A 461,373-nucleotide genomic window follows, 5' to 3' on the forward strand; every position below is an offset into this window, starting at 1 on the left:
CATCATACCGCAATGCAGCTTTCAAAGCCGCGCCGAAGCTGCGGACGGTTCAGATTGCGTCCGATGAACACCAGACGGGAGTCCCGGCTCTCACCCTCACGGAACGGGCCGATAAAGTCTCCGTCCGCCATCATGTGCACGGCCTGAAACGCGAAACGGTTCTGCTCGCCCTTGAAGTGCAGAATGCCCTTGGCCCGCAGAATGTCCGCCCCCTGCTCCTGAAGGATCGCGCCGATCCACGCCTGAAAGCGGGGCTGGTCGATCGGCTCCTTGATGCTCAGGGAAATGCTGGTGATGCCTTCCTCGTGGGAATGATGATCGTTTTCCAGAAAGTCCGGCATCGTCTTGAGGGCGCGTGCCAGATCAAAGCCACCCCGGTCCAGAATGTCCGTCAGCTTCACGCCACCATGCTGCGCCTCATGGATCTGCGCCACGGCGTTGATCTTCCGCAGACGCGCCACGATGTCCTTGCGGCGTTCTTCATCCGCGAGATCAGTTTTGTTCAACACGATCACATCTGCAAACGCGATCTGGTTGACGGCTTCGGGGCTTTCATCCAGCGTTTCCATGACGTTGAACGCGTCCACAACCGTCACAACCGCATCCAGACGCGCCTTCTCGCGAAGGTTCTCGTCCACGAAAAACGTCTGCGCAACCGGGGCCGGATCGGCCAGTCCGGTCGTCTCGACGATGATGCCGTCAAACCGGTTCCGACGCCGCAGCAGGCTGCCCAGAATGCGGATCAGATCTCCGCGCACCGTGCAGCAGATGCAGCCATTGTTCATTTCGAACACTTCCTCGTCAGCATCCACCACGAGGTCATTGTCGATCCCAAGCTCACCGAACTCGTTCACGACAACCGCATATTTACGGCCATGCTCGGCCGTCAGGATGTGATTGAGAAGCGTGGTCTTGCCGGCGCCGAGAAAGCCGGTCAGGACCGTCACAGGAACAGTGCCGCTTCGGTCAGACGCAGCAGTCTCGCGAGTAGTATCAGGGGTGCTGGACATAAGGCCTCCGTAATCTGCCTTACGATATAGGCCGGACCCCGCCCGCTTGAAACCCGTTCCGTATCGGCAAGGCCCGATAGGCGAGAGCCAGTCCCAGAAGCAGAAAACCCCAGCCACTCAGCGGCAGGTTCAGGAAATCCGAAGATGATGCGATCGGCCACTCCTGAATCAGCACTGCCGCAAACAGACCGATCGCAATTGCGTGCCCGTTCCGCCCCGGCCAGATCGCCTTCAACCATGTCGCGATCATCAAGACGAACAGGATCAGCCCCGGCACTCCGGCATTAACCAGAGCCTGAAGATAATGGTTGTGCGGATGCTGGACACACAGGTCCAGCCACCCTCTCTGGGGCACGGCCTCCGACAGCCCTGACAGGCCATGAAAGGTGGACGGGTCCGAGCAGAAATGCCGGTAGGCATCATAGCCCTGCCCGATCCAGGGATGCGCCTGCGCCATCACGACCGCGTGGGTATAGATTTCCCCATAAGGCGACTGGCCGAAATGCGTGAGTTGCTGTCGCGCCAGCGTCACGAGATGGAAGAAGCTGCCGGGCGAAAACACCCGCGCCACCAGCACGAGAACCGGCAGCATCGCCGCTGCCGCCAACGCGGCCGGACGCATTGGCCGATACAGCAACGCACATATCCCGATCCCCAGAAGCGAAAGCACAAGCGGCATCCGCTGCCCCGCCAGAACCATGATCCCGACGGCCAGAACCGTAGCCGCACACAGCCCGAATGTCCGCATCAGCCGACTTCGCGCCTTTTCCGCCACCGCACAGCCCACCATCAGTAATGGCAGGATCAGCCGGGATAATGGTGCAGCAGCGCGTGGGTGCTCGTAAGGTCCCGTCAATGTGCCATCATGAAAACGCGGGATTCCGAACAGATTGCGCCCGAACACAGCCTGAATCAGCATTTGAGCGGCAATATAAACTCCGCACGCACAGGTCAGCCACAGCACACGCCTGCGCCAGACCGCATCCCGGAGCAGCCAGCAGCCCAGCGCGGCGGCCGCGAGTGGAAAGCGGATCGCCAGCAGCGCCTGCACCAGCGCGCCATGCCCCGGCGATACCCACAGCGTGCATAGAACCTGCCAGCCCCACCAGCAGAATGTGGCGATGACCCAAGGCTCCCGGAACCAGTCCCATCCGCCCTGCCGTCGTCCGACAAGCAACGAATGGAGCAGCAGCAGAACAGCCAGAAGATCAAGATCGGCCTCACCTGCCACGCGCACATGCGTCAGGGCCAGAGGCAGGACCAGGGCGGCCCATCGGCCGATCCGGGTCACAGTGGAAGGAGAGAAGCGCATGAACCGTGGATGGAAGGTTTCCGCCCGGCATGCAACCACTTACAGTCCGAAGCGCTTTTTCGTTACTGTCTATTTCGAGTGGAGACAATCATGGCATCCGACACCATCCTCATCCCCGGCATCGACACACCCCTCTCCCGCGTTGCGCTTGGCACATGGGCCATCGGTGGCTGGATGTGGGGCGGACCCGACGATGACAATGGCGTCCGCACCATTCACGCCGCCCTCGACGAAGGGATCAACCTGATCGACACCGCCCCGGTCTATGGCTTTGGCCATTCCGAAGAAATCGTCGGGCGCGCACTGGCCGAAAAACCGAACAAGGCCCATATCGCCACCAAACTCGGTCTGCACTGGGCCGGCGAAGACGAAAAGAACATGAAGGTCTTCCGGGACTCCCGCCCGGCGCGCATCCGCAAGGAAGTCGAGGACTCGCTGCGCCGTCTGCGTGTGGAAACGATCGACCTCGAACAGATCCACTGGCCTGACGACAAAACCCCGATCGACGAAAGCGCCCGCGAACTCCAGAAGCTCCATCAGGAAGGCAAGATCCGCGCCCTCGGCGTCAGCAATTTCTCGCCCGAACAGATGGATATTTTCCGCGAAGTCGCCCCGATCGCCACGATCCAGCCGCCGCTAAACCTTTTCGAACGGACGATCGAAAAGGACATCCTGCCTTACGCCGAAAAGCACAACGCCGTCATTCTGGCTTACGGCGCCCTGTGTCGCGGCCTGCTGACCGGCAAGATGAGCCGGGACACGACTTTCCCCAAGGACGATCTGCGCTCGAACGATCCGAAATTTCAGAAGCCGAACTTCGAGAACTATCTCGCAGCCGTGGAAGAATTCGGAAAGCTTGCCGAAAAACGCGGTAAATCCACCATGGCCTTCGCCGTCCGCTGGGTTCTCGATCAGGGACCGGTCATCGCCCTGTGGGGAGCCCGCAAGCCAGAACAGGTCTCAGGTGTAAAGGATGTGTTCGGCTGGTCTCTGACGGACGAAGAGAAAAAAGCCGTGGACGACATTCTGGCCCGTCACGTGCCGAACGCTATCGACCCGACCTTCATGGCCCCGCCTCAGCGGGACTGAACTTTTCAGGACTGCGGCATATGTTTGACAAACGCAATCGCTGCCTGCCGCAGTTCCTGCACACGGATGCGGGCTATACCGACATCAAACCGGACAGCCCGTTCACGCCCCTGTGCACCCAGCTTTTCCCTCAGACCGTCATCTTTCATCAAGCGGCTCAGAGCCTGTTCCAGCGCTCCGGGCTCATCTGGTGCTGCCAGCAGCGCGGCATCTCCAACCAGATTAGACAACGCCCCCTCCGGGGACGCCACGACCGCCGCACCACATCCCATGGCTTCCAGAGCGGTCATACCAAAAGGCTCCTGCCAGCGGCTCGGCACCACAACGATTGCGGCTTCCGCCATCGCATCCAGAACCGCGTCATGAGGCCGATACCCCGTCATCATGACACCGGCAGCAGCAGCAAGAGGCCGAAGCTGTTTCAGATAAGGCGTTTCCGGGGAATCCGGTCCAAACCGATCTGCCCCCATGATAACGGCCCTCCACCCCGGATGAGATGCGCGGATGTTGCTCCAGGCCCGCACAAACGCATCCACTCCTTTATCCGCCACAACCCGTCCGGCGAACAGGACAGTCTTCTTCCTTTTGCGCGGAACCGGCAATGCGGACAGATCGAGGCAGTTGGGCTGAATTTCGGTGCGGATCGGGCCGCAGCCTTCCCGAAAACGCTGGATCACCCAGTCCGAGACGCCACACACCAGCACATGTCGCGCCAGATCCTCACGCTGCCGAACGGACCGAGCGCCACGCATGGTGCAGGGATCATTATGCAGAACCAGACGGACCGGCCCAAACCGTGCCAGAAAACGCGCCAGATCCGGCCGGTTGTGAACTTCCGTCAAAGCGGGTCGAAACGACCGCATCATTGCCACGCAGGACAGACGAAAACGCCAGCCATACGACAGGGGAATTCGTGGTATGGTTAACGCTCGATACCGCCCACCAGGCAACGCTACACCAACAGCTCCGCTTCCTGCCACAATATCCCTCGCATCGGCGAGCCGGTCTACAAGCAGGGAGATCGCCCCAGCATGACCCGCTTCGTAACGCTCACGCGGCGGAAGAATGGTCAGAATCCGAGCATGAATCGTATCATATTCGTTCTGAGAAACATTTTGTTGCAGTTTGAACGACCCCCGATTGTTCGACATTTCCAGTTTCTTAACAGAAGCCGAGTCATCTTATCTTAAGACAGAGGGACAGAAATGACTGTGCGTATTTCCCAGAGAACCGGCAAGGAAGGAGACCGCTCCTGCGCGGAAACACACCTTCCGAAGACTGCGCCCGGGGAAAACATTACAGCTTTCTTTCCCATTCACCATCTTGCCGATGCAGCCAGCGAAGGCCTGGCCATTCTGTATCAGGGCCGGATCATCGAAGCCAACAGCCCTCTTCTTTCCTGCATAGGAACTGATCTCCAGAATTTCCCCTCTCTCGAAAATATCCTTCCCGAAGCCCTGAAGGTTCTGCCGGACAATCACTATCATTCCGGTATTCTCGTAACACTCCAAGAGCGTGCTCTTCCGGTACAGTTCCGACTGACCCCTCTTCGCCAGAATGATAAAGACTGTATCGCTCTGGCTATCACATTCCCTACTACAACTTCTGTCACAACAAACCTGCCAAGCCGGGACGACGTTACGGATCTGTGCAGTAAAGAAGAATTCGAACAACATCTGGAAGAGTTCTTCGCCAACGGGACAGGCCAACATTCGGCGGGAATTCTTTTATACGTCAACATCAACCGCTTCCGCGCCATCAACGAACGTTACGGCACCAGAATTGCCAATGGCGTTCTGAGTGCAATCGGACAACGGATTCGAACATTCCTGACCAAAGAGTGCGTTGTCGCAAGACTTGGCGGCGACGAATTCGGCATTTTCTGTCCTTTCCCATACGAACATCCCACACAGGCGACACGCTGGGCACAGATTACACGGGATATTTTCCATACCTCATTCCCCGTGAACGGGCACAGAATACACATAACAGCCAGTATCGGCTGTTGCCTCATTCCGTTTGATACCTATCGCTTTGAAACAGCATGCCATTATGCCGAACTCGCGCTGAACGAAGCACGCCGCCTTCAGTCTTCGGACTGGATCAGCTTCAATCCTGTTATGCAGGCAGATATCCAGCATCGCTGCGAAATGGAGCATGATTTACGGCGAGCGCTTGAGACAGATCAGTTCTTTCTCGAATTCCAACCCCTGATCTGCCTCAAAACAAACCGGGTGGAATGTGTCGAAGCCCTGCTGCGCTGGCAACACCCTGTCAGGGGCGTAATCGCCCCAAACGAATTTATCCCGGTCGCGGAAGACTGCAATCTCATTGTACCGATCGGTCGCTGGGTTCTGCTGGAAGCCTGTACTCAAGCAAGCAGACTGCCGCCTCATATCAGGGTAGCCATTAATATTTCCGCAGTTCAGTTCGCACATGACGACATGTACGCCGCCGTTATCCAGACACTCTTCCAAACAGGATTGGCCGCAGAAAGGCTCGAACTCGAACTGACAGAGAGCATATTTCTGGATGCCGTACAGCGCAATCTGGAGACTATGGGTAAAATCCGCTCTCTGGGTATCAAGATTGTTATGGATGATTTCGGGATTGGGTTTTCAAGCCTTAACTACTTACGCAGTTTTCCTTTTGACCGGATCAAGATCGACCGTTCTTTCATCCGTGACATGTTGAACGATCAACGGGCTCAGAGCATCGTCAGCGCCATCATGACACTGGGGCATGCCATGTCGATGGAAGTTATCGCCGAAGGCGTAGAAACAACAGCGCAGCTCGATATGTTACGCCACACATCGTGTACCACTGCGCAGGGTTTTCTGATGGGCCGACCTGCCGCTCTCGCGGATTTGTCAGCCTACCCCGGAATGACTGACACTGCGATTGCCGCTTCAAAGAGCATCAAAATCTCCAGAGATCATCTTTCTTGATGCGCTTCTGATTTCCGCTCATCAGCAAGACGTTCTCGCCTGACGGCGCGGCGTGTTTCACGCAACAGCCGATATTTCTCAACTGCGCTCAGAGTTGTCTTTTCGGTAAGGTCACAGCAGTCAGACTCCTGCGTCTTCGAAGAAATGTGAAACAGAGGCGTCTCCGTGTCCCTGCAAGATGCCATCATCTTTCCATTCAGACCATTTGATACGAACTGTAACTACCGTCCCATACCGTGTCGAGATCTTTCGAAGATCTCGTTTTCACATAACGAAATATTCAATTTCGGAACAAACCAGACAAACTCTCTGGACCAATCATGATTCCTTGTACTCCTGCTGCTCTCGCTGCCTGCATATCTGTAGGCTGATCACCAAATAGGACGCAGCACATGGGATCCAGTTCCCACCGTTGTAACAGATCAAGAATCATTCCTGGTTCCGGTTTGCGGTTCACACTATGCCCACGATATTGCTCGATTGCGGATTCAGGATGCATCGGACAATATCTCCAATCATCTATAGTTCCACCATATTCACGGATACTGTTCACGACCCAATCCATAAGCGTCATGAGATCATTTTCGGAATAAAATCCACGTGCGATCCCTGACTGATTGGTCACGATAAAAACGTGGTGACCGCTATCGCAAAACCGGGCGATGGCCTCACGTGCACCTGGCTCCCACTCAAAGCGCTCCCGCGTTCCAACCCATCCGAAATCCCGGTTAATAACACCATCCCGATCCAGGAAAACGGCAGGACGACGCAGTCTTACCGACATCTCTCCCAAAACCTTTTCCAATGTGCTGGCATTTTCCGCCGAGTAAAAATCCCCTGTCAGAGAAAACTTCTGGAGATTTTGGTTTTCCACCAGTTTGGGAAGCACATCCGCTTCCAAAGAGCAGATTTCCGTCAGAACTTCGCAGATCTGCGCGTCAAAAAGGTACAATCCGGCATTGATCAGTTGTTGAACAGTCGGTTCAATATCATTGTAAAGTGATACGGAACCCCCGGTTGCACAACGCGTTTTCACCTGCACATCTCCGGGATGAGCATGCGGATCAGCCGGACGCAGCAGCATCCAATGACCCTTCCGGGCAGCCGTTAGAAAACGCGCCAGATTACATGAAAACAGCGTGTTTGCAGAACACAGGAAAAACCTCTTTTGCAGATAGGGTTGAGCATGACGAAGCGCTCCTCCGGTCCCCACCTCATATGGTGCAACACTTATGCTAATCTTTGCGGCTCTGGGGAGGAAACCTCTGACATTTTCAATAGCAGTCGCAATATCCTGTGAAATCCGGCTGGTCAGGAATACAAACTCCTCGACACCGAAACGCTGCATTTCTCGCATCAGCCACGCAAGAAATGGTTTGTCCCCACGAAGGGTGAGCGAAAGAGGCAAGGCGCGCGTAGCAGTATCTTCAAGTAAAATAACGCACTGACGAACCGTAACGCTGTGCACAACACCACTCCCCCTGACTCATTGTATCATGCGGGGCAAAGACCCAACCTTTTCCCAATGCCCCTTGCCCATCCCTCGGGGCTTACCTAAAACTTTAACATTAATATCGTTTGACAGACCGGCGTCTTTGTCGGCCGCCACAAATCTAGCTCGGACATATGAACACAGATTATACCATCTGGATCGACGTCGAAGACATTTTCCAGTATTTCGAAAACAATTCGCGCCCCAGCGGAATTCAGCGGCTTGTTTACGAAATCCTCCATGTCATCCGCAAACAGGCTGCAACCAAACCGGGTATGGGCAACATTGCCCCGATCCGGCGCGGACAGGACGAAACGCAGCTTTTCTCTACGGTTTCCTTCGACGATCTGGAAAATCTTTTCGCCGTCCGTGCCGATGAAAAAGTCGCACATGACAGCCGTCCGACACCGCAATCGCGCAGAACACCCAGTGCTTTCGTGCGGAATCTGCGCCACACCGTCATCAGACGCATTGAAAACCTGCCGCCAGAACTGGCACGCCCTCTGCTGACAATGGCTGTGAACCAGTTGCGCGTCCTGCGCCTGTTACGCCGTTTCGTACAAAAGCAGTTGAAGCGCACTTCAGGAACAGGAGCCGCTCGGACACCGGCTGTAGTGCCGTCTTCGGCAGCAGCATCCACGGCCAATCAACCAAAGCCCGGCGATATTTTCCTGATCCTCGGCGCGGCATGGTCGGAGCCCGGTTTCGGCGACCGTCTGGCCCGGATGCGCAAGGCCTACGGCATCCAACCTGTCCTGCTGCTGTCCGATCTCATTCCCGCCATCCGGCCGGAATGGTGTGCCTTGTCCCTGATCCGGGATTTCCGGCACTGGCTGGATACGACCCTCCCGCAGTGCGGGCGCCTGCTGGCCATCAGCCACGCTACGGCGAAAACCATTGATGACTATACCCGCAAGCACCGCCTGAAGCTGCTGGCCCCCGTGCAGACCGTGCCCATTGGCAGCGGCTTCGGGCCGCCCCGCAAAGTGACAGGCGAACGTCCGAAAGGACTGCCTGCGCCAGAAACCTATGTCCTGTTCGTCTCCACCATCGAAGCGCGCAAGAACCATATTCTGGCGTTCCGCGTCTGGCGTCGTCTGGTCGCTGATCTGCCTCCCGAACAGGTGCCGACACTTGTTTTCGCAGGACGGGTCGGCTGGCTCGTCTCCGACCTCATGCAGCAGCTTGAAAATACCGACTGGCTGCGTGGCAAGATCCGTCTTCTGCGCGACCCGTCGGATGACGAACTGGCGCATCTGTATGACGGCTGCATGTTCACGCTTTTCCCATCCCTGTTTGAAGGCTGGGGCCTGCCGGTGACGGAAAGCCTGATCCATGGCCGTCCCTGCGTGGCCTCGAATGCGACTTCCGTCCCCGAAGCCGGCGGCCCGCTGTCGCGCTATTTCGATCCGGAAAACACCGACGACGCCTATCGTGTCGTCCGTGAGACGATCGAAGACCGCGAAGGCCTGACGAAATGGCAGGAACAGGTCCGGACACAGTTCAAACCCACCCCGTGGGAGCATACTGCTGACGCCATTCTGGACGCCTGTCACGCCGCGTATGTGGACGGGAGAACGTCATGACCCTTTGGATCGACGTCGACGACCTGCTGTTCCATCTCGTCCATCATGGCCGTCCGAGCGGCATTCAGCGTGTGGTGTTCGAGCTCTGCGCAGCCCTGCGCACCCTGCATGGTCATAACGTCCAGTTCGTACGCCGCGGGGCGAACAAGCACGATCCGCGCGATTTCCGTACTATTGACTGGGCTGTGGTCGACACCCTGCTGCGGCAGGTGATGAAAGACAGTGGCGCAAAAGCCGCAAAAGCCTCGGCTCCGCTGTTCTCTGCCATGCATCTCGCCGACAGCGAAACACCCCGGCAGACATTGACTAGCATCCTGCAAACGGAAGGGCAGGTTCTGGGCGGACTGGCGAGCCTGTGGACCGGGCTGGGACGACTGGTGGTCAGCGAAGGCCGGACGTTTCTTCGCAAACGCCGTCAGCAGTCGAGCACCGACGCCGCACAGCACGCTGAAGGAACCGCATTGGCAGAAGCCGTCGAAGCTGGAGATGTTTTCCTGACGCTCGGATCTCCATGGCATCACGAGAATTATGTTCAGACAGTCCGGTGGCTGCGCGATGAACTGCGGGTCTCCTTCGGGCTGCTGATGCATGATCTGGCTCCCATCCGCTGCCCCGAATGGTGCCATATCGGCGTGATTACGACCTTCCGGGCATGGCATCATGCCGTGCTGCCTCTGGCGGACGTCATCTTCGCCAACAGCCGCGCCACAGCGCAGGACGTCCAGTCCTATCTCGCGGAAGAGGGTATTGGTACGGACATCACAGTCCGGCACGTTCCCATGGGAACAGAGTTCGGACTAGCGGAAACCACCATGCCGATCGAACGTCTAGTGAGCCAGCCTTATGTGCTGTTCGTCTCCACGATCGAGGCCCGCAAGAACCATATGCTGCTTTTCCGGATCTGGCGGCAGATGCTGGAAGACATGCCCGTCGATCAGGTGCCAACACTGGTGTTCGCGGGGCGTCCGGGCTGGCTCGTTTCCGATCTCATGCAGCAGCTTGAGAATACAAAATGGCTGGATGGCAAAATCCGCTTCATCCAGAACCCGTCCGATGCCGAACTGCGACGCCTCTATTCCGATTGCAGCTTCTCGGTCTTCCCGTCCTTCTTCGAAGGCTGGGGCCTTCCGGTGACGGAAGGTCTGGCCATGGGGCGTCCCTGCATCGCCTCCAATACAACCTCCATCCCCGAGGCAGGCGGACCGCTCGGGCGTTACTTCAACCCCCGCAACCTCAATGAAGCCTATGCCCTGATCCGTCAGGTCATTGACGATCCGGAAGATCTGGCCACGTGGACCCAGAAGGTGCGAAGCGAGTTCAAACCCGTTCCGTGGACCACTGGCGCAAAGGTCATCCTCGACGCCGTCCAGCGTTGAAAATCCTGCGCCTGTAAACGTGTCGGCCCCTGTGCATGAAACTTTCATGTACAGGGGCTTGAGTCAGGTCCGCAGATCACGCACATGCAGAACCCAGCAGTTCAGTCAGCATGGGGTCGTTCGCGCTCCCGTTGCAGCCCCGTCTTTCCGGCATTCCGAGGAGCGTTCCCTTGAAAATCAACGGCATTTCCTATCGCAGCCTCTGGCGCCCGTCCGACGATGCCAACAGCATCCGGATTTTTGACCAGACCCGCTTCCCTTGGGCTGTGGAGCTTCTGGAACTCCGAGACGTTGATGGCGTAGCCGAGGCCATTACGTCCATGCAAGTGCGCGGCGCCCCGCTGATCGGGGCCGTCGCGGCTTACGGACTGGTATTCGCCCTTCAGGACGACGCTTCCGACGATGCTCTGGACAAGGCCGCCACCTTCCTCGTCGCCACGCGCCCGACCGCCATCAACCTGCGCTGGGCCATTGAGCGCATGGTCAAACACCTCAAAGCTGTGCCGGAAGCCGGGCGTGTCGCCGCGGGCTATGCCGAAGCTGACGCCATCTGCGATGAGGACGTTCAGGTCAATGAATCCATCGGCCGCCACGGTCTGGAACTGATCCGCGAAATCTGGGAGCGCAAGGGCCGTCAGGGACAGGTGAATCTTCTGACGCACTGCAATGCCGGATGGATCGCCACCGTTGACTGGGGTACGGCACTCGCCCCGATCTATATGGCGCATGACGAAGGCATTCCCGTGCATGTGTGGGTGGATGAGACGCGCCCCCGCAATCAGGGCAGCCTCCTGACCGCATGGGAACTTGGTAGCCACGGCGTGCCGCACACCGTCATCGCCGATAACGCCGGAGGCCACTACATGCAGGCCGGACGTGTAGATATGGTCATCGTCGGCACGGACCGCGTCACGGCACAGGGCGATGTGGCCAACAAGATCGGCACCTATCTCAAGGCCTTGGCCGCACATGACAACAACGTGCCGTTCTGGGTGGCTCTGCCATCCTCGACGATCGACTGGCGCGTGCGTGATGGCGTGAAAGAAATCCCGATCGAAGAACGCAGCGCCGACGAAGTGCTGTTCATGACAGGCCTCGACAGCCAGGGAGACGCCAGCCGCGTCCGCATCGCGCCTCTCGGCAGCCCGGCCGCAAACCCGGCCTTCGACGTCACGCCAGCCCGCCTCGTGACGGGCCTCATCACGGAGCGCGGCCGTTGCGACGCCAGTGAAGCTGGACTGCGGTCACTGTTTCCTGACACTCCATGAATTCTGAACAAAACTGCAAGGCATACGTTCCGCCGCTATGGTTTCGGATCATCCGGGCGTTCCTTGCAGGAAACGCATTTCTGGGACTGACCTCGAGCGTCTTTCTCCCCGCACTCTGCATCGGGTTCGGTATGGCCATAGACAACCCGGAAAGCGAGTCCCTCTACATCAAATGTATGCTGATCTATCTTGGCCTCTTGCCGATTGTCTGTATCGTCACGCTGACGTTTCTGTTCAGAACAAGACAAACGTCACTGATGCAGACAATATTCTGTGCCGGAATATCCACGGCTCTGCTGGGCTTCTGGTTCCCTCCCCTGGGCCTGCCTGTCATTCAGAAAACCTGCACAAAAATCAAGGCATGGCAGGCCGTGAACCTTCCACCAGCCAGCACCCGTCCTTGACGCTCTGTGTCACATGCCGTTCAAGATGAAGTCATGATGGGTACATGAGGATAACAGTGCCAGATTCGCATCTTTTCAGGCGAGCAGCTGCTACGGCCGCCCTGCTCGCACTGGCTGCATGTTCCAGCCAGCAGAGTGTCAGCCCGTATCCGGCCCGTACGCCGAACGCCCAGTATGCGAACGGAACCACTGGCCCGGTAGGCTATAATCCCCACGTCCCGGATTTCGCCACCCGCAACTTCGAGCCATTCAACCGACAGGACGTCGCGGCCATCGCCCTGCGCGAATGGCGGATGTTCGGCTCCCCCGTTTCGGACGACAACCCCGAAGACCGTCCCGAACCCACGGACGCATCGCTGAAGCCCGAGCGCCTCCCAGGCCTGTGGCAGCGGATCGGCGAGTACTGGTGGATCGGACAGGACCCGTATGAAACGGAAGTCGGCTGGACGGGCAAAACGGATTCTCAGGGCACCCGTTTCGAGATCGAGCATGACGGCCATTACGCCTGGTCGGCCGCATTTATTTCGTATGTGATGCGCATCGCGGGCGCCAATGGGCGCTTCCCGTACTCTCCCAATCATTCGACCTACATCAACGCCGCCGCCAGCGGACAGTCCAGCGGCGTGACAGCCCATGATCCCGGAACCTATGCCCCCAAGATCGGCGATCTGATCTGCGTCGGGCGCGGCAAGAGCAAGACCGTGACCTTCTCGATGCTGCCGACCAGCTACGGCTTTCCAGCGCATTGCGGCATCGTCTCCGCCACCAACCAGAATGCCCAGCCTTTCGGACATGAACTGAGCATTGTCGGCGGCAACGTGGATGATGCCGTGGCCGTCACTCATGTTCCCACGGACGCCAATGGCATGATCGCCGACAGTTCAGGGCACAGCTACGATAGTCGCTATCCGTGGTGCGCCGTGCTGGAAGTGCATTACGACGCGGATCAGGAACCCGACAGCGGCATGTAAGCCGACGGCAGGCCGCTGGAGCGCCAGCCCTTGCCGGGGCCGTGCTGATCTTCGAATCCGTCCACGATATTGCTGACGTCCGCATAACCGGCGTTTTCCGCCAGAAGCGCGGCATGATGTGACCGCACGCCCGATCGGCACAGGAATAGCAGCGGAGTCTGCTGATCGGGAACAGCTTCGAGCAGGGTTTCAAGGAACTCGCGCTGAAGGTCCGGCTGCCAGGTCACGCACAGAAGCGGCGCAGTCATCGCATCCGCGTCGGGTAATCCCACATGCATCCATTCCGGCGGAGTGCGCACGTCCACCAGAACAGGCTGCGCATCGTTTGCAGAGGCCGTTTCATGCTTTTTTTCAAGCATGTCCCACGCCTGCCTTGCTGTCAGAACCTTCATGCTCTTTCTCATCCTTCCAAAACGCGTTCTATAATTCACCCAGCACGGGCCAGCACAGGAGTTACCGTATGACCGACCTCTCTCCGAACCGCCAGGATGCCACGATCGGATGGCAGTCCGTCTCTCCGGGTATGACCGCAGCGATCGGGGGCACGCCCCTGATTCGCCTTGAACGCGCGTCCGAGGAAACCGGCTGCAATATCTACGGCAAAGCCGAGTTCATGAACCCCGGAGGCTCCGTAAAGGACCGCGCGGCTCTTGCGATCATCAATGATGCCCTGAAAAGCGGTGCTCTGAAACCCGGCGGCACGGTCGTGGAGGGCACGGCCGGCAATACGGGAATCGGCCTGACGCTGGTCGCCCATGCCGTCGGCTGCAAAGCCGTGATCGTCGTGCCGGAAACGCAGAGCCGTGAGAAACTGGACTTCCTGCGGATGATCGGCGCGGATCTGCGCCTCGTACCCGCCAAGCCCTATCGTGATCCGGGCAATTACGTCCATGTCTCGCGTCGTCTGGCGGAAGAAATCGGCGGATTCTGGGCCAACCAGTTCGACAACACTGCCAACCGCGAAGGCCACCGTGCCACCACAGCACGTGAAATCTGGGAGCAGACAGAGGGAAAAATCGACGCCTTCACCTGCGCCTGCGGCACCGGCGGCACGCTGGCCGGAATCGCACTGGGCCTCCGCGATCAGGCCGCAGCGGCCGGAAAGACCGCGCCGCGAGTCGTCCTCGCCGATCCGGAAGGCTCCGCCCTTTACGGCTGGGTAAAGTCCAACGACCTCACCATCACCGGGGGTTCAATTACCGAAGGAATCGGTCAGGGCCGCGTGACCGCCAATCTGGAAGGCTCGGCACCTGATGACGCCGAACGTATTCCTGACGCCGAGGCGCTGGAGCAGATTTTTTCCCTGACCTCGAACGAAGGTCTTTCGGTCGGTGGCTCGTCCGGCATCAATGTCGCTGCGGCAATCCGCACCGCACGCCGTCTTGGGCCCGGACATACGATTGTTACAATTCTGTGCGACGGTGGCGCCCGATATCAGTCCAAGCTGTTCAACCCGGAGTTCCTGCGTGCGAAAAACCTGCCTGTCCCGCCCTGGCTGGCCTGACATCGCCGCAGTGCCGTCCCTTATCAGGGGCGGCACAGGCAGTCCGAACGGGGTCACAGCATTCCTGAAAGGCCTCTGGTCATGAGCACGGAAACACTGCCCCATCTTCTGGTCGTGGACGATGACCGCGAAATCCGCGAACTGCTGAGCCAGTTCCTTGAGCGCAACCATTTCCGCGTCACCTCGGCTCGCGATGCCCGCGAAGCACGCAAGGCCTGGGCGAACGGGCATTATCAGCTCGTGGTGCTGGATCTGATGCTGCCCGGCGAAAGCGGTCTGGAAGTCGCGCGCTGGCTGCGCTCACAGGACAATGTCCCCATCATCATGCTCACCGCCATGAGCGACGAGACCGACCGGATCATCGGCCTCGAATTCGGCGCGGACGATTACGTCGCCAAGCCCTTCAACCCGCGCGAACTGCTGGCCCGTATCCGCGCGGTCCTGCGCCGGACAATCGATGTTGAAGACAAGCGGCAGGTTGCTGATACCCGCAAAATCCACTTCGCGGGCTGGTGCCTCGATCCCGTCCGCCGTCGCCTGCTGAACCCGGACGGTGCGGAAGTTTCCCTCACGGGCGGCGAGTACGACCTGCTGATGGCGCTGCTCGAACGCGCAAACCGCGTGCTGACGCGCGACATGCTGCTGGAACTCCTGCGGGGCCGTCAGGCCGGACCGTTCGACCGCGCCATTGACGTCGCGGTCAGCCGCCTGCGTCGCAAGCTCGAAGACGACGGCCGCAATGCTCAGGTCATCAAGACGGTTCGCGGCGGAGGCTATGTCCTCGCAGCGGAAGTCGAGCGTCTCTGACCGGAATGCACATCCTTCCACGATCTCTCGTCACCCGCACCAGCCTTCTGCTGATCGTGGGGCTTGCCATCGTGGAAGCCGCCGGGCTGGTCATCCACGCGCTGGATCGTTTCGATCTTGCAGAGCGCAGTCAGATCCATGAGGAACAGGTTCAGGTCTTCTCGATCTACCGCACGGTCGCGGAAGCCAGCCCCGCCGACCGTCGCGACGCAATCGAAGACCTGCACATTCCCTCCAACGTCACGGTCCTGCTTCTCAAACAGCCAGACCCGTTGATCGAGGGGCATGAAATCCCCCTCCCCCCGAGAGTGTCTTCCCCTTTCCTGCATCATCCGCGCGATGGCTTTCCCCAGCCCGGCATGATGGACGAAAACGGACCCCATCCGGGCGCGGACATGCCCCAACATATGGGTCCACCCGGTTTTCCAGAACCCGGCATGAACGGTCCGGATTTCCACATGCCCCCCGGCCCTTCCGGTACGCCCTTGGGTGGCCCTATGCCGGGTCCAATGGGGAACCCGATGGACGGCCATATGCCTCCCCCGATGGAAGGAAACCCCCGCTTCCCGGGAAGCCTGCACCGTCACGACATGCCGCCCTTCGTACGATGGGCGCTCCTGCCGTCGTCGCTCTATCCGCGCAAGGTCCTGATCGGCCAGAAGCTGCGAACCCACTCCACCTCGATCCTCCTACCGGACCGGGACTGCTGGATCGTGGTCCGGTTCGTCACACCACTGCCCAATCCGTTCGGGTCACCGACTTTCCTGATTGCGTTCCTCGTCATGTCCATCGCCGGAAGTGCAATGATCGTCTGGGCCACGCGGCGGCTGATCGCCCCCGTCACGACGCTTGCCAACGCCGCCGAAGCACTGGGCCGGGACGTCAACACCGCAGCCCTACCCGAAAACGGTCCCTCCGAAATCCGGCGCGCGGCCATTGCCTTCAATACGATGGCCACGCGCATCCGCCGTTTCGTGACGGACCGCACGCTCATGTTGACCGCCATTGGTCATGATCTGCGCACCCCCATCACGCGCCTGAAGCTGCGGGCCGAATTCATCGACGATGACGCGCTGCGCAACAAGGTACTGGCCGATCTGGACGAGATGGAAGCCATGGTCTCCGCCACGCTGGCCTTCGGACGCGATAGTGCCTCTGCCGAACCCATCGTCACGCTGGACCTGCGCGCCCTGCTCCAGACCATTATGGATGAAGCCGCCGAGAGTCTGCCGGACAAGGCAGACGACCTGTTTTACGAACCGCCCAACGTGCCCGTCCGCATCAAGGCGCGCTCGGTCGCGCTGAAACGTGCCCTGAACAACCTGATCCTCAATGCCCTGAAATATGGCGGGGACGCCCATGTTACCCTCATTCCGGCCACCCGACCGGGCGAGAAAGGCAATACGGTCCGTATCCTGATCGAGGACAATGGTCCCGGCCTGCCTGAAAACGAGCTGGACCGCGTGTTCGAACCTTTCGTCCGCATCGAGAGCAGCCGCAACCGCGAAACCGGTGGAACCGGCCTTGGTCTGGCCATTGCCCGCACCATTCTGCATGGTCAGGGCGGGGATGTCCGCCTTGAAAACCGGACCGGCGGGGGCTTGCGCGTCATCGTCACGCTGGCCCCATAAGCAGAGCATGAACAGAGCCGCGCCTTGATCAATGGCCCGGCTCTGTCCATGCTAAGGGCTTCCCCATCTTTCTGATCAGGTCTTTTCCATGAAACAGCGTGAACTTGGCCGCACCGGCATTGCCGTCAGCGAAATCTGCCTCGGCACCATGACCTTCGGTCAGCAGAACACCGAAACCGAGGGCCACGCCCAGCTCGACATGGCGCTGGACCACGGCATCAATTTCATCGATACCGCCGAACTCTATTCCATCCCGCCCCGCGCCGAGACGCAGGGCTCAACCGAAACCATCATCGGAAGCTGGCTGAAAGCGCGCGGCGGCCGTGATCGCCTCGTCATCGCCAGCAAGGTCGTCGGGCGGACGGCCATGCCATGGTTCCGCCCCGATGGCGAGGAAGCACGCCTCACCCCACGCCAGATCCGCTACGCGCTCGAAGGCTCACTGCGCCGCCTCGGCACCGATTACATCGACCTTTATCAGCTCCACTGGCCCGACCGGAAAGTCGGCCTGTTCGGCGAAGGCGGCACGACCTTCCGCGACCTGCCCGAAGACTCCGCCGTTCCGCTCGAAGAGACGCTCGGCGTGCTCGGCGATCTCGTAAACGAAGGCAAAATCCGCCATGTCGGCCTCTCCAACGAGACGGCCTGGGGCGTCTCAAAATTTCTGGAAGCCTCCCGCACGGGCCTGCCGCGCGTCGCCTCCATCCAGAACGCCTATAATCTGATCAACCGGACTTTCGAGATCGGTCTTGCCGAAATGGCACTACACGAGAAGGTCGGACTGCTGGCGTATTCCCCGCTCGCGCAGGGCTACCTGACCGGAAAATATCTGAACGGCGCCCGTCCCGCTGGAGCCCGCACCACACTGTTCGATCGTGGCCAGCGCTACCAGAAGCCCGGCGTTGACGATGCCATCACGGCCTATCACGCCCTCGCCCGCGAGAAAGGGATCGACCCTACCCAACTCGCGATCGCGTTCGTCACCTCACGCCCGTTCGTGACGTCCAACATCATTGGCGCCACCAGCGTCGAGCAGCTCCGCACCATTCTCGGCGCGACAGATGTCGTCATCACGCCCGAGCTGGAAGAGAAGATCAACGCCATCCATCAGGTGCACTCCAACCCCGCGCCCTGAAGACAGCACATCCGGCATCGGGGGCACTCCCGATGCCGACCGGCCTCAGACCTTGATCAGGCGCGCGGCAAAGAAGCCGTCCATGCCGCCAAGTTCGCTCCACAGGCCCGGATGGGTGCGGAACATCCCGTCCCATGTCCGGGCAATGGCCATATCGGCCAGTTCCGCTTCCGAGAACGGATCGAACTTCCAGCCACCGCGCGCAATCGCTGCCTTGATCCGCTCCGGACCTTCCTCGTCCTGAAGCGAGCAGACAGCATAAAGCAGCACGCCACCCGGCTTGAGCATCTCATATGCTGCGTCGATCAACACATCCTGACCTTCCGCCAGAGCCGTCACGTCACGTGGGCGCTTGATCCACAAGACGTCCGGATGACGACGCAGGGTGCCCGTTGCGGAACATGGCGCATCGAGCAGAACCATGTCCACCGGCGTCTCAGGGCGCCATGTTGCGGCATCCGCCACAACCGTCTTCGCCGACAGCTTCAGGCGCGCGATATTGTCTTCAAGCCGTTGCGCGCGCGTTTCCTCACGTTCGACCGCCACGACATGCGCCCCAGCCGTTGCAAGCTGGGCCGTCTTGCCACCCGGCGCCGCACAGAGATCCACGACGGTTTTGCCCGACACATCGCCCATCAGCTTCACCGGCATCGTGGCCGCCACGTCCTGCGCCCAGAACGCGCCGTCCTCGAAGCCTTCCAGCGTCGTGATGCGCGTCCCGGCCGGATAGCGGACGGACCCTGTCGGCAGCACCTCGCCACCTTCCGGCGCGACCGCACCCGGACGTAGCGTCAGATCCAGCGGCGCTTCACGATGCAAGCCGCGCGAAATCGCCCGCGCCCGCTTACCCCACGCGCTCCACAACCACGGCGGAACATCCAGCCGGTCCACGTCCAGACCATCCAGAAGCTCCTGCCCCTCACGTGAAACACGCCGCAACACGGCATTGGCCAGCCCCGCGAACGGCGCCAGACCGCGACGGCGCAACAGATCCACGATTGTCCCGACCGCCGCATGGGGCGGCGTTTCGAGATGCAGCAACTGCGCCACGCCCATCAGCAGCGCACAACGCACCGGCTCGGGCGGCTCGCGACGCAGCAGCGGCTGAAGCAGTTCGGTCATGCTACCCAGATGACGCAGCGTCGTCGCCGCCAGGCGATGGGCCGAGGCCCGATCCCGCGGATCCAGTCCCTGCCCGGCACGATCCAGCGTCGTCTCCAGCATCCGGCGATGCTCGACCACGCCACAGACAATATCGAACGCAAGGTCGCGCGTCGGGTCCGGGGCGGGGCGGCGTTCGGGCGTCCGGCCCCCATGTGAACGACGGGGGCCGCCATTCCGGGTTCCGGAGGCCGTATTACGGGGAGGCTTGTTGGATGGGGTCTGGGTCATGACAGGCTATCGATCTCTCGCATCCTGCCGAAATCGCATCTTGCGGCCACGGACGCAATGGCGTCTTCTCCCGACATGTCCGATCTTATTGCCCAAAACCTCGCCGCCATCCGTCATCGTATCGCTCAGGCCTGCGAAAAAGCCGGGCGCGCAGAGGCGGACGTGTCTCTCGTGGCCGTCAGCAAGTTCCACCCGATCGAGAGCGTCGAAGCCGCTTTAAAAGCGGGTCAGCGTCTGTTTGGCGAAAACCGCGTGCAGGAAGCCGCCTCCAAATTTCCGCAGCTTCGCGAATATTTCCCGGACCTGCGCCTGCACATCATCGGCGGCCTTCAGACCAACAAAGCCCTCGAAGCCTGCCAGATCGCGGACGTGATCGAGAGCCTCGACCGTCCGTCTCTGTCAGACGCGATCGAGAAAGCCGCACAGAAAGCCGGGCGTCTCCCCGACCTTCTCGTTCAGGTCAATACGGGCAACGAACCGCAGAAATCCGGCATTCCGCGCAACGAAGCCGATGCGTTCATCGAAACCTCCCTTGAAAAATTCGGCCCGAAAATCCGGGGTCTGATGTGCATCCCCCCCGAGGATGAAGACCCTGCGCCCCATTTCCACTTCCTGCGCAGAACAGCCGAACGGCACGGACTGCCGGTGCTCTCGATGGGCATGTCCGCGGATTTTGAAACCGCCATTGCCGAAAACGCAACGCTCGTCCGGGTGGGAACCGCCATTTTCGGAAGCCGTCCTGCGCCACAATCCTGATGCACGGCTTGCGTCCGTCGCAGAAATCTTGTCATGAGGGGAAGTTGCCGTGATGTGGAGCGCGCTTGACGAGTGCTGCGACAGGAGATGACGGCACTCTACTGACGCCCGTAAATGGAACCAGCAATGCCTGAACATGACGGTGACCGCGCCTCCAACTCTCCTCATGGCGTAGGGATTCCCAACGACTCCGGCGACGTCGTCCAGACGATCGAGCAGGCCCGTTCGGAAGGCCATACCCACGAGATCGGCGGCGAAGATGACGGTTCCAGCCACAAGCGCCCCGCCGGCATGGGCGCGCTGCTTACGGTTCTGGGCGTGGTTTACGGCGATATCGGCACAAGCCCACTCTATGCGCTGCAATCCTCCGTCAGCATTGTCAGTTCGCCCAAGATGCCTGCCCAGCCTTGGGAAATCATGGGGCTTGCGAGCCTGACGTTCTGGGCGCTGATGCTCATCGTCACCATCAAGTACGTCATTCTCATCATGCGGGCCGACCATGACGGCGAAGGCGGCATCATCGCCCTCATGTCCCTCGCCCAGCGCGTCTGCAAGTCACAGCATTTCCGATGGCTGTTCGGCCTTGTGGGCATTGCTGGCACCTGCCTGTTCTTCGGCGACAGTATCATCACCCCGGCTATTTCAGTGCTTTCGGCCGTGGAAGGCATCGAAACCTCCGTGCCCTCGGCGAGTCACATCATCATTCCGCTGGCCATCATCGTGCTGATCGGACTGTTCTCGGTTCAGGTTCTGGGAACGGGCAAAATCGGCAAAGCTTTCGGCCCGATCATGGTGATCTGGTTTGCGGTTCTCGCCATTCTCGGCATCAAGGGGATCTTTCTCTACCCCCATATTCTGCTCGCCCTGTCGCCGACCTTCGCGCTCGAATTCATCATTATGCACGGCTATCTGTCGTTCATCGCCCTCGGTTCGGTCGTGCTGTCCGTCACGGGTGCAGAGGCGCTGTACGCCGATATGGGCCATTTCGGACGCGCCCCGATCCGCAAGGCGTGGCTGTTCTTCGTCCTGCCATCGCTGACACTGAACTATTTCGGACAGGCCGCCCTGCTGATCCATAATCCGCATGCCCTGTCCAACCCGTTCTATCTTCTGGTGCCGCACTGGGCGCAGATCCCGATGCTGATCCTTGCGACCTTCGCAACCGTGATCGCCTCGCAGGCCGGTATCTCGGGCAGCTTCTCGCTGTGCCGCCAGCTCATTCAGCTCGGCTACCTGCCCCGCACCCGCATCATGCACACCAACGCATCGGAAGAAGCGCAGATCTATCTGCCGTCGCTGAACTGGATTCTGGCCTTTGGCGCGCTGGTTCTGGTGCTGTCGTTCCGCACGTCCTCGGCCCTGGCCGCAGCCTACGGCATCGCTGTCACGGGGACGTTCCTGTGCACCTGCGTGTTGGCAATGGTGGTGTTCCGCCGCGTCTTTAAATGGAAGACCGCCACGGTCGCGATCGTCTTTGGCTTCTTCTTCATCGTGGACAGCATTTTCTTCTCCGCAAACGTGCTCAAGATCCCCGATGGCGGCTGGGTCCCGCTCGCGATCGGCATCATCAGCACCATCATCATGACCACCTGGAAGCGCGGCCGCAGCCTCATCGCCGCCCGTCAGCAGGCGGATTCCATGCCGATGGGCTCCTTCCTCGCGCGCCTGCCGCAGTCCCGCACGATCCGCGTTCCCGGTCTGGCCGTCTTCCTGACCGCCAACCCCGATATCGTGCCAAATTCGCTGCTGCATAATCTCAAGCACAACAAGGTCCTGCACGATCACATCCTGTTCGTGACGGTCCAGAACCTCGACCAGCCGGAAGCCGAGCGCGGCCACCGCGCCATTGTTCAGGAACTGGCGCCCAACATTCACCGCGTCATCGTCCGCTACGGCTTCATGGAGATGCCCAACCTGCCTCGCGCCCTGCTGGAACTGAACGCGCTCGGCGTGGCGTTCGACGCCATTCAGGCGTCCTATTTCACATCGCATGAGCTTGTCGTGCGCTCCCGCGTGCCGAAGATGCAGCTCTGGCGCATGTGGATCTTTCTCCTGCTCCAACGCAATGCGGCCTCCACGACCGAGTTCCTGCGTATCCCGCCTGACCGGGTAGTGGAATTCGGCGTCCGGATCGCCATTTGACGCCTGTGTCACAACCCGAGCCACTTTCCCTTTACATCCACTGGCCGTTCTGTCTGGCGAAGTGCCCCTACTGCGATTTCAACTCCCATGTCCGGGAGGTGATCCCGCAGCAGCGCTTCGCCGCAGCCCTGCGCCGTGAACTGGCCCATGACGCCGCGCGCCTGACCCGCGATGGCGTCAAACGCCCCCTGCGTTCGATCTTTTTCGGCGGGGGCACGCCGTCGCTCATGGCGCCCGAAACCGTTGCGGCCCTGATCGAAGACGCACACCGCCTGTTCGATGCCGAAAACGATCTGGAAATCACGCTCGAAGCCAACCCGACCAGCGTCGAGGCCGGAAAATTCGCGGCGTTCCGTCAGGCTGGCGTCAACCGCGTCTCGCTCGGCGTACAGAGCCTGCGGGACGATGCGCTGCACAAGCTTGGCCGCGAACACTCCGCCACACAGGCCATCCGCGCGCTCGAAACCGCCCGTACCCTGTTCCCGCGCATTTCCTTCGACCTGATCTACGCCCGCCCCGGCCAGAGCGCCGCTGACTGGACGGATGAGCTCACCACAGCGCTCGATCTCGTGGCCGATCACCTGTCGTTGTATCAGCTCACCATCGAACCGGGCACGAAGTTCGAAGCCATGCACCGGCGCGGCGAACTCACCCTGCCCGACGAAGACACCGCCGCACGCCTCTATGACCTGACCGGCGACATTGCAGCCCGTCATGGCCTGCTGCCCTATGAAGTCTCGAACTATGCCCGCCCCGGCGCCGAAAGCCGACACAACCTCACTTATTGGCGCTATGCGGACTATATCGGCATCGGCCCCGGCGCTCATGGACGCCTAACACTGGACGGCGAACTTTACGCCACCCGCCGTCACCGTGCGCCCGAACCCTGGGCCGACCGGGTTGAAAAGACCGGCTCCGGCAGCACAGAAGAAACCCTTCTCACGCCGGAAGAAAAAGGCCGCGAAGCCCTGTTGATGGGCCTGCGCCTGTCCGAAGGCATCAATGAAGCCCAGTTCGCCGCCCGCACGGGCCGTGCGCTTCTGGACTGTGTGGACCCTGCTCTGCTCGACGCCTGCATTGAGGAAAACTACCTTGAGCGGGACAACGGTATCCTGCGCGCGACGGGTGAAGGACGGCTTCGTCTTGAAGCGATACTGGCGCGCCTCGTCACTTGAGGGCATGATCCGGTCTTAATCCATCTGGAAGAGACCATGCGCCGATCCATTCTCTCTGCCCTTCTGGCTGCCTGCACCATACTCGCCCCGCTTTCTGCTGCGACGGCCGCTCCCGTTCCGAATTACGTCGTGCTCGACAACGACTTCCTCGGGCCGGGCGGCTCCAACATCCAGTCCATCATTCCCCTGCTCAACCGCCCCGGCGTGACGCTGCTCGGCCTGACGTCCGTCGTCGGCGATGACTGGGAAAACGCAGGGACGGCACATGCCCTGCGCTTTCTGGAAATCGCAGGGCAGACGCAGATCCCCGTCGCTGATGGCGCCACCACGCCGCTGGTCAACACGGTGGCGGAGACGAAACTGCGCGAACAGCAGTTCGGCATCATTCCCTGGAAGGGCGCATGGGGTGGCCTCGGCTCTATCGAACACGTCCCGGCCACACAGCCTCCCGTCGGTAAACTGCCGGAAGGCGCGCTGCATACTACAGCCGACGCGCTGCCGGCTGCTATGTTCCTGATCCGTGAAGTCCATGCCCATCCGCATCAGGTCACGATCATCGCCGCAGGTCCGCTGACGAACCTCGCCCTCGCCATCCGGATCGACCCGACTTTCGCCGAAACTGCCAAACAGCTCGTCTTCATGGGTGGCCTGCTCGATGCGAGCATGATGTCCGTCACCGGCAACGCCGATTTCGCATCCGACTTCAACCTGATCATGGACCCCGAAGCCGCCCAGATCGCTCTGACGGCGCCATGGCCCGCCATCACCTGCATCGGCAACGTCTCGAACGACATCATGATGACGCCCGAACTGGCAAACCGCATCGACGCAAAGCACAACGCCGTCACGGATTATCTGCAAAAGTATCAGGCTCCCCTGCCGCTCTGGGATGAACTGACCTCCGCCATCGCCGTTGATCCGACACTGATCACAAAATCCGTCACGGCCATCATGAACGTCAACATCGACCACGGCATGGATTACGGACACGCCCATATCTGGCCGGATTCGACGGCGCCGAAGGGCATGGGCCTGCGGAAGGTGAAGATCGTGCAGTCCATCGACAAGACGCGTTTCATCAACGAGTTCGTTTCGCAGTCCCAGAATGCCGTGGGCACGCACTAAGAGCTTGAAGGAGGGCATCCGATACCTATGCTGAACATCATCAAACTGGCCGTCGGCTGCCCGAGCATCGAAGTCCTGCGCGAACGGCTGAACCACTACCGCATCAACGGCCACGCCACCGTCCAGACCCGCACCATGCCGAAACGGGCCGAGGAGGTTCTGGACGGCGGTTCCCTGTATCGCGTGATGGACGGCATGGTCCTGTGCCGCCAGCCCATCATCGGTCTGGAAAGCGCCAAGCGCCCGGATGGCAGCACAGGCACGCTGATCGTCGTGTCTGACGAAATCATCCCGGTGCAGCCACGGCCAATGCGCCCCTTTCAGGGCTGGCGCTATCTGGAGCCCAAGGACGCCCCTCCCGATCTGGGCAGCAGCCTTGATCATGACGGCATTGCCGATCTCCCACCACAGCTCCGCAAGGAACTGGCCGAACTCGCCCTGATCTGACCTTCAACGCCGCGCCACATTTTTGCTGCATTCCGGGAACGGAATGGGACATGAAACGTCATGCCCTCATTGCGGGGAGCCACAGGATGTTTTCCTCCGACCTGCCGGTCGTCCCAAAGGCGCTCCGTGTAGATCCGAACAGAAGGAGTGCCGCCTTTGCCGCCCTTTTCCCGTCCTTCCCGAGCAGGCACGGTCGCTGTCACGTTGTCAGCAGCTCTTACTCTTGGCTTCGGCCTGACAGCCTGCGCTCCAAATGCTTATGCGCAAACGGCCAACACCGCTGAAACGCCAGCCGCACTCTCAAAGACGTTGCCCGGCAAGATCGTCTATATGCAGCTCACAACGCCCGATCTGGCCAAAGCCAAGGCCTTTTACGGTGCGCTGCTGGGCTGGAATTTTCAGGACCGCCCCGTCTCACGCGGTCATTATGCCGAAGCACTGGTCAACGGTCATGTCGTAGCCGGGCTGGTCGAACGTCCCCTGCCCGATACGGAAAACCCGCCCCAGCCGCTCTGGCTTCCGTTCATTTCGGCACTCGACGTCCCGACCGTGGCCAAGGAATCGCTCCAGTGGGGCAGCAAAATCCTGTACCGTCCGACAATCGTTCCGGGTCGCGGCGAACAGGCGATCATCGCCGACCCACAGGGCGGACTTTTTGCCGCTTTGCACGCCCCTCACGGCGACCGTGACGATACGGACGACACGGCTCAGGGCGACTGGATCTGGCATGCGATCCTGACTCCGGCTCCCGCAGCCAGCGCAGGGTTCTACCAGAAACTCTTTGGTTATCAGGTTGAAGACGCGCCTCCGCCCGACACGCATCAGCGCTATATTCTGGACTCGCAGTCCATCGCCCGTGCAACCGTCAACCCCCTACCGGCGCGCCTGCCTGCAGATGCGAGCGCGCGCTGGATCGGCTTCGTTCAGGTGGACAGCGTCGGGAGTGCCGCCGAAAAAGCCGTGCAGCTTGGAGGACGTGTTCTCGTGCAACCCCATCCTGATCATCAGAACTGCATGATCGCCGTCCTCGCCGACCCGAGCGGCGCCGCCTTCGGCGTCATGGAATGGCATGATCCCAGCGCGGCAGGAGATGCGAAATGACCCGTTGGACAACGAAAACCTTCCTCCGCCTTGGCGGAGCGCTCTGCCTTCTGGGAATTCTGTCGGGCTGCAGTGATTATGAATACGGCGGCCCCGGCCAATACGGCACCTACTATGGCGGCGGGGGCTATTACAGCAGCACCTATAATCGCGGCTGGGGCAGCACCTGGGGACCTGGATGGGGCTGGGGACCGGGTTATAACGTCGGCCCCTATCCCGGACGCGGTCCGGGGCGGCGCCCTCCCGGTTTTCGCCCCGGACCCAGGCCTGGAGGCCCCGGCCATGGTCCCGATGGACAAGGCAGACCCGGCGGCAGGCCGGGAGGTGGCTTCGGACATGGACCTGGCGGCGGAAGACCGGGAGGCGGAGGAATGGGCGGCGGCAATCATGGCGGTGGCCCGGGCGGTCGTGGACCCGGTGGACGCCGCTGAACGTTTCCATTTTATCTGTCCATGAAGACCGGAGGCGGTTATGCGCCTCCGGGATCAGTCAGCCTTGCGGCCCGCACGCTCCAGAGCGGCGATCTCGGCCATGACATCTCCATTTTCGATCTTCTGGGCGATCTCGGTGAAGGGAGCACCTGCCTCAAGAGCCGCCGCCGTAGCGCTCCACCGCTCCCCGGCCTGCGCATCGCCTTCGCATAATCCGGCGGAAATATCGAACCGCAATAGCGTCGCCTCCCCGCTCAGACGGCGCAGCGCCCGCAGCAAAGCATGAGCCTGCGTCGCACGCTCTCCTACCGCTGAAACACCGCCCAGAACAGGCAGCGAGCCGCGTGCAAACTCTGCCCGCGTGGTATCGATCCCGGCCTGACGCTGGACACGGTCTGTCGTCACGGGATCTTCCCGCTTCAACACAGCCGAAACATATCGCAGATTGCCGATCATTGCCGTCTGCAACAGGTCGTCCATGTCCTGTCCCCGCCTCTGGGGGCAGACCGTAAACGCACAGAGCAATCCGATGACGCTGCCAAGCGTGTTATCGAGCACTCGCATCCACGCCACGCCCTGAGACGGCATGAGCATTTCCGTCACGACAATAAACTGCGCGCTGATGAAGACGACCAGCATGGTATAATTGACCGCACGCATTGCGATCGCGCCAATCACGAAAAGCGCTACCGCCGCCAGCATCTGGGCAGAACCCGGCAGGAATGGTGTCAGCAACAGCGCAAGTACGCCTCCACCCAGCGTCCCCAGAACACGCTCCAACGCGCGCACCAGCGTTGTCTGACCGGAAGGCTGGATTACCAGAAGCACTGCGACCAGCGCCCAGAAACCATAGTCCAGATTCAGCCACCAGCTCGTCAGATAGGTCGCCAGCAGACCCACCACGAGACGCAGCGCATGTTGCCAGATCGTCGGGGTCAGCCGCGCCGCATGGCGTGGCAACTCCCCGTCGAACGGTAGTCGCGCCTTCTGCGCCAGTCCCTCGGCCAGTGTTCCCAGCGTCCGCGCACTGGTCGCCACAAGCTCGCCAACCGGTCCCGCCGTGGCAGGAATACTCCCCGCCAGCGTTAGCCCTTCAGAAGCCAGATGTTCAAGATCAGGAACAGGTTCCAGGGCCGCATCGCTCGCGTGCTGACACAGCGCGGAGAAAGCCGCCAGCGTGCCCCGCGCCTCGAAATCAAGCCCACGGGTTTCGACAAGATGCTCGACTGCCAGCATGGCAGTAAACAGACGTTCAGCCCCGGCCAGCGAGGCCATCAGCCGCCCGCGCATGCCGTAACTCGCGTGTCCGGCATCGATCTGAAGCGCCAGCCCCCGGGCCCGTTCGATGGCCGTACGCACATTCTGCCGATGCACGGTTTCCTGAAGGCGCCCTGCCGCGATCTCACCCGCCATAACCGAAAGCAGCCGGTAACAGGCTCCTACGGCCCGACGCGCAGGGGCATAAGGATGCTGCGGCCAGACGACCAGACACAGAAACGCCGCCCAGAGACCGCCGCCCCCAAACGCCAGAGCGATGACGAGAGCATCCTGAAATCTATGAGCCGGAAACCCCGTGCCGGCCAGCATGACACAGCCCAGCAGCGCACAAAGCAGCGCGATGGACGGTGCCAGCGCCCTGGCCAGCCCCACCATCAGACCTGTCACCACGAGCCAGGGCAGCACACCCCAGAGCGGGTAAACTGCAATCAGCGAGGTCACGCCCCCAAGGATCGTGCCACATGCTGTAAAAAGTCCGAGAATACGAAATTGCTCGCGTGCCGTCCCACCCGGCTCGATCAGACAGCTCCAGAAAGCAGCAAAGCCTGCCCAGGCCAGCACGGCCTGATGTTCATAAAGCGCAGGCAGCAGCGCCACGACCGTCGCCACCGCTGCCCGGGTTCCTTCTGCGGGAGCAATCTGCTCCGGACTGACGGGAACCGAATGACGCGTCAGAAACTGCTTCAGAAAATCAAGCGGTCTCTCCCGCCCCTGTGAGGCGCGGGATGCAGGCGTCTGGCGGGGAAGCGGCGGGTCAGAGACCATCAGCGACCGGTCAGAATACGCTCCACGAGCTGGCTAACCGTCGGAACAAAACCATTCGCATAGAACGGATCTGTTCCGAAACGCCACGCATTCGTGCCGCCAAACATGAGGTTGTGGTCCACCACATCGTCCGCATCCGCGCCGGGCGGAATATGGGAAATGGTCTGGAGCGTCTTCTGGATGCAGAAGGAGCGCGGATCTGCCTTCTGACCATTGGTATAAGGCTCACGCTGCATCCAGTTGGAGAACCGGCACTGCGAGAGGCACCCCATGCAGGCCGTCTGGTCCGCAAGGATTTCGCGCGCGCTTTCCGGTGTCACGAAGACCAGCGTATCATCTGGCGTCCGCAGGGCCTCGGTAAAGCCTGCGGCTTCCCACTCCGCAATCCGGGGACGGTCGGCAGCCGGCACGAAGACCTCGCGCTTGCGGGCACCAACGCCATAGGACGCCTCATAACCGTCACCGGATTCCTGACTGTATGGCACCTGACGCTCAGACCGCCCGCACAGATCCTGCATGAAGCTGTTACGAACTGCCGAAGAATAGAACCCGGTCGGGGAGAAGCGGTTAAGATACACATCCCCCTCCTTCAACGTCAGCAGACGGCGCTTCCACGCGTCCGGGATCGGGCTTTCCTGGGTCAGCAGCGGGCGGGTTCCGAACTGGAACACAATCGGTCCGAGTTCCGGGTTTCCGATCCAGTCCTGCCAGTCCTCAAGATGCCAGACACCACCGGCCATGATGATCGGCGTCTCGCCCAGACCATAGTTCCGCATAACCCGACGCAGTTCGAGAACGCGCGGATACGGATCTTCAGGCGAAAACGGATTTTCTGTGTTGGACAGACCGTTATGGCCACCCGCACGCCACGGATCTTCATAAACCACGCCGCCCAGCAGTTCCGGCGCCTTGCTGTACGCACGCCGCCACAGGGCGTTGAACGCCCGTCCCGAAGACACGATCGGATAATAGGGAATGCCGAAGCGGACCGCGATTTCGGACAGGCGGTACGGCATCCCCGCACCACAGGTCACGCCATGCACCAGCCCCGGAGCGCCTTCGAGAATCCCGATGATGACCTCTTCGGCCCCACCCATTTCCCAAAGGATATTGACGTTGATCCGGCCTCTGCCGCCCGAAATCTCATGAGCGATCTTCGCCTGCGCGATACCGCCATCAATCGCGTAACGGATCAGTTCCTGCTGGCGCTCACGGCGCGTACGACCATGATAGACCTGCGGAACCGGATGACCGTCCTGATCGTAGCTGTCCGCATTGACAGCCGAAATGGTCCCAATCCCGCCCGCAGCGGCCCAGTGTCCGGCCGAGACGCCCGTAGAGACGGAGACACCTTTGCCCCCTTCGATCAGAGGCAGCACGTCCTGACCACCAAAACGGAGGGTATCAATAGATTTCATGGGGACTGGCTGTCTCCGAAACTCAGAAAAAAAAGGGCGGGGCCTTGTGAGCCCCGCCCCAACACTCACTCGGCGTCGCGACGGGGCGGTCGGGCCGGTCGGGCCCCCACGCTTTCCGTAATATCGGCGCCCGTGGCCTGATCGACAACCCTCATGGAGAGCTTGACCTTGCCGCGATCATCGAACCCGATGACCTTGACCTTAACCTCGTCGCCCTGCTTGACGACGTCGGACGTCTTCGCAACGCGGCCTTCAGCCAGTTCGGAAATGTGAACCAGACCGTCACGCGGGCCAAGGAAGTTCACGAACGCACCGAAATCGGCAGCCTTGACGACCTTGCCGTCATAGATACGGCCGATTTCCGGCTCGGCGACAATGCCTTCGATCCGGGAGATAGCCTTCTGGGCCTGCTCGTCGTTCGCAGCGGCAATCGTCACGGTACCATCTTCGCCGATATCGACCTTCGCACCCGAATACTCAACGATCTCGCGGATTACCTTACCGCCGGAACCGATCACGTCGCGGATCTTTTCCTTCGGCACGGAAATCGTCGTGATCTTCGGAGCATTGCCCGAAACATCCGAACGGCCTTCCGTCAGAGCCTTGGACATTTCGCCAAGGATGTGGATGCGGCCTTCGCGAGCCTGTTCCAGCGCGATCTTCATGATTTCCGGCGTGATGGACGTGATCTTGATGTCCATCTGAAGAGCGGTCACGCCGTCAGCCGTACCGGCCACCTTGAAGTCCATGTCGCCCAGGTGATCTTCATCACCCAGAATGTCAGACAGGACAGCGTAGCCACGGTCTTCCTTGATCAGGCCCATGGCAATGCCGGCCACCGGACGCGGCAGCGGAACGCCCGCATCCATCAGCGCGAGCGAGGAGCCGCAGACGGTCGCCATGGAGGACGAGCCATTGCTTTCCGTAATCTCGGAGACAACGCGCATCGTGTACGGGAAGACTTCCTTGGTCGGCAGCAGCGGACGGATTGCGCGCCATGCCAGCTTGCCATGTCCGATCTCACGACGGCCAGGAGAGCCCATGCGACCACACTCGCCGACCGAATACGGAGGGAAGTTGTAGTGCAGCAGGAAGTTGGAACGGTATTCCCCTTCCAGCGCGTCGATGATCTGTTCGTCCTGACCCGTGCCAAGCGTCGCAACCACAAGGGCCTGCGTCTCGCCACGCGTGAACAGGGACGACCCATGAGCACGCGGCAGAATGCCAACTTCAGCGAGGATCGGGCGGACCGTTTTCAGATCACGGCCATCAATACGGATACCGGTCTTGAGAATGGAGCCACGAACGACCTGCGCCTCAAGCTCCTTGAGCATTGGCTTGGCGAGTTCCAGGTCCAGACCTTCCTCGGCCAGAATCTCGTTGATTCGGTCCTTGGCTTCGCCGACCTTCTTGTAACGGGCCTGCTTCTGACGCTCCTTGTAAGCGTCCGCCATCAGCTTGTTGCCGACCTTCTCGACGCGCTTGCGAAGGGCGATTTCTTCCTTCGTCAGCGACGGCAGATCCCACGGTGCCTTCGCAGCGTGCTCGGCCAGCGCGATGATGGCGTCGATAACCGGCTGGAAGGACGTGTGCCCCAGCGTGACGGCTTCAAGCATCGTCTCTTCTGAAAGCTCGCTGGCTTCGGATTCGACCATCAGTACGCCTTCGGCCGTACCGGCGACCATCAGGTCGAGCGTGCTGTTCTTGAGTTCGTCATGAACCGGGTTCACGACCAGCTTGCCATCGATGCGGCCGATACGGGCGCAGGCGACGGGGCCAAAGAACGGAATACCGGAGAGCGTCAGGGCAGCAGAGCAGCCGATCAGCGACACGAGAGCCGGATCGTTCTCGTTGTCGTAGCTCAGAACCGTTGCGGTGATCTGGACTTCGTTGCGGAAGTTTTCCGGGAACAGCGGACGGATCGGACGATCGATCAGACGGGCGTTCAAAACTTCGGCTTCGGACGGACGGCCTTCACGCTTGAAGAATCCACCCGGGATCTTGCCAGCGGCGTAAGCCTTTTCCTGATAGTTGACCGTCAGCGGAAAGAAGTCCTGTCCCGGCTTGACGCTCTTGGCACCAACGGCGGTGCAGAGCACAACCGTGTCGCCATAGGTGATCATGACGGCGCCGTCTGCTTGGCGTGCGACCTTGCCGGTCTCCAGGATCAGGGGGCGCCCGGCCCATTCGATTTCCTTGCGGAAATAATCAAACATGCATGTTTTCCCAAATTAAGGGTGAAACCATCTCCGGGTGTCCGGCAGGTGGCGGAGCAGCGTTTCGGACGGCATGGCGGTGATGGCGGGACATCCCCGGCATGACACCATGTGGCCTGAAACGCCGGTCGCGCACCCGCACCGCCGGACAGGCGATGGCGAGGGTGTCCGGGAGCAGGCTCCCGGACAGATCAGCTCAGCGACGCAGGCCGAGACGCTCGATCAGGCTCTGGTAACGGGCCTGGTCCTTGCGCTTCAGATAGTCCAGCAGGCTACGACGCTGACCGACCATCATCAGAAGACCACGACGGGAGTGGAAGTCCTTCTTGTGGGTCTTGAGGTGCTCGGTCAGGTTGACGATACGCTCGGACAGGATGGCAACCTGTACTTCCGGCGAACCTGTATCCGTCTCGCTCTGCTTGTACTCAGAAATCAGTGCCGTGCGGCGTTCTGCGGTAATCGACATCGTGTTCTCCAAAAAACTCGTGGTTTTCCAGCATCCGCGCTGCCCTGAGCCGCCCATGACGGACATGACACAGACCCAGCACGTGCTCTCCGATCATCGCGCGCCACAGATGGTCATCCCCCTGTGACGATGCCGGCAGAGGATGCATAAGGTCCGCGGGGTCTATCGACTGCCCCCAGACAAGCATCCTTCCCTCCGCATCGGTGACGGCCAGCGCCGGGATGTCGACCAGCGCGGTCGCCGCATCCAGCAGAGGAGCCGGAAGAGCATCGGCGTTGTCCACAGTTTGAGTCGATTTGTCCAGTGATATCTGATCGATCGTCAGGACATGGCTCAGATCAAACGGTCCGCACTTCGTCCGCCGCAGAACCGAAATATGTCCAACAGTTCCACAAGCCAATGCGATGTCCCGCGCGAGCGAGCGCATATAAACACCCTTGCCGGATTGCACATCAAAAACAGCCGTATCCGCATCCGGACGATCCACAAGCGTTATCGAATCGATCCGTGCCGGACGTGGCGGAAGCTCGGGCGGACGGCCGGCACGCGCCATGTCATAAGCTCGCTCTCCTCCCACCCGAAGCGCCGAAAACACAGGAGGGACCTGCATGACATTACCTGTCAGCGCCGGTAGGACAGCCAGAATCTGCTCATTTGTCGGACGGTTCGGCGATGTCGCCAGAACCTCGCCCTCAAGATCATCTGTCGTCCGGCTTTCACCGAATGTCAGGGTGAAGCGATAACGTTTTGTCGCATCCATGATGTAAGGAATGGTCCGCGTCGCCTTACCGAACGCAATCGGCAGTACACCGGAGGCCAGCGGATCGAGCGTCCCGCCATGCCCGGCTTTCTTCGCGTCAAACGCCCAACGGAGCTTATTGACCATATCCGTGGAGGTCGGACCCAGCGGCTTGTCCAGAATCAGCCACCCGTCGATATCGCGCCCACGTTTCCTGCCCATACATCCCGTCCTTGCTTATGAAGGCCGCTGATAAACCAGCAAAGGGGCAGAATGCAAAAAATGCTCCCCACCGGAAGTGAGGAGCATTTTTTAAAAATTATTCCGGATCTTTTTCCAGATCCCGCCGGACTTCCGGAGACCGCATGATCTCGTCGAGTTCCATGGCGTTATCCAGCGCCGTATCCGGCTGGAAATGGATTTCCGGAACCGTCCGGAGATTGAGAGCCTTGGATAACCCAGTTCTCAGGAACGGCGCCACCCGCTTCAAAGCAGGCAACAGAACCTCCACATCACTCCGTCCCAGACGCGTCACAAAGGCTGTGGCGTGCCTGAAATCTGGAGAGATACGGACTTCCGTTACCGTGATCCGCACATCCAGCAGTTCCGGGTCACGGAACTCCGTCCGGGCGAACAGTTCCGCCAAAACACGGCGGACTTCTTCGGCCACCCGGAGCTGGCGGGTACTAGGGCCTTGAGCAACAACGCCGGCAGGGCCCTTCAGGTCATGTCTCGAACGCGAACTCAAGCCGGGATCACTTCCATTTCGTAGCACTCGACTACGTCGCCTTCACGCAGATCGTTGTAGCCCGCGAAGGACAGACCACATTCGTAACCACGAGCCACTTCCTTGACGTCGTCCTTGAAGCGCTTGAGCTGGCTCAACTCGCCTTCATGAATGACCACGTTGTCACGCAGCAGACGCACACCACAGCCACGCTTGACGAGGCCTTCGGTGACGTAGCAACCCGCGACCTTGCCGGTCTTGGTAATGTTGAAGACCTGACGGATCTCGGCGTAGCCCAGGAACTTCTCGCGATGCTTCGGCGCGACCTTGCCCTTGACCAGCTGCTCTACGTCATCTGCCACCTGGTAGATGATCGAGTAGTAACGGATATCCACGCCCTCGCGCTGGGCCAGTTCACGGGCCTGCGTGGTGGCACGGACATTGAACGCCACGATAATGGCATTCGAAGCCTTGGCAAGCTGGATGTCACTTTCCGTGATCTGGCCGACACTGGCATTCAGAACGCGAACCGCAACTTCTTCATGAGCCAGCTTCTGCACCGTCGTGGAAATTGCTTCCGCAGACCCCTGCACATCAGCCTTGACGAGAAGTGCAACTTCTTTCTGAACACCAGCCTGAATTCGAGCCAGCATCTGATCGAGAGTGCCGCGAGCTGCAACCTGCGAGGCAGCTTCCTTGTCCTTGATCTTACGCTGACGGAATTCGCTGATCTCACGGGCACGGGCGTCGGTTTCAACAACAACGAACGGCTCGCCTGCACCCGGCACGCCTGTCAGACCGAGAACCTCGACCGGCATGGACGGACCGGCGTCCTTGAGCTGACGACCACGGTCATCGAGTACCGCGCGGACACGACCCCATTCGGAACCGGCCACGAGGATGTCACCGCGACGCAGCGTGCCCTTCTGGACGAGAACGGAAGCCACAGGGCCACGTCCACGATCAAGACGACTTTCGATCACTACACCTTCAGCAACGCGGTCCGGATTGGCGCGCAGATCCAGCATTTCGGACTGAAGCAGGATGCATTCTTCCAGCTTGTCCAGCCCGGTCCGCTTGAGGGCAGAAACCTCGACGTCCTGTGTGTCACCACCCATTTCCTCGACCACGATCTCATGGCTCAGAAGTTCCTGACGAACACGGGCAGGATTGGCGCCCGGCTTGTCGATCTTGTTGATCGCCACGATGATCGGAGCATTGGCCGCCTTGGCGTGCTTGATGGCTTCGATCGTCTGCGGCATCACGCCGTCATCGGCTGCCACAACCAGCACCACAATATCGGTGACGGACGCACCACGAGCACGCATTGAGGTGAAGGCCTCATGACCCGGCGTGTCGATGAAGGTGATTTTCTTCCCCGACGGCGCCGTGATCTGATACGCGCCAATGTGCTGCGTGATGCCACCGGCTTCGCTCGCCGCCACGTCAGTGGTGCGCAGCGCGTCGAGCAGGGAGGTCTTGCCGTGATCGACATGCCCCATGACCGTCACGACCGGAGCACGCGGCAGCAGCTCGTCGGCGTTGTCTTCCACGCCTTCAATGCCGATCTCAACGTCGCTTTCGGAAACACGCTTGATGCGATGGCCGAATTCCTCCACCACCAGCTCGGCGGTGTCGCCATCAATGCTCTGTGCAGCCGTTGCCATGACACCCATCTTCATGAGGGCCTTGATGACTTCACCCTGACGGGATGCCATACGGTTGGCCAGTTCGGCCACCGTGATGGTTTCCGGCACGATAACGTCACGCACGACGCGAACCTGGTCGGAGCGCAGACGCTCCAGTTCGGCCTGACGGCGCTCGCGGTCACGCTGGCGACGGACAGAAGCCAGCGAACGGGTCTTGTCGTCATCGCCTTCGATCGCAGCGCGAACGTCGATGCGTCCTGAACGGCGGTCGCTACCACCAGCCTTGCGGGATGGTGCAGACGGACGGCGCGGCGGTGCCGGAGGCGCGCCCGGACCCGTACGACGGGGAGCAGGACGACGCTCTTCTTCACCACCAGCGGCGGCTGCGCCGGAACGCAGATGAAGGGTTTCGTTGTTGCGAGCGGGAGCGGCTGTCGCAGCAGGACGCGACGGCTGAACCGGACGCGGCGGCATGATGGCACGCTCGGCCAGCGGACGCAGACGCTGCACCGGAGCGGCAAGCTGAACACCACCGGTCGAATGCGTACGCGGGTCCAGCGGAGCTGAACGTTTGGCTTCCTCAGCTTCGCGGGCCGCTGCTTCAGCCGCAGCGTGCTCTGCAGCGCGTGCGGCAGCTTCGGCAGCAGCCTGCTCCCGTGCGGCCTGCTGTTCACTTTCCTTCAAGGCAGCAATTTCAGCCGCCTTCTGCTCGGCGATCAGACGCTCTTCCTCAGCAGCGCGACGCGCAGCCTCGGCGGCAGACATGATCTGGATCTTCTCTTCTTCACGCCGCGCAGCTTCATCGGCCGCAGCCTGACGCTGCCCTTCAAGCGCACGCTGGCGTGTTGCCAGCTCGGCTGCCGTCAGTGCACGGCCACCTGCGCGGCCACCACGGGCTGCCGCACCGGCACCCGGACCGGTCGCATTGCGCTTGGGTTTGCGTACTTCAACCTGCACGACCTTGGAGCGGCCATGACTGAAGCTTTGACGCACGGAGCCAGCGTCCACCGTACGCCCGACCTCCGGCCGTCCAGCGGGGCGAAGCGACAGACGGCTGCTTCTGGTCTGTTCGCCGCCCTGCGATGGGGTGTTGTTTCCGTCCTGGTTGCGCTCGTTGCCGTCGCTCATAGTTCCGCCTGTTCCTTACTGACCCCTTCGGGGTCTGGGAGCGGACGTCCTGCCACTCCCGAAAATCTCTCATGTTCGGCGATCAGGCGCTGTGCCAGCGCACCAGGCGCCATCACCGCATAGACCGCCCGGTCCCGGCTGAACGCCGATTCCAGGACCCGATCGGGAACTGTCACCACCGGCAGAGAACGCCGGCCCGACACCAGTCTGGAAAATTCGTCCGGACTTGCACTTTCCGAACGGATCACCACCCCTACCCTGCCGGAAGTAAGCCACTCCCGGCACTTCTGAAAACCGCAGACCGTCTGACCGGCTCTCCGGGCCAGACTGACTGCATCCAGCATCCGCTGTACCAGAGCACCACCAACGAGGTCGGCAAGGTTTTCCGGTACGCTCACCTGGGCCTTTGCCGCTCTGGCGAAAGCCTGTCGTGTTCGGGCGCTATCTAACACATCCCGGCTGGCACTCAACCACATTCCCCGCCCCGGAAGTTTTCCGGCAAGGTCAGGGACAACCCGGTTATCCGGACTGACGACGAAGCGGATCATGCCTTCGGGCGGCTTCTGCTCTCGCGTTACGAGACATCGCCGCTCCGAGCCGCGACGCCCTAAAGCGCCACGAACAGGACCATTATCAGTATCAGAAAGATCAGACGTCGGTCGACTCCTCGTCACCGTTCTCGGGTTTTACCGAGTCGGCATCTTCACCTTCGAACCAGTGCGCACGGGCACCCATGATGATCTCGTTGGCGGCATCTTCGTCGATAGCCTCCTCACCGAGAATCTCCACAAGCTCATCTCCCGCGAGATCTGCCAGATCGTCGAGCGTCTTCACGCCCTTCTCGCCCAGCGTCACCAGCATCTGGTTCGTAAAGGCACCCAGTTCGGCCACGTCGTCCGTAACGCCCAGCGCCTTGCGCTGGTCATCCAGAGCCTGTTCCTTGCTGGCCAGATAATCATTGGCGCGATGCATAAGCTCTTCAGCCACGCTTTCGTCAAAGCCGTCGATATCGTTCAGCTCACCCGGATCCGTGTAGGCCAGTTCCTCAATGGAGTGGAAGCCTTCCGTCACCAGCAGACCGGCGATCACGTCATCAACGTCCAGCGCGTCCACGAACTGCGAGGAGCGCTTGCGGAACTCTTCCTGACGACGTTCCGATTCCTCGGCCTCCGTCAGAATGTCGATGTCCCAGCGGGTCAGCTGGCTGGCAAGACGCACGTTCTGTCCACGGCGACCAATGGCAAGCGAAAGCTGCTCATCCGGCACCACAACTTCAACGCGGCCTGCTTCTTCATCCATCACCACCTTGCTGACTTCAGCAGGAGCCAGTGCATTGACGACGAATGTTGCAGCCTGCGGGCTCCAGGGAATGATGTCGATCTTTTCGCCCTGCAGTTCGGCCACAACAGCCTGAACGCGGGAGCCACGCATACCAACGCAGGCACCGACCGGATCAATCGCAGCATCGCGCGAAATCACGGCCATCTTGGCGCGCGATCCCGGATCACGGGACACGGCCTTGATTTCGATGATCCCGTCATAGATTTCCGGAACTTCCTGCGCAAACAGCTTGGCGAGGAAGGCGGGATGCGTCCGGGACAGGAAAATCTGCGGGCCACGCGGTTCGTCACGCACGTCATAGATATAGGCGCGGATGCGATCGGAATTACGGAATGATTCGCGTGGGATCAGTTCGTCACGACGCAGCAGGGCCTCGGTATGACCGATCTCGACCATGAGATTGCCATACTCGGTCCGCTTGACAGTCCCGTTGACGATCTCGCCCACACGGTCCTTGAACTCGTTATACTGGCGCTTACGCTCATACTCGCGCACCCGCTGCACGATGACCTGCTTGGCAGTCTGCGCGGCGATACGTCCGAAATCGATCGGCGGCAGCGGATCAACCAGATGCTCACCGGCCTGAATTTCCGGCTGGAACTTCCGGGCGATATGCAGCGGGATCTGAGTATCCTCGTTTTCGACCTGATCGACCACTTCGGTCCATCGGCTCAGACGAACTTCGCCGCTCCTGCGATCAATCGTCGCACGGATGTCCTTTTCATGTCCGTACTTTGCGCGGCCAGCCTTCTGGATGGCCTGCTCCATTGCTTCAAGCACTTCCTCACGGTCGATATTCTTCTCACGGGAGACTGCATCGGCAACCAGCAGCAGTTCGGGACGTGTAACAGACGTGTCCATCAGATCGGACCTCCAGCCAGCATGAGACGGGTCATCACTTCTTTCCCGGCTTCTTCGGATTCAGTTTGGGCGCCTGGCGCGCTTCGCCGCCATCTTCCCCTTCAGGATCAAGCCCTGCCAAAGCAGCGCTCGCCTCAATCAGCGCATCGGTCAGGACCAGACGGGCCTTGCGGATGTCCACCAGCGGCAGAACGGCTTCGGTTCCGTCATCCAGGCGGATAAGGGCATTGCCGTCCCGCGCACCCATGACAGTTCCCGAAAAACGACGGCGGCCATTGAGCGGAACATCCAGCTCGGCCTTCGCCAGATGTCCTGCGAATCGTTCCCAGTCTTTGGCACGCGTCAGCGGACGATCAATTCCGGAAGACGACACCTCCAGCATCCATGCACCGGGGATGGGATCATCAACATCCAGAATGGCTCCGGCAGCATGACTGATCTGTTCACAGTCTTCCACCGAAATCAGAGAGCCGTTCGCACGGTCTGCCATGATCTGGATTGTCGGCGTATCGCGCCCCAGAACCGAAAGACGCACAAGCTCGTAGCCCAGATCGGCCAAGGTCGGCGCGATCCGTTCCGCGATGCGGGCTTCCAGCCCCGTGAGGTGGGGCAGTTCGATATCGGAAGAGGCGTTCTGCTGAGACAAGACAAAAAAGGCGGCCCGTCAGGGCCACCCCCCAAATGAGCGGAAGATGAATGGAATATGCCTTATGTAAGTCACCTCCCTTCAAGACGCAAGAGGAACGCAAATCCCTTTCATTCCCGAACATCCCGTTACCCAAAGCGAGTCGAAAGATTTGTTTACATTTCGATGCCTGGAAAACCCTTGTCTTCAGGCACGGTCGGGAGTCAGATGGTTCCGAAATGACTTTCCCATCCGAGCCCCGTCCGGAACTGCGCCCGGAACCGCGTCTACAGCCCCTGCCTGCCGATCCTGCTTCCCGGAACCGGGTTCTGTGGGGTGGCGGCGGCCTGATTGCGGCCCTGACGGTCGGGGCAGGCGCTTTTTTCTACACGCACAACACGACGACACTACCAACACCTCCAATGGCGCCACTTTCCCAGAATAGCCCGGCTGTGCCCGTCGCCCAGACCGCGGCTGTCCAGCTCTCGATGCTTCCCACTGCCAAAGCGCCGGCCGCACTTGCCAAGAGCGGTTTCAGTCCGGACGATCAGGCCCGCATTCTCGCGGCCGTAAAAGATGGCAAGATGCGCCTCGTGGAAATGCCGGTGTTGGATGCTTCGGGCGCAGTCGGCCAGATTATCGATCTCACAGTCTCTGGACTGACACAGCGCGTTGTCCTTAACGGCAGATTCCAGCATCTTGTTATTCCAATCGCTGAAGCCGGACAGATCCTTATTGCCCCGGTGAGCATGCCACATGCACCCGCTCTGATCGTTGGTGCCCTCACAGCTTTCGGTCCAGAAGCCCTGCCTGCCCTGACGACGCTGGACCAGCGCGTCCTGCTCAACGTGATCGTCCAGTAAGGAATCGCCCGGTGTTCAAGTCTCTCGTGCCCATGCTCAACCGGGCCATGCCGCTGATGATGGCTGCCTTCCTTATTCTGGCAGTAGTTCAGGTTTCGATCATGCTACACCTGTCGCTGAACGGGCTATGGGCCGCCATCGAATGGGGACGGCGTTTCTATCTTCCGCTGGCAGGGATCAGCGCCCTTCTGGCAGTCACTGGGCTGGCATATGAAACATCAGCCGAAAAACTGGCGCGGCGTGGACTGCGCCGCAGGAAAGGTCTCATCATGGATGTTCTCAGCCGTCTGACGAACCGCGGAGCCCTTGAAGAGCTCATGGCCCGCGAACACCGCGAAACCGTCCTCGACGCCGATGAACTGGCCGCTTCGCTGCGCGCGCGCGTGATCGGACAGGATCAGGTCTGCGAGGATATTGCCCAGCAGATGCGCCGTCGTCTGGCGCTTCAGGTTCGCGGCAAGCCCGTGGGTATTTTCCTGCTGGCAGGTCCCCCAGGGACGGGCAAGACCTATCTCGCCAAACAGATGGCGAAACAGATGGAACGTCCCCTGCTGCATTTCGACATGACGCAAATGTCCAGTCCGCATGCGGAATCTCTCCTTTTTGGCTCGCCCAAGGGCTATATGGGTTCCGATACGTTCGGGACTCTGACTGGCGGCCTAAAAGAACATCCAGATGCCGTGGTCCTGCTCGACGAGATCGAGAAGGCCCATCCGGATGTCTTCAAAAAATTCCTTACTGCCTGGAATGACGGTCATGTCACGGAAGCGTCCGTCGGCGAGCAGGTCTCGACCACGCGGGCAATCTTCATGCTCACTTCCAACGTCGCCACTGAAGCATTGACCGAAATTGCCGATCGTCTTGCAAACGAGCCGGAGAAAATGCGCGGCGAGTCGGTCGAGGCCCTGCGCAAATCCGGATTCGCTCCCGAAGTTCTCAACCGGCTGGATCGAATTTTCGTTTTCCGCTCCCTGCGCGGGCTGGATCTCGCCCGCGTCGCTGCGCTGGAAATCGAAGCCATGATTGAAGGCTACGGCCTGCATGTCGAAACCGGAGGCATCGACGCCGGCGTTCTGTTCCAGGTCATGATGAAGCAAAAGAACCTCGGCTCTGGCGCCAGTGCACGCGATCTCGTTCGCTCCATTGAAGAGATGGTCAGCGAAAGTCTGATCGTCGCGCGCCAACAGGGCGCCAAACGCGTCCGCCTCGTCACACAGGACAACGGGACGGTCATCACGGAAATCGCCAACGATTCCGAAGCACAGCTTGGCCGGGTGAGTCGCTGATCCATGACGGCATTTGGACGGCTCTGGGGACGCGCACCACTATGGCGCACCAGCGTGATCGTAACACTGGGCGCGCTGGGCATGGCTGCCTTTTACCCTACCCCGGCGCTCAAAAAAGCCATGCCCTGGCTTCCTGGGAGTGCGCCAGGAGCAGCACGGAATAACTCGGGTTTCGGCGCATCACAGTCGGACGGGCAGGAGATGCAGCCCGGCGACGCGTCCAATCTTGGCGACCAGGTTGCTGTTCCCGATCCGGGGATCGTCGAGCATGGCAGCATCGCCATTGCCGGACGCATCCTCCCGCTTCCGGCCGGAGACTGGCACCCGATCCTGACCTCCCGGAGTGGCGCCCATGGCGAAATCTCCCAGCAGGTTCTGGCCCGGACCGATCGCGGAGTCGTCTCGGGCGTCATCGTCGTACGCTCCACGCAGCAGCCTGTCCCGGCAGATCTGGCCGAACAGCTCGAAACGCCCTGCCATGACGATCGCAACTACGCGGCCCATATTTTGGATAAACCAGACGTCTCGCAGGAATGCAGCTACACCGGCAATGCCGTCCTTGAAAACCAGAGCGTCAGCAGCGACCCATTCATCACGGCGGCATTTAACCGAATGCATACGCTGGGCTTTCCAATCCCGAACCTGATGATCAATATGGGTTGGTATTATGCTGCAGCGGCCGGCAATGGCATGGCTCACATCGAAACGGTCGAGACGCTGGTCGCCCCCATTGAACGCGGATCACGCCAGCTTCTGGCGCCCCAACAATACTGGAGCAAGGCTTCGGTACATAAAAATCCCGAAGCTTCCCAGTTTATCGACGCGCTGGACCGGTGGATGATCGGCTGGTCGCGGGTACTGCGTCAGGGATTTGACGGAACGCTGGATACGGCAACGCTCGTGCCCCCGCTCATCAACGATCCGTCCGCACCTCAGCCATCCTGAACGGGACCGGACATCACACTCTCAGTGGTGCCCGGCTCCAGAAAAACCACGCCCCAGCCGCCGCTCCGCCATCCGCGCCAGCCGCACGAACGGCAGGCCGAGCAGCAGATACGCCATGCCGACCATGATCCCCGTTCCGAAATAATCGTAATAGGTCGAGGACAGCCGCACATAGGTCTGGCTCAGCTCCGTCAACGTAATGACGGAAACGAGCGAACTGTCCTTGAGCAGCGAAATGAAATCGTTGGTCATGACTGGCACGACCGTCCGGAACGCCTGCGGCACGATCACCAGCCGCAACGCTTGCCAGTGCGTCATGTTGAGTGCAATCGCCGCTTCCATCTGCCCGCGCTGAACGGAAAGAAGCCCGGCACGGTAGTTTTCCGCCTCATAGGCCGCATAATTCAGACCCAGCGAAATCACACCCGCCACGAAAGGCGACAAGCGGATTCCGAAGGCGGGCAGCCCATAGAAAATGAACAGCACCTGAATCAGAAGCGGCGTCCCGCGCACGACCTCGACATAGATCCCCGCGACAAAGCGCAGCGGAGCAGGCCCATAATGCCGGGCCAGCGCAAGCAGAAGCCCCAGCGCCACAGCCAGAACCATGGCCAGCGCCGAAACCGCAAGGGTCATCAACGCCGCCTGCCCGATCAACGGCAGGAAACTCACATAACGCCGCATCAGAACACGCCAACCACTGCCGGTCGTGTTCGCCATGGCCTCCTGATACCGGTTCCATTCCGTCGGCGCGATATCCGGATGGCTGTTGTCGCCCGTATAGTTCGCCATCAGCGGCGTCCACAGGTTCCAGCGCGCCAGAATGCGATGCAGCGTTCCGTCCTTGATGACCTCGCCGAGCGCCGCATCCACCTGGTCGCGCAGTTCCCGGTTTTCCGGCGAGAACGCGATCCCATATTCCATGCTGCCGATCGGCTCGCCCACGAGCTTCATGTCCGGCGAGATACTGCCATAATAAAGTGCAATCGGCGCATCCAGCAGGATCGCATCCAGCCGCCCGTTCCGCAGATCCGAGAACGCATTCGTCTCTTCTTCATAGGACCGGACGTTCGAACCACCCTGCCGACGCAGCATCCGCTCGGCCGTGGTGTCCTTGATTGTCCCGACGGTATGACCCTTGAGGGCTTCCATCGTATCCAGCCCGGTCTGATCATGCCGGACGATGATCCGCTCGCTCGTGACATAATAAGGACGTGAGAACAGAACGGCCGCCTTGTGCTCCGGCGTCATTTCGATGCCGTCCAGCACCATGCCATACAGCCCGCGGGACAGACCGGGAATCAGACCATCCCAGTCATTTTGGATAAACTTCGCCTTACGGTGCATCCGCTCCGCGATCGCATCGGCCAGATCGTATTCAAAGCCGGTCATTCGCGATTCATGAGCGGGATCATGAAAAACGTAAGGCACGTTCGCCTCACCATCCGAAGCCCAGAGTAACTCCTGCGGTGCAGCAACCGGAGGCGTATCCGCCAGCGCAAACGATACGGGACTGACCGCAAGAGCCAGCACCAGCGCAAAAAATTTCTTCATCACAGCAAGGTCCGCAGGAACTGGCGTGTCCGTCCCTCCCGGGGGTTGGCGAACATCAGGTCCGGATCACCGCTTTCAACAATTTCTCCGCCCTCCACAAAGAGAACGCGGTCAGAGGCGGCGCGTGCAAAGCGCATGTCATGCGTCACCACAAGCTGCGTCATGCCATCATCGTCCAGCGCTCGCATCACGGACAGGACTTCCTCGGAAAGCTCGGGGTCGAGCGCGGAAGTCGGCTCGTCATACAGCATGACGGACGGCTTCATCGCGAGCGCGCGCGCAATGGCCGCGCGCTGTTTCTGCCCGCCCGAAAGACTGTCCGGATAGCGATCCTTGGTCGCGGCAAGACCGACCTTTTCCAGAAGCTCGCAGGCAATGGACTGCGCCTCGTCACGGGACATCTTCTTGACTTGGATCGGGGCCATCATGACATTGTCGAGCACCGTACGATGGGGAAACAGGTTGAAGGCCTGAAACACCATCCCGACATGCGCGCGCAGCTTATGGGCCTCGGCCTCATTGGCGCGGCTCCAGTGCTTCCCCGCGCGCGCGACCGTCACATCCTCGATCCGGACAGAACCCGCATCCGGATGTTCCAGAAAATTGAGGCAGCGCAGGAACGTGGATTTTCCACATCCCGAAGGTCCGATCATCGAGATCAGCTCCCCACGCTCCACATCGAGCGACAGGCCCTTCAGAACCTCGTTCCCACCAAAAGACTTGGCGATACCACTCGCCTGTAGCACCAGATCAGCCAGTTCCGGAAACCCTTGAAAAAAGACACACGATCACACGACCGTGCAGCCCTCTTAACGGACCTGAGCACGGGTATCGAGACCTTAATGCAGCTCATGGCACAATTCATACGATCATCACATTCCGCCTTGCCCACGCGCAGACGCCACACCAACCCTTGCGAAGGACGCCCGCAGGGTCTCTAAAACAAAAAGACACACACACCGGGACAGAACCGAACCCCGCGCATGAGACCCTCGATGACCACCCCGTCTGATTTTCCGTCCCCTCCCACGCCCGACCGTCTGCTTGATGTCGAGGACGTCACGGTGTTCCGTGGAGACCGTCTGGTGCTCGACGGGGTCTCCCTGACGCTGGACGCCGGGGATGCCATGATCCTGACGGGGCCGAACGGAGCTGGGAAATCCACCCTTCTGCGTATGATCTCCGGCCTGCGCCGTCCCGATTCAGGGGACGTCATCCGTTATGGCGCCCTCGCCTGGCTCGGCCATCAGGATGCCCTCAAACCGGGTCTGACACTGGCGCAGAACCTTGCTCTGGCCGAGAAACTCGGAACAACCAGCCTCTCCGACGCGCTCGACGCGCTCGACCTCACACATCTGACCGATCTTCCGGCCCGGCTCCTGTCCTCGGGGCAAAAACGCCGCGCGGCCTTTGCCCGCGTCATGCTGTCTGGCGCCCCGCTCTGGCTTCTCGACGAACCGACGGTCGGACTGGATGTCGCCAGTATCGAGCGCCTCGGTGCCCTCATGGCCGCCCATCGCGCAAAGGGCGGTGCGATGATCGTCACGACGCATGTGCCGCTTCCCCTCGACAACACCCGCTCGCACGAACTGCCCTCGCTCGCGCATGCGGACTCCTTCTGGCTGTCATGACCGCTTTTATTGCCCTGATCGACCGTGACCTCCGTCTGGCTTTCCGCTTCGGCGCCGACACGCTGGCCTCGCTGCTTTTCTTTATATTATGTGGCAGCCTGTTCCCGCTCGCCCTTGGCCCTTCGCCCGACCTGCTACGTCATATGGGACCGGGCATCATCTGGGTCTGCGCACTGCTAGCCTGTCTTCTGCCGCTGGACCGCCTGTTCGGAGCCGAACTTGAAGACGGTTCCCTCGATCTGCTGATGCTGACCGGCCCGGCCCCTGCCGCCGTGGCTTTCGCCAAGATGGCTGCCCACTGGCTGACGACCGGCCTGCCTTTGCTGATTGCAAGCATCCCGCTCGGCATCATGCTGGGCATCAAAGGTTCTGAACTGCCTCTCCTGCTGGCCGGTCTTGCGATGGGCACGATGTCCCTTTCGCTTCTGGGCGGCATGGCAGCCTCAATCGTGCTTGGCGCGCGGCGTGGTGGCGTTCTGCTCCCGCTGCTCGTTCTGCCACTGGCAACGCCCATCCTGATATTTGGTGCGGCCTCGTCCTACGCCGGGCAACTCGCCACATCCCCCGCCGCCAGTCTGGATCTGCTGGGAGCGTGCCTTTTCGCCTGCCTGCCGCTGTGCCCCCTCGCCGCCGGGCAAGGCCTCAAGGCCGCCGTGGGATAAGAGAAATGTTATATCTTAACAGGATGTCATCGGAGGGCCTTTGACGCGATGACACCTTTATGAAACGACTGGGACATAATCGTTTCATATCGGGATCATCATCATGCCCCAACGCCCCTCTCTCAGAAGCTCCCTCCTGTCCTGCGCAGCCCTGATGGGGCTGGGTCTCGGTGTCGCGCAGGCCGAGCCGGGCTATCTGCGCGAACCTTCCATCTCCGGCCAGACCGTCCTGTTCAACGCCGAACAGTCCGTCTGGAGCGTTCCCCTCGCAGGCGGCCAGGCCCAGCGCCTGACGACCGTGCCGCAGGGCGCCAACGCCATCGACCCGCACCCCGTCATTTCCCCCGACGGCACCCAGATCGCCTTCGCCGCCAATTTCGACGGCCCGACCGAAATCTACGTCATGCCCCGCAATGGTGGCACGCCGCGCCGTCTGACATTCGAGAACGTCGCCCGCCTGAAGATCATCGGTTGGGACGCACATGCCGGAGTGCTCTATGCCAGCCCTGCCGCAACCGGCCCCTATTACAGCCAAACCGTTTCGGCCATAGATCCGAAAACCGGCGCAACACGCATCTTCCCGCTTTCCGGCGCGAACGATGCCGCTCTCAGCCCGGACGGACACTGGCTTTACGCCGTCCGCTTTGGCCTCGCCACGACCGGCGATCATATGCGCGCCTATCGCGGGGGCGCCCTATCCCAGCTCTGGCGCTTCGATCTTCAGAACGGCAAGGAAGCCGAGCGCATCGGCACACATGACGCTAACCTGATCCGCCCGATGCCCTGGCGTGACCGCCTGATCGTCATTTCCGACGAGAACGGGCGCTACAACCTGTGGAGCCTCGCCACCGACGGCTCGGACGCGAAGCAGCTCACCCATTTCACGGATTACAGCGTCCTCGAAGCCGCCATTTCCGGCGATCACATCGTCTTCCGTAAAGGCGCCGACCTGTTCGATTTCAATCTGGCCAGCGGTGAAACCACGCCCGTCAAGGTGGACCTGACCTCCGACAACCTGCCCCGCAGCCCGTACTGGCTGGAAAAGCCGACCCGCTTCCTGACGTCTTCGACCATTTCGCCACAGGGGGACGCCGCCGCCTTCACCATGCGCGGTCATGTCGTGGTCGCCGGGGCCTCGCCCCGCCGCGTCGTCGTCCTCGCCACACCCGATAATGTGCGCCTGCGTCTGGCCCAGATCACGCCGGACGGCAAATCCGTCATCGCCTTTAGCGATGTGGGCGGCGATTCCGCCCTATGGCGCTTTGCTGCCGACGGCAGCGGCAAGGGCGAGGCCATCACCCAGCCCTCATCCACCGAACCTGTGTCCCTATCCCTCTCGCCGGATGGCAAATACGCCACCCATACCGACCTTCTGGGCCGCCTCTGGCTGACGGACCTATCCACCAAGGCCGACAAGCTGGTCGACAATGCCACCGTGGACGGCACTAATGTCTTTGACTCCGTCTCATGGTCCCCGGATGGACATGTCCTGGCCTATGTCCGCACACGCGGCACGAACCTGCGTCGCCAGATCGCCCTTTACGTCCCCGCCACCGGCCAGTCGAACTGGGTGACGGACGGGCGCTATGAATCCTATACGCCCAGCTTCTCCCCGGACGGAAAATGGCTGTGGTTCCTGTCAGACCGCACGTTCTCGCTCGCCAACGGCTCGCCTTGGGGAGACCGTAATATCGGACCGGCCTTCCCGAAGCGGACCGGACTTTATGCCCTCGCCCTTCAGTCCGGCGAACGCTTCCCGTTCCAGCCCGCAACTGAACTGGACCCGACGGACAAGAAGCCCGACGCCGATAAAAAGGACGACAAGAAGAAAGACGGCGACAAGAAAAAATCCCTTCCCGCCATCGAATGGGCTGGGATCACCACACGTCTCTATCAGGCGCCCGTCCCGGCTGGAGACTATGAAGGCCTCGGCGTCTCTGACGACTATCTTTTCACGATCGACAATTCCGGCTCAGGCGACGGTCCGGGCGATCTGAAGTCGATCCATATCGACAATAACGAGCATAAAATCGAAACCTACGCCGCCAAGATTTCGGATTTCGACATCACCCCGGACGGCAAGACCCTGCTGACCCTCAGCCGTCGCGGTAAGAACGCGCCGGAACTGCTCCTGACGCCCACTGGCGAGAAGCAGCCCAAGGAACTGGACGGCAAAAAGATCGAGCTTGATCATCTGCGTCTGCGGATCGACCCCGGACAGGAATGGTCGGACGAATTCGTGGACGCCTGGCGCCTGCACCGCGACCACTATTATGACCGTGACCTGCACGGCGTGGACTGGAAAGCCGTACGCGCCCATTTCGCCCCGTTCGTGGACCGTCTTGGAGACCGTGCAGATCTCGACGATCTGCTCGGCCAGATGGTTGCGGAAATCGGCGCGATGCACTCGCAGCTCCATGCGCCCACGACATTCGACCAGCCCGCTTCCAGCCTCATTGCAGGCCTCGGCGCGCATCTGACGCATGAGGACAAAGGCTTTCGGATAGACCACATCTATCAGGGCGACCGCGACCTCCCCGATCAGCAGTCCCCGCTGGCCGCTCCCGGCGTGGACGCCCGGAACGGCGATCTCATCACCGCAATCAACGGCCAGCCGACCGCAGGACAGCCTGACCTCGGCTCCCTTCTTGCCGATCAGGCCGGAAAGCAGGTTCTTCTGACGCTCTCGCGCGGCGGGAAAGACCACAAGATCATCGTGACGCCCGTCTCTTATATGAAGGAGCGTGATTTGCGCGCGCGGGATTGGGAGGTCAGCCGCGCGGATATCGTCGATCGCGCCAGCCACGGCCGCGTCGGTTATCTGCATCTGCAATCCATGGTCGGTGACGACATGGAAGCATTTGCCCGCGAGTTCTATGCCAATATCGACAAGGACGGCCTGATCGTGGACGTCCGCGGCAACACGGGCGGCAATATTGACAGCTGGGTCCTCACTCAACTCATGCGTCGCCCGTGGATGTTCTGGGGTCGCTACGGCAACGCGCCGTCGGTGGACATGCAGCAATCTTTTCAGGGGCGTCTGATCGTTCTGTCCGATGAAATGACCTACTCGGACGGGGAGACCTTCTCGCAAGGCATTAAATCCCTGCATATCGCTCCACTTCTCGGAGAGCGTACCGCAGGCGCGGGCGTCTGGCTCTCGGACGGAGACCGCCTGATCGACAACGGTAATGCCCGCACGGCCGAAAATCCGTATTTTGACCTGAACGGACAGTGGCTGGTCGAGAACAAAGGTGTCTCTCCGGACATCGAGGTTGAGAACATGCCGGTCGCCACCTTCAACGGACAAGACCAGCAGCTCGACGCCGCCCTCACATGGCTGCGCAAGGATATGGCCGACCATCCGCGCCCAACCCTGAAACCCGCTCCCTTCCCGGCCCAGCAGCCCGCCGCGCCACGTTGATTCAGAGAGCCCCTGACGGACTGGCAAACAGCTGGTCCGTCAGGATGCGGAAAAATGCCGGAGCCTTACGACCGTCAGATCTGTCGATAACGCAACAGAAGGCACACCCAAGATAATGATGAAATTTTCGCTGTGGGTTTTAGTAGTAACTACTATTCTTATTTTCGCATATATATTATATAATTATAGAACCATATTTTTAAATAAAAATAAAATTAGCGGATTTATTTTGTCTTTAATTGTTATTTCATTATTTTTAATTATGTTTTATATTTTCTATGTTATTTTCTTTATTATATTCACGCTCTAACGAGCATACCGTACAGAGATCATCCTCAGAGCATCCGATCCATGACTGTATCCTTACGGCTATAGCGATGCAGCAGTGCTGCGATCACGTGTCCAGCAATCAAGATACCTAAAATCCATGCCGAGAACTGGTGCAGCACATTCACCAGCGGCACGAAAACGGGTGCCTTATGCGCCAGCGGCGGCAGATCGACGATCCACAGCATCGGGATCGGCAGGCCATGAACAGAACTCCGCACCCAACCCGTCAGCGGTACAACAAGCATCATCGCATAGAGGCCAAAATGCCCGACCTGCACCGCCAGATGCTCTTCTTCGGGAATATCCGATGACATTGCAGGCGGCCGGTGCGTCGCCCGCCAGACAAGCCGCAGAACCGTCAGGATGATGATGAACGGTCCAATTTCCTTGTGGATCAGCAGCAGGAGTGCCTTCTGGGGCGTTGCTGCATGCGGCATGATCCGCCCCACATAAAACCCCAGCAGCCACAGCGGAATGATGATCGCCGCCATACCCCAGTGGAACAGTCTGGCCACAAGAAAATAACGCTGAAACGGCGCAGGGGTGTTGTTCATGAAACGGCAATACTCCGAAAGAACGGTTCCATGTCCTATAGCCGTTCGTTTACCGAAACACATGTTGCACAGAGTTACGGATTTGCAAGCTCCCGCAGGCCGGGTAGGACAGTACGCACGTTCTTACAGGAATATCAGACCACCATGCTGACACTGCTCTACACTCGCATCACTGAACTGGCCGCCTCTCCGCGTGCCGTCTGGTGGCTGATCGTTGTCGCCGTGGCGGAATCTTCCGTGTTTCCACTCCCCGTGGATCTGATGCTCGTGCCTATGCTGCTCGCCAATCGTGAGCGGGCATGGTTTCTGGCTTTTGTCTGCACGACCGCCAGCGTCGTAGGCGGTCTGATCGGCTGGCTCCTCGGGGCCTTCCTGATGAAGCATATCGGCATGCCGATCGCGCATTTCTATCACGCCGACCAGCGCATCCTGAACCTGGAAGCCATGTTCCGCCGCTATGGCGTCTGGATCATCCTCGCCAAAGGCCTGACCCCGCTTCCCTACAAATTCGTCACGCTCGCGGCAGGGGCAGCGCATTTCCCGCTGCTTCCGTTCATTGCCGCAAGCGTCGTCACCCGGGGCGCACGCTTCTTTCTCGAAGCCGCTCTGCTTCGCGCTTTCGGAGAGCCCATCCGCGATTTCATCGAAAAGCGTCTAGCGCTCGTCTTGTTCGGCGCCCTGATCCTGATCGCAGGCGGCATCGCCCTGATCGAATTTCTTTAAGAAGTCAGCACATAAAAAAGCCCGGCACTCGCGCCGGACTTTTTTATGTGAAGGTCGAGCCCCTCAGTTCAGGGCCATACGCTCATGCGCCATGGCCTGCTCTTCACCAAAAGACGGCCATTCCGAGCGCGTCAGCGCCTTCAGGGACGGAGACGGCAGACCCATGCGGTGCGCATACAGCCACGTATAGGTCAGGGCGCGATGGACATAATCGCGCGTCTCATTATTCGGCAGCGTTTCCATGAAGAACAGCGGATCATGCATGTCCGCCTTCTGCGCGCCTTCCCAGCGCGCAATCGCCCCCGGCCCAGCGTTATAGGACGCTAGAACCCGAACCAGATCGCCACCTTCGGGAGGTGTTACCGTCGCAATACGGCTCGACTGGTTCGCCAGATACAGCACATAAAGCTGCCCGATTTCCAGATTGGAAGACGGATTATGCAGACGGCTGACCATATCGGGCGCCACTGGAATCACCGCCACGCCATGCGAATCATACGTCATGTGCGACGTGGTGACGAAGCTCGCCGTCACCGGACGGATCTGCATCAGGCCATGCGCACCAGCCCCTGAAGTCGCCGACGGATCGAAATTGGATTCCACCCGCGTTAGCGCATAGACCAGCGCCGGATTCATCCGAAAACCATGACTGGGCTTCAGGGCAGGTAAAGGTAGTGGCGTCGGCGGCGTCACCTGTGATTCCCGATGCATGACCAGAGAGGCAAGCTGCTCGGACAAATCTTCATAACCTGCCGCCTGAGCCACAAGCTGAAGGGACCGAGAGCGCGCACTGTCCGCCGCCACATCCACCCACATGCGCCGGATCAGGTTTTCGGCCCGCATCCGTTCGCCGATCTGAAGCAGTGCAAAAAGCTGACGACCCTGCGGCAGAGCGCCCACAGCCTCGACGTCAATTTCCGCAAGCACAGGCACTGGATCATGCAGCGTGACCTCAATCCGTCCACCGGGCAGACGCGCATGGCCATGACGTCCAAGTTCCAGCGTCTGGGACGCCAGCATGCCATAGAAGGTTTCGTGATGCGTGGCAGCGCGATGCAGCCACTTCACATAGCCCGCCATATCATGACGACGCCCCTCGGCCCGTGCTGCCCAGAACGCGGCAGCTGCACGGATTTCCAGCGCCGTGACAGGCGCATTGGCCGCAGACTGGAATAGGTCATAGGCCGCCTCGACATGCCCTTCGCGCCAGGCGGCAAGCCCGGCAACATAGGCTGGCAACCCGACCTGCTGGTCTCCACGACCAAATCCCGCACTCGCATTCCGCAAAGCCGCAAGGGTTTCCCCCTGTGACAGCAAACCGAGCGCAATCTCGCCGTAAAGCTGCGCCGCGTAAGGAGCAGTCATCCCCGGTGTGATGTCCACCAAGTGCAAAGCGCTTTCCGCGCCCCGCACACCCGTCAGAGCCCGTTCCTGAACCGTGCGGTCCAGCAGCGGATTGCGGGAAAATGCATGCATCAGCGGGTCAACGGGAACGGCAGTCCCCTTCGCATTGTCAGCCCGCGCATCAGCCGCAAGCGGACGAACGAAAGACTGCGCCTGCACCGTTCCCGGCAGCGCGATTTTCAGCAGGAGTGCCTGAATGTTCGACGCATCAGGCTGGGAAGCATAGTCATGTAGCCATTCCCGAAGCTGTTCGACCGCAGGATGCGCGCCCGGCGCCAGATAGCGTTCGGCCAGTACATCGGGCAGTAGGACGTGATCCGTCAGCAGACGCATCTGCTCCTGAATAATCCGGGAATTGCCTTCGCGCTGGGCCTGAAAGATCAGCCGGTAACGACTGGCCATCGCCGCCGTCAGAGGATGGGGCAGCGACACAACGCCGTCCCCGCCCAAAGACGGCCGGGCTTCGGCAAACGCAGTCTCATCCCCGACCGGTTCCGGCTGGGGAGGAAGGTTGCGTGTGCTGTCAGCACGCGCCGGAGACAGTGAGCCGCCGGCCAGAATCAGTACACTAACGAGCAAAGCCCGGGCGCTACTGCCTGAAATGAAAGGGGGGGTCCTTCGCATAGCAGCGGGTTGCTACCCGCTTTGCAGGGCCTTGGCAAGGAATTGTTAAGTTCTACGCATCCTTGGACTGGGCAATGATATAACCCAACCCTAAAACAATCCAGTGGCAAACACCTGTCATCGCGCGTTTTTTTACGTTTTTCCGAAGTTTTTTAACGATAGAATTTGAACCCGTTTAGTCCTCATTCTTCCGGAGACAGTTTCTCCATCAGAATCAGCAGATCCTGCCAGGCATTCCGCCGCGCAGCCGCACTTGCCCGCAGTTGCAGGGGGTGGCGCATCGGCAGAAGCGGCAACGGAGTCGCAAGCCCCGGCACCGACACGTTTGTCCACCGGCCCCGCATCCGTCCGACAGCGGCATCCGGACCCACCAGCATCTTCAGCGGCGTCACCCCCATCGTCACCAGAAATCCCGGTCGACACAGGGCGATTGTCCGTAACAGAAGCGGAAGACAGGCCTGCATTTCCGCATCGCTCGGCGTTCTTCCGCCGGGCGGACGCCATGGCAGGGCGGGCGCCATCGAAATCCCTCCACGCTCCAGTCCCGCAGACCGCAGCATTTTCTCCAGCAATGCCCCGCCCTCGCCCGCAAACAGTGTGCCGGAACGGTCCTCATCCGCATCAGGCGCCTCACCGATCAGCATAAACGGCGCCCCCTCCACGAAAACCGGCTCCAGCCGATGCGTGGCAGTCCGGGCCAGAAACAGGTCACCCGGTGCTTCAGTCAGGCGCATCAGCGTCGGCAGATCCGGCGCCTCTTCCACCGCCCGCGCAGACAGCCCGCCCACCGACGCACTACCCGCCTTCGCAGGAATCCGACGCACCCCGTCGCCTCCCGAAAAAGCCTCAGGCAAACGTTGCGCAAAGTCCTGCCGCTCCGCGCTGACACGCGGCGGCAGTTGCGGTGTCGCCTCGGCCAGACGATCCACCGGCATTTCACACAGGGCCTCGTCCACACCCCAGTCATACTGGAGCTGAAGCGCGGCCAGCAGATCGGCCCGGCTGAGAACTGCCGACACACTACTGACTGGGGGCGTCATGGTTGATCCGTCCTGATGGCCTCCTGCTCCATCACCACACAGCCCCCGCAGGGATGCCGGTTGGCGTGGAGCCTCAAGAGGGCTAGAGTTTCCTCCATTATGCAGATCACACGCGGCTGGCCCAGATCATTCGAGGAATTTTCCCGCCCGCTCCGTCTGGTGCTCCCCGCCCTTGCGCTGGGCGGTAGCCTGACAGGGAGCGCGCTGGCCGCCTTGCCTCCGGCGGTAAAGCCCACAGTCAACCCGGAAAACTCCCTGACTGGCTGGATGCTGGCCGCCACGGTCATGATGGAACGTGGAGACGTCCCCGCCGCCAATATGGCCCTCTCCCACGCTCTGCCGCTCGCACCACATAACCTTCAGTTACAGCACGACTCCCTGCGCTATGCAGCCATGGCCGGTCATCAGGCCGAAGCCCTCAAGCTCGCCAACGCCCTCCCCGATCAGGGCTCGGGCAGCGATATTGGCACGCTCATTCTCGCGCAGGACGCCTTTGCCCGCCAGGACTGGGCCGCGATGCGCCGCATCCTCACACGCAGCTCCCATCACGGTCCACTCGTCACGATCGCCGCACCTGTTCTGATGGGCTGGAGCCTTGCAGCGGAAGGCCATCCCGACAAGGCCCTGAACCTGCTGGCAGAAGCCGCAGGTCAGCCTGCCACGCGCAGGCTCTATCTTCTGCATGCAGCCATGGTCGCGGAACACCTACCGACACCCCTGCTCGCAGGCCAACTCTATCACCGCACGGGAAGCGCATCCGGAGATCCACTGACTCTCCAGATCCTCTATGCGCAGCTCTATGGCGGCTGGCTGGAACGCCATGGTCATCACAAAGAGGCCAGCGACGCCGTCGCCGCTCTGGGCGTAACCTCTCCGCTGGCCGCACTCGTCATCGGCCCGATCCAGCAGGATCTTCAAAACCTTAAAAAGCCGACGCCAGCGCTTGGCGGGGCCATCCTCAACCTTCAGATGGCCCTTATGATCACGGACGCCATCCAGCAGGATGGTATTCCGCGCGACCCGGCCATCATCGCCCTGCAACAGGCCATTTTCCTGGATCCCGACCTGACAATCGCACGCATTTTTCTGGCTGACACCTTCCGCGAAGCCAACCAGATCACCAGCGGCTTGGCCGAGTTGAACAACATTTCGCCCTCCGATCCCCTCGCGGCCCTGGCCGCACAGGAGCGCATCAACCTTGCCCTGCGCTCAGGAGACCTCGCGCAGGAAGCCGATGCCCTGCACCGCGCGCTCGCCCTGCGTCCCGAAAACCCGGAATTCCTGATCCAGCTTGCCGAAGTCGAAGACCAGCGCGGTCATCATACAGACGCCATCGCACTCTATACCCGCGCCCTCAAAGCCTCCCCGCCCCGCAAGGAAATTCTCTGGCCTATTTTGCTGGGCCGCGCGATGGCCGCTCAGGAAAGCGGCAACTGGCCGATGGTGCAGGACGACATGAAACATGCGCTTGAACTTGCCCCGGACCAGCCCGAAGTCCTGAACTTCGTCGGCTATGCCAATATCGAGCATAACGCCGATCAGGCACAGTCTCTCGCCATGCTGAAAAAAGCCGTCGACCTTCAGCCCACAGACGCCTCCATTCAGGACAGCTACGCTTGGGCCCTTCTCAAATATCGGGCTGACCTCAAAACCGCACTCCCCATGCTGATACAAGCTGCCGAGCACGCACCCGGCGACGCCGAAATCGGCTACCATCTTGGCGTGGCCTATTGGTATCTCGGACGACACACCGAGGCACAGGATCAGTGGAACCAGTCCCTCGACGACAACCCGCAGCCGCAGGATCGCGCCCTTCTCCTTCAGGCGCTCCAGAACGGCGGCCCCCATCTCGCAGCTTTCGAACAGAAACCATGACCTTTTCAGACACACCCCAGGCTACAGCACACGCCAAGATCAACCTGTTCCTGCACATCACGGGCCGACGCGACGACGGATACCACCTGCTCGACAGCCTCGCGGTTTTCGCAGGCGCCGCAGACCGCATCACGCTTGAAGGCCCTGCCGATACGATGTCACTGACGATCAACGGCCCATTTGGCCGAGGACTGGAAGCGGACAGCCAGAATCTGGTCCTGCGCGCCGCCCGCGCGCTCCAAGCCAAAGCTGGCACAGCGTTCAACGGTCTAACCGAATCCTTTCGTCTGAAACTGGAGAAGAACCTGCCCGTGTCTTCAGGCATCGGCGGCGGTTCCACCGATGCGGCAGCAACGCTGCGTCTGCTGGCCTGTGAATGGGACGCGGATCAGAGCATGCTCTTTCCGATCGCCGAGAAACTGGGTGCGGACGTCCCAGTTTGCATCGCGCAGCGTCCGGCCCGGATGCAGGGGATCGGAGAAATCCTCGCTCCTGCTCCGACCCTGCCCGATGCGGGCCTTCTACTCGTCAATCCGGGCGTCGGCGTCTCGACACCGGAAGTTTTCCGGGCCTTTGCCGCAAGTGGGGGCATTACGGAACGGCCCGAAGCCTTCCTGCCCACCCGCTGGAACAGCGCACAGGACATGGTCGCCGACCTGAACACCACAACCAACGACCTTCAGGCCTCGGCCCTGTCGCAATGTCCGGTGATTGGCACGGTTCTGGCATCCATCGGCAGCCTTCCCGATTGCCTTCTCGCGCGCATGAGTGGTTCAGGAGCCACCTGCTTCGGCATTTTCCCCGATCCTGACAGCGCCATAACCGCTGCCCGTATCCTGAACGAACAAAGCGCACGTCTGGGTTGGTGGACATGGGCAGGCGGCTTCCACCACACTGGATCTTCAACCTGATCACACCACAACCGGGCAGGGAGCCGAACATCATGACAGCCCCACGCATGCAGGTCACACGTTCAGAAGACGGCGCAGCGGCCGTCCTGTCTTTTCTTGAAGGCAGCGGCGTTTCGGGCAGTCTTTCCCTCGACGAGGCCCAATTGTCCCAACTGATCACAAGTCTGGGCCTGGCCCATGCGGCCTTGATCGAAAAACGGCCGCCCGCACCGATTGCAGGGGCGCGATTTACGCCCGTTTACACTACGAACTGGGCCCTTCAGATCGATGCCCTGACAGAGGGCTCAATGTTGGCCTTCCAGCATCCGGCTTATGGTCCGGTCGGTGTCGTTTTCGGCCCGCAGGACGTCGAACAGATCATTCGCGGCCTGCAAAAACAGCGCACCATGATCCGATCCAACCCTCAGGATGCCAGCCAACCAAGCTGATCCTTCAGAAAAACTCAACATCTCCTGAACCGACTGACGTATGGGATTCTTCCGCTAACAGGCGCTGGCGGATCTCTCCCAGCGTCAAACGATCCACGACACATCGTTGGACCTGCACAGCCTGCACTCCAGACTCACGGCTCAGCCCTTCACAGCAGGTCGCCAACTGATCCAGAACCTGGGCGATCCTGTCAAAGTCTTGCAACTCAAGTGAATTTTCTCCCAGGAGAGCCTGCAGACAGACTGCCTCCAGTCTTCGTAGTTCCTGAAGACTAACGGTAAGCTGCGCTCCAAGCCCCTCGAGAACCTGCGGCAAGGGGAGTCCCGCTGCCAAGTCACGCACCACTGATCGGCCCGAATACGGCCTCAATGCGGGATTTGAGAGAACTGGCCGTAAAAGGTTTGGCCAGAAAATTGTTCACCCCTTCCGCAACGGCCTGCTGCACCAATTCCTTGCTGGCCTGCCCCGTCAGCATGATGAAACCCGTTTTCGCGGTCCGGGCATTGCTCCTGACGGCCTTCAGCAGCTCAAGCCCGTCCATATCGGGCATATTGAAATCCGAAATAATCAGATGAACCGAATTGCTCTTCAGATGCTCCAGAGCTTCCAACCCGTTCCGGACACCGGCAATCTGCACAAAACCGATCTGGGCAAGCGTATTGCGCAGAATCGAACGAATGGAAGTCTGGTCGTCCACAAGGAGCACGGACATGGAAGAGGCGGAAATCATGGATACGTCTCCAAAGAACGGCGTTCACAAAGATTGAGAATAGCGGGGCCAATGGCGGACAGCGGAAGCTGCGTGTCCACTGCACCCAGTTCGTAGGCAGCGCGCGGCATGCCATAGATGACAGAACTTGCCCGATCCTGACCGATCGTACAGGCGCCGGCATGACGCATGGCCAGCAGTCCCTGCGCGCCATCGCACTCCATGCCGGTCAGGATGACGCCCACGGCGTTTTTTCCCACTGTGGCGGCAAGAGAATAAAACAGTTCGTCCACTGACGGCCGGTGCCCATTAACTGGAGGCGCCGTCACCAACTGGCAGACATACTCACCGGGCCGAGCGCTGCACCTGACCCGCAGGTGGCGCTCACCGCCGGACGCGACATAAACCACACCCGGTTTCAGTACATCGCCCTCTTCTGCCAACCTGACGTCAGGTTTCACGATCCTGTCCAGACGGCGCGCAAAGCTCTCGGAAAACTGCTTTGGCATGTGCTGAACAATGACTGTCGCGGGGCAATCTGTTGGAAAATGCTCAAGCACATCTGTCAGAGCTTCCACACCGCCCGTCGACGCCCCGATGCCCACGACAGTTCCGGTTCTCGTGGCAGCCATCACTCTGGCCCCCGGACTTTCACCTATCGACACAGAGGGATGGTTTTTTGTTGTTGCAGCTCGAACGATCGCGTCTCCCAGACCCGCAAAGGGTTCTTCTCCGCTCCCGAGTCCCATTTTCGAATACCACTCTGCAGCCCCCATACGGAGGGCCTGCTCAACCAACCCCTGATGACTGGAAAGACGCCCCGATACCATCACCACGGGCATCGGACGCAACCTCATGATCTTTTCAAGGAACTGCAATCCATTCATGGACGGCATTTCGTAATCCAGGGTCAGAACATCGGGATTCAGGCGCACGATCAAATCGCGAGCCTCGAAAGGCGTTCCAGCCGTCCCAACGACCTTGACGCGAGGATCACGTTTGAGAGCGGCCGCAATCAGCGCCCGCGTTGTCAGGGAATCATCGACGACAACGACCGTCAAAGGTTTTGAACAGCTCATGGAGACATCTCTCCAGACGAGACCTTACGGTAGGTGTTATACCCTATGCTCTCCATTCCGAAGCGCTCGGGATGAGCAATACGTTCCGAATGTCCCAGGTAAAGCTCCCCGCCTGGGAAAATGCGTGCCGCAAGATTACCCCAGAGTTTGTCCTGAGTTTCCCGGTCGAAGTAAATTGCGACATTCCGGCAGAAAATGGCATGAAACCGAGAGGAGAACGGCCACGGCTCAACCAGATTCAAGCGACGAAATCGTATCATATCCCGAATTTTTTCAGACATGACGACCCGGTTCCCTTCAAGTCGACAGAAGGACAAAACGCCCGATTCAAAAAGCGCTTCAGCTTCTACAGAGTTGTAACTGCCCCGTTTGGCCTGATTGAGAATGTCGGAATCAATGTCCGTCGCCAGGATTTTCACCTTCAGACTTGGAACTGCGGATAGACATTTCATGACAGTCATGGCGATCGAATATGCTTCTTCGCCACTCGAACACGCAGCAGTCCATATCCTAAGCTCTTCGCCACGTTCGAGACGTGAATATAATTTCTGGCGCAACAACTGCTCCAGATACGCAAAATGATGTTTTTCGCGATAAAAACTGGTGACGTTTGTCGTCAGGGCGGAAACGAGATGGTGTCTCTCATCCACGCCAGCGCCACTAACCAGAAAAGCACAATAGTCATCGAATGATCCAAAGCCTTCCTGCCGAACACGACGGGAAATTCGCGAATAGACGAGGCTTTTTTTCTTTTCCGACAAAGAAATCCCAGCAGATTTTTTAGCGATATCTGCAATAATCTGAAAATTGTCGTCTGATATTTCTTGCAAATCCTGCAATTCCATCACGGTCATTGCAGACTTCCGTCAAACAACGAAGACACATTTACAGAAAAAACCAAGCGCCCGCCTAAAGACAAAATCCCATTTGAATAATATTTAAGATTATCGCTGGAGAGTTCTGGAAGAGGTTTAAAATCGTCTTCATCGATATCCGAAATATCAGTGACATTAGAAACTGAAAAACCAATAATTTTTTTCTCGTTCTTCAGGAAAATAATGGCTTTTTTTTCGTCATTATCATCAGAAACTCCCATCATCTGAGCCATATTCACAAGCGGGATCACTGAGCCACGAACATTGACCACCCCTTCCACAAAAGCCGGAGCAGCCGGAAAAGGCGTCGCCTTCGCCCATTCTTTGATTTCCTTCACAGCAGAAATCTGAACAGAAAACTCCTGGTTCCCCAGAGAAAAGACCAGAGCTTTTTCCATGATCATACCCTTTCCTCCAACGAACCTTCTCTTTTCTTCAGAACCTCACCAAAGAGGAATTCAACGTCCAGAATAAACGCTACGTTTCCATCACCAAGAATAGTAGCCGTCGAAAAACAGGCGATTTTTCTATAATTATCCTCAAGATTTTTTACCACAAACCTTGAGTGATCAATGATTTTATCAACAATAAATGCTAGTTTTTCTTCGTTTTCATTTTCAATGACGAAGCATATTTTTTGGTTTATTCCACCAGAAGACTTCCCGATAATATCGGAAGCATAAATCACAGATAAATAACCATCCCGATAAGGATATCCGTATTTACCTTCCCCCACATGAAAAGCTTTTTTTGCGTCGAAGATGATTGTCTCAAGAACATTATTGACCGGAATTATAAAATCCTGTCCTTCAGCCTTGAAAATAATTCCCTCAATAACTGATAGTGTAAACGGCAATGAAATTGAAAAAGTCGTTCCTTTCCCTTTCGCAGAGTTAATAAAAATTCTTCCGTTGATCTGCTGAAGGCTTTGCTTGACCACGTCCATTCCCACGCCACGCCCAGAAACATCAGTGACTTCCGCAACTGTGGAAAAACCCGGCTCGAAAATCAGAGAATAAATTTCTTCTCGATCCAGTTTTTGACCTCTTTCGATAATCTTTTTTTCAACCGCTTTTTCGTAAATTCTGTCAGGGTCCAGACCGGCGCCATCATCCTGAATTTCCACAATGATCCGCCCAGAACGCTGAAAAGCCCGAAGTCTGAGCAGTCCTTCCGGCTCCTTTCCAGCGTGAGACCTGATTTGTGGGCTTTCGATGCCATGATCAATCGCATTACGGACCATATGCGTCAGGGGGTCGGACAGTTTTTCGAGAATGGACCGGTCCACCTCTGTGTCTTCTCCTTCCAGCACAAGCCGGACCTGCTTTCCCGTTAGCCTTGCGGTCTCGCGTACGACCCGACCCAGCTTTTGAAAAACGGTTTTGATCGGATAGGCGCGCATGGTGATGACGTTTTCCTGAAGCTCGTGAATAAGCTGTTCCTGCGCCGTCACGACATTCCCCAGAACCGAATCTCCATGAACCTTGTTACGCCGCATCTGTGATTGGATGGCGCCCTGATTGATAACCAGTTCTCCGATCAGATCGACGAGCTTGTCGATGCGCTGGATATCGACCCGAACAGTCGCGGAATCCTTGCGTTCAGAGGACTTCTTGATCTGAATATCTGTTTTTTCTTCAACCACCACAGGTAGAGAGGCGGGAACGTCTTCAATATTTTCAGCTACGAGCGTGACCGTCGCCTGAAGATCCTCTCCGGACCATTCGAAAATTTCCTCTACATCACCACGCGACTTCTGCGTTTTCAACACAAGCTTCCACGTCAGATAACTCCGCTCAGGTGAAACATCCCCAATCAGCGGAACGACGTCTGTATCCACCTCGACCTGAAGCGTCCCCAATTCCTTCAACGCGAGCAGAATATTCCGGACATCATCGCCGCGTTCGTAAAACTCAGTCGTTACTCTTAGGGAAATCGAAAACTGCTGATCGATCGGCGCTTCAATCTCAATTTTGACAGGCGCGAATGCCATCCCGAAGATGTCATCCATCTCGATATTTTCAATTAGCGGCTCCGGCTCCCCCTTCCCTGAGTGAAGATATCGCTCCAGTTCAACAACCGTCTCGGGGGCGACCTCACAAGCGGCCCCCTCATTTTTAAAGGCTGCAACGATGTCGAACAGAGCATCCTTGCACTTTAAAAACGTAGCGATGCTCTCAGTGGTGACTGGCAGTGCTCCTGACCGGAACAGGTCGAGCACGCTCTCAAAAAGATGGGAGAATTTTACAAGCTCTTCCATTCCAAAGGCTGCCGCTCCGCCTTTGATGGAATGAACGCATCGAAAGATCGTATTGATCTTTTCTCCGTCTTCCGACTCCTCCCCAAGTATCGTCAGTTCTTCTTCAAGAAGCGCGAGCTGTTCGTCGCACTCATCAAAGAAAATCTGCCGGATGGCATCCATGTCATCCGTAAACTCTGCCTTACTCATGAGCTGACGCGCCTGACGGCTGCAAGCAGTTTGGGACCTTCAAACGGCTTGACGATCCATCCTGTCGCCCCGGCCTCGCGTGCAGCGCGTCGAAGCTCGTCACCGGATTCTGTCGTCAGAAAAATGATGGGAACAAACTTCGTCTCATCTTGGACACGCAGGACCTGGGTCAGTTCCAAACCGTTCATACGCGGCATGTTCAGATCCGTTATGATAACGGCAGGTGAAAATCCTTTGATTTTTTCCAGCGCATCCACGCCGTCTTCAGCCGTTTCGACATCATATCCGCCATTGCGAAGCTCCCGGCCGACAAGATCCCGCATGGTTCTGGAATCATCAACAACCAGAATGTTCATGCCTCACCTGCCATGTTCAGAAGAAAATTTCCGCCCAGAAGCGCAAGGTTTTCTTTCATTTCATCAGAAATATTTCTGATTTCAAAAGATGTGCCCAGCGCCTGTGCAGTCGCAAAAGCTGAGACCAGCAATTGAAAGCAGAGTCCCCCGACACGGCGCACGCTCTCTCCATCCAGAAGAAAACCGCCTTCCTGTTTTTTCAGGAGCTCTGAAAACGGAACCGCATATCTGGTGTCCAGAAATTCTGGGAGAATGAGAACTTCCATCACCGAAACTCCTCCCAGCCTTCGTCCGACGTTTGAAAAGAACTTTCCCCCCATTGCGGACTTAAGGGCGCCAAAATGGAATCCTCTTTTACAGAACCGAACTCGTCATCTCCGTGTTCCTGAAGATGAAACCGCTGAAGACTTCCTACGAGTTCCCTGGCTTCAGCACTCAGATTATGACTGGCGGCCGTTGCTTCTTCGACCATGGCAGCATTTTGTTGGGTATTCTGATCCATCTGACTGACAGCCACACTGATTTCTGACAGATCATTCGCCTGGCTCCGCGCCGCCGTCGCAATTTCGCCGATCAGGACACTGATCTCACTGACGTTCTCCACGATGGATTTCATCGCGACCCCAGTCTCTTCAACCAGAGAGCTACCTCGACTGACCTGTTGTGTGCTCGAGGTAATCAGGCCCTTGATTTCCTTGGCCGCATCCGCCGATCGCTGAGCCAGCGCGCGGACCTCAGCAGCAACAACAGCAAATCCTTTGCCTGCGTCACCTGCCCGGGCAGCCTCAACACCGGCGTTCAGGGCCAGCAGATTGGTCTGGAAGGCAATGTCGTCAATTAGTCCGAGGATCTGCGCAATGTGGATCGAAGATTTCTGAATGTCCTGCATGGCCGCCGTGGCAGCCATCATCACTTCTCCCGATCTTTCAGCACGATCACGCGTCTGAGTAGCAACTTCACTTGCATGAACGGATGCCGCAGCCGTCTTGCGAACAGTTTCCGTGACATTTCCAACAGAAATCGTCGTCTCTTCAAGGCGGGCGACCTGAAGCTCCGTACGACGGGCCAAATCGTCTGCCGCTGATGCAATTTCAGCTGACCCTGATGAAATGGTCGAAATACTATCGTTCAGCGAGACCATTATTTTTTGAAGGGTCGACGCCGTTTCGTTAAAATCCTGTCGCAGCCGGTCATAGCGGGCAGGTAATGCCTCCTCGAGACGAAATCCCAGCTCACCATCGCGCAGACTCGCCATGGCATTACCCAGAACATCAATGACCCGCTCATGCTCTGCGGCTTCCTGCTTGGCCGATTGGCGCGCATCTTCTGCTTCGATCCGGGCAGCCGCAAGAGCAGACTGCGCCTGCGATGCCAGGACTTCGCTTTTCTCAGAGCCCGTGCGAGCCTCTCCCAGCATGACCTGCAACCGGACCAGACCAGCCTCGCGAGCGTCCTTCGGCAGGGTTCCTTGCGCAGCGAGTTGCCTGACTGCGCCCGTCAGAGCATCCCCGCGGCCCGCCACTTGAACAAATGCAAAAATTCCAGAGACCACAAACGCTCCAAGGAGCGCGATCCCGGGGATAAGCAACTGCCTGACAGATACGGCAGAAATGCCGACCATCCGCAATTCCCAAACCAACCCACAAACCCCGACGGCCAGAGGAATGACAAATGCCAGAAGCAACCGCCGGCGAAGCAGGAAAGTCCCTTGCATGGGAACAGAGCGTATGTCGGACATGCCAAGCCGTCTCCAGAAACACAGATCACACCACGCCGGCCACAGGCAGCCAGCCAGATGCTCTCCTTCCTAGAGAACAGTTGATTGAAACTCCGTTAATGCGCCTTCAGACAATCTCAGTGGGGGGAGGCTGGAATATCGATATCGTGCTGCACGAACATCCTGTTGCCATAACGGGGAATCCAGATCCGGTAATGCTTCAGAACATCCGCGCCCAGTAGAGCCTCCGTATCGGGCAGCCCTTCCCCAACCTTCAGAGAGATATCCCGGAAAATGATATCGCCCACCTGAAGAGTATCAAAATGATGAAGATAATTTTTCACAGGATCCCGTGTCAGCCCATATCCAATCGAAACAGGATCTTTTTCCAGCATGGCACGCGTCACACCCGCCGCCCGAGCTGCATCCAGACTGATGAAGGTCGTTGCCGCTCCCGTATCCAGTGTCGCATCAACTGGATGACCGTTCAGGCTTATCTCCAGAGTGGTCTTATGCCCCTCATTATAGATGTGGCTGATTGGAACGCTGTGGATATGCCCTTCCCAGCCCGGCGTGGGGGTATCACAGTCCTGAGTTTCGACCAGTCGCACCTGATGTGAAGGCATATCTACGATCGTGTCGTAACGCCCAAGGAAATCACGTCCGAACAGTCCTACAACTGGAAGTCCCGCAACCTTTCCAACAAACTTGCCCGCACCAGCAACAGCGATGTTGGTGGCTTTGGAACTCCCCATGTCCAACGTATTAATCGTCGCGACACGTCCATAGTCCTGACCTCCGACGCCATGGATCAGCACGGTAGTTCCCATATCATTCAATCCAAGGGGCTCGACAAAGCTCTGTCCAACAACTGTGGAAAAAGCTCCGGTATCCACGATCAGCGCGACAGGATGCCCGTTGATCGCCGCGCGTACGACAGGGCTGCCCCAGTCGTTCAGAACCAACATATTTCCGCTTGTGATCAGCTTGCACTGACGCGGTCCTGTCTCACAACCAGCCAGAGCTATCCCCAGCAACAACAATGCACCCAGTCGTCCCAACGCCATGAGGCCCTCCCGCCTGTATCGTTCCGTTGCACAGGACACGCCCTCTCCATGCGCGGCAAGGCAGTTTTTTGATCCAAAAGGCTTTTTTTTCACAAAACCCTCTTGCCACCCCACAGGCAGGCTGATACATCACCGCCACCGACTAAGAGGAAGCCAAACAGCTTCCGAACGGAAGGTCCCAAGATACTGAAAAGTGTCTCTGCGGGTGTAGCTCAGTTGGTTAGAGCGCCGGCCTGTCACGCCGGAGGTCGCGGGTTCGAGCCCCGTCACTCGCGCCACTCCTCTTATGGAGTTGGCCACATTTTCCAGAAAAAAAATCTGAAGAAGCCACTGCCCGTTTTTAGGGAAGACTATGCTGTTCTTCATTCTGAAATGCCTGATTTCAGGGCTACTGATCGCTGCCGCCTCAGGCGTTGCGCGACGTTTTCCCGGCTTCGGGGCGCTGATTGCATCCCTACCGCTTGTATCGGTTCTGGGCATGATCTGGCTCTGGCTGGAAAAGCCGGACCGCGTCGTCATGAGCCGTCATGCGGAAGCGACATTCTGGTATGTGCTTCCGTCACTGCCCATGTTTCTGCTGATCCCGCGACTTCTCCGGGCAGGATTGCCATTTTGGCTTGCCCTGTCAGCAGGATGCGCACTTACGATTGTTCTGTATCTCTGCACGACATGGGCGCTCACCCGTTTCGGCACAGGCGGCTGAAACTGACCTTCAGCCAGCCTCTTCCAGATAGACATCCAGAACCTCATCTGGCGTGCCGTCCATCCGGATACGTCCGTTCTCAAGCCAGATGACGCGCGTGCACCACTGACGCATAATCTTGGGCTGATGCGTGGACAACACGAGGATTTCCGCCTGCTGGACGAGTTCTTCAAGGCGCACCTTGGCCTTGTTCATGAACACCCCGTCCCCTGCGAGAAACCATTCATCCATCAACAGGATTTCGGGAGCAGACGCCGTCGCCAGACCGAACGCAAGCCGGACACTCATGCCCGCACTATAAGCTTTGACCGGCATGTCCATATACGGCCCAAGCTCTGCGAAATCCTGCACATCCTGCTCGATCCGGTCGATCTGCTGGCGTGAGAGTCCCTCATACCGTCCCTTGAGGCGAATATTTTCGCGCCCTGTCAGTTCAGGATTCATGCCCAAACTGCTGTCCAGTAGCGTCCGCATCGTTCCATCAAGCCGCACGCAACCGGAAACGGGCTCATAAATCCCTGCAAGTGCACGCAAAAGGGTGGTTTTTCCAGCACCGTTGCTGCCGATCAGACCCAGCCGCTCGCCAGAATTCAGCGTAAAACTGATCTCCCGCAGCACGCTCACGATCGTGCGCTCCCGCATATCACGCATCAGATGAGCCGAAGGCGAGGACGGCGCAAACCGGGCCAGCGTCTTGCCAACCTGCTTTTTCAGGGAGCGGCTCTGCCCATGATACAGCGGAAAATCGATACAGAGGCGGTCAACAACAATCCCGGGCATCAAATCAGATCCAGTAAGGAATGCGCGACCGCATCCGGCAGAACAAGATGGCCGCCAAAAGCCACAGAAGCACACTATGCCCAAGGGCTGCTTCCCAGACGACGGGCGCTACCGTCTGTCCCAACAGCGGTGCACGCACGATTTCAAGCAGCGGATAAAACGGATCAAGCAGCAGATACTGCCGTCCGGTCGTGATCAGTTCCGGCTTCCAGATAACCGGTGTCACGAAAAAGAAAATCTGCATCAGCGACGCCACGATGGGCGCAATGTCCCGGAACCGCGCCCCCAGCATTCCGATCAGCAGAATGATGCAGAAACTGTTCACAATCCAGATGGGTAGGCTGAACAGCAGGCTCCAGATCTGCTGCGGCCAGACGTGAAAGACCGCAAACACGACGACAACGACAACCATGTTATGCAGCAGGATCAGCAGATTCCTGACAATCACCTGCATCACAGGAAGACTGGCCGGAATCCGCATCGCATGAAACAGGGACGTACTCTGCGTAAAGACCGTTCCCGCATCATTGATGACGGTCCCGCCATATCCCCACAACACAATCGAGAGTGATAGGAACGGCAGATAGGCTTTCAGATCCATATGGAAGAGATAGCCATACACCACCCCCATCGCACCGATCATGACAGCCGTAGACAGCGTCAGCCACAGCGGCCCCAGAATGGAGCCGCGATACCGCATCTTGATATCCAGCCAGCCGAGCGTTGCAGCAAGCGGCAGCAAGCGCAAACCCGCCCGCAAGTCGCTCCAGGCGGCGCGGACAAGCCCCCATCCCCGCAGGGGCTCAAGGGTCAGAACAGGAGAACGGGCATTCATGTCTTCCATGCGCCTTCCCTACCATGAAAGCAGGCGCTGCCCATCCCCCTCGCCCGCGAAACATCCCACTTCGCAGAACACCTTCAGTCCGACATGCTGATTTCCCTTGCATCCTGCGCCAACCTCGCCGACATGCTGCGGTCATGTCTTATGCTGTGAAGGAAATGTTCGTGACCCTCCAGGGCGAGGGTGCACAGACAGGCCGTGCCTCGGTGTTCTGCCGGTTCGCGGGCTGCAACCTGTGGTCGGGGCGTGAACAGGATCGCGCCACGGCCGCCTGTACGTTCTGCGACACCGATTTCATCGGTACGGACGGTGAAGGCGGCGGCCGCTTCGACACCGCCGAGGCTCTTGCCGCCACCATCGCGGCCTGCTGGACCGGCACCGCCGATGACAGCGGTCGCCGCTATGTGGTCTTCACCGGCGGCGAACCTCTGCTCCAGCTTGATGATGCCCTGATCGCCGCCGTAAAGGCGCAGGGCTTTGAGATCGCCGTAGAAACCAACGGCACGATCGCGGCCCCTGCGGGAATCGACTGGGTCTGCGTCAGCCCCAAACCCAACAGCACGCTCGTCCAGACCGAAGGCGCAGAACTCAAGCTGATCTACCCCCAGCCGGAGTTGCCGCCTGAATTGTTCGAGACACTGCCCTTCCAGCATTTCTGGCTTCAGCCGATGGACGGCCCCGACCGCATTGCCAACACGCAGGCCGCCGTCGCCTACTGCCTGCGCCATCCGCGCTGGCGCCTGTCGCTTCAGACACACAAGCTGATCGGAATCCCCTGACCATGAGCACGAACACGGCCATCAGCAGCAACACCGCGCTCGTCCTGTTCTCTGGCGGTCAGGATTCCGCAACCTGCCTCGCCTGGGCTCTCTCCCGCTTCGACCGCGTCGAGACGGTCGGCTATGCCTACGGACAGCGCCACGCCATCGAACTCGAATGCCGCGACACCCTGCGCGAACAGATGGCCGCGTTTTCGCCGGAATGGAAAGCACGCCTCGGCGACGATCACACGATCGATCTCGCCTCCCTCGGTGCGCTGTCCGAAACGGCCCTGACCCGCGAAGCCGAGATCGGGCTGAGCGAGAATGGTCTGCCCAACACGTTCGTGCCGGGGCGCAACATCATCTTCCTGACCTTCGCCGCAGCCCTCGCCGTTCGCCGCAATGCGCGCCACATCGTCACCGGCGTCTGCGAAACCGACTATTCCGGCTACCCGGACTGCCGCGACGACACGATCAAAGCTCTTCAGGTCGCCCTGAATCTCGGTATGGACCAGCGTTTCGTCCTGCACACGCCGCTGATGTGGATCGACAAGGCCCAGACATGGGACCTGACCGAAGAACTCGGCGGCCAGAAGCTCGTGGACGTCATCAACCGTGACAGCCATTCGTGCTACATGGGTGATCGTACGCATCAGCATGACTGGGGCTATGGCTGCGGCACCTGCCCGGCCTGCAATCTGCGGGCCGACGGATGGCGCCGCTACCAGCAGAGCCGCCACGGAGGCACCGTATGACCGCCGAACTCGTCTTCACCCGGCGTTTCTGCATGGGGCACCGGCTCATTACCGGATCAAGCGAACGCTGCGCCATCCCGCATGGCCATAACGAATATGTCCGCGTTACGCTCCGTCCGGCCAGACAGACCCGGCTGGACGGCCACGCGAACATGATCCTGCCCTTCGCAGAGGCCAAAACGCGCTGGCATCATTTCGTGGACAACAGCCTCGATCACGCGCTCCAGCTTTCGGAAACAGACCCGTTGCTCGCATGGTTCCGCGCCAATGAACCCGAGCGCGCCAGCCGGATCGTCGTCACGCCCGGCGACCCGACAACGGAACTGATGGCGGCCCTCATGCTCGCCAAACTGACCGCCATTCTTGCGGATCAGGGCGACATCCTGCGCGTTCATGAAATCGAACTGGAAGAAACGCCCACCAACACCGTGCGCCTCGGCGGCAATCCGCAGCATTACCTGCCTGCCGTCTCAAAGCCTCCGGAACATTGCTGGTGGAATAAAGCGGACGCCAGCATTTCCTGACGTCCGCACAGGCTTCAGGCCTTATGGACCGAAGCGTCGTAAATTTCCCCGATCACCTCTCCCAACGCGGCATCGAACTGCGCATCATCCATCTGATGCCGTAGATCACCGATCAGCGCGCGGGAGAAGCTCGCAATCATCCGGTGATTATGTCGCAGCTTCTCGCAGGCCTGATCCAGCGGATAGCCCCCTGACAGCGCCACAACCCGCACCATCCGCGGATCACGCGCAATATCGTCATAAAGGTCGGCGACTTCCGGGATCGTGACCTTCAGCATGATCCGGGCGTCCTCGGGCAGTTTTTGCAGTTCTTCGAGGACGTAATCATGCAAAAGCTGCTCACACGCCGCCTTGTCCGGGCTCTTGATGAGCACTTCCGGCTCCAGAATGGGCACCAGCCCATGTTTGCGAACCTGTTCAGCCACCGCGAACTGCTGGCGAACAATGGCCCGGATGCCGCTTTCGGATGGCAGGCGGATCGTTGAACGCTCTTTAGTTCCATAAACGCCCAGCTTTGCCGCGCGCGCCAGCAGGGCATCCAGATCGGGCATCGGCTTCATAAGCTGAACGCCGTCCGCTTCCGCCTCCAGCCCCTTGTCGATCTTCACAAACGGCACAACGCCCCGTTCGCGCCACAGATAGGCCGGAACGGGCTCACCGTTCACGTCGCCGTCCATCGTGCGCTCGAACAGAATGGCTCCGATCACCTTGTCGCCGGTGAAAGAAGGCGCCGTGATGATCCGAACCCGCATGTCGTGCATGAGCGCGAACATCTGGCTTTCGTCCGAATATTCGCTCTCGGCAATGCCATACTGCTTCAGCGCGCCCGGCGTGGAACCGCCACTCTGGTCCAGAGCGGCAATAAACCCGCCTTTATCCGCCATCTGTGACATCATTTTATCTGCGGTGCTCATCAAGATCCCCTTCGATACAGGAAAACAGTCACCGCTCCCGAAGGACCCCACGGATCACCCCGCCTCGCAGTACGTTTCCCGACACAGTCCAATCGCGCCGACGCCCGGAATGGTTCCTGCCCGACAGCTTCGGGAAATCATAGCGCAGGCCCTGCACCTGATGAAGCGGCTCCCCGCTCACCAAATCAGGATCAGCCGCCTTTAGAACCGTTCTGGCCATTTTCATAAAGTGCCAGAAACGCCTCGATATCGTCGCTCATCAGTGCTCCGCAGCGCTCTTTCACCAGAGTTTCCGGCCATTCCCACCAGGCCAGCGCCAGCAACCGCGCAATCACGCTTTCCGAAAACCGGTAGCGGATCACTTTTGCCGGATTACCCCCCACAATCGCATAAGGCGGCACCGATTTCGTCACGAGCGCCTGCGCGGCAATGACGGCCCCGTCACCAATCGTCACGCCAGACATCACCGTAGCCTGCGCCCCGATCCATACGTCATTGCCGATCACGACCTCTCCCTTGCTGGAATGATCATATTGCCCCTCCTCGGCAGCAGGCCAGAAATGCGAGAGCGTTTTGAATGGATAGGTGCTGACCAGATCGGCCCGGTGATTTCCCAGAATGATCGTGACGCCGGGGCCGATCGAGCAGTAGTCGCCAATCCGCAGCCCGGCTTCTCCGCCTTCCAGAACAGTGGGGACGCCATAAGTATGCGGGCCGATCTCCCAGCCCCATTCGTCCTGCTGATAGGCCAGCGCATAACGCGTGAGGGCCTGAAAGGCACGGTTTCCAAACGACATGGGCTCATTCCTTCATGCTGATGCCTGCGGGAAAAGCCGAGGCAAAAACACAGGGAGCCACGACTACAACAACCGCAAACGCCTCAGATTGGGAAAGGGCGGCATGAAGCGCCCCTTATGTCACCGAACGCAGATCAACCATGGCCTGCATGTCCTCGTCCCACAACACATTCAGCCGCGCTTCACGAACACCGTCACGCCAGTTTAGAATTTTCACACCCTGAAAGACAGGATGAGCATCGTGGCACGCCAGCAACCGGTAGTTCGGGATACCGGGTGCCATATGATGGATATGATGCGTTCCGATATCGCCGGTGAACCACCGCATGATCCGAGAAAAACGCAGGAAAGAGCACCCCGTCACCGCCGCATCATAGCTGTTCCATTGTGGGTGCTCGGCCCACTGCACGCCTTCAAACTTGTGCTGGACAAGAAAGAGCCACACGCCTGTCACCGCAGCCGGATAGATCACCATGAAGCTGACAAGCATCACGAGTTTCACCCCGACCAACCACGACAGGGCAAACCCTCCCGCCAGCAGGCAGAGATTCGTGCCATAAACGCCCGCCCGTTCGCGGATCCAGTGCCGCGGCGTATCGAAAGCAAATCGATAGACAATAAAGAAGATGACCGGCGGCATCAGAAAGACTGTCAGAACCGGATTTTTGCTCATGCGGTAAAGAAATTTCTTCAGGCGCGTCATTTTCCGGTATTCAGCAACAGTCATACAGTCCGAATACAGGTCAGACAGCCGCCCGCGCGTGTCCATGTTGTTCCAGGACCCGTGATGAAGCGCGTGATGCTTCTTCCAGTGATCATAGGGTGTCAGGGTCAGCAACGAACATAGCCAGCCCGTGACGTCGTTGGCCCAGCGGTTGCGGAACAGGGAACCATGCCCACAGTCATGCTGAAGAACAAACGTCCGGATCGACAGACCGGACGCAAGCGGCGTGAGCACCAGCGACCACCACCATCCCCGCATCAGCCCTGCATAAATCAGAACGTAACAGAAAAGAAGCAGACTGACGGTGGAAACGACCTGAAACAGACTGGTCCAGAAATGGGAGCCCTGATATTTCCGAACCGACTTTGCGGTTTCATCCGGATATATCGAACCCTTCAACTGGTCTTCCACAAAAATTACCATGGTATTCCACAAAATATTTTGGGAATTTCCACTAATCCATAAACCAGATCTCATCAATTTATTATAAGTTTAAGATTTGTGACACGTAATAATTTTTCATTATTACATGACGTTACATAACCGGATTTTTATCCCATCGATGCCTTAGGTCATCAAACGCCAAGCCATGGTATCCTGCCAAATTCAAGGCCGAGAACCGCTCTCGCTTTGCGATTACAGGCCCCGCTCAGGCTGTTCTGGTAATAGACGCTCTCCTCTCCACCCCGCCTGACAGCCTCGTCCTCATCCACATGCGCCGGAGCATCTGCCCCAACCCACTCCGCATAGGCCGGCAACCATCGGCCCAGCGTCGTCGGCTGGTCATCGACCACGTTATAGACCCCTGAAGGTGCTTCCAGCGCCGCAACTGTCGCCTGTGCCGCATCCTCCACATGAATGAATGAAAACGTACCCCGTCCTGCTCCAATCACGGGTACCTCACCCTTGCGGACATGCAGGCTGAACGCACCATCAGGCCAGTACCAAGTGCGCGGACCGTAGAAAAACCCGTATCTGAGCGCCACACCCTCCATGACATCATCGCCCAGAACGCGCTTTTCCAGCGTCTCATACATCCGCGCACTCTCCCCGATCCCCCCAGGAGCATCTGTCCTCAACGGTGACTCTTCGGTCGCAAGTGCTCCGCCCCCATTCAAATAAAATCCGCAGGACTGCTGCACATAACGCTGTACCCCCACAAACCGTGCAGCATCATGAAGGTTCCCCCCACCCTCCAGACGCAGCACCCGATCCGCAGGCAACCGTTGCGCCAGATCGAACGGGCTGGACGGCAGGGACGTCAACTGGTCGATCACGGCATCCGGCCGTACCCGCTCCAAAAGAGCAAACATCTCCGCCCACTCCAGCGCATTCGCCACCACAGGCATTGCGCCAAGCTCCTGAAGGACAGGAGCATTTTCAGCCCGACGCACCATCCCCCAGACCTCATGCCCCGCTTTCACCAGACGCACGATCAAAGGGCGCCCCACAGCCCCGCTTGCACCGGCCAGAAGAATTTTCATGGTCCGTCTCCTTCAGACATCACTTCGCGGGAAAGACGAACGGCGCAGCCTCGTCCTTGACGAAAAACGCAAGGAACCGGGCAGGCTCGGTCTGGCTGGCATTGCGTCCCACGAGATGCACATCATCCGGCCCTTCAAAGAACGTCTGCCCCGGATGCAGGGTCACAGGCTTCCCGCCTCGGACCTGCATGACAACACTGCCCTGCAACACATAAACGAACACCGAAGCGCCATGCCGGTGGATCGGGTCCGACTTGCCGGGCGGATAATCAACGGTCAGCATGGCCCCTTCTTTTCCCGGTATGCCCGGCAGATCATGGACCAGAAGCGGCGTGACTTTCGTCTCAGCATGAAGGGAGGACGTGCAGACGCACAAAGCCAAGGCGCCAAGCGCAATAAAACGACGCATCATTCTGTATCCCGATGTTGGATGTGAAAAAATCAGTCCGTATCCGCAGACCGCCGCTGCCGGACTTTACTGGTCCGGCGTGTCTGGGAGCGGTTCTCAAGCCATCCCTGCGCTTCTCCCAGAAACGCAGGGGGAGCCTTGTTCCGCATGGAGTCTGCAAGATCGGCCAGAGACGTCCGCGCCAGTTCCTCGCGCATGGTCTGCTCAGCCCGCAGCATGGCCGCATGAATGCTGCACACACCCTTCGTGGCCCAATGCGGAGGCGTGTCGTCGAACAGGACGCAGCGCCCGCGAATTTCCTGACAGTTAAAAAGGCTCTTCCGCCCCTCAGCCGCGTCCACAACGTCCAGTACACTGATCTGCGCCACAGGGCGGGCCAGCCTGTAGCCGCCCCTCAGCCCTTCGGAGGCCGCAAGAATCCCGGCCTTCTCCAGCTTCGGAAGCTGCTTGGCGATAAATGCCGCCGGAATGTCCTGAAGCTCCGCCAGATCCAGACTGCTGACTGGTTCGGGATGCTCCACGAGCCACAACAGGCTGTGCAGGACGTATTCGGTGCTTGCGCCATAAAGTGCCATACACGGACCATATAAGTCCGCGTTTTGATTCGCAAGTCATCCACGCCTAGAAGCGCAGGCCTAAAAAGCCTTAAACAATCATCCGTTTTTCAGATTGCCCCCGGAACGCCCGGCGCGGATTACCCGCGCAGAAGGGACATGATCTCCATCCGGGCCGCAGTGTCGTGCTGCCAGCTTCCCCGTGCGATGGACGTCACGGTCGTGGAACCGGACGAGCGCACGCCGCGCATGCTCATGCACATGTGCTCGGCCTCAATCACGACCAGAACGGCTTCCGGCGCCAGAACATCTTCCATGCCCTGTGCGATCTGGTCCGTCAGACGCTCCTGAAGCTGCGGCCGACGTGCAAAGCCTTCCACCAGCCGCGCAATCTTGCTCAGCCCCGTCAGACGTCCGCCCGCCGGCAGATAGGCCACATGCGCCTTGCCATAGACCGGCAGAAGATGATGCTCGCACATCGAATGGAACCGGATATCCTTGACGATCACCGCACCATGATGTCGGTCTGCGGAAAACTGCGTCTTCAGATGATCCCGCGGATCCTGATGCAGCCCGCTGAACACTTCCAGATACATCTTCGCAACGCGCTGCGGCGTATCCAGTAGCCCCTCGCGCTCCGGGTTTTCACCCAGCGCCTCAAGAATTTCCCGCACAGCCCCCGCAATCCGCACATCCGCGTCCGCAGGCAGCGGCAAGGCTCCCATCGGGCGACGCTCCTCGGACGAGAGGCTCTCCTGATTGTCCAACTGATAGGCCGATGCGGTGGCTACGGTCGTGGCGTTCAGGTTGGTCATGCGGGTTCAGGCTCCTCTATGCCCCAACGGCCCGTGCCGTCAGGAACGCGCCGGGTCACATCCCCCGGGCTCCGCGGCAGGACTGCTAGCGCGTCCCGCACGCGACGTCCACCAATGACATGATCTGGATCAATTTCCGCTAGAGGCTCCAGCACAAAAGCCCGCTCGAACAGACAGACATGCGGCAGCGTCAGAACCCGGTCCCGAACCTCCCGCGTGCCATAATAAAGAACATCAATATCCACGGCCCGCGCGCCCCAGCGGATGCCCGGCGTACGTCCCAGTTCCGCCTCGATCGCCTTGCACACAAGCAGAAGCGCATGAGGCGCCAACGTGGTCCGCGCGGTCGCACAAATATTGACGAATGTCGGCTGCTCCACGCCGCCCCAGGGCGCACTGTCATACAGCGACGACACCTTCACGATCTCCACCCCATCCACAAGCGACAGCCGATCCACCGCCGCCGCCAGAACAGCCTCCCTCTCTCCAAGATTGCTGCCCAGAGAGAGCGCAACCTCATGAATCCGGACCTGTTCCACAACAACCGCCGTTCCCGACACCACATACGGCACCGGCGCGGACGGTTTGCGGACTTCAACCCGAACCCACTCCACACGCTCCAGCCTTGAAAGCACAGCCTCCGCAATACGACCCGCCACCGTCTCGATAAGCTGAAGCGGCGGCCCCGTCACGATATCCGACGCGATATCGCACAGCGTCCCGTAACAGACGGCCTGTTCGTAATCATCGCCCGCAATCGCACCCGACAGATCCGCCCGGATCTCGATATCCACCACGAAACGCTGCCCGATCCGCGTCTCTTCAGGCAGCACACCATGATAGCCAAACAAACACAGATCCCGCACGAAAACGGAGGTCAGGGCAGGCACAATCATCGGACATCCTTCAAAATCTGGCGCATTTTCAACGCATCCACATGCTCGCGCACGTCATGCACCCTCAGGATCGCAGCGCCCTGCTCCACCCCATACAAATGGGTCGCCAGCGTTCCCGCCAGCCGCTCGGACGCCGCACGCCCCAGAAAATGCCCGAACATGGATTTGCGCGACACCCCCAGCAGAACCGGCAATCCATAGTCTGCCCGCAAATCCCCCAGCCGCGCCACGGCTTCCACATTCTGCGCCTGCGTCTTGCCGAACCCCACTCCCGGGTCCAGCACGATCCGATCGCGCATAATCCCGGCCTTTTCCGCCAGTTCCAGCGACCGATCGAAGAAACGCCGCCAGTCCGCGCGCAGATCCAGCGCCTCGTCCACATCATGACGGTTATGCATCACAACCACCGTCGCGTCCGAATCCGCCACCACGGAGGCCATGTCCGGGTCCGCCTGCAATCCCCAGACATCGTTGATGACCGCAACACCCACTTCGAGCGCCCGCTTCGCAACGAACGCCTTGGTCGTATCCACCGAAACGACCACCCCCTCCTCAACCAGCCGCTCCACGACCGGCGCAAGACGCGCCCATTCTTCTTCCGCCGCAACCGGCACAAAGCCCGGCCGCGTGGACTCGGCCCCCACATCCAACAGATCTGCCCCATGCGCCACGAGCGCCCGACCATGCGCCAGAGCTGCTTCAGGCCGGAAAAAGCGTCCTCCGTCGGAGAAGGAATCCGGCGTGACGTTCACAATCCCCATGACCGCCACTTGCCCGTTTTCAAACCGGTTCATGCTGCTGCCCCCATCCACATTTCTCCGTTTTTTCAGGACAGATCCGTCACCCGCCGCCCCCAGAAGAGCGGCACGTCCTCCTCCGGAACCGGACGCCCCAGATAGAACCCCTGCACTTCCGTACAGCCCTGCTCCTGCAAATGACGGCAATGCTCCGGCGACGATACGCCCTCCGCCGTTACCGCAACGCCAAGATCCCGTCCCAGCGCAATCACATTCCGCACCACCGCCGCACTGCGCGCATCCTGCAACATGTCCTGAATAAAGGCCGCATCCAGCTTGATCTTGGAAAACGGAAACTGCCGCAGATACATCAGCGTCGAAAATCCTTTACCAAAATCATCCAGCGCAATTCGCACCCCTCTGAATTCCAGTTCGCGAAAGGCGTGATGTACAAGCGGCCCGACCTCAAGCGCCTGCGTCTCCGTCACTTCAACCTGCAACCGGTGCGGCGCCAGACCCACCTGATCCAGAACCCGTAAAATACGCTCCGCGATATCGGGGAGGGAGAAATGCGTCGCTGTCATGTTGACCGAAACCCACAAGGGCGCAGGCCAGCGCCGCGCCACCCGACATGCGCTCTCCAGAACCCAAAAATCGAACTCCAGACCGCTCCCTGTCTCGGCAATCGTGTCGATGACCTTTTCGATCGACAGATGTTTATGTGCCGCCCCTTTCCACCGGGACAGCGCCTCGAACCCGATCACAAGCCCGGTCTGGGCATTCACGATCGGCTGATACACCAACGCGAACGCTTTTTGCCTTAAAGCCTGACGCACATCGCGAAACAGAGTCTGCTGTCGGGTTCCTGCCATTTCCTCACATGGATCAAAAATGCTGTAGCGCCCGACACGTTCGGCCCTTGCATCCCGCAACGCCCTCTCAACGGCCTCGACCAGAACCTCACCGTCTCCAGTTGTTGATATCGCCATGCCGATTGCAGGCTCCACGTCGAGCCTGTCTTCGACCACATCTTCAGGCACGGTCACAGGCCCACTCAACGCTGACAGAATCTCCAGAGCCAGAGTCTCCATGAAATGGCGCTTCTGTTCGACCGGAATTCCCGTCACAACCGCCAGATCCATCGCGCCATACCGGGCCACAAAACAGCCATCCGCACCGTTCAGATCTTTGGGCACATTCTGGGCAAGACAGGCATCCAGACGCGACAGGCTCATCTGAAATACTGCCGCTGCCTCGTCCGGCGTCATGACGCGTCGCCTTCCCAGACTGGAAACGTCCAGCGAGATAAGAATCACCACGAACGTCTGCGCGAGCCGCATCGCCTCCAGCAGACTTTTCTGAAGATATTCCTGACAGGCCAACCGGTTCGGCAAACCCGTCAGGGCATCATGCCTTACGCGATGAAAATGCCCGTCCCGCACACGCTGAAGGGCCGTCACATCCGCACCGACCCCCAGATATCCCCGAAACACCCCGTCGCGGAAGACCGGCTCTCCCGTCAGCATCCACCATCTTGCATCCGGCGCGGCCATAGCCCGAACAACCAGTTCCCGAAACGCCAGTCGGTGCGTCAGGCAATGCGCCAGATGCCGTTCCGGAGAGATCGGACCCGACTGATCGATACCTGACACCGGAATTTCCAGAAGACTTCCCAGTGTCCTTCCCGCAATCTGCGTTTCATCGCGCCCTAGAACCCGGCAAAGCCCTGCAGAAGGATTGCGCAGAACACCTGCCTCGTCCGTTTCCCAGAGCCAGCGCCCGGTCGGCGCCGCAGACTGTCGCGTAAGCAGCGACAGGATATCCGCCTGCTCCCGCTGCTTCAGGCGCGCCATCTGCATCCGCCACAGCAGAACACTCACCAGCCGGCTGATCCCCAACACGAAAAGCCCGCAAACCGTGGCCATGAGAAAAAACGAGGCCGTAAACAGGAGGGAGCGATCAAAACAGCCCTCCAACAATGCACCGTAAGCTCCCGCAATGACCGGCACGACCATGACATCGACCGCTCCGCTTACCGGAGCACAGAGCAGAAGTGGCGCCATGAACCCAAAACACACACCGAGCGTCAGAAGGTGAATATCTTCACAATGCAGTCTGAAGACCAGAATGATGAACGCGAACCAGACCGCCCCGAGAGTTCCGTTCAGTACCCGGAGCGCCCAGCGGAGCGACACGTAATCCGCAAAGCTCCTCATGTTTCGAATGTTTGGCTGAATCCGGAAAAACCAGAGCAGCAAAGCGCCTTCGACCCCTGCAAGCAGCAGGAGAGCCAGCCATCGGCTCGATGACCACACCCCAAGAGCCACCACAGGGGCACTGATGGCCTGCGCCAGAAGATGATGCGGAAGCAGCAATCTCAGCGTCCGCAACTGGCCCCGGTTGAACGCCGTCTGAAAATACGCCGGAACCTGCGTCGCCTGAAAAAACAGGTCTTTCCTCAAACCGGAGGAGCGGATGCGATTGAAAATACGAAAGACAGCCCATCGCACGAACAGCGATCGCCGGAACCACCCTTTCAGGCGCGCTGCTCCGAAACCCTGCCGGTCAGGTTCTTCAGCACAGGCTCCATCCTGACACTCAGACGTGCCAGATGCCCCGGATCCCCGTTCCCCGCCGACGCTGCTCCTCGCGCCGGACCGTCTGTCGTCTGTCATACACCGTCATACCAGTGGAGCACGTCAAAAGTCCGAAACGACTTCTCTAGGATCAGGAGAACGCCGTTTCACGAAAACCGGAAAACCATAACGGTAAACACGCGCGTGCCAACCCCCGGAAAACCGGTTCTGCGCGAGTTCCTTTAACGTTCACGAAGTCTCCCTCCGCGAACCCCGACGGCACCAGCCGTTTTTAACCTTTTGGAAGGGTCTCTAACGCCCGCACCATCAGGCTTTGCGGGCACGTTCCAGAAAAGCATCCATCTGATCTGCCTCAAGCGCTCCAGGCGCCACAGCCGCCGTGCCGAAAATGAAAGTCGGCGTCCCATCCAGACCGACTGCGCGCCCCTGATCCAGATTGGTCGTAATCAGCGCCACAGTCTGGGGCGAACTCATATCCGCGGTCAGCTTTTTGGCATCCAGACCATTGGCCTGCGCCAGTGCGACGATCCGTTCCATGCTCGGCTTGCTGGTATCTTCCATCAGCGCCTTGCGCATGACGTCATACTTGCCCTGCGCACTGGCCGCGAAAATGGCGCGCGTGTCCAGAACGCTATTGCTCCCTAGAACCGGCACGACCTTTTCGACAAGTCGCACATCCGGATGACGGGTCAGGAAACGATCCACCTCGCCCATCATGGACCGGCAGTACGAACAGCGCGGATCGTAGAATTCCACAACCGTGATCTTCCCATGCGGATTGCCCCGGATGGCAAAGTCAGGTGCGCTCTGAAGCTCGGACTGATGCGCTTTTACGGCAGCCAGTGTCGAATCCTGCTTCTGCTCCTCGGCTTTTTCACGGATCGAGCGAATGGCATCCGTCAGGATGCTCGGATCGTTCTGCAACGCATCGCGCATGATACCAACAATCTCGGCGCGCTGGGCTGGCGTGAAGGACGTTGCCGGAGCCGCCAGAGCCTGCCCGCCTACGAGAAAGGTCATTCCGGCAACAACAGCAGACGCCGTGGCAAGCAGATGGTGTCTCAATGGAAAGCTCCGGATCAGCTGAAAGAAAGACAGGACGTCTGATCCATACGCCATAAAGAACGTCCTCCGCAAAGAGAAGACATCAACTCGCCCCTCCCACAAAGAGCAGATTACCGTTATGAGAGAACAAGAGCCGGAACCGGACCCACGGCGCAGACCCGTCTGCCCGCGCCCGCCCTCCGCAAAGGCCACGAGGCCGGACAGTCGTGACCAGACATTGGAGAAACGCCAGGTGGCGCATCGTCAACACCAGATTTCCACCCCGGACGCCACACAGACCCGTCGCATCGCGTCCCGTCTCCCGGCCTCACTGATGGCCTCGGTTGCCTCGGGCCTCCTTCTGGGCGCTTGCTCGTGGATACCGGGCTCTCACCTCGTGGGTATCAGCGAAACGGCCGCCCCCGCAGGCGGCAGCATCGGCACGGTCGTCGCAGACGAGCCTCAGGCCGCGCTGGTCGGCCATGACGTTCTGGCCCGCGGCGGCAACGCTGCCGATGCCGCAACCGCAACGGCTCTCGCCCTCGGCGTTACCCTACCCTCCCGCGCCTCCTACGGCGGCGGCGGAGCGTGTCTGATCAGCCGACCCGGCGAAGCAGCGCAGTCCATTTCCTTCCTGCCCCACCCCGGCACCAGCAAGGGCGCCGACAGGCCGGCTGGTACGCCTGCCAGCTTTCGTGGCCTGTACCTGATGCAGCTCCATTACGGCACGGTCGAGTTCAACGATCTGATCGCCCCAGCCCTGAACCTCGCCAGCACCGGCATCACTGTCAGCCGCGCCCTTGCGACCGACCTGGCAGCCGTCCGCACGGCCCTTCTGGCGGATGAAAGTGCGCGCACCATTTTCGGACGTGGCGAAGCCAACACGCTCGCCGCTGGTGACAGTCTGGCCCAGCCCCGCCTCGCTGGCTTCCTCGAACGCATCCGCGTCGCAGGCGTCGGCGACCTCTATAACGGCGCTCTCGCCGATGTTTACGTCACCGCCGCCCAAAAAGCGGGCGGCGGTCTGAACGACGACAACATGCGGCAGACCCTGCCGGTCCAGACGGATGCTCTGACGACCCATCAGGGTGGCATGAACGCCTCATTCCTCGCTCCGCCCGCTGATGGTGGCCTCGGCGCGGCCATCCGATATACGACGGGCTCCTCCGCACAGGGCGCTGTCGCCGCATGGCGCGCCTCGGGCAACACGACCTTGGCCGCCGCTCAGGCAGCCCTCGACAGCGGCCGTTCCGGCAGCGGCAGCCTGCCGTCCCTTCCGGCTTCGACGTCCTTTGTGGTGACTGATCATTCCGGCATGGCCGTGGCCTGCGCCCTGAGCGAAAACAACCTGTTCGGAACAGGCCGCATCGCCGGCAGCACCGGCGTTGTCCTCAGCGCCTCCCCGGCCCGCACGCCGCAGCCGCTGCTTTCCGCTGCAATCCTGCGTGACCAGCGCAGCCTGCGCGCCGTCATTGCGGCTTCAGGCCAGAACGAAGCCGCGGACGCCGTCGGAGACGCGGCCCGCGCCGCCGCGCATGACGCCCCGATCCCCCATGAAGGCGCCGGTCGCATCAACGCGATTGTCTGCCACAGCGACGATTCGTGCCGCGGCGTCACCGACCCCCGCGCTGCAGGCCTCGCAGCAGGGACCACAAACGACAACTCCCACTAACAAAAAAAGCCCCGCCGATTGTTGAAACGGCGGGGCTTTTTCGTGTTCGGACCCTATCCGGTAAAACTTCTCACCAGACTTCCCGCCACCAGTGACCATCCGTCAACGACCACGAAAAAGATCAGCTTGAACGGAAGCGACACGGTACTCGGCGGCAGCATCATCATGCCTAGGCTCATCAACACGCTGGACACCACCAGATCGATGACCAGAAATGGCAGATAGAGCAGAAATCCCATCTCGAAACCGCGCCGCAGTTCCCCGATCATGAATGCAGGCACCAGTACGCGCCAAGGCGTATCACCAATCTTCGCGGGGGGCTTCTCATGCGCGATATTGAGAAACGTCGCCACATCCGCAGGACGTGCCGTTGCCGCCATGAAGTCGTGAAACGGCTGGGCTGCTGCCGTCAGCCCTTCCATTTCCCCGACACGTCCGGCCATCATCGGCTCGATTCCCGCATCCCACGACTTCTGAAGCGTCGGTTGCATCACGAACAGGGTCAGAAACAGCGACAACCCGATCAGAACCGTATTGGGCGGCGTCCCCTGCGCGCCAAGCGCACTGCGCAACAGCGACAAAACAATCACGATGCGCGTAAACGCCGTAATCATCACCAACAGGCTCGGCGCCAGCGACAGAACCGTAATCAGCGCCGTAAGCTGCACCAGACGACTGGTCGTCCCGGCCCCTCCGTTCGCTCCACTCTGCCCCAAATCAATGCTCACAGCCTGAGCATGCGCCAGATGCGGCACGCACAGACACGCCAGCAGCAGCACGAAGGGCAAAGCCGCCCCAAGCCGCATCAGAACCTTCCTCACGCCACGTCCTCCGCAGCGGATTCATCCAGTGCCGAAGTAAAAGTCTCCCGCTCCGTCCAGTCCATCAGGATGTCCTGATTACCCCCTGTAAGAACCAGAACTTCCCGCGTGCCATACCGCACGACCGAGAGACGCCGCGTCCGATCAAGCGCCATTTGCCCCACAAGCGACAGCCCCGCCTGCCCGCCCCTCGCACCGCTCTTTTTTTGCTCCAGAAGCCTCAACAGAGGCCGGGTACAGAAAATCAGCACGACAATGAAAATCAGCGCGGCAATCGCGTTCACGCACTCATGCAGGGTCATAGGTCAGTCATCCTCATTCCCCGGCATGATGCCCAAGATCGGTTAATGACCGCTTAATTGACGACGACTTTTACGCAGAAGGCTGACGACAACCTCAGAGACGTGCGGGGCATATCGGTCGGTCGCCCCCGAATCTGCGACTTAGGCAACCATTTATTAAATATTTCGCGCCATCATACTCCACGCCGGCATTTTCCCGGTTCCTGCATGACGGAGACTGTCGCGATGCGTAACATCGACTCAACCAGCGCAGGCGGCACCGACCTCTTTTCTCTGGGTCGTGACCGTATGAACTGGCTTCAGGCCCGCCAGCAGGTACTGGCCGGTAACATCGCCAATTCCGACACGCCGGACTATCAGGCCAGAGACGTCTCCCCGTTCGAAGCAGCCCTGGGCGAGTTCGACATCACCCCGACCGTCACGCAGCCCAACCATATCGGATACACGGCCTCCGGCGCGCACGTCATCGAAACATCGTCGGAGCAATCCCTGGACGGAAACCAGATCTCACTGGACCGACAGATGGAACAGGTCGCGGATGTGAACGACCAGCAGCACCTCGCTGTGAACGTCTATTCCAAATATCTGAGCATGTTCCAGACCGCGCTCGGCAAATAAAGGACGCTGACGGATGGACCTGTCCACCACCATCGGTATTTCCGCAAGCGGCATGGACGCACAGGCCCAGCGCCTGCGTGTTGTTGCGGAAAACCTCGCCAATCAGGATACGACCGGCTCCCAGCCCGGCGCGGATCCCTATCGCCGCAAGACCATCACTTTCGCCGAACAGGTAGATAACGAAAGCGGTGCCTCGACCGTCGGTGTCCAGAACATCGGTCAGGACATGTCGGATTTCAACACCCGTTATGACCCATCCCATCCCGCCGCAGACACGCGCGGCTACGTGAAGGTTTCCAACGTGGATTCCATGACCGAAATGATGGACATGCGTGAAGCCGAGCGCTCCTACGAAGCCAACCTGAACGCCATGCAGAGCAGCCGGACCATGCTGTCCCGCACGCTCGATCTGCTGAAGTAATCCAGATGCTCAACTCCATTTCCCACGCCCATAACGCCTATGCTGCCCAGAGCCTCCAGAGTCGCCTTGAGGGTGTAACGGACGATATTGCGGACGGTCTTCGGACTTCATCTGCAACAGGTAGCAGCACTTCCGGAACAGATTTCGGCTCCGTCCTCTCCCAGTCCGTCAGCAGCGTCATCGACAGCGGCCACGATGCCGAAGCCAAGGCAGCTCAGGGCCTCAAGGGCGGTGGCGACATGACCCAGATCGTCACCGCCATTTCAAACACACAGCTTGCCCTTCAGACCACGACCGTGATCCGCGACCGCATGGTGCAGGCGTATCAGGACGTGATGAAGATGACGATCTGACCATGCAGGCCATCGATCTAGGCGCCATTCTGGAGCAGACGTTCATTGTTGCTCTCAAACTGAGCGCTCCTGCCCTGCTTACCGCACTTGGTGTCGGCCTTCTGGTCTCCCTCATACAGGCCGTGACCCAACTCAACGAAGCCACATTGTCCTTTGTTCCGAAGGTTCTGGCCATTGGCGCCGTCATGGTGATGGCAGGCTCTTTCATGACCGCAACGCTCATCGGTTTTGCCCGACAACTCTTCGATCAGCTCATTCTCGTCGGCACGACCTGAACCTGCCGCCTTTCAGATCCGGATCGTACCGACATGCCCGCGCTCAAAGAAACCGTTTTATGAACATGGGTCTCGTCGATACGGCAGCCCCCACAGCACTTCAGGGCCTTGATCTCAGCGGTCCGGTTTTGAGCATCTGGGCCCTTGCCTTCGTTCTGGTTCTCTCTCGTACTGGCGGGGTCGTCATGCTCATGCCAGGCATTGGCGAACAGTCCATGCCCATGATCGTCCGTGCCGGATGCGCCATCACACTGACGATCCTGCTCCTTCCGCTCGTCGCCCCCCTTCTGATGCAGACGCATCTGGACACCCTCGCTCCTGTCGGCTTGTGCGGCATGATTGCCGTTGAGCTTTTCGCAGGGGTGCTGATCGGCTGGATGGCCCGACTGATCTGCATGGCCCTGCCAATCGCCGGTCAGATCATCGCGGTGTGCATGGGAATTTCCAGCGTCCTTCAGCCTGATCCGGATCTGGGTTCCGGCAGTTCCGCGCCCGCCCGTTTCCTCAACCTGCTGGCTCCGCTCGTACTGCTCGTGACGGGTGCCTATATCCTGCCCATCCACGCAATCCTCGGCAGCTACACCATCATTCCTCCCGGCGGCACGCTCCTCCTTGCCAACACACATGCACACTGGAACCTGCTGGGCGACTCCGCACAGGGCATCATTCAGCTCACGGAGCACAGCTTCGCTCTGGGGCTGGAACTCAGCGCGCCTTTCCTGATCCTGTCTCTTGTCTGGCAGGGCATACTAGGCATCATGACACGCCTGCTGCCAACGCTGCAGATCTATAATGCTGCCAGCCCCCTGCAACTTCTGGGCGGCATCGCCCTTCTCGGTCTCACCCTCCGCACCATGATCGCTATCTGGCAGGGACAGGCTTTCGACGTCCTCCGGGCTCTTCCAGGGCTCTAAGCAATGTCCGATTCCGACAACAAAACAGAAGCCCCCTCGGCCCAACGCCTGCAGAAAGCGCGCGAGGACGGCCAGATCGTCATGTCCCGAGAGGCCATGAGCTTTATGGCTCTGCTAGGCGGATTTGCGGGAATCTTCATGATTCTGCCCTATCTCATGGCGGATTTCGTTCACAGCATGAAGACGCTCATGGCCAATGCCGGAACCGTACCAATGGCGCAAGGAGGCCTGCTGAGCAGTACGGATCATGCCATTGAAGCAGGTATTTCCCTAGCCGTCCCAATGGCCGCTACCGTTGCCGTCTTTTGCCTCGGAGCCGGTTTCCTGCAAACGGGTTTCCTGATCCATCCCGGCTCATTACTACCAAAATTCGAACGGGTTTCCCCTCTCGCTGGCTTCAAGCGCATCGCGGGAGGCGGAACCCTGCCGGATACGTTCAAAGCTCTCGCAAAATTTGCCATTTTCGCCGCAGTCCTCTGGCACATTACTAAAAACGCCATTCCAACTGCATCGCGAATGGTCGGACTGGAGCCCGGCCCGCTTTTGAAAATGATGACGGATCTCGGATTCAGTGCCGCCGCGGCCATGATCGGCGCGCAACTGGTGATCGCGGGCTTAGATATTTTCTGGATGCGCTTTCGCCATCTTTCCAAACTAAAAATGAGTCGGGAAGACCTCAAGGACGAGTATCGAAATGCAGAGGGCGATCCTCATGTCAAAGGCCGCCAGAAAGCCCTGCGCGCCAAAGCGGCCAGACAACGCATGATGTCAGCCGTCAAAACAGCCACCGTCGTCGTCACCAACCCAACGCATTATGCAGTCGCTCTCGTTTACGAAAAAGGTACAGGCGGCGCACCGAAAATCGTCGCCAAAGGCATGGATGACGTGGCCGCCAAAATCAGGGAAATCGCACGGAACAACCGCGTTCCGATTGTGCCCAACCCGCCTCTGGCCCGTGCCCTCTTCACCCTGCCACTGGAAAGCGAGATCCCGGCCGAGCATTTCAAGGTTGTCGCGACCATTATCGCCTATGTGTGGAAACTCAAACGTCCCGGCGGTCTTTCACTTCCTCCGGAATAAACCTGACCGCCTGGTCTGGAAAAAATCTTCCTCCAAGGCCCATCTTCCCCTTGGCTTTTCAGGGGCCAAACATGATATGCCTTTCATAAGAACGTTTTGAGAACACGAGCAGGCGATAATCGTGTCTGATACGGCACTTTGCGAGAATGACTGCCCGGTCTATCGTATCCTGCAAACGCCAGCCCGAACCTATTGCGAGGATTGAATGGACAAGACCAAGGCGCTTGAAGGCGCACTCAGCCAGATTGAGCGTGCTTTCGGCAAGGGCTCGATCATGCGCATGGGCCAGCGGCCAAAAGTGGAAGCCAATGTGATTTCCACCGGCTCGATCGGGCTGGACATTGCTCTGGGGATCGGCGGCATGCCCCGGGGCCGTATTGTTGAGATCTATGGCCCGGAAAGCTCGGGCAAGACTACGCTCGCCCTGCATGTTCTGGCCGAAGCCCAGAAGAAGGGCGGCACCGTCGCCTTCATCGACGCCGAACACGCGTTGGACCCCGGCTACGCCCGCAAACTCGGCGTGAATATTGACGATCTTCTCCTGAGCCAGCCGGACGCCGGCGAACAGGCTCTGGAAATCGCCGATACGCTGGTTCGCTCCGGCGCCGTGGACGTTCTGGTCGTAGATTCCGTGGCGGCCCTCGTCCCACGCGCAGAGCTTGAAGGCGATATGGGCGATAGCCATGTCGGTCTGCATGCCCGTCTCATGAGCCAAGCGCTGCGCAAGCTGACGGGAACAGTCTCGCGCTCCAACACGCTCGTGATCTTCCTCAACCAGATCCGCATGAAAATCGGCGTGATGTTTGGCAATCCGGAAACGACGACAGGCGGCAACGCTCTGAAGTTCTACTCCTCCATCCGCCTCGACATCCGCCGCATCGGGTCCATCAAGGACAAGGACGAGGTTGTTGGCAACCAGACCCGCGTCAAGGTTGTCAAGAACAAGATGGCCCCGCCTTTCCGTCAGGTTGAGTTCGACATCATGTATGGCGAAGGCATCAGCAAGATGGGCGAACTGCTCGATCTGGGCGTGAAGGGCAACATCGTCGAGAAATCGGGGGCATGGTTCTCCTTCGACAGCCAGCGGATTGGTCAGGGACGTGAAAACGCCAAGCAGTTCCTGCGCGACCATTCGGAAATGGCATCCGAAATCGAACGGCGCATCCGTGCCGAAGCCGGTGTCCTCGCCGACGCCCTGATGACGGACCCAGAACCCGACGCAGACGGCACTTCGGAAGACTGAAACGAAAAAGGGCTCCCGTACCGGAGCCCTTTTTTATTGCCTGCGTTTCTTGCGAAAAAGACCGTTCAGGCGACAGCCCGATTGCGAACGCGGTCCCAGAGCTTCGCACCCTTGATAATGACGCGTGCAATCGCCGGGGTCGTCGTGGGCCGCAGCAGCCGCGGATCATAGCCTGCAAACCGACGGTCATTCTCATCCAGACAGAGCTGCATGAGGTCAGGAACCTTAACGTCCATGGCCGTCATGTCCTTGGCACCCGTGACGGTGAAGTTGTTGTCCTGAGTGTGCTCTTCGCCATTGTCGTCAATCGAACGGGCCAGCCCCATGCGCTCATAGGCGAGGAACAGCCACACTCCGATTACACGCATCTCGAACCAGGGCCGCTTCCACACCGGCATGGTCGCCCGATGCCAAGCCAGCCAGTTCGCGAACAGCAGGATATGACGGCATTCTTCCTGCATTACCGGCTCGAACGTCTCGATCAGTTCCTGCGGAAACAGACCGGCCCGTTCGGCAAGAGCAAACAGTCCGAATGCAAAGAAGCTGTCCACACATTCCGAAAAACCCGTGACCAGATAAGCCCATTCCGTATCTTTCGGCGTGATGTACGGAGGCTCCGGCGCCATCGGAATCTTGTAGGCCTCGACCAGCTTGGACAGGACTTCCTTGTGCCGGTTCTCTTCCCATGCATTCCGAGAAAGAGCGTCCTTCATGTCCGGATCGCTGATCATGTCCGCATAGGCAGCCATGCGCAGACGCGCCTTACCCTCGGTCTGGACCGCAATATCCCAAATCGGCAGGGACGTGATGCGATGCAGCGTCTCCGGGTCCAGTTCAGGCCAGTCGATTACGGAGGGTTTGTACGGATTGAACGTATCGCGGAACATCGCAGCGACAGCCCGCTTGTGCTCCTCCGTACCGGGCTTGAGCGGACCCTGGATCGGGCTGCTCCAGTGGCGCGCTTCGTAATCAACGCGCTCTAGCGTCTTCTCCGATGGTGCGTCGGGAAGATGGGAATAAATTTCGGCTAGACTTTTCATGATGGTCTTCGCGGCGTGTCCGAAGACACGCCGTGCCCCTTGGAGCTTGTCGTTTTACTTCAGATCGGTCGCAGAGTGGATGATACGGTTCACAAGACCGTATTCGATCGCTTCCTGCGCCGACATCCAGTAGTTGCGATCTGTATCCTTGGCGATCTTCTCGTAGGTCTGTCCGGTTTCTCTAGCGAAAAGACGGTTCAGACGCTCGCGCATCTTGATGATCTCGCGGGCTTCGATGTCGATATCCGTAGCCGGACCCCGCACACCGCCCATCGGCTGATGCAGCAGAAAGCGCGTGTTCGGCAGGCAGACACGCCGTTCCGGACGACCAGCCGCATAGATCAGCGCCCCGGCGGAAGCGACCCAGCCGGTCCCGATCATGTTGATCGGCGCAATCGAATCCACAAAGCGGATCATGTCATGGATTGTGTCACCACTCTCCACATGACCACCCGGCGAGTTCACATAGACGTCGATCGGCTTGTCGGACGTTCCGGCCAGCGCCAGCAGACGCCCCGTGACATCACGCGCGATCTTGTCGTTGATACCGCCGAAAATCAGAACTTTCCGCTGATCGAACAGACGGCCTTCAAGCTCGCTGATCGGGCTGTTCAGCGTCTTGTTGTCTTCCTCGCGGGTTTCGCGCTCCGGAGCATCCGGCTCGTCATCCAGGCGGGTCGGGTTCATTCTGGTGATATCCATATCGTTTCCAGATCCAGCATGCATCTTCATACCCCCTATCCTGCGCTTCGTTTTCGTCGGTGCCAAGTCCTCCTTCCGTCTCAGGCGAATAGGAACACTCGCCATCCCCGTTCCGAACCGCTAGTGTCCGCCATATTTCGACATTCCAAAGACGGCAGGAACGGCACAGTGGCCCCAGGGAACAGCAGGCAGCCCATGACAGCGGCAACACGCAGAACTGCGGGGAAAATCCCGTTTCTTCTGCTGATGACCGCGCCACTGCTCTCAGCCTGCCAACATCGGGACATGACCGATACCGTTACTGGCTGGTGGCATGGTTTTCAGGGCGGCGAAATCGCAAAGCTGCGCGCGCCGCCGCCAGGCGAAAATCTGGCCTACCCCCATGTCGGCCGCACCCCCACACAGGCACCGAACCTCCCAACCCCGGAAGCCCGACTGTCACTAACGACCCGCCTTGAGGCGCAGCGCAACCTCGCCCATCGCGAAAGTGCCGCTCAAGGCGCCCTCCCGGTCATCCCGCCTCCGCCCAAAACCACCCCGGCAGCCGTGACGACCGCCAACGCAGAACAGAGCGGCATGACCATGACAACTGTTGGCCAGCCGGAGCCTCCTGCCCCGTCTGCCATCAACCCGGCGCCAGACCTCCCGGCAGTAGCGTCTGCACCGCCCCCGGCCCCCGCAAAAAAGCCTCCCGTTCAGGCTCAGCCACCCGCCCCGGAAGCCGAACTTCCTCCCGTGGTTGCCAAATCCATCCCCCCCACCCCTCCCGGCCAGTTTCCGAAAATCGGGGACCTTCCCCCGCCGCCACCGCAGTTTCCGGGGTTCGACCTTCCGCGTGACGCTCTGCTGAGCGATCCCATCCGCCCGGATATCGACACCTCAACCCCCGAAGGCACCCTGATCCGCTTTCAACCCGCCACCGATCATGTCATGGGCAGTCCACAGGGCGACTACCAGCATATCGTCTCACAGCGCGGAAACCGCTCTCTGACAATCCGGGGCTTCGGAGCCTTCATGAGTTCTGATGCTGCCCTCGCCCCTGCGGATCAAAACCGCGAAATCGCCCTCGGCCTGCTCCGCGCCCGCGTGGTTGCCCGTGCCCTGGTCGAGCGCGGCGTTCCGGCTTCGGCCATTATTCTCAAGGCCGAAGCCATCGGCGACGGAGTACGCGTCACGATCGGGGGCTGACAGGAGGCTTATGACAAGGGGCTGACCGAGAGACGAAAAGACACATTGTGAGATCTGTCACAGTCAGACTGTTCCACTCCTGGAAAAACCTGTCTATCGTCCCCTCTCCCTTTCACCCTCTGCTCCAGAGCTGGTCATGACCGAAGAGTTCCACCGCATCCGCCGCCTGCCGCCCTACGTGTTCGCTGAAGTGAACAAGGCCAAGGCCGCCGCGCGAGCCGCCGGTGACGACATCATTGATCTGGGCATGGGCAACCCCGACAGTGCGCCTCCGGCTCACGTCGTGCAGAAACTGATCGAAACGGTCGGCGATCCCCGCGCGCACGGCTATTCCGTCAGCCGCGGCATTCCGGGCCTGCGCAAGGCCATGGCGAATTATTACGAGCGCCGCTTCAACGTCTCGCTGGACCCGGAAACCGAAGTCATTGCAACGCTCGGCTCCAAGGAAGGACTGGCGAACCTGTCCGCCGCCATCACGAGCCCCGGCGACACGATCCTCGTCCCGAACCCGTCCTACCCGATCCACCAGTTTGGCTTCATCATTGCCGGAGCCTCCGTCCGCTCGATCCCGGCCACGCCGGATGAGGACATGCTCCGCGCATTGGAGCGCGCCGTCCGTCATTCCGTACCCAAGCCGACAGCACTGATCGTCAACTTCCCGTCCAACCCGACGGCCTTCGTCGCAAATCTCGATTTCTACAAGGAACTCGTGGCCTTCGCGCGCCGGGAAAACATCTGGATCCTGTCCGATCTGGCCTACGCGGAAATCTATTTCAACGAGAACGAACCGCCCCCGTCCCTTCTCGCCGTTCCGGGTGCCAAGGACGTGGCCGTCGAGTTCACGTCCATGTCCAAGACCTACTCCATGGCGGGCTGGCGCATGGGCTTTGCCGTCGGTAATCCGAGACTGATTCAGGCCCTCACGCGCATCAAATCCTATCTGGATTACGGCGCCTTCACGCCCATTCAGGTCGCCTCCGTTGCCGCGCTGAATGGCCCGCAGGACTACGTGTCCGAAATCCGCGCCATGTACAAAGACCGCCGCGACGTCCTGCTGCGCGGCCTTCAGAGCGCCGGATGGGACGTGCCCGTTCCCGCAGGCTCGATGTTTGCCTGGGCCCCCATTCCCCCCGCCTTCGCCGAGATGGGCAGCGTCGCCTTCTCCAAGCTCCTGCTCAAGGAAGCCGGGGTTGCGGTTGCACCCGGCCTCGGATTCGGGGAATACGGCGAGGGCTTTGTCCGGATCGGACTTGTCGAAAACACCCAGCGGCTGCGTCAGGCGACGCGGGCCATCAAGAGCTTCATGACCCGGCACGGCGCCGGGGCCGGAACCGCTGACCTTCTTGGAGCTGCATCATCGTGAAACCACTGCGGATCGGACTGGCTGGACTCGGAACTGTCGGAATCGGTGTCATTCGTCTCCTGCGTGAGAACGCCGACCTGATTACCGCCCGGGCCGGCCAGCCGATCGAAGTCGTGGCCGTCACAGCCCGGGACCGCACGCGCGACCGCGGCGCCGACCTGTCCACCATGCGCTGGCACGACAGTGCCACCGCCGTGGCGCAGGACCCGGAAATCGACGTCGCCGTCGAACTCATCGGCGGTTCCGAAGGTCCGGCGCATGACATGGTCCGCACCGCGCTCGAACGCGGCCTGCCGGTCGTGACCGCCAACAAGGCGCTCGTGGCCCTGCATGGCGACAGCCTCAGCCGCCTGTCTTCGGAAAAGAACGCCCCCCTCCTGTTCGAGGCGGCCGTGGCGGGTGGCATCCCCGCCATCAAGCTCGTGCGGGAAGGTCTAGCCGCAGACCGCCTTCTCAGCGTGGGCGGCATCCTGAACGGGACCTGCAACTACATCCTGACCGAAATGCGCGCTACGGGTCGGGATTTCACGGACGTCCTGACCGAAGCACAGGCCAAGGGCTATGCCGAAGCAGAACCCTCCACGGACGTGGATGGCTGGGATACGGCCCACAAGCTCGCCATTCTGGCCGGTCTGGCCTTCCGCCCCATCGCGTTCAATACGCTCTCCGTTCAGGGCATCCGCGACATCACCGCGACCGATCTGAAATTCGCCGACGAACTCGGATACCGCATCAAGCTCCTCGGCATGGCCCGGCAGGCTGACAACGGCAGTGTCGCAGCATGGGTCCGCCCCTGCCTCGTTCCCGCCAAAGCTCCCATCGCTGCCGTCGAAGGCGTGTTCAACGCCGTCTCCACACAGGGCGTCTTCAGCGGTCCGATGACCATCTCCGGCCGTGGTGCAGGCGAAGGCCCGACCGCAAGCGCCGTCGTCGCCGATCTGATCGATCTGGCGCGGGGAACCGCCATTCCGGTTTGGGGCACGACCACCGTTTTACCTGCCGCTGACTGTGCCAGTCTCGCTGATTTGAACAGCGCTTTCTATTTACGTCTGAACGTTCAGGACCGTCCGGGCGTAATGGCAGAGCTGACATCGGTTCTCCGGGACCACGATGTCTCCGTTCACTTTGTTTCCCAGCATGACGCTGCAACCGGATGTGCCGACCTGACAATCATCACCCATCAGGTTCCTGAAAAAGCCATTCATGCAGCCGCAACAGCACTCGCCGTCCTTCCTGTCGTGACCGGAAAGCCGCTTGTGCTCAAAATCGAGGATCCCCTTGCGTGATTGACCCTCAGAACATCCCCCCCTATCGCGTCACTGACCGCAACCTTGCCCTTGAGCTCGTCCGCGTGACGGAAGCGGCCGCAATCGCTTCCGCGCACTGGACCGGTCGCGGCCAGAAGAACGAGGCAGACGGCGCAGCCGTACAGGCCATGCGCGCTGCCTTCGATACCGTAGCCATCGACGGCGTCGTCACCATCGGCGAAGGCGAGATGGACGAAGCCCCGATGCTCTATATCGGCGAGAAAGTCGGCTCTGGTGGCCCTGCGATGGACATCGCGGTCGATCCACTCGAAGGCACGAATCTGTGCGCCAAGAGCCTGCCCAACGCCCTGACGGTCGTGGCGCTGGCCGAACGCGGCAAGTTCCTCCACGCCCCTGACATCTACATGGAAAAAATCGTCGTCGGCCCGGACCTTCCCGAAGGCGTGGTCGATCTGGACGCCTCGATCGGCAACAATCTGCGTTCGCTGGCCAAGGCCAAAAAGCGTAACGTGTCGGACATGGTCCTGTGCGCACTTGACCGTGAAAGACATGAAGAGCTGATTGCCTACGCCCGCGAAGCCGGCGCCCGCGTGATGCTTCTCAGCGACGGCGATGTTGCGGCTGCCATCGCAACCTGCGTAGACGGCGGCGGTGTGGATCTGTACGCCGGTTCTGGCGGTGCGCCTGAGGGCGTTCTCGCCGCCGCAGCCATCCGCTGCATGGAAGGACAGATGCAGGGCCGTCTTCTGTTCGAAGACGACAGCCAGCGCCAGCGCGCCCGGGAAATGGCGAATGGCCTCGACCCGGCCCGCAAGCTCTACCTGCACGACATGGCCGCCGGCAACGTCCTGTTCTCCGCAACAGGCGTCACATCCGGCCCGCTCCTGAAGGGCGTGGAACGTCCGAGCGCAACCCGTGCCCGCACGCATTCCATCGTGATGCGTTCAAAATCCCGCACGGTGCGCTATATAGAGAGCCATCACAGCTTCACACCACAGGCAGAACCCGCGTCCTGAACGGAGAACCATGCTCGCAGACGATACGGGCGCCGTCCTCGGCGTAACCCGAAGTGCAGGAAACCGCCGCTGGATCTGGCGCGATCCCAGACTGGCGGAAGCAGACAACCGACTGGCTCTCGCTCTCGCCCAGCAGGCCAATATTCCTGAGCTTCTGGCCCGTATCCTCTCGGCACGAGGCGTCGCACCCCACGACGCCTCTTCGTTTCTCAATCCCCGCCTGCGCGACGCCATGCCCGACCCGTCCTGCCTGCAGGACATGGACCGCGCCGCCAAACGCCTCGCACAGGCCGTCCGCAACCACGAACATGTCGGCCTGTTTGGCGACTACGACGTGGACGGCGCCTGCGGCACTGCCCTAGTCTGCGACACGCTGCGCGAACTCGGCTGTACCGTCAGCACCCATATCCCCGACCGCCTGACCGAAGGCTACGGCCCCAACACCGCAGCCCTCGAAAATCTGCTGTCGAAAGGTACGACCCTACTTGTCTGCATCGACTGCGGCACCGCAGCGATCGACATCCTCAACGGCCTGACAGACCGTGCCGACATCATCGTTCTCGATCACCACAAACCCGACGGAGCAGCCCTGCCGAAAGGCATCGTGGTCAACCCGAACAGGCTGGACTGTGCGTCGGGCCTGAACAACATCTGCGCCACCGCCGTCGCATTCCTCACCATGGTCGCCACGATCCGCCTCCTGCGCCACACCAACTGGTTCGACGACGGACAAGCCATTCCCGACCTGCTCCAGCGCCTCGACCTCACGGCCCTCGCCACCATCTGTGACGTCATGCCGTTGACCGGCCTAAACCGCGCTCTTGTCATGCAGGGCCTGCGTGTCATGTCGCGCGGGGAACGCCTCGGACTGGCCACACTTTCCTCCGTCGCAGGCGTGAAGGAAGAAGCCAGCGCAATGGCCTGCGGCTTTGCCCTCGGTCCTCGCATCAATGCCGGAGGCCGCATCGCACAGGCGGATCTGGGCCTGAAACTCCTGCTGTCCGAGGATGTCGTGGAAGCCCGTGCCCTTGCCGAACAGCTCGACCGCGTCAACCGCCAGCGCCAGACCGTCGAATCCACAATCCTCGATTCCGCCATGGAGCAAGCCCAGCAGCAACTCGACGCAGGCCACGCCGTCATCTTCCTGCATGGTGAAAACTGGCACCCCGGTGTCGTCGGCATCGTCGCAGGACGCCTGAAAGAACGCTACAACCGCCCCGCTCTGGTTGCCGCTCTGACTGATGGCATCATCAAGGGCTCAGCCCGCTCGGTTCCCGGACTGGACCTTGGAACCGCCATCATCGCCGCCCGCCAGAACGGCCTCCTCCTCACAGGCGGCGGACACGCCATGGCCGCCGGGTTCTCCCTTGCCGCAGATCGCGCCGAAGAGTTTCACGCCGCCCTGAACACCCAACTCTCCACCGCGCTGGCGTTGCCCAAACAGGACGCGCTGAAACTCGATGGCATCATGACACTGGCCGGAGCCTCCATCGCCGTCGCCGATCAGCTTGCCCGACTGGAGCCTTTCGGCCCCGGCAATGAAGAACCGGTCCTCGCCATCAGCAATGTCCGCTGCGTCAAAAGCGAACGCATCGGCAAGGACGGCAACACGCTCCGCGTCATCCTGCAGGGCGAGGACGGAAACACCCGCCTGCGGGGTCTGGTCTTCCGTGCAGGCGACAAACCCTTCGCTCCCCTGCTGGAAGACCGCGCCATGCCACTGCTCCACATCGCGGGCACATTACGCGCCGAAACATGGCAGGAGCGAAAAAATCTATCTTTTTTCATTTCCGACGCAACAGCCGCTTGACGCCCTCCTAAACCCCTTCTATACACCCGCTCACGCCTCCAGTCCCGTTCGTCTAGAGGCCTAGGACACTGCCCTTTCACGGCGGCAACACGGGTTCGAATCCCGTACGGGACACCAATTTATTTGGTAATAGCGTCAGCAATTCAGAGCTGAACTAGGCGCCAAAGCTGAAAATCAAGTGACGATTCTGGATCAACGATAGCTCCGTTCTTTTTCGGAGTTTGTCTTGTGGACCACCCCAAATCCGTCGCGAATGCTAACGATCTCGCCGCAGGCACCCTCTACCCATATGGTGTGAGCGGTAGAGGCCCGAAGCACTACAGGCACGCAAGCCAGTCAACGGTTTGTGGATCGTCAGAACATTCAATACAACCCGTTTTACCCATACTTGGCCTGAAGAAACTGCAATCAAAGTGCGCGGTCTCGATCCAATAGGTCTTTTATGATGCAATGCAGAAATCCTACATAAAATCTTTGATCGTCCTCGCCTTATCAATAGCTATGAAAAGACCGTCTATTTTGTTTTGGTGAGTTCTCTTCATCGCTATATTGAAAGAGTAGAGGGAAGAAAAAGCTGCGGTAGGCGCTATTCTCAATGACACACTGTAAACATGTACCTGCATGGAGATTAGCAATGTCGAGAATTATCGTCATCGGTGGCACGGGTCATATCGGGACATATCTTGTGCCGGCGCTTATCGATCAAAGTCATGAGGTGGTCAGTGTTAGCCGTGGGCTAGCCAGAAGCTACACCCATAACGCCGCATGGGACCGCGTCGAGCAGGTCACCGCCGATCGTCAGGCGGAAGAAAAGGCCGGTACTTTTGCCGATCGTATCGTTGAATTGAAGCCGGACATCGTCATCGACCTGATTTCATTCAATCTGGCCAGCACCCGACCATTGGTCGAGGCACTCCGGAGCAAGATCGAACACTTCCTGCATTGCAGCACGCTCTGGGTTTACGGACACACCACCGCAGTCCCAGCAGGCGAGGACGAGCCGCTTAATCCGTTCGGCAAATACGGTATAGACAAGGCCGAAATTGAAAAATGGCTTATGCACGAAGCGCGCATCACCGGGTTCCCCGCGACAATCTTTCGCCCCGGTCAAATTGTCGGCGAAGGATGGACACCAATCACGCCCCTCGGCAACGACAAAGCAGCCGTCTTCTCAAAAATAGCACGTGATGAAGAGATCATTCTCCCCAATCTCGGACTGGAAACAGTCAATCACGTTCACGCAGCCGATATCTCGCAACTGATCCAGCGCGCACTCACAAATCGCAGTATTGCGGTTGGCGAGACGTTCAATGCGGTTTCAGATACAGCACTGAATCTGAGGGGCTACGCAGAAACGATCTTTGCGTGGTTTGGTCTCGAACCAAAGATCTCTTACGTTCCTTATGAGGAATGGATGAAGCTGCAACCCACACCAGAAGAAGCACATCACTCCTGGGAGCATTTTGCGCGAAGTTCGTGCCTGTCGATTGAAAAAGCACGCCGCAAACTCGGCTATGAACCGACTTACAGCAGCATTGCGGGCGTCAAGGAATCCATTGCATGGCTTGTCGAGAACGGCAAGGTTGAGAAACCCAAGGCTTGGAACTGACCGTTTCCCTGATCGCTCCGGTCCTTCGCGCTATGAATGTTGACGTTGTTCATAAAGTTTCGTGGCTTGATTGCCCATGTGACTCATATCGCAGCGTTTGAAGACAAGACGATTGTGATGCGTACCGGCAAGAGAAACTGGAGCCCGAGTATGTCCGTAACACGCTCGCAACTCACCGATTTTTCGTATTTTTTAGCCATCGCCAGACATCGTAATTTTCGATTGGCAGGTCTGGAAATGGGGTTGAGCCCGTCAGCAATGAGCCATGCACTGAAGGGGCTGGAAGCAAAACTTGGCGTGCGTCTCGTCAACAGAACGAACCGTAGCGTGACTTTGACTGCAGCGGGTGAGGAATTTCGGAACTCGATTGAATTGCCGCTTCAAGACATCAATCAGGCCGTGGAACGTCTGAACAAACATCGTGACTCTCCGCGCGGGCGTATCCGAATTAATGTGCAGGTGGACGCAGCACACACGATTTTACCTCCCGTTCTGGCGCTTTATGCAGAGCGCTATCCCGAAATTGAAATCGAGATGGAGGCCACTGATCGTTTGGTAGATATCACCCATGAAGGATTCGACGCCGGTATCCGTGTCAGTGGAACTGTGCCGGAAGACATGGTGGCACAGCGTATCTCAGGCGATTTACGGTGGATTGTCGTTGGAGCACCCGCATATCTTGAGCGGTTTGGTACCCCACAGACACCCGCCGATCTTGAAAACCACCGCTGCATCAACGGACGATTAGGTGATGGACGTATCTATCAGTGGGAATTCGAAGGACCTGACGGTGAATTTTCGATACCAGTCCCGACCCAGTTTGTCATGAATGACCGTCCCACGATGCTGGCCATGACATTGGCAGGCACCGGCCTTATGTATTGCGTCGAGCCGGTATTTGCACCCTACCTAAAAAGTGGCGAACTTCAGATTGTACTCGAAGAATGGGCCGCCCGGGGCGAAGGATATCAAATTTACTATTCCAGCCGGAGACAGGTCCCGCTCGGTTTGCGCCTGTTGATTGATCTGATACGAGAAGTTCGTCCGTTAGGTTTGTAATTTATCTGGAGATTCATATTTTTCTATTCCACCAGGCAGCGCCTGGAGGAGAATCCATCCAGTTATCATTTTCAGAACCAGGAAACCAAAACATTCCTTTCTACTCTCTCAGCAAGTCTGCTTCAGTGCGCGAGAGAAGAGAGATGCATCTCCATCATGTCAGGACGCGGTTCTTCGTTGTTTCATGGTTTTTCAAAATCTCACGAACATGCTGATACATCATTTCAATTTCATCAGGAACGTCGACATGTGGAATGAAGCCTCGTCCACATGGGCCGTAACCATTCTCATCGTCTCGCAACCGGGGGATTTCTCCCATGATCAGAGACAGAAATCGTTCTGGACTCCACAACCCGGAAGGTAGCTCTGAAGCATACGTCGTGATCCCGTCTTGTATTTGAAGACGAGGCACAAAGGTCGGACAGCTATAAAAAACCGCTTCGCAGGACGCTTCCTTCCAAGCCTTCTGGAAAGTCACAAAAGTCCGTAACTGCATGGCGGGATCTTGAAAGAGAATAATCGTTCGGGCTTTCTGCCCCAGTTCTGAAAGAAGTACCTTCGTAAAGATCGCGTTCTCACCACAGTTGGTAGAGCGTGTTTCCAAAATCAGTTTTTCTTTTGGAAAGCCCCAGACCTGAGAAGCCAAAGCCCCAAAAATCTCAGCTTCTGACCTGTTTTCCAGACTTTCTTCTGGCAACAGGTTTTCTGCTCTGACGCTCTCCACAAGGAGAGTAGTCGAGTGTCCAATTCCACCGGAAAAAACCAAAGGACAGTTTGCTTCCAGTGCTGCCTTGCAAGCGGCATGAGCTGTTTCAAGAATGGCATTCCCAGCATGAATCACCAGATCCACTGGCGCACTGCCAGGCTGCGGCATGTCATCGAGAGCCAGAAATGCTGATATTGTATTGACGGCATCAACATCGCTCTGCGTTTTCAAGCAGGTATTGAATTCAGACATCTGGGGCTCTTTTCTCGTCGAAGGCTGCACTAAACAGGACATAACGTCTCAACCGCAATACGCGCGATTCCAGAAAATGCTTCAAAAAGCTGCGTTTCATCAGGTTGTCCACCGCGTGTATAAACGCAGACAATGAGTGGTGTTCCCTGTCTTGACCACGCGACGGCGATATCTCCGACGGCATCCCGCCCGTTGTTGCCAGTTTTGTCACCGACAACCCAGGTAGAGCGAAAACCTGCGCGCAATCTTTTACTGCCAGTGTGACAGTCTTTAAGCCATCCTGTCAGCAAAGAGCAGGACTCTGCTGACAGAACATGACCCAGCACCAGATGTTGCAGTATGGCCGCCATAGCCGCAGGAGTTGTTGTATTGCGCAAACCACCTGGGGGCGTTCTGTTCAGGACGGGTTCCCAATCATCCAGGCGCGTTTCATGCTCCCCGAGCGAGCGCCAGAACCGTGTCAGTGCAGCAGGACCGCCCACCCGTGCCAAAAGCATGTTGGCGCAGGCATTATCACTCCATTCCACAGCAGCCTGACACATGGCTTTGACGGAGAGACCACCTGCTTTGACGTTGGTTTTGGCCACCGGGGCATAGGCGTCTCCCAAATCTGACGCTGTATAGGGCACGAATGTTTCAAGGTTTTCTTTACCCTGATCCGCTCGGAATAAGGTCAAAGCCGCGAGCGACGCCTTGAATGTGCTACACATGACGAACCGCTCGTTTTCTCGCCATGCCAGGCACTGTTTGGTTTTCAGATTCCGGGCATAAACCCCGATATGACCACCCGTTGCCTTTTCGTATTGCGACGTGATGGATGCCATTCGCGTGGCGGCACATGCTGGCATTGCCAGGAGGACAGAGCTTCCGACCAAGAATTTTCGCCTGAACATCACTGGAATTTTATGCCCCTCATGTTGGCAGCCCGGCCGATCAGTGCGGACAATTGCTGGCTGTTCCCAACTGAAGGTCCATTCTTCACCGCTTTATCTAAAGAGGTGAAAACGGTTTTACTGAGGCGAAGGCGTGAAGGATGGATAAAGCCTGCGGACAACCCGCTCCATGGTCAGTCCCTGCACGACGATGGTAAACACCACCACGCCGTAGCAGACTGGTAACAGTAGGTCCCGTAAGTCTCCGGGCGGCAATCCAAGCGCCAGAGAGACGGAGATCCCGCCACGCAGTCCGCCCCAGGTCAGGACACCGAGAACGCGGCCACGTTCCCAGTTCCGAAAATGAACAGGGAGCGTTGAAAACAGCACGCTCAATGCCCGCACGACAATGGACAGCGGGATTATGGCAAGCGTCGCCAGCATCGCAAACAGATGCGGCGAAATCTCAAGAATTTCGAAACCGATCAGCATGAACAGAAACACGTTCAGCATTTCGTCGATAAGGGTCCATGCCACGTCAAGCTCCTTGCGGGACGCTGCATCGAAAACGGAATGACTATAGCTTGTTCCAAAGCATAACCCCGCTACGACGACAGCAATCGCACCTGACATACCGAGGTGATTGGCGATGCTGAAGGTTCCGGTCGCCAAAGCCAGCGAGGTCAGCAGATCGATATGCGGATCCCGCTGCCTCTTGAGCACATACAGCGCAATCCACCCGGTCAGTGCGCCTAGCAGACCGCCACCGATTGCCTCCCGACAGAAGCATAGAACAATCTCCGAGACACCCACTCCCTGACTGTCTCCGGTCGCCAGTCCGATCGTGACGCCGAAAATGACAACGCCCACGCCGTCATTGAACAGACTTTCACCCGCGAAAACGGCTTGAAGTGGTCCCGGCAGGCCCAAGCGTTTCAACATTCCCACGACCGAAACCGGGTCCGTAGGTGCGAGAATGGCACCGAGTACAACGCACCATGTAAAGGGAACGGCGTGACCCAGCAGGGGAAAAACGGACCACGCTGCAACCGCCAGAAAGGCCACGGCCAGAACAGTCCCCAGAACCGAGAGCGCAGCCACGGAGGCAAGTTTGGCCCTCAGATGCCCGACATTGACCTGCATGGCTCCGGCAAACAGGAGGAGCGACAATGCCCCATTCAGAAGTGCCACAGGGAGATTGATAGCTCCCAGTACAGATCGTGGAAGAGCCTGAAGATCATAAGCCGGGATCAACGGGTTCAGAACCATGATCAGCAGGGAGGCCAGCAATGAAAAGACCAGCACGCCAATTGTCACAGGGACGCGAAGCGTGTGGTGATTGAGAATGCTGAAAGCAGCTGAAAGACTCAGAAGCAGGGCGAGGAGGCTGATGGTGTCCATGCCTCACCGCTGGCGTCTTCCGCTTCCTGCGTCAAGAAAAACTGGAGACGCTCTGCTATTGGAAATAGCCTGACAGTGCCTAGAAGACAGACGGAGTTTTCATCGTATTTCCGCCAAAAGATGGATCATTCGGACGGTGTTTCGCGTTCAAAGCCTCTTTTGGTTATGCAACCACACCGCATACCAGACGACCCGACTGACCTATTCTTTATTGCGGTGCAAGATCCGAGCGGCGGCCTCATCCAGAATGACTGTCACATCGTCATGAAGCCGAATGGCCGTGGCACTGACAGCCTCGCTGATCGGACCGTTCAGCGCCTCGTCAACGATCGCCGCCTTGCCGTCGCCAACAGCCACCAGCAGAAGACGGCGCGCTTCAAGGATCGTCCCCACCCCCATCGTCAGGGCGCGTTCGGGCACCCGTTCCGGGTCATCACCGAACATGCCGCTGTTCTGCCGCCGCGTCACGTCATCCAGATGCACAACCCGGGTCCGGCTTTCGAACGCGGAAGGCGGTTCATTGAAACCGATATGCCCTGTCTCGCCAATGCCCAGCAGCTGCAACCCGAGGCCACCGGCCGCGCAAATGGCGGCCTCATAGCGCGCGCATTCCGCCTCCAGATCCACGGCCGAGCCGTCCGGCACATGTCCCTGACCGGCAGACATGTTCACATGCGAAAACAGATGCTCCTGCATGTAGTGGCTGTAAGAGTTCGGGTCTGTCGGCGGCAGACCAACATATTCGTCCAGATTGAACGATGTCGTGCCGGAAAAATCCAGCGTTCCCGCTTCATGCTGCTGCACCAGAAGCTGGTAAATATTCTCCATCGTGCGGCCCGTCGCCAGCCCCAGAACAGGCGCCTGAGATCCGCGGATTTCCTCCGCGATCATGTCCGCCGCGCGCTGAAACGCCTGATCGGGCGTGTCCGTGACGATAATTTTCATACCCTGCGCTCTCCATTGACCCAGACTTCGCTGACCTGAAACCTGTCATCAAGAACCGTGAAATCTGCCAGAAGATCCGGCGCAATGGCCCCCCGGTCCTGCAACCCGAGATAGGCCGCAGCATTCGTACTGACCAGACGCGCCGCCTTCGGAAGCGACATTCCGGCATCAAGAGCATTCCGCAACGCCTGATCCAACGTGAGAATACTCCCCGCAAGCGTGCCATCCGGCAGCCGAACCACGCCATTACGGATCATCACATCCTGCCCGCCAAGCTGGCTCGGACCATCGGCCTCACCGGTACCCCGCATGGCATCCGTCACGAACAGCAGCCGCTGCCCCATCATCTGCTCCGCCAGCCGGAAACTGGCGGGATGAACATGGTGCGTATCGAAGATCATTTCCCCATACGCCACATCACTGCACATCAGCGCCGTCACCGGACCGGGACGCCGCCCCTCAATCGCCGACATGGCATTGAACAGATGCGTCCCTCCGACGGTTCCCCCGGCCGCACAAACCAGACAGATCGCCCGTTCGGCACCCTCAAAATCCGTGGTGGTATGCCCCAGACTGACCCGGACACCCGCCTGCGCAAAGGCCTTCATGGCCGTCGGCGCGTGGTCCAGCTCCGGCGCGATCGTCACAACACGCACACACCCCGTCGCAACGGCTTCCGCCACCCGCTCGGCGGTCGGCTCGATAGTGAACGGCGGCTGGGCCCCCAGCTTGTGCGGACTGACGAACGGCCCTTCCAGATGCGCGCCATGAATGCGCGGCCCACCCTCTACACCCCGATCACAGACTTCCGCCACCGCCCGCAACGCGTCCATAACCTCCGCCCAGGGCGCGGTGATCGTCGTCGGCAGGATCGTCGTGGTTCCGTGACCCAGATGAAAGCGCGAGAGCGTCTCAATGGCCGCAACCCCGTCCATCGTATCGGCCCCGCCGCCGCCATGGACATGACCATCAATAAAGCCCGGCAGGATATAGCGCTCCGGCACTCCGGATTGAGGCACGATCTCGCGGATATGGCTGTCAAACTCCACGCGCCCAGAAACAATACGATCGCGCAGGACGATCCTGCCCTCAAGATGCGCCATCATGGCTCCTGATCCAGTGGTAAAAGCCCCGTCCGACCATAACGCCGGGCATACAGCAACAACGCCAGATAAGACGGCAGAACCAGCAGCGCAAACATGCCCTGAAAGCCCACGTACGGCTTGAGAATGACGTAAATCTGCGGAATGATCGCCCCGCCACTATACGCCATGACTAACAGGGCGGATGCGAGCGGCGTCCACGCCCCGGCCCCCCGAATGGCGATCGGGAAAATCGAGGGCATCAGCATGGCATTGGCCGCCCCCAGCAACGCCACACACAGAACCGAAACATAGCCCTGCGTCAGAAACGCCGCGACCGTCAGCCCCGCGCCCAGAAAACAGGCCAGTTCCATGAGCCGCTCCTGCGTCACGATCCGCGGCACAACCAGAAACCCGAGGATATATCCCCCCAGCATTCCGGCCAGCGTCAGAGACGTGAAAAAGCGCGTCTGGCTGAGCGGCAGACCAAAACCCTGCCCATAGGTTCCAATAGCGTCCCCAGCCATGACTTCCACACCGACATACAGGAACATCACCATAATCCCGAACACCAGATGCGGCCGGAAAATACGCCGGCTCCCCTCCAGAGGTCCCGGCAGCGCTGGCGCCTGCAAATCCGGCAGCGGGCAGAGCGCCACGCCGATAGCCGTCAGCAGCAGAACAACAGCCATCGTCATGTAAGGCGCGTAAATCGCCTGCACGAACCCCGACAGAAGCGCATTGCGCGCCACAGGGTCCGTCGTCTCCTGCGCCCGCTGGGACAGCGTCCCAATATCGCCCATCACCACAGTCGCCAGAACAATCGGGGCCAGAATCCCCGCGCATTTGTTGCACACGCCCATAATGGCAATGCGCTGCGACGCCCGTTCGGACGGCCCCAGCAGACTGACCAGCGGGTTGATCACCACCTGCATCAGAGACAGCCCGGCCCCCATCACCAGCAACCCGGTCAGGGCACCGCCATAAAGACGCATGGCAATGAACTGCCCAAACAACGCCATGCCCGCCGCGCACAATACGAGCGAAACCGCCAGCCCTCTGCGCAGACCCAGCTTCCGCGCCAGAAAAGACGCAGGCAGAGAGAACAGGAAATACGAAAAATAGAACACCATCGGCACGAGAAAGGCGCTCGTGTCGCTCAGATTAAATGCCACGCGCACGAACGAAATCAGCGGACCATTCATCCAGGTCACAAAACCCATGATGAAGAAAATGGCCGCCGCCACACCCAGCGGCGCTAGTCCATAGTCCCCGGTTAGCCCCCTGCCGGACTGGACAGGCGCCGTCACGACGTCAGCCCCGCATCACGAAGTGCAACGGACACGCGCTCAATCCACGCATCATCCACGTCCCACCCGGCCAGACGCGCGGCATTGAGTAGTCCACCTCCGACTGGCGGAAGACGCGGCGGCACAGGCGCACCATGCCGAACAGCAACGTTTTCCCGAAGAAACCGGCTCTGGAACGTTCCTCCGGCATAACTCCACGGCAGCGATGTTTCGGGAAAATGGCGCTGGGCCGCCTCGATATGGGCGCAAAGATGATCCGCCGCCTCACGCATCAGCCGCCGGGCCGGTTCCAGCCCGCCCTCGGCCAGATCCGAAACGATCCGCGCCAGAGCTGCAACACTGGCCCTCGGATGGCGGAGCGTCCCATACCACTCCAGAAGCGCCGTCCCACATGCATCTTTTTCAATCGGAAGCCCCATTGCGGTTGCAAACGGCGCGAAAAACACATGATCCGCCTGATTGCGTCCATCCAGAAGCGCCGTCAGCAGCCCCAGCGCCTGACGCCCGATCCAGAACCCACTGCCCTCGTCCCCGAATAGGCCACCCCATCCACCAATCTTGACCTGACCGCCCCGGCCATCCGTAGCCCATGCCACCGACCCCGTACCCGACAGGACCAGAGCCCCGGCCTCCCCCGCGAAAGCCCCGGTACACGCCATCTCCACATCGCTGCAGATGCTGAAAGGCCCCGCAAAGGCGTTCCCCACAACATCGCTCTGTTCACGCCCCAGAACCCGCGTCTCTTCATACCCCGCAAGCCCCAGAGACAGCGCTTCCGTCGCGGCGGGAAGCTGCCCTATCAAGGACTGCAGCACGTCCTGCCAGTCAGTCTTGTCAAACGGATTGGACCCTTCCCCCCGAAGCACAGGCCCCAGAGATCCGTCCCTGTTCACGACAGCCAGAAGCGTCTTGGTCCCCCCGCCATCAATGGCGGCAATGCAGGGAAGCATAGAAGAAAACGCCCCGTCAGCGAACTGGTGACGGGACTGTAGGGTCGGGGGAGAGACTGTCATGTTTTAACGTTTCGCTTGAGAAAACAAAGGCAGAGAAAAAAGACCCGTCACCATGGCGGAGGAATGGCCCCATATCCAGCGTCCCAATGTTTTTTACCGCTTTTCAGATCACCCTGACAGAGGGCTTTCAGCACCAGCCTCTTCTGATTTTCCGATCATTCCTCCCGCAACAGACCTTATGCTGATTGATATAGCATATTGCATATCATAACGCTGATGCTTTAAGTCTGACACCGCCCCCTGATTCCGGGTGGCTGAACCCCACGCCTCAGGCCGCCCGCATGTACCCCAGCAGATATAGCAAATACTATACCATGATCAGTTTACTATCGTGCCGGAAATGCTTCCGGACCTGCGGTTTGATGGCCGTCAGCCTGACCCTCATCGGCACAGGTTTCGCCAACGACACCCCCTCCAAACACAAATCCCGGACCGTCAAAAAAGCCGATCCCGCCAAGAAAACCGCCCCTTCCGAACACATCAGCGTCGTCGGGCATCTCAACAGCGAACGCGCCCGCATTTTCCCCGGCCTCGGCGCCGTGGACTACACTATCGACCAGCGCCAGATCGCAACCACACCCGGCGGCCAGAACGCGGCCTTCAGCCAGATCCTCCTCCGCGTCCCTGGCGTTGTTCTCGACAGCTATGGCGAGGTCCATGTTCGCGGCGAGCATGGCGGCCTGACCTATCGCGTCAACGGCGTGCTGCTGCCAGAAGGGCTGAACGGCTTCGGACAGGAACTCGACACCCGCATCATCCAGTCCGTGGACCTGCTGACGGGCACGCTGCCCGCCCAGTTCGGCTTCCGCACCGCAGGCGTGGTGGACGTCACGACCAAGACTGGTGATAGCCTCAAGCACAATCAAGTCTCGCTGTATGGCGGCAGCTACAACACGTTCGTCCCGTCCGTGCAGTTTGGCGGCCAGCATGGAAAACTGGACTATTTCACCACTCTCTCCTTCACCCGCAACAATATCGGCATCGAAAACCCGAGCGACACGTTCCGCGCCATCCATGACGTGACCGAACAGGAAAAAGCCTTCGCGTATCTGTCCTACCATCTTGACGATGCGAGCCGGATCACGCTGCTGACGAGCGCCTCCTACGCGGATTTCCAAATCCCCAACTCGTTCAAGACATTCGACACAACCAGCCCGGACTACACGACCCTGTACAACGTCGCGGGCGTCAATCCGCATGACCCGTCCATGAACTGGGCCAACCTGAACGACAGCCAGACCGAACAGAACTATTACGCCGTGCTGTCCTATCAGCGCACGACCGAAAAACTGAACCTTCAGGTCTCACCCTATTTCCGCTATGGCCGGATCGACTACACACCGGACCTGGACCGGGACCTGATCTATCAGGGCGTCTCGGAACACGAAGTCAACGACTTCACGACCGGCGGTATGCAGGCCGACCTGTCTTACGAGATCGCCCCCCATCACACCCTGCGGGCCGGTCTGCTGGGGCAGTACACGTCCGAACGTCTGGATACCAATACGCTGGCCTTCCCCGTGGACGCCGCCGGAAACCAGACATCCGACATTGCGAAACGCATGATCGACAATACCGGAAACTGGTCCGTCGAAGCGGGTGCCTATATTCAGGACGAGTACAAAATTACCCGCACCCTGACCTTCAATTATGGCATCCGTTACGACCGTTTCGCCTCTTCCTTCGACAATGAAGGACAATTAAGCCCGCGCGCGAACATGGTCTGGAAACCCACCCGCACCACAACGCTGCATCTCGGCTATTCGCGCTATTTCGCCCCGCCTTCCCCGCAATATGTCTATCCGTCCACACTCGCGCGCTTTGCGGGCACCACCAACGCGGCTGCGAACACGATCAACAACGCCACCAAAGTCGAGAAATCGAATTACGTCGATGGCGGCATCCTCCAGCGCATCACACCTGAATTCCAGATCACGCTCGACGCCTACGCCAAATGGGCGCATGACCTTACCGATCTCGGACAGTTCGGCCGCGCCGTCATCCTCGCCCCCTTCAGCTACAAACGCGGCCGCGTCTATGGCGCGGAATTCGGCAGCTCCTGGCGCCACGGCCCTTGGTCGATGTACGGCAACTTTTCCTACGTCAAAACCTCGGCCCGCGACATCAATTCGGCAGAGTACCAGTTCGATCTGGTCGAACTCGCCTATATCCGCAACCACGCAATCCAGCTCGACCATCAGGGCGAATTCACCGCCACCGCAGGCGCATCCTGGACCACGAAACACGACATGGCCTATGTCGATTTCGTCTATGGCTACGGCCTGCGCAGCGGCTTCGCCAATCTGGAAAAGCAACCGCAATACGACGTCTTCAACATCGGCTACCAGCACACCTTCACAAAGGTTCCGTTCGGACATGACCTCAAGATCCGCGCGGACGTCATGAACCTGTTCGACAAACGCTACCAGCTCCGCAACGGCAGCGGCGTCGGCATCTATCAGGCCCAGTACGGCCAGCGGCGCGGCACGTTTTTCTCAGTCGTTTCGGAGTTCTGAACGGATGTAAGAACCCGGCCTCACACCGGAACAACCAGCCCCCGTGCAGGTTCCACAGCCGTGCCCGGAAAGACCGTCCCCACCGCATGCTGCGGCAGATGCAGATGATCGCACAGCACCCCCGCCACGACCGACCGCAGATCGGTCGTCGGCGCAAGGTCCCGGTTCTCGAACAACTGCCCGGATCGCAGACCGGGCCAGGTCCCCCCAACCTTCCCGCCTGCAACCGCACCGCCTGCCAGAAATGCGACCGTCCCCGTCCCGTGATCCGTCCCCCCCGTGCCATTGATCCGCACGGTCCGCCCGAATTCCGTCAAAGCCAGAACCACGGTGCGGCTCCAGCTCTCGCCCAGCCCCTGACGCAGCACCCCGATACCCCGGTCAAGCTGCGCCAGCGGCCCGCCCAGCCGCCCGAGCTGCCCGGCATGGGTGTCCCACCCCCCGATTTCCAGCGCCGCCACACGCGGACCATGCGCCGTCGCCAGCATCTCCCCCGCTGCTGTGGAAAGCTGCGTAAACGCATCGATTTTCCGCGGCTTGCCCGCAGCATCCACACCCGGCGCAGCCGTCATGCCCCCTTGCGTCATGGCGGCATCCGAAAATCCCCGCGCTTTCAGAGCATTCCGTAACGCCGGCCCCGTCACCGGGTCGGACGCATTCAGCGCCAGAATCTGACCATACAGATCGGCATCTGGATGTTGGCTTCCCGCAGGCGCATAACTTCCAACCCGCGCCGAACCGCGCAGCAGAAGCGGTACCGTCAGCCCCATCGCCAGCCCATATCCATCCGGCCGGTTCGCCTTGCCCTGAAGCACGGAAACAGCCCGGTTCAGCCATCCGCTCCCCAGACGCTCATCCGCCCCGCTCTCCAGATAATCCTGCGCCTCGAAATGCGACCGGCTGCGGTAATGCCCCGCAACGGCATGGATCGGCAGCATCTGCCCCTGACCATAAAGCCCATGCAGCGTCACGAGAGACGGATGCAGCCCGTAAAACCCACCCAGATCGAGCAGCCCGCCCTCCTGCCCCGGCTCGGGCAGAACCAGCGCCCGGCGATACGACGCCAGATCCGGATCTCCATACGGCGTCACGGCTGACAGGCCGTCGAGCGCGCCCCGTAGCAGGATCACCACAAACCGCGGATCATCCGGCCCACCGGAAGAGCCCGCAAAAGCAAGAGAAGACCGCCCGAGCGTCCAGGCAGACGTCAGACCCAGCAGAGCGGTACGACGGGATATCATCATGGCTCAGCGCCTCTGGAATTCAGGGGAGGAAAACAGCAGGGCCAGCGCATCCTGACGCGACCCGGCATGATGCATGGCCGTGCGGGTCTGCGGTCGCAGGGCCGGACCAAGGGCAATATCGGCAATATCCATCGGATCGCCGGTCCGGACATGCGCCGCCACACGCCAGGCCCAGTCCGTCCGCGCCAGCATGTCCGCAGGCGCGGACCAGTCCGCCGCATCGTCGCTCCAGCCATTGGGCAGCGGCGCGGTCCAGAGCGGCTGCCCGAGCGACGCAAAACCCGAAACAAGCTGATGCGCCGGAGAATGCGGATCACCCGGCTGGCTGGGCGCGCCCCCCACGGACAACGCCCTCAGAACCGCCGTGGCATAATCCATGGGGGAGCGGAACTTGCCCCCACCCAAAGCCGGTTCCGGCAATGCTCCCAGCGCCAGAGACGCCGCCCGCAGATCCCCGCCACTGGCCTGCAAAACACCCTCGACATGCCGCACGGACGCAGGATCTGGCGTATCCGAAACGAAATGCCGAACCATCTGCGTGGCGATATGCCGGTAGGTCGCCGGATGCGTGCCCAGAAACTGCAACGCCTGCACGCCGCCGTCCTCGCCTTCGGGGAAAGCCTGTCCCATGAGCGTTTTCACACCCGGCTCATGGGCCTTTTCGCGGAACACAAAACCCGGTTCGTCGGCTTTCAGATCCACGCCCCATCCCGTCAGGATCGCGGCAAAGGACGTCACATCCGCCTGACTGTATCCGGACGCAGGCGAGACGGTATGCAACTCCAGACATTCGCGGGCCAGGTTTTCGTTCAGCCCGCGATGGCTCCTGCGCCCCGCCGCGCTGTCCGGCCCGATGGAGGACGCATTGTCCAGATACATCAGCATCGCCGGATGCCGCATGACCGCCAGCAGCATGTCCGAAAAGCGCCCCGTCACATGCGGGCGGATCGCCTCGCGCATATAGGCGCCTACAACGGCGCGCGTACTGCCCTGCCGCAGACTGACCGTGAAATGATTGAACCAGAACCAGACGAGCCGCTCCCGGAACGGCTGCTCCGTCAGCAGCAGATTGTCCATCTGTGTTGCGACTTCAGCCTGAAAGATCGGCTTGACCAGCGGATCGCCCTGCATCTTGGCCTTCCGCTGTTCCCGCAGCGCCACCAACCCGTCCGCACACGACCCCACATCCGCAAACACGGCCCTGTCCGGCCCGGTCAACTGAACCATAAGCCAGTCCTGAACGGATAGACCAGAACTAGAGCCATCCCGCTGGCCCCACCCAAACCTGTTGATTGCGCTGACTGATCGCATGGCATCCTCGCGAAACGGGGCGATAACGGGAGTCGGCACCCTACAGAACGCTGGGCCGTCCATGTGGCAAAAGATGGGCCGTCAGATGTGAAATTTTTTAGACTTCCTCCACGACTGTTGTCGGAGGTTTCCCTCCGATAGAAAGCGGAAAAGATACCTTAGCGGTCAATCAGGATTGGTGCTGCAAAGCGGCGGTTTTCCAGAACCGGAAGTACGCGCCGCGCATGCGCAATCCGCTCGCGATCCAGCGTAGCGAAACCCAGAGCGGGCGCTTCACCCAGCGCGAGTGTAATCACACCCAGGGGATCGACCACCATGCTGGCACCGCAGTTGCGCGCACCGCACTCCCCAACCGCCACAACATAACAGGTGTTCTCCAGAGCCCGCGCCACGGCCATGATTTCCCAATGTCGTTCCTTCATCGGACCTCTGACCCAGGCCGCGGGCAACAGTATAGCCTCGGCCCCGGCCAGAGCGAGATGACGTGCCAACTCCGGGAAGCGCACATCATAGCAGGTCATCAGACCGACCTTCATGTCCCCGATCTGCACGACGGGTGGCAGTTCCTGCCCCGGTGATGTCCGCTGGGATTCCTTCATGCTGAACGCATCGTAGAGATGCAGCTTGCGATACTGCGCGATGAAAGCCCCGTCGCGCAAAACAAACTGCGTATTGTAGAACCGTCCGTGCCCGTCCGGCACATTCACACATCCCGCCACGGCAATGCCTTGGCTGGCGGCGCGCAGTCCTTCCATGAACGGGCCGTCCAGCGGCTGTGCCGTCTGTGGCAGAAGCTCCGGATTGTTGATGTCCTGTGCCAGAATACCTTCGGGCAGAACCAGCAGTTCAGCCCCACCCGCCTTCGCCTGTGCGATCAGATCCAGACATTGCCGCTGGTTGGTTTCCCAGTCCGGCGCCACAGCAAACTGTCCCAGAGCAACTTTCATCATCGCATTCCATTTTCCATAAGAGCGGACACTCGCCCACATCCAGTCTTCGTAGCATGGCCGCCCCAGAAAACATGGTGAAGATGCTGAAGGGTAATACTTTACTATTATGGGAGAAAATTCCCCAGAGAAAGAATCATTCAAGAAAAATTTTAACATGAATTAAGAACGAATTTACAAATACAGTATATTAACAATATTTAGTAAAATTAATAAAACAAACATCAAATAATTTTATCAAAATTTACTGTAATTTTCTTTTCCATTACCCCCTAAACAGCATCTTTATTCTTAAAAAAGACTTCACGATTCCGTTATAATGCTCATGAGGCATACCACAATATTGTCATTTTCCCGCGCATCTCTGCGGCTTTCGGGCTTCTGACATTCTTCTGAAAATATTTTTAAAAGCTATCAAGCCCGAGTTCATGCACATGTTCGTGACATCTTTTGACATGGGGGATTACTTGATTCTGCTCACCTTCCGTATGCTGCGGTCCCTGCGTTATTCGGGACGTGCATCCCTGTTTCTTGGAACAGCTCTGGGCGCTCTTTCACTTAGCACGCAGGCCCGGGCCGACGACGATATTGTTTCAAGGATGGAACAGGAAATGAGCCGTCTTCAGGCTGCTCAGGCTCATGTTCAGGAAGAGCAGCGTGCCATCAATCACGACATGGCCATTCTGAAAGCAGAAATCGCCCGACATCACGCTTCTGGCCCATCAACAGCCCGCGCAGACTCTCCCCATGCCGAACAGATCGCTTCGCAGGAAAGCCATTCCGGCCATATCGCCACTGCTTCTATGCGCCGTCACGGCATCAAAACGGTCGAGCCCACAGAAATCGCCGGCTCCGGGCATGACATGACGGCTACGTCCGGTTCGGCGTCAATACATGGTGCTCACACACGACGCGACAGGGTGTCCCTCTCACCAAGCGGACGCGACCTGATAGACACCGGCAAAGGCTCGGAACTTGCCGTCGTGGGCCATCGCGCCGAAGACGTTCTGGTTCATTTCGCAGAGAACGGCGTCGGCCCTCATCCGCGTGAAACTGTTGGCGCGCAGTCTGCGGGTGCGATTGGCGATCATGGTGTCTTCCATCTCGGTCCCGTAACACTCATGCTGGGTGGATTCGTTGATACTGCCGCCGTGCTTGAAAACCGCCATATCGCCTCGGACACATTCAATTACTGGCAGGATATGCCGTATCCGAACGAGCCGCGCTATCACACCAACAATTTCACGGGCGGCGCACGCTATAGCCGCCTGTCCCTTCTGGCGCGTGGGAATATTGATTCGGAATCGACGATTTCCGGTTTCTTTGAATCCGATTTCGGCGCAGGTGCGGTCACGACCGATCCCTACGAAAGCAACAGCTATTCCTTCCGTCTGCGTCAGGCCTATCTCGCCTATGACGATAACAAGGAAGGTTGGCATTTCCTCGGCGGTCAGGCCTGGAGCCTGCTGACGCCGGGCCGTGCGGGTATCGTCGCGCGGCAGGAAAGTCTTCCGGAAACGATCGAGGCTTCCATGCTCGCAGGCCAGACATGGTCGCGGCAATGGCAGGTCCGCATCGTGAAGGATTTCTTCCACCATCGCCTGTGGACAGGCCTTTCCATCGAAAATCCGGCCACGCTGTATGATACGACCGGCTTTTCTGCGAGCAATGGCGCTGTCTCCATGCCCAATGGCTCGACCGTCACGATCGGCGAGAACGGCGTTGGCCTGACGAACGACACGTCGATGTTCTCCAACGAAATCGCACCCGATGTCATCGGCAAAGTCGCCTACGACCCCATCTGGGGCCATTACGAAATGGAAGGTATCCTGCACTTCCCGCATGACCGCGTGACTATGGGCCATACCGGACATAACAACACCGCTGTGGGCGGGGGCGCGGGTGGCTCCATGATCCTGCCGCTGATTCCTGGCAAGGTCGAGCTGCGCATGGCCGGTCTCGCGGGCTGGGGCATCAACCGCTACGGGTCCGTGCTGTTGCCCGACGCTACAATCAAGGCCAGTGGCAGCCCCGATCCACTCTTTGGTATTCAGGCGCAGGCAGGCATTATCGCGCATCCCAATCCGCGGATTGATGTGTACGGCTATTTCGGCACACAGCGCGTCGGCCATTCCTATTTCAACGAAAATGGCGGAGCCTACGGCTACGGCAATCCGACTTATTCCAATGCAGGCTGCCTTCAGGAACTGTCTGCCCTGTCCTGCACCGCCAACACGCGCGGCGTGTCCGAAGTCACGATCGGCGGCTGGTGGCGCTTTTTCAAAGGCAAGTTCGGCACTGTCGAAGCAGGTACGCAGCTTGCTTATGCCCGGCGTCAGATCTGGTCCGGCATCGGTGGCGATCCGCATACCAGCATGAGCCAGATTTTCTTCGACTTCCGCTACCTGCCCTTCCAGTAAGAGCTCTTCGCACCGGACAGACTTAGCTCTGTTCCGGTGCACCGCGGTCGTCGCGGCCAAAGAAGCGGGCATAAAGCGTCGGCAGGACAAACAGCGTCAGCAGCGTGGAGGAAATCAGCCCTCCGATCACGACAGACGCCAGAGGCCGCTCCACTTCCGCGCCTGATCCGCCTGAAAACGCCATCGGAAAAAAGCCCAGACTGGCTACGGATGCCGTCGCCAGAACGGGCCGCAACCGGCTCCGGGCAGCCTGAAACGCGGCATCCGCTGCTGCCAGTCCCTCTTCCCGGAACACGCGGATCTGGCTGACCAGCACCACACCGTTCAGGATCGCCACGCCAAACAGGGCGATGAACCCGATCCCCGCCGCAATGCTGAACGGCAACCCACGCAGGGCCAGCATGAAAATGCCGCCCGTCGCCGCCATCGGCAGATTGGCAAACACAAGCGACGCCGCACCGAAAGATCCCAGAGCCGCCACCAGCAGCAGGAAAATCAGCGTCAGCGCAATCGGCACGACAATGAACAGACGGTGCAACGCTGATTGCAGGTTGCGGAACTGCCCGGCCCAGACCATCCGGTAGCCCTGCGGCAGTTTCACATTCTGCGCCACCGCTTTCCGCGCGGCCGCAACGAACGAGCTGACGTCCCGCCCGCGGATATTGGCCTGAACGATCACCCGGCGATGGATGTTGTCCCGGTCGATGCGCGGCACACCATCCGACAGCACAATGTCCGCGACCTGTGACAGCAGAACCCAGCCCTTTCCATCCGCCCGGCGCACCTGCAGATGCCCGATTTTGTCCGGCGAACTGACCGCATCCGCCCGCAGACGCACCTGTGTGGGAATGATCGCCCCCTGTACCGTCACGGGCTTGCCGACATGCCCGCCCACGGCCTCGACCACCGCCAGAATGTCCGGCACCGCGACCCCGAGCCGGGCTGCCGCATCGCGGTTCACATCGATATGCAGGAACGGCACCGTCCCGCTTCCCTGCAACGCCACATCCGCCGCGCCCTGCACGGTTTGCAGCGTCGTGACAACCTGTCCGGCAATCCGGTTCAACTCCGCCAGGTCATCGCCGTAGATCGAAATCGCAAGCTGTGTCCGCACCCCGGCGAGCAGATCGTCCATTCGCATCTGAATCGGCTGCGACCACGAATAAGCTGCATCTGGCAGCGTTTTCTGCAGGGCGTCATTGATTTTCGTGACCAGTTCCGTCTGGGTGGATGCCGTTTTCCACTCGTCGTGGGGTCTCAGGAAAACGAACGTATCGGTCTCGTTCGTTCCCATCGGATCGGTAGGGATTGCCGCCGTCCCCGTACTGCTCACAACCGTCCGGACTTCGGGGAAAGAGCGCAGGATCTTTTCTTCCGCCGTCACGCTGGCCAGCACCGTCTCCAGCGAGGCTCCGGGGAGGCGCGTCGAGGTCACGACCAGCGAGCCCTCTTCAAGCTGCGGTACGAACTCGCCCCCCAGCCGCCCACCGATCAGCACCGCCGTGATAAATGCGACACCCGTCACAATCAGTAGCCGCCCACTATGGTGCTCGGTCCAGCGCAAAGCGGGCTCGTAATACCGGCGCACGGTCCGGACGAACGCGGTTTCCCGATCCGCCTGAACCTTGCGCATCAGCATTGCCGCAAGAACCGGCACACAGACGAAGCAGTAAATCAACGACGCCAGCAGGGCCATAATGACCGTCTGGGCCATCGGCCGAAACATCTTGCCCTCGATGCCCTGAAGCGTGAGCACCGGCAGATAGACCATGATGATAACGAAAATCGCAAAGCTGACCGGCCGTATCACAGCGCGCGCCGCGTCCGCTGTCAGCGCGGCAAAAGGTTTCCCCTCCCGGTTCTCGCCGCGCTCGACCATGATGTGTTCCACCACGACCAGCGAACTGTCCACGATCATCCCGAAATCGATCGCACCCAGACTCAGCAGATTGGCCGACACGCCAAACAACCGCATCCCCGCCATCGCCGCAACCAGCGACGCCGGAATGACGGACACGATCACCAGCGCCGCCCGCCAGTCACCCAGAACGACCACCAGCACGAACAGCACCAGAGCAGCGCCAATCAGCAGGTTTTCCTTGACCGTATGGATGGTCTGACCCGTCAGATCCGCCCGGCTGTAGAAAGGCTCCAGTGTGACACCCGGCGGCAGGGACTGGCGGATGGTCGGCAGGGCACGCCGGATCGCATCCAGCGTCGCATTCGAACTCGCGCCGGTCCGCATCATCACAACGCCAATGACCGCCTCGCCCTTCCCGTCCCGCGTTACTGCCCCGAGCCGTGTGCGCGGTCCTGCGGACACAACACCCATGTCCCGCAGCCGGATCACATGACCATTCGCGCCAAGCTTCACGGGGATGGCGCCAAAATCCGCGAGACTGCCCACCAATGCGCGCCCGACCACAACATTCTGCTCGGCATGATGCGCAATCCAGCCACCACCCGACGAGGCGTTGTTCGTGTCCACGGCCTGAACGATATCGCCGATCGAAACCCCAAACGCCCGCATCCGCGCCGGATCGACGGAGACCTGATATGTCTCGACCGATCCACCATTGACGTTGACATCCACCACGCCCGGCACCAGCCGGAGCTGCGGCACAACCGTCCAGGTCATGAGCCGGTTCAACTCCATCAGCGACAGGCCATCACCCCGGATCTGGAGCTGCATGATCTCGCCCATGCCCGTCGCAAGTGGTCCCATCGACACACTCACACCCGGTAGCGTGATGCTGTCCCGTGCCGCCTGCAAACGCTCCGAAACCCGCGTCCGGTCCAGATCAATATCCGTCGCATCATCGAACTGGAGATAGACCGCTGACACCCCCGTCCGCGACACGGACCGCAGATCCGTCACGCCCGGGATTCCGGTCAGGCTGGCCTCGACGGGAAAGGTGATGAGCTTTTCGACTTCTTCCGTCGCCAACCCCGGCGCAGTGACGGAGACCATGACCTGTTTAGGCGAAATATCCGGCACCGGCTCGACCGGCAGACCCGGCACGGTCATGATCCCGCCGATCATCAGCGCGACGAGCAGGCCCAGCAGGACAAAACGATTGGACTGAAAGAAACGCAGCATGAAACCCGCTCAGTCCGTATCCAGCCCGCTGACGAGCGACATGGATTTCAGGGCGAAACTGCCTTCCGTCACCACAGCGTCTCCCACCTTCAGATTACCCTGTACGACGGCGCTCTCATCGGTAGCGAGCCGGACCCGGACCTCACGCGGCGCATACCGGCCTTCCGATGTCTGGACATAGACAAGGTCATGTCCTTCGATCGTCTGCACTGCCTCGGCCGGGACGATCATGCCCTCGACAGCCTCGCTGGTTTCAAGGGCCGCATCCAGCATGACGCCCGGTCTCAGGAACGCCACAGGCCGATCCACGACACAGACGACCTTGACCAGCCCCGTCGCCGGGTCTGCAACGCCATCAATCGTCGTGATCTTCGCACGGAACGGCTCGGCCCGCGCATTGCCTGAAGGCCGGACCGTCACGACACTCCCTAATCCCAGCCGGGACACCTCATCGGGCCGCAAATCCGCAACGATCCAGACGCCCGACAGATCCACAACCGTCGCCACGGCCTGTCCCGGCGTCACATCCGACGCTACGGAGGTCTGGATGGACTGGACCACACCCCGCACCGGCGAAATGAGCGTAGAAGCCTCGTCCTGCACGATCTTTTCCGTCACGGAAGTGAATTCTTCCGTCAGCCGGTGTTCGATCAGCCCGATATCCGCTTCCCGCGCCACGACCGTGCTGCGGGCCTGCTGCAGCGCCGCCTGACGACGCCGTACTTCCCCGACCGACACCGTACTGCCCACAAGCGCCTGCCCCCGGCGGTAGGCCAATTCGGCCTCTCCGAGCGTTGCCTTTGCCGAGGCCAGAGCTGCCTGATCCTGCTCCATCTGAAGATGCAGCACATGCAGCGAATGATCGGTGTAATCAATGAGTGCCTGCCCTGGCTCCACGGTCTGCCCCGGTGTCACCCGGACCGCCGTGACCTTGCCGTCTCCGCTCGAACGGATCACGACCGTCCGTGACAGATCTGCGCTCACCTGAGCCAGAGCCGACACCGTGTCATGCAGCGTGCCCTGTCGGACGGCCGCGGTCCGCAGATGCTCCGCATCCCGCGCCTGCGCTCCAAGTGTCAGAGGCTGCATCCAACCCGGCGTTTCAGCCGCATGCGCACAATGCAAAGCACATGCAGCCACCCCGACGATCAGAAAACGTGAAAAGCGGCTCATGGAATGGTCCCTGTCGCAATGCCCATCCGGATGACGGCCGCATGCCAGGCAATCTCCGCACGATTCAGATCCAGAAGCGCGCGATACGCATCTGTCCGGGCCCGCAGTGCTTCAATAAGCGGCGTCTCGCCCACCCGCCAAGACCGCTCCATCCCGTCCGCCCGATGCAACATGGAACTGGCTTCAATGCGGGCATTGGAGCGCGCGCCGGTCGCTGCCACCAGCCGCGCCCGGACCTGCGCCATTTCGTTGCGTACAGCCCGGCGCGCCTCGACCTCCTGTCGTGTCGCAGCAGCCATGCGGTCCCGGGCGGCGGATTCCTGCGGCGTATTCGTCACTGCACTCGGCAGCGGCACCCGCAGATTAACACCCACCTGCGTGTCCCACGGACTGCCATACTGCCCCTGATCAATCGCATCGACACCCACTTCGGGGTTGGGCATGAAGCTCCTGCGGACCAGCTTCATCTGGTTCTGCGCGGCAATCACGGCCTGATGCGTCGCCCGTACGCGGGGATCAATATCCTCGACCCAGCGCCCGTCATTGGCTCGGTTCAGCGCCAGCCAGTGGTCATCCGCCTGCGTGATATCCGGCACCCCCGGCAAACCCGTCAGGGTTCGCAACTGGCTCGCGGTGGTTTCGATTTCCTCGGCGGCCATGTCGGCTTCGGTTCGGGCCTGAGCGAGCTGGGCCTCTACGGCCTGCTGGTCCGACATCGCCGTCTCGCCCGCATGCCCGGCCCGTTGCACATCCGCTTCGATCCGATGCAATGCGGACACCGTGGCCAGTGCGGCCGTCTGCCGACGCATCGCCATGATCGCGGCCCCAGTTGCATCCACAACCCGCACTGCAACAGACATGCGCTCCACATCCAGGCGAACGGTCGCGGTTTTGGCTTCGGCCTTCGCAACATTCTCGGTCGCCGTGCCCTGACCGGGCAGCCAGAGCGGCACCGAAACACCTCCCTGCCAGGTGATGTACCCGTGATTGTCCCCACTGATACGGTCATCATAGTATTGGCCGTTCAGCGTCGGGCCGCCCGCAAACCAGGATTGCGCCGCCTTCGCCCGCGCGTCCGCGGACTCCTGATTGGTCTCAAGTTCAATCCGGATGGGGTCGTTTTTCCAGGCTGCGGCAATCGCATCATGCATTGAAAGCGGTGCCGTCATACTCCCTTCGGCACGGCCATTTTCTGCGCCCGAAACGCAGATTACAGCCACAAGTGCCACGCTGGCCAGCAGCCAGCGCGACCCTCCTGCACACCGCGCAACGCAAAGGGAATGAAATGCCATTCCCGTCTCATCCCTCGACCGGCGAAGCGTGTCAACGGACGGAAATGCGACTCTTTTCTCCCGTCCCGGATGCGCCCCGCGGCTCCTCTGCCAATTGCTCCCTTTCTTAAAGAGCCTTATGTCTCAACGACTAAGAGTCATTCTCATTTAATAACTGTCCTTAATTCCATAAGGCCCAATACCCATGCTGATCCATATTCCGAACGTCCTTTCTCCCGAACAGGTCAGTCATTTCCGCGGCAGGCTGGAAGCGGCCGAATGGACGGATGGCCGCATCACTGCCGGAGAACAGTCCGCAAGAGCCAAGTTGAACCTCCAGATCCCGCAGGATTCTGCAGAATGCCGGGAACTCGGAGAAATTATCCTGCGCGCTCTGGGCCGAAACCCGACGTTTAACAGCGCAGCCCTGCCGTTGCGCGTCTATCCGCCGCTCTTCAACCGCTACGATACCGGCATGCATTTCGACGCCCATGTGGACAACGCCATCCGCCCCATTCCGGGGACCGGAATGCGCATCCGCACCGACGTCTCTTCCACGTTGTTTCTCACAGACCCAGAGGAATATGAAGGCGGAGAACTCGTCATTCAGGATACCTACGGCACCCAGAGCGTGAAACTTCCAGCCGGCGACATGGTGCTTTACCCCTCGACCAGCCTGCACAGCGTCAACCGCATCACCCACGGCAGCCGCTGGGCCTCCTTCTTCTGGTCCCAGTCCATGGTGCGTGATGACACAAAGCGCAGACTTCTCTACGACTTCGACTGCTCCATTATCGAAACCCGCAAAGCTCTACCGGACAGCCACCCCGCCGTTCTGGGCCTGACATCGACCTATCACAACCTTCTGCGACAATGGGCAGAACTCTGAACCCACAGAAAATTTTCATGAGAAGATACACTCCGACAGAGGTGTTTTTTAACCAAAACAAGCACCTCTCCGGACACATATAAAAATAGAAAAGCGGGTTCTCAATCATGTGTCAGAGGCACTATGAAAGATCAGATTCCCTCACAGAAATGATGAAAAACATTCTCTCCAGAATAGGTTAAATAAAAACTGACATTATCTCCAAAAACATCCCCAAACATGTTCGGAGAAGATTGATACAAAAGACCCGGACAGCCTTTTAACGAACGTTTAATTATTGTAGGATACTAATCAGTTCTCCTATCGAGAGAGTCAATCCAGGTGATGGAAAAGCAAAAGGATGATTTCAGGAAAAGTCTGAATTCTGTCCAAAATTGGCCTCAAGGAGCCCGGGATGACTTTGTCCTTCACGCTCTGGACTGCTCCGCCATTGTTGCCATTACCGATACACGTGGTCGCATTCTTTCCGTTAACAGCCGCTTCGAGGAAATCAGCGGCTACACTCGTGAAGAGCTGATCGGAAACGACCACCGCATGCTGCGGTCGAAGCAGCATGACAAGAAATTCTTCCGCCAGATGTATCGCACAATTGCCTCAGGCAATGTCTGGCACGGCGAAATCTGTAACCGTCGCCAGGATGGTAGTCTTTACTGGGTCGATACCACAATTGTGCCCCACGTTTCAGACAATGGGAAAGTCACGAGCTACGTAGCCATTCGCTTTGACATAACAGATCGAAAACAAGCAGAAAATCATCTGAAATCAAGTCGTAAAAAATTACAGAAAGTCGTCAATACCGACTTTCTGACCAAGATTTCAAACCGGCTGCATTTCTCACATATTCTACGCAAAACCCTCCGCGCGAGCACCGCAAGCCATATCTGCCTGGCCCTGCTCGACGTGGACACCTTCAAGACAATCAATGATACTTCAGGGCATGATTCCGGCGATCGTCTGCTTCGTAAGGTTGCCGAGAAACTTCAGGCATTCGAAAACGACAACTGCTTTATCGCCCGCATTGGAGGAGACGAATTTGCGGTTCTCATGACAGGTGAAACCCCAAGCCTGTTTGAAACGGTTCTTCTGGACATCCTGAAGCAGATGCGGTTCAGCCTTCGCAACAGAACCGTGACGCATGCCTGTACAGTCAGTATCGGTTATGTTTGCGTCCCTCTCTCCGGTGCGCGGGAAAAAACCCTTTTGAAATGCGCCGATCTGGCCCTTTATGCGGCCAAAACCGGCGGTCGGAACCGTGTCCGGGAATATCATCCCGCCATGGAAGAAAAGCTGGACCTCGCGGCGCGTCTGCGTCGTCGTGTCCAGACCGGATTACGCGACCAGAGCATCACGGTGTTCTATCAACCCATTTTTTCCCTGAGCGTCCCCGGACGTATTTCATTCGAAGCTCTCCTCCACTGGGACCATCCACAGCACAAAGTGCTTTCTCCGCAGTATTTCCCGGAGGTTTTTGAAGATCACAGTCTGACCATGACCCTGAATACTTTCGTGACGCACAGGGTCATGGAAGATATGAGCAGACTGCGTGAACAGAACGTCCGTTTTGAACGCATCGCCATCAACATCACATCCTGCGATTTCGAGAACACCGACTTTTTCCGAAAACTCGACAGCCTCGCGGACGGCATGAATGTTCCGCTCAATTCTCTGGCGCTCGAAATTACCGAAAACATCTTCTCCCGGCCGCACCATCAGCAGGTAGAACGCGAACTCGATACCTTGCATCGCAAGGGAGTCCAGATTTCACTGGACGATTTCGGCACGGGATTTGCGTCCCTGACCCACCTCAAAACCATCACGTTCGATTACGTCAAGATCAACCGTGCGTTTGTGTCCGGACTGGAACGTCACGGTACTGATGCGGCAATTATCAGGGGCGTGATCGACATCGTCCACAGCCTTGGCCGCAAGGTTGTCGCCGAAGGCATCAGAAGCGCCTCGCAGGTTCGTGCGCTGCTGGAGATGGAATGTGATTTCGTGCAGGGAGATTTTCTGTGCGAAGCGGTGCCGGTCATGGACATCCCGGCCGCGCTGGAAAAAATCCGCTACAAGGCGCTTCTTTAAAGGCCTTGTACCGGGAAAGTCTGACGGACCTCTAGCCCGTCAGGTCCTGTTATTCAGAAACGCTGGTCAATGCCGGTCAGGATCGTGCGACGCAGACCATATTGCGGTGCGCCCACCCCGATGCCACTGCCATCACGCAGCAGATAGGTCCGGTCAAACAGATTGGTCACATCCAGACGAAGCTGGGTCCGTTTGAGGAAAGGAACGTGGAACAGATCCTTGAAGGACTGGACCAGCGACAGGTTGAATGTCGCGTACTGCGGAACCGAAGCGCCGTTGGGCGTCGCGCCATCAGCTCGCAGACCGCTGCCATAAACCATTGTTGCAGACAGGCGCAGCGGATGACCGGTTCTGTGGAAGAAGGAATAGCTTCCCCCTGCCGAAGCGGTCCAGCGCTGATCGTGATCCAGATGGATCCAGCGCTTACTGGTATAGGCCAGATCGTCCGGGCTGAAGTTCCACTGGGCGGTCGTGATGTCCTTGCCGATCGCGCGGGACCAGGAGAAGTTGCCATAAACGCTGAATGCGCCGCGGGTATAGTCCGTCGCAAATTCATAACCATGAACCTGCCCGCGACGATAATTGAATGCCGACAGGATCACCGGGGAGCCGAACTGCCCTTCGTCAATCATGTTCTTGGCGAGCTTCACATAGGCATCAAAAGAAGCATGCCAGCCCGGCAGAATTGTCTGTGAGAAACCCGCATCAAAATAATGGTCGCGCTCGGCTTTAACGTTGCTGTTCAGAAACGTTCCTGGAGCTGCAGATGTATTAGCGAACTTGTTGAGCGATGTACCACCCACCAGCTCGAACGGCGGCGGCGTGAAGTAACGGGAGTATCCTGCATGGAACGTGCCACCGTGCCAAGGCTTGTAAACGATGTTCAGGCGTGGGCTGACCTGCTTGGCATGCGTGTATTCGTCCACGCCATCAAAACGCAGACCGTAATTAACTGTCAGATTCTTGAGCGGACGCCATTCATCCTGTGCATAGAGCCCATACATCCACCCGGTGCGACCCGTGCCATCATGAATGGTGAGCGGATTGTCGGAATAAATTGCGCCTCCATCGGTGTCTTCGCCACTCTGGGGATAAACGGTTGAATCCGATTTTGAAACGTTACGTTCCACATAGATCTGATAACCGAAGCGGACAGTGTGGTCCTTCGCGGCCTGCCATGTGGCATCGGACTGCGTTCCCGTCGAGAAGACAGAACGGGCCGCACGCTGTGCAATTCCATTATAAACCAGATCGCCCAGCGGATCAGGCGAATAGCGCAGGGAGCTGTAACGCATCACGGCGGAGGTCTGGAAGCTGAGCTTGCCCATATCCTTTTGCAGGGACAGGATGCCGAAATCCGTGATTTCCTTCTGATGCTCGGTCAGGCTTGAGCTGTCGCCATTCCCGTAAAGCTTCTGGGACAGGTCGCTGCCGGCAAAAGACGGGTTGGCAAACTGGCGCTGCAATCCCGGATTGTTGGGAAGCTGATATTCCGCATTGGACACACCGGCCGTGAAGCTGATCCGGGTGTTTTCATCAACCGTGTAACGACCGTGACCGAGGAAATGATACTGGTTCGTCAGATCGTGCAAAGCGTTAAAGCTCGGCGTCGTGTTTTCGATACCGACACGGTTATGCACGAAATCACCCGTCGCAAACCAGTCCCACTTCCCGTGATGACCGCCAAACTGCACGGACGGAAAGAAGTAATCGCGCGCGCCGCCGTAAATCGAAACGTCACCGCCAGCATCCGAATAGCCGTTCTTGGTGGTGATATCGATCACGCCAGCCTGAAGAAACCCGTACTCGCTGGGAAGCGCACCGGTCGTCAGTGACATGGAGTGTGCAAAGCGCGTCATGAGCGTCTGTCCGAACACGCTCATCCCTTCCGGAAGCGCTACGCCATCAAGACGGAACTGCACTTCATTATGATCGCCGCGGATATGGATCTGTCCATAGCTGTCCTGCGCCACGCCCGGCGCCTGAAGCAGCAGGGCGTTCAGTGGCGCATTGTCGCCGCCCGGATTGGTCTCAATCGCCTGACGCGAGAAATTATAGACCGTGGCGCCTGTTGACGGCTGAAGTGCAGCGCGGGCGCGTTCGAGATGGGCATTGACGGTCACGTCATCCGAGCCTGCACGACTGATTTCCGTCGTGGTCGTTCCATGCTGGTCGTCGGCATGGCCGAAGCTGGAACGGGCGGCGGAAGCCTCATCGTCCGTCTGGGCATCGGCGGGGGCCGCAGTTGTCTGGGAAGACGTTGCAGACGGCGTTACCGACTGGGCAAACGCGGAATCGGCAAGGGCGGTGGTGCAGCCCAGCAGCAACAGAAATGAACGGGCAGACACGAAAGACGGCATGAAACCTCCGGACAGGGATGCAGGCAGAGACGAAGGATTGTCGGAGCGGCCCTCTTATTATGTTATATCATAACGATTCAAGCGAAATCTGTCCCGCTGACCCACCACATGGCGTTGCGCGTTGGCGCTGTTGCACAAGTACAATATAAGCACCGTGAATTGCCGGGTTTGCTTGCGCTCTCAGGCAGGCTGCCCCACGACTGACGCTGTCCTTTTCAGGAGCTCCGACCTTTCCATGACGCTTCGCAAGGCTCTTCTCCTGAGCGCCAGCCTCCTCGGTCCGTCCCTCGCTCTCGCAGCCCCCACAGAGAAAGCGAAGCCGCTGCACGGAAAAACCGGAGCGCCCCATCACACGAGCGCCCATCCGGCAGTTGCCCAACCAGCACCGCTTAAAGCGGCCCTACAGTCCGTTCAGGCTCACGGTACCGAAACGATCGCCGTCACCGCACAACGCACGGATTTCGCCTTCGTCGCAGCACAGCACCTCCCCGATGCCGACACCCGCCTGAGTGCAGAACGCCTGATCCAGCGCGGCGTCGTCACCCTGCGCGGTCTGGAGCGTGTGGCACCCAACCTGACGATCCAGTCGATCAATGGCACGGCCTCCACCAATTTCTATCTGCGCGGCGTCGGCTTCAACGACTTCACCCAGAACAACATTCCCACCGTCATGACCTATTTCGATGACGTTCCGTTCGCGTTCTCGACTCTGTCGAGCGGGCTGATGTTCGATCTCGCGGACGTCACAGTCGCTCCAGGTCCGGTCGGGACCACACATGGCCAGTCTGATACCGGTGGTGAAATCCGCTTCCGCACCGCCGACCCGACCAGCACATGGCATTACGGCGCCAGTCAGGACATCGCGTCCTATGCGCGCAGCCGGAGCGAGGCCTATATTTCAGGCCCAATCGCCAAAGGGCTCGACTTCCGTCTGGCCGGACAGATCCGACAGGGTGGCGGCTGGCAGACCGATCCGCAGAATGGCGCGCATCTGGGCGATGCGGACTCCTACGCCCTGCGCGGCAAACTGCGCTGGCATTCGGACGACAACCGCACCACGATCCTGCTGTCTGGACATTTCGTACAGGACAACAGCCAGGTCGTGACAAGTCAGGCCGTCCATCGCCTGATCGGTAAAACCGGGCTGCCCCATCTTGGTCAACGTGAAGCCGAGTGGTCCATGCGTCCTCAATTTGCAGAACTGGTCGGACGCTCACCCGGCCTTAAACCCAGCGAACACAACCAGTTCTGGGGCTGGGATTTGCATATGGACCATGATTTCGGATTGGCGAAACTCACATCCGTCACCGCCTTCGAAACCGGACGACAGGGCGAATACACAGATCAGGACGGCACATCACGAGCCGAAGCCGACACATACCGCACCATCAGCGCCAATGCTTTCACGCAGGAACTGCGTCTGGGCTCCAGCAATCCTGACAGCCGCCTGCAATGGGTCGTGGGAGCGTTCTATCAGCGCAGCCGGATGAAACAGCGTTTCTTCTTCGATTATACCGACTATGCGGCGCGCGGTTACATGATGGCGACGTCCTTTTCCATGAATCAGGAAAGCACGTCCGAATTCGGCCATGTCAGCTACCGGCTGCCTCATAATGTCACGCTGTTTGCGGGCTTGCTGCACGAAATCGACGACCGCAGCCTGCCGGGCCTGACATCTGAAATCTTCGGCGGCAAAACAACGGCTTTCCACGGCGAAAGCACGGCCGCGGCACAGTTTGCGGGGCAAGTCGGCGTCTCATGGCAGGCGACAAAAACCACGCTCGTCTATTACAAGATGAGCAAGGGCTTCAAACCCGGGGGGTTCAGCGCCAACAACACCCAGATCCAGGCCCAGCTTGACCCGTTCGGTCCCGAGACGGTTCTGACCTACGAATTCGGCTTCAAAAGCGATCCGATCCCCAATGTCCTGCGTCTGAATGGTGCAGCGTTCTATAACGACTTCCACGGCCAGCAGGTTGTCGGCACGGTCCTGATCCCGAATTACGGCCCGCTCAGCGAAATCACGAACGTCCCGAAATCTGAAAGCTGGGGCTTTGAAGGCACGGTCGAATTCCACCCCATACGCCATGTTTTCGTAACGCAGAACATTGGCTGGCAGCGTGGCAATTATCAGGACTTCCTGAACGTCAACCGCGCTGCCACAAATGCAGCCTACGCCAAAACGGGCGTCTGGCGGGCCGTGAACAGCAACTTTTCAGGCGTGGATAACGGCCAACCCAAGCTAACCCTGAACGGCCAGGCGGAATGGCGACAGCCTCTGACATCGGCGCTCGGGCTCGATGTCGGGCCGGACTGGTCCTATCGCGGCAGTCAGGCCATCGCGGTCGGTGGCACGGGCTTCTATCGCCTGCCGCCCTATTTCCTGCTCGGCGCCCATGCGACCCTGCGCCCCTCATCCGGAAAGTGGGAAGCCACCATCTACGCGTCCAATCTGCTCAACCGCAGCTTTTTCGAAAGCGGCGGCATGGCGACGACGACCTATTTCTATATCCCCGGGCCGCCGCGCTTTATCGGCGGCCGGATCTCATACGGTTTCTGAAAGGCGCCTGCCCCTTCAGCAGGAAATCAGGCACCGGGCGAGCGACTGGATTTCCCGCAGATTGCTCTGCGCGTCCATGGGTTCACGCCCCAGCATGTTCATGGCGCGGAAATGGATCGTGCTGAGAAGCATGTCCAGAACCGTATCGGCATGCTGGCAGAAAACTTTCTCGCCACGCTGGCTTGCGCGCTCAAGAAACAGCGCCATCTGCGCGCGCGCCGGCACCACACTGACTTCCCACAGAACCTGACCGAATTCCGGATCATGTACGGCCTCACCCAGCAGAGTTCCGTACGTCCGGCCAACAGGCGTGGCAAGGAAGCGGATACGTGCTGCAATCAGTTCGTCCACGTCTCCGGCAAAACTTCCCGTATCAATTTGCGGCGTCAGATCATCGCGCCACAGACGGATCGCATCAAAGAACATCGCCTGTTTCGTTGGCCAGCGCCGATAGACCGTAGCGGTTGAAACGCCTGCGGCCTTCGCTACGCGGCTGATGGTGAGGCCCTGATAACCTTCCTCCGCCAGAACCTGAGCAATTGCCGCGAGGATATTGTCTTTCAGGCTGAGATTAATAGGCCGTCCCGGAGCACGGATCAGCGTACGGTCCCGGACGGGAACATGAACAGGCTTTAGCGGTAAAGTATGTGTCACTACGGTCTGCGACATGAATGTTTCCCTTCCTGACCATTTTATCGGTCGACATCATCTCTTGAGATAACGCAGCTAGTCAGAGATGGACGCTTCGTTACAACACGCAATTGCGTTTATTTGATATCAAAAGATGTCCATTTTCCATCAGGGAATAACGTGACTCGCCTGAAGCGCCGTTCTTTTAGCCTGCACTGCCGCTGCATCCATCGAAACCGATCGGACGGATGCGACCTCCTGAGCGGAAATCCCGGACGACGATCCGCCCCCCAGCGTCGCGGCATAACTCAACACGACAGCAATATCGTCATCGGACAGCGTCTTAAACGACGGCATGAATCCCTTGTAGGACTGCCCTTCCACAAGGATCGGGCCATGCAGCCCGTTCACCAGAACCGCTGCAAGATACGCTTTACCTTCGGGTGAGGACGCGATTGCGCCAACCCGCCCCGCAAGTGCTGGAAAAGTGCCCGGTCGCCCTGCACCCGCAGGGCCATGACACATCGCACACTTCCCCGCGTATAACGCCGCACCATCCGCCGCCATCGCCGCAAATGTCACAAACGGTCCCATGCCGAGAAGCCCCGCCAGCATGATCCTGAACCCATGTCTCATCGTCATGGCCCGAAGCCCTCCGGAATATGCGTTGCCGTAGCAGTCTGAAACACACTACCCCCCGCTACGACTGAAAGCTACTACCTCCCCATGACGGGCCATGCCTTTCTCGAAACAGCAAATCCGCCTATCCTGCCGTCATCTTTCCTGCCGGAACTCCGGCACAGTCGGCAGAGGTTCCGCATGACCCAGAGTGAGACGCCCCCTCCCAAGGGCGGCACGAAACGGCGCGATCTGCTGACGACCGCAACCGTAACGCTGGGCTGCGCAGGGGCCTGCGCCCTTGCCGTTCCCTTTCTCAACAGCCTGAAAAACCCGGCGGCCACGACTTTGTCCGACAAGACGATCGAGGTCGATCTGTCCTCTCTCGCCCCCGGACAGGACATGACCGTGCAATGGCAGGACTGGCCCATTTTCATCCAGCGCCGCACACCCCAGATGCTGGCCGCACTCCAGACCCCCGCACACATCGCCACCCTGCGCGACGCGGACTCAAAAATGCTTCAGCAGCCGAAAGACGCCAAGAACTGGCACCGTTCGGTGCGTCCCGATTATGGGGTTCTGGTCGGGATCTGCACCCATCTGGGCTGCGTCCCGTCTTTCGAGAAACCCGGTTCCGCGCCCGAAGCGGCGGGAGGATATTTCTGCCCCTGTCACGGCTCAAATTTCGATGCTGCAGGTCGTGTCGCAGAACGCGCACCCGCGCCATATAATCTGCCCGTCCCGCCTGTGACGTTCCTTTCCGGCACGAAAATCCGCATCGGCCACAGCGCGGGCGATCCAGGGTTCAGCATGTCCGACATCCAGCAAATCTGAGGACTGGACCCCATGCCCGCACCTGAAAAAACTCCCGGCTGGCTTGAACGCCGCCTGCCTGTCATGAGCGTGCTGCGGCGCGAATACATCGCGTTTCCGATGCCCCGGAATCTCAACGCCCTGTGGAGCTTCGGCGCCTTCCTGATGGTCACGATGGCCATCATGGTCGCCAGTGGCCTGTTCCTCGCCATCAACTACACTCCCGACATCACACAGGCCTTCGCCAGCGTCGAAGCCATAGACCGGCAAATCCCCTCAGGCTGGTTTCTGCGCAGCCTGCACATGGGCGGCGTAACGATGCTGTTCGCCTGCCTCTACATCCATATCGCGCGCAGTCTGTGGTACGGCTCCTATAAGGCCCCGCGCGAGCTGCTCTGGCTGACAGGGCTGGGCCTGATGCTGATGGTGATGGTCACGGCGTTCGCCGGTTACGTCCTGCCATGGGGACAGATGTCCTACTGGGGAGCCACGGTGGTCCTGAATGCCGCCCACACCATCCCCCTGATCGGCAAGCCGGTTTCCGAACTGCTTCTGGGTGGCGAAACGCTGGGGAATACGGCCCTGCACCGCCTGTTCGTGCTGCATTTCACGATGGCCTTTGCGATCCTCGCCGTCATTGCTTTGCATGTCACGGCACTGCACGTAGTCAAGCCGAACAATCCTTCCGGCATCGATCCTGTCAGCCCGAAGCAGACACTGCCTTTCCATCCGTACTACACCAGCCGGGACGGCTTCGCGCTTTGCCTGTTCCTGACGGTCTATGCCGGGCTGGTCTTTTTCCTGCCCGATCTACTGACGCTCGCGGATAATTATGTTCAGGCCAATCCTCTCGTGACGCCGCGTGACATCCGGCCGGAATGGTATTTCGCACCGTTCTACGCGATCCTCCGCGCGGTACCGTCCCGGCTTGGCGGCCTGCTTCTTGCTGTCGGTAGTTTGGCCGTTCTGTTCGCCCTGCCCTCCCTGGACCGGTCGCCCACTCGTCCTGCGACACGCCGCCCACTGGTGCGCCTGTCCCTGCCACTGGCTTTTCTGTCGTTCATTCTGCTGGGCGTCGCAGGGATGCATCCCCTGACCGAAACATGGCTGATCGTCAGCCGCATGGCGATGGCATGGTGGTTCATCCATTTTCTGGTGGTCATGCCGCTCATTTCGGAACGGGAGATCACATCATGAGCCGCCTGATCCGAAACTTCGTGCTTGCCGCCAGCCTCACCGCCCTTCCCGCCGCCGCCAGTACACCCGCCCAGCGTGGCCTGATCGTCTTCCAGCAGGTCTGCGCCGCCTGCCACGGCATGGAACACGTCGATTACGGCGATATGGCCGCCTTCGGACTCTCACCGGACGCCATTCACAATTGGGCTGCCGATCAGCAGCTTCCGAACGGCACGGACGACAATGGCGATCCAAAAACCCGTCCCGCTACGCCCGCCGATCCCATTCTCTCGCCCTATCCCAACGAGGCCGTAGGACGGCTGGCCAATCACGGATTGCTCCCGCCGGATCTTTCCCGTCTGGCCATGACATTACCGGGAGGTGCAGAACAGATCCGGCACATCCTCCTGTCTTATGCGCCCACACCTGCGGGCGTAAAACTTGATGAGGGCCGCTATTACAACACCGCGCTGAAATGGAAGCATATCGGCATGCCCCCGCCCCTTCAGGATGGAATGCTGACCTATCCGGATGGCACAAAAGCCACCACCCAACAGATGGCGACCGACGTTTCGGCCTTCCTTAACGACGTCGCACATCCGCACGCAGCGGAACGCAGACGGATTGGCGTCTATGTTCTTGCATATCTCGTCCTGGTGGCGGTCCTGACTTTCGTACTCCAACGCCGGATCTGGAAATCGCGCCCCTGATGACTGGCGCGAAACTTACAGACGCGAGGCGCGATCCATACGATGCGCCTCACGGTAGGTCAGCGGCATGACCGTCAGACCCTGAACCGTTTCGATCACGTCCAGCTCCGCATTCCCCAGCAAGCGCACCAGCGCATCCCGAGGTGTATAGACCCCCCTGACGGGTACACTGCTCCCATCCTGCAAAAGCACATCATCCATCAATACCGGACATTGCGTTTTGCGCTCCAGTTCCGCGACGGCCACTCCAAGCGCCTTCGTGTCGATCTGTAAGACTGCTTTGCGAACCGGACAGATTTCGGGCGTCCGCGTCACGGTTTTGCCCCAGACCGACATCCCTAGAATGCACACGCACACCAGCACGCGCAGCCCCATCCGCACAGATCCGGATGCCAGACGATGCCATTTGAAACGTTCAGGATACGGACGATCTCGCATGCCCGTGACTCTCCTCTAGGCACACCCATCTCATACGTCTGACAGGACCCCCAGACGATAGAACGCCACAGCCGGAAGGATGCCTTACTACCTCCCGTTCTTTTGAAGAGCAGAACGAAAGACCTAAAATGTCGGCGGCGTACAGGCGCTGATGATCTCGCATCCTTCAGAACTCAGGCATCGGAACCGGTGCGGCTGGCTGCTGTTGAAATGATACGCATCTCCGGGCTCAAGGATTTCCTGCTGTTCCCCGACCGTGATCTCCACGCGCCCCTGCAAGACGAAACCACCTTCTTCGCCCTCATGAGCATAAACCGCAGCCCCGGTATCGGCACCAAACGCATAGTTTTCCCGCAAAATCTGGAGCGTCCGCCTACAGGATGGCGCACCCACCTGCCGGAACACCACACCGTCCTGCTCAAACGTCAGCAGTTCATCCGCCCGATAGAAGATTTTCTCATCCCCCTCCGGCACAAGGCTGAAAAACTCGCCAAGCGTTACGGGGATGCCATCCAGAACCCGCTTGAGCGTCCCGACCGAAGGATTCATGTCCCCGGATTCGATCAGGGAAATTGTGGAATTGGTGACGCCGGTCCGCTTGGCCAGTTCACGCTGGGACAGATTTCTGGCCGTCCGGACAAACCGCAGGCGCGCTCCCAGATCCATCCTGCCCCATGCCCCCTATCCTGTTTCGTGTCATGAGTATGTCATATCGAAACAGAAAGGAAACCTCGAAAATCATTATACCTGTAGGTGGTATTTGTTTTTTATATCTCTGCTCCGACAAAGGGATGATGGTCTGGAACATATGGCTCGGAACGCCGTTCTGGAGTAGACAAACAACCAGAATGGCGTGTGCGGACTTCCGGCTGATCCAGTCAAGGCTCCGCGACTTTAGGCAGAGACAGAATGGGCAACTGATGCTGTATGCTTCGACGGGATGTTTCACTCTTACGGTGATCATGGGCGTGTGGCTCGCTATTTTCGCGGCCCGCTACAAGCGCCCTTTCAGCTTCCTCACACCCGTCCATGTCGGATCGGCGATTATAGGTGCCGTCTTTCTCGTCATCGCAATCAGCAATGGTGACAGGCGGCTCATGCTGAACGTGGCGCTCGCCGTCGCCATTGCGGCGTTCGGCGTTCTGATGGCTTTTTTCCGCAGGCGCGGGGCCATGATCGCACCGCTTTATATGTGCCATATCCTGTTGGCGGTGATGTTCTATTTCTCGATAGTCTGCTTCACGATTTTTCCGAATTTCGGTCTCGACTGACGCTCCTTACCCTTAAAGCGCGGCGAGACTTTTCCAGATCATGTAAGCCGCAACCGTGAAAATGACACAGGCAAAAAACGTCGTCAGCGCGGGACCTGAACCCGAAAGACGTTTCGCAGCCCGGGTACCAAGAAAGCTGCCTACCACACCCCCCGCAACGAAAAGCAGACCCATCATCCAGTCCACATAGCCCGACAGCATGTAACTCAGCGCCGTACTCGCGCCCAGCGCCGCCACCGCGACCAGCGAAGTCCCGACCGCATTGAGAATGGGCATCCGTGTGCAAGCAATCAGCGCCGGGACGATCAAAAAACCGCCGCCAATTCCGAAAAACCCGGACAACACTCCCGTCCCGGCCCCGGCCATCATGACGCGCGGCATGTTCTGACGGTTACACGCCGCCCCGGCCTCGCCCTTGTTGCGCCGTCCCCTCAGCATCAGCACACCGACCACGACCATCAGCAACGCAAAACACAGCAGTAGCTTTTCGCCATTAACCGCCTTGCCAAACGCTGCCCCGATGAACGCACCGGCCACCCCACAGGGCGCGAAAATGCCTGCGCATTTCCATTTAACCGTCCCCGCGCGGGCATGGCTGACCAGTCCGGCCAGAGCGTTGACCGCCACCGCCATGGCGCTCGTTCCGATGGCGACATGGGCGTTTTTCACGCCAACGACATAGACCATCAGGGGAACGGCCAGAATGGACCCGCCGCCCCCGATCAGTCCCAGCGTAAACCCGATCAGAACACCGCAGGCCAATTCAAGGGCAATATGCACGATCTGCTCAGCCGCCCTTTTTCGCATTCAGGGGCTTGGGCGCGACCATAAGTTCACGCCCCTTGAGCATCCCGTCCCAGTACATCAGCGGCATGATGTATTTCTTGAGCCACCAGGCCAGACGCGTCGGCTTTTGCCCGTTAAGCAGCCATTTCGGCAGCGTCGGCGCCAGTTTGCCGCCATAGCTGAACTCGGCCAGCACGATCCGTCCGTTTTCCACCGTCAGCGGACAGGCACCATAGCCCTCATATTCCGAAACCGGCCCCTGATGCTTCAGAAACGCCAGCACATTGGTCGCCACCACAGGCGCCTGCACACGAACTGCCGCTGCTGTCTTGGCGCAAGACGTTCCAATCACATCTCCAAGGGCAAACACATCCGGGAAACGCACATGCTGCAACGTTGCAGGATTGACCTCGACGAACCCGTCCGATCCCGAGAGCGCGCTCTCGCGGATCACCTGAGGCGCGCTCTGCGGCGGCACGACATGCAACATGTCGAACGTCCGCTCAACCCGCTCCACATTATCTCCAACCTTGCGTTCGAAAACGGCCTTGCGGTTCGGACCATCCACTTCCACGAGCTTTGACCCGGTGTGCAACCCGACGTGGTAGCGCTTGATGTACTCCATCAGCGGCGGCACGAAGTCTTTCACACCGAACAGTCCCGGCGTAGCGGTATCAAATTCGACAGAAATGCTATCCAGAACGCCACGACGTTTCCACGCATCACAGGACAGATACACGGCCTTCTGCGGCGCGCCCGCACATTTGATCGGCATGGGAGGCTGCGTGAAAATCGCCGTACCATTCTTGAGCTGCTGCACAAGCTGCCAGGTATAGGGCGCCAGATCGAAACGGTAGTTCGACGTCACGCCGTTCTTGCCCAGTGTCTCCGCCAGACCCGGAATAGCATCCCAGTTCAGCGTAATCCCCGTCGCCACGACCAGCGCGTCATAGGACACGACCGTGCCGTCCGTCAGCACCACTTCGCGCACATCCGGCCGAAACAGCTTTGCTGCCTGCTTTATCCAGACAACGTCCTTTGGCATGACATCCGCTTCCTTGCGGCGCGTTTGTGCGGCCTGAAAGACACCGCCACCCACAAGCGTCCAGCCCGGCTGGTAGAAATGCTCGTTCGACGGTTCCACAACACCAATCGACAGACTCCGGTTGCGCTTAAGCAGGCTTCCCGCAGTCGACAGACCACCCGCACCACCGCCGATGATCAGAACCTGAAAATGGGCTGCATCCTTGCGCGGGGCCGCCGCAGGAGCGGCAACCTGTTCGATCCGTGTCCGCAGACGGCTGATATCCACACCAGCCCGCTCCGTTGCCGCAAAGATTTCCGCGGCGGGGCGTTTGCCAGCCTCGGCCAGGGCCCAGATCTGCCCTGCCCGCGTGCCGGAGCGGCAATAGCCCACGACCGGCGCGGGCAGCGTTGCCAGAATCTGTCGCGTTTCGGCGATCTGGGCGTCGCTCGGCACAGTCCCGGATTTCACCGGAATTGCGGCGAACGCCAGCCCTGCTTCCTTCGCGGCAGCCTCGATTACTTTCATTTCCGGCTGGTCCGGCGCTTCCCCATCAGGACGGAAGCAGAGGATTGTGTGAAATCCCTCAGCCTTCAGATCGGCAATATCCTGCACGGCAATCTGGGGGGAAATGGCATAGTTGTCGGTCAGATGACGGGTTGGCATGGAAATTCACTCCAGAAACAATAAAGACGGCACAACCGTGCCGGATTGTTGGAATTCAAACGCGATTGACGGGGATCTTGATGTAGCTCACGCCGTCCGCTTCAGGTTCGGGGAGGTGCCCACCGCGCATATTGACCTGCACGGAGGGCATCAGCAGACGGGGCATTGCAAGCGTGGCATCGCGCGCCGTACGCATCTGCACAAACTCCTCTTCGCTCACACCATCATGAACATGAATGTTGTAACCGCGCTCGTGTCCGACAGTCGTCAGCCAGACATACTCGTCCCGTCCCGGTGCCTTGTAGTCATGACACAGGAACAGCCGCGTCTCGACAGGCAGTGACAGAAGCCGACGGATGGAGCGGAACAACTGCCGCGGATCACCGCCCGGAAAATCGGCCCGCGCCGTGCCGAAATCCGGCATGAAGATCGTATCGCCCACAAACGCCGCATCACCGATCACGAACGCCATATCTGCAGGCGTGTGACCCGGAACATGCAACACCGTCACGGGAAGTTCTCCGATCCGGAAGGTCTCTCCATCGCGGAACAGGTGGTCAAACTGCGACCCATCCCGCGCAAACCGCGTTCCCGCATTGAAGATCTTGCCAAACACAGTCTGAACCAGCGTGATATCCGCGCCGATCCCCAGCTTGCCGCCAATTTTTTCCTGCAACCACGGAGCAGCGGAGAGATGGTCCGCATGGGCATGCGTCTCAAGCTGCCAGTCCACAGTCAGGCCTTCGCGCCCGACATAATCAACAATTGCCTGCGCCGAACCATGCGACGTGCGCCCGGCGGCAGCGTCATAATCGAGGACACTGTCAATAACGGCAGCATGCTTCGTGACGGGGCAATGGACCACATGCGTCGCGGTGTTCGTGGCTTCATCGAAAAACGTACAGACGACGGGAACGGGCGTCGCACCTTGCTCGGTTCGCCGGATCTGGCCGGTCGCGGCCTGAATTGCTGCATCGTGCATGGCGTTCACCTTCTGGCTGCGGAGTGTCTTTACGACACTTTCATTAACTGTTAAGTTAATATTGTAAGTGTTGCATGTCAAGCGCCCTGATGCTTTTGGAACCGGACCATGACCGTATCCCCTCCCGCTGAATCTTTTCTTCCGTCCCTACGCATCGGCGACCGCGCTCCGGATTTCAGTGCCCGGACCACGCATGGCGAGTTCATCATGAGCGCCCTGCGCGGACACTGGGTGCTGCTGTTTGCCCATCCGGCCGATTTCACACCTGTCTGCACCAGCGAATTCATCGCCCTGGCTCGCAGCGCGGAAGAGTTCCAGCAGCGGGACTGCGCGCTCCTCGGCATCTCCGCAGACAGCCTGCCCGCCCATCTGGCCTGGGTGAATGCCATCCGGACGCAGTTCGACGTTCACGTCCCCTTCCCCATCATCGAAGACCCATCCCTCGCCGTCGCCAAGGCCTACGGTATGCTCGACAGCACAGCGCAGGACAGCGCGACGGTCCGCTCCGTTTTCATGATTGACCCCACGGGCATCGTCCGGGCCATCCTGAACTACCCCGCCACGGTCGGGCGCTCCGTCCCGGAACTCCTGCGACTGCTCTGCGCCCTACAGGAAGTGGACCGTGCGGGCGCCCTCACGCCTGAAAGCTGGCAACCCGGACAGCGCACCATCGCGCCCCCGCTTCAGACGCAGGCCGCCGTGGAAAAAGCCGGGGCCAAATGGTTCTTCCAGCCCATGCCCCGGGAGCGTTCATGACCGTCCTGCTTCCCCTTGAGAAAAGTCGCGAACTGGCGGAATGGTTGCGCATCCTCGCCCAGCCACAGCGGCTCATGATCCTCTCAGCCCTGCTCGACAGCACCCATGCCGTCAGCGAAATCGAAACCATGACCGGCATCGGACAGCCAACACTGAGCCAGCATCTGGGCGCCCTCCGACGCGCGGGGCTGATCGAATCTCAACGTGAATCCCGTGCCATCCATTACTGCTGGGCCGATACTCCAGATGCCCGACGGGCGCGCGTTCTTCTGATGAGCCTGCAACCCGGAGCACTCCCGCCCGAGCTTCCTGCCCCCATTACTGACGTCGCACCCGGCCCGGCTGCCTCGGCGCGATTTGCCCGTATTCTTCATTCCTGACAGTCCTCAATCAGGAATTAAAGAGTCCTTATTAGGAAATATTTCACCCCTGTCGGGCCGATAAAGTTTCTTCAGACTGAAACTGTAAAAAGCCCCATACGCTTACCTAGCAATAAGGAGAAAACACATGATCCGTTATTGTATCGCTCTGGCCGGACTGACATTTGCACTCACGCACGGCGCTTCCGCCGCAACCCGTGAAGAACAGACGAAAGCCTGCAAGGGCGATGCGCTGCGCCTGTGCGCGCTGGCCATTCCCAACGAAGCCAAGATCACAGCCTGCATGCAGAAGAAGATCGACAAGCTCTCCCCGAAATGCCGTGCGATGTTCACATCTGCGCCCCAGACCAAAAAGGCTCCCGCCCCCAAGCCGAAACAGGACTGATCTGCTATCGAAAAACGGTTTGACCGGTCTGTGATTGCGAAATCTATCATTTTCGCAATCCCTCCCGCGTCCGTGACTGGTTTCTATCCAGCAGACTGGATATGGTGCCACCAGTAGTTTTTAAGAGAAAACTGACATCATACCGCAGCCGTCAGGATCGGCCCTGACAGGTCTGGTGTCTTTTGCTGGACAGACCGAAACAATGACCCGACAGTATGACCGCCGCAAAGTAACCCTCAAGGACGTGGCAGCACAGGTCGGGGTTTCCCACACGACGGTCTCCAACGCCTATATCCGTCCCGGCCAGCTTTCAGCTGCCCTGCGTGAGAAGATCCTCGCTGCTGCGCAGGAGCTTGGGTATACCGGCCCCGATCCAGCCGCCAAACAGCTCGCCACGGGTCGCGCGGGTGCTCTGGGTTTCCTGTTCAGCGAAGACCTGCCCTACGCTTTCACCGACCCCGCAATCCTCAGCGTACTCAACGGCGTCGCCCGGTCCTGCGATGATCTGGAAACCGATCTGGCTCTGATTTCTGCCGGTAGCAATCTACGAAACCGTGCCGCTCCCGTCTCGCTCGGCAATGCCGCCGTGGATGGTTACATCCTCTATTCGGTAGCCCCCGACAGCCGCTGCGTCCTCATGGCGCAGCAGCGCAATGTTCCGCTCGTCGTGGTGGACCAGCCCCGCCTTGATGGGGTGCCTTATGTCGGGATCGACGATCGCGGCTCCGCGTATCGTGCAGCCAAAACACTTCTTGATCTCGGACACCGGCATTTCGGCATCCTGTCGCTCAAGACGGCCCATGACGGCTATTTCGGCCCTCTGACGGCCAAACGACGCGCCAATATCGCTCACAGCACCATCGCCATGCGCCTGGAAGGCTATCTTCTGGCTCTACGGGAAGCGAAAATCGCCCCGGAAGACGTTCCTGCATGGGAAATTCCCATCAATTCCGAAGATATGGGAGCGGAAGGTGTCCGCCATCTGCTGAACCGCGCCCAGCGCCCGACCGCCATTCTCGCCATGAGCGACCGCGTCGCCATCGGGGCCATGCAGACCATCCGCACTCTGGGCCTGAACATCCCGCAAGACGTCTCGATCTTCGGCTTTGACGACATCCAAGCTGCCGAAAGCGCCGATCTGAGCACGGTCCGCCAGCCTCACGAACGCAAAGGCACGGAGGCCGTGCGCCTGTTGAGTGCCGCCACCGGCAGCGAGAACGTTATCCTCGATACCGAACTGGTCCTGCGCGGCAGCATCGGTCCCGCCGCGCCCTGACCAGACGGCGGCGTTTCAGTTCCGAAGCGCAACAGGCAGGTCACTGAAAGACCCGATCCGCAGATCCGGGTCCAGTGCTGCACACTGCGTGTCCGATCCATGGCCATAACTGGCCCAGCATGACGCAATCCCGGCATTACGGGCGAACTGAAGGTCAGCCACGGTATCGCCCACCATCAGAAAGTCCGAGCGCGGCTGCTTCGGAAACAGCGGCACAATGCGTTCATCCATCACGCGCGGATCAGGCTTGTGCGGAAAATGCGGTTCGGACGCCACAACACCTGAGAAGAACGGCGTCAGGCCAAAGCGCGCAATGCTCGCACAGACGGTCGGCGCGTGTTTGTTGCTGAGAATGGCGAGGATGGTGCCCTGTTCTTTCAGCGCCGCCAGCGTGTCCACCACACCGTCGAACAGGACCGTCTCTTCCTCATCTGCCGCCGGATAGAACGCCCGGTAATGACGTACGAACGCCGCCGCATCCTGCTCGTCGCTTTTGGGAACGATCGCCTGAAACAGCGTCTGGAGCGTTCCACCCCGCGTCAGTTCCTGCTTAAGCGCGTCCGACGTGGGCGCAGAAACTCCCACGGCATCGAACGCTTCTTTCAGGCTGCGAAGAATGGCCGGCTGCGTTTCCGCCAGCGTGCCGTCATAATCGAGGAGGAGGATCGGAAAACGTGTCATGCTTCTCTTTTCCCCCGCCGCGCGGCAGAAATCCATCCCCAGAGACGAAACGCTTATTGCCCACCTGCCGCAAGAAGCGCCCTGATCCCCGGCAGGATCGCGATCAGCAATCCCCCCGGCGGTTGCGAGGCATGGGCAGAGGCCAACATACTGGCCGAATTCTCAAAAGCCGCTTCCTGATCCTGAAGCAGACGGGTGGCATCCATCCGCCATGTCGAGCCGCTCCGTCCGTTCAGAATACCCAGTCCGGCGCGGGACAACTGCCCTACGGCATGCGAGACAGGCACCACAGCCTCAAGCGCCGGGACACCTTTCGCACTGGCCACGAATGCCGCGTCATTATCAGTCCAGCCCTGAAGCATCTCCCGCAGCGGGCCCGCCAGCGCCGTCTCGCCCTGCGCATAACGCTCCGCCATCGCATTGAACCGGGTCGCCACAAACGAATCAGGCTCCGCGACTGCCACAGGTGCCGACAGCATGGCTTCACCGCTAGGGGCCGCGAGATGGTTAAGCGCATAATTGCGGACGGGAACCGTCACATCCGTCAGCACTGCCAGAGGCCCTGAACGTTCCGGCGCCATGGCTTCACGCAAGGCATTACGATGCAGCGTGGCCTGCAATCCCGTCGCTTCAAGCTCCGTCATCACGACGGACAGACGTCGCTCCAGATCCGGAACATCCCGCACGTCCTGCGCGGACCAGAAACGCTCTGCTAGTGCCGCCATCCGGGGCCAGAGCCGCGAGTCCAACATTGGTTCGGATACCATTTCCGCCCAGAGCGTCCCTTCCGCCCCCATCACCAGCTTTTTCTGTGCGTCATCCAGCGGCGCTGCCTGCGGGTCCAGCGTAAAAGGCACGTAGAAATCCGGATGTTTTGGCGGGAATTTCGTCAGCTGATCCGCAGTAATGCCGTCCGCCCGCGTGTCGAACGGATCGACGGTATAATGCATAGCGGAGGGGCGCAGCAGATCAAGATAATACCCTGCAGACACCACAACCGGATGTCCGGCGCGCGTGGCTGATCCCGTCCATTTCGACGCGCGCCAGGGCTCGACCACCACGTTCTTCGGGATCGGAGCTTCGCTGACCTCGTCCCATCCCATCATCACATGCCCCTGCGCCGCGATGATGGCCGCGACCTGCCCCGTAAATGCAGCCTGAAGCGCCTCTGTCGTTTCGTAGCCATGCGCCTTCATATAGGCCGCAATCGCCGGATTCTTCGTCCACTGGGAGGACACAACTTCATCGCCACCCGCATGGATATAGCGGTCCGGGAAAAGGCGACCCATCTCGCCATACAGAACCCGTACGAAGCGCAACGTCTGCGGATTGGTCGGGTCGAGGGCAGCGTTGTTGAGGTTCAGCCCCTTGGCGCTCATATCCGGCAAAGGCTGTGCCGCCAGTGCCGGATAGGCGCGCACGATGGCCAGCGCATGCCCCGGAACGTCGAACTCCGGCACAACACGAATACCGCGATCAGCCGCATAGGACACGACCTCGCGGATCTGCGCCTGCGTATAATACTGATCCGGGGCGGTCATGGCCTGAAGCTGCGGATATGTCCGGCTTTCGACCCGAAAGGCCGTTCCGTCACTCAGATGCCAGTGCAACACGTTGAGCTTGACCAGTTCCATCGCATCGAGCTGACGCTCCACGGTTTCGACCGTATCGAAATGCCGCGACACATCCAGCAGCAGACCGCGCCACGCAAACCGGGGCGCATCCTCGATATGGATCCGCTCGACGACCGCACCATCCGGGGTGGCGCGGACAAGCTGAAGCAGCGTCGCCAGACCGTGAATCACACCCGCCGGACCATCCGCCTCCAGCCGCGCGCCCTTCGCCGCCGTCGTGAGCGCGTAACGCTCCTTTTCATCCACACTCAGATAAGCCCGGTCCGGCCCGGCGGACACATGCAGCACATACGGATCACCCTGCCCCGCAGGCCCGGCAATGGCCGCAAGACGCGTCGTAAACCGTGCCGCCGCCCGTTGCAGCAGTGGCGAAGGCCGCGTGTCCCACACAATCTGCATTCCGCCGCTGATTGACGCCACACCATTGGAGACCGAAACGCTCTGCGGAACTGGCAAAAGGCTTTCTTCCGCCCGCGCTTTACCAACAGAAATCCCGGCCAGAACGCTTCCCGCAAGGAGCAGCCCCACCGCACCACGAACCCCGCGGCGAACAATCCGGCCGCATTGTGAACCTGTCTGCGTCATCTGAAGCTGTCCCTGAATATGAATTTCAGTGCGTATCGGGCGCGGGAGGGTGCGCATCAAGCATAAGCTCCGCATCTCCGGCAGAGAGCGCAATACCATAGAACTCGTGATAGAAAGAGCGGATAGACCGGATCATCGCAGGCCGATCCACCTGCCCGGTCTGAACGATCTGCCGCGACCACAGAACCTGAAGCAGAAGCTCGGGCCCATAACGGTCCCACGGAAACAACCCCGTCGGATTGCGATAGACGCGCCCGGACTGCACAGCTTTGATTTTCGACCAGACCGGGTCCTGCGTCAGTGTCGCCGGATCGCCCGCATTGGCACCGATAATGACGATCTCCGGGTTCCACGACAGGACCTGTTCGATTGAAACGGGCTGTTTGTTCCCATGAATGCCCTGTGCCGCATTCCGCCCACCTGCACTGCGGATCCACTGGTCGATGATGCTGGCATCACCATCCACCCTGAGCGGCTTAAGAGACTCAACATGCAACACGCGCGGCCCCTGCGGATTGGTCGGGGCCTGCGAGACGGCCTGAAGAAACGCGAGACGATAAGCCTGCGCCCGCTTTGTCGCCAAGGGCGTCTGAAGCAGGGTCGCGGTTCCGTCCACGCAGTCGAGCATCGAATCAAACCGGTCGAACCCTTCAGGCACCACGTTCAGCCCGGCCCGCGTCAGGGCATCGGCGGAATGGCTCGAAGCCATCACGAATACCAGATCGGGATGCAGCGCCAGAAGCTCTTCTGCATTCAGATTGCCGGGGTCCAGCGTCTCGGCTCTGGACAGCGACGGCACCAGCCGGAACATCCAGGGCAGCATCGCCGGACGGGCCACAGTTCCCACGATCCGGTTCTGCGCTCCGAGCATGATGAGCATCGCATTATGCGCGTACCAGCCTTCCACGATCCGGGTGGGAGGCGCCGCGTGTGCGGCCGGCCCCGAAAGTGCAACCGCACCCAGCAAAGCCGTGCCCAGAAATGTCAGGGCCGAAAACCGCTTCAGGGTCCGTGACAATGTCAGTCCCAGTGTCATTTCTCGTTCCTTTCCTGATGGAAAAAGCGGTTTCCGGCATGATCCATCTGCATCAGAGGCACCCCGTAAAGCGCCGACATCCGTTGCGCCGTCACGACATTCTGTGGCGGGCCATCCGCTTCGATCCGGCCATGATCCAGAACCAGCACCCGGCTGGCATGCGCATAAAGCTCTTCCGGTCGGTGCGACGTGAGCATAACAAGCCGCCCCTCCTGCGCAAGTTCCGCCAGCAGCGCCATCAGCCGCAGTTGATAGCCGTAATCCAGACCTGCCATAGGCTCATCAAGCAGCAGACCCCGCGCATCCTGCGCAATAGCCCGCGCCAGAACGACCCGCTGACGCTCGCCACCGGATAGCTCCGTGACGGGACGATCAGCAAAGCGCTCCAGTCCCATTCGCTCCAATGCTGCCGCCACGGCCATCTGGTCCTGCGGAGACAAACGTCCCGTCAGGCCGGAATGCGGCACCCGTCCAAGCTCCACCATCCGCCGCACCGTATAAGGAAACGTCACCACATGGCTCTGCGGCATATAGGCCAGATGCCGCGCAATAGCAGAAGCAGGCCACGCCCGCAGAGACCGCTCCTCAAGAAAGACCTCTCCGGTCGAGGGCACGAGAAAACCCATCAGAAGCCGCAACAGCGTACTTTTGCCCGCACCGTTCAGCCCCAGAAGGCCGACCAATTCGCCTTCCCGCAACGAAAGATCGATATCCTCCAGCACAAATCCGGCTTGTCGCGGCTGGCGGAAACCAAGATTGCGGCACGACAGCAGCGTCATGCCATCCCGCCCCGCAGTCGCCGCAGCACCAGCACGAAAGCCAGAGCGCCAAACAGTTGCGTGACGATCCCAAGCGGAACCTCGCCCGTTGTGAGACTACGTGCGCAGGTATCGGCCAGCACCAGCCCCCCCGCCCCCAGCAGCGCCGTCACTGGCATCATGTTCCGATGTTCCGCTCCGACAAGAAGGCGCGCCACATGCGGCACCAGAAGCCCGATCCAACCGATAATTCCGGCCATCGAAATCGTCATGGCGCAGGCCAGCGTCGCCAGAACGATCAGCGCCGGACGCATCACCCGCACTGACACACCCAGACTGCGCGCTTCGTCATCTCCGAGCGACAGCACATCCAGAACGGGCGCACACAAAACAAGCACCACTGTCAGCACGATGAGCGGACCAGACACCCACGCCAGTTCGTGCCACCCACTTGGCGCCAGGCTCCCCAGAAGCCAGTCCACAATGGCCGGAAGCTGATCCATCGGGTCGGCCAGATATTTCACCAAAGACAATAAGGCCGTGAAGATCGCGTTCCCGATCAGGCCGCCCAGAAGCAGGGCTAAAACCCCGCCCCCCGGCAGGGTTCTGCTGATCAGAAGCCCACACCCGACCGCCAGCAACCCGCCCCCGAAGGCGCCCATCTGCACCACGAACGCCGAACCGCCACTGACGATCGCAAGAGCCGCCCCAAACGCCGCACCACTCAGAACACCCAAAAGATCCGGCGAAACCAAAGGATTACGAAACACCGCCTGATAGGTCGCGCCGCCGCAGGAGAGCGCACTTCCGACCAGGAGCGCCGCCAAAATACGCGGCAACCGGGCCTGCATCACCACCACCTGCGCAAGCGGATCGCCCCCGGCGGACAGATGCAGCAAATGCCCGAACACTCCAAATACCCGCAGCGGAGACAACGGATAACGCCCCAGACAGAGGGCGCACAACACGCTCAGAACCACACCCGTCAGGGCAACGGCACGGATCAGGGCAGGACGGACAGAAATGGCAGGTCCTCTCGGCAGAACGGCAGACAAAACCTGCCGCAGGAAAACCATAAGCCAAGCTCCCCTATGCCGCCAGAATCCCCGCACAGTGATCTCAACTCATAGTTTCCATCCGTATCCTTCACCTGAAATGCCTCAAAAGCATAGGATTTTTTGACACCCGGTGTCATAATAATTGTCATAAAACATACTTCCGTTTAGAGGAATTGTAACAGGATCTCGAACAATCTCCCCAGTATCACCGTTATCCTCCATAAGATTTTCATCCGGAAATACTACAATCAGGACTGAAACAGTCCCGGATTTACGCGGCAACGCCCGAAAACCTGTGTTATTTTCATGACTCTGATTGCATTTATTTTAGGAAACGCACGCTTTTGAGATAGCGCAATCTTCCCTTTCATGGTCCCGTGCCTTAGGTTGCACGCAACAGCCGCCTTTTGTGGCAAATGATTTCAATCCTTCCGGGACAGTTCAACCATGCTCAAACGGATAGCTGCCGCTGTCATTGGCCTTGGTGCAGTGGGAGGCATCGGCTTTCTTGCCTATGCCTGGTACCCCGCCATCGCTCCGATCCCCCGGCCAGCCGCCTCGTCGTTCTCCGCTGATGCCATCAAACGTGGTGCCATTGTCGCGAATGGCGGCTACTGTGCGGAATGCCATACCCGTGTAGATGGCACCCCAGGCCCCGAAATGGCTGGCGACTTCAAAATGGCCACGCCTTTTGGCGACATCTTCTCGTCCAACATCACTCCGGACGAGCAGTGGGGAATCGGCAACTGGTCACTGGCCGCTTTCAAGCGCGCCATGAACAAGGGCATCGCCCGCGACGGTTCGCAGCTCTATCCGGCCTTCCCGTTCGACCATTTCACGAAGGTCAACGATCAGGACGTCTCGGATCTGTACGCGTATCTGATGACGCAGCCCGCCGTTCACATGAAGCCGCGTGACAACACGGTTCCGTTCCCGATCAACATCCGCCTGATCGGACAGGGCTTCTGGAAGCTGCTGTTCTTCACGCCGGGCCGCTATCAGAACGACCCGAAGCATGATGCCCAGTGGAACCGCGGTGCCTATCTCGCCGAAGGTAACGAACACTGCGGCGCCTGCCACACGCCGCGTAATCTTCTCGGCGCCGAGAAGATGAGCAAGGTCTATGACGGCGCAGTCATCGACGGCTGGATCGCGCCGCCCCTGAACGACCACAATCCGACACCGGTCGTCTGGACCGAAGACGAGCTGTTCCAGTATCTGCGCTTCGGCGTGGCTCCGCTGCACGGTTCGGCCGCAGGCCCGATGTCCCCCGTGCCGCATCGCTTCCTGTCGAAAATCCCCGAGGAAGACGTGCGCGCCATCGCTCATTATTATGCAGATGTAGACAAGGCCGCACAGCGCAGCGGCGGCGATCAGGCCGCGATTGCCCGCGCCATGCACATGTCCGGCATCAACCTGACCGGCCCGCTGACGCAGGATCCCGATGCCCGTCTGTATCAGGCCGCCTGTGGCGCCTGCCACTACAATTCCGGCCCGAACCCCGTGCTCGGCCGCCCGGAACTGGCTCTGAACAACGCGCTGTGGCTGGATGAGCCGAACAACCTTTATCAGGTCATGCTGCATGGCATTACCGCAGAAGAAGGTCAGGATCACATCTCGATGCCGAGCTTCTATTCCGGCCTGTCCGATCATGACATGGCCCGCATCGCCGCGTATCTGCGTCGCACACGCACCACGCTTCCCCCCTGGACGGATCTGGAAAAGAAGGCCGCCAGCGCGCGCGCCACGCTTGAAGCTCCGCCCATCACCGCTTCGCACTGATCCGGGCAGGACTGGGAATACAGGACATGACCACGAAATTTGAACTCAACGGACAGCCCGTTACGGTCGACGCCCCGGCAGACACACCCCTGCTCTGGGTCATCCGTGACGACCTGAACATGACCGGCACCAAGTTCGGCTGCGGCATTGGCGAATGCGGTGCCTGCACCGTCCATGTCGGCGGCCGTGCCACGCGCTCGTGCATCACGCCGCTTTCCGCCGTGGAAGGCGCGTCGATCACCACGATCGAAGGGCTGGACCCGGAAGGCAACCACGTCGTGCAGGTCGCATGGCGGGATCAGCAGGTGCCGCAGTGCGGATACTGCCAGTCCGGTCAGATCATGCAGGCCGCAAGCCTCCTGAAGGACTACCCGAACCCGACGGACGATCAGATCGACGGCGTGATGGGCGGCAGCCTCTGTCGCTGCATGACCTATATCCGCATTCGCAAGGCCATCAAGGAAGCTGCTTCCAAGCAGCAGGAAGGCGCCAACAATGGCTAAAATCGAACAGATTGCGAAAAAGAGCGACGCCGCGCGCCTCTCCCGCCGCAACTTCCTGATGACGGCCGCTGGCGGTGGACTGATGTTCGGTTTCGCCCGCAAGGCCGGTGCCGCCGTAACGCTGCCGTCCCCGATGCCGCCGGAAGCCGCGTTCGAGCCGAACATCTGGTGCGCCATCGCGCCTGATGGGGCAATCAACGTCAACATCGTCCGTGCCGAAATGGGCCAGCATGTCGGCACGGCCCTTGCCCGCATCATCGCGGACGAAATGGACGCGAGCTGGGACAAGATCAAGATCACCGAAGTGGACACCGCGCCGAAATGGGCCGGGAAATACGTCACCGGTGGTTCCTGGTCCGTCTGGGACACGTGGGACACCTTCCGTCAGGCCGGTGCCGCAGCCCGCAGTGTGATGCTTGAAGAAGGCGCCAAGCTCCTCGGCACGACGCCGGAACGCTGCACCGTTAGCGAAAGCGTTGTTTCTGCTGGCGGCAAGAGCGTATCCTTCGGCGATATTGTGGCCCGCACAAAGCCGACCCGGACCTTCACACCCGAAGAAATGGCGAAGCTGCCGCTCAAGCCGGTTGCGGACCGCCGCCTCATCAGCAAGCCGGTCCCGGCGCTCGACATCCCGGACAAAACGACCGGCAAGGCCATTTACGGCATCGACGTCAAACTGGACGGCATGCTGTATGGCCGTCCGAAAATGCCGCCGACACGCTATGCCTCGAAGGTCGTCTCCGTGGACGACAGCGCCGCGAAGAAGATCACCGGCTATGAGCGCTATGTGGTTCTGGACGACCCGTCCGGCATCGTTCCGGGCTGGGTCGTGGCACTGGCCAAGACCTATCCCGCTGCGATCCGCGCCGCCGATGCCCTGAAAGTACAGTGGAATCCCGGCCCGACGATCCATGTCTCCGAAGCGGACATCATCGAACATGGTCGCAAGCTGACCCTTAATCCGAAGAACGGCGCATGCGTCTTCAACGACAAGGGTGTGGACGAAGCTCTTACGATCCATCCTGCTCAGGTCTTCGAGCGCAGCTACACCTGTGCCTCCGTCGCGCATTACCAGCTTGAGCCGGTCAATGCGGTGGCGCGTCACATCGACGGCATGTGGGAAATCCATACCGGCAACCAGTGGCAGTCCCTTATCCTGCCGCAGCTCGCCAAGTCGCTTCAGGTTCCCGAAGAGCAGGTCGTCATGCGCACCTATATGCTCGGCGGTGGCTTCGGACGGCGTCTGAACGGCGATTACTGCATTCCGGCCGCTCTGGCCTCCAAGGCCATCGGTGGCGCCCCGGTCAAGCTGATCCTGACGCGCTCCGACGACATGGAGCTGGACTCCATCCGTTCGCCGTCCTTTCAGAACATCAAGGTCGCGCTCGACAACGATCGCAAGAAGATCACGACCATGGACTATGTCGCGGTCGCGGGCTGGCCGACGCAGGTGATGGCTCCGGCCTTCCTCGCCACGGCTGAAGACGGGAAGAAATACGATCCGTTCGCCATCGCAGGTGCGGATCACTGGTACGACACAGGCCCGACCCGCGTTCGCGCCATCAGCAATGACCTTGCCAACGCCACGTTCCGTCCCGGCTGGCTGCGTTCGGTCAGTGCAGGCTGGACGCCCTGGGCGCTGGAATGCTTCCTCGACGAGGTAGCCCATTCCACGAAACAGGACCCGCTGGAATTCCGTCTGTCCATGTTCACGGCGCAGGGCCGTAACGCCGGTCAGGCTCCGAACTCCGTCGGCGGGGCCAAGCGTCAGGCCGCCGTGCTCCAGCGTCTGGCCGACAAGATCGGCTATGGCAAGGAACAGCTTCCCGACGACACAGCCATCGGCATCGCCACCAGCTTCGGTCAGGAACGCGGCATGCCGACCTGGACGGCCGGTGCGGCGCAGGTTCATGTCGATCGCAAGACGGGCATCGTCACCTGTCAGAAGCTCTGGCTCGTGCTGGATGCCGGCATTATCGTTGATCCGGGCGGCGCTCTGGCACAGACTGAAGGTGCGGCGCTATGGGGACTCAGCATGGCCATGTTCGAGGGCACCGAGATCGTCGACGGCACGATCAAGGACCGCAACCTCAACACCTACACCCCGCTGCGCCTCCCCGACGTGCCGGATATCGACATCGAGTTCGTCCAGAACACCGAAAAGCCCACGGGCCTTGGTGAGCCGGGCGTCACGGTTGTCGCACCCGCCATCGGCAATGCAATCTTCAACGCTGTTGGCGTCCGCCTGCGGCACATACCGATGCGCCCCGCCGACGTGCTCCGCGAACTGCAACAGCACCCACGCTGAACAGTCAGCAAATCATGAAAAGGCCGTAGCCCCCATCGGGACTGCGGCCTTTTTTCATACGAGGCTACGGACCCTCCTCCCTCCTTGGAGCAGGATGGGTCTTGCCAAGCCCCCAGAAAGTCGTGACAGACTGCATTGTTCGGGACCCAACAGGCCCCGAACAATGCGCCGCCGGGAAAAGGACGAACTGTGAGCTGGTTTTACGAAGACCATGGCACCCGGAAGGGACCGGTGTCCGCAGACGGCATGAAAGCCCTCGTGACCGAAGGCATCATCGGGCATTCCACCCTGTGCTGGACGGAGGATTTTGGGGGTGAATGGCATCCGGCAGGAAGCTGCGTTTTCTGGCCTCCACAGCCGGAGGGCGTTCCTCCGGCCCTCCCTGTCAGCCTGATCTCAAACCGCTGGCTCTGGCTCAGCCTGATCGGTCCGTTCTTTGGCAGCGTAGCGGTCAGCGCCCTTCAGGGCTTCGGACTCATCCCCGATTTCGCCAGTAATTTTGCTTCCATGATCGTGAGCATCGGCATTTTCTACATGGCCCTCGTCATGGACCGTCGCAGCCTGCTCGCTGCGGGTTTTCGCCCCGGCACCATCCTGTGGATTCTGCTGCCACCGCTTTATTTCTGGCGCCGCATCCAGATTGTCGGACACGGTATGCTACTCTTTTTCCTGTCGATTCTGGTCTTTCTCTGCGAGTTCGTTCCCGCCCTGACCACGAGCTGGCACGTTTTCCCGGATGTCGGGCTTTCGGACTACGTTTCACGCCGCTACTACGAGCTTTAAACCCTCAGCAGTACCGGCGGTAAAAAGCTTCGACGCTACTGGCCGCAGTGGCGATCCGATAACGGGACATATCCCACTGACGCGGTGCCGCAGCTTCAAGACGCCGCAACCCGGCCGTCAGTGCTTCCAGACAACCCGACGGCAGCAAACATTCCTGTGCATCTGCGAGAATGTCCTTCACACCACCCGCCGCCGTCGCACAGACCGGCAATCCGGCTTCCATCGCTTCCAGCAGCACCAGTCCGAACGGCTCGTGACGTGACGGAACAACAAACGCATCGAACGCGGCCAGAAGATCGGGCATGTCCGTGCGATAGCCGGTGAAAATAATATCCGTACGACCCTGCGCCGCTTTTTGCAGTGCACACCGCTCCGGGCCATCCCCGACCAGGACCAGCCGGGTATCGGGCCTGAGACCGGCCTGTTTCCAGGCCTTTATCAAAAGCTGGAAGTTCTTTTCCTCAACCATCCGACCGGCTGCCCCGATCACGACCCCACCTTCAGGAATACGCCATTCAAGCCGCATCTGTTCGCGTAATGCCGCACGGCATTCTGCCGTAGATTGTGACGGAACCGTCCAGTTGGGGATCAGCGCACAGGCTTCACGCTGCCGTTGCGGCAGGATATCGCGCTGCCATGATGCAATGCAGACCAGCCCATCATGCGTGCCGTAGCTGCGACCGCGATAGGAGGTGTGCAACGTCGCAACGACAGGCACAGATCCCGCAAGCCCTGCCCGACGCAGCCAGCTCGCCCGGGCAGAAGCCCGCCCGAGATGAGTATGGACGATATCGTGTCGTCCGCTGCGAAGCTCGGTAGCCAATGCGGGCAGATATCCCGCGCGCCCTGCCCGCACGATCTTCACTTCAGGACAGAGAAAGCCCTGAATATCCGCGCCCGTGCGCGCATCGGTCGTCCTGCGCTCCAGAAGAAGCGTGACGTCATGGCTCCGCGCCTGAATGGCGGAGAGTTCCGCAAGATGTCGCTCCGTTCCCGCAAATTCCCGGGTCGAGAGGCAATGCAGAATTCGCAGTCGGGATGTCACGCGCGTGTTCCTTGATGGGCGTGGCGAAGAAACCGGATGTCAGGAGTTCAGCCGGCCCCCGGCCGTGCCCCAAACACCTTCAATGATCGGGCCCCTGCGGCTGGACACGCGCTGCGAAGGGGGGCGCGGCTGACAGGCCACCAGATAAAGACCAATGGTAAAGAGAAGCTGGGAAATCGTCGTAAGCTGCGTCACCAGCCAGACGAAATCGGGCGCTCCCAGCCCTCGGAAAAGCTGATACGCCAGAAAGGCCAGAGACAGCAGTCGCATAGCTCGCAGCAACGGCCGCAGCGGATTGAGCATTCCGGGCCGCACCATCGGCGCGCAACGCCTCATGCCCAGAAAGAACGCCAGACTGACGCACCAGATCAGCGCACTGTCGATCATATTGCCCAGACTGGCACCGAACAGCAGCATCGGCAGCACAAGGGACAGCCCGTCCAGCATCAGCGCCCCGAGCTGACAGCTCAGGCCGAGATGGAGCGGCGTCAGGCGATCGGGAAGGCGGTCCGCCAGAGGCTGGAACAGCCGGTCGAGCAGCCAGTCATCCACTTGGGCAATGCGTTCAGGTAAAGTCATCACACATCCTTTATCCGCCTCTCCGCTCTGCTGCACATAATTTTTTCTTCATCCTGCCGTCAGATACAGGGCTTCAGACACGGGTTACACATGGTGGACAGAAACCGGCGCAACAGCTTTACTCTTTTGTGAAGATACGTTTCTCCTCAGGAAGATCTGAACCGATGTCCGCACTCTCCCGTCTCTCCCGCCTCTCCCTGCTGGCAGCCACCATGCTCGCCCCTCCGGTTCTGGCGGGAGCTCATGCCGCACCTGAAGCGACCCAGACGGCGAGTGCAGCTCCGGCTACGGTTACCCGTGCCACGCTCTCAAACGGATTGCGGGTGATCGTGGTGCGCGACACGCTCGCTCCGGTGGTGCAGACCATGCTGAATTACGAGACAGGTTCCGTGAATGCGCCGAAAGGCTTTCCCGGCACGGCCCATGCGCTTGAGCACATGATGTTCAACGGCTCGAAGGCACTCTCGCGCGACCAGCTCTCCACCATCAGCGCGCAGCTCGGCAACAACGACAACGCCGACACGACCTCGGACGTCACGCAGTATTACTTCAAGGCCCCCGCCAGCGATCTCGACGTTCTGCTGAAAATCGAGGCCGGGCGGATGCGCGGCCTGAACATTACCGAAGCCGAATGGGCGCATGAGAAAGGCGCGATCGAACAGGAAGTCTCGCGCGATCTCTCCAGTCCGATCTATCGCTACCTCTCCCAGATCCGCGCCGCCCTTTACGCAGGCACACCCTACGAACACGACGCTCTCGGCACGCGCCCGTCCTTTGACGCGACCACCGCCCCGCTGCTGAAAAAATTCTATGACACATGGTACACACCCAACAACGCCGTTCTGGTCATCACCGGCGACGTGGACCCGCAGGAGACGCTGAAAAAGGTCGAGGCCGCTTTTGGCAGCATTCCGGCCAACACCCTTCCCGAACGCGGCACCGTCTCCCCGACCCCGGCCAAGGCCCAGAGCATTTCCCTCGACACCGACCTGCCGATTGGTCTCGTGACGATGGCATGGCGGATGCCGGGACAGCGCGACCCCGATTATGCGGCGACAACGCTGCTCGCCGACGCCATCAGCAGCCAGCGCGCGGCCCTGTTCGCCCTCGTGCCTGAAGGCAAGGCACTCGATACGGGCTTCATGTATGATCCCGATGCGCAGGCCGGACTGGGCGTCGTTTATGCCGGCTTCCCCAAGGGTGCCAATCCCGACGGCCTGCGGACAGCCGTTGCGGCCATCATGGAAAATTTCCGCACCCACGGCATCCCGGCCGAACTGATCGAAGCCGCCCGCCGCAAGGAAATCGCAGCGCTTGAGTTCAACGCCAACAGCATTTCCGGCCTCGCCGAAAGCTGGTCGCAGGCCGTTGCCATCCAGCACCTCAACGACCCGCAGGACATGCTTGCTGCTTTCCGCAGCGTCACGAAGGAACAGGTCGACGCTCTGGCGAAAAAACTGCTCGACCCGGCCCATGCCATCAGCGCGACCCTGACGCCAAGCGCTTCGGGCAAACCTGTGGGCCAGAAGGGCTTCGGCGGTGCAGAATCGTTTAATACCCCCCCTGCGGGCAAAGTCACCCTGCCGGACTGGGCGCAGCAGGCTCTTGCCCGTCTGACGATCCCTGCTGCCGCTCCGCTACCCACGACATACACGCTCCCCAACGGACTGCATCTTCTCGTCCAACCCGAACATGTCAGCCATACGATCGAACTGATCGGCAACATTCGCCAGAACGCGGACCTCGAACAGCCTGCCGGTCAGGAAGGCGTAGCGGACATCACGCAGCAGATGTTCCTCTACGGCAGCAAAACGCATGACCGTCTGGCCCTCGCCCGCGCGCTCGATGACCTTTCGGCAGACGAAGAAGCCGGTCCGTCCTTCTCGCTGAGCACGTTGACGCCGAACTTCGAGAAGGGCCTCGCCCTGCTGGCCGATCATGAACTGAACCCGGCTTTCCCGGAAAAAGCGTTCCGCGTCACCCAGCTACAGGCCGCGCAGGCGCAGGCCGGTGAACTTCAGTCACCCGGCTATCGCTTTGGCCGCGCCACCCGCAAGGCACTCGTTCCCCCGCAGGACCCCACCCTGCGTGAAGCCACGCCTTCCACGATCAGCAAGCTCACACTGGCCGACGTTCAGGCCTACTATGCCCACACGTACCGCCCAGACCTGACCACCATCGTGATCGTCGGCGACATTACCCCCGAGGCCGCAAAAGCAGACGTCGAAAAGGCGTTCGGTGTCTGGAAGGCCGTGGGCCCCAAGCCCAACGTCGATCTGCCCGCAATTCCCCTCAGCCGCGCCTCTCAGGCCGTGGTCGCAGACCCGGGCCGCTCGCAGGACGAGGTCAAGCTCGTCGAGACCATCGGCATGAAAGTGACCGACCCGGACCGTCATGCGCTTGCCGTTGGCAACACGATCCTCGGAGACGGGTTCTCCTCGCGCCTGATGCAGGACCTGCGCGTCAAGACGGGCTATGTGTACGGTGCAGGAAGCGGTTTCAATTATTCCCGCACCCGCAGCGGCTTCGGTATTACGTTCGGCGCTGATCCGGACAAGGTCAGCAAGGCCCGGGCGCTTGCCGTCAAGGATGTCGAAGACATGCGGACCACCCCCGTCTCGCAGGAAAGCCTCGACCTCGCCAAGGCCACCCTTCTGCGCAGCCAGCCCATGTCCCGCGCCAGCTTCAGCGCCCTGGCCGGAAGCTATCTGTCCCTGATCGCGCTGGACCTGCCGCTCGACAGTCAGGCCAAGGCCGCGCAGGCCATCTATGACATGACCCCACAGCAGGTGCAGGCTGCTTTCCGCAAATGGGTCCGCCCGACCGATCTCGCCCAGATCGTCATGGGGCCACAGCCGAACTGAACCGGCTTTCACACACAAAAGGCCGCGGAACTGCTTCCGCGGCCTTTTTTATGAGGGTCGTCCTGAACGAGGGTCAGTCGATCAGGCCCTCGTCTTTCAGAACACGCAGCGCATACTGAATGCGATGCCGGTACAGATGCTCGGCCTGCGTCCGCGCCTGCGCCTTGTGTGCCATTTTCACCCGCAGGTCATTGTTGTCGAGATAGGTCGCGACAAGCCGCTCAAAATCGACACGGTTTGAGAAGACCGGGATTTCATCCGCTGAATAATAGCGACGGATTTCATGGGTATCCTCGTGGAATACCTGAAACGCCCCGGCCAGCGCAGCCTCGAACGTCCGTGGTCCCGGCGTGGAAGGCGCAATGACGAAACGCTTGTTCTCGAAGCTCAGGGAGCGGCCCAGATTCAGGACCAGCTTGGAACGACGGTACAGTTCCACAAGCTGCGACTTCTCAATCCGCGCATCGGAAAACCCGATCCCCAGTTCGCCCCAGCCCGGCCCAACGATCTTGATGTTCAGATCCCGTAGCGCTGGCAGAAGATTGCGGACGATATCCTTGCGGTTGGTGAACGCGACACCACAGAACAGAACATCAATTGTCTTTTCCGCGTGATCTTCGATTTCGCCGTAATGCAGCTTGGGGCAGGCTGCCAGCGGCAGATGGAACACCCTCTCGCGCTGGTAAAAATTATGGCCCCAGCGATCACAGGAGAAAATTACATCGAAATCGTCGGCAATGCGATAATTCGCATCCTGCTCGTAGGGGTCTTCCGTCGCCCAGAAGACCGTCACGGCGCCAATCTTCTTCGCCTCACGGCAGACCTCACCGAAGTACGTGCTTTCGGGAAGATAGGAGCCGATGGCAAAGACGATCGTCGGCTTCAGAACCCGGATGGAGCTGGCCGCAGCCGAAATATGAACGGCCGTGACGTTCTCTTCACCGAAACACTCCGCCCAGCCGTCCATGATGGACTCACGGATCTGGGTGTTCGCCTGGCTTTCATACCGCCCCCCGCTACAGACAAGCACCCGGCCGGTCATCCCGGCTGTTGCGCTGTCCAGCACACTGGCGTTTTCGATATCCACGACCGCGTCATTCACTGCGTCCATAACCTTCCCGCTCTCCCCAAACTTTTAAAACCGGTCGTATCCGATCCGTCATGCCATGCAGCTCTGAACAATCTCTGACAATGTCTGTCGGAAATCGACCGGAGAACAGTCCCGCTCAACCGCCGCGAGGGCGCCGTTGCGGAGAGTCTCCCACAGTTCTTCGTCCCGATAAAGCTGCTCTACAGCGGCCGCGAAAGCCTGCGGATCGTTCGCGGGGGCCGCCAGAATTTCGACACCCTCAACCCAGCCAACCTGCTCCTGAAGCAGTGTCGTCACGACCTGCGGCAAACCATACGACGCCGCTTCGTGAACCTTGAAGGGAATCCCGCCCGCAAAACGCGTCGGCGCGACAAAAACCCTGTGCCGGTCGAACAACTCTCTCGGGTCCCCGACAGGTCCCACGATCTCGACCCGACTGTTCGTCGAAAAGACCGTCATGTCCACATCCGGCCCGACAAACCCCGCGATCGTAAAATGGACCTCCGGCGGCAGAACACTGTCCAGCAAGGGCAGAACACTATCCACGAACCAGACAAGACTGTCATGGTTGGGGGCGCCCTCATCATGGATCGCACCGAAGAAAAGAATATTGTGGCGGCTCTCGAAGGGGGCAGGCGTCGGCTGGGGGTTCAGCTCATGCCCGAGCACCGAGACATTCACACAGCCCGCACGCCGCGCCAGTTCAGCATCATGATCCGTGACCGTGATGACCTTCTGGCAGAACCGGGCGCAGTCCAGTTCCTGCTGGAGCATCTCGTCAAAACTGATTTCCGGCGCCGGAAGCTCCAGAACCCGTATCCGTTCCAACGTCCGGGGCGTCGCGATCACTTCCGTATCGAGAATCGGCCCTGCAGCAGGCAGGTAGCGGCTCGACTCATTGAGCAGCGGCAGGAGGCGCTCCAGATTATGCGTACGGCCAATCCAGACCAGATCGTAATATCCGACCCGCTCCTGAATGAAGTCGGCAAAGTTGGAGAAATTCCGGTCAACGATCAGTTCTACCGTTTCGGGAAAATCTCCGAACAGATCAATGGATGTCTGATCCCGCGCCAGAACAGGGAAAACCGTAACCTGATAGCCCAGAGCCGTCATACCGCGGATGATGTCATTGGAGCGGACATAGCCCGATCCCAAACGACGCAGGGGCAAACGGTCCTCAATAAAAAGGATTTTCCTGCGCTGGCTGATGCGATGTTCGCGGCCAAGCACGGCATTGCGGATATGGGCTGGCTGCTGGTGCCGCAGAAAATCCTGTTGCAGACGCGCGAAGGTTTTGAGGTTACCCCGGATCAGAGCGTGAGAGCCAGCCGCACCGGAACTTCCGAATTCCAGATGTTCGATAACCACGCTCGGATCATAGACGATCCGCATCCCGGCTTTGAGAATGCGCACACACAGGTCGGCATCCTCGAAATAGGCTGGCATGTAACGCGGATCATATCCCCCAAGACGACGCAGCAGCGCTGTTCGCACCATCAGGAAAGCGGCTGAGCAGTAATCAACATCCCGGACGAAATTGGCACTCGTCAGGTTCGGATCGTCTTCACGCAGATAGCCGTAAGTCGCACCGTCCCGCCAGATGATGGACCCTGCTTCCTGAAGGAGCATGTTCGTGCGGATCAACTTGGCGCCGACAGCCCCAATATCCGTTTCCGCATGCAGACGCTTCAGAGCATGGAGAATGGCGTCAGGATACAGACGAACATCATTGTTCAAATACAGGGTGAGCGGCGCTTCCGCTTTTTCCAGCGCAAAATTACAGCCCTGAAGATATCCGATGTTATGCCGATACCGCAGGATCGTGGCACCACGCACCATCCGGCCAATATGGCGCGTCTGATCATGAGACCCGGAGTCCACAAGAATAAGCTGGATGCCCCCGCCATAATTGGCACGCAACGACGCCAGTGCCTGCGCCGTCAGGGCAACCCGGTCATATACCACCATCAGCACGCTGACTTCGGGCACACCATGAACTGTGAAATCCAGCGGATGCCGCACCAGCGATGGCAGAATAGCCTCGGCTTCCCGCTCGAACAGAATGCGGGACTGCTCCTCTGGAATTTTGGGGACGGCCGCAAGCGCCGCCATCCGCCCTTCGCCAAGCCCCGTCCGCCCTGCCACAAGATGAGCAAAGGCGCTGTCATACAGGCGATTACGCACATCATTGCGGACCTGCGCCTGCGACATATGAGCTGCAAGATCCACATCGGTCTGTGGAGTACGACCTTCCTGCGCACCATAACGGACGAAATGATCGTAACCGTTGCGAAAAAATCCATGCTCCAGAGAAGGAACAATGTCGGGATGGGCCGTCCCGTACACCTGTTCTGAAAAAAATTCCTGGGGATCGAAAAGTCGTGGTGTTTCGTTCGTCAGGTAATGATGCAGGGCGCTCGAATAACGCCCGGCAGCGATATCCTGACGGACTTCGGGATATCGCGTCAGATACCAGACCGGATCAAAATACCAGGAAACACGGCCAGAATCGGCAACATGAGCAGGCAGACCAAGCCAGGACCCGAACAGGCCGATACGACTGTCGAAATGATCTGGAAATGTCAGCGCAAGATCTCGGCAAAGCTCATCGTCGAAGAAATGATGACCCCGATAATAATGGCTTTCACCAATTTCAAGGAAATGGTCGTAACCGTTGCGAAATCCGTTTTCAGTCAGGAAACGTTGTGTCAGTTCCGGGTAACGACGGCGATAACCGGGCTCATCAAATAACCAGTGCGGCGAATGGGTTTTGTAACCCGTCGCGATATAGTGCTCAAAACCCGAAACCCATTCTTCCCGAATCAGGCCCTGACGCACATCCTTGTACGCATCGCGATACCATATTTCGTCAAAATACCGATTGGGAGAATGCCCGTAACGCTGACCGGTCTGCTGATAGAATACATGCGGATCTTCCTGCCCTTCCTCCCGCATCCAGTCCCGAACCTCGGGATAGCGCAACAAATACCATTGCGTATCAAAGCGGGACCATCTGGGGTCCCGCAGATCTGATAACGGAACTGAAATACTCTCGGCCATGGCAACAAGCCTCCCGCTCGCAGATCAGGAAACGATTTTTTCTGCGAGAAGACGTTCAGCCCGTTCGACATCATGCGAATGTACTTCGACATGTTCGACCGCCAAGACTGCTCCGTTGTCAAAAGTGACGGCAATATTCGTCATTCTTAATCCGTAAACATCCCCAACGACATTCACAAGAATGAAGCGATAGACACCGTCAAGCGGGAGCGCATAGCCTTCGCGCGGCATGAACGCCCCTCTGAACCCAACGAAAAGAGGCGCGTCACGGTGAATCTTGCCAACATCGGCACGAGCCACACGTTCCGTCGCAAAGAATGTGATCTCTTCCCGGCTTTCCGAAACTAATCCGCCATAGACCTGCCCGGCGCGGGACAAATTACGGAAAAACACCCAGCCTTCAACCATAAGAGGGCTTGCCGGATCAGAATCAATCGGGAGATCGCCAATCAGTCCACTGAACTGGTCAACAAAGTAATCCAGAGCGCCTCCTGTGTACGGATGCATCTGGTGTTTGCCGACACCGGACAGCTTTACTCCCCGCATCAGACCATCACTATGAGAGACGCGACGGAAATCAGACAGGATAAGATCGTTGGACGGTGCGCTGCGGACGATGCTCTGAATCTGGCCCCCTTCAACCTCAATCTGGATCGGCGTTAACTGGAACGCTCCCTGACCATTGATGACATTGATCAGGCCAACCCGGAAACGCCCCTCACACCACTTCCCACGCAGGGCCACCTTCCCCGAAAAGCCGGAACGGCGAGGTGCATCGACGAAGAGCTCCGCAATATCGCTTCTGATTTCGCGCTGACATTCCAGAAAGATCATTGGACTGTCGGGATCTTCACCCACGAGAACCGTGAACATCTGCCCGGCAGAGCTCACGCTAGGAAGGATCATCCACCCCCGGATATGAAACTCGGGTGCGCCCTGAAAAGACTGCTCTTCCAGATTGGAGAAGACATGATGGCAGATGTCGTCAATGTAGCATTCAGCACCCTGCACCGAAAACCAGTCCAAAATCATGACCGGCAGTTCTACAGACAGATCACGGACAGTCGGTGGATCGAAAATGTGACGCGGCGGAGCCTGATGCCGCCAGGTGGCGTGAGGCAGCAAATGAACCTGCCCGACATCCAGACGCAGTTCCGATACGCCCATTTCGCGTCGAGGAGCCGTGTCATGATAAAGCGCCAGCAGTTCGTCGGCGTAGTCACGCGCATGCGTCCAAAGCGCAGGGGTAATATTCTGCATGATCTGGCGACGCAGAGGCTCGGAAGAGCGCAGTAACTCCAGACGTTCAAGAACCATGCTTGGGCGACTGATGGGAACTTTGAAGCCGTTGACGCCATCTTCAACACGATCGTGCAGAGCACCAACATCCGTCACAATGGGAATAAGGCCGTTCTGCCAGGCTTCGGACAAGGAAATGCAGTATGTTTCAGGCCAGATGGAAAGGTTCAAAGCAACATCCGCAACCTTCAGCGCCTCGATGTCCCCCATTTCATAACGGCCGTAAACCTTAACATTTGCACGAGGCACCGATGTCAGAACAGCTTCATATTCCGGGCTCAGATATCCGAAAATATGGAAAACGAAGTGGTCCGGATGAGCAATCTCAATCAGACTTAAAATCGTATCTGCACCCTTGGTCCGCAGGAAATTTCCTACGATGGCCACCCCAAGTGGGCGCTCACCAAGAGGCTGATACGCTTTTCTCAGAACCGGAACCGTATTGTCAGGGCTGGGAATACCCATCACCAGACTACGCTTGCTATCGAGAACCGGATAAATCTCGTGCGTCAGATCCCGTGAATGAACCGTCCCGAACAGGATGGCATCGACTGAGTGCAACATCTTTGCCACGAAAGCACGGCGGGTCTGTTCTCCACCATGATCCACATTCTCCGACGCCTTGAGCACGATATCGGCAGCAAGAACTGAACGGACCTCATCTTCCACATACCGCAGCTCATGATTGAGCAAATTGTAGCGTGCGGACAGCAGCCAGAAATCATGGGCAGAGAAAATCACGCCCGTCCCGTTTGCCTTGGCAATGATTGGCAACGAGAGGGCATGGTGACCCAGATGTTGGAAATGGACGAGATCAATATTGTACTGGCTAAGTACGCTGGAAAACGCCATTTCTTCCGGCGCATCACAAAGCGCGTCCTGCCAAGGCACTTCTGGAACATCAAAACGCTCCAGTTCATGACCATTGGCCGTCGTCAGGCGGCAAAAATTTCCACGACGCAGCCAATAGAAATACTCTACATCACGCGCCAGAAGCGTACAAAGCCCCTGCTGATAAACCTCAACACCACCCCAGGCCTGCTCGTGAATAGTGGAATGTGTGCACATCAGCACACGAAGGCGCCTGCGCCGCGGCATAGGAGCAATCGCATGGGTGCGGCATCCAAAGTCAGCGCCGGTAATGCTCCGGATCTTCTCAAGACGATGTTCGTACAAATGCTGTGATAGAACTGACTGCTGGGCAGCCATTGCAGCATCACGACGCGCCTCTGCCTGCTGAAGCAATATGGCAATCGCATCCACAACCTGATTGGCGTCTCTGGCCAGCGAGATGCCGTTCACCGTTTCAAAATGCGCCGCGTCCATGCTCTCCGGGGCTTCCACGACCTGTGCCGCACCGGCGAGGGCGAGCTCAAAGAAACGTGGACCAGGCGCCGTAGCCTGACTGACTTCGCCGTGACTTGCATAGTCACGGAACATGGTCAGGGTAACAGCGCTGACATTCGCAAAATCAATGAAAGCTTCATGACTGATGGGGCGCTGGATGGCAAGGGACGCCAGATCGCTCGGCAAAGGCGGCAGAAACTCGTTGGTCGGACAGACCAGCTTGAGCCGGGCATCGGGGAACGCTGCAATAACCTTGCGCAATGTGTGGACACGATTGGGCCACATCGTTCCTGCGAAGAAAATATCGTATTCCAGTTCGTCAGCGGAAAGAACGCTGCGTTCATGGATCGACGGACTGGCAGCCAGAGGAAGGTAATGACCCTTGCCATGATAGTGGTCTGCGCAGGACGGGTCATTCGTGAAAACGAAGTCAAAAAGCTCGGCATTCTCGACATTGAAGTCCCGCATAAAAGGGTCTTCGAACGTCCAGAGGATCATGGTCTTGAAAGCCGGACGAACCCGGCGGATGAGCGGAAGATTGATACGTTGGGCATCAAGGCAGATCAGAACATCATGCTCACCAGAAGCAGCGATCCCTGCCAAACTCATATTGTCAGCAACGACAACCTGATCTTTGCCGAAGAGCACCTCTGCCGCCCGCTGTACGGCCAATGTCAAATAGGAATTGGGATTGTGGGTGTAATTCGTGTTGTAAATGACCGCCATCAATCTCCTGGGCGCTAACGCCCACCCCCATATTCAATATTGGCCAGTCGCCCGGATTTTAGCAGGGCATGCTCTCCGTTTACGACATTTTTGTCTCGACGCACCTTCTTGTGTAGCGGATGGCACGGCCAAGAAAAAGCCCACCAGAAAAGAATGCATTTTTAATAAAAAAAGGGCCGCCGAAGCGACCCTTTCTTATCCGACCGAAAGAGGAAACCCTCTCCGGTTCGCCAGAGCAGAGGCTCAGGCGTCCGTGTTACGACGACGGATGGCAGCACCCAGGATATCACCCAGGGACGCGCCGGAGTCAGAAGACCCGTACTCGTTGATAGCAGCCTTGTCTTCCTCGACCTCACGGCCGCGGATCGTCAGAGCCAGCTTGCGCGACGCACGGTCAACGGAGACGACCTTGGCGTCAACCTTCTCACCGACTGCGAAACGCTCCGGACGCTGCTCGGCCTTGTCACGGGCCAGTTCAGCGCGACGGATGAAGCCCTGCAGGACGTCATCGACCTTCACTTCGATCCCGTTGCTCTGGACAGCGGTCACGACGCAGGTCACGACAGCACCCTTCTGAACGCGGGACAGGGTGTCAGCTGCCGGATCTTCCTGAAGCTGCTTGATGCCCAGGGAGATACGCTCTTTCTCGGGATCCACATCGAGAACCTTGGCCTTGACGATCTGGCCCTTCTCGTAGTGCGCCATAGCGGCTTCGCCGGCTTCGTCCCAGGAAAGATCGGACATGTGAACCATGCCGTCGATGTCTGCGGAAAGACCAACGAACAGACCGAATTCGGTGATGTTGCGGATCTCGCCTTCGATGATCGAACCGACCTTGTGCTCTTCCTCGAACTGCTCCCACGGGTTGCGCTGAACCTGCTTGAGACCGAGGGAGATGCGACGCTTGGAGCTGTCCACATCCAGAACCATGACGTCGACTTCCTGCGAAGTGGCGACGATCTTGCCCGGATGGACGTTCTTCTTCGTCCAGGACATTTCGGAGACGTGCACCAGACCTTCGACGCCCGGCTCCAGCTCCACGAATGCACCGTAGTCGGTGATGTTCGTAACGCGACCCGTGAAGCGTGCTCCAGCCGGATACTTGATGGCGACGTTTTCCCAGGGGTCAGCTTCAAGCTGCTTCATGCCCAGGGAGATACGCTGCGTATCGGAGTTGAAGCGGATGACCTGCACGCGAACCGGCTGACCGATCTGCAGAGCTTCGGACGGGTGGTTGATGCGCTTCCAGGCGATGTCCGTGACATGCAGGAGGCCGTCAACGCCGCCGAGGTCAACGAACGCACCGTAATCGGTGATGTTCTTGACGACGCCGTCGAGAATCATGCCTTCCTTCAGGCCCTGGATCAGCTCGGAGCGCTGTTCCGCACGGGTCTCTTCGAGAACGGCACGACGCGAGACAACGATGTTGCCACGGGCGCGGTCCATCTTCAGGATCTGGAACGGCTGCGGCTGGCCCATCAGGGGTCCGACGTCACGAACCGGGCGGATGTCGACCTGGCTGCCCGGAAGGAACGCCATGGCGCCACCGAGGTCAACCGTGAAGCCGCCCTTGACGCGACCGTAGATCGTGCCGTTGACGCGCTGGTTGTTGCCGAATGCACGCTCCAGAGCGGTCCATGCCTCTTCGCGACGAGCCTTCTCGCGCGACAGGACGATGGAGCCGTCACGGTCTTCGTAACGCTCGACATAAAGTTCGACAACGTCGCCCGGCTTCACGTCCGGAGCTACGCCGGTCGGACCGAATTCCTTAAGGGAAACGCGGCCTTCGCTCTTGAGGCCGACATCAACGATGGCGAATTCGTCGGTCAGGCGGACAACGCGACCGGTGACGACGGAGCCGTCAAAGCCCGTGTCGCGGCCCAGGGTCTCGTCGAGGAGAGCTGCGAAATCTTCTTGAGCGCGCTCTGTCGTGTGGGTCTGAGTGGCTGAAGCCATGTAGATACGATATTCCCGGACGCCCGTTCCATTAGCGGAGCGGATGTCCACGTCTGCGCCAGATCCAGCAACGGACCGGACGTCTCCCCGCCGCCGATGAACGGTCAGATCGGGTTAATTGGCTGTTGGACCTGCCCGCCAGACGCGGGACAGACCACCCCCCTCCCCTTCGGGGTGAGCGATACGGTGCACCAACACCCTGCGAGGGCGCGGTGTCAATAAAAAAAGCCGTTTCCCGGCTGCCGTCGCGTCAGTTCAGCGGCGCGTGTGATGCAGGGCCACGATTTCGCAAGCCTTATCAAGAACCTCGGCAGCAGAAAGCCCGTCCGTCTCGATCAGGACAGCATCCGTAGCCTGAAGCAGCGGAGCCGTCTCCCGCGATGAATCGCGCGCGTCCCGCGCCACAATCTTGGACACGGCCGCGTCGAGTGCGGAGCCTTCCAACGGAGTCTCACCCGCGACCTGTCGGTGCCGACGCAGCGCGCGGGTGCGCGGAGACGCCGTGATGAAGAATTTCACGTCCGCATCCGGGAAAACGACAGTTCCGATATCGCGTCCGTCCACGACCGCTCCGGTTTCGGACGCGAAAACGCGCTGGCGATCCAGCAAGGCAGCGCGAACGGCAGGCTGCGCCGCCACGAGAGACGCCCCACGATCGATCTCAGGAACACGCAGATCACTCCGGGCCAGATCCTGCTGTTGCAGAGCCTGCGCTTCAACCGATGCGTCCCCAGCCGGGTCCAGCCCGGCATTCACCATCCGGCGTGCGACGGCACGATACAGCAGACCAGTGTCCAGATATGGCAGACCCAGTTTTGCGGCCAGAGCCTTGGCGAGCGTGCCTTTGCCCGCTGCCGCAGGACCGTCAACAGCGATGACCAGCGGACGAGCCGTCACGCCGTCAGCCCTGCGCCAAGAGCGTTCATCAGGTCCACGAAACCCGGGAAGCTGGTTTCGATGAACGCCGTATCGTCCACGTTCACAGGCTTCTGTGCGGCAAGACCAAGCACAACGGCGCTCATGGCCAAGCGATGGTCCATATGGGTCTGGACCATACCACCGCCGAGAGGACCGTGATGGCCTTTCACAATGAGATCGTCGCCGATCACTTCGGTCTCGGCACCGTTCACGTTCAGCAGGGCGACGGTGGAAGCCAGACGGTCGCTTTCCTTTACGCGCAACTCTTCCAGCCCCCGCAAACGGGATGCCCCTTCCGCGAAAGCGCAGGCCACGGCAAGAACCGGGTATTCGTCGATCATGGATGGCGCACGCTCGGGCGGAACGTCCACACCTTTAAGCTGGCTGTGACGGATATGCAGATCGCCAACCGGCTCTCCACCCTCCACACGCTCGTTCTCGATGGAGAGGGACGCCCCCATCTCGATCAGCGTCGTGAACAGCCCTGTCCGCAGCGGGTTGAGACCCACGCCTTCGATCCAGATATCCGAACCCGGCACCAGCAGAGCCGCGACAATCGGAAAAGCTGCCGAAGACGGATCTCCCGGAACAGTCACATCCCGTGCGGTCATAACGGCCGGCCCTGTCAGGGCGATTCGACGCCCACCCGCCTCAAGACGCGAGACATCCACTTCAACCCCGAAATGCCGAAGCATGTTTTCCGTATGATCGCGCGTAGCAACAGGCTCTTCCACGACCGTGGTGCCATGCGCATTCAGCCCCGCCAGAAGAATGGCAGACTTGACCTGCGCGGACGCGACCGGAAGGCGGTATTCAATCGGTTTCGCCTCTCCGGTACCACGAACAGCCATCGGCAGACGACCACCCTCACGGGTCAGAAACTCAGCGCCATTGGCCGCCAGAGGCGCAGTCACGCGGCGCATGGGGCGGGAGCGCAGCGAGGCGTCGCCCGTCATGACGCTATTGAACGCATGGGAGGACAGAATCCCCGACAGCAAGCGGGCCGCCGTGCCGGAATTGCCCATGTCCAGAACATCCGCAGGCTCGGTCAGAGCGCCCACGCCGCGACCCTCAATGGTCCACTCCGTTCCCTCGCGCGTGATGGTCGCGCCGAGCGCACGCATGGCATCGGCGGTCCGCAGCACGTCCTCACCTTCGAGCAGACCGGTCACACGGGTGCGGCCAGATGCGAGGGCGGCGAGCATCAGCGAACGGTGGCTGATGGATTTGTCACCCGGAACACGGGTGCGGCCGGAAAGTCCCTTTGGGGACGCGGAGACGGTCAGGGGGCGCGAGACTTGCATGATGATGTTCTCGCTGGGGTGCACCATGCCTGTCAATCACCTCGTGAGGGTGTAGTCATGCGCCTGAAAACTGTCAGGAATCATGCGATGGGATTTGACAGGACGCGCACAAGCTGGCATGGCCGCGTTCCTTATTCGAGGCATCAGCAGGTTCCCGCACAATGGCAAAACCCGAACTCGGTCTGAAACGGACATGCGTTGAATGCAACGCCCGCTTCTATGACCTGAACCGCGTCCCCGCGGTGTGCCCGAAATGCGGCACGACCCAGCCGGACGATTCCCGTCTCAAGCGTAGCGAAATTCCGCTGCCAGAAGAAAAAGATCCGAAGCCCCAGGCCAATGAGCATGAGGACGACGTGGATCTGGAAGTCGCCGATGACGAAGACGAGGACGATGTGATCGCCCCGGACGACGATCTGGACGATGACGACGACGATCTCAGCAACGACATCGAAGTCCCGAATGACAAGGACGACCGCGACGACAACTAAAGTTGTTGCAAAGCTCCTCTGTGCTGCTCTTCTGGCGGCACTGATGAACGGCTGCTCTGATCCGGAAGGCATCTTCGCCCCGGATAGCGCAGCCGTTCGCGCATTCAGGGCTCGGCTCGACAGCCATCCCAGCGCAACAGCGGTACTTCAGTCCCGCTGCCCGTCGGCGATCCGTGTGCTGCGCCTGAGCGTGGACCGTCCCGTGACGGAAGACATCCTGACACTGCTACAGGTTGCGGAAACCCATCAGGTCAACACGCGACATGTCCGGCTGCTCTGTGGTGAGACCGTACTCTCGGATGCCTGGAACTGGTATGTGCCGGAACGGCTTTCCCCAGCTATGAACACACTGCTGGAACAGACCGACACACCGTTCGGACGCGTTGTGCAGCAGACGGCATTCCGGCGCGAGAGACTTGAAACACGTTTCCCGGGGGAAGCCTCAGGCATCATTCTGGAAAACCGGGCACTTCTTCGTCGGGGTACCGATGACGCGCCGATTTCCCTCGTGGTGGAAGATTATCTTCCCGCAGCCCTCGGCCCCTGAACGTCAGGACGCCGGGGACCAGTTCAGATGCTGTCCGCCATCAAGCGCCAGCATCTGCCCGGTCACAGAAGGAAGCGCAAACAGCGCAAGTGCGGCCTGAGCAATTTCTTCCGGGGACGAGCCATGTTGCAGCGGTGTCCGGGCGCACATACTGTCGAAATGTTCCTGCGTCTGCCGCACGGCAGGAAGGACCGGACCGGGCCCGATGGCATTCACCCGGACCTGCGGCGCGAGCGCGAGTGCCATGGTCTGCGTCAGGGTCCATAATCCTGTACGAGACAGGGTGTAGCTGACGAAATGCGGCGTCAGGTTCCACACACGCTGATCCAGCATGTTCAGGATCAGGCCCTCGGCGTCCTCTGGAAGGGCCTGCGCCATGATCTGAGACAGTACAAACGGGGCACGAAGATTGGTTTCGAGATGCAGATCCCAGCTTTCGCGGGTGACGCTGCCCATCTCGTCCCGGATAAAAGCGGAGGCGTTATTGATGAGGACACCAACAGGACCAAGAGCCGACTGCGCGTTAGGCAACAGCGCCTCAACCTCGTCTTCACGGTGTAGATCCGCCTTTAGAACGCAGCCTTTACCACCAATCCGCTCCAGCAATTCTTCGGCCTCATGGGAACTGCCGCGACAATGGATAGCGACCGCAAACCCCTGCCCGGCCAACATTTCCACCAACGCGGCACCAATACGCCGGGCACTGCCCGTCACAAGAGCGACACGGGGAACACGCGAAGAAATCTGAAACGGTATCATACTCAGAGAGACCGCCGGGCCGTAAGCGCCGCAGCGAGCGTGCCATCATCCAGCACATCCAGCGCACCACCCATGGGCACACCATGCCCCACACGCGTGACACTCACACCTGTGGGGAGCAGACGCTCCTGAAGCCAATGGGCGGTGGTCGCCCCCTCAACAGTGGCGCTCAGGGCAAGAATGACTTCCCTCACCCCGCCCTCTTCAATCCGCTCGAACAACGGACGGACATTCAGATCGTCCGGCCCCAGCCCGGCCAGTGCGGACAGGGTCCCGCCCAGAACCTGATAGACCCCGCGATGCACACCCGCACGCTCCAGCGCCCAGAGATCACCCACGGTCTCGACTACACAGATCAGTCCCTGATCCCGTGCCGTATCCGTGCAGATATAGCACGGATCAACCGTATCAAGATTGCCGCATAAAACGCAGGTCTTCACGCTCGTGGCCGCACGCTCCATCAGATGGGCGAGCGGCAGCATCCGGCTTTCCGGCTGACGCAGAAGCGCCAGCGCGGCCCGACGGGCCGAGCGTGGCCCCAGCCCCGGCAGGCGCGCGAGCATGGTAATCAGTTGATCGATATCACCGTGGCCCATCATGGGCGTAATATCCCTACCCGGATCAGAACGGCAGCTTCAGACCTGCCGGAAGATCGAGACCACCCGTCACATCGCGCATGGCTTCGGAGCTTGCAGCTTCGGCCTTGGTCTTGGCGTCCGTATAGGCAGCAATAATCAGGTCCTGAAGCGTTTCGATATCTGTCGGATCAGCAAGCTGCGGATCAATTTTCAGGTCGCGCATTTCGCCCTTTCCCGTCAACGTGACCTTCACCAGCCCGGCGCCGGCGGAACCCTCAACCACAAGAGACGCCAGGTTGCTCTGGGCAGCTTCCATCTTGGCCTGCATCTGGCTGGCCTGCTTCATCAGTCCGGCAAGGTTCTTCATCGGTATGTCCTTCAGTTCAGGTTCAGGTCGTCTTCATCAAGAAAATCGGCATCCAGAGGCGCGAATTCCAGATCAGGCGGCTCATCATCGGTCAACGGCACGGTGATTTCGGGCGGCAGACCGTATTCATCAAGAGAGTGATCCTGAACTTCCCCGATCTTCGCACCGGGAAAAGCTTTCAGGATGGCCAGCACCAGCGGATGTTCCTCCACCGAGGCCTGATTGATCGCCACGGCCTCGGCACCCTGCTCGTCCAGCGTCGGATCGCCCGGAGCGCTTGAGGCGCTGATCCGCCACTGACCGGGATAGATACGGTCGAGCAGTTTCTGGAGCTGGCGTTCAAGACGGGCTTGCGGCTCTTCAACGCGGATCTGCACATCAGGCGGGGAAAAACGCACGAGATGGACGGCATTGCGGAGCATACCGTGCAGAACGGGCTCCCGCTCCCGCGCCACCATCGCCACCATCTCGCGCCATGTCCGGGGCGCTGGCGGAAGTTCAGGTTCGGGTTCAGGGTCCGAAACCGCTTCGGCATAACCGATGCCGGGCTCGAGAATCGTCCCACCATTCGCGACCAGTCGGACATGCGCCCGAGGTGCGGGGCCACCTGAGCCTTCGCTGACATTGGTCGAAGCGATACTGCTCACCGCACCCGATTGCGGAGCTGAAGGCGCCCCACCCGTTGGCGTGTGAGGCGATACCGGAAGGGACAGATCCTGCCCCCCTTCCGTCAATTGACGGATCAACCGGTCCGGCGTGGGCAGCAGGCTGGCATGACACAGACGGATCAACACCATTTCGGCCGCCTGACGACGATCCGGAGCCGTCTCGATTTCCTGCACACCCTTCAGCAGGATCTGCCATGCACGTCCCAGAACAGCATTGGACAGACGATCGGCCAGAGCCCCACCGCGTGTGCGCTCGGCTTCCGGCAGATCCCGGCCCTCTCGCAGGGACGGAATGGCCTTGAGACGCGAGATCAGATGAATCAGGTCCAGCAGATCCGCCAGCAGCACTCCCAAATCGGCACCCCGAGCATAGGCCTGATCGGTCAGGTCCAGCACCTCGGCAGGTTTGCCCGCCATGAGCGCGTCCAACAGATCGAACACCAGACCACGATCCGCCAGACCCAGCATATCGGCCACGGCGTCCGCATCGCTGGCCCCCTGCGCGATGGCCTGATCGAGAAGCGAAAGCCCGTCACGCACGGAGCCGTCCGCCGCACGGGCAATCAGAGCCAGCGCGTCTTCCGAAAGAGTCGCCCCTTCCTTCAACGCGATGTTGTGGAAATGCCCGGCCAGCAGAGACTGCGGAACACGGCGCAGATCGAAACGCTGGCAGCGGGACAGAACGGTGACCGGAACCTTGCGCAGTTCGGTCGTGGCGAAAATGAACGTGACCTGCGGCGGCGGCTCTTCAAGCGTCTTGAGCAGCGCATTGAAGGCATTGCGCGACAGCATGTGGACTTCATCGATGATGAAGACCTTCATGCGCGCCTGCATCGGACGAAAGCGCGTGGCTTCGATGATTTCGCGCACATCATCCACGCCCGTGCGGGAGGCGGCATCCATTTCCAGCACGTCAGGATGACGGTCCGCCAGAATGGCTGTGCAGTTGGCGCAGACACCGCAGGGATCGGCGGTCGGGCCACCATTGCCGTCCGGACCAATGCAGTTCAGGGCACGCGCGATGATGCGGGCGGTCGTCGTCTTGCCGACGCCACGCACGCCGGTCAGCATGAAGGCATGAGCCACACGCTTGAGCTCGAACGCGCGGCGCAGGATGCGGACGAGCGAATCCTGCCCGATCAGATCATCGAAAGTCTGCGGCCGGTACTTGCGGGCCAAAACGCGATAAGGCGTGGCCTCGGCAGGTGGTGGCGCAGGGATGTCCTGTGCTGGTGCGTCTCCAAAAAAACCGCCACCAGTGTCGGGCGGCAGAGGGAGATCGTCGTTTTCGTCAGTCATGGAAATGTCGAACCCTCAACACGGAGGATGGGACCGTCAGGAAACGGTCGGGACGCTGCACGAAACAGAGCGTCCGGTAACTGTGTGAGGTAGGAGGCCGGACATTCAACCCGGATAAAACTCACTGCGGCTGCTTCCTTCCGGACCTGACCGGGTTGGCAAGGTATCCGTCCAAAGCCGACCTCCCGGCGCTCTCCTAACACGGAGACAGGGGTATCTGACAACCCCCAATCATCAGAGAGCGCCCTCATTTTCGCGTCTTATTCGCCGACAGCCGCACCACCCATGTGCCGCGGGTCGGCCGCGCCATAGATCAGGCCATTTTTCGGAGCCGACAGGCTCGGATGCTCGGCCAAGATACCTTCAGCCGCACCCCAGGGCCGATGGGGTGACAGGGCGTAACCTTCAGCCTTGAGGGTTTGCATGGTCTCATCGGACAGTGCGCCCGGCTCAAGCTCAACAGCAGAAGGCTCCCACTGCTCATGAATTCGCGGCAGATCCACAGCCTGACGAATATCCAGACCGTAATCAATCACACCAATAATGGCGGACAGCGTGATCGTCGGGATACGTGAACCACCGGGGCTCCCGATTACCATGACAGTCTTTCCATCACGCGATACGATAGTCGGCGACATTGAAGACAGCGGCGTCTTGCCCGGTGCAATCGCATTCGCTTCCGAACCGACAATGCCAAACATGTTGGACGCACCAGGCTTGGACGAGAAATCGTCCATCTCGTCGTTCATCCAGATACCGGTATGACCACCCATCACACCTGCACCAAACCAGCCATTGAGCGTATAGGTTGCCGAAACGGCCGTTCCTTCGTGATCGAGCACAGAAAACTGCGTCGTCTCGTGCTTTTCCTGCGTGTCAGGGGCAGCCTGCGCGACAGGTGCGGGAAGCGCTTCCCCTGCCCTGAGCGTGCTGGATGCAAGAGCATGATCGGTCGGGATGCCCTGTCGGATCTGATAGGCGTAAGCCGGGTCGATCAGATGTTCGACAGGATTGTGGACGAAATCCGGATCGCCCAGATCGCGCCGATCGGAATAGGCATGCCGCATGGCTTCGACCTCGCGCTGTACGGCAGGCGCCGTATGCAGGCCAAGGGCGTGCATGTCATAGCCGGAGAGAATATTCAGGATTTCGCAGAGCGCAACGCCACCACCGCTCGGCGGCGGAGCCGTGTCGATCGTATAGCCCCGATAGGTGCAGCGGATCGGGTCAAGATGACGGATATGATAGTTCTGGAAATCGGAAAGCTGAAGAATCCCGCCGCCTTCTGTACTGGCGCGCACGATCTCTTTCGCGATCGGACCGTCATAGAACGCCTTCGGACCCTCTTTCGCGATCAGTTCCAGCGAGGACGCCAGATCCTTCTGCACCAGACGGTCGCCCGTCTGAAGCGGCGTACCATCAGGGCGCAGATAGAACGCGCGGGCATAGGGATCATGCTGGAAATAGCGCGTCGAGGTGTGCAGAAGATCCGCATCGCCCTGATTCAGAACGAAGCCATCCCGGGCCAGTGCGATCGCTGGCGCCATAACCTTGGCGCGCGGCAGATGTCCCCATTTCTGCAGAATGGAATCCAGCCCAGCGACCGTGCCCGGAATGGCAACGGCTTTCCAGCCTTCGGTGGACAGATTCGGAATGACCTTGCCTGAAGCGTCCTGATACATCGTAGCCGTAGCAGCAGCCGGGGCATGTTCACGGAAATCGATAAAAACCGTCTGGCCGGTTTTCAGGCGCAGGGTCATGAACCCGCCACCCCCGATATTTCCCGCTGCGGGATAGACCACCGCCAGAGCATAGCCTACGGCCACGGCCGCATCGACGGCATTACCACCCTGCGCGAGGATTTTCGCACCAGCATCGGAGGCAAGATGCTGCGCCGAAACCACCATGCCATGACGACCCGAAGTCAGCACACCGGCGCTCACCTGATCCGGACCGAAGGCCAGCGGGTCATGCGCCGAACTCAGCGCCTGCGGAGCCGCATTCGCGAGCGTCGTGCCGCTGATCAGGGCCGTGGCGAGAAGAAGCGAAAACGCTCTCATGCGGTCTCTCCATAAGGAGGCTTGGTGTAGCCTTTGGGGGACAGGGTGAAAATTTCGCAGCCATCAGCCGTCACGCCGACCTGATGCTCGAACTGGGCAGACAGGGTGCGGTCACGGGTTACGGCTGTCCAGCCGTCATCAAGAATTTTCACGTCCGGACGGCCGATATTCAGCATGGGTTCGATCGTGAACACCATGCCCTCCACAAGCTTCACACCCTCACCGGGGCGGCCATAATGCAGGACGTTCGGCTCGGCATGGAAATCCCGTCCGATGCCATGACCGCAGAAATCCCGCACGATGGAGAAACGGTTGGCTTCGGCATATTCCTGAATGGCATGTCCGATATCGCCAAGCGTTTTGCCGGGACGCACCTGAGCAATACCGCGCATCAGGGCCTCATAGGTCACATCGACCAGATTTTCGGCCTTCTTCGGCGCCTTGCCCACGACATACATGCGCGAACTGTCACCGTACCAGCCATCCAGAATGGAAGTGACATCAATATTCACGATGTCACCGTTGGACAACTTCTTCGGGCCGGGAATCCCGTGACACACGACATGGTTGATCGAAATACAGCAGGATTTCGGATAACCGCGATAGTTCAGCGGAGCGGGCGTCGCGCCATGGGCAAGCGTAAAATCGTGGATCAGCTGGTTCAGCTCTTCCGTGGTCACGCCGGGCTGCACATGGGGCGTGATCATATCCAGCGCCTCTGCCGTCAGACGGCCGACACGATGCAGATGTTTGAAATCGTCCTGATCGTAAAGAACGATGCCCCGTGCGTTATCCATACCTGCTGCCCGATCCTTCAATCTTCAAAAAGCCCGGACAAAATGCGTCTGTCCGGGCTGGATCGCAAGGCGGCAGGTCAGATTTTCAGAATCAGCTGTGCCGGGAACGCTTTTTGCGAGCGACAACATGGCGCACGCTGACCATGTGTACGGCTGCCCCATGATGGGAAATCCGTCCATAACGGCGCGGAGACGTCGGCGCGTCAGCAACCTCCATAGGTCGCGAGGACGCCAGCAGGAAACCGCGATGGAAGCGACCACGACGGCTGGCAGAGGCCATCAGGATGCCAGACGGTGCAGCAGGATGGAGCAGCGGCTGGGGTGCAACGCCTTCATCGGCAAAGCCTTTATCCAGCAGTGCCACCATTTCCATGGAACGGCGCGCATTGCTCGAAGAGCCCATGACTACGCCGATCAGGCGTACATTGCCGCGCTGAGCAGAGGTGATGAGATTGTGACCAGCCAGATCGGTATAGCCCGTCTTGAGACCATCAGCGCCCGCATAGATTTTCAGCATCGGGTCATGATTCGGAACCATACGGCGATGGAAATAGAAGGAGGGGACGTTGAAATAGTGATAATATTGCGGGAAATCCGCAATCAGATGCTGCGACAGCAGGGCCAGATCATGAGCCGTCGTGACCTGATCGGGATCGGGCAGACCGGACGCATTGCGGAAGGTCGTGTTGACCATTCCCAGAGCGCGAGCCTGCTGCGTCATAAGCTGGGCGAAGCGAACTTCATCCCCGCCGCCAAGAAATTCGCCCAGAGCGCAGGCGGCGTCATTGGCAGATTTCGTCACCAGTCCAAGAATGCCCTGCTCCACCGTCAGCTTCGTTCCCGGAACGAGACCAAGCTTGGACGGCGCCTGAATGGAGGCGTGGATGGAGACCGGAACCTGCTCATCCAGCGTAATCTGATGTGCTTCCAACGCGCGGAACGTCAGATAAAGCGTCATAAGCTTGGTCAGAGACGCCGGGTAACGTTGTAGCTCAGCGTCTGTCGCTGAAAGAACTGCACCGGTGCGAGCGTCCATTACAAAGCTTGAGACGTGCCCGGCATACTGTGCCTTGGCCGATCCCAGCCCCATGGCCGTCATAGCGCACAACAGAAAAGCTTTCTGGAACGGGAAACGCATTTACTGACAGCCTCTGAACGGAACGTCGTCTCGGGAAGAATTTCGGGCTCTGGAGCCACCTGTATGACAGGCAGTCTAGGCGCATTGAAAACTCCCCGTCCACCAGCTTTGGAGGACTTTCCTTAATTTTTCGTAAGCAGGGCGAAAAGAAGGCAGCATCGTGGCACCTGGCGCATAAAAACCTTATTTCAGGGGCTTGCAGCCCTTCTCAAGATCGAAATTCGCACCATATCATACCAGTCATGTCTTCTTGTGATCTTACCCCCTGTCTGAACGACCTCTCCGGTGTCGCTTTGTCGCGACTCCTATCTCGGATGGGGCCGGAGTCTCCCGAGTCCATTCCGCCTCACAGGCCGGACCAGAGAGACGGGGATCAGGACCTTGATGTCAGCGTGGTGGTGCGCCCCAGAACCCGGACGCGTAAACCCTCCATGTACAAGGTTCTGATGCTCAACGACGACTACACGCCCATGGAGTTCGTGGTGCATGTGCTGGAGCGTTTCTTCGCCAAAACTAGGGATGAGGCGACCTCCGTCATGCTTCAGGTTCATCAGCGCGGCGTCGGAGTCTGTGGGGTGTTCACCTATGAAGTGGCTGAAAGCAAGGTGACACAGGTGATGGATCTGGCACGCCAGAACCAGCACCCCCTTCAGTGCACGATCGAGAAAGACTGATCCGTCTGACAGGCAGAAAAGCCCGGGCGCAAGATAATTTCTTGTTGCCCTCTGCGTTTCTGACTGGCGTTACACGTTACTCCGCGACAAGATACCTTTCCTACGAGAGGTCGAGAGGAGCGCCATCACATGCTGTCCCGTACGCTCGAACAGACACTCCACCGCGCCCTGACATTCGCAGGTGACCGGCGTCACGAATATGCAACCCTCGAACATCTTCTGCTCGCGCTGACAGAAGACGATGATGCGCTGACGGTTTTCCGGGCCTGCGGCATCGATCTCGACAAGCTGCGTTCCGATCTGACGGACTTTCTGGACAAGGACCTGGCAGGACTGGCCGCGGAACGTCCAACGGAACCCAAGCCGACCGCAGCTTTCCAGCGCGTGATCCAGCGCGCGGCGATCCATGTTCAGAGCACGGGCCGCGACGAGGTTACGGGCGCGAATGTGCTTGTGGCTCTGTTCGCCGAGCGCGAAAGCCATGCCGTCTATTTCCTGCAATTGCAGGACATGACGCGGCTTGATGCGGTCAATTTCATTTCGCACGGCATTGCCAAAGCTCCCGATCGTGGCGCGGGGCGTCGTCCTGCTGCGGCTTCCAAAGACACATCCGAACGTGAGGAGCGTAAGGAAACAGCCAAAGAGGGCGCACTCGCGACCTATTGCGTCGATCTGAACGAACGTGCGCGTGAAGGGCGCATCGATCCGCTCATCGGCCGTGATCAGGAGATCGAGCGCACCATCCAGATCCTGTGCCGCCGCACGAAGAACAATCCGCTTTATGTGGGTGATCCGGGCGTCGGCAAGACGGCGATTGCCGAAGGTCTGGCCAAACGGATCGTGGAAGGCGAAGTACCGGACGTTCTGCTGAACAGCACGATCTACTCGCTGGACATGGGCTCTCTTCTGGCCGGAACGCGCTATCGCGGAGATTTCGAAGAGCGGCTGAAGGCCGTGGTGACGGAAATGGACCAGACCCCTGGCGCCATCCTTTTTATTGACGAAATCCACACCGTAATTGGCGCAGGTGCGACTTCGGGTGGGGCAATGGATGCCTCCAACCTGCTCAAGCCTGCTCTGGCTGCGGGGACGCTGCGCTGCATCGGCTCGACAACCTATAAAGAGTTCCGTCAGCATTTCGAGAAAGACCGGGCACTCGTCCGCCGCTTTCAGAAAATCGATGTGCCAGAGCCCTCGGTTGAAGACGCGATCAAAATTCTCCGCGGCTTGAAGGGCACATACGAAAAGCACCATAAGGTCCGCTACACGGAAGAAGCGCTTCGTGGTGCAGTCGAACTAGCGGCCAAGTACGTCCATGACCGCAAGCTGCCAGACAAGGCGATCGACGTGATCGACGAAGTTGGTGCTGCACGGATGCTTATCCCCGAGAACAAGCGCCGCAAAACCGTGACGCTGAAGGACGTGGAAGAGGCCATCGCCAAGATCGCCCGTATCCCGCCCAAGAGCGTTTCGGCCGACGACCGCGAGACCCTGCGCCATCTGGAACGGGATCTGCGGAACATGGTCTTCGGGCAGGACAAGGCGATCGACGCACTGGCTGCGGCGATCAAGCTGTCCCGTGCGGGGTTGCGCGATGCGGAAAAGCCGATCGGCAATTATCTGTTCTCCGGCCCCACGGGCGTCGGCAAGACGGAAGTCGCAAAGCAGCTTTCCAACTCGCTCGGGATCGAGCTGATCCGCTTCGACATGTCCGAATACATGGAGCGTCATTCGATCTCGCGTCTGATCGGTGCGCCTCCGGGCTATGTCGGGTTCGATCAGGGTGGCCTGCTGACGGATGCGATCGACCAGCATCCTCATGCGGTCCTGCTGCTGGACGAAATCGAGAAAGCCCATCCGGACCTGTTCAATGTTCTGCTTCAGGTCATGGATCATGGTCGCCTGACGGATCATAACGGCAAGGTTGTCGATTTCCGCAATGTGATCCTGATCATGACCACCAATGCGGGTGCAGCGGACCTGTCCAAGGAAGCGATCGGATTTGGACGGACGGTGCGGAGCGGCGAGGACGAAGAGGCTGTCAAACGCCTGTTCACGCCGGAGTTCCGCAACCGTCTGGATGCGATCATTCCCTTCGCCAACCTGACGCCGGAGACCGTAGGCCGCGTGGTCGAGAAGTTCGTGCTTCAGCTCGAAGCCCAGCTTGCCGACCGCCATGTGACGATCGAGATTTCCTCGAGCGCCAAGGAATGGCTTGCGGAGCGTGGGTATGACCGGCTGTACGGCGCGCGCCCACTGGGACGCGTTATTCAGGAGTACATCAAGAAGCCTCTGGCCGAAGAACTGCTCTTCGGACGACTGGCTCAGGGCGGTGCCGTCCGGATTGGTATGAAGAACGGCGCACTCGACTTCGATATTCTCGAAGGCGGAGAGGACGCCAAGGGCGAGGATGGCGCTTCGAAGAAAGACGAAGCGACAAGCTGAAGCCCTGCACTCAGGAGAAAGGCCCGGGAGACACTGTCTCGCCGGGCCTTTTTTATTACTGGTAGCGAGTGCCGTTCACCATGACATAGCCGGACCAAGGCCATTTGCGGCCTGTGCCATGATGCGTCCAGTCCACGCCCTGACGACGCAGACTGTCGTAATAGTAGCGACCCTGCACTTCGACCTTATCGCCCTTGCTGACCCAGGGCCATTGTGGCGCATTCATCTGGTCCAGATCGGAGACGATCCGGATGGAGATCCCCTGCCCGACCGACAGATAGAAATAGCCGTGCCAGCCGCTGCGGGTGCGTTTTGCTCTGGGGGAGACCGCCAGCACCTGTCCGCACAGATGCTCGGGCAGGTCGATGCCAGTCGGGCCGCTCTGTTCCAGCCCCTGCTGGTCGGCGAGAAATCGGGCATTATCACACTGTGCTGGCATGCCATGCGTGTTGTGGGAGGCAACATTCTGGCCGAAAAAGCCCTGAGCGGACGCAGCCAGCGGCGTACACAGCAATGCCGCACCAAGCATGGAGAGCAGACGGGATGTCATGAAGGGATTTTCTCCTGTCGGGGCGGCCCTGTCTGTAGCTTGACCGCCGTAAGATCTGGGCCAGACACAAAAAAGCCCGCCCCGAAGAGGGGACGGGCCTTTATGCTGATCCGCAATAACGGATCAGGGTGCTTCGCTGGCGCCTTCACCAGCCGCAGCCTCGGCCTTGGCGGCTTCGCTGACGGCCGGGCGTGCCGGTGCGCCATCCGTGATCATTTCGAGCTGGCCCGTGATCTGACCACCATCCTCGACCTGAAGACGACGGCACTTGACCTTGCCAATAAGGCGGCCGGTCGCACGGATCGTGAGGCTGCCATTGACGGTCAGGGTGCCGTCGATCGTGCCCGCCAGTTCCGCGTCCTCAACCTCGACGCCGCCCCGGAACACACCGCCATGCGTGACCTGAAGCTCGGCAGCATGGATCATGCTGGACTCGACCGTGCCTTCAACGACGAGGCGCTCGGCGTCCTGCACGGAGCCCTGAACGCTGATGCCACGACCGACGACCAGCGTACGACGCTCGGGACCGGTCTGGCGCGGTGCGCCCGGAACGGCGGCCACACCGGGGCGCGGTGCCCCTGCCGGCGTTACGCCCGTCGGAGAATTGGAAGACGGCGGTGCCGGGAAAGGGGTACGACCCATGGGCGCGGGGTCCTTCTGCTGGTTGGGCTGCTGGGCAGGTGGGGGACTGGAGGGCGATCCGGATCCTGACGCGGGAGCCGTCTGGCTGGGAGCGTCCGGCCGGTTGGGGAAAATGGGCTGACCTGCAAGTTTGCCGTTCTCGACAGGCTTGGAGTCATCTTCCGGTTTGCGTCTTCTGAACAAGGAAACCCCGCTGCGGATCTGGAAAAGAACACTCTAATTCTGTCTCGGACGTCTCCCCGACGATCCTTTGCGAGAACAGGGCGCTCGCAGACAGAACATTCGGGAGCCGGTCTTTCGACAAGGCTACACGCTCACGACCCGGCGGGACAAGACGCGCATTTCCATAAATGTGACGAAATCTCACGGATGAAAACGGCATCGGGTGAACCGGGAGTTGGCGTGAACCCAGAGGGGACCTATGATCGTGTTGATTTAATGGCGCAGTCTGCCCGTTAAATGTTTTTTTCTGAAGTTTTCAGCGACCTGACCGGAGTTCCAATGTCTGCACCCCAGCATGACCTTCTGTGTATCGGCAATGCCATCGTCGACGTTCTCGCCCCAGTGGGCCAGGACCTGATCGACGGGCTTGGCGCTGCTGCCGGGAGCATGACCCTGATCGACGCTGCCACGGCGCATGCCATCGAAAGCCGCGTGGATATCGAAAACGTGACAGGCGGCGGGTCCGGCGCCAACACGGCCGTCGTGGCGGCCCGCATGGGCGCAAAAGTGGCCTATCTCGGCAAGGTGACGGCTGACGAAGCTGGTGACCATTTCACGCGCGATATGCGCGAACAGGGTATTACCTTCCCATCCGAGCCGCTTCCGGCCGCTGACGGCACCCCGACAGCGCGCTGCATCGTTCTGGTGACGCCCGAAGGCCAGCGCACCATGTTCACCTATCTCGGCGCCTGCACGGAGTTCACGCCCGAGGACGTGCATGAATCCGTCGTGGCGGATGCGGCCATCACCTATCTGGAAGGCTATCTGTACGACAAGCCGCAGGCTCAGGAAGCGTTCGAACATGCTGCCCGCCTGGCCCGCAAGGCTGGCCGTCAGGTCGCTCTGACGCTGTCCGACACGTTCTGCGTGGAACGCCATCGCGCGGCCTTCCACGAGCTTGTGGCCGGCCATGTGGACATCCTGTTCGCCAACGAGGCCGAGCTTCTGGCCCTGTACGAAGTCACGGATTTCGAAGAAGCCATCACGCAGGTCTCCGCCGAAACAAAGCTGGCCGTCATCACACGTAGCGAAAAGGGTGCGGTCGTGATCGGCGAAGGTGAGCGCCATGACGTTCCGACCACGGAAGTGAAGGTCGTGGACACCACAGGCGCAGGCGATGCGTTCGCGGCTGGCTTCCTCGCCGGGCTGAGCAAGAAGCACGACCTCGTCACCTGCGCGAAGCTGGGCAATCAGGCTGCCGGTGAGATCATCACCCGTTACGGTGCCCGCCCGACCGAAACATTCACGCTGACGGCCTGAAACGTGCCGCTGGGCCGGTCTTAGAGATCGGCCCAGCCAATGCGAGCGACCCCATACTCGTCGAATGTCTCCCGCACAGCCGGGTCCAGAAGCGCGGCCAGTTCGCCCTCCTGCTCATACCCCGGCATGAAGCGCTTCATCATGGCGCCCTGAGCCGTGGCGGGGTGAAAATAGATTTCGCTCGTGCCCACCGGCAAACGCGGAATGAGATTGCGGATACGGTCCGGCATCATATGGCCGGACCAGCGCAGCCCGAAACACCAGTCATTGGTTTTCAGCCCCGCCTTGCGGATCTGGTGACGCAGCACGCCGATCCAGTGACGCAGAGCGCGGTCTCCCAACGTATCGTTGGCTTCAACAGGCTCCGGCGGTTCAAAGGGGGAGCGGACAGCCCGCACCCCATGTTTCAGACCGGACTCGATCAAAAAGCGCCCCACCGTCGGATGCAGATGCATGTGTTTGTGAGCATTGGCATGATCGAGCGTCAGCCCACTTGCCGCAAAGGCCCGAAACTGGGCTTCGATTTCGCGACGCAGGGCGCTCCGGGCCTGCGGACTGAAGAAATACTCCACACCCAAACGAAGCTGATTCCGTCCAAACCACCCCTGCTCGTCCGTAATGGCGGGCAGATCAAGCACGGACTTGCCCTCGATCGCCACAACATGCAGCCCGACCCTCAGATCCGGCATCGTCTTCGCCCGGCGGATGGCATCTTCGGCGGCATCCCCGGCGACCATCAGACTGGCCGTGGACAGGATGCCGTTGCGATGGGCCTGTTCGATAGCCTCGTTGACTTCGAGGCTCATGCCGAAATCATCGGCAGAAACGATGGCGCGGCGCAGGGAACTGGATGTCATGGCGGATCTCACAAAAAAGGGGCCATGACATGCGCCATGACCCCTGAAAAATAATACGTCAGGCGCGCACCGCTCAGGCGGCGTGACGGTCCTTGAGGAACTGGAAGAACTCCACACCTTCACGCAGACGACGCTTCATCATCTGCGGGCTGCGGATCATCTCGTTGACGATGGAAGCGATCTTGGAGCCGCGGAAGTAGAACTTGCGATAGAACTCCTCGACGCTCTCGAAGATTTCCGTATGCGACAGATGCGGGTAATGCAGCGGGGCGATCTGCACACCACTCTCATCAATCAGTTCAGCTTCCGCCTCGTTCAGCCAGCCATTTTCCGTAGCCTGCTTGTGCAGGAACGTGCCGGGATACGGCGCGGCCAGAGAAACCTGCAGGGTATGCGGGTTGATCTCTTTGGCGAACTGGATCGTCTCCTGAATGGTCTCCTTCGTCTCGCCCGGCAGGCCGACGATGAAGGTGCCGTGGATCTTGATGCCCAGCTTGTGGCAGTTGCGTGTGAATTCCTTGGCCGTCTCGACCAGCATGCCCTTCTTGATGTTGTGAAGGATCTGCTGGTTGCCGCTCTCGTAACCAACCAGCAGCAGGCGCAGGCCGTTTTCCTTGAGAACCTTCAAGGTGTCATAAGGGACATTCGCCTTGGCATTGCAGGACCATGTCACGCCGAGCTTGCCCATTTCGCGGGCAATGGCTTCGGCGCGGGGCAGGTCGTCCGTGAAGGTGTCATCATCGAACATGAATTCCTGCACTTCAGGGAAGTACTGCTTGGCCAGACGCACTTCGGCAGCCACGTGCTCGGGGCTGCGTGTCCGGTAGCGATGTCCGCCGACTGTCTGCGGCCACAGACAGAACGTGCAGCGCGACTTGCAGCCACGGCCCGTATAGATCGAGATGTAGGGGTGCTTCAGATAGCCGATGAAGTAGTCGTTGATGTTGAGGTCACGCTTGTAGACCTCGGTCACGAACGGCAGGCTGTCCATGTCCTCGATCATCGCGCGCTCTTTGTTCGCGACGATCTCGCCCTTCTCGTTACGCCAAGTGATACCGTCCACTTCCGCGAGCGGCTTGCCTTCGGCGATTTCCTTGATGGTGAAATCGAATTCGTTGCGGGCCACGAAATCGATCGGGGCGCCCTTCTCCATGCTTTCGTTCGGCTGGACGGCAACCTTCGCGCCGACCATACCGATCATGATCTTCGGATTGGCATCCTTGATCATCTGCGCAACGCGAACGTCGGAAGCGAAGGACGGCGTGGACGTATGGATGACAACGAGGTCACGATTCTTCACGTCTTCGAGGATGGGGTCCATGCCCATCTTGGCCGGCGGGGCATCGATCAGGCGCGATCCGGGAACGAGAGCAGCCGGCTGGGCCAGCCACGTCGGAAACCAGAAAGACTTGATCTCGCGCTTCGCCTGGTAGCGGGAGCCCGCGCCACCGTCGAAGCCGTCAAAGGAGGGAGGCTGGAGAAAAAGGGTTCTCATCATGATCGGACACTCTTTCGGGTGGCGCCGGCCTGGAGCGAGGGGGCGCAGGACACGGAATTACGTTTTCTTCGGGCGATATGGACCGTTCTGCCCCGCCATGCAACGCGCGATCCGCGGGCACTGCCCACCATAATGGCCGCAGAAAGCCAGTCACGAATGACCAGAAGCGGGATTACACTTGGAAGCGGACAGTCCGTGGCACGGTCCATGATGCGGCTTCCAATGGCGCGTAACAGCCATGTTAGAAGCAGCAGGAGCCATGTCCACCAGGCATTCGGGCGGAACAGTACGGCCGTTACCGCCCAGAACAGGGGAAGCTGGATGGACGACAGGCCATAGCCGACCGGAGCGACATTCTTGACGGTGCGTCCCCAACGCAGCTCATGAGCCAGCAGCTCACCAAGCGAATGTTCACCCACGGTCGTATGAGTCAGCGTGGGCGCAATGACGATGTTTTCGCCCCGCGCCCGGATGAGCTGTCCCAGCTCTGCGTCATCAGCCACATGATCGACCAGCGCCTCAAGGCCACCGATCTCTTCAAGGGTTTTACGGCGCAGGGCCATCGTGGCCCCCAGACAGTCCTGACGCCCCAGAAAACGGGACATCATCACGCCGGGCAGGAAATTATGATTGATCTGGCAGGCACCGAGTTGCTGGACAAGCGTCCCGGCAGCAGGACGACCAGCATATAAAGTAGTGACCAGACCAGTCCCCTGCTCTTCCAGACTCGTCACGACATGACGAAGATAGCCGGGGCTCGCATGAATATCGGAGTCGGAAATCACGATAATGTCATGACGGACCTTCCCGTACATGTTCATCAGATTCCCGACCTTGCGGTTCGGACCATATTCACGCGGATCGATCACCACGCTGACCGGAACCTGCGGATGACGCACCCGGAGTCGTTCGATAACGGCCAGTGCAGTATCTTCCGCGTCCTGCACGCCAAAGACGATCTGGAAGTCTGGATAATCCTGCGTAAAGACGCTTTCCAGCGCATCTTCCAGCAACGGCTCATTACCGTGCAGGGGCTTCATGACCGTGACAAAAGGCCATGTCCGATCCGACAGACACAGCGCCTCATCGGCATGACGCTCCGTGCGACGGAACCGGGCGAGCAGGAGGGCGCCCGTCAGCGCCTGTAGATTTCCAGCGGCTGAAACAAGGGCACAGACGCTGGCTGCGATGGTAAGAGGTAAGGGCACGACGGTGTTCTAGCCTTCCCGAACGCTTTTGGGAAAGACTGCCGTCGCAGGACCGGACTCAGTCATGCAGGAAATGGGCAGTCTTGCTGTCCAGATGATCCGCCAGACCGTTGGCGCCGCCCTGACTCAGAGCCCCTCCGAAATCGGAACGCTGGGCAGCGACCTGACTGATATGAGCGTTCAGCAGAACGTCCGTAATCCGCCAACCCGATGCACTGTTCGTCATGATGTAGTCGATGGGCACGGCATTGCCCCCATCAGTGCCGCCGATCGTCGTATCGACAATCACGCCACCAGTCGGGTTCGGGCGCGTCTGTGGGGAAACGGTGAAGGCCGCCTGCGCCTGAGGCTTAAAGGACGCGGCATAGTGCGCGATCGTGAATTGACGGAACGAACCCAGCAGACGCGCACGGTCCGAGGGGCTCAGACTGTTGTAACGCACGCCGACCGAACGGCGGAGAATCGCTTCCAGATCAAAGGCATGATCCACGGCAGGAGCGATCATCGCTGCACGCTGCTGGGCGGTTTTCCCGGTCTTCTGGGCAGCCTTCAGAGCGTCATACAGAGCTGCGACAGGCGCCACGGCAGCGGCGGAATCCGCTGGCATCGCCACATCCGTTGCATCAGCTAAAGCTGCCGGAGAGAGAGCCGTCAACGCAACAGGCCCCGTCAGGAGGCAGGCAGACAGAAGAGACAGAGTCATTTTCGGGGAAAAACGGCAAATCATGATCGTACTTTCGTCCTGGTAGACAATTCCGGGCATAGAGATCAGGTTCATGACACATTGTATCAAGTTCCCTGTATCAGGTTCTGGCATCCATAAAGCCATCTGTGCTCGATTAGCCACAGGGCCGGTACGAATTATGCCGTCTGACATTGAGGCGAACACGACAATGGGTCTATAGGCAGTCAATCTAATGCCCGATGGTTCTTCACGTTTTCCGGTTTTCAGAACCGGGACAGAAAATGAAGGCCACGGGCCATCCACGATGTGCAAGGCCCCGGGCGCCCTGATGGACGCATTTTCCGGAGGCTAGAACCAGAGGATTATAATGGCCGTTCCTTTGATGCAGGCTGTCCGAGTCGGACGGTACGTTGTCAAGCAGCACCTCACGGGCCGCAAGCGATATCCGCTGGTCCTGATGCTCGAACCGCTGTTCCGTTGCAATCTGGCGTGCGCCGGTTGCGGCAAGATCGACTATCCCGCGCAGATACTGAACCAGCGTCTCAGCCTTCAGGAATGCCTGGATGCCGACACGGAAGCCGGTGCCCCTGTCATTGCAATCGCCGGTGGTGAACCCCTCCTGCACAAGGAAATGCCCCAGATCGTCAAAGGTTTGATCGGGCGGAAAAAATACGTCTATCTGTGCACGAACGGCCTGCTGCTGGAGAAGAAGCTCGACGATTACGAGCCCTCCCCGTTCTTCTCCTGGGACGTGCATCTTGATGGCGATCAGGTGATGCATGACTCGTCAGTGTGTCAGGACGGCGTATACGACCGTGCCGTAGCGGCCATCCGCCTTGCGAAATCCCGCGGCTTCCGCGTCTCGATCAACTGCACTGTTTTTGACGGAGCCGTTCCCGAGCGTCTCGCAGCCTTCTTTGATGAAGTCATGGCTCTGGGCGTTGACGGCATCATGACGGCTCCGGGCTACGCCTATGAGCGCGCCCCGGATCAGGAGCACTTCCTGAACCGCCAGAAGACGAAGCAGCTTTTCCGCGACGTTTTCCGCCTCGGAAAAGGCAAGAAGTGGCGCTTCACGCAGTCCCCGCTGTTCCTGAACTTCCTGGCGGGCAATGAGAACTACCATTGCACGCCCTGGGGCAAGCCGCTGCGCACGGTCTTTGGTTGGCAGCGTCCCTGCTATCTGCTGGGCGAAGGCTATGCCAAGACCTTCAAGGAGCTGATGGACGACACGGCCTGGGAGCAGTACGGCACAGGCGCATACGAGAAATGCGCCGACTGCATGGTGCATTCCGGTTACGAGTCCACCGCCGTCATGGATGCTGTCGCGCGTCCCTGGCATATCGCCAAGGTGGCTCTGTTCGGACCAGAAACCGAAAAGCCGATGGTTCCGGAGATCTCACTCGCCAACCAGCGCCCTGCCGAATACGGCTACGAAGAGCAGGTCCAGCAGCAGATGGAACGCATCTCCACAGGTGCGAAGCCAGCCCGTGGCCCGCGCGTCCGCGTCAATGGCCGCCCCGCAGCCAATACAGTTTCTGAAGCTGCCGACGCAGCAGACTGAGAACGGATCTTCTTTAAATCCGCATAAAAACCGGCTCCCTGTGAGCCGGTTTTTTTGTAACCACAGCTTCGCATCTACCGTGGCCGAATGAAGGGCATGGTATCCGTCAGTCGTCCTGTTATGATCGGGCTATTCATTATTCCGGCCGGACCATGCTGACCCCTATTCTTGTTATCTGCCTGCTCATTTTCCTCAATGCCGTGTTTGCCATGGGAGAAATGGCACTCATTTCAGCAAAACGGCCACGGCTTGAGGTTCTTGCCAAGCAGGGAGTCCGGGGCGCTACAACCGCTATCCGGCTGGCAGAAGATCCACACAGCTTTCTACCGACCGTTCAGGTCGGCATGACGCTTGTTTCGATTCTTGAAGGTACGTTTGGCGGCAGCCAGATGGAAGGTACCGTCACTCCCTGGATTGCGGACATTCCTTCGCTGCGTCCGATTGCCAGCGAAATCTCGATGGTTCTCGTCGTCGCAATCATCACCTTTGCCATGTTGGTTTTCGGTGAACTGATCCCCAAACAGATTGCACTGCAACGCCCGGAAGCCATTGCCTCACGTCTGGCGTGGCTTCTGGTCGGCGTCGCGCGTGTCGCACAGCCAATCGTCTGGCTGCTGAGCGGCACATCCTCGCTGGTGCTCCGCATGCTCCGGATCGGCCCTCTGACGCGCGCGGCTGTCACGGAAGAAGAGCTGAAAGCTGTTCTGGCCGAAGGTGCACGGGCTGGCGTGCTCGAAACCGACGAACAGGCCATGATCGAACGCCTCCTGCGTCTGGCGGACCGCCCGGTGAGAGCGATCATGACGCCGCGCAATGAGCTCTTCTGGATCGACAGGCATGCAGATCAGGAAACACTGGTCCGCAAATTGCGTCAGACTTCCTACGCCCGGATTGTGGTTTGTGAGGGAGATGTCGACCACCCTGTCGGCGTTATTCTTGCCAAGGACATCATGGATCGGCTGCTCCTGAAACTACCGGTTTCCGTGGATGCTGTCCTGCGTGAGCCTCCCGTTATTCCGGACAGCCTCAGCGCACAGGACATGATCGAGCGTATGCGCGGGGTCAATCTAGGAATTACGTTCGTTCTGGACGAATACGGTTCGTTCGAAGGAATCGTCACGCCGTCGGATGTTCTGGAAGCAATCGTTGGCGAAGAAAAAACGGAGTCGTCTTCGTCTGAACTACAGGCGGCCGAAGGCGAAGACGATTATGTCTTTGAAGGCTTCATGCCTGCGGATGAATTACGCTCGCGCCTCAACCTTCCGGAGCTTCCCGGCGCTGGAGGATACCACACTCTTGGCGGTGTTATGCTGGCGCTTCTCAGGCGCGTTCCTGCGCGGGGAGACAAGGTCGCGTTCGGCGGATGGCTGTTCGAAGTTCTGGAAATGGACCGCCGACGCGTTGGAAAGGTTAAGGTCAGCCGACAAATTCTTGCCGAGGACTGACCTGGCGGTTTTCAGGCCCGGCTTGTGAAAAGGGCCTGTCTTTCACTGACAGGCGCGTAGGTTCCCTGATTGCCGTAATTGTGCGGCAAAGTCGCCGCCGGAGTTGATGTTAACAGTTCGATCACACGCTTCTGTGCCGTAATCGCCCTTTGCAGAAGTTCACCGTTGCGATTGCCCAGTTCCGTCATCTGCTCCAGCAGATCGCGATAGGGAAATGCGGGCGGCTCTTGCTGAGCTGTATCTTCTTCATCATCCGGGCAGCAGGGGCAAAGATCCTTTTTACGGTCGTTGGCGACCGCAACTTCGTGTTCCAGCATCCTGGAAGCACTCTGCTTGTCGGGCAGGAGCGCCAGAGCATCGGGGATACGCGCTTCTTCCAATGCAGAGTTTTCAGCTTCCAGAATGGCAATCAGACGCTGCATGGCTGGAATAATGGATGCGCTCATTTCTGCTCCTGCATGGCCAGCATCTGGCGATTGATCGCATCCGTCATGCCGATACCACCATTGTTTTCCATCTGCTTGGCGATCTGCTCCACCAGCATGGGCCGGAACTGCTTTTCTCCTGCTCCCCCGCTGAACATGTTGTCGCTGTCGTCATCCGTTGCGAACATAGGCTGAAGCATCTGATTGATGGCCATGGATTCGAAATCCTGAGCAGACTTCAGGGTTTTGGCCGGGTCTGCCTTCTGCCCGTGTAACGGGAATCCCTGTGATATCGTGCTGCTGGTTGAGGATATGGTCATCAACGCATCTCCAGTTCTGCCTGCAGGGCACCATCAGCCTTGATGGCCTGCAGAATGCTGATCATGTCTCTTGGCCCCACACCCAGCGCATTCAGGCCCGCAACAAGCTCCCTGAGCGTTGTCCCTCCCGGCACAACCGCCAGATGCTGGTTCTTGCCCGTATCCACCTTGACGTTCGTACGCGGCACAACAGCCGTTTGACCATTGGAGAATGGACCAGGTTGAGAGACTTCGGGCGTTTCGGTCACCTGTACCGTCAGATTTCCCTGCGCCACAGCAACCGTGCTGATCCGGACATCCGCCCCCATGATGATGGTTCCGCTGGCTTCATCCACCACCACCTTGGCAGGCGTATCGGGCGTCACCAGCAGATCACCGATCCGCGAAAGGGTTGGAACGGGATCGTGGCTGCTCAGATCCAGCAGGACCGTCCGCGGATCCTGAACATTTGCAATCGGCCCGAAGGTCCGGTTGATGATCGCGGCAATCCGATTCGCTGTCGTGAAATCAGGATTCCGCAGACTCAAATGCAGATTGGCGCGATGGCTCAAGTCGAAAGGAACCTCCCTTTCGACAATGCCGCCATTCGCAATATGTCCACTCGTTGGAACGTTGCGGGTGATGGATGCGGCCGCGCCTCGCGCAGAAAAAGCGTTTGTGGCAAGTGATCCCTGAGCCACGGCATAAACTTCCCCATCCGCCGCCATCAGGGGGGTGACCAGCAGTGTGCCGCCCGTGAGGGAAGATGCATCACCCGCAGCAGAGACCGTCACGTCAATGCGGTTCCCGCCATGCGCAAAAGCGGGGAGATCCGCTGTCACCATAACTGCAGCGACGTCATGCGTCTGAAGCTGCGTTTCCTGATCGCGAATGTTGACGCCCAAGCGATTCAGCATGGAAATCAGCGTTTCACGGGTGAAAATCGTATTCGTCAACCGGTCCCCGGTACCGTTCAACCCTACAACAAGGCCATAACCGATTAACTGGTTGCTCCGTACGCCTTCCATGTCGGTAATATCTTTGATGCGAACACTGGCTGCCAGGGTGAAACCAGGCAGGAGCAGCAGTCCGACGCAGACAAGCGCAACAAGCCGCTGCATCAGGACGCGAAAAGATAACGGAGATCGCTGAATAAAACGCATGGGCGACGGGGGGTATCCTGATGCCTGCAAGACAGGTCTGGGGGTCTCAGATGCTGAGGATGGCCTTACAGAGTAAAGAAACCCCTAACAGACACGCAGATTTCCGCGCTTTCCGACAGACCGTCAAAGCATGTTCGGGGTTGGCGGATGCCGCTGGGGTAGCTATAAGCCGCGCGTTATCGCCTGCGGCTGTTGGAAGCGGACGTCGGCGGATCAGCCAAGGATTGGATGCGCATGATTACGCTGCCGCCGGATTATAAGCCTTCCGACAACGAAGAATTCATGAGCCCGCTTCAGGTCGAGTACTTCAGGCAGAAACTTCTGCGCTGGCGTGTCGATCTTCTGAAAGAGGCCGATGGAACGCTTGCGAGTCTCTCGGAAGGGGGAATCCATGAATCCGACATCACTGATCGCGCCAGCGTGGAAACGGATCGGGCTTTCGAACTTCGGACCCGTGATCGGGCGCGCAAACTGATCACCAAGATCAATATGGCGCTCGAACGTATCGAGGATGGGAGCTACGGCTTCTGCGAGGAAACGGGAGAACCGATCGGCTTGAAGCGGCTCGAAGCGCGCCCGATCGCTACCCTGTCCATTGACGCACAGGAGCGTCATGAAAAGATGGAAAAAGTCCACCGCGACGATTAGGACTTGCGCTTGGCGCGCTGAACCGTTACCAAGCGCGCCAAGGCAACGGTATGCTGCTGTAGCTCAGTGGTAGAGCACTCCCTTGGTAAGGGAGAGGTCGACAGTTCAATCCTGTCCAGCAGCACCATTTTTCCTTGTTTTTCAGAGACTTAAGATTTTGAAGAGTCTCACTTCCCACTAGCTTAGTGCTAGCATAGGGGCAGAAAACAAGGCTTTTGCGCGTGGATAAGCATAGTTCTAGCGTAGTTTCCGCACCATATAATGTGTTCAAACAGACCGGCTCTGCTAACTGGTCCGTCCGCTTCTCGATTCCCGGACAGGGACAAATCCGAAAATCTTTAGGAACGAGAGATCGCCACGAAGCGGAAAAGCTTGCTCAGAGATTCTATTATGAATCCCTCCTGAAAGCTGAGAGCGGTCTGAACGTCCGTGCGAAATCCATCTCACGAATCATTCAAGACTATATTGCCTATATGGAAGCGCGTGTTGCTCAAACACGTATGCCTAAAAATGTAGCACTCCAGAACACAGCCATCCTCACCCGATATGTCGATGGGTTCTTTGGCGCACACAATCCTAACTTCATTTCCAGCAAGACAGTGGATGCCTATCTCTCATGGCGTTCTGACTACTGGATTTCAGGACCGGGAAAAGACGTTTCGTTCATCACATACGAACGCAACGGAAAAACCATCACTTCCCCCATCACAGACAAAAAGCGAGTGCGCCCTACTCCCGCGACGTTGAATCGTGAACGTGCTGCCTTGAGTGGGTTCTTTCAGTTCTGTTTCGATTCGCAGTACATCAAAACCATTCCTGAAATCCGAACTGCCAAGGTGGGTTACACAGCGCGTCCGGGTTTCTCATGTGAGGAATACAAACGTCTTAGGGAGTACGCCCTCGCGCAATTCACAGAGGACAATCTGAATCCTGCTGTGAAGTACGATCGCATTCTGTTCAGTTGCTACATCCAGATCATCGCCATGACAGGCATGAGACCCACAGAAATGAAGAACATGAAGTGGGGTGACGTTCTAGGATTGAAGTTCAACGACAAGGGAAGGCCATACGCGCACGACGTACATCTGAGAGTGTATGGAAAGGCGAAATCACGCGAACTGATCCCGCATAGAGAAGTCAAAGACGCTATCGTTTGGCTTTATCGCACTTATCAGGAACTCGCTTCCTTCTCGCCAGACAAAAACGATCCGCTGTTCCTTCATCAAGACAAAACCCCATTCAAATCCTTCACAGGGCAGTTCACACGCGCCTTACAGGCATGTGACCTTGTGAGAGATTATCGTGGGGTTAAGCGAACGCCTTACAGCTTGAGGCACTTCTATATAACGGAGCAGCTTAAGAATGGCGTTGATGCGTACATCTTGGCGAGGAACACAGGAACGAGTGTGCAAATGTTAGAAGCGCACTACGACCACAACACAAATGAGAAGTACAAGGACATGTTACGTCCTAAGAGAGTTTAAAATCCTCAGCATCTTTGAAACTCTCTGCAATCTTAAACCAATCTTCATACATTCCGCGAGATTTCATAGCATCGGTGATTTTGGAATAGTTCCTGTAAATTTCCTTATCACCGATAAAACCTTTAGGTTTATAGTCAAATACAGGCACACTCAAACAATGAACAATCATTTCCTGAACAGCTTGTGAATCTATTTTGTACAAGAATTTTAATATTAACTGTTCTTTTGATTGATTAGAAATTTTTGTATGAGATATATCTTCCATAACCTCAGAAAATATTTCTGACATCTTTCTAGAACTTACTATAGCACAACCCCAAAACATACCTATTACATGCGTAAATTGAAAATTTCTCATATCTGATTGTGCAGCAAGAGCTTGATGAAAAGCCATGGCCGCTTTTTCAATGCTCTTAAATTCTTCATCAAATTTAGAAGATTCTTTCTCAACCAAATTTCTCAAAAATAAAAAAGTACTATTTTCATTTGCTATATCAGACGCATTTTTGGCCCATATTGCCGCAATGATAGCCGCGACAACAGCCATCAAAGTAACATACCCGCTAAACCACGTTGCTAAATCACCTCCTTTTACACAAGGAGCTATCTCATATGCTATTTCTATAAAAATTATTGGAAAAGCGAAAAGTAGACATATGGAAGATATGAACATGTTAAGTTTCATCTAAAGCCCTATAGACTGACATGCGGGAGATATTCAGCTTCTTAGCTATGTCAGTGACAGAAACACCCTCAAACTTCATCTTTTGAATGTCCTGTGATTGAGCCATAGCTGTTGGCTTTCTTCCGCGATATTTGCCTTGTTCCTTCGCTTTGGCAATTCCTTCGCGTTGTCTTTCTTTCATAAGTGCGCGTTCAAACTCAGCGATTGCGCCAAGCATGGTCAGCATCAGTTTCGAAGTTGCGTTGCGTGTGTCTAACTGAGTGCCGCCCATAGACAGGATGACCAGTGAGCATCCCTTGTGTTCGAGAAGTTCAATCAGTTCGAGCAGGTGTTGTGTGTTTCTGGCGAGCCTGTCTGGCTTCGTCACATACAGAACGTCGCCTTGTCTGAGGTTATCCAGCAGTTTGGTGAGTTCAGGTCTTGTGCGTTCCGTTCCTGACACCTGTTCAGAATACACGCGCTCACATCCCTGCCCTTTCAGTTCGTCAATCTGAGCCTGAAGGCCGTGTTGCTGGTCATGCGTGGAAGTGCGTGCGTATCCGAAAATCATTGTATGCTCTGTCACTTTGAAATCTTAGATATACAGAACATAATGTCACAAAATTATGAAAGCGAGTCCAAAGTGACAGAAATCCATATACTAATTTTTGTCACACATGGGCTTGCTCTAAAGTGACAATCAGATGCGTTCTAGTTCCAGTTTCACACAGACGTAATGGCGCACGTATTCCTCGCGCAAATCCATCCCATCAAATTCTTCTAACAAACCCGTTGCTTGCTGGATCACTTCTGAATCAGGCAGAAATGAACAGGAACCAAAATCGCACAAAACGTCATTCTGTATGACTTCCAAGCGATACTCACTTATCCCGCCTACATGCGTGACAAGCGACTCACGCCCTCGCATTCCATGCCTAAGCGCACATAAAGTTTCGAACGTACTTTTCTCACACACACCCGTTTGTTCGTTAATTTCGTAAGCACCGGGTCTTCTATCAAAACACCACCCGTTAAGAGTTTCGTATGCGCCTGTGAACGCACTAGAACCTCGCTTCGCAAGCCATTTTTGTGTGAGGATGGTTTGTTTCCGTACGTATGGAATCTCAAACAGAAGCGCGTTCATATCAGTCCCTTCTGGCGTAGGGACTTTATCGCCTCGCTGAACTCGCCGATCTTTGTTCCAGTGCCAGGCACATAAAGGATTGTGTCATATAATTCGCGCACTTCTTGCTCTGCTAATCCGACTTGAACCATCAGGAAATGACAGAACGAATAGACGCCTTTATGAGAGCGTTGAAAGTTCTGAGCCGCTTTCTTTTTCGCGTTGTCCTTTGCCTTTTTGCCTTTCTTGGCAAGGCGTTCTTGCTTCTTTTCCGTTTGCGCGCGCTCGTATTCGTCCCACTTCTCTTTGTTCAGAAGTTCTTGCTCAAGTGGTCCTGTGATTTCATATGGTTGTTTGTGTATGGATTGCTTAGTGACGCACTTCAAATGAGTGGATGACGAACAAGGCAAGTACCATATGCGAGACATATTCTTGCATTGCTCATCAAGAACAATATCTTTTTCGACAAACATCTGATTGAAATGATTAAAAAGTAACTCGTTTTCTTGTGGAGATTGAAGTTCTTCCGACAACTCCAAAATCACCCTGAACTTATGATGCTCTGGCTTGTGTGAGTGCGTTGTATATAGAAACCAGTTACATCCCATCTCATCCAGAACTTCACATGTCTTTTCGATTGAGTTGTTCTCGGAATCAAAATCCAACCCAAACAAGTCAGTACCAAGCGCGTTATCGTTCGTACGTTTTCCTTGAAATGAGCATAAGGAGAACAAAGAATTATCCTCCTTGTTCTCATACACACGATCAGCTTGTTCAGTCAGAAATGAACAGAAAGAACTGAATGTGTCAAAATGCTCTGATTTTCCGTAAATCTCCTTTGTTGATGCGTAATGTGTAATCTTAGTCATTTGTGTTTTCTCCGTATTTGCTGAGACCTTTCAATGAGTTGTTACGTTCTCTTTTAGCTATATGGATCACGTTTGAAGCCAGCTCGTCTGTTTCTTCAGATGAGAAGATTTCTTGCTCTTGTTCTTCTGGTGCGTACTTATCCAGAAGGGCTTGTTGAACAATCAACCCTTGATTGCCTTTTGGTGCGAACCATGTGGTGTGTTTGATGCGTAATTTCTGCATTTCAGAAGTGAAGAAAGCCAAGTCCATCGGTTTGTAACCGAACGTCTGTTGCCACGGGCAGAATTTCTTATGTAACTTTATAAATGAAATCTGTTTTCCAGCACCCAATTCAGAGAAGAATGGTAAATTTGAGAGGACAAATCTTTCCGTGATGGAGAGTTTGTTTTCTCCGACATATTCTTTTTCTTCTGTTTCAAGTGACTTATTGATCATTTTGTGATCACATTTGATTTCAGATAGTAATTTACAGAGAGAATGAACGAACTTTTGTTCGGGATCATCACGCTCGTTCTCAACCACGAAGTCTCTAACCATATCCTGAATCTGTTGTGTGGTTAGGTTGTCGTGCTTGGCAGGATCAAATGTTGATATGTACGAGAGCCTTCTGGATTCCTTACTGAATCCGTTTAGGATTTCTACCAAATTTCCTGTAATGACTATGTTTGCGATGTTAATAACTGTTGAGTCATTCATAAACTTAGTGCGAATTTGAATGGTCTCATCCGTTCCGTACTTCTTAACGAACGCACTCAAAATTTTTGGATTTTGTGTGTCCTGCTCATTCAAAATGAGAACTTGCTTGCCGATAATTTCGTTGTTGAACTTATTAGGATCAACCTGATTTTCGTCCAAGTCACCAATGGCAGTTGTGCCGATTATATGCTGCATGAACTTCATGAAGGAGCCTTTTCCGCATCCTTCAACTGGACCGATCAAAGCTAGTGTCGTGTGGTGCTTGATGCCCGGATTTTGATAAATCGCAGCAAACCAGTGGAGCATGTACAGGAACGGATAGAACTCAGTTCCTTTCCATAAATCGGTTGGAGTGGTGAATAAGTTATCAGGCAGTTCATTGGTGACGTTCGTAAGTGAATTTGCGTAAAGTCTCAAACCGCGCTTCAATAATTCATCGTCACATTTTTCAGGCGCATAAGTGAGAGAGTCATTCACGTAGGAATTGAGAACGTAGTTGCTTCTGAATTTAACAACTTTATCCGGAACAAACGGCAAGCACATTTCGTTTTTAATGCGCGGAGATAATTCCCATGCGATGAAATCTTTGATGTTTTGTTCTGTTATTATGGGTTGTTGGCCATGAACAAATTGAGGAATAGGTTTGTTCAGGAATAGCTTTTCCAAGGCAACCTGAAATGAGAATGCTGAGGCGTACTCATTTCGCATGTTGTCATTCTGAACATTGACCAAGCCATATCTGCCTGTCTTTTCAACAATGTAAGTTTGTTCAGCTAAAAATTTGAAAATCGCAAATGAGATCTCATCTGATTGCTGGACCTTTGTGCCAAATTCTTTTCTGTAGTTATAAGGTTTGTATAAGCGGGAGTTAATCCCTGTTGTTCTTGTTGTCATCTCTATAATCCTTCTTTTTAAAATAAGACAAAATAAAACCCGACATGAAATTGCAGTTCATGTCGGGTTTAGTCCGTTCTTGTCTTAAAAGAGGGATTATCCTTATTTAGCGAACTGCAATTTCGCTGTATGTTTCATTTCTATTTATCTTGTGGATATTCAATCAGTCATTCTCTATACGCATATCAGCCATACTTTAACTTAATGGGAGAAATGAGGACACCCCTAAAGTGGGAAATGAGAACGCAAAAGTAGGAAATGAGTAGGAAGGAATTTCCCACTTTTCCCGGTATTTCCTTGTTTTTCCAGAAATGAGGACCAGCGGAGCGTGAAAAGTAGGAAATGAGACCAAAAAAGAAGGAAATATTTCCTGAATTGAGCAGTTCCATTTCCCACTTGAGCCTATTTTTGCGCTCTCATTTCCCACTTTTCGCCTGTTTTTCCCTATTTACGCACTGATTTCCTTCTTTTCCTTCTTTTTCTAAAATTCATAATTATGTAAGTATAAAGCAATAAGTACTATTATCAAAAAAGAAGGAAAACAAGGAAATGAGTGCGCGTTACTTATTTGCTCGTTTGTCATGACTTACTTACGAAGTTATCATACTCCATTCATTTCCGATACTGTTTTAAATTAAATGTTTTAAGTGAGGGTGCTTCTGCGTGTGCTCATTTCTGGAAAGACGGTTCAACAAAAACAGTATATGGATTTCGCTTCTATAAAACTTCTTCTGGCGGGCGCTTATTCCTTTGAGGCTTTAGCAAATGAGGGAGGGTTATCCCCTTGAGCTAATTTAAAGTCCACACATGCCCCTAATCGTTAAGTTATGCGGAAAGTACCCCACACACTTAAAGCGCCCTACAGGCCCATCCTCGCGCCTCTCAGGGCTAGAGAAGTGCGTGCCATGAAAAAGTTATTTTAAATTTCAAAATCACTACGCACAAAAAAATAACTAGGGTGTGCGTTTGCGTGGATTACTCAAAGGTTTTGACCCCTGTGGGGGGTGTCTACCACATAACGATTCTAGGGCTTGAAATTCTAACATAGTCCTAGCATATTCGGTCTGTTGAGATTTTAAGTTTCTGTTTTACAATGGTTTTATGGCTGCATAGATCCCTTGGTAAGGGAGAGGTCGACAGTTCAATCCTGTCCAGCAGCACCAGTATAACAGCCAATGATCGAAAATAACGTAGTTATTCTCTGTGCCAGAATGGATCAAGTATCCGTCCGGGACATCAGCATATACTGATGGGCTCACGAAGCCATCTGAACTCTAAGCTCTGTACCTATGCTTGATGGTTATGGTTCTTCTCCCACGCAAAATTGATGTGGTCTCGCAAGACCATGCCCAGTCTTCCGTTAAATCATGACGCTTTGATCCTACCGCATTATCAGGTCGAATGGCTCCTTCTCGACGAGGACCGATTCTATCCTGCTAAAAGCCTACATTATGGACAAATCTGTACATAATGTAGGCTTCGAACGCCCACTCTTTTTTACTTTCAACCGTATTTCCAGATTCTCATCGTAAAAAAAGCCGCCCCTTCTTGTGAAAGGGCGGCTTTTTTTACGTTTATACATCTCAGAAATCAGTCACGACGATCGCGTATTTTCACATAAGCAATCGCGGCATGTTCGGCACAATACGGTTTGCCAGACAGCGGGGTCGCTCCACAGAAATGAAAACCCGGAGTCCCGGGGTCGCCAATCGGCCAGCAGCAGGAGGGGCCACGCCGGGTGGGACGGTCAATTCCGGCTGTCGAAAAACGTGGTGGCAAGGCCGGACGCGATACAGGAGCGACACGGGGTTCCTGTTTAGGAGGCGTAACGGCGGCAGGCTCGCGATGGAGCGCAGCGGTCTCCTTCTGAGCCGCAGGTACGGCGCGCGCAGCAGCAGCAGGCTGAGGGGCCTTTGGAGCCTCAGGGGCAACAGACGGGGCCTTACGGACGACTGCGGCAGGCTTTTCAGAAATCTTTTCTACAGCGTCTGACACGGCCTTTACCGGAGCCACGTCTTTACCGTCGGCAAACAGGTCCGATCCGGCAGTCTCGGTAGCCTTTGCCTTTGAGGGACTTTTGCGACGGGGTGCGGCTTCCGTTGTTCCTGCTTCACCGTCCGTAGTCTTACGATTACGGATAGGGGACGGACGGGGAGGCAGGCCCAGACGATGGGCTTTACCGACAACGGCATTCTTGGTGATGGAGAGCTGGCGGCCGATTTCGGCGGTCGAAAGTCCCTGACTCCACAGATCGCGAAGTCTGGCGATCGTCTCGTCCGTCCACTCCATATGTTCGTTTCCCTGTCCCGCTTCGGTGCCTAACGTGGCCCGATATGCTGTTGATTTGCAGTCCCGGCCCACCGGACCCGAAACATCTTCGGGAGGCTTCTTACCAGAAACTCCCCGCCACGTCGAAGGCGGTTCTTATGCGACTGTTTCCGCCACGTGCTGAAGCTCCACAAGACCATTCACGACGGCCAGCGCGATCTCGCCGCGCACCAGCGCCTGAGCATCCAGACCGAAGAGTTCGCGACGCCAACCGCGCAGTGCGCCGACATCGGTTTCTCCAAGAGCAATCAGATCAAGATCTTCCGAAGAGGCGACAAGACGGGGCGCCACCTTGTGCTCTTCGCACTTGGCAGCCAGAAGCACTCGCAAAAGCGCCACCAGAGCGGCAGAAGGGCGCGCCCGTTCGGATTTCGACGGGGCTTTCGGGAGTTCGGATTCCGGGCATTCCTGAGCGGTGCAGATAGCATCGAGCAGACCTTTGCCCATCTTGCCCTCGGCAAACCCACGGGTCACGCCACGGATACGGGAAAGCGCCTCAACCGTCTCCGGATGAACGGCTGCGATTTCCAGCAGGCTTTCATCACGGATGACACGCTGCCGGGGAATATCGGAATTCTGCGCTTCCTGTTCGCGCCAGGCCGCCACTTCCCGCAGAATACCCAGCATCCGGCGGTTGCTGGTGCGGGCTTTCAGCTTTTCCCACAGGCGACGGGGATCGGGGCGGAACGTCTTTTCTTCTGTCAGGACCGCTTGCTCGGAGTCGGCCCAGTGCAACCGGTCCTGCTCGGCGAGTTGTTTGCGCAGAGCGTCATAGACAGTCCGCAGATGGGTCACATCAGCTGCAGCATAGGCAATCTGGGCGTTACTCAGCGGACGGGCTGACCAGTCGCTGAAGCGATGCGCCTTGTCGATGCTGCGCCCCGTAATCGCGCCCACCAGACTGTCATACCCGACCTGATCGCCAAAACCGGCCACCATGGCGGCAACCTGCGTGTCGAAAACCGAGACCGGAAGACGGTCGAAAATATGAAGGAAAATCTCAAGATCCTGCCGGGCGGCATGGAAAACCTTGATACAATCCGGCTTGGCCAGAAGGTCGCCCAGCGGCGCAAGATCAATTCCGGGAGCGAGCGTGTCAATCAGGACGACGTCCTCGGTTCCGGCCAGCTGAACGAGGCAGAGCTCCGGCCAGTAGGTCTTCTCCCGGACGAACTCCGTATCGATGGTCACGAAAGGCTCGTGCTGCAGTTTTTCGCAGATACGGGCCACCTCCTCGCTGGAGGTCAGGAGAACGGGGGGCGGGAAGGTCGGAGCTTTCGAGCGCATGACACGATCCTACACAAAGCGCAGGATCGTGACCACGCCCCCACGTACTTCCCTCACCCGTTTTCCGGGCCGCTCAGGGGGAAAACGATCAGAGGGACTGGTCGATCCACGCCTTGAGCTGGCTCTTGGGCAGAGCACCCATCTGCTGTGCGACCGGTTTGCCATCCTTGAAGACGATCAGCGTCGGGATGCTGCGGACGCCATACTTCGTCGGGGCTTCGGGGTTGGAATCGATGTTGACCTTCGCAACCTTCAGGCGCCCCTGATACTCGGCACCAATTTCTTCAAGCGCCGGTGCGATCATCTTGCACGGGCCGCACCATTCCGCCCAGAAATCAACCAGAACCGGTCCTTCAGATTTCAGAACGTCTGCGTCGAAGCTGCTGTCGCTGACGGCAACGGTGTTTGCGCTCATGGGTATGTTCCTTGTGACGAATGAAGTTTCTGAAAAATGATATCGGCTGCCGTGCCCCTCACTGCAAGGGGGCTTTTGATGTGGATCAAGACCTTTGCAACGCCTGATCCAGCAGAAGAGCCGGGAGTGTGACAACAGCGGGCCCTTCCGTCCAGACCAACGAACAGTGAATGTCGTAGCCCGGATGAAGTTGCGCCAGAACGGCACGATAAGCCGCCATCTGGCGCAGATAGACGACGGGCGTCCGATCGGCGCGAAGCTGCGGATTACGGTTCGTCTTGTAGTCGCAGATCCAGATTTCTCCGTCGCCGATGCGCAGACGATCCACCTGTCCGAGCACCACGCGCCCGTCACTAACACCCGAAATCGGCTGTTCGGCACGACCGCCGGGTGCAAAGAGCGGCGCAAGATCCGGATGGGAGAGAACGCCTAGGACCTGTCTGGCCAGACGGAGAATCTCCGGTTCCGTCAAGCCCAGCGCCCGGCGGGACAGCCAGCGCACGGCCACGGCCTCGCGCTCTGCCACCGGGGTTTCCGGCAGAAGCTGAAGCAGACGATGGATCATGGTACCGCGGCGCATGGCCTGTTCGCGGACTGGTGTGGAACGACCGGCCAGAAGTTCCAGCGGCGAACGGGCAGCGGGGAGTTCGCCAAACTCTGCCCCATCCGGACGGCTGGGCGCGAGCGGACGCGTCATGGCATCTTCACGCGGGGCAATGAAGGGCTTCCAGTGCGGAGCGCTCCCCATCCAGTCTGGCAGCGTCGCGCAGGGCGGTTCGGCATCTTCAGCCCGGAAGGTGACGGGCGCGAGTGTGCGCTCCTCTTCCAGCACAAGCCGTTCGCCTTCCCAGCCGAGATCCAGAGATTCGGAATGGGCATTGGCCAGTTGACGGAACCCGGCCTCACACTGCCGGTACCAGCTTGTTTCGACGGGCTCCCGTTTGCCCGCCGCGCCACAGATCACCAGCCAGTCACTGGCGCGGGTGAGTGCGACGTAAAGCAGACGGTTGCTTTCAGCCCGCGCCTTCTCGGCATCCCGTTCGGACAGAGTAGCCGTGATATCCGTGCCCATGTCCTTTTTCGGGACCCAGAGCGGAAGTTCGAACGCTCCTGCCTCTTCCCACAGAAAATCGCTGCCGGGTGGCGGCTTGGACAGCGTATCCGGCATGACGACCAGACGCGCCTGAAGCCCCTTGGAGCCATGCACGGTCATGACCCGGACGGCACCCAGATCGCTCTCGGCTTCGCGCTTGCTGGTGATCTCGCTGGCTTCGAGCCAGTGCAGGAAGCCCTGAAGCGACGGCGGATGCAGGCCTTCATAACGCAGGGCCGCCGTCAGCAGTTCGTCCACCGGTTCAGCCGCTTCCGGCCCCAGACGGCGCAGCAGCCGCGTGCGGCCACCATGCTGGCCCAGCGTTTCCGCCAACAGACGATAAGGAGAGGCATAATCGACGCGCGCATAAAGCGTGGACAGCATTTCCCACGCCGCCCGCCAGTCCTCGCGCTCCCGATGCCGTTCGCGCAGAACGGTCCAGAGCGGCTGACCTTTCGGGCCGAGGGCATGGGCCGTGCCATTTCGGGTGGCGAGCGCCATCAGCGAGTCGTCCGTCAGCCCGCCGAGCGGGGATGTGAGAACGGACGCGAGCGTCAGGTCATCCTGCGGCAGAAGCAAGGCCGCACAGAGCGTCATGAGATCACGGACGGCGACCTGCTGCGTCAGTCCGACCCGGACCAGCGTCGCTACAGGCACATTGCGCGATTTCAGAGCCCGGATGAGCGAGCGCAGGAATGGCGAGCGTCGGGGCACGAGGATCAGCACGTCCCCTGCCGTCAGAGGCTCTTGCCCCGACTGCGGCGGACGTCCGATCTGCTGGTCAATCCATTCTGCAAGGGCTTCGGCAAGACGCTGCGGTGCGCTGCGCTGCCCGGTATTGGCAGAAGGCGCGCGCCAGGGCGTCAAACCCTCGTCATCGTCCTCGCCCTGAACGACGGGAACGAGCGGCCAGAGTTCCACCCGTCCCCCCTGCCCCGGACGCGCCGAAACATGCGGGCGAAGCGTCTTTTCGCCTTCCTGCAACAGGCCATGCGCCGCCAGAGGCTGGGAAAACACCGCGTCCACGAACGACAGGACAGGCGGGACCGAGCGGAAAGACACGTTCAGTTCCGGATCGCGCCACAGCAGTCCGGCATTGCGAACCCGGTCCGCAAACTCGGTCCGCCAGCGATGGAATTCTTCGGGCTGGGCGCCCTGAAACCCGTAAATCGACTGTTTGTAATCGCCAACCGCAAAGATCGTGCGCGGACGCGGCCCCATCTCCCACGCCCCCTCGCCCGCAAAGAACTCGGAGGTCAGCGCACCGGCGATTTCCCATTGCAGGCCGGAATTGTCCTGCACCTCGTCCAGCAACAGATGGTCGATGCCGCCATCGAGTTTGTAGAGCACCCAGGCCGCACCCGGATCGCGCAGAAGGTTGCGGGTTTCCTGAATGAGATCATTGTAATCCACCAGACCACGGGCGGACTTGCCCTCCTGAAACGACGTCAGCATCGGCGCGGCCAGACCGAGAAGGGCACGGTTCAGAAGCACCAGACGCAGGCTTTTGAGGCGCGTCTGAAGATCAAGAAGGCGCTGCGCCTCATCTTCCAGAAGCGCTGCAATCCACGGGACAGCGGCCTGTGAGGCCTTGCCGACGATGCCGTTCACCTTGCGCGGGCCACCATCTTTCGTCAGCAGGCATTGCGTCCACAGTGTCAGCAAGCGCTCGGCTGGTTCCGTCCCAAGCCATGCCAACATCTGTTCAATGAAAACGCGACCGGACACCGTCGCGCTCCCAAGCGCATCGCGCAGACCGGCCCGCAGATCGTCTTCCTTCGGCGGACGACAGGCGAGGTTTTCAAGATCCTCAATGCCCTCCTGCCCCGCTTTCAGAGCCTTGCGATAGGCGCTGACCACACTGTCCGGCAAAATCCCCCAGCGCTCCAGCAGCGGCCGGGCGCGACTTTCCTCCATGTTCAGTGTGCGGATGCGCTTGAAGAAATCGTCCAGCCCTACCGTTCCGGCCACATTGGCCGCAAGCTCCGGCGCACGGGCCAAACCATCTTCCATCGCCTCGCGCAGGGCCAGCGTCGTATCCGTCTCTTCCATCAGCGTGAAATGCGGATCGACCGACGCCTCCAGCGGAAAACGCCGCAAGAGCGACTGACAGAACGCATGGATCGTCTCGATCCGCAGCCCACCCGGCAGATCCAGCACGCACAGGAACAGGGCGCGCGCCCGGGCCCGGGTCTCGTCCGTGTTCGGAACGTCAAGACTTTCGAGTTCCGCGCCCAGCGTCGCATCCGGCAGCGAGACCCAGCTTCCCAGCTTCTGCTGAAGGCGATTGGCCATCTCGGCGGCGGCAGCCTTGGTGTAGGTCAGACACAGAATGCGCGAAGGATGCGCGCCACCTGCCAGAACCGTCTCGCCGTCGTCGGTCTGCACATAGAGCGGTAGCATCAGCCGCAGCAGACGGTCGATCAGCAGCTTGGTCTTGCCCGAACCCGCCGAAGCCGAGACAAACACCGAAGCGCGCGGATCAGACGCCTGACGCTGTGTGCGGTCGGCGGCGGCAATGACTTCATCCCGAGTAATGGGGCGGGAGATGGGAGGCATGTCGTTCATTCGCCCTCTCCTTCCGCATAGGCCGCGCGCCACTCGTCCACCCGGGCAAGCTGCGCGTAGTCGGTATAGCGCGGAACATGTCCGGCCCAGGGCTGGGAACGGTAGGGCTGATCGGGGTTATCGTATTCGTCTACGAGGGTCCGAAGCTTTTCCATCGCCCCGGCAATCAGGGTCGGCGCATCCGTGTGGGAGCGTGAACCCGGCACTTCGCTCTCCTTACCCGGCTCGTCGCCGCCGGTCAGATGCCAGTAGAGCAGTTTCTTCGTATCCACAGCCGGAACATCCCTGAACGCGCCCTTCGCCAGCAGCGCACCTTCGAGCACAAGCTGGACAGACCAGCCTTCCGAGACATTTTTGCCGCTTGGCGGCTGGCCGGTTTTGTAATCGAAGACCGTCGCCAGACCATCGGGCCCGATATCGATCCGGTCCGCCCGACCTCGAAGCTCGAATGGCGCGAAAGCGGCTTCAAGACGAAAAGACGCCGTCACTTCCACAAACCGCCCCTGCGACGGACCACTGTCTTCCACGTCCAGACGGTAAGCGGCTTCCTTTTCCGCCACCCAATCCGCAATCCGGGCCAGACGCGGGCCCCACCAGTTCACAAGAGCCGGACGCATATTGGCCTTCGCCAGCTCCTCGGCAAAAACCCGCCGCAGAATAATGCTCGCATTGGCGGGCCAACGCTCGGGGAAGTCCCGCAGAACGCGCTCCATCGCCTCATGCACGATCATGCCGAAATCGGCATGTTCCGCGCCTTCCTCCAGCGGTTTGAGCGCCCGGAGTTTCAGGACATGCTTGGCATAGATCGCGTACGGATCCTGCATCCATGTCTCGATCTCGGTAATGCTGAGACCACGCGGACGCAGGGCGACGGGCGGACGAGGTTCGGGCGGCGCAACCGCTTCGGCACCTGCCAGCGGCTGATCCAGACAGCGCTGCCAGTCCAAGGCGGGATGCACCGGCAGGCTCTGCGACCGGCCGCCGAGAAACGCATCCATCCGCACCATCCAGCGCGCCGGCACACCGGGCGCACCCTCACGCCGGGCCGAACTGGCGAACACGGCTTCCTTCGACGCCAGAATGGTCGAGACGAAATCATGCGCGCTCACACCCGTCTGCCGCTCCGGCGAAGGCAGACCAACCCGCACGCGCATCGGACGGCTCAGCCACGGTCCCGGATCGGTCGCGGGCGGCCAGACGCCCTCGTTCAGTCCGCCCAGTACCACGACATCGAACGCCAGAAGCCGCGCTTCCAACACACCGAGGATCGAGACGCGCGGATGCGCTAGTTCCACACCGCCGCGATGCGCGCGCAGGCCCGTCAGCATCTGCCCGGCCATGGACGTGTTGAGAAACGAATCCAGATGCGTCAGACGCTGCGACGGCAGAATGCCCGTATTGACGATCAGCGCCGCCAAATGCCGCGACAGCGCCTCACCATCCTCACCAAGCCACAAACGCGCGCCCGGATGACGTGGCTCCTCCTCCGGAGCGTCCAGTTCTTCCGCCGTGGCCGCCAGAGCCTCCGCCGTGTGGATCAGGCGTTCGAGCAGTTCCGGCAGCGGAATGGCGCCCTCAATAGACAAAAGCGGATCAAAGGCCCGCTCGATCCGCGCGATGAAGGCGGCAGGGCCTTCCGGCTCGTCCGGGACATCCGCGCTGGCGCCGTGGTCGGGCGTATGTTTCTTCTGCGTATAATCGTGCAGCGCGGCTTTCAGTCCGGCGATACCGGGCGCAGGGGCAGGTCCACGCAACAGGAGCCGTTCCAGCCGCCGGGCGGAAGCGTGACAGTCGCCCGGCGTGCGGCCCAGAGCGGCGAGCGGATGTTTCAGAACGGACAGCAGCGCGACGGGAAAAAGCTGCGCTTCGGCAGCCGTCGCGATCAGACGCAGGAACACGGCGGCCGGAGTCTGGGACAGGGACTCGCCCGCACTGTCATCAGCATGGATGCCGAAACGCAGAAGCTCGGTCCCCACACGCTGCGCCAGCGCCCGGTCCGGCGTGACGAGGGCGCAGGTTTTTCCGGCTTCGGACACGACATCGCGCAGGATCAGCGCAATGGCCTGTGCCTCCTGCTGCTGGTCCTGCGCGGGAAGGATGGACAGCCTGTCGATATCGCGCGGGCGGCTGTCCTGCCCCCAATGAGCAATGCCCTGTTCTGGCAGCAGCACTTCGCGCAGCATCAACTCACGCCCGCGATCACGTCCGCCATCCCAATCCGTCAGCTCTTCCCGGGCCAGCCCCAGATCCGCCAGGATTTCCTTCAGACCGGCCTGCGGATGCGACGGCGGCAAAGCAGCCCAGATCTCGTCCGCCATGCCCAGATCCACGCCCGGCAGGATCACAAGCCCGGCAGGAAGCCGCGCTACTACGGCCAGCACGTCCGATACCGCCGCAGACCCGTCCGCAAATCCCACGCCCCAGACGGGCGTGAGCGGCGGCTTTTCTTCCCAGGCACGGGCCTGCGCCTTCAGCCGTGCGATCTGCCGGGCCACCGGGTTGCACAGTCCCTCTTCTTCCAGCCATTTCGGCCAGACGGCCGTGACGATCTCCAGAAATTTCAACGTCTGCTGCCAGTGATCGGAAAAGCGCTCCTCCACCGCGTCCGGCAGGCGTTCAGCCAGATCGACACCGCTGCGTTCGGCCTCGTCCATCAGGTCCGCCAGTGCCTTGGCGAGCGGCCAAGCCCGGTCGATCCCCTTGGTGCTGTCCACACCGACACTCACGAGCGGCGTCTGAAGGATCAGCATCGACAGCACGGCCAGACGCCGCTGCGGCTCCACCGCCAGGGGCAACATGACGTCGATCCCGATGGAAGCCAGCGCGTCTTCATCCACGTCATTGATGGCGACGATGCGCGGCAGAAGTGCCGCCTGCGTGTCCAGAACCCGCAGGAAGGCTTCCATCAGCGCACGGCCCGCGCGGCGGCTGGGAACGAGGATCAGGCCCGGACCATCTGTTCCGGCAGCCGGATCACGCTCCAGCCATTCCTGCGCCACACGATCCAGAAACGGCTCCGTGCCCGCAATAGTGACGACACCACTCATGGCTTCAGTCCCCTCAGACGATCCTCGGACCAGCCTGTCAGTTCAACAAGGCGGGAGTCTTCGGTCTCTCCGGGAAAAAATGTGAGATGCAACGCACCTTCCGGCAGCAGGTCTTCCGCCCGCTCCGGCCATTCGACCAGCATGATCCCTTCGCACGCCTCGTCCCATGCCAGTTCATGCAACGCATCCGGCCCGTCCAGACGCCACAGATCATAATGATGGACCATTCCCTTCGGCGTCTCGTATGGCTGGACAAGCGCGAAACTAGGGCTCGGCACTTCCATCAGCGGGTCCTGCGCCAGATGCCTCAGGAAGGCGCGGGAGAACGTGCTTTTCCCGGCCCCCAGACCGCCTGAAAGGGCAAAGCAGTCTCCGGTGCCACAACGGTCGGCAATCAGGGCCGCCAGAGTTTCGGTCGCAAGCTGGTCATCAAGGCGTATCTGCATGGTGCCAATGTGGACCCGACGCCCCTGTGCCAGCAAGAGTGTTCGGGAGCCGATCAGCGACTGCCGTTCTGGAGAAGCTCCATCCAGCGTGCCATGACGGGACCTTCCTGAAACGCCGCGGCCCGCAGCCGGGCCGCCTCCGACATGGCCTGACGCCGTTCGGGTGCGCGCATCAGCTCCAGCAGGGCAACGGCCAAAGCTTCCGGCTCTTCCGGCGGGACCAGCAACCCGGTCTCGCCGTCGCGCACGATCTCCGCAGGCCCCGTCTCACAATCGAACGCCACGACCGGCACCCCCGCCGACAGGGCCTCAAGCAGGACCATCGGCAACCCTTCATAACGCGAAGAGGCCACGAACAGGGCAGCGCGGGCATAATCGGCGTCGATGCCTCCGATAGCTGGCGCAATCGTCACGCGATGCAATCCTTCCGCCTGTTGCAGCAGGGCATCACGATCCGGCCCATCCCCCCGGATCAGAAGATCCCAGCCCATGCTCGCCGGGTCCTGCTCCACGATCCGCCAGGCCCGCAGCAGCAGGTCATAGCCCTTCTGCTCCGTCAGACGTCCCGCCGCCAGCACCAGCCGGGACTCTGATGGATAGAGGCGCTCCGTCACAGGAGGCGCCATGTTCGGAATGGCGGTCAGCCGGGCACGGACCGTCGTCCCCTCGCGCCACAACACCGTGTCCCGCTGCGTCAGGACAACCACATCATCGGCCCAGCGCGCGGCGATCCGCCGTCCCCAGACACGTTTGCGACGACCAAGCGTTACGTTGAAATTAAAATGCTCCCACACCACGCAGCGCACACCCGCCAGCTTCGCGGCCGCCACGCCATAGAGCGCATGGGTGGACTCCACGACCACCAGCGTGTCGATCTTCTCCCGTTTCAGGAAACGCGACAAACGCCAGACGATCCGGAACCACGAATTGAAAATCTTTACCGGCTGGTCGAACAGCGCGGTCAGGGGAATGTCAGGCGACAGGGGAAAGGCCGGAGCGCTTGCGCCGACCAGTTCCACCAGCCGCACGTCGCAGCCCTGACGCACCAGCCCGTTCATGACAGCACAGGCCGAACGTTCCGTCCCGCCGAGGCCCTTCAGGTCCTGAATTACAAACGTATATCGTACGTTCAATGCCCTACCCCAAGCCCTTCAAACCGATTATGAAACAGATCATGACGACTGCACCCCACACCCTCAACACCGATGTCGCAATTGTCGGCGCCGGTCCGACCGCCCTCTTCGCCGCGTTCGAATGTGGCATGCTCAAACTGTCCTGCGTCCTGATCGACGCCCTCGACAGTGTCGGCGGACAATGTGCGGCGCTCTATCCGGAAAAACCGATCTACGACATTCCGGCCCATCCCGCCATCGAAGGCGGCGCGCTGATCGAGGCCCTCGAACAGCAGATCGCCCCGTTCGACGTGCCCCGCCTGCTGGGTTCGCGGGTCGAAACGTTGGAAGGCCATCGCGGGGATTTCACGCTGAAAACCGCGCGCGGCGACATCATCCGCGCCAAGGCCGTCATCATCGCCGCCGGTGCCGGTGCGTTCGGCCCGAACCGCCCACCGCTCGACGGGCTCGAAGCCTTTGAACGCACGGGGGCGGTGCAGTATTACGTCAAGAAACGCGCAGATTTCACCGGCAAGCGCGTCGTGGTCGCGGGCGGCGGCGATTCCGCGCTGGACTGGGCGCTGTCCCTCTCCGATGTCGCCGAGAAAATCTATCTGCTGCATCGCCGGGACCGTTTCCGTGGCGCGCCTGAAACGCTCTCGCGCATCGAACAGCAGATTGAGGCGGGGAAGATCGAGAAGGTCGTGCCCTATCAGCTCCATGCCCTGCATGGCACGGAGGGCGTTCTTTCCACCGTGGAAGTCACGACACTTGAAGGCGCATCGCGGCATATCGAAGCCGATGCGCTTCTGCCGTTCTACGGCCTGTCCACCGATCTGGGGCCGATTGCGCTCTGGGGGCTGGACACGCATCGCAACACCGTCCCCGTCACCCCGGCCACGCTGGAGAGCAGCACGCCGGGCATTTTCGCGATCGGGGACGTGGCGACCTATCCGGGCAAGCTGAAGCTGATCCTTCAGGGCTTCTCCGAAGGCGCCATGGCAGCTCATGCCATCCATGCCATCGTTCATCCCGACACGGCCCTGCATTTCGAATATTCGACCAGCAAGGGCGTTCCGGGCTAACGGCGCAGGACAGCAGTTTCTCGTGGCACTGAGCCGATCGCGGTCAGTTCAGGGCGGTTCTACAGACGACAACACAGCAGGACAGATATGAAAGTCATCGTCATGGGCGCCGGAGTGATCGGCGTTACAACGGCCTGGTATCTCGCTCAGGAAGGCCATGAAGTCGAAGTGATCGACCGCCAGCCGGGTGTGGGTCTGGAGACGTCTTTCGCGAATGCAGGACAGGTTTCTCCCGGCTATTCGACCCCCTGGGCCATGCCGGGCCTGCCGCTCAAGGCCGCAAAATGGATGTTCGAAAAGCACAGCCCGCTCGTCGTGCGCCCGCGCTTCGATACGGCCATGTTCCGCTTCATGGGTGAACTGCTCATGAACTGCACGGAAAAGGCCTATGACATCAACAAGGGCCGGATGCTGCGGATTGCGGAATATGCCCGCGACCGTCTCGACGCCCTGCGCGCCGAGACCGGCATCACCTATGACGGCGCCCAGAAGGGCCTGATCCAACTTTTCCGCACGGACAGTCAGGTCGAATACGCCGCCGAGGACATGCGTTTGCTGGCGGAAAGCGGCGTCGAACACAAGCTGCTGACCGTAGACGAGATCCTTGCCCGCGAACCCGGTCTCGCCCATGCGCGCCACCTCCTCAAGGCTGGTCTGCTGCTCCCCGGCGACCAGACAGGCGATGCCCATCTCTTCACGCGTCGTCTGGCCAAAATGGCTGAAGAAAAAGGCGTGAAGTTCCATCTCGGTGTCACGATCGAGGCTCTGGAAGCCGCCAGCGACGCCATCGTCAGCATCCGCACCAGCGCCGGGCGCATGACGGCGGACCGCTACGTTTTGGCACTCGGCAGCTACTCCCCACGCTTCCTCAAGCCGCTTGAACTGCGTCTGCCGATCTATCCGGTCAAGGGCTACTCCCTGACCATGCCGATCACGGATGAAAGCCGCGCACCCGTTTCGACCGTCAATGACGAGACCTACAAGGTTGCCATCACACGCCTTGGCGACCGCATCCGCATCGGCGGCACGGCGGAGCTGAATGGCTTCAACCTGCGTCTCAGCCCGGATCGTCGCGAGACGCTGGAACTGTCCTTCAGTGAAATGTATGGCGGCGGGGATCTCTCTTCCGCGAAATACTGGACCGGCTTGCGTCCCTGCACGCCAGACGGCACGCCGATCGTTGGCCCCTCCCCGCGCTACGGCAACCTGTGGCTCAATACCGGACACGGCACGCTGGGCTGGACGATGACCGCAGGCTCCGGTCAGATTATCGCGGACCAGATCTCCGGTCGCCAGACGGCCATTCCCTCGCTCGACCTTTCGCTCGACCGCTATTGATACACTCCGTCCGTAAGCCCTCATGGTTTACGGACGCTACAAGACACAAAAAAGGGGGTCTGCCATAAGCAGACCCCCTTTTTACTTGCCGCGGCCCTTCAGAAGAACCGGCGGAGACGCCTCAGTTGGACGGTGCAGCGTCTTCAGTCGGCGCGGCATCCGTCGCAGCGGACGTCTTCTTGTGGTGCTTGTGCTTGTGGTGGTGCTTCTTGCCGTGGTGCTTCTTCGTGGACGGCTCAGCTTCGGCAGCCGGAGCGACTTCAGCAGGAACGGCCGGGGCTGCGGCTGTGGGAGCCGGAGCAGCAGGAGCTTCAGCGGCAGGCGCAGCAGGAGCCGCCGTCGTGGCGGGATCGGCGAATGCCGGAGCGGCCGTCAGAGCCAGAGCAGAAACGGCGGCGATCAGGGACAGATTGAAAAGACGCATCTGGAAACGAGGCTCCATAACAAAATAAAGACCGATCACATTCAGACGGTCTGAAGTGGTCTCGTCCATGACGTTATCATTCCCGCTTCGTACGGTCGCGCATTAACTTTATGAAATTTCAGTCTCTTACGCGTGCAACGCCCGAACACGCCTCAATTCAGACAAAGTCCATTATCGACCATAAAAAAAGGCGTGTTCCCGGCTGACCGGGAACACGCCTTTCCTTGAAATCCACCCTAAGGAGGACAGCTTAGTGTGAGCGGGACTTCGTGGCGCGCTTGCGCTCATTCGGGTCCAGATGCAGCTTCCGGATGCGAATGGCAGACGGCGTCACTTCGACCAGCTCATCGTCTTCAATGTAAGCGATGGCCTGCTCGAGGCTCATGCGGCGCGGCGGCGTCAGAAGCAGAGCTTCGTCCTTGCCGGAGGCACGCATGTTGGTCAGCTTCTTTTCGCGGACCGCATTGATGTCGAGGTCGTTCTCGCGGGAATGCTCACCCAGGATCATGCCTGTGTAGATCTTCTCGCCAGCATCGACGAACATCGTGCCACGATCCTGCAGTGCGAAGAGCGCGTACTGCGTCGTCTGACCGTCTTCGGACGAGATCAGCGAGCCGTTACGACGGCCTTCGATCGTGCCGACATACGGCAGATACCCGTGGAACAGACGGTTCATGAGGCCCGTACCGCGCGTGTCGGTCAGGAACTCGCCATGATAGCCGATCAGGCCGCGCGACGGGATCAGGAACGTCAGACGGACCTTTCCACCACCGGACGGACGCATGTCCTGCATGACGCCCTTACGGAGCGACATCTTCTCGACGACAACGCCTGAATACGGCTCGTCCACGTCCACCAGAACTTCTTCGAACGGCTCTTCGCGCTCGCCGGTCTCTTCGTTTTCACGGAACAGAACGCGCGGACGGCCGATCGTCAGCTCGAAGCCTTCACGACGCATCGTCTCGATCAGAACGCCAAGCTGAAGTTCGCCACGACCAGCAACTTCGAAAGCTTCGCTTTCCGGGCTTTCCGTCACCTTGATGGCCACGTTGCCTTCGGTTTCCTTGAAGAGACGGTCACGGATCTGGCGCGACGTCACCTTCTTGCCTTCACGACCACCCAGCGGGCCATCGTTGATGCGGAACGTCATGGACAGTGTCGGCGGATCAACCGGACGGGACGGCAGCGGCTCGTTGATGGACGGATCAGCGATGGTGTCAGGAATCGTCGCATCGGACAAACCGGCAACGGCGACAATGTCACCGGCTTCGGCTTCATCCACAGGCACGCGATCGAGGCCACGGAAGGACAGCAGCTTCGTCAGACGGCCGGTTTCGACAATCGTGCCATCCGGACGGAGCACGCGAACCGGCATGTTCACCTTCGCGCGGCCCTGATCGATACGACCCGTCAGAATACGACCCAGGAAGTTGTCGCTCTCAAGGATGGTCGCAACCATTCCGAAGGGCGCGTCCTTGTCCACGTTCGGCTGCGGCACATGACGCAGGACGAGGTCGAACAGGGGGCCGAGATCCTTCTTCGGTCCGTCCAGCTCCAGATCGGCCCAACCCTGACGGCCCGAAGCGTAGAGCATCGGGAAGTCGAGCTGGTGCTCGTCGGCGCCGAGGGACGCGAACAGATCGAAGATCTCTTCGTGCACTTCGTCCGGACGGGCATCGGAACGGTCGATCTTGTTGACGACGACGATCGGACGGATGCCACGGGCCAGTGCCTTGCCAAGCACGAACTTGGTCTGCGGCAGCGCGCCTTCAGCGGCATCAACGAGGATGATCGCGCCATCCACCATGCTCAGGATACGCTCGACCTCACCACCGAAATCGGCGTGACCCGGGGTATCAATGATGTTGATGCGGGTTTCTTTCCACACAACGGACGTGCACTTGGCGAGAATGGTGATGCCACGCTCGCGTTCGAGGTCGTTGCTGTCCATCGCACGATCAGCAACATGCTGATTGTCGCGGAAAGAGCCGGACTGTTTGAGAAGCGCGTCAACCAGCGTGGTTTTGCCATGATCGACGTGCGCGATGATGGCGATATTACGGAGTTCCATGTGGTCTTCCAGACGGGAGGCATCGAAGAGAGGATTTGCGCCGTCTTCTGCACCGAATCCCGCCAATATGCAAACTCTGTCACTGTCTTTTCGTCCTGAAGATGTCTTGAGCCTGCGGGAAAGCTGGGCCACATCTCACAAAACCAAGATCCCTTCGAGGAATTCAGCCCCATGTCCAACCACCAGACAGACCATCACCCTACCGGCCCCTCCGCCCCCGGCACCGACGCTCTCAGCCAGCTCGGCCGCGCCACCACAACGCCGCAGAGTCCCGAAGAAGCCGTTCTCGAACGCGTCCCCTCTCCGCATCAGGGACGGCAGTATGTGGTGCGCTTCACGGCCCCGGAATTCACTTCGCTCTGCCCGGTAACCGGACAGCCGGACTTCGCGCATATCGTTATCGACTACATCCCCGGCGAATGGATCGTCGAAAGCAAGTCCCTCAAGCTCTTCCTGACCAGCTTCCGCAATCACGGCGCCTTCCATGAAGACTGCTCCATCGCTATTGCAGAGCGTCTGGTGGCGCTGCTCGACCCGCAATGGCTGCGGATCGGGGCTTACTGGTATCCGCGCGGCGGCATCCCGATTGATGTATTCTGGCAGACGGGCGAGCCGCCAAAAGGCGTGTGGATTCCGGCGCAGGATGTGCCCGGCTATCGTGGTCGCGGCTGAACCGTGACTGAAGCCGCCGCCATCGCCCGCTCCAGCGGCCCGCTCACGCAGGCGCGGCTGGTGGTGGATCTGCAACGTCTCGGCGTCACACCTGGCATGACGCTGCTGGTTCATAGCTCTCTGAGCCGGATCGGCTGGGTCTGTGGCGGAGCACGTACCGTGATCGAGAGCCTGCTTCAGGCTGTCGGCGCGGACGGCACGATCGTCATGCCCGCGCAATCCTCCGAACTGAGCGATCCGTCAGGCTGGTGCAATCCGCCCGTACCGGAAAGCTGGTGGGAGACGATCCGCGCCACCATGCCGCCATATGATCCGCATCTGACGCCGACGCGCGGCATGGGGCAGATCGCCGAAGTTTTTCGGACATGGCCCGGCGTGCAGCGCAGCGCCCACCCGCAGGTTTCGTTCACGGCTCTGGGGCCGCTGGCGGCGGATATTCTGGCAAATCAGCCGATAGACGATCCGTTTGGCATCGGTTCCCCGCTTGCTGCCATGTCGGGCCATAATGCACAGGTTTTGATGATCGGGACGGGCTGGGACACCTGCACGGGGTTACATCTAGCCGAGCGGCTCGCTGATCCTGACGGGCCCAGATTTCAGGACGGAACCTGCATCACGACAGATGGGGAGCACCGCTGGATCAGCATCAGCCTCCCTGAGACGCAGACGGAGCGTTTCGAGCCTTTTGGCGCAAAGCTTGATGGAAACGCGCTACTCCGCCACGGGCATATCGGTTCGGCGGCCTCACGCCTGTTCCCCCTGGCCCCGGCCATTCACATGGCCGCGCAGGACTGGAGCAGACAGGAACAGCCGCCACAAAATGATCAGTAAGACGCGCTGATCTCGCCAAGGAACATGCGCCCGGCAGACGGCGTGGCGCGGTTGGAGAACAGGCTCTGGTAATTCAGGCGGTTCGCCAGATTGTAGCCGTTCATCGACACCTTCCAGTGCTGGTTGAAGCGGTGTGAAATCATGGCGCTGAAGTCCAGATTCGCCGGGGCGCGGAATTTGTTGGCAGCATCCAGCCACACATGCTCGCGCCAGGTCAGACCGCCGCCAAACGTCACGTTATAAGGCTTGCCTGCGAAGGCGTTATAGGCCGACCACAGCGTTGCCTGATTATGCGGCACATACTGCACGTTCTTTCCACGATTAGCTTTCGTGGCGGAAGAGGTGGTGCTGCTGTCATACAGCGCGTAGGTGGCTGACACGTTCCAGCCCGGCAGAATGATGCCGCCAACGGACAGTTCAAGCCCCTGATTGCGCTGCCGGTCAGACGATCCCGTGATTTCGCCCGTCACCGGATCGGCATTCAGCGCATTGCCCTTGTCCAACCGGAACAGCGACGCCGTCACGCCCAGACGGTCGTGCAGAATGCTATACTTGGCCCCAAGTTCATAAAGCTGCGCTTTTTCCGGGCTGGCGAACGAGTTGGTGCCGGGACGGATGGGCACGGAACCGTTGGTTACATACATGCCCATCGGCGTCGTGGAATTGGCCCATGTGAAATAGTAGGTCTGATGCGAATCCGGCGTCAGAACGAGGCTGGCATTGGGATTGAACACCCCGCTCACATCATGGAAATGCTGGTCAGGGTTCTTCGCAACATTCCCACCCGTCATGTTATAGCTCGTCTGCCAGCGATCCCAGCGGAAGCCACCCTTGAGAGACAGCCAGTTCGTAAACCAGATCTGGTCGAACAGGAACAGCCCGGTGTCGAACCCGTATCCGTTACTGTGTGATTTCGCACCCAGCGACCCCAGCGAGACAAGCCCACCCGGATTCATATCGCCCGGCACCAGATCCAGATTGCCGACATGCGGATTTGGATTGACGAGGTTCGCATAGGGCTTGGGCTTCAGATATGTCGACTGCGAGCGCACGTCATTGACGCGCTCGATATCAAAGCCTGCGACAACCTGATGTCGCAGGAACCCCGTGTGGAAATCCGCAACCATTGACCCCACATTCTGCACGGACCAGCTCGTCTGCTGATACGGCAGCGGTGCCATATACGTCCCGGCACCCGTACCCGCCCCTGCACCGACCGGCCCCGAGCGCGCCACAAGCGCCTTGGACGGATCGCCGCTAAAATAATTGTTCACGCAGGTCGTATCGCAGGTCGCTTTGGAGGCCGCGAACGTGCGGTAATACTCGCCGCCGCGCAGATCATCATAGAACGTGATGTGTTTGTTCAGCTTGAAGCTGAAACGGGCCGTTTCCATGTTGGCGTTCGTTGCGTTCTGGTCATTATCCGTCCCGTACCAGTTGTTGCGGCGGATGCCATATTCCGTGATGGGCTGACCATAAGCCGCACCCGGCTTCGTCACGACCGGCACACCGAAATCCGGAACCGAATTTTCCTGCTGGTGCATGTATTGCAGAACCAGCGTCGTTCTCTTGCCGATACCGAAAGCCAGCGACGGCGCGATGCCCCAGCGATGGGAATAGAGATTGTCACGCCCGACAATATTGTGTTCGTCGCCCATGCCCGTGATGCGGAAGGCCGTTGAGTCATTGATCTTCTGGTTGACGTCCAGCGTCCCGCGATAATAGCTGCCAGACCCGCCGGAAAACTCGGCATTATAATGGCTTTTCAGACCGGGCGTCTTGGTGACCATGTTGATGGCGCCCCCCGTCGTACCATTACCGAACACTTCGGAAGACGGCCCCTTGATGACCGAAACGGTTTCAAAATTGAACGCATCGCGCGAATAGACGCCGAAATCCCGCAGTCCGTCTTCATAAATGTCATTCTGCGCCTGAAAACCACGGATCAGGAACTGATCGCCGTTCATGCCGCCCGCACCCTCACCAATGGACGTCGTCACACCCGGAACATTCCGCAGCGCCTCGTCGAGAGATTTCACATTCTGCTGCTGCATCAGGGCCTGCGGCACCACGTTGATGTTCTGCGGCGTGTGCATCACGTCCTGCGGCATCCGGGACAGGCCCGTGGAGTCATGCATGGTGTTGAAGCTATGTCCCTGCACCGTCAGATATTCCGCATCCGCGCCTTCAACGCTTTGCGTGCTGTTCAGGGATTTTGCCGCAGGAGGCGCTTTGGGGTCCGGTTTTTCGTCTTTTTTGACGGGGGCCGCCGCGTAGCCCTGTGAAGACATCAGCAGCGTTCCCGCAACTGATAGCGAAGTAATATGCGCGCGCAGCGAACCGGTCATTGAAGGCCTCTTGGTTACGGACATGTCTTGTTATGTTGCAGAGGGAAATATTAGAAATAAGAATCATTCGCAACAAATTTCTGAAGGAATGGCTTTCCTTTCGCCAAAAAAACACTTCGCCGGATTAAAAATTGTCCCAAAACACATCAGGCTCCCCACCCTGCACACAGAGGATGGAGAGCCTGTCAGATCTCTTCAGAATTTTGCAGACGTCAGAGCGTAATGCCGAGCTGTCCCTGAAAATACAGCAAAGGCGCGCGGTTTTCGTCGAGTTCAAGCGAAACAGGACGCGCCATGAACAGCGCATGCGTGCCGCCCTGGAATGTTTCGACCAGTTCGCAGTGCATCTTCACCAGCGAATCCCGGACAAACGCCGTGCCATCCGCCGAGCGTTCGATCACGTCCGAGCCGAACTTGTCGCCTGTGCGGCTGGCGAACAGCATCGCCACGTCCTTGTGGTCGTTGCCCAGAATGCTGAGGCCGAACGTGCCGGCTTCCGCAATCGCACGATAGGTCGCGCTGGCACGGTTGAGACAGATCAGCAGCAGGAGCGGATCAAGGGACACGGAGGTCAGAGCGCTGATGGTCGCGCCCTGTTCGCCTTCGCTACCTTTGGCCGTCACCACAGCCACACCCGTGGCGAAATGGGACATGGCCTTGCGGAAATCGGTGTCGTTCGGAGTCGTCATGCAGACTCCTTGCCATAATCCGGCGGCCAGCGCACCTCCTTCCCGCAACGAACAAGGTGCAGGGATCAAGATCCCTGCCGGGTCCGGGCAGAGCGCGAATTGCCTTTTCAAAATCCCAAAGTCATGTCCGCTCCAAACAGGATGCGGCCCATATGATGCTGGTCATCAAACGGACGCGTGCCGTTGAGAGAGCGGTCGAATCGTAGCTCCGGCCTGAGCTGGAGCAGCTTGATATGATGCCCCACATCCGGCCGCCAGACGGTGTTGAGCGTCAACGCGCCATAGGTCGTGGCGGGAGCGGACACAGACCGCGTCGGATTGCCAAGCAGAGCCTGTGCATAGCCTTCATTCTCGGCAAAACTTGTCACGAAACTGCCGGTATTGTCCCGATAAAGCTCAGCCCGCGCATTGACGGTCAGGTTCGGATGAATGTGCCATCCGCCCCACACCACCGCACTCCATGTATCAGCGCGCAGCCCTTCGTCATGAAGCTGGTTCACTTCCGCCGTGACGCTCCATTTTTTCGAGAACGTCCAGGTTCCGTTCAGATCGTTCCAGTACCGCATGGCTCCGTTGGCCCTCGGCCCCAGAGCACGCACGGCATCTTCCGGCCCGACCCGCAGCAGATAGGTGAAGGACAGATGACCATCTGCCAGATCGTTGCCCGTCACACCCAGATATCCGGCGGGTCGGTCATTGTTATCCCCCCGCCCGAAGGACGTCTGGTTGCCGGTATCCGCGCCGAACTGAAGATCGAAATGCCTGTCCAGATGAAGCTGGAACATACCCCCCACATGCTCGAACGGCGTGGAATATTCGGTCGTATATGCCAGCGTATAGAAAGCGCGCGTCGAAGGATCGAGCGTCTCCACACCCATCGGCGACGTCAGAATACCGATCTGCCCGTCCAGCCCCCGGCTCGTGAACCACGGCATATGCAGCGCAATATTGGCGAAGACCGGCATGGCCTGATAGCGGCCATTGATCCAGCGATCGGAGACGCCTGCGATCGTATAGCTCCGGGCATCAGAACCATAGAGCATCCGCAGATTCATCCCCAGCCCATACCCGCCCCCGATCGGATCGACGGGTTTGGCAAACGTGAAAGTCAGCTGGTTCAGCGTGGCCTGATCGGCATAGGGCGAGAGAAGCTGGCCGAAATTGAGATTGCTGGCGGGATGGCTCGAACTGCCCATGACGCCGCCTTCGATCTGCGCGCCAAAGGACACATCGGAAAACCACTGATCCGTCCACGCCTTGTCCTGCGTCCCCGCAGCACGCGCCTGCGCGCCTGCCAGCAGAACCGCAAAAACCACCCTCAAACCCAGGCCCAAACGCTGCCTCATGCCATCCACCTTCCGGTTGCATGAGGCAGCCCATAGCACAGGCTCGGTTTTTTACTTAATGTTGCTAAAGAGGAATATTTCTCAGAATTTCGCCGTTTTCGGGTCTGCACCCATCCGGCCATCCGCACGATCCATCCCTGCGATGGCCTGCATGTCGCCGCCATCCAGCACAAAGCCGAACACATCCAGATTTTCCGCCAGACGCTTCGGATTGACGGATTTGGGAATCACGATCAGCCCGTTCTGAAGATGCCAGCGGATCACGACCTGAGCCGGAGACCGACCGTGTTTTTCAGCAATCGCCCCGATCCGCTCATCACTCAACACACGTCCCTTGCCCAGCGGACGCCACGCCTCGGTACGGATATTGTGCTTTTCGTGAAACTCCCGCAGGGCGCGCTGCTGGAAATCGGGATGGAGTTCAATCTGGTTGACGACGGGCACCACCCCCGTCGCATCCATGATCCGCTCCAGATGCTCCGGCTCGAAATTAGACACGCCGATGGACTTTACCCGACCGGATTTCTTCAGCTCGACCAGCGCCTTCCACGTCTCGACATACTGCCCCTGATCCGGCATCGGCCAGTGGATCAGATACAGGTCCAGCACCGGACGGCGCAGCAGACGCGCGCTTTCTTCATAGGCCCGCAGCGTATTGTCGTAACCCTGCTCGTCATTCCACACCTTGGTCGTGAGGAAGATTTCGGGATGGTCTTCCAGACCTTCGCCGACCCCGGCTTCATTCTTGTAAAGCCGTGCCGTATCGACGGAGCGATACCCGAGCTTCACAGCCTCCCGAACGATCTCCGCCGTCTCGTCCGGAGGCGTCTGCCAGACACCCAGACCGATCTGCGGCATGGTGTTGCCGTCGTGAAAGGAAATCACTGTCTGGGCATCGGCGGATGGAACCTGTGACGACATGTCTGCCTCCTTGCAGGACTTGAAGAAAAAATCATCAGCGCGTGAGGTGTTGGCTCTTCAACGCAGGCTCCGGACGGACGGTTCAATCGCCGCTGAGCAGAAGGGCCAGCTTGCGATTGAACGTCTCGACCGTGAACGGCTTGACCAGAAGCGCACAACCGGGCGCAAGGGCCTGATTTCCCAGAATGTTCTGCTCGGCATATCCCGTGATGAACAGCACTTTGAGCGACGGCCAGCGCGTCAGCATCTGCTCACCCAGTTCGCGCCCGTTCATGCCGCCGGGCATCCCGATATCGCTGATGAGAAGCGCAGGGGGCTCCCCCTCCGCCACAAGCGCCTTCGCGGACGGCCCATCGCAAGCGCCCTGCACGATCCCGCCCAGATCCGCCACCATATCCATCACGATCATCCGCACCGCCTCCTCATCATCCACGACGAGAACACGCAGCCCTTCCAGAAGACGGGGCTGTGGCCCCTCAGGCAGCGGAGGAGGCTCGGGGCGCAGGGTTTCCTGCCCTTCATAGCGCGGCAGCCAGAGCGATACGACGGTCCCCTGCCCAGGAGTGGAGCGGATGTCCACCTGCCCCCCCGACTGCTGGGTAAAGCCGTAAATCATGCTCAACCCCAACCCGGTGCCCGCACCCAGTGGTTTGGTCGTAAAAAACGGATCAAAAGCCCGTTGAACAATCTCGGGCGGCATCCCGCAGCCCTCGTCCTGCACCGTCAGAACAACATAATCGCCCGGTGGAATGGACATTTCAGCGGCATTCGCGCGACCCAAAATCCAGTTAGCACTCTTCAGCCGCAACATGCTGCCCTGATCATGCATGGCATCGCGGGCATTGATGCACAGATTCAGAACCGCATTTTCGAGCTGATTGGCGTCCACTCGCGTCCGCCACAGATCCGGCTGAAGATCAAGAACAAGGTCTATGCCCGGCCCGACCGTCCCCCGCAGCAGGCTTTCCAACCCGCGAACCAGCATATTCATATCCGTGGGGCTCGGATCGAGGGTTTGTCGCCTTGAGAAAGCCAACAGACGATGGGTCAGGGACGCCGCCCGGCGCACCGCCTCCTGTGACGCCGTGATGTATCGCCCCAGACCGTCCGTCCGACCCTGCGCAATCCGCAGCCCGAGAAGTTCAAGCCCCCCGCCGATCCCGGCCAGAAGATTGTTGAAATCATGCGCCAGACCGCCCGTCAGCTGGCCGACCACCTCCATTTTCTGGGCCTGACGGAGCTGTTCCTCCAGTTCGTTGCGTTCGGTCAGATCCCGCCCGATCGCATAGATCGCATCGCCCTCGTCATTACAGCTCCAGTTATAGGTCCGCCAGGAGCCGTCATGCCGCCGCATCCGCACATCCAGCCCCGCAGCCGGCCAGGGCGTACCCTTCATAAGACGCGCAAAGGTGTCACGGACTGTCCGCTTGTCATCGGGATGGCACAACGCATCCAGTCTCAGACCAGCAAGCTCGTCCATCCTGTAGCCCTGCATCTCTTCCCAACTCGGGCTGACCGCAACATAGTAGCCGTGACGGTCGATGATGACGAACAGGTCCTTCGCGATATTCCACAGCCGGTCGCGCTCGCGGGTCCGTTGCAGAATCCGCTCTTCGAGCATGACATTCAGGTCCCGGATCTGCTGCTGGGTCCGGGCCTGACGCATAGAGGCATGGGTGCGGTCAGCCACCGCGCGGGTGAAGACGATTTCTTCATTGGTCCAGACATGCGGAGCATCGTGACAAACGAACATCAGCCCCACGAAACGTCCGAATTTGAAAATCGGAATAGCAAGAAACGCGACAATCCCTTCTGCTTCGTAACGCGCGTCATATCCCGCCGTCAGGGCATCAGTGCGGACATCCGCAATGGCCACAGGCTCGCCACCCCCAAGAAGCGACCTGAACTCACCGTAATCGGCGAACATCCGCATTCCCAGAAGCGGGCGCCCGGCCTCGGCCACTCCGCCAACGGTCATGCCGGTGCCGTCGTCATTGATCACACCGTAACCCGCACCGCTGGCATCCAGCTCCCGGCAGATGATCCGGGCCGCAACTTCCTCCATCATGCCAGTATCGTCGAGAGCGCGAAGCTGGTCTCCGAGTTCGACCAGCGCGGCCTGTCGCAGTGCCTGACGCTTGCTCCGGTTGATATCGAAAACAATGCCGGGAAAACGGGCCACGCGCCCTTCGTCCCCCAGATCGCAGCGACCATTGCCCTCAAACCAGCGCAGTCCCGCCGGGGTCTCTACCCGGAATTCAAAACGGCATTTTCCTCCCCGCCGCGTCGCTGCAGTGACGGCCTGCACGACAGCGAACCTGTCCCGCGGGTCCACGGCATCGTAAATAATGTTCGGCATGACGCCTTCACGCAGACGGGCAGGGTCCAGCCCCAGCGTCATGGCCAGCCGGGCATCCCCCGTCATACGCGATGTACTGTCATCCCACATCCACGTCCCGGCAATCGCACCGGCATCAAGCGCGAGCTGAAGCCGCTCGGCAGACTGGTTTGCGTCTGTCAGATCACGTCCGATGGCCAGCAGACGCTGTACGTCACCGTCCTCTCCGAAGACAGGCGTAACCACCACGTCCCAGAAGCGGCGGGTGCCCTTCATGGTCATGGAATACCCCTGAAACCGCGCCGTCTCCCCTTCAAGGGCGCTCTGGACCGCCAGAGCCGCCCGCCGACGCGGCTGACCACGCCAAAGATCCACCCAGGGCAGTCCGTGCATAATAATCGGACTGTCCATTTCCATGGACCGAACGCCCCCTTCGTTGACGAAGCGGATACAGCCATCGCAGTCGAGAATATGAATGCAGTCCGGCAGGCTCGACAGCAGCAGCCGGGTAAAGGATTCACTGGAGCGCAGGGCTTCCGCCGTCAGAGACGCAGAAGAAACGTCCATTGCCAGACCGACACTGCGGCGGCCATCGGGTCGGCTTTCATCCTCGCGCCAACCCCGTAGCAGCACATGCCGGAGCATGGGGGTGCCTTGCGAAGCATGTTTCCCGGACGGATACGCAGATCGCGAAGGCACCAAAATCCGGAAACGAAGCTCGTAACAGCCTTCGTCCCGCAGGTCGTCCTCGATGCTGCCATCATAGAGCAGCTGGTCTTCCGGGTGCAGAAATGCCAGAAGTTCGTCGATGGGCACTCCCACCGCCAGACGCTCAGGCGGCACCCCCCACAGCCCAGCGAAACGCGCGTCTCCCGTCACCATTCGCATCGCGAAATCACAGCGATAGAACGCAACATCCACCGTGTCGGCGACACGCTGCATCCGGAGCTCCATCCGCTCCACGATCGCGTGTTCCTGACTGACGCCCTCCTCTTGCGAGGAAGAAACAGCATGTTCGCGCAGCAGATCATCAACCTGCAACCCACACAGGGCACGGACATGCTCTAACGCCGGAGCGTTCTGCCGCACACACAGCCAGACTTCCACGGCACCCGAGCGCACCGGCAGAAGACAGACCGTACACGCACCGAGGGACTGGCCATCCATGAGACAGGCCGCGCCCTCGGCAGCAATCGCACTTCCCCTACCCCCAAGAATGCGCACGCCCTGAACGTCACGCACCAGCAGCGCTGCCTCTCCCCCGCCTTCCGCCGCCGCAAGAGCCAGAAGATGACTGCACAGAATGGACGCACGCCCACCGGAAGGAGAAGGATGCGGCACCAGCGCGTCCATATCTCCACCCGTCTCCTGCATGCGATTCACCATTCCGCCTCCTCAGCCCTGCCCGTCCGAATACATTCCCACTCGGAACTGCATCCCCTCCATAGCAGATCCGGTGTTTGCCGTATCCTGTCAGAAACCTCCGCAGAATGATGCGCCACTTTTTCGCGCGCCCTACGTTTGTATCGGAACGTGATCACATTTTCAGGAGTCTTCCATGCTGAACCTCGATCTGAGCGGCCGCACCGCCCTCGTCACTGGCTCAACCAGCGGGATCGGTCTGGCCATCGCCCGACGTTTGGGCGAAACGGGAGCCACCGTCATCATCAATGGCCGCAAGCAGGACAGCGTGGACGGCGCGCTTGAGAAGCTGTCCAAGGCTGTTCCGGGCGGGACTTTCCGTAGCGTCGTTGCTGATGTCGGCACAGCCGAAGGGTGCAAGACACTGTTCGGGGCCGAAAGCAGCGTCGATATTCTCGTCAACAATGCGGGGATCTTCGGGCCGAACGATTTTTTCCAGACAACGGATGAAAGCTGGGCGCATCTGTTCGAGATCAACCTGTTCTCCGGCGTTCGCCTGTCCAAGGCCTATCTGCCGGGGATGAAAGAACGCAACTGGGGGCGCGTTTTGTTCATCTCCTCGGAATCCGCGCTGAATATTCCTGTCGAGATGGTGGATTACGGCGTCAGCAAAACCGCCATGCTGGGGCTTTCCCGCGGACTGGCGAAGCTGATGGCGGGTACGAATGTGACGGTCAACGCCATCCTCCCCGGCCCCACTCTGTCCGAAGGCGTGGAAGACATGCTGAAAGCCCAGAACCCCGACAGCACCCGCCCGGTCGCGGAACTGGCAGCGGAGTTCGTTCAGAAGCACCGGCCAAGCAACATCCTGCGTCGGATGGCCACCGTGGACGAAGTGGCCAATCTCGTCGCCTATACCGCCTCTCCGCTGGCCTCCGCCACCACAGGCGCCGCCCTGCGCGTCGACGGCGGAACTGTTGACACCATTTAATCACGCAACTGGCGGAACATTCTCTGCCAGTCCCCGCAAAGCGCCCTGGATGTCGGACGTGACATCCGGGCTTTTGTGAAGAGAGCACAGAACCGTTCGCGCAAGAGGCCTCGCAGCGTCGCCCTGACGAAACCAGGCCCGCAAAAAGACCTGTAACCGTTTGCGCACAGTGACAGGCGTGACGTTCAGCGCAGCAGCATCGCGCAGTTCGATCACCCAGACCCCGAGAGTCATCGCGTGAAGATGCCGGGCCATATAAGCCAGCATCATGTCGCGCGGCACCCCCTGACAGTTACGGACGGCACGCACCATGCTCGCAGCGTTGATCGCGAGCCATTGGTGAACGGTTTGACCATTGCCGCCCAGGCCACCGCGTGCGGTCAGACGGAGCTGCTTTTCGACCCACGCCGAGGTCCGTTTGAGATGACTGTCAGCCCTGAACGGAAACACCACACCAAACGTGACGCGCGTGAAAAGAACCGCCCCGAGAAACGCACTCGCGCCATTGAGGAACGACACCTCATCATAGCGCATGAGGTTCGATGGCCCGATCAGGACAGGCAGGAACATGTTGAATGAAAATGCATGGTTCACGAGCTTTGGCGCGCGTGCGGCCAATCCTCCGACCACCATCGGGATCAGCAGAAGCAGCGCCAGATATTCCGGCACAGTGACGGCAGGCACCACAAGAAACGCATAAATCCCCGCAACACCCGCGCACCAGACAGCTCCGCGATAAAAACCTGAAGATGCCAGAGCAGGGATTTCGCGGGTTGCCAGCAGCCCATAAACGAGCGCCACGAAGGAGACGAACGCCGGACCGGACGGCCAGGCTGTGACTTCCCATAAAAGCCACGCCCCGATGATACCGGTCGCGGCCCGCAACCCGTTAAGGACCGCTTCCAGCATATGCCGTGGGGAACGCGTCCGAAACGTAAAACGGTCATGACGGGGCGGATCAATGATCGCCTCGATATGGCGATGCGCGGCCTCAAGATCCCGATCGACGCCACTCCCGCTTGTCCCACCCTGCGCCCGGGCCAGAACAGCGAGAAGACGCGCCAGAACCGCCCGTGCATGATCTGCGCTTCGCCGGGTGCCTGAGCCCATCTCAAGCACATCGAATTCAATGCGCGCATTCGCATCGACCAGTTCGGTCAGCAGACGGCTTTCGGCTTCCGGGTCGGAACATCCCTTCCGCACTCCCTCCGCATGGGTCGCGACTTTCGACGTGATCTGTTTCAGACGCGTTAGCAGCCTTGCCTTGGCCTCCTTCTGCACATTCGGCAAAAAAAGAGCCGCCAGAACCGCTTCACATAGCGTCCCGAGCATGATGTATGTTCCGCGCGCCATAGCGACATTAAACACATCATCAGGCTGGCTGATCGCCCCGGTCGCCACGATGGCAGACGTGAAACTGATGACGAGAAGCCCATAGCGGCGATAACCGTCAAGGAACGTTGCCCAGCCGCAGCAAAGCCCGATCCATACAGCGAGCGCGATGAAGAACAGTCCGGCCTGTTGGGGAAAGGCTGCGATCAGGGCCACCCCCATGCAGCCACCGATAATGGTGCCCACAAAGCGCCACCGCGCCTTGGACAGGCTCTCACCACGGGAGGCCGTCGCCACGACCCAAACAGTCAGGGGCGCCCATTGCGGACTACCCAGTTCCATCCACATGGCGATCAGCAAAGACAGGATCGCCGCAACGGAAGTCCGGACCGCAAAACCCAGATCTTTCGCAGAAGGCGCAAACAGCCATCCCCAACGCTGGATCAGGACATCCCGCAATTCCGACCAGAATGGTGTCCCCGATGCCGCGAGACCGGCTGCTCTCCCACCCAAGCCTGACATTTTCCCGCCCGAAAAGCCGCGATTTTCCGAGCGCTGCACAATACTGTCCAAGACATTATCGTGATCGCGTCATAAACAGAGCTTATGAAAAGCCTCAGACAGTCAGCGCATCGTCCAGAACAAGCTGAGTGACGATTTCCCAACTTCGGGACATCAGCGCTGTCTGCACAGGCTGTTTAAGGCGCACCAGACCGACCTGATAAGACGGACAGGACGCAAGACGGCGGATCTGGAGCGGATTGGCCGGATCCCGCTGGGCAGGCAAGGCTGCAACCGGCAGGATCGTCGCCAGACGTCCGGCCAGAAGCTCGGCATAGAGCAGCTCGAGCGAGTTCGTTTGAAGCAGGACATTGGGTTTAACATCCGCTTTCGCAAAACGCTCATCCACAATCTGCCGGGTTCGCATGGCATGCCCCAGAAGAGCGAGGGGATATTCAGCCGCATCGGCCCAGCTGAAGGTTTTGCGTGACGGCAGCTCCATCCGCGAGCCGGCCACAAAAACATACTGCTCCGAATAAAGCAGATGCGTCTCAAAACCCCCATCAGCGGGGACCTGATCCAGATAGATCAGCCCCATCTGGAGGCGCTGCTCGGTCAGATCATGCAGGATATCGGCGTTGGCTGCGACCGTCAGTTCGATCTGAAGTGCTGGCACGGCAGCCCGCAGACTTTCCATCAGCGACGGCATGACCTGAATGGCAGGCGGAATTGTCCCGATCGACAATGTGCCACCCGCGACTTCATGCGCGAAATCGGCTTCCTGACGCAGGCCGTCCAGCGCGGCAACCGTCTGCCGCGCCCAGGCCAGAACGCGCTCTCCTTCGGGCGTCAGCCCCAAGACACGACGGTTACGCCGAACGATGGGAACACCAAGCTCATGTTCAAGCTGACGGATCGCCATCGACAGCGCAGGCTGTGAGACATTGCAGTGCTCCGCCGCACGAGAAAAATGCCGGTACTGATCCAGAGCGATAAGATATGTCAGCTGACGCAGAAACACAGGGCTTGTCCACAAACACAGGAAGGCCAAGAGTGTGACCCAACTGCATCAGAATGGAAAATCCAGTCAATTATCACATATGATTTTGAATATTTTCCCAATTATGTGTTATGGTTTAAGGCTCAAGATGGCGAATCATGGTGCCTGTCACAGAATAGCCCTCTCGCTCGATCTCCGGTTCAGGCTGCCTGCCCGGTTTTTTCTGCTTTTCCCTGACAGGCCCGCCCTGCGGGTCGCCGGAGTTTCCCCGTCATGAGCGACACAGTGCTCAATCCTTCCGCCACCGCCACCAGACCGCCGATGGTCGGACGTATGATGTTCGCCGTCATTCTGGCCGCAATTGCCGGTCTGATGTTCGGGCTGGACGTAGGCGTCATTTCCGGTGCGCTCGGCTTCATCCGTGACGAGTTCCATGCTTCCGATTTCGAACAGTCCTGGATCGTGTCATCCATGATGTTTGGCGCAGCTCTGGGCGCGCTGGGGGCGGGTCGGATGTCCTACGCGTTCGGACGCCGTCGCGCACTGATCTTCAGTGCGTTCCTGTTCGTGGCAGGCGGGCTGGTCTGTGCGCTGGCGGCCTCCGTTTCCGCACTGATCCTCGGGCGCGCAATGCTCGGACTGGCCATCGGCATCGGAAGTTTCGTAGCGCCGCTCTACATCTCCGAAGTTTCAGACGAAAGCCGCCGCGGCAGCCTCGTTTCGATGTACCAGCTCATGATCACATTCGGCATCCTGCTGGCCTTCGTGTCCAACGCCATCCTGTCCTACAGCGGCTCATGGCGCTGGATGCTGGGGATCATGGCCATTCCGGGTGTGTTCTTCCTGATCGGCTCGTTCTTCCTGCCGGACAGCCCCCGCTGGTTGATGCTGCGGGGCCGCCATGAAGAAGCGCTGTCCATCATGAAGGAACTGCGCCACGACCCTGAACACGCCCATCAGGAAATCCGCGACATCCGCGCACAGATTCATGACCGTCAGCGCGGTCTGGCCATGTTCCTCGAAAACCCGAATTTCCGCCGCGCCGTCATGCTGGGCATCTGCCTCCAGATCGCGCAGCAGCTCACGGGCATCAACGTCGTGATGTACTACGCCCCGCGCATCTTCCAGGAAGTCGGCTTCGGCTCCAGCGGACAGATGTGGGGCACGGCGATCGTCGGTGTAGTCAACTGGCTCGCGACCTTCATTGCCATTGCTTTCGCGGATAGCTGGGGCCGTCGCCAGATGCTGATCACCGGCTTTGCCATCATGGCAACCGGACTGGCCATGCTCGCCGCCATCATGTCAGGGATCGTCGGAACGTCAGACCTGTCTCATTACCTCGCGATTGCGGTCCTGCTGTGCTTCATCGCAGGCTTCGCGTTCTCGGCTGGTCCGCTGGTCTGGGTGCTGTGCTCGGAAGTCATGCCGCTTCAGGGACGCGACTTCGGCATCACCTGCTCGACGGTCACAAACTGGGTCACGAACATGGTTGTCGGTGCGACGTTCCTCGGACTGCTGAGTTCGCTGGGATCAGCCAACACTTTCTGGCTCTATGCCGGACTGAATGCGCTGTTCATTTTCCTGGTGCTGTTCTTCGTCCCCGAGACCAAAGGCGTCTCCCTCGAATCCATCGAGATCCGCCTCAACAAGGGTATCAAACTGCGCGATATCGGCCGCTAAGGCCCGCGCTAAAAGCATAAAAAAAGCCCCCCGCTCCAACCGGAACGGGGGCTTTTTTACATCAGGAGCCTCAGCCCCGGGACGAAGCGATCTTGCGATCGGTCTTGTACTGGCTGAGCGCATAAACCGACCAGATGGCAGCCGGAATCCAGCCAATGATCGTCACCTGAAGCAACAGGCACACCAGACCGGCAAACGGACGGCCAATGGTGAAGAACTGGAGCCAGGGCAGAAGCAGGGCAAGAATGAGACGCATGGTGCTCTCCTTTCACAAAGATGCTTTATCAGCAGTGATCGGGGAGAAACGCGCCAGATGCAACTCCAGATCCCTCAGACGATCAGAGAGACGTTCCGGCAGACTTGGAAGACGCTGTTTTGGTGTGCATCCACCCGCCTTCAAATCCCGCCCGTTCCAGACCGGCCCGCAGATACGGATTTTTCTTCATGGTGTTCCAGACCAGCCCACTGCGCCAGTTTTCCAGCATCAGCAGGATCGGCCCCTGATCAATCCCGAGTTGCTGACCATCCACCCAGTAGGACTTCTGGTCGGCGAAAGACGGGTTGAAGGCGTCAAGGAAGCCGTATTTGTTATAGATCCGGTCCCCATAACGCGCGCGCATTTCCTTGAGCGCCGGAAGAGCGATTTCGGGCGCAAAAGCGATGGACCCACCCACAGCCGTCGGCGCGATCGTGCCATCATCCAGAATATAGTCCCGCCCGGCGCCGCGCGCGCTATAGGCCAGATAATGACGCTTTTTGCCGTCATAAACCTGCTGCGCATCCCCCGGGCCGTCGCAGGCCGTCAGACCCCAGATATTGGGACCATAATCCTTCCAGTCTCCCGGATTAGCCTGCGCGTAGGCCCGCTGGGCATAGGCGGCTTCACGGCCATTCTGGAAATAATCGACGTTATGGGCACGGTCCCAGGAATCCTGCACGCCGCGGAAATCGATCCAGGATTCACTATACTGATGGCCAAACATCGGCGCGAAATTCAGCATCTTGTGTCCTTGGAAATCCCCCCACTGGCCTTCATAGGTCGCAGTCCAAGTCTTCCATGTCTCGGCCGGAAGCGGATGCGTCGGCGAACCCAGCGCCTGAAGGTAGATGATGAGGCCCTCGTTATAGCCTTTCCAGTCGCTCGGCAGGAACGTGTGCGGCGGCATCCAGCCCATGCTGAGCCAAGGGCCATGGGCCTTCATCCACGTCCAGTCGATCCGGCGATACAGATGATCCGCAATGTCGCGGATTTCCTTTTCCTGCGGCGTATCATGGTCGAAATAGGACTGCGAGAACAGCACGCCCCCCATCAGAAGCGCGGTGTCGATGCTGGACAGTTCGGACCAGTCCGCAACACGCAGGCCGGTATTGGGATCAAGGAAATGATAGAAGAAACCCTTATAGCCCGCAGCGCCTGCAACATGATCATTCTGCGGCAGGCTGGCTAAAAAGCGCAGAGTCGTCAGCGTCCGATCCACGGCCTGCTGACGGGTAATGTAGCTGCGCTCCACGCCAATGCCGTAAGCCGTCAGCCCGAAACCAACGCTGGCAATACTGGCTGCGCCATTGGGCAGCGGCGCACGATCCGGCACCAGACCGTTCTTCGGGTTGCCCGTTTCCCAGAACCAGTTGAACGTGCGCTTTTCCAGATCATCGACAAAAGCAGCATCCGCAGCCGGAAGACTGGTCGGCTGAAGGGCTGTCGAAAGCGCTGTGCTGGCCGTCGGGGCCGCCTGAGCGGTCTGAAGAGTCAGGCTCAATGCACCCAGTGCAAATCCTGCCTGACAGAAACGGGAAATCCGGGATTTCCACCTCTGCCCTGACGGGACGGCTGGAGAGAAAAACGGGACTTCGGAAGTCCGCTGCGTCCGGTTCTGCATGCTCATGCGGGGGAGGATAAACAGAAGGACCGCCTGCAACGCACCCACCGTTACATCAACTTTCTGTGATACCTAAAAAGTGTTGAAACTCCGCCCTTGTTCCGCAAAGCCTTACGACAGGATCACGGGTAGATGTAACATTATTGGTATCTGAAATAGCACTCTCCGAAACCTGCGGCGAATCTGCCTCGCACAACATGCGGGCGGCGACCTCAGCCGTCACGAACGTGGCGATCACCTCTGGGCGCTTGTCCCGCACCCCGAAATCACCGATCGGGCAGACCAGACGATCAATCCGCTCCTGCGGAATGTCGATCTGGCGGAACGCACTCTCGAAGCGTTTGCGCTTGGTCCGCGACCCGATCATCCCGACATAGCGCAGATCATCCCGCTCCAGCGCCGCCCCCGTGATAAGCGCATCCAGCGTATGGCTCTGCGTCAGGACCAGAACGCCCGATCCGGCAGGAGCCCCCTGCACAAGCGGCTCCCATTGCTCTGTCACCCGTGCCTCCACCCCTGACGGCACGATCCCGAACTCCTCTTCCCGCGCATCGACCCAGACCAGCCGCAACGGCAGCAATGCCAGAGACCGGGCGAGCGCACGGCCCACATGTCCGGCCCCAAACAGCAGCAGTTGCGGCAGTTTTTCCCGGTCGGCGCGCAGTTCAGCCTCAAGAGCCTCAGGATCACTCACCTGCTCCATGCGGATGGTGACAGCCCCGCCGCAGCACTGATTGATGGCCGGACCGAGCGGAATATAACGCTCGACTGCCTCTGCACCCGACGCCAGAAGCGCGCGCGCCTCCACCATGCAGTCCCATTCCAGCCGACCGCCGCCTATCGTGCCGCTCTGTTCGGTGAGGGTCAGGAGCATGAATGCCCCCTCCTCGCGAGGCGTCGATCCCTTTGCGCGAATGACGGTCAGACGCACCATCTCTTGCCCTTCCGCCCGCCAGCGCAGAACATCGGCAAGCATGGTCAGCCTGCCCGACCCTGCAACGCCATCAGGGTTTTCAGAACCCGCTCGGGCGTGGCGGGCGCATCCAGCTTCGGGCAGGTCCGGTAGTCGTCCAGACTGGCAATAGCGTCCGAAATGGCCTGCAAAACCGCAACCCCATGCACGAAAGGCGGCTCTCCCACGGCCTTGGAACGGAAGATCGTTTCCTCCCGGTTCGGCGCGTTTTCCAACAGCTCCACATTGAAAATCCGGGGCCGATCCGAACAGGCCGGAATCTTATAGGTGCTGGGCGCATGGGTCCGCAGACGCCCCGCTCCGTCCCAGACCAGCTCCTCCGTCGTCAGCCAGCCCGCGCCCTGCACAAAGCCGCCTTCAATCTGCCCGATATCAATGGCCGGGTTCAGGGACTGCCCGGCATCATGCAGGATATCCACGCGATCAATGCTGTGCTCTCCCGTCAGCAAATCAACCGACACTTCCGCACAGGCCGCGCCATAGGCGAAATAAAAGAACGGTCGCCCGCGCCCGGTCTCGGGATTCCAGGAAATCTTCGGCGTCTTGTAAAACCCGTTCGACGACAGCGACACCCGCGCGAAGTAGGCCTGCCAGGCAAGATGCTGGAAGGTCATGACCTCCGCGCCAACATGCACGCCATCAACCCGGAAATGGATATCTTCCGCCGCCACGCTCCATTTTTCAGCGGCGAATGTCATCATCCGGCTCTTGATCTTCCGCACAGCGTCCAGCACCGCCATGCCGTTCAGATCCGCCCCCGAAGACGCTGCCGTGGCGGACGTGTTCGGCACTTTCCCGGTCGTGGTGGCAGTAATGCGGACGCGATCCGCCGTCAGACCGAATTCACGCAGGACGATCTGCACCATCTTGGTGTGCAACCCCTGCCCCATTTCCGTCCCGCCGTGGTTCACCTGAACCGAGCCGTCCGTATAGACATGCACCAGCGCACCGGCCTGATTGTAATGCGTGGCCGTAAACGAAATCCCAAACTTCACCGGCGTCAGCGCGATCCCGCGACGGATGATGCGGCTGGTGCGATTGAACGCCCGGATCTCGGCTTTTCGCGCCTGATAATCGCATCGCTCGACCAGCTTCGTCAGGATCTCGGCCGTAATCGAGTCCTCAACCGTCATGTGATATGGCGTGAGATTGCGCGTCCCGGTTCCATAAACATTGCGCAGTCGGACCGCCACGGGATCAAGTCCGGTCGCAAACGCGACTTCCTCAATCACGCGCTCCGCCGCGACAATGCCCTGCGGCCCGCCAAACCCGCGATAGGCCGTATTGGACTGGGTATTAGTCCGCAAAGGCTCGGATTTCAGCCGCACATCGGGACAGAAATAGGCGTTGTCGGCGTGAAACAGCGCCCGATCCGTCACCGGACCAGACAGATCCGCCGCCCAACCGCACCGCGCGGCCAGAACCATATCCACGGCCAGAATATCGCCCTCATCGGTGAAGCCGACATTATAGTCGATCAGGAAGTCATGCCGCTTTCCGGTCGCCATCATGTCATCATCGCGATCCAGACGCGCCTTGACCGCCTGCCCCGTCCGGTCAGCGGCGATGGCAGCCAGACAGGCCCAGGCATTGGCCTGTGTCTCCTTGCCACCGAACGCGCCGCCCATCCGTCGCACTTCCGTCGTGACCAGATGATGCGGCCGCCCGAGCACGGCGGCCACCAGATGCTGCGTCTCGGACGGATGCTGCGTGGACGACCAGACGCGCATTTCTCCGGCCTCTCCGGGCTGGGCGAGCGCGGCCTGCCCTTCCAGATAGAAATGCTCCTGCCCGCCAATTTCAATCTGCCCCGACAGGCGACGCGGCGCGGCCTTCAGACCACGCTCCACATCCCCGCGCTGCATGGTCAGGGAGCGCCAGACCATCGCGCTGCCATTATCCCGCGCCTGCGCAATGTTCAGGATCGCGGGCTTTTCCTCGTATTCAATCTTCGCCAACCGCACGGCCTGCCGCGCTGCCTGACGCGAGGTCGCCACCACGGCGAACATCGTCTGCCCCCAGAAATGGACATGATCCGTCGCCAGAAGCGGCTCGTCTTCCCGATGGACCGGGCTGATCTGGTTCTCGCCCGGCACATCATCCGCCGTTAGCACGCACACAACACCCGGCGCGGCGCGCACGGCGTCCAGATCCATCGATACGATCCGCGCATGAGCCTTCGTGCTCAGCCCCGGCACGAGATGCAGCGTGCCGCGCGGCTCCGGCAGATCATCAATATACGCCGCCTGCCCCGTCACATGCAGCAGCGCGCTTTCGTGCTTCATACTGGTGGACGCAGCGCCCGGAACGAGATCAGACATGCGCCAGCCCTCCCGTCCGGGCGAGACGCGCCTGTTTGCTTCCTGTCGTTTCCTCAAAGAACCGCGTCAGCAGATTGGCAGCGACGGTCTGCCGGTACCACGCACTCGCCCGCATATCGGTCAGCGGCGCGAAATCTTCCAGAACCGCCGTTCGCGCTGCCTCAAGCGCCTCTTCATCCCAGATCCGCCCAAGCAGCGTCGCTTCCGCGCCCGACGCACGCTTCGGCGTGGCCGCCATGCCGCCATAGGCCAGCCGGACCGTAGTTATCCGGCCCTGATCGTCCGTCTCGATCATGAAAGCGCCCAGAACGGCGGAAATATCCTGATCGAAGCGTTTGGAAATCTTGTAGGCGCGGAACTGCGCACTCGGCGCGGGCTCAGGAATGCTCAGAGCCTCCACGAACTCGCCGAGCCGCCGGTCCTGCTTTCCGTAAGCAATGAAATAGTCTTCCAGCGCGATACACCGGCGCTCGGAACCGCGCCGGAGATGCAGCGTCGCATTGGCCGCAATGAACATCGGCGGTCCATCCCCGATCGGGGAGCCATTGGCGATATTCCCGCAAATCGTGGCACTGTTCCGCACCTGCGTAGAGCCCAGACGTCGGATCATTTCCCCCGCATCCGGCAGCAGCGCCGCAATGGTCGGGCGCGCGTCCTGATACGTCACCGCAGCCCCGATCCGCAGTCCCTCCGGCGTTCTGCTCAAAGCCCGCAGTTCCGGAACCCGCCCGATCGGCACGACATGCTTCAGACGCCGCATCCCCTTTGTCACCCACAGCCCCACATCCGTGGCACCCGCAACAATCGTCGCCTCCGGATCGGCCAACAAAATCTCCGCCAGATCATCCACGGACGCCGGAATGCTAAGCATACCCTCCGGCCCTTCAAGCCGCACGCTCTCACCGCCCTGCAACACGGTCAGACGGTCGGCAATAGCCTCCACCTGTGCGTCAAAACGGTCCGGACCGGCCAGCATCGCCTGCTTCATCGCCCGCACGATGGGCGCATAGCCGGTGCAGCGACACAGATTTCCGGCCAGTGCATCATCAATGGCCTGATCGTCCGCCGTGGCCCCTTCGGTCTTGCGATAAGCCGCCATCGACATGACGAAACCCGGGGTGCAGAACCCGCACTGCGAGCCATGCTGCTCGACCATGGCCGTCTGCACAGGATGCGGCGCATCAGCCGTTCCCAAATCTTCGATCGTAAAGACCTGAGCACCGTCCAGCATACTGACGAACTGGATGCAAGCATTGACCGCCCGCCAGTTTAACCGACCGTCCTCCAGTCGGACGACCAGCACCGTACACGCTCCGCAATCGCCCTCATTGCAGCCTTCCTTGGTGCCAGTCCGGCCACGCTCGCGCAGCCAGTCCAGCAGGGTCAGCGTCGGGGAGATTTCCCTGAGCGTGCAGAGGTCTTCTCCCAGATAAAAACGGACAGTCTGGCGCATCGGGCGGGATCTCAGGCAAAAATACGAGGGGACGTGCAGACTTCTGTGCCCCACGGCAGGCGTTGCCGTCTATATCCAAGATCGGAACGAAGCGTTGCCTTTTCTAGAGCAGGAGGTAATGACAGGCGACCGTCCGGCCTTCCGCGATCCTGTGTAATTCCGGGCGCTCCTGCGAACAGCGCGGCTGGGCGAGCGGACAGCGCGTATGAAATGCACAGCCCTGCGGCGGATGGATCGGGCTCGGCACGTCGCCTTTGAGCGGCGGCGGCAAGGGCCGGTCTGGACGCGGCACCGCGTTCAGCAACGCCCGCGTATAAGGATGGGCCGAGGCTTCCAGAACCGCCAGCACGTCCCCTTCCTCCACGATCCGCCCCAGATACATAACGGCAATCCGGTCCGCCATTTGCCGCACGACTGCCAGATCATGGGAAATGAACACGCACGCCACACCCAGTGAATTGCGCAATTCCCGCAGCAGATTCACGATCTGCGCCTGCACCGACACGTCCAGCGCGGATGTCGGTTCATCCGCCACCAACAGCTCCGGCCCCAGCATCAACGCGCGTGCAATGTTCAGACGCTGCCGCTGCCCACCCGAAAACTCATGGGGATACCGGGACAGAACGGACGAAGACAGGCCAACCTGCTCCAGCAGCGTCGCGATCCGCTCCGCGATGCCAGCCCGCCCATGAATCCGCATTGGTTCCGCCAGCGTATCGCCGATGGTGCGGCGCGGGTTGAACGTCGAGGACGAGTCCTGAAACACCATCTGCATCCTCGGCCGCCAGCGCCTCAGAGCGCGATCCGACAGACCAGAAATCCGCTCGCCCTCAAAGAACACCTCGCCCGAACTCGGCGCTCCAAGCCCGATCAGCGTCCGACCCAGCGTGGACTTGCCACAGCCGGACTCTCCGACAAGCGCAAGCGCCTCTCCGCGATGCACGGCCAGCGACACATCGCTCACAGCCCGCAAGGTTTCACCACGCGCGAGACGATAGTGTTTGCTGAGGTTTTTCGCTTCAAGAAGAATGGTCATGCGTCGTACAGCACGCAGGCCACGTGCCGCCCTTCTTCCGGTTCACGCAACGCAGGACGCACGGCACAGTCCGGTCGCACGAAGCGGCAGCGCGGCGCGAAAACACAGCCTTCCGGCCGCAAATCCGGAGCCGGCGGACGCCCCGGAATGGTGGGCAGCGCATCTGGCCTCGGGCCATCCAGCGGCGGGATCGCCTCCAGCAACGCCTGCGTATAAGGATGCAGCGGTCGCGCCATCACCGCCGCAACCGGCCCCTGCTCCACAACAAGCCCCGAATAGACAACCGCCACATGCGTGCAGGTCTGCGCCACGACGCCCATATCGTGCGTAATCAGCATCACACCCGCTCCGCTGTCGCGGATTTCGCACAGCAACGTCAGGATCTGCGCCTGCACCGTGACATCGAGCGCCGTGGTCGGCTCGTCTGCGATCAGAAGCGACGGACCACAGGACAGCGCCATCGCGATCATGGCGCGCTGGCGCAGACCGCCGGAAAGCTGGTGCGGATAGCGCTTCGCCGCAGATTCCGGATCGGGCATCCCCATCCGCCCCAGCAGAGCCACGGTCCGCGCGCGGGCCTTACGACGACTGACACGCTCATGCAGGCGGATCTGTTCATCAATCTGCGCGCCAATGGAACGGACCGGCAGGAACGCCGTCATCGGGTCCTGAAAGATCATGGCCATGCCCGCACCACGCAGACGCCGCCACTCCCGATCCTTCATCCCTAGAAGTTCGCGGCCCTCGAAACGGACGGAGCCCGAAGCCTTCAGACCCGGCAGCAGCCCCATGACGCTCATGGCCGTCAGGCTCTTCCCCGATCCAGATTCTCCCACCACGCCCAGCGCATCCCCGCGCCGCACAGTAAGGGAGACGTCTTCCAACAGTGCTGTTCCGTTCGGCAGTTCCAGATGCAGGTGACGCAGCTTCAGAAGCACTTCAGCGTCCATGCCGCCCCTCCCTGATCCGCGGGTCCAGCAGCGCATAGAGTCCGTCCACCAGCGCATTGGCGATGACGACGAAAACAGCGGCATACATGACCGTCGCCATGATGAGCGGCAGGTCGAGTGTCGCCAGCGCCTGATAGGTCAGCCGTCCCACGCCCGGCAGGGCGAACACGACTTCCGTCAGAAGCGCACCGCCCCCCAGAAGCTGCGCGAAATCCAGCCCGAACAGCGACACATAACTCAGCCAGGACAGCCGCAGACCATGCCACAGCCATATCCGCACCGGCCCTGCCCCCTTGGCGCGCGCCGTGCGGATGGAATCTTCGCCCATGGCGGTCAGCAGTTCGGAACGCAGGACCCGCGCATAAAGGCCGATGAAGGAGACGGCCAGCGTCAGGGATGGCAGAAACAACGCCTTTGCCCAACCGAACGGGCTTTGCGAAAACGGCACATATCCCAGCGGCGGCACCCAGCGGAACAGAAACGTGTCATGCCAGCGGCTCTGCGTGACGAGATTGATAACCTCGCCCAGCCAGAACACCGGCATGGACAGTCCAATCAGCCCAAGAACCATCAACAACCGATCCACCCAGCTATCGCGCAACACGGCCGAGGCAATCCCGAACACCAGCGACCCGCTGACCCAGAAAAACGCAGCCCACAGCACGAGCGAGAGCGTCACCGGGGCCGCCTGCAACACTTCGGGCACAACGCGCTGCCCGTGATTAACAAAAGACGTCAGATCCCGGCTCACGAACAGCTTCTGCATCATCGTCACATACTGCACCGGCAGCGGACGATCGAAACCATACTCCGCCCGGATGCGCGCCACGACCTGCGGACTGGCTCCCCGCCCTGCAATCCGCGCCGTTGGGTCCGCACCCGGTGTCGCAAAGAAAATGCAGAATACCAGAACGGAAATCCCAAAAATGACCAGCAGCATCTGCCCGGTTCGGGAGGCGAAACTCCGGATCATCGGGCCGTACCTTTCGGATCGATCTGATCCCGCAGCGCATTACCCAGAACATTCAGCGCCAGAACGGTCAGGACGATCGCAACACCCGGAGCAATCGCCACCGCAGGGCGCGTATAAAGCAGCCCTTCGCCATCCTGAATGATCGTCCCCCATGATGCTGCCGGAGCCTGCACACCGAGCGACAGGAACGACAGAGCGGATTCAGCGAGCATGCACAACGCCATCACCAGAGGCGCGAGCACGGCCATGGTCGGCATCAGTCCCGGCAGGATCTCCCGCCACAGAATGCGGAAATCTGACGCGCCCATCCCCCGAGCCGCCATCACAAAACCCGCCTGCGACAGACTCAGCGCCCGCGCCCGAAAAGGCCGGGCCGCATAGGGCACATAAACCAGTGCAATAATCCCGATTGGAATCAGCAGATTGTCCGCGCCGATGGTGATGAACCCGAGCCGGATGCCATGCCCGACCGTGACGACGGACAGTGAAATCGCAAACAGATAAACCGGAATGGCCCAGAGCATGTCCAGAATGCGCGACAGGATCAGGTCGATCCAGCCCCCAAAATATCCCGCGCAAATCCCGAGGCACGCCGCCAGACACAGACAGAACAGTGCGGAGGACGAGGCAATCAGGAGCGAATTGCGCCCTCCATAAAGCACACGCGCCGCCACATCCCGCCCCTGCGAATCCGCGCCCAGAACATAAGGCCCCGGTCGCCAGTCCGGCCCAATCGGGCTGAGACCCAGATGCAGCGGATTGTCATTCGGCTGCATCAGATCGACGCGCTGTCCATTACGGACAGTCGTGCCCGCAATATCGGACGAGAACGGATCGACCCCATTCAGCGTGGCGTAAAGCGGGGCAGACAGACAGGAGACAATAATGAACGCCAAAAGCAGGGCCGCAAAAGCACCGTCACGACGTGTCAGAACAGCGCGGGCAATCCGCCGGTAACTTCCTTCCACGCCTGCTCCCATTCGTTCCGGTTTGTATTGTTTCCTGTTCTACAGCACGAAACCACCCGGACAGAAGAGACTCTTCGCAATCAGGCGAGATCGAGGGCCGGTTTGCGCACATGCAGACGAATGCGCTGCTGGAGCGTCCCCAGATCTGGAAGGAGTTCATTATGGAGCGCGCGCACGCTGTCATGCGCGGCATAAAAGCGCCGCTTTCCGCTGCTGCTGACCAGAATGGCCGCGCCGAGAAAAACACCGTTGATTTCGATGATGGTTGAACCAAGCATGATGCCGGACCCTGAAGAAAGAGCCCGACAATCCTGTGTCGGGCGTTATGACATGCCGGAGGCAAATGCCTCCGGACCTGAAAAGAGGCAGCGCGATTGCTGCGAGCTACACATTCGACACATCATCGACCGACCGGCCCTGTTGTTGTGGACGTCACTTTAGAATGTCGCATACGACATCCGGACAGACATCGTCAATATATAACGCATGAATATGATGTGATATCAATAAATACGTTTTAATTAAGTTATTTATATGTTGTCATTGTCCCCCTCATTTACCGTCTGCCCTTCCCCCCGTTTTCCATGTTAAGTGGGAATCATGAGCAAGAAGGTTCCGTTGTCCCCCGCCCCGTTCGAGGGTTATGCAGCCCCCCGGGGACGCGTTTTCAACTCTTTCCTGGAAACGGTAGGAGGCACCCCGCTGGTCGCGCTGCCTCACCTGACCCAGCGTGAGCATCTCAACGGGCGATTGCTCCTCAAACTGGAATTTTTCAATCCGCTCGGCTCCGTCAAGGACCGCATCGGTGTGGCCATGCTGCGGGATGCCGAAACGCGCGGCCTGATCACGCCGGGCCGTACGGTCCTGATTGAACCAACCTCGGGCAATACCGGTATTTCGCTGGCTTTCGCAGCCGTGGCGCTGGGCTACCGGCTGATCGTAACCATGCCGGAAAATGCCTCGACCGAACGCCGCAAGATGCTGCGCCTGATGGGTGCGGAAACCGAACTGACCTCTGCATCCCGCGGCATGGCCGGTGCGATCGAACGCGCCGAGCAGCTCAACAGCACCCTTCCCGACGCCTGGATGCCGAGCCAGTTCGAAAACGACGCTAATCCCGCCGTGCATGAACAGACGACAGCGCAGGAAATCTGGGAAGATACGGCGGGCAAGGTCGATATGGTCGTGGCCGGTCTGGGAACGGGCGGCACGGCCTCCGGCATTGCCCACGGTCTGAAAAAACATCGCAAATCCATCAAGATTTACGGCGTGGAACCGCGTGAAAGCGCGGTCCTGCACGGGGACGAGCCCGGCCCACACGGCATTCAGGGCATCGGACCGGGCTTCGAGCCCGATACGCTGGACCTCAAGGCGCTGGACGGCGTGTTCGAAGTCTCCGAACAGGAAGCCGTCGCAACCGCCCGCCTTTGCGCCGCCGTCGAAGGTATTCCCATCGGGATTTCGTCAGGGGCTGCGCTGTTTGCCGGAATGGAACTGGCCCGCAAACCATCCAGTCGCGGTAAAACAATCGTGGCCATCGTGCCGTCCTTCGCGGAACGCTATCTCTCCACACAGCTTTTCGACGGGCTCTCCTGAAGCCCATAAAATAACTTTTTAATAAAGTTATTTTATTTAATATCCATATATGTTCGTTATTAACTCAAATCCTGTTCCGGTCTCTTGTAAAAGAGTCGGGAGGGCTGAGAGGAGATAACGTCATGAACCTGTTTTCTGGCCGTCCCACATCTTTCGATCCTGCCTGGGCCACACATAATCTCTCCGAAACAGCACAGCCCCGCATCGCCAGAGCATTCCGCACTCTCGGACAACAGGTCGACCTGCTTCTGGTGCCGGGCCTGTTCGGCTCGGGTCCGGATCACTGGCAATCGCATTGGGAACAGGCCTATGGTCTGCGCCGCCTGCGCCAGAAGGACTGGGAAACACCCAATCCAGCAGACTGGGAAGCCGCGCTGACGGAAGCTATCGAAGCCTCAACACGCCCGACTTTCCTGATTGCGCACAGTCTCGGCTCGGTGCTGACGGCAAAATGGCTGACACGACATGGAGGACGGCGCGTTGCCGGAGCCTTTCTGGTCGCCCCGGCCGATATCGACCAGACGACCCATCCGGATGTTGCCCTCATCCGGGCGTTTGGTCCCCTTCCCGGAACGCCTCTTCCCGCCGCCACAGCCATCATGGCCAGCAGCAACGATCCCTGGCTGTCCCTGCCCCGCGCACGCGAACTGGCCAGACACTGGCAATCGGATTTTCTGGAAGCGGGCGCCGTGGGCCATATCGGCAGCAGCGAGCCACTGGGCCTGTGGGAACATGGCGCAACAGCCATGCTCGATTTCGCCAGAAGGCGGCTGCCGCTCCGGGTCCAGTAACTCCGGAGCAGAGGGCCTCAAACCTGACGGCCGAAAGGTCTCCAGCGGTTGAGCAGCAGGGAATTGCTGACGACCGAGACGGAACTCATGGCCATGGCCGCCCCCGCCACGATTGGGTTCAACATGCCGAACGCCGCCAGCGGCAGACCCAGAATGTTGTAAATAAAGGCGAAAAACAGGTTCTGCCGGATCTTGGACAGAGTGGCGCTGGATAGGGAGATTGCATCCAGCACCCCGGTCATTTCGCTTTTCATCAACACGACATCCGCCGTATCGAGTGCCACGGCAGACCCCGCACCGATGGCAAACCCAACATCAGCCGCCGCCAGTGCAGGCGCATCGTTGATGCCATCCCCCACCATGCCGACCAGATCGCCCTGCGCGCGGTATTTCGCCACGCCCTCAGCCTTATGCTCCGGCAGAACCCCCGCCAGATATTCATCCACACCGACCTGCCGGGCCACCACAGACGCCGCGCGTTCATTATCTCCCGTCAGCATCACCACGCGGATGCCACGCGCTTTCAGAGCCTTCACTGTCGCCACGGCATCCGACCGCAGTTCATCCGCCAGGGCGATGACCCCAAGAACCTGCCCGGCGCACGCCACGGCAATAACGGTGTTGCCTTCGCTTTCCAACGCGGCAACCGGTAGGGACAACAGGTCCAGACCGCTTTCCCGCATGAATGCTGGTGAGCCCAGCCGGGCTTCCTGACCGTCGATCCGGCCAATCACGCCCTTGCCGGGAACAGCCTCAAAATCTTCTGCTGCAACAGACGCGCTTACACCATTACTCTGCGTGTAATCCACGATGGCGCGTGCCAGCGGGTGCTCCGAGTTATGCTCCAGCGCCTGCGCAACGCCCAGAAGCCTATCCAACAGAACCCCATTCGCCGGATGAATGGCGGCAACAGCGGGACTCCCCTGCGTCAGGGTGCCGGTCTTGTCGACAATGATGGTTTTCAGCTTCTCGGCCCTCTCCAGCGCATCAGCGTTGCGGAACAGAATGCCGGACTGCGCGCCCCGTCCCGTCCCCACCATGATGGCCGTAGGCGTGGCAAGACCGAGCGAACACGGGCAGGCAATAACCAGAACAGACACCGCCGAAACAAGGCTCCAGACCGCAGACCCGGTAACGACCCAACCGATCAGGAATGTCAGACCCGCAATCCCGATAACCGCAGGCACGAAAATACCCGACACACGATCGGCTAGACGCTGCACATTCGCTTTGGAACCCTGCGCCTGCTCGACCATTTTCACGATCCGCGCCAGTGCGGTATCCGCGCCAACTCCGGTGGCCCTGACACGCAGCGCCCCATTGGCGTTCATGGTGCCGCCGAACACATCCTGTCCGACTTCTTTGAGAACCGGCGCGCTCTCACCCGTCAGCATGGACTCGTTGACTTCGGACGCGCCTTCAAGGACCTCTCCGTCCACCGGCACACTCTCACCAGGCCGCACGACGAAAATATCGCCGACATGCATGTCAGCGACGGCCCGATCCACGATCGCGCCGTCACGCTCGACATGCGCAATCTGCGGCTGAAGCTGCAGCAGGTTCTCGATCCCGGCGCCGGTGCGGTTCTTGGCCCGCGTTTCCATGAGCTTGCCGAGCGAAATTAGCGTGATGATGGAGGCGCTGGCTTCGAAATAAACATGCTGATGCAGCCCGAACACCACAACAACCGCACTGAACAGCCACGCGATGGACGTGCCCAGCACGACCAGCACATCCATATTGGCCGAACCGCCGCGCACCGCATTCCACGCCCTGCGATACAGATGCGCCCCGCAGACGAACTGCACGATCGTGGCGAACAGGAACTGCACCGGAACCGGTACGATCATACGCCCGAAGAACATGCCGATCATCTCGGCAAAAAGCGGCAGCGAGAGAACAAGCGTCAGGATGAACCGGTTGCGCTCCCGCTTCCAGATCGCCGCACGTTTGGCCTTCGGATCTTCGCGCTCCCCCTCGTCCAGCCGCGTTGCGCCAAATCCGGCCTTCTCGATCTTCCCGATCAGATCAGCCGGTTCGACCACGCCCGGGATATAATTGATATGCGCCCGCTCGGCCGCAAAATTTACACTGGCCTGCACGGAAGGCTGCCGGTTCAGGATCTTTTCGATCCGCGCCGCACAGGCCGCACAGGTCATGCCCGACAGCGACAGATCAAGGCTCTGTTCGTCCACGGAAAAGCCCGCACGCCGCACGGCAGCCACAACGCTTTCGATGGAAGACGCCGTATTTTCAAAAGCGACCTGCGCGCGCTCGGAGGCAAAATTGACGGTCGCGCTGACGCCCTCCTGACGGTTGAGGACTTTTTCGATCCGCGCGGCACAGGCTGCGCAGGTCATGCCGCCGATGGGGAAACTGATCGTTTCTGACATCTGGAAGAGGTCCTGTCGGCTAGGGGGACGAGAAGGAATCTCCGTAAGGACTATACCCCATACCCCTATTTTTCAAGTAAAGAAAAAGCAGCTTTTCCACTCCCGAGAACAATCTCGCGATCATGAAAAACACGCAGCGCATCATGATGTGCCACGCTGATGCATGTGGTGTGGGGCAAAAAGAAAAGAAGGGCCTCGTAAAGACGGCGCTCATTGGCGTCATCCAGCGCAGACGTCGCTTCGTCCAGAAACAGGATCGCAGGCCGGAACAGCAACGCCCGCGCCACGGCCAGACGCTGCTGCTCGCCCGGAGAAAGCACCGCGCCCCAGTCCGCAATCTCGTCCAGCCGATGGCTGTATCCCGCCAAATTGACGGCTTCCAGAGCCTGCTGGCAGGAGGCGGTGTCGTAGTGATCGGATGTCGCGGGATAGCTCAGCGCCTCACGCAGTGTCCCGGACGGAACATAGCTGCGCTGGGGCAAAAACATGGCCTGTCGGATGTTGAAAGAGACCTCCCCCCGCCCGTGACGCCACAGCCCGGCCAGCGCCCGCAGGAACGTGCTTTTCCCCGAACCGGACGGCCCGCGAACCAGCCAGCGTTCGCCAGCCTGCATCGTCAGATCACCAATCTGCACAATCGGCTTTCCATCCGGCAGGTTCAGAACCAGATCCCGGATCTGCACCGAAGACGTTTCGGTGGCGAAACGAACAATTCTGCTTTGAGAAGGCTGGCTGACAACCCGCTCGAACTCGCCCAGACGCTGAAGCACTGAGCGCAGGGTGGCCAGATCGGCATAGTTGAAAATGAACCATTCCAGACTGATCCGGACCTGCGTATAGGCCGAATTGATCTGCGAATAGAGCCCGAAGCTCAGGGCATGGGCCATGGCTTTTGGAGCCAACATCAGCCACAGCGGTATCGTTGCGACTCCGGTATAGAACTCGCTGATGAAATTAACCCGCCACGTATATCGCACAACGCTGCGCCAGTTCATGGCGATATGGATCAGATAACCGGACAGTCGCAACTGCTCGGCATTTTCGCCCCCATAAAAGGCGATCTGCTCCGAATTACGCCGAACATCCATCAGCCCGGCACGCAGATCGGCATCGAAATGCTGCTGCCGGTAATTCGCGCCGATCAACGGCGCGCCGAACCGCTCCAGTATCCCGGAAGCCAAAAGGGACGTGAGAACCGCGCCAAGAAAAAGATAGCCGGGGATCTGGATGTGATGGTCATGCCAGTCAAAAGACAATACCCCCCCGATGTTCCACAGAACAACCGCGAAAGACAGCAGCGTGGTCACCGCATCAATGGCGTCCAGACCCAGCTTGAGTGTCTGGACCGTCATCTGGGACAGGTCGTCCGCAATACGCTGGTCGGGGTTGTCCGCCCGGTTGGGGCCATGTTCGAGCCGGTAATACGCCTCTTCCGACAGATACTGCCGCAGATAGACCTTCGTGTTCCACAGACGCCAGCGCATCGAGAGAACCTGCGTCAGATAGGTCTGCGTCGCATGTACCACGACAGAACCGAGCGTCACTAGAAGATAGAACGGCAACATCCCCAGACACCGCCCGACCTCTCCTGCAAAGAACGCATCAAAAAACCGATGATACCATGCCCCGAACCAGACGGCGGACTGAACGTAGAGCACGGACAGCCCGATGGTCCCGCCCAAAAGAGACCAGGCCCACCACTTCTCTTCGGACCTCCAGTAAGGAAAGAGAACTTTCCAGTCCGCAAGGGAATGTGGCGGGGTGGCGTCGTCAGTAGTTTGCACGAAGTGTGGCCACGAAGCTGCGCGGAGCGGCGGGGAAATTGAACTGCCACTGACCGCTGGCACGCTCGTAATAATACCGATTGGTCAGGTTTGTTGCGTTAAGCTGAAGCCGCAGGTGGCGGTTGAACCGATACCCCGCCATGGCATCCAGAGTCATGTAACCGCCCTGAATGGTCGTGGCGTAACTGCCGCGCAGATTGCTGTTCGCATCAATCCCCGCCCCCACGTTCAGACCTTTGAGAAAGCCATCCTGCACATTGTAATGCACCCAGGATTTGAACATGTGATGCGGCGAGAAAACACCCCCGAAATCATTGACCTTCGCATTCGAAACCTTCGTGTCCAGATAGGTATAACCGATGGACACATCCAGCCCCGGCAGGATCTGACCATCGACCTGCGCCTCCCATCCCTGACGACGGATCGGGCCGGTCGTGATGTAGAACTGCGAGTGATACGGGTCCTGCACAGGCTGGTTGATGCTTTCCATCCGAAACAGCGCGGATGAAAGGTTCAGGCGACCGCGGAAATATTCCGCTTTGAACCCGGTCTCGACCTGATTGCCTTCCTGTGGCGCAAGACCGCCCCCACCATAGGTCTGCCTGCCGACAGCCGGCGTGAAAATGCTGGCATAGCTGGCATACCAGGAGATGTTCGGCGTGATCTGGTAAACCGTACCCAGATAGGGCGTGAGTTGTCCGCGCAAATCGGCCTGATTGATCCACTCCCCCTTTGGCGCAGGAGAAATTTTCTGGAGCTTCTCGTAATAACGCGAGACACGTCCACCCAGAATCAAGGACAAATGCCGGATCACCTCCAGCCGGAGCTGACCATAGAACCCCCACTGATACGCATAGTCGTCCGTCCCGTATCCGTTCTTATTCTGTATGTAATCAAAGCAGCTTGCCGGAGGCTGGGGAACGGTATTGGTATTTTCGAGGCTGATATTATTGTAAATATTGTTGCAGTTCACGTTCGCATACTGCGTGATCTGCTCGTAGGAATTGTAGTTGAACCCGAACAGCGCGTGATGCGTCCTGTTGAGCAGCTTGAAACTGCCCTGCGCATAAACATCGGCGGAACGGGACGTGTTGGAGCCTTTATATTTGGAGATACCCTGATCCCGGTACTGAAGCGTTCCGGTCGCAGGATTCATTTTGTTCCAGGGCTCGTTGTAGAAAGTATTGTAGTCCTGATCATAGAACGTAGCGCGCGCCGTCGCCGTCCAATCGCCCCAGAGCTTCTGGGTAATGGACGCAATCGTCTGCTGCGTCATGTAGTTCGAATACCCCCAGCTCTGGCTCGGGTTCGCATCCCGGCTGCCAGACCATAGGGTATTGGCCGTGGTCAGCGGCAGACCATAATAAGGCGCCGTAATATCCTGCTGCTGAGCGGCATGAGAGACCAGGAATGTTGTCGTGGGCGTGACATCCCACTCCAGCGCGCCATAGGCCTGCCATTTGCGCGAATGGGAATATTTGTAGAAAAAATGATTGTCCTGATACAGATCCGCTGTCCGGAAACGCACAGTTTTTGAACGGTTCAGCGGGATGGTGATATCCGTGTCCACCCGATAATCGTCGAAACTGCCCACGCTGGCCGATCCACCAGCGGCGAAGTCCATACCGGGTTTCTTCGTCACCTGATTAACCACTCCGCCCGCACCGCCCCCGCCCTGCAATAAGCCGGAGGAGCCACGAAGCACCTCGATCCTGTCATACATCGACAGGTCGAAGGCCGCATTATTCAGCGTCCCGGCAGCGTTGGGCGTTCCATCAATGGACGTCGTGAGCTGGTATCCGCGTGAATAATAATTGGCATTGGCCGTCGAGCCGGGAAGCACGCGGATGCCGTTAATCTGACGCATCGCATCTGCCATCGTCAGCATGTTGGAATCTTCCATGCGCTGCTGCGTGATGACCGAAATGGATTGCGGCACATCCTTGAGCGCCACGGGGCTTTTCCCCCACACTTCAACGGCGGGTGCCGTATAGGTGTGATTGCTGCCCAGAACCTGAATATTTTCCTCTGCCGCAGCCTCCAGATCCTCGGAAGAACGAGACGCGCCTGCGGCAGACGCTGGAGCAGAGACCGTAGCAGGGGCCTTCGCAGACTGCACCAAAGGCTTGTCGGCGCGTCGCGATACTCCGCAATGCACAGGACGCGCCGCCTTGTGGGTAGCATGGCAAACAGACGGATGGTTTCTGGTACGCTCTACAACCGTATCAGCCAGCGCCGCAGGGCATGCGCCCGCCATCAGGCTGCCCCAGATCAGGGCGTGGTGGGAAATGGCGGAAAAGCCGAGCCGACGGCGAACTGAAATGCCATGCTGTGTCATAATGTCTGTCCTAAAGAGACATACCAGCCCCATGCAACAGCCCGTTCCACGAAAAACATCGTGTCACGGCATGAGACTGGCAATGAGACGCTCCTGCGCAGAAGGAAGCGTGCTCCGGCTTCAGGAAACGACGTCAAATCCCGTGTCTTCGACGACGTCCCTGAACGCTGCGGGCGAAACATGCGTGGGGTCGTAAGAGACCGTCACCTTGCCTCCATCCAGCACGATATCGACGCCCGTCACGCCGTTTACGGCCTCAAGAGCGCGCTGAAGCTTACCCGAACACCCGTTGCAGGACATACCCTCGACCGTCATGTGCGCTGTTTCTGGCATGTCACGAAATCCTTGAAAGAGAGATATTTCCCCCGGCAATGACGTATTCACATACGATGCGGGGGTATGGTTTATATCACTATTAATTATAAAACGATTCTGGCAACATTTTTTATTTAACTAATATAATATGTTATATATACCACGCCGGAGTATGTGGTTTTCATATTGATTTCAAAACATATCTAACAAGCCCTTTTCAGACACGGAAAAATAATCTTTTCCGATCCCCCGACTGGGTATAGGGTCAGATCAGATTCGAACGATGAATCGCTCCGTTTCTTCCCCTTCTGTGGTGATTTCTGATGGTCAGGACACATGCCCGGATCTGGATCGGCCTGCTGGCCTGCCTGCTCGTGCAGGTCGGGTTGCTGCTTGGTGCATCCACCGCGCAGGCCAGATCTGAAGCCCCCCACATGGCCATGACGATGCACCACATGGCCCATCACCAGAAACCAGACGCCACGGATTGCTGTAAAACCTCAGCGTTCCATGCGCTCCCCCATCCGCAACAGTCTTCCGAAGGCTGCTGTCACACGCATATGGTCTCAGCCGATCCCATGCTGACAATGGCGTCCGTTCACCCGTCCGGCCCGGCTCATACGGCCGCGCGCATCTTTGCCTCCGGGCTGCAAGGCCGTTTCAGCGGCACGGACTGGATTCCCGCCTCACCGCCTCCAAAATTCCACGCAATCTGACACACGCCTGACCGGCGTGGACCCGTCCTGCTGCCCGAAATGGGCATTCAGGGCCTGACCTTCTGTCATTTTCGCGGATTTATCCTCATGACCTTTCCGTCCCGCTCCCGGGACGGCCTGACACGACGGCGTTTCGTGACGGGGTTCGGCGCAGGCGGCCTGCTGGCAGCCCTGCCCCGAACCTCACATGCGCTCTCCTCAACGGCCGTTCCCATCAGGGCCTCTTCGGGCATTATACCCCCCCACTCTTCTGATCGATGGGATCTGAAGGTCGGCCATACGCGCATTTCGCTCGATGGCAAGACCATGCACGCACCAACCGTCGGCGGCACGGTGCCCGGACCAATCCTGCGCTTCAAACAGGGCGATACCGTCAGCATCAACGTAACCAATACGCTGGATGAACCGACCTCAATCCACTGGCACGGCATCCGCACACCCGCGAACATGGACGGCGTCCCGGGGTTGAGCTTCGGCGGCATCGCGCCCGGCGAGACCTTCACCTATCGCTTCAAGCTCCATCAGAGCGGCACCTACTGGTATCACAGCCATTCGGGGATGCAGGAAGCGATGGGCCTGTATGGCGCGATGGTGATCGACCCGCGCCGCCCGGACCCGAACGCCTGCAACCGCGATTACGTCATTTTCCTCGCTGAATGGACGGATGTCATGCCCCATGACATCGTCAGCAACCTCAAGATGCAGGACGATTATTACGTCTTTCGCCAACGCACGGCCGCGTCTTTTCCAAAGGAAGCGCGCGATGCCGGAAGCGCGGGTGCAGCCCTCGCGGACCGTCTGGCATGGTCGAAAATGCGCATGGCCGCGACCGACATCGCAGACGTCTCAGGCGCGATTTACACCTACACGCTGAACGGCCACGCCCCGGACATGAACTGGAGCGGCCTGTTTCGGCCCGGCGAAAAAGTGCGCCTGCGCTTCATCAACGGCTCGACCATGACGTTCTTCGACATCCGGATTCCGGGCCTCGAAATGCTGGTCGTGCAGGCGGACGGCAACGATATCGAACCCGTTCCGGTGGACGAGTTCCGCATCGGCGTGGCGGAAACCTATGACGTCATTGTCCAGCCGAAGGATGAGCGCGCCTATGCCATTTTCGCCCAGAGCGAAGACCGCACCGGCTACGCCCGCGGCACCCTCGCCCCGCGCGAAGACATGATTGCGCCTCTCCCGCCGATGGACCCGCGCCCCGTCCGCACCATGGTCGATATGGGCATGGGGAACATGAAGCCCGGCGAGAGCATGAAGGACATGGATATGTCCGGAGACATGTCGGGCATGAAAATGGATGGCGACCTGGCCGGAATGGACATGCCCGGCATGAACATGAAAGGCATGGATATGAACCACATGGCTGTGCCGAAAATGGAAGTGGACGACCCCGGCCCGCCCCCCATCAATGTCGAAAACCAGATGCGCGCCATGATGCCCATCGACCGCACCGGCAGCCCCGGCGACGGGCTGGAAAACAACGGCCGCCGCGTCCTGAACTACAGACAGCTCCGCGCCACACGTCCCGGAGCGGACCTGCGACCGCCAACTCGGGAAATCATCCTGCATCTGACCGGCAACATGGAGCGCTATATCTGGGGCTTCAATGGTCGGAAGTTCTCGGAATCCGGCCCGATCCGCCTCAAACTTGGCGAGCGCGTGCGTTTTACGCTCATCAACGATACCATGATGGAACACCCGATCCATCTGCACGGTCTGTGGAGCGAACTTGAAAACGGTCAGGGCGATTACCGCCCCTACAAGCACACCATCATTTCCCAGCCGGGCTCGAAACTGAGCTATCTCGTGACGGCCGATACCCCCGGCATGTGGGCGTATCACTGCCACCTGATATATCACATGGATCTGGGCATGTTCCGCACGGTGATCGTGGCATGAAACACGCCCTTTTTCTCGCGCTTCTGTCCATTCTCGCCCTATCCGGCACAGCCCGCGCCGACCAGCCGGTCTATCACGCCGCCGATGCGTCGGAAGCGACCCCGGTCATATATATCGGCGGTATCAAACCTGCCATGGATCAGGGCACCTGGCTGCACGGCATCTTCAACCAGCTTGAAGGCCGCTATGCGCCCGGCGGCACCGATTTCCGCTGGGACGGGGAAGCGTGGTTCGGAGGCGACTACAACAAGATCTGGCTCAAATCCGAAGGCACGCTGGAAAAAGGCCGCCTGAGCGATGGCGACCACGAACTGCTCTATACACGCTCGATTTCGTCCTACTGGAACTTACAGGGCGGCGTGCGCATGGATCTTGATGACGGTCCAACCCGCACCTGGGGCGCGTTCGGCGTTCAGGGTCTGGCGCTGTACGAATTCGAGTTCGAAGCCACGGCCTATGTCAGCGACCGCGGACGTTTCGCCGCTCGCGTGGAGGGGTCTTACGACTTCCTGCTGACCAACCGCCTGATCCTTCAGCCGCAGGCCGAGTTCAATTTCTACACGAAATCCGACACAGGACGGCAGGCTGGCGCCGGATTGTCTGACGTCGATGCAGGTCTGCGCCTGCGATACGAACTCTGGCGGAAATTCGCGCCCTATGTGGCCGTAACCTACTCCGGATATCTCACACAGGCCCGCCGGATCGCCCGCGACCAGCACGACGATACCGGCTCCGTCCGCTTCAGCCTCGGCGTCCGAAGCTGGTTCTGATCCCCACACATTCAGGAAAGTCCCTTATCATGCGCAAGACCCTTTTCGCATTGGCCGCCCTTCTCGCAACCAGCACGGCCTCTGCCGATCCCTCCATGCCGGACATGGACATGAGCGGCAAAAACGCCATGACCATGCCATCCCCCAGAACGCAGGACCCGATGGCCGGCCTCAGCATGGATCAGCAAATGACCCTGTGTGCGCATCTGGAGACGCTCAGCAAACAGAACAGCAGATTAACGCCGAAAATGAAGCAGCAGCGTGCCGCCTGTCAGAAAATGGATATGGGCATGGCAAATCAATCCGCCCCCAGCGAAACGCTGGACCGCTGATTCTTCAGCGGATCATCCGGCGCACGACCTGGAGAAGTTCGTCAATGGCGTCTTCTCCACCGTCTTCCTGTACCGCACGGCGCACGCAACCATTGGCGTGAGACGACAGGATCTGGATGGACACCCCATCCAGCGCCGATTTGATGGCAGAGATCTGGGTCAGGATATCTACGCAATAACGATCGTTCTCAATCATGTTGAGAACACCGCCGACCTGCCCTTCGATACGACGGACGCGGTTCGTCAGGGCTTTCTTGCGCGGCTGCTCAACACGACGACCGTCATCATCCAGCGGTGTGCAGTTCTCGCAGACATCCACTGCGTGTTCATTTCGGGATAGTGCCATTACTGGATCCGCCCTTTAGTCAGACATCCGAACATCACTTATGGGTCCATGTCCGCCCATCCGGGCGCGCCTTTCGAACGCACCCATCGCGCGTGTATATGCCCCGCTGCATCGGGAATTGCCAGTGCACAGACACCGGTCCGCCTTTTCCTGATCAAAAAAAAACCGAGTCTCCCGCAGGAAAGCAGGCTTCCTCTTACGCCAGTAAGGTGCGGATATTCCCTTCCAAGGCCGAATGTTACTCCGACATACGTCTCGTCATCGGGGTTTTTCGTAAAATTTATTATAAAATCCGGCGATTTCTCCAGTCTCGCACCACCCCCGGGAGTGTACTTGATGCAAATCATTCTCACTCCCCTTCCCGGACGGGCCGGATGCGCCTATCTAGACACAGAGGACGGAGCCTGTGAGCGTCCGCCACACCACCGGGGTACGGAACTGATGTTGTATCTGGATACACTGCCCAAGGGCGGACATGCCGTGATCGAGAAGGTCGAACAGCGTGCGCCTCTGGACCCGATCGCCACACGCCTCGGCGAACTGGGCTTCGTGCCCGGAGAAGCCGTGCAGGTCGTCGCGACCGGCCCGATGGGCAGGGATCCGATTGCCGTGCGTCTGGGCACATCACGTTTTGCCCTGCGCCGTGGCGAAGCTGCCCGCGTGGGCCTGCGGACCGTTTCCTGACACCCCATGAGTGCAACCACGTCCCCGCAGACACCCGCGTCCCCTCTGCATATCGCCCTCGTCGGAAATCCGAACTGCGGCAAGACCTCCCTGTTCAACCAGATGACGGGCAGCCGTCAGAAAGTCGCCAACTACGCAGGCGTCACGGTTGAGCGAAAGGAAGGGTTCTTCACGACGCCCAACGGACGCGCCATCCGCGTGCTCGACCTGCCGGGCGCCTACAGCCTTGATTCGACCAGCCCGGACGAGGACGTCACACGCGATGTCTGTCTCGGCCGCCACCGGACCGAACCCCGCCCGGAAATGCTGGTGGCCGTCATTTCGGCGACCAATCTGCGGCTGCATCTGCGCTTTCTGCTGGAGCTGAAGCAGCTCGGCCTGCCCGTCATTGTCGCACTGAACATGATGGACGAAGCCCGCCGCCACGGCCTTCAGATCGACGCCGCCGGATTGCAGGCCGATCTGGGCATGCCCATCGTCCCCGTCGTCAGCCTCAACCGTGCAGGCGTGATGCCGCTGCTTCAGAGGCTGGATCTCTCCCTTCCGGCTCCACCTGTGCCTCTGCCCGCCGGGCTGGACCCGCATATGGAAGTTCGGCGGCTGCTCGCGACATACGTCGTCGATCCCGCCGCAGGAACGGACCGCCTGACGGACCGGCTGGACCGCGTATTCCTGCATCCTGTCTGGGGGCCGATCATTCTTCTGATCGTGCTGTTCGTCATGTTCCAGACCGTCTTCGCCTGGGCGCAACCGCTCATGGACGGACTGGGAAGCGGTATTTCGATCTTCGGGGAAATCGTTCTCAAGCCGGTTCCGGGCGGCGTTCTGCACAGTCTGCTGGCGGATGGCGTATTGGCGGGCGCGGGCACGGTGATCGTGTTCCTGCCGCAGATCCTCATTCTGTTCCTGTGGATTCTGGCGCTCGAGGAGTCCGGCTATCTGCCCCGCGCCGCCTTCCTGCTGGACCGGCTAATGGCGCTGGCCGGACTGAGCGGACGATCCTTCATTCCCCTGCTATCGAGCTTCGCCTGCGCCATTCCCGGCATTATGGCCGCCCGCACCATCCAGAACCCGCGGGACCGTCTGGTCACGATCCTGATCGCCCCACTCATGACCTGCTCGGCGCGGCTGCCGGTCTATACGCTGCTGATCGGCGCGTTCGTGCCACACCGGAGTGTGCTCGGGATCTTCGGCCTTCAGGGACTGGTACTGTTCGGACTTTATGCGGTCGCCATCGTCAGTGGCGTAATCGCCGCGCGGATTATGACGCGGGGCGTGAAGTCCGAGGAACATCCGCTGCTGCTCGAACTGCCGTCCTATCGCCGCCCGAACCTCCGCAGTCTCGCGCTCGGCCTGTGGCAGCGCGCGGTAATGTTCCTCTCCCGCGTCGGCACGATCATCGTCTCGCTGAACGTGCTGCTCTGGGCCCTGTCGAGCTTCCCGCTCCCGCCCGCAGGCGCACCGGGACCCGCCATCGATTACAGTCTGGCAGGGCGGATCGGCCATCTGATGCAGTGGGTTTTCGCGCCCATCGGCTTCAACTGGCAGATCTGCGTCTCACTCATCCCCGGCCTTGCGGCGCGCGAAGTGGCGGTCAGTTCCCTCGCCACTGTCTATGCCATCGGCGCCACGGATGAGGGCGCTGCCGACAGGCTCCTGCCTCTGCTTTCGACGCAGTGGAGCATGGCCACGGCATTTTCGCTGCTGGCTTGGTATGTTTATGCGCCGCAATGCATTTCGACGCTGGCTGTCATGCGTCGGGAAACCGGGTCCATCAAAACCGTTCTATGGGCTGCGGCGTATCTGTTCGGTCTGGCCTATCTGGCCGCGTTCCTGACCTATCACATCACCCGCGTCCTTACGGGAGCTGCCTGATGCTTGAACTTTCTGTTGCCGTCCTGATCGTCTGCGCGGCCGCCATTTATTGGTATGCCCGCCTGTTTCCCGCCAGATGGGGCAAAGTGCGAACAGCCGTTGGCCTGTCCGCCCCGCAACCCACGATCGGCAAGGGCTGCGGCGGCTGTTCGGGCTGTGACCGCTCGGGCAAGGGCGGCTGCCACTAAGGCAGCCGCCCCATTTTCAGGCCTTCTGAAGGCCCGGATTGCCACGCTCAACCGCAAAGCTGGCATACGTGGACAGCTTACCCCCCGGCACCATAACCCGATCAATAATCTTCAGGTCAGCGTGCCACACTTCCGGGCCCACATCGCACAGAACATAGCCGCGCTTGTCGGTCGTGGCCTTCAGATGCGGGTTCTCGCTGCGGGCGATGCGGCTGAAATGATCGTCGTCGCCCAGACCATCCGCGCCTGATGAAATGGACGTCGCCAGAAATTCAACCGACACCGGCTTCCCCCGTCCCGGCTCGATCAGCAGATCCCCGGCGAAGTGTCGATGCGCGTCCCCCGTCACATTCACCACGTTTCCGGGGCAATGCGTGTCGATGAAGTCCAGCAGGCGCTTGCGGCTGTAAAGATAGCCGGACCACTGATCCATGCTGTAGGTCAACTCGGAATGCGCGGACTTGCGGTGCGCCAGATCCATGATCATGACCTGATGCGCCAGCAGGTTCCATTTTGCATCCGACCGCCCCAGACCATCAAACAGCCACTGCTCCTGCTGCGTCCCCATCATGGTACGTTCGGGAGACCACACGTCTTTCCCCTGCGCGGCATTCGTGTCGTCATAAGCCTGATCGCTGCGATACTGACGCGTATCCAGCACGAACATGTTCATCAGATCGCCAAAGCTGAAGCTGCGATAGAGCTGCATATGGCTGCCATCGGGAATGGACGTCACCCGCAGCGGCATGTTCTCGTAATACGCCTGTAGCCCGACAGCCCGGCGCAGACGGAAAATCTCCGGCGGCGTCCCATCCTGATCGGTATCTCCGGCCCAGTTGTTGTCAATCTCGTGGTCATCGAAACTGACGATCCACGATGTCGCGGCATGGGCGGCCTGAAGATCAGGGTCCAGCTTGTACTGGGCATAGCGGCGGCGATATTCGTCCAGCGAATAACATTCCGGCCCAACATGACGCCGCAGAACATGTGCCTTGCGTCCGTCGATATCGCGCAGATGATCGCCGCTATCCGCGCCTTCGTAAATATAGTCGCCGTAATGGAATACGAAGTCGATCGGCTCATTCGCGATGGCGCGCCAGGCGGTGTAATAGCCATATTCGTAATGCTGGCAGCCTGCTGCGGCAAAGCGCACGCGCGACAGCGGCGCACCCGGCGTCGGCAGCGTACGCCCCCGGCCAACAGGGCTTGCATAACCTGCGATATGGAAACGATACCAGTACGGTCGGTCCGGCTTCAGCCCGGCGACCTCGACATGCACCGAATGACCAAGCTCCGGATGGGCAAGGGCCTGCCCGCTCTGCACGGGTTTTGAGAACGTTTCGTCCTCGCTGACCTCCCAGCCCACCAGAACCGGTTTAAGAGCCTCCATGCCGCCGGCCTCTTCCATCGGGTCGGGCGCGAGGCGCGTCCACAGCACCAGACCGTCCGAAGCCGGATCACCTGAGGCTACGCCAAGCTGGAACGGAGAGGCCGTAAAAGTCGGGTTTTTATCCAGATCACGCGGGACAGCAGCCCGCAGCGCACGCACGCGCGTCGAGAGGAGGAGACCCGCACCAAGGCCGGTCAGCAGGCTTCTACGTTTCATGAACACCATGCAGCAGTTCTTTCTTACGAAGCCCGGTTCCATGCGGAACCGGGCTCCCAGAGGTCTTTGGACACACGCCCTCCGTTCTGTGGACACATGAAATGGAGATTTGCCCACTCCCCGAAATGTCATTTCATGAAACTGTCATGAATGAGGTCGTGCGAATTCCCTAAACGCTGTTGCGCCGCAGCCTAGACGGGCTTTCAGGGCGCGGTGATTCGGAAACATTCAGAAACGGGAACATGGATGCGCTGTCAGCAGGAATGGTTGCGCCTTTATCGCAGGGTGCGTTCCCGGACCCGTCGGGATGATGCGGACGACCACCTTCAGAATGCCCTCATGAGCTATTTCGAGCGCCCCGAAGGCAGCGTGCAGCATCAGGACGCCTATATCACCCGAAGCGCCGTGAATTCCTCCCTCAACGCGATCCGTCGCGAGCGGCAGGGGTATGTGCAGTCGGCGGACGACTTCGAAACCCTCGTCAATGTCCCCGATCCTGCGCCCTCGCAGGAAGACATTTACGAATCAACGCAAAGACTGGCGCATTTTCATGAAGGCTGCGAACAGCTTCCGGACCGGACCCGACAGATCTTCCTGATGAACCGTGTGGAAAAAATGAAGTACAGCCATATTGCGCAATCGCTGGCGATCAGTGAAAGCAGCGTTGAAAAACATATCGCAAAGGCGCTGATCTTCCTTTCAACATGGATGGATCACTGAAATACTGATCTGATGGACGTCATCAAACTCCGCGCGGCAGAATGGATTGCACGCCTCCATGCCGAGGACTGCACACCGCTCGACCATGACATGTTCCGCGACTGGCTGGCGAGCGATCCCCGCAATGGGCCGGTTTTCGAACATCTGACGGAACTGTGGGAACTCTCCGGAGGCGCCCGGCCGCCGCTTTTTGTTCCGAATGCAAAACCTGCTCCAGCCATGCGCCGCCCGCTCCTCAGCCGAAGGCACGCGCTGGCGGGACTGGTTGCAGCAGTGTTTCTGGCCGTTCCGCCATGGGAAGGCGCACATGCCAGCCGGATCGAGGAAACCGGGATCGGGAGCATCCGCGATGTCCACCTCACGCCCCGGACGGATTGCCGCCTAGACACCCAGACACGCCTCGTGGTGGGGCCGAACGGGCGGCAGGCCCGGCTATGCCACGGGCAGGTCATGCTGTCGGTCGCCGGGCCGGACCCGTTCCATCTTTCCGCCGATGGCATGACCGTCCAGCTTCATGACCAGACATCCGCCGATATCCGCATCAATCGCGGCAATACGGAAGTCACGGCCATCAGGGGCAAGGTGTTCCTGACCGCGGCGGCCCTGCGCGACGCCGGACGCTGGGTGATGCCCGGACAGCGCCTGCGGATGGATCGCAACGGGGGCTGGAACATCGACTACCCCGATCTGGAAACATTGCTCTCCTGGCAGAGCGGCGAACTGGTGTTCCGAAATCAGCCGCTGGCGGAGGTGATTCAGGAAATCAACCGTTACGCCTCCCGCCAGATCGTCCTGTCCGCGCCGCGTCTGGCCTCGCAGCGTCTGAGCGGCGTGTATCATGTGCGTCAGGGAGACGCGTTTTTGCAGATGCTCCCGCACCTCCTGCCGCTGCGGGTCCGCCCGGCCCACAACGCTTACGAAATCGTCGCTTTGTGACGTTTCGATGAAAACCGCTGCACCGGGCTGAGGTTTTCATTTTCTCATCTGTCTTCCTGTCGAGACCGCTTTCAGGCCCGACGACAGGAAACGAGCCCCATGACCCCGCCCTCCCGTTACCCCCGCCGCACCGTTCTGCTTCTGTCGGCAGGCGCGACCATTCTGACGCACTCGCTCTCCAGCGCCTTCGCCGCACCCGCTGCACCGGTACATATCGCGTCACAGCCCATGGCGCAGGCGCTCGTGACGCTGGGACATCAGACGGGCCGCAACATCATTTTCACCTCCGATGCCGTGGCCCATCTGCGCGCGCCCGCGGTGGACGGTACACTGTCGCCGGACGATGCGGTCAAACGCCTGCTGCGCGGGAGCGGACTGAAAGCAGAGGCCATGCCGGATGGCGGCGTCATCATCCGCAAGGACCCGTCCGCGCGCCCAAAGCCGCAGCGCCTGCGTGAAACGCAGGCGCATGACATCGAACAGATCGTCGCCACCGGCCACCGCACACGCTCGGTCATGAGTGTCAGCGGCGACGAAATGCAGACGCTCATGCCGGGTCAGAGCCCGATGCAGGCACTCGATCTGCTGCCGGGTGTGACGTTCACCAACGTCGATCCGTGGGGCAATAACGAGCAGAATTCCAGCATTTACGTCCACGGTTTCAACCAGAACCAGCTCGGCTACACGATGGACGGCGTCCCGCTCGGAGCAGGGGCTTACGGCAACTATAACGGCCTGTCCCCACAGCGCGCGGCCATCAGTGAAGACATCGGTTCGACCTCCCTGTCGTCAGGTGCCGGTGCGCTCGGCACCGCCTCGACCAGCAATCTGGGCGGGACGATCGAATTCACCACACGCGATCCGAAGCAGAAGGCCGGTGCCACGATCAACCAGACCTTCGGCAGCTATTCCACGTTCAGAACATTCGCACGCATTGATACCGGCAATTTCGGCAACGGCAATTCCGCCTATATGGCGTTTGCCCGTCAGGACGCCCGTCCCTGGAATCTCGGCAACGCCAACCGGCAGGGCGGCTATCAGGTGAACGGAAAATTCGTCCATAAGGGCGAAAATACCACCATCACTGCCTATTTCGACTGGCAGAACAAGGCCGAGCCGAACACGCAGGGCCTGACGGCACCTACCGACCTCTATGCGCGCGGGGCCTTCTTCCCGGACCTGAACGCCGCCATGGCGGGGTATCCGGCTGAAAGCTCGACCAAAGCGGGACCGGCGACGCCCAATAACAAATATTACTTCTCCGCCGCCCAGCGGACCGATTACCTGACCTATCTGAAAATTTCCCACCGGTTCTCCCCGAACCTGAACTGGGACAACCAGCTTTATTTCCATTACGACGATGGCGCAGGCGTGGTGGCGACGTCCATCCGCACGAATGCGATCCTAACGATCCTCGGATCATATCTCGATCCGACCGGCACGAAATACATCAAGAACGGACAGTTCACCTACAGCGTCGCAGGCATCGATCCGAAGGTCTGGAACGCCACGGGTGGCACGGGTTTCGCCGTCCGCACCACGGAATACAGCGATTATCGCGGCGGTCTGATCAGCACGCTGCATTACCGCCTCGGGCATCACAATATCGAACTGGGCGGCTGGTATGAGCGCAACAACAACGAACAGGGCCGCTACTGGTATCCGCTGACCAAGAACGACACGCTGACGCCCTATTTGCGCCCCACCAACCCGTTGTTCACGCAGTGGAACAACGCGTTCTACACCAACACCTTCGTCACGCATCTTCAGGATAGCTGGAAAGTCACCTCCCGCCTGACGCTGACGGCAGGCTTCAAGTCCGAGATGGTCTATACCAACGGCACCCTCCCGGTGGCCGCCCTGCCGCAGTCGCTCGCCTCTTCGGTGAAGGGGGCGAAAAAGATCGTCGATACCAGCACCAATACTGTCGCGGGTGGCACTATTCCGTCCTACAAACCATTCCTGCCCGCTTTCGGGGCGTTGTGGAACGTCACACAGCACGAGCAGCTTTTTGCCAACATTCAGGAGAACATGAACTCCTTCGCCGCCACCGGATACGGATCGACCTCACCTTGGGCGGTGTCGGATCAGGCGGATTTCGAGAAGTTCAAGCGCAGCGGCAAGCCGGAAACCTCCTGGACGTATGAAACCGGCATCCGCACCAGCCATCCGATCGACACGCGTATCCTGACCGGGATCAGCGGACAGCTCGAATATTATCACGTTGATTTCTACAACCGTCTCGGCACCATTTCACCGCCGGGTCAGGGCATTTCCGGCGTCGGCAATACGGTGGCAAACCTTGGCAGCGTTTCCACAAACGGCATGGACATGTCGTTCACCCTGCGCTTCGGACCACATTTCTCGATCTATGATGCCGTGTCCTATGTCAGCAGCATTTACGGCAACGACTTCATGGATGGCGCGACGCTCTATGCCACCAAGGACAAGAAGGTCCCGGCCATTCCGGCATGGTCCGACAAGTTCGCCGTCAACTACAATCAGGGTGGCTTTAACGCCCAGTTCAGCGGCAGCTATATGGGCGTCCGTCCGGGCACCATCACCAACAGCGTCATGGTTCCCCCGCGCGTGCAGCTTGCCTTCAGCTCCAGCTACACGTTTCACCAGATCCCGCACATGAACAGCCTCAAGCTCCAGTTCAACGCCAGCAACCTGACGAATGCGCGTTCCTGGTCCACGATCGCCGCCGGAGATGCCAGCACCTACACCGGCTACCCCACGGCTCCACGCATGTTCTTCGGAACAGTGTCCGCAGCTTTCTGAGCACAGAACACCCCTTCCCCGGTTTCTCCGGGGAAGGGATTTAGGAACCCGCCCCTAACGGACTGAACTGCCAGACATTTTCGGTGGCCGGACACCGCCCTTTCAAGCCTCCCTCGACCTCCCGACTCTCCAGACGCCGGATCTCGTAAGCCTTTCCATAGGCAACGCGCACAAAGTGCTCATCCACGGGAAACGGCGGCCCCTTCAGACAGGACTGATCATAGACCAACGTCACGAGCAGTTCGGGCACGGGCCCCGTCAGCGCCAGAAGATGGGCAACATAAGCTCGCCGTAAATCTTCCGGCAGGGCAATCAGCGCGGCACGGTCATAAATACCTTCCACCGGGCCAAGAATATCCGGCGTCAGATCGAAAATATTGCCTGCAAAAATGCTGATGGCACCGGCCGAAAAACGCCGCAACGCCCCGACCTGAACGACATCGGACGTAACGCCGAGATCGCTGAAAAAACGCTCCACCGCGATCTCGCTGAGTTCACATCCGATCACCCGATACCCCTGCCCGGCCAGCCAGACCATGTCCTGACTCATCCCGCACAGAGGCACGAAAATCCGCGCACCGACCGGCAGATCCAGCGCGTCGAAATGGCGGGTCAGAAGCGAATTGGCGCGCGCTTCATGAAAGCCCGTCTCTCCACGTTCCCATTTTCCCTGCCAGAAAACGGCATTCGACGCTGCATCCATCACTTCGGCGATCCTTCTGCCCTTTCCGGCCGATCCTGTGCCTTCTTCCTCCGATGAAGCAATGGCCTCTCCGGAGAAAACATGAGAAAAGCCGCTCATGGTCATGCTCACCCCCTCCCAGCGGCAGGCGCTCGACGAAATCATTGCTGCCCATGCCGCAGGACGGCCGACGCATCTGCTGACGGGATATGCGGGCAGCGGCAAAACGACGCTGATGCAGGCTGTCGCCCGACATTTCATGGGCGAGAAAAAGGTCGTGGTCATCACGGCCCCGACCCACAAAGCCACGGCCGTTCTGCGCTCCAAAGTGGACCGAGACGTCGATTGCCGCACGATCCAGAGCCTGCTGAGCCTTCAGCCCTCCTCGCAGGGCACGACCACAACGCTCGTCCGCTCCAAGCGGCCACAGACGATCGCCGATGGGATTGTGATCGTCGATGAATGTTCGATGCTCTCGGCGGAGTTGATGAACTGGATCCGCGATCTGCTGCGCTACTGCTTCGTGCTGTTCGTGGGCGACCCGGCACAACTTCCCCCCGTCGGAGAGGCCGCCTCCCCTTCGTTTTCCGTGCCATCACGCTCCCATCTCGACACCGTCGTGCGACAGGCGGCAGGCAATCCGATCCTCGAAGCCGCAACCCTCATCCGCCAGAGCCAGGGCGGGGAAGCGGACTGGAGCTGGGTCCGCGATGCACGACATGACCAGATGGGCCTGTTCCTGCCTAAAGATGTGGAAAGCTGGGTCCGCAAGGCCTTCCTGTCCGACGCCTTCGACGCCGATAACGACTGGTGCCGCTATCTGTGCTGGACGAACGCGCGGGTGCATCAGATCAACCGGATGGTCCGCCTCTGGCGTTATGGCGGCGAAACACCGACACCTTTCATGCCCGGCGAGCGTGTCGTGTCCCGTGCACCGTTTTCCATCCAGCAGGAAGAAAGCGGCCCGCGGCAGGCCATCGCCACAAACGAGGAAGTCCTCGTCATGGACATCAAGCCCGGTCGGCTGTCCTACAAATTCGAGCTGTGCAAGGACGTTCCGGCATGGGTGGCCGATCTGGCATCATGGGAAGTCACGCTGCTGACCATGGCAGGCGAGGAAATCACCGGCCATATCGTGCAGAACCCGAAGGATCTGGAGGCCGTGGACCGGCGTCTGGTGCAGGAAGCGAAACAGCAGCACCGCCGCTGGAGCCACCGTTTCGCGTTTCAGAATGCCCTGCTCCAGCTTCAGGCGATCTACGCTATGACGGTCCATACCGCGCAGGGCAGCACGTTCAAAAACGTGTTCGTGGATCTCGGTGATATCGGCCGCCGCGCCCGCCAGAACCCGCTGGAGACGCAGCAGCTCTGCTATGTGGCGGTCACGCGCGCGACTGACATGGTGTTCCTCGTCAACACGGCGGGTCTTTCTGCGCGATAGGCCGCGATGCCCAAAGCGACGCCAGAATGGACCCCGAAACATTGTGCCAGACGGGAAAACCGCGCCCGGCAGCGCGGCCAGCGGGGAAAAATAAAGCCGTCCCAGCGTCGCGGCGAGGCCGGAATTCTGCATTCCGACTTCCAGTGCCAACGTCCGGCAGACACTCTCGTCAAACCCGAGCAGTCGCCCGCCCCAGTAGCCGCCCAGAAGCCCGATCCCGTTATGCAGAATCACGGCCAGCAGCATGATCGGACCAGCCTCCTTCAAGGACGGCCCGACACCCGCGACAATAGCCCCGATGATAAGCAGGATCGACATCATCGCCACCAGCGGAAGCGCAGGTTCGACCCGCCGCACTGCGCGATGCCAGAATGTATTGATCACAACGCCCGCCAGAACGGGTAGCGCCACCATCGTCACGATGCTGCGAAATAGCGCCCAGCTATCCACCGCCACCCCTGCCGAAACATAGAAGCGCACCAGAAGCGGCGTCGCCACGATTCCGACGAGTGTGGAAAACGCACTGATGCTGACCGAAAGTGCCACATCTCCGCGCGACAGATAGATCATGACGTTGGACGCCGTCCCGCTCGACACGCACCCTACCAGAACCATGCCTGTCATCAGTGCAGACGGCAGTCCCAGCAGATGCGCGATCGCCCAGGCTGCAAGCGGCATGACAAGATAATGCAGCCCCACCCCGGCCAGAACGGGCGCGGGCCGACGGAGGATACGCCCGAAATCGGCCGGGGTGAGGGACACGCCCATTGTGAACATGACGAACGCCAGCAGTGGCGTAATGACGGGAACGAGCGTCAGGAACGCTTGAGGCAGGAGAAGGGCAAGCCCGGACACCACAATGGCCCAAAGCGGGAAAAGACGCATCACCACCGCAGCAGGACCGTTTCGTAGAAACATTCTTCAGGTGGCATGTGGCCCATCGTAATGAAGATAACAAAAACGTTCTTATGCCGGGAGGCAGCAGTTCCGTCATCTTTTTCCGACATGCAGCCGGAGGAATACCCAACCTGAAAAATGCCATTAACCTTAAGGTAAGATCGAGCTGTCTTTATTATTTTCATGAGGAATCGAAGATTGCCTCTCAGCTTTTTCGGGAGTGGCCTGCACGGCCTGATCAATAACCCATGCAGTATTCATGACACCTGATCCGCCCACTTTGCTTGGGTACAGCACGGTTATTTTCCTGCTTCTGGGCATTCATTTCATCCTGTCAGAATTTTCCGGCAGACGATGGTCCCGCATGGCGTGGTACGCAGCCCCCTTCTTTCTGGGCGCAGTCTCCGGCCTGTTTTCTACTGTCCAGACCATTCTGCCAGGACAGTGGGGGCTCCGGATGAGCTCCATGTTCATGATCATGGCTTACGGAGCCGCATGGCAGGCCATGCGAATCATACTCGGCTATCGTCCGCGGGTTTTGCCGGTTCTGCTGATCTGCATCGTCTTTTTTGTCCTTTCTGCACTCTCTGGTCGGACAGGATTGTTTCATGTCCTCAGCACGGCCTTTCGTCTGGCCGCGCTTGCAATGCTTCACATTCTGGGAATCTGGAATCTGCGGAATGCAGACCAGATCACAACCCCCGCACGGCGCAACCTGCAAAGACTGCTAACCCTCTATGCGGGTTTTTATCTCCTGCTGGTAATGCTGGTCGTGTGGTTGCCAGCCCCTCTTGGAGCCGCTCCGGCGACCATCTGGGCCGTTGCGAGCTATAATTTCCTGACCGTCGTAGAAGTGACGCTGTTCGCTCTGGGCATGATTGCAATTCCGTGGGAGCAACTGGCGTTCAAGCAGAAGGAACTGATCCTTCAGGACCCTCTTTCGGGAGGAGGCAACCGCCGGGCCTTTCAGGAATGGCTGGAGAATGACGGAAAAAGCTGCGCCCACGAGGCGCTTCTCATGGTTGATATCGACCATTTCAAAAACATCAATGACGTTCATGGCCATGCAATCGGGGACCAGATCATCATCGCCATGGGCCACGTCTGCAAGGACCTCCTTTACCCGACGACAACGCTGTTCCGCATCGGTGGAGACGAATTCGTCGTCGTCTTCCAGTGCGGCAGTGTCGACGAAATGCTCGCAACGGCCCAGCGCCTCCGCAACACGTTCTCAACCGAAACCCGTCTGATCGGGGAAGAGGGCATCACGGCGACACTCAGTATTGGCGCAGCCCTCTGTCCGGGGACAGGAATCAGTCGGACAGATCTTCTGGCGCGGGCCGACAATGCTCTTTATGCCGCCAAACAGACCGGCCGTGACCGCGTGGTTCACTTCGCGCAGGAAGAGGACAGTTCATCGCCTGACATATCCCGTATTTCCGAATCACATCTCTGAAAGCCCGGATCTTCATTTTTTCCCAAGTCCGACTGTTCGGACGTCCGCGGCCGTGATCAGAAGCTCCCTGTATCGCGCCAGCCCAGCCCAGCCCAACGCGACGAGCAACGCTGCAATGGAAAATGTCGCAACCCACACTGGGATTGCCGTGGACGCACGCTCCGCAAAACACAGCACCAGCGCCACAAGTGGCAATACAAACCTGCCTCCCGCTGCCCTTTGCAGCCACGCAGGTTTCTGAATGCGCGCAAAACGCAGCATTTTCGGCTCATGGCAGGCCTGCAGAAGCAGGAACAGGCTCCATAAAAACGTGCAGAGAACGATCGTCACAGCCGACGCGCCAACTGGAACGAGACGAGCGCCAGAAAGAACGCCACCAGATCCGTCGCGGCAAAAACCGTCGGGACATGAAAAAACTTAACCCCCGGTCGTGTCGCAACGTCCAGCGGAGTCAGAAAAAGGCCAAGCCCCGCCAGACAGAAAAGCTGGATTTTCCAACCCTGAAACGGGCGACCAAGAAGGCTCCATACCATTCCCGAAACGGCACTAAGCACCCAGACAGCCAGAAAGACATGCCCCTCCGCCAAAGGACGGTCATGCAAGGCGACGGGCAAGAGACGATTGGCCCAGAAAAAAGCCAGCGTCCCCAGCGGCAGGCCCACAATACTGCCGATAGCCAGCCCTTCGGCAATCCGGAACATGAGCCTCTCCCCTGACTGACGACGGCGTTTCATCAGGAAAATGATAGACCCGCTCGCGAACATGACGGCACCCATTGCTCCTGAAATGAAATACAGCCAGCGCATGCCCACCCCCGTCCAGCGTGCGTAATGCAGCCCTTTCAGAACCTGCTCCGTGTGGGTGATGGCGCCGGGTAGCAGGACATGACGCACTACATGACCATCCACCGGGCTGAAATCGACATGCTCGCGTGTCAGTAACGGGCCGGACGCATCGGTTCGGGATATGAGGATATTCTGCGGCTGGAACAGGATATATCCGGTCTGGCCCGCCCCAATCGTACGCTCGGCCTCCGCCACGAGGGGAGCCAGCGGCGGAAAAACTGCGGGGATTGGAACGGCGGATTTTTCAGGCCTGTGGGCCGCAGACGGAGCAGAGGTCCGGAAAGCGTTTTCAACGGATGCGAGATAGGACACGGGCGGAAAAAGCGTCCGCGCACGAATGAAAGTGCCGCTATAGGCCATCAGCAGAATGAACGGCAGGAACACAACAGCGGCCACCACATGTACGTCCAGCCATGCCCGCAATCTGGCCGCAAAAGGACGCAGGAGCATCAGGTCGGAGACAAGTCCCTTCAGATGGATGATGATGCCCGAACCGATTGTCAGCAGAAGCGCCAGACCCGCAAACGCAACAACTGTTTCTCCGTAAACGCCGGAACGCATCGTGTAATGCAGATCGTAAAAGAACGTTCCCCCCGCTGTCGCACGGACATTCAGACGTTCCCCAGTCTGTGGATTGTATGGAACGGTCAGAAACTCATGCCCGTCATGATGCTCCAGACGCAGATAGGGATCACGCCTAGAAGGCAGGGTTATGAACGGCTTTTCACCCTGCACGAGCAGGTCATGCACAGCAGGGAGCACATGATCCAGAGATTGCGCAGAAAACGCCTCTGTCTGCGGCGGGGCCTCCGGCTGGAGCCAGCGCGTGAGTTCGGTGTCGAACACGGCAAGGCAGCCTGAAGCAAAAATGCAGAACAGCAGGAGCCCTGCGGCAAAACCGACCCAGGCGTGCAGCCATCCCATCCGGGTGCGGAGCGTGTCCTGCATCAGGAATGCAACAGGACGGCCAGAAGGGCCACGACGCCGACCGCTCCGGCAATGATCCCGCCCCGCAACGGATTGCGTGTTCCGAAAGCGAGCAGAAACAGTAGCGGAAACGCAGCGACCGCGATCATCTGCCCCAGAACCGTCGCGTCATGCCGCACAGGCGGCCCCCATTTCAGGCCATCCAGCGTGATGAAATGCGCCGCCATCCAGACCAGCGCAAACACGCACACCGCACGCCAGATCCACCGGCGCGCGGGCGATGACACACGGCCTTCGGAACGACGGGAGCGTGCGGCTGTGGGAGCTTCGGAGGTCATCAGAAATTCGAGCGCAAGGTAAACATGAAGTTCCGGGGCTCACCGTAATAGTTGTAATAATAAAAATTGCCGAGACGCTGATAATAGCGCGTATTGGAAATATTGTTGAGGTTCATGGTCAGCGCCAGATAACGGTTCCACTGATATCCGACCTGCGCCGAAGCGGTGATGTAGCCGGACTGCGTGACAAGGCGATTGGTGCCAAACGTCCCGCTCTGCGCATTGATGCCGCCCCCGATGCTCCAGATGTTTTTCTGCGCGCCCCGATAGGGTTCGAACCGATAGTGCGTCCAGAGTTTCCACAGATGCCGCGGCGAATTTCCTGCATAGGCAAGACCTGCATTCGACGGCGTACCGTTATCAACGATGCGATTGTCGTTGTAGTTGTAACTGGCATTGATGTCCCATCCCGGCAGGGGGCGGCCAATCACTTCGGTTTCCGCACCCTGACTGCGCGTTTTTCCCGCCGCGACATAACAGGTGGCGGTATGGCTCGGGCCACAGGTCGGGTCCAGATCGCTGTTGGCAATCGCATCGTTCCGCTGCACGATCTTGTATCCCGCCATCGTGAAGCTCAGCATCTGGTTGAACAGCGCGCCTTTCATGCCGCCTTCAAGCTGCCCACCCCGTACCGGCTGAAGCTGACGTCCGTCCACGCCATAGGCAGACTGAGGGCTGAACGTATCGGTATAGCTGGCATAGAATGTGATGTGCGGCAGAACGTGATAGACCAGCGCTGCATAGGGCGTCAGGATACCCTGCTGGTCGATGGACGTACTGGTCACGGCACCCGGCACCAGATCGCGCGATTTCTGCACATATCCGCTGATGCGCCCGCCCAGCGTCAGGAAAATGCTCGGCATGAGTTGAAAGCGCCCCTGCCCGTACACGCCCCACTGTTCGGTCGGCTGCCAGCTCCGGCTTTTGATGGAGGGGAGAATGGCGCCTGAAATCGCGCCATAATCGCTGATCGGCAGACCGGCCAGAGCCGCGTTTGTTCGGGAATTCACGCTCGCCCCGCCGCCTTCATAGACATAGCGATTATAATTCGCGCCAATCATGAGCGTATGCGTCCGGTTCTGAAGATGCAGCGGTCCGGTCAGATACCCGTCCACACCGTCGTTGGTCTCGCTGTAAAGAGAGCGGGCCGCCACATAATTCGCTGTCTGCGCCTTAGCGTTATAAGCGTTGATATAGCTGTATTGCAGATCGGTATCGGCCGTCCTGTGTCGCCCTGTGACACGTCCGACCCAACCCGCACCAAAGCGCCGTTCGAGCTGCGCCATGACCTCGGTTGTGGGCACCTGCCCCTTGTTCCAGTCCGATCCGATGAACGTATTGCGCGGCAGATTGAGATCCGCCCCCGTGCCGCTCATGCGCGGCAGGCCCATATAGCGTGTCGTGTCATTGGACTGCGACGTAACGGAAACAGTCAGGGTGGTGCGTCGATCGATATGGACGTCCGTTACACCATAGATCGTCCAACGGCGGTCATAGGCGTTTTTATAGAAAAAATCGCGATCGGTGCCGGCCATGACCAGACGGGCGGACACGATTTTCGAGTTTCCGATCGGCCCACCCACATCGACTGTGGCGTGATAGTTGTTCCATGAACCGGCACTGAAAGATGCATTGCCCTGAAATGTTTCGGTTGGGCGTTTATGGACGAAATTGACGCTGCCGCCTGGTGTACTCGAACCTTGCAACACCCCATCCGGGCCGCGCAGGACCTCGATCCGGTCATAAATCGCAAGATCGAACTGTTGGGCAAGCTGAAGGCCGCCTGTCGCGGGCGATCCATCATACTGGGCCGCGAGCTGAAAGCCACGGGACGAAAACCCCGCCGTACCATCGCCATACAGATTGACGTTGACGCCTGCGACCTGCTTGAGCGCGTTATCGACCGTGAAAAGATTCTGATCCTTCATCTGCTGCGTGCTCAGGACGGAGATCGACTGGGGTACGTCTTCGGGCCGCAACAACATGCGCGTCGTGGACACCGCACGCACGGTATAGGTCCCGGTGCCGTCCGTAGAAGCGGTTGTGCGATGTCCATGAACCAGAAGCTGCTCGACGCTGCCGGGTACGTCTGCATCTGTTGTCACAGCAGAAAAGGTTTTTCTCTTCGTGGAGACCTTGCCCTGTTCATATCGCGTCGCAGAAAGATCCACAGGAGCCGTCTGCGCCATCGCCTCTTCCCATCCGCCGGATAGCAGCGCAATGGCATACAGGGTTTTTCTGAACCTCGTTCCCGGGCGGGAACCGAAAGCCGGATTATTCCCTGTCTGCATCATACGCGCTTTCGAGTGGTCGTGTTTGTCAGTGCCTTCCGACAGAAGGAATAATGCATCTCTATATGAGAATAGTTCTTATTAACATAGAGGCATTCAGCTTTTGTCGACAAAAAAGCCTTTCTGAAAACATACGAAACGCTTTCAGTCCCGAATACGGGGCCCGGGTAGGGAAGTGACGTTCACAGAGGAAGCCTGAAGCGATCCGTCGAATCCTGAATATCGGGCCGGAAAAACGAAACCCGCAATATTCATAAACTCCTAACAAAACAGCCGCGCGCAAACCATTTTGCCAGCCTCCAGACAATCAGGAGTTCACCCTGAATTTTTGGGTTTCCGTGATGCGATCAAAGTGCCAAAAGCCCTCGCGTTCGGGACGCTCAGGTCACCGTTCCAGTCAGGACGTCCACCGTGTTCAAAACGCTCTCCGGCCCGGCCATTGCCGGTCTCTGCGCCCTGTTCGCATCGACTTTCATTGCCGTAACGACCGAGGTTGCTCCGGTTGGCCTGCTGATAGACATGGCCAAGTCCTTCAACATTACCGAAGGCCATGCCGGACTGGCCGTAAGCGCCTATGCAATGCTCGTCGCGTTCGGAGCCGTCCCCATTACGATCGCCACGAGCCGCATGGACCGCAAGATGCTCATGCTGATCTGTCTTGGCGGTTATGTTGTCTCCAATCTCGTTTCCGCGATGGCGCCGAGCTTTGGCATTCTCTGCGTCGGTCGGGCTTTGGGTGGCCTGTCACATGCACTGCTGATGTCTATTGCCGCCGCTTATGCCGCCCATCTTGTTCCCGAACGCATGACAGGACGCGCCATTTCATTTGTTTTTGGAGGGACGTCTCTGGGGTCGGTACTGGGCGTTCCAGGAGCAGCCGCGATCAGCCAGTTCACAAGCTGGCGTGTGGCGCTGTACGTCATCGCAGCTCTTGCCGCGATGCTGACAATCTTCATTGCGCTTTATCTGCCGTCCGTGCGCGGGGCGGATACCAAAGCTCTCAAAGTTCCGACCATCCGCTCCCCACATGCTGCACGAATTTTCGGCATCGTGATCTGCGTCAACGCTATTTTCTTCTTCGCGCATAACCTGCTTTATACCTACGTCTCCCCGCTGCTTCTGGCGCATGGTCTGCCCGAGCATCTGCTCAGCATTGCGCTGCTTATCACAGGACTTGTCAGCATTTTTGGTCTGTGGGCGGCGGGACAGGTCGTGGATCGTTGGCCTGCGGGCGGACTGTTCGGCGGTGGCATCGCCATGCTCACAGGCATGATCCTTGTTTACGGACATCTGGTTTCCGCATGGCCGAGCGTCGCGGCCGTGGGCCTGTGGTGCATGGGCTATGCTGCCATCATTCCTTTCGTCATGTCCGGTGCCATCCGTGCCCGTGCGACCAGTGCGGATGTCGCGGGCGCTGCCGTCAACAGCAGCAGCAATATGGGCATTCTGCTGGGTTCAGCAATTGGCGGCCATCTTCTCAATACACTGGGGTTTGCCGTGCTCTGCCCTGCTTCCATCGTCATCGCACTGGGCGGCATCCTGCTCGCAGCTTTCAATCCGGCCGCTTTCCCGCGCAAACTCCAGCACGACTGACCCACAATATTCAGGCGTTGCGGAAACGCTCTTCAATTCCATAACGCGCAGCCCGGATGGCTTCGGGCAGATCTTTCCCATTGGCCAGTTCCGCTGCCAGAGCACTGGCAAGCTGACAGCCCGTTCCTCTCAACTCGAATGAAAAACGCGGGGAACGGAAGGCCAAGGGAGAAGACCCTGTTTCATACAGAATATCCTCAGAAACCGAAGACGGCAGATCATGGCCGCCCTTCAGCAGAACGCTCCGACAGCTCCGAGACAACAGCGCGTCAACAACTGCCTCGCGTCCCGCCACCGGAGCCATTCCCAACGCAGCAGCCAAGGCCGCCAGCTCTGGCAGATTAGGGGTAAGAATAGCGGTTCGGGGCAGAAGCAGCGCGATCAGAACCTGCACGCCTTCCGGGTCCAGCAGAGCATGACCGGAACTTGAACACAGCACCGGGTCCAGCACCACCGGCACCTCTGGCAGAAGCGACGCAACAACACGGATCAGAGATGCGTTAAACAGGGCACCGATCTTAACGGCCGAGATCCCCGTTTCCAGCGCCGCTTCGATCTGCGTGGCCAGTAGGGCAGGAGCAACGGGCTCCACCGCCAGAACGCGATGATCAGTCTGTGCCGTGACGGCGGTGACGGCAAGACGTGCGGTCTGCCCGGACGCCTGAACTGTCAGCAGATCCCGCACAAGACCAGCCCCTCCGCTGGAATCCAGTCCACCGATTAGCAGAACAGGCAGTGTCATCGTCCTGTCGTCGCAATGAACGCAGGAACACCCGCCTGTGCGGAAAAGCGTTTTGCGGCCCGCCAGGCCCGCAGACCACTGGCACAGACAAAGACGGTCCTGCCCGTCTCCTTCGTCAGCGTTTCCGGGTGCGCGATCGGCCCGCGAACGGCCCAGGATACGGAGGGAGGCCCCTGTTCCTCCAGCCCCCGCAGGTCGAAAACATGGTCTTCCGCGTGGATCTCCTCAAGCCCGAGAATAAAGGGACCCTCATTTTCGGCAGCAACCGCAGTATCGAACCGAAAAGACGAACTTCTCCAGCGCTCCAGATCCAGCGTAATCATCTGCCCCAGCGGAGAAGGCTGCGTTTCGAGCAGAACGGAAAGCACCATCTGCGCCTGTATGGCCCCCAGCGCCCCAACAGCAGGCCCCATCACACCGGCTTCCGCACAATTTGGCAGAATGGCGGGGAGATCCGGGAAAACAGCCCGATAATCCGGCGCCGTGCCACAGAACCCGCCCGCATATCCCGACCGGCCCAACGCCGAAGCACTCACGAGGGGAAGGCCTGCTTCAACACACAGATCGGAAAGCAGATAGGTGACGGCCACGCTGTCCGCCGCATCCACGATCACGGACACGTCCGTCAGGAGGCTTCGCGCCAGCACCGGCTCCAGACGTTGCGCCACAGGCACGATCTGGCAGTCCGGGTTCAGGCCTGAAAGCCGCTCTGCCACGCAAAACGCTTTGAGGCTGCCGATATCGTCCATGCGAAAGAGCGTCTGGCGATGCAGGTTGCTCTCATCCACACGGTCATGATCGACCACCGTGATCCGCCCGCATCCAGCACCGACAAGCGCAGGCAGAACAGTCGCGCCCAAGCCACCTGCACCCACAACCAGAACATGGGCTTCCAAAAGGCGCTTCTGATCCGCCGCACCCTGCGGGAAAAGCCCGGTCTGTCTCAAATAACGGCTCATCGTCTGTAGGCCTGCGTCGCGGCGACCCATTCCCGACAGCGCGCCACCGGGTCCTCCGCCTGCTGGATGTCCGTCACAACGGCCGCACTGTCTGCTCCTGCTGTGAACACCCCCTCAAGACGCTCTGGCGTAAGGCCACCAATGGCGACAAGCGGCGTATCCCCAGCGCGGGTTTTCCAGTCCCGGACACGCTCCAGCCCCTGCGGGCCCCACTTCATTTTCTTCAGCAACGTCGGATAGACCGGGCCGAGAGCGACATAGGCCGGTTCGAAAGACAGAGCGCGTTCAAGCTCCGCCGGGTCGTGAGTGGACAGTCCGAACCGTATGCCCGCACGACGCAGAGCATCAAAATCGGCGGTCTCCATGTCTTCCTGGCCGAGATGGACGAAATCGCATCCCAGTTCCAGCGCAAGTTGCCAGTAATCGTTGATGACAAGCTGCGCGCCATGTGTCTCGCAAAGTATCCGCGCATGACGGATCTGACGGCGGAGCTCTGCGTTCGGCTTGTCTTTCAACCGAAGCTGGACCAGACGCACGCCACAGGGCAGCAGCGTTTCAAGGAGCGAAACGTCCCCCACCAGAAGGTAAAAGGGATCAAGCACAGTCATCATACCAGTTCCGCCAGACCGAAAACCGGCGTCGAGGCGCAGGCCATGTCCCGTCTGGGCATCAGCCCGGCCTCGAACGCTTCCCGCCCTGCCTGAATGGCGCGACCGAACGCCCGCGCCATGGCCGCCGGGTCCACGGCCTTGGCCACCGCCGTATTGAGCAATATCGCGTCAAGCCCCATCTCCATGGCCTGTGCCGCCTGACTGGGCGCACCGATCCCCGCATCCACAACCAGCGGAATACCGGTGAAATGCGCCCGCATGGTCCGCAGACCTTCAGGATTGCGCAGCCCCTGCCCCGATCCGATCGGCGCGCCCCACGGCATCAGAACCTTGCATCCGGCCTCAAGGAGTTTTTCCCCCACGATCAGGTCTTCGGTCGTGTAGGGAAACACCTCGAACCCCTCTGCGCACAGCACGCGTGCGGCTTCGACGAGCGCGAACGGGTCCGGCTGAAGTGTGTCGGCATGGCCGATGACTTCCAGCTTGATCCATGATGTTCCGAACACTTCGCGCGCCATGCGGGCCGTGGTGACGGCTTCGCGGGTCGTATGACATCCTGCCGTGTTCGGCAGCAGGCGACAGCGACTTTCGGACAGGATATTCCGGAATGCCGCACCCGCAGCGCCTTCCCGCCGCAGCGAGACCGTGATGATCTCTGCGCCGGACGCCTCGATCGCTTCCAGCAGAACCGCGGGCGACGGATACTGCGCCGTCCCAAGCATCAGCCGCGACGTCAGATCAACACCATAAAACATGTCAGCCTCCCTGCATCGGAGACAGGACTTCGACCTTCATGCCCTCGTCCAGACGGGTTGCGTCACGCATGGAACGGGCAATGAAATCGCCGTTCAGGGCCGTCGCCACACAGGGGGCATCGAAACCCTGTTCGGTCAGCAGGTCAGCCAGCGTCAAGGCCTGTGTCCTGATGACCTCGCCGTTCAGATCAATCCGCATGCGCATAAACCTCCGCAAGTTCTGCCGCCAGTTGCTCGGCGCAGACGGGCGCCATCAGGAAACCGTGGCGATACATCCCGTTAACGTAACTCCGCCCCCCGACATGGCGGACAGCCGGGATATTGTCAGGAAAAGACGGGCGCAGCCCCGCGCCCAGTTCAAGGATTTCAGCCTCGGCAAAGCCCGGATGAAGCGTGTAGGTCGCCGAAAGCAGTTCCATCGCAGCCCGCGCCGTCACTGGCCCCGGCCGGGCGCTTTCCACCATGGTCGCCCCGAGCATGTACCGATCCCCGTCCCTTGGCACGACGTAACAGGGAAAGCGCGGATGCAGCAGCCGTACCGGCCGTGTCAGCGATACGTCCGGGGCATGCACGATCAGCATTTCACCCCGCACGCCACGCAGATCGGCGAGACTATCCCGAGCAGCCAACCCCCGGCAGTCCACGACATGACCGCGCGGCGTCCCGGAACGGAAGGTCACGCCTTTCGCCAGCAGGCTGTCACGCAGACTGGCGAGCGCTTTGCGCGGGTCCAGATGCGCTTCGGTCGGGAAAAACAGTCCGCGTGCAAACCGCCCCTCCAGATCCGGCTCCAGATCGCCGGGGACGACCCAGTCGTGCTGCTGCGTAGCGCGGGCGAAGCGGTCCAGTTCAGCGCCATCACGCGGGGGGGCGACAACAAGCGTGCCGCGCCGTGTGACGCCCGGAACATGGGCCGTCCACCAGTCCACCGCCGCCTGCCCCTGCGCCACGATCAGGTCGGGCGCGCTTTCCCCCTCGCAGAACGGAGCCAGCATCCCCCCGGCAAACCGTGACGCCGCCTCTGGACTGCCCTCCGGGACGATGACTTCCACGTCAAGACCCCGGTCGGAAAGGGCCGTGGCGCAACATAGCGCCGCTACCCCCTCCCCCAGGACGGAATGGATCATTCCGCCGGTTCCGTCACGGGAACATAAAGCTCCCCGCCTTCCCGGAACTTCCCGGCCATTTCTTCCATCCCGGCCTGCTTTTCCGCTTCTGCCCGGATGTCATGGGAGATCTTCATCGAACAGAATTTCGGCCCGCACATCGAGCAGAAATGCGAGACCTTGTGCGCCTCTTTCGGGAGGGTCTCGTCATGCATGGAGCGCGCCGTGTCGGGGTCAAGGCCCAGATTGAACTGGTCTTCCCACCGGAACTCGAACCGCGCGCGGGACAGCGCATCGTCACGCATCTGCGCGCCCGGATGCCCCTTCGCCAGATCCGCCGCATGTGCTGCGAGCTTGTAGGTAATAACGCCGGTTTTGACGTCGTTCCGGTCCGGCAGGCCCAGATGTTCCTTGGGGGTCACATAGCAAAGCATCGCCGTGCCGAACCAGCCGATCATCGCCGCGCCGATGGCGGAGGTGATGTGGTCGTAACCCGGTGCGATATCGGTCGTTAGTGGGCCAAGCGTGTAGAAGGGTGCCTCGTGGCAATGTTCGAGCTGCTTGTCCATATTGGCCTTGATCTTGTGCATCGGCACATGACCCGGCCCTTCGATCATGACCTGACAGTCCTTCGCCCACGCGATTTTCGTCAGTTCACCAAGGGTTTCCAGCTCTGCGAACTGCGCGGCGTCATTGGCATCCGCAATCGAACCAGGGCGCAGGCCGTCGCCCAGCGAGAACGACACGTCATAACGGCGGCAGATATCGCAGATTTCCGCGAAATGCTCATACAGGAAGCTCTCGCGATGATGATGCAGGCACCATTTTGCCATGATGGAGCCACCGCGGGAGACAATGCCCGTCACGCGACGCGCCGTCAGCGGGATCATGTGCAGACGCACACCGGCATGGATGGTGAAATAATCCACCCCCTGCTCCGCCTGTTCGATCAGCGTGTCGCGGAAGATTTCCCATGTCAGGTCTTCTGCAATGCCCCCGACCTTCTCCAGCGCCTGATAGAGCGGAACCGTCCCGATCGGCACGGGGGCGTTGCGGATGATCCAGTCGCGGATGTTGTGAATGTTCCGGCCCGTTGAGAGATCCATGACCGTATCCGCGCCCCAGCGGATGGACCACACCATTTTCTCGACTTCTTCTTCCATCGAAGACGTCACGGCCGAGTTGCCGATATTGGCATTGATCTTCACAAGGAAGTTCCGGCCAATAATCATCGGTTCAAGTTCGCGATGATTGATATTGGCAGGAATAATGGCGCGACCCGAGGCAATTTCCTGCCGCACGAATTCCGGCGTCACGAAATCCGGAATGCTGGCTCCGAAATCCTCGCCGTCGCGCGCCTCTTTCAGGGCTTCCGTCCGGCCGATATTCTCGCGGATGGCGACGAATTCCATTTCCGGCGTGATGATCCCCGCACGGGCATAAGCCATCTGTGTCACCGCGCGATCTCCAACGGCCCTCAGAGGACGACGTTGCTGCGGAAAGCTCGGAGTCAGTCGGTCACCCTGTGCAAAACCGTTATCGGCCGAGGTGATCGTCCGCCCTTCATACTCTTCCACGTCCCCACGATCGCGAAGCCAGTTGCCCCGGCTGTCCGACAGGCCCTTGGCGATATCGATGCTGACGGAGGAATCGGTATAAGGCCCTGAACTGTCATAGACATTCAGCGGACATTCACCCGAAACCGCAATCTGCCGCAGCGGCACCGCGATATCGTGATGCACGCCACGGACATGGATTTTGCTGGAGGCCGGCAAAGGGCCGGTCGTAATAGCGGGAATGGAAGCGTTCATGTGGTGTCTCCTCAAGCGCACTCGAAAAGACCCAAGAAACGTGAGGCAGAAAGGGAGCCGCCGCCCCCAGTGCCCGATAACGGACACGGAAAAGGCCAAAACGGCCCGAGAGGGACACGCCCTCCGGTCTTCCTACGCCAGCATCAACTGGGTCAGGTTCAAAGGGTCGCCTCACCGTGGCGCCGGTTTCCCGACGTCACCAATTGGCCTCTCAGTCCCCTAGGCGGGACTCCCCTGACAGAGTTCGACAGTGCTGGAGAAGAGCAGAAAGATCAAGACCCGACAGATCTGGCGAAAGGTGTTCGCCTTGAAGTTTGAGGCCGATTTATTGTCACGAAAACGAGAGGGCGCCTTGATATGGGGCAGTCACAAATTTTCGAGAATTCGCTCATCAGCTCGGGATAAGGACACAACATGCAGATTATAGATTTTATTATTCCTATGAAATAACAAAATTATTCTATGGAAATTGTTTCGGAGAGTAACATTGAACTTTAGGTATGTTTTTAGGCAACACACAGGCATTAAATTTTTGACTGAAGAATAAACAGTTTTTTCGACAGTAAAGCCAAGCTATCAGGCGAATTATGTTGTTTTTACGGAATGACATTATCCGGTAACGAATCCACCAGTTTCCCATCCAACGTGAGGATTGTGTTTTTATGAAAGCCAGATCAGCACCACGTCGGAACATCATGCTTTTCGCCTTTTCCGCGCTCACCGGGGCCGCCGTCACAGCCCTCACTGGCTCCGCGCAGGCACAGACCGTCAGTGCGCCCCAGGACAGCACTGCCGCCCCCAAACAGACCAAGTCCCAAAGCCGTGCTGCCACGGGCAAAACATTGGCAACCACATCATCGCGCAAGGCGGTGTTGCAAAAAGCCTCCGCAACCGGCGTCAATTCAACCCGCGCAGAAAGCGTCGTCGTCACGGGCACATTGTTCCACGACAAGAACCTGAGCAGCGCGTCTCCGATCGAACAGATCACCGCCAAACAGCTCCAGCAACGCGGCATCAAGACCGTGACCGACGCCCTTCAGCTTCTGTCGTCCAACGGTTCCGGCAACCTGACCAACGCCTTCTCCGCAAACGGCGCCTTCGCAGGCGGCGCATCCGCCCCCTCCCTCCGCGGCCTTCAGACATCCGCAACGCTCGTGATGATGGACGGCATGCGTCTGTCCTATTATCCCGCGGGCGACGATGGGGCGCGTAACTTTGTTGATACGAACTGGATGCCCGCGTCTCTGGTGCAGACCATCGACGTACAGCAGGATGGCGGCTCCGCACTCTATGGTGCTGACGCCGTGGCCGGCGTCATCAACATGATCACGCGCGAACAGATCAAGGGCTTCGAAGGCAACGCCGAAGGCGGCCTCAATCAGGCTGGATATGGCGGCCATCAGCGTCTTTACGCCAATTACGGCGTGGGCGATGTGGAGAAGGATGGCTACAATTTCTATGTCAATTCGGAATATCAGTCCGATGACATGATTACCAACAGCCAGCTCGGCTATCCTTACAACACCAGCAACCTGACAGGTATCGGCGGCGGCAACGCGGACGGAAACATCCTTGGCCCGGATGGAACATTCAGCAATGCTGTCACGCAGACCACAGGCGTCGTGGCCAAAGCCGTCGACAGCAGCGGCAAATCCCTCAGCGGCTATCAGTTACTCAATCCTACTTCGGGCTGTAACGGTTTGTCCGGCGCACATTCGGGCTATGTAACCGGCACGCCGACGGGTTCCGTCAGCAGCCTGTGTCAGCAGGACACCGTCTCGAAATACAGCGTGATCTCACCTTATGACCGCCGTGTGGAGGCCACCGCGCATCTCACGGTCAAGCTCGGACCGCGCGCCAAGCTCGTGAGCATGTTCACCTATTCCCAGAACCTGTCCTCCTACACCGGCACACCCAGCGCGTTCTATGCCAACACACAGTCGCAGCTCGGAACGAGCAAAGGCGTGCTTGCCCCGGCCTATCTGCCCGACGGCTCCCTAAACCCCAACAATCCCTATGCGTCGCTTAACGAAAGCGCACAGCTTTACGGACGTTTCATCGACCCTACAGAGGTCACACAGTTCTCTCAGAATTACCGCGGCTCCATGCATCTGACAGGCTGGGAGCCTTCAAGCTGGGGCGGCGACTGGAACTATGATTCCAGCATGGTCGGCATGAATACCGATCTTTCAACGAAATACGGCAATTACATCAATATCGGTGATCTCAATAATGCGATTGAGAACGGCACCTATAACTTCGTCGATCAGAGCGCCAATTCCACCGCAGCAAAGAACGCCATCGCGCCGACAGAAATCGTCCATTCCAAGACGGAAGAATATTCCTGGCAGGCGTCCGTCACCAAGGGGCTCGTCCGACTGCCCGGCGGCATGCTGAACCTCGCGATCGGTACAAACGTCCGTTATGAAGGCTTCAGCGCCCCCAACGCCAACCCGGTCGACACTACAGATGTCAACAACCAGTACGAAAGCATCAACCCGTTCAGCGCGATCGGCCATCGTTACGTCTATTCCGGCTATTTCGAACTGAACGCACCCATTGTGAAAATGCTGAACGCCGATTTCCAGGGGCGTTACGACTCCTATTCCACAGGCTTCAGCCATTTTTCTCCAAAAATCGGCGTCACGTTCAAGCCAAGCAAGGAGTTCATGCTCCGTGGGACATGGTCGCAGGGTTTTCAGGTTCCGAGTTTCTATGAAACCAACGGCACCACCATTGGCTATACGTCCTATGGCCCGTCAAACCTGACCTGGATCAACCAGCATCTGGATGCCAACGGCAGCAAGGACAGCTACGCACAGGCTTACAGCCTCGGCGGCCAGAGCGTCGGCAATCCAGACCTCAAACCCATGACAAACAACACCTTCACGGGTGGTCCGGTCTTTCATCCCTTCCCGTGGATGACGTTCAGCGCAGAATACTGGTATATTCGCGAGAAGAACGTCATCGTCTCCAACCCGACCCCGGCAGCAACCGTGGCGGCGGCCTACGAGGCCATGAACACCAACCAGACGGTCATGATCGACGGCAATACCGTCGTCCCGGACATTGCGGACCCGCTACATCCTGACGCGCCGCGCCGTGCGGGCATCATTGAATCGTCCTACATCAATGCCAACAGCATGATGACCGACGGCGTGGATCTCAACCTTTCGATCACCCATCGCCTCCCCGGCCCCCTGAAGATGATCAACTGGTACAGCAACGGCCACGCAACATGGGTCCACCGCTTCAACCAGACCATTCCGGGCGTCGGCGTCGAACGCTTTGCCGGAACCGAAGGCCCGTGGAACACGACCTCAGCCTCCGGAACGCCCCGCTGGCGCGCCAACTGGCAGAACACCTTCACCTGGAACAAACTCTCAACGACCTTCACCGTCTATTACACCAGCGGCTATCACGGGACGGCGGAAGACAACGATGGTCCGGGAACGGCCGGAAATTGCAATTATGCCCTGTATCAGAATGTCAGCAGCTTCTATCCGTCCCAGTGTAACGTCCGCCATTTCTGGGATCTCGACATGACTGTGAACTACCAGTTCAACAAACAGTGGGCTGGTTACGTCAACATCTACAATCTGGCCGGTTTCAAGGCACCGTATGATTTTGGCACCTATGGGTCCTATCTCTACAATTCGTCCTGGGCGCAGAGTGGTGCTCTGGGGCGGGCCTTCCGTTTCGGAGTTACGGCAACACTGTAAGGCGTGATGCACAACACAATCAGGCGCTCCTGTTCGCGCACAGCATTCCTCATGGCGATAGCCGTCATGGGGGTGCCCCGAGCCTTTTCGGCACCCATCGCGCCCTCCGGCATGGCGGAGGCGCCTGCGCCATTCGCCCTCCAGCCAGGCTCCGGCCCGGGCTGGAGCCTGTCCAATGCGGACGGCCCCACGAAAGACGAAGTCCTCACGGCTCGTGCCGGTAGCGGTCTGACCGGCCTCCGAACCCTTCGCCTCGATGCCACCGCGACAAACCTGCGGACCGTCATCGCAAAGCCGAACTCCACCCTTCGCATCAACAGACAGTCGCATCTCACCTACGCCATTTTTCCTGTCGCCGACCCGCTCTCCCTGACGGACGACGCGACAGATACCAGCCTCGATATCCTGTTCACCGACGGCACCCGCGCCTCCACACGCGGTGCCCACGACCTGTCCGGCGCTACCCTGACAGCGCAGGGTCAGGGCGCAGGACGTGCACTTTATCCCAACCAGTGGACGCTCGTGGACGTGCCTCTCGGCAACATCGCTGCGGGCCGAACCGTCGCAGCCGTTGAACTGACCTCTCGCGTGCCCAACGGCACACGGCGGCGCGTCTATCTCGATGCGATCTCCATCGCCGATATCCCCGATCAAACCAGCCTGACGCCCGCCGACCTCGTGGACACGCGGCGCGGCACCAATGCGAACGGCCATTATTCGCGCGGAAACAACTTCCCCGCCGCGGCCGTCCCGCACGGCTTCAACTTCTGGACACCCGTGACGCGGGGCAATTCCAACTGGCTTTACCAGTATCAGGAACGCAACGGCCCCGATAACCATCCGCGCCTCGAAGCCCTGTCCCTCAGCCACGAGCCCAGCCCGTGGATGGGCGATCGCAATACTTTCCAGATCATGCCCGCTCTCGGACCAGACGCGCCTTCCGCAGACCGGACCGCACGCGCCATCGGCTTCACGCACGATCACGAAACCGCCCTGCCCTACCGCTATGCCGTCACGCTGGATAACGGAATCACGGCGGACATGTCCCCGACCGACCACGCGGCCATCCTGCGCTTTCGCTATCCCGGCGGCACAGCGCGCGGACAGGTCGTGTTCGACAACATCACCCATCAGGGCAGCCTGAAGATTGCTCCGGACGGACGCAGCGCGGACGGCTACACGGATGTCGCCAGCGACCTCTCTACCGGCGCAAGTCGGATGTATGTCCATCTCGAATTTAATCGTCCCGCCGTCGCACAAGGCCGCCTGACCGGCCAGAAACGCGACGACGTACAGGGCTGGGCCGCGTTCGACACCACAGCCGATCCCACAGTCACAATCCGAATTGCAACGTCCCTCATCAGCCTCGATCAGGCGCGATACAATCTTGCGCTCGAACTGCCGCCCGGCGCCACACTGGAAACAGCCGCCCAGAGCGCGAAAGCCGCGTGGAACAGCAGGCTGGACCGCGTTCAGATCCCCGGCGCACCTCTTGACGAGCAGCGCACGCTCTACGGCAACCTCTACCGCCTCTATCTCTACCCCAACAACGCGGCTGAAAATGTCGGCACAATCGATGCACCGCATCTGCAACATGCCAGCCCGTTCCAGCCTCGACAGCACCCCGACAGTCCGACACAAACCGGCGTTCCTGTTCTGGAGGGTCCGCTCTACGTTAATAACGGCTTCTGGGACACATACCGCACGGCATGGCCCGCTTACGCGCTGCTGACACCCGAGGAAGACGGCCAGTTGATCGACGGCTTCGTCCAGCAATACCGCGAAGGCGGCTGGATCGCGCGCTGGTCTTCGCCCGGCTATGCCGACCTCATGACCGGAACGAGCGCAGACGTCGCCTTCGCGGACGCCTACGCCAAACATATCCGCAACTTCGATGTCGCAGCCTTCTATCGCGCAGGCCTGAAGGATGCGACCGTCATGCCCGACAATCCGGGCGTGGGCCGCAAGGGCCTCAACCGCTCCATGTTCCGAGGCTATACCGACACCGATACGGACGAAGCCCTGTCATGGTCCAATGCCGCCACGCTCAATGATTTTGCTCTGGGTGAAATGGCCTCCTCCCTGTCCGCCTCCGCGCCCGATGCGACAAAAGCCGATTACGCGGCGGAAAGCTGGTATCTGCACAACCGGGCTCTGAACTACGTCCATCTGTTCGACCGGGATGTCGGGTTTTTCGTTGGTCGCCGCCCGGACGGACAGTGGAGAGTCCCGAAAGAGCAGTTCGATCCACTCGCCTGGGGCGGCGACTATACCGAGACGAACGCCTGGACCATGGCCTTCGATCCCGTTCAGGACGGGCAGGGACTGGCCAGCCTCTATGGCGGGCGCGACGGACTGGCGCGCAAACTGGACGCCTATTTCGACACACCCGGCATCTATCACACCGGCGCCTATGGCGGTGTGATCCACGAAATGCGGGAAATGCACGACATCCGCATGGGCCAGTACAGCCACAGCAACCAGCCCGCTCATCATATCCTCTACATGTACGACACCGCCGGTCAGCCCTGGAAAGCACAGGATAAAATCCGCGACGTCATGAACCGGCTGTATCGCGGCACGGCGATCGGTCAGGGCTATCCGGGCGATGAGGATAACGGCGAAATGTCGGCCTGGTGGGTCTTCAGCGCGGCGGGGTTCTATCCCCTGAGGATGGGCACGCCGACCTACGCCATCGGCGCGCCGCGCTTTGAGACCATGCGCCTGACGCTCGGAAAAGGACACATCCTGACAGTCCGGGCACCCGGTATCAGCGACCGCAACCGTTTCGTCCAGTCCGTCAGCCTGAACGGCAAACCGCTCACACGCTGGTGGCTGGGCCATGACGACATCGCGGACGGAGGCGACCTGCTGTTCCGCATGGGGCCGCATCCGTCGCACTGGGGAACCGCGCCAGAAGCGTCGCTGCCCTCCCTGACCCCGGCCGGACACAGCCCTGACCCCGCGGTCGATCTGACCGATGTCGCCGGGGCGACCCATACCGGACCGGACGCGCTGTTCGACAACGACGCCCTGACCTCCGCTTCCATCGGAACCACGGACGTCACCGTCACCCTCCCTGCCGGAGCTTCCGCGCTTGCCTATACGCTCACCTCCACCGACATGCCCGGCCATGCTCCGTCCGCATGGGACGTACTGGCTTCGGATGACGGAAAGACATGGCAGAAAATCGACCATCGCGAGAACGAAACATTTCCATGGAAACACCAGACACGCCCGTTCCTTCTAGCCGACCTTACCCCCCACAGACTGTATCGCTGGCATGTGCTCCAGCCCGTTTCTGCCGAAGCTGGAGAGTTTGAACTGCTGGGCCACGCGCAGGCCCCGTCCCCCTGAGAATTTCATTTCCTGGAGCCCCAAGCCCTTATGTCGCTTTCCACACTCGCCCGAAGCCTTCTGGCCGCAACCCTCCTGTCCGGAACGGCTTTCCTGCCCGTCCATGCCCAGACCATACCGCAGCCACAAGGCTCTCCCGCCTCTGCGGTAGATCCGCGCATCGGAACCGGAGGGGCCGGACATACCTATCCGGGTGCCACCGTGCCGTTCGGCATGATCCAGCTCTCTCCCGATACCGCGATGACGGATTTTCATCACGCCTATGCCTGGGCGGCGGGCTACCAGTATGACGACCCAACGATTATGGGCTTCTCGCATACCCATTTCTCGGGCGCGGGCCATTCCGATCTCGGCGACGTTCTGGTGATGCCGATTGCGGGCGACGTGCGACTGGAGCCCGGCGATGCCGCCGTGCCGGAAAGCGGATACCGCTCCCGCTTCCGCCATGCCACGGAAGTGGAAACTCCGGGCTATTACGCCGTCACACTCGACGACTACAAAATCCACGCCGAACTGAGCGCCTCCCGCCGCGTCGGGTGGCACCGCTATACGTTCCCCAAAGGTAAATCCGCCCATCTGCTGCTAGACCTCAGGCCCAGCATCTACGACTATCCGGGCAAGGTTCTGTGGGCGCGGCTGCATGTTGCCGCCGATGGCACGGTCTCGGGCTGTCGGACGACGCGGGGCTGGGCGCCGGGGCGGACCCTGTGTTTTGCCATGCGTTTTTCAAAACCGATGACGGAACGCACACTGTATAACCGCGAAACGAAAGTGGCCTATCGCGGCTTCGGCGGACCCGGAAACCACCCTGTCGATCATGAGGCGCAGAATGGCCGCGAACTGGAAGGCGTGTTCGATTTCGGACGCCTGAAAGAGCCGCTCCTCGTCAAAGCATCCATCTCTCCGGTCAGCGAAGAAAACGCCGTCGCCAATCTCGACAGCGAAGGACAGGGCTGGGATTTCGACGCACAGCAAAACACGGCTCTGGGCGCATGGAACAAGGCCCTGTCGGTCATCGACATGCAGGGCACGCCTGATCAGCGAACGCAGTTTTATACCGCGCTCTATCACGTCATGCTGGCCCCCACGCTCAGCATGGATGCCAACGGCGACTTCACCGGCCCGGACTATCAACGTCACCGCGCGGACGGGTTCGAGTTCTACTCCACATGGTCAATGTGGGACGTTTACCGCGCGCAGCAGCCGCTTCTGGCCATCCTCCGCCCCGATATGAGTTCGCATTTCATCCGTTCGCTCATCGCATCCCAGCAAACCAGTCCGTTCGGCCTGCTGCCGGTCTGGGCGTATCAGGGCCTCGAAACCTGGTGCATGATCGGCTATCACGCCGTACCGGTCATTGCGGATGCGTATCTGGCGGGTGTACGCAGCTTCGATGCCGAGGCCGCGCTCAAAGGCATGATCCGCAGCGCAACCTACGGACCTTACGGCGACCTGACCGACTACATGAAAATCGGCTACGTCCCGATCGACAAGGAGCCTGAGGGCGCGTCCAAGACACTGGAATACGCCTATGACGACTGGGCACTGGCCCGTATGGCACGCGCGATGGGCAAAACCGACGTGGCGCGCACGTTCGAAAAACGCTCCGACAACTGGCGGAAGGTCTGGGACCCCGAAACGCGCTTCATGCGCGCCCGCACCTCCTCAGGCGCGTTCCACACGCCCTTCACCCCCGCCGCCGCTGCTTATGGAAGCGACTATACCGAAGGCAATGCCTGGCAGTATTCATGGTATGTGCCGCAGAATATTCCGGGCCTGATCAAGGTCTTGGGCGGGCGTGAAAAATTTACGTCCCGGATTGACGAACTGTTCGACACGAAGGTCGATCCCGCGATTTTCAAGAATGTCGAAGATATCAGCGGTCTGATCGGCTGGTATGCACATGGCAACGAGCCCGATCATCATGTCGCCTATCTGTATGATTATGCAGGTGCGCCATGGAAAACGCAGCAGCGCCTGACACAGATCATGCAGACACAATACGCCCTGCGCCCCGACGGTCTGGCGGGCAATGACGATCTGGGCCAGATGTCGGCATGGTATCTGTTCACGGCCATGGGTTTCTATCCTGTCGCCCCGGCCAGTCAGGAATATGCAATCGGCCGACCTTTCGTCTCCCGCGCAACCATGCATCTGGGCAACGGACATGATTTCACGGTCACAGCCGACAATCTGGACGACGCCCATCCTTATGTTGGCAAAATGACGCTCAACGGTCAGCCTCTGAACACTCCGTTCCTGCATCAGCAAGACGTTCTCGCAGGCGGCGAGCTGCACTTCGTGATGCAGGCACAGCCACCTGCATAGCCCTACCCAAAAGTCCGTCAAATCTTTTGACGATATTCCGGACTGCTAAACTGTTTCCCTCAACGGTCCGTCAGGGTTTTGAGGAACGCAATGATGGCCTCGCGATCATGCGGGGTCATAGCAGGCAGCTCACCGGGTTTGCGATCGAACGGAGCATCGGTCGTGTCCAGATTTGCACGGTACTGGGCCGGGAGATCGTTGTACGCCTCAACATGCCCGGTCTTTGAAACCGGATAGAAGCGTTTGGGTTCAAGATCGCGCAGGGCGTAGAAATCAAGTACGTCCTCGAGAGAACGAAAAACCCCGTTATGGAAAAAGACCTTGCGCGTGGCCACGTTCCGTAGCGTCGGCGTGGTGAACATGCCGCAATAGAGGCTCAGAGCCGTTCGCCCGTCAGGCTGACGATCACAGACCCCAAGATCATAGGAAGACGGGTTGTGATTGGCCTTGAGCGCCATATTACGCGGCGCTCCCAGGGCTTCGTACTGGTGATCTGTAAAAAGCGGCGGCAGGCGCGTGCTGGCGACCGTATCGACATGACACGCCGCGCAATTGCCTTTTACGGGATCGTTGAACGCCAGATATCCCTCCCGTTCCAGAGGGGAGAATTTTTCGTGTCCTTCGAGCCATCCATCGAATTTACTGTTGTAGCGATGAAAGGCCGGGTCTTCGATCTGATAGCGGGCCATGGCGAAAATCGCCTCGGCCAGCAGGAGCGAAGAGGAGGCGTTGGTGCTTACACCAGCAAGCTGTTTCAGGGTTTCCGAATAGGGCGCATGCGTGACGCGGTCCGTCACCTTCTCTGGCGTTGAGGCCATTTCAGCAGGATCGTAAAGCGGGCCGAGAGCCTGCTCCTGCAAGGTGTCGGCACGGCCATCCCAGAACAGACCGCCCTGCGGCACCATATTTGCTGACGCAGCGCCCGGATTGGCGGCATTTTTTCCACCGCGCTGTGTAGCCGCCGCATTGGCCACGATAGCAGGTGCGGCTTCGCTGGTCGGATTGTCAGGACCAATACTGAAATTGGGGTTCCGCTCGGCATAAGTCAGGGTCGGAATGGAGCGCCGCCCCTGAAGATCCAGATGCGCGCCACCCAGAAAAACAGGTGTTGCAGCCGAGGAGGCATAATGATTTCCGGGTTCATGACACGACGCACAAGACAGTCGGCCAGACCCGGAAATCAGAGGATCGTGAAAGATCTGTTTCCCGATTTCCGCCATCTGGGAGAGCGGATGAACATCCGGTCTCCGCAACGACACAGGACATGGATTGCTGCCATCCTCTGCGGGAAGGCAGGAGCCAGTCTGCTGCGCTAGGGCACTTCCCGTCCAGAGAAGTGCCAGAAGAGTGATGCGACCCAGAAGAGGCCGCATCCGATGGTGAAAATCGGGCATGAAGATCAGAGGTAGCGTGAGAACATGGAGAAGATCGAGGACAGCAGGGAGGAGAAATAACCCTGCGAGTTGTCGTTGAAAGCCGTGTCGCCAGAGTGATGGCCAAACGGGAGGTCATCATGACCGAAAGGATGATGGCCGCCATGATGGGGGTGACGGGTTGCAACGATATCGCCTGTGTTGTCGTCGAGCTCAAGCGTTTCCGTATTGGGCTCGTGACGGAAGTCGAACAGATCGTCGATCTTGCCAGCCGTGGCATCAAAGGAACCCTGTCCCAGACGTTTGCCGCCCAGCCAGTTGTCTTCAATGAAGCGTGCGATGGAGGCCTGGGTTGTCAGGGTATGGCTGACGAAGTTCTGCTTGGCCCAGGGCGAAATCACGATCAGCGGGATACGCGTTCCGGGTCCGCAACGGCCATTGACCGGCTTTCCGCCAACGCCCGTCGGAGCCGTGCCTGTGCCACAGATCCCTGCGCCACCGAGCTGGTCCGCAGAGGCGTCGAAAGAGCCGTGTGTCGGCGCGACATAGGCATGGTCATACCAGCCGTCAGAGTCATCATAAGCGATCAGGATTGCTGTATCCTGCCATTCCGGCAGCTTCTGAACGGCGTTGACCACATCAACCACGCCAACCTGCTCGTCCAGCGGGTCGGAATATCCAGCGTGACCGTCCTGATAGGCCGGGAGCTTGACGAAAGACACGGCAGGAAGGTTGCCGGCTTTCACTGCGGCGTAGAAATCCTTCAGATCATATTCATGATTTGCAGGTTCCTTTTTCGCCGTCCCCGGAACGTAGCTGTATCCGATTGACCTGACCGAAGCTGGGCGGGCATGGGTCGGGTTGGACGTGCTGAGGTAATACTGGAACCAGTTGTGATGCGGGATATAGTCCGCAACGTTTTCCGAAACGATGCTGGAATATGTTGTACGCGCGCAGCCCGTGGAGCCATCCGTGTTGGAGGCGCTGAGGTCGAAGCCCCCCATGAAGCCGCCCCAGGTGATGCCACGCTCGTTCAGCAGGTCGCCGATATTGCGGCCCGTCATCATGCCCTGATTGGTCTTGGAGGAGCAGGCGTCGTAGCCGGGGTCGATGTCGTTGACCATCGTCCAGCCGCCCTGGCCGTCAGCCACATAGGCGGACGACTTGGCAACGGTAGACGGCTTCTGCGTGGTCGCCAGAAGCTGAAGACCGTTCGTCTGGCCGGAAACGACTTCAAGTGCGCCCGGGGTCGAGGGGCCATACGTGTCGGTGTAGGAGTTATCGCTCATGGCAAAGCGCTGTGCATAACGCCAGTATGCCGTGACCGTGTTGCCATCGTAATAGCCGAGAACCTGACCCTTGGTGCCGAAAGCACCAACGCCGCCGGATGTTCCACGACCGGTATAAAGCGGGAAGAGGTCCGCCTTGCCGTTGTCATAGGCCATCTGCTCGGCCGTATAGGCGTGATTCTGGTCGGCCGTGCTGGCCTGAGTACGATCCAGACGGAACGGAAGCGCTGCGTCAGATCCGTTGGCCGGATTGGTGTTGGGATTCTGCTCCAGCAGTCCCTGCGAGAGCAGGTTATTGACTGTCGGCGTGCCGCGACGCGCCCTGAATCCCGGCTCTCCCGTAGGGTTTGCCGCCTTCGGATAGGTGGCGAAATAATGATCAAAGGAGACGTTCTCCTGATAGATCACCACCAGATGGCGAATGGGAGTCCGTGTTTCGGACCCATGATGGAATGAACCCTGATTCTGGTCCTGCCACTGGTCATTCCAGGGATTCCAGCCACGAGCCTGACTGAGGGCAGGAGCGGCAACCGATAGGGAGAGCAGAACAGACAGAGCAATTTTGGTGCGCTTCGCAGACACGTCGCGGAATCTTTCATGATGCACGGCATGACCGGAACAAGGTGCCAGAGGTTCAGGTGAACACCATCTTTACCGGCTCACGCCAACACAGTGGATGAGACAGTGCGTTAACTAAATGAAAGCCATTAAAAGAAGTGTTATGGTTTCGTGAAAAGCGATATCGTTTGAAACATTACTGTCACGGAGCTTCCCCGGACGCCGGATCGAAATGAAACGTCGGTTTTGACTGCCCCGAAACGGGAGCAGTCGGCGGGGCACTCGGGGGCGCACTCGGCGCTGTTGTACCCGGTGGCCGAAACGCTGCCTGAGAAGAATGTTTCGTAAAAACCGGAGCAAGAGACCGCACGCTTTGCCCGCGTTTGAGAGTCACTCCGCCCGCACTAATCTCCACGATGCTCCAGTCGCCCACTCTGTCACCGGCAGCCACGACCTTGCCGCGGCTCCCAGAAGCGCCGGTCCTGATGATTGCCCGCCATCCTCCCGGATGACCGGAAATTCCTACGACCTGCGGTTCGCCTGCCTGCACAGGGCCCCTGCTTCGTGGCTGCCGATCAGGCTCGAACAAAGGATGTGCCAGAATGGAGTCAACATCGACCCTTTGAGCCTCCTTTTGGGGTTGAGCATAGGCATGCCCCATCAGCAGGAAACTGCCGAACAGACCGGCGTAAGACGTTCGTGCCAATACCGTCATGAAACATCTTCCTTCTGATCTGACCGGATTGGCTGCCATCATGTCCTTACTCTCCCGCGGGAGCAGCGAGCAGCGGACGCACCAGAATGGCGGGCCAGAGGTCCCCTCCTCCGACGCGTTCCAGCCGAATGCGGACCAGCAGGGGCAGCGCCCGGCTTTCCCATGTTTTCTGCCAGACATAATGCCCCTCAACGACGCCGTAATAAGAAAATTCAACGCGCCCCACATTACGGGCCAGCGTTTCTTCATGCGGAATTTCAGGTTGCGGGGCGCAGTCCGCGCGCCGGAACCGCCGCCAGCGCAGAACCAGCCGTTTGTCCGAATCCACACCAAACGCCACCTGAACCTGCTTCCCGTAACCGCCCTGCTCCGGCAGCCACGACACGAAACCAAGCCGCTCTGCATCGCCCGAAAAGACGGAAGCACCCCGGGCATCGGGGGGTTCCGCACGCTCGATCAGACGGCGCAGGGACTCTTCCGTCCCCTGAAACGTTGCCTCGTCTCCATAGCGTCGCTCCGCCTGTGACCAACCGCGCGTTCCTACGCCCACCCCCTGCCAGAGGGCGACGGACAGCAGCCCGAACACGACCGTCACGACCAGAATTTCCAGAAGCGTGAAACCGTCTTCTCCCGAACCTCCCCCCCCACCCGGCGTCATTCCTGTACGGCAGCCCCGACTGCCCTCCCCGACAGAGACACAGACCGCGCCGCGCCGTCTTCCCACACCCGCACCTCGACCGAAAACAGCCCCAGTGACGCCCGCTCTCCCTGTGCCGGAGACGCCGCAATCTGGCGGATATCCACGGTGGAATGATAATGCGGAGGCATGTCATAGGTCTGCGAACCCGGCCGGAAAGACGGCATGGCCAGCGCACCATCCAGCTGCGACCGGGCCATAGAGAGCAGACGCAGACCATGATCCGCTCGTCCTCCACCCACTAGCCCCGCTTCGATCGAACCCAGCATGGCCGCCAGGGCAAAACCCGCAATCATCAAAGCCACGATAACTTCCAGCAGCGTGAAGCCCTGATCCGGGCGCAAAGTGCGGACCGGTCGTTCAGCGCTCATCGATCTGAATCCGTCCCGTTACGTCGCTGAAGCTGACAAGGGCGGCATGATGCCCCAAAACAACCATCAGCGGCGGCCCCGTCACGCGTCCATCCGCCATAAACCGGTAAGACGCCCGCGCCCTCATCCCGCCAGAGACCGTCGGAACGAACACCCGCGCAGGCTTGTGAATGCGCGTTGTCCGGAGCGTGTGCCCCTCAACCGTCAGGAACGTCCCCTCCGCGCTGTCCAGCAGAACCGTCACGGTTTCGCCGCGGGTTTCAGACAGATCCTGAGCCTGATGCAGGAGATCCACAACCTGTCGCCGCGCCACGGAAAAGGAGAGGGCCTCACTCCGTAGCGGTCCCCGCTCCAGCGCAACGCCGAGCAGAATCCCGGCAATGGCCAGCACCACCATGATTTCCAGAAGAGTAAAACCGGCATCCCCCCGGCCCTGCGCGTCAATGTGCAAGATCATTAAGGCTCAGCATCGCCAGAAGCAGCGCGGAGACGATCCCGGCCACCAGAACGCCCATGATGATGGTAATCGCCGGAACGAGAATGGCCAGAAGACGCTGGATGATGACGCGGCTTGCATCCTCGTGAATATCCGCAGATCGCAGGGCAATGGCCGAAAGCTGTGCCGTTTCTTCACCCACGCGCAAAAAATGAATCATGGCTTCGGGAAAAACCTTCGTCCGCTCCAGAGAATAAGCCAGACCCCGCCCCTCGCGCATGTCCCGCGTGGCCTCACTCACACACGCCGCGCCCGCCGTATTGCCAATCACCCCTTCCGTAATTCTCAGAGCGCCCACAATGGGCACACCATTCTGCATCAGTGTGCCGAGCGTGCGGGTAAACTGGGCGGCCATGATCTCCAGCAGCAGCGATCCGAGGATCGGAACCCGCAGCAGAAAACGGTCAAAGACAAGCCGCCGCTCAGGCTTCCGAAGCGCTGCGTGAATACTGACGCCTGCAATTCCGAAAGCGACCAGCAGCACCAGCCCCCAATGCGTCAGGAAACTGCCCGTCGCAATCACGATCCGCGTTGCCAGCGGCAGGGTAGCGCCATTTTCTTCAAACAGTGGCACGAACTGCGGCAGCACCTGCGTCAGCAGAAGCACGATCGAGAACACGGACGCCACGACCAGAACCGCCGGATAGATCATCGCGGACTGGATGGTCGCCCGCAGCTTTCTCTCCCGTTCGAGCAGCTCCGAAAGATGCAGCAGAGCCTCGCCGAGCGCGCCCCCCGCTTCCCCGGCCCGGACCATGCCCACGTAGAGTTTTGGAAAGACGGAGGGCATGGTCTCAAGGGCCTCGGCAAAGGCCTCACCATCCCTGACCCGGTCCCGCAACGCCCCGATGACCCGACCATTGCGCGGCCCCACGGCCGTTTCCCCCAGAAACCTGAGAGCACGGTCCAGATCGAGCCCGGCGGTCAGCATGGTTGCCAGTTTGCGGGTAAAATCCGCAACCTCCGCAGGCCGCAGCCGAAGCGCATGGCGTCGCCCCAGCAGCACCCGCACACCGCCCTGCACTGCGCCCCGCCGCGTTGCGGGCGCAACCTGCACGACCATCAGTTTCTGCCGTTGCAGGCGCTGCATCACCTGCTGTTCCGTGCCGGCAAGCATGTCGCCATGCACCAGCCGCCCGTCCGGACCAACCGCGCTGTAGTGCCACATCTCAGAAGGACCCGATGCCGCACTCATCCGTCATGCCCGATGATGCGCGAAACCTCTTCAAGGGACGTCTCGCCTTCAAGCGCCAGCCTCAGGCCCGCCTGAAACAGAGTTTCCATTCCTGCCGCAACAGCAACCTGTTCGATCTCGGAATGGTCCGCCCCTGCCATGATGAGGCGGGAAATCTCCCGCGATGTCGGAAGGAATTCCGCCACGGCACTGCGGCCGCTATAGCCGGTCTGACGACACTCCGCACAGCCGACCGGATGCCACAGCGTGTGCGACGCCCCCGGATCAAGACCCAGACGCTGCGCCAGTGCCGGATCAACAGCTTCGGCACGGCGACAGTGTTCACACAGCCGCCGCACAAGCCTCTGCGCCAGAATACCGCGCAGAACGGCCGTCATGAGATAGTCTTCCAGCCCCATGTCCCGCAGTCGCGTCACCGCCGCCGCAGCCGAATTGGTATGCAGGGTGGACAACACGAGATGCCCGGTCAAAGCCGCCTGTACGGCAATCTGGACGGTCTCGGTATCGCGGATTTCACCCACCATGATGACATCAGGGTCCTGACGCAGAATGGCGCGGAGCAGACTGGCGAATGTCAGACCGATGGCCGGTCTGATCTGAAGCTGGTTGATCCCCGAGAGCTGGTACTCCACCGGATCCTCGACCGTCATGACATTGCGCTCGGTCGCATTGAGGCAGGCCAACCCCGTATAAAGGGTGGTGGTCTTGCCCGAACCTGTTGGCCCCGTCACCAGAACAATCCCGTTGGGCATCTCCAGCGCAGAGCGGAACGCCGCGATGACGGAGGGCGCAGGGCCCAGACGACTGTAGTCGAAGCTGACGGTCGTGCGGTCCAGAACACGCAGGACAACCGTCTCACCATGCAGTGACGGAACGGTCGAGACCCGGAAATCTACCTCATGCCCGCGCACGGCCAGCTTGATGCGTCCGTCCTGTGGCAACCGGCGCTCCGCAATATCCAGCTTGGCCATGATCTTGATGCGCGACACGATCGCAGCCGCCAGACGTGGGCTCTGGCTGTCCACTTCATGCAGTACGCCATCATAACGATACCGGACCACAAGCCGGTCCTCGAAGGGTTCGATATGAATATCCGACGCCCGCGTTTCCACGGCCTGAAAAATCAACTGGTTCACCAGCCGGATAATTGGTGCTTCGCTGGCGAGGTCCTTCAGTCGGTCCGTATCGTCCTCGGCAGCAGACCCTTCCGCATCGAAATCGCCCTGCCCTCCGGAGGTGTCCGCGCCGTCTTCAGGATAAAGCCGGTTCAAAATCGCCGAAATATCCGACGGCCGCCCCACCTCACGCCGGACCTCACAGCCCGTGGCGAGTTGAACAGCAGCCGAGGTGTAATCATCCAGCGGATCCGCCATGGCCAGACGCAACGTGCCCTGCGCATGATCCAGCGGGACAGCCCGTGCCTGATGCAGGAACCGTGCTCCGAGAGCATCGGGCAGGACGGGTTCCAGCACGGCGGCCAGATCCTCCGGTGTCAGGACGGTTCCGTCCAGCATGGCGGCATAGGTCGCGGCCAGATCGCCCTCGCTGACCAGACCGAGTTGGAGCAGAACAAGCGCCAGAGACTGCCCTGTCTCGGTCGCCACGTTCCGCGCACGCTCCAGCGCACGACCTTCGCAGATGCCACGCTCGCTCAGCGCGGCCTCAAGGCGCGCATCAGCCGAAACCATGCAAAACCCCCGCAGTCTTGTAAGACAAACAGACACGTCTCACGAGCTTGTCGTGCGATTGCAAATCCGCCAGTGTCCCACCGCCATGACCGTTTCCCTGCTTGTTGCCGTTTTCCTTCTGGCCCCGGTTGCGGGGAGTTTTCTGGGCGTGCTCATACGCCGGATCCCGAGGGGGGAAACCGTGGTCTCCGGCCGCTCGCATTGTGAAAGCTGTCATGTTCCGCTGTCTGCCCGCGACCTGATCCCGATCCTGTCCTACGCGATACAGAAGGGGCGATGCAGTCACTGCAAAAGCCGGATTACCCCAGACCATCTCTGGATCGAACTTGCAGCGCTCACCGTGCCCGCCATGGCCCTTCTGGCCCGCGTGATCGCCAGTCATTTTCAGGACATCCCCTTCCAGCTGGCCGACTGGGACGCGCTGTCCTTTGTGGGAGACTGCATCCTCGGCTGGGGGTTGCTCGCCCTGTCCGTGATCGACCTGATCTGCCTGCGCCTTCCAGACATGCTGACGCTGCCGCTGCTTCTGATCGGGCTTGTGGAAGGATATGTCACTGCCGGAACGGACGGCGCGCTGGACCGTGCGCTCGGTAGTACGGCGGGGTGGCTGATCTTCGCGCTCATTGCCGTCGGATACAGGATGATCCGTCACAGGCAGGGTCTCGGAGGGGGGGACGTCAAGCTGCTGGCCATGGGCGGAGCCTGGGTCGGGCTGGGCGCGCTGCCTGTTATCATCGGTGCGGGTTCGGCCTTCGGTATCGTGCTGGCTCTGGCAACGGCCATGCGCTCGGGGCGCTTCAACATGACGATCCTTGTTCCCTTTGGCCCGTGCCTTGCCGCGGCGATCTGGCTGGCGCGTCTCATGCTGTGTCGTTCGTGATCCTGCCATGACTTACCCGATGCCCTGATACAGGGGCAGAGAGGTTTTCGAACTGTCATGAATTTATAATATTCCAGCCCTGTCATCCTGCGGGGGTGCAATGATATTGCCTCGCGGAGCCTTTCATTCCCTTGCATGTGGACCGTTTCATCAGGTGGCCCCTCCCCGCTTTCCCGTGTTCCGTCTCAACACATGATCCTGTCGATACCGGGGTTTGACACTGTCTTCCGCTGGTGGCTGAACCGTATGGCGGAACTCCTGCCTGCCGCCCTGAGGCGGGACCAGAAGCAGGATGTGCGCCTCCCGGTCCGGCGGGACGGGACCCTCGAACCCGGCAGCCTGTCCCGCCTTCCGCTCCCGGCCTCCCGCAAAAAGAGCCTTCTTTCGGCCCGTCCCGCGCCGGTCTGCCTTGTCCTGCCTTCCGGTGCGATCCTTTCGCGTGAACTCACTTTGCCCCGTGCAGCCGCCCCCCATGCAGTGCAGACCATCGGCTACGATCTGGACAGGCTGACCCCGTTCCGCCCCGAAGACGTCGTCTGGACTGTCACGCCAACGGGGAAAGCCTTTCCCCTGCGCAACGGTCAGGTGAGCTTCCGCCTTCTCGTCGCACCCCGTCGTACCTTTGAAGCGGCGATGCAGGAACTGGCAGAGCATGCCGTCATCCCGACGCATCTGCGGTGCGAAGGGCTGGAGGGTGTCCTGCCACTCGGCACGCCCTCAAAAACCACAAAGATCCGGCCGTCCCTGCTCGTCCTGCTGGGTCTTGCCCTGATCGCATCACCATTTATCCGTCAGGAAACCTCGCGTCTGCGGCTTGACCACGCCCTCTCCGCGCTGTCCGCAGAAAAACAGCAGGCCGAGGCACTACGGCGGGACATTGCCGGTTTCACACAGGGGCCAGCCGCTATCCGCCGGGAAGAACACCGGCTCGGATCGTCCCTCCTCGTGTTGCAGACACTCACGCAGGCGTTGCCGGAAGATACATTTCTGACAGAACTGCATCTCCATGAGCGTCATGTCACGCTGGAAGGACAGTCCGCACAGGCCACGCAACTGATCGGCATTCTGGAGCATCATGCCGCATTTTCCAACGCGGCTTTCTCGGGGCCGATCACACGCTCCGAAGACCGTCGGCAGGATCTCTTCACCCTTCATGCTGACGCTCCGGGCTGATCCTGATGTCCGCTTCCGCCTCACCCACCATTTCCGGCCTTCCCGACGGACGAAAAGGACGCGTTCTCGCCCTCGGCATGACGTTCGTCCTGCTCGTGCTGGTCGCATCCGGCGCATCCCTTCTGCTGAACCAGTATGCCGAGGGACAGGCCGATCTGGCCGAACAGCAGGACATCCTCGCCCATACGCAGATCCTCGTGGACACCCTGCCCGATCTTGAAAAACGGGCCCGGACGGCATCGCTTCAGGCGCGTGGCAGCACGCTCCTGATCAGTGAAACCTCGCAGGAAACGGCTCTTGCCCGCCTCCAGCAGATCGTGCACGACACCGCCCTTGAAGGTCAGGCCCTGCCGACGAGCATGGAACCGCTCCCCGTCTCCCGCGCCGGAGCGTTCGAGCGGCTCGGCGTGAGGGTTTCCCTCACCACATCCTATGCCGTGCTGGTCCGTCTTCTGGACGCCCTCGACCACAGCACTGCTCCGCGCCTGCTGGTCGATGATCTCCGGATCGACGTGTCCGGCAACCCGCAGGCGATTGACGAAACTGCTGAAGGGCGTGCCCTGGATGCGTCCTTCACCATCCTCGCATTGCGCGATCCCCACTCCATCGCGGCGTCCACCGCTCCCCGGCCATGATCCCTTTCCGCCGACAGAACAGACTGAGAGACAACGTGCCTGCTTCCCTGTCCCTTGCCATCTCCGGGATGTCCCGCCGTTTCCTCCTCATGGCAGCACTTCCGCCGCTGACCCTGCTGGCGGCCTGTTCTTCCACACCACCACACCTGACACCCCTGCCAATCTCAAAGCATCTGTACGGCCAGACCGCCACGCCCCGCGTTGACGGCCCGGTCGGGAGCATGGAATCCGCCCGGGGCGGTATGCTGAGTTATGGTCGGCCCTCCGGCACCCGTCAGGCCGGCGGCGCCTCCGGAAATGGAACCTTGACCCTGAATTTCGTGGACGCCGATATCCAGTCGGTCACAGACGAAATTCTCGGGCGGCTTCTTCAGGCCAACTATCTCGTCGATTCAAACGTCCACGGCACCATCACCCTGCGCACCCCGCATCCGCTGCGTCAGGATCAGCTTCTGCCGGTTTTTCGGACCGCACTCGCAGGCGCGGGCGCGGCGCTGGTTGAGGAGAACGGCATTTACCGCGTGACCACCCTTGCGGGCACGGAGGGAACCGGTGGCGGAACGGCAGGCAACACGATCGTTCCGCTGCGCTACACCTCGGCTGAAAGTCTGGTGAAGGCGCTTCAGCCCATCCTCAAGGGGGGAGACCACATCGTTGCGGCCCCGGCGGGAAATGCTGTCGTGATTTCGGGCGATCCCGCCACGCGGGCCTCTCTGGAAGAACTGGTCCGGACGTTTGATTCCGATGTGCTGGCCGGACAGTCCTATGCCCTGTTCCCCGCAACCAGCGGAAATGCCAGCGAAGTCTCGCAGGCCCTTCAGGCTGCTCTGGGCAGTAAAAAGGAACAGGCGCTCGCAGGCCGGATGCAGGTCGTGCCCATGCCGCATATCGAAGCGGTGATGGTCATTGCCGCAACCCCCGCACTTCTGGATCAGGCCCGTCGCGCCTTTTCCGTCATCGAGGCGCAACGTCGCAGAACCGTGCGGAAATGGAATGTGTTCTACATCCAGAACAGCCGGGCGAACGACGTGGCTTATGTTCTGCAACAGGCCTTCACCCCCGGCCATGTCACGGCCGTTCCCACGGCAAAAGTCCAGAACTCCTCTTCAGGCTTCCAGAACTCCTCATCCGGTTCCGGCTCGGGGAACGCGGGAGGTTTCGGCAGCGGGATGGGCTTCGGATCTTCCAGTGGCGGGACATCCCAGCAGGGCAACCAGCTCTCCGGCTCAGGTCAGAATAGCCCGTCTTCGGACGGCCAGTCCGGCCAGACGCAGACCGCACAGGACGGAATTTCGAATAATCCGCTGCTCGGGGGGCTGGGTCTGGGCAGTTCGGGCAATAATTCCGAAACGTCGGAAATCCGCATCATTCCCGATACCCAGAACAACGCCGTTCTGGTCTATGGCACAGCCAACGAGATGGAAACCGTGGCCTCCATGCTCCGCAAGGTGGACATCATGCCCCTTCAGGTCCGGGTGGATGCCACAGTCGCCGAAGTGACGCTGAATGACTCGCTCAATTACGGCACGCAGTTCTTTTTCAAGTCGGGCGGAATAAACGGCATTCTCAGCAATGCGTCCCAGTCCCTTGGAAGCGCCAATCTGGTGTCGTCGCAGCTCTCCAGTTCGTTCCCCGGTTTCGTTCTTGGTGGATCAGGACAGGGCGGTGCGCCCTTCGTTATCAACGCACTACAGGCCGTTACGAAAGTGCGCGTTCTGTCCTCGCCTGAACTGATGGTCGTGGACAACCAGCCCGCCTCCCTCATGGTCGGCGATATGGTGCCGTATCTGACCGGCTCGACCACGGGGGTTCTGACGTCGAATTCCACCATCACGAATTCGATCAATTATCAGCCCACGGGCGTGATCCTTCAGGTCACTCCCCATGTCAGCAATGGCGGGACGGTCACGCTAGACATTTCACAGCAGGTCAGTTCCGTGGCGTCCAGCACGACAACAACCGGCAGCGGGTCCATCAACAGCCCGACCTTCTCCCAGCGTCAGGTCACGTCGCGCGTCGTCATTGCGGACGGTCAGACGGTCGGACTGGCCGGGCTGATCTCGGACACGTCCAACCGCAAGAACAGCGGAATGCCCTGGCTGAAGGATATTCCGCTCCTTGGAATGCTGGGGGGGAATCAGGCCAATACACGAAACCGCACGGAACTTCTGATCCTCATTACGCCCCACATCATCCACAGCCAGAGCGAAGCCTACGCCCTGACGGAAGATCTGCGCGAACAGCTTCTTCACGCAGCACTCCTGCCCGCTGAAATGAACAACATGCCCCCGACCGGCTCGGCAGATCCGCAGCACCGCATTCTCAAAGCGGTCGGACTGCACGACTGACATGCCGCCCGGCAGCCCTCTGCGCGAACGGGAGGCAGGGTTTGCGCTGCTACTGGTGCTCTGGACGCTCGCTTTTCTAGCCCTGATCGGCACGCAGGCCCTGATGCTGGGCCGGGCGTCTCTGAACCTCGAAAACACGGCACTCTGGAAAGCGCGGCTCCAGACAACGGCAGACGCCGCCATCACGACGGAACTCTATGCCGTCGCCACAAGGCGCACGCGTCCGACGGGCCAATGGTCTTCCAGCCCTGAGACCACAGAGTTTCAGATCAGGACGCGCAGTCAGATCCGCCGGGACAGGATCAATCCCAACATTGCTAGTCAACCGTTGATGGCGGCGCTCCTGATGACGCAGGGTTTTCCGTCCGATCAGGCCGCCTCTCTGGCAGCCACGCTTCTCGGTTGGCGCAATGAGGGGTTTCATGTGGCGGACAGAGCCTCGGCCTGTGTGTCACTGGGCCTGCCGTTTCATGATCTGGATGATCTTTCGGCCGTTCCCGGCATGACACCCCTGCTGCTTGAAGGGCTGGAGCCGCATCTGTCCTTTGTCCAGCAGGAGCTGCCCGATCTCCATACCAGCGATCCATCCGTCCGGCAGGCTCTACTAAAATCCGGGATTTCAAGTGGCGCGGATCAGACCGATCCGAACAGCGAAGGAACCAGCGGCGTCCTTGTTTCCGTGGACGCCATCGTCTTCCATGGCGCTTTCAGGATGTGGCGTCATGCCGAGGCTGTTATGCTTCCCGATGAACGCCCCATTCCCTGGCGTCTGGTCCGTCTGGAAACCATGACGCCAGACAGCAATCCCTCAGGGATTGCAGATCATTCCTGATCCCGCTTCGCCCCGGCCATTCGGTCCGTGGGAACAGAGATCATAGTCATGCCCTTCCCGCTCCGAAGGAGCATGATACACATACGCATGGTTCCAGGGATCGGACGGAACAGCGCCGCCCTTCAGATAAGGGCCGTTCCAGTTCTCCACCGATGACGGACGATGGACCAGCGCGTCCAGACCTTCCTCCGTGGAGGGGTAATCGCCCGTGTCAAGTTTATACATGTCAAGAACCGTACCGATCCGAGCGATCGACTGCTTGACGACGGACTGGCGCGCCCCTCCCAACTGGCGCAAAGCAGCTGGCGCCACAAGCCCGACCAGCAGACCCAGAATGGCCAGAACCACCAGAATTTCCAGAAGGGTAAATCCGGCATCATCGCGATGCTCGGCACGGGAGACCTGTCTGGGACATGACATTTTGATGACGTACCTTTTTTAACCGTTCGTCAAACGGTACTAAAGCCTTGAACCTTCTCTGCCCAGCGCATGACGAGGCTCACAATGCTGTCTTCATAATTTCTTCATTCCGGACAGAGCGTCCAGACAGGTTTGCCATGCCCGCTCCCCTTCTGGCCTGTATGCTTGCAGCAGCCATCCGGTATGATCTTCCCCCACGGGTGCTGCCTGCCATCTGGCAAGTCGAACGCGGTGCCATCGGTCTCGTCCATCACAATACGAACGGCTCTGACGATCTGGGGCTGATGCAGATCAACACGCAGTGGATCGGACTTCTCTCCCAGATCACCCGCATGCCCGCCACTCAGACGGCTGCGCGCCTCGTCTCGGACGGATGCTTCAATATCGCCGCCTCGGCTCTCATTTTGCGAAGTTACCTCAACGAAACGCACGGAGACCTGCTTCAGGCCGTGGGAGATTATCATTCCCACACACCCCAACTAAACTCCGCTTATCAAAAACGCGTTCTCGAACAGGCCACGCGACTGTTCTCAAACAAAAATCCGTCACTGGAATAATACCTTCGGGCTTCTTTAACGCCGCAAAGCAATCGCTTTGCGTGTTCGCGGCACAAAAACCCAAAATAACACTTGTCAGAATCCGAACGACAGATTAGTAACCCCTTCGCCTCGTCCCATTCGTCTAGAGGCCTAGGACACTGCCCTCTCACGGCGGCAACAGGGGTTCGAATCCCCTATGGGACACCAGCATTTCCAATAATTTAGCGGTTATATAGCGAAGCAATTGATTGCTTTTGGGCCCAGACGAGGCCCACTGTGAAAAACCGAGACATTTACCCTAAAACCGCCCTCCCAGCGGGGTCGAGTGTTATGGCCAAAGTGCAGTATCGGGCCCGCAAGCGCATCGCAGAGTAGGACGTTCCCCTTCTCGAAGAGCCGCGGTGGCGTTGATAACGCAATTAACGAACATCGCCTTAGGCTGGAGCGGATTTACATGCAGGCCTTTATGGGCTCGCTTGTAGGGCATGGATCAACCAAAAGCGCGTTCTTCATCACGTCCTCCTTCAGCATCCCGACGATGGACTACGTTTGTCCCCAGAGACAGCGCGCCATTCTGATTGACAGGGCCACGCTGGCCGATCTGATGACCGAACAGGGCTTGCGTGTCAGCCGCGCGGTAGAGCTCAACAATATTGACCTGAATTGCTTCGAGCCCGACTAACAGATTTTACGCGGACAGATATGGATCATCACGCCGTTGGGGGATGAATCGCATGAAGGTCACTTGAAAATCATGCCCTGATCCGTGACAGTCTTCTGTAACGAAGTATGAATTTTTCTTCATGTTGCGCTCAACGAGATCACAGGCGCATGCATGCGATTATCGAGCGTTGTGGAGATTTCAGTGACAGCCGACCACCAATACATTGCTGACGACGTTGAAATCACCACAGAAGAAAAAAAGCCTGAACTTCGGATCGTCCTACAGGAAACAGTCAATGCGAGCCTGTGGGAGAACAGCGTCCCCATCCTCGAAGAGCTGGAATTCGACAACAAGGGCGAAAATACATATCAGGTTGTTGAAATAACCATCACCAGCGAGCCGCATTTTCTGACCCCACGGTCATGGATGCTCCAGCAGATAGGCCCCGACGAACTTCGGGTTCTGAATGATCGTGACCTGACACTGAACGGGTCATTGCTCTCTGCTCAGACCGAAGCATCAAGAGCCGTGGTAACCATTGTCGTCCGTGCGGGCGAACAGGAACTCACAAAGGTAACGCGTGACGTCCGGATGCTCGCCCGCAATGAGTGGGGCGGGCTGTCCGGTATCCCTGACATTCTGGCGGCTTTTGTTCTTCCCAACGACCCCACTATTGCCCGTATTCTGCGCAGTGCGTCCGAGATCCTGCGGCAGGCCGGCCACTCTCCCTCTCTGGAAGGTTATCAGGGAGACAAAGCGCGTGTCTGGGCGCAGGCTCAGGCGTTATGGTGCGCCATCTGCGCGCTGGATATCACCTATATCAATCCGCCCGCCTCTTTCGTTGAAAACGGCCAGCGTATCCGCCTTCCGACGCAGGTCGTCGAAGATCGTCTGGCGACCTGTCTCGATACGACTGTTCTGTTTGCTGCCTGTCTCGAAGCCATTGGTTTGCGCCCCCTGATCGTTCTGACGCGCGGGCACGCCTTTGCAGGCCTATGGCTGGCCCAACAGGATGCGGGTTCTTCGGTGGTGCAGGACTTACCCGGCATTCGCAACCGCCTGAAGCTCGATGATCTGCGCGTCTTTGAAACGACTTTGGTGACGGCCGCCCATAAACCCAGCTTCACCGCAGCCTGTGAGCATGGCGAGGCGCATCTGCGCAAAATAGACGATGACGATCCGGAGGCGTTCCGCGAAGTCATCGATATTTACCGGGCGCGCCTGCGCCGTATTCGTCCCCTCTCCACTTCCCTTGGCGCGTCGGGTGCCGACGCGGCAGAAATCATCCCCGACGATTCAGCGGGGCAACCGGCATTCGAGGCGGCTCCCCCTTTACGTGAGGACCGCGAGGAAGAGCGCCTGCCAGACCGTCCGGCAGATCGCGTGCAGAGATGGTGCAATCGCCTGCTCGACATGTCCGCGCGGAACCGACTGCTGAATCTGCCCAAATCAGATCGCCAACTGATAGAACTCGACTGCCCTGATCCAGCTGCGCTGGAAGACATGGTGGCGGAGATGCGCTCGGGCGGGAGCGCCAAACCGCTTCGTTTTGTCGCCGCGCCCGGGCTCATGGACGATGATGATCCCAGAAACAAGGCACTTCATCAGGGACGACATCACGAAGATGCCTCCAGAGCGTATGCTTTTGAAGCTCTCAAACGGCGCGAGATCGTCGTTCAGCGGAAAGAGGACAAGCTCCAAACCGCACTGACCGAAATTTACCGGCACGCCAGAAATTCCGAGCAGGAAGGCGGCACGAACGTCCTTTTCCTGACGATCGGGGCGCTGGCCTGGACATCGCAGGATAAATCCCGGCCGTATCTCGCTCCTCTCATTCTCGTTCCGGTCATTCTGGAACGAGCCAGCATCAAGTCACCCTTCACGCTCCGGGCGCACGGTGATGAAACCCGTATCAACACAACGCTGCTGGAAATGCTGCGCGCCGAATATGATATCCGGATTCCCCTGCTGGAAGCAGAATCGCTTCCGGAGGATGAGTCCGGCCTCGATGTTTCAAAAATCATCGAAGCCTTCCGGTTGCATCTTCGACACATTCCAGGCTGGGAAATTCGCGACCACGTCAGCCTGACGACATTGAGCTTCGCGAAATTCCTGATGTGGAAGGATCTGCTGGAGCGAAAAGAGCATCTCGCCACAAACGACGTCGCCAGTCGTCTGCTGAACGGAGTCAAGGACGGCGAACAGGCAGGCCCTGCTCTGCCGGACGGTTTCAATCCTGCTGATGACCTCGACGATGCTCTCGCCAAAGCCGATCTTGTCTGCCCGATGGAAGCCGACTCATCTCAGCTCAAGGCCATCGCACGCGCAGCAGCGGGCGAAAACTTCGTCCTGCTCGGACCACCTGGCACCGGGAAAAGCCAGACGATCGGCAATATCATTGCCAACACGCTCGCTCAGGGTCGTACGGTCCTTTTTGTGGCTGAAAAACGAACGGCGCTTGAAGTCGTCCGTGCGCGCCTGTCTAAACTGGGCATTGCTGAATTCTGTCTGGATCTGTTCTCGCCCAAAGCGAACAAAATGGCGGTGTTACAACAGTTCCAGACTGCACAGGCTGCGCTGGAAGATTTTCAGCCTGAAGAATATTCACGGACAAAACAGACGCTTGATACCATTCGTACAGAACTGAACGCCTATGTCCGCGATCTTCATACGCCCCGCCGCAATGGCTGGACGCCCTATCGCGGAATTGGCGTCACTCTTCGCGCACAGGAATCATCGATCGTCCGCATTCCTCTGGAATGGGCCAATGCAGATGTTCATTCAAAAGTGGATTACGATGCGCTGGTCCAGTCCGTTGAGGATCTGTCGACGCTCTACGCCCGCATCGGAGACGTCGTCGTCTCACCCAGACTGGCAGGTCTTGAGCAGACGGACTGGTCGCCACTGTGGGAGGGCAGACTGCTTGACGCCGTCAATGGGACCCTCTCCGCCCTTGGCGGGCTGAGAGAGGCGGCCCAGAGCGTGATCAAGGCGCTTTCCCTGCCTCAGAACAATTTCTCTCTTCAGCGGCTTGAACAGATCAGGGCACTTTGCTCACATCTCCTGTTGCCCAATGCAGCGGCATGGAGCTTTACAGAAAGTGCACGCGAAATCCGCGATGCCATATTGCTGGAACAGGAACCTGTTACACGGTGCCACACCCTGACAGCAGATCTTGATGCCCGATGGAAAGACAGCGTACGCACTCTTCCACTGGCTGAAACCCTTGCGGAGTGGCGCGCCACCAAGGAAAAATGGCTACTCGCGCGGTCCATGGGGCAGAAAGCCATCCGCAAACGGCTTGAGCAGCATGCTATTGCCCTGCCTGAAGACTGCGAAAGCGACCTTGAGGCTCTTGTCGAACGTGCGGCCCTTCTTGAAAAGCTCGCGAATGCGTCTCACAAGACAAACATCGGTCCGATGTGGCGAGGTCTGGAGACTGACTTTGACGCAATCAACGCCGCGTTTGACTGGGGACAGGAAACACGCACGCGCCTTGCAGGCTGTACGGCTGAAACGGGCGAGTTGCTCACTGCACGCGCCCATCTCAGAACCCTTCTCACGGAAGGACAAGATCTTCTCGCACCCGGCGGAACAATCCACGCCTCCCTGACCCGTTATCTGGCTGCATTTATCGACCTTGATGCCGCCGTGAAAACACTGGCGAACTTTAGCGCCAGCGACATTACCCAACTGGCTCCCCCCGAAAATCCCGCTTGGCTCGAACAGACCTCAGACAAGCTGCGGGACTGGAAAGAGGCTGCTCGCGAACTGCGCGACTGGTGTTCATGGCGCCGCGCCTGCCATCAAGCTGCACAACTCGGTCTGACACCCATGATTGAAGCCATCGAGCATGGGTTGGTCGCAAAAGATGACGTACTGGCCGCTTTCGAAGCGAATTACGCTCGCTGGTGGACCATGCACGCGGTCAGTGAGTCCGTCCTGCTGAGCAGTTTCGTGGCCGCGACCCACGAAGGACGGATTATCAGGTTCCGCGAACTGGACGAAAAACTGAAAACCCTGGCCATCCGTCTGATCCGGGCACGCCTTGCGGGACGTATTCCTGGCGAGACCGCACGACAGCACGATCCGGAATACAAAGTTCTGACGCGCGAGATCGCCAAGAAATCCCGTCATCTTCCGGTCCGTCAATTGGCCGAAAAGATGCCGAGTGCCCTTCGCACCCTCACTCCCTGTCTCATGATGAGTCCGTTGTCGGTCGCGCAGTATTTGCCCGCCGATGCAGATCCGTTCGATCTTGTTATCTTTGACGAAGCGTCCCAGATCGCAACATGGGACGCGATTGGCGCCATCGGACGAGGCAAACAGGTCATCGTGGTCGGCGATCCCAAACAGTTGCCACCCACGGATTTCTTCACGGCGGGCCGGGTGGGGGCTGATGCTGATCCATCCGATGAGATGACCGACCTTGACTCGATCCTCGACGAATGTCTCGGGGCAGGTATCCCGGCCATCAGTCTGGAGTGGCATTATCGCAGTCGTCACGAAAGTCTTATCGCATTTTCGAACCAATCTTATTACGGCGGGGATCTGGTCACCTTTCCCTCACCGGTTACAGCGGATCAGGCCGTCTCTTTCCGTTTTGTCCCGAAAGGGATTTATGAACCGGGCAGGAATGGGTCACACACCAATCCTGCGGAGGCCCGGATGGTGGTTGCCGAGGCTGTGCGGATCATGCGCGATGGCACTGACCGCTCGGTCGGTATCGTCACTTTCAACGCAGAGCAGCAGAAACTGATTGTCGATCTTCTGGACTCGGAAGTCCGCAAAGATCCTGCGCTTGAAAGATTTACGGGAGAACAGGCTCATGAGCCTGTGCTTGTGAAAAATCTGGAAAACGTACAGGGCGAAGAGCGGGACGTGATGCTGTTCTCGCTCACCTACGGGCCTGACATCGCGGGCAAAATTTCCATGAATTTTGGCCCCCTGAACCGTGATGGTGGGGAACGTCGTCTCAATGTTGCGATCACGCGCGCTCGCGAACAGTTAATCGTGTTCGGGTCGCTGCGGGGGGATCAGATTGCGATAGAACGAACACGCGCGGCTGGTGTTCGGGACCTGCGCCGCTTCCTGCTGTTCGCAGAACGGGGTCCAATGGCTCTTGCCGGCGCCCATGAAGGATCTGTTGGAGGATATGACAGTCCTTTCGAAGTCGAAGTTGCTACGATGCTTCAGGCAAAAGACTGGGAGGTCACGACACAGGTTGGCGTCTCCGGTTTCCGTGTGGATCTGGGCGTCATTGATCCCGATTTACCCAGCACATTTCTAGCAGGCATAGAGTGCGATGGCGCCACCTATCACCGGAGTGCCACGGCACGCGATCGCGATCGCCTGAGACAGGCTGTTCTTGAAAATCTCGGCTGGAACATTCTGCGCATCTGGTCCACGGACTGGTGGACCAATGCCCCTCGCGAAGTTGAGCGGATTGACGTTGCCCTGCGAGGCTTTCTGGAGATTGCCCGCCAAGAGCGTGCTGATCAAGCCGAGCAGGACGCAGCAAAAGCTGAAACACTACTGAACACGGGTCCTATTGAGCACGAAGAAGACCCCGCTGTTTCAATCGAGACCGCGGAATGTGAAGTGGTTACCGATCAACCCGCCAAAGAACCTTCATCTGAACAGATCGAGCATTTGGAGCTTCTGTACGCAAAGGCACCCGAACATATGCCATCAGATGATGTAACCAGTTCGGATATCGAGGCCGATCCATCCAGATTTACGCAGGACGATTATCTGCCGACGTTGGCTCGCCTTGTCGTTCGCACTGTTGATCAGGAAAAAGTCATTCGGGAAGACGTTCTTATTCAGACTCTGTCGCGGGCACATGGCTTCAGTCGGGTCGGGCGCGAAATTCGCGAACGCGTCCAAAGCGCTATTCCCACATCAATGGCGCGCACCGAGGAAGATATCGGCACTTTCATATGGTCGGATCGACAGCCTGTCGTCCCAAAACTGCCTCTGACGTCATTAACGGCTGAGAAATCCGTGGACCCGGCCATGTTCCCTCTTGCAGCCCTCGTGGACCTGGCAAGCCGCGCCATCGCTATCGACTGTCCAGACGACGACGCAATTGCACGAATGCGCGATGCCTGCGGTATGAGTCGTATGGGACAGGCAACACGAGCACGATTTGCCACAGCTCTGAATGAAGCACGCCGTATGAAAGATGCGCCCGATACGTTTCATCTATAAAAAAACGCTGCCTGCCAGCCTTGAATTGGCAGGCTTTCAAAGTAATTGGGAGCCGGAATACCAACCCTCTGAAAATGTCGCAGACTGCGTGAAGCACAACATAGTTCTTCACCATCGCTGTCGCCGCGATTGTCGCGGCAAACTGGCTTCAGACTGAACACGACTGGAGCGTAGATCGAAACTTGCGAGGACGGCATTATGCGCTGACGGATGATGGACCGGGAAGCGCTATATTCTAATCTACCAGGAGGCGATACTAGTCCTCTTGAGGAAAATAAATCGGCATCTGCTGTAGATGAATACTGATGGCCTCGATCCCCATACAGACACAGAGAGTACCCACGGTCAGGATGAGCCGGATCTGAAGATTGGCACCAGATCATATAAAAGCGGCTGCTTTTGCTCCCATCCACTGAGGGGCAGAGCCTTGTCCAGATTAGGGCGGAAGGCCTCAAAATCCCCAACCAGGAAAAAGTTGGTTGCCAGGTCCTCACAGTCGGACAAAGCGCTCTGCAAAATCAAAAGAAATCGGCGCGCTACACGAGCCATTCCAATTCCAAAAAAAAGAATACAACCACAAAGGCGGCTTACCTGTAAGAATTTATTCCACGCCACCAAAATACTAAACAAAAAGAAAAAATTATATATATTAAAATAAACTCATAGTGGAAATTTTATATAAAATTAGTTTATTCCTATTCTTAATTTTTAACTAATAACTTTACAAGTAATTTTTAGTTATCATCTACAGATACAATTATATTGTTATAATCAAAATTATTTTATTCACAGAAATAAATGAACTTTTCATTTTTGATTCCGTTAAAAACATTCAAATTATCTCCACCCCACCTATTGTAATATAAATTACTATTTTGATTTTATTTATCAAAATAGTTTGGATTTAATTATATAAATATCAATTATTCATGGATATATATCATGATTTTTTGTAATGACTTTGTATCAATGAATTTTTCTCCAAAAATCAATAATGATGGAATAAGAGACAATACTATAATCGTAACAATAAGTGGAATTGGGCATGAACATGATTCAGATAAATATATTCTGTTAGAAGATGATTTTTCTGATTTCAATTTGCTTGGCATAACCAGTAAAAAAAGAGATTTTTTTATCAATAATTCTACAAATATAGCCATAGACTTTTTGAAAAATTTTTTGGGGCAATTCTCTGAAGTGATTGTTATTACCCATTCTATGGGTGGTTTTTTTGGATTTTATTTAAATAAATACATAGACATTGATTTATGTATTGTTTGCAGCCCGTATCTATCTCTTTCTTCAGAGGAAATGAATTTAAGCAATGATGACAATAGGGTGTTACAAGACAGAATAAGTGGGTTTTGCATAGAGAATTACTGCATTAATAAAATTAAAGTATCAAATTTAGAATTAAAAAGACAAGAAAATCTAATAATTATAATCGATCCAATTTTAATTGATGATAAAAAAACAGTCCACATGATAGATACGTTTTTTAAAAAAATTAATGTTATCATGCTTCCAAACTGCGGACATTTATCACTTTATTATTTGGAGAGAAGCCATATAATAAGCTCAATAATAAGAAATAAAATAAAAACTATTTATAAATTATTTGTTAAGAAAATAATAAGCGGCGTATTAACTTTTTATCTTCGGTGCGTTTCTTTTAGAAGTTCAAAAATTTGTATCAAGAGTCAAATTTATTTCAACGATCAGGAACTTCATAAAAATTATTATTCCTTTGTCTATGACGCATCGTGTTCAGATGAGAACAATGACCATTATATACTTATCAATAAATATGGTTGCATTATGAGTTTTTGCCTCTCAAAATTAGGAATTTCTTGGTCATCAATGCCTTTTGAAGACGGTAAATTTTCTGCTGTCATTATGAATAAGCACAAAAATATGTGCTTTTCGTTCTATAATGAGCAACTTATTGAAATGGACTATAAAAAAGTCCATTTAGAATTAAATAAATCAGAAAATGAATTTTCAAAAATTCCCTTTTCAAGAGATTTTTTTACTAATTACTTCAATAAATTAAGCTTTAACGAAAAAATAGATCTTTATTCAATCATAAATAGGAATAAAAAAATTCATGAGAATAAATTAAAATCTATTTTTAACAGATTTATTGGAGCATAATATAAATAAAATACGAGAAATTTTTAAATTATTACTCCAAGGAGAGGTTTTAATTTATTTATCCTTCGCAATTAACCGTCTTTGTGGAACAAAATCACATGACGAACGGTCGCCTCCGTTCCCATATTGGTATTTGATCTCAAGTTCCGCCCGAATGAGCCAGACCGTTGCCAGACAGGTTGACGTCAGCATGTACTTTTAACGTCTCAGCCAGAATAATTTTTCTCTGTCTTGATGGAGCACGGGCATGTTGATTGGGACTATCGCTTCGGGAGGCACTGAAGCAGGTGCTCAGACGGCGGGCAGCGAACTGGAACATGCTGGCTCGGAGAGTACCAAGACGGGAAAGAAAGCCGACAAGAATGCGGCCTATAACGAGAATCTGGAACAGGGAATGGATACGCTTCAGCAGAGCGATCCGGCCCTGTTTTCAAAGATCATGACCGCTGGAGAGTCCGGAAACGGCAACAGCCTCGTCGAAGATGAGCTTCAGGCTTACAAGAACGGCGATCTAACCAAGAGCCAGGCAATTGCAGCGATTTCCGGCGCCCAGTCACTGGCAAATAACAATGGCGGCGGACGGATCAACAAGAAAGAGCGGGCCGAGGCGAAAGAGGTTCTGGGGGGAAGCTATATCAAGGGCGGCCAGACCCGTGCCGGTCATGCAATTCTCAAATTTCTTGAAGATACGTCCCCCATTGCCCAGATCGTGAAGGGCATCAAGTCCAAAACGTCTGATGGACCGGGGAAGGAAACGATTCTTCAGGCAGGAAGCGGCGCTTTGTCGACCGCGACACAGCAGGCCATGTCTGATCTCGAACAGACAGATCCTTCTCTGGCCCAACAGTTTTCGACCGATGCCAGCAAGAAGAATGGCAATGCCATGGCGCAGGATCTGGAGATTGCTGGCGAAGAAGCCGTCAACTCTGGGGGAGCGTTTTCTGATGCAGATGCAGCAACACTCGGAAGTCAGATTGGGCAGATGGGGGCGGGAAAAGTCTCCAAAAAAGATGCGGCAGCTTTTGAGGCCGAATTCGGGGAGGGCACGATTGATCGTGGCAGTACAAAGGCCTCCAAAGGGTGGGACAAGTTCGAAACGGGGATTGGAAATTTCCTGTCCTCTGTTGTTTCTCCGCTGACAGACGGGGTCGGAATGATCGACCAGTTTGCCAAAGGGAATAAGAGTCAGGGTCTGAAAGATCTGGGCGGGATGTTTGAAGGCGTCGCCAGCGATGCCGCGCTGCTCTTTGTTCCCGAGATCGCGCCGGAAGTGGATGGGGCAACCGCTGCTGCCCGCACTGCTGAAGGCGTTGCGGAGAGTGCAGGGAAAGGTGCATCTTCAATTGGCGACATTCTCAAAAGTGCCGCTGGCAAGGTGGGCGACGGCCTCATGACAGGCGTAGATACCCTGGATTATGGATATAATATCTACTCCATGGGACAGGGCGGTCCGACTGCTCAGCAGCACAAAAATGCAGAACAAGCCTGATCAGGCTGTATTCTGGTTTTAGGCTCAGGACCTATTAAAATATTGAACTGAGCGAGACGTTGTGATTCACAGGCTTACCGATGGAGGTAAGGCTGTGAGTGACGTATTTTTGCTGTCTGAACGCCAGATGGAGCGGATTGAGCCGTTTTTTCCTCTGCCGCATGGAGTGCCCCGTGTGGATGACCGGCGTGTTTTGAGCGGGATCGTTTATGTGATCCGCAACGGGCTTCAGTGGAAAGACGCTCCGAAAGCGTATGGCCCGCACAAGACTTTATACAATCGTTTTATTCGCTGGAGCCGCCTGGGTGTCTTCGACCGGATCTTTGTCGCCCTGACAGAACAGGCTGGCCGTTCAAAGCGCCTGATGATCGATGCAACACACCTCAAGGCACACAGAACGGCGGCGTCTCTACTCAAAAAGGGGCTTTTCCCCGCCATATCGGACGGACAAAAGGCGGCCTGAACTCAAAACTCCATGCCGTGTGCGATAGTCAGGGCAGGCCTGTTCGCCTCTATCTGACAGCAGGACAAGTCAGTGACTTCAAAGGCGCAGACGTGCTGCTGGCAGATCTCCCCGAAGAGACAGAAGAAGTCATCGGGGACAGAGGCTATGACAGCAACCGGATCAGGTTATCGCTTGCAGAACGCAATATCACTGCCTGTATTCCCCCGAAAAAGAACCGGAAATCAAAGCTGCCTTACGACTGGCATCTGTATAAAAAGCGCCACCTCATCGAAAACATGTTCGCGAAACTCAAAGACTGGCGACGTATTGCGACCAGATACGACCGATGCGCTCATATCTTCATGTCCGCAATCCATATCGCAGCAACCTTCATCTTCTATCTTAAAGAATGAGTCCTGAGCCTAGGCTTCCAAAGACAAAAAGCCATAAACCGGGGCGATACGGCCCCGGTTTATGGCTTGGTTATTTAACCCTGATTCAGGCGTTTCCGAAATCCGCAGTGTAATGCTGGCTTGCATCCTGCGCCATGGTCATCGGATTGGAACTGGTGGCGTTGCGATCGTCATCGGGATGGAGATAGGCGTTGCCTGTTCCCAGATTTGACTCCATATAAGCGCCGCCATCTTTCATGTCCTGCGTTGAGCCGTCATACCATCCGGTTACGGTAGCGCGGCCGCCTGCGTCCTTTGTTACGGCGTTGGAGGGGGCGTCACTGGCAATGCTCTTGCTATCGCCTGCGGTCTTGCCATTTCCATCAGAGACTTTGATGGATGCGTTGCGTCCGTCAATATAACTGACATCGTCATTGTTGACGCCCTTGGCATCCGCATAGAACTCCAGACGGCTGGCAGTGGACTGGAAATTGCCGGATGAATCTGCCTCGGCGTCATAGCCGCCCTGACCATTCTGATATTTCAGCGTGCCAGTCTGGCCGGGTTTGAGGTCGATCTCAGCTGTAGGCTGGGTCGTGGACCCGCCGTTGAGAAACTGGCCGATTTTTTCATCGTGATTGCTGGTATTGGTGATGGTGGTCGTATTGGGACCGTCTCCCGCATTGACGCTGGAAGTGCCAGACGTTGCCGCAGCGGGGCTGGACGCGTCGCTCGAAGCCGGAGCGGCTGCGGGCAAGGTGTTTCCTGTTGCGGGTATCGCAGATGCAGAAGGCGCACCGGCCGGAGAGATGGCAGGGCTTGGCGTAGCGGAACCCGGGCTTGTGGAGCCTTCTTTATTTCCCTGCTTCAGCAGGGCCATGAGTTCCTGAAAGACTTCCGCAAGTTTGGCTTCTTCCTGCGTGTTCTGTGGACCACTGCTCTGGCCTGCGCCATTCGCGCTTCCTGTACCGGAAGACAGGCTTCCGGACTGCATTGCGGCCATCAGTTCCTGAATCAGGCTCTGTGTGTCGGGCGTAATTGAAGTGCTCATGTCGTCCTCATCGTGCGGCTGAAAGCGGGCATGACAAACGGATTCATAGCCGCGTTTTTCTGCAGTATCTGTTTACGATGGGAAGCTGACGTCAGCCTGATTTGCGTCCCGACGGCGTCATGACGGAAGATTCTGAAGAATACGCGCGACGGGCTGGAAGAATTCCGGCGTGATCGTTGTGCCGGGCTTGAATTTTTCCGCAAGATTTCGCGCAAGTTCATAATCCCAGACGACGGGAATGCGGCTCTCCTGAGCAATCGTGCGATAGATCTCAGCCTGTTCTCCATGCGCTCGGCAGACAATACGCGGAAGCGGAGTTTGCGGCGGTTTATAGCGCAGGCCAATGGCAACCGAGTCTCCACAAATCATGACGCTTGCCTGCTTCGGACCAAGCGGCACCGTATTGCGACGGGCCTGACTTTGAAGACGGCGCTGTTGCCGTTTGATCAGCGGGTTGCCCTGACTTTCCTTCCGTTCGTTCTTCGCCTCGGTGGGCGTCATCCGCATTTCCTTGAGAAACATCTGTCTTTGGATCAGCAGGTCGATCACGCCGGAAACCATGTAAAAGACGCAAGCCGCCCCAAAGATCCGCATAAGGAGCGTGAAGAGAATGCGGGGCAGTTCGGTAATCCCGGCTTCAGGCACACGGACGAGACCACCAATCGCGCCATGAATAATGAGCGCCAGGGTTCCACCGAAAAACAGAACCTTGACCACTGACATGCCCAGATCCACGAAAGTCCGGGCTTTAAAGAGGTTTGCGAATCCTGAAACCGGATTGATCTTCTCGAATTTCGGCATCACGGGATCAAGTGCGAAGACAAACCCACCATTGGTCAGAATCCTGACGAGGATGCCTGTTATAATGGCGAGAGCGAGGGGCGTCAGGGCGTCTTCGAGACAGACAGTTCTGAGGGCCTGACCCACGCTCCCGACCCCAGATCTGAAATCCATCGTGAGAGCATTTCCGACAGCATCCATCATCGTTTGCAGATGGATGGCAATCGCATTGCGCCGCAGCAAAAGCCAGCCGATCAGAACGATAGTCACCATTCCGGACTGAAGGTCCGGAGCCTTGGCGATATGGCCTTTGCGACGTTCATCAGCGAGTTTTTTGGCAGAGGCCGGGAGGGATTTTTCCTCGCTACTGCTACCGCTCATGGCTTCAGCAACTGGTGCATGGTGCCAAGAACATCTCGGGAGGCGACAAGATCATGGCGCATGTATGACACGAGCCACGCGCAGTAGCCGAACATCATCAGGATGAAGACCAGATTGCGCAGGTTTGGGGCAAGATCATAGAGATGCAGTTTCGGGATGGCGCGCATCAGCAGAATGACGCTCGCCTCACACAGCAGCATCGCCAGCATGACGGGGGCGCCGATTGAAAGGCTCACGGTCTCCAACCGGTCGAGCAGCCCCAGCAGAACCATACCGAAACCCGGTTGTGGCGCCAGCGCCAGAGCGAGCGGAGGCCAGAGCATTTCGGACGACAGCAGCGTATCGGCCAGAAGATTGAGCCCTCCTGACAGGACAAACAGAGTCGTGACAGCAAGAGCGAAGAAACCGGCGGTTGTGGATTCCTGATTGCCGCTTCCCGGATCTTCGGCCTGTCCCTGTGTTGCGCTGCGCTGGGTATCGAGCAGTTCGCCCGCACATTGAACGCCCCAGATTGGCAGACCAATGAGGAACCCGATGATCACGCCGATCACCATTTCCTTGGCGCCGAGCATACCGAGCGCCATCAGGGAACGTGGTTCGGTAAGCAATCCGGCATGGATCATGGGTGTTGCGGGAATACCGAGCGCGAAGGCAATGGCGCCAGTGATGGGGCCGCCAAGCTGCATGCGTGTAAAGACCGGCAGCACGATAGCCGCCCCCGCTGGACGGCTCATCGCCAGTGCGATGGCGCTCAGCCAAGGCATCATCTGTTGCAGAACGGCAAGGGCGTCAGTAGCAGGCACGGCTCAGAAGCGCGTCATGGCCGGGAAATCAGTCAGGACGTGTTCAGTAAAAGCCAGCAGAGGCGGAAAGAGCGTCGAGGCCATGAGCAGCAGCGTCGCGCAAACAGCGACGACCTTGAAGGTCAGCGGCATCGTCTGGTCCTGCAACTGCGTTACAGCCTGCAGAAGCCCGATCAGGAGTCCGACCACCAGCGCAATCGCCAGCGGCGGCCCGGCGATCGAGGCAAACAGGAAAAGCGCGGAAGAGAGTTCCTGCGTGAGGGCCGCATCATCCACCGGTAGTGTTCTTCCGCAGATACCCGCGAAGTGGCGGCCTACGCATAGCTCATCACCAGACCGTGCAGCAGGCGCGTCCAGCCGCTGGCGAGAACGAACAGAAGCAGCTTGAGCGGAACCGAGATCGTGTTGGGCTGAACCTGGGACAGGCCCATCGCGATCAGGATCGTGGTGACGACAAGGTCAATCGTGATGAAGGGCAGATAGATCAGGAAGCCGATTTCGAAAGCCCGTTTGAGCTCTCCTGTCAGGAAGGAAGGCAGGAGAATGGGAAGTGATTCCGGCGTCAGGCTGTCGCGCATGTCTTCGGGCCACAGACGCTGGGTGGCGTTCATGAAGAAATTACGCTCGGGGGCCTGTGTGAAGCGGAGCAGATGCTGGGCAACGGGCGCCTGCACGCGTTCATAAGCGTCCACATAATCCGTCAGCGTCTCGTATTTCTGGTCGCTCTCCATGGCCGCCTTGTAGATGTCACGGCCGAGAGGCGCGGAAATGAAGAGCGTGAGGATCAGCGAGATCGCATAGAGCACGATATTCGGCGGCGACTGCTGGATGCCGAGCGCGGTGCGCAGCAGGAACAGGACGACCGAGATTTTCACGAACGACGTAGTGGTGATGACCGCGAGGATCAGGACGCCGAACCCAAGGGTCAGGACAAGGGCCGTAACGAGATTGGTCGAGCCGATCATGCGGTGATGATCCGCGTGACCCGTATGGCGACGGAGGACCCGAGATCCACGAGTTCGCCTTCGCCAATGCGCCGGCCATTGGCCATGATTGACACGGAACGCTCCGTGAGCGCGCCGATATCAATCACATGCCCTTCTCCGATCGTCCTCAGTTCGGCCAGCGAAACCGGCATCCGCGCCAGTTCGAAGGTCAGGGGGATCTGAAGCTGTTCGATGGCGGGGGCTTCGACTGTCGTGGACTGGTGAGGGTCGGTCGCGGAGGACGGGGGTGTTTCAGTCATGCTGTTCCAATCTGCTGGCCAAATCCGGGCGAGAGGCAGAAACCCGCCCTCAAAAACAATCCTGCTGCCGTCATGCCGGACCGCTGCGCCCAGCATCTCGCCCGCAACGATCACATGCCGGACCTGCGCTGCCGTTCCGAGAACCAGTCCAAAGCCGGGTCCGAGCGTCATGAGCTCATCCGGTGAGACCAGAACGCTCCCGATCCTTAACGACAGCATCACTGGCGGATCAGGAAAACGACGCATAAGCGGCGGCGCAAGACGGTGCAGCACGGGCATCAGTACCGGAGGCAGACGAAGCACGCCACAGAAACTGCCCGACGTATCAAAACGGGCCTCAAACCCAATTTCAACCAGTGCGGAAGCTTGGGCCGTGGCCTGTTGTGCTGGTTCGATCCGCGTGAAACGGATCGGCGCGTTTATCGCAGCCTCCAGCGTCGTCAGGCCCCGATCCAGCAATAGCTCCAGAAGCAGCAGGACCGCCGTGGACTCCATAGGCGCGCGAGGCTTCGGCTCAGCCAGTGAAACCAGCGTCTGAAGGACATCGTGAGGGAAAAGACATTGCCCCTCCTCCCGCTCGCCGATCCGAAAACAGACTGCACTCCACCGCGCTGATGTGATTCTCGGTGGTGTAAAACGCACCGAAAGCCTCTCTTCGCCCACCGACACGGCAAAGTCGTGCCGCCCGAGCAGACCGGCCGCCGAAACGTCATAGCCCAGAGGCTTCGGAATGAGCCGCCGTATCGCGGGGGGCAAAGACAGCATCATGGAACGCTGTGCCGTGGTGTCGTGCGACGCTGGCGGGTGAGCCGCGCGCTACTCTGGCGCATCATGGCGAGCTCCGCGATATCCTGCTCCTCGCGCCGTTCCTGCGCCGTGCGACGTTCAGTGACAACCCGTTCCAGCAGGTCGCGCGCCTGTTTTTCGCGCTGTTCGTATTGCATCAGGAGACGACGGGTCGCGGCAGCGAGCTGACGGGCTTTTTCGACATCACGTTCGGCCTGGGCAACCTTGTCCTTCAGGCGTTTTTCGTGACGGGCCAGCTCCTCAGTATGCTCGTGATCCCGGCGCAGCAGAACGGCACTGACCAGCGCGTCCTGCGGGCGAGAGGAGATCTCCGCCCGCACCTGAAGCTGGTGTGCCTGGTGGGTGGAAAGGACCTGACATGCATGAGTGAGTATGCCGAGACGCTGATCGACCTGTGACGTCGCAGCAGACAGAAGCTGCCGCGCCTCTGTGGCACGGCGCTGACGCAGCGTCACAAGCTGTCCCGCCGCCTGCGGGCTCAGGCGCAAAGACGGTTCAGCCATTCCAGCATCTCCGCAAAGGACGTCCGCTCGTCGTTACCCTGACGCAGGAAATTCCGCAGCGCGCCGATTTTGGCAATCGCTTCATCTGCCAGCGCGTCGCCGCCGGGTTTGTATTCGCCGACCTGCAACAGAAACTCGATCTCCTGATATTTCGCCCAAAGGCTCCGGATTTTCGTGGCCGCAGCCTGATGCCGCGGATCGGCCACGAGAGACATCACGCGCGAACGGCTGGTCAGAACGTCGATAGCCGGATAATGCCCGGCTGCTGCGAGTGCGCGCGACAGAATGACATGGCCGTCCAGAATGCCGCGTGTTTCCTCGGCAATCGGATCATCCATCCCGTCCTCGACCAGCACGGTATAAAACGCCGTGATCGAGCCCCTCACCCCCATGCCGGCGCGCTCCATGAGCTGGGGCAGTGCTGCGAAAACCGACGGAGGAAAGCCGCGCCGTGTGGGAGGTTCCCCAGCGGCCAGTCCGATTTCGCGCAGGGCCCGGGCATAACGGGTGACATTGTCCACGAACAGCAGGACCTTCAGCCCCTGGTCGCGAAAATATTCCGCAACCGTCGTGGCGGCCTGTGCGCAGACGACGCGCTCGGCGGCGGGTCGGTCAGAGGTGGCGACGATCAGGACAGTGTTCTTCAACCCTTCCGCACCCAGATTATGCTCGACGAATTCGCGCACTTCACGGCCACGCTCGCCCACCAGCGCTACGACCGCGACATCGGCGGAACTGCCCTTGACGATGGCAGACATCAGCGTGGATTTGCCCGCCCCGGCCTCGCCATATACGCCGAGCCGTTGCCCTTCCCCACAGGTCAGCAAGCCGTCCAGAGCACGCAGCCCGACAGGTAGCGGCCGGTCGATTGGTTGACGCTCCATTGCGGGAGGGGGCGCAGCAGAGACGGAGCGTGAGGGCCCTGCCTCCAGCGGTCCCAGACCATCGATGGGCGTGCCGAGCGCATCAAGAACCCGGCCCAGAAGCCGCTCGCCAACCGGAAAGCTGCGTCGTCCCCCAGTCGTGACGACTTCCGTATCCACTGAGACGCCTTCGAGGCCGCCCATCGGCGTCATGAGCACTTCGTTTCCGTCCAGCCCCACCACTTCCGCATCCAGAGACCAGTCGCGGTCGCGGTTCTGCAACCGGCACAGATCGCCCACGGCCACATTCGGCAGAATGGCACGGATAATGGTTCCAGTGGCGCTCACGACACGTCCCTGCATCGGATGTGTGTCGATCCCCGCCGCCCGTGAGCGCAGCATGGGCAGGAGGGTCTTCATTCGCGCGATGACATGATCGGCAGTCTGTGACGGATCACGACTCACCTGCGCTTGAGACGCCTGCTTAGCCTGCGGTGTATGCGGCTCGGCCTCATCGGGCAGACGGGGCGCGTCCGTCGGGTCTGCGTTTTCCGAAGCCCGATCCTGTCCGATAAGAGACGCACCCGACTGACCGGTCCGGGCATCAGGTGTTTCGGGATCGGAACGTGAAACGGCCTGTTCCGTTTCGTCCGGGAACAGTTCCTGTGCCTGCCGTTTCCTGTCCGTCCGTTGCAATGTGTGGAGCCGAACGAAGTCTGCTTCCAGCACACTGGCAAGGGACACAGCCGGACGGGACACATCCGTCATGCCATCCACAGAAACCGTGTCGTCCGGAAAATGTGAGGATGGCGTCAGGGGCATGTCAGTCATGCTGCATCCATTGTGCGCTCAGATGCTCTCGCAGCACGGCAAGCTGCGCGTCCACGCCCAGTTCTGCGACGCCCAGCTCACTTTCCAGCACGCAGCGCCCGGGTGCCAGCATCGGGTCGATCTCAAGACGCAGGCCGGGATTATGGACCGTCAGGTCTTCCACGACCGGGCGCAGGATGTCGGCGCAGTCGGACGCCACCCGCAGCGTGGCGAGCGTGCCATGCCGGATTTTCCCCAGCGTATGCCGGATGGCCGCAGGAAGGGCGCTCCCGATATCGAGCCGTCCGAACAGATCCGTTACGACGTCCGTCACGATAGCTGGAAGGCTCGTTTCCAGATCCCGAAGCACTTTGGCAACGGCTTCATCAGTCGCGAGAAGACGACGCGCCATTTCTGCGGAGGCTTTGTCATGACCGGTCTGATAGCCACGCCGACATTCTGCGTCATAGGCGTTCCGCGTCGCGGACAGCAGCACGGTGGCATTGCGGATGGCGGTATCATAGGCCAGAGACGCCTCGCACCACGCGCTCATGTCCTCAGGGCGCAAGACCGTCGTGGAAGGCCGCATCCGCGAAAACATCCGTTCAGACATGCCCGGCGATCCCTTCCGCGACCTTCAGGATGATCGGGTCGTACGCGCCGGATGCTGCTGGCAGAAGTGTTCTTGCAGGCAATTTCAGCGTTGCGAGGCGCCCGTAATCTCCCGTCAGGCTGTCGCGCCAGCGGATCAGACAGGACCAGCCGCAGTCCGTTACGGCTCTGGCGAGTCCGGCAATGTCCGTATCGGGTTCGGGGGATGGTCCTGCGGACGGCATTGGCACACCGCTCTGCGCCCAGTGCGCACCATTGCGAATTCCAAACAGTCTGACATTTTCGCCCAATACGGTATCGAGCACCGTAATCGCCTGACGGTCCACCTGTTTCGCCAGACTCCGCCAGTAAACGACAGCCCCCATATGCCGCCCTGCCCTTTGCAAACCCTCCTCCGGCTGAAGGGCCAAAGCCTCCAAGGGGTCCTGTGGAGGATGGACAGGCGGCAGTCCCTGACAGTCCAACAGTTCGATCAGGCGTTCTGAAAGTCTTGAACAGGTCTGGAGTTTCTGAACCGTATCACGGTGCAGCATCGGCAGACGCAACTGCAAATGGGACGGATGAATGTCCGCCAGCATCTGTCCGCATTTCATTTCAGAAGAAACGGCCATACTGTACGCTGCGTTCACGCGGCTTCACGCTGCACGATAGCCAGTTCCGTCGCGTTCGAAGCAGTTTTCCTGCGAAAGCGCCGCCATAGAATGCTGGCGCCATATCCGGCAGGAAAGGCGAAAGCAAAAAACCATCCGGTCCAGCCGAGCGGGCTCATCCATTCCGTCTGAACCGGCGGAAGGTGCGGAACCGCGACTGGCAAAAGAATGACGGAGACACGGTCATAGGCCAGATCCTGAACGGCATTGGCCACCATCAGCTTGATCTTGGGGAGCAGTCCCGACACAGCCGTTCCGGTATCATACCGGATGACAACCGATGCCGTCGCCGGTTTGTCCACACCCGTCACCGGGTCGCTCGCGGCAGGCGCGATATGGACACGCGCATCAATCACACCATCAATATCATTGAGCGTGTGTCCAAGCTCCTGACTAATGCCGTAATACAGCTTGGCCCGTTCAGCGGTGGGCGTGCTGATCATGCCCTGCTGCTGGAAGATCTTGTCCATGCTGTCATATCCATTGCGGGGATAATGACTGCTGCGCAGGATGGAGACCGCATCCGCCACATGCCGCTCTGACACCTCCACGGTGGAACTGCCGTCCTTGGCGATCAGACGCGTAGCGGAAATCCCGTGTTGCAAAAGGATGGCGATCATCTCCATCGCATCGCGTTCCGAAAGCTCGGTGTAGAGCACGGTCTGGCACGCAGTGAGGGAGAGGAGAAGCAACAGGGCAGGAAGAGTAAGAAACAGGCGGCGGATACGAAACATCGCCTCATCCTCCCTGTGTGAGGAGGCTCTTCAGCGTGGATGTCATGTTCTGTGACGACACGGTGATGATATGGGTTTCGAATTCGGAATTGGTGAATGCCATCTGGCGGGTCAGGGCTTCGTTATACATCGCAACCCCCTCCTGCTCGACTTTTTCGAAGAGACTATTGAGGGGAGCAGTTTTTTCGTCCACTTTCCCTGCGGGAGCGGCACTGGAAGACCCTGAAAGTCCCGGAACTCCCAAACTGCCCTGCGGAAGAGCCAGATGTCCCGATCCTGTTGCCGGAATAACTGTCGGCGCCAGCGCATTGAGCGTTGAAAAGGCACTACTGATCCGCCCCAGTCCTGACAGGATCTGATCTCCCAGTGTGTCTGTCGTGGAGATGGACTGCGTCTCGTATGTCTGACGTGCGGGCGTGCTTTGCAGGAAAGCAAGCTGATCTTCGCCGACAGGAGATACGCCTGCCGTCATCCCGGTTGTCTGGTCAGTGAGGGAGCGCTGGGCCAGCGCTGTCGCATCCAATCCCGTAATGCCTGTCATACCTGCGACCCCGAACGATTTCCTGCAACAGGCCCGGACCTATCGGGATCAATCCTAGGGACGAAAGCTGATCTGAACCTGACCTTAAAATGGACCGCCGGAAAGCGTCTTCATGCAGTCGGCAAGAATTGTCGGGCTTCTGTGCGCGGTCTATAGAAGAACAGATGAAGCAGAACTCCACTTGCAGTTCAAAAAAGACGATGACGCTGCACCAGCGATTTCTTTCGGGCGTTCTGATGGCCTCTGCCATGTTTGCACTGCCTCGCAGCGTCAGGGCAGAGCCGCTGCCGCTTCCCGATCAGGGGCGCTATACGGTCATCCATCAGACCTTGCTCGACGTCCTGACCCAGTTCTGTGAAGATGTGAATCTGCGCGTTGTTGTGGACCCGTCCATTCAGGGGAATGTGCGCTCAGGCTTTACCGCTGAGACGCCTCTGGCATTTCTGAATGCTTTGTCCGCCGAATACAGGCTGGACTGGTATTATGATGGCAACATCTTGCACGTCACACCATCATCCGCGACGACCACCCAGTCCTTTCCGCTTGGCGGCGTGTCGTATGCGGCGCTGATGCGGGTTATCGACGCAAAGAAAATGCTGGAACCTCATTATGCGATCCACACCGATGATCACGGGCGTTCAGTGAGCATCTTCGGGCCGCCCGATCTGCGCGATCGCGTCAGCCAGACGATCCAGTCCCTCAGCGGACCGGGCGCGGGGCATCGAACAGTCAAGATTTTTCGAGGAAGTGCCGTTCAGGAAGTTTCGAAGTAACTCGGGATTTCCTGAAAAATGCGCTGCCGACGAATTTGACCAGTTTTCCTAGTCCGTTCGTCGGCAGAATTCCCGATCAGAAATTCTGACCGGGAAGAGGAGCGCGCTATATCCTCAGGAGGCCGGCTGGGAAGGAATGGGAGCCAGATCCGGCTGACCCGTTTCGCCGGTCGTTTCCCCGCCCTTCGGGCTGGAGCTGCTGGAGGAGTCTTTGTTCTTGGCTTCCTGAGCCTGGATGAAACTGACCAGGCTGGTAATCTGCGTGAGGGACCCCAGCGGAACGGTGAGAGGCTTCAGAATCTTGTCAAATTTATCGCCAAAATCCTTCGCCTTGTCGCTTTTGGACTTGGTGGGCTTGGCCTTCGGTTCTGCGATAGCGGGCTCGGGTTCAATATGAGGGGTGTGCACGGCAGGCACATGCTCAGACGCTATCGATGCAGGATGGATTTCCGAATTTTGCGAATAAACGGAGCTGGGAGGCCTTGGCGCCGTGTTGTGAAGAGTCTCGTTGAAACTCGTAATTTCGTTGTGAGGGGTGGAGGTGCTTTCGCCAACGTGGGTTACAGGCGTATGCGGCTCAATTTCGCTGGATCCGATTCTACCGGGCATCTCTGGCTCTCTCCATGAATCAATGTTGCGCTCATCACCGAAATGCTAAAAGACCGGGACAGAGGGGCAAATCGGCGTGCTTTCATTCTGTAAGAGAGCAGTCTGTCTTTATCCTGATCTGGTTTTGACATTTGAAAGTGCTGATCCGGTTTCACGGAACCATAATACTCTGATGGGAATCCGGCCTTCGGGATCTGTCAAAAAAATTCCATATTTCAGGAGGCCGCCTGAAATCGTCAGCGCCGGATAAGATTGATAGGTTGCGCCTCTCAGAGCTGTTCTGCGCTTCGTTACGAAAGTTTTTTCATGCGGGTTTCTTTTCCGTCACGTACCGTGTTTTTTGCTTCCATCATGACGGTTTGCCTTGCCGGATGCGTGTCAAACGCTTCGCATAACGCACAGGATGTCGCGCGGGAGCGACAGGCGTCGCGAAACCCGCAAAGCATGATGAAAGTCGGTGACAGTGCGCGCGCGCGTGGAGAGTGGTCGACCGCCGCAGCCTTTTATGGCCGCGCCGTTGCCCTGCGTCCCGGACAACCGGATTATGTGGGGCCGTACGCCGAAGCGCTCATGCATCAGGGGCGAACGAACGAGGCGATCGAGGCCATTCACAGTGCCGAAGCCAACGCGACATCTGCCGAGCGCGTGCGCCTTGCGCTGCTGCTCGCCCAGTTACTCAATACCTCACAGCGTTCGCAGGAAGCGATCGGGGTTCTGCTCCCCGTGATCCAGCAAAACCCCAATTCCGCTCCTTTACGGGTGGCATTGGGGATTTCCTATGAAATTTCCGGAGATGCACAGGGTGCGCGTCAGAGTTATCGCGATGCGCTGCGGATTGACCCAAACAATATCGCCGCTGCGAATGACCTCGCCCTTTCGGAAGCCCTTGCAGGGCAGCCACGTCAAGCACTTACTGAGCTTTTGGCTCTGCGGACGCAGGCCGTGGAGCGCGGGGCTTCGGCAGCCTCGCTTTCCACGATCGATGGAAATCTGGCGATCGTTTACGCTCTTGAAGGCAAATTATCAGACGCACGGCAATCTGCACGCTCCGCAGCACTCAGCAGCGAACAGATCCAGCAGAACATGAGGTTCTATACGCTCCTGCACGCTGCTCAGGGCGTGGATGCCGCCTCATCCGCAGCGGGAGACTGAGACGCATCGTTCTGCGTCGTGGCGTCTGTGGATGTTGCCGGGCTGTCGCTTCCAGTCGTCGCAGACGAACTGGCCCCCCCCGTGCCTCCACCGCCGATGGCAGATGGGAAATTCGACGTCGCAGGCGTTCTGTTCTGTGAATTGCGATCCATCCCCGCCTCCCACAATTCCACAACGCGGCCAAACCGCGCGCCATTGGCCGGTTGCAGATGCGCGGGCTCCAGCAGATCTCCCGGATTGGCGATTTCCGCGGCCAGGGCTGCAGCCTGAAGGCACTCCCCGAGCGGATACAGGCTTTCGGATGTATCCCCCGTCCAGGACGGACGGACGGCCTGACGACAATCGGGCTGCGCGACGACATAGGCCCTGAGCACAAGCGTGTCGGACGCATCGTGGACCACGCGGATCCGCGCCGGCTCCACACCGGCACGGACAAGTGCATGCGTCACGAGAGCCGCAGTTCGCGGATCTGCGCCGTTGATCGTGGCATGGACGGCACGCGGATCACCCAGCTTGGTGAGTGCGGCGTCAAGCGCGCTATCTGCGTTGGCGGCCTCAAGAGGAATGCGATGCTGGTTGACGCCCAGTAAAAGCGGCGGCGGCGAGCCGGACGAATGGGTACCGCTGAATGTGCATCCGGCCAGCGATAGTGCAAGAAGGGCGGAAAGCGCGTGTCTCATTCGTAAAGAAACCCGGCCGCGCCCTGAAGATGAGGCATACGTGTAGGATCGGGGGCATCTGTTGCGGTGGCTGCCGAGCGCCGGAGCAACAGCGCCTCGATTGCGGATGTCGGACGGATATAGTCGGTCGGCAGCGCCGGGACACGATCGGACGGGTGAACGATATAGGCCGTGACGACGATCAGCAGTTCGCTCTCGTTGCGCTGGAACGACGTGGAGCGAAACAGCGATCCGAGCACCGGAATATCCGCCAGCCCTGGCACCTTGGAGATGGTATTACTGGCATCGTTTGAAATCAGCCCACCAATGGCGAAGCTCTGACCCGATGCAAGCTGGATGGTGGTGTCGGCCCGGTTGGTGCGGATTGCGGGAACAACACTGCTGCCGGAAATGGAATACGCCCCTTCCGAGGCTTCGGTAGAAACGGAACTGACTTCCGGAGCGACATGCATGCTTATCGTCCCGTCAGACAGAACCGTCGGCGTGAAATCGACGCTGACGCCATAATTCTTGTAGGTAATCCCGACAGTCCCCAGACCCTGCGGGATCGGAACCGGAAACTGCCCGCCGGACAGGAATTTCGCGGTCTCGCCGGACATGGTTGTGAGGTTGGGTTCCGCCAGCATAGTCGCAAGCCCCTCCGTCGCCATGGCGTCCAGTGTGCCCGTGACGGAAGACCCTCCGCTCGTATAGCTCCCCGAAAGCGCATTGGTTGCGCTCGACAGCGCCTTGATGGCGCTGGGAACACCACTCAGTCCACCTGTTGCGGCACCGATGGCGAAAGAGCCCACTCCGTTGAAAACCGTTGTCCAGTTAAAGCCCAGATCCTGCGAAAGCTGCCGTTGCACTTCCGCGACCCGCACCACAAGATTGACCTGAACCGGCTCGCCGATCGTCAGACGGTTGATCAGTTTCGCACCACTTCCGCCATATTGTCTGGCCAGGGCCTCGAGATGCGCGGCCGCTTTGGCATCCGGAACCGATCCGGACAGCACAACGCCTTCAGGCGACATCTGAACCTGAACATTCCGGCCGCCTTCCTTGGCGATCATGGCGCGCATCGCGTCCATGTTGAACGTCACCGTCACGTCACCGGAAATCATTTTCTGGCCGCTCTGATCCAACACAATAAGCGTTGTATGGCCGGGTTTCTTGCCGAAGACGAACAGGCCGTCATTATCGGTGTACTGCACGTCCATAATCGTCGGATCGGCGATCATGACATTGCCAGCCGCGCGGGGGAGCTGGATCAGTTGCGCTCCTCCGACAGACAGCGTCATGGAGCCACCATGTCGGGCGGCCTGCACCTGTGCGGCTGCACTTTGTGTGGTCAGCGCGACACTGGCAACGCTCAGGAACAGAAATGATCCCTGCAATGCGCCTGTACGGGCGATCTGCCAGAAGCGTATATCGTGTGCTGAACGGCCTGAAATCATACTGAAAAACTGTCCCTGCTCATCATGCCGTAAGTTCCTGCGACTGTGTCAGCCCCATATCCTTGTCGAGCCGTGCCGCAAGACGATAACCCACGCCGCGCACAGATTCGATTGTCACAAGGGAGCGTGCCTTTGCAAGCTGCCGCCGGATCCGGCTGACACGGACCTCAAGGGAGTTCGGGCAATATTCGGCCTGCGCGCCATAAACGTCATGTTCAAGTCCGGCCCGGGGCACAACGTGACCACGGCGGCGCATCAGGGATTCCAGAATCAGCGTCTCGCGGCGCTGGAGTGTGAGTTCAAGATTGCCGACCCGCACTTCACGTGTGGCGGTGCAGAGTGTGAGGTCGCTGAACTGATGCTGTTCGGCCGAACGGATGCGAGGACGACGCATGATGGTGCGAACACGTGCGACCAGTTCGCGCGAACTCACATCGCGCGTTACACTGTCATCCGCGCCTGCTTCAAGAGCTGCGATCCGCTCGTCCTGACAATTGGCAATGAGCACAAGAAATTCGTCGCCGTCATGTCGCCGGCAACGACAGCGCGCCTGCCACCAGACACTATAGACGCCATCGCCACTTGTGGAATCCAGCAGGACAAGACTGTAATTCGAAGCCGTCAGGGCCTCGTTGGCATCGTCGAGCGTCGTGAAAACATCCGCGCCGAAACCGGCGCTCTGAAGGTTTTTGGCAAGGCTGTCGGCATACCCGCTATCGGGGGACATGATCATCAGTCTCATGTGCGTTTCTCCTGCAAAATCCGTTGATCTGTCATTGCTGTCTGGCAATGGCTGCATCGGCCCCGAACACGTCCGTTCCGATGGACGCGATGGGATGGACCGGGAATTCGTCGGCAAGGTCCTGATACGAGAGAACGGGGTTGTCGAAGCCGTTCCGGATCAGGAATCCCCTGACGAAGCGTCGCGTGTCGACCGAACACACGATGATGGGTTTGGTGGTTTCCGCTTCCGCACCGGATTTCCCGGGGGCGTTGGCCAGACGCTCGCGGACGGCCTCCAGAAGTTTTTGGGACGCATCCACTTCCAGCGCCAGAAACGAACCGGCTGGTGTTTCGCGGACGGACTGTCGCAGAAGCTGGTCCGTTGCCTGCGACAGAACGATCGCGGGGATCGCCCTGTGGTTCGTCGCATAACGGTGGCAGATCTGACGGGACAGGGCATTGCGGACATGTTCGGCCAGCATCGGCACCTTGTTTTCGGTCTCGCCCCACTCCACGAGCGTTTCCAAAATAAGGCGCATGTTACGCAGCGACACATCCTCTTCCACGAGACGCCTGAGAACTTCGGCGAGACGCTGGACGGGCACGAGTTTCGTGGCCTCGCGCGTCAGATCGGCATATTGTGCTTCCACGCGCTGGACGATCTGCCGCGTTTCCTGAAGCCCAAGGAAACGCCCGGCATGGCGACGCAACGCAGCACGGAAGCGGAAAGCAATGATCCCGGCATGATCATGAAACCCTATCCCCGCCGCCCGGAGCCGCCCTTCGCTGACGGAGGGAACCCAGAGGGACGGATCATTGGTCAGCAGAGCAACGCCTTCCTCGCCATCTATTCCGGCAAGGTCCAGATGAACCGGATCGTCGTGCAGCAGAAGGAAGTCCTTGCGGAGCTCATGCTCCTCAATGGGAACGTCTTCCAGATCGATCGAAAACCGCAGATCCCCGCTGTCGTCGCGTTGCCGGAGCGTGGGCGGGGGAAACTGGAAGCCCAGATCGTTGCCGATTTCCATGCTAACGCGCGCCAGAAGACGGGTCAGACGTCCCTGATCCAGAGTGACGTTCAGCTTCTGGCTGAGAGTAATCGCCATCAGGGGGGTGAAGTTTTCCTGAAGGGTCGTGCTGGCCTGTCCCGCCGGTGAGGCGGCGGAGAAGACATCGTCCTGCGCACCGGGATGCGTTTCTGCGGAGCGTCGGAACACGCGGTTCGTCAGGCCCTTCCAGTCCGGGCGGCTGCCACAGAAGAAAATTGCCGCCAGAATAAGGAAGACGGGTTTGGGAAAACCGGGGATCAGCCCCATCGCCAGAAGCACGACCGACGCCACGCGCAGGGCGCTGCTGTTTGCGGTAAGCTGGGTCGCCATATCGCGGCCCAGATCCATGCCATGACCGCCCACGCGCGTGACCACGACGGCCGCCGTGATGGACAGCAGAAGCGCCGGAATCTGCGAAATCAGAGCATCGCCAACCGTCAGCAGCGTGTAGGTCTGCATGGCTTGACCGATCGCCATGCCATGCTGCGCCACACCAATGCCGATCCCGCCCACCAGATTGACCACGATGATGATCAGCCCGGCAATCGCATCGCCCTTCACGAATTTCAGGGCGCCATCCATGGCACCATGCAGGGCGCTTTCGCTGGCCAGTTCCGTGCGACGGCGTCTAGCCTCGATCGCGTCGATATCGCCCGACCGCAGATCGCTGTCGATGCTCATCTGCTTGCCGGGCATCGCATCGAGCGTAAAGCGTGCCCCCACTTCGGCAACACGTTCGGTGCCTTTTGTGACGACGATGAACTGGACAGTGGTGACGATGGCAAAAACGACGAGACCGACGACGATGTTTCCGCCAATGACGAATTCGCCGAACGTTTCAACAATCGCCCCGGCATCCGCCGTCGTGAGGATAAGCCGCGTGACCGTGACTTCAAGCGCCAGCCGGAACACGGTCGAGACGAGGATCATGCCGGGAAGCGCTGTCAGATCCAGCGGCGACCGCAGATAGACGGCCACCATCAGAAGCAGGACCGACAGGCTGAGATTGCATCCGATCAGCACGTCCGCAAAGGCTGCGGGCAGCGGCATGATGAGCATGCCGATCGTCAGGACCAGCACCAGAACGAGGGCCAGATCCTGCCGCTGGCTCATGACCCGGAAAAAGGGCGTGAGATGCTTCATGCCGCAGCGTTCCGCGTATAGTGCGCAAAACAGGTCCGCGCTTCGTCCAGCCGACCAAGCTGATGCAGCGCCCGCGCTCTCAGAAGGGCATTGCCCGCATCGGGAGTAGTCTCAAGCCTGTCGAGACAGTCGAGCACGACGAGGGCGAGTTCACTGCGGCGGATGACAGTATAGACATGCGCCAGCATTCGCAGACATTCACGGTCTCCCGTGCGCTGGGCGAGCACCAGCAGCAGCATGGGCAGAGCCCGCCAGGGCCGTCCGCAGCAGATATAGAGATAGGCCAGAGACAGCAAAAGATCGCGTTGATCGCTCTCCATGCCTAGCCGCCGATCAGACTGTTGGACGCCTTGAGCAACTGCTCCAGAGCCGCAAGCTCATGCCTGAGCGTCTCCAACCCACCGGGGACGACAGGTGCTGTGCTGGAGCGTGAGGAAGCCTGTTCTTCCAGCCGTCGCAGCAGTTCCTGTCTGCGGGATGGCAGAAGAACCGCCGGGTTACGGAGATGTGGCATGATGTGGGCGTACACCGCGCCAATGACAGTGGGCGGATCGATGGTTTCGGACAGTGCGTTTTCAGGCGCAAGCGTCTGGCGAAGGGCAGCAACTTCAGCGTTCAACAGACTGTCGTCATGCTGAAGCGACAGATCCTGCAGAGCGCGGTCGAGACGAACAGTGCCTTCAGACCAGACCCTCTGAACCATCTATACTGTCTCCGGCTGATCTACCGGTGAAGCAGATCAGTACTGAAAGTTAACAGGCCGTAAACCCTTGTGCATTATTACGGTATGTTTCCGTATTTCTGAAAGAGACAATCCTGTGACAATTTCAGTGCCCACCCGATAGCGCTGCGAATGCACGACAATATTGGGATTTTTTCCGCTCCAGACGGCCTGGATGGGCACATCAACCGGCGCAGCCTCTGGCGCAACTGAGACGTTCGAGACCCATACGGCCTGCGTTCCGAAAGATGCATCGAACCATTTTTCGACGTCCCGGAATATCTTCATTTCCTGAACCGAAAGACTTCCCTCGACAATGATGACACCGGAAGACGCACTGACCTTCAACTCGGGAAGATGATTTTTCGTCAGTTGCTGCACGACGAGACGTCCAAGCTCCACATCGTTGATCGGTGGCTGGATGGAAGAAGCCGTTTCCGGATCAGGTGCACGGGAGGTAGACACGATATCTGTTCTGCGCGCGGGCGTCGCTGAATGTGACAACGCCTGCATCACGACAAGAATCAGAATTGTTGCCATCCCGCCGACAATTGCGAGCGTGGGATTGATTTTCCGTTTTGATACAGGAATATTTTGATTCGTACCCGGAAGGGCTTCCACAGAGGCTTCGAGAGTGCCATCCGCCCCCAGATGAAGAGACACCGGCCCAAGTTGCAGCATCGCAGGGGCTGTGACGATCGTGCTTTCGCCAGACGGAAGCGGCTTTGTGTTCACCACGACATCAGGCGCAAGAGCGTGCAGCAGATAGATACTGTCAGGCTGTTGCTTTATCGAAAGATGCTGTGCTGCGATGCCATCATCAAGCAGCGCCATGGTTGCATCCGGACCTGAACCGACGATGACAGCCTCTGTGCCGAGCGTCATGACGGCATCGCTGTGCAATCCGTTCTGAACAACCAGCATGCTCCGGCCCCGCGTCTGGAGGGATAATTCCCTTGTTGATGAAAACAAAAAATGGCCTGCATGACGAGGTCTGCCCCCGGCATGCAGGCCATGTCCGACGATGCGGAAATCAGTCCTTCGTGAAGGCAGACTTCGCGTTGCTTTCCATCGTCTGGGCAAAATCGTTCGCAAACGTCTGAGCGTTGGAGATTTCAGACATCTGCTCCTGCTTCTGCAGGTTCTGGTCTTCCATAGCTTCAGACTGCTGCATGATCTGCTGCATGGTTGAGTCGCTGCTGGCAGAGATGGAACCGCTCATTTTATTCTCCATGACGTTGTTAGTGACTAAAAACAGCGCCGTTTTCTCTCGGCGCCATTCGGAAGCTCACATGAACTCCCGAAAACCGTGACGTTCGTAACGAACGCCTGAACACGCTCTGCATTCTCCCCGCGCCCCGAAAGCGCGCGGGGCAGAATGCGGGGCGTCAACCCAGTGCGGACTTCAGTTCGGACGCAGCGGAGCTGCCGTTGAACGTGCCGGACTGAATTTCGCTGGCCAGCATCTTCGCAACGTCAGCAAGGTTGTTGTTGCCGGCGTTCGAAGCTTCGCGAGCCAGAGCATTCAGATTGTTGAACTCATCCGAGCCGGACTTGCCGGACTGCAGGGCATCAGCAATCGTGTCGACATTGTTGCTCAGCGCATCAACGCTGTTGCCCTGAAGAGCCTGCTTGATGGCATTGCTGCTGCCGCCCTGATCGTAAGTACCATCCGACAGGCTGCGGCCAATGTTGCCCGCAACGGAAGAGTCGAGGCCGTTACCCTGCTGGCTGGCTTCCGAAGAAACAGCCTGAGCGTACTGCTGAAGGGTGTTGCCGTTCGTGCCGTTCATATCGACAAGCGTCTTCAGCGTTTTCATGTCGTCGCTGAGGTTACCAGTCAGAGACAGACCCGTGTTGCCGACAGGTGTGGGCGTCGAAGAACCAGCACCGGACGAACCCGCGCCCGAGCCGTTGCCGCTTGCTTCCATTTCCTGCAGGAGCTGGATCAGGGCCTGCTCCATTTCCTGTGCCGTTTGCGTGCTCAGGTTCTGGCCGGTGACTGAAGTGTTGAGGTCGCCCGTGCTCATCGGGCTAAATGTTGCGTTGTAACTGTCAACCGAGGACATACGGCTCTCCACATCAGAAAATCTGTGATCAGAGAGCAAGATATCGCTCACCCTCTTGCCCGAACTTTCCATCAGATGCGGATGCAGGTCTTATGGTCGTTTCGGTCTGACGAAAGAGATATTTGAGCAGTCTGACCAAAACCTGACGTAAATTTCGTCAGCTTTAATTTCTGGGGAAAACCGGAAAATGTTCACCAAATTGCAATTAAACCAATTGCGCATGACCTTGAAAATCTGGGAGGTCGTGCTCCCGCCACAAAAACGATTGGTGCAGCCAAATCTCTAGAAACGACTTTTGAGATCTTCCCAAAAGCTGAATAAAAGAAATTTTCCGGATCGCAATATTTCACAACAAACAGAACTGCGAAATACAGATCCCTAGAAGAGTTTTTAGTCACATCCAGATGTGACTTTCTCATCCCCTGAAAGTCGCATATCTTTCCGATATCTTGTTTCTATTTCGCAAAGCCGACGCACAATGCCAGATTTCTCCCAGAATGGTCCGCAGGACAACACCCGCTCCGTTCTGGTCGCACTGTTGGCAAGCGCAATTGTCATCAGCGCCATCTGGATCCTCAAACCCTTCCTTCCTGCCACAATCTGGGCTGTCACCATCGCAGTGACCACCTGGCCCCTGTTACGCCGTCTTCAGACTGTCGTCGGAAATAGTCGTCGGGCGGCGGTCTCGTTGACAATTCTGATCGCAATGCTGGTTTTCATTCTTCCGCTGTGGCTCGCCATTACAACAGTTTCCAGCCATTTCAGCGATATTGCTACCCTGATCTCCACTGCTTCATCACTTCACATTCCGGATGAACCGGAATGGCTCGCCCGGCTTCCGCTGGTTGGCCCGCATGTTGCGCCGCTCTGGGACCGTGTCCAGCACATGCAGCTCCCGGAAATGATTCAAAAAATTATTCCTGCACCAGAAACGATGATCCACACCTTTCTGGCTTATGCAGGCAGCTTCAGCATTCTTGCCCTGCAATTTATTCTCACACTCGTTATTCTCGGCTTCCTCCTCATGCGCGCGGAGGCTGCAACTGCCGTTGCGAATAGCCTTGTCACCATTCTGGCAGGCCATCGCGGCAAGGAAATGTTGCAACTTGCCGCCTGTACAATCCGGGGTGTGGCGTTTGGCGTCACCGTTACTGCAGTCGTAGAATCTACCGTTGCCGGTATCGGCATGAAACTCGCAGGTGTACCCTGGATCAGCATCCTCACCGCCGCCACATTCATGATCTGCCTGCTTCAGGGCGGCCCAGGTTTTACTCTCATTCCAGCCGTGATCTGGGTCTATTTTGAACGTGGTCTCGCACCTGCTGCACTTCTGTTTGCCGTCACGATCATTACCATTGTCATCGACAACGTCCTGCGCCCATTCCTGATCCGCAAACAGGCCGACATTCCGCTCATTCTCATTATGCTTGGCGTTATCGGTGGGCTGGGCGGACTGGGGCTTGTCGGTATCTTCATTGGCCCACTGATCCTGTCCGTTGCTTACACGCTGACCAAAAGCTGGATCAATGACTCCGGCCAGAAAAATCCTTCCCTCACGCCTCCGATGGAATCCTGAACCTACGGGACGTTACTCGGTGGCTACCGGCCCATAGTTCTGCCGGATGCGACGGGCTTGATGAATGAAATAGAGCTTGGCGCCTGTCATGCGGACAGAGCGAAATACCAGATAAAGCGGTGCCGTCAGGGCGGTGCGGGAAGACAGTGGAATATAGGCTACCTGTCCCGCATGATGCTGCTGCATGGACTGCGGGACGAGGGAAATCCCAAGTCCTCCTGCCACCAGATTGAGGGCTGCCAGAAGCTGCGGTCCCTTCTGGTGAATCCTTGGTGTAAAACCCGCCCCAAGACAGGCATCCACGATCGTCTTGTACAAGCCATTATTATATTGGCTCTGATACAGGATGAAATCCTCGTTCTCGAGTTCGGTCAGTTTCAGACCTGAAGCCGGAGCGTCTTTCGCCAATCTGTGTGTTCGGGGAACCGCCACCACCATAGGCTCTTCCACGATCAGTTCGACCACAACATCCGACACATCGGGAATGGACGTCCGCACAAAAGCGACATCCACTGTATCCTCCCGCAAACCTCCCAGAAGCTGGCTGGAATTGCCCTCCGTCAACGTTAGTCCCACGTCCGGCCAGGTTTCGCGAAACTGCCCCAGCATGTCCGGCAGACTGGGATGACACAGGGCAGAGTTGGTGAACCCGATCGACAGTTCTCCAGTCTCGCCCCGCACGATCCGGCGGACATCTTCGACGGTCTCATCCATACGCGCGATGACATCATATGCCCCCTTGAGCATGCTCCGGCCTGCGGACGTTAGCCGCATGCCCTTTGCATGACGCTCGAAGAGTTGAACCCCCAGTTCCTGCTCCACCCCCTTGAGCAACCGGGTGAGCGGAGGCTGCTGGATTCCCAGCCGTTCGGCAGCCCGCGTGAGGTTGCGTTCTTCGGCAATGGCAATGACAGCATGGAGATGTCTGAGTTCGATCATCCCATACCTTTAAAGTATGATGAAACTCCTCCGCAAACATTGGTTCAGGCGCGAAATCTCTTTAAGTTCCGCCGCGTCACAGACACATATTCTTTTGACCGGACAGGAACGCGCCATGACCAAGACCATTCCCGCCACACTCATCGCCGGTGACGGAATTGGCCCGGAAATCATGCAGTCGGTCACGACCGTTATGGACGCCCTTGAGGCCCCCTTCCTCTGGGATCACCAGAGCGCAGGCGTCGGCGCGTTCGAGCAGCACGGAACCGCCCTTCCTGAAGCTACACTCGACAGCATCCGCCGCACCGGCCTTGTACTGAAAGGTCCGCTGACCACCCCCGTCGGCAAGGGTTTCCGCTCCATCAACGTCACGCTGCGTCAGGCCTTCGACCTGTACGCCAATGTCCGCCCGACCCAGACAATCGTTCCCGGCGGCCGTTACGAGAACGTCGATCTGGTCGTGATTCGCGAGAACATCGAAGGCCTGTATGCCGCGATGGAGCATTACATGGCTGTGGACGGGGACCCTGAAGCCGTGGCTTATGGCGCCGGGTTCAATACCCGCGCGGAATGCAACCGGATCGTCCGCTTTGCCTTCGAATACGCCATCAAGAACAACCGCAAGAAGGTGACGCTCGTCCACAAGGCGAACATCCTGAAAATCCTCAGCGGCCTGTTCCTGCATGAAGGCCGCAAGGTCGCCGCGGAATACGAAGGTCGTGTTGTACTTGAAGAGCGTATCGTCGATGCCTGCGCGATGGAGCTTGTGATCCGTCCGGAGAATTATGACGTCATCGTCACGACCAATCTGTTCGGCGACATCCTGTCCGATCTGACGGCCGGTCTCGTGGGCGGCTTAGGCATGGCGCCGGGCGCGAATATCGGCGAAAAAATGGGCATCTTCGAAGCCGTCCATGGCTCCGCGCCGGACATTGCCGGACAGGGCATCGCCAATCCGCTGGCGCTGATGATGGCGGGCAGCATGATGCTCGCCCATGTCGGACGGCTGGACCTGTCCGAACGGCTTGACGGTGCGATGAAGCAGATCCTTCAGGTCGAAGGCCTCCGCACGCGCGATCTCGGCGGCAAGGCCACCACGCAGGACGTCACGCAGGCCCTTCTGCGCGCCATCAACTAATTCCCTGACAGCCCTCCAAGGACCATTCCCATCATGAAACAGGTTGGACACGACCTTCTGGACTGCCAGCGCGACCTTTCGGTTGAAGGGCGCTCCTATCGCTATTTTTCTCTGCCTGCCGCCGCTGAAAAACTCGGCGATATTTCGCGCCTGCCCGTCAGCCTGAAGGTTCTGCTCGAAAACGTCCTGCGCTTTACGGATGGCACGACCTATCGCGTTGAAGATGCACAGGCGATTGTCGACTGGACGAAAGCTGCACACTCCACCGCGGAAGTCCCGTTCAAGCCCGCGCGTATTCTGATGCAGGATTTCACTGGCGTTCCAGCCGTCGTCGATCTCGCAGCCATGCGCGACGGCATCGTCTCGCTCGGCGGTGATCCGCAGAAGGTCAATCCGCTCGTGCCTGTGGATCTGGTGATTGACCACTCCGTAATGGTGGACGTGGCCGGACGCAAGGATGCGCTCCAACAGAACGTTTCGCTGGAATTTGAGCGCAATGGCGAGCGTTATGCGTTCCTGCGCTGGGGTCAGGAAGCGTTTGATCAGTTCCGCGTCGTCCCGCCGGGAGCGGGCATCTGCCACCAGGTCAATCTGGAATATCTGTCGCAGGTCGTCTGGACGGGCAGCGTCGGCGACGTCACCTACGCTTATCCCGATACGCTGTATGGCACGGATTCCCACACGACCATGGTTAATGGTCTGGGCGTTCTGGGCTGGGGCGTTGGCGGGATCGAAGCCGAGGCCGCCATGCTCGGACAGCCGATTTCCATGCTGATTCCCGATGTCGTGGGCTTCCGCATGGACGGGCGTCTGCCGGAAGGCACGACCGCGACCGATCTGGTCCTGACGGTCACGCAGATGCTGCGCGCCAAAGGTGTGGTTGGCAAGTTCGTGGAGTTCTTTGGCCCGGCGCTGGATCATCTTCCGGTCGCGGACCGTGCAACCATCGCAAACATGGCGCCGGAATATGGCGCAACCTGCGGCTTCTTCCCGGTCGATGCGCTGGCGCTCGACTATCTGCGGCAGACCGGCCGTGACGAACACCGCATTGCCCTGACCGAAGCATGGCTGCGCGCGCAGGGCATGTTCCGCGATGCCTCCACGCCAGAGCCAGTCTTTTCGGATGTTCTGACGCTGGATCTGGGCACAGTGACGCCCTGCATTTCCGGCCCCAAGCGCCCGCAGGACCGGATCGAACTTTCCGCCGCCACCCCGGCTTTTGAAAAAGCCCTGACGGAAGCGCTCGGCGTCAAACCGGACGCTATCCACAAGATCGCTCCTGTCGCTGGCACGGATTATGCGATCGGACATGGCTCCATCGTCATCGCCGCCATCACGTCCTGCACCAACACGTCCAACCCGGCCGTTCTGGTCGCGGCCGGGCTGGTGGCCCGCAAGGCCCGCGCGCTCGGACTGATGCCGAAGCCCTGGGTCAAGACATCGCTCGCGCCGGGATCGCAGGTCGTGACAGACTATCTGGATCGCGCCAATCTGAGCGCCGATCTGGACGCGCTGGGTTTTGAGACGGTCGGCTATGGCTGCACGACCTGCATCGGCAATTCCGGCCCGCTGGCGAAGGAACTGGTGGACGCGATCGAAGGCAATGGTCTGGTCGCAACGTCCGTCCTGTCCGGCAACCGGAACTTCGAGGGCCGGATTTCTCCCAACGTGCGCGCCAATTATCTCGCAAGCCCGCCGCTCGTCGTCGCCTATGCGCTGCTGGGAACGATGCGCGAGGACATCACGACGGCTGTTCTGGGGCATGCGCCCGACGGCACGCCGGTTCACCTGCGCGATATCTGGCCGACCAATCATGAGATCGCAGAACTCGTCGGTTCTGCCGTCACGCGCGAAGCCTTCGTCGAGCGGTACAGCCACATCACGGAAGGCACGAAGGAATGGCAGGCTCTGGCCTCTGCCGGAACCTCAGCCACCTATGACTGGCAGCCCGGCTCGACCTATGTGCAGAACCCGCCCTACTTCGACGGTCTGACCGCCGAACCCGCGCCCACGAAAGACATTTCCGGCGCGCGGATTCTGGCACTGCTGGGCGACAACATCACGACCGACCACATCTCCCCGGCCGGTGCGATTGCGGCCTCTTCTCCTGCGGGCGTGTATCTTCAGGAGCATCAGGTTGCGGTGAAGGACTTCAATTCCTACGGCTCACGTCGCGGCAATGACCGCGTCATGGTTCGGGGGACCTTCGCCAATATCCGCATCCGCAACGAGATGGCACCGGGAACCGAAGGCGGCGTCACGCTCCATCAGCCGGATGGCGCGCAGATGCCCATCTATGATGCCGCCAGCCGATATGCAGAGGACGACGTGCCGCTCGTGGTGTTCGGGGGCAAGGAATACGGGATGGGCTCATCGCGTGACTGGGCCGCGAAAGGCACGCGCCTGCTGGGCATCAAGGCCGTCATTGCCGAGAGCTTCGAGCGTATCCACCGCTCCAACCTCGTCGGCATGGGCGTCCTGCCCCTGACCTTCGAACCGGGCACAACGCGCAAAACGCTGGGTCTGGACGGAACGGAAACGATCGCCATTCACGGCATCGAAACCCTGACGCCGCGCCAGACCCTGACCATGACGATCACCCGTCAGGATGGCAGCACACAGGACGTCCCGCTGCTGTGCCGTGTCGATACGGTCGATGAGGCCGACTATTACCGCAACGGAGGTATCCTGCCTTACGTTCTGCGGGGAATGGCTTCAGCTGACTGAGGAAAGCGGGGAATACGGCGGCTGTTCAAAACCCAGTTCATCCCCGCGAGGGCGGGGAAAACAGGTCGAAATTGCGCTACTGGTTACTGAATATTCCCATTTTCACAGCAATATCGTTCATGTCCAGTCCAATAGGGTCATCAGGCCGTTGAGCGCATTCTTGCTGAAAATCAGATATTATTTCCCAGTAGTGTTCTTCAGCAAATTTCTTGGGGAAACGGCCATCATCTTCCATCAAATGCAGATAGAATTGGTGGTTATGCTGAACTTGAAGCGTTGTAGCTGGTTGGTGGCCCCAAGAGAAATGCGCCAACTCTTGGCAGGTAGTATCACCGCTTAACTTAGCAGACAGCGCATCCTGTTCGGAGGGGGCGGCTTCTGCTGCCCCTGCCAGAGCCAATAGGACCAACATCCCAACAGCCTTCTTCATCTGCCCCTCCATCCACACTCCGCAACATGCCGAAGTTTGGGACGAAGGGCGAGTCTGAAAAGATCAGGCTCTGCGGCTCAGCGCCAGCTTGAGGCTGAACGCCAGAAAAATACTGCCCGTCAGCCGGTCCATACGCCGCACGACCGTCGCACTCGACAAAAACCGTCCGAGAGGCACCGTCAGCACAACAAGCAGCGCCAGCCACGAGAACGACAACAGCGCCTGAATGGCCGTCAGAAGGAGCGAAAACTCCTTTACGTTCACATGCGGCGGAATGAACTGCGGCATGAACGTCATGTAGAAAATGCCGACTTTGGGATTGAGCAGATTGGTTAGCAGCCCACGGCGAAAGGCCGCCCGGGCATCAGCCTGTACCGGCACTGCATCTGCTGTTCCAAGGGACGTCCGGGGATGGAGGATCAGCCCGATCCCAAGCCACGCCAGATACAGCGCACCGGCCCATTTGACGACCGTAAACGCCGTTTCCGACGCCGCAAGCAGGGCCGTCAGGCCAAATGCCGCCGCAAGCCCCCAGATCCCAAGTCCAAGACAGATCCCCACAACCGCGGCCAGACCGGCCTTCCAGCCCGACGTCGTAGCGGTTCGCAGCGTCATGGCCGTATCGAGGCCCGGCGTAATCGTGAAAACGGCAGCCGCAGCCGCGAAAGTGAGAAGGGGGATCAGGTAAGGATGCATAGCCGAAATCTACACCCCGTCCTGAAAATCCCCAATCCCCCTTTTCTTTATCCGGCCTTTGCAGTCACGGGCAGACGGATCAGATAATCGAAGGCGGACAGGGACGCCTTGGCTCCCTCACCCATCGCAATGACGATCTGCTTGTACGGAACCGTCGTCACATCTCCTGCTGCGAACACACCGGGGACGGATGTCGCGCAGTGATCATTGATGATGATCTCGCCATACGGGCTGAGTTTCAGCGCGCCCTTCAGCCACTCCGAATTGGGCAGCAGACCAATTTGAATGAACACGCCATCCGCTTTGACCTGATGCAGTCCACCATCACCGTCGCTATAGGTCAGGCCCGTGACTTCCTTGCCATCCCCTTCGATCTTCGTGGTCAGGGCATTGGTCAGGACCGTGACATTCGACAGGCTCAACAGCTTGTCCTGCAACACCTTGTCGGCTTTCAGATGCGCGCCGCGCTGCAACAGCGTAACATGCGAGACAATGCCTGCCAGGTCGATAGCCGCTTCCACACCGCTATTGCCGCCACCAGCCACCACAACCGGGCGCCCCTTGTAGAACGGACCATCGCAATGCGGGCAGTAGGCCACGCCCTTCGTACGATACTCGTCCTCGCCCGGCACACCCAGATGACGCCAGCGCGCGCCGGTCGCGATGATGACCGTCTTTGAACGCAACGTGGCACCACTTTCCAGAACGATCTGATGCAGACCACCGACGTCCTCAGCCGGGATCAGCTTGGCCGCAAGCTGCGAGGCGATGATCTGCACATCATACTGCCGCACATGAGCCTCAAGCGCTGCCGAGAGCTTCGGCCCTTCCGTTTCCTGCACGGAAATGAAGTTCTCGATCCCGGCCGTATCCATGACCTGACCGCCAAACCGCTCCGCCACAAGGCCGGTCCGCAGGCCCTTGCGAGCAGAATAGATCGCTGCCGCATCACCAGCAGGCCCGGCGCCAAGCACCAGCACATCGAACGGTGCCATGTCGTTCAGCTTTTCCGCCGAACGGGCGACCGAAGCCGTATCCAGCTTGGCCAGAATATCCGCCACTTCCATCCGGCCAGACGCAAAAGGCTCGCCGTTCAGATAGACCTGCGGGACCGAGCGGATACCGAGACGCTCCACCTCATCCTGAAAATCCGCACCATCAATGGCGGTGTGATGGATCTTCGGGTTCAGCACGCTCATGGCATTGAGCGCCTGCACCACGTCCGGGCAGTTCTGGCAGGACTGGGAGAAATACGTCTCGAAATGGAACTCCCCGTCCAGCGCGCGGATCTGTTCGACCACATCCGCATCGATCTTCGGCGGGTGACCGCTGACCTGCAGCAGCGCCAGCACCAGCGACGTGAACTCGTGCCCCATCGGCAGGCCCGCAAAACAGACCTGAATATCCGTGCCGGGGCGGCGGATGACGAAAGACGGTGTGCGGGAACCCTGCCCCTTGTCCGAAAACGTCACCTTGGGGGACAGGCTGGCAATGTCTTCCAGCAGGCCGCGCACTTCAGTGGAACGGGCATCCGCGCCAAGGGTCGCCTCAAGCACGACCGCATCACGCAGGTACTCCATATAGGCGCGCATCTGGGTTTTCAGGTCGTCCTGAAGCATCTTTTTTCTCCGGATTACGGGACTGAATATTTGGAACCGGAAGACTGTCCGGCACAGCCGTCTTCAGAAGAAGGCGGAAGCGGGTGGAGCCCGAAAGCCCCACCCTGACCAGATCCGGGAAGGATCAGATCTTGCCGACGAGGTCGAGGGACGGCTTGAGCGTCTCGCTGCCTTCCTTCCACTTCGCCGGGCAGACTTCGCCCGGATGGCTTGCGACGTACTGTGCAGCCTGAATCTTCTCCAGAAGTTCGGTCGCGCTGCGGCCGACGCCACCGGCGGTGATTTCGATGTACTGGATCTTGCCTTCCGGATCGATCAGGAACGTACCGCGATCGGCCATGCCGGCTTCTTCGATCAGCACATCAAAGTTGCGTGCAATCGCGCCCGTCGGGTCGCCCAGCATCGTGTACTTGATCTTGCCGATAGCCGGAGACGTGTCGTGCCAGGCTTTGTGCGTGAAATGCTTGTCCGTGGAGACGGAGAAGATTTCCACGCCCAGCTTGTTGAAAGCGGCCTGGTTGTCGGCGAGGTCTTCGAGTTCCGTCGGGCAGACGAATGTGAAGTCGGCCGGATAGAAGAAGAAAACGGACCACTTGCCGCGAACGTCGGAGTCCGTGACCGTGAGGAACTCACCGTTGCGGAAAGCATCGGTAGAGAAGGGCTTCAGCGGGGAGTTGATGCGAACCATCAGACTGTCTCCTGACCTTGGATTGGTGTTGTGTTGCGGACTCTGTGTCACACAGAAAGAGAGGGACAGGAAACAGTTCCTGTCAATATGACTGATCGCTAAAACCGAACTTATGAGATGAAGATATCAAGACTCCCGATCATAATGTGAACCCTGCCCGCAGGAAACAGCCTTCTGCGATGCTATTTTTCCCTAACAGGCAAAACCGCACTTCCCCACGACGTTATTCGGTCCTATCTATGGGACATGAGCTATGTTCCCCTTTCCGGCCTGTCCCTGCGTGATATCGAATATGTGGTTGCGGTTGATGACCTGCGCAACTTCTCCCGCGCCGCCGAACGCTGCGGCGTCAGCCAAGCGGGACTGTCCGAACAGGTCCGCAAGCTCGAACAGCTTCTGGATGTCACCCTTTTCGAACGCTCGCGGCGGCACGTCGCCCCGACTCCTGATGGCGAACGTCTGCTCGCGCTCGGGCGGGAGGTTCTCGCGGCAGCCCGCAACCTGCTTGAAGTCGCCCGTGCTCAGACCGGCCCCATGGAAGGCGCGCTCCGGCTCGGCGTCATTCCCACACTCGGCCCGTATTACATTCCGGGCCTTCTGCCCCGCCTGCGTGAGCATTATCCGGCGCTCAGCCTGCGCTTGCGTGAAAGCATGACGGACACGCTGGTGCACGCTTTGCGCAACAGCGAACTGGACGTCGCTCTCATGGCGCTGCCCGCACCTTCCGAGGCTCTGGAAAGTGCGCCGATCTTCGAGGAATCTTTTCTTGCCGTGTTTCCGAGCACGCATGAACTGGCGCAGAAACCGAAACTCTCCCTCAGCCAGCTCGGCCGCCCGGACCTGCTGCTGCTGGAGGATGGGCATTGCCTGCGCGATCAGGCCCTGTCCATCTGCCCGACCGTTCCGCGCGAGGGCGAACAGCGTCTGGCCACCAGCCTTGAAATGCTGTGGTACATGATCGGAGCAGGTGAAGGGTTCTCCCTCATTCCCCAGCTCGCACTGCGCAACCGCGTAGATTTCGAAGATCTCATCACCGTTCGCCCGCTTCCTGAACCCGAAGCGCGCCGCACGATCGGTCTGACCTGGCGCGCATCGGACCCGAGAGCTCCCGTCTTTCGCGATTTCGCCGCCTATCTTCGCAGCATCACCCCAGAACACTGCCACGTCTGTCGCTGAACTCCTCATGACGCCTCCCCGATCATCAGCTTTGCGCTCCGCTGAACCCACCATCATGGGGACAGCCTATGGCGTCGTCCTGTGCGTGATGCTCCTCGTCATCGCCTTACAGGCCGCCATTCTTCCCGCTTCTGTCTGGCAGGGAGACGAATACGATTACTTTGCCAATATCCGGGAGCATGGTCTGGCATTCCTGTCAGACAGACTGCTGCACTGGAGCCCGCGCCCATTTTCAGAAATTGTCATCTTTGCCTACGGAACAGTCGTCAATGCCGTACATAAGCCGCTGGCCTGGCTCTTTCTGGCCCTCACATGGCTGTTTTGCGCTGCAGTAGCGTTTCTGCCCTTCCTGCGCCGAAGCGACGCTCCTTTCTCATCACGTCTGCTGATTGCGGTATCCGTTGCCGCCATTTTCATGCTCGGTCACCCTTCCGCAGACTTCTTCTACTGGCCAATGGGCACCATCGCCCATCTTCCCGTCCTTGCCGTCGCCTGCGGACTGATCCTGCTGAAAATCAGTCAGAACCTCTCTTCCCGGGTTGAAGCCCTGCTGCTGGCCCTGGCTCTGACATCAAGCGAAGCCGGAGTATTTTTCGGAATGCTCTGGTTGGGAATGCGTGCGTTTGAGATTCTATACGATCGCCGGGCCGTCGCATTTAGGCGGTCCAGATGGCTGCTTTTGCCGACAGGCGTTGGACTCTGCGTTTCTGCAGAGATGCTTCTCAATCACCGAATGGGTGGAAGTGGATTTCCGTTCACACCCACACACGGGCATATCAGAGCCAGTCTTGCCGCAGCCTTTGGTCCATTCCTGAAAACGCTGATCGCCCTTCAGCCGAACGAAATGAGTTCGGGTAGCGAGTTCACAAAGCAGGCCATCGCCAGCGGACTGGCGCTGAAGGTCATCCTGACCGGCGCCTTTACGACATTATTCATGTCATGCGGCATCCGCCCCGCCTTGCGGACGCTCATAGCGCCCGCCATTGCGCTTGCGGGCACGATGTATCTGACAATCGCCGCCGCGTTCTACGCCTTTGGATTTCTGTGCTGCCAGCGCCATGAAACGTTCCGGCTGGACCTTTCAGTCCTTCTTATTTTGCTGCTTTCCGCGGGTCTGAGCACGGTTTTATCGGAAAAATTCAAGATATCTTCCGGCGACCACAAGAGAGGAACACTCCTTCAGGTCTGTGCCCTGACGGGACTTCTGCTGTTTGCAGGGTGGACAATGCGGTGGCGCCTGTCGGACCTGTCACTCGCCCTCGCAGGCCTTCCGCTGGAAGAAGCCGCCCATCACCATGTCTGGGCGTCCGGACTGTCGGCGGGGACCGATATGACCTACTCGCAAGGCACGGCCTCACCCGCATTCTATTACTGGCACTGGGAGCCGGGGACCTATCATGCGGGTGGAACCGGATGGGAAGTGCAGTCCGCCCTGCGATATTTCGGCAAGACGACGCTTCATGTCCTGCCTCCCCTCGGCCTGACCCCTCTTCCCGCTACACCCTGAGCAGGAAGAGATCGGTTTCTGAAAATCAGGCCTTATTCGGCAGCGTTGCACCGATGGGTTGAACCGGGGAAGTCCGAGCATTCGCCCTTCACGGAATCCCAGCGGAAATCCATTTCATCGCCTGCCATGCCGTTCTTCTGGAACTCGGTCGTCACAGCGCTCACATTCGTCACATGGCCTTTGTTGTAAACCAGTTCGACATAGCCGTTATAGAAACCCGGGATCTTGCCCACGCCTTCAAAATAGGTCGGCTTTCCATCTTTTCCCGGCACCGCAAACAGCTTGACGACCTGAGCAGGCGTCGCATGTTCCAGCTTGCGCAGGAATTCCGGCGACAGGGTCTGGCAGCTGATTTCCGGGCGTGGGTCTTCACCGACATTCGACGGCCAACAGGCTGCCTGCCCCGGCAACGGCGTTGCAGACGCCAGATGCGGCAGAACGAGCGCAGCCCCAAAAGCTGCGGCCATCGTGACATGCTTAAAACGTATCATCTGTAAAATACTCCAGCAGAACTCTCTGTTTTCCGAACCTATCACAGCCCTCTTTCGGAACCCACAGAGCCCACCGAACACCTTTTGCGGAAATATCGCCTCAATGGGGCTTCAGGCTGGAGGCACTTCGACTGCGGAAGGCTTCTCGGGATACAGCCAGCGCGCCACACGCCCCATCGTCAGACCCTGAACGATGATCGTGAACACCACGACCCCGTAGCACACAGGCAGCAGTGTATCGCGCAACTCACCAGCCGGAAGCCCCAGTGCGAGTGCAACGGAAATACCGCCTCGCAGGCCGCCCCACGTCAGAAGCCCCAAAGCGCGCCCCCGCTCTCCGGGTTGCAGTTGCACAGGAATGGTACACAGGAAAACACTTGCCCCCCGCACCAGCACCGAGAGCGGAATAGCGACCACCATCATCAGGAACGGTGCCAGGTGGGGACTGATTTCCAAAAGCTCGAAGCCGATCAGAAGGAACAGCAAAGCGTTCAGAATCTCATCGATCAGGTTCCAGAACCCCACCATTTCCGCGCGGGATTGCGGTGTAATGGCACGATGCCCCGCTTTGCTGGCCAAGCTCATTCCAGCTACCACGACCGCGATCGGGCCGGACATATGCAGCCCGTTCGCAAGACTATAAGTACCCGCCGCCAGTGCCAGAGATCCCAGAAGATCAATCTGTGCGTCTTCCACGCCACGTAGCAGCATCACCGCCAGCCACCCCGTAAAAGCACCAAACAGGCCACCACCCACGGCCTCGACCAGAAAGCGCAATATGAAATCACTGACCGAAACGGATGCAATATCCCCGGTAGCCATCCCGATCATCGTTCCGTAAATGACGACCCCCACGCCATCATTGAACAGGCTCTCACCGGCGAAAGTCGCCTGAAGAGAGGGCGGCAGCCCCAGACGCCGCAACATGCCCACAACCGAGACCGGATCAGTCGGCGCCAGCATCGCGCCCAGCAGCACGCACCAACTGAAAGGCACGGCAAGCCCGAATAGGGGGAAAATGAGCCATACCGGAACCGCCATCAGCGCCACAGCCAGCGACGTTCCCACAATCGCCAGCGCCGCAACGGACTTGCCGCGCGATACCATCATTCCCAGATCGACCTGCATCGCCCCTGCAAACAGCAGGAAGGACAGTGCCCCATCCAGCAGTGTCCGGGGCAGGTTGATCGTTCCCAGCAAGGTCCGGGGAACCTCCTGCAGGTCATAACCCTGGAAAAGTGGGTTCAGGAGCATGACAATCAGGGAGATTACCATCGAGAACAGCAGAATTCCGATGGCCAGTGGAAGTTTCAGGGTCCGGTAGTTGATGATCCCAAGCAGCGTTGCCACGGCCAGCAGCAGAGCAAACAGCCCCAGAGAATTCATATCCGCATTTCCCTTCCCGAATCCTGCTCCGCCAGCGACCTGTGACAGAATGAACTTCGGGTAAACAAGTCCACTTTGTTTAACCCCTCACAGACACAGGAAGTTCCTTGCGAAAATCCTTACGATCTGTTGCGGAACAGGGAGTCTGAGGATCAGTAAAGGAGACGCCACTCCGCTGGTTCAGCCTCAGCCAGCGCGTACCATTCCCGCATCAGCGGCTGATCGAGCATCGTCCGCACCCAGGTCTTCACAACCGGATCAACTGCCAGTTCGAACGTGTGAATCCGAATGGCAATCGGCGCATACATGCAGTCCGCCACCGTCATCCTGTCCCCGAAGAGAAACGTCATCGGCTGACCCGAGCGCAGGAGCGCATCTTTGAGTGTACGGCTCAGCAGCGCCACATCGGCCGCCAGCTCCTCGCTGATTTCCGGCAGAGGCGCGGGAATACGCTCAACATCCATAGAGCAGTTCTGGCGGATCGGACGGAAACCGGCATGCATCTGCGCGCTGATACTGCGGGCATGAACCCGCACAATCCGGTCTTCCGGCCACAGGGACGGTGCAATTTCCGCGCAATATTCGCAGATCGCCAGACTTTCCCAGACATCCGCACCGTCATGCTGAAGATACGGCACCATCCGGTTGGGGGAGCGGACATGAATCTCGGTCGTCCGGCCACCGCCCTTGAGCGCAATGACCTCTTCCGTCACGTCCAGCCCGGCCAAACGGACCGCCAGCCAGCCCCGCAGGGACCAGGACGAATACCGGCGCGCCCCCAGAAGCAGCACTCCCGCCATCAGGCCTCTCCCGCAGTAATGAAGCCGCCGCCCAGCACACGGCTTCCGTCATACAGCACACAGGCCTGACCGGGCGCGGGCATCGCGGCTTCGTTCAGCTCCACCAGTGCGCCACCATTCTCCAAAGGCTTCACGACAGCCTCGCGCAGCTTCTCCCGGGCGCGGATCTGAACACCACAGCGCACCCCCTCAGCAGGCGCATCGATCAGCCAGTTCATGTCGCGCAGACGCACGGTCCGGCGGCTGTCGGCTTCCGAAAGCTGCACGCGCGGCCCGACCACAATGCGCCGCTTCGGCACATCAATGCGCGTCACCATCTGGCGTTCGCCTGTCGCGGTATGGATGTCGCCCAGACGCTTGCTCTGTCCGACCGTATAGCGCGCCACGCCTTCGTGACGGCCCAGAACCCTGCCGTCCTCGTCCACGATTTCGCCCTCGCCCCGCACTTCCGGGCGCAGCTTCTCGACCAGTTCGGCATAGGAGCCGGTGGGGACGAAACAGATATCCTGACTGTCCGGTTTGGCCGCGATGGACAGCCCCAATTCTTCGGCCAGCGCCCGGACATGCGCCTTGTCCGGCATCTCACCCAGCGGAAAGCGCAGATAGTCAAGCTGGTCTTTGGTCGTGGCGAACAGGAACCAGGTCTGGTCCCGTTCCGCATCGACAGGACGGTGCATTTCTGCCCCGTCCGGCCCGTCGACCCGGCGCACGTAATGCCCGGTCGCCATGGCTTCGCAGCCCAGATCCCGCGCCATGCCCAAAAGGTCCGTGAACTTCACGCCTTGATTGCAGGCCACGCAGGGAACAGGCGTCTCGCCACGTGCATAGGCATCCGCAAAACTCTCGACTACGCTGTCACGAAAGCGCGTTTCCGCATCAATGACATAATGCGGAAAGCCCAGACGGTCCGCCACGGCGCGCGCATCCATGATGTCACGCCCCGCACAGCACGCGCCCGGCTTGGCTGCCTGTCCGTGGTCATAGAGCTGAAGCGTCGCACCAATCACCTCGTGGCCCTGCCGTTTGAGCAGCGCGGCCACTACGGAACTGTCCACGCCTCCCGACATGGCAACGAGGATCCGCATGGTGCTCAGCCCGCCTTCGGAAGACGGACGGTCAGGCCATCCAGCGCATCCGTCATGACGATCTGACAGCCCAGACGGGACGTCTTTTCCAGACCGAACGCCAGATCGAGCATGTCTTCCTCGTCATCGGTCGGCGTGCTCAGCTTGGCAGCCCAGTCCGGATCGACGACCACATGGCAGGTCGCGCACGCCAGCGATCCTTCGCAGGCGCCTTCGAGGTCAATGTCATGCTTATGCGCGATTTCCAGCACCGACAGTCCGACAGGCGCGTCCACGTCACGACGGGTTCCATCACGCTCGATAAAGGTCATCTTGGGCATAGGTCGTACGCTTTTTCCGGTTTCAGTTGGGTTGGCACGTCCGTGCGGCTGCGATCAGAAGTTCGGCCGCACGGTCAATATCGGCCTTGGAGGTAGAGCGTCCGACCGACAGGCGCAAGCATTGCGACGCCTTCTGCGCAGAAAGTCCCATCGCCGTCAGGACATAGGAGGGCGCAATCTCCGCCGCCGTACAGGCCGATCCAGTCGAAGCGACAACATCCGGGCAGGCTTCCAGCACGTCGAGCGCCCGGAGTCCCTCAGGCAGACAGACATTCAATGCCCCCGCCAAACGCGGCGCCACAGCGCCGTTCAGGGCGATCCCAGGCAAGCCGTTTTGAAGCTGGGTCCACAAATCGTCCCGCAACAGGCGCAACCGCACGGCCTCATCCGCCATGTTCGCAACAGCCAGCTCCGCAGCCACTCCAAACCCGACAACAAGCGGTGTCGGCAGCGTTCCAGACCGAAATCCGCGTTCCTGCCCGCCCCCCGAAAACAACGCCTCCAGCCGAACGCGCGGTCGTCGGCGGACATAAAGCGCACCGATCCCTTTCGGCCCATACATCTTGTGTGCGGAAACAGACGCCAGATCCACATCTTTCAACGACACCGGCATTTTCCCGGCTTTTTGCGCCAGATCAACATGCATCAGCGCGCCCGCCGCCTTCACGAGCGCCTCAAGCTGCGGAATATCCTGCAACACACCCGTCTCGTTGTTCGCGGCCATAATGCTCACGAGCAGCGTCGGCACCTTCAGCGCCTCCCGCAAGGCCTCGGAATCAACCCGTCCATCGCTATCCACACCAAGCACGACCGCCTCAAAACCTTCAGCCCCCAGCGCCCGCACCGATTCCAGAACACATTTATGCTCTGTCGCGACCGTGATGATCCGCCGTCGCGGATCGCCCAACCGCATCAGATGTCGCGCTGCCCCTTTGATGGCGAGGTTGTTCGCTTCCGTCGCACCGGACGTGAACACGATCTCCCGCGCTTCCGCTCCGATGAGCCGCGCCACGCTTTCCCGCGCCCGCTCCACGGCCTGCGCCGCCTTCAGTCCCGGCCCATGCACACTGTGCGGGTTGCCGAAATCCTCTCCGAACCACGGCAGCATGGCCGCTACAACGGTCGGATCACACGGCGTTGTCGAAAAATAATCGAGATAAATCATGCCCCCCGTCCCTCCTTATCTACCCCGATCATTTGCGCAGACGCAGCGCCATCGCCTCGTAAGCCTCACAAAATGCCTCGACCTGAGCCTCCTGCACGTTCCAAGGGAGCGAAACACGAATGGCCTGCGCTGCCCCCTCCGTCTCCCCTATCGCCCGCAACACATGCGAAGACGACACTTTCCCTGACGAGCAGGCCGACCCCGCGGACACGCAGAACCCGGCCAGATCCAGCGTCATAAGCTGAACCTGCGCCGCCACCCCATCCAGAATCAGACAGCTCGTATTCGGCAGCCGTGCAACAGCCTCCCCCGAAACCCGCGCGCCGACAGCTTGCGCCACAGCTTCGACCCGGTCCCGCAGACGCTGCACCGCCCCCCAATCCTGCGCACGCGCTGCATCGAATGCCGCCGCCATGCCCAGAATGGCCGGAAGAGCCTGCGTTCCGCCCCGCCGTCCCCGCTCCTGCCCGCCGCCCGCCACCAGCGCGTCCATGGGTTCGTCTTCCGCAAGCAACAACACACCCGCCCCTTTTGGGCCACCCATCTTGTGCCCCGACACCGCAACACTGCATCCACCCAGCGCAAACGGCACCCGTCCCGCGCTCTGCACAGCGTCCACATGCAAATGCGCGCCCGAGTCGCGACAGACTGCCAACACATCCTCCAGCGGCGAAAGCACCCCCGTCTCGTTATTGGCGGACATCACACAAACCAGTGCCGGACCACTCTCCCGCAGCCGTGTGCGAAGGTGTTCCACATCCAGAATTCCGTCCCCATTCACAGGCAGGATTTCCGCTTCGGGAGCCGCCTTGAGGATGGCATCATGTTCCGTAGCGCCAACAAAAATCCGACGCCCCTGCCCGAAAGCATACACCGCCATCGCATCGGCTTCTGTCGCTCCGGACGTGAACACGCAAGTACCGGAAATCCGCCCGAAACCGGCCGCCATCCGGCTGCGAGCGTCTTCGAGAAACCGACGTGCCTCCCGCCCTTGAGCGTGAACCGAAGACGGGTTCCCCGACAGCATCATCCCTTCAAGCGCCGCCTCGCCTGCACAGGGCCGCAACGCTTCGGTGGCATTGGCGTCCAGATAGGTCGTCCCGGCGACGGTTTTCAGCGCAGTCATCATGTTTTCCAGATTGGACAAACGGGCGGAAATCGCAATGCCATGTCGATTTTGGTGGAAATCGGCTTTTGCGAATCGATATATACAGCATCACCGGACGGCAGAGTTCCAATCCTGCCTGACACAGCGCGAGAGTATTATGCCTGAAGTGATGTTCGCCGGCCCAGACGGCCGGCTTGAGGGTCGTTACCACCACTCCAGCGAACCCAACGCTCCGCTCGCCCTGGTGCTGCATCCCCATCCGCTCCACGGCGGCACCATGAACAACCGCATCACCTACACGATGTATCGCAGCTTCGAGAAAATGGGTTTCTCGGTCATGCGGTACAATTCGCGTGGCGTCGGCCGCTCCCAGGGCCGTTATGACGGCGGTATCGGTGAAATTTCCGATGCGGCTGCCGCCCTTGACTGGATGCAGATGGTCAATCCGAACTCCACCGAACTGTGGATTTCGGGCTATTCCTTCGGCGCGTTCGTCGGCATGCAGCTTCTGATGCGTCGCCCCGAAATCAGCGGCTGGATCAGCGTGGCTCCTCCGGCCAACGACTACGATTTCGGCTTTCTGGCACCCTGTCCTTGCGGTGGCCTTATGATTGCCGGCGGCAAGGACGAGATGGCACCTGAGCCGGGCATCCGAAAGCTGGTGGACAAGCTGAACACCCAGAAGAACGTGACCGTCGACTACCGCATCTTCGACGACGCCGACCACATCTTCGCCAAACAGGCCGACCGTGTCGGCGAGGCGCTGGAAGACCACGTCAACACGATGCGCGGTCGCAAAACACTGGCGCTGGCCGCAGACTGATCCGGGACACACATCCCGTCAGACACCCCCTCAAAAAGGCTCTCCCTCACGGAGAGCCTTTTTGATTTCGGCCCATCCAACCCCTCGTCTAACGCCGAAATTTCCGCTCCCGAGCCGGCCATGCTAGGGTCCGCGTCCCTTCTTTTCAGCAGCAGCGTAGCAAGACCGACCCATGCCAAAGAGTCCGTTCCTCCTCGAAGCCCAGGCCCGCGGCCTGATCTTCCAGTGCACCGACCTCGACGCCCTCGACGAGGCCCTGCTGGCCGGACCGATCACTGCCTATGTGGGTTTCGATCCGACAGCGGACTCCCTGCATGTCGGCAATGCACTCTCCATCATGGCGCTGCGCCTGCTCCAGAAACACGGCCATCGCCCGATCGCCCTGATGGGCGGCGGCACAGCCAAAATCGGCGATCCATCCTTCCGCGACGAAGCCCGCTCCCTCATGACGGGCGAGACGATCGCACACAACATCGCCGGGATCGAGAAATCGCTACGCCAGTTCATCACCTTCAGCGATGAAGACCCTTCCAGCGGCGCCATCCTCGCCAATAACGCGGACTGGCTGGACAAACTGTCCTACATTGACCTGCTGCAAGACGTGGGCGTTCATTTCTCCATCAGCCGTATGCTCGCTTTCGACAGCGTGAAGCAGCGTCTGGAGCGGGAACAGGGTCTGACGTTTCTGGAGTTCAACTACTCTATCCTCCAGTCCTACGATTTCCGCGAACTGAACCGCCGTCACGGCGCCGTGCTTCAGATGGGCGGCTCGGACCAGTGGGGCAACATCGTCTCAGGCATTGATTTGGCCCGCAGGACGGACGGAAAACAGGTCTTTGGCCTCACGACGCCCCTCGTCACCACATCTTCCGGCGTCAAAATGGGCAAATCCGCCAACGGCGCGACATGGGTCCGGGCAGAGCGGTTGCCAGCGTTTGAATACTGGCAGTTCTGGCGCAACACTGAGGACGCCGACGTCGGCCGTTTCCTCAAACTCTTCACCGATCTTCCGGTCGAGGAGTGCGAACGCCTCGGCGCGCTCGAAGGCGCGGACATCAACGAGGCCAAGAAAATCCTCGCTACCGAAGCCACTGCCATCTGCCACGGCCGCGCCGCCGCCGAAGACGCCGCAGAGACGGCCCGCCGTGTTTTTGAACAGGGTTCCACACAAGCTGCCCTGCCGGAAATCGACCTGCCCGCCATCCTGATCGCTGAGGGCCTGCCCGCATTCCGCGTCTTTCAGGAGGCCGGACTGGCCGCAAGTGGCGGAGAAGCCCGTCGCCTGATCCGGGGCGGCGGCGGTCGCGTCAATGACGTGGTGGTCTCGGACGAAAACCAGACTTTCACGCTCGACGACCTGCGCGACGGTGTTCTGAAAGTGTCGTCCGGCAAGAAGAAGCACGTTCTGCTCCGTCCGGTCTGAAACCCATGATGACCAATGTCATCCGCGACTCCTGACACTGCACCCTGTTTTTTCTTCGCCGGAACGGGCATCCTCGCCGCAGGTTGCCCCCAACGGAGACGCAGCGCGGATGATGACGGAACGCAAAAACTGGCGTGGCCTGCTGACTGACTGTGCAGGTCTGGCCTTCGCGGCCGTCTGGGCCACGCGCGGCGCACAGGCGGGCAGGTTTCCCATAGCCTTGACCGTTGCTCTCATCGCCATCCCGACGATCCTTCTTATCCTCGGTTTCACCCGCCGTGACCTCATCCTGCGACGCCCCGAAATCTCCGTTGACCCGAAGCTGACGCGTCGCATCAAAATTCTGCGTTTCGTAGGGATTTTCGCTGCCGCATCATGGACCCATTCCCATCACCGGCTGGACCTGTTCTATCCGATGCTCGGGGCCATCATCGGCCTGTCCTACGTCCCGCTGGGCCGCGCCCTGCAAGAACCGGTTCATGTGTTCATGGGCGGCGCCATCGTTCTGATTTCCGGCCTTTCCATGCTCCTGTCCGAACCGCACCATCTGGAAGTCGCAGGTTTCGGCACGGCCCTCGCCATCTGGGTTGGCAGCACAGTACGACTCTGGCGTTCCGGCCTGTTCCTGCCTGTCGAACCGGCCACCATCACCCTCACCTGATGGCCGCAGATTCCCTCTCCCGCCATCTGGCGGATCGCAAAACGCCCTGGCCGCACTTCAACCATTATCTGGTGGCCTACCTGAGCTACCTGCTGTTCTATCCGGTTCCGTGGCTGCTGGGCTATCACCGCCCGACACTCCCGGGCGTTCTGTTTTCCGCAGCAGCCATGCTACTGTTTCTGCTGGTCTATTTCGCGCCCTACAGAAAAGACCGCTATTACGGCTATGGCGAAATCATCCTCACCGATCTGATCGGATATGCCTGCGCCTGGACGCATGGCGACTGGGAAGTCTACTGCATTTTCGCCGCTGGTATGTGCGCGCGCCTGCCCGAAAGACGACAGTCCGTCACGATGGTCATCCTGTTGCAGATCGTGCTGATCATTTCCGGCCATTTCCGACACAAGACCACACTTGAAGTCATCCCTGGTGCCTTTTTCAGCATTATTACTTATATGGGCACCTTGGTGCAGTGGCAGCTCGGCATCCGCAATTTCGAACTGCGCGAAGCCCAGAACGAAATCCGTGCGCTCGCCACAACCGCCGAGCGCGAACGCATCGCCCGGGACCTGCATGATCTTCTAGGCCATTCCCTGACCGTTATTTCGGTCAAAGCCGAACTCTCCGAACGCCTGTTCACAGCCGATCCGCCCCGCGCTCGGCAGGAAATCAACGAAATCAGCCAGATCGCCCGCACGTCCCTGCGCGAAGTCCGCGAGGCTGTGTCCGGTATGAACGGGGCGTCCCTCCTGCGCGAACTGGAACGGGCCCGCAAAGCCCTGCACACGACAGGCATCACGCTTGTTCTCGAAGGCCGCGAGCCTCCTGCCGACGCCCCACCAAACAGCGTGCTCGCCCTCGCCCTGCGTGAAGCCGTTACGAACGTCATCCGCCATTCCGACGCGCGAACCTGCACCCTGACTTTCCTGTATGACGCCAGCGGACACATCCACACCTTCACCCTCGAAGACGACGGTCCGCTTCAGACCACACAACTCGCCCGGACCATCGTCGAAGGCAACGGTCTGCGCGGCATGCGTGCCAGACTTGCCGCCTCGGGTGGCACCCTGACAATCTCTCCCCGCCCCCGGGGTTTCACACTGACTGCGACGACCCTGCCATGATCCGCCTCATCCTTGCCGAAGACCAGACCATGCTCCTCGATGCCTTCGAGGCCCTGCTCCATCTTGAAGACGATATCCAGATCGTCGGACGCGCCACGGACGGGCGCGAGGCGCTCGAGCTGATCCGCGAGCAGCGCCCCGATGTGGTCCTGACCGACATCGAAATGCCCCATGTCACGGGCATCGAACTTGCCGAGAAAATCCTTCAGGAAAATCTTCCCAGCCGCGTCATGATCGTGACGACCTTTGGACGCTCCGGCTATCTGCGCCGCGCGCTTCAGGCCGGGGTGCGCGGCTACATGCTCAAGGACGCCCCCATCACTCAGCTTGCCGCCGCCATCCGCAAGGTCGCCGCAGGAGGACGCGCCATCGCCCCCGATCTGGCGGAAGCCGTCTGGGACGCTCTGCCCGATCCGCTTTCCGAGCGCGAACGCACCATGCTCCGTCTGGCTGAAGCCGGGCGCACAAACCGCGAAATTGCGGAAGAACTGTCCCTATCCTCAGGAACAGTCCGCAATTATTTCTCGGAAATCGTCCAGAAGCTGGACGCCCGGAACCGCATAGAAGCCGGCCGGATCGCCCGCGCGAACGGATGGCTGTAAGCAGCCCGCCGTTTTATCAGGGCTGGAACAGAACGCTCAGAGACCGCACACCCTGAGCACCATGCACCAGAACACCCTCGATATCCGCCGTCGCTGACGGGCCGCTCTGGAACACGGCATAATGGGCCTGCAACCATTCCGGACGCTGATAGGCATTGTGCAGGTTGTAAACGATCTGGGCGGGGTCCAGCAGGACGATCAGATGCTGCGGCAGAAAGCCCGTCGTGTTCACATGAAGCTGCTTTTCCGTGAAACATAGCGACCCGGTTTCCGCCACGCCGAACGCCGCGCGCAAAACGGCGTATTCGACCGGCGCGATATCCGTGGGCTTCGTCTGGGGCGTGATTTTCATATCCCCCTCAAACTCCGGCACGCAGGACACGACAGGTCCCGGCTTAACGAGGGCCTGCCGCACGGGCGCCATCGGATCAGCCGCATCCGGAATCAGCATTTTCCCGCCCATACGTTCCAGAGACTTCTGAAACAGAGCCTTCAGATCGGCTGGGGCTGCCTGATCGAACAGCGGCACGGCAGGGCGAGGACGCTCACCCTGAATATGGTTTTTCCGGATCGCCCCAAGAATGGCGTCGCGTGAGCCGCTCATGACTTTTCTCCCTCGCTCTGCGACTTTCGGTTCCTGCAATACCATTCATTGAACGTCTGTTTGGGCGTTTCGGGAATGTCGCGCTTGCGGCCCCAGGTATTGAGCTTGTTGTACAGCATGAAATGCGGCAGGTGTCGCAACGCACTGCGGCCAAGCGGCAGGCTCGCCCTATAGACCACAGGCGACGCCAGAACCTCGCCCGCCGCCTTCATCATGACCTTCTTAACCGGAGAAATTTCTCCCTCGCCCGCCAGCGTTTTGCGCCAATCCGCAATCTGTTCGTGAATATTGATCTTCACCGGACAGACATTGGTGCAACTTCCGTTCATCGTCGAGGAGTATGGCAGGTTACGGTATTTATGAACGTTGAAGGTCGGGTCGATAATCAGCCCGATCGGCCCGGCATAGGTCGCGCCATAGCTCAGACCACCACTGCGCCGGAAAACCGGGCAGGTGTTCATGCAGGCGCCACAACGGATACATTTCAGCCCCGGCCAGAACTTCTCCATCCCCAGACGCTCGGAACGCCCGTTATCCACGAGCACGACATGCATCTCGCCACCCTCACGCGGGCCGCGGAAATGCGACGTATACTGCGTGATTGGGGAACCCAGCGCACTGCGTGACAGGAGACGGATAAAGACCGGCAGTTCGTTCAGACCGGGGATCAACTTCTCAATCCCGATGGAGGCGATATGCAGCGGTGGCGTATTGGCGGACAGATCCGCATTACCCTCGTTGGTGCAGACAACGAACGTCCCCGTTTCCGCAACCACGAAATTACCGCCCGTCATCCCTGCCTGCGCCGAGAGGATCAGCGGACGCGTGGCCTCGCGCTGACATTCCGTCAGGTAATGCGCATCGGCATTGTCTGGGTCGGAGCCGATCGTTTTGGCAAAAACACTGGCGACATCGGTGCGCAGCTTGTGCACGGCCGGAACCACGACATGGCTCGGCGCTTCGTCATCGAGTTGCTGGATGCGTTCGCCAAGATCGGTCTCGATGACCTCGACGTTGTTCTTCGCCATGAACTCCCGGAAGCCACATTCCTCCGTCAGCATGGACTTGCTCTTGATCAGTAATTCGACGCCCTTGCTCCGCAGGATCTCCAGAACGATGGCGTTATGCTCGGCCCCGTCCTTCGCCCAGTGAACCTTGATCCCGTTGGCCGTCGCATTCTTCTCAAACAGTTCGAGATAATAATCGAGTTTTGAAAGCGTGTGTTCCTTGATGCCGGAAGCAAGGTTCCGCAGTTCTTCCCATTCCTCGATCCCGTGCATTTCCTTGTCGCGCTTCTGACGCAGATCCCACAGACGCGCATCATGCATGGCCTCGTGTTCGGTCGCGGCCATGAAGCGGTTTGCGGCTTCGGACTGGTCAACGGGCCGGTTGCCGCGGATTTTCGCGCCCCTCGGCTGAGGCTCCGAAATCCGGGATTTCAGAGGCCGGGAGGACGCGGCACCGTGATCGAGCTGTTCGCCGGCATGCGGATCTGTCAGCTCTTCATGCAGTTCGGCGGTCATGCGCGGGCTCCGTTCAGGATCTGGGCAATGTGGATGTATTTAAGGTTGGCGCCCATCCGCCGCGCGCAGCCTTCCTGATGCATCATGCAGGAACTGTCCGAGGACGTGACGTATTCCGCCCCCGATTTGAGCTGGTCCGTGACCTTGTCCTGACCCATCTTGGCCGAAACACCTTCCTCGAACACCGAGAACGTCCCGCCAAAGCCGCAGCATTCGTCAGGGCGCGTCAGATCGGCAAATTCAATCCCCTTGACCATTCCAAGCAACGCTTTCGGTTTGGAAAACGGCTCTTCCCGACGTTCGCTCATGCTGGCGATCCGCAGATTCCGTAGGGTGTTGCAGTTATTGTGCAGGGCAACACGATGCGGAAATTCGGCCCAGGGGAAGGCATCGACCTTGAGGACGTCGTGCAGGAACTCCACCAGTTCATAAGTGCGGCTGCGAACGTGTTTGACGGCATCGGTCTGCTCAATGGCCGTCATGTTGTTACGCACCTGATTGGTGCAGCTTCCGGACGGCGTGACGATGTAATCGTATTTCCCGAAATTGCGGACGAACAGCTCTTCCGTCTTCGCCGCCTCGCGCTCGCAGCCGGTATTGGTCATGGGCTGGCCGCAGCATGTCTGATCGACAGGATATTCAACGGACAGCCCGAAACGCTCCAGCAGTTCCAGCGTCGCAATTCCTGTTTCGGGATGAAACATGTCCACATAACAGGGAACAAACAGACCGACCTTCATGGGAATACCTTTGTCTTCAACCAACATGTGTGGCCACAGTCTCATGAAAACAACGCAGAAACAAAAGACAAGTTTACGGGAGAATCAAAGTTATCATAACAAGAGTATTTTAGTCCTGATAGTAATACCAAAATCTTATCGTGATTTAAAAAGACTGTTTTCAAGTATTCATCCAAACAAATCGGAAGAATAAAATAATCTCAGGTTCTCTGTCCGCCGACAGCATGCTCAGACGCCGTCTTTTCCATCAGGGCCACAACATGCCGGAGAATACGATGCTCGTCGTAAGTCTCCAGCGCCCGCCGTCTTGCTTCTTTGCCCATGGCCTTCCTCAACGCCGCATCCTGCACCAGAAGACGCAGAGCGCGGGCAAGCGGAGCAGAAAGGCCCGGGGGCACCAGAAATCCGGTTGCCCCGTCCACGACCTGCTCTCTGGGCCCGCGAACATCCGTCGCCACGACCGGCAGCCCGCTCAGCATCGCTTCGATGACCGACATGGGCAGACCTTCAAAATGGCTGGGTAACGCGAAAATATCCGCCGCCATCAGAAGCTCGGCCACATCCTCCCGATATCCAAGCATCCGCAATCGCGGTCCCAGACGCTCCCCTGCGCGTTCGAAAGGCGCTGTCAGATCCGCCCCATGATCCGAGGCCAGACGCTCGCCGACGACCCAGAGTTCGGCATCCGGAACATCTTCCATCGCCCGCAGCAACTCGGGATGGCCCTTGTGTCGCACCAGACGCGACACCACGATAACTACCGGCCGATCCTGCGGAACCCCAAGCTCCTCGCGCATCCGGGCACGGACGGCCGGATCGGGGTGAAAGCGTTTCGGGTCCCGGCCATTTCCAATCGCAATAGGATGACGGTTCAGATGCAGCCGACGCGCATCCCGCGCTTCCTCGCGCGAAACAGTCATATACAGATCCGTCATGCGTCCCGCTGCCCATTCCAGCACAAGAGACAGCATCCGGCGGCGCCCTGATCCCGGCTGGTTGAACAGAAAGCCGTGGCAGGTATAGGCCACGATCCGCACCCCACAGAACCGGGCGGCAAACCGCGCCAGAATACCGCTGATGGGCATATGGCCATGCACCAGATCCGGCTTTTCACACCGGATCAGGCGCAATAATGCGACAAAAGCGCGATACTGGGCCACTGGCGACAGCGATCGCGCCATCGGCACAGCATGCACCGTAAAGCCTTCGGCCCGCACGGCGTCCAGATGGCTCCCTTCCGCGCAGGCTCCCTGAACATCATGCCCGGCCTCACGCAATTCCCGCATCAGCGGCAGCAAAAACTGCCTGAGCGCAAAATCCACATTCGTGATTTCGAGGATCTTCACGTCGGCATCCTGAACACGAGAGGGCCTATTCCGGAATGCGTTCGAGCAGCCATGTCACGCTCTGATGGGTCCGTTTGACGGGCTTCTGCGCTGCGGGTTTTGCAGGCCCGGGGGCACTTTCGCCGTCAGGCGGAGGCACAACCTCCGCAACGGGCTGCGGCGTGATGATGATCTGGCGGCAGATTTCGCGTTTTCCACGCCCCAGATACACGTCGTTTTCCAGACGGACGACGCCGTCGCGCTGCCTGAAACGCCAGATCGTCCCGCCGACCTGAAGGATAATGTCCTCGTCGTCCTGCGTCACCGTCACATCCGGGTGGATGTGAAAACGGATGGCGAAGTCGATGTTGCGTTCGCCGTCGATCAGTTCCTGCCCCCGCAGGTCCTCCCCATCAGCGCCGAAATACAGACGCCGCGTCCATTTCGCTCCCAGCGGGGCGTGATAACCGTCATGCGACAGATCCAGCCAGTGCGCGTTTCCGTCCGTCTGGTGATCGCAGGAAACAGTGACCGGACGGCGCGTCATGCCGCCATCAGGCCCGAAATCCGCCGAAGACAGACCATCCGCGACGAGAACCGTATGGGCAGCACTGCTCCGCATGGCATCCCGCCAGGCCCCGATCACGGCACTCCCGCAATTGACGAACAGACGGTGTCGCTGATGCGAGAACTCGAAAGACAGCGTTCCGGCATGAGCGGTTGTATCGAACCCAGCCGGAGCAGGCGGTCCGCTATCGACAATCAGCAGCGATTTCCCGAGCGCCAGTCGTGTGAAGCGACCCTGCGGCATGGCAGGCGCGATCAATTTCTGACGCGATCCTTGCGCCAGAACATCCTCCACCGCCGCACTATGCCGCTCGTTCGACCCGTTGAAGACCGCAAGCCCCCCGTCCCCATGCCGCATGGCTCGCAGAACGGGACAGACCTTGTCCAGAGCCCGGTCGATGAACGGCGGAACACTCGCATGGACCGTGCGGAACATGACGGACATTTCCGCAAGCTCACGCGCCACCAGAAACTGCGCCTCGGGGCTGCGCTCAATCACAGTCCCATCCGCAAGAACAAGGCGCTCCAGCTCCGCCGGAAAATAGCGCAGAAAGCGCGACATAAATCCCGTCTGCTCCGGCATCGCCATTGCCGCGGCCAGAAGCCCACGAAACGCCATCAATCCGCGCGCGCCCTGCGGTGGCAGCGGCAGAAGAGCCGCAATGGTCCGGCCCTCCACCAGCATCCGCTCCATCAGACGCTGCTGAAGTCGCGGATCGGCAGAGGCCAGACAAAACTCGTGGTTCGAAAGCCATGAGGCCAGACGCGAACCCGTCACGCAGGCATCGCGGATCAGGGGATCGGTTGGTGGATGTGCCAGCCAGTCACTGACGAGTCCGCGCGCGGTCAGACGTGCCCTGTCGCTCCCCAGCGTCCGCAGATCGCGCAGCCAGCCGAATCCGTGCAGCCACTCCCGCGCGGGTTCTGGCCAGGGGCCACGCTCCCAGTTGCCACTGGGCAGAACATAATCGTGCCGGTCGAAACGGAAATGCCCACCAATCAGGCGTGCGCCCTGCTCTGCATCCCCTTTCCAGGGATCACGGAACGCATGCATCGGTCCTTCAGGAGCAGATGCCCCGAAGGGAAGGCGCGCAAAAGAAAGACGCAGACCGCGAAGCCAGGGACTGCCTGTCATCCGGGCATCTGTTCCACGAACGGCCCTTCAAGCGCCCGGATCGCCGCGTCCCGATCCTCTTTCCCGAAAATCGCCGAACCTGCCACAAGCATCATCGCACCGGCTTCGACAACACGAGGCGCCGTCTGCGGGTCGATCCCGCCATCCACAGCAAGAATAATCTCACGACCACTCTTGCGGATCATCTCCGCCAGCGTCCTGATCTTGGCAAGCTGGCTATCGAGGAAGCTCTGCCCGCCGAAGCCAGGATTGACGGTCATAACAAGGATGATGTCCACCAGATCCATGACTTCCGACAACGCCACCGCAGGCGTCGCCGGGCAGATCGCCACACCCGGACAGCAGCCCAGCGCGCGGATGGTCTGAAGCGAGCGATGCAGATGGGGCGCATTCTCGACATGCACCGTGATATGGTCAGCACCGGCTTTTGCCGTCGCTTCCAGATACGGGTCTACCGGATCGATCATCAGATGCACGTCGAATTTCGCATCCGTATGCTTGCGCAATGCCGCAATCACCGGAGGGCCGAACGATATATTCGGCACGAAATGCCCGTCCATCACATCGAGATGGAGCCACGGCGCACGCGCGATGGAGGCGATCTCTTCCCCGAGGCGGGAAAAGTCAGCAGCCAGAAGGCTGGGGGCGACAATGATCGAAGAACGCTCAGTCATACTGTCATGTATCGGCAAACCCATCGCGCGACGCAAGCCACATCCGCATCCGTGCGCATCTTCGTGAGGTTCATGTCTGCGTGTCCGCCGTTTTGGAACCCCGGCGTGTCTGAAACGTCCTGATGCCCAGATCCGCCGACCTGCCCGGAGTGCCTCATGACCGATCGCCTTTCGCCGACCCTGCTCAGCCGTGACAGCTGGATCCGCCGCCCGTCACACCGGGCCTGGCTGGAAATGCAGGGCCGCCGCCTTCTGGACTTCAGCAAAGGCGGATGCGTGGACGGAGGCTTCGCGGGACTGGATCTGGAAGGCACTCTTCCCGAAAATGCCAAACCCGAAGCCACCCTGACCGCGCGCTGCGTCCATGCCTATGCACTGGCCGAGCTTCAGGGCCTGCCCGGGAGCGCTCCGCTTGTCGAACATGGCATTCACGCCCTGCGCACGCATTTTCGCGATGACGCCCATGGTGGCTGGCAGCACTTTGCGGACAAGGACAATGACCGCAAACAGGCTTATCTCCATGCTTTCGTTGCCCTTGCCGCCTCTTCCGCCGTCCTGATCGGAGCGGAAGGCGCGGGCGAACTGCTTAAAGACGCCACCCATCAGATCGACACCCATTTCTGGAGCGAGGACGAGGGTGTCATGCGCGAGAGTTTCGCGCCGAACTGGTCGGATGAGGAAAACTATCGGGGGGCAAACAGCAACATGCACTCCACCGAAGCCTTCATGGCCTTGGCGGACGTGACCGGAGACGTGAAGTGGCTACATCGCGCCCGACGCATCGTCACCCGTTTTGTGCATGAACTGGCCGCGGGGCAGGGCTTCGCCATGCCGGAGCATTTTGATCGCGACTGGACTCTCATGCGCGATTATCACAGCAACAAACCCAATGACGACTTGCGCCCTTACGGCATGACGCCGGGGCACTTCGTGGAATGGGCACATCTAACCCTAAAGCTTGAAGCCGCCCTGCTCCGTCATGGTCTGAAGGCGCCGGAATGGATGTTGCATGACGCACAGGCGCTGTTCGAAACGGGGATGAACACCGGCTGGAACGCCGATGGTCGGCCGGGAATGCTCTACACGATCAACTGGGAGCACGCCCCCCACAACCGCAGCCGCATCCACTGGGCCCAAGCCGAGGCGCTGACGGCTGCCATCAACCTCTACAAACGGACCGGCAATCCCCATTACGAGCACTGGTACCGCACGATCTGGGACTATATCGACACGACCCTGATCGACCGGGATTTCGGAAGCTGGTTTAACGAAGTCAGCCCCGAAGGCGAACCCACCGAAACGATCTACAAGGGCAAGGGCGATCTGTATCACGCCTATCAGTCCACACTGGCCCCCATGATGCCGCTGGCGCCCTCTCTCGCCACAGCCATTGAGCAGATCGGCGTTCCCTACTGAGTCAGCCGGGCGGCGCTTTCGTCAGAACATAAACCGGAAGCGCCACGGAATCGCGAAACAGATACCAGAGTTCCGCAGGCCGAAACCGGAATGGCGCCGCACCCGAAACCGGCGACACGCCCGCCCGTTCGAGCGCCCATTCCGCCCGCAGAACATGAAACCACTGCGTGACCACAACCGCGCCCTGCGGATGCAGGCGCGCGACATGCAGGGCCGTCAGCCAGGTGTTGTTCCCGTGTGAATCCACAATGATGGCGGCTTCTGGTGCGCCCCGATCCATCAGCCAGTTCGCCATGATCCGGGCTTCATCGCGACGATTGCCGCTTTCGATCGCGCCGCTCACCATCACCGTTCGCACAAGCCCGGCACGCCATAGCCGCAGACCTTCCTGCAACCGTTCCTGCAACGCTGGACGCGGCTGCCCTTTCGCAGTCACCGCCGTTCCGAAAACGACCGCCATTTCAGACCGCTCCGGTACAGCCGACACACCCCGAAACGCCACGAATCCCATCCAGAACAGAAACAGGCCGGGAAGCACCGCACCGACGCTCAACCCGGTCACAATTCGGTTCCTGCGCTTCATCAGGACAACGTCTCTTTCTCCGTCTGCGAACGGTGCAGGTAAAGCAACGCCACCCCCGCCGCCAGAATCCCGGACAAAGACCCCACACCCAGTGCCCAGCGCGGCCCAAGCGAGTTGGCCACCATTCCCACCAGAGGCGCGCCCAGTGGCGAAGACCCCGCAAAAACCGCAAAACGGATCGACACCACCCGCCCCCGCATGCCCGGGTCCGTCGCAAGCTGCATGTAACTGTTGCTTACCGCCGTAAATGTCAGAGTGGCCATCCCCGCCATGACCAGCGTGACCGCAAAGGCCCAGTATCCCGGAGCGAACGCTCCCAGCAGACAGGCCAAACTGAACACAATCGCCCCCTGTGGCAGCGCCGAGAACTTCATGGTTTTACGACTGGCGGCAATCAACGCACCCGTAATCGTCCCGACCGCCATGGCGGAATTGAGCACCCCATAACCATGCGCGCCGACATGAAAGACGCTGACGGCCATGGTCGAAATATAAATCGGGAAATTCAACCCGAAGGCCCCGAGCAGAAATAGCATGAACAGGATGGTCCGCAGATCATCGCGCTTCCAGACATACCGCAGGCCCGACAGCAGATCCTGCTTTTCCTGATGCGCGTTTTCAGGTTTTCGAGCCGAAAGGCGGTGCAGATCCTGCGTCCGCAGGGACAGGAGAGACAGCAGCACACCGTAAAACGAAAAACCGTTGAGGATGAACGACCATCCCGAACCCAGTTCCGCAATACAAAATCCGGCCACCGCGGGCCCGATCATGCGGCCTGCATTGTAGGACACGGAATTGAGCGCCACAGCATTCGGCAGGTCTTCCTCGCCCACCAGTTCACCGGCAAAAATCTGCCGGACAGGACTGTCGAACGCCGCCACACATCCGCTCAAGAAGGCGAACAGATCCACCTCCCAAAGTCGGACCATTCCCGTCACCACCAAAGCCCCGAGCGCGATTGCCAGTGTGCCAAGAGCGGCTTGGGTCAGAAGCAGAAAGCGATGCTTCTCCACCCTGTCAGCGATTTTTCCGGTCCAGAAAATCAGCAGAAGCGGCGGTGCAAGCTGAAGCGCTGTAACAATTCCGACAGCGGTTGCATCATGCCGTGTCAATTCTGTCAGGACCAGCCAGTCCTGCGTCGTCATCTGCATCCAGGTTCCGACATTCGAAACCAGCGCCCCCATGGCCCAGACACGGTAATTCCGCCGCCCCAGAGACCGGAAGGCCCCGCCCATCATGGGCAGCCCCTGTCATTCAGCGCAGAAAGAAAGAGCGAACGGACAAACATGGACATCAGTGTCGGGAATATCGCCCCCGATGTCGAGACATGTCAGGAAAATGCGTCTTTCACTTTCCTGAAAAGCCTCAGAAAGCTGCCGGAACCAGTTCGCAGGGCATGGACCCCGTTCGCCTGCCCACGGATTGTGCGGGACTGAAACGAAATTTGGACAATTCGGCGAAAAGATCTTTCGCTTCGTTGCTCAGATTCCGACAGGCCACATTAACCTCTTCCACCATCGCGGCATTGCGCTGCGTCATCTGGTCCATTTCGTTGATGGCTTTGTTGATCGTCTCAAGGCTTTCTGCCTCCCCTGTCGTGGAACGCGAAATATCTTCAAGCAGGGACGTAATCCCGTCCACATGTTCGCTGATAACCTTCATCGAGCGGTCCGCATCTCCCACAAGCTGGACACCTTCCTCCACCTGTCGGCCCGAAGACGTGATGATGTTGCGGATATCTTGCGCCGATTTGGCCGAGCGCTGCGCAAGCGCCCGGATTTCCTTCGCCACCACATCAAAACCCTGACCGGCCTCTCCCGCGCGGGCCGCTTCGATCCCGGCATTCAGCGACAGAAGATTGGTCTGGAACGCGATTTCCTCAATCAGGCCCAGAATGCTCTCGACCTGCCGCGAGGAGGTTCGGATCTCGCCCATAGCGCGGTTGGCAGAATGCATGATGCCCGACACCACGACGGTCTGTCCCCGCGTTTCAAGAGCTGTTTCGCGCGCCCTCACAGCAGAACGCGCTGTTTCCCCAACCGTCTGGGTAATACTGTTAATAGAGGCGGCGGACTGCGCCAAAGTCATAGCCTGACGCTCCGTCCGCTCGCTCAGTTCCGTCGAGGCCGACGCGATCTCAGAGGTTCCATTGGCGATGACGGAAGTCGCATCGGAAATCTTGGCAATTGCCGTTCTATAAATCTGGATCAGCGTGTTGAAGTTCTGCCTAAATTCCTCAAACCGGTCCTGAAAACCGTCACGAAACGTAAAGGTCAGGTCCCCTTCCTTCACGATCTCCAGTCCCGCGCAGATGGTTCCGATTGTCTCGTCCTGCACCCGGCGGATCCGCTCACTACGACCGGACAGTTCCTTCTGGATCTGCACCGCGTCCCGCGCTTCTTCCGCCGAGTTTTCCTGAAGCGTCAACTGCTTCTGGCTGTTTTCCCGGAACATCTGAAGGGACCGTGCCAACCGCCCCGCACAGTCGCGGTGGTGAAGGCACGGAATGGTGATATTGAGGGCACCGCTCGCAACTTTTTCGGTCGCCGCTGTAATCTGCTCGAACGGTACGGCAATCACATGAATGGCGAACCGTCCAATCAGGAGTGTCAGCGCAACCTGAACCAGCAGTCCCAGACACTGGGATAACATCTGTTCATGCCGATAATGAATGAACAGATGCTCGCAAAACTGCTCAATCACGAATTGTACCATGACAATCATGACAAGAAGCGCAAACAGTACCTTGATTTTCTGACGGACGTAGGCGGTTTTCTCAATCCAGTTTAACATGATCGCCTTCATTGACCTTGGGTCTCACGTTATCTTCAGAATCTGGCGTGAGCTTTTCTGAAAACTATACATGTCGTTATTAATAAAGCATGAAGAATGCTCTCGAAATTGTTTGCAACATTCTAGCTGCACTGCACGTAGAGAATCTGCTCATATTGACAATTTTCTGCCCCCGGAGGATTTCTGACGCTTCACCGTGGGGAGCCCTGGCAAAGGGCTGAGATTCTGCTGGTATGGCGCAAGTCCGTCATAAGGCGCAGTGACCCATTGAACCTGATCCAGTTCACACTGGCGGAGGGATGGTGGTCGCTGCCTGCCGGATACAGTCTCACGAACCCGCCAGCCAGCAACTTGAACCTTTCCTGTCAGCGCTGAATTCCCATTGCTTGCAGGCGAGGCGTTTTCCATCATGGCCCACAGACACCCCGGAGACTCTGCTGCGTCCCGCCTGCGGTATCATGGCATTCTCCCCGCCCTGATCAGCACCACAGTCTGTCTGTCCGTCGCCCAGGCTGCTGACACGACCAGACCGCAAGCCCATCACACAGTGGCCGCCCCTTCAGCCGCAAATGCACAACACCCTGCCCCGCCCGAAAATACCGCCGAGCATATTATCGTTCATCGACTTGCGGACAGCGCGCCCGGCAACCAGCCGGGAGGCGGGCTGATCCATCCGCAGGACGGCGTGAAATCCGTCAGTACGGTCAGTCAGGATTTCATTTCCAAACAGGCTCCCATGGCAACGGCCTTTCAGCTCGCATCCATGCTGCCCGGCGCCAATGTGTCCTCGTCCGATCCGATGGGATTTTCTCCCAACACGAACATCACCGTCCGCGGGCTCGATAACAGCGCCATCGGTTATGTGCTCGAAGGCATGCCGCTGAACGACGTCGCCGCCTATTCCGGCACGCCCAGCCAGTTCGCAGACAGTGAGAACTATCAGGAAATCGCCCTGTCGCAGGGATCAGCCGATCTGGACAGCCCGGTCCTGAACGCTGCCGGGGGCCTGATGAACCTGACATTCCGCGATCCGGCCAAAAAAGCGGGCGGCGACGCCAGCGTGTCCTACGGCTCCTACAACACCAACCGCGAATTCATCCGCCTCGACACCGGCGACATCGCCCATACCGGCATCCGTGGCTTCGTCTCCTACTCCCACGGCGCAACCGACAACTGGCGCGGACCGGGACGCGACGAAAAGCAGCATGTCGATTTCAAATTCCTCAAGGAATGGGGCCAAGGCAACCGCGCCAGCCTCATCGGCACTTTCAACACAACCATCACGAGCTGGTACCCCGAGCCTACCATGGGCACATGGAAGTCGGACGGCATCAGAGGCCAAAATAATCGTCTGGCCCATTACGACAGCAGCAATCCGGAAAACGGGGCGAATTACTGGCGTCTGTGGCGGGACGGAGAGCGCACGCTTTACGGCGGAGCGCCGGTTCATCTAACGCTAACCGACCATCTGACTCTCGACGTCACACCCTATGCGCAGCTTGCCTATGGCAACTGGCCCGGTGGGAGCACGCTGTCCGAAACCGGACTTTATCAGGGCACACAGGCTTTGCCCGACACGCTGCACCTCCCCGGCGCGCAGGACGGCGTAGGTGTGGTCCGCGCGGATTACACCCAGCGCAGCTACCGCTCCGGCTTTACCAGTGCGCTGCACTACAAAACCAGCTGGAACGATTTCGTTCTAGGGTACTGGTACGATTACGGTGACGACAACGAACAACAGCCCTTCACGGCGGTTCAGACCAATGGCTATGCCCCGGACATCTGGGCGCAGAATGGCCGCGACGTGATCCGCCTGTCCAACGGTGAGCGACTTCTGGGCGGCAGCTTTCACACCATTTCCCAGACGAACGCGCTGTTCGTCGGCGACCACATGTCCCTGCTGCATGACCATCTGGCCATCGACCTCGGGTTCAAGGCCGTCATGATGAGCCGCGATGGCACGAACAGCATGCCGGGCCCGCAGTATCATGTCGGCTCCAACAGCATGGAGCCCCTGCCCCGCCTTGGCGTGCGCTGGCGTATTGATGCGGAAAACCAGATCTTCTTTAACGCCACAACCAACTTCCGTGCCCCGGCCCAGAGTGCGCTGTACAACACCTATGACCCCTCTTCGGGCGAAATGTACGGAACCGGATCGGCTGACGTCCGGAACGAATATTCCATTTCCGAAGAACTGGGATACCGCCGCACGGGACGCTGGATCATCGGCAGCCTGACACTGTTCAACTACAATTTCACCAACCGCCAGATTTCCACGCAGGCCGTCCAGAACGGCTCCATTGTCAGCACGACGATGAACGCGGGTGGCCAGACCTCACGCGGGGTGGACGTGGAAATCGGGCTGCGTCCCTGGCACCATTTCAGTCCCTATGTCTCGGGCGAGTACCTGCATGCCACGATCGACAACGACCTGATGTCAGGCGGCGACCTGCTGCGCACCCGTGGCCGCATCGCTGTCCGCAGCCCGACCCTTCAGGCCGCGGCTGGACTGAGCTATGATGACGGACACATCTTCGGCGTCGCCACACTGCATTACACTGGCCACCAGTATGCGACTTTCACGAATGACGAGCGCGTCTCAGATCATACGACTGGCGATCTCGCCATCGGCTACCGCTTTTCGGACCATATCCATCTGCATCAGCCAACCCTGCGGATGAACTTCATCAACATCACGAACGAACACTACCTTTCCGGCGTGGCCAGCCCGACCATGAATGCGAAAGACACGACCGGCGTGTATGGCACCACCATTGCCGGAAGTGCGCCAAGCTACTTTATCGGCGGCGGGTTTGCGGCCCTGTTCACTGCTTCGACGGGGTTCTGAGCATGGCGGAGGCTTCCGGACAGTTCGGCGTCAACGGCCCCGAGAATAGAAGAGACTGGCCTGCGCTGTCTGATACCGAAGCCCGCGATGTCCTGTCCCGTTTTCCGCTTCCCTCTCCAGCCCGGCAGGTCGTGTGGCACGGAAGACGACCCTTTTCCTCCACAGGGGTCGTCCTGCTGGAGGATGGCAGCAGGGTTTTCCTCAAACGCCACGATCATTGTCTGCGCGATGCGACAGCACTTGCGGAAGAACACCGCTTCATCACACATCTGGCTGAACAGGGTATTCCGGTCGGTCAGACATGGCGTACAAAGACCGGGGATGCCGCACTTGATCTGAATGGATCGGCCTACGAAGTCTTTTCCATCATGCCCGGCCATGATCTTTACGAAACCGTGCAGTCCTGGGAACCGTTCCACAACCCCCGACATGCTTTTTCCGGCGGCCTGCGTCTGGGCCAGCTTCATGAGGCCTCCAGAAGCTTCAACGCCCCCGCGCGTCCTTCCTGCCGTCCGCTTCTCTCTACATTCGAAGTCATCACATCTTCCGACCTGATGACTGGGCTGGACCGCTGGATCCCCCATCAGGCAGGACTGGCCGAAGCGCTGACCTATCATTCCTGGCGCAACGATATCCCGCAGGCCCTCCTGCCCTTCCATGAACGACTGAAGCCGTATCTCGGCACAATTAAGCCGCGCTGGGGACATGGCGACTGGCACCCGTCAAACCTGTTCTGGGACAGCACCGGACCGGAAGCGCAGGTCTGCGGCATTCTTGATTTCGGCATGTCGGACCGCACCTGCGCCGCCTACGATCTCGCTGTCGCCATCGAGCGCACCGCCATCGCATGGCTGGAACCCGAAAACGACTGCCCTGTCAGTCTTGACCGCCTCGAAGCCTTCTTGTCCGGCTATCTGACACACTACGCCCTTTCGAGGGAAGAACGCCGTCTGGTGCCCCTTTTCCTGCCGCTCGTTCACGTCGAATATGCCCTGTCCGAAGTCGCCTATTACGAGACACTGGTCCATGACAGAGCCGGAGTGAAAGCCGCCTATACGGACTATCTGCTGGGCCACGCCCACTGGTTCTCGTCTCCCGCGGGACAGCAATTCCTGCGCTGGCTGACGCATAATCTCCAGACAGCGCCATGTCCCTGATCGAAATTCTGGGCGCCGTCCTCAGCGCACTCGCCGTCTGGCTGACATCGCGGCGCAGCATGATCTGCTGGCCCGTGTCTCTGGCCGCGGCAGGGCTTTATTCGTGGATCTTCCTTCAGGCCCGGCTTTACGCCGATGCCGGACTTCAGATCGCATTCTGTCTGTATGTCATCTACGGCTGGCAGCACTGGCGCCAGATGGCGAAACCGGATGGCCGCATCCACGTCCGCCGTCCGACACGCCCCACGCTTCTGAAGGGGCTGCTCTGCGGCGCAACGGGAAGTGCTGTCTGGGCGTTCGTTCTTGCTCGCTTCACCAACGATCCCACACCCATCACGGACGCCACCCTCACGGCTTGCAGCATTCTCGCCCAGTACTGGGATACCATGCGCTATCGTGAAACCTGGCTGCTATGGATCGTGGTAGACAGCGCCTATGTCGCTTTATTCATCAGCCGCGGCCTTTATCCGACAGCCGTGCTTTATGCCGGTTTTGTTGTGCTGGCGGCAAACGGATACCGGCTCTGGAAACCCGAAATTTCTGCCGGGGCGGCATCCAGCCCTCAACCCTGAATCACCATAAAAAAAAGCCGCTCTGAATTTTCAGAGCGGCTTTTATCAGGAGAGCATTCAGTCGATCGGTTCATCCTCCGGCAGAGGCTGGATCTGACGCAGCTTGCCGTAGCGGTCGTAGTAGAAAACCGATGTTCCCCGCCGTTCGGCATAACCGTCCGGCTGACCGTCCTTCGTCTGGAACAGCAGCCGGAAAGCATCCGGCTGCTCGATCACCTTGTCCCCGGGCGGGCGATACCGATAGCGGCTGAAATCGGCATGGCTCTTGGGCAGCGACGAGTTGTGATACAGGTCGTGCATGTTTGGCTTCTTGGGGCCATCATCCGCATCCTGCGCCACGGCCGTACCAAGAGCCGCGCCTGAAACAGCAAGAACGGCCAGTACTGGAACAATCAACCTGCGCATGATGCTCTCCGGTCAGTGCGTTTGTGCGGGCACCTTAGGCGAAACCGTCTTCTGGCTCCACCCACCACCGAGCGCGCGATACAATGTCACAATATTCTGGAACCGCGCGGCCTTGACCATGATGTCGTTCTGCTGTGCCTGATAGAGGGTGCGCTGCTGCGTCAGGGTCGTCAGATAGCTGTCGATGCCCGCCTTGTAGCGCATGTTGGCCAGATCGAACGCCTGCTGCGACTGCGCCACCAGCTCGTCCATGTGGCGCTGCTGGGTCGTATAGGTTTCCCGTGCCGTCAACGCATCCGAAACTTCACGGAAGGCCGACTGTACGGTCTTTTCATACTGTGCCGCATTCTGACGGGACTGCGCCTTGGCCATCATCAGGTTCCCTTCGCTCTGGCCCCAGGTCAGCAACGGAACGCTGATGGACGGGGAGATGCTCCAGGTTTCGGCGCCCGGTGTGAACAGCTTGCGGAACTGAAGCGAACTGGTGCCCTCCGAAGCCGTCAGCGTAAAGCGGGGGAAGAACGCCGCGCGCGCTGCACCCACATTTGCATTGGCCCCCAGCAGAGTATGCTCTGCCGCACGGACGTCCGGCCGCTGCTCCAGCAGATCCGAAGGCAGACCTTCCGGCAGATCCGCAATCATGGTCTGCGACCCGAAAGGCGCCGGCTCCGGCAAAGTCGACGGCAACGGCGAGCCGACGAGAAGCTGAAGCGCATGCTCGTCATCCGCGAGAGCACGCGTATATTGCGCCTCATTGGCGGAGGCCTGCTCGACCTGCGTCTTGACCTGCGCCAGTGTCAGCGCATCCGTTTCGCCATTGTCATAGGAAAGCTGTGTCAGACGCAGTGTATCGCGTTCTGACGTCAACGTGGCACGCGTCACCCGAAGCTGCTCGCGATCAGCCAGCCACTGGATGTAGGTCGTCCCGATCTGCGAGACCGTCGTGATGAGGACGTTCCGCGCGTTCTCGACGTTGTTCAGCACCGTTTCCTTTTGCTGACGCGTCAGGTTGCGGATGCGGCCCCACAGATCGATTTCGTAAGACGAGAACCCGATCGACGTCTGATACAGACGCAGGGTCGAGATATGCTCGCCAACGCCAGGCGCAAACGAGAAACCTGCCGTGTCGGATGGCGCCATGAACATCCCCTGCCCGCCGGCCGAGATGATCGGGAACAGCGATGCATTCTGGATCTCATACTGACCGCGCGCCACGCCCACAGCATCAAGCTGCGCAGCGATGTCACGGTTGTTTTTCAACGCCAGTGTTACGAGCGCTTTCAACCGCGGATCAGTGAAGAAATCCTCCCATCCGAGGTTGGATGCCGCCTGAACTGCGTGCGTGTTCTTGGATGCCGTATCTGCGGGATAGCTGTTCTGGATGGCCTGCGTGGGCCGGTGGTAAACCGGCGCCATGTTACAGGCTGAGAGCATCAGCATTCCGGCAAATCCGGAAGTCAGTCCGAGACGGGCCTTCATGCGCCGTGCTCCCCTTCGGCGACGGGTGCCGCCTTGTTGTCCAGATGGGCATACGGGTCCTTGCGGTCCTTGATCCGGCTGACCCGGAACAGACGCAGCACCACCACGAAGAAGACCGGTACGAAATAGACTGCCAGCAGCGTTGCCGACAGCATACCGCCCACGACACACGTGCCGATCGCCACACGCGCCGCAGATCCGGCGCCGGTTGCGATCGCCAGCGGAAACACGCCGCAGACGAAGGCGATGGACGTCATGAGGATCGGACGCAGACGCTCACGCCCGGCTTCCAGAACCGAATCTTCCAGAGATTCGCCGTTTTCGAAGAAGGCCTTGGCGAATTCCACGATCAGGATCGCGTTCTTCACCGACAGACCAACCGTCGTGAGCAGTCCAACCTGGAAATAGACATCGTTGGCCAGCCCACGCCCCAGCGTCGATGCGATGGCACCCAGCACACCGAGCGGAAGCACGAGCAGCACCGCAAACGGAATCGCCCAGCTCTCATAAAGCGCCGCCAGACAGAACATAATGACCACGACGGCCAGAGCATAAAGCGGTCCGGTCGATCCACCCGACGCAAGCTGCTCGAACGACAGACCCGTCCACTCATAACCAATGCCGCGCGGCAGCTTGGCCAGAAGCTTCTCCATTTCCGTCATGGCCTGACCCGAACTTGCGCCCACGGCCGGCTGGCCTTGGATTTCGTAGGAGTTCAGACCGTTATAGTCCTCGACCTTCTGCGGCCCGTTGACCCAGTGTCCTGAGGCGAAGGCATTGAACGGCACCATCGTCCCCATCGCATTGCGGACATACCAGCGGTTCAGATCCTCCGGCGTCATGCGCGCCCAGTCTTCACCCTGGATATAGACCTGCTTGACACGGTCATTGCGCATGAACTGGTTGACGTAGATGGAGCCCAGCGCCCCTTCGATCGTCGTGTTGATATCTGCATTCGTCAGACCGAAAGCATTGGCGCGCTCACGATCAATATCGAGCTTGAACTGCGGCGCGTCGTCCATACCCAAGGGACGAACAGCCATCAGAAGCGGGTTCTTTGCTGCTTCACTCAGGATCTGGTTTCGCGCGGCCAGCAGGGCTTCATGGCCCAGATGTCCGGTATCTTCCAGCTCCAGATCAAAGCCGGTCGCATTGCCCAGTTCCATCACGGCAGGCGGATTGACGGCGAAGATCTGCGCTTCCGGGTCCATCCAGAAATGCATCATGATCTCGCGCGACACGGTCATGGTGGTGTGCGCAGAGCCCGGACGCTGGTCCCAGGGTTTCATCCGGATAAAGAACGCACCCGCACTCTGTCCCTGACCTGCGAAGCTGAAGCCCGTCATGGTGAAGACGGATTCAACATACGGACCGTAGGTTTTGAGAACGTAGTCGGTAATCTTGCGGTTGACGGCCGCCGTCTGCGCTTCGGTCGCCCCGTTGCGCATCGTGACCTGTCCGAAGATGATCCCCTGATCTTCGTCGGGCAGGAACCCGCCCGGCACGCGCATGAACAGGAACCCGACGAGCGCGGTCAGCAGGGCGAACCCGATCATGCTGACGACCGGCACACGGATCAGCCACTTCACGCCACCGATATAGCCGTTCGTCATGCGATCGAACGTCCGGTTGAACCAGGCCGCGGGCCCACGATCATGCCCCTTGTGCGTCGGCTTGAGCATGGATGCACAGAGGGCCGGAGTCATAACCATCGCCACCAGGACCGACAGCCACATGGCCGCGACGATCGTGATGGAGAACTGGCGATAGATCACACCCGTCGAGCCGCCAAAGGCCGCCATCGGCAGGAACACCGCCGTCAGCACCAGCACGATGCCCACAAGCGCGCCCGAAATCTCGTCCATGGAGACGCGGGCCGCTTCTTTGGGAGACAGCCCCTTGTCCGTCATCACACGTTCGACGTTCTCGACCACCACGATCGCGTCATCGACCAGCAGACCAACGGCCAACACCATGGCCAGCATGGTCAGCGTGTTGATGCTGTAGCCCATGATGGACATCAGCCCGAATGTTCCCAGCAGCACCACCGGCACCGCAATCGTCGGGATCAGCGTCGCCCGGAAGTTCTGGAGGAAGATCAGCATGACGATGAACACGAGGACAATCGCCTCGATCAGCGTCTCAACCACTTCATGGATGGAAAGCGTAATGAATGGCTCGGTATCCAGCGGATAGACGAGCTTCAGACCCTGCGGAAAATAGCGGCTCAGTTCGTTCAGACGCGAACGGACGGCAGCCTCGGTCCTGAGCTGGTTTGCGCCCGGCGCCAGTTTGAGCGCCATCGCAGCCGCAGGATGGTTGTTATAAGACGAGCCCAGCGCATAGCTCTGCGCCCCAAGCTCAACCCGCGCCACATCCTTCAGACGCACCTGACTGCCATCCTGCTGCACCTTGAGCAGAATTTCTTTGAACTGGTCAGGTGTACTCAGACGTGTCGGACCGATGATCGTGGCATCAAACCCGATGCCCTTCTTGGCTGGCAGACCGCCAAGCTCACCCGACGAAACCTGAATGTTCTGCGCCTGAATGGCGGACTGGACATCCCCGACCGTCAGGCCAAAATTATACAGCTTGGACGGGTCGAGCCAGACGCGCATCGCGTATTCGGAACCGAACAGCGTATGATCGCCAACGCCCGAAACACGGGACAGCGGGTCAGAAATGTTGGACGCAACATAGTCCGAGATATCCTGACCGGACATGCTGCCGTCTTCGGAAATGAAGGCCACGACCATCATGAAGTTCTTGGTAGCCTTCGTGATGCTCAGACCCTGCATCGTCACTTCCGCCGGCAGACGCGGCTGCGCCAGCTGAAGCTTGTTCTGGACCTGAACCTGCGCGATGTCAGGGTTCGTGCCCTGCTCGAACGTCAGGTCGATCTCCATCTGTCCGCTCGCATACGACGAGGCCGACAGGTATTCGAGATGATCCAGACCATACATCTGCTGAAGGATCGGACGAACAACCGTGTTGTTCACCGTCTCAGCAGATGCGCCCGGATACATGACGGAAATGGCGATCTGCGGCGGTGCGATATTTGGATACTGCGCGATCGGCATGCGCATGATCGCCACGGCACCGACGAGCATGATGATCAGACCGATCACCCACGCAAAGATGGGTCGGTCAATGAAAAAGCGGGACAATGACATGCGGGGTTACTCCGCCTTTCCGGCAGGAGCTGCGGGAGGCGCTTCATGAGGGGTCACCTTCGCCCCCGGCTGCACTTTCTGCAGGCCGCTCACGATTACCTTCTCGCCTTCCTTCAGCCCATCCGAAACCAGCCAGGACTCGCCAACCGTCCGCAGGACCTGAATGGAACGCTGACTGACCTTGTTTTCGCCATCCACGACCATGACAAAGGGATTGCCCTTGGCATCCCGCGCAACCGCAACCTGCGGCACCAGCAGACCGTGCGGATCAATGCCTTCCTCAATATGGGCATTCACAAACATGCCCGGCAGCAGCAGATGATCGGGGTTCGGGAAGACGGCCCGCATGACGAGCGTTCCGGTCGCCGGGTCCACCGTGACTTCGGAAAGCTGGAGCTTGCCGCGCATCGGATATTCGGAGTTATCTTCCAGCTTCAGGCCAACCGCTGCCGCATCCGTGCCATTCCGTTCAAGCTGCCCATCTGCCAGCTCACGCTTCAGACGCAGCATGTCGGTGGCTGCCAGATTGACGTCTACGTAAATCGGGTCCAGCCGCGTCACAACCGCAACCGGCTGGGTCTGCCCTGCCGTCAGAAGCGCACCGGCTGTATAGAGCGTGCGACCAATGCGACCGCTGATGGGCGCACGAACATGGGTGTAATTCAGATTGACGGCTGCCGCTTCCAGCGCAGCCTTCGCCTGCGCTACCTGTGCTTCAGCCTCACGCGCCGTTGCCAGCGTATTGTCAAAATCCTGCGAACTCACGGCATGAGCCGCCACCAGCGGACGATACCGCTTGAGCTGCCCGTTCGCCCGCGCTGCCACGGCCTGTGCGTTCAGAAGCTGTGCTTTCGCCTGATCGTAAGCGGCCTGATACGGCGCGATATAGATCTGGAAAAGCTGTTGCCCAGCCTTGACGTCTGCACCCTGCTCGAAATCACGCGAGACAATCACACCATTCACCTGCGGGCGGATCTGCGCCTGTTCATAGGCATCCGTCCGCCCCGGCAGGGACGTCTCAAGCGTGACTGGCTGCGTCTTCAGTGTGACCACATCAACAGGCTGCGGCGGCATCTGGGGAGGGGGTGTTTTCTTCTGACATCCTGCCACCAGCAACGGGAGGGCCAGAAGTGGCACCAGAAAACTGCCCCTCCCACCCCACGAACCGACCGGAGACAGGGCGGCAGAACAATTCAAAGAGATTTTCTGAAAAGAAGGCATGATACGGCCGCTATCCTGTGATACAGAAACCCGCTAGTTTCCCACGAGAACGGAAACTAGCGGGTTTCTTTGACAGACGTCAATTCGGTCTGCGAAATAATATCGGAGTTCATCTTGCCCAGTCAGTCGAGCAGCCAGTCCGAAGACCGGAAACAGTCCTGCTGTGGCCGCCCAGCACAGCTCGACGAAGCGGAAAGACGTAACCGGATTCTCGACGCAGCCAGCTCGGTCCTGATCACGCATGGTTATCATGCCGCGTCGATGGACAGCATCGCGTCCTGCTCTGGAATGTCCAAAAAGACTCTCTATCAGTTTTTCGACTCCAAACAGGTTCTGTTCGAGACGCTGATCCTCGAGCGGCTGTTCGCTCCTATAAACTACACGCCGGTACCCACGGACTCCATGGAAAAACAGCTTCTGGGCCTGATGACCAGTATTGCTGCCTGCATGTTCTGTGATGAACGTCTGAGCCTTCTGCGCTCCGTCATTACAGAAACGAGCCGCAATCCCGCAGTGCGGCAACTCGTCGCAGATTTGTTCCAGCTTTCGGGGCGTGTTCTGCCAATCCAGCACTGGATGACCATTCAGTCCGCAGCGGGCAAGTTGGATATTCCCGACATTACAGAAGCCTCGGACCTCCTTTTCGGCATGACCCTCGGCGGCCCCACGCTGGGACGCCTCACACACTGCAAACCAAGCCGTTCAAAAGAAAAACTCGAGGAATTCATGGCTTACGGCATCAGGGTTTTCCTCGAAGGACATCGTCCCGTCAGCCCTTCCTGAACAGACACTAACCACCGGCAGAAACAGGCGGCGTCGCAGTGGCGTCCTTGCTTCCCGTCAACAACCTGAAAACACCTTCAGACTGTGTTCCTTTCATCGACGAGCCAAACCGGGTCTGCAGATTTCTGAGCGTCTGCTGATCCTGCGCTCTTGATGCATCTCCACCAATCCGAAGAATGAGAGCCTGCTGGTCCGGAGAGAGTGGCGCCTTGGCCGCCTCTCCATTCCCCGGCCAAGCATCCAGCATTGGCGTCAGCGCCTCTACCGCCCGCGACCATTCCCCGGCTTTTTCAGCAATCTGGGCCCGCAGCGTCCAGGCCCGCGGATCCCGGATGGTCGCAAGCTCTCCCGCCGCCTCGTCCGCACGATGATCGGCAAGTGCAATCTGCGCACGCAGAAGCGCGACTTCCACGGACTGACTGCTGCTGCCTCCCGGCAGCGCCAGCGCGGCATCAGGAGAACCTTCAACAAATGCCGAAAGATCCTGCTTCGCCGCCTTGGTATCTCCCATATCGAGTTCCAGCTTTGCCAGCCGGATCCGAACAGCCATGCCCTGCGCCCCACTCTGGATGTCCGCAAGCTTTCGCAGTGCGTTCCGTTCCTGATCCGGCAGCCCCATAGCCTCATAACGACGCGCCAGACCCTCGAGGATATCCCGCTGTAACGGTGCATCATCCGACGCTCTGGTCAGCGCATCCTTTAGAAACGCGACTTCATTTATATTCTGCCTCCCACCAGAGGAGGCAGCCTGGGCCATCCGCCGGATAATATCCGTCTTCTGCGGTTCCACTTTGGCTATATCGTCAGGATAAAGGCGGCCCCATTCCTGAATCGCTGTCGCAGCACTTGCAAGATTACCCCCGTTCATCAGCGCCTCAATCTGTAAAAGTCGGGCATCCTTTTCCCGACCCGCAATCCGCAGCGCCGGCAGGATACCGTCAACCTGATCGGCGACAGCCTGCGGGGACAGAGTTTTCTTATCCAACGCCTGCCGAAGAAGCGCTTCCCTCGCCACCGGCCAGACCAGCGGCGACGTTTCATGCGACAGTGCCTTCAGCTTCTCCTCTGCATCTGGCGCATTCCGACGCGCCGCCAGAAGTGCTTTCGCCAGGGCCACTTGTGGCCCCTCTGGCAACTGCTCAAGGATTTTCGTCGCGTTTTCATTACCATAACGCGCAACCCATTGGGTTGCAGACGGCAGGAGACGGTCTCGCAGAGGAGCCGCATATGCCTGAAGAACAGGCAGGCCCGTCGCAATCAGGTCCGCCGTATGAGCAGGATCGCTTTCCGCTGCCGCCCCTGCCGCAAGCTGCCCAGCCCGGCTGGCGAAGGGCATGGACATCCGCATCATCCCACGCCAGAGCTGATCTTCAGGCGTACTGCCCCCATCTTCGGCTAGACAGAAAGCAGTTGCGCGCTGGTTAAGCACCGCCGAGATCTGTTGCAGTCGGCGCGTTTCAGGCTTTTCCGCCCCTTCTGGCCAGTCCTGCAACGCCACCTGCATAACTTCCCCCAGCAGCGGCCCATTCCCTGCACGAGCCGCTGCCTGCGCAACCCGCATACGCGCCTCAAACCGATCGGCAGATGAAGCCAGAGCTGCGGCATTCACACTTCGTCTCAGGGCCTCGCGCAGTTCTTCTGGCGTCCCTGCCCCCAAACTGACACCACTTAGAGACGAGCCGTAGGGCTGAAGCCGGTTGGACGCCATCAAGGGAAAACTGCCCGGACCCATCGTATCCAGCACCAGTTTTCCTGCCGTCTGGCGCAGTTCGATGTCATCAGAATCAGCAGCAACCACCACACCTATCAGGCTGCTCCGAACCGCAAACCCACTTCCCTGACGGCGCATGGGCTGTTCGATACGCCCTGATCGCGTCATTCCCAGCAGAAGCCTCCGCCCCGAGGCCGGGTCATCCAATGCCACGACCTGAAGCACCCCGTCCTGAACAGGCGAGGTGAACGTCAATGCGTTTCCGTCCTGTCCCAGAAGCATATCGGCCTGAGGCTTCACATCAGGAGCAATCGAAACCGTCCACCCGGCCCCAACTGGACGCAGAACCGGATCGCGATCATCAGACACTCCAATGGTGATAACCGTTACATCAGGGAGAAGTCTGCTGGAGACTGATGTGAAAGGCCCAACACCAGATAGGCCTGCCGTATCAAGAACATGTCGTCCGGCCGCTACGAGGACGATATTCTGACCGTTCCGAAAAGCTACGACAGGCGTCAACTCCCCAAGCGGCAGCCAGAGCCCGGTTGCGTCGGGGGCCTGCATGGAGGCTGCGGGAGGCGCATTGACAATCTGAGGCCGAGTTTCGGACATCGGAGCGGAACCGGTCGAAATCCGTTTTTCCTGTACAGCTTTTTCCGGGTGGGGGAAAAGAGGTGCAGGATCGTTCAGAAACAACCATCCCGCCGGTAGCAGCTTGTCATCTGTTGCAGATCCGACATGGCCTTTCTCTGGTCCGGATTTTATACTGGTCGCTCTGATCGGCGCGGCAACAGATGCTCCAAGCGAAGAGAAGCCCAGAACTGCGGCCAGAATCACCTTTTTCATCCGTTACCGCCAATTCGAGCAGCGGGACGTGCATGGGAATTCGCAAGAAGCTGCGTCGCGAGAATGGCACGTTGAGGCGACATCGCTTCCATGATGGCTGAAGCCTTGCGCGGGTTCATCCTGTTGAGCAATGCCACGCCGACACGCAGGTCCAGAATATTGAAGATCGCGGCAGCATCCTCCGGCCGCATCGCCTGATAGATCTTGACGAGCCGGTCTGCATCATCATTCCGCAACTGGTCCGTGTGCTGCTCGCTGCTCTCAAGGGCAGTCCGGGAATTTTCCAGCGCGGTCATGCGGCGCTGGAGTTCCTCTTCCGCAGCATCAACAAGACGTTGACGATCGTTCAGAGCTGCATCCCTGCGATCCAGCTCTTTTTCGCGTGCGGCGAGTTGATCCGCGAGCGCGGGATCCGCAGGCTGGGCCAAAGAAGGCTGATTTGCAGGTGCTTCCCCCTTACATCCCCCTTTGGCACACAGATCATTGGCCTTCGCAATCGTTCCAGTCGGTGATGTCGTGACCTCAACAGGTTTAGGCGGCTGAACCTGTTGAGGGGCGACAGGTTGAGGTTGAGCCATGGCAACAGTGGCCAGAGCAGAGGACGTGCTATCCGTGTCGCCCATAAGATCGCCCGCAATCGCGTAAATCTTAACGCCGAGAAGAACTATCATCAGACCGCAGGCAAGATGCAGAATACGGAAAAACATACCTGATTATCCCTGCTTCTGACGAAGCGCTCGCAGGAGTTCACGCTCCGCCGCACTTTTGCTGCCACTGGGCTTCATTGTTCGGACTTCATCCGGCTTCAGACGGAGGGCTGAACGGAAGGAAGATTCCTCAGATCGTTCCTCAGTCAGAGGGGATGCTTTCACTGCAACACGTCCCGCAGGCAGGAGCGATTCCAACTGCTGAGCGAGGGTCTCTGATCGGTCACACAGCATGGCCAGATCCCGCTTCAGGCTTTTGCCGGACTCAACTGTCTTACCCAAAGCACGCCCTACGAGTTCCGTGGTCTGACGCAGATGATCAATGCCAGATTGAGCCTGTGCACTACTGGACTGAAGGCTGGAAATCAGAGCATCGAGCTGCCCACGATCACGTCGCAGCACAGACAAAGCCCGCCCCAGATACAGGCTGTAAAAAATAGTCACCAGAAGCAGCACTGAAAGGGCAATCTCAATCCCAAGCTGAAATCCGTCCATAAAATATGCTCCGATCAGCTATAGGATGTGGCACGATCCGTGCCGGGTTTCTGGTTGAGGACTTCTTCAATTTTGACGGCGACCTGCCCCTGTTTTCGCCCAACACGCCCTTTAAAAAGAGCATGTTCACCGCAACGCAGAGTGACGAGGGTTTCGGGTTTTCGACGCAGAACGAGTTGATCTCCGGGAGAGAGATTCATGATGTCTCTCAAATTCACGGTCTGCTCTTCCAAAACGGCATCAAGAGTCAGATCAGTTTGCCAGAGTTCCTGCGCCAGATGGCTTTCCCACATTCCGTCATGGCCGAATTTCTCTCCCATGAACTGCTGAAGAAGAATATCCCGAACTGGCTCGAGCGTGGCGTGCGGCAACACAACATCCACGTCTCCTCCTCGACCTTCCATATCAATGCCGAACCGTGCTGTAATCACACCGTTTCCGGCACGACAGATCATCGCAAAACGTGAGTTCATTTCGAGCCGTTCGAAATGAAAATTGACGGCACAGAGCGGACTGAAGCTGGTTTCCAGATCATCGAGAATAATCCTGACCATAGGCTCAACCAGAGCACGCTCAATAGCTGTATGATGCCGACCCGTTTGTCGGGGAGGCGTTGGGCTGTCGCTGCGGACATGGCCCCCAAGGAGTGCATCGACGATGCTGTAGATCAACGAGGAACTCAGTACGAGAATGCCGTAATTGTCCCATTCTTCTGCCTTGAAGACCGCAAACATGGCCTGTCCAGGAACGTTTTCGAGATAATCTCCAAAACGTTGGGAGCCCAGCCGATCCATTGATGCTTCGACATTGTCGCTGGTGAAGTTGCGCAGGCTCGTAGTCAGTATCCGCGTAAAACGGTCAAAAACCACTTCGAGCATGGGCAGGCGCTCGGACGATACGCCCGATGTGCTGACCACGCGTTCGATGCCGCTACTGCTCGAAGGACCGTTGACTGCATTGTCCTTCCCAAAGAAGCTGTCAATTTCAGCCTGACTGAGAACCTGATCGTTGCCCCCGTCAAAAGCTGCCATGCTGTTTCCGGCAAGCGGAAAGGCAGCGACAGGCATCTCGTCATGCTGATCAGCAAAAGTTGTATCGGACCGCTGGTCGTCGCTCACTGCACCAGCACCTCTACGAAAAAGAGATCCCTGACCCGAAGAGGCGCCACGATATTGGTGATCTGTGCCAGCATTGTTTCCCGCAAACGGTAGATGCCGCTTCCGGAAAGTTCCGAGGGCTGCATCCCATGCAGACAGGTCTGAAAGGCATCCTGAATCTGCGGCATCAAAGCGGCGACATTTTCAGCATTCTTGCCATCCTCGACCTCAAGCCGTGCACCAATACGGACGTATCGCGTCCGATCCGACCCGGCGTCGAGATTGGAGAGAATGGTCGGGATGGTGATGGTCGTCCATTTCACGGGCTGGGCCACAGTCTTGGCGAGCGGGGTTGCCGCGTGATGAAAATGCTTCCATGCAAAGGCTCCACCACCAGCCAGAAGCAGGCACGCCAGCACTGCAAGGATGATGATCTTGCGCTTACCCCCCTTCTTGACCGGGGTTTCGTTTTCCGGAGTCTCCGTCGTCACCGTTCGTCTGCCTTCTCTTTCGGACAGCGCTCATCATCTGCGTAAAAGATTAACAGTGGGTTTATGATGCTCAGGAAAAGGCGAGTCTTCCTTCAGACGGGAACCATAATTCTGAGCCTCGTGACCCTTGCGGGCTGCGCGTCCCAGCGTTCTCCTTACAACCGTTATTATTCTTCAAGCGGGGCCTACCGCGCACCGGGTCCGGCAGGAGACCCTTGGCGGCCCTACATCCTGCAAGCTGCCAGCCGCTTCTCGATTCCGCAGGACTGGATCCGCGCCGTCATCCATCAGGAATCGGGCGGCCACCAGTTTCTGGACGGGCGCCCGATCACCTCCCATTCCGGCGCGATGGGGCTGATGCAGCTCATGCCACAGACCTACGCCGACATGCGCTCGCGCTACGGTTTGAGATCGGACCCTTATGAACCTCATGACAACATCATGGCAGGAACCGGCTATATCAGCATTCTCGCCCGGAAATACGGTGCCCCAGCCTTTCTGGCAGCCTACAACGCCGGTCCACAGCGACTTGAGGAGTATCTCTCCGAAGGACGTCAACTTCCCAACGAAACCGTCAACTACGTTGCAAGCATCACACCCCATCTAGGTACGCAGATTGCCCTGACAGGCCCCCTGGCCGCCTATGCCAGCGCCGATCAGCTAAACGCATCCCAGTCTGGAGGCTCTTATGCCGGACTGCCAACGGCACGGACCGCTCCTGCACCCGTCATGACGGCATCGCGCAGTGTTGGGCAGGTCTGGGCCAGCCGTCATGTCACGAGTGCTGCGGCACAGACACCGATTACAGGACCGATCGCCGCGCCCAGTGCCGTGCCCTGCAATCCGGACGACGCCTACGACCCGGACGTGCCCTGCGCGGTTCAACCCGTTGGCGAGTCACAGCTTCCCCCGCCTTCTGCAACAGCCACGTCCCGGCCTCTTCCTGCGCCTCCTGCCATACCAACGCCGCATATGCTCCCGGTTCAGCCTACGGAATCGACCACAATGGTTGTCGGCTATCACCGGCCGGGAAGCTATGGGCCCTGGGCCATTCAGGTGGGGGCATTTGGCAGTATCGGGCAGGCAAAGTTTGCCGCCACAATGGCGCGTCAGGCCGCCTTTGCACCACTTCAGTCTGCCCGAATCGAAGTTCATCCGACGCCGAGTCACGGCACCACGGTCTGGCGCGCGCGCTTGACGGGAATCAGCCGCGTGGGAGCCGCCGAGGCCTGCTCAATTCTTTCCGGACAAGGAATGGCTTGTATGGCCGTTCCGCCTGGGCATTGAAAGCACAATCAGCAGCTCAGTTTCACCTGTGCCAGCAATCCGCGTTGGCAACCCGGCGACTTTCGCCTATGTTCCCATGCATGAGACACATAGCTGCCGCGCATGAAGCGTAGGCCCACCCGGCCTTCGCCTCTCGTCAGACCCTTTCAGCTTCACCGCTACCTTCCCCGACGACTTCTCAGGACGCGCAGATGACGACAAGCCCGGTCCCCGATCACACCCCGACCCATCGTACAGGGGCCATCAGCGAGGAAGGCTATCACAAGGACCTTGGGCGCCGTCATGTCCAGATGATCGCCATCGGAGGTGCCATCGGTACGGGTCTGTTCCTTGGGGCAGGCTCACGCCTTCAGATGGCTGGCCCATCCCTTGCCATCATCTATGCAGTCTGCGGCGTTTTTTCGTTCCTGATCCTGCGTGCCCTAGGCGAGCTTGTCATGTATCGCCCGACCAGCGGCAGTTTCGTGACCTATGCGCGCGAGTTTCTGGGAGAGCGTGCGGCCTATATGGCGGGCTGGCTGTCCTTTCTGAACTGGGCCATGACAGGGATCGTCGATATTACCGCCGTCGCTCTCTATATGCATTACTGGGCGGTTTTCCTGCCGGTACCGCAATGGGTTTTCGCGCTTGTGGCGCTGGCGATCGTCGGCACCATGAACATGATCGGCGTGCGCTATTTCGGAGAAATGGAATTCTGGTTCTCACTCATCAAGGTCATAGCGCTGGCGCTGTTCCTGGCCGCAGGCGCTCTCATTCTCGGCACGCGCATGCCGGTCGCGGGGCACACCACTGGCTTTCATCTTATTACAGAGAATGGTGGCATTTTCCCGCACGGGCTGTTTTCGGCTCTCATGCTGCTTCAGGGGGTAGTGTTCGCCTATTCCGGTATCGAATTGCTGGGTACAGCCGCAGGTGAGTGTGAGGACGCCCGTGAAATCCTTCCGCGCGCCGTCAACAGTGTGATCTGGCGGATTGGGCTGTTTTATGTGGGCTCGGTTGTCTTGCTGGTCTGCCTGCTGCCCTGGACCGAATATCATGCCGGCACCAGTCCGTTCGTCACGTTCTTTCAGGCACTTGGCATCCCTGGCATCGGCACCATCATGAACATCGTGGTGCTGACTGCTGCCCTCTCCAGCCTCAATTCCGGCCTGTATTCCACAGGACGTGTGCTGCGTGCGCTGTCTCTCGGTGGGTCCGGCCCCAGAGCCCTGAGCAAGCTGAACAAAAGCTCTGTCCCCTATGTCGGCATTCTCACCACGTTGGGTGTGTATCTGGTGGGTGTGATGCTGAACTATCTCATCCCGGCCCGTGTGTTTGAAATCGTCCTGAACTTTTCGGCGCTGGGCATCATCAGCACGTGGGGCTTCATCCTGCTGTGCCAGCTCCGTCTGCGGGCCGCGATCAATCGCGGGGACATCATGCCGACGGGTTTCAATATGCCGGGCGCCCCTTACACAACATGGGCAACCCTTGGTTTTCTGGGCTTCGTTCTGGTCATGATGGCCTTCGATTACCCGGACGGCACCATCACGATCGGTTCTATCCCGCTCATCGGCGCCGTCCTGATCGGCGGTTGGTGCCTGCTGGACCGCAGCCGTCGTCACGGTTAATCCCGTTCTTCAAACACAGACTCCCGGCACAAAAAAGGGCGCTCTACAGAGCGCCCTTTTTTCATGTCCGCATGATGCGGAAGCTTATTTCGTCCGGCCCAGTTCGGACCACAGATAAGCATAGCTGAGTGCCTGCGTCTGGGCGATTTCCTTCTGGCTGGCCCCAAAGCCATGTCCGCCCGCAACCTGCTCCCAGTAATAATAGGGCAGTTTGAGTTCGCTCATCCGCCAGGCAAAACGCCGCGCATGAACGGGACCGACACGATCATCCTTCGTGGTCGTCTCGATGAACGGCACGGGGTATTTCACGTCGGGCCTGAGGTTCTGCAGCGGCGAAATGCCGCGCAGGAACGCCTTCTGCTCTGGGATGGAAACCGTTCCATATTCCCCGACCCACGACGCACCAGCCGACATGTGTTCGTAGTTCATCATGTCCAGCAGCGGCACTTCGATATCGACCGCCTTCCAGAAATCCGGATGCTGCGTGAACTCAACACCCATCAGCAGACCACCATTGGAGCCCCCCTGAATCGCCAGATGCTGAGGCGACGTCACTTTCCGGTCCATCAGATCCTTCGCCACCGCCGCGAAATCGTCATAGATCCGCTGGCGATTGGTCTTGAGACCCGCATCGTGCCATGCCGGGCCGAACTCTCCACCACCACGGATATTCGCCAGAACATAGACCCCGCCGCGTGACAGCCAGTTATTGCCGATCCCGGCCGAATAGAACGGGAAAAGCGGGACTTCAAACCCGCCATAGGCATAAAGCAGCGTCGGGTTGGTTCCATCCAGCGTCATATCCCGACGATGGACAATGAAATACGGGATGCTGGTGCCGTCCTTTGAGCGGACCTCCTGCTGTTCCACCGCCATGTTCGAGGCATCGAACTGCGCTGGCAGAGTATGCAGCTTCTGAACCGAAGCCGTATCGCTGTTGATCTCCCAGAGCGCGGTCGGACTCAGAAACCCGCTCGAAACAGCGTAAGCCACTGGGCTGTCCTCATCGACGCTGGCCAGATCGACCGACATGTTCTCCGGCAGAGGCAGATCCCGGTGCGTGAAGGCGGCTCCTGTCGGCGTGTAGATCGAAATCTTGCCACGGACATTGTCGTACAGCGTGACAATCAGATGGCCGTGGCTCGTGGAGGCACCCTCGATCATCTGACGACCTGTCGGCGCCACCAGAAGCTGAGGCGCGACCGTTGCCGCAGCCGGATCAACCAGCACCACGCTCCCCTGAGGGAAGGACTGCGCCCCGACTTTCCAGTCTTCCTTGAGTTGAACTACCAGACGGCCATTGAACAACCCGGCGACATCCGCCTTCAGGGGAATGGCAACCTGCGTCACCTGACCGTCCCGATACAGGAACAGCTTCGACGAAAACGCATCCAGACCTTCGCGGATCAGCGTGACCTGATGCCCTGCGCCGTCGTGCAGCACTTCCGGTCCGACTTCGACGTCTTTTCGGTTGCCGGTGAAGACCGTCTGCGCCTGATCGAGGGACTGTCCGCGCTTGAGAAGCTTGACGATGTAGGGATAGGAGGATTCCGTTACATCAGCAGACGTCCAGGGATAGCTGACCAGAAGCGTGTCGCGGTCCAGCCAGCTTGAATCCTGCTTGGCATGCGGAAGATTGAACCCGCCTTCAACGAATTTTCCGGTTCGCAGGTCGAATTCCCGAACGGTCTTCGCGTCTTCACCACCATCGGAAAGATGGAGCAGGCAAAGATTCTGCTGGCTGTGCAGGCAGTCCACCCCGCCATAAACCCAGTTGCGCTTTTCCTTAGTCGCCAGCGCATCCAGATCCAGCGCGACGGTCCATTCCGGATGATCGGTCGCGTAGGAATCCGGCGTCGTCCGGCGCAGGACACCCCGCAGATGCCGGTCATCACGCCAGAAATTGTAGATCATCCCATCGACCTGGATGGGAGAAGCGAGGCGGTCATGCGTCTGAAGCAGTTTCAGGGACGTCGCATACAAGCTCTGATAAAGCGGACCATGCCCCAGAAGGCGCAGAGTACGGTCGTTCTGCTGCTTCACCCAGGCCATCGCCTGAGCGCCATTGATATCGCTCAGCCAGGCGGGAATGGTGTCGGGAACGTCTGCCGCATGAAGCGGGGTGAACATGCTGCCAGTCAGCAGAGCAGCCAGAGCGGTACGGCGAAAACTGCGAAAAACTGTCACTGTAACAATGCCTTCTGATTGTTTCAGAAGGAACCTGTCATTCCACCAGCGAAACTGCAAGTGCCGCTCCTGCTGCTGGTAGCCACACCAGACAGGTCGTGCCTTTACCCGGCGCACTCGCAATCCGCAGACGTCCGCCATGCCGGTCCAGAATATGCCGCACGATGGACAGACCCAGCCCCGTCCCCTGCCCGGCTCCGTCGGTCGGCGCACCGACACGATAGAACCGTTCCGTCAGACGTGGCAGATGATGCGCCTCCATCCCGCAGCCATTGTCTTCAATCCCGAGAATAACACCGCCATCCGCAGGCCAGCGGTCATCGGGAATGACGGCACGCCGGGCCGACAATGTGATAGTCAGGGGCTCGTCTTCCTTTGCTCCATAGCGCAGGGCGTTCTCGATCAGGTTGAGCAGAACCTGAACCATCTCGTCCTCGTCCGCCCGCACCATGAGGTCATCCTCGACCTCAAGAGTGAGCGTACGGCCTTCCCGCTCGAAACGCGGCGCAACTTCCCCGAGTACCACCGCCATCAGATCCGCCACATCTACCAGATCGCGCGGGCGCTGATGCTCATGAGCCTGAACGCGCGACAGATACAGAAGGCGGTCGATCAACCGTTTCAGCCGCTCGGACTGCTGGCGCATGATGTCGAGAAACTGCTGTCGCATGACCGGATTTTCCCCGGCTGCCCCCTGCAATGCATCGATAAATCCGCTCAGCGACGCCAGCGGTGTACGGAGTTCATGACTGGCATGGGCCACGAAATCCGTCCGCATCCGGTCCGCAGCCCGCGCCTCGCTGTGATCGTTCAGCACGACCAGAACACGCTTGTCCTGCCCCTTGCCGCCCGGAAGACGGCGCAGCATCAGGTGAAGCGTTCGTGGAACCGGCACATCCAGCGTGAAAGTCGTGGAACAGACGGGCGGCAGGTCCCCACGACTGCTACCCTCTGCTGTCCCGGACGGCGCCGGAACGCGCAGAGCCGCAGACAGGGCCGAGCGAGCCGCCGGATGACGCAGGATCGCGCCGACCGTTTCCCCGAACTGGGACGCCGCTTCTTCATTGACCTGCACGATCGCCCCAAGCCCATCCAGAACTACGGCGCAGGCGGGCAGCGGATCGACCGGCAGATCGGCCGGAGACACGGGTTTGAGATAGTCGTCAGGAGGCGAGCTCGGAACACGCGGCTGTCGCAACAGGAGCCAAACCGCCAGTACCCACCCTGCGAGCGCCACACAGACAAGAACCATGCCCACCTGCAACGGCAGCGTATCCGCTACAGGCGGAAGCCCCCCTCCCGGCAATGCTCCGGAAAGTACTCCTGACGACACCCGTCAGGCGCCGTCCGTCGTTGGGCCGTCATCCAACGCATAACCCGCCGCACGTACAGTTCGTACCAGATCGATTTCGCCCGGCCCATTGATGGCTTTGCGCAAGCGTCGGATATGAACGTCGATGGTGCGGATCTCGACATGAATATTCTGCCCCCAGATCCGGCGCAGCAGATCCTCACGGGAGAACACCTTGCGCGGATTGCGGATCAGCAGGTCCAGCAGTCGATATTCCGTGGGGCCCAAAGATAGCATCCGCCCGCCACGCTCCACGCGGTGCGTTTCGGGATCAAGCGTGATGTCTGCGAAGGACAACCGGTCATACGAAGACTGATGCCGCCGCAGCAGTGCCCGCAGACGCGCGTCAAGCGTATCGACGCTGCACGGCTTCATCAGATAGTCGTCCGCGCCCGTATCCAGTCCACGGATCGCATCCTGCTCGGCCGAACGCGCCGTCAGCAACAGCACCGGAACGTCCCGAAGGGCAGGATTGGCACGGATACGACGACACACATCCAGCCCGGACAAACCCGGAAGCATCCAGTCCAGCACGACGGCGTCTGGTCGGGACGTTTCAAGCGCCAGAAGCGCCGCTTCTCCGTCTTCCGCCGTCTCGACGCGATAGCCGCGCTGTTCGAGATTATAGCAGGTCATCAGCAGCAGGGCGGGATCGTCCTCGACCAGAAGAACGAGCCCCTTGGCACGCGCGGGGGATGGGCCCTTCACCGGACGTCGGGCTCCTGCATCGTTTCCGTTGCCGTCAGGACAGGGGTCGGACCACCGCGCGGCCGCAGTGACGGAAGATTATCGCCCGTCACGGCGTAAAAGACGCGTTCGGCGATATTGGTCGCATGATCGCCGATCCGCTCTAGGTTCTTGGCGATGAACAGCAGTTCCGTGCAGGCGCGGATATTGCGGGCATCTTCCATCATGTACGTCACGAGTTCACGGAACAGGGCCGTGTAGTATTCGTCCACCGCGCGGTCCGAATGCCAGACTTCCATGGCGCGGTTGGAATCCTGCTGCGTAATCGCATCGATCGAACGGCGCAGGTTTTCCTGCACGAGGCGTCCCATGCTGCGCAGACCCGAGAGCGAAATCTGGTTTTCCGGCATCCGGATCCGCAGCGAACGGCGCGCGATGGAAGACGCGTAGTCACCAATCCGCTCCAGATCGCCCGTGATTTTCAGCGCCGCCACAATCTCGCGCAGATCGCCCGCCATCGGGCTTCGCAGTGCCAGAAGACGGATGGCAAGACCCTCGACCTCACGTTCGAGCTGGTCCACTTCCGGGTCCTGACGCGCCGCCGCGTCGGCTGCTTCCTCGTTGCGATCCGCAATAGCAGACAGCGCAAGGGCAACCTGATTTTCCACGATGCCGCCCATCTGCGCCATCATGGAGCGGAGCTGGCCCAGCTCCTGTTCGTAGCTTTTGACGATGTGGGATCTGTCAGCCATGACGCGTTATCCAAACCTGCCGGTGATGTAGTCCTGGGTCTGCTGCTGCTTCGGATTGGTGAACATCCGGTCTGCACTGTCCACTTCAATCAGACGTCCCATGTAGAAGAAAGCGACCTGATCCGCACAACGTGCAGCCTGCTGCATGTTGTGTGTCACAATCGCAATCGTGAATTCTTCCTTGAGTTCGTCAAGCAGTTCTTCGATACGCGCCGTGGAAATTGGGTCCAACGCCGAGGTCGGCTCGTCAAGCAGCAGGACCTCAGGGCGCGTCGCAATGGAGCGCGCAATGCACAGACGCTGCTGCTGACCGCCGGAAAGACCGGAAGCGGGAGCGTTCAGGCGGTCCCGGACTTCGTTCCATAGCGCCACGCGTGTCAGAACGTCCTGAACGCGCGCATCCATGTCTGCTTTGTTCAGCTTTTCATGCAGACGCACGCCAAACGCGATGTTGTCATAGATGGACATCGGAAACGGCGTCGGCTTCTGGAACACCATGCCCACACGGGCACGCAGAATATTCAGGTCCAGATCATGTTCCAGAATATTGCGCCCGTCGAACATCACTTCGCCAGTAGCACGCTGGCCGGGATACAGATCGTACATGCGATTAAAAATCCGCAGCAGCGTGGATTTACCACAGCCACTCGGCCCGATCATGGCCGTTACCCGACGGGCCTGAAAATCCATCGAAATGTCATGCAGAGCGTGATTTTCGCCATAATAGAAATTCAGGTTGCGGACAGCCAGCGCCACTTCAGGGCTCTTCGCCACCTGCGGATCAGTCTTGGTCATCATGGAATCCTGTGTCATCCCCTGCAGTGTTCCCGGGGTCATCCGCGTCGCGCCGAAACGCGGACGGCAATATTGATGGCCAGCACACCCATCGTAACCAGCAGCGCACCGGCCCAGGCAAGCTGCACCCAGTCTTCATAGGACGCACCAGCATACTGGTAGATCGTCACCGGCAGGCTCGCCATCGGGCGGGTGAGACTAAAGGACCAGTTCTGGTTGCCCAGCGATGTAAACAACAGCGGCGCCGTCTCGCCACTCACCCGCGCCAGCGCCAGAAGGATGCCCGTCAGAACGCCCGTCTTGGCGGAGCGCAGGCACAGCGAGAGCGTCACTCGCCAGCGCGTCGCACCCAAGGCCGCGCCCGCTTCACGCATGGCGGTCGGGACAAGACGCAGCATATCCTCGGTCGTGCGGACAATGATCGGCACAGCCAGAATGGCCAGCGCGACTGAACCGGCCAACGCGGAGAAGTGTCCGAACGGCGCGACCATGACCTGATAGACGAACAGACCGACCAGAATGGACGGCACCGACATCAGCACGTCCGAGACGAACCGGACGCAGGATGCGAATTTATTGGTGTCCGTGCCGTATTCTGAAAGATAGATCCCGCATCCGAGCCCGAGCGGCGTCGCCAGCAGCAGTGCCAGGAACGTCTGGATCAGGCTGCCCACAATGGCATTCGCCAGACCGGAAGACGATCCCGGCGGCCCCATCGGCTTCATGATCGCAGCAGCGGATAAACCGGCAAGACCACGAGACAGCAGAGTCCACAGAATGGACGCCAGAACCAGCACGAGGATGCCGGCCATGACCATCCCGAAAGCGGTCGCCACATGATCGGCGCTCCGGCGACGGGCCGCACGGGGGTTGGGCTTCCAGCCGCTTGTGGAGACGACAGTATCGCTCATTTCGTATTCCCCCGCAGCATCCGCGCAAGCGCCAGGCTGGCGAATGACAGCAGCATCAGGATGAAGCCCAGCGCCAGCAGCGCAGACAGACGCAGCGACCCAGCCGGACTTTCCGGAAACTGAAGGGCTATCAGAGATGCAACCGTGCTGCGTGGCGCAAACAGCGACCAGCCAACATCCGTCACATTCCCAATCACGAAGGTGACGGCCATGGTCTCACCCAGTGCGCGCCCCATACCCAACACGATCGCACCGATCATGCCAGAGCGAGACCACGGCACTACGACCTTCCACATCACGTCCCAGCGTGTGGCCCCAAGACCGTAGGCGCTTTCACGCAGCATGTTGGGCATCGCCGCAAAGACGTCCCTCATCACTGCCGTCATGAAAGGCGCGATCATGACAGCCAGAACCAAGCCGGCCGTCATGAGACCCGTTCCAAAAGGCGCGCCATGAATGATGAATTTTATGCCCGGAACATGCTTGAAATGATGGGTCAGGAACGGCTGAACCGTCCGGGCCATGAAGGGGACGATGGTGAAAAAGCCCCACATACCAAAGATGATTGAAGGCACGGCAGCGAGAAGCTGCACAGCCGTACCCACGATCGCCGCGATCCGGGGCGGCGCCATTGCCGTCAGCCAGAATGCCGTACCAAAGGCCAGTGGCAGCGCAATCGCCACACCGATCAGCGTACTGACAATCGTTCCGAACAGCGGCGCCCAGGCACCATAAAGATCAGCGACAGGATTCCAGACGTCATGGACGGCAAATCCAAGACCAAACGTCCGAAAAGCCTGGCTTCCGCCAACCCCCATGAGGACCACGAGGCCGCCCAGCACCACGAGAACCAGCAGCGCCGAAGCCGCCACCAAAAAGTGGAATGCGGTATCAGGACCGCTGCGGCGGCTTCCACTTCTGGAAGCACCGGCCTTGTCGCGGGCCTCTTCGGACGGCGTGGCTGTGGCAAGGGTCATGCGTGAAAAGCTCTGACTTTAAAAACGGGCGTTATCCGGCGACCGAAGCCACCACATCAGTGCATTAGCCCTCCTGTCAGGGAAGAACAACCGGAACAGGAACGACACCGGATGAAAGATTTATGTCATCCCCGCACCGAACGCCCGAAACATGCCTTGTCGAACCCTCGGAAAAGCAGGGGAAAACAGTTTTCCAAAACAGAAAATCATCCTCTTACAAACAGGACTGCCCCAGATAAGGAACCTCCATACGGATGACACGTTTGGGACACTGGCAGCCCCGCTGCAAAAGCGGAGTGCCAAGGTATTTTAACGGTCCGGACAGCCCAAAAAGGCTACAGACCGATGTTCAGGAGTATTCCCATGGTTTCGAGAACAGACCGCCACGTGACGCAGAACAACACTGCGGACAACACAAAGAATGTTTCCATCGAAACGCTGAATGCACGTCTGTCAGATCTGATTGATCTGGCATTGATCACCAAACAGGCGCACTGGAACCTCAAGGGACCGCAGTTCATCGGCGTCCATGAAATGCTCGATGGTTTCCGCACCAGCATCGATGATTTCTCAGATACCGTTGCCGAACGCGCTGTCCAGCTTGGTGGTACGGCTCTGGGCACCGTGCAGGACGTCTCCAAGAACAGCGCCTGCACGCCTTATCCGAACAACATCTACCGCGTTGCGGACCATCTCGCCGCCCTGATTGACCGCTACGCGACAGTTGCGAACAACATGCGTGAGTCCATCAAGGTGACGGACGAAGCGGGGGATGACGATACGGCAGACGTCTTCACGGAAGTGTCCCGTGGCCTCGACAAGCACCTGTGGTTTCTTGAAGCCCATGTTCAGGAGCCTACCGGCCAGATGCGTGATGGCGACCACAAGGGTAGCCGTAGCTGATCTGGACGATCTTCATAAACATATTAAAAGGCCCCGCAGGTTTCTGCGGGGCCTTTTAATATTCAGAGACAGCGCTCAAGATGCTCCCGGGCGAAAACAAGCTGTGTAGGGTCATGAAGCTGAAAATTCGCATCCGAATGCGGAAGCAGGCAGGCTTCGGAACTGTCCTGTAGCGACTCATGCGACACAGAAGCAGAAGCAGAAGCAGAAGCCGATTGTTCTTCTGACAGGGCCGCCGTAGTCAAAGCCGCCAGATGCTCAAAATCACTGGTTCCTAATGGCCCCGGCTCAACGTGGGGCCTTTGGTGAACGATCCAGTTTTTTGTCAGCTCTTTCAAACTGCCCCATTCCCTCACACCCTCCAAAGACGGCGTCTCAGCCATTCCCTCTGTTGTCGCAACAGCAAGAGCGTGAAAATCGGAGTCTGTAAGCAGGGCAGGATGGGACGATACGTCCTTTCTGCAAACCCAACTCCTCAGGGAGTTTTTTATAGCCGAAACAACTTCGTTCTTAACCATGACCTGCGCGCTTCATCATGTTTGACCGATGCCACATGCGGAAATTAGTCAGTTTTGCCGTCAGAAACGGCAACAAAAGGAAATCGAATTCCTGTTTTTTGCCTTTCGACGTCATTTCGTCTTCATGATCCGCTCAACCAGCTCGTCATAGCGATCCAGATAATCATTCAAGCACAGTTCGGCCTCAGCATAGCGTCGGGCTTCCTGCCCCAATCGACGAGCGCTGCGGCGATCATCCAGAAGCTGCAATGTTGCTTCCGCAATTGCGTCTGAGTCCAAAAACGGCACCAGACGCCCTGTGACATCATGCGTGATGAATTCCCTGACCGGCGCTGTATCGCTCCCGATAACCGGACAACCTGTCGCCATGGCTTCACGCAGGGACCAGGACGCAACGAACGGATAGGTCAGATACAAATGAGCATCCGAACGCCGCAGCAAGGCTCGGAAATCATCGTATTCGACCTTTCCGACAAAATGCACACGATTGAGGTCCAGCTTACCCTCCAGTTCGCGCAACATGAATTCACGCCAGCTTCCACCGCCGGGAGGAAGTGTGCCGTAACTGACCCTGTCTCCCCCCACAAGAATGATCTGTGCATCCTTGCGTTCGGCCAGAATACGCGGGAGCGCACGCATGACCACATGGAACCCCCGATAAGGCTCAAGGTCCCGCGCAACATAAGTGACAAGTGCATCTTTGGGTGTGATCCGGACGCCGTTCACGACGAGATTGCGCCGTTTGGCCTGAGGCTCGGGCGAACAGAGATCCAGATTAACCCCTTCCCGCAGCAGGGAAATTTTCTCCCGCGCCCATTCAGGATAGGTTTCGCGCTGGAATTTTGTGGGGCTCTGACCATAACCGTTTGTCAGACAAAGCGCCTGCAGATTAATTGAATTCTTGACCCGCACAGCAGCTGCCAGCTCCGCAGAAGGCGGAAACTCCGGATCAAACCCTACGTCATTCTGATCTGCGTGATAGAAAAACTCGAAATATCCGAGGATCGGGCAACCGGGGAAGACATCGCACAGATTAAGAAGTTCACCCCAGCCGTGATGTCCGACAATAATATCAGGCTCATAGCCCAAGCCCTTGAGCGTGCGTGCCGCAGTTGCAACGGCTTCGGCACGGAGCAGGCCATACTCAAACTCTCTCAGATGGGGATGCGTCTCCATCGAAGGCAGGCGCGGGACGCGGTAAATGGCGCGTCTGACACCGGGAATATGGTTATTGTTCGCCTCCGAAATAAAGACGATCTCGTGACCCTGTGCGAGAAGATGACGGACAAAATGAAGAAATTGCCCGGGAAAATTCTGATGAACGAATAAGTAACGCACGTTTTCTCCGGAGCGACTGGAAATCTCCGTGAAGTCCTGTTCGCGCACGGAGAAGACAGCGAATGACAGAGACTTTCAAAGCGGCCGGGGAACAAAGGTTCCTTCCCCGGTCACTGCGTCAGGCCTCAATGGCAGTCAGGAAGCCGCGGCAGATTTGCGCTTTCTGGATGCGGCGGGTTTGGCCGGAGCATCAGCGGCTTTTGCCGCGCGGGCCTTCGGAGCAGCTTTTACAGGAGTTTCCTGTGTCTCTTTCTCAGGCACGATTTCAAGGAGGAAGGCCTCCAGCGGGGCGAGGCTTTCAGCTTCCAGCGCCTCTGACCCATCAACAGGGCCAAGACGTGTTCCATCCGTGAAGGAAGCCGTAAGGCGAACCTTCAATGTTTTCGCGGATTCGCCCTTCAGGCGAACGCGCAACCCAAGGATAGGAAGCGCCATGCCACGCGACCCACAATACTGACCGCCTTCAGCCCAAGGGGAAAGCCACCCCTTGCCGAGGACTGCCTGATATTCAATGTCAGAAGCCGGAACGCCATTTTCGGGAGCGACACTGAATCCCTCGATCCAACCCTGGCTGCCTGGAACGCCCATCCAGTGCCCGATACCACCCGTCACATCGCCACGACGTTGAATATGTGCCGAAATGTCCTTGGAAACATCCTGCTCCGCCGCAGCTTCAGCCTTTTCAACAATCGGAGACGCGGGAGCAGCCTCTGGAACAGCAGCCTGAGCAGGTGCTGTAGTCACAGGACCGGCAAGCTGTGCAACCTGCAGACGGGGTGCCGCATGGAGGCTGTCAGGCTCCTGATACGTCGTCACCAAAACAGCGGCCGGACCACGCATGACCCGCACCAGAGCAGCGCCGTTTGAACCACCGATCCAGCCATCTTCTTCAAAGGTGCTGACGGTCACGATCCCGGGAGGCGTACCCGGCGCACGCGAAATCCGGACGCCCGGCAATCCGGCAGGACCTGCAGGAGCCTGACCAGCAGCATGGAAGATGCAGAAAATTCCTGCATCCAGCACCATCATATGTGCCCCGGCCTTAAGGTCGATGACCCGGTTCTGTCGTGGTGCTTCGGCGGCGTTAGACATTCCCTACTCCCAATTGCATCCGTTCTTGCGGGCAATAATACTGGCATGTTTCTGGACTGTCACGAATGGTCGTCACAGTTGTGGACGGTATTCCGACGATATGTTGCAACAGCTTTCGACAAATACCGGTTTCTGTTCAAGCACCATAATGGACTGTTTCGATAGAAAAGGTAAACCATCCCTCACTGAAACGTCCCCCAACGCCGAATCAAGATCATGGCAAGCTGAAACGGCGGTATCCCAAGCGGTACAGCCAGACCAGTTCCGCTTCGCGCGACCCGCTCTCCCTGTGCTCCCAGATCGAAACAGACCGCCTCCAGACCACTACGCCAGACATGGCCCAGAGCATAGCACCAGGTCTCCGGCGCGATAGACGGAATCAGCCCGACATCCGGCTGCTGCTGACGGATCAGGGCCTCCACTTCGTCTTCACGATATTCACCCGTAACCCGCACTCCGAGCGACATCAGGGCATCATCATCATGCGTGTGCCCAACCAGAGAAAGCTCAATCGGCAGGCGGTGTTTCTGGATCTCGGTGGCCAGCGCCAGCAGGACATCATACCCTTTCCAACGACTGATCCCACCCACGACACAAACCCGCAGCGGCTGCCCGTATGCGGCGTGATGACCTGTCCGGATACTCTTGCGAAGCGTAGCATCATTTTCCAGTGCGACAACTTCAATGATTACGCTAGGGAAGTGCCGCCTGATCCGACGCACAGTGTCTTCAGAAGGCGCCATGAGTCTGCGGGCGCCAGACAGCTCCTGTCCTGAGCGTGCCACAAGATCAGGAACCGAAATCTCTTCTCCGAGATAACTCCCCCAGCGTGTCACACACTGTTCACATCCCGTTATGTCCGGTTCGCCACAATAACGCCCCTCCCCATCGCAGAGCGAAATACGGGGGCAAAACCAGACATGGTCGTGAATAAACACGTCATACGGCACCCCAAGCCGCTCATGTAATGTTCTGACGCAGGGTGCATGACCTATCAGATGATGCCATTCGACGACCTGGACCCGCACGACCCGAAGCACGTCCAGCAGACACGGAAGCTCCTCGGGAAGGCGGAACGTCAGGTTGGGGAAGCGCTTGTCGTCCAAAGCATCTTCCAGACAACATCCTTGTTCATGGGGGCGCAGAGCAAGCGCAAAGCCACCCTCAGCCTCGAACACCTCCGAGCGCTCACGCACCACCCGCCCTACGCCACCTCCCGCATCATGCTGCACCATCAGGATAGCAGCCCTGCCCTCGGCCACGCGGATCAGACGTGTAATATCCAAGCTACGCCGCATTGCATGCAGCGGATCGGCGTCGATAAAGCGCTTCACCAGAAGATCATAGCCGGGATGCAGGGCATTAAGGATCTTCAGATTTCGTGCGCCAAGAGACTTTCCCGCCGTCCCGAATGACACCGATCCGATATGGGCGACAAACAGTTCGGGTGCGGGGAGATGTCGAAAACCGCCCGCAGACGCCCGAAGACAAAAGTCGTTTTCCTCACCATACCCCTGACCGAACAGATCCTCCCGAAACAGACCAATCTCGGCCAGACAGTCTGCGGAAATCGCCATACAGAACCCATGAGCGGTAGGGAGATCCGGCCCGTCACAAGAGGTCTTGCCCGTTGCTTTGAATGTCTCCTGACACAGCCGGTCCAGCGCCCGCATGTCCGCAAGTGACGGAACCGGATTAGGACGATCTACGGCGGGATAGGACAGGATCGTCGCGTCATTGGAGAATGGCGTCACCGTTCCGACATTGGTGAAGGCCAACCTTGCCCGCATCCGTTCAACCCAGCCTGCTGGAACGAGCGTGTCGCTGTTGAGCAGCAGAACATCCCTTCCCTCCGCCGCCCGCATGCCGTCATTGGCGGAGATCGGAAAACCCTGGTTCTGGAAATGGCGGATCAGAACGATCCGGCCTTCCGCTGCCAGTTCATCAAGCGCTTGTGCCAGACGAGGCTCGGGGGTCGCGTCGTCTACGACGATCACCGATACATCGGCCGGGCATGTCGCCAGCACAGTGCGCAAACAGGCCATCGTCCGACGCAGATCTGCGTAAACCGGGATTACGACCGCACATCCAGGACTTACTCGGGGGCAGCACGGACGCGACTTCTTGGGTCTGACTTTCACGGGCCGCAGCCGGACCGGAAGGCCGCCCCGCCACCCCGCCGCCAGCCTCCCTACGAGCGGATCCACCGGGGCTCCCGTCAACAGACGTCCGTTTTCGTCGCGCAGTGCCAGAGGACCAGTATCGCTTTCTGGAACATTGCTGGTCGGGATATGAAAAACCTTCGTGCGGGCCAGAGGAATGTCACTGTCCACATCCTCTGCGAATGTCTCGGCCCGGAAGGAAGACCCATCCCAGAGAGTGATACGAGGGCTGTATTCAGGCTCAGCCGGAGCCCAGATCCAGCCTCTCAGGCCATCGGACGCTGCTTCAACAAAAGATTCACATCGCGTCAGGACAGCAATATCCAACGGACTGCCGAGAACATGCCGACGACCAACACGCACTTCCAAAGAGCGGGCCGAACGCCAGCCTTCCGGCAAATCGTATGTGCCGCCTTCGTTTCCCTCAATCCGTTCCTGCCCGTCCAGAAACAGTCTGAATGGTCGGGAGACTTCGATGAAAACGGTATCTGTATTGGATGCGGTCATCCAACCCGGACGTCCCGCCGCAGCAGCGATCTGTCTGGCCAGAGAATGCGTTTGCGGTGTAGCATGGAAACGCGAAAGAGCTGCCTGCATTCTGTGGATGGCCTCTTCCATGCGCTCGAGCCGCACAAGGCAGATCACCTCCAGAAACGCCGCTTCCCGCAGACCGAAATCCTGACGCAAATCCTCCATTCGCACCAGACAGTCACTGATCCGCCCGGCCGACAGGCAGGCCAGCCCGACAGACCATTTCAGATTGGGATTATGTCGGGACATCCTCTCTGCCCGCTCCAGCCAGAACAGACCCAGAGAGGTATTGCCCGTCTGAAGGGCGGCCTGTCCTCTGGCAAAAGCCTCCTGCGCTCTGCGGCTCATGGCCTCGCGCCACCGGAGCCGGTCTTCTTCGCTGACAGCCCGACCAAAGCCCGCGAATGACGCACTCAGTTTCTGTTCGCTGGATGCGGAACGGTCAGAAGACACGCAGATCAGTCATCGTCATCGGGCTGCGCTTCATCCAGAAGGGCCAGTTCTGTTTCTGCATCCTTGATATTCTGTGCTTTCGCACGTTCCAGCCAGATTCGCCCTTCAACCGGGTCCGTCACACCGGCCAGTCCACGACAGAGGTAACGCCCCAGCATCATCTGTGCCAGCCCGTTACCGCGCTGCGCGGCTTTGCGGAACCATATCTGCGCCTGAGGCCGGTTTTCGGGGATATCATGTCCCCCACCATAAAGCGCTGCCAATGAGAACATAGCGTCCACATTGCCGCTTTCAGCAGCATTCTGGTACAGCGCCAAGGCTTTCTCATGATCCCGACGTCCGTTGACGTTTCCGTCAACAAGCAGCCCGGCAACCGCAACCTGAGCCTCGGCCATGCCGGCGTCCGCAGCCTTTTCCATCCAGTACAACGCCTGTGTTGGATCGGGTTGTACGCCGCGCCCTTCAAGCAGCATTCTGCCATACCAGTACTGGGCGTTCACCACACCGTCTGCAGCTTTCTGCATCCAGCGTGCAGCCTCGCGCCCGTTCTGTTCACCAGTCACGCCCTCGGCAAAACATACGCCGAGATTGTAAGCCCCTACCAGATCGCCTTTTTCAGCCGCTTTTTCAAAACGGGCGTGCAGAGCCTGTTTTTCATCAGATGTGGCTGCGGCTCCTGCGAGGATCAGGTTTCCAAAATCAGCATCTGCATGCACATCCCCGGATTCAGAAGCGATTTTGAACCAGTGCGATGCGACATCAGGGTCTTGATGCACCCCGTTTCCGGTCAGATACAACAGCCCCAAAGCCCGCGCGGCGCCGGCGTGTTTCTGTTCTGCGGCCAGCCGATACCATTTAGATGCTTCGACGAGATTGGGCGGCAGATCTCCACCATTGGCGCACAGATCGCCAAGCAAGGCAGCAGACTGGGTGTCACCATTTGTCGCGGCCCGTTTCAACCAGGTTTCCGCACGTCCATAATGTCGGCCTATCCCGGTGCCTTCCAGAAGCATCAAGCCGTACCGGGCCTGCGCAGTAACGATATTGCGTTCTGCGGCCTGGTGGAAATAGCTGGCAGCCTTGCCGAGATCGCGCGGCACGCCCGAACCCGATTCATACATCCGGCCAAGAATATCAAACGCCGTCCCAAGACCTCCTTTCGTCGCTTCCATCAAATGACGGGCGGCAGAAGAAAGCTCCTCATCTGTCCGGGCAGTATCGAGAATGGAAAGCGCCACCCCCAGATGCCCCTGCGAACATCCGGCAGTAGCAGAACGGTCGTACCATGAACGGGCCTGCGACAGATCCCGCAGGTCTTCAGGCCCACTCGTAAGAATATAGCCCAGAAGCGCCTGTGCATCCGGAGAGCCCGCTTCCGCAGCGATTTTGGCCCAATGGAGGCCAAGATGAAAATCCGGATGTCTGGGACCAGAGGTTGGAACGTGAGAAAGATCCAGTCCATCGCGGACTGACTGAATTTCAAACCCTTCCGGAAGCCCTACCGTATAAAGCGTTGCCAGAACGAAGGCGGCTTCAGTATGCCCCGCTTGGGCAGCCTGATAGATCCAGCGGGCTCCATCTCCCAGACTGGGAGGAACGCCGATCCCATCCAGATAGGCACGCCCGACACGGAAGGAGGCTTCCCCGTCTCCAGTCGCCGCGAGGCGACTGAAAAGAGCAAATCCCTGAACCGTCTTCCCACTTTCCGTCAGACGGATCGCGTATTCCAGCTTCCCTTTTGACGAAAACAGAGCAGCAAGGCGAGATTTGAATGACATGGGCAGCACGGGTCCTGAATCACTGTCATGTTGGAACGCCCGAACTTTGCCGGGCGTTCCACTTGAGTGTTTTTAGAAACGCTCAAGTTCGTTGTTACGGCTCCCTCATACCATTCGTAAGGGCAGGCGTAAGGTTGTTGAACAGATACTGCAGTACGGTCCGTTTTCCGACGTCGATATCAGCAGTCAAAGACATGCCCGGCATAGGATGGAAGAACGAAGGCTGACCATGCAGCGTGTAACGGTCAATCCGCAAACGAACACGATAAACGCCCAACGCAGTGGAATCTTCTGAAGACGCACCTCCATTTCCACCAGCTGCACCATTCTGCGACGATGGCGTGAAAGCATCGGCACTGATGACACGAACCGTTGCTTCTGCACCCCCATACTGTTCGTAAGGAAACGTCGAGAATTTCAGGATTGCGTGGTCTCCGACCTGAACGAAACCTACGTCCTGTGACCGCATCACGGCTTCCATCTCCAGTCCGTATCCTGTGGGAACAAGGGTGATGAACTGCCCCGCAGACTGAAGAACAGAGCCGACCGATCCCTGCGCGATAGTCAGGACAATACCGTCTTCCGGAGCACGCAGAAGAACAAGATCCTGACGTAGTCGGGCTTTTTCAAATGAACTGCGATATTCCGACAGATGATGACCAGCTTCCGTCAGTTCCGAGTAAATCTTGGCCTGCCAATTCCCGATATAACCGTCACGTTCCGCCTTCATGGCGGCCAGCTTTTTCTCGGCAGAATTGGCGCTCTGCTGGGCGGATATCTCCGCGCGCTCGGCTTCCATCATTTCGGTCTGGGCACCGAGGGTTGAAAGACGGGATCCGACCTGATCAGCCTGTTCCCGCTGACGCATCTGAAGGACTTCGGACGCAACCCGCATCTTGCTGCCATACATGGCCGCATTGGCACGGTAACCCTGAATGTCGCTCTGAAGACCGGCGATCTGCTGATCGTAGTTTTCGATATGGCCCTGATATTCGGCCTTGCGGCGCAGGAATGCAGCCCCCTGCTCCACAGATGCCGGATCGTTCAGATCGACCTTGTAGTCCTGACCGGCAGCTTCTGCTTTCAGGCGGTTATATTCCGCCTGATAGGCATCGCGCTGCATCCGCATGTTCGTGATGTCAGCTTCGGTAACGGTCGGATCGAGATGGGCAAGAACCTGGCCCTTCTTCACGAAATCGCCAACCCGCACATCAATCGAACGAATAATTGCCGTTTCTAGCGGCTGCACAACAATCGTCGGCTGCGTGGAAATCAGGCGTCCAGGCGTTGAAACAACACGGTTGATCGGGAAAAATGCCATGGCGGCCAGGGACGCCATAAACAGCCCCCCGATCAGCAGGATAACGTAACGCGCTGAGGGCGTGGCCGGAAGATTGACGAGCCCGGCTGTCGGTGAGTGGAATTCCAACAGCGCCAGCGGAATATCATCAGGAGCAAACGGATCCGCGGCAGAGCGCGGAATATGCTGGTTGAAATCTTCGTCACCCTGCTGGGGCGTCCGATCATCTTTCGGAATCATGTCGGAAGAGCTCATGATTACTCTCCTTCAGTCAGTTGCCCGGCTGTGCCAGGAACGTCGTTATCTGTCATGTGCCGGTTCTGCTGAAGCCAGAGCATCCGGTAAATCTCGCAGCGTTCGAGCAGAATCTTGTGCGGTGCGATATCGACCAATTTACCCTTATCCATGACAGCGATCTGATGGCAGTTCACGAGAGAGGAAAGACGATGGGAAACAATCACCATCGTACGCCCCTTGCCGATCCGTTGCAGATTGGCGTTGACGAGCGCTTCAGATTCCGGGTCCAGAGCCGAAGTCGCCTCATCCAGGATCATCAGCTTCGGATCACTGATAACAGCGCGCGCAATCGCAAGTCTCTGTCGCTGCCCACCCGAAATATTGGTCGAGCCTTCTTCAATCCATGTGTCGTAGCCGGCAGGCATACGCTCAATGAACTCCTCAGCACCCGCAAGGCGTGCCGCCCGGATGGCATCATCGATCGTCAGACCAGGCCGACCAGCCGTAATATTGTCACGGATAGTACCACGGAACAGGAAGTTGTCCTGAAGAACAACACCAAAAGAACGCCGCAGATGGGTGAGGTTAATTTCCCGAAGATCCACCCCGTCGAGGCGCAGATAGCCGGTGTAGTTACGACTGACGCCTTGCAGAAGGCGCGTTACTGTCGATTTTCCTGACCCGGAACGTCCCACCAGACCCAGCATCGTACCGGCCGGAATATCGAACGTCACATCATTCAGGGCCTTGGTGGTCGATCCCGGATAAGAGAAATCAACATTTACGAAAGACAGCGCCCCTTTGATGACAGGACGCATTCCGGTCGTCAGCGCCTTGGTCTCCGTAGGCTGGTTCAACACTTTTCCAGCTTCGCTGAGGGAAACACTGACCTCATTGAATGCTTCCATCAGTCTGGCAAGATTGACGAGCGGACTGGCAACACGCCCACCCAGCATCATGAAGCCCATCAGCGCGCCAGCCTGAATCGAACTTGCATTTGTAAGAATCAGATAGGCACCGATCAGGATAATGCCGCGGTTGATGAAAATTTCGAATGGCATGGCAAGCGTCTGCGGCCAGCTGGCCATACGTCCGGCTGCCAGCTTCCATCGGACAACTTCGGCCGTCCGCTCATCCCATACTTCACGTCGTGTCGACTCAAGGGCCAGCGTCTTGACGGTCCGGATACCAGCGACAGTCTCGTAAAGAACAGAGCCACGCTTCATTTCTGCCAAAACCTGTCGGCCGATAACGCGCGTGACAGGAGGCAGGAAGATTACCACGATGAGACCGATACATCCGGCGGCGGCAATCGTCATCCAGGCAAGGGTAGCACTGAGGATGAACAGAACAGGAAGGATCACAACAAGCGTGAACAGATCCAGCAGGGTTGTCATCAACTGACCGGTCAGAAAGTCTCTGACCTTGAAGACGGACATGAACCGGCCCAGAATCTCACCCGTCTGTTCGCGTTCATAGAACTCGAGTGGAAGCGCGAGAAGCCTGTTAAAAGCATGCAGCGAAATTCTCGCATCCAGACGGGTAGAGAGAATCAGGGAAAGCTCACGTCGAGCGTAGGTCAGCAGAATTTCATAAAACGCGAGAATAATGACAAAGCCGCTCAGCGAAATGAGGGTCGCCATGGAGTGGTAATTCACCACCCGGTCGACGACCTGCATAACGATCAGTGCCGGAAAGATCTGAAGGATGCTCAACACCAGCGACGCAAAGGCGATGTCGCGCATGACCTTCTTTTCGCGGAGCACCATCTTGGAGAACCACAAAAGGTCGAACTTGGCGTCTGCTTCAGATTCGTCACGACGGCGTTTGACCAGCAGGACATCTCCGGTCCAGACCTGCATGAGGCGCAACTCATCGACCGGAACTGGCGCATCCCCTTCTCCACCCATCGGATCGCGGAGCCAGACCACGCCTTTTTCAGCATCAGCACGGACCATGAGGCCAGCTGATCCGTCCTTGAACATCAGGACAACAGGCGGCGCATTGCGGATCTTGATCAGGTAGCGCCACCGAAGACGCATACCCTTGGCAACGGCGCCCTGTTCATTGAGCCATCTTACCAGGGTGGCGGGGGACGGTGTGTCCTCTCCTGGCTCAGCCGCAAAATCGCGGATATCCAGTTCCAGACCGTGGTAACGGGCTGCGGCCAGGACGGCGTAAAGCCGGATGACGGTCGGACTGACTCTTCCGCCCGGGCCTGACAAGCTCTGGGTATGCTCCACGAAATGTCCTTTATGCTGTTGCTACGCCCGGGGCGAACCAAAAGGCGACACCAAGGCAGGAACGCCAGTTTATTTTCTCATGAATAGAGAAGACTCTCTTTTCCGTCACCACCCCTACAGGCCGGAACGGAAAAATACCTGACATCAGCATAGTCCAGGAGGATCAAAAACTCATTAACAGCTTTGGGAACAACATCAATTATCACGCAGGCCGCTTTATCAAAGACCCGCATAACATTAGAAAATTCGAATCCGGGTCTCGTTATTCCCGGTCAAGGCCTTTCATTCCTGCTGTTTTTATCAAGGCATTCCAGTCTTGAAGGCACGCTTTTCTTGCGCGCCCAAGACTGGAAACCCATTACTTCGTCGTATAGCCACCATTGACCAGAATTGTCTGACCAGTCATCCACCAGCCGTCCGAAACCAGGCAACGAACGATCGGGACGATATCTTCAATATCCGTCAGGCCAGTCCGGCTCAGTGACGACAGCGCGGCTGCGGTCTTGTGATAGGCCACGGCTTCAGGCGCTTCCTGACCGTAGAAGAAGGGCGTGTCCATCGGACCCGGACCAATGGCATTGACGGAAATGCCGCGACTTCCGAATTCTTTTGACGCCGCGCGTGTCACATGTTCGACGGCAGCCTTCGAGCCGGCATAGGTGGAATAGAACGGCGTATAAGCACCCAGCAGGGACGTCACGATCGTGAGCAGCTTGCCGTTATCGTTCAGATGACGTCCGGCTTCCTTGATAAAGAAATAGGCGGCTTTCGCGTTGACCGCGAACATCTCGTCATACTCGCCCTCGGATGTCTCGAGGATTGGCTTCTTAAGAACTTTTCCGGCTGTGTTGATGGCGATATCAGGCTTCCCGAAGGCTGCAACAACCTCTTCGAACAGTCTGGAATTCGCTCCGGCAGTAGTCAGATCGCCCTGAAACGCCTGTGCCTGAACACCGAGCTTCGTAAGCGCCGCCACTGTTGCGTCCGCCTCCGCTTTCGTGGCGGCGCTGTTGTAATGAATAGCGATGGCAGCCGCGCCCTGAGCGGCGAGATCCAGAGCGATCAGTCTGCCGAGATTTTTGGCGCCTCCCGTGATGAGAGCGGTTTTTCCCTTGATGCTGTGATCGGCCATGAGAGGATATCCTCGCGTTAATGGATGATGAAAGGGACTATGATTTGTCGATAAATCTGGAAAAAGCATGAAATTCTGACATCATATGTCAGAAAATCCGAACAGACACACGGAAGACACCATGGACCGGATCGACCTGCTTCGTATTTTCATCCGCGTTGCGGAAAGCGGCAGTTTCACACATGCGGCTGATACGCTCCAGATGCCCCGCTCCACGGTTTCGACCGCCATTCAGGAGCTGGAAAACCGGCTCGACACGCAATTGCTGGCGCGGACGACGCGTTCCGTAAGGCTCACCGATGACGGACAGAGATTTCAGCAGACAGCCCTGCGGCTTCTGGGCGATTTCGAGGAAGCCGAGAACCAGTTCCGGCTTCACAGTTCGGAAACGCGCGGTCATGTGCGGGTCAACCTGCCCAGCCGGATCGGGCGGCTGGTGGTGGCACCCGTCCTGCCCGCGTTTCTGGAGCAGTATCCGGGGCTCAATATCGAGCTCGGCATGACAGATCGCAGTATCAATCTGGCCGAAGACGGGACCGACTGCGTGCTCCGGGTCGGCCCCTTGCAGGATTCCAGTCTGATCGGGCGCAGGCTCGGCCTTCTGCCAGTCTTCAATGTCGCAAGCCCGTCCTATCTGGAGCGTTTCGGCATTCCTCTGACGCCGGATGACCTGTCAGCCCATCAGGCCGTTCTCTATGCCTCGCCATCCACCGGGCGGATCGAGGCATGGGAATGGGAGCGGGACGGACGGGAGGAAAGCCGTGCCGTTCAGGGACGCGTAACGGTGAACAGCGCGGAAGGGGCGGTCGCCTGCTGTCTGGCTGGCCTCGGCCTCGCGCAGTTGCCAGCCTATGATGTTCTTCCTCATCTCCGGCGTGGAGAACTTGTGGACGTACTGCCGCAATGGCGGGCCGCATCCTTGCCGATGACGCTGCTTTTTCCACACAGAAAGCATCTCTCCCGCAGGCTCGAAGTCTTTACGGAGTGGCTGACGGGGCTTCTGGAGCAGCACTGCTTCCCAGTTGAACTCCAGGACTGAACGAAGAAGACAGCTCTTCCCTTTTGGACTTCTGTGGGCCATCTAAAGACAGACTTTTCCAGTCCTGATTGGATCTCCGATGCAGCTTTCCCGCATCTATGCGTCCCTGCCCGAGCAGTTTTCCGCCCCCCTCTCCCCGGCGCCGTTCCACAATCCGCAGATCGTGGCCCTGAACGAGCCCTTGGCGCGGGAACTGGGAATGGACCCGGACTGGCTCCGCAGCCCTCCGGGACTTGCATTTCTGAGTCAGGGAAGCCGACCGGATGGCACACCTCCGGTGGCAATGGCCTATGCGGGGCATCAGTTCGGGCATTTCGTTCCAAGCCTCGGAGACGGGCGGGCGATGCTGGTCGGAGAAGTCACGGATCGGGCGCGGCAGCTTCGGGACATTCATCTCAAAGGCTCCGGGCCGACGCCGTTTTCACGACGCGGAGACGGACGGGCGGCTCTGGGACCGGTGCTGCGGGAATATGTGGTGAGCGAGGCCATGCACGCGCTCGGCATTCCGACCACGCGCGCGCTGGCCGCCCTGACAACGGGCGAAAGCGTGATGCGCGAGACGATGCAGCCCGGCGGCGTCATCGTGCGGATCGCGTCCAGCCATGTGCGGGTCGGGACGTTCCAGTATTTCGCGGCGCAGGGCGACACACAGAGCGTCCGCATTCTCGCGGATCACGTCATCGGGCGTCTCTATCCGGAGCTGTCGGAAGCCGAAAATCCCTACTTGGCATTTCTTGAAGCCGTAACGGCCCGACAGGCGGAACTGGTGGCGCGGTGGATGCTGGTCGGGTTCATTCATGGCGTCATGAACACGGACAACATGTCCATCGCAGGGGAAACCATCGACTTCGGCCCCTGCGCCTTTCTTGACGCTTATGATCCGGCAAAGGTTTTCAGCTTCATCGATCAGAACGGCCGCTATGCCTACGGGAACCAGCCTGACATGGCTTTGTGGAATCTCGGGCGCTTGGCAGAGACCCTCCTGCCGCTCCTGGATTCCAACCACGAACGGGCAGTTGAACAGGCCAAAAGCGCGCTGATGCGTTTTGATGGTGTCTTCAACGAGGCCTATCTCGGTGGCTGGCGCAGGAAGCTGGGGCTGGCCCTTAAAGAAGACGGAGATGCCCGGCTGGCGGGGCGTCTGCTAACGGCCATGCATCGCGGAGAGGCGGATTTCACGCTCACATTCCGCAGGCTTGGGGACGTTGTTCTGAGCGGCCGAACAGAGGACGTCGTGTCGCTGTTCGAGCCGGGTTCAAAAATCGAGGCGTGGATCGGGGACTGGCAGGCACGGCTGGATCGGGAAGAGCGCTCCGCAGAGGCCTGTCACGCCGACATGCAGGCCACGAATCCGCGCATCATCCCGCGCAATCACCGGATCGAAGAGATGATCCGCTCAGCCGTGGCGGGCAATTATGCGCCGTTCCATCGTCTGACCGAGGCTCTGTCGCATCCGTTTGAAGACAGAGCTGACGGGTTCGAAGCCCCGCCGACCGCTCATGAGCAAGTGAAAAACACCTTCTGCGGCACCTGATGCGCCGCAAAAACAGAATCAGGCTGGCTGCGGCGTCAGCATACGGCTGCGGTTGAACAGGCTTTTGACCTGGGCATAAAGCGCCCCGAAATCAGACATGCAGGCATTGTGCAACGCACGCACGCTCTCATGCGTCGCATAAAACCGCAGGGTGTTCAGGCTTCCCGTCATAATGGCTGTCCCCAGAAAGACGCCATCGACATGAATGACCTTGGAACTCAGCATTGGTCTTCAACCTCGTCATGGCTCCCGCGTCGGGAGCACAGAATGTTTCCACGTTCTTTTAGGAACGCGTCACTAACGGGCCTCATGCCACATCGTTGCCTGACAAAACGTGACCCTTTTATGATACGGCGTCCCGCCTGCGGAACGATCCCGCCTTTCTCTATGACGTCACAGGAGACAGGGGGATGGACTCACCCCAAACCATGCGGGAAAACGCAAACCATGCCTCGCACCCCTCATACCGCCGCTGACCTCCCCCATCTGTGGCTGCCCTACACACAGATGCAGACTGCCCCCTTCCCCGTGAAAGCCGCCCGCACATCCGGCAGCCGGATCACGCTTGCGGACGGGCGCGAGCTTGTGGACGGCGTGGCGGCGTGGTGGACGGCGTGTCACGGCTACAGCCATCCGCACATCCATGAAGCGCTGGTCCGTCAGGCCGGGCAGATGCCGCATGTGATGTTCGGAGGCATGGTCCACGAACCCGCCATCCATCTGGCCGCGCGGCTGGCGGCGCTGCTGCCGGGGGATCTGGAGCGCGTGTTTTTCACCGATTCCGGATCGGTCGCGATGGAGGTCGCGATCAAGATGGCCGTGCAGTACCACATCAACCGTGGAACCACGGGCCGGACGAAAATTCTGTCCTTCCGCGGCGGCTATCACGGCGACACGCTGGGTATGATGTCCATCTGCGACCCCGAAGAAGGGATGCACAGCCTGTTCGCAGGCGTGTTGCCCGAGCAGGTTCTGGCCGATCTGCCCGTGGATACGGACAGTATGGCGCGGCTTGAAGCTCTGCTGGCGGAACGCGGCGACAGCATCGCAGCCATGGTCACGGAGCCTCTCGTCCAGGGCGCAGGCGGGATGCTGTTCCATGACCCCGAAGTTCTGCGCCGTCTGCGGGCCCTGTGTGACCGTCATGGAATCCTGCTGATCCTCGACGAAATCTTCACCGGCTTCGGCCGTACGGGAACAATGTTCGCCTGCGAACAAGCCGGGATCGTGCCGGACATCATAGCGCTTTCCAAAGCCCTGACAGGCGGCACCATGGCGCTGGCGGCCACTGTGGCCCGGCGGAATGTCTTCGAGGCCTTCCTGTCCGACAGCGCCGGACACGCCCTGATGCACGGACCGACCTTCATGGCCAATCCGCTGGCCTGCGCGGTTGCCAATGCCTCACTGGATCTGTTCGAATCCGAGCCGAGACTGGAACAGGTGGCGACGATCTCGGCCCAGCTTGCGCGGGAACTCGAACCCTGCCGTGCGCTGCCCGGTATGAAGGACGTGCGCGTTCTCGGCGCCATCGGCGTCGTGGAACTTGAGACGCCGGACAACCCGGATGCCCTGCGTCGCGCCTTCGTGGAGCGCGGCGTCTGGATCCGGCCCTTCCGCAACATCGTCTATCTGACGCCCGCCTTCACGATCAAACCTGAAGAACTCACGCGCCTGACGACGGCCATCGTGGACGTGTTGCGGGAGGGCGCATGAGCCTGTTCGACAGCCATTTCACAGCCGCCCTGACCGAACGCGACATCGCCGGTACGCGCCGAACCCTTCGCCCGGTGACACGAAAGGACGGCATGATCGTCCGCGACGGGCGGCGAATGCTGGATGTGTCGTCCAACGATTATCTGGGGCTGGCGGATCATCCGCTACTGCGCGAACGCGCTGCCGACTGGGCGCTGCGTTTCGGCACCGGGGCGCGGGCCTCACGACTGGTCAGCGGAACGCTGGACCTGCACCGGCAGGTCGAGACGAAAATGGCGGCTTTCAAGCGCTGTGAGGACGCGATCCTGTTTGCTTCGGGCTGGCAGGCCAATGCGTCCGTCATGCCCGCTTTGTGTGCCCTGTCGGTCGCTCGGACGGGCGCGCCGATGCTGGTGTTCTCGGACCGGCTGAACCACGCGAGCCTCCATCACGGCTGCGCGGCGGCAGGCGTGCGGCAGATCCGGTTCCGGCACAACGATCTGTCCCATCTGGAAAGCCTGCTGAACCGCGAGGCCGAAAAGCCCGGACTGCGAATGATCGTGACAGAGAGCGTGTTCTCCATGGACGGAGACCGGGCGGACGTTCCGGCGCTGCGAGCACTGGCGGACCGGGCGGACGCGTTCCTTTATATTGATGAGGCCCATGCAACCGGCGTTCTGGGGCCGAAGGGTCGCGGACTGTCCTGCGGAATGGCCGATCTGACGATGGGAACGTGTAGCAAGGCGCTGGGCGGGATGGGCGCCTATGTCGCGGGCTCGAAACCGCTCTGCGACTATCTGGCGAACCATGCGTCGGGCTTTATCTACAGCACGGCCCTGCCCCCTGCGGTTCTGGGGGCGATCGATGCGGCGCTGGACGTCGTGCCGAGTCTGGATGAGGAACGCGCCCGGCTGCTCGGACAGGCGGAACGGCTTCGGACCACGCTGCACGATGTCGGGCTGTCCACGGCGGACTCCACGACACAGATCGTGCCGGTGCTGATCGGGGAATCCGAACGCGCCATGACGGTGGCCGCCCGACTTGAGGACGCCGGGTTCCTGACCGTAGCCATTCGCCCGCCGACGGTTCCAGCGGGAACCGCGCGGCTGCGACTGGCGCTCCATGCCGGATTGGACGATGCAGCAATCGACCGCCTCGGGCAGGCCGTCATCGCTCTGACAAGAGACGTTGCATGACACGAGCGCTCTATCTTGTGCATGGCTGGGGCTTCGATGCGTCTTTCTGGGCACCACTACTGGCGCATCTGCCGGATGTGAGCGCGCAGGTCGTGGATTGCGGATATTTCGGCTCCGAACATCGCCCTTCCCTGCCCGACACACCTTATCTGGTGATCGGACATTCCGCCGGATCGCTGGCGCTGCTGGGGCAGGATCTGCCGGGATGTGACGGGCTGGTGTTTTTCAACGGTTTCTCACGTTTTACTGCCGCATCGGACTTCCCGAATGGTACGCCGGAGCGGGTTCTGACGCGGATGCGCGCACGCCTGAAGCGCGATCCGGTTGCCGTGCTACACGATTTTCGCGCTCTTTGCGAAACGGATGCGCCCCTGCCCGGCACGCCGGATGCTGAAACACTGGACCGGGGGCTGGAGGCGCTTCAGCAGCAGGACCATCGGGCGCAGGCAGCCGACTGGGGAAACAGGCTGCACTGGATGACGGGCACGGACGATCCGTTCGGGGCCGCGCAGGCTGGGTTTACATCGCCGGGAGAACGGGTTGCGGGCGGCCATCTCCTGCCCCTCACCCATACCGAACTCTGTGCGGAGTTCGTGCGAGGGAGACTTGATGACGCGTCCTGACGCCCCCCTGCGCCGCGACAGCATCGCCGCGCGGTTCGATGCAGCGGAGGCCTATGACGCCGCCGCCCATATCCAGCGTCGCTGCGTCACAGCGCTGATGGACCGCATCCGGGAAGAAATGGCGGAACACGCGCCTGTCTCCATTCTGGAATTCGGGTGTGGAACGGGTTTTTTAACGGCTCAGCTTGCTGGACATTTCCCGCAGGCCAACCTGCTGGCGAGCGATCTGGCTCCCGGTATGATCGCACGGACACGCCAGAATCTATCAGGCGCGAACATCCATTTTCACGTCATGGACGCCGAACATCCGGACGTGTCGGGGCCGTTCGACCTGATCGCCTCCAGCCTGTGTCTGCAATGGTTTTCAAACCGGGCCGAGGGGTTGCACAGGCTCTGCAATCTCCTCGCGCCAAGAGGGCGGCTCATGGTTACGACGCTGCTGCAAGACAGTCTGGACGAGTGGAAACAGGCCTGTCTGGCGGAGGGCGCGCCTTGCGGCGTGCCTGATTATCCGTCCGTATCGACCATGCAAGCCGAATGGCCCAGTAGTGGTGTCGGATCGTGGGACGTGCTGACCTTGCGCGATCCTGTTGGCAGCGCGCGCGAGTTCCTGCGCGGTCTGCGGCAGATCGGGGCGTCTCTGCCCCGTCAGGACAGTACTCCCGCCAGCATCGCCGCCCTGCGTCGCGTCATGCAATATTTTGACCGCACGAGCTCCGACGTGACCTATCAGATCGGCATCGGGACGTTTGTGAAATCTGGAGAAGGAGTACGGCCATGAGTTCTCAACGCGGTGTCTTCGTCACGGGAACGGACACCGGAATTGGCAAGACACTTGTCAGCGCCATTCTGTGCCGCGCCTGGAACGCCACCTACTGGAAACCGCTTCAGACCGGTCTTGCGGATGAGGATGGCGACACACCGACCGTGAGGGATCTGGCCGGTCTGGAGCCGTCCCGCATCGTCCCCCCCGCCTACGCGTTTCAAGCGCCCCTCGCTCCGCTGGCAGCAGGCGATCTGGAAAACGTGACGGTCAATCCGGGGCGGCTCGTCCTGCCTCAGGTGTCGGAACCGCTTGTCGTGGAAGGCGCGGGCGGACTGATGGTCCCGGTGCGGGAAGACATGATGATCGTGGACCTGATCGGACGTCTGGCCCTGCCCGTTGTTCTGGTTACGCGCAGCGGGCTGGGAACGATCAATCATACCCTTCTGAGCCTTGAGGCCCTGCGTCGGCGGGCCATTCCGGTTCTGGGCGTGGTTCCGGTCGGGCCGCCCAATCCCGGCAATGAACGCGATGTTGCGCGCTTCGGCAAAACGCCTATCCTGTTCAGGATTCCGCAGCTTGATGCGATAACGGAAACGGTCGTCTCTGAATTATCGGGGCACGTTCCGTCACTTGATGTCTTGCAGCAACAGATTTCACAATAATGTGTCATCTGGGACGTGTGCCATAAAAAGGCCGCGTCAACCTTTGTGAAATAGCATCCTCACCATAGAAGGACTCTTCGCAACGAAAGGCTTCCGGCGTATCGCTGGATAAAGTGGGCTTCGTTCCGAAGACGCCGACAGAAACTGGGATATTGGGAAAAGTATGAGTATCCTGCGCCGTGATCTGGTCAAGCTTGGGGCCGGACTGACCCTTTTGGGAACAGCCACCCGTATGGCACATGCCCAGTCCACAGCTTCCTCCCCCGCTCCGTCGGGTGCAGCCCCAAAAGGTGCTGTCCCCCCGCCTGCACCGCAGCCGACGCCTTTTGACGACGGTACGGTCCGGCTTCTGGCGCAGCGCCTGTCGAAGAAAGCCTATTCCCCGCCGTCCCAGACGCTGCCCAGTGCCATTGCGAACATGGATTTCGACCAGTTCCGCAGCATTGCCTTCAATCCGGACAAGGCCCTGTGGCACGGCCAGAATCTGGCGTTCGACGTGGAGTTCTTCCCGCGCGGCTTCCTCTACAAGCCGCGGATCGGCATGAACGAAGTCACGGGCGGACAGTCCACCCCCATTCCCTACGACCCCGACGCCTTCACCTATGCCAACCCCGTTCTGCGCGTCACAGACGATCTCGGCTACGCAGGCCTGCGTCTGCGCTATGCCATCAACACGGCAGGCATGATGGAAGAATGCGCGGTCTTCCTTGGCGCATCCTATTTCCGGGCCGTGGCCAAAGGCCAGAATTACGGTCTGTCAGCCCGCGCTTTCGCAAACGGCACCGGCAATCCCAAGGGCGAGGAATTTGCACTCTTCCGGGAGTTCTGGATCGAAAAGCCCGAACCGGGCGTGGAATCCATCGTCATTCATGCCCTGCTCGACAGCCCGTCGCTGGTCGGGGCGTTCCGCTTCACCATTCGTCCGGGCGATACGACTGTCTTTGACGTCCAGTCCTCTCTTTTCCCGCGTCAGGATATTACGGAATCCGGCATCGCCCCCCTGACGGGCATGTTCTATTTCGACGCAAACGCCCGCAATCACGTCGATGACTGGCGACCGGCCGCGCATGACAGTGAGGCCCTCCAGATCTGGACGGGTGCCGGGCAGCAGCTCTATCGCCCCCTCACCAACCCGACTGACCTTCAGTTCTCGGCCTTCGCAGACAGCAGTCCGCATGGTTTCGGCCTGATGCAGCGCAAGCGCTCGTTCCATGATTACGAGGATCTGGCGCTCAACTACCAGAAACGCCCGTCTCTCTGGATTGAACCCATCGGCAACTGGGGCGACGGCGCCGTCGATCTTGTGGAAATCCCGACCCCCAACGAGGTGAACGACAACATCGTCTCGTTCTGGCGCCCCAAACAACCCATGAAGGGTGGTCAGGAATACAGCTATATCTACAGGATGTACTGGGGCTGGGACACGCCCTGGCCGACCCAGATGGCGCGTATTGCGGCCACGAGAATCGGGAGTGTAACCGACCACCCCGAAGCACGCTTCTTCGCGATCGATTTCACGGGTGCCCCCTTCCAGAACGTGCCGCAGGGCATGAATTTCCATCTAATCACGCAGGCTAGCCCCGGCACGATCCGCAATGTCGTCGTCGAGCCAAACCCGGAAATCCAGGGCTGGCGCGCCACTTTCGAGTTCGTACCAGGCGACGCAAAGACGTGCGAACTTCAGGCTCAGCTCGCCAATGATCAGGGCCCGGTTTCAGAAAAATGGATGTATCGTTGGACGCCGTGACCGAATTTTCTTCTAACGCCACCCCGGAAGCTGCTCCGTTCCTGCCGCCTGAAGCACCGCTGGCGATGAAGCCGCAAAACCTTCATCAGCAGCCGGACCGTCATGGGCGGCCCTTTGATCCTCTGCCGACGACGCCGTCTTTCCTGTGGGCGCGCCGCCTGTTCGTCTTTGGTGGCGCGATGCTGCTGACGGGCTATGGAATTTACAGGATCAATCAGGTTTTCAACTCGCTGGGCGTCTCGGCGCTTGGTGTTATTATCCTGATCCTGTTCGCCATTCTCGCCTTCTGGATCGCGCTGTCCTTCATGTCCTGCCTCGGCGGTTTCTTCTCACTGATGCTGCGCGGTGGTCTGGGGCTCGGCATCCATCGGACCGGGCCGCTGCCGGAACTGAAAAACCGTACCGCCGTCCTGATGCCAACCTACAACGAGGACCCGATGCGCGTTCTCGCGGGTCTGCGCGCCATTCATGACAGCATTCTGGCGACGGGACAGATTAACGCCTTCGATTTCTTCATCCTGTCCGACACGACCAATCCGGACGTCTGGGTGCAGGAAGAGCGCGCCTTTCTGGAGTTCCGCAAAGCCACGAATGGCGAAAAGCGGGTCTTCTACCGCCGCCGTCACAAGAATACAGATCGCAAGGCCGGCAATCTGGGTGACTGGGTGACGCGGTTCGGTTCGTCCTACCAGCAGATGCTCACGCTCGATGCTGACAGCGTGATGGATGGCAGCCTGATCGTCCGGATCACGGCGGCCATGGAGCAGCATGATGGCGTAGGGCTGATCCAGACACTCCCGGTCATTGTGGGTGGTCGCACGCTTTTTGCCCGGATGCAGCAGTTTGCCGGTCGCGTTTATGGGCCGCTGATCGCGCATGGCATTGCCTGGTGGCACGGCTCGGAAGGCAATTACTGGGGCCATAACGCCATCATCCGCACGCAGGCCTTCGCCGAACAGGCTGGTCTGCCGCATCTGAAGGGCCGTGCGCCGTTTGGCGGCCATATCCTCAGCCATGACTTTGTAGAAGCCGCGCTCATGCGTCGCGGAGGCTGGGCCATTCACATGGTGCCAGGCCTGTTCGGCTCCTACGAAGAAAGCCCACCCTCACTGACAGATGTTGCCATCCGCGACCGCCGCTGGTGTCAGGGAAACCTGCAACACAGCAAGATCCTCGGCACGAAAGGCATGCACTGGGTCAGCCGTGTCCATATGCTGACGGGCATCGGGTCCTACATCATGTCCCCGCTCTGGCTGCTGTTCCTTCTGTTCGGCATCCTGATTTCGCTTCAGTCGCATTTCTATCATCCTGAATATTTCGGCTCGACCCCCACGCTCTATCCGCACTGGCCGCGTGTTGATCCGGTGCAGGCCAAGCTCGTCTTCATCGGAACGATGGGCATTCTGCTCGCACCGAAGGCTCTGGCGTTCATTGCCATGCTGTTCGATCGCGCGGCCCTGAAGGGTTCTGGTGGCGTTTTCCGGCTTGCGGTCTCTATCGTGCTCGAAACTCTGATTGGTGGCCTGATCGCGCCGATTGCCATGCTGATCCAGACATCCGGCGTGATTTCGATCCTGCTGGGCCGGGATTCGGGATGGAATGCGCAGAACCGTGACGATGGCAGGGTTTCGCTGAAGGAAGTGGCCCACGGCTACTGGATTTACACCGTGTTCGGCCTGCTTCTGGCCATTGCGGCATGGTCAGTCTCACAGGCGCTGTTCCTGTGGATGACACCGGTGCTGCTGGGGCTGGTTCTGGCCATTCCTCTGGCCGCACTGACGGCGAGCCGGGACGTTGGTCTGGGCCTGCGCCGCGCAGGGCTTCTGCTGATCGAGGAGGAAACCGCCCCTCCGCCGATCCTTCAGCTTGCTGCCGCAAACGATACCGCACGTGAACGCGCCGCCCATGCTCCCGATGCTCCGCCGGAAGAAGCCTTCGCCGCACTGCGCGAGAACGCTACCCTCCTCGGCGCCCATGAAGGCGCGCTTCCCCCGGCCCGCAGCCCGGGCAGCCCGATTGACGCGCATCTTCTGGTGGGCCTGCTCAAGCTGCGCGAGGCTCCGTCCCTTCAGGTCGCGCTGGAACGTCTCTCCCGTCAGGAAAAAGCGGCGGTTCTGGGAAGTGCCGAAGGTCTGGCACTCATGGAAAAACTCGCCGCCTGAAGAACTACAGGACATCACGACACAAAAAACGCCCCGGCCATTACAGCCGGGGTGTTTTTTATTGCAGACCCGTAGGCCGTATCAATTACTTGAAAGACTGGGCTTTCTTAACAAGGTCGTTGCACGTCGTAACGCGCTTGTCCTTGGAAAGCGTGCCGATATCAAAGACGTTACCGTCCGTCATCTGAAGCAGGCCCTTACCGCCCAGCGAGTAGAACTCGTCGCTGTGAACATCCGGACGCTTGGCGATCTTGCGAGCCGCGACGATCGGCGATGTTCCGAGCACCAGCTTGTGTTGCGTACAGTAGTAGGTCAGACCGGCGATATTGCCTGCCTGTGCGCCCTCAATGGAGGGAAGGCCATCGGCACCCAGTACACCCGGCGACGCCGCGCTCAGGACATTCTTACCGCCTGCAACGGCCTGAACATGAGCGCCGGGCAGTCGTGCCTGCGTTCCGGCGGGAATGGTCGTCACAGGGCTGCTCTGCGGGATCGGCGGAACAGTCTGAGCCACGGCAGCGCCGGAAATGCTCAGGCCAGCGGCGGCAAGAACAGCAAAATACTTGCTTGAAATCATGATACTCTTCTTTCCACATCACAGGATGTCCTGTCTGCACCCCAAAAGGAGAAACAGAATTCATCCGGTCTGGAACATCCTGAAGAATGCTCCGTTGCCCTGAATAACACTTGAGACCAGTCGTAGTTTCTTGAGAGGGCTTCTTTTCCAGTCAAAGGCCGATTGAATGCCGGGCGTTTCTGCGTCACAGTTTGGTCATGTCACAGCGCCCCGATGCTCCCTCCGCCGCACCCGTTCCTCCCATCGCCCGTCGTGAGGCGCTGAGCACAACGCAGCTTGGCCGCACGCGGACGGATTCCTATGCCTGGATGAAGGATGAGAACTGGCAGCAGGTCCTGCGGGACCCGTCCGTTCTGCGCGAAGACATCGCCACGCATCTGAAGGCGGAGAACACCTATGCGGAAGCCGTTCTGGCCGGAATGGAGCCGCTGCGCGAGACGCTGCTTCAGGAAATGATCGGCCGGATTCCGCCTGCGGAATCTTCGGTCCCGGTTCCCGACGGCCCGTGGGAATATTCCGTACGTTTCGAAGACGGTGCGCAGCATCCGCTGCGGGTGCGTTCCCCACGCGGCGGCGGAGCGGAGCAGGTTCTGCTCGATGCCGATGCGCTGGCCAAGCAGCATGACTATTACGCGCTCTTACAGACAGACCATTCTCCCGATCACCGCTATTTCGTCTATGCAGAAGACATTCAGGGCTCCGAGGTCTATCGCATTCAGGTCGCGGATCTGGAAACAGAAACGCTCTGCGCCGACCCCGTCCCCAGCACGACGGGCAGTTTCGCCATTTCACCGGACAGCCAGTGGCTGTTCTGGATTTACCGCGACGATAATGGCCGCCCCTCAAAAATCTATCGCCGCCCGCTGACGGGGGGCGAGGATGTTCTGGTCTTCGACGAAACCGATCCGGGCTTCTTCCTGAGCATCGGCGTCAGCGCGTCGCGCAAATGGATCGTCATCGAACGCGGCGACCATGATACGAACGAAACGCTGCTCATCCCGGCTTCCGATCCGACGTCCCTGCCTGTCGTGGCAGCACCGCTGGTACGGGGCGAGCGCTATTCCCTGACGCACTGGAATGACCGCTTCATCATCCTGACCAACGCCGGTGGCGCCGTGGACTTCCAGTTCATGCAAACACCCGACACGGCTACAGGACGCGAGAACTGGACGCCGTTCGTGCCCTACCGTGAGGGTCACTATTTGCTGGGCGCCAGTGCCTCACGCGGGCACCTCGCCTGGGCCGAACGGCGAGACGGGAACATCCATATCCTCGTGGTGCCCGAAGGCACGCAGGGCGATGTCCGGGCGCAGGCGAAAGCCATCGGGATGGACGAAGCGGCCTATGACCTGACGATGCTGGGCACGCTGGAATATGACGCCCCGATCCTGCGCTACATCTATCAGTCGCCCACCAATCCCGCGCACTGGTACGATTACGATATGGCCACCGGCAAGCGCGTTCTGCGCAAGATCCGCGAGGTCCCGTCCGGCCATGATGCAAGCCGCTACGAAACGCGCCGCCTGTTCGCAACATCGCCCGACGGAGCGCAGGTTCCGATTACGGTCCTGATGCGCAAAGGTCAGGTTCTGGACGGCTCGGCACCCCTGCTTCTGTATGGCTACGGCTCCTACAGCATCGCCATGGATGCCGATTTCTCAACGACCGTGTTCAGCTTAGTGGACCGGGGCTGGATTCACGCCATCGCCCATGTCCGTGGTGGCTCCGAAAAGGGCTGGAACTGGTTTCTGGACGGTCGCGGAACAAAGAAGCCCAACACCTTCATCGACTTCATCGCCTGCGCCCGACATCTCGTGTCCGAAGGCTATGGGTCTGCCGGACGCATCGTCGCGCAGGGTGGCTCGGCCGGTGGTCTGCTGATGGGCGCGATTACGAACATGGCGCCGGAGCTTTTCGCGGGCATTGCCGCGCAGGTGCCGTTCGTGGACATGCTCAACACCATGTCCGACATCTCCCTGCCGCTCACGCCGCCGGAATGGCCGGAATGGGGCAACCCGCTGGAAGACACGGCGGCGTATGACCTGATCGCCAGCTACTCGCCGTATGACAACATCGCCGCCAAAACCTATCCGCCGGTTCTGGCAATGGGTGGCCTGTCAGATCCGCGCGTGACGTACTGGGAACCCGCGAAATGGATTGCGAAACTGCGCGAAATCACGTCCGGCGGCCCGTTCCTGTGCCGCATCAACATGGAAGCCGGACATGGCGGCTCGTCAGGTCGCTTCAAGCGTCTGGAAGAAGTCGCCCTCGTCCAGGCCTTCGCCATCTGGGCCATAGAGCACGCTTAAAAAGACCTCGTGAATAAAAGTTTTTGGTGAAGCTTTTTTCCAAAAAGCTTCGACGCTCTCCGCCTTTTTGAAAAAAGGTGGAACCTAAAAACTTCTATTCCAAAGTCCTTATCTGTGGCCGAACAGATGCCGGATGTCGTCACCGAAATGCTGGAAAGCAGCGTGGGTGGAGCGGTGGCGGCGGTTGCCCTCTTCTGACACGACGGTCACGGTAGCCGTCATACCGGCGGCCAGCGTCAGATCATCGGGGATCTTGTCGATCTTCACACGCACCGGAATACGCTGCGCCAGACGCACCCAGGTATAAACCGGGTCCACTTCCGGCAAACCCTGCTTGTTCACCTGCGCGTTGTTGCTGGCAATACCGCGCGTGATGCTTTCAACATGCCCGAACAACGGGTCATGATACCCCATCAGATCCATACGGACGAGATCGCCCTCATCAAGATCATGAACCTTGGTTTCCTCAAAATAACCGTCCACCCAGTAGGAACTGGTGTCGATGATGTGGATGTTGACCACGCCAGCGGTCGCGAAGTCACCGGGACGCATGATGAGGTTGGTCACGATGCCGTCGATGGAACTGCGAACTTCCGTTCGCTCAAGGTTGATTTCAGCCTGACGTTCGGCGGCTTCGGCTGCGGCATACTGGGCCTGCATCTGTTGCGAAAGCGCCTCGTACTGCCGCTTCTCCTCGACTGAAACAGCAGTTCCGGGAATGGCTTTGCGCCATTGGGACTGCACGATACGGAATTCCAGATCGGCCTTGCGCTCGGCCACATGGGCCTTTGCCGTATCAAGTGCCACCTTGAAATCGAACGGATCGATGACGTACAGCACCTCGCCCTTGTGGACGAACTGGTTATCCTTCACCAGAACTTCGGTAATCTGTCCCGAAACGCGCGGCGCGATATTGGCGACCTGCGCACGCACCTGTCCGTTCCGCGTCCAGGGCGAGGCGGTGTAATAATCCCACAGGATGACGACCACGAGAGCCGCCACCACGAGAATGCAGAGCGTGATGGTCAGGCGGATCAGGCGATGGGCACTGGAAAGCACGGGACGGTCACCTTGTATGCGGTTCGAAACAGGAAAAGGTCAGAGGATCAGGGTGTAAAGGCCGATCAGACAGATCAGGATGCCGAACTGGGCCAGCGGCGGGTCCCAGACGAAACGCCACAGATCGAACCAGGCCAGAATCCAGCGCAGAACGGCCAGTGTCAGCAGGGCTAAGGCCAGATTGATGACGAAGGCCGACACCAGCACGCCATCAAGGTCAACGACCTGTGTCGTCACCATCGCTTGCGTCCTATTCCATAATGATGCACGGCCGAGCGGTTCAGGCGCACCATCGTCCGCACCGATTCCAGACCGCCAATACAGTTGATGATCATGGACTGCTCCTCGCGGATACCGTCTGAAAGTCGCTCGTAAAACATGGCTTGAAGCTCGGGAATTTCAGCTTCCAGAAGGCCGAGCCTGTCATGCGCCAGCAGACGCCGCACATGCCGGACCATCGGTTTAAGACCGGGAAGATGCGCGGCCTGATCCAGATAATTCCGGACGCGCGCAATGGTGCTGGAAAAATCTTCCAACGCCACGAAGCGGTTGAAAACACGGCGGGAGCGCAGTCCCGGATCGTGTAGCCGGTCTGTCCACATCAGAAACTGGCTCAAACGCTCGTATTTTCGGCTCAGAAGCGGCGGCCCCATCCGCTCGCCGTGCCCAGCAAGCTGCAGTTCCAGATCATGGGCGATGGAGACCGCCAGCCGAAAGCGGTGCCGTCGTGCGGTCGGCGGCCAGAGCAGCACCAGCAGCACGAAGGACAGCACGGCGGCCATCGCATAAAACGTGTTGCGCGTGATGAAGGCCAGCGGGTCGTAGTTATGATGATTGCCGAGCGCGATGAACACCAAAAAGAACACACCATAATTAAAGCCGATGGCGCTGGTTTTCGGATTCATCAACAGCAGGCAGGAAATCACGGTCTGCGGCAACAGCACCAGTGCAAGGCTCAGCATGCTGCCCACATGCGGCAGGATCATGAAATCCAGCCAGGCCGCCACGAGAATACCGGCAGGCATCCCGATAATGGCGCCCTTGCCAAACTCTGCCGTGTCGATGGCGGTGGAGGCCAGTGTCAGAACCAGTGCCGTCTGGGACAGAGACGTTACGGAGGCCGGGATGCTGGAGCCCAGACACAGCGCCGCTGCAACGCTAAAGCCCAGCAAGACGCGCATGGCATTGATGAACGCCGTCACATAGTCCGGGTTACTCTCAAGCTGCGCCAGTTTGAGCGCATCGCCCGCCGGTGTGGCGCGCAGAAGCGTGTTCATGCCGGTACGGATATGCAGACGGTTACTGAGAAGCGTCGAACAGCGTTCCAGAAACCACGCCTCCCGCGCCGAAGGCACGAAATCCGGATCTTCCGCACGGATTTCGTCCAGAATCGTGTCCATCGTTTCAAGACGAGTCGTGCCGTCCTCGGACCGCTCGTGCCAGGCCCGGACATGCCGGATCAGGAGCTCGGAAATACCGCCGGTTTCCAGAAGCCATGCAATCGCACGGCTCGTGGTCAGAACCGTGAGCATCCCAATAATGCCCAGCCGCGCGCCTGCCATCCGCAGACGTCCGCGCTCGACTTCTGTTCTTGCGTAAGAAATCTGGGTCATAAGCGCGAGAATTTCGCCGCTCAGCCCGATCATTTCCTCAGGCGTGGCGATCGGATCGCCCATAATGGCGGACTTACCGGTCTGGCGGACACGATGCGACAGCGTCTCCATGGCCTTGGAAAGCCTGCGCCACGCTTCGGGCGAGCCGGACAGAATGTTGACGACTGCAATGGACGCAACGCCGATGGCGATGTCAGACGCACGTGCGATGCTGACGGGATAGATGTTCTGCGGATCATCCATCGTCGGGAGCGCTACGAGTGCGACGGTATAGCCCGCCAGCAGAGCGCCATAAGAGCGGAAATCGCGCTCCAGCGACCCCACAAACGCACAGGCCGCAATCCACAGAGCCGCACCGCCCAGAAACAGCGCCCGCTCCTGATTGAACATCGCCACGAGAATGATGGAAACGCTGACGCCGAGCACAGTCCCGGCCAGACGGTAGAACGCCTTGGACAGCGCCTGTCCCCGCAAAGGCTGCGCGAGGATCATGACCGTCACGCCAGCACTGGCAGGCGAATCAAGCTGGGACCAGAAGGCCGTTCCAAGCGCCAGAACAAGTGCAGACCATGTCCTGAGACTGAACTGAACCCATCCGGGGCGGAAGACTGACTGTAGTGCAGCGGTCAAGAGCGATGCCCCTCACCCGACACAGACTTCATCAGAAACAGTCCCACGGCCCTCGTTACCAGAATCAGACTTTAAACCTTAGGGGCGCTTTCGCGGAAAAGTTAGTCCTCGAATCTTCTGGACATGTTTTGACAGACGGCGTTTTCCCTTCTGCTTTGCCGGGAAAAGTTAGTCTTCTTCGTTCGGCAGGGCGTTGCAGGCCGCTGTCAGCTTGGGATCCGGATGCGCAGCGGCCTTGCGGCAGTAAGTCCGTGCATCGGCACCACACATATTCGTGACATCCTCCATTTCAGAGGACAGAACGTCGCGCGCAACACCGATATCCTGATTGTGTTCCGGGTCGATGCCTTCTTCCTTGCTCAGAGCCGTCTGGGCCTGATGCATTTCCTTGAGCGCATTGATGCAGGAGTCGCCTGCCGCATCCGGGTTGGTTTGAAGAACCCGAAGGATCTTGTTGATGGCGAAACCCTGCTGGTTGATCGTCGGATCATCGTCATTGGTCTTGGCATCCCCATCTTCGGCTCTTGCGGCCACGGGCGCGGCAAGAGCAACGGCGAGAGGAAGAAGAGCCAGCAGCAAGGCGGGGCGGGAATGGCGCTTGATCATGAAAGTGACGTTAGGAGAAAATCCCGGCCGGACAAAGACCCTGAACGACGCTGTTGCAGGTTGTTGCAAATCGGCAGCATTAAGGAATTCCGCCATAGACTTGGCTTGTCAGCTTGACTCTACAGGGCGGGATGGGTAATCGGGGCCATTCTTTCGCGGGCGTTCCGGCCCGCTGTCCGGTCCGCAAGGGCCTTACCCGTCGAGAGCCTGATCACCATGAAGATCCGCAACAGCCTGAAGTCCGCAAAGCTTCGTGACAAGGATTGCCGCGTTGTCCGCCGTCGCGGCCGCGTTTACATCATCAACAAGAAGAACCCGCGCATGAAGGCTCGCCAGGGCTGAACCCCTTGGTCTGCCGGATGACGGACGGACGGCGCTGGCTGATGGCTGGCGCCGTTCTGCTTTGTACCCCGGCTCTGACTTTTCTGCCAGTTCAGGCTGCGCCCGCCGCGAATCCTGCCGCGTCCAGCTCCGCAGCCCTCCCGGCTGCCAAACCGCCCGCCTCCTCTTCCCGCCCCCCGCACAAGACGCTCCATGACCGCCTCATGGAAGCAGAAAAGGCGCTCGCCATGGCCGGGAACGAAAAGCAGGCTGGTGAGATCTCCGAACGTGCGGAAGGCCTCCGCAGCCGCGCCCTGACCGGCAGCGTGCAGATGCTCATCAGCGATTCGCATGATGCACTGGAAAAACATGATTTCCAGAAGGCGCAGGATGATCTGACCGCCGCCATCACCATCCAGCCTGACCAGCCCATTCTCTACCGCCAGCGCGCGGCAATCCGGCTGGCAGCGGGGGACAATAACGGCGCGATCGCTGATCTGGGCGTCACCCTTCAGGCCGATCCCGGCGATCCTACGGCGTGGGGTATGCTTGCGGAAGCCGAACATGACCGCCACGAACCCGAGGCCGCCCTACGGGCCTTCCATCAGATGCTGCTTCTGAATCCGAAATCGCCCGATTCTGACACCCAACTCAAAACGCTGGAAAAAGCCCGCGACGGCCAGCAGGACTGACGTCACTGCGCGGTGTCTTCCATGTGCTGCTCTGGCAACCCCTTGTAATGTTGTGTGTTGATCCCCTGATTCCATTTTTCAGGAGATCCTCATGACCAAGCCATCCCCCGCTACCGAAACCGCCATCGCAGATGCCAGCGCCAAGAAAAGCTGCTGCTCCAAGATGAAGACCTGCTGTCAGAAGGCTACGCGCGCCCGTGAAATTGGCCTCGCCGGCATGACGGCCATGGCGACGTTCGGACCCAAGCGTTTCCGCCCGTATTTCCAGCAGATTCTGGCTGTCATCGCGGTCGTCACCGCCTCGGTGGAGTTCTTCCGCAAGCGCAAGGGCTGATTTTCCAGCCTTAAAGGAAGGAAATGGGGTCGATATCGATATCGACCTTTGCTCCACCGGTGGGTTTGATATCCCCCAGCCACTGACGCAGGATCGGCTGCACGGCAATGCCCCGCATGGTCCGTAGCAGCAACCTGCGCCTGTGCCGTCCGCGCAGGACGGCAAGCGGAGCGGGAGCCGGTCCCAGAACCTGCACCCCTTCCCGCTCCGGCGCGGAAAGCGCAATTTCCCGCGCCAGCGCGTCCGCCGCATCCGCACTCGGCGCGCTCACGATCAGCGCGGCCAGCCGTCCATAAGGCGGCCAGAACGAGGGCCGTCTCTGCTCGGCTTCCTGCTCCATGAAGGTCTGGAAATCGTTGGAAACCAGCGCCGTCATGACCGGATGTTCGCCGACATAACTCTGAAGCAGCACGTGCCCGCGATGCTCCGCACGGCCTGCACGGCCCGCAACCTGATGCAGAAGCTGCACCGTCCGCTCGGCTGCCCGCAGATCCCCGCCCCCAAGCCCCAGATCCGCATCCACGACGCCCACGAGCGTCAGTTTTGGGAAATGCCAGCCCTTGGCGACGATCTGCGTGCCAATGATGAGATTGACCTCCCCATCCGTAATCTTCTGCACAGCCTCCGCCGTGGCAGCCGGGGAGCCGAGCGTATCGGAGGACATCACCAACAGTTTCGCTTCCGGGAACCGCAGCTTGGCCTCTTCCGTAATGCGCTCGATTCCCGGCCCGATGGGGACGAGCGAATTCTCGGCGTGACACTCCGGACAGTCCTTGGGAATCCGTTCGTTATGCCCGCAGTGATGGCAGGTCAGGATACCCCGCGCCCGGTGCTCCACCAGCCAGGCCGAGCAGTTCGGACACTGCATCCGGTGTCCGCACGCCCGACACAGCGTCAACGGCGCATAGCCGCGCCGGTTGAGGAACAGCATGGCCTGCTCCCCTTTCTCCAGCGTCTCATCAATGGCGGTGCAGAGCTTGGGAGACAGAAACAGGCCGCGTTCCGGCGGATCGGCCCGCATATCCACGAGTGAGACATCCGGCAGGGTCGCTCCGCCATGGCGCGCCGTCAGGAGTTCGTGCCGGTAGCGTCCACTCTCCACATTCGCCAGCGTTTCGAGCGAGGGTGTGGCGGAAACGAGAATGGCCGGCGCATCTGCCAGACGCGCGCGAACAACCGCCATGTCACGCCCATGATACATGACGCCCTCTTCCTGTTTGAAGGCGCTTTCATGCTCCTCGTCCACCACAACGAGACCCAGATCAGCAAACGACAGGAACAGCGCAGACCGCGCCCCGACCACAACACGCGCACTGCCTTCCGCCACGGCGCGCCAGGTCTCTCGCCGCCGTTTGGCCCCGAGATCGGAATGCCAGACAGCAGGTTCGGCTCCGAAGCGCCGGATGAAACGGTCCGTCCACTGGGCGGAGAGCGCGATTTCCGGCAGCAGGACCAGAACCTGCTTTCCCTTGGCCAGACAGGCGGCCACGGCCTCGAAATAGACCTCCGTCTTGCCCGATCCGGTCACGCCTTCCAGCAGCGTGACCTGAAACCGCCCGGCCTCGACGGGACCGCACAATTCCTGCGCGACTTCAGCCTGTTCTTCGGAGAGCTTCGGTGCGCCATGCGTCGGGTCCGGCAGACCGAACGGAGCAGTCGGAGCAATGACGGCCTCCCGCAGCAGACCGGCCGTGGCGAGGCCGCGAATGACGGCCGCACTCGCCCCGCTGCGATCCCCCAGTTCGGCAGTGCTCATGGGTGTGGAAGACGCAAAATTCAGCACGGACCGGCGCGGGGGCGTAATGCGCAGATCGCCTTCCGGCATTTCCGTCCGGACCCAGCCCAGAGTGGGTTTAGGTGCATCTTTCAGATGAATGCGCGTCGCCATCGCCAGAACAAGCCCCGGCGGGGTGAGCGTATAGGCCGCAACCCAGTCGATAAAGCGACGCAGGCTCTGCGGGAGCGGGCGCACCTCCATTTTTCCAACGACGGGCCGCAGACGTTCGAGCGGGAGTTCACGCCCCACAGGCAGCGCAAAATCCGGCGGCAGGGTGCGATCGGTTTCCCACACGCAGCCCACGGTTTCCCGGCGCCCTAGCGGGACCGTCACGAGGTCTCCGGGCTCAAGCGACATCGGCGCGAGATAATCGAGCGGCCCCGGAAACGGCAGCGGCACGAGCACCGAAACGCGCGTTCCGGTGGAAGGTGGCTTTCGCCAGGGATCAGGCTTGGATAGGCTGCTGGATGCCATGACCGTATCTAACCTCCCACGCTGCGAAATGCCATGACCGCATCCCTGATGGCGCTCGATGCCCTGCGCGACTGGACTGAATGGCTGACGCATGAAAAGCGCTCCAGCCCCCGCACGGTCGAAGCCTATCGCCACGACATCCTTCTGGCGCTGACGTTTTTCCAGCAGCATCTGGGCGGCGAGGTCACGCTGTCGGATTTGGGGAAACTCTCCCTCGCGGACCTGCGCGCCTGGCTCGCCCATGAGACGGCCCGTAGCGAAAAGCCGACCCGCCGCGCCACCAGCGCCGACTCGCGGGCACGCTCGCGGGCACGACATGTCTCAGCACTACGGTCCTTTTTCCGGTATCTGGCCCTGCGGCACGATCTCTCCAACCCCGCGCCGTCCTTGCTCGCTACGCCGCGCATGAAAAAGCGTCTGCCGCGTCCGTTGGGGCAGGAGGCGGCTTTGGCGGCCCCGGAAGGCATCTCCGATGACGCCGAAACCAGTCAGGCCGCCCTGCGCGACCGGGCGCTGTTCACACTGCTTTACGGCACAGGACTACGGATCGGCGAGGCACTGTCGCTGGATATCCGGGACCTGACGAATGCGGGGCAGAACATGCTGCGCGTGGTCGGCAAAGGCGGCAAGGAACGGCTCGTGCCTTTGCTTCCGGCAGTCATCGAAGCACTGGAAAGCTGGACAGCGGCCCACCCCACTCCCGCGCCCGATGCGCCCCTGTTCTGCGGCGTGCGAGGCGGCCGTCTCAATCCCGGTGTGGCCCAGCGCGCCATGCGGAACTGGCGCAAAGGCGAAGGCCTGCCCGATTCCGCAACACCCCACGCCCTGCGCCATTCTTTCGCAACACATCTGATGGAAGGCGGCGCGGACCTGCGCACCATTCAGGAACTCATGGGCCACGCCAGCCTGTCCACCACACAGGCCTATACGCTGGCGGACGAAAAACACCTGCTGGATGTCTGGCGCAAAGCGCATCCCCGTGCGGATCAGGGCTCATGAAACGCGTCGTGTCCGCTGCACTGGTTCTGGGCTGCTACATGGCGACAGCCCATGCTGCTCCCGTCTGCGAAATGGCGCGCGCCGTGGTGCTGCCACTGCGCGATGATGGCGGTTATCTGAGCGTGCCAGTGACGGTGAACGGCCACAGTGCCTCGATGATCGTCGATACAGGCTCCGAAGGCAGCCTCATGACTCCGGGTGGCGTCGCAGCCTTCCGCCTGCCCCCCGATCCCCAGCACCGGACGATGATGCAGGGTCCGAACGGCGCGCCGCGCGTCGTGCCAAATATCCGGATTCAGGACCTGAAACTCGGCACACCGCGTTCGGGAGAACTCGCGCTCGGGGCCGGAACGATGGCGGTTGGCGCTCTCCCCGGCTCTCCCATGATCACGCCGCCCGTTTTCGGACTACTGGGTGCGGATGTTCTGGCGGATTACGATCTGGAATTCGATGTCCCGCACCAGCACCTGACATTATGGCGCGTCCGTCTGGGCTCTCATGCCTGCCAGCCCCCACCCGCGTGGAGCGGCCGCTGGACAAGCGTGCCCGTCCGCCGGACCTCAGGCCGCCTGACGGTACCTTTCACATTGGACGGATTGAGCGGGACGGCCCTTCTGGACAGCGGCGCGCGCTCGCATATCGTCAGCACGGATTTCGCCCATCGTCTCGGCCTGACGAACGAGCAGCTCGCCCTTGATCCGGGCGGCATGACGTCGGGCGTGGATCTACACGAACGCGCGTATCACTGGCACCATTTCAAACGCTTTGAACTGGGCGGCACCGTCTGGAGCCGCCCTGTCCTGACCGTCGCTCCGGTTCACGATCAGGCCGACATGCTGCTGGGCTCGGACTGGTTCGCCCATCACGACATCTGGCTGTCCTACGCCACCGGGCAGCTCTTTTTCCGGTAAATTCTACCGACGATATTATGACCCATCACCGGCCGGCGCAGGCGATCGCGCTGGCGGGTCTGAACTCTCGGGAGGCAATGTCGATGTCAGAATAACTTCTGCCACAGGCCCGGAAATTCCATGCGCCGTGATGGAAAGCTGAAGATGCACAGCACCCTGTTCATAGGCAAAAATTTTCTGGGCCGCACCACGCTGCGGGTCCTGCTGCTGCAGGAGAAGGTTGAGCGTGGCATGGCGGGCCAGAAGCTGATCCCGCAATTCCGTCTGGACGTTCGCGACGTTTCCCTGCCGCATCACGACCTGACAATGCCCTTTGTCGAGCGACACAAGGGCCATCTGTCCATAGACCGTACTGGCCACATAAACACGTCCCGGATTGCCGTGCAGAAACCCTTCCCGCGTCGGGGGCGGTCCTTCAGGAAGGTGATAGCGTGCAGCCCATTCCCGCAAACCGGAAGGATTACCCGTGAAGGAAAGACAGCTCTGACCAAACAGACCGACGGCATTCGCAGCGCCCAAATCGCGGGCGGAGGCCGGCACACAGAACAAAAGGGCGACCAGAACGGAGGTCGGCCCGATTATTCCGCAAAATCGTAATGTCATGGTCCCTCTTTCTTTCCTTCACCACTGACCGACACGTTACACTCCGAAACTGTTCACGAGAAACCCATAAAACCTTATTAGAATTCCATAAATTAGCTGGGTATGCCTTGAACTGACCCTCAGAAATAAAAAAAGCTCCTCCCGCAAAGGAGGAGCTTTCGGGCCGATAAGGCTCGAGTGATGTGTCAGATCATTCGCCCTTGAGGCGGGAATTGCACTGCGACCAGTAGCCGCCGCCCTTCTGGATCCATTTCAGGGAACCGTTGCCGCCAGTCGCCTTGTTGGCGTTGTACTGGGCGACGCAGATCTTCTGGCGGGCGCGGCCGGCGGAGAGTTTGCTGAACTCGGGGGAAATGGCGGTCGGGAACACGACATTGCCCGAGGACGCCGTAGACGCCTTCGGAGCGATCGGGGCTTTCGTACCAGCCGGAGACGAGTCCGCAGGGGCGGCGCTTGCAGGAGCGGCTGGGGCTGTCGTGGTCGGAGCGGTTGTGGGGGCAGCAGCCACAGGCGTGGTGCCAGAGGCAGCCGGAGCAGCGGCCTTGGCCGTATCACCACAGGAAGCAGCCTTGAATGCCTTGTAAGACTGGCCGTTCAGGGAGCCATTCTGCTTGGCCGTCTTGAACGCGGCGTGGCATTCCTTGGCGGTCAGGGCGTGAGCGGGGGCGACGCTCAGACCTGCGGTCAGCAGGGCTGCGAGGGAGAGGCCGGAAAAGGCTTTTGTAAACGTCATGCAGAAAGAACCTTCATTCTGAAATCGGCGGGAGATGACAGCCCCCGCAGCTTGACCGCCAGAGACGCGCGATCAGTTGATGCGCTCACCGTGCAGAACCATATCGAGACCTTCACGCTCCTCGTCAGGCGAAACCCGCAGGCCCATCGCCAGATCCAGAACCTTCAGGATCACGGTTGTCATGATAACACACCAGACAATCGTCACCCCTACGGCCTCGATTTGCGCTATGACCTGATGGACGCTGGCGACCGTTCCAGTCGGGTTGGAGGCCGTGGCCGAGAGCGGACCATAGGCGAACGCACCCGTCAGGATGGCGCCGATGATGCCGCCCGTGCCATGAACGCCGAACGCATCAAGGCTGTCATCGTAACCGAAACGATGCTTGAGCCATGTGGCGCTCCAGAAGCATCCCGCTCCAGCGATCAGGCCAATAACGACCGCACTTCCCGGCAGCACAAAACCCGCCGCAGGCGTGATGGCGACCAGACCGGCCACCGCCCCCGAAATGATGCCCAGAGCCGTTGGCTTTCCCGTCCGCGCCCATTCGACAACCATCCAGGCCACACCGCCAGCAGCAGCCGCGACCTGCGTCGTCAGCATCGCCATACCCGCACGGCCATTGGCACCCAGAGCAGACCCGGCATTGAAGCCAAACCAGCCTACCCAGAGCAGGGACGCGCCGATAATGGCGTAGGTCAGGTTAAACGGGGAAAAGTCTTCATGACCCAGCCCCTTGCGACGGCCGAGAATGATGGCACAGACCAGACCGGCCACACCGGAATTGATGTGCACGACCGTCCCGCCCGCAAAATCCACCGCACCAAGCCCGGCGACCCAGCCGGTCGGGCTCCACACCCAATGCGCGACCGGGGCATAAACGAGCAGAAGCCACGCCACGCTGAACAGGCACATGGCGGAAAACTTCATACGATCCGCATAGCCGCCCGTGATGAGCGCGGGGGTGATGACGGCAAACGTCATCTGGAACATCATGAAGACGCTCTCAGGGATCGTCATCGTCACGGCAGCGGGGGTTCCGGCGCCCAGCGTGAAGGCAGAATCGACGCCCGCGCGGAAATTATCCGCCACACCATGCAGCATGACGCGCGACAGATCCCCGATCCACGGCGAGCCGGTCGAGAACGCAAGGCTGTAGCCCGCGACCATCCAGACGAGGCTGGCAATGCAGCAGATCATAAAAGACTGGATGAGCGTCGCCAGCACGTTTTTCTTGCGGACCATGCCGCCATAGAACAGCGCCAGACCGGGAATGGTCATCATCAGCACGAAAGCCGTACTGACGAGCATCCAGGCCGTATCGCCCGTATCGATGGGCGCGCGCATCAGAGCGCGCCCTCGCCGGTTTCTCCCGTGCGGATACGGATAAGCTGGTCGAGGCTGGAAACCATGATCTTGCCGTCACCAATCTTGCCAGTGCGGGCTGCGGTCATGATGGCTTCGATCACGTCCTCGACGATCGCGTTGGAAACGGCGACCTCGATCTTGAGCTTGGGCAGGAAGCTGACATGGTACTCGGCGCCACGATAGATTTCGGTCTGGCCTTTCTGGCGACCAAAACCCTTGACTTCGGTAACTGTCAGACCCTGAACACCCAGCGGGGTCAGGGCTTCACGGACGTCATCAAGCTTGAAGGGTTTGATGATGGCAGTAACGAGCTTCACGAACGGCATATCCTCGTTGCGATCAGGTAATCTTTGTCAGAGTATGCCCCAGATCATGCCAGTCTCATAATGATATTGGCAGTCCAGCCGTCTCGTTTCTGTTGAAATTCCCATGAAGAGTGGCCCAAACGCCCCCTCAGGCGCGACCGGGCATGGCGGTGGGTGGGGAGCCGGGCATATCCGGGCCGCGATAGGGACCATCCTGCGGCCGGTTGACCGGCGGCACGACCAGAGCATCGGGCCATGCGTTCTGATCGGGAGCGCCAGAGACGATGGCCGTGCGGCCTCGCGGCAGACATTCCGGCATTTCCAGACGCAGGCGACGCAGCATCCGTTCGCGGATGTCGCACGCCAGATTCCACATCGCGTCCGCATCCGGCGCCCCTGCGATCAGACGGATGGACATGACCTGCGCATTGCTGTCCGCGATCTGGCAACCGATGGAGGTCTTGTCCTGATCCCAGTCCGGGCATTTGGCCAGTTCCTCGAAATACATCTCCCGCAGGCGGTCAACCGGCGTCTGGTAATCCAGCCAGAGAAACAGGGAGGCGATCAAAGACGGCGAACTGTGCGTCCAATTCTGGAACGGATTCTCAAGGAAATACGAGATCGGCACGATATAGCGGCGACGATCCCACGTCCGCAGAACAACATAGGTCGCGTTGATTTCCTCCACCCACGCCCAGTCACCGTTCAGAATCAGCATATCTTCCATACGGATGGGCTGGGTGACGGCAATCTGGATACCCGCGATCAGGTTCGTCAGGGCCGGACGCGCGGAGAGACCGACGATCAGGGATGCCGCACCAGCAGACGCAAACAGCGACACGCCGAATTTCTGCACCGAATGGAACACCATCAGCGAGGACGCGACCGTCAGCACACCGAACGAAATCTCGATCAGGCGCCGCAGGACACGGATCTGTGTCTGGTGCGAACGGACCGTGATATCGTCCATGTGCTCCTTGGCACTGATCCGCGTCAGATACTGATCCGTCAGCAGACGGAACGTCCGGATGATGCCGAAGCCAAGATTGAGAATGAACAGGCAGATGAAAATCTGTTCCAGAAACGAGGTCGTTGCATCGGTGAACCCGATCGTCGCCTGAAGGGCCGCGCTGGCGGCGATAATCATCAAACCATTGCGGATGGGCGCCCGCAGCCGGGCAATGATGGCATGAATGAACTGGATGCGACGCAGACCCGGCAGCCGCGGGAGGGCATCCGTGATGATACGACTGGATAGCAGCGCAATACCCGCCGCGAACATCAGAACCAGAATCGAACCAAGCGGAGCAGGGAGCCAGTCCAGCATATGTCCGAGCCGGCTGATGGAATTGACGTAGGAATGTTCGATCATGCGGTCTGCGGTTCCTTATCTTCTCGCTGCATATGGTCTTGGCATCTGCTGATTGAGCGGTACGGGCACCCGCAAAACAACATCATCGACCCCGGTTCGTTCCCGAATCAGATGACCAGATCGAAATCATCATGAACCGTGTCGGTTGAAATCGTTTCCGTTAGAGCACAGAAGCGTCACAAAGATGAATCTTGGCGCTCAGTTTTTACCTGAGCGATACGGTTTGACTATGGATCGCAGATTCATTTTCATGCTGATTTTAACGTTATAGTTCAGCAGTTCAAGGACAGCCGCATGGGGTACAATCTCGAGATTACGCGCAACCCCATCTGGTCTGGCAGGCCCGGCAGCCCCCTGTTGCTGGAAGAGTGGTTCAACGTCATCACGAGCGATGACGAACTCCAGTTCGCCGTATCGAGCGAACCCAGGAAATATCCGACACAGGATGCGGAATGGCTCAATCATCCCGCCGCCTCCAAAAAGCCGGAAGACACGTTGTTCTACTGGGCCGGAAACGCCATCAGCTGCAAATATCCAGATGAACAGCAGATGGCCAAGATGGTCCGGATCAGCCGTCGCCTCAAAGCCGTTGTCGTTGGCGACAGTGGTGAGCGCTACGATCTGGACCCGAACGGCAAGGTCGTGGTCAATGATGAGGCAGCCCCGGAACTGCCCCTGCCCCTGATTTACGGTGCGGGTGCGCGGTCCTGCGCGGATTTCACACAAGCCATCGGCGACACAGCATCTCCCAACAGCGTGATTTTCTACAACTGGTATCTCGGGTTTGTGACGGCCATCAACGCCGCCCGCCACCAGGACGGAAAAAGCGTGATGACACTGAATCTGACGCCCGAAGTGGTGCGCGAGGATCAGGCCTTTCTCATCCAGTACTGCCGGGAACACCCCGAGCGCAGTTTCCATCAGGCTGCCCTCACTCTGCTTCAGATGCGCCTCGCCCGCTGCCCTCCATAAGGAAAGCGCCCCCTTCCGCTCAAACCCTCGCAGGAGTAGGACAGGGGCAGGGAGATGAGTACGATGAAAAAAACCCATTACGACCTCTGCATCAACGGCGCCGGCCCTGTGGGCGCTACGCTGGCGTGTCGTCTGGCGGCAGAGGGCGTGCGCGTCCTGCTCATCGACCGCAATGCCCTGCCCGGCATGGAAGATCCCGCTCTGGACGGGCGGGCCTATGCCATCGCGGAAGGCTCCCGCCGGATGCTCGCGGACGCAGGCATCTGGGACAATCTGCCCAATGTGGCCCAGCCGATCCACGAAATCCGCGTGGCAGACGGACGCCCGCATGAGGCCCCCTCCCCGCTGACGCTGCATTTCGGCCCGGAAGACGCCCCCGAAGGACAAAGTTTCGGCTGGATGGTCGAAGCGCGGGACCTGCGGCTTGCGATCAACCAGACGCTGAAGCAGTACGACACGCTTGATGTCCATGCGCCGGATCTGGGAACATTCACGTTCCACCCCGATCATGTCTCCATCCGTCTGGCCTCAGGCAAAACCGTGACGGCGAAGCTGGCCGTGGCAGCGGAAGGACGCCGTTCCCCGCTCCGCCGTCAGGCGCGGATTGGCCTGACCAAGATTCCGTATAACGAGTACGGCATCGTCGCGACGATCGCGCATGAAAAGCCGCATCATGGCGTAGCGCTCGAACATTTCCTGCCGGAAGGCCCGTTCGCACGCTTGCCCATGCCCGGCACTGCCGAACATCCGCACCGTTCCGCCATCGTCTGGGCCGAAGGCGAAGGCCGCGCCCAGCGTTTCCATGATCTACCAGACGAAATCTTTGCCCGCGAAATCAAGGCGCGCATAGCGGACGAGGATCTGGGCGACATCACCCCGACCGGACGGCGCTGGATTTACCCGCTCTCCGCGCAATACGCCCACAGCTATATCGGCCCGCGCCTCGCTCTGGCGGGTGACGCCGCGCACGGCATCCACCCCATCGCAGGTCAGGGACTAAACATCGGCTTCCGGGACGTGATTTCGCTCGCAGACCTGCTGATCGAGGCGCATCGCACGCGCAAAGACATGGGCAGCCGCGAGCTTCTCGTCCGCTATCAGCGCAACACCCGCCCAGGCAACATGGCAATGCTGGCCGCCACGGACGCGCTGGAGCGCCTGTTCGGCAACGACAATCCGGTCCTGCGCCGCCTGCGCGATATCGGCATCGCAAGCGTACAGCGCTTCCCCGCCCTGCGCCGGGCCTTCGTCCGAAAGGCCATGGGCGTATGACGGAAGCCATCATCGAAACGCCCCCCGAAAGAACATCGGACCTCACCGCCTTCTGGCAGGATATGCAGTCACAGGCCTGCAGTTGCCACGATCCGCTGATTCAGGACGTGTTTTCCACCAATATCGGAGACCATCCGGACTTTGCGTCTGCACTGGCCTCCCTTCTGGGCACGAAACTCGCGGACCGCTCCATCCCGGCTACGACGATCACCCGCCTCGTCGCCTCGATTCTGAGCGCCGATCCCGATATCGCCGAAGCAGCAGCAGCCGACATTCTCGCGACCTATGACCGCGACCCGGCCTGCCCGGACCTCGTCACGCCCTTCCTATTCTTCAAGGGATGGCAGGCGCTTCAGGCCTACCGGATCTCGCATCATCTCTGGACGCGGGGCCGTCAGCATCTGGCCCATCATTTCCAGAGCCGGATCAACGAGCTCTTCGCCATCGACATTCACCCTGCAGCCCGTCTCGGCCGCCGACTAAGCATCGACCACGGTACAGGAATCGTCATTGGCGAAACCTGCATCGTCGAGGATGATGTCTCGCTGTTTCAGGATGTCACGCTGGGCGGCACGGGCAAGCTGAGCGGCAACCGTCACCCCATCGTGCGGCGCGGTGCCATGATCGGCGCAGGCGCACGAATTCTCGGACGCCTCGTGATCGGGGAATATGCGCGGATCGGTGCGGCTTCGGTCGTTCTGGAAGATATTCCGGCCTATTCCACCGCCGTCGGCAATCCGGCGCGGATCGTGGGCACCACACCCCGGCCTGCCTAAAGAAAGATCAGGGTCCAGAGCTTATGCCCCGGACCCGGCTGCCTCTTACTTGTTCGAGAACTTGAACGTTGTCGTATAATCGAATGTCTGACCCGGCTTGAGTTCAGTCGTCGGGAAAGACGGGTGGTTCGGGCTGTCGGGGTAATGCTCGGCCTCGAAGGCAATCGCGTCGCCCTGACGATAGGCATGACCGGACACCCCGGCATAGCCACCATCCAGCGAATTGGACGTATAGACCTGAAGCCCCGGCTGGTTCGTCAGGATTTCCATGCTACGGCCCGAACGCGGATCATAGACCTTGCCCGCCAGACGCGGCGCCTGACCAGACTTCCCGTTGACGACCCAGTTCATGTCATAACCACGCGCATACATCATCTGCTGGTCGTTGCTACGCAGACGATCGCCGATAACGGTCGGCTTGCTGAAATCGAGCGGCGTCCCGGCGACGGGCGCGATCTGGCCAGTCGGAATGGATGTTGCGTCGGTCGGCGTAAAGCCATCCGCGTTGATCTGAAGAATTTCCGGCTCGATGGAGCCCGAACCCTCGCCGTTCAGATTCCAGTAGCTGTGATTCGTCAGGTTCAGAACCGTCGGCGCGTCAGTCGTGGCAACATAATGCAGCGACAGGGCGTTGTCCGTGCCCAGCGTATAGGTCACATGCGTCGTCAGCTTGCCCGGAAAGCCCTGATCGCCGTCCGGGCTGACCAGCTTGAGCGTCACATACGCGCCATTGTCGTTGGTGCCGGTCTTCTCGATCGTCCAGACGTTCTTGTCGAAGCCCTTCTTGCCGCCATGCAACGCATTCGGCGGAGCCGTCACGTCCGTGTGATAGATCTTGCCCTCCACGGGAAAGCTGCCGCCTGCCAGACGGTTCGCGTAACGACCGATGATGGCGCCGAAGAACAGACCGCCCTTCGCGCTATCAACCGTATAGCCCTTCAGGTTGTCGAACCCGAGAACCACGTCCTGAACATGTCCTTCGCGGTCCCGCGTCTCGACGGACTGGATAATGCCGCCATAGGTGATGATACGGGCCGTGGTACCGAGACCGTTCTTCAGGGTCACGATCCGCACGGGCTTGCCATCCGGCGTACTGCCCCAGGGCTGATTGGCCACGGTAGGGTGCGCCTGCGCCACACCGGCGCTCAGGGCCAAAGCTGCGACAGTGGCGAGAAACGTACCCTTCGAGCCGAAGAATCTGGACATTGAAAACCTCCCGGGTGTTGAGTTGAGGCCACACTGATCTCAAAAATCCCGAAGGGTCAAAGCCCTGAAAGCAGCCGAAAAGCATCTGGATCGTTAAAGCATCTGGCCTCTTCAAACGCGCAGCATTTGCAGACATACAGGGATGCACGCTATCGGAGGATACGTTATGACTACGCCCCTCCGCAGTTTTCCGCGACGGATGGCGCGTGGCCGATCGGGGTTCATGGAGTCCTTCAGGGAACGGATTACGAAAATTTCCGTTTTCCGGTGACTTCTTCGTGAGCACTGGGCCGGGAAGGGTATTTTGGGGATGGTTATGGACTTTCGGCAGGACGACAACGCAATCCGGGAGACGCGCTCACGCCGTGTGTCACGTCGCAGCAGGACTCTCGCAGGTGCGCTCGCCCTGCTGGCACTGGGCGCCTGTGGCTCAATGCGTAACCCACCCCCGACAGATCCGGACGATCTTGCGGACTACAAGGCCGCGAACGATCCCTACGAGCCCTTGAACCGCAAGATGTACAACGTCCAGATGTGGGCCTATCACAAAGTCCTGCGTCCGGTCGGCAAGGCGTGGATCTGGGCCATTCCCAAGCCCGTGCGTCACTCTATCGCGAACATCAACGAAACCTGGCGCGAGCCTGCGGTGTTCTTTTCCGACGTCGGCGCCGGCAAACCGCGTCGTGCGGGCGACGCCTTCATGCGCTTTGCAATCAACATGAGCGCTGGCGTCGGTGGTTTCTTCGATGTCGCCGGTCTTGTGGGCTACAACCAGCATGAAACAGATCCGGGCCTGACGATGGGCACCTGGGGCGTGGCGAGCGGGCCTTACCTGTTCATCCCGTTCGTCGGCCCGTCCAATCTCCGTGACGGCGCGGGTTACGGTATCGGCCAAGGTCTGACGCCGATCAACTATGTGCCTCGCGGCTATGATCTGCTAACCTTCAACTGGGCTTACAACGTGGCCGGAACAATGGAAGGCTATGCCAGTTCCATCGACCAGATCGACCATGTCGAACAGGACAGTCTGGACCCGTACTCCTATATCCGGAGTGCATGGCAGCAGAACCGCCAGAGCCAGATCGACACGATCAAGAACGACGACCGCGCAACCACCCCCGACTGGTACAACTGAGGACAACGACATGTTCAACGTATTTTCGCGCCGCACTGTTCTTGGGGCCGTTGTCTCCCTCGCTGTCGCAACGGGGGCCGCGCAGGCCAGCACGGCAACGGACTTCGTGAACTCCTTCGGAGGCCGTCTGGTACAGGTCGTCAACTCGCACGAGTCCCTGGACCAGAAGAAGAAAGAAGTCCTTCCCCTGCTCAAGGAGAATGTCGACATCACGGGGATCGGCCGCTACTGCCTCGGCAAGTACTGGCGTACGGCAACGCAGGCCCAGCGTGACAAGTACATCTCCCTGTTCGATCAGGTTCTGGTCAACACCATCACAGACCAGATCGGCAGCTATCAGGGTGTGAGCTTCCGTGTGACCTCAACGGCTGCAATCCCTGAGGGCGAGCGCGTCAACGCCCTGATTGACCGTCCGGGTCAGCCTGAAGTCAACATGCAGCTCATCATCGGCGGCAACCCGCCCAAAGTGGTGGACATGTACGGCGAAGGCGCCAGCCTGCGCATGAACCAGCGCGGCGATTACAGCTCCTATCTCGCGCGCCATAACGGTGACGTCGACGCACTGAACGCCGCTCTCGAACGTCAGCTCAGCCACCACCAGTAAGACATCAGGCAGGACCGCCCGGCACAGACCGGTCCTGCCTCTCTGCTCAGCGCACTGGGCGCTGAACCGTGACATGATACCGGTAGATCGTGTCCCGACCTGTAAACAGGACGTCTGTCCTGCCCTCCCGTCGTCCCATGATTTCTGCGACCTGATGGGACACAAGATTGATACTCAGAATATCCGGAAGTGGCGTCGAGGCTGACTGGACGTTTGGGGGAAGAGCCACAATCTCGCTCGCACCGGTCTGAAGCGTGATGGTCCGGTCCATGACATGCACGCCATTGACCACGCTTTCCACGGGCTTTGACATCTCGGCAGAAGCCTGAGAAGCAAAAAACAGGACGACAAGTCCCAGACCTCGTGTGCAGACAGTCCCAAATCTCACAGACAACTCCCACCCCAGATGTAACAAACCTTTTCGGTTTAATATGGATAGGCAGGAGCATCTGAAAACACAACGGCTCCCCTTGCCATCCGGAAAATCCGTGAAGGTTTGTCAGCCCGCCGTGATGTCGTAAAGAAACATCGTATCGCCATCGCGATCGAAAGTGGCCGTATGGCGCAGCCCCAGACTGCCCAGAACCGTGCGGGAGGCCAGATTGTCTTCCCGCGTGACGGCCACGATACGCTTTTCACCCGTATCCAGCACATAGCGCAGGGCCGCCGCCGCGGCTTCACGGGCAATGCCACGCCCGGCAGCCCACGGGAAAATGGAAAACCTCAGACCAAGCCCACGCCCGTCAGGACGTTCGTGAACGCCAGTAATCCCGACGAAGCGGCCATTTTCGCGGATCGAAAATATTCCTACGCCCCGTCGTGCCCAGAAGCTGACGTCTTCCGCCATTTCCTGCTCGGTCGTCGTACGGTTTCGAACGCCGCCCAACATCCGCGCAAACGCACCGGCATCACTTTTGAGCGCAACCATGTCTTCGAGGTCCGGCCAGTTGACCGGAGTCAGAACAAGCCGGGCGGTTCGGATTTCACGCCCCAGCACGCAGCTCTCCCCAGACCATCAGCAGAAACCTTCAGCGGACAGGATCGCCCCGTCCGCTGAACGGAAAACGCCGGATCAGCGGGCCAGCGGGCGGTACTTGATGCGGCCGGGTTCGGTCGCGTCCGGGCCCAGACGACGACGCTTGTCGGCTTCGTAGTCTTGGAAGTTGCCTTCGAACCACTCGACATGGCTGTCACCCTCGAACGCGAGGATATGCGTGGCCAGACGATCAAGGAACCAGCGATCATGGGTGATGATCACGGCGCAACCTGCGAATTCTGCCAGAGCGTCTTCGAGAGCACGCAGCGTATCGACGTCAAGATCATTGGTCGGCTCATCGAGCAGAATGACGTTGCTATCTTTCTTGAGCATCTTGGCCAGATGGACGCGGTTGCGCTCACCACCCGACAGGATGCCCACGCGCTTCTGCTGGTCGGAGCCCTTGAAGTTGAACGCGCCAACATAGGCCCGTGACGGAACCGTGCGCTTGCCAAGCTGGATGACGTCCGTACCGCCGGAAATTTCTTCCCAGACCGTCTTGTTGTCATCAAGCGTGTTGCGGGACTGATCGACGTAACCCAGCTTCACCGTCTCACCGATCTTGAGCGAGCCGCCATCAGGCGTGTCGTCACCCGTGATCATCTTGAACAGCGTGGATTTACCCGCACCGTTCGGCCCGATGACACCCACGATGCCACCCGGCGGGAGCTTGAAGTTCAGATTGTCGATCAGCAGACGATCGCCATAGCCCTTGCTGAGATTCTCAGCCTCAATGACCGTGCCCCCCAGACGCGGACCCGGCGTGATGACGATATCCGCCGTCCCGCCTGCGCGCTCGGCATTGGCGGCCAGCATTTCCTCATACTTCGTGATACGGGCCTTGCTCTTGGCCTGACGGGCCTTGGGCGAGCTGGAAATCCACTCCTGCTCGGCCGCAAGGGCACGCTGACGGGAGCTTTCTTCCTTCTCTTCCTGGGCCAGACGCTTGCGCTTCTGTGTCAGCCAGGACGAATAGTTGCCTTCGAACGGATAGCCGCGGCCACGCTCGATTTCGAGAATCCAGTTGGTGACGTTGTCGAGGAAGTAACGGTCATGGGTGATGACCATGACGGTACCGGCATAGTCACGCAGCGTCTTTTCGAGCCAGCTCACACTCTCGGCGTCGAGATGGTTGGTCGGCTCATCGAGCAGCAGGATTTCAGGCTTTTCAAGCAGCAGGCGGCACAGGGCCACGCGGCGCTTTTCACCACCCGAGAGGTTCGTCACCGGGCTGTCAGCGGACGGGCAGCGCAGGGCGTCGAGCGCGATCTCAAGCTTGCGGTCCAGCTCCCAGCCGTCGCCAGCATCGATCTTTTCCTGAAGATCGGCCTGCTCGGCCAGAAGAGCCGTCATCTCATCGTCGGACATCGGCTCGGCGAACTTCATCGAGATCTCGTTAAAGCGGTCCACAGCTCTTTTCAGCTCACCGAAACCCAGAGCCACGTTCTCGCCGACCGTCAGGGTCTCGTCGAGCTTGGGCTCCTGTTCGAGATAGCCGATGCGCGCGCCTTCTGCGGCCCAGGCTTCACCGCCATATTCCTTCTCGATGCCGGCCATGATCTTGAGCAGCGTGGATTTACCCGCACCGTTCACACCCAGCACACCGATCTTGACACCCGGCAGGAAGGACAGCGTGATGCCCTTGAAGACTTCACGCCCACCCGGATAGGACTTCGTGAGGTCCTTCATGACATAGACGTACTGGTAGGCGGCCATGGGAGGTCTCCTCAATCGGTGGATGGGCGGGGAAGACGCGGAACATCTGTCCCGCGAAAATCAGATCGGCACACCGTGCGCCCGGAGGGACTCGAACCCCCAACCAAGCCGTTATGAGCGGCCGGCTCTAACCAATTGAGCTACAGGCGCGCGGGTGCAGTCCGCAATCGCCCAACTCGGGTCTTTTTGCAAGGGCTGACATGGTGGAATGTGTCTTTTTAAGTTAGTGTGTCACGCCTTCCCGTTCCCTAAAGGCCGTTCAGGCGACCTTTGCTGCCGTTGCGAGATGGCCTCACTGGTCCGTATTGCCTGAAGGGATGTCCGATGCCTGCAAATAGCGCGAAAATACCCAGCAGTACCTCCCAGACATGATACAGGCCGGGCCGGTCGCGCTTATCCGCAAACTGCGCTGGCTCTACGCTCCCGATCCGGTCATGGCCGGATATGCGCTCCGGACGACCTTCACGTCCCTGCTCGCACTCGGAATCGCGCTGCGGATGGAGCTTGGCAGCCCGCAATGGGCCGCGCTGACCGTCTGGATGGTCGCACAGGGCACACGCGGACGCAGCCTTGCGAAAGCCAAATGGCATCTGTTCGGCATGGTGGTCGGCGTCATCAGCGGGATCATTCTGGTTGCGTCATTTCCGCAGTCGCCCCTGATGTTCATTCTCCTGCTGGCGGGCGGGATCGGCGCGTTCTGCATGATCGGCACCTTCATGCCCGGTCCGGCATCCATGACGAACTACCGCATCCACGGCATGCGGGCCTCAGGCTTCACCTACGCCATCGTCTCGCTCGACGGCATCGCGGACCCGCACCACATCTTCGCCATCGCCATGGCGCGCGCCACCTACATTCTGCTTGGCATCGTGCTCGAAGCCTCGATTTCCGGACTGTTCCAGCTCGGTCTGACCAAACGCACGCGCCATCAGCTTGCCAGCACATTCGAAGACACGCTCAAACCCGCCCTGACCGGCATCGCAGACATCCTGACCGGCAAGGAAGGAGCGATGCAGAACGTGCAGGGTATCTTCACCCAGATCACGACGCTCGGCGATCAGGTGGAGTTCGCGGAAGTCGAACTGGGCCGCCGCGATCATGCCGGAGACCACGCCCGCGCGGCGCTGGCGGATATCGCGGTCCTGCTCGCCCGCGCCCTCGATCTCGCGACCCTCATGCGCCTGCCGCTCAGTCAGGACGACATGTTCCATCAGGAAGCCGAGGCCATCCGGGAGGTGTTTCTCAAACTCCCCGCCCGACTGGAAGGGACGGAAAGCATGAGCACCATTCTGGCCGATCTGCTGGCCCTGCGCCGCCAGTGCCGCCAGAAAGTGGTGATCGATTTCAACACTGTGCAGCCGGACGATGCCGCACGCGAAGCCGTCCTGCGCCACGGGATGCTCCAACAGGCCCTCGTTGAACTGATCGACTCACTCCGCATGGCGTTAAGCCAGTTCGAGGCCAGCCGACACCCCGAAGCCCACGACCACTTCCATGCGCCGATCCGCTCCTACCGCGACTGGCAGCAGGCCATTACCAACAGCCTGCGCTCTTCCGTCACGGTCTTCGGGGCGGGCCTCATCTGGATCTGCACCGCATGGCCCAGCGGACTGACCTTCATCATGTTCGTCTGTATCGTGTGCAGCCTGTTCTCGACACTGGAGCGTCCCGCGTTGGCCACGCAGGCGTTCCTGCGCGGAGCCTGCTGTGCAGTCGTCGCAGCGGGCATCCTGAATCTGGCCCTGATGGGCAAATCCACGACGTTCGAAATGCTGGGCATGTGGTCCGGACTGGCCATGATGATCGGCGGACTGGCCTTCGCCTATCCGCCCCTGACCCTTCCGGCCGTGTCGTACAACCTCTTTCTGCCCATTCTGATCGGCCCGTCCAATCAGGCCAAAACCGACGAAATTACCTATTTCAACACGGCCCTGCCGCTCGTTCTGGGCCTACTCTACGCCTCGTGGATGTACCGCGTCTTCCTGCCCTACGATCCCGCCCATCAACGCTGGACCATGCGCGAAAACATCCTGCGCGACCTGCATCGCATCGCGGATGGCAGCGCCCGGGAGACGGTGGACAGTGTAGTCTCGCGCAATGTGGACCGTTTCGTCCGGCTTATGACCAATTCGGGTTCGACCCCCTCGCCCGTCATTCAGGCCTATCTGACGGGAATCCTGTCGGGCATGCGCGTCATGCTCAATCTTCTGCGCCTTCAGGCCGTCCGTCGCGATACACGACTGGGACGGGATGCCGGAAAGGCGCTCGCCCTCGTCATGGGGCGCATGAGCCATTTCAGCGGGCGCTATCACGGACATTACGGCCGTACCCTGCGCGCAACGAAGCTCGCAATCCTGCATCTGCGCACATGCGAGCGCAACGAATCCCGCCCCCGCGAGCGCTTCATCCTGATCGCCGCCCTGACCAGTCTGGACGTCATTGCCACGGAACTGGACACGAACCGCGTTTTCTTCGACGCGAACAGCCCGTATCTCGATCCGTCCGTGCGATCCGAGGAACTGGAATCCACCGGCTGAACACTGGCTAGCTCCCCGGCTCCCCTTGGGCTGACACAATCCTCACGAACCGATCACGAAGAAATGTTCTGAAACACACTTCCCTTTTCCGGGAAACGGAGGAATTGTTCGTTTTCAGCCGCGGGATACCGCGGACGACAGGTTTAAGACCTACTGGGTTTCAGAACTAAGGATACCGTGATGTTTCGTCGTATCGTGCCCGCTCTCGGCCTCGCCCTCGGGCTCGGTCTGGCTTCCCAGGCCGCCATGGCACAGGAACAGTCCCCCCCGCCCCCGCCGGCCGTTCAGGGCACGCCGAGCAAGGACTTCACGGGCGTTTCGCCCGCCAACCTCGCTGGCATCATGAACTACTGCGTCGAGCAGCAGTACGTGTCCTATGACGAAGGCAATCCGGTTCTTTACGGGCTGAGCGAGAAGTACAAAGCCACCGAACAGACGGTCGGCAATTTCGACTACGCGCTCGGCACCGCCGGTTACTTCGACAGCAATGGCAAGCGCTTCTACCTCGTGGCTTACACGAACGAAGACGACCGCCGCGCCGCCTGTCACGCCGCCGTCAAGGCCGCACAGCCGATGCTCTGAGCCCTGCCCGCAGGACCCGGATTTTCGCAAAAACTCCCCTGCCCCGCGGCACGGGGAGTTTTTTTATGCCTGCTTCCCATCCCCGGCCCGGACTTCTTCCTTTCCGCTCTGGGCAGGGGCCACGGGCGCCGGTACTATCACCGCCTCTCCAAACAGTTCAGGACATGAACATCATGGACATTTCCAAGATCTCGCCCGGCAAGGACCTGCCCAACGACATCAACGTCGTCATCGAAATCCCGCAGGGATCGCAGGTGAAGTACGAAGTGGACAAGGACAGCGGCGCCCTCGTCGTGGACCGTTTCCTCTTCACGCCGATGGCCTATCCGGCAGCCTACGGCTTCATTCCGGGCACGCTGGCCGCCGATGGCGATCCGGCTGACGCCCTTGTCCTGACGCCGTCCGCCGTCGTTCCGGGTGCCGTGATCCGTGCGCGCCCGATCGGCATGCTGAAGATGGAAGACGAAAGCGGACAGGACGAAAAGATCATCTGCGTCCCCCACGACAAGGTCCACCCGCAGTTCACGAACGTCCATTCCGTGGACGACCTGCCGGAAATCACGAAGAAGGCGATCACGCATTTCTTCGAGCGTTACAAGGATCTGGAACCCAACAAATGGGTCAAGGTCACGGGCTGGGCTGACAAGGCCGCAGCAGGCGAAGTCATCATGGCTTCGGTCGCCGCCGCCAAGTAAGCCCCGGCTCCAAGTCGGAGGGACGCCCTGTGGCGCACCTTCCTGACGGGTACGATTTCAAAACCCCCTGCTTCCTCTCGGAGGCAGGGGGTTTTGTTTGATATCACATATATTTGTGAAAAATTATGATATAAGTAACATTATATTGTGTTCTTTACCGGTAAATATATGTTACCTCGAAAAGGCTAACCTGCTTTTCCAAGGAATCAGCGGATTGTCTCGAGTCCATCTCCACGCAGCTTTCTGCCTGGCCACATTTCTTCCGTCCTGCGTCATGGCCCAGAGTGTTGGGACCCAGACCGCCACAGGGACCTCCTCAACACCCAGAACGGGATCCGCTTCCGACCGGACGCTCTCGACCTTTCAGGCCTATAGCCCGGACGCAAAAGTTACTCAGATCAAGGTTACAGCACCGCAGCAGGGAATTCCGCCGGTCATCTGGCCGTCCGAAAACTCGGAACTCCCCAGCGAGCGCGTCAACACGCCTCTGAACCAGATCTATTTCGGCAATGAATGGGTCCCCCCTCTTCCAAAGCCCGAAGCTCTTCTGACCGATCCGTTCGGCTGGAATACGTGGCTGCGAGACCGTGGCGTGGCGTTAACGATGGACACCACCAACGAGTTTTCCGGCGCCATCACAAGCCCGACGCCGGGCTATGGACTGAGACAAGGCAGCAGCAACGCCGGCCAGTACAGCCTTGAGAACGATATCGACTGGGAAAAACTCGCCAATGTCCGGGGCTTCTCAACCCATGCGCTCGTCGTGGGCCGGTACGGTATCCCTGGCAGCCGCATGTTTGGCGACAACCTCAACCCCAGCTCCGAAATCTACGGCGCAGGCGGTAACGTGGTCGTCCATCTCGTCTATGCTTACGCCGAAGAGACAATCGCCAAAGGCCGTGTGGACCTTGCAGCCGGTCGTATCCCGTTCCTGAACGATTTCTCATCCAACCCGCTGTACTGCACCTTCCAGAACAACGCGTTCTGCGGAAACCCGAAAGCATCGTCAGACAACACGACCCATTCGTCCTACCCGGATGCAGGCTGGGCTTTCCGCGCCCGGACCCGCCCGACCATCAGCACCTACATCCAGACGGGCGTGTATTTCGCGCAGGCCGGAATTTACGGCAACACGCAGTACCGCACGGGCTTCAAGTTCAACGGCGGCGACATCCACGGCGAAGCAATCCCGGTCGAAGCCGGTTGGGAACCACTGTTCGGCAGAGACAAGCTGCCCGGCCACTACAAGGTCGGCTACGCCATCGACAACGCGCCCCACAAGGACAACTACTATGACATGAACGGGCAGCCCTATGTCATCAGCGGCCTACCCGCCCGCACCGTGAACTATTCATGGTCCGCCTGGGTTCTGGCCGACCAGATGGTGCTGCGTCATCACGTCAAGGGCAATGCCGATGCCGGCCTGATCCTGCTGGGCGGCATGTACGCCAACAGCCCGCGCACCCAACTCCGTGGCCAGCAGTATTTCGCGGGCCTGATCGATACCGGATTCTGGGCTTCACGCCCGCTGGATACGATCGGTATCAACTTCTCCTATGTCCGCGTTTCCAAAAACGCGACCGCGACGGAACGGCTTCAGGCCCTGTATGGCGTGCCGCTCATGGCAGGCTCCCTGACACCCCAGACATTCGGCGAAGTTCTGGAAGCCACATACCGCATCCACGTGATGCGCGGCGTCACCTTCGCGCCCGACTTCCAGTACTACTTCCGTCCGGGCGCACAGAAAGCCCTCAAGGACGCCGCAATGCTTGGCTTCAAGAGCCACATTCAGTTCTTCTGAACTGAATTCTCTATCCGGGAAGTATGCCCTCACGGGTGCCTTCCCGGATACGCCGCTGGCCTGACCGGCGATTTTCCAGAAAAGCCAAATTTCGGACAGCACCCGTCGAACAGACTCACGTGCGTAGCGAAAATTTCCCGACCGCAATACGGAAGGGACTTGCCAATTATTTTCGGTATTTTTTGATTTTTCTGGAGCGGGCGATGGGATTCGAACCCACGACCCCAACCTTGGCAAGGTTGTGCTCTACCCCTGAGCTACGCCCGCACTCCGTGGAGGGGCTTATGGCCGAATCAGAGCCTCAGCGCAAGAGGAGAAGATGCCATCCAAACGTCACTTTGATCGCAGAATGCAGAAACGAAAAAAGGCACCCGAAGGTGCCTTTTTTTCACTGGAGCGGGTGATGGGATTCGAACCCACGACCCCAACCTTGGCAAGGTTGTGCTCTACCCCTGAGCTACACCCGCACTCCGTGGAGGGGCTTATGACCGAATCAGCAAAACCGCGCAAGAGGGATTTTTCGATTCTGATGCAATATCCACTTCTCCGCCCCCTCCGACATGGTGTGGACTTGCACCCAAGGCAGACACATCCGATCTTTCAGGGAACTTGTCTTCCCAGCGAACGGTCCCCGCCCCCATGAGCAGCACATTCGACGAACACCTGATCGGCCAATCCACCCAAACACCCCCGGCAGGCACAACCGCCACCATCATTGATGCCGATCAGTCCAGCTTCATGGCGGATGTGGTGGAAGCCAGCCGCACGATTCCGGTTCTGGTGGATTTCTGGGCGCCATGGTGCGGCCCGTGCAGGCAGATGACGCCCGTTCTGGAAAAAGTCGTCCACGCGGCCGGCGGGCGGGTCAGACTCGTCAAGGTGGACGTGGAAGCCAACAAGGCCCTCGCAGCGCAGCTCGAACAGCTTGGACTGCCGCTCCAGTCCATTCCTGTCGTCGTGGCGTTCTGGAAAGGGCAGGTTCTGGATCTTTTCCAGGGTGCCCAGCCGGAAAGTGAAATCCGCCGCTTCGTGGAGTCTCTCCTCAAGCTGGCCGGAGACGTCATGCCCGCCACGGAAATTCTGGCAGCAGCGCGTCAGGCCCTTTCAGACGGCCATGCGGATCAGGCAGCCGGTCTGTTCTCGCAGCTTCTGGAAGCAGAACCGGAAAGCCCGGAAGGCTGGGGCGGCATGATCCGTGCACTGGTTGCCCTGAACGAACCGGAAGCCGCCGAAGATGCTTCCTCGCAGGTCCCGGCCAAGCTGGACACTCATCCGGAAATCACAGGCGCTCGTGCCGCGCTGGCGCTGCATGTGGAGGGCACCAAAGCCGCCTCGGAACTCGACGCCCTGCGCCAGCAGAGCGCCGCAGCGCCCGATGATTTCGATCTGCGCCTCAGACTGGCCGCGGCTCTCAATGGAGCCGGTCAGCGGGCACAGGCCGCCGATACGCTGCTGGACATTCTCCGCACCGACCGGGACTGGAACGATGGCGCAGCAAAAACCGAGCTTCTGCGCTTTTTCGAGGCGTGGGGACACACAGACCCTGATACGCTGGCGGCAAGACGCAAACTTTCTTCCCTTCTGTTCTCGTGAGCCGATGACCGAAACACCCGATCTCCCGCCTGACGACGTACCGAACGCGCTGTCGGACGATTTTCCGGACGAGCTTCCCCGGCGCGCTCCGCCCCTGACGGAACTGACGCTTGCGGATATTCCGCCGCGCGTCGGCCTGTTTCCGCTGTCAGGCGCGCTGCTGCTGCCGGGCGGGCACCTGCCGCTACTGGTCTTTGAAGCGCCTTATGTGGCACTGCTGGAGGATGCACTGGCCGGACGCAGGATGATCGGCGTGATCCAGCCCCTCATGGACCCTGACACGGACGAGCATTCCCTGCTCTACCGGACGGGAACGCTGGGCCGCATTACGGAATTTGCCGAACATGTGGACGGCACCTTCACCGTTACCCTGCTCGGAATTTCGCGCTTCCGTCTGATCCGTGAAACTCCGACAGAACGCGGGTGGCGTGAAGGGATCATTGACGCAACCCCGTTCGCTGCGGATCTGGTCGAAGAAGATCCAATGCCGATCAACCGCGATCTGCTGCTGGAAGGCCTGAAGACCTATCTCGATTCCCGTGACCTTCAGGCAAGCTGGCCGCTGATAGAAGATATGGATGATGAGACGCTGCTGGTTGTCCTGCCGATGCTCGTGCCATTCACGCCAGTGGAAAAGCAGTCCCTGCTGGAAGCCATGACGCTGGATGAACGCGCCGAGCTCTTGCTGGATCTGCTTGAGAGGGGCATGGAATAGTCATGACGACTGAACTCGATCCCCGCCTCCTCTCCCTTCTGGTCTGCCCTCTGACCAAAGGACCGCTGACCTATGACCGCGAGACCCAGGAGCTTATCAGCCCCCGGGCCAAGCTCGCCTTCCCGATCTGCGACGGAATTCCGGTCATGCTGGCAGACGAAGCCCGTGCGATCGACGCCTGATCTCTGGACCTGAGGTCAGGCCTTTTCCCGAATACCCTTCTGAGAGGGCATTTTTGGAACGGAAAGCGGCCCTCCCCCCTGTGAAGGGCGGGACTGGGCTTTGCGAACCTTGAAGTTCCGAACGACGCGCGTCAGTTCCCCGGCATCGCCGACCAGTTTCTGGCTGGCGCTGCTGGTCTGATGGACGATCGCGGCATTGCTCTTGGTTACGCCTTCAAGCTGCGTCGTGCTGGCATTGATGTCCATAATGCGCTGGGCCTGCGCCTCAGCACCCGAAGCAATCTGCCCTACGGCCGTTCCAAGACGCTCGACAGACGTGGTGATGTTACCAAGGGCCGTCCCGGTTTCGTCAACCATCTGCACGCCGCGTTGTACGTCCTGCATGCTGCTGGCGATCAGCGATTTGATTTCCTTGGCCGCTGTGGCGGAACGCTGCGCCAGCGCCCGGATTTCCTGCGCGACAACAGCAAAACCGCGCCCCGCATCCCCGGCATGGGCGGCTTCCACACCGGCATTGAGCGCCAGCAGGTTGGTCTGAAATGCGATTTCGTCGATAACGCCGATAATCTGGACGATCCGGTTGGACGATGACGAGATCTTGGCCATCGCCTCGACAGTCTTGCCGACGATTTCGCGGCCCTGTTCCGTTTCCTGACAGCAGTCAGCCACGGTCGTGTCGGCCTGACGGGCTTCATCTGCCACGGCTTTTACGGAGGATGTCAGCTCGGCAATGTTGCGCGCTACAGCCGCAAGAGCATCCACCTGTTCGGCGATGCGGCCGGTGATGTCTTCCGTAGAGCCGCTGATTTCGCGGGCTCTCTGTTCCACGGCGCCCGAAGTTTCACGAACGGCATGGACGATGCGCCCAAGCCCTTCGCAGGCACGATGGAACGCGCCCCCCATACGGCTTGAACCATTTTCCAGCGCAGGATCAATCTGCTGGACCAGATCGCCGCCAGCCATGCGATCCAGCGCATCCGCCAGAGCATCCGACAGGGCGGCAAGGCTTTGGATTCGCTCATTTTCCGCACGCGAGCGTTCCTGAACGTCCAGATTCTGATTGTAGGTTTCCAGCCCAAGCTCCATGTCCAGCAGGCCACAGCGGATCAGAAGTCCGATCTGGGAGGCGGCTTCCTCAGCGGAGGTTCCTCTGGCCGGACGGCGCAGAAGACGGTCCAGAAAGCTGCGGCGCGGCTCGGGCCAGTACTTGCGAATCAGCCCCGTAACCATGCCTTCGATTAGCAGGGCGTACGCACCGACATACCATTGGGGTTTAAGGCCGATCCGGGCATGCGTATTGCCGATCGCGCGGGTGCTCGCGACGTACTCGGCGCCGAAATCACCTTCGAGGATCTGCTTCCAGTGCTTTTCCTGCTGACTGCGCGCGCCGTTACGGTGCTGTTCGCTGGAAAAGAACTTGTTCAGGGCCGGAGTCTTGAGAATCCGACCATAAAAATGGTCCAGCGCAGCCCCCAGAACGCTCAGGGCCTGCGGTCGGATTCGGGCCAGATGGGCTTTCTCAGCCGCGCCGATGCCAAGAAAAAGCAGTCGTTCGGCAATGTCTGCCTTGACCTGCTCAGTCATAGTCGGAGTCTCCAGAGCGTGGATTTGGCGCTTATTCAAAGCAAAGCCCCTAACACGCCAAGAGTTACGCAATCATGAAGAAACCCCGACGGACTCTTCGTCAGTTCGGCGTATTGTTTTTGCCGTAGGAGACTTCGGTATCAGGCGTTGCGGGGTGTGGCGTGATATCGACGCTGCCTTCCTGCCCCCCGAAGGACATCCCACCCGAGGATGGGCCGCTGCTGGTGTCATGGGAAGGCGCAGCGGGGCTTTCCGCACCAGGCGGCATGGGCATGACCGGTGCATCGTCGGCATAGGACACGCCGCTTCCCTGACGGTGACGGGCACTTCCATGGGAATGCGATCCGTGACCAGGCCCTGCACCCGGCGGCGGAAGGGGGGCCATGTCCGGGGACGGACCACTAAGCATGGAGCCGCAGCCTGTCATGGCAAGAAACGACAGCATGAAGAGGGGAGAAACGAAACGCATGGCAGACAACATAGCATTTTTCAGCGGTTGACGCATCCCTTTGCGGGATGGGACACAGCGCGTTCCTGCCGCGTTCAGCGGCCCGCCCAGCAAGGATGCAGTCTACCATGTTCGAAGGCCGGATCACGACCCCTGCCACACGGCGTCGCGCCTGGTGGGACAGTCTGTTCGTGGATCATTCCATCTTCCGGCTTGGCTGGACCAATCTCGCGCCCGTCGTGCCGGGCAAGGTCTGGCGCTGCAACCACCCAACGCCGTCACGGCTGCGGAGCCTGA

398 protein-coding genes, 8 tRNA genes, 1 other RNA gene, 1 pseudogene and 2 riboswitches (2 of these 410 cut by a window edge) are annotated in these 461,373 nt (G+C 59.4%); of the genes and pseudogenes, 162 read left to right on the plus strand and 246 right to left on the minus strand.

Going from position 1 to position 461,373, the window contains the following annotated elements; genetic code table 11:
- The 3 genes in view from ABDK74_RS05605 to ABDK74_RS05615 are tightly spaced (at most 19 nt apart) and all read right to left on the minus strand, a layout consistent with a single transcriptional unit that may run on beyond the window.
- Positions 1-6, minus strand: partial view of a WD40 repeat domain-containing protein gene (locus tag ABDK74_RS05605; protein ID WP_346003042.1) — the beginning only. Its footprint begins 1,035 nt before the window's first position; the window shows 6 of its 1,041 coding nt (coding positions 1-6); the start codon lies at positions 4-6; its stop codon lies beyond the left edge, outside the window.
- On the minus strand, positions 3-1,010 hold the full coding sequence (locus tag ABDK74_RS05610) for a GTP-binding protein (RefSeq protein ID WP_346003043.1): 1,008 nt from the start codon (positions 1,008-1,010) through the stop codon (positions 3-5). Before ABDK74_RS05610 ends, ABDK74_RS05605 begins: the two co-directional genes overlap by 4 nt.
- Positions 1,011-1,029: 19 nt before the next feature.
- Positions 1,030-2,361, minus strand: a complete 1,332-nt coding sequence (locus ABDK74_RS05615; protein WP_346003044.1) for an O-antigen ligase family protein — start codon at positions 2,359-2,361, stop codon at positions 1,030-1,032.
- A 51-nt stretch (positions 2,362-2,412) separates the two neighbouring features.
- On the opposite strand from ABDK74_RS05615, the gene ABDK74_RS05620 reads away from it, so the two are divergent.
- The gene (locus ABDK74_RS05620) at positions 2,413-3,411 is read left to right on the plus strand and encodes an aldo/keto reductase (protein WP_194254188.1); all 999 of its coding nucleotides are present in this window, start codon (positions 2,413-2,415) and stop codon (positions 3,409-3,411) included.
- A 5-nt stretch (positions 3,412-3,416) separates the two neighbouring features.
- Here the strand turns inward: ABDK74_RS05620 and ABDK74_RS05625 are convergent, their stop codons facing one another.
- The gene (locus ABDK74_RS05625; RefSeq protein ID WP_346003045.1) at positions 3,417-4,562 is read right to left on the minus strand and encodes a glycosyltransferase family 4 protein; all 1,146 of its coding nucleotides are present in this window, start codon (positions 4,560-4,562) and stop codon (positions 3,417-3,419) included.
- Positions 4,563-4,616: 54 nt separating this feature from the next.
- Here ABDK74_RS05625 and ABDK74_RS05630 point away from each other — a divergent pair, with 54 nt between their 5' ends.
- Positions 4,617-6,359 (plus strand): bifunctional diguanylate cyclase/phosphodiesterase, encoded by a 1,743-nt coding sequence (locus tag ABDK74_RS05630; RefSeq protein WP_346003046.1) that lies wholly within the window; start codon positions 4,617-4,619, stop codon positions 6,357-6,359.
- A gap of 280 nt (positions 6,360-6,639) precedes the next feature.
- Here ABDK74_RS05630 and ABDK74_RS05635 read toward each other — a convergent pair whose 3' ends face one another.
- Positions 6,640-7,827 carry an HAD-IIIA family hydrolase gene (locus tag ABDK74_RS05635; protein ID WP_346003047.1) on the minus strand — a complete coding sequence of 396 codons (1,188 nt, stop codon included), beginning with the start codon at positions 7,825-7,827 and terminating at the stop codon, positions 6,640-6,642.
- Positions 7,828-7,985: 158 nt separating this feature from the next.
- On the opposite strand from ABDK74_RS05635, the gene ABDK74_RS05640 reads away from it, so the two are divergent.
- The 5 genes from ABDK74_RS05640 to ABDK74_RS05660 all read left to right on the plus strand — a co-directional run bounded on the left by ABDK74_RS05640 (position 7,986) and on the right by ABDK74_RS05660 (position 13,456).
- Positions 7,986-9,437, plus strand: coding sequence for a glycosyltransferase family 1 protein (locus ABDK74_RS05640; RefSeq protein ID WP_346003048.1), 1,452 nt, complete (start codon positions 7,986-7,988; stop codon positions 9,435-9,437).
- The gene (locus tag ABDK74_RS05645) at positions 9,434-10,813 is read left to right on the plus strand and encodes a glycosyltransferase family 1 protein (RefSeq protein ID WP_346003049.1); all 1,380 of its coding nucleotides are present in this window, start codon (positions 9,434-9,436) and stop codon (positions 10,811-10,813) included. Before ABDK74_RS05640 ends, ABDK74_RS05645 begins: the two co-directional genes overlap by 4 nt.
- 170 nt (positions 10,814-10,983) lie before the next feature.
- Entirely contained in the window at positions 10,984-12,081 is a 1,098-nt protein-coding gene (gene mtnA / locus ABDK74_RS05650; RefSeq protein WP_346003050.1) for an S-methyl-5-thioribose-1-phosphate isomerase, read from the plus strand.
- The gene (locus ABDK74_RS05655; protein WP_346003051.1) at positions 12,078-12,485 is read left to right on the plus strand and encodes a hypothetical protein; all 408 of its coding nucleotides are present in this window, start codon (positions 12,078-12,080) and stop codon (positions 12,483-12,485) included. The genes mtnA and ABDK74_RS05655 overlap by 4 nt, the downstream gene beginning before the upstream one ends.
- Positions 12,486-12,529: 44 nt before the next feature.
- Positions 12,530-13,456 (plus strand): DUF2272 domain-containing protein, encoded by a 927-nt coding sequence (locus ABDK74_RS05660; RefSeq protein WP_408874469.1) that lies wholly within the window; start codon positions 12,530-12,532, stop codon positions 13,454-13,456.
- Here the strand turns inward: ABDK74_RS05660 and ABDK74_RS05665 are convergent.
- A complete protein-coding gene (locus ABDK74_RS05665; RefSeq protein ID WP_346003052.1) occupies positions 13,432-13,848 on the minus strand; it encodes a rhodanese-like domain-containing protein in 417 nt (138 codons plus the stop codon). The two genes, ABDK74_RS05660 and ABDK74_RS05665, sit on opposite strands and share 25 nt — an antisense overlap.
- A gap of 131 nt (positions 13,849-13,979) precedes the next feature.
- Between ABDK74_RS05665 and ABDK74_RS05670 the strand changes: the two genes are divergently transcribed.
- From ABDK74_RS05670 to ABDK74_RS05685, 4 genes are all read left to right on the plus strand, one after another.
- On the plus strand, positions 13,980-14,960 hold the full coding sequence (locus tag ABDK74_RS05670) for a cysteine synthase A (protein WP_408874500.1): 981 nt from the start codon (positions 13,980-13,982) through the stop codon (positions 14,958-14,960).
- 81 nt (positions 14,961-15,041) lie between these two features.
- The gene (locus ABDK74_RS05675; protein ID WP_346003054.1) at positions 15,042-15,767 is read left to right on the plus strand and encodes a response regulator transcription factor; all 726 of its coding nucleotides are present in this window, start codon (positions 15,042-15,044) and stop codon (positions 15,765-15,767) included.
- 5 nt (positions 15,768-15,772) lie between these two features.
- A complete protein-coding gene (locus ABDK74_RS05680; RefSeq protein ID WP_346003055.1) occupies positions 15,773-17,398 on the plus strand; it encodes an ATP-binding protein in 1,626 nt (541 codons plus the stop codon).
- An 88-nt stretch (positions 17,399-17,486) separates the two neighbouring features.
- Positions 17,487-18,533, plus strand: coding sequence for an aldo/keto reductase (locus ABDK74_RS05685; protein WP_346003056.1), 1,047 nt, complete (start codon positions 17,487-17,489; stop codon positions 18,531-18,533).
- Between the two features lie 45 nt (positions 18,534-18,578).
- On the opposite strand, the gene ABDK74_RS05690 is transcribed toward ABDK74_RS05685, so the two are convergent.
- Positions 18,579-19,925: a transcription antitermination factor NusB gene (locus ABDK74_RS05690; RefSeq protein ID WP_346003057.1), complete on the minus strand. Its 1,347-nt coding sequence runs from the start codon at positions 19,923-19,925 to the stop codon at positions 18,579-18,581.
- A 75-nt stretch (positions 19,926-20,000) separates the two neighbouring features.
- Between ABDK74_RS05690 and ABDK74_RS05695 the strand changes: the two genes are divergently transcribed.
- The 7 genes from ABDK74_RS05695 (at position 20,001) to ABDK74_RS05725 (ending at position 27,102) form a co-directional block, all read left to right on the plus strand.
- Positions 20,001-20,681, plus strand: coding sequence for a YggS family pyridoxal phosphate-dependent enzyme (locus ABDK74_RS05695; protein ID WP_346003058.1), 681 nt, complete (start codon positions 20,001-20,003; stop codon positions 20,679-20,681).
- Positions 20,682-20,795: 114 nt separating this feature from the next.
- The gene (locus ABDK74_RS05700) at positions 20,796-22,823 is read left to right on the plus strand and encodes a potassium transporter Kup (RefSeq protein ID WP_346003059.1); all 2,028 of its coding nucleotides are present in this window, start codon (positions 20,796-20,798) and stop codon (positions 22,821-22,823) included.
- Positions 22,820-23,998, plus strand: coding sequence for a radical SAM family heme chaperone HemW (gene hemW, locus ABDK74_RS05705; protein WP_346003060.1), 1,179 nt, complete (start codon positions 22,820-22,822; stop codon positions 23,996-23,998). The genes ABDK74_RS05700 and hemW overlap by 4 nt, the downstream gene beginning before the upstream one ends.
- A gap of 36 nt (positions 23,999-24,034) precedes the next feature.
- Complete coding sequence (locus ABDK74_RS05710) at positions 24,035-25,123, plus strand: nucleoside hydrolase (protein ID WP_346003061.1); 1,089 nt, start codon at positions 24,035-24,037, stop codon at positions 25,121-25,123.
- A 27-nt stretch (positions 25,124-25,150) separates the two neighbouring features.
- Positions 25,151-25,570, plus strand: a complete 420-nt coding sequence (locus ABDK74_RS05715) for a DUF1489 domain-containing protein (RefSeq protein ID WP_346003062.1) — start codon at positions 25,151-25,153, stop codon at positions 25,568-25,570.
- A 156-nt stretch (positions 25,571-25,726) separates the two neighbouring features.
- A complete protein-coding gene (locus ABDK74_RS05720; protein ID WP_346003063.1) occupies positions 25,727-26,671 on the plus strand; it encodes a VOC family protein in 945 nt (314 codons plus the stop codon).
- Positions 26,668-27,102 carry a hypothetical protein gene (locus tag ABDK74_RS05725; RefSeq protein ID WP_346003064.1) on the plus strand — a complete coding sequence of 145 codons (435 nt, stop codon included), beginning with the start codon at positions 26,668-26,670 and terminating at the stop codon, positions 27,100-27,102. Before ABDK74_RS05720 ends, ABDK74_RS05725 begins: the two co-directional genes overlap by 4 nt.
- A gap of 54 nt (positions 27,103-27,156) precedes the next feature.
- Here the strand turns inward: ABDK74_RS05725 and ABDK74_RS05730 are convergent, their stop codons facing one another.
- The 10 genes from ABDK74_RS05730 to rimP form a co-directional block, all read right to left on the minus strand.
- Entirely contained in the window at positions 27,157-29,145 is a 1,989-nt protein-coding gene (locus ABDK74_RS05730) for an FUSC family protein (protein ID WP_346003065.1), read from the minus strand.
- The gene (locus tag ABDK74_RS05735) at positions 29,145-30,563 is read right to left on the minus strand and encodes a nitronate monooxygenase (protein WP_346003066.1); all 1,419 of its coding nucleotides are present in this window, start codon (positions 30,561-30,563) and stop codon (positions 29,145-29,147) included. The genes ABDK74_RS05730 and ABDK74_RS05735 overlap by 1 nt, the downstream gene beginning before the upstream one ends.
- Positions 30,564-30,628: 65 nt before the next feature.
- Positions 30,629-32,779 carry a polyribonucleotide nucleotidyltransferase gene (gene pnp / locus ABDK74_RS05740; protein WP_346003067.1) on the minus strand — a complete coding sequence of 717 codons (2,151 nt, stop codon included), beginning with the start codon at positions 32,777-32,779 and terminating at the stop codon, positions 30,629-30,631.
- A gap of 196 nt (positions 32,780-32,975) precedes the next feature.
- Entirely contained in the window at positions 32,976-33,245 is a 270-nt protein-coding gene (rpsO, locus tag ABDK74_RS05745; protein ID WP_011253110.1) for a 30S ribosomal protein S15, read from the minus strand.
- Entirely contained in the window at positions 33,205-34,206 is a 1,002-nt protein-coding gene (gene truB / locus ABDK74_RS05750; RefSeq protein WP_346003068.1) for a tRNA pseudouridine(55) synthase TruB, read from the minus strand. Before truB ends, rpsO begins: the two co-directional genes overlap by 41 nt.
- A gap of 97 nt (positions 34,207-34,303) precedes the next feature.
- Entirely contained in the window at positions 34,304-34,732 is a 429-nt protein-coding gene (gene rbfA / locus ABDK74_RS05755) for a 30S ribosome-binding factor RbfA (protein ID WP_194254165.1), read from the minus strand.
- Positions 34,729-37,488 carry a translation initiation factor IF-2 gene (gene infB / locus ABDK74_RS05760; protein WP_346003069.1) on the minus strand — a complete coding sequence of 920 codons (2,760 nt, stop codon included), beginning with the start codon at positions 37,486-37,488 and terminating at the stop codon, positions 34,729-34,731. The genes rbfA and infB overlap by 4 nt, the downstream gene beginning before the upstream one ends.
- Complete coding sequence (locus tag ABDK74_RS05765) at positions 37,485-38,162, minus strand: RNA-binding protein (RefSeq protein WP_194254163.1); 678 nt, start codon at positions 38,160-38,162, stop codon at positions 37,485-37,487. The genes infB and ABDK74_RS05765 overlap by 4 nt, the downstream gene beginning before the upstream one ends.
- Entirely contained in the window at positions 38,137-39,690 is a 1,554-nt protein-coding gene (nusA, locus tag ABDK74_RS05770) for a transcription termination factor NusA (RefSeq protein WP_194254162.1), read from the minus strand. The genes ABDK74_RS05765 and nusA overlap by 26 nt, the downstream gene beginning before the upstream one ends.
- A 34-nt stretch (positions 39,691-39,724) precedes the next feature.
- Positions 39,725-40,336 (minus strand): ribosome maturation factor RimP, encoded by a 612-nt coding sequence (gene rimP, locus ABDK74_RS05775; protein WP_346003070.1) that lies wholly within the window; start codon positions 40,334-40,336, stop codon positions 39,725-39,727.
- Between the two features lie 218 nt (positions 40,337-40,554).
- On the opposite strand from rimP, the gene ABDK74_RS05780 reads away from it, so the two are divergent.
- From ABDK74_RS05780 to ABDK74_RS05790, 3 genes are read left to right on the plus strand one after another with little or no spacing between them, the layout of a single operon-like run.
- A complete protein-coding gene (locus tag ABDK74_RS05780) occupies positions 40,555-41,178 on the plus strand; it encodes a hypothetical protein (protein ID WP_346003071.1) in 624 nt (207 codons plus the stop codon).
- A 32-nt stretch (positions 41,179-41,210) separates the two neighbouring features.
- Complete coding sequence (locus ABDK74_RS05785) at positions 41,211-42,464, plus strand: AAA family ATPase (protein WP_346004171.1); 1,254 nt, start codon at positions 41,211-41,213, stop codon at positions 42,462-42,464.
- A gap of 3 nt (positions 42,465-42,467) precedes the next feature.
- Positions 42,468-43,409 (plus strand): hypothetical protein, encoded by a 942-nt coding sequence (locus ABDK74_RS05790; protein ID WP_346003072.1) that lies wholly within the window; start codon positions 42,468-42,470, stop codon positions 43,407-43,409.
- Between the two features lie 21 nt (positions 43,410-43,430).
- Here the strand turns inward: ABDK74_RS05790 and ABDK74_RS05795 are convergent, their stop codons facing one another.
- Both ABDK74_RS05795 and ABDK74_RS05800 read right to left on the minus strand, forming a co-directional pair.
- On the minus strand, positions 43,431-44,963 hold the full coding sequence (locus ABDK74_RS05795; protein ID WP_346004172.1) for an ABC transporter substrate-binding protein/permease: 1,533 nt from the start codon (positions 44,961-44,963) through the stop codon (positions 43,431-43,433).
- The gene (locus tag ABDK74_RS05800; protein ID WP_194254157.1) at positions 44,963-45,709 is read right to left on the minus strand and encodes an amino acid ABC transporter ATP-binding protein; all 747 of its coding nucleotides are present in this window, start codon (positions 45,707-45,709) and stop codon (positions 44,963-44,965) included. Before ABDK74_RS05800 ends, ABDK74_RS05795 begins: the two co-directional genes overlap by 1 nt.
- A 249-nt stretch (positions 45,710-45,958) precedes the next feature.
- Between ABDK74_RS05800 and ccmA the strand changes: the two genes are divergently transcribed.
- From ccmA to ABDK74_RS05815, 3 genes are all read left to right on the plus strand, one after another.
- On the plus strand, positions 45,959-46,594 hold the full coding sequence (gene ccmA, locus ABDK74_RS05805) for a heme ABC exporter ATP-binding protein CcmA (protein ID WP_346003073.1): 636 nt from the start codon (positions 45,959-45,961) through the stop codon (positions 46,592-46,594).
- Positions 46,591-47,256 (plus strand): heme exporter protein CcmB, encoded by a 666-nt coding sequence (gene ccmB / locus ABDK74_RS05810; RefSeq protein ID WP_346003074.1) that lies wholly within the window; start codon positions 46,591-46,593, stop codon positions 47,254-47,256. Before ccmA ends, ccmB begins: the two co-directional genes overlap by 4 nt.
- Before the next feature lie 103 nt (positions 47,257-47,359).
- Positions 47,360-50,680: a S41 family peptidase gene (locus ABDK74_RS05815; protein WP_346003075.1), complete on the plus strand. Its 3,321-nt coding sequence runs from the start codon at positions 47,360-47,362 to the stop codon at positions 50,678-50,680.
- 335 nt (positions 50,681-51,015) lie between these two features.
- Here ABDK74_RS05815 and ABDK74_RS05820 read toward each other — a convergent pair whose 3' ends face one another.
- Complete coding sequence (locus ABDK74_RS05820) at positions 51,016-51,564, minus strand: cytochrome b (RefSeq protein WP_346003076.1); 549 nt, start codon at positions 51,562-51,564, stop codon at positions 51,016-51,018.
- Positions 51,565-51,708: 144 nt separating this feature from the next.
- On the opposite strand from ABDK74_RS05820, the gene ABDK74_RS05825 reads away from it, so the two are divergent.
- A complete protein-coding gene (locus ABDK74_RS05825; RefSeq protein ID WP_346004173.1) occupies positions 51,709-52,287 on the plus strand; it encodes a YqaA family protein in 579 nt (192 codons plus the stop codon).
- 63 nt (positions 52,288-52,350) lie between these two features.
- On the opposite strand, the gene ABDK74_RS05830 is transcribed toward ABDK74_RS05825, so the two are convergent.
- Together ABDK74_RS05830 and ABDK74_RS05835 are read right to left on the minus strand one after the other, a co-directional pair.
- Positions 52,351-54,315, minus strand: coding sequence for a transglycosylase SLT domain-containing protein (locus tag ABDK74_RS05830; protein WP_346003077.1), 1,965 nt, complete (start codon positions 54,313-54,315; stop codon positions 52,351-52,353).
- A 182-nt stretch (positions 54,316-54,497) separates the two neighbouring features.
- Positions 54,498-55,355: a uracil-DNA glycosylase gene (locus ABDK74_RS05835; RefSeq protein ID WP_346003078.1), complete on the minus strand. Its 858-nt coding sequence runs from the start codon at positions 55,353-55,355 to the stop codon at positions 54,498-54,500.
- 99 nt (positions 55,356-55,454) lie between these two features.
- Between ABDK74_RS05835 and ABDK74_RS05840 the strand changes: the two genes are divergently transcribed.
- The 3 genes from ABDK74_RS05840 to ABDK74_RS05850 are packed head-to-tail and all read left to right on the plus strand — an operon-like array spanning position 55,455 to position 58,569.
- Positions 55,455-57,230: a tetratricopeptide repeat protein gene (locus ABDK74_RS05840; RefSeq protein WP_346003079.1), complete on the plus strand. Its 1,776-nt coding sequence runs from the start codon at positions 55,455-55,457 to the stop codon at positions 57,228-57,230.
- A complete protein-coding gene (locus tag ABDK74_RS05845) occupies positions 57,227-58,141 on the plus strand; it encodes a 4-(cytidine 5'-diphospho)-2-C-methyl-D-erythritol kinase (RefSeq protein WP_346003080.1) in 915 nt (304 codons plus the stop codon). The genes ABDK74_RS05840 and ABDK74_RS05845 overlap by 4 nt, the downstream gene beginning before the upstream one ends.
- 32 nt (positions 58,142-58,173) lie before the next feature.
- Positions 58,174-58,569: a hypothetical protein gene (locus ABDK74_RS05850; protein WP_346003081.1), complete on the plus strand. Its 396-nt coding sequence runs from the start codon at positions 58,174-58,176 to the stop codon at positions 58,567-58,569.
- 335 nt (positions 58,570-58,904) lie between these two features.
- Here ABDK74_RS05850 and ABDK74_RS05855 read toward each other — a convergent pair whose 3' ends face one another.
- The 9 genes from ABDK74_RS05855 to ABDK74_RS05895 form a co-directional block, all read right to left on the minus strand.
- Positions 58,905-59,300, minus strand: coding sequence for a response regulator (locus ABDK74_RS05855; protein ID WP_346003082.1), 396 nt, complete (start codon positions 59,298-59,300; stop codon positions 58,905-58,907).
- Entirely contained in the window at positions 59,297-60,358 is a 1,062-nt protein-coding gene (locus ABDK74_RS05860) for a chemotaxis response regulator protein-glutamate methylesterase (protein WP_346003083.1), read from the minus strand. The genes ABDK74_RS05855 and ABDK74_RS05860 overlap by 4 nt, the downstream gene beginning before the upstream one ends.
- The gene (locus ABDK74_RS05865) at positions 60,355-61,212 is read right to left on the minus strand and encodes a protein-glutamate O-methyltransferase CheR (protein ID WP_346003084.1); all 858 of its coding nucleotides are present in this window, start codon (positions 61,210-61,212) and stop codon (positions 60,355-60,357) included. Before ABDK74_RS05865 ends, ABDK74_RS05860 begins: the two co-directional genes overlap by 4 nt.
- Positions 61,209-61,631 (minus strand): chemotaxis protein CheW, encoded by a 423-nt coding sequence (locus tag ABDK74_RS05870; protein WP_346003085.1) that lies wholly within the window; start codon positions 61,629-61,631, stop codon positions 61,209-61,211. Before ABDK74_RS05870 ends, ABDK74_RS05865 begins: the two co-directional genes overlap by 4 nt.
- A 2-nt stretch (positions 61,632-61,633) precedes the next feature.
- Positions 61,634-63,682: a chemotaxis protein CheA gene (locus ABDK74_RS05875; RefSeq protein WP_346003086.1), complete on the minus strand. Its 2,049-nt coding sequence runs from the start codon at positions 63,680-63,682 to the stop codon at positions 61,634-61,636.
- Positions 63,679-64,038: a response regulator gene (locus ABDK74_RS05880; RefSeq protein ID WP_346003087.1), complete on the minus strand. Its 360-nt coding sequence runs from the start codon at positions 64,036-64,038 to the stop codon at positions 63,679-63,681. The genes ABDK74_RS05875 and ABDK74_RS05880 overlap by 4 nt, the downstream gene beginning before the upstream one ends.
- A complete protein-coding gene (locus tag ABDK74_RS05885) occupies positions 64,035-64,304 on the minus strand; it encodes an STAS domain-containing protein (RefSeq protein ID WP_346003088.1) in 270 nt (89 codons plus the stop codon). The genes ABDK74_RS05880 and ABDK74_RS05885 overlap by 4 nt, the downstream gene beginning before the upstream one ends.
- Positions 64,304-65,776, minus strand: coding sequence for a methyl-accepting chemotaxis protein (locus tag ABDK74_RS05890; protein WP_346003089.1), 1,473 nt, complete (start codon positions 65,774-65,776; stop codon positions 64,304-64,306). The genes ABDK74_RS05885 and ABDK74_RS05890 overlap by 1 nt, the downstream gene beginning before the upstream one ends.
- A gap of 116 nt (positions 65,777-65,892) precedes the next feature.
- Entirely contained in the window at positions 65,893-66,861 is a 969-nt protein-coding gene (locus tag ABDK74_RS05895; protein ID WP_346003090.1) for a retroviral-like aspartic protease family protein, read from the minus strand.
- A gap of 162 nt (positions 66,862-67,023) precedes the next feature.
- Here ABDK74_RS05895 and ABDK74_RS05900 point away from each other — a divergent pair.
- A tRNA-Asp gene (locus tag ABDK74_RS05900) sits at positions 67,024-67,100 on the plus strand.
- 74 nt (positions 67,101-67,174) lie between these two features.
- On the plus strand, positions 67,175-67,525 hold the full coding sequence (locus ABDK74_RS05905; protein ID WP_346003091.1) for a DUF3147 family protein: 351 nt from the start codon (positions 67,175-67,177) through the stop codon (positions 67,523-67,525).
- Between the two features lie 9 nt (positions 67,526-67,534).
- Here the strand turns inward: ABDK74_RS05905 and ABDK74_RS05910 are convergent, their stop codons facing one another.
- Together ABDK74_RS05910 and ABDK74_RS05915 are read right to left on the minus strand one after the other, a co-directional pair.
- On the minus strand, positions 67,535-68,305 hold the full coding sequence (locus ABDK74_RS05910) for an ABC transporter ATP-binding protein (RefSeq protein ID WP_346003092.1): 771 nt from the start codon (positions 68,303-68,305) through the stop codon (positions 67,535-67,537).
- 4 nt (positions 68,306-68,309) lie between these two features.
- Positions 68,310-69,149 (minus strand): ABC transporter permease, encoded by an 840-nt coding sequence (locus ABDK74_RS05915; RefSeq protein WP_346003093.1) that lies wholly within the window; start codon positions 69,147-69,149, stop codon positions 68,310-68,312.
- A gap of 134 nt (positions 69,150-69,283) precedes the next feature.
- Between ABDK74_RS05915 and queE the strand changes: the two genes are divergently transcribed.
- The 3 genes from queE to ABDK74_RS05930 are packed head-to-tail and all read left to right on the plus strand — an operon-like array spanning position 69,284 to position 71,186.
- Positions 69,284-69,925, plus strand: a complete 642-nt coding sequence (gene queE / locus ABDK74_RS05920; protein WP_346003094.1) for a 7-carboxy-7-deazaguanine synthase — start codon at positions 69,284-69,286, stop codon at positions 69,923-69,925.
- Positions 69,926-69,927: 2 nt separating this feature from the next.
- A complete protein-coding gene (gene queC / locus ABDK74_RS05925) occupies positions 69,928-70,662 on the plus strand; it encodes a 7-cyano-7-deazaguanine synthase QueC (protein WP_346003095.1) in 735 nt (244 codons plus the stop codon).
- Positions 70,659-71,186 (plus strand): 6-carboxytetrahydropterin synthase, encoded by a 528-nt coding sequence (locus tag ABDK74_RS05930; protein ID WP_346003096.1) that lies wholly within the window; start codon positions 70,659-70,661, stop codon positions 71,184-71,186. The genes queC and ABDK74_RS05930 overlap by 4 nt, the downstream gene beginning before the upstream one ends.
- A 14-nt stretch (positions 71,187-71,200) precedes the next feature.
- On the opposite strand, the gene ABDK74_RS05935 is transcribed toward ABDK74_RS05930, so the two are convergent.
- The 11 genes from ABDK74_RS05935 to ABDK74_RS05985 form a co-directional block, all read right to left on the minus strand.
- A complete protein-coding gene (locus ABDK74_RS05935) occupies positions 71,201-72,100 on the minus strand; it encodes a fructose bisphosphate aldolase (protein WP_346003097.1) in 900 nt (299 codons plus the stop codon).
- Positions 72,101-72,291: 191 nt separating this feature from the next.
- Positions 72,292-72,897, minus strand: a complete 606-nt coding sequence (locus ABDK74_RS05940) for a CatB-related O-acetyltransferase (protein ID WP_346003098.1) — start codon at positions 72,895-72,897, stop codon at positions 72,292-72,294.
- 115 nt (positions 72,898-73,012) lie between these two features.
- The gene (locus tag ABDK74_RS05945) at positions 73,013-74,020 is read right to left on the minus strand and encodes a fatty acid desaturase (protein ID WP_346003099.1); all 1,008 of its coding nucleotides are present in this window, start codon (positions 74,018-74,020) and stop codon (positions 73,013-73,015) included.
- A 176-nt stretch (positions 74,021-74,196) separates the two neighbouring features.
- Complete coding sequence (locus ABDK74_RS05950) at positions 74,197-75,105, minus strand: NAD(P)-dependent oxidoreductase (protein WP_346003100.1); 909 nt, start codon at positions 75,103-75,105, stop codon at positions 74,197-74,199.
- 19 nt (positions 75,106-75,124) lie between these two features.
- Complete coding sequence (locus ABDK74_RS05955; protein ID WP_346003101.1) at positions 75,125-75,517, minus strand: cupin domain-containing protein; 393 nt, start codon at positions 75,515-75,517, stop codon at positions 75,125-75,127.
- Positions 75,518-75,546: 29 nt separating this feature from the next.
- Entirely contained in the window at positions 75,547-76,089 is a 543-nt protein-coding gene (locus ABDK74_RS05960; protein WP_346003102.1) for an Rrf2 family transcriptional regulator, read from the minus strand.
- A gap of 119 nt (positions 76,090-76,208) precedes the next feature.
- Positions 76,209-76,883, minus strand: coding sequence for a GTP cyclohydrolase I FolE (gene folE / locus ABDK74_RS05965; protein ID WP_408874470.1), 675 nt, complete (start codon positions 76,881-76,883; stop codon positions 76,209-76,211).
- Positions 76,880-77,779: a 2-amino-4-hydroxy-6-hydroxymethyldihydropteridine diphosphokinase gene (folK, locus tag ABDK74_RS05970; RefSeq protein ID WP_346003103.1), complete on the minus strand. Its 900-nt coding sequence runs from the start codon at positions 77,777-77,779 to the stop codon at positions 76,880-76,882. The genes folE and folK overlap by 4 nt, the downstream gene beginning before the upstream one ends.
- Positions 77,776-78,573 carry a dihydropteroate synthase gene (folP, locus tag ABDK74_RS05975; RefSeq protein ID WP_346003104.1) on the minus strand — a complete coding sequence of 266 codons (798 nt, stop codon included), beginning with the start codon at positions 78,571-78,573 and terminating at the stop codon, positions 77,776-77,778. Before folP ends, folK begins: the two co-directional genes overlap by 4 nt.
- A 32-nt stretch (positions 78,574-78,605) precedes the next feature.
- Positions 78,606-81,191 carry a GGDEF domain-containing phosphodiesterase gene (locus tag ABDK74_RS05980; RefSeq protein ID WP_346003105.1) on the minus strand — a complete coding sequence of 862 codons (2,586 nt, stop codon included), beginning with the start codon at positions 81,189-81,191 and terminating at the stop codon, positions 78,606-78,608.
- A 228-nt stretch (positions 81,192-81,419) separates the two neighbouring features.
- Complete coding sequence (locus ABDK74_RS05985; RefSeq protein ID WP_346003106.1) at positions 81,420-82,178, minus strand: DsbA family protein; 759 nt, start codon at positions 82,176-82,178, stop codon at positions 81,420-81,422.
- A 232-nt stretch (positions 82,179-82,410) separates the two neighbouring features.
- Here ABDK74_RS05985 and ABDK74_RS05990 point away from each other — a divergent pair, with 232 nt between their 5' ends.
- On the plus strand, positions 82,411-83,829 hold the full coding sequence (locus tag ABDK74_RS05990) for a gamma-glutamyltransferase (RefSeq protein WP_346003107.1): 1,419 nt from the start codon (positions 82,411-82,413) through the stop codon (positions 83,827-83,829).
- 53 nt (positions 83,830-83,882) lie between these two features.
- Here ABDK74_RS05990 and fliP read toward each other — a convergent pair whose 3' ends face one another.
- A complete protein-coding gene (fliP, locus tag ABDK74_RS05995) occupies positions 83,883-84,635 on the minus strand; it encodes a flagellar type III secretion system pore protein FliP (RefSeq protein WP_194254448.1) in 753 nt (250 codons plus the stop codon).
- 11 nt (positions 84,636-84,646) lie between these two features.
- A complete protein-coding gene (locus ABDK74_RS06000) occupies positions 84,647-84,952 on the minus strand; it encodes a flagellar biosynthetic protein FliO (protein ID WP_194254126.1) in 306 nt (101 codons plus the stop codon).
- Positions 84,953-85,177: 225 nt separating this feature from the next.
- Here ABDK74_RS06000 and ABDK74_RS06005 point away from each other — a divergent pair, with 225 nt between their 5' ends.
- The 7 genes from ABDK74_RS06005 (at position 85,178) to recA (ending at position 89,856) form a co-directional block, all read left to right on the plus strand.
- Positions 85,178-85,570 carry a flagellar basal body protein gene (locus ABDK74_RS06005; RefSeq protein WP_194254125.1) on the plus strand — a complete coding sequence of 131 codons (393 nt, stop codon included), beginning with the start codon at positions 85,178-85,180 and terminating at the stop codon, positions 85,568-85,570.
- A gap of 13 nt (positions 85,571-85,583) precedes the next feature.
- Positions 85,584-85,991, plus strand: coding sequence for a flagellar basal body rod protein FlgC (gene flgC / locus ABDK74_RS06010; RefSeq protein WP_346003108.1), 408 nt, complete (start codon positions 85,584-85,586; stop codon positions 85,989-85,991).
- Between the two features lie 5 nt (positions 85,992-85,996).
- Complete coding sequence (locus ABDK74_RS06015; protein WP_346003109.1) at positions 85,997-86,344, plus strand: flagellar hook-basal body complex protein FliE; 348 nt, start codon at positions 85,997-85,999, stop codon at positions 86,342-86,344.
- A 2-nt stretch (positions 86,345-86,346) separates the two neighbouring features.
- Positions 86,347-86,619: a flagellar biosynthetic protein FliQ gene (locus tag ABDK74_RS06020; protein WP_194254122.1), complete on the plus strand. Its 273-nt coding sequence runs from the start codon at positions 86,347-86,349 to the stop codon at positions 86,617-86,619.
- A 59-nt stretch (positions 86,620-86,678) separates the two neighbouring features.
- Positions 86,679-87,533, plus strand: a complete 855-nt coding sequence (locus ABDK74_RS06025) for a flagellar biosynthetic protein FliR (protein WP_228120864.1) — start codon at positions 86,679-86,681, stop codon at positions 87,531-87,533.
- A 3-nt stretch (positions 87,534-87,536) separates the two neighbouring features.
- Positions 87,537-88,613 (plus strand): EscU/YscU/HrcU family type III secretion system export apparatus switch protein, encoded by a 1,077-nt coding sequence (locus ABDK74_RS06030; RefSeq protein WP_346003110.1) that lies wholly within the window; start codon positions 87,537-87,539, stop codon positions 88,611-88,613.
- 205 nt (positions 88,614-88,818) lie between these two features.
- Positions 88,819-89,856 carry a recombinase RecA gene (gene recA / locus ABDK74_RS06035; RefSeq protein ID WP_194254120.1) on the plus strand — a complete coding sequence of 346 codons (1,038 nt, stop codon included), beginning with the start codon at positions 88,819-88,821 and terminating at the stop codon, positions 89,854-89,856.
- A gap of 65 nt (positions 89,857-89,921) precedes the next feature.
- Here the strand turns inward: recA and ABDK74_RS06040 are convergent, their stop codons facing one another.
- The gene (locus tag ABDK74_RS06040; protein ID WP_346003111.1) at positions 89,922-90,896 is read right to left on the minus strand and encodes a ferritin-like domain-containing protein; all 975 of its coding nucleotides are present in this window, start codon (positions 90,894-90,896) and stop codon (positions 89,922-89,924) included.
- Positions 90,897-90,950: 54 nt separating this feature from the next.
- The gene (locus tag ABDK74_RS06045; protein ID WP_099286195.1) at positions 90,951-91,628 is read right to left on the minus strand and encodes an ATP-dependent Clp protease proteolytic subunit; all 678 of its coding nucleotides are present in this window, start codon (positions 91,626-91,628) and stop codon (positions 90,951-90,953) included.
- Between the two features lie 165 nt (positions 91,629-91,793).
- On the opposite strand from ABDK74_RS06045, the gene ABDK74_RS06050 reads away from it, so the two are divergent.
- The 8 genes from ABDK74_RS06050 (at position 91,794) to ABDK74_RS06085 (ending at position 100,911) form a co-directional block, all read left to right on the plus strand.
- A complete protein-coding gene (locus ABDK74_RS06050; protein WP_194254117.1) occupies positions 91,794-92,786 on the plus strand; it encodes a hypothetical protein in 993 nt (330 codons plus the stop codon).
- Between the two features lie 136 nt (positions 92,787-92,922).
- A complete protein-coding gene (locus ABDK74_RS06055) occupies positions 92,923-94,149 on the plus strand; it encodes an LL-diaminopimelate aminotransferase (protein ID WP_346003112.1) in 1,227 nt (408 codons plus the stop codon).
- The gene (locus ABDK74_RS06060; RefSeq protein ID WP_346003113.1) at positions 94,146-95,435 is read left to right on the plus strand and encodes a homoserine dehydrogenase; all 1,290 of its coding nucleotides are present in this window, start codon (positions 94,146-94,148) and stop codon (positions 95,433-95,435) included. Before ABDK74_RS06055 ends, ABDK74_RS06060 begins: the two co-directional genes overlap by 4 nt.
- Positions 95,432-96,433 (plus strand): class II fructose-bisphosphatase, encoded by a 1,002-nt coding sequence (gene glpX, locus ABDK74_RS06065; RefSeq protein WP_194254114.1) that lies wholly within the window; start codon positions 95,432-95,434, stop codon positions 96,431-96,433. The genes ABDK74_RS06060 and glpX overlap by 4 nt, the downstream gene beginning before the upstream one ends.
- Before the next feature lie 10 nt (positions 96,434-96,443).
- Entirely contained in the window at positions 96,444-98,243 is a 1,800-nt protein-coding gene (recJ, locus tag ABDK74_RS06070; protein WP_346003114.1) for a single-stranded-DNA-specific exonuclease RecJ, read from the plus strand.
- A 41-nt stretch (positions 98,244-98,284) separates the two neighbouring features.
- Positions 98,285-98,360, plus strand: a tRNA-Glu gene (locus tag ABDK74_RS06075).
- Between the two features lie 517 nt (positions 98,361-98,877).
- Positions 98,878-99,852 carry an NAD-dependent epimerase/dehydratase family protein gene (locus ABDK74_RS06080; protein ID WP_346003115.1) on the plus strand — a complete coding sequence of 325 codons (975 nt, stop codon included), beginning with the start codon at positions 98,878-98,880 and terminating at the stop codon, positions 99,850-99,852.
- 36 nt (positions 99,853-99,888) lie between these two features.
- Complete coding sequence (locus ABDK74_RS06085; RefSeq protein WP_346003116.1) at positions 99,889-100,911, plus strand: LysR substrate-binding domain-containing protein; 1,023 nt, start codon at positions 99,889-99,891, stop codon at positions 100,909-100,911.
- Positions 100,912-101,065: 154 nt separating this feature from the next.
- On the opposite strand, the gene ABDK74_RS06090 is transcribed toward ABDK74_RS06085, so the two are convergent.
- The 7 genes from ABDK74_RS06090 to ABDK74_RS06120 form a co-directional block, all read right to left on the minus strand.
- Complete coding sequence (locus tag ABDK74_RS06090) at positions 101,066-101,869, minus strand: YdcF family protein (protein WP_346003117.1); 804 nt, start codon at positions 101,867-101,869, stop codon at positions 101,066-101,068.
- A gap of 29 nt (positions 101,870-101,898) precedes the next feature.
- On the minus strand, positions 101,899-102,693 hold the full coding sequence (gene bla, locus ABDK74_RS06095; protein WP_346003118.1) for a class A beta-lactamase: 795 nt from the start codon (positions 102,691-102,693) through the stop codon (positions 101,899-101,901).
- Between the two features lie 186 nt (positions 102,694-102,879).
- Positions 102,880-104,142 (minus strand): sodium:proton antiporter, encoded by a 1,263-nt coding sequence (locus ABDK74_RS06100; protein WP_346003119.1) that lies wholly within the window; start codon positions 104,140-104,142, stop codon positions 102,880-102,882.
- A 201-nt stretch (positions 104,143-104,343) separates the two neighbouring features.
- Positions 104,344-105,087, minus strand: a complete 744-nt coding sequence (nagB, locus tag ABDK74_RS06105; protein ID WP_346003120.1) for a glucosamine-6-phosphate deaminase — start codon at positions 105,085-105,087, stop codon at positions 104,344-104,346.
- A complete protein-coding gene (nagA, locus tag ABDK74_RS06110) occupies positions 105,084-106,193 on the minus strand; it encodes an N-acetylglucosamine-6-phosphate deacetylase (protein WP_346003121.1) in 1,110 nt (369 codons plus the stop codon). The genes nagB and nagA overlap by 4 nt, the downstream gene beginning before the upstream one ends.
- Complete coding sequence (gene gluP / locus ABDK74_RS06115; protein WP_346003122.1) at positions 106,190-107,479, minus strand: glucose/galactose MFS transporter; 1,290 nt, start codon at positions 107,477-107,479, stop codon at positions 106,190-106,192. Before gluP ends, nagA begins: the two co-directional genes overlap by 4 nt.
- On the minus strand, positions 107,476-108,492 hold the full coding sequence (locus ABDK74_RS06120) for a BadF/BadG/BcrA/BcrD ATPase family protein (RefSeq protein WP_346003123.1): 1,017 nt from the start codon (positions 108,490-108,492) through the stop codon (positions 107,476-107,478). The genes gluP and ABDK74_RS06120 overlap by 4 nt, the downstream gene beginning before the upstream one ends.
- 362 nt (positions 108,493-108,854) lie before the next feature.
- Here ABDK74_RS06120 and ABDK74_RS06125 point away from each other — a divergent pair, with 362 nt between their 5' ends.
- A complete protein-coding gene (locus tag ABDK74_RS06125; RefSeq protein ID WP_346003124.1) occupies positions 108,855-111,008 on the plus strand; it encodes a TonB-dependent receptor domain-containing protein in 2,154 nt (717 codons plus the stop codon).
- A gap of 20 nt (positions 111,009-111,028) precedes the next feature.
- On the opposite strand, the gene ABDK74_RS06130 is transcribed toward ABDK74_RS06125, so the two are convergent.
- The 3 genes from ABDK74_RS06130 to ABDK74_RS06140 form a co-directional block, all read right to left on the minus strand.
- Positions 111,029-112,252 (minus strand): DUF1501 domain-containing protein, encoded by a 1,224-nt coding sequence (locus tag ABDK74_RS06130; protein ID WP_346003125.1) that lies wholly within the window; start codon positions 112,250-112,252, stop codon positions 111,029-111,031.
- Between the two features lie 3 nt (positions 112,253-112,255).
- Positions 112,256-113,563, minus strand: coding sequence for a DUF1800 domain-containing protein (locus tag ABDK74_RS06135; RefSeq protein WP_346003126.1), 1,308 nt, complete (start codon positions 113,561-113,563; stop codon positions 112,256-112,258).
- A gap of 158 nt (positions 113,564-113,721) precedes the next feature.
- The gene (locus ABDK74_RS06140) at positions 113,722-114,513 is read right to left on the minus strand and encodes a deaminated glutathione amidase (protein ID WP_346003127.1); all 792 of its coding nucleotides are present in this window, start codon (positions 114,511-114,513) and stop codon (positions 113,722-113,724) included.
- Between the two features lie 485 nt (positions 114,514-114,998).
- Here ABDK74_RS06140 and ABDK74_RS06145 point away from each other — a divergent pair, with 485 nt between their 5' ends.
- Positions 114,999-116,930 (plus strand): hypothetical protein, encoded by a 1,932-nt coding sequence (locus tag ABDK74_RS06145; protein ID WP_346004175.1) that lies wholly within the window; start codon positions 114,999-115,001, stop codon positions 116,928-116,930.
- Between the two features lie 22 nt (positions 116,931-116,952).
- On the opposite strand, the gene ABDK74_RS06150 is transcribed toward ABDK74_RS06145, so the two are convergent.
- Genes ABDK74_RS06150 through ABDK74_RS06160 form a run of 3 tightly spaced genes read right to left on the minus strand, consistent with a single transcriptional unit; the run spans position 116,953 to position 122,495 of the window.
- Positions 116,953-120,030, minus strand: coding sequence for a CusA/CzcA family heavy metal efflux RND transporter (locus ABDK74_RS06150; RefSeq protein ID WP_346003128.1), 3,078 nt, complete (start codon positions 120,028-120,030; stop codon positions 116,953-116,955).
- Between the two features lie 9 nt (positions 120,031-120,039).
- Complete coding sequence (locus tag ABDK74_RS06155; RefSeq protein ID WP_346003129.1) at positions 120,040-121,203, minus strand: efflux RND transporter periplasmic adaptor subunit; 1,164 nt, start codon at positions 121,201-121,203, stop codon at positions 120,040-120,042.
- On the minus strand, positions 121,200-122,495 hold the full coding sequence (locus tag ABDK74_RS06160; protein WP_346003130.1) for a TolC family protein: 1,296 nt from the start codon (positions 122,493-122,495) through the stop codon (positions 121,200-121,202). The genes ABDK74_RS06155 and ABDK74_RS06160 overlap by 4 nt, the downstream gene beginning before the upstream one ends.
- Positions 122,496-122,679: 184 nt before the next feature.
- Here ABDK74_RS06160 and ABDK74_RS06165 point away from each other — a divergent pair, with 184 nt between their 5' ends.
- On the plus strand, positions 122,680-123,363 hold the full coding sequence (locus ABDK74_RS06165; RefSeq protein ID WP_346003131.1) for a Fe2+-dependent dioxygenase: 684 nt from the start codon (positions 122,680-122,682) through the stop codon (positions 123,361-123,363).
- 324 nt (positions 123,364-123,687) lie between these two features.
- Positions 123,688-125,445, plus strand: a complete 1,758-nt coding sequence (locus ABDK74_RS06170; RefSeq protein WP_346003132.1) for an EAL domain-containing protein — start codon at positions 123,688-123,690, stop codon at positions 125,443-125,445.
- A 53-nt stretch (positions 125,446-125,498) separates the two neighbouring features.
- Here the strand turns inward: ABDK74_RS06170 and ABDK74_RS06175 are convergent, their stop codons facing one another.
- Positions 125,499-127,805, minus strand: coding sequence for a TonB-dependent receptor domain-containing protein (locus tag ABDK74_RS06175; RefSeq protein WP_346003133.1), 2,307 nt, complete (start codon positions 127,803-127,805; stop codon positions 125,499-125,501).
- 235 nt (positions 127,806-128,040) lie between these two features.
- Between ABDK74_RS06175 and ABDK74_RS06180 the strand changes: the two genes are divergently transcribed.
- On the plus strand, positions 128,041-130,365 hold the full coding sequence (locus ABDK74_RS06180) for a TonB-dependent receptor (RefSeq protein ID WP_346003134.1): 2,325 nt from the start codon (positions 128,041-128,043) through the stop codon (positions 130,363-130,365).
- Between the two features lie 15 nt (positions 130,366-130,380).
- On the opposite strand, the gene ABDK74_RS06185 is transcribed toward ABDK74_RS06180, so the two are convergent.
- Together ABDK74_RS06185 and ABDK74_RS06190 are read right to left on the minus strand one after the other, a co-directional pair.
- Entirely contained in the window at positions 130,381-131,034 is a 654-nt protein-coding gene (locus ABDK74_RS06185) for a TetR/AcrR family transcriptional regulator (RefSeq protein WP_346003135.1), read from the minus strand.
- Positions 131,035-131,163: 129 nt separating this feature from the next.
- Complete coding sequence (locus ABDK74_RS06190; RefSeq protein ID WP_346003136.1) at positions 131,164-131,637, minus strand: cytochrome c; 474 nt, start codon at positions 131,635-131,637, stop codon at positions 131,164-131,166.
- A gap of 177 nt (positions 131,638-131,814) precedes the next feature.
- On the opposite strand from ABDK74_RS06190, the gene petA reads away from it, so the two are divergent.
- From petA to ABDK74_RS06205, 3 genes are read left to right on the plus strand one after another with little or no spacing between them, the layout of a single operon-like run.
- Positions 131,815-132,447: a ubiquinol-cytochrome c reductase iron-sulfur subunit gene (petA, locus tag ABDK74_RS06195; RefSeq protein ID WP_346003137.1), complete on the plus strand. Its 633-nt coding sequence runs from the start codon at positions 131,815-131,817 to the stop codon at positions 132,445-132,447.
- A gap of 12 nt (positions 132,448-132,459) precedes the next feature.
- Complete coding sequence (locus ABDK74_RS06200) at positions 132,460-133,623, plus strand: cytochrome b N-terminal domain-containing protein (protein WP_346003138.1); 1,164 nt, start codon at positions 132,460-132,462, stop codon at positions 133,621-133,623.
- Positions 133,620-134,312: a cytochrome c1 gene (locus ABDK74_RS06205; RefSeq protein WP_346003139.1), complete on the plus strand. Its 693-nt coding sequence runs from the start codon at positions 133,620-133,622 to the stop codon at positions 134,310-134,312. Before ABDK74_RS06200 ends, ABDK74_RS06205 begins: the two co-directional genes overlap by 4 nt.
- Before the next feature lie 15 nt (positions 134,313-134,327).
- On the opposite strand, the gene ABDK74_RS06210 is transcribed toward ABDK74_RS06205, so the two are convergent.
- Positions 134,328-134,750, minus strand: coding sequence for an STN domain-containing protein (locus ABDK74_RS06210; protein WP_346003140.1), 423 nt, complete (start codon positions 134,748-134,750; stop codon positions 134,328-134,330).
- A gap of 123 nt (positions 134,751-134,873) precedes the next feature.
- The gene (locus ABDK74_RS06215) at positions 134,874-135,416 is read right to left on the minus strand and encodes a cupin domain-containing protein (RefSeq protein ID WP_346003141.1); all 543 of its coding nucleotides are present in this window, start codon (positions 135,414-135,416) and stop codon (positions 134,874-134,876) included.
- A 254-nt stretch (positions 135,417-135,670) separates the two neighbouring features.
- Here ABDK74_RS06215 and ABDK74_RS06220 point away from each other — a divergent pair, with 254 nt between their 5' ends.
- Positions 135,671-136,021: a hypothetical protein gene (locus tag ABDK74_RS06220; RefSeq protein ID WP_194253676.1), complete on the plus strand. Its 351-nt coding sequence runs from the start codon at positions 135,671-135,673 to the stop codon at positions 136,019-136,021.
- 12 nt (positions 136,022-136,033) lie between these two features.
- On the opposite strand, the gene ABDK74_RS06225 is transcribed toward ABDK74_RS06220, so the two are convergent.
- Genes ABDK74_RS06225 through ABDK74_RS06235 form a run of 3 tightly spaced genes read right to left on the minus strand, consistent with a single transcriptional unit; the run spans position 136,034 to position 139,479 of the window.
- Positions 136,034-136,828 (minus strand): sulfite exporter TauE/SafE family protein, encoded by a 795-nt coding sequence (locus ABDK74_RS06225; RefSeq protein WP_346003142.1) that lies wholly within the window; start codon positions 136,826-136,828, stop codon positions 136,034-136,036.
- Entirely contained in the window at positions 136,809-138,497 is a 1,689-nt protein-coding gene (locus ABDK74_RS06230) for a TIGR01244 family sulfur transferase (RefSeq protein ID WP_346003143.1), read from the minus strand. Before ABDK74_RS06230 ends, ABDK74_RS06225 begins: the two co-directional genes overlap by 20 nt.
- 55 nt (positions 138,498-138,552) lie before the next feature.
- On the minus strand, positions 138,553-139,479 hold the full coding sequence (locus tag ABDK74_RS06235) for an MBL fold metallo-hydrolase (protein ID WP_346003144.1): 927 nt from the start codon (positions 139,477-139,479) through the stop codon (positions 138,553-138,555).
- Positions 139,480-139,587: 108 nt separating this feature from the next.
- Between ABDK74_RS06235 and ABDK74_RS06240 the strand changes: the two genes are divergently transcribed.
- The 4 genes from ABDK74_RS06240 (at position 139,588) to ABDK74_RS06255 (ending at position 142,276) form a co-directional block, all read left to right on the plus strand.
- Positions 139,588-140,235 carry a peroxiredoxin gene (locus tag ABDK74_RS06240; protein WP_194253680.1) on the plus strand — a complete coding sequence of 216 codons (648 nt, stop codon included), beginning with the start codon at positions 139,588-139,590 and terminating at the stop codon, positions 140,233-140,235.
- Positions 140,232-140,615, plus strand: a complete 384-nt coding sequence (locus ABDK74_RS06245) for a helix-turn-helix transcriptional regulator (RefSeq protein WP_194253681.1) — start codon at positions 140,232-140,234, stop codon at positions 140,613-140,615. The genes ABDK74_RS06240 and ABDK74_RS06245 overlap by 4 nt, the downstream gene beginning before the upstream one ends.
- A gap of 127 nt (positions 140,616-140,742) precedes the next feature.
- Entirely contained in the window at positions 140,743-141,000 is a 258-nt protein-coding gene (locus ABDK74_RS06250) for a hypothetical protein (protein ID WP_194253682.1), read from the plus strand.
- A gap of 202 nt (positions 141,001-141,202) precedes the next feature.
- Positions 141,203-142,276 carry a LacI family DNA-binding transcriptional regulator gene (locus ABDK74_RS06255; protein WP_346003145.1) on the plus strand — a complete coding sequence of 358 codons (1,074 nt, stop codon included), beginning with the start codon at positions 141,203-141,205 and terminating at the stop codon, positions 142,274-142,276.
- Between the two features lie 15 nt (positions 142,277-142,291).
- Here ABDK74_RS06255 and ABDK74_RS06260 read toward each other — a convergent pair whose 3' ends face one another.
- Genes ABDK74_RS06260 through ABDK74_RS06280 form a run of 5 tightly spaced genes read right to left on the minus strand, consistent with a single transcriptional unit; the run spans position 142,292 to position 148,046 of the window.
- Positions 142,292-142,957, minus strand: a complete 666-nt coding sequence (locus ABDK74_RS06260; RefSeq protein ID WP_346003146.1) for an HAD family hydrolase — start codon at positions 142,955-142,957, stop codon at positions 142,292-142,294.
- Between the two features lie 53 nt (positions 142,958-143,010).
- Positions 143,011-145,233 (minus strand): family 20 glycosylhydrolase, encoded by a 2,223-nt coding sequence (locus ABDK74_RS06265; protein WP_408874501.1) that lies wholly within the window; start codon positions 145,231-145,233, stop codon positions 143,011-143,013.
- Positions 145,202-146,212, minus strand: a complete 1,011-nt coding sequence (locus tag ABDK74_RS06270; RefSeq protein WP_346003147.1) for an ABC transporter substrate-binding protein — start codon at positions 146,210-146,212, stop codon at positions 145,202-145,204. Before ABDK74_RS06270 ends, ABDK74_RS06265 begins: the two co-directional genes overlap by 32 nt.
- Positions 146,209-146,991: an ABC transporter ATP-binding protein gene (locus ABDK74_RS06275; RefSeq protein WP_346003148.1), complete on the minus strand. Its 783-nt coding sequence runs from the start codon at positions 146,989-146,991 to the stop codon at positions 146,209-146,211. The genes ABDK74_RS06270 and ABDK74_RS06275 overlap by 4 nt, the downstream gene beginning before the upstream one ends.
- Complete coding sequence (locus ABDK74_RS06280; RefSeq protein WP_346003149.1) at positions 146,988-148,046, minus strand: iron ABC transporter permease; 1,059 nt, start codon at positions 148,044-148,046, stop codon at positions 146,988-146,990. The genes ABDK74_RS06275 and ABDK74_RS06280 overlap by 4 nt, the downstream gene beginning before the upstream one ends.
- Before the next feature lie 429 nt (positions 148,047-148,475).
- Here ABDK74_RS06280 and ABDK74_RS06285 point away from each other — a divergent pair, with 429 nt between their 5' ends.
- The 4 genes from ABDK74_RS06285 to ABDK74_RS06300 all read left to right on the plus strand — a co-directional run bounded on the left by ABDK74_RS06285 (position 148,476) and on the right by ABDK74_RS06300 (position 153,404).
- Positions 148,476-149,810, plus strand: a complete 1,335-nt coding sequence (locus ABDK74_RS06285; RefSeq protein ID WP_194253689.1) for a cytochrome c — start codon at positions 148,476-148,478, stop codon at positions 149,808-149,810.
- 26 nt (positions 149,811-149,836) lie between these two features.
- A complete protein-coding gene (locus ABDK74_RS06290) occupies positions 149,837-150,313 on the plus strand; it encodes a (2Fe-2S)-binding protein (protein WP_062031771.1) in 477 nt (158 codons plus the stop codon).
- A complete protein-coding gene (locus tag ABDK74_RS06295) occupies positions 150,306-152,621 on the plus strand; it encodes a molybdopterin cofactor-binding domain-containing protein (RefSeq protein WP_346003150.1) in 2,316 nt (771 codons plus the stop codon). The genes ABDK74_RS06290 and ABDK74_RS06295 overlap by 8 nt, the downstream gene beginning before the upstream one ends.
- Positions 152,622-152,810: 189 nt before the next feature.
- A complete protein-coding gene (locus tag ABDK74_RS06300; protein WP_346003151.1) occupies positions 152,811-153,404 on the plus strand; it encodes a DUF4339 domain-containing protein in 594 nt (197 codons plus the stop codon).
- Between the two features lie 4 nt (positions 153,405-153,408).
- Here the strand turns inward: ABDK74_RS06300 and ABDK74_RS06305 are convergent, their stop codons facing one another.
- Together ABDK74_RS06305 and ABDK74_RS06310 are read right to left on the minus strand one after the other, a co-directional pair.
- Complete coding sequence (locus tag ABDK74_RS06305; RefSeq protein WP_346003152.1) at positions 153,409-154,449, minus strand: glycosyltransferase family 4 protein; 1,041 nt, start codon at positions 154,447-154,449, stop codon at positions 153,409-153,411.
- 39 nt (positions 154,450-154,488) lie between these two features.
- Positions 154,489-155,028 (minus strand): hypothetical protein, encoded by a 540-nt coding sequence (locus ABDK74_RS06310; RefSeq protein WP_346003153.1) that lies wholly within the window; start codon positions 155,026-155,028, stop codon positions 154,489-154,491.
- A gap of 164 nt (positions 155,029-155,192) precedes the next feature.
- Between ABDK74_RS06310 and ABDK74_RS06315 the strand changes: the two genes are divergently transcribed.
- Positions 155,193-157,892, plus strand: coding sequence for a pitrilysin family protein (locus ABDK74_RS06315; RefSeq protein WP_346003154.1), 2,700 nt, complete (start codon positions 155,193-155,195; stop codon positions 157,890-157,892).
- Between the two features lie 73 nt (positions 157,893-157,965).
- Here ABDK74_RS06315 and ABDK74_RS06320 read toward each other — a convergent pair whose 3' ends face one another.
- From ABDK74_RS06320 to aroA, 6 genes are all read right to left on the minus strand, one after another.
- On the minus strand, positions 157,966-158,934 hold the full coding sequence (locus tag ABDK74_RS06320) for a glycosyltransferase (protein WP_346004177.1): 969 nt from the start codon (positions 158,932-158,934) through the stop codon (positions 157,966-157,968).
- Positions 158,935-159,051: 117 nt separating this feature from the next.
- Entirely contained in the window at positions 159,052-162,042 is a 2,991-nt protein-coding gene (locus ABDK74_RS06325) for a glycosyltransferase (protein ID WP_346003155.1), read from the minus strand.
- Positions 162,043-162,066: 24 nt separating this feature from the next.
- Complete coding sequence (locus tag ABDK74_RS06330; RefSeq protein WP_346003156.1) at positions 162,067-165,414, minus strand: glycosyltransferase; 3,348 nt, start codon at positions 165,412-165,414, stop codon at positions 162,067-162,069.
- A gap of 243 nt (positions 165,415-165,657) precedes the next feature.
- Positions 165,658-167,370, minus strand: coding sequence for a 30S ribosomal protein S1 (gene rpsA / locus ABDK74_RS06335; protein ID WP_194254051.1), 1,713 nt, complete (start codon positions 167,368-167,370; stop codon positions 165,658-165,660).
- Between the two features lie 255 nt (positions 167,371-167,625).
- Entirely contained in the window at positions 167,626-168,267 is a 642-nt protein-coding gene (gene cmk / locus ABDK74_RS06340; protein ID WP_346003157.1) for a (d)CMP kinase, read from the minus strand.
- Complete coding sequence (aroA, locus tag ABDK74_RS06345; protein WP_346004178.1) at positions 168,264-169,592, minus strand: 3-phosphoshikimate 1-carboxyvinyltransferase; 1,329 nt, start codon at positions 169,590-169,592, stop codon at positions 168,264-168,266. The genes cmk and aroA overlap by 4 nt, the downstream gene beginning before the upstream one ends.
- A 161-nt stretch (positions 169,593-169,753) precedes the next feature.
- Between aroA and ABDK74_RS06350 the strand changes: the two genes are divergently transcribed.
- Positions 169,754-170,083 carry a TIGR02300 family protein gene (locus ABDK74_RS06350; RefSeq protein ID WP_194253698.1) on the plus strand — a complete coding sequence of 110 codons (330 nt, stop codon included), beginning with the start codon at positions 169,754-169,756 and terminating at the stop codon, positions 170,081-170,083.
- Complete coding sequence (locus tag ABDK74_RS06355) at positions 170,055-170,630, plus strand: hypothetical protein (protein ID WP_346003158.1); 576 nt, start codon at positions 170,055-170,057, stop codon at positions 170,628-170,630. The genes ABDK74_RS06350 and ABDK74_RS06355 overlap by 29 nt, the downstream gene beginning before the upstream one ends.
- A 3-nt stretch (positions 170,631-170,633) precedes the next feature.
- Here the strand turns inward: ABDK74_RS06355 and ABDK74_RS06360 are convergent, their stop codons facing one another.
- The 8 genes from ABDK74_RS06360 to ABDK74_RS06395 all read right to left on the minus strand — a co-directional run bounded on the left by ABDK74_RS06360 (position 170,634) and on the right by ABDK74_RS06395 (position 178,296).
- Entirely contained in the window at positions 170,634-171,389 is a 756-nt protein-coding gene (locus ABDK74_RS06360; protein ID WP_346003159.1) for an SDR family oxidoreductase, read from the minus strand.
- A gap of 2 nt (positions 171,390-171,391) precedes the next feature.
- On the minus strand, positions 171,392-171,988 hold the full coding sequence (recR, locus tag ABDK74_RS06365; RefSeq protein ID WP_346003160.1) for a recombination mediator RecR: 597 nt from the start codon (positions 171,986-171,988) through the stop codon (positions 171,392-171,394).
- Between the two features lie 22 nt (positions 171,989-172,010).
- Positions 172,011-172,334 (minus strand): YbaB/EbfC family nucleoid-associated protein, encoded by a 324-nt coding sequence (locus tag ABDK74_RS06370; protein ID WP_346003161.1) that lies wholly within the window; start codon positions 172,332-172,334, stop codon positions 172,011-172,013.
- A gap of 11 nt (positions 172,335-172,345) precedes the next feature.
- Entirely contained in the window at positions 172,346-174,301 is a 1,956-nt protein-coding gene (locus ABDK74_RS06375; RefSeq protein ID WP_346003162.1) for a DNA polymerase III subunit gamma/tau, read from the minus strand.
- A gap of 89 nt (positions 174,302-174,390) precedes the next feature.
- An RNA gene (gene ffs, locus ABDK74_RS06380) (signal recognition particle sRNA small type) lies at positions 174,391-174,487 on the minus strand.
- Positions 174,488-174,561: 74 nt separating this feature from the next.
- On the minus strand, positions 174,562-176,361 hold the full coding sequence (gene ggt / locus ABDK74_RS06385) for a gamma-glutamyltransferase (RefSeq protein ID WP_346003163.1): 1,800 nt from the start codon (positions 176,359-176,361) through the stop codon (positions 174,562-174,564).
- Positions 176,358-177,158, minus strand: a complete 801-nt coding sequence (map, locus tag ABDK74_RS06390; RefSeq protein ID WP_194253704.1) for a type I methionyl aminopeptidase — start codon at positions 177,156-177,158, stop codon at positions 176,358-176,360. Before map ends, ggt begins: the two co-directional genes overlap by 4 nt.
- Before the next feature lie 91 nt (positions 177,159-177,249).
- Entirely contained in the window at positions 177,250-178,296 is a 1,047-nt protein-coding gene (locus ABDK74_RS06395; protein WP_346003164.1) for a D-alanyl-D-alanine carboxypeptidase family protein, read from the minus strand.
- A gap of 242 nt (positions 178,297-178,538) precedes the next feature.
- Here ABDK74_RS06395 and clpS point away from each other — a divergent pair, with 242 nt between their 5' ends.
- Together clpS and clpA are read left to right on the plus strand one after the other, a co-directional pair.
- A complete protein-coding gene (clpS, locus tag ABDK74_RS06400; RefSeq protein ID WP_346003165.1) occupies positions 178,539-178,970 on the plus strand; it encodes an ATP-dependent Clp protease adapter ClpS in 432 nt (143 codons plus the stop codon).
- A 129-nt stretch (positions 178,971-179,099) separates the two neighbouring features.
- Entirely contained in the window at positions 179,100-181,415 is a 2,316-nt protein-coding gene (clpA, locus tag ABDK74_RS06405) for an ATP-dependent Clp protease ATP-binding subunit ClpA (RefSeq protein ID WP_346003166.1), read from the plus strand.
- A gap of 55 nt (positions 181,416-181,470) precedes the next feature.
- Here the strand turns inward: clpA and ABDK74_RS06410 are convergent, their stop codons facing one another.
- Complete coding sequence (locus ABDK74_RS06410; protein ID WP_346003167.1) at positions 181,471-181,965, minus strand: hypothetical protein; 495 nt, start codon at positions 181,963-181,965, stop codon at positions 181,471-181,473.
- Positions 181,966-182,088: 123 nt separating this feature from the next.
- Positions 182,089-182,790, minus strand: coding sequence for a polymer-forming cytoskeletal protein (locus tag ABDK74_RS06415; protein WP_346003168.1), 702 nt, complete (start codon positions 182,788-182,790; stop codon positions 182,089-182,091).
- Between the two features lie 318 nt (positions 182,791-183,108).
- Here ABDK74_RS06415 and ABDK74_RS06420 point away from each other — a divergent pair, with 318 nt between their 5' ends.
- A complete protein-coding gene (locus ABDK74_RS06420) occupies positions 183,109-184,089 on the plus strand; it encodes an adenosine kinase (RefSeq protein WP_346003169.1) in 981 nt (326 codons plus the stop codon).
- A gap of 20 nt (positions 184,090-184,109) precedes the next feature.
- Here ABDK74_RS06420 and hpnK read toward each other — a convergent pair whose 3' ends face one another.
- From hpnK to ABDK74_RS06440, 4 genes are all read right to left on the minus strand, one after another.
- Positions 184,110-184,946, minus strand: coding sequence for a hopanoid biosynthesis-associated protein HpnK (gene hpnK, locus ABDK74_RS06425; RefSeq protein ID WP_346003170.1), 837 nt, complete (start codon positions 184,944-184,946; stop codon positions 184,110-184,112).
- Positions 184,947-185,019: 73 nt separating this feature from the next.
- Positions 185,020-186,444, minus strand: a complete 1,425-nt coding sequence (hpnJ, locus tag ABDK74_RS06430; RefSeq protein ID WP_194253711.1) for a hopanoid biosynthesis associated radical SAM protein HpnJ — start codon at positions 186,442-186,444, stop codon at positions 185,020-185,022.
- Positions 186,441-187,652 (minus strand): bacteriohopanetetrol glucosamine biosynthesis glycosyltransferase HpnI, encoded by a 1,212-nt coding sequence (hpnI, locus tag ABDK74_RS06435; RefSeq protein ID WP_346003171.1) that lies wholly within the window; start codon positions 187,650-187,652, stop codon positions 186,441-186,443. The genes hpnJ and hpnI overlap by 4 nt, the downstream gene beginning before the upstream one ends.
- Positions 187,653-187,710: 58 nt before the next feature.
- A complete protein-coding gene (locus ABDK74_RS06440; RefSeq protein ID WP_346003172.1) occupies positions 187,711-188,430 on the minus strand; it encodes an ABC transporter substrate-binding protein in 720 nt (239 codons plus the stop codon).
- A 274-nt stretch (positions 188,431-188,704) separates the two neighbouring features.
- Between ABDK74_RS06440 and hpnH the strand changes: the two genes are divergently transcribed.
- Both hpnH and ABDK74_RS06450 read left to right on the plus strand, forming a co-directional pair.
- Entirely contained in the window at positions 188,705-189,901 is a 1,197-nt protein-coding gene (gene hpnH / locus ABDK74_RS06445; RefSeq protein WP_194253713.1) for an adenosyl-hopene transferase HpnH, read from the plus strand.
- Between the two features lie 152 nt (positions 189,902-190,053).
- Positions 190,054-191,346 carry a hemolysin family protein gene (locus ABDK74_RS06450; RefSeq protein ID WP_194253714.1) on the plus strand — a complete coding sequence of 431 codons (1,293 nt, stop codon included), beginning with the start codon at positions 190,054-190,056 and terminating at the stop codon, positions 191,344-191,346.
- 11 nt (positions 191,347-191,357) lie between these two features.
- Here the strand turns inward: ABDK74_RS06450 and ABDK74_RS06455 are convergent, their stop codons facing one another.
- The 3 genes from ABDK74_RS06455 to ABDK74_RS06465 are packed head-to-tail and all read right to left on the minus strand — an operon-like array spanning position 191,358 to position 193,233.
- Positions 191,358-191,792 carry a flagellar protein FlgN gene (locus ABDK74_RS06455; RefSeq protein WP_346003173.1) on the minus strand — a complete coding sequence of 145 codons (435 nt, stop codon included), beginning with the start codon at positions 191,790-191,792 and terminating at the stop codon, positions 191,358-191,360.
- Entirely contained in the window at positions 191,789-192,091 is a 303-nt protein-coding gene (locus ABDK74_RS06460) for a rod-binding protein (protein WP_194253716.1), read from the minus strand. Before ABDK74_RS06460 ends, ABDK74_RS06455 begins: the two co-directional genes overlap by 4 nt.
- Positions 192,091-193,233, minus strand: coding sequence for a flagellar basal body P-ring protein FlgI (locus ABDK74_RS06465; RefSeq protein WP_408874471.1), 1,143 nt, complete (start codon positions 193,231-193,233; stop codon positions 192,091-192,093). Before ABDK74_RS06465 ends, ABDK74_RS06460 begins: the two co-directional genes overlap by 1 nt.
- Before the next feature lie 234 nt (positions 193,234-193,467).
- On the opposite strand from ABDK74_RS06465, the gene dksA reads away from it, so the two are divergent.
- From dksA to ABDK74_RS06480, 3 genes are all read left to right on the plus strand, one after another.
- Complete coding sequence (gene dksA, locus ABDK74_RS06470) at positions 193,468-193,881, plus strand: RNA polymerase-binding protein DksA (RefSeq protein WP_346003174.1); 414 nt, start codon at positions 193,468-193,470, stop codon at positions 193,879-193,881.
- 52 nt (positions 193,882-193,933) lie between these two features.
- Positions 193,934-194,008: transfer RNA gene (locus ABDK74_RS06475), tRNA-Thr, on the plus strand.
- Positions 194,009-194,144: 136 nt separating this feature from the next.
- Positions 194,145-195,365 (plus strand): site-specific integrase, encoded by a 1,221-nt coding sequence (locus ABDK74_RS06480; protein WP_346003175.1) that lies wholly within the window; start codon positions 194,145-194,147, stop codon positions 195,363-195,365.
- On the opposite strand, the gene ABDK74_RS06485 is transcribed toward ABDK74_RS06480, so the two are convergent.
- From ABDK74_RS06485 to ABDK74_RS06505, 5 genes are all read right to left on the minus strand, one after another.
- On the minus strand, positions 195,352-196,038 hold the full coding sequence (locus ABDK74_RS06485; RefSeq protein ID WP_346003176.1) for a hypothetical protein: 687 nt from the start codon (positions 196,036-196,038) through the stop codon (positions 195,352-195,354). The two genes, ABDK74_RS06480 and ABDK74_RS06485, sit on opposite strands and share 14 nt — an antisense overlap.
- A gap of 1 nt (position 196,039) precedes the next feature.
- Complete coding sequence (locus tag ABDK74_RS06490; protein ID WP_346003177.1) at positions 196,040-196,600, minus strand: recombinase family protein; 561 nt, start codon at positions 196,598-196,600, stop codon at positions 196,040-196,042.
- A 129-nt stretch (positions 196,601-196,729) separates the two neighbouring features.
- Positions 196,730-197,173, minus strand: a complete 444-nt coding sequence (locus tag ABDK74_RS06495) for a hypothetical protein (RefSeq protein ID WP_346003178.1) — start codon at positions 197,171-197,173, stop codon at positions 196,730-196,732.
- On the minus strand, positions 197,170-198,021 hold the full coding sequence (locus tag ABDK74_RS06500; RefSeq protein ID WP_346003179.1) for a hypothetical protein: 852 nt from the start codon (positions 198,019-198,021) through the stop codon (positions 197,170-197,172). Before ABDK74_RS06500 ends, ABDK74_RS06495 begins: the two co-directional genes overlap by 4 nt.
- Positions 198,014-199,612, minus strand: a complete 1,599-nt coding sequence (locus ABDK74_RS06505; RefSeq protein ID WP_346003180.1) for a primase-helicase family protein — start codon at positions 199,610-199,612, stop codon at positions 198,014-198,016. The genes ABDK74_RS06500 and ABDK74_RS06505 overlap by 8 nt, the downstream gene beginning before the upstream one ends.
- A 1,079-nt stretch (positions 199,613-200,691) precedes the next feature.
- Between ABDK74_RS06505 and ABDK74_RS06510 the strand changes: the two genes are divergently transcribed.
- A tRNA-Leu gene (locus ABDK74_RS06510) sits at positions 200,692-200,775 on the plus strand.
- Between the two features lie 427 nt (positions 200,776-201,202).
- Here ABDK74_RS06510 and ABDK74_RS06515 read toward each other — a convergent pair.
- From ABDK74_RS06515 to ABDK74_RS06545, 7 genes are all read right to left on the minus strand, one after another.
- Positions 201,203-201,901, minus strand: a complete 699-nt coding sequence (locus ABDK74_RS06515; RefSeq protein ID WP_346003181.1) for a GcrA family cell cycle regulator — start codon at positions 201,899-201,901, stop codon at positions 201,203-201,205.
- 135 nt (positions 201,902-202,036) lie between these two features.
- Positions 202,037-203,227 carry a ribonuclease D gene (gene rnd / locus ABDK74_RS06520; protein WP_346003182.1) on the minus strand — a complete coding sequence of 397 codons (1,191 nt, stop codon included), beginning with the start codon at positions 203,225-203,227 and terminating at the stop codon, positions 202,037-202,039.
- Between the two features lie 88 nt (positions 203,228-203,315).
- The gene (gene trxA / locus ABDK74_RS06525; RefSeq protein WP_062029874.1) at positions 203,316-203,642 is read right to left on the minus strand and encodes a thioredoxin TrxA; all 327 of its coding nucleotides are present in this window, start codon (positions 203,640-203,642) and stop codon (positions 203,316-203,318) included.
- 85 nt (positions 203,643-203,727) lie between these two features.
- The gene (gene addA, locus ABDK74_RS06530; RefSeq protein ID WP_346003183.1) at positions 203,728-207,303 is read right to left on the minus strand and encodes a double-strand break repair helicase AddA; all 3,576 of its coding nucleotides are present in this window, start codon (positions 207,301-207,303) and stop codon (positions 203,728-203,730) included.
- Positions 207,300-210,350 (minus strand): double-strand break repair protein AddB, encoded by a 3,051-nt coding sequence (addB, locus tag ABDK74_RS06535; protein WP_346003184.1) that lies wholly within the window; start codon positions 210,348-210,350, stop codon positions 207,300-207,302. Before addB ends, addA begins: the two co-directional genes overlap by 4 nt.
- Positions 210,347-210,796 carry a tRNA (adenosine(37)-N6)-threonylcarbamoyltransferase complex ATPase subunit type 1 TsaE gene (gene tsaE / locus ABDK74_RS06540; protein WP_346003185.1) on the minus strand — a complete coding sequence of 150 codons (450 nt, stop codon included), beginning with the start codon at positions 210,794-210,796 and terminating at the stop codon, positions 210,347-210,349. The genes addB and tsaE overlap by 4 nt, the downstream gene beginning before the upstream one ends.
- Before the next feature lie 53 nt (positions 210,797-210,849).
- Positions 210,850-211,929, minus strand: coding sequence for a glycosyltransferase family 4 protein (locus ABDK74_RS06545; protein ID WP_346003186.1), 1,080 nt, complete (start codon positions 211,927-211,929; stop codon positions 210,850-210,852).
- Positions 211,930-211,970: 41 nt separating this feature from the next.
- On the opposite strand from ABDK74_RS06545, the gene ABDK74_RS06550 reads away from it, so the two are divergent.
- A complete protein-coding gene (locus ABDK74_RS06550; RefSeq protein ID WP_346003187.1) occupies positions 211,971-212,993 on the plus strand; it encodes an NAD(P)/FAD-dependent oxidoreductase in 1,023 nt (340 codons plus the stop codon).
- An 87-nt stretch (positions 212,994-213,080) separates the two neighbouring features.
- Entirely contained in the window at positions 213,081-214,331 is a 1,251-nt protein-coding gene (locus ABDK74_RS06555) for a D-amino acid dehydrogenase (RefSeq protein WP_346003188.1), read from the plus strand.
- A 121-nt stretch (positions 214,332-214,452) separates the two neighbouring features.
- On the opposite strand, the gene ABDK74_RS06560 is transcribed toward ABDK74_RS06555, so the two are convergent.
- Positions 214,453-214,824, minus strand: a complete 372-nt coding sequence (locus ABDK74_RS06560) for a hypothetical protein (protein ID WP_346003189.1) — start codon at positions 214,822-214,824, stop codon at positions 214,453-214,455.
- 181 nt (positions 214,825-215,005) lie between these two features.
- Entirely contained in the window at positions 215,006-216,826 is a 1,821-nt protein-coding gene (gene typA, locus ABDK74_RS06565; protein ID WP_346003190.1) for a translational GTPase TypA, read from the minus strand.
- 171 nt (positions 216,827-216,997) lie between these two features.
- Between typA and queF the strand changes: the two genes are divergently transcribed.
- Both queF and ABDK74_RS06575 read left to right on the plus strand, forming a co-directional pair.
- Positions 216,998-217,498 carry a preQ(1) synthase gene (gene queF, locus ABDK74_RS06570; RefSeq protein WP_346003191.1) on the plus strand — a complete coding sequence of 167 codons (501 nt, stop codon included), beginning with the start codon at positions 216,998-217,000 and terminating at the stop codon, positions 217,496-217,498.
- A 3-nt stretch (positions 217,499-217,501) separates the two neighbouring features.
- Positions 217,502-218,329 (plus strand): AAC(3) family N-acetyltransferase, encoded by an 828-nt coding sequence (locus ABDK74_RS06575; RefSeq protein WP_346003192.1) that lies wholly within the window; start codon positions 217,502-217,504, stop codon positions 218,327-218,329.
- Here ABDK74_RS06575 and ABDK74_RS06580 read toward each other — a convergent pair.
- The 5 genes from ABDK74_RS06580 to ABDK74_RS06600 form a co-directional block, all read right to left on the minus strand.
- A complete protein-coding gene (locus ABDK74_RS06580) occupies positions 218,323-220,677 on the minus strand; it encodes a TonB-dependent receptor domain-containing protein (protein WP_346003193.1) in 2,355 nt (784 codons plus the stop codon). The two genes, ABDK74_RS06575 and ABDK74_RS06580, sit on opposite strands and share 7 nt — an antisense overlap.
- Before the next feature lie 212 nt (positions 220,678-220,889).
- On the minus strand, positions 220,890-221,366 hold the full coding sequence (locus ABDK74_RS06585) for a flavin reductase family protein (RefSeq protein WP_099286261.1): 477 nt from the start codon (positions 221,364-221,366) through the stop codon (positions 220,890-220,892).
- 107 nt (positions 221,367-221,473) lie between these two features.
- Entirely contained in the window at positions 221,474-222,712 is a 1,239-nt protein-coding gene (locus ABDK74_RS06590; RefSeq protein WP_346003194.1) for an outer membrane beta-barrel protein, read from the minus strand.
- Positions 222,713-222,793: 81 nt separating this feature from the next.
- Positions 222,794-223,633 carry an aldo/keto reductase gene (locus ABDK74_RS06595; RefSeq protein WP_346003195.1) on the minus strand — a complete coding sequence of 280 codons (840 nt, stop codon included), beginning with the start codon at positions 223,631-223,633 and terminating at the stop codon, positions 222,794-222,796.
- 82 nt (positions 223,634-223,715) lie between these two features.
- Positions 223,716-227,357, minus strand: coding sequence for a PAS domain-containing protein (locus ABDK74_RS06600; protein WP_346003196.1), 3,642 nt, complete (start codon positions 227,355-227,357; stop codon positions 223,716-223,718).
- Positions 227,358-227,529: 172 nt separating this feature from the next.
- Here ABDK74_RS06600 and ABDK74_RS06605 point away from each other — a divergent pair, with 172 nt between their 5' ends.
- Entirely contained in the window at positions 227,530-228,324 is a 795-nt protein-coding gene (locus ABDK74_RS06605) for an SDR family oxidoreductase (RefSeq protein WP_346003197.1), read from the plus strand.
- Here ABDK74_RS06605 and ABDK74_RS06610 read toward each other — a convergent pair whose 3' ends face one another.
- Both ABDK74_RS06610 and ABDK74_RS06615 read right to left on the minus strand, forming a co-directional pair.
- Complete coding sequence (locus ABDK74_RS06610) at positions 228,325-230,178, minus strand: FUSC family protein (RefSeq protein ID WP_346004180.1); 1,854 nt, start codon at positions 230,176-230,178, stop codon at positions 228,325-228,327. It lies immediately after the preceding gene.
- Between the two features lie 94 nt (positions 230,179-230,272).
- Positions 230,273-231,178, minus strand: coding sequence for a LysR family transcriptional regulator (locus tag ABDK74_RS06615; RefSeq protein WP_194253731.1), 906 nt, complete (start codon positions 231,176-231,178; stop codon positions 230,273-230,275).
- A 252-nt stretch (positions 231,179-231,430) separates the two neighbouring features.
- On the opposite strand from ABDK74_RS06615, the gene ABDK74_RS06620 reads away from it, so the two are divergent.
- Positions 231,431-232,837: a sugar porter family MFS transporter gene (locus ABDK74_RS06620; protein WP_346003198.1), complete on the plus strand. Its 1,407-nt coding sequence runs from the start codon at positions 231,431-231,433 to the stop codon at positions 232,835-232,837.
- 70 nt (positions 232,838-232,907) lie between these two features.
- Here the strand turns inward: ABDK74_RS06620 and ABDK74_RS06625 are convergent, their stop codons facing one another.
- The 10 genes from ABDK74_RS06625 to ABDK74_RS06670 all read right to left on the minus strand — a co-directional run bounded on the left by ABDK74_RS06625 (position 232,908) and on the right by ABDK74_RS06670 (position 243,669).
- Positions 232,908-233,093, minus strand: coding sequence for a YqaE/Pmp3 family membrane protein (locus ABDK74_RS06625; protein ID WP_062029897.1), 186 nt, complete (start codon positions 233,091-233,093; stop codon positions 232,908-232,910).
- A gap of 82 nt (positions 233,094-233,175) precedes the next feature.
- Positions 233,176-234,723: a glucoamylase family protein gene (locus tag ABDK74_RS06630; protein ID WP_346003199.1), complete on the minus strand. Its 1,548-nt coding sequence runs from the start codon at positions 234,721-234,723 to the stop codon at positions 233,176-233,178.
- Between the two features lie 49 nt (positions 234,724-234,772).
- A complete protein-coding gene (gene xdhC, locus ABDK74_RS06635; RefSeq protein ID WP_346003200.1) occupies positions 234,773-235,693 on the minus strand; it encodes a xanthine dehydrogenase accessory protein XdhC in 921 nt (306 codons plus the stop codon).
- A gap of 2 nt (positions 235,694-235,695) precedes the next feature.
- Positions 235,696-238,011, minus strand: a complete 2,316-nt coding sequence (gene xdhB / locus ABDK74_RS06640; RefSeq protein ID WP_346003201.1) for a xanthine dehydrogenase molybdopterin binding subunit — start codon at positions 238,009-238,011, stop codon at positions 235,696-235,698.
- On the minus strand, positions 238,004-239,464 hold the full coding sequence (gene xdhA / locus ABDK74_RS06645; protein ID WP_346003202.1) for a xanthine dehydrogenase small subunit: 1,461 nt from the start codon (positions 239,462-239,464) through the stop codon (positions 238,004-238,006). The genes xdhB and xdhA overlap by 8 nt, the downstream gene beginning before the upstream one ends.
- A gap of 103 nt (positions 239,465-239,567) precedes the next feature.
- The gene (locus ABDK74_RS06650) at positions 239,568-240,500 is read right to left on the minus strand and encodes an ABC transporter ATP-binding protein (RefSeq protein WP_346003203.1); all 933 of its coding nucleotides are present in this window, start codon (positions 240,498-240,500) and stop codon (positions 239,568-239,570) included.
- Complete coding sequence (locus ABDK74_RS06655) at positions 240,497-241,450, minus strand: ABC transporter ATP-binding protein (protein ID WP_346003204.1); 954 nt, start codon at positions 241,448-241,450, stop codon at positions 240,497-240,499. The genes ABDK74_RS06650 and ABDK74_RS06655 overlap by 4 nt, the downstream gene beginning before the upstream one ends.
- Positions 241,440-242,423, minus strand: coding sequence for an ABC transporter permease (locus tag ABDK74_RS06660; protein WP_346003205.1), 984 nt, complete (start codon positions 242,421-242,423; stop codon positions 241,440-241,442). The genes ABDK74_RS06655 and ABDK74_RS06660 overlap by 11 nt, the downstream gene beginning before the upstream one ends.
- Positions 242,420-243,403, minus strand: coding sequence for an ABC transporter permease (locus tag ABDK74_RS06665; protein ID WP_408874472.1), 984 nt, complete (start codon positions 243,401-243,403; stop codon positions 242,420-242,422). The genes ABDK74_RS06660 and ABDK74_RS06665 overlap by 4 nt, the downstream gene beginning before the upstream one ends.
- Before the next feature lie 68 nt (positions 243,404-243,471).
- Complete coding sequence (locus ABDK74_RS06670; protein WP_062029912.1) at positions 243,472-243,669, minus strand: hypothetical protein; 198 nt, start codon at positions 243,667-243,669, stop codon at positions 243,472-243,474.
- Positions 243,670-243,991: 322 nt separating this feature from the next.
- Between ABDK74_RS06670 and cysK the strand changes: the two genes are divergently transcribed.
- On the plus strand, positions 243,992-244,987 hold the full coding sequence (gene cysK, locus ABDK74_RS06675) for a cysteine synthase A (protein ID WP_194253740.1): 996 nt from the start codon (positions 243,992-243,994) through the stop codon (positions 244,985-244,987).
- Positions 244,988-245,109: 122 nt separating this feature from the next.
- Positions 245,110-245,778 carry an alpha/beta hydrolase gene (locus ABDK74_RS06680; protein ID WP_346003206.1) on the plus strand — a complete coding sequence of 223 codons (669 nt, stop codon included), beginning with the start codon at positions 245,110-245,112 and terminating at the stop codon, positions 245,776-245,778.
- Positions 245,779-245,795: 17 nt separating this feature from the next.
- Here the strand turns inward: ABDK74_RS06680 and ABDK74_RS06685 are convergent, their stop codons facing one another.
- The 4 genes from ABDK74_RS06685 to ABDK74_RS06700 all read right to left on the minus strand — a co-directional run bounded on the left by ABDK74_RS06685 (position 245,796) and on the right by ABDK74_RS06700 (position 252,626).
- Positions 245,796-248,171, minus strand: a complete 2,376-nt coding sequence (locus ABDK74_RS06685; RefSeq protein ID WP_346003207.1) for a heavy metal translocating P-type ATPase — start codon at positions 248,169-248,171, stop codon at positions 245,796-245,798.
- Between the two features lie 65 nt (positions 248,172-248,236).
- Positions 248,237-249,955, minus strand: a complete 1,719-nt coding sequence (locus ABDK74_RS06690; RefSeq protein ID WP_346003208.1) for an ABC transporter ATP-binding protein/permease — start codon at positions 249,953-249,955, stop codon at positions 248,237-248,239.
- The gene (locus tag ABDK74_RS06695; RefSeq protein WP_346003209.1) at positions 249,942-252,293 is read right to left on the minus strand and encodes a TonB-dependent siderophore receptor; all 2,352 of its coding nucleotides are present in this window, start codon (positions 252,291-252,293) and stop codon (positions 249,942-249,944) included. Before ABDK74_RS06695 ends, ABDK74_RS06690 begins: the two co-directional genes overlap by 14 nt.
- A 120-nt stretch (positions 252,294-252,413) precedes the next feature.
- Positions 252,414-252,626 (minus strand): heavy-metal-associated domain-containing protein, encoded by a 213-nt coding sequence (locus tag ABDK74_RS06700; RefSeq protein ID WP_346003210.1) that lies wholly within the window; start codon positions 252,624-252,626, stop codon positions 252,414-252,416.
- Between the two features lie 305 nt (positions 252,627-252,931).
- On the opposite strand from ABDK74_RS06700, the gene ABDK74_RS06705 reads away from it, so the two are divergent.
- From ABDK74_RS06705 to ABDK74_RS06720, 4 genes are all read left to right on the plus strand, one after another.
- Positions 252,932-253,324: a hypothetical protein gene (locus ABDK74_RS06705; protein ID WP_346003211.1), complete on the plus strand. Its 393-nt coding sequence runs from the start codon at positions 252,932-252,934 to the stop codon at positions 253,322-253,324.
- An 87-nt stretch (positions 253,325-253,411) separates the two neighbouring features.
- On the plus strand, positions 253,412-255,235 hold the full coding sequence (locus ABDK74_RS06710) for a copper resistance system multicopper oxidase (protein WP_346003212.1): 1,824 nt from the start codon (positions 253,412-253,414) through the stop codon (positions 255,233-255,235).
- Entirely contained in the window at positions 255,232-256,005 is a 774-nt protein-coding gene (locus tag ABDK74_RS06715) for a copper resistance protein B (RefSeq protein ID WP_346003213.1), read from the plus strand. The genes ABDK74_RS06710 and ABDK74_RS06715 overlap by 4 nt, the downstream gene beginning before the upstream one ends.
- 29 nt (positions 256,006-256,034) lie before the next feature.
- On the plus strand, positions 256,035-256,337 hold the full coding sequence (locus ABDK74_RS06720; RefSeq protein ID WP_346003214.1) for a hypothetical protein: 303 nt from the start codon (positions 256,035-256,037) through the stop codon (positions 256,335-256,337).
- A gap of 4 nt (positions 256,338-256,341) precedes the next feature.
- On the opposite strand, the gene ABDK74_RS06725 is transcribed toward ABDK74_RS06720, so the two are convergent.
- Positions 256,342-256,683, minus strand: a complete 342-nt coding sequence (locus ABDK74_RS06725) for a metal-sensitive transcriptional regulator (RefSeq protein ID WP_228120658.1) — start codon at positions 256,681-256,683, stop codon at positions 256,342-256,344.
- Between the two features lie 441 nt (positions 256,684-257,124).
- On the opposite strand from ABDK74_RS06725, the gene ABDK74_RS06730 reads away from it, so the two are divergent.
- The 3 genes from ABDK74_RS06730 to ABDK74_RS06740 are packed head-to-tail and all read left to right on the plus strand — an operon-like array spanning position 257,125 to position 259,430.
- Entirely contained in the window at positions 257,125-257,367 is a 243-nt protein-coding gene (locus ABDK74_RS06730) for a FeoA family protein (RefSeq protein WP_099286286.1), read from the plus strand.
- Positions 257,368-257,373: 6 nt separating this feature from the next.
- Positions 257,374-259,242, plus strand: a complete 1,869-nt coding sequence (locus ABDK74_RS06735) for a ferrous iron transporter B (RefSeq protein ID WP_346003215.1) — start codon at positions 257,374-257,376, stop codon at positions 259,240-259,242.
- Positions 259,242-259,430, plus strand: a complete 189-nt coding sequence (locus tag ABDK74_RS06740; RefSeq protein ID WP_194253751.1) for a hypothetical protein — start codon at positions 259,242-259,244, stop codon at positions 259,428-259,430. Before ABDK74_RS06735 ends, ABDK74_RS06740 begins: the two co-directional genes overlap by 1 nt.
- 16 nt (positions 259,431-259,446) lie before the next feature.
- Here ABDK74_RS06740 and ABDK74_RS06745 read toward each other — a convergent pair whose 3' ends face one another.
- Entirely contained in the window at positions 259,447-261,045 is a 1,599-nt protein-coding gene (locus ABDK74_RS06745; RefSeq protein ID WP_346003216.1) for an alkaline phosphatase D family protein, read from the minus strand.
- A gap of 237 nt (positions 261,046-261,282) precedes the next feature.
- Between ABDK74_RS06745 and ABDK74_RS06750 the strand changes: the two genes are divergently transcribed.
- The 3 genes from ABDK74_RS06750 to ABDK74_RS06760 all read left to right on the plus strand — a co-directional run bounded on the left by ABDK74_RS06750 (position 261,283) and on the right by ABDK74_RS06760 (position 265,476).
- Positions 261,283-261,756 carry a sigma-70 family RNA polymerase sigma factor gene (locus tag ABDK74_RS06750; RefSeq protein ID WP_346003217.1) on the plus strand — a complete coding sequence of 158 codons (474 nt, stop codon included), beginning with the start codon at positions 261,283-261,285 and terminating at the stop codon, positions 261,754-261,756.
- 12 nt (positions 261,757-261,768) lie between these two features.
- The gene (locus tag ABDK74_RS06755) at positions 261,769-262,692 is read left to right on the plus strand and encodes a FecR domain-containing protein (RefSeq protein ID WP_346003218.1); all 924 of its coding nucleotides are present in this window, start codon (positions 261,769-261,771) and stop codon (positions 262,690-262,692) included.
- Positions 262,693-262,791: 99 nt separating this feature from the next.
- Entirely contained in the window at positions 262,792-265,476 is a 2,685-nt protein-coding gene (locus ABDK74_RS06760; protein WP_346003219.1) for a TonB-dependent receptor plug domain-containing protein, read from the plus strand.
- Positions 265,477-265,516: 40 nt separating this feature from the next.
- Here the strand turns inward: ABDK74_RS06760 and tmpT are convergent, their stop codons facing one another.
- Complete coding sequence (gene tmpT, locus ABDK74_RS06765; protein ID WP_346003220.1) at positions 265,517-266,278, minus strand: thiopurine S-methyltransferase; 762 nt, start codon at positions 266,276-266,278, stop codon at positions 265,517-265,519.
- Here tmpT and ABDK74_RS06770 point away from each other — a divergent pair.
- A complete protein-coding gene (locus tag ABDK74_RS06770; protein ID WP_346003221.1) occupies positions 266,277-267,599 on the plus strand; it encodes an AAA family ATPase in 1,323 nt (440 codons plus the stop codon). The two genes, tmpT and ABDK74_RS06770, sit on opposite strands and share 2 nt — an antisense overlap.
- Here the strand turns inward: ABDK74_RS06770 and ABDK74_RS06775 are convergent.
- Positions 267,571-268,490, minus strand: a pseudogene (locus ABDK74_RS06775) (bile acid:sodium symporter family protein). The gene ABDK74_RS06770 and the pseudogene ABDK74_RS06775 sit on opposite strands and share 29 nt — an antisense overlap.
- Before the next feature lie 265 nt (positions 268,491-268,755).
- Here ABDK74_RS06775 and ABDK74_RS06780 point away from each other — a divergent pair.
- On the plus strand, positions 268,756-269,952 hold the full coding sequence (locus ABDK74_RS06780; RefSeq protein WP_346003222.1) for a GGDEF domain-containing protein: 1,197 nt from the start codon (positions 268,756-268,758) through the stop codon (positions 269,950-269,952).
- Between the two features lie 12 nt (positions 269,953-269,964).
- Here ABDK74_RS06780 and ABDK74_RS06785 read toward each other — a convergent pair whose 3' ends face one another.
- The 4 genes from ABDK74_RS06785 to ABDK74_RS06800 are packed head-to-tail and all read right to left on the minus strand — an operon-like array spanning position 269,965 to position 274,356.
- Positions 269,965-270,282: a hypothetical protein gene (locus tag ABDK74_RS06785; protein WP_346003223.1), complete on the minus strand. Its 318-nt coding sequence runs from the start codon at positions 270,280-270,282 to the stop codon at positions 269,965-269,967.
- Positions 270,279-271,745, minus strand: coding sequence for a PepSY-associated TM helix domain-containing protein (locus ABDK74_RS06790; RefSeq protein WP_346003224.1), 1,467 nt, complete (start codon positions 271,743-271,745; stop codon positions 270,279-270,281). Before ABDK74_RS06790 ends, ABDK74_RS06785 begins: the two co-directional genes overlap by 4 nt.
- Positions 271,745-272,062 (minus strand): hypothetical protein, encoded by a 318-nt coding sequence (locus tag ABDK74_RS06795; RefSeq protein WP_346003225.1) that lies wholly within the window; start codon positions 272,060-272,062, stop codon positions 271,745-271,747. Before ABDK74_RS06795 ends, ABDK74_RS06790 begins: the two co-directional genes overlap by 1 nt.
- A complete protein-coding gene (locus ABDK74_RS06800; RefSeq protein ID WP_346003226.1) occupies positions 272,062-274,356 on the minus strand; it encodes a TonB-dependent siderophore receptor in 2,295 nt (764 codons plus the stop codon). Before ABDK74_RS06800 ends, ABDK74_RS06795 begins: the two co-directional genes overlap by 1 nt.
- A 408-nt stretch (positions 274,357-274,764) precedes the next feature.
- Here ABDK74_RS06800 and ABDK74_RS06805 point away from each other — a divergent pair, with 408 nt between their 5' ends.
- Complete coding sequence (locus tag ABDK74_RS06805) at positions 274,765-275,946, plus strand: MFS transporter (RefSeq protein WP_194253760.1); 1,182 nt, start codon at positions 274,765-274,767, stop codon at positions 275,944-275,946.
- Positions 275,947-275,956: 10 nt separating this feature from the next.
- Here the strand turns inward: ABDK74_RS06805 and thiD are convergent, their stop codons facing one another.
- The 7 genes from thiD to thiC are packed head-to-tail and all read right to left on the minus strand — an operon-like array spanning position 275,957 to position 281,930.
- The gene (gene thiD, locus ABDK74_RS06810) at positions 275,957-276,688 is read right to left on the minus strand and encodes a bifunctional hydroxymethylpyrimidine kinase/phosphomethylpyrimidine kinase (RefSeq protein WP_346003227.1); all 732 of its coding nucleotides are present in this window, start codon (positions 276,686-276,688) and stop codon (positions 275,957-275,959) included.
- A complete protein-coding gene (locus ABDK74_RS06815) occupies positions 276,685-277,647 on the minus strand; it encodes a HesA/MoeB/ThiF family protein (RefSeq protein ID WP_346003228.1) in 963 nt (320 codons plus the stop codon). The genes thiD and ABDK74_RS06815 overlap by 4 nt, the downstream gene beginning before the upstream one ends.
- Positions 277,644-278,255: a thiamine phosphate synthase gene (locus ABDK74_RS06820; protein WP_408874502.1), complete on the minus strand. Its 612-nt coding sequence runs from the start codon at positions 278,253-278,255 to the stop codon at positions 277,644-277,646. The genes ABDK74_RS06815 and ABDK74_RS06820 overlap by 4 nt, the downstream gene beginning before the upstream one ends.
- Entirely contained in the window at positions 278,255-279,013 is a 759-nt protein-coding gene (locus ABDK74_RS06825) for a thiazole synthase (RefSeq protein WP_194253763.1), read from the minus strand. The genes ABDK74_RS06820 and ABDK74_RS06825 overlap by 1 nt, the downstream gene beginning before the upstream one ends.
- 1 nt (position 279,014) lies before the next feature.
- A complete protein-coding gene (thiS, locus tag ABDK74_RS06830) occupies positions 279,015-279,212 on the minus strand; it encodes a sulfur carrier protein ThiS (RefSeq protein ID WP_211576047.1) in 198 nt (65 codons plus the stop codon).
- Positions 279,202-280,140 carry an FAD-dependent oxidoreductase gene (locus tag ABDK74_RS06835; protein ID WP_346003230.1) on the minus strand — a complete coding sequence of 313 codons (939 nt, stop codon included), beginning with the start codon at positions 280,138-280,140 and terminating at the stop codon, positions 279,202-279,204. The genes thiS and ABDK74_RS06835 overlap by 11 nt, the downstream gene beginning before the upstream one ends.
- Positions 280,137-281,930 carry a phosphomethylpyrimidine synthase ThiC gene (gene thiC, locus ABDK74_RS06840; RefSeq protein WP_346003231.1) on the minus strand — a complete coding sequence of 598 codons (1,794 nt, stop codon included), beginning with the start codon at positions 281,928-281,930 and terminating at the stop codon, positions 280,137-280,139. Before thiC ends, ABDK74_RS06835 begins: the two co-directional genes overlap by 4 nt.
- 112 nt (positions 281,931-282,042) lie before the next feature.
- Positions 282,043-282,176, minus strand: a riboswitch (TPP riboswitch).
- Positions 282,177-282,592: 416 nt separating this feature from the next.
- On the opposite strand from thiC, the gene ABDK74_RS06845 reads away from it, so the two are divergent.
- From ABDK74_RS06845 to ABDK74_RS06855, 3 genes are read left to right on the plus strand one after another with little or no spacing between them, the layout of a single operon-like run.
- On the plus strand, positions 282,593-285,652 hold the full coding sequence (locus ABDK74_RS06845; RefSeq protein ID WP_346003232.1) for a TonB-dependent receptor domain-containing protein: 3,060 nt from the start codon (positions 282,593-282,595) through the stop codon (positions 285,650-285,652).
- Between the two features lie 51 nt (positions 285,653-285,703).
- On the plus strand, positions 285,704-289,009 hold the full coding sequence (locus tag ABDK74_RS06850) for a GH92 family glycosyl hydrolase (protein ID WP_346003233.1): 3,306 nt from the start codon (positions 285,704-285,706) through the stop codon (positions 289,007-289,009).
- Positions 289,010-289,039: 30 nt separating this feature from the next.
- Positions 289,040-291,337 (plus strand): GH92 family glycosyl hydrolase, encoded by a 2,298-nt coding sequence (locus ABDK74_RS06855; protein ID WP_346003234.1) that lies wholly within the window; start codon positions 289,040-289,042, stop codon positions 291,335-291,337.
- Between the two features lie 59 nt (positions 291,338-291,396).
- Here ABDK74_RS06855 and ABDK74_RS06860 read toward each other — a convergent pair whose 3' ends face one another.
- From ABDK74_RS06860 to ABDK74_RS06895, 8 genes are all read right to left on the minus strand, one after another.
- Positions 291,397-292,731: a cytochrome c peroxidase gene (locus ABDK74_RS06860; protein ID WP_346003235.1), complete on the minus strand. Its 1,335-nt coding sequence runs from the start codon at positions 292,729-292,731 to the stop codon at positions 291,397-291,399.
- Between the two features lie 5 nt (positions 292,732-292,736).
- Positions 292,737-294,410 (minus strand): alkaline phosphatase family protein, encoded by a 1,674-nt coding sequence (locus tag ABDK74_RS06865; RefSeq protein WP_346004182.1) that lies wholly within the window; start codon positions 294,408-294,410, stop codon positions 292,737-292,739.
- A 349-nt stretch (positions 294,411-294,759) separates the two neighbouring features.
- On the minus strand, positions 294,760-295,272 hold the full coding sequence (locus ABDK74_RS06870) for a hypothetical protein (RefSeq protein ID WP_346003236.1): 513 nt from the start codon (positions 295,270-295,272) through the stop codon (positions 294,760-294,762).
- A 46-nt stretch (positions 295,273-295,318) separates the two neighbouring features.
- Positions 295,319-295,930 (minus strand): prepilin-type N-terminal cleavage/methylation domain-containing protein, encoded by a 612-nt coding sequence (locus tag ABDK74_RS06875; protein WP_346003237.1) that lies wholly within the window; start codon positions 295,928-295,930, stop codon positions 295,319-295,321.
- Positions 295,927-296,340 carry a type II secretion system protein gene (locus tag ABDK74_RS06880; RefSeq protein WP_346003238.1) on the minus strand — a complete coding sequence of 138 codons (414 nt, stop codon included), beginning with the start codon at positions 296,338-296,340 and terminating at the stop codon, positions 295,927-295,929. Before ABDK74_RS06880 ends, ABDK74_RS06875 begins: the two co-directional genes overlap by 4 nt.
- Complete coding sequence (locus tag ABDK74_RS06885; RefSeq protein ID WP_346003239.1) at positions 296,330-296,797, minus strand: type II secretion system protein; 468 nt, start codon at positions 296,795-296,797, stop codon at positions 296,330-296,332. The genes ABDK74_RS06880 and ABDK74_RS06885 overlap by 11 nt, the downstream gene beginning before the upstream one ends.
- Positions 296,781-298,031, minus strand: a complete 1,251-nt coding sequence (locus ABDK74_RS06890; RefSeq protein WP_346003240.1) for a type II secretion system F family protein — start codon at positions 298,029-298,031, stop codon at positions 296,781-296,783. The genes ABDK74_RS06885 and ABDK74_RS06890 overlap by 17 nt, the downstream gene beginning before the upstream one ends.
- Positions 298,028-299,719: an ATPase, T2SS/T4P/T4SS family gene (locus ABDK74_RS06895; protein WP_346003241.1), complete on the minus strand. Its 1,692-nt coding sequence runs from the start codon at positions 299,717-299,719 to the stop codon at positions 298,028-298,030. Before ABDK74_RS06895 ends, ABDK74_RS06890 begins: the two co-directional genes overlap by 4 nt.
- Before the next feature lie 85 nt (positions 299,720-299,804).
- Here ABDK74_RS06895 and ABDK74_RS06900 point away from each other — a divergent pair, with 85 nt between their 5' ends.
- The 5 genes from ABDK74_RS06900 to ABDK74_RS06920 all read left to right on the plus strand — a co-directional run bounded on the left by ABDK74_RS06900 (position 299,805) and on the right by ABDK74_RS06920 (position 305,587).
- The gene (locus ABDK74_RS06900; protein ID WP_346003242.1) at positions 299,805-300,599 is read left to right on the plus strand and encodes a prepilin peptidase; all 795 of its coding nucleotides are present in this window, start codon (positions 299,805-299,807) and stop codon (positions 300,597-300,599) included.
- A 192-nt stretch (positions 300,600-300,791) separates the two neighbouring features.
- Positions 300,792-301,772 carry a PilN domain-containing protein gene (locus tag ABDK74_RS06905; protein WP_346003243.1) on the plus strand — a complete coding sequence of 327 codons (981 nt, stop codon included), beginning with the start codon at positions 300,792-300,794 and terminating at the stop codon, positions 301,770-301,772.
- 5 nt (positions 301,773-301,777) lie between these two features.
- Positions 301,778-302,407, plus strand: a complete 630-nt coding sequence (gspM, locus tag ABDK74_RS06910) for a type II secretion system protein GspM (RefSeq protein WP_346003244.1) — start codon at positions 301,778-301,780, stop codon at positions 302,405-302,407.
- Between the two features lie 35 nt (positions 302,408-302,442).
- The gene (gspD, locus tag ABDK74_RS06915) at positions 302,443-304,755 is read left to right on the plus strand and encodes a type II secretion system secretin GspD (protein ID WP_346003245.1); all 2,313 of its coding nucleotides are present in this window, start codon (positions 302,443-302,445) and stop codon (positions 304,753-304,755) included.
- A gap of 1 nt (position 304,756) precedes the next feature.
- Positions 304,757-305,587, plus strand: a complete 831-nt coding sequence (locus ABDK74_RS06920; protein ID WP_346003246.1) for a type II secretion system protein GspK — start codon at positions 304,757-304,759, stop codon at positions 305,585-305,587.
- On the opposite strand, the gene gspG is transcribed toward ABDK74_RS06920, so the two are convergent.
- Positions 305,564-306,007: a type II secretion system major pseudopilin GspG gene (gene gspG / locus ABDK74_RS06925; RefSeq protein WP_099286316.1), complete on the minus strand. Its 444-nt coding sequence runs from the start codon at positions 306,005-306,007 to the stop codon at positions 305,564-305,566. The genes ABDK74_RS06920 and gspG overlap by 24 nt on opposite strands.
- Before the next feature lie 137 nt (positions 306,008-306,144).
- Between gspG and ABDK74_RS06930 the strand changes: the two genes are divergently transcribed.
- The 7 genes from ABDK74_RS06930 to ABDK74_RS06960 all read left to right on the plus strand — a co-directional run bounded on the left by ABDK74_RS06930 (position 306,145) and on the right by ABDK74_RS06960 (position 317,927).
- The gene (locus tag ABDK74_RS06930; protein ID WP_346003247.1) at positions 306,145-306,564 is read left to right on the plus strand and encodes a lytic transglycosylase domain-containing protein; all 420 of its coding nucleotides are present in this window, start codon (positions 306,145-306,147) and stop codon (positions 306,562-306,564) included.
- A gap of 113 nt (positions 306,565-306,677) precedes the next feature.
- Positions 306,678-306,753, plus strand: a tRNA-Glu gene (locus ABDK74_RS06935).
- A gap of 247 nt (positions 306,754-307,000) precedes the next feature.
- The gene (locus ABDK74_RS06940) at positions 307,001-307,228 is read left to right on the plus strand and encodes a restriction endonuclease (RefSeq protein WP_346003248.1); all 228 of its coding nucleotides are present in this window, start codon (positions 307,001-307,003) and stop codon (positions 307,226-307,228) included.
- A gap of 183 nt (positions 307,229-307,411) precedes the next feature.
- Entirely contained in the window at positions 307,412-313,423 is a 6,012-nt protein-coding gene (locus tag ABDK74_RS06945) for a DUF3320 domain-containing protein (RefSeq protein WP_408874473.1), read from the plus strand.
- A gap of 942 nt (positions 313,424-314,365) precedes the next feature.
- Complete coding sequence (locus ABDK74_RS06950; RefSeq protein ID WP_346003250.1) at positions 314,366-315,580, plus strand: hypothetical protein; 1,215 nt, start codon at positions 314,366-314,368, stop codon at positions 315,578-315,580.
- Between the two features lie 247 nt (positions 315,581-315,827).
- A complete protein-coding gene (locus ABDK74_RS06955) occupies positions 315,828-317,069 on the plus strand; it encodes a hypothetical protein (protein ID WP_346003251.1) in 1,242 nt (413 codons plus the stop codon).
- Between the two features lie 94 nt (positions 317,070-317,163).
- A protein-coding gene (locus ABDK74_RS06960) for an IS5 family transposase (protein ID WP_346002506.1) occupies positions 317,164-317,927 on the plus strand; the annotation gives its coding sequence in 2 pieces (ribosomal slippage) (positions 317,164-317,497 and positions 317,497-317,927; 765 coding nt in all).
- 85 nt (positions 317,928-318,012) lie between these two features.
- On the opposite strand, the gene ABDK74_RS06965 is transcribed toward ABDK74_RS06960, so the two are convergent.
- The 12 genes from ABDK74_RS06965 to ABDK74_RS07020 all read right to left on the minus strand — a co-directional run bounded on the left by ABDK74_RS06965 (position 318,013) and on the right by ABDK74_RS07020 (position 327,687).
- Positions 318,013-318,957 carry a hypothetical protein gene (locus ABDK74_RS06965; protein WP_346003252.1) on the minus strand — a complete coding sequence of 315 codons (945 nt, stop codon included), beginning with the start codon at positions 318,955-318,957 and terminating at the stop codon, positions 318,013-318,015.
- Positions 318,958-319,074: 117 nt separating this feature from the next.
- Positions 319,075-320,118 carry an EscU/YscU/HrcU family type III secretion system export apparatus switch protein gene (locus tag ABDK74_RS06970; RefSeq protein ID WP_346003253.1) on the minus strand — a complete coding sequence of 348 codons (1,044 nt, stop codon included), beginning with the start codon at positions 320,116-320,118 and terminating at the stop codon, positions 319,075-319,077.
- A complete protein-coding gene (gene sctT, locus ABDK74_RS06975) occupies positions 320,115-320,921 on the minus strand; it encodes a type III secretion system export apparatus subunit SctT (RefSeq protein WP_346003254.1) in 807 nt (268 codons plus the stop codon). The genes ABDK74_RS06970 and sctT overlap by 4 nt, the downstream gene beginning before the upstream one ends.
- Positions 320,922-320,924: 3 nt before the next feature.
- On the minus strand, positions 320,925-321,197 hold the full coding sequence (locus ABDK74_RS06980) for a flagellar biosynthetic protein FliQ (protein ID WP_211569897.1): 273 nt from the start codon (positions 321,195-321,197) through the stop codon (positions 320,925-320,927).
- A gap of 38 nt (positions 321,198-321,235) precedes the next feature.
- Positions 321,236-321,886, minus strand: coding sequence for a type III secretion system export apparatus subunit SctR (gene sctR, locus ABDK74_RS06985; protein ID WP_346003255.1), 651 nt, complete (start codon positions 321,884-321,886; stop codon positions 321,236-321,238).
- Positions 321,883-322,935: a type III secretion system cytoplasmic ring protein SctQ gene (gene sctQ, locus ABDK74_RS06990; protein WP_346003256.1), complete on the minus strand. Its 1,053-nt coding sequence runs from the start codon at positions 322,933-322,935 to the stop codon at positions 321,883-321,885. The genes sctR and sctQ overlap by 4 nt, the downstream gene beginning before the upstream one ends.
- Positions 322,932-323,477, minus strand: a complete 546-nt coding sequence (locus ABDK74_RS06995) for a hypothetical protein (RefSeq protein WP_346003257.1) — start codon at positions 323,475-323,477, stop codon at positions 322,932-322,934. The genes sctQ and ABDK74_RS06995 overlap by 4 nt, the downstream gene beginning before the upstream one ends.
- Positions 323,453-325,171, minus strand: coding sequence for a FliI/YscN family ATPase (locus ABDK74_RS07000; RefSeq protein ID WP_346003258.1), 1,719 nt, complete (start codon positions 325,169-325,171; stop codon positions 323,453-323,455). Before ABDK74_RS07000 ends, ABDK74_RS06995 begins: the two co-directional genes overlap by 25 nt.
- Entirely contained in the window at positions 325,164-325,763 is a 600-nt protein-coding gene (locus ABDK74_RS07005; RefSeq protein ID WP_346003259.1) for a hypothetical protein, read from the minus strand. The genes ABDK74_RS07000 and ABDK74_RS07005 overlap by 8 nt, the downstream gene beginning before the upstream one ends.
- Positions 325,756-326,373: a hypothetical protein gene (locus ABDK74_RS07010; protein WP_346003260.1), complete on the minus strand. Its 618-nt coding sequence runs from the start codon at positions 326,371-326,373 to the stop codon at positions 325,756-325,758. The genes ABDK74_RS07005 and ABDK74_RS07010 overlap by 8 nt, the downstream gene beginning before the upstream one ends.
- Positions 326,374-326,387: 14 nt before the next feature.
- Positions 326,388-327,146 (minus strand): type III secretion system inner membrane ring lipoprotein SctJ, encoded by a 759-nt coding sequence (gene sctJ, locus ABDK74_RS07015; RefSeq protein ID WP_346003261.1) that lies wholly within the window; start codon positions 327,144-327,146, stop codon positions 326,388-326,390.
- Between the two features lie 4 nt (positions 327,147-327,150).
- On the minus strand, positions 327,151-327,687 hold the full coding sequence (locus ABDK74_RS07020; protein WP_346003262.1) for a hypothetical protein: 537 nt from the start codon (positions 327,685-327,687) through the stop codon (positions 327,151-327,153).
- A gap of 164 nt (positions 327,688-327,851) precedes the next feature.
- On the opposite strand from ABDK74_RS07020, the gene ABDK74_RS07025 reads away from it, so the two are divergent.
- On the plus strand, positions 327,852-328,460 hold the full coding sequence (locus tag ABDK74_RS07025) for a hypothetical protein (RefSeq protein ID WP_346003263.1): 609 nt from the start codon (positions 327,852-327,854) through the stop codon (positions 328,458-328,460).
- Positions 328,461-328,574: 114 nt separating this feature from the next.
- On the opposite strand, the gene ABDK74_RS07030 is transcribed toward ABDK74_RS07025, so the two are convergent.
- The gene (locus ABDK74_RS07030; protein WP_215748001.1) at positions 328,575-328,868 is read right to left on the minus strand and encodes a hypothetical protein; all 294 of its coding nucleotides are present in this window, start codon (positions 328,866-328,868) and stop codon (positions 328,575-328,577) included.
- Between the two features lie 576 nt (positions 328,869-329,444).
- Between ABDK74_RS07030 and ABDK74_RS07035 the strand changes: the two genes are divergently transcribed.
- Positions 329,445-330,221, plus strand: a complete 777-nt coding sequence (locus tag ABDK74_RS07035; RefSeq protein WP_346003264.1) for a tetratricopeptide repeat protein — start codon at positions 329,445-329,447, stop codon at positions 330,219-330,221.
- On the opposite strand, the gene ABDK74_RS07040 is transcribed toward ABDK74_RS07035, so the two are convergent.
- From ABDK74_RS07040 to ABDK74_RS07080, 9 genes are all read right to left on the minus strand, one after another.
- Complete coding sequence (locus ABDK74_RS07040) at positions 330,182-330,901, minus strand: hypothetical protein (RefSeq protein ID WP_346003265.1); 720 nt, start codon at positions 330,899-330,901, stop codon at positions 330,182-330,184. The genes ABDK74_RS07035 and ABDK74_RS07040 overlap by 40 nt on opposite strands.
- Positions 330,898-332,337: a type II and III secretion system protein family protein gene (locus ABDK74_RS07045; RefSeq protein ID WP_346003266.1), complete on the minus strand. Its 1,440-nt coding sequence runs from the start codon at positions 332,335-332,337 to the stop codon at positions 330,898-330,900. The genes ABDK74_RS07040 and ABDK74_RS07045 overlap by 4 nt, the downstream gene beginning before the upstream one ends.
- A gap of 22 nt (positions 332,338-332,359) precedes the next feature.
- Entirely contained in the window at positions 332,360-333,079 is a 720-nt protein-coding gene (locus ABDK74_RS07050; RefSeq protein ID WP_346003267.1) for a response regulator transcription factor, read from the minus strand.
- A 31-nt stretch (positions 333,080-333,110) separates the two neighbouring features.
- Positions 333,111-335,252 carry a type III secretion system export apparatus subunit SctV gene (gene sctV / locus ABDK74_RS07055; RefSeq protein WP_346003268.1) on the minus strand — a complete coding sequence of 714 codons (2,142 nt, stop codon included), beginning with the start codon at positions 335,250-335,252 and terminating at the stop codon, positions 333,111-333,113.
- Complete coding sequence (locus ABDK74_RS07060) at positions 335,249-335,572, minus strand: hypothetical protein (protein WP_206034183.1); 324 nt, start codon at positions 335,570-335,572, stop codon at positions 335,249-335,251. Before ABDK74_RS07060 ends, sctV begins: the two co-directional genes overlap by 4 nt.
- A gap of 2 nt (positions 335,573-335,574) precedes the next feature.
- Positions 335,575-335,955, minus strand: a complete 381-nt coding sequence (locus tag ABDK74_RS07065; RefSeq protein ID WP_099285616.1) for a hypothetical protein — start codon at positions 335,953-335,955, stop codon at positions 335,575-335,577.
- 36 nt (positions 335,956-335,991) lie between these two features.
- A complete protein-coding gene (locus tag ABDK74_RS07070; protein ID WP_346003269.1) occupies positions 335,992-336,897 on the minus strand; it encodes an FHA domain-containing protein in 906 nt (301 codons plus the stop codon).
- Between the two features lie 109 nt (positions 336,898-337,006).
- Positions 337,007-337,195 (minus strand): hypothetical protein, encoded by a 189-nt coding sequence (locus ABDK74_RS07075; RefSeq protein WP_146792858.1) that lies wholly within the window; start codon positions 337,193-337,195, stop codon positions 337,007-337,009.
- 166 nt (positions 337,196-337,361) lie between these two features.
- Positions 337,362-338,042, minus strand: a complete 681-nt coding sequence (locus ABDK74_RS07080; RefSeq protein WP_194253802.1) for a hypothetical protein — start codon at positions 338,040-338,042, stop codon at positions 337,362-337,364.
- Between the two features lie 478 nt (positions 338,043-338,520).
- Here ABDK74_RS07080 and ABDK74_RS07085 point away from each other — a divergent pair, with 478 nt between their 5' ends.
- Positions 338,521-339,618, plus strand: a complete 1,098-nt coding sequence (locus ABDK74_RS07085) for an AI-2E family transporter (RefSeq protein ID WP_346003270.1) — start codon at positions 338,521-338,523, stop codon at positions 339,616-339,618.
- Between the two features lie 12 nt (positions 339,619-339,630).
- Here the strand turns inward: ABDK74_RS07085 and ABDK74_RS07090 are convergent, their stop codons facing one another.
- Positions 339,631-340,557, minus strand: coding sequence for a LysR family transcriptional regulator (locus ABDK74_RS07090; RefSeq protein WP_346003271.1), 927 nt, complete (start codon positions 340,555-340,557; stop codon positions 339,631-339,633).
- Between the two features lie 115 nt (positions 340,558-340,672).
- Between ABDK74_RS07090 and ABDK74_RS07095 the strand changes: the two genes are divergently transcribed.
- Together ABDK74_RS07095 and acnA are read left to right on the plus strand one after the other, a co-directional pair.
- A complete protein-coding gene (locus tag ABDK74_RS07095; RefSeq protein WP_346003272.1) occupies positions 340,673-341,695 on the plus strand; it encodes an isocitrate/isopropylmalate family dehydrogenase in 1,023 nt (340 codons plus the stop codon).
- Between the two features lie 33 nt (positions 341,696-341,728).
- Positions 341,729-344,422 carry an aconitate hydratase AcnA gene (gene acnA, locus ABDK74_RS07100; RefSeq protein WP_346003273.1) on the plus strand — a complete coding sequence of 898 codons (2,694 nt, stop codon included), beginning with the start codon at positions 341,729-341,731 and terminating at the stop codon, positions 344,420-344,422.
- 76 nt (positions 344,423-344,498) lie between these two features.
- Here acnA and ABDK74_RS07105 read toward each other — a convergent pair whose 3' ends face one another.
- The 4 genes from ABDK74_RS07105 to ahpC form a co-directional block, all read right to left on the minus strand.
- Positions 344,499-344,852 carry a hypothetical protein gene (locus tag ABDK74_RS07105; RefSeq protein ID WP_346003274.1) on the minus strand — a complete coding sequence of 118 codons (354 nt, stop codon included), beginning with the start codon at positions 344,850-344,852 and terminating at the stop codon, positions 344,499-344,501.
- 63 nt (positions 344,853-344,915) lie between these two features.
- Positions 344,916-345,548, minus strand: coding sequence for a LysE family translocator (locus tag ABDK74_RS07110; RefSeq protein WP_099285624.1), 633 nt, complete (start codon positions 345,546-345,548; stop codon positions 344,916-344,918).
- 47 nt (positions 345,549-345,595) lie between these two features.
- On the minus strand, positions 345,596-347,167 hold the full coding sequence (ahpF, locus tag ABDK74_RS07115; protein ID WP_346003275.1) for an alkyl hydroperoxide reductase subunit F: 1,572 nt from the start codon (positions 347,165-347,167) through the stop codon (positions 345,596-345,598).
- Between the two features lie 124 nt (positions 347,168-347,291).
- The gene (gene ahpC / locus ABDK74_RS07120) at positions 347,292-347,855 is read right to left on the minus strand and encodes an alkyl hydroperoxide reductase subunit C (protein ID WP_346003276.1); all 564 of its coding nucleotides are present in this window, start codon (positions 347,853-347,855) and stop codon (positions 347,292-347,294) included.
- 246 nt (positions 347,856-348,101) lie between these two features.
- Here ahpC and ABDK74_RS07125 point away from each other — a divergent pair, with 246 nt between their 5' ends.
- Together ABDK74_RS07125 and ABDK74_RS07130 are read left to right on the plus strand one after the other, a co-directional pair.
- Positions 348,102-349,031: a hydrogen peroxide-inducible genes activator gene (locus tag ABDK74_RS07125; protein ID WP_346003277.1), complete on the plus strand. Its 930-nt coding sequence runs from the start codon at positions 348,102-348,104 to the stop codon at positions 349,029-349,031.
- Positions 349,032-349,038: 7 nt separating this feature from the next.
- On the plus strand, positions 349,039-350,538 hold the full coding sequence (locus ABDK74_RS07130) for a hypothetical protein (protein WP_346003278.1): 1,500 nt from the start codon (positions 349,039-349,041) through the stop codon (positions 350,536-350,538).
- Between the two features lie 32 nt (positions 350,539-350,570).
- On the opposite strand, the gene ABDK74_RS07135 is transcribed toward ABDK74_RS07130, so the two are convergent.
- From ABDK74_RS07135 to ABDK74_RS07165, 7 genes are all read right to left on the minus strand, one after another.
- A complete protein-coding gene (locus ABDK74_RS07135; RefSeq protein WP_228120688.1) occupies positions 350,571-351,029 on the minus strand; it encodes a hypothetical protein in 459 nt (152 codons plus the stop codon).
- 111 nt (positions 351,030-351,140) lie between these two features.
- Entirely contained in the window at positions 351,141-352,415 is a 1,275-nt protein-coding gene (locus ABDK74_RS07140) for a sodium:proton antiporter (RefSeq protein ID WP_194253812.1), read from the minus strand.
- 152 nt (positions 352,416-352,567) lie between these two features.
- On the minus strand, positions 352,568-353,215 hold the full coding sequence (locus tag ABDK74_RS07145) for a glutathione S-transferase family protein (RefSeq protein WP_346003279.1): 648 nt from the start codon (positions 353,213-353,215) through the stop codon (positions 352,568-352,570).
- Positions 353,215-354,300 carry a tRNA 2-thiouridine(34) synthase MnmA gene (gene mnmA, locus ABDK74_RS07150; RefSeq protein WP_194266855.1) on the minus strand — a complete coding sequence of 362 codons (1,086 nt, stop codon included), beginning with the start codon at positions 354,298-354,300 and terminating at the stop codon, positions 353,215-353,217. Before mnmA ends, ABDK74_RS07145 begins: the two co-directional genes overlap by 1 nt.
- A 5-nt stretch (positions 354,301-354,305) precedes the next feature.
- Positions 354,306-354,620: a ferredoxin family 2Fe-2S iron-sulfur cluster binding protein gene (locus ABDK74_RS07155; RefSeq protein ID WP_346003280.1), complete on the minus strand. Its 315-nt coding sequence runs from the start codon at positions 354,618-354,620 to the stop codon at positions 354,306-354,308.
- A gap of 22 nt (positions 354,621-354,642) precedes the next feature.
- On the minus strand, positions 354,643-355,785 hold the full coding sequence (locus tag ABDK74_RS07160; protein WP_346003281.1) for a cysteine desulfurase family protein: 1,143 nt from the start codon (positions 355,783-355,785) through the stop codon (positions 354,643-354,645).
- Positions 355,786-355,813: 28 nt separating this feature from the next.
- A complete protein-coding gene (locus ABDK74_RS07165) occupies positions 355,814-356,914 on the minus strand; it encodes an aminotransferase class V-fold PLP-dependent enzyme (RefSeq protein ID WP_346003282.1) in 1,101 nt (366 codons plus the stop codon).
- Positions 356,915-357,050: 136 nt separating this feature from the next.
- Here ABDK74_RS07165 and ABDK74_RS07170 point away from each other — a divergent pair, with 136 nt between their 5' ends.
- From ABDK74_RS07170 to ABDK74_RS07190, 5 genes are all read left to right on the plus strand, one after another.
- Entirely contained in the window at positions 357,051-357,716 is a 666-nt protein-coding gene (locus ABDK74_RS07170) for an alpha/beta hydrolase (RefSeq protein WP_194253817.1), read from the plus strand.
- Between the two features lie 172 nt (positions 357,717-357,888).
- Entirely contained in the window at positions 357,889-359,139 is a 1,251-nt protein-coding gene (gene tyrS / locus ABDK74_RS07175) for a tyrosine--tRNA ligase (protein WP_346003283.1), read from the plus strand.
- Between the two features lie 109 nt (positions 359,140-359,248).
- Positions 359,249-359,800, plus strand: coding sequence for a hypothetical protein (locus ABDK74_RS07180; protein WP_346003284.1), 552 nt, complete (start codon positions 359,249-359,251; stop codon positions 359,798-359,800).
- Positions 359,800-360,924, plus strand: a complete 1,125-nt coding sequence (locus ABDK74_RS07185; RefSeq protein WP_346003285.1) for a sensor histidine kinase — start codon at positions 359,800-359,802, stop codon at positions 360,922-360,924. The genes ABDK74_RS07180 and ABDK74_RS07185 overlap by 1 nt, the downstream gene beginning before the upstream one ends.
- Positions 360,921-361,526, plus strand: a complete 606-nt coding sequence (locus tag ABDK74_RS07190; protein ID WP_346003286.1) for a response regulator transcription factor — start codon at positions 360,921-360,923, stop codon at positions 361,524-361,526. Before ABDK74_RS07185 ends, ABDK74_RS07190 begins: the two co-directional genes overlap by 4 nt.
- A 16-nt stretch (positions 361,527-361,542) precedes the next feature.
- Here the strand turns inward: ABDK74_RS07190 and ABDK74_RS07195 are convergent, their stop codons facing one another.
- The 6 genes from ABDK74_RS07195 to rpe all read right to left on the minus strand — a co-directional run bounded on the left by ABDK74_RS07195 (position 361,543) and on the right by rpe (position 368,094).
- The gene (locus ABDK74_RS07195; RefSeq protein WP_346003287.1) at positions 361,543-362,130 is read right to left on the minus strand and encodes an LUD domain-containing protein; all 588 of its coding nucleotides are present in this window, start codon (positions 362,128-362,130) and stop codon (positions 361,543-361,545) included.
- Positions 362,127-363,653, minus strand: a complete 1,527-nt coding sequence (locus tag ABDK74_RS07200) for a lactate utilization protein B (protein ID WP_346003288.1) — start codon at positions 363,651-363,653, stop codon at positions 362,127-362,129. Before ABDK74_RS07200 ends, ABDK74_RS07195 begins: the two co-directional genes overlap by 4 nt.
- Positions 363,650-364,393: a (Fe-S)-binding protein gene (locus tag ABDK74_RS07205; protein ID WP_099285848.1), complete on the minus strand. Its 744-nt coding sequence runs from the start codon at positions 364,391-364,393 to the stop codon at positions 363,650-363,652. The genes ABDK74_RS07200 and ABDK74_RS07205 overlap by 4 nt, the downstream gene beginning before the upstream one ends.
- Before the next feature lie 200 nt (positions 364,394-364,593).
- Positions 364,594-365,739 (minus strand): glycosyltransferase family 4 protein, encoded by a 1,146-nt coding sequence (locus ABDK74_RS07210; RefSeq protein ID WP_346003289.1) that lies wholly within the window; start codon positions 365,737-365,739, stop codon positions 364,594-364,596.
- Between the two features lie 25 nt (positions 365,740-365,764).
- Positions 365,765-367,420 (minus strand): heparinase II/III family protein, encoded by a 1,656-nt coding sequence (locus ABDK74_RS07215; protein ID WP_346003290.1) that lies wholly within the window; start codon positions 367,418-367,420, stop codon positions 365,765-365,767.
- A complete protein-coding gene (gene rpe / locus ABDK74_RS07220; RefSeq protein ID WP_346003291.1) occupies positions 367,417-368,094 on the minus strand; it encodes a ribulose-phosphate 3-epimerase in 678 nt (225 codons plus the stop codon). The genes ABDK74_RS07215 and rpe overlap by 4 nt, the downstream gene beginning before the upstream one ends.
- Positions 368,095-368,250: 156 nt before the next feature.
- Here rpe and ABDK74_RS07225 point away from each other — a divergent pair, with 156 nt between their 5' ends.
- Positions 368,251-369,510 carry an AGE family epimerase/isomerase gene (locus ABDK74_RS07225; protein ID WP_346003292.1) on the plus strand — a complete coding sequence of 420 codons (1,260 nt, stop codon included), beginning with the start codon at positions 368,251-368,253 and terminating at the stop codon, positions 369,508-369,510.
- A gap of 1 nt (position 369,511) precedes the next feature.
- On the opposite strand, the gene ABDK74_RS07230 is transcribed toward ABDK74_RS07225, so the two are convergent.
- The 3 genes from ABDK74_RS07230 to ABDK74_RS07240 form a co-directional block, all read right to left on the minus strand.
- Positions 369,512-370,093: a YdcF family protein gene (locus ABDK74_RS07230; protein ID WP_346003293.1), complete on the minus strand. Its 582-nt coding sequence runs from the start codon at positions 370,091-370,093 to the stop codon at positions 369,512-369,514.
- Positions 370,093-371,331, minus strand: a complete 1,239-nt coding sequence (locus tag ABDK74_RS07235; protein ID WP_346003294.1) for an MFS transporter — start codon at positions 371,329-371,331, stop codon at positions 370,093-370,095. The genes ABDK74_RS07230 and ABDK74_RS07235 overlap by 1 nt, the downstream gene beginning before the upstream one ends.
- A gap of 127 nt (positions 371,332-371,458) precedes the next feature.
- Positions 371,459-372,898, minus strand: a complete 1,440-nt coding sequence (locus ABDK74_RS07240) for a methyl-accepting chemotaxis protein (RefSeq protein ID WP_346003295.1) — start codon at positions 372,896-372,898, stop codon at positions 371,459-371,461.
- A 175-nt stretch (positions 372,899-373,073) separates the two neighbouring features.
- Positions 373,074-373,203, plus strand: a riboswitch (TPP riboswitch).
- Between the two features lie 92 nt (positions 373,204-373,295).
- Here ABDK74_RS07240 and ABDK74_RS07245 point away from each other — a divergent pair.
- Genes ABDK74_RS07245 through pnuC form a run of 3 tightly spaced genes read left to right on the plus strand, consistent with a single transcriptional unit; the run spans position 373,296 to position 377,463 of the window.
- Positions 373,296-375,734: a TonB-dependent receptor domain-containing protein gene (locus ABDK74_RS07245; RefSeq protein WP_346003296.1), complete on the plus strand. Its 2,439-nt coding sequence runs from the start codon at positions 373,296-373,298 to the stop codon at positions 375,732-375,734.
- Positions 375,735-375,736: 2 nt separating this feature from the next.
- A complete protein-coding gene (locus ABDK74_RS07250) occupies positions 375,737-376,891 on the plus strand; it encodes a phosphotransferase (protein WP_346003297.1) in 1,155 nt (384 codons plus the stop codon).
- Positions 376,882-377,463 (plus strand): nicotinamide riboside transporter PnuC, encoded by a 582-nt coding sequence (pnuC, locus tag ABDK74_RS07255; protein WP_346003298.1) that lies wholly within the window; start codon positions 376,882-376,884, stop codon positions 377,461-377,463. The genes ABDK74_RS07250 and pnuC overlap by 10 nt, the downstream gene beginning before the upstream one ends.
- A 57-nt stretch (positions 377,464-377,520) precedes the next feature.
- Here the strand turns inward: pnuC and ABDK74_RS07260 are convergent, their stop codons facing one another.
- From ABDK74_RS07260 to ABDK74_RS07275, 4 genes are read right to left on the minus strand one after another with little or no spacing between them, the layout of a single operon-like run.
- The gene (locus tag ABDK74_RS07260) at positions 377,521-377,868 is read right to left on the minus strand and encodes a hypothetical protein (RefSeq protein ID WP_346003299.1); all 348 of its coding nucleotides are present in this window, start codon (positions 377,866-377,868) and stop codon (positions 377,521-377,523) included.
- 12 nt (positions 377,869-377,880) lie between these two features.
- Positions 377,881-379,347, minus strand: a complete 1,467-nt coding sequence (locus ABDK74_RS07265; RefSeq protein WP_346003300.1) for an efflux transporter outer membrane subunit — start codon at positions 379,345-379,347, stop codon at positions 377,881-377,883.
- Positions 379,344-382,520: an efflux RND transporter permease subunit gene (locus tag ABDK74_RS07270; RefSeq protein ID WP_346003301.1), complete on the minus strand. Its 3,177-nt coding sequence runs from the start codon at positions 382,518-382,520 to the stop codon at positions 379,344-379,346. Before ABDK74_RS07270 ends, ABDK74_RS07265 begins: the two co-directional genes overlap by 4 nt.
- Before the next feature lie 6 nt (positions 382,521-382,526).
- Positions 382,527-383,741, minus strand: a complete 1,215-nt coding sequence (locus tag ABDK74_RS07275) for an efflux RND transporter periplasmic adaptor subunit (protein ID WP_346003302.1) — start codon at positions 383,739-383,741, stop codon at positions 382,527-382,529.
- A 114-nt stretch (positions 383,742-383,855) separates the two neighbouring features.
- On the opposite strand from ABDK74_RS07275, the gene ABDK74_RS07280 reads away from it, so the two are divergent.
- Entirely contained in the window at positions 383,856-384,524 is a 669-nt protein-coding gene (locus ABDK74_RS07280) for a TetR/AcrR family transcriptional regulator (RefSeq protein WP_346003303.1), read from the plus strand.
- 7 nt (positions 384,525-384,531) lie between these two features.
- Here ABDK74_RS07280 and ABDK74_RS07285 read toward each other — a convergent pair whose 3' ends face one another.
- From ABDK74_RS07285 to ABDK74_RS07305, 5 genes are read right to left on the minus strand one after another with little or no spacing between them, the layout of a single operon-like run.
- Positions 384,532-387,084, minus strand: coding sequence for a hypothetical protein (locus ABDK74_RS07285; protein WP_346003304.1), 2,553 nt, complete (start codon positions 387,082-387,084; stop codon positions 384,532-384,534).
- Positions 387,081-387,791: a magnesium transporter MgtE N-terminal domain-containing protein gene (locus ABDK74_RS07290; protein ID WP_346003305.1), complete on the minus strand. Its 711-nt coding sequence runs from the start codon at positions 387,789-387,791 to the stop codon at positions 387,081-387,083. Before ABDK74_RS07290 ends, ABDK74_RS07285 begins: the two co-directional genes overlap by 4 nt.
- Positions 387,792-387,797: 6 nt before the next feature.
- The gene (locus ABDK74_RS07295; protein WP_346003306.1) at positions 387,798-388,286 is read right to left on the minus strand and encodes a DUF6468 domain-containing protein; all 489 of its coding nucleotides are present in this window, start codon (positions 388,284-388,286) and stop codon (positions 387,798-387,800) included.
- 14 nt (positions 388,287-388,300) lie between these two features.
- Positions 388,301-389,353: a flagellar motor switch protein FliM gene (gene fliM / locus ABDK74_RS07300; RefSeq protein WP_408874503.1), complete on the minus strand. Its 1,053-nt coding sequence runs from the start codon at positions 389,351-389,353 to the stop codon at positions 388,301-388,303.
- A gap of 47 nt (positions 389,354-389,400) precedes the next feature.
- Positions 389,401-389,874, minus strand: coding sequence for a flagellar basal body-associated FliL family protein (locus ABDK74_RS07305; RefSeq protein WP_346003308.1), 474 nt, complete (start codon positions 389,872-389,874; stop codon positions 389,401-389,403).
- Between the two features lie 63 nt (positions 389,875-389,937).
- Here ABDK74_RS07305 and ABDK74_RS07310 point away from each other — a divergent pair, with 63 nt between their 5' ends.
- Together ABDK74_RS07310 and ABDK74_RS07315 are read left to right on the plus strand one after the other, a co-directional pair.
- Complete coding sequence (locus ABDK74_RS07310; protein WP_346003309.1) at positions 389,938-391,161, plus strand: transglycosylase SLT domain-containing protein; 1,224 nt, start codon at positions 389,938-389,940, stop codon at positions 391,159-391,161.
- Positions 391,162-391,352: 191 nt separating this feature from the next.
- Positions 391,353-392,771 carry an amino acid permease gene (locus ABDK74_RS07315; RefSeq protein ID WP_346003310.1) on the plus strand — a complete coding sequence of 473 codons (1,419 nt, stop codon included), beginning with the start codon at positions 391,353-391,355 and terminating at the stop codon, positions 392,769-392,771.
- 84 nt (positions 392,772-392,855) lie between these two features.
- On the opposite strand, the gene ABDK74_RS07320 is transcribed toward ABDK74_RS07315, so the two are convergent.
- Genes ABDK74_RS07320 through pstC form a run of 7 tightly spaced genes read right to left on the minus strand, consistent with a single transcriptional unit; the run spans position 392,856 to position 400,431 of the window.
- Positions 392,856-394,958 carry a prolyl oligopeptidase family serine peptidase gene (locus ABDK74_RS07320; protein WP_346003311.1) on the minus strand — a complete coding sequence of 701 codons (2,103 nt, stop codon included), beginning with the start codon at positions 394,956-394,958 and terminating at the stop codon, positions 392,856-392,858.
- 37 nt (positions 394,959-394,995) lie between these two features.
- Positions 394,996-396,291 (minus strand): ATP-binding protein, encoded by a 1,296-nt coding sequence (locus tag ABDK74_RS07325; protein WP_346003312.1) that lies wholly within the window; start codon positions 396,289-396,291, stop codon positions 394,996-394,998.
- Between the two features lie 3 nt (positions 396,292-396,294).
- Complete coding sequence (locus ABDK74_RS07330; RefSeq protein WP_194253842.1) at positions 396,295-397,017, minus strand: response regulator; 723 nt, start codon at positions 397,015-397,017, stop codon at positions 396,295-396,297.
- A complete protein-coding gene (gene phoU, locus ABDK74_RS07335) occupies positions 397,014-397,748 on the minus strand; it encodes a phosphate signaling complex protein PhoU (RefSeq protein ID WP_194253843.1) in 735 nt (244 codons plus the stop codon). Before phoU ends, ABDK74_RS07330 begins: the two co-directional genes overlap by 4 nt.
- A 6-nt stretch (positions 397,749-397,754) precedes the next feature.
- Positions 397,755-398,543: a phosphate ABC transporter ATP-binding protein PstB gene (gene pstB / locus ABDK74_RS07340; protein WP_194254083.1), complete on the minus strand. Its 789-nt coding sequence runs from the start codon at positions 398,541-398,543 to the stop codon at positions 397,755-397,757.
- Positions 398,544-398,581: 38 nt separating this feature from the next.
- Positions 398,582-399,454, minus strand: coding sequence for a phosphate ABC transporter permease PstA (gene pstA, locus ABDK74_RS07345; RefSeq protein ID WP_346003313.1), 873 nt, complete (start codon positions 399,452-399,454; stop codon positions 398,582-398,584).
- Entirely contained in the window at positions 399,451-400,431 is a 981-nt protein-coding gene (gene pstC, locus ABDK74_RS07350; protein WP_194253845.1) for a phosphate ABC transporter permease subunit PstC, read from the minus strand. Before pstC ends, pstA begins: the two co-directional genes overlap by 4 nt.
- A gap of 363 nt (positions 400,432-400,794) precedes the next feature.
- On the opposite strand from pstC, the gene dps reads away from it, so the two are divergent.
- Positions 400,795-401,334 carry a DNA starvation/stationary phase protection protein Dps gene (gene dps / locus ABDK74_RS07355; RefSeq protein ID WP_346003314.1) on the plus strand — a complete coding sequence of 180 codons (540 nt, stop codon included), beginning with the start codon at positions 400,795-400,797 and terminating at the stop codon, positions 401,332-401,334.
- Between the two features lie 62 nt (positions 401,335-401,396).
- Here dps and ABDK74_RS07360 read toward each other — a convergent pair whose 3' ends face one another.
- From ABDK74_RS07360 to ABDK74_RS07395, 8 genes are all read right to left on the minus strand, one after another.
- Positions 401,397-401,717, minus strand: a complete 321-nt coding sequence (locus tag ABDK74_RS07360; protein WP_346003315.1) for a hypothetical protein — start codon at positions 401,715-401,717, stop codon at positions 401,397-401,399.
- 246 nt (positions 401,718-401,963) lie between these two features.
- On the minus strand, positions 401,964-403,190 hold the full coding sequence (locus ABDK74_RS07365; protein ID WP_346003316.1) for a glycosyltransferase family 4 protein: 1,227 nt from the start codon (positions 403,188-403,190) through the stop codon (positions 401,964-401,966).
- Positions 403,191-403,325: 135 nt separating this feature from the next.
- Positions 403,326-404,282 (minus strand): hypothetical protein, encoded by a 957-nt coding sequence (locus tag ABDK74_RS07370; RefSeq protein ID WP_194253849.1) that lies wholly within the window; start codon positions 404,280-404,282, stop codon positions 403,326-403,328.
- A gap of 182 nt (positions 404,283-404,464) precedes the next feature.
- Positions 404,465-407,428, minus strand: coding sequence for a glycosyltransferase (locus ABDK74_RS07375; RefSeq protein WP_346003317.1), 2,964 nt, complete (start codon positions 407,426-407,428; stop codon positions 404,465-404,467).
- Positions 407,429-407,433: 5 nt separating this feature from the next.
- Positions 407,434-409,206, minus strand: a complete 1,773-nt coding sequence (locus ABDK74_RS07380; RefSeq protein WP_346003318.1) for a tetratricopeptide repeat protein — start codon at positions 409,204-409,206, stop codon at positions 407,434-407,436.
- A gap of 94 nt (positions 409,207-409,300) precedes the next feature.
- Positions 409,301-410,761 (minus strand): HlyD family type I secretion periplasmic adaptor subunit, encoded by a 1,461-nt coding sequence (locus tag ABDK74_RS07385; RefSeq protein ID WP_194253851.1) that lies wholly within the window; start codon positions 410,759-410,761, stop codon positions 409,301-409,303.
- 2 nt (positions 410,762-410,763) lie between these two features.
- Entirely contained in the window at positions 410,764-412,914 is a 2,151-nt protein-coding gene (locus tag ABDK74_RS07390; RefSeq protein ID WP_346004183.1) for a peptidase domain-containing ABC transporter, read from the minus strand.
- Between the two features lie 430 nt (positions 412,915-413,344).
- Complete coding sequence (locus ABDK74_RS07395; protein ID WP_346003319.1) at positions 413,345-414,118, minus strand: SDR family oxidoreductase; 774 nt, start codon at positions 414,116-414,118, stop codon at positions 413,345-413,347.
- A gap of 121 nt (positions 414,119-414,239) precedes the next feature.
- On the opposite strand from ABDK74_RS07395, the gene ABDK74_RS07400 reads away from it, so the two are divergent.
- On the plus strand, positions 414,240-415,157 hold the full coding sequence (locus ABDK74_RS07400) for a LysR family transcriptional regulator (RefSeq protein WP_346003320.1): 918 nt from the start codon (positions 414,240-414,242) through the stop codon (positions 415,155-415,157).
- Positions 415,158-415,236: 79 nt separating this feature from the next.
- Positions 415,237-416,691, plus strand: coding sequence for a protein adenylyltransferase SelO (locus ABDK74_RS07405; RefSeq protein WP_346003321.1), 1,455 nt, complete (start codon positions 415,237-415,239; stop codon positions 416,689-416,691).
- An 18-nt stretch (positions 416,692-416,709) separates the two neighbouring features.
- Here ABDK74_RS07405 and ABDK74_RS07410 read toward each other — a convergent pair whose 3' ends face one another.
- The gene (locus ABDK74_RS07410; RefSeq protein ID WP_099285674.1) at positions 416,710-416,916 is read right to left on the minus strand and encodes a hypothetical protein; all 207 of its coding nucleotides are present in this window, start codon (positions 416,914-416,916) and stop codon (positions 416,710-416,712) included.
- A gap of 222 nt (positions 416,917-417,138) precedes the next feature.
- Here ABDK74_RS07410 and ABDK74_RS07415 point away from each other — a divergent pair, with 222 nt between their 5' ends.
- The 7 genes from ABDK74_RS07415 to mdoH all read left to right on the plus strand — a co-directional run bounded on the left by ABDK74_RS07415 (position 417,139) and on the right by mdoH (position 425,539).
- Complete coding sequence (locus tag ABDK74_RS07415; protein WP_346003322.1) at positions 417,139-418,404, plus strand: adenosylmethionine--8-amino-7-oxononanoate transaminase; 1,266 nt, start codon at positions 417,139-417,141, stop codon at positions 418,402-418,404.
- Entirely contained in the window at positions 418,401-419,579 is a 1,179-nt protein-coding gene (locus ABDK74_RS07420; RefSeq protein WP_346003323.1) for an 8-amino-7-oxononanoate synthase, read from the plus strand. The genes ABDK74_RS07415 and ABDK74_RS07420 overlap by 4 nt, the downstream gene beginning before the upstream one ends.
- On the plus strand, positions 419,576-420,202 hold the full coding sequence (locus ABDK74_RS07425; protein WP_346003324.1) for a biotin synthase: 627 nt from the start codon (positions 419,576-419,578) through the stop codon (positions 420,200-420,202). The genes ABDK74_RS07420 and ABDK74_RS07425 overlap by 4 nt, the downstream gene beginning before the upstream one ends.
- Positions 420,189-420,983 (plus strand): methyltransferase domain-containing protein, encoded by a 795-nt coding sequence (locus ABDK74_RS07430; protein WP_346003325.1) that lies wholly within the window; start codon positions 420,189-420,191, stop codon positions 420,981-420,983. Before ABDK74_RS07425 ends, ABDK74_RS07430 begins: the two co-directional genes overlap by 14 nt.
- Positions 420,980-421,630 (plus strand): dethiobiotin synthase, encoded by a 651-nt coding sequence (gene bioD / locus ABDK74_RS07435; protein ID WP_346003326.1) that lies wholly within the window; start codon positions 420,980-420,982, stop codon positions 421,628-421,630. The genes ABDK74_RS07430 and bioD overlap by 4 nt, the downstream gene beginning before the upstream one ends.
- A 163-nt stretch (positions 421,631-421,793) precedes the next feature.
- A complete protein-coding gene (locus ABDK74_RS07440) occupies positions 421,794-423,377 on the plus strand; it encodes a glucan biosynthesis protein (protein ID WP_194253860.1) in 1,584 nt (527 codons plus the stop codon).
- The gene (gene mdoH, locus ABDK74_RS07445) at positions 423,353-425,539 is read left to right on the plus strand and encodes a glucans biosynthesis glucosyltransferase MdoH (RefSeq protein ID WP_346003327.1); all 2,187 of its coding nucleotides are present in this window, start codon (positions 423,353-423,355) and stop codon (positions 425,537-425,539) included. Before ABDK74_RS07440 ends, mdoH begins: the two co-directional genes overlap by 25 nt.
- An 85-nt stretch (positions 425,540-425,624) precedes the next feature.
- Here the strand turns inward: mdoH and ABDK74_RS07450 are convergent, their stop codons facing one another.
- Entirely contained in the window at positions 425,625-426,116 is a 492-nt protein-coding gene (locus tag ABDK74_RS07450) for a DUF2501 domain-containing protein (protein ID WP_194253862.1), read from the minus strand.
- Positions 426,117-426,313: 197 nt separating this feature from the next.
- On the opposite strand from ABDK74_RS07450, the gene ABDK74_RS07455 reads away from it, so the two are divergent.
- The gene (locus ABDK74_RS07455) at positions 426,314-428,425 is read left to right on the plus strand and encodes a S9 family peptidase (RefSeq protein WP_346003328.1); all 2,112 of its coding nucleotides are present in this window, start codon (positions 426,314-426,316) and stop codon (positions 428,423-428,425) included.
- A gap of 108 nt (positions 428,426-428,533) precedes the next feature.
- On the opposite strand, the gene ABDK74_RS07460 is transcribed toward ABDK74_RS07455, so the two are convergent.
- The 4 genes from ABDK74_RS07460 to ABDK74_RS07475 form a co-directional block, all read right to left on the minus strand.
- Positions 428,534-429,484 (minus strand): HlyD family secretion protein, encoded by a 951-nt coding sequence (locus tag ABDK74_RS07460; RefSeq protein ID WP_194253864.1) that lies wholly within the window; start codon positions 429,482-429,484, stop codon positions 428,534-428,536.
- Positions 429,485-429,523: 39 nt separating this feature from the next.
- Entirely contained in the window at positions 429,524-429,724 is a 201-nt protein-coding gene (locus ABDK74_RS07465) for a DUF1656 domain-containing protein (RefSeq protein ID WP_062027417.1), read from the minus strand.
- On the minus strand, positions 429,718-431,727 hold the full coding sequence (locus tag ABDK74_RS07470; RefSeq protein ID WP_194253865.1) for an FUSC family protein: 2,010 nt from the start codon (positions 431,725-431,727) through the stop codon (positions 429,718-429,720). The genes ABDK74_RS07465 and ABDK74_RS07470 overlap by 7 nt, the downstream gene beginning before the upstream one ends.
- 168 nt (positions 431,728-431,895) lie before the next feature.
- Positions 431,896-432,333: a hypothetical protein gene (locus ABDK74_RS07475; RefSeq protein ID WP_194253866.1), complete on the minus strand. Its 438-nt coding sequence runs from the start codon at positions 432,331-432,333 to the stop codon at positions 431,896-431,898.
- 216 nt (positions 432,334-432,549) lie between these two features.
- Here ABDK74_RS07475 and ykgO point away from each other — a divergent pair, with 216 nt between their 5' ends.
- The 3 genes from ykgO to ABDK74_RS07490 all read left to right on the plus strand — a co-directional run bounded on the left by ykgO (position 432,550) and on the right by ABDK74_RS07490 (position 433,680).
- A complete protein-coding gene (gene ykgO, locus ABDK74_RS07480; RefSeq protein ID WP_194253867.1) occupies positions 432,550-432,675 on the plus strand; it encodes a type B 50S ribosomal protein L36 in 126 nt (41 codons plus the stop codon).
- 17 nt (positions 432,676-432,692) lie between these two features.
- Positions 432,693-433,346: a tetratricopeptide repeat protein gene (locus ABDK74_RS07485; RefSeq protein ID WP_346003329.1), complete on the plus strand. Its 654-nt coding sequence runs from the start codon at positions 432,693-432,695 to the stop codon at positions 433,344-433,346.
- Positions 433,347-433,437: 91 nt separating this feature from the next.
- Positions 433,438-433,680 carry a hypothetical protein gene (locus ABDK74_RS07490; RefSeq protein ID WP_194253868.1) on the plus strand — a complete coding sequence of 81 codons (243 nt, stop codon included), beginning with the start codon at positions 433,438-433,440 and terminating at the stop codon, positions 433,678-433,680.
- A gap of 10 nt (positions 433,681-433,690) precedes the next feature.
- Here ABDK74_RS07490 and ABDK74_RS07495 read toward each other — a convergent pair whose 3' ends face one another.
- Positions 433,691-435,931, minus strand: a complete 2,241-nt coding sequence (locus tag ABDK74_RS07495; protein WP_346003330.1) for a primosomal protein N' — start codon at positions 435,929-435,931, stop codon at positions 433,691-433,693.
- A 45-nt stretch (positions 435,932-435,976) separates the two neighbouring features.
- On the opposite strand from ABDK74_RS07495, the gene ABDK74_RS07500 reads away from it, so the two are divergent.
- Both ABDK74_RS07500 and ABDK74_RS07505 read left to right on the plus strand, forming a co-directional pair.
- Positions 435,977-436,930 carry a tyrosine recombinase XerC gene (locus tag ABDK74_RS07500; protein WP_346004184.1) on the plus strand — a complete coding sequence of 318 codons (954 nt, stop codon included), beginning with the start codon at positions 435,977-435,979 and terminating at the stop codon, positions 436,928-436,930.
- Positions 436,927-437,841, plus strand: coding sequence for a retroviral-like aspartic protease family protein (locus tag ABDK74_RS07505; protein WP_346003331.1), 915 nt, complete (start codon positions 436,927-436,929; stop codon positions 437,839-437,841). Before ABDK74_RS07500 ends, ABDK74_RS07505 begins: the two co-directional genes overlap by 4 nt.
- 15 nt (positions 437,842-437,856) lie before the next feature.
- On the opposite strand, the gene ABDK74_RS07510 is transcribed toward ABDK74_RS07505, so the two are convergent.
- From ABDK74_RS07510 to ABDK74_RS07530, 5 genes are all read right to left on the minus strand, one after another.
- Positions 437,857-438,444, minus strand: a complete 588-nt coding sequence (locus ABDK74_RS07510; RefSeq protein ID WP_346003332.1) for an NMCC_0638 family (lipo)protein — start codon at positions 438,442-438,444, stop codon at positions 437,857-437,859.
- A gap of 190 nt (positions 438,445-438,634) precedes the next feature.
- Complete coding sequence (locus tag ABDK74_RS07515) at positions 438,635-439,177, minus strand: hypothetical protein (RefSeq protein WP_346003333.1); 543 nt, start codon at positions 439,175-439,177, stop codon at positions 438,635-438,637.
- A 72-nt stretch (positions 439,178-439,249) separates the two neighbouring features.
- A complete protein-coding gene (locus tag ABDK74_RS07520) occupies positions 439,250-440,524 on the minus strand; it encodes an ammonium transporter (protein ID WP_346003334.1) in 1,275 nt (424 codons plus the stop codon).
- Positions 440,524-440,862, minus strand: coding sequence for a P-II family nitrogen regulator (locus ABDK74_RS07525; RefSeq protein ID WP_174694216.1), 339 nt, complete (start codon positions 440,860-440,862; stop codon positions 440,524-440,526). Before ABDK74_RS07525 ends, ABDK74_RS07520 begins: the two co-directional genes overlap by 1 nt.
- Positions 440,863-440,998: 136 nt before the next feature.
- Entirely contained in the window at positions 440,999-442,222 is a 1,224-nt protein-coding gene (locus ABDK74_RS07530) for a mechanosensitive ion channel family protein (protein ID WP_346003335.1), read from the minus strand.
- Positions 442,223-442,516: 294 nt separating this feature from the next.
- Here ABDK74_RS07530 and ABDK74_RS07535 point away from each other — a divergent pair, with 294 nt between their 5' ends.
- Genes ABDK74_RS07535 through cysE form a run of 3 tightly spaced genes read left to right on the plus strand, consistent with a single transcriptional unit; the run spans position 442,517 to position 445,242 of the window.
- Positions 442,517-443,194 carry a hypothetical protein gene (locus ABDK74_RS07535; protein ID WP_346003336.1) on the plus strand — a complete coding sequence of 226 codons (678 nt, stop codon included), beginning with the start codon at positions 442,517-442,519 and terminating at the stop codon, positions 443,192-443,194.
- 54 nt (positions 443,195-443,248) lie between these two features.
- Positions 443,249-444,466, plus strand: coding sequence for a UbiH/UbiF/VisC/COQ6 family ubiquinone biosynthesis hydroxylase (locus ABDK74_RS07540; protein ID WP_346003337.1), 1,218 nt, complete (start codon positions 443,249-443,251; stop codon positions 444,464-444,466).
- Positions 444,463-445,242 carry a serine O-acetyltransferase gene (gene cysE, locus ABDK74_RS07545; protein WP_346003338.1) on the plus strand — a complete coding sequence of 260 codons (780 nt, stop codon included), beginning with the start codon at positions 444,463-444,465 and terminating at the stop codon, positions 445,240-445,242. Before ABDK74_RS07540 ends, cysE begins: the two co-directional genes overlap by 4 nt.
- 45 nt (positions 445,243-445,287) lie before the next feature.
- Here the strand turns inward: cysE and ABDK74_RS07550 are convergent, their stop codons facing one another.
- Complete coding sequence (locus ABDK74_RS07550; protein WP_346003339.1) at positions 445,288-446,448, minus strand: aldose epimerase family protein; 1,161 nt, start codon at positions 446,446-446,448, stop codon at positions 445,288-445,290.
- A gap of 316 nt (positions 446,449-446,764) precedes the next feature.
- Between ABDK74_RS07550 and ABDK74_RS07555 the strand changes: the two genes are divergently transcribed.
- Both ABDK74_RS07555 and ABDK74_RS07560 read left to right on the plus strand, forming a co-directional pair.
- Positions 446,765-447,583, plus strand: a complete 819-nt coding sequence (locus ABDK74_RS07555; protein ID WP_346003340.1) for a VacJ family lipoprotein — start codon at positions 446,765-446,767, stop codon at positions 447,581-447,583.
- Between the two features lie 10 nt (positions 447,584-447,593).
- Positions 447,594-448,187, plus strand: coding sequence for an ABC transporter substrate-binding protein (locus tag ABDK74_RS07560; RefSeq protein ID WP_346003341.1), 594 nt, complete (start codon positions 447,594-447,596; stop codon positions 448,185-448,187).
- A gap of 46 nt (positions 448,188-448,233) precedes the next feature.
- On the opposite strand, the gene ABDK74_RS07565 is transcribed toward ABDK74_RS07560, so the two are convergent.
- The 4 genes from ABDK74_RS07565 to ABDK74_RS07580 form a co-directional block, all read right to left on the minus strand.
- Complete coding sequence (locus tag ABDK74_RS07565) at positions 448,234-448,500, minus strand: pilus assembly protein N-terminal domain-containing protein (RefSeq protein WP_346003342.1); 267 nt, start codon at positions 448,498-448,500, stop codon at positions 448,234-448,236.
- A gap of 186 nt (positions 448,501-448,686) precedes the next feature.
- A complete protein-coding gene (locus ABDK74_RS07570; protein ID WP_194253881.1) occupies positions 448,687-449,184 on the minus strand; it encodes a GNAT family N-acetyltransferase in 498 nt (165 codons plus the stop codon).
- A 75-nt stretch (positions 449,185-449,259) separates the two neighbouring features.
- Positions 449,260-450,939 carry an energy-dependent translational throttle protein EttA gene (ettA, locus tag ABDK74_RS07575; RefSeq protein WP_346003343.1) on the minus strand — a complete coding sequence of 560 codons (1,680 nt, stop codon included), beginning with the start codon at positions 450,937-450,939 and terminating at the stop codon, positions 449,260-449,262.
- A gap of 76 nt (positions 450,940-451,015) precedes the next feature.
- Positions 451,016-451,089, minus strand: a tRNA-Ile gene (locus ABDK74_RS07580).
- A gap of 218 nt (positions 451,090-451,307) precedes the next feature.
- Between ABDK74_RS07580 and ABDK74_RS07585 the strand changes: the two genes are divergently transcribed.
- From ABDK74_RS07585 to ABDK74_RS07600, 4 genes are all read left to right on the plus strand, one after another.
- Positions 451,308-453,476: an FUSC family protein gene (locus ABDK74_RS07585; RefSeq protein ID WP_346003344.1), complete on the plus strand. Its 2,169-nt coding sequence runs from the start codon at positions 451,308-451,310 to the stop codon at positions 453,474-453,476.
- 180 nt (positions 453,477-453,656) lie between these two features.
- On the plus strand, positions 453,657-454,058 hold the full coding sequence (gene adhS / locus ABDK74_RS07590) for an alcohol dehydrogenase subunit III (protein ID WP_194253884.1): 402 nt from the start codon (positions 453,657-453,659) through the stop codon (positions 454,056-454,058).
- A 173-nt stretch (positions 454,059-454,231) separates the two neighbouring features.
- On the plus strand, positions 454,232-454,753 hold the full coding sequence (gene ppa, locus ABDK74_RS07595) for an inorganic diphosphatase (protein WP_194253885.1): 522 nt from the start codon (positions 454,232-454,234) through the stop codon (positions 454,751-454,753).
- A 214-nt stretch (positions 454,754-454,967) separates the two neighbouring features.
- Positions 454,968-456,554, plus strand: coding sequence for a carbohydrate porin (locus ABDK74_RS07600; RefSeq protein WP_346003345.1), 1,587 nt, complete (start codon positions 454,968-454,970; stop codon positions 456,552-456,554).
- 192 nt (positions 456,555-456,746) lie between these two features.
- Here ABDK74_RS07600 and ABDK74_RS07605 read toward each other — a convergent pair.
- Positions 456,747-456,821 (minus strand) — tRNA-Gly (locus ABDK74_RS07605).
- Between the two features lie 125 nt (positions 456,822-456,946).
- Positions 456,947-457,021, minus strand: a tRNA-Gly gene (locus tag ABDK74_RS07610).
- Between the two features lie 172 nt (positions 457,022-457,193).
- Here ABDK74_RS07610 and ABDK74_RS07615 point away from each other — a divergent pair.
- Genes ABDK74_RS07615 through ABDK74_RS07625 form a run of 3 tightly spaced genes read left to right on the plus strand, consistent with a single transcriptional unit; the run spans position 457,194 to position 459,044 of the window.
- On the plus strand, positions 457,194-458,147 hold the full coding sequence (locus tag ABDK74_RS07615; RefSeq protein WP_346003346.1) for a co-chaperone YbbN: 954 nt from the start codon (positions 457,194-457,196) through the stop codon (positions 458,145-458,147).
- Positions 458,148-458,151: 4 nt separating this feature from the next.
- Positions 458,152-458,862 (plus strand): LON peptidase substrate-binding domain-containing protein, encoded by a 711-nt coding sequence (locus ABDK74_RS07620; protein ID WP_346003347.1) that lies wholly within the window; start codon positions 458,152-458,154, stop codon positions 458,860-458,862.
- Between the two features lie 2 nt (positions 458,863-458,864).
- Positions 458,865-459,044 (plus strand): Trm112 family protein, encoded by a 180-nt coding sequence (locus ABDK74_RS07625; protein ID WP_346003348.1) that lies wholly within the window; start codon positions 458,865-458,867, stop codon positions 459,042-459,044.
- A gap of 15 nt (positions 459,045-459,059) precedes the next feature.
- Here the strand turns inward: ABDK74_RS07625 and ABDK74_RS07630 are convergent, their stop codons facing one another.
- Both ABDK74_RS07630 and ABDK74_RS07635 read right to left on the minus strand, forming a co-directional pair.
- Complete coding sequence (locus ABDK74_RS07630; RefSeq protein WP_228120715.1) at positions 459,060-460,628, minus strand: globin-coupled sensor protein; 1,569 nt, start codon at positions 460,626-460,628, stop codon at positions 459,060-459,062.
- A gap of 100 nt (positions 460,629-460,728) precedes the next feature.
- Complete coding sequence (locus ABDK74_RS07635) at positions 460,729-461,109, minus strand: hypothetical protein (protein ID WP_346003349.1); 381 nt, start codon at positions 461,107-461,109, stop codon at positions 460,729-460,731.
- 95 nt (positions 461,110-461,204) lie between these two features.
- Between ABDK74_RS07635 and ABDK74_RS07640 the strand changes: the two genes are divergently transcribed.
- Positions 461,205-461,373, plus strand: the start of a protein-coding gene (locus tag ABDK74_RS07640; protein WP_346003350.1) for a protein tyrosine phosphatase. Its footprint extends 494 nt past the window's final position; only the first 169 of its 663 coding nucleotides appear in the window; its start codon is at positions 461,205-461,207; its stop codon lies beyond the right edge, outside the window.

The sequence above is a fragment of the Gluconobacter sp. OJB genome (assembly GCF_039638275.1).
Classification (GTDB): domain Bacteria; phylum Pseudomonadota; class Alphaproteobacteria; order Acetobacterales; family Acetobacteraceae; genus Gluconobacter; species Gluconobacter cerevisiae.

Bases quoted from the DNA above. Each gene is read 5' to 3' on its own strand.
- ABDK74_RS06795 (WP_346003225.1), bottom strand. From the start codon at position 272,062: ATGACCTCCGAAGCTCCCACAGCCGCACGCTCCCGTCGTTCCGAAGGC.
- ABDK74_RS06080 (WP_346003115.1), top strand. From the start codon at position 98,878: ATGTCGAGAATTATCGTCATCGGTGGCACGGGTCATATCGGGACATAT.
- ABDK74_RS07240 (WP_346003295.1), bottom strand. From the start codon at position 372,898: ATGAAGGCGATCATGTTAAACTGGATTGAGAAAACCGCCTACGTCCGT.
- ABDK74_RS07090 (WP_346003271.1), bottom strand. From the start codon at position 340,557: ATGATCGAACTCAGACATCTCCATGCTGTCATTGCCATTGCCGAAGAA.
- ABDK74_RS07490 (WP_194253868.1), top strand. From the start codon at position 433,438: ATGACCAAGCCATCCCCCGCTACCGAAACCGCCATCGCAGATGCCAGC.
- ccmB (WP_346003074.1), top strand. From the start codon at position 46,591: ATGACCGCTTTTATTGCCCTGATCGACCGTGACCTCCGTCTGGCTTTC.
- ABDK74_RS06360 (WP_346003159.1), bottom strand. From the start codon at position 171,389: ATGATACCGTTTCAGATTTCTTCGCGTGTTCCCCGTGTCGCTCTTGTG.
- ABDK74_RS05695 (WP_346003058.1), top strand. From the start codon at position 20,001: ATGTCCGATCTTATTGCCCAAAACCTCGCCGCCATCCGTCATCGTATC.
- ABDK74_RS05960 (WP_346003102.1), bottom strand. From the start codon at position 76,089: ATGGCACTTTATGGCGCAAGCACCGAATACGTCCTGCACAGCCTGTTG.
- ABDK74_RS06255 (WP_346003145.1), top strand. From the start codon at position 141,203: ATGACCCGACAGTATGACCGCCGCAAAGTAACCCTCAAGGACGTGGCA.
- ABDK74_RS06145 (WP_346004175.1), top strand. From the start codon at position 114,999: ATGCTGCGGTCCCTGCGTTATTCGGGACGTGCATCCCTGTTTCTTGGA.
- ABDK74_RS06590 (WP_346003194.1), bottom strand. From the start codon at position 222,712: ATGAGGCAGCGTTTGGGCCTGGGTTTGAGGGTGGTTTTTGCGGTTCTG.
- ABDK74_RS07065 (WP_099285616.1), bottom strand. From the start codon at position 335,955: ATGGTTCAGAGGGTCTGGTCTGAAGGCACTGTTCGTCTCGACCGCGCT.
- ABDK74_RS07535 (WP_346003336.1), top strand. From the start codon at position 442,517: ATGGGGTACAATCTCGAGATTACGCGCAACCCCATCTGGTCTGGCAGG.
- hpnJ (WP_194253711.1), bottom strand. From the start codon at position 186,444: ATGATGAGAACCCTTTTTCTCCAGCCTCCCTCCTTTGACGGCTTCGAC.
- ABDK74_RS05980 (WP_346003105.1), bottom strand. From the start codon at position 81,191: ATGACAGACGACAGACGGTCCGGCGCGAGGAGCAGCGTCGGCGGGGAA.
- ABDK74_RS06015 (WP_346003109.1), top strand. From the start codon at position 85,997: ATGCTCAACTCCATTTCCCACGCCCATAACGCCTATGCTGCCCAGAGC.
- ABDK74_RS07260 (WP_346003299.1), bottom strand. From the start codon at position 377,868: ATGCGCAGGTTGATTGTTCCAGTACTGGCCGTTCTTGCTGTTTCAGGC.
- ABDK74_RS06955 (WP_346003251.1), top strand. From the start codon at position 315,828: ATGTTGATTGGGACTATCGCTTCGGGAGGCACTGAAGCAGGTGCTCAG.
- ABDK74_RS07270 (WP_346003301.1), bottom strand. From the start codon at position 382,520: ATGTCATTGTCCCGCTTTTTCATTGACCGACCCATCTTTGCGTGGGTG.
- ABDK74_RS06220 (WP_194253676.1), top strand. From the start codon at position 135,671: ATGCTGTATGCTTCGACGGGATGTTTCACTCTTACGGTGATCATGGGC.
- ABDK74_RS07020 (WP_346003262.1), bottom strand. From the start codon at position 327,687: ATGACAGGCATTACGGGATTGGATGCGACAGCGCTGGCCCAGCGCTCC.
- clpA (WP_346003166.1), top strand. From the start codon at position 179,100: ATGCTGTCCCGTACGCTCGAACAGACACTCCACCGCGCCCTGACATTC.
- ABDK74_RS07510 (WP_346003332.1), bottom strand. From the start codon at position 438,444: ATGACATTACGATTTTGCGGAATAATCGGGCCGACCTCCGTTCTGGTC.
- ABDK74_RS06485 (WP_346003176.1), bottom strand. From the start codon at position 196,038: ATGTTCATATCTTCCATATGTCTACTTTTCGCTTTTCCAATAATTTTT.
- ABDK74_RS06855 (WP_346003234.1), top strand. From the start codon at position 289,040: ATGTCGCTTTCCACACTCGCCCGAAGCCTTCTGGCCGCAACCCTCCTG.
- ABDK74_RS06120 (WP_346003123.1), bottom strand. From the start codon at position 108,492: ATGACAGTCTCTCCCCCGACCCTACAGTCCCGTCACCAGTTCGCTGAC.
- pstB (WP_194254083.1), bottom strand. From the start codon at position 398,543: ATGACCAAGACTGATCCGCAGGTGGCGAAGAGCCCTGAAGTGGCGCTG.
- ABDK74_RS06700 (WP_346003210.1), bottom strand. From the start codon at position 252,626: ATGCCAGAAACAGCGCACATGACGGTCGAGGGTATGTCCTGCAACGGG.
- ABDK74_RS05835 (WP_346003078.1), bottom strand. From the start codon at position 55,355: ATGACGCCCCCAGTCAGTAGTGTGTCGGCAGTTCTCAGCCGGGCCGAT.
- ABDK74_RS06610 (WP_346004180.1), bottom strand. From the start codon at position 230,178: ATGTCAGGCTTGGGTGGGAGAGCAGCCGGTCTCGCGGCATCGGGGACA.
- nagB (WP_346003120.1), bottom strand. From the start codon at position 105,087: ATGAAAATTATCGTCACGGACACGCCCGATCAGGCGTTTCAGCGCGCG.
- ABDK74_RS06240 (WP_194253680.1), top strand. From the start codon at position 139,588: ATGACCGTATCCCCTCCCGCTGAATCTTTTCTTCCGTCCCTACGCATC.
- ABDK74_RS06260 (WP_346003146.1), bottom strand. From the start codon at position 142,957: ATGACACGTTTTCCGATCCTCCTCCTCGATTATGACGGCACGCTGGCG.
- ABDK74_RS07615 (WP_346003346.1), top strand. From the start codon at position 457,194: ATGAGCAGCACATTCGACGAACACCTGATCGGCCAATCCACCCAAACA.
- ABDK74_RS06225 (WP_346003142.1), bottom strand. From the start codon at position 136,828: ATGCGAAAAAGGGCGGCTGAGCAGATCGTGCATATTGCCCTTGAATTG.
- ABDK74_RS07050 (WP_346003267.1), bottom strand. From the start codon at position 333,079: ATGAGACTGATGATCATGTCCCCCGATAGCGGGTATGCCGACAGCCTT.
- ABDK74_RS07145 (WP_346003279.1), bottom strand. From the start codon at position 353,215: ATGGCGGGAGTGCTGCTTCTGGGGGCGCGCCGGTATTCGTCCTGGTCC.
- ABDK74_RS06680 (WP_346003206.1), top strand. From the start codon at position 245,110: ATGAACCTGTTTTCTGGCCGTCCCACATCTTTCGATCCTGCCTGGGCC.
- recA (WP_194254120.1), top strand. From the start codon at position 88,819: ATGGACAAGACCAAGGCGCTTGAAGGCGCACTCAGCCAGATTGAGCGT.
- ABDK74_RS05915 (WP_346003093.1), bottom strand. From the start codon at position 69,149: ATGGAAGACATGAATGCCCGTTCTCCTGTTCTGACCCTTGAGCCCCTG.
- ABDK74_RS06550 (WP_346003187.1), top strand. From the start codon at position 211,971: ATGACGACTGCACCCCACACCCTCAACACCGATGTCGCAATTGTCGGC.
- ABDK74_RS06200 (WP_346003138.1), top strand. From the start codon at position 132,460: ATGCCCGCACCTGAAAAAACTCCCGGCTGGCTTGAACGCCGCCTGCCT.
- hpnK (WP_346003170.1), bottom strand. From the start codon at position 184,946: ATGACATCCAGTTCCCTGCGCCGCGCCATCGTTTCTGCCGATGATTTC.
- ABDK74_RS06450 (WP_194253714.1), top strand. From the start codon at position 190,054: ATGCTGACCCCTATTCTTGTTATCTGCCTGCTCATTTTCCTCAATGCC.
- ABDK74_RS06705 (WP_346003211.1), top strand. From the start codon at position 252,932: ATGGTCAGGACACATGCCCGGATCTGGATCGGCCTGCTGGCCTGCCTG.
- ABDK74_RS06860 (WP_346003235.1), bottom strand. From the start codon at position 292,731: ATGCCCGATTTTCACCATCGGATGCGGCCTCTTCTGGGTCGCATCACT.
- ABDK74_RS06325 (WP_346003155.1), bottom strand. From the start codon at position 162,042: ATGGCCGAGAGTATTTCAGTTCCGTTATCAGATCTGCGGGACCCCAGA.
- ABDK74_RS07245 (WP_346003296.1), top strand. From the start codon at position 373,296: ATGGCCCACAGACACCCCGGAGACTCTGCTGCGTCCCGCCTGCGGTAT.
- ABDK74_RS05675 (WP_346003054.1), top strand. From the start codon at position 15,042: ATGAGCACGGAAACACTGCCCCATCTTCTGGTCGTGGACGATGACCGC.
- ABDK74_RS06620 (WP_346003198.1), top strand. From the start codon at position 231,431: ATGAGCGACACAGTGCTCAATCCTTCCGCCACCGCCACCAGACCGCCG.
- ABDK74_RS07425 (WP_346003324.1), top strand. From the start codon at position 419,576: ATGACACGAGCGCTCTATCTTGTGCATGGCTGGGGCTTCGATGCGTCT.
- ABDK74_RS07505 (WP_346003331.1), top strand. From the start codon at position 436,927: ATGAAACGCGTCGTGTCCGCTGCACTGGTTCTGGGCTGCTACATGGCG.
- ABDK74_RS05890 (WP_346003089.1), bottom strand. From the start codon at position 65,776: ATGTCCGACATACGCTCTGTTCCCATGCAAGGGACTTTCCTGCTTCGC.
- ABDK74_RS06720 (WP_346003214.1), top strand. From the start codon at position 256,035: ATGCGCAAGACCCTTTTCGCATTGGCCGCCCTTCTCGCAACCAGCACG.
- clpS (WP_346003165.1), top strand. From the start codon at position 178,539: ATGTCTTCTTGTGATCTTACCCCCTGTCTGAACGACCTCTCCGGTGTC.
- ggt (WP_346003163.1), bottom strand. From the start codon at position 176,361: ATGAGAGCGTTTTCGCTTCTTCTCGCCACGGCCCTGATCAGCGGCACG.
- ABDK74_RS05860 (WP_346003083.1), bottom strand. From the start codon at position 60,358: ATGAGCTGTTCAAAACCTTTGACGGTCGTTGTCGTCGATGATTCCCTG.
- ABDK74_RS05930 (WP_346003096.1), top strand. From the start codon at position 70,659: ATGACCGCCGAACTCGTCTTCACCCGGCGTTTCTGCATGGGGCACCGG.
- ABDK74_RS06375 (WP_346003162.1), bottom strand. From the start codon at position 174,301: ATGACTGACGAAAACGACGATCTCCCTCTGCCGCCCGACACTGGTGGC.
- ABDK74_RS07025 (WP_346003263.1), top strand. From the start codon at position 327,852: ATGAAGCAGAACTCCACTTGCAGTTCAAAAAAGACGATGACGCTGCAC.
- ABDK74_RS06995 (WP_346003257.1), bottom strand. From the start codon at position 323,477: ATGGCTGAACCGTCTTTGCGCCTGAGCCCGCAGGCGGCGGGACAGCTT.
- folE (WP_408874470.1), bottom strand. From the start codon at position 76,883: ATGACCAACCTGAACGCCACGACCGTAGCCACCGCATCGGCCTATCAG.
- ettA (WP_346003343.1), bottom strand. From the start codon at position 450,939: ATGGCCGCCTACCAGTACGTCTATGTCATGAAGGACCTCACGAAGTCC.
- ABDK74_RS06665 (WP_408874472.1), bottom strand. From the start codon at position 243,403: ATGGGAGCAGGCGTGGAAGGAAGTTACCGGCGGATTGCCCGCGCTGTT.
- ABDK74_RS05855 (WP_346003082.1), bottom strand. From the start codon at position 59,300: ATGATTTCCGCCTCTTCCATGTCCGTGCTCCTTGTGGACGACCAGACT.
- ABDK74_RS06695 (WP_346003209.1), bottom strand. From the start codon at position 252,293: ATGACACAGCATGGCATTTCAGTTCGCCGTCGGCTCGGCTTTTCCGCC.
- ABDK74_RS05715 (WP_346003062.1), top strand. From the start codon at position 25,151: ATGCTGAACATCATCAAACTGGCCGTCGGCTGCCCGAGCATCGAAGTC.
- ABDK74_RS07085 (WP_346003270.1), top strand. From the start codon at position 338,521: ATGCCAGATTTCTCCCAGAATGGTCCGCAGGACAACACCCGCTCCGTT.
- ABDK74_RS06495 (WP_346003178.1), bottom strand. From the start codon at position 197,173: ATGAACGCGCTTCTGTTTGAGATTCCATACGTACGGAAACAAACCATC.
- ABDK74_RS05865 (WP_346003084.1), bottom strand. From the start codon at position 61,212: ATGACCGTGATGGAATTGCAGGATTTGCAAGAAATATCAGACGACAAT.
- ABDK74_RS06605 (WP_346003197.1), top strand. From the start codon at position 227,530: ATGCTGAACCTCGATCTGAGCGGCCGCACCGCCCTCGTCACTGGCTCA.
- ABDK74_RS06125 (WP_346003124.1), top strand. From the start codon at position 108,855: ATGGCCGTCAGCCTGACCCTCATCGGCACAGGTTTCGCCAACGACACC.
- rpsO (WP_011253110.1), bottom strand. From the start codon at position 33,245: ATGTCGATTACCGCAGAACGCCGCACGGCACTGATTTCTGAGTACAAG.
- ABDK74_RS06320 (WP_346004177.1), bottom strand. From the start codon at position 158,934: ATGACCGGCCGGGTGCTTGTCTGTAGCGGGGGGCGGTATGAAAGCCAG.
- ABDK74_RS06355 (WP_346003158.1), top strand. From the start codon at position 170,055: ATGACAAGGACGACCGCGACGACAACTAAAGTTGTTGCAAAGCTCCTC.
- bla (WP_346003118.1), bottom strand. From the start codon at position 102,693: ATGGCATCCATCACGTCGCAATACGAAAAGGCAACGGGTGGTCATATC.
- ABDK74_RS06585 (WP_099286261.1), bottom strand. From the start codon at position 221,366: ATGACGACTCCGAACGACACCGATTTCCGCAAGGCCATGTCCCATTTC.
- ABDK74_RS07170 (WP_194253817.1), top strand. From the start codon at position 357,051: ATGCCTGAAGTGATGTTCGCCGGCCCAGACGGCCGGCTTGAGGGTCGT.
- ABDK74_RS05840 (WP_346003079.1), top strand. From the start codon at position 55,455: ATGCAGATCACACGCGGCTGGCCCAGATCATTCGAGGAATTTTCCCGC.
- ABDK74_RS06625 (WP_062029897.1), bottom strand. From the start codon at position 233,093: ATGCGTCTCATTCTTGCCCTGCTTCTGCCCTGGCTCCAGTTCTTCACC.
- recJ (WP_346003114.1), top strand. From the start codon at position 96,444: ATGCTCGCAGACGATACGGGCGCCGTCCTCGGCGTAACCCGAAGTGCA.
- thiS (WP_211576047.1), bottom strand. From the start codon at position 279,212: ATGCGGATTGATCTGAACGGCGAGGTCATCAGGACACAGGCCTTGACG.
- ABDK74_RS07620 (WP_346003347.1), top strand. From the start codon at position 458,152: ATGACCGAAACACCCGATCTCCCGCCTGACGACGTACCGAACGCGCTG.
- rpe (WP_346003291.1), bottom strand. From the start codon at position 368,094: ATGACTGAGCGTTCTTCGATCATTGTCGCCCCCAGCCTTCTGGCTGCT.
- ABDK74_RS07415 (WP_346003322.1), top strand. From the start codon at position 417,139: ATGCCTCGCACCCCTCATACCGCCGCTGACCTCCCCCATCTGTGGCTG.
- ABDK74_RS06030 (WP_346003110.1), top strand. From the start codon at position 87,537: ATGTCCGATTCCGACAACAAAACAGAAGCCCCCTCGGCCCAACGCCTG.
- ABDK74_RS06180 (WP_346003134.1), top strand. From the start codon at position 128,041: ATGACGCTTCGCAAGGCTCTTCTCCTGAGCGCCAGCCTCCTCGGTCCG.
- ABDK74_RS07265 (WP_346003300.1), bottom strand. From the start codon at position 379,347: ATGAAGGCCCGTCTCGGACTGACTTCCGGATTTGCCGGAATGCTGATG.
- ABDK74_RS06275 (WP_346003148.1), bottom strand. From the start codon at position 146,991: ATGACGCTGCTGTCGTGCCGCAATCTTGGTTTCCGCCAGCCGCGACAA.
- ABDK74_RS06310 (WP_346003153.1), bottom strand. From the start codon at position 155,028: ATGACTTTACCTGAACGCATTGCCCAAGTGGATGACTGGCTGCTCGAC.
- folK (WP_346003103.1), bottom strand. From the start codon at position 77,779: ATGATTGTGCCTGCCCTGACCTCCGTTTTCGTGCGGGATCTGTGTTTG.
- ABDK74_RS06940 (WP_346003248.1), top strand. From the start codon at position 307,001: ATGCAGGCCTTTATGGGCTCGCTTGTAGGGCATGGATCAACCAAAAGC.
- ABDK74_RS05680 (WP_346003055.1), top strand. From the start codon at position 15,773: ATGCACATCCTTCCACGATCTCTCGTCACCCGCACCAGCCTTCTGCTG.
- petA (WP_346003137.1), top strand. From the start codon at position 131,815: ATGACCCAGAGTGAGACGCCCCCTCCCAAGGGCGGCACGAAACGGCGC.
- ABDK74_RS07275 (WP_346003302.1), bottom strand. From the start codon at position 383,741: ATGCCTTCTTTTCAGAAAATCTCTTTGAATTGTTCTGCCGCCCTGTCT.
- ABDK74_RS05905 (WP_346003091.1), top strand. From the start codon at position 67,175: ATGCTGTTCTTCATTCTGAAATGCCTGATTTCAGGGCTACTGATCGCT.
- pnp (WP_346003067.1), bottom strand. From the start codon at position 32,779: ATGTTTGATTATTTCCGCAAGGAAATCGAATGGGCCGGGCGCCCCCTG.
- ABDK74_RS07485 (WP_346003329.1), top strand. From the start codon at position 432,693: ATGACGGACGGACGGCGCTGGCTGATGGCTGGCGCCGTTCTGCTTTGT.
- ABDK74_RS05655 (WP_346003051.1), top strand. From the start codon at position 12,078: ATGAATTCTGAACAAAACTGCAAGGCATACGTTCCGCCGCTATGGTTT.
- ABDK74_RS07185 (WP_346003285.1), top strand. From the start codon at position 359,800: ATGGCCGCAGATTCCCTCTCCCGCCATCTGGCGGATCGCAAAACGCCC.
- ABDK74_RS05685 (WP_346003056.1), top strand. From the start codon at position 17,487: ATGAAACAGCGTGAACTTGGCCGCACCGGCATTGCCGTCAGCGAAATC.
- ABDK74_RS06505 (WP_346003180.1), bottom strand. From the start codon at position 199,612: ATGACAACAAGAACAACAGGGATTAACTCCCGCTTATACAAACCTTAT.
- ABDK74_RS06710 (WP_346003212.1), top strand. From the start codon at position 253,412: ATGACCTTTCCGTCCCGCTCCCGGGACGGCCTGACACGACGGCGTTTC.
- ABDK74_RS05730 (WP_346003065.1), bottom strand. From the start codon at position 29,145: ATGGTCTCTGACCCGCCGCTTCCCCGCCAGACGCCTGCATCCCGCGCC.
- ABDK74_RS07195 (WP_346003287.1), bottom strand. From the start codon at position 362,130: ATGAGCGGCTCACGCGACGCCATTCTTGGGGCGATCCGGAAAAACCAT.
- ykgO (WP_194253867.1), top strand. From the start codon at position 432,550: ATGAAGATCCGCAACAGCCTGAAGTCCGCAAAGCTTCGTGACAAGGAT.
- ABDK74_RS06515 (WP_346003181.1), bottom strand. From the start codon at position 201,901: ATGGAGTGGACGGACGAGACGATCGCCAGACTTCGCGATCTGTGGAGT.
- ABDK74_RS06250 (WP_194253682.1), top strand. From the start codon at position 140,743: ATGATCCGTTATTGTATCGCTCTGGCCGGACTGACATTTGCACTCACG.
- ABDK74_RS06850 (WP_346003233.1), top strand. From the start codon at position 285,704: ATGGCGATAGCCGTCATGGGGGTGCCCCGAGCCTTTTCGGCACCCATC.
- ABDK74_RS07455 (WP_346003328.1), top strand. From the start codon at position 426,314: ATGTCACAGCGCCCCGATGCTCCCTCCGCCGCACCCGTTCCTCCCATC.
- ABDK74_RS07585 (WP_346003344.1), top strand. From the start codon at position 451,308: ATGATACAGGCCGGGCCGGTCGCGCTTATCCGCAAACTGCGCTGGCTC.
- ABDK74_RS06920 (WP_346003246.1), top strand. From the start codon at position 304,757: ATGCCGCCCGGCAGCCCTCTGCGCGAACGGGAGGCAGGGTTTGCGCTG.
- ABDK74_RS07295 (WP_346003306.1), bottom strand. From the start codon at position 388,286: ATGGACGGATTTCAGCTTGGGATTGAGATTGCCCTTTCAGTGCTGCTT.
- ABDK74_RS06595 (WP_346003195.1), bottom strand. From the start codon at position 223,633: ATGTCGTCACAGGTTCCATCCGCCGATGCCCAGACAGTGATTTCCTTT.
- ABDK74_RS07550 (WP_346003339.1), bottom strand. From the start codon at position 446,448: ATGTCCAGATTCTTCGGCTCGAAGGGTACGTTTCTCGCCACTGTCGCA.
- nusA (WP_194254162.1), bottom strand. From the start codon at position 39,690: ATGGACACGTCTGTTACACGTCCCGAACTGCTGCTGGTTGCCGATGCA.
- ABDK74_RS06130 (WP_346003125.1), bottom strand. From the start codon at position 112,252: ATGATGATATCCCGTCGTACCGCTCTGCTGGGTCTGACGTCTGCCTGG.
- ABDK74_RS06205 (WP_346003139.1), top strand. From the start codon at position 133,620: ATGAGCCGCCTGATCCGAAACTTCGTGCTTGCCGCCAGCCTCACCGCC.
- sctJ (WP_346003261.1), bottom strand. From the start codon at position 327,146: ATGTTTCGTATCCGCCGCCTGTTTCTTACTCTTCCTGCCCTGTTGCTT.
- ABDK74_RS07420 (WP_346003323.1), top strand. From the start codon at position 418,401: ATGAGCCTGTTCGACAGCCATTTCACAGCCGCCCTGACCGAACGCGAC.
- ABDK74_RS05885 (WP_346003088.1), bottom strand. From the start codon at position 64,304: ATGGAAGTTCTCATTCTCCCAGAATTTCTGGACACCAGATATGCGGTT.
- ABDK74_RS06745 (WP_346003216.1), bottom strand. From the start codon at position 261,045: ATGGTGTTCATGAAACGTAGAAGCCTGCTGACCGGCCTTGGTGCGGGT.
- pnuC (WP_346003298.1), top strand. From the start codon at position 376,882: ATGTCCCTGATCGAAATTCTGGGCGCCGTCCTCAGCGCACTCGCCGTC.
- ABDK74_RS07080 (WP_194253802.1), bottom strand. From the start codon at position 338,042: ATGTCCTCGGTTGACAGTTACAACGCAACATTTAGCCCGATGAGCACG.
- ABDK74_RS06215 (WP_346003141.1), bottom strand. From the start codon at position 135,416: ATGGATCTGGGAGCGCGCCTGCGGTTTGTCCGGACGGCCAGAAATCTG.
- ABDK74_RS07005 (WP_346003259.1), bottom strand. From the start codon at position 325,763: ATGTCTGAACGGATGTTTTCGCGGATGCGGCCTTCCACGACGGTCTTG.
- ABDK74_RS07540 (WP_346003337.1), top strand. From the start codon at position 443,249: ATGAGTACGATGAAAAAAACCCATTACGACCTCTGCATCAACGGCGCC.
- ABDK74_RS06660 (WP_346003205.1), bottom strand. From the start codon at position 242,423: ATGATCCGGAGTTTCGCCTCCCGAACCGGGCAGATGCTGCTGGTCATT.
- ABDK74_RS06735 (WP_346003215.1), top strand. From the start codon at position 257,374: ATGAGTGCAACCACGTCCCCGCAGACACCCGCGTCCCCTCTGCATATC.
- rpsA (WP_194254051.1), bottom strand. From the start codon at position 167,370: ATGGCTTCAGCCACTCAGACCCACACGACAGAGCGCGCTCAAGAAGAT.
- ABDK74_RS07180 (WP_346003284.1), top strand. From the start codon at position 359,249: ATGATGACGGAACGCAAAAACTGGCGTGGCCTGCTGACTGACTGTGCA.
- ABDK74_RS07060 (WP_206034183.1), bottom strand. From the start codon at position 335,572: ATGGAGAGCGATCAACGCGATCTTTTGCTGTCTCTGGCCTATCTCTAT.
- ABDK74_RS05850 (WP_346003081.1), top strand. From the start codon at position 58,174: ATGACAGCCCCACGCATGCAGGTCACACGTTCAGAAGACGGCGCAGCG.
- ABDK74_RS07310 (WP_346003309.1), top strand. From the start codon at position 389,938: ATGATGCTCAGGAAAAGGCGAGTCTTCCTTCAGACGGGAACCATAATT.
- pstC (WP_194253845.1), bottom strand. From the start codon at position 400,431: ATGACCCTTGCCACAGCCACGCCGTCCGAAGAGGCCCGCGACAAGGCC.
- xdhC (WP_346003200.1), bottom strand. From the start codon at position 235,693: ATGCTTGCCGATGTTCTGCGCTGGCGGGCGGAAGGGCAAGAGATGGTG.
- ABDK74_RS06090 (WP_346003117.1), bottom strand. From the start codon at position 101,869: ATGTCTGAATTCAATACCTGCTTGAAAACGCAGAGCGATGTTGATGCC.
- ABDK74_RS06210 (WP_346003140.1), bottom strand. From the start codon at position 134,750: ATGCGAGATCGTCCGTATCCTGAACGTTTCAAATGGCATCGTCTGGCA.
- ABDK74_RS05795 (WP_346004172.1), bottom strand. From the start codon at position 44,963: ATGAAGAAATTTTTTGCGCTGGTGCTGGCTCTTGCGGTCAGTCCCGTA.
- ABDK74_RS05620 (WP_194254188.1), top strand. From the start codon at position 2,413: ATGGCATCCGACACCATCCTCATCCCCGGCATCGACACACCCCTCTCC.
- ABDK74_RS07155 (WP_346003280.1), bottom strand. From the start codon at position 354,620: ATGCCCAAGATGACCTTTATCGAGCGTGATGGAACCCGTCGTGACGTG.
- ABDK74_RS05880 (WP_346003087.1), bottom strand. From the start codon at position 64,038: ATGAACATTCTGGTTGTTGATGATTCCAGAACCATGCGGGATCTTGTC.
- gspG (WP_099286316.1), bottom strand. From the start codon at position 306,007: ATGTCATGTCCCAGACAGGTCTCCCGTGCCGAGCATCGCGATGATGCC.
- ABDK74_RS07000 (WP_346003258.1), bottom strand. From the start codon at position 325,171: ATGACTGACATGCCCCTGACGCCATCCTCACATTTTCCGGACGACACG.
- dps (WP_346003314.1), top strand. From the start codon at position 400,795: ATGGTTTCGAGAACAGACCGCCACGTGACGCAGAACAACACTGCGGAC.
- ABDK74_RS06040 (WP_346003111.1), bottom strand. From the start codon at position 90,896: ATGAAAAGTCTAGCCGAAATTTATTCCCATCTTCCCGACGCACCATCG.
- ABDK74_RS06460 (WP_194253716.1), bottom strand. From the start codon at position 192,091: ATGACCATATCCTCAACCAGCAGCACGATATCACAGGGATTCCCGTTA.
- ABDK74_RS05660 (WP_408874469.1), top strand. From the start codon at position 12,530: ATGAGGATAACAGTGCCAGATTCGCATCTTTTCAGGCGAGCAGCTGCT.
- ABDK74_RS06780 (WP_346003222.1), top strand. From the start codon at position 268,756: ATGACACCTGATCCGCCCACTTTGCTTGGGTACAGCACGGTTATTTTC.
- ABDK74_RS05830 (WP_346003077.1), bottom strand. From the start codon at position 54,315: ATGCGAAGGACCCCCCCTTTCATTTCAGGCAGTAGCGCCCGGGCTTTG.
- ABDK74_RS06395 (WP_346003164.1), bottom strand. From the start codon at position 178,296: ATGCGTTTCCCGTTCCAGAAAGCTTTTCTGTTGTGCGCTATGACGGCC.
- mdoH (WP_346003327.1), top strand. From the start codon at position 423,353: ATGGATGTATCGTTGGACGCCGTGACCGAATTTTCTTCTAACGCCACC.
- acnA (WP_346003273.1), top strand. From the start codon at position 341,729: ATGAAACAGGTTGGACACGACCTTCTGGACTGCCAGCGCGACCTTTCG.
- ABDK74_RS05665 (WP_346003052.1), bottom strand. From the start codon at position 13,848: ATGAAGGTTCTGACAGCAAGGCAGGCGTGGGACATGCTTGAAAAAAAG.
- tmpT (WP_346003220.1), bottom strand. From the start codon at position 266,278: ATGAGCGGCTTTTCTCATGTTTTCTCCGGAGAGGCCATTGCTTCATCG.
- pstA (WP_346003313.1), bottom strand. From the start codon at position 399,454: ATGAGCGATACTGTCGTCTCCACAAGCGGCTGGAAGCCCAACCCCCGT.
- ABDK74_RS07385 (WP_194253851.1), bottom strand. From the start codon at position 410,761: ATGAGCTCTTCCGACATGATTCCGAAAGATGATCGGACGCCCCAGCAG.
- ABDK74_RS05710 (WP_346003061.1), top strand. From the start codon at position 24,035: ATGCGCCGATCCATTCTCTCTGCCCTTCTGGCTGCCTGCACCATACTC.
- recR (WP_346003160.1), bottom strand. From the start codon at position 171,988: ATGATGGGCCACGGTGATATCGATCAACTGATTACCATGCTCGCGCGC.
- ABDK74_RS06580 (WP_346003193.1), bottom strand. From the start codon at position 220,677: ATGACCGGTTCGCTGCGCGCGCATATTACTTCGCTATCAGTTGCGGGA.
- sctR (WP_346003255.1), bottom strand. From the start codon at position 321,886: ATGATCGGCTCGACCAATCTCGTTACGGCCCTTGTCCTGACCCTTGGG.
- ABDK74_RS06020 (WP_194254122.1), top strand. From the start codon at position 86,347: ATGCAGGCCATCGATCTAGGCGCCATTCTGGAGCAGACGTTCATTGTT.
- ABDK74_RS06880 (WP_346003238.1), bottom strand. From the start codon at position 296,340: ATGAGCGCTGAACGACCGGTCCGCACTTTGCGCCCGGATCAGGGCTTC.
- ABDK74_RS07555 (WP_346003340.1), top strand. From the start codon at position 446,765: ATGGACTTTCGGCAGGACGACAACGCAATCCGGGAGACGCGCTCACGC.
- ABDK74_RS07250 (WP_346003297.1), top strand. From the start codon at position 375,737: ATGGCGGAGGCTTCCGGACAGTTCGGCGTCAACGGCCCCGAGAATAGA.
- ABDK74_RS06270 (WP_346003147.1), bottom strand. From the start codon at position 146,212: ATGACACTGGGACTGACATTGTCACGGACCCTGAAGCGGTTTTCGGCC.
- phoU (WP_194253843.1), bottom strand. From the start codon at position 397,748: ATGGCTGACAGATCCCACATCGTCAAAAGCTACGAACAGGAGCTGGGC.
- sctV (WP_346003268.1), bottom strand. From the start codon at position 335,252: ATGAAGCATCTCACGCCCTTTTTCCGGGTCATGAGCCAGCGGCAGGAT.
- ABDK74_RS06285 (WP_194253689.1), top strand. From the start codon at position 148,476: ATGCTCAAACGGATAGCTGCCGCTGTCATTGGCCTTGGTGCAGTGGGA.
- ABDK74_RS05670 (WP_408874500.1), top strand. From the start codon at position 13,980: ATGACCGCAGCGATCGGGGGCACGCCCCTGATTCGCCTTGAACGCGCG.
- ABDK74_RS06330 (WP_346003156.1), bottom strand. From the start codon at position 165,414: ATGGCGGTCATTTACAACACGAATTACACCCACAATCCCAATTCCTAT.
- cysE (WP_346003338.1), top strand. From the start codon at position 444,463: ATGACGGAAGCCATCATCGAAACGCCCCCCGAAAGAACATCGGACCTC.
- aroA (WP_346004178.1), bottom strand. From the start codon at position 169,592: ATGCAAGTCTCGCGCCCCCTGACCGTCTCCGCGTCCCCAAAGGGACTT.
- ABDK74_RS05910 (WP_346003092.1), bottom strand. From the start codon at position 68,305: ATGCCCGGGATTGTTGTTGACCGCCTCTGTATCGATTTTCCGCTGTAT.
- ABDK74_RS06135 (WP_346003126.1), bottom strand. From the start codon at position 113,563: ATGCGATCAGTCAGCGCAATCAACAGGTTTGGGTGGGGCCAGCGGGAT.
- ABDK74_RS07380 (WP_346003318.1), bottom strand. From the start codon at position 409,206: ATGTCATTCAAATCTCGCCTTGCTGCTCTGTTTTCGTCAAAAGGGAAG.
- ABDK74_RS05640 (WP_346003048.1), top strand. From the start codon at position 7,986: ATGAACACAGATTATACCATCTGGATCGACGTCGAAGACATTTTCCAG.
- ABDK74_RS07315 (WP_346003310.1), top strand. From the start codon at position 391,353: ATGACGACAAGCCCGGTCCCCGATCACACCCCGACCCATCGTACAGGG.
- ABDK74_RS06315 (WP_346003154.1), top strand. From the start codon at position 155,193: ATGTCCGCACTCTCCCGTCTCTCCCGCCTCTCCCTGCTGGCAGCCACC.
- ABDK74_RS07515 (WP_346003333.1), bottom strand. From the start codon at position 439,177: ATGACGTTTACAAAAGCCTTTTCCGGCCTCTCCCTCGCAGCCCTGCTG.
- sctQ (WP_346003256.1), bottom strand. From the start codon at position 322,935: ATGATGCTGTCTTTGCCCCCCGCGATACGGCGGCTCATTCCGAAGCCT.
- ABDK74_RS07450 (WP_194253862.1), bottom strand. From the start codon at position 426,116: ATGATTTCAAGCAAGTATTTTGCTGTTCTTGCCGCCGCTGGCCTGAGC.
- ABDK74_RS07360 (WP_346003315.1), bottom strand. From the start codon at position 401,717: ATGGCTGAGACGCCGTCTTTGGAGGGTGTGAGGGAATGGGGCAGTTTG.
- ABDK74_RS07520 (WP_346003334.1), bottom strand. From the start codon at position 440,524: ATGCGCGCGCCCATCGATACGGGCGATACGGCCTGGATGCTCGTCAGT.
- mnmA (WP_194266855.1), bottom strand. From the start codon at position 354,300: ATGCGGATCCTCGTTGCCATGTCGGGAGGCGTGGACAGTTCCGTAGTG.
- infB (WP_346003069.1), bottom strand. From the start codon at position 37,488: ATGAGCGACGGCAACGAGCGCAACCAGGACGGAAACAACACCCCATCG.
- ABDK74_RS06730 (WP_099286286.1), top strand. From the start codon at position 257,125: ATGTTGTATCTGGATACACTGCCCAAGGGCGGACATGCCGTGATCGAG.
- ABDK74_RS06265 (WP_408874501.1), bottom strand. From the start codon at position 145,233: ATGCGCACCCTCCCGCGCCCGATACGCACTGAAATTCATATTCAGGGA.
- gspM (WP_346003244.1), top strand. From the start codon at position 301,778: ATGTCCGCTTCCGCCTCACCCACCATTTCCGGCCTTCCCGACGGACGA.
- tyrS (WP_346003283.1), top strand. From the start codon at position 357,889: ATGCCAAAGAGTCCGTTCCTCCTCGAAGCCCAGGCCCGCGGCCTGATC.
- ABDK74_RS07130 (WP_346003278.1), top strand. From the start codon at position 349,039: ATGACGCCTCCCCGATCATCAGCTTTGCGCTCCGCTGAACCCACCATC.
- ABDK74_RS06455 (WP_346003173.1), bottom strand. From the start codon at position 191,792: ATGAGCGCATCCATTATTCCAGCCATGCAGCGTCTGATTGCCATTCTG.
- ppa (WP_194253885.1), top strand. From the start codon at position 454,232: ATGGACATTTCCAAGATCTCGCCCGGCAAGGACCTGCCCAACGACATC.
- nagA (WP_346003121.1), bottom strand. From the start codon at position 106,193: ATGATGGCGCATCTTGAGGGCAGGATCGTCCTGCGCGATCGTATTGTT.
- ABDK74_RS05610 (WP_346003043.1), bottom strand. From the start codon at position 1,010: ATGTCCAGCACCCCTGATACTACTCGCGAGACTGCTGCGTCTGACCGA.
- ABDK74_RS05935 (WP_346003097.1), bottom strand. From the start codon at position 72,100: ATGAGCACCGCAGATAAAATGATGTCACAGATGGCGGATAAAGGCGGG.
- ABDK74_RS06890 (WP_346003240.1), bottom strand. From the start codon at position 298,031: ATGAGTGCGGCATCGGGTCCTTCTGAGATGTGGCACTACAGCGCGGTT.
- ABDK74_RS06025 (WP_228120864.1), top strand. From the start codon at position 86,679: ATGAACATGGGTCTCGTCGATACGGCAGCCCCCACAGCACTTCAGGGC.
- ABDK74_RS06600 (WP_346003196.1), bottom strand. From the start codon at position 227,357: ATGGTGAATCGCATGCAGGAGACGGGTGGAGATATGGACGCGCTGGTG.
- ABDK74_RS06280 (WP_346003149.1), bottom strand. From the start codon at position 148,046: ATGGTTTTCCTGCGGCAGGTTTTGTCTGCCGTTCTGCCGAGAGGACCT.
- ABDK74_RS06685 (WP_346003207.1), bottom strand. From the start codon at position 248,171: ATGTCAGAAACGATCAGTTTCCCCATCGGCGGCATGACCTGCGCAGCC.
- ABDK74_RS07040 (WP_346003265.1), bottom strand. From the start codon at position 330,901: ATGAGACACGCGCTTTCCGCCCTTCTTGCACTATCGCTGGCCGGATGC.
- ABDK74_RS07530 (WP_346003335.1), bottom strand. From the start codon at position 442,222: ATGATCGAACATTCCTACGTCAATTCCATCAGCCGGCTCGGACATATG.
- ABDK74_RS06160 (WP_346003130.1), bottom strand. From the start codon at position 122,495: ATGGCATTTCATTCCCTTTGCGTTGCGCGGTGTGCAGGAGGGTCGCGC.
- ABDK74_RS07110 (WP_099285624.1), bottom strand. From the start codon at position 345,548: ATGCATCCTTACCTGATCCCCCTTCTCACTTTCGCGGCTGCGGCTGCC.
- dksA (WP_346003174.1), top strand. From the start codon at position 193,468: ATGATTACGCTGCCGCCGGATTATAAGCCTTCCGACAACGAAGAATTC.
- thiC (WP_346003231.1), bottom strand. From the start codon at position 281,930: ATGAACGCTTCCATTCCCGCTATTACGACCGGCCCTTTGCCGGCCTCC.
- ABDK74_RS07205 (WP_099285848.1), bottom strand. From the start codon at position 364,393: ATGAAGGTCGGTCTGTTTGTTCCCTGTTATGTGGACATGTTTCATCCC.
- typA (WP_346003190.1), bottom strand. From the start codon at position 216,826: ATGGAACTCCGTAATATCGCCATCATCGCGCACGTCGATCATGGCAAA.
- ABDK74_RS06670 (WP_062029912.1), bottom strand. From the start codon at position 243,669: ATGCTTGGTTCAACCATCATCGAAATCAACGGTGTTTTTCTCGGCGCG.
- ABDK74_RS07635 (WP_346003349.1), bottom strand. From the start codon at position 461,109: ATGTTGTCTGCCATGCGTTTCGTTTCTCCCCTCTTCATGCTGTCGTTT.
- ABDK74_RS07190 (WP_346003286.1), top strand. From the start codon at position 360,921: ATGATCCGCCTCATCCTTGCCGAAGACCAGACCATGCTCCTCGATGCC.
- ABDK74_RS06440 (WP_346003172.1), bottom strand. From the start codon at position 188,430: ATGAACCTGATCTCTATGCCCGGAATTGTCTACCAGGACGAAAGTACG.
- ABDK74_RS07400 (WP_346003320.1), top strand. From the start codon at position 414,240: ATGGACCGGATCGACCTGCTTCGTATTTTCATCCGCGTTGCGGAAAGC.
- ABDK74_RS07105 (WP_346003274.1), bottom strand. From the start codon at position 344,852: ATGAAGAAGGCTGTTGGGATGTTGGTCCTATTGGCTCTGGCAGGGGCA.
- cysK (WP_194253740.1), top strand. From the start codon at position 243,992: ATGAGCAAGAAGGTTCCGTTGTCCCCCGCCCCGTTCGAGGGTTATGCA.
- ABDK74_RS07405 (WP_346003321.1), top strand. From the start codon at position 415,237: ATGCAGCTTTCCCGCATCTATGCGTCCCTGCCCGAGCAGTTTTCCGCC.
- ABDK74_RS05955 (WP_346003101.1), bottom strand. From the start codon at position 75,517: ATGATGCGTCGTTTTATTGCGCTTGGCGCCTTGGCTTTGTGCGTCTGC.
- ABDK74_RS05645 (WP_346003049.1), top strand. From the start codon at position 9,434: ATGACCCTTTGGATCGACGTCGACGACCTGCTGTTCCATCTCGTCCAT.
- ABDK74_RS05875 (WP_346003086.1), bottom strand. From the start codon at position 63,682: ATGAGTAAGGCAGAGTTTACGGATGACATGGATGCCATCCGGCAGATT.
- ABDK74_RS06085 (WP_346003116.1), top strand. From the start codon at position 99,889: ATGTTGACGTTGTTCATAAAGTTTCGTGGCTTGATTGCCCATGTGACT.
- ABDK74_RS06755 (WP_346003218.1), top strand. From the start codon at position 261,769: ATGGACGTCATCAAACTCCGCGCGGCAGAATGGATTGCACGCCTCCAT.
- ABDK74_RS06055 (WP_346003112.1), top strand. From the start codon at position 92,923: ATGACCGAAGAGTTCCACCGCATCCGCCGCCTGCCGCCCTACGTGTTC.
- ABDK74_RS06800 (WP_346003226.1), bottom strand. From the start codon at position 274,356: ATGATGCAGACAGGGAATAATCCGGCTTTCGGTTCCCGCCCGGGAACG.
- addA (WP_346003183.1), bottom strand. From the start codon at position 207,303: ATGAACGACATGCCTCCCATCTCCCGCCCCATTACTCGGGATGAAGTC.
- xdhA (WP_346003202.1), bottom strand. From the start codon at position 239,464: ATGCGCCAGACTGTCCGTTTTTATCTGGGAGAAGACCTCTGCACGCTC.
- queE (WP_346003094.1), top strand. From the start codon at position 69,284: ATGTCTTATGCTGTGAAGGAAATGTTCGTGACCCTCCAGGGCGAGGGT.
- ABDK74_RS06740 (WP_194253751.1), top strand. From the start codon at position 259,242: ATGCTTGAACTTTCTGTTGCCGTCCTGATCGTCTGCGCGGCCGCCATT.
- ABDK74_RS06140 (WP_346003127.1), bottom strand. From the start codon at position 114,513: ATGATGAAAGTTGCTCTGGGACAGTTTGCTGTGGCGCCGGACTGGGAA.
- ABDK74_RS07625 (WP_346003348.1), top strand. From the start codon at position 458,865: ATGACGACTGAACTCGATCCCCGCCTCCTCTCCCTTCTGGTCTGCCCT.
- ABDK74_RS07165 (WP_346003282.1), bottom strand. From the start codon at position 356,914: ATGATGACTGCGCTGAAAACCGTCGCCGGGACGACCTATCTGGACGCC.
- ABDK74_RS06965 (WP_346003252.1), bottom strand. From the start codon at position 318,957: ATGAGCACTTCAATTACGCCCGACACACAGAGCCTGATTCAGGAACTG.
- ABDK74_RS07140 (WP_194253812.1), bottom strand. From the start codon at position 352,415: ATGAATTCTCTGGGGCTGTTTGCTCTGCTGCTGGCCGTGGCAACGCTG.
- ABDK74_RS05735 (WP_346003066.1), bottom strand. From the start codon at position 30,563: ATGAAATCTATTGATACCCTCCGTTTTGGTGGTCAGGACGTGCTGCCT.
- ABDK74_RS07010 (WP_346003260.1), bottom strand. From the start codon at position 326,373: ATGGCCGTTTCTTCTGAAATGAAATGCGGACAGATGCTGGCGGACATT.
- ABDK74_RS06845 (WP_346003232.1), top strand. From the start codon at position 282,593: ATGAAAGCCAGATCAGCACCACGTCGGAACATCATGCTTTTCGCCTTT.
- ABDK74_RS06835 (WP_346003230.1), bottom strand. From the start codon at position 280,140: ATGATCCATTCCGTCCTGGGGGAGGGGGTAGCGGCGCTATGTTGCGCC.
- ABDK74_RS05845 (WP_346003080.1), top strand. From the start codon at position 57,227: ATGACCTTTTCAGACACACCCCAGGCTACAGCACACGCCAAGATCAAC.
- truB (WP_346003068.1), bottom strand. From the start codon at position 34,206: ATGGGCAGGAAACGTGGGCGCGATATCGACGGGTGGCTGATTCTGGAC.
- ABDK74_RS06725 (WP_228120658.1), bottom strand. From the start codon at position 256,683: ATGGCACTATCCCGAAATGAACACGCAGTGGATGTCTGCGAGAACTGC.
- queC (WP_346003095.1), top strand. From the start codon at position 69,928: ATGAGCACGAACACGGCCATCAGCAGCAACACCGCGCTCGTCCTGTTC.
- ABDK74_RS06465 (WP_408874471.1), bottom strand. From the start codon at position 193,233: ATGCGTTTTATTCAGCGATCTCCGTTATCTTTTCGCGTCCTGATGCAG.
- ABDK74_RS05950 (WP_346003100.1), bottom strand. From the start codon at position 75,105: ATGAAAATTCTTCTGGCCGGTGCAAGCGGGGCTGTGGGGCGCCCTTTG.
- ABDK74_RS06815 (WP_346003228.1), bottom strand. From the start codon at position 277,647: ATGAGCCGTTATTTGAGACAGACCGGGCTTTTCCCGCAGGGTGCGGCG.
- ABDK74_RS06870 (WP_346003236.1), bottom strand. From the start codon at position 295,272: ATGACGGTATTGGCACGAACGTCTTACGCCGGTCTGTTCGGCAGTTTC.
- ABDK74_RS07235 (WP_346003294.1), bottom strand. From the start codon at position 371,331: ATGATGGGCGGGGCCTTCCGGTCTCTGGGGCGGCGGAATTACCGTGTC.
- ABDK74_RS05790 (WP_346003072.1), top strand. From the start codon at position 42,468: ATGACGGCATTTGGACGGCTCTGGGGACGCGCACCACTATGGCGCACC.
- ABDK74_RS06760 (WP_346003219.1), top strand. From the start codon at position 262,792: ATGACCCCGCCCTCCCGTTACCCCCGCCGCACCGTTCTGCTTCTGTCG.
- ABDK74_RS06930 (WP_346003247.1), top strand. From the start codon at position 306,145: ATGCCCGCTCCCCTTCTGGCCTGTATGCTTGCAGCAGCCATCCGGTAT.
- ABDK74_RS06630 (WP_346003199.1), bottom strand. From the start codon at position 234,723: ATGAGCATGCAGAACCGGACGCAGCGGACTTCCGAAGTCCCGTTTTTC.
- ABDK74_RS06050 (WP_194254117.1), top strand. From the start codon at position 91,794: ATGACAGCGGCAACACGCAGAACTGCGGGGAAAATCCCGTTTCTTCTG.
- ABDK74_RS06750 (WP_346003217.1), top strand. From the start codon at position 261,283: ATGCGCTGTCAGCAGGAATGGTTGCGCCTTTATCGCAGGGTGCGTTCC.
- ABDK74_RS06170 (WP_346003132.1), top strand. From the start codon at position 123,688: ATGGAAAAGCAAAAGGATGATTTCAGGAAAAGTCTGAATTCTGTCCAA.
- ABDK74_RS05725 (WP_346003064.1), top strand. From the start codon at position 26,668: ATGACCCGTTGGACAACGAAAACCTTCCTCCGCCTTGGCGGAGCGCTC.
- ABDK74_RS06230 (WP_346003143.1), bottom strand. From the start codon at position 138,497: ATGCCAACCCGTCATCTGACCGACAACTATGCCATTTCCCCCCAGATT.
- rnd (WP_346003182.1), bottom strand. From the start codon at position 203,227: ATGCGCTCGAAAGCTCCGACCTTCCCGCCCCCCGTTCTCCTGACCTCC.
- ABDK74_RS07075 (WP_146792858.1), bottom strand. From the start codon at position 337,195: ATGAGCGGTTCCATCTCTGCCAGCAGCGACTCAACCATGCAGCAGATC.
- ABDK74_RS06045 (WP_099286195.1), bottom strand. From the start codon at position 91,628: ATGAAGATGCATGCTGGATCTGGAAACGATATGGATATCACCAGAATG.
- ABDK74_RS07630 (WP_228120715.1), bottom strand. From the start codon at position 460,628: ATGACTGAGCAGGTCAAGGCAGACATTGCCGAACGACTGCTTTTTCTT.
- ABDK74_RS06245 (WP_194253681.1), top strand. From the start codon at position 140,232: ATGACCGTCCTGCTTCCCCTTGAGAAAAGTCGCGAACTGGCGGAATGG.
- ABDK74_RS06885 (WP_346003239.1), bottom strand. From the start codon at position 296,797: ATGATCTTGCACATTGACGCGCAGGGCCGGGGGGATGCCGGTTTTACT.
- ABDK74_RS07410 (WP_099285674.1), bottom strand. From the start codon at position 416,916: ATGCTGAGTTCCAAGGTCATTCATGTCGATGGCGTCTTTCTGGGGACA.
- xdhB (WP_346003201.1), bottom strand. From the start codon at position 238,011: ATGTCTGATCTCGTTCCGGGCGCTGCGTCCACCAGTATGAAGCACGAA.
- ABDK74_RS06190 (WP_346003136.1), bottom strand. From the start codon at position 131,637: ATGACGATGAGACATGGGTTCAGGATCATGCTGGCGGGGCTTCTCGGC.
- fliP (WP_194254448.1), bottom strand. From the start codon at position 84,635: ATGCGGCTTGGGGCGGCTTTGCCCTTCGTGCTGCTGCTGGCGTGTCTG.
- ABDK74_RS05870 (WP_346003085.1), bottom strand. From the start codon at position 61,631: ATGGAAAAAGCTCTGGTCTTTTCTCTGGGGAACCAGGAGTTTTCTGTT.
- ABDK74_RS07045 (WP_346003266.1), bottom strand. From the start codon at position 332,337: ATGATTTCAGGCCGTTCAGCACACGATATACGCTTCTGGCAGATCGCC.
- ABDK74_RS05940 (WP_346003098.1), bottom strand. From the start codon at position 72,897: ATGTCGTTTGGAAACCGTGCCTTTCAGGCCCTCACGCGTTATGCGCTG.
- ABDK74_RS07565 (WP_346003342.1), bottom strand. From the start codon at position 448,500: ATGTCAAAGCCCGTGGAAAGCGTGGTCAATGGCGTGCATGTCATGGAC.
- ABDK74_RS05690 (WP_346003057.1), bottom strand. From the start codon at position 19,925: ATGACCCAGACCCCATCCAACAAGCCTCCCCGTAATACGGCCTCCGGA.
- ABDK74_RS07440 (WP_194253860.1), top strand. From the start codon at position 421,794: ATGAGTATCCTGCGCCGTGATCTGGTCAAGCTTGGGGCCGGACTGACC.
- ABDK74_RS06560 (WP_346003189.1), bottom strand. From the start codon at position 214,824: ATGGACGAGACCACTTCAGACCGTCTGAATGTGATCGGTCTTTATTTT.
- ABDK74_RS06500 (WP_346003179.1), bottom strand. From the start codon at position 198,021: ATGACTAAGATTACACATTACGCATCAACAAAGGAGATTTACGGAAAA.
- ABDK74_RS05815 (WP_346003075.1), top strand. From the start codon at position 47,360: ATGCCCCAACGCCCCTCTCTCAGAAGCTCCCTCCTGTCCTGCGCAGCC.
- fliM (WP_408874503.1), bottom strand. From the start codon at position 389,353: ATGCCTGTCGCTGCCTTTCCGCTTGCCGGAAACAGCATGGCAGCTTTT.
- ABDK74_RS06895 (WP_346003241.1), bottom strand. From the start codon at position 299,719: ATGGTTTCGGCTGATGCGCGCCTTGAGGCCGCGCTGAGCGAGCGTGGC.
- ABDK74_RS05630 (WP_346003046.1), top strand. From the start codon at position 4,617: ATGACTGTGCGTATTTCCCAGAGAACCGGCAAGGAAGGAGACCGCTCC.
- ABDK74_RS07465 (WP_062027417.1), bottom strand. From the start codon at position 429,724: ATGGTGACGACACAGGTCGTTGACCTTGATGGCGTGCTGGTGTCGGCC.
- ABDK74_RS07290 (WP_346003305.1), bottom strand. From the start codon at position 387,791: ATGTTTTTCCGTATTCTGCATCTTGCCTGCGGTCTGATGATAGTTCTT.
- ABDK74_RS06290 (WP_062031771.1), top strand. From the start codon at position 149,837: ATGACCACGAAATTTGAACTCAACGGACAGCCCGTTACGGTCGACGCC.
- ABDK74_RS07370 (WP_194253849.1), bottom strand. From the start codon at position 404,282: ATGTCTAACGCCGCCGAAGCACCACGACAGAACCGGGTCATCGACCTT.
- ABDK74_RS06790 (WP_346003224.1), bottom strand. From the start codon at position 271,745: ATGCAGGACACGCTCCGCACCCGGATGGGATGGCTGCACGCCTGGGTC.
- ABDK74_RS07095 (WP_346003272.1), top strand. From the start codon at position 340,673: ATGACCAAGACCATTCCCGCCACACTCATCGCCGGTGACGGAATTGGC.
- hpnH (WP_194253713.1), top strand. From the start codon at position 188,705: ATGGCCGTTCCTTTGATGCAGGCTGTCCGAGTCGGACGGTACGTTGTC.
- ABDK74_RS06490 (WP_346003177.1), bottom strand. From the start codon at position 196,600: ATGATTTTCGGATACGCACGCACTTCCACGCATGACCAGCAACACGGC.
- ABDK74_RS06185 (WP_346003135.1), bottom strand. From the start codon at position 131,034: ATGTCGCAGACCGTAGTGACACATACTTTACCGCTAAAGCCTGTTCAT.
- ABDK74_RS07070 (WP_346003269.1), bottom strand. From the start codon at position 336,897: ATGCTGGTTGTTCAGAACGGATTGCACAGCGATGCCGTCATGACGCTC.
- ABDK74_RS06950 (WP_346003250.1), top strand. From the start codon at position 314,366: ATGATTTTTTGTAATGACTTTGTATCAATGAATTTTTCTCCAAAAATC.
- ABDK74_RS06905 (WP_346003243.1), top strand. From the start codon at position 300,792: ATGATCCTGTCGATACCGGGGTTTGACACTGTCTTCCGCTGGTGGCTG.
- ABDK74_RS07560 (WP_346003341.1), top strand. From the start codon at position 447,594: ATGTTCAACGTATTTTCGCGCCGCACTGTTCTTGGGGCCGTTGTCTCC.
- ABDK74_RS06770 (WP_346003221.1), top strand. From the start codon at position 266,277: ATGGTCATGCTCACCCCCTCCCAGCGGCAGGCGCTCGACGAAATCATT.
- ABDK74_RS07475 (WP_194253866.1), bottom strand. From the start codon at position 432,333: ATGATCAAGCGCCATTCCCGCCCCGCCTTGCTGCTGGCTCTTCTTCCT.
- ABDK74_RS06825 (WP_194253763.1), bottom strand. From the start codon at position 279,013: ATGTTTTATGGTGTTGATCTGACGTCGCGGCTGATGCTTGGGACGGCG.
- ABDK74_RS06715 (WP_346003213.1), top strand. From the start codon at position 255,232: ATGAAACACGCCCTTTTTCTCGCGCTTCTGTCCATTCTCGCCCTATCC.
- ABDK74_RS07230 (WP_346003293.1), bottom strand. From the start codon at position 370,093: ATGAAGCGCAGGAACCGAATTGTGACCGGGTTGAGCGTCGGTGCGGTG.
- ABDK74_RS06235 (WP_346003144.1), bottom strand. From the start codon at position 139,479: ATGCACGATGCAGCAATTCAGGCCGCGACCGGCCAGATCCGGCGAACC.
- ABDK74_RS06420 (WP_346003169.1), top strand. From the start codon at position 183,109: ATGTCTGCACCCCAGCATGACCTTCTGTGTATCGGCAATGCCATCGTC.
- ABDK74_RS05785 (WP_346004171.1), top strand. From the start codon at position 41,211: ATGCTCAACCGGGCCATGCCGCTGATGATGGCTGCCTTCCTTATTCTG.
- flgC (WP_346003108.1), top strand. From the start codon at position 85,584: ATGGACCTGTCCACCACCATCGGTATTTCCGCAAGCGGCATGGACGCA.
- ABDK74_RS07285 (WP_346003304.1), bottom strand. From the start codon at position 387,084: ATGAAAAAGGTGATTCTGGCCGCAGTTCTGGGCTTCTCTTCGCTTGGA.
- ABDK74_RS05825 (WP_346004173.1), top strand. From the start codon at position 51,709: ATGCTGACACTGCTCTACACTCGCATCACTGAACTGGCCGCCTCTCCG.
- ABDK74_RS05700 (WP_346003059.1), top strand. From the start codon at position 20,796: ATGGAACCAGCAATGCCTGAACATGACGGTGACCGCGCCTCCAACTCT.
- ABDK74_RS05820 (WP_346003076.1), bottom strand. From the start codon at position 51,564: ATGAACAACACCCCTGCGCCGTTTCAGCGTTATTTTCTTGTGGCCAGA.
- ABDK74_RS06650 (WP_346003203.1), bottom strand. From the start codon at position 240,500: ATGACCATTCTTCTTGAAGCGAAAAACCTCAGCAAACACTATCGTCTC.
- ABDK74_RS06100 (WP_346003119.1), bottom strand. From the start codon at position 104,142: ATGGACACCATCAGCCTCCTCGCCCTGCTTCTGAGTCTTTCAGCTGCT.
- ABDK74_RS06295 (WP_346003150.1), top strand. From the start codon at position 150,306: ATGGCTAAAATCGAACAGATTGCGAAAAAGAGCGACGCCGCGCGCCTC.
- folP (WP_346003104.1), bottom strand. From the start codon at position 78,573: ATGAACCGGTTTGAAAACGGGCAAGTGGCGGTCATGGGGATTGTGAAC.
- ABDK74_RS06900 (WP_346003242.1), top strand. From the start codon at position 299,805: ATGACCGTTTCCCTGCTTGTTGCCGTTTTCCTTCTGGCCCCGGTTGCG.
- ccmA (WP_346003073.1), top strand. From the start codon at position 45,959: ATGACCACCCCGTCTGATTTTCCGTCCCCTCCCACGCCCGACCGTCTG.
- bioD (WP_346003326.1), top strand. From the start codon at position 420,980: ATGAGTTCTCAACGCGGTGTCTTCGTCACGGGAACGGACACCGGAATT.
- tsaE (WP_346003185.1), bottom strand. From the start codon at position 210,796: ATGCAGATACGCCTTGATGACCAGCTTGCGACCGAAACTCTGGCGGCC.
- ABDK74_RS06350 (WP_194253698.1), top strand. From the start codon at position 169,754: ATGGCAAAACCCGAACTCGGTCTGAAACGGACATGCGTTGAATGCAAC.
- map (WP_194253704.1), bottom strand. From the start codon at position 177,158: ATGGATAACGCACGGGGCATCGTTCTTTACGATCAGGACGATTTCAAA.
- ABDK74_RS06370 (WP_346003161.1), bottom strand. From the start codon at position 172,334: ATGAAGAACCTTGCCGGACTGATGAAGCAGGCCAGCCAGATGCAGGCC.
- ABDK74_RS07395 (WP_346003319.1), bottom strand. From the start codon at position 414,118: ATGGCCGATCACAGCATCAAGGGAAAAACCGCTCTCATCACGGGAGGC.
- ahpC (WP_346003276.1), bottom strand. From the start codon at position 347,855: ATGGTTCGCATCAACTCCCCGCTGAAGCCCTTCTCTACCGATGCTTTC.
- ABDK74_RS07495 (WP_346003330.1), bottom strand. From the start codon at position 435,931: ATGGCATCCAGCAGCCTATCCAAGCCTGATCCCTGGCGAAAGCCACCT.
- ABDK74_RS06175 (WP_346003133.1), bottom strand. From the start codon at position 127,805: ATGCCGTCTTTCGTGTCTGCCCGTTCATTTCTGTTGCTGCTGGGCTGC.
- ABDK74_RS06970 (WP_346003253.1), bottom strand. From the start codon at position 320,118: ATGAGCGGTAGCAGTAGCGAGGAAAAATCCCTCCCGGCCTCTGCCAAA.
- trxA (WP_062029874.1), bottom strand. From the start codon at position 203,642: ATGAGCGCAAACACCGTTGCCGTCAGCGACAGCAGCTTCGACGCAGAC.
- ABDK74_RS06655 (WP_346003204.1), bottom strand. From the start codon at position 241,450: ATGGACGCTGAAGTGCTTCTGAAGCTGCGTCACCTGCATCTGGAACTG.
- ABDK74_RS07135 (WP_228120688.1), bottom strand. From the start codon at position 351,029: ATGATACGTTTTAAGCATGTCACGATGGCCGCAGCTTTTGGGGCTGCG.
- ABDK74_RS06410 (WP_346003167.1), bottom strand. From the start codon at position 181,965: ATGACATCCCGTCTGCTCTCCATGCTTGGTGCGGCATTGCTGTGTACG.
- adhS (WP_194253884.1), top strand. From the start codon at position 453,657: ATGTTTCGTCGTATCGTGCCCGCTCTCGGCCTCGCCCTCGGGCTCGGT.
- addB (WP_346003184.1), bottom strand. From the start codon at position 210,350: ATGAGTGGTGTCGTCACTATTGCGGGCACGGAGCCGTTTCTGGATCGT.
- ABDK74_RS07215 (WP_346003290.1), bottom strand. From the start codon at position 367,420: ATGACAGGCAGTCCCTGGCTTCGCGGTCTGCGTCTTTCTTTTGCGCGC.
- ABDK74_RS07160 (WP_346003281.1), bottom strand. From the start codon at position 355,785: ATGATTTATCTCGATTATTTTTCGACAACGCCGTGTGATCCGACCGTT.
- queF (WP_346003191.1), top strand. From the start codon at position 216,998: ATGTCCAACCACCAGACAGACCATCACCCTACCGGCCCCTCCGCCCCC.
- ABDK74_RS06875 (WP_346003237.1), bottom strand. From the start codon at position 295,930: ATGACGCCGGGTGGGGGGGGAGGTTCGGGAGAAGACGGTTTCACGCTT.
- ABDK74_RS07430 (WP_346003325.1), top strand. From the start codon at position 420,189: ATGACGCGTCCTGACGCCCCCCTGCGCCGCGACAGCATCGCCGCGCGG.
- ABDK74_RS07200 (WP_346003288.1), bottom strand. From the start codon at position 363,653: ATGACCGCCGAACTGCATGAAGAGCTGACAGATCCGCATGCCGGCGAA.
- ABDK74_RS07225 (WP_346003292.1), top strand. From the start codon at position 368,251: ATGACCGATCGCCTTTCGCCGACCCTGCTCAGCCGTGACAGCTGGATC.
- ABDK74_RS05625 (WP_346003045.1), bottom strand. From the start codon at position 4,562: ATGTCGAACAATCGGGGGTCGTTCAAACTGCAACAAAATGTTTCTCAG.
- ABDK74_RS06155 (WP_346003129.1), bottom strand. From the start codon at position 121,203: ATGAGCCGCTTTTCACGTTTTCTGATCGTCGGGGTGGCTGCATGTGCT.
- ABDK74_RS06820 (WP_408874502.1), bottom strand. From the start codon at position 278,255: ATGACTGTGCTTGATCCCTTTTACCTTCTGGTGGGGGACGTTTCGCTC.
- ABDK74_RS06005 (WP_194254125.1), top strand. From the start codon at position 85,178: ATGCGTAACATCGACTCAACCAGCGCAGGCGGCACCGACCTCTTTTCT.
- ABDK74_RS06555 (WP_346003188.1), top strand. From the start codon at position 213,081: ATGAAAGTCATCGTCATGGGCGCCGGAGTGATCGGCGTTACAACGGCC.
- ABDK74_RS06150 (WP_346003128.1), bottom strand. From the start codon at position 120,030: ATGCTGCGTTTCTTTCAGTCCAATCGTTTTGTCCTGCTGGGCCTGCTC.
- thiD (WP_346003227.1), bottom strand. From the start codon at position 276,688: ATGACACTGCCTGTTCTGCTAATCGGTGGACTGGATTCCAGCGGAGGG.
- ABDK74_RS05780 (WP_346003071.1), top strand. From the start codon at position 40,555: ATGACTTTCCCATCCGAGCCCCGTCCGGAACTGCGCCCGGAACCGCGT.
- ABDK74_RS07125 (WP_346003277.1), top strand. From the start codon at position 348,102: ATGAGCTATGTTCCCCTTTCCGGCCTGTCCCTGCGTGATATCGAATAT.
- ABDK74_RS06000 (WP_194254126.1), bottom strand. From the start codon at position 84,952: ATGACCCTGCATGAGTGCGTGAACGCGATTGCCGCGCTGATTTTCATT.
- ahpF (WP_346003275.1), bottom strand. From the start codon at position 347,167: ATGCTTCAGGACGACCTGAAAACCCAGATGCGCGCCTATATGGAGTAC.
- ABDK74_RS06165 (WP_346003131.1), top strand. From the start codon at position 122,680: ATGCTGATCCATATTCCGAACGTCCTTTCTCCCGAACAGGTCAGTCAT.